This is a genomic window from Thiosocius teredinicola, from assembly GCF_002009425.1.
GTDB classification, from domain to species: domain Bacteria; phylum Pseudomonadota; class Gammaproteobacteria; order Chromatiales; family Chromatiaceae; genus Thiosocius; species Thiosocius teredinicola.
The window spans coordinates 4,217,396-4,678,768 of sequence record NZ_CP019936.1 but is presented as its reverse complement, the minus strand read 5'-3'; the positions used below and the strand labels follow the sequence as shown (position 1 = coordinate 4,678,768).

The window sequence follows — 461,373 nt, the reverse complement described above, 5'->3', positions numbered from 1 at the left end:
GTCGATCCCGACACCCCAGCCGGTGCACTATCGGCCGATGTTCGGCGCCTTGGGCGGGGCACGCCATGCCACGCGGATGACGTTCCTGTCGAAGGCGGCCTACGAAGCCGATGTGCACCGTCATCTCGGCCTGGAGTCGTTGGTCGGCACGGTGCGCAACTGCCGTGGCGTGCAGAAGAGCGACATGCTGCTGAACGATTGGCAGCCAACGATCGAGGTCGATCCACAGACCTACGAGGTGCGCGCCGATGGTGAGCTGTTGACCTGCGAGCCGGCCGATGTGTTGCCGATGGCGCAGCGCTATTTTCTGTTCTGAACCCGTCCGATGATCGAGCTCAACTGCCGCATCGCCCAAGGCGAACCGACAGCGACGTTGACCCTGCCCTACGACAAGCGGCAGCGCAGCCGCATGCGCGCCATGCTCGATGACGGGCGAGACGTGGGCATCTTTCTCGAACGTGGCACGACCTTGCGCAACGGCGACCTGCTCAGCGACACCGACGGCATGATCGTGCGCATCGCCGCAGCGGCAGAGCCTGTTTCCGAGGTTCGCTGTGACGACTCACTGCTTTTGGCGCGCGCCTGCTATCACCTGGGCAACCGACACGTCGCGCTGCAGATCGACGATGGCGTGCTGCGTTATCTGCACGATCATGTGCTCGACAACATGGTGCGTGGCCTCGGGTTGGCGCCGCGCTGTGTCGAAGCGCCGTTCGAACCCGAACCCGGGGCATACGGCGGCGGTCATGCCCACTCACATGCACACCACGACCACGGCCATGACGGACACGCCCACTGACCCACTCGCACGCCTGAGGCTGATGCAGTTGGTCAGCCCGACGCTGCCGATCGGGGCGTTCACCTATTCGCAGGGTCTGGAGTGGGCGATCGAGGCCGGATGGGTACGCGATGCAGATTCCACGGCGGACTGGCTGGCGGGATTGCTCGGCGACGGATTGGCCGGATGTGAACTGCCGGTGCTGATTCGTCTTTATCGGGCTGTCGAGACCGACGACCTGCCGGAGATCGAAAGGTGGGGGCGTTTTCTGTTCGCCAGCCGCGAGTCACGCGAGCTGCGGATGGAAGAAAAGCAACGGGCGAGGGCGTTGATCACGCTGCTCAACGATCTGGGTATCGAGCGGGTCGCCCGGTGGCGCGAAACGTTGGCGCATTGTCAGGCGGCACCGTTTGCCGTGGCAGCGGTGCATTGGGGTATCGGACTGCAGGATTGCCTGCTGGGTTACACCTGGGGTTGGCTGGAGAACCAAGTGGCGGCGGCGATCAAGCTGGTGCCGCTGGGCCAGACCGAGGGTCAGCGCCTGCAGCTCGCGTTGGCGGCGGACATTCCCGCGGCAGTCGACAAGGCCATGCAGCTCGACGATAACGATATCGGCAGCGCCGCGCCCGCATTGGCAATCGCCAGCGCACGACACGAAACACAATACACACGGTTGTTCCGCTCCTGACGGCGGCGACCGGATGAGCGAGGTATCGACATGACGACAAGCAAGGCGGCACTGCGTGTCGGCGTCGGCGGCCCGGTCGGCTCCGGCAAGACGGCATTGTTGGAAGTGCTGTGCAAAGCGCTGCGCGATCGCTACGACATCGCCGTGGTGACCAACGACATCTACACCCAGGAAGACGCCAAGATCCTGATGCGTGCCGAGGCTCTTCCTTTCGAGCGCATCGTCGGGGTCGAGACGGGCGGCTGCCCGCACACAGCGATTCGCGAAGACGCATCGATGAACCTCGCCGCCGTCGAGGATCTGCAGCACAAGTTTCCGAACCTGGATGTCGTGTTCATCGAGAGCGGCGGCGACAATCTGTCGGCCACGTTCAGCCCGGAACTCGCCGATCTGACCATCTACGTGATCGACGTCGCCGAGGGGGAGAAGATCCCGCGCAAGGGCGGCCCCGGTATCACGCGATCCGACCTCTTGGTGATCAACAAGATCGACTTGGCACCGCATGTCGGCGCGTCGTTGGAGGTGATGGAGGCAGACACCAACCGCATGCGCGGCGACCGGCCCTGGGTGTTCGCCAACATGAAGACCCAGCAGGGGCTGGAGCAAATCATTGCCTTCATCGAGCGCGAAGGGATGTTGCGTGCTGCCTGATGAAAAAAGCCGCCGATTAACGGCGGCTCTCATTCCGACACGCGGTCGAGGCTTTGGCTTCTATGGGGAAGAAAGCCCCGTACCTCGTCAGTTACCTGCGGTGGTTGTTTTCTCGGGGTCGCCGAGCAATTCTTTCGCCGCAAGCTCGGCAAACTTTTCGTAAAGCCAGTTCATCCGAGCGCCGTCTTGCCCGCCGGCGAAACCACCGAGTGCATAGGAAGCGCTGATCTCGAATTGATCGAGTGCCGTTCCGTTCGGTTCGACAACTTCGACATTGCCCGTAATGTGGTCGCTGCCTGCCATGAAGCCGAACATGACGGCAGAGAAATTGGAGCGTACGCGCACATCGGATATGGTCACCCGCAAATGGTTGCCGGCCTCGGGCTCCATCAAGTCGTTGGCGGCCAGGGCGCGACGCATCGTCGACGCCAAAGCGTCGGGATCAAACTTGATGTTGTCCTTGTATTGCTCCTTGGCTTCGTCCGTAAAGCCAATCTGAATTTCGGAGACGCTCATTCGCGTTTGCTGGCTGGCGTCGACCGTGGGTCCGGCAGTCTCGCCTGCATTCTCGGCCCCGGCTGATCGTTTGACGCCGCTGGAGCAGCCGGCCAATGCACCGACCAGGAGGGCAAGCGCGAAGAGTTTGAAAATCGAGCGAATGTTCATCGTGTTTCCTTTCAAAGTTGTCAGTTCATTCCATGGGGGATGGATGGGTCGTGTTACGACACGGGCGCAGAACGAGGGCAAGTGCCATATCCGAATGGATTGGTCGGTAGCCGGTCGTCCTGATGCGCGAACCACGCGAAGCTTAATGAAGCGGAGCGGCGGGGTCGATGTTTCGACCACACTTCGAGATTGGCGATCCTAACAAGTGCGAACAGCGACCGTGCTCGTGTGCGCTTTCAGGAAGGGGGGCGCCGCGCGCTCAACATTTCTCGACATCCGAGGATCGTCCAGGCTTTCACAATCTCTGGGCAGCCAACTCGCCCGCAGCGAGCAGTTGTGAGCGCACCGCGTCGGAGTTCGTATTGCCGGCGCCAATGTTGACGTAGTAACCGTCTTTCAACAGATGAAGTCCGCCGGTCGCGATGAACGCTTCATCGCCAAGTCCGTCGATGTCGGTTCTCGAACCGTCGAAACCGGACTTGAGGCTCCGGAAGATCGAGGTCGCGGTGCTACTGCTGGACCGCATTGCGGCATCTTGTGTCAACGAAATCTGCAGGAATCGCGTCGATCCCTCACTGACGGGATTGTACATACACAATTTCGCACCGACGGCGGGGTTCTCACTGGTTTGAGCTGGCTGAACCGGTTCACCAAGGATTGATTCGGCGTCCGTCCCGCTGATGATGCTGCACGGATCCAGCATGGCAGCGGAGGAAGCGGGCATGCGAGGATCATTCGCCGGAGTGGCGTTGTTCGCCGGATTGTCACATCCGGTCAGAAACGAAAGCGCGCAGGCTAACGAGATCGCTACAATCTTCATGCTGTGTATCGGGTTGGTATCCATGCCTAGTCCAACTTTCCGCTGAATCCAAAGTAAGCCTTATCCGATGGCACTGCAATAGCTGCCTATGCAGAGCGCTTTGTGCGCCCATTGGCGTTTTGGCCAAGACGCTACGCTTACTGGCGGCGACGGCTGCGGACCGCTTTCTGCGGAGTCAGCGTGAACCGTGGCGCTGCCCAGCTGGTAAAATCGCCCGATGGACGTATCTCACATCATCGATGGGTTGAACGATGCCCAGCGCGAAGCCGTTACGGCACCGATGGGCAATGCACTGGTGCTGGCCGGCGCCGGCTCGGGCAAGACCCGCGTGCTGGTTCACCGCATTGCCTGGCTGATCCAGGTCGAGGGGTTGTCGCCGTGGGGCATTCTGGCGGTGACCTTCACCAACAAGGCGGCGCGTGAGATGCGCCATCGCATCGAGGCCTTGCTGGGTCAGCCGGTCGGTGGCATGTGGGTCGGTACCTTCCACGGCCTCGCCCATCGCCTGTTGCGCGCGCATTGGCAGGAGGCCGGTCTGCCGCAGGGGTTTCAGATTCTCGATTCGGATGACCAACACCGATTGATCAAGCGCATCATCCGCGAGATGAACCTCGACGACAGCCAGTGGCCGCCGCGCCAGGCGCAGTGGTTCATCAACAAGCAGAAGGACGAAGGGTTGCGCGCCGATCATCTCGATCATGGCGGCGATCCCTACCAGCGGCAGATGATCGCGATCTACCGCGAGTACGAAGCCGCTTGCCAACGCGCCGGCACGGTCGACTTTGCGGAACTGTTGTTACGCGCCCATGAGCTGTGGCGCGACCGGCCGGACGTATTGCAGCACTACCGACAGCGGTTCGGGGCGATCCTGGTCGACGAGTTTCAGGACACCAACAGCATCCAGTACGCCTGGCTGCGATTGCTGACTGGCCAGCAACATAAGCTGTTCGTGGTCGGCGACGACGATCAATCGATCTATGGCTGGCGCGGTGCGCGCGTCGAGAATATCCAGGATTTCCAGACTCAATACCCGGATGCGCTGGCGGTGCGCCTCGAACAGAACTATCGCTCGACCGGCAACATCCTGCGCGGCGCCAATGCGGTCATCGCCAATAACCCGACCCGCCTGGGCAAGCAGTTGTGGACCGAAGACGGTGACGGCGAGCCCATTCGGGTCTACGGCGCGTTCAACGAAGTCGACGAGGCCAGGTTCGTTGTCGAACGGATTCGAACCGCCATCGAACACGGCAGCCGTCGCACCGAGATGGCAATCCTGTATCGCACCACCGCGCAATCGCGTCTGTTCGAAGAGTCGTTGATCCAGGCCGGGATTCCGTATCGCGTCTACGGCGGTTTGCGCTTCTTCGAGCGCGCCGAGATCAAAGATGCCTTGGCGTATCTGCGTCTGCTTTCCAACCGGCACGATGATCCGTCATTTGAACGTGCGGTAAATCAGCCACCCCGTGGCATCGGTCCGCGCACGCTGGACGCAGTACGTGCGCATGCGCGCGACTTCGGTTGTTCGCTGTGGCAGGCGGCCGGTGACCTGCTGCGCGGTGGCGCGATGGCGGCACGTGCGGCAAACGCCCTGCGCGGTTTTCTCGATCTGGTCGAAGAGATCGACGCCAACAGTGCGGAAGAGGCGTTGCCCGAGCGCGCCGCTTTCGTCATCGAGGCGTCGCACCTTAAGGAGCACTTCGAGAAAAGTCGCGACGGAAAGGGTCAGGACCGCATCGAGAACCTTGAGGAACTGGTCAACGCCTGTCGTCAGTTCGAGGTTGACGAGGTCGAAGACGAGGGGCTCAGTGAAATGGATGCCTTTCTGGCCCACGCGGCGCTCGAGGCCGGCGATACCCAGGCCGAAGAATATGAGGACTGTGTGCAGTTGATGACGCTGCACTCGGCCAAGGGGTTGGAGTTTCCGTTGGTGTTTATCGGCGGCATGGAGGAGGGGCTGTTTCCGCATAGCATGTCGGCCGAAGACCCGGAACGTCTCGAGGAAGAGCGTCGCCTGTGCTACGTCGGCATGACGCGCGCAATGTCGCAGCTGTACCTGACACATGCCGAGTCTCGGCGACTGCATGGCTCTGAAAGCTACCCGCTGCCCTCGCGCTTTCTGCGGGAGATTCCGTCGGACCTGATCGAGGAAGTGCGTGCGCGGCCAAATGTGAGTCGACCCTACAGTGCTGCAGCCGGCTCGTTGGCGGCGGCCCAGGCAGAGACCGGATTTCAGCTTGGCCAGCGCGTGCAACATCCCAAGTTTGGTGAAGGCGTGGTGCTGAATGCCGAAGGCCAGGGTAATGGTGCGCGGGTGCAGGTTGTCTTTGAAGAGGTCGGTGCCAAATGGCTGGTGGTCGCCTATGCCAACCTCCAGGCAATTGCTTAGAGAATGGCGCTGTGAGCGGCGACGGCGTTGCATCACCTACTCTGATTGTCGCCGACATACCCGTATCCCTGTATGTGCATATCCCTTGGTGTGTGCGCAAATGCCCGTACTGTGATTTCAACTCGCATGCGGTCGTCACAGAGATAGACCAGGCCGCCTACATCGACGCCTTGCTGAGCGACTTCGTGATCGAGTGCGGGCGGCAGCCGTTGAACGAGATCCACAGCATCTTCATCGGCGGCGGTACGCCGAGCTTGTTTGATGAGCAGCAGATCGGGCGCCTGCTTGAGGGCGTTAACCGGCGGGTTGCGCTGTCCGCCGACATCGAGATTACGCTGGAGGCCAACCCGGGTACCGCCGAAGCGAGACGATTTGCCGGGTATCGGGCGGCCGGCGTGAATCGCCTGTCGATCGGCGTGCAGAGCTTCGACGATGCCAAGCTGAGTGCCTTGGGCCGCATCCACAATTCGGCTGAGGCCCGGTCGGCGATCGCCATGGCCAGGGCTGCAGGTTTCGACAATCTCAACCTGGACTTGATGTATGCACTGCCTGCTCAAACGTCCGATGAAGCCTTGTCAGACCTGAACACTGCCATCGATCTGGGGCCGACGCATCTGTCGTGGTACCAGCTGACGCTCGAACCCAACACCCTGTTCCACCACAAGCCGCCGTCATTGCCCGGAGACGATGAGGTTGCCGACATGATGGACGCGGGTTTGCAGCGCCTCGACGAGACCGGTTTCCGGCGATACGAAATCTCCGCCTATGCGTCTTCTGATCGCCAGTGTCGTCACAATCTCAACTATTGGCGGTTCGGAGACTACATCGGCATTGGAGCCGGCGCGCACGGCAAACGCACCGAGCGAGCGGGACGCATTTGGCGCCGCAGCAAACAGCGCCAGCCGGCCGCCTACCTGGCGCAAGCCGCGCGCGGTGCGGTTCTCAGCGAAAGCCTTGTCGCAAGAGATTCATTGGGGGTCGAGTTCTTCCTCAATGCGTTGCGACTCGTCGATGGCGTACCGCTGGGATTCCTCGCTGACCGTGCCGGTCTAACACTCGATGATGTTGCTGAACCGTTATGCGAGGCGCGACGCTGCGGGCTGATGGACCCTGATCCCGCGGTGCTGAGGCCGACCCGACTGGGCCTGGATTTTCTCAACGACCTGCTGGCGATCTTCGAACCGGACGCCTAGGCGGACTAATGGAATCACTGGATTTCGCAGCTGTGCAATGCCCTTACTGCGGCGAAACGATCGAACTGGCGGTCGACGCCTCAGCCGGCGAACAACGCTACATCGAGGACTGCAGCGTGTGTTGCAAGCCGATTGAGGTGTTGTTGTTCGCCGATGGCGGCGACTGGCGAATCACGGTGGCGCGCGATGACGACTGAGTATGCTCCGATCCCCTGCGGTCTGTATTCCGAACTCGAGGTGTTGGTTATGCGTCGGGTTCGCGCCAGGGTGCTGGCACGAGATGACTTCGGGCTTTCGATCAGCCTGCAAGGCACTTTGTGGACACTCCAGACGCGAGATCGCGCCGAATACCTTGTCCTAAAGACCTTGGATGGCGGCGAAGAAAGCGTGCGCCTGGATCGCATCGAAACCGCCATCGCCCGCGATGGGAGTCTCGTGTGGCGTCAAAATGCCGACGAACCGCGGTAGCGCCATTAAGTATATGAAATACAATAAGAAAATGAGGGAATCAACATCCCCTTAGGTGGCTTTTAATTCGGCAAGACAAGGCGCAAAACCCTGTGGTAGGTTGATCTCGAATTGCGCCGAAACTGATGGTTTACGGCCGACCCGAAAGAAACTTTAGGGCGAATGTGATGGAACAAAAAAATACTGCCGAGTTTGATTTTGACGCCTGGTCCGATATGGCCAAGAACGATCCTGAGGCGTTCGAGAAGATGCGTCTCGCCGCGATTGAAGACGTCATCGAGAAAGCCCCCGAGGACAACCGCGAGCGCCTGCGCCGACTGCAATGGCGAATCGACCAGGAACGTCGCCTGGCACGCACGCCGATGGCGGCCTGCCTGCGGATCTCGCGCATGATGTGGCGCATGGTGCTTGGCGAAGGCGGCCTGAACGATCGTTTCGCGGAGCTGCAGGGCCTGGTTAACGGACACGTGCCCGATACCTCGGCTCGACGCCCGATGGGCGGTGAAGTCGTGGCATTTGCCCGCGCGCAGGACTGACCCGAAACCGCTTGCAATTTCGCTGGCCGTGTTTTATGTTACGCGGCCTTTCGCGCCCGGCGCGATCACCAGTTGATAAACCGCTCACCGAATCGGTGAGTGTTGGAGTGAGACGAAATGAAAGCGGACGTGCATCCGAACTACACCGACATCAAGGTCGTGTGCAGCTGCGGTAACTCTTTCGAAACGCGTTCCACCATCGGTGGCGACACGCTGCAAGTCGAAGTGTGCTCAGCATGCCACCCATTCTATACCGGTCAGCAGAAACTGATGGACACGGCCGGCCGTGTCGACCAGTTCCGCAAACGTTTCCGTCGCTAAGCCGAGCCGGCTTACAGGAACACAGGAAGGCGCCCCTGCGGCGCCTTTTCTCGTTTAGACTTTCTGTCCCCGCCATCCGGAGCCAAGCCATGACGCAGGCAAAACAACAAAACGCCGATGCCGATTTTGAGATCAACCAGGCCGCGTTGGACTATCACGCCAATCCGCGTCCCGGCAAGATCAGCGTCGAGGTCTCCAAGTCGACCCGGACACAACGCGATCTGGCGTTGGCCTATACGCCGGGCGTTGCCGAGCCAGTACGTCGCATCGCTGACGACCCACAGGATGCCTACAAGTACACCGCCAAAGGCAATCTGGTCGCGGTAATTACCGATGGCACCGCGGTACTTGGCTTGGGAAATGTCGGTGCGTTGGCCGGCAAACCGGTGATGGAAGGCAAGGGGGTGCTGTTCAAGCACTTTGCCGGCATCGACGTATTCGATATCGAGGTGAATGCCAAGCGCCCGCAGGAGTTCATCGAGACAGTGATGCGTATCGCGCCGACCTTCGGCGGCATCAATCTTGAGGACATCGCGGCGCCGCACTGTTTCGAGATCGAGCAGGCGTTGATCGAGCAACTCGATATCCCGGTGTTCCACGACGACCAACACGGTACCGCGATCATCATCGCCGCCGGCCTGTTGAATGCGCTCGAGCTGCAGGGCAAGAGCCTGGATAGTGCTCGGATTGTTGTGTTGGGTGCAGGCGCTGCGGGTATCGCGGCGGTTCGTCTGCTGATTGCGATGGGTGCGCACCGTGACAACTTCCTGGTGCTCGATCGTAAGGGCGTGATCCACCTCGGGCGTAAGGACCTGAACCCGTACAAGTTCGGTGTTGCCGTCGAAACCGAAGCACGCACGTTGGAAGACGCCATGCAAGGCGCCGACGTGTTCATCGGCGTATCCGGGCCGGACTTGGTATCGCCCGAGATGTTGGCGTCGATGGCCGACAAGCCGATCGTATTCGCCCTGTCCAACCCGGTGCCGGAGATCCGTCCGGAAGTCGCTGTAAAGGTCCGTGACGATCTGGTCATGGCGACTGGTCGTTCGGATTACCCAAACCAGGTCAACAATGTTCTGGGCTTCCCCTTCATCTTCCGTGGCGCCCTGGATGTGCGTGCCAGCCGGATCAACGAAGACATGCAGATTGCGGCCGTGCATGCATTGAAGGACCTGACGCACCAGCCCGTGCCGCAAGAGGTGTTGGATGCGTATGGCCTGAGCGCTCTGTCGTTTGGCCCGGACTACATTCTGCCCAAGCCGCTGGACGTTCGTCTCAAAGACGTTATCCCGCCGGCCGTTGCGCGTGCGGCGATGGATAGCGGCGTCGCCCGGGCTGCGTGGCCCAAAGATTACCCAGAAAAATAGTGGCTTAGTTTCAATAAGTTATGTCGCTTGCTCGAAGGCGCTGCGGTGCAACCGCTGCGCCTTTCTTGCTTCTCAGGCAATAGCTTCTGCGTGATGAAACGGATGACCGGATTCTTCGTCTAAGCTCAAAACGAGGCGGGCCCAGCGTCTGCCGACAGAGAGACGGAGAAAAAACAATGCAGAAAGTTGCGATCGTGGGGGCCGGCAGGGTCGGCGAAACCACGGCACAGATTCTTGCGGAACAAGAGACCTGTCGTGAGGTTGTGTTGATCGACATCCGCGAAGACGTGCCGCAGGGCGTGGCGCTGGATATCTTCCAGACTGCGCCTTTCTTCGAATTCGATACCCGCGTAAGCGGCAGCAACGACCCGGCAGCGATGCGCGATGCCGATGTGGTTGTGGTGACGGCGGGTGTGCCGCGCAAACCCGGCATGTCGAGGTCTGACGTACTCGGCGTCAATCTCAAAGTGATCGACGGCATCATCGACGACGTTATGCAATTCGCACCGAACGCCATCGTCATCATGGTAACCAATCCGGTTGACGTGCTGACCTATCGCGTCTGGCAGCGCACCGGCTGGCCGCGGGAACGGGTATTGGGTCAGGCTGGGGTGTTGGATGCCTCGCGCATGGCGGCCTTCATCGCGATGGAGACCGGTTTTTCGACCCGCGACATCACCACGATTGTGCTGGGCGGTCATGGCGACAGCATGGTGCCGATACCGCGATTTTGCACAGTCAATGGCATACCCGTATCGCAGTTTCTGAGCGAACAACAGATCGAAGAAATCGTTGAGCGCACCCGCGGTGGGGGCGCAGAGATACTCGCGCTGCGCAAGAACGCCAGCGCCTACGATGCGCCTGGCGCGTCTATTGCAGCGATGGTCGATGCGATCAGCCACAATAGAAACCGGGTGTTGCCCAGCGTTGCGATATTGCAGGGAGAATATGAAGAAGACGGCATTGCCATGGGTGTGCCTTGCATATTGAACGAGCGTGGTTTGGTCCAGGTGCTGGATCTCGGATTGAGTGACGATGAGCAAGCGATGTTTCGCGAGTCGGCGGCGGCAGTACGGCATGATATCGAACGAATTCCGTTAGCCTGATTCCGTCTTCAGAGTTTGCTGAAGAGCGTCCGGATCAGCAAACGGGCAGGCCGGGAACTGCACTGGCCTGGTGCGAATTGATGCGTGGTTGCGTGCGTATGGGGCAGCCGGTTCCGCCGGTTTTCGGCGTTTGTGCATTAAAAAACGGCCCCGCGGCGGCGCGACAATTCCAATAATCGGATGGAAATCCGGTTGTGTTAGGCTTTTGCGCCTAGCTTCAAATCAGCCTAGAGGAACGGCCACATGTCTGACAGGAAAGCCACCCTCACCTTCAGTGATACCGGAAAGTCTATCGAGCTTCCGATTCACTCCGGCACTGAGGGTCCCGATACCGTTGATATCACGTCGCTCTATGCTCAGGGCAAGGTATTTACGTTCGATCCCGGCTTTGTCTCGACCGCCAGCTGCAACAGCTCGATCACCTACATCGACGGCAACGAGGGCGTGCTGCGCTATCGTGGCTACCCGATCGAGCAGTTGGCCGAAAAGTCTTCGTTTATCGAGGTGGCGTACCTGCTGCTGTATGGTGAGCTGCCGAGCAAAACCGAACTCGATGACTTCAATAGCGTCATCACGCGGCACACCATGATCAATGAGTCGCTGCTGCGTTTCTTCGAAGGCTTTCATTACGATGCGCACCCGATGGCTATGATGGTCGGCGTGGTGGGTTCGTTGTCCGCCTTCTATCACGATTCGACCGATATCAGTGACCCGCGCCATCGCGAGATCAGTGCGCACCGCCTGATTGCGAAGCTGCCGACGATCGCAGCCGCCTGCTACAAGCACAATGTGGGCGAGCCGGTGATGTATCCACGCAACGATCTGAGCTACACCGGCAACTTCTTGCAGATGATGTTTTCCACGCCGTGTGAAGACTATGAAGTGGACCCGCTGGCCGAACGCGCCATGGACCTGCTGTTCATTCTGCATGCCGATCACGAACAGAACGCGTCGACCTCGACTGTACGGCTCGCGGGCAGCTCGGGAGCCAATCCCTTCGCCTGTATCGCCGCTGGCACGGCTTCGTTGTGGGGGCCGGCTCACGGTGGCGCCAACGAAGCGGTTCTCGACATGCTCGAGCAGATCGGCGATGTGAAGAACATCGACAAGTATCTCGCCAAGGCCAAGGACAAGGACGATCCGTTCCGCCTGATGGGCTTCGGCCATCGCGTCTACAAAAACTACGATCCGCGCGCGAAGATCATTCGCGAGGTCTGTTATCAGGTCCTCGAGAAACTCGCGGATACCAACAATCCCTTGTTCGAGTTGGCGATGCGCCTCGAAGAACTCGCGTCGAAGGATGACTACTTCCTGGAGAAGAAGCTCTATCCGAACGTCGATTTCTATTCGGGTATCATCTACCGCGCGCTGGGTATCCCGGACAGCATGTTCACCGTCATGTTCGCTATTGCGCGTACCGCCGGCTGGGTGAGCCACTGGATGGAAATGCTCGATGACCCGAAACACCGCATCGGCCGTCCGCGCCAGTTGTATCAAGGTGCGGGCAAGCGCGACTACCTGCCAGTCGATCAGCGTTGATCAGTGGCTGGCAGTCCTTTCAACGAGGGCTGCCAGTTCATCCTGGCTCAGTGCGGCCAGCTTACCGCCGCCGATCGGATCTCTTGGCGGGTCGCTGCGTTGTTGCGGCGGCATAATGATCAGCTCCACATTACTGTCGCCGGCCTGGAAGCGTAGCGCTGGTAGCGCCTCGATCCGGCCTCCGGAGTAATGCATCCTCGCCTCCGTCTCGCGCCACGGGGTGCGTTGGTCGCTCAGGTGCATGATCACCTGTTCGGGCGTGTCGGCGGTCAGCAGCAGGCGAATGACATCGACCGGACCGTCGCCGTTGACCAGAGACCCGATTAGTCTTGGCTGAAACGCGTCAAACTGCCGCATTGCTTCGATCGCCATGCGGCGGTTTTCGTGAAGCTGCTTTGCCTGCTCCGGCTTGAACAACTCGCGGTAGTCCTGAATGGCGGCGCGCATGGTTGCCGCATCCGGTTGACCTGGTTTGAGTCTGATTCCCAGTTCTTGCGCCACCTGGCGCAGCGCGGTTGGAAGTTCCAGGCTGTCTTCTACCACCCGTTTGGCAACGTCGGCGATCAGTCGTCTGAGATCGTTCATATGCTGCCGATGATCGTCAGAACAGATCCTGGGTCGGCGGGGTGGTGGTTACCGGCTGCGACGATACGGTGCCGGTGTTCGTGGTGCCGCCGGCGTATTCGGGCGCATTCTCGGCCATGAACAGTTCGAAGATGGCGTCTTCGGTGGCCGCACTGGCACGTGCCCCAGTGCGTGGATCGATGCGCATGCGCACGATGCCTTTGGGCATGGTCGGCTCGACGTCGGGCACATCGTTCAACGCGGTGCGCATGAACTCGATCCAGGCGGGCAGAGCTGCTTTGCCGCCGACTTCACCGCGTCCAAGCTTGCTGTTGTCATCGAAGCCTACCCAGACGTTTGCAACGATATTCTGGTTGAATCCGTTGAACCAGGCATCGCGTTGGTCGTTGGTGGTGCCGGTCTTGCCCGCGATGTCTTTTCGACCCAACTCGCGTGCCTTGGTCGCGGTGCCGGCGCGGATAACGTCCTGCATCATCGAATACATCAGGTAGCGATTACGCTCATCCAGTACACGCGGCGCGACCCTGGGCTGTTGGTCGGTAGCCGACTCGTTGGGTGGCGCGGCGCTCTCTTCCGCTTGGTCAGTGGGTGTTTCGGCAGCAGTATCTGCGACCACCGCGGGGCAGTCCTTGCAGACCGTCAGCGGGTTTGCTCGATAGATCACGCCGACGTCTGATTGCTCGATGCGATTGATCATGAAGGGCTCGACGCGGTAGCCACCGTTGGCCAGCACCGCGTACCCGGTCGCCATCTGCAGCGGCGTTACTTCAGTGCTACCCAGTGCGAGTGACAGGTTGTGGGGGATTTCTTTTGGATCGAAGCCGAATTTTGCGATATGTCTGACCGCGTTATCGATGCCCATCGAGCTCAGCAAACGTATCGAAACCAGGTTGCGCGACTTGGTCAGTGCATAGCGCAAGCGGGTCGGGCCGAAGAACTTGCCCGAGTAGTTTTCCGGCCGCCATGCGCCTTCGAGGCTCGGGTCTTCGAACACCACGGGCGCGTCGTTGATCAGGCTGGCTGGCGTAAAGCCGCTGGCCAGCGCCGCCGAGTAGATGAATGCCTTGAATCCCGAACCGGGCTGACGTTTCGCTTGGGTGACGCGATTGAACTTGCTGTGATAGAAGTCGTATCCGCCTACTAGGGCGCGGATCGAACCGTTGTTCGGGTCGAGCGCGATCATCGCGGCAGCGACGCGCGGAATCTGCGATAGCCGCAGAACTTTCTTGTCGTCCTGCTCAACCCATTTCACCCGGATGAGGTCGCCGGCAGCAACGACGTCAGCGGGCTTCTTCGGCGCCGGTCCGCGGTTGTCCAGTTCGATATACGGACGCGCCCATTCCATTTGTTTCCAATCGACGGTTCCGGTCGAGCCTTCGCCCAAATAAACACTCGCCGCTTTGTCGTCGACAGCCGTTACCACGGCCGGCAGCAGTTCGCCGACGGTCGGGTGATCCGCGAGAATGGCGTCCAGTTCTTCCGGTTGCGTGGGCACGCTGTCGAGCTGACTTTCGGGGCCGTAATAGCCGTGGCGGTCGCTGTAGTCGTCGAGGGCGTGACGCAATGCCCCGTTGGCGGCGCTCTGCTCCTCGGCCTTCAGTGTCGTATAGACCGAATAGCCACCGGTGTACGCATCTTCCCCAAAGCGGTCGACCATCTCGGCGCGTACCATTTCGGCGGCGTACGGCGCCTCGATCTGGATGTCGGGCGAGTATCGGCTCGCCGTGACTGGTTGCGCGTGGGCTTCGTCGTACTGTGCTTGGTCGATGTAACCCAGTTCGAGCATCCGCGACAGCACGTAGTTGCGGCGTGCGATGGCACGCGATGGATTGGTTAATGGATTGAAGGCAGACGGAGCCTTCGGCAAGCCCGCTATCATGGCGGTCTGGGCAAGATCGAGATCTCCGACCGTTTTGCCGTAGTACACGCGCGCCGCTGCGCCGACACCATAGGCGCGATGACCCAGGTAAATTTTGTTCAGATAGAGCTCCAGGATCTCTGCTTTGCTCAACTCGTTTTCAATGCGCAGGGCGAGAAATATCTCGCTGATCTTGCGGGTAAACGTCTTCTGACTGCTCAGGTAGAAGTTGCGTGCGACCTGCATGGTGATGGTACTGCCGCCTTGGCGTTTCTCGCCGGTCAAGGCGAGTTGGATGCCGGCGCGCGCCAGACCGCGATAGTCGACACCCGGATGGGTGTAGAAATTGGCGTCTTCGGCGGCGAGGAATGCCTGGATAAGACGCTCCGGCAGTTCTTCGTGATCCAGCGGTATCCGGCGCTTCTCGCCGAACTCCGCGATCAGTCTGTCGTCACGCGTGTAGACCTTCAACGGCACCTGCAAGCGGACGTCGCGCAGGTTGTCGATTTCGGGGAGCTCGGGTTCGAGATAGTAGTAGGCGATGCCGACAGCAGCGGCCCCGGCGAGCACGCCGAAGATCCCCAGCCACAGCCCAAACTTAAAAAATTTCCAGAACCACTTCATTTATTGCATTCGCCGACTACAGAGATTTAAAAGCGTGCCGATACGTTGGCCAAGAGGGTCGTAATACTAGCTCGAAAAGCCCTGCTACAGGGTGTTGAGCACGCAAATCCGCGACCCGGATGAAACAGAAATGTCGGGGAGTCCGGTTGCCGAGAATCACGCGAGTGGTAACAGGCTTGAGGTCGAAAAGACCGTACTTAGTTCCCCTATGAGTGCGAAATCCTTCAAAAAAATGATGAGAAGGTTTTATACTTAGGCGAATTAATTAAAGAAAAACCTCCAAGTTGCCGTTAGTACTCCCGATCCCGGGACGCAAGGCACTCGGGCAGGCACACCAAAGGAAGTCGGAAGCTAATCAGTCATGGGCCTTTTTACCCAGAAGAAGGTGCCGCTACTCGGACTGGATATCAGTTCAACAGCGGTGAAGTTGCTCGAATTGAGTCAACATAATGGCCGTGGGGGTGTCCGTTATCGCGTAGAGAGTTACGCGGTGGAGCCGCTTCCCTCAACGGCAGTCGTTGAGAAAAACATCGCTGATGTCGAGGCGGTCGGCAAGGCGATCCGCAGCGTTGTCCGCAAGGCGGGTACCCGCAATAAACGGGCGGCGGTGGCCGTTTCCGGATCGGCAGTCATCACTAAGGTGATTTCGATGCCGGCGGCGCTCTCCGAATCTGAAATGGAGAGCCAGATCCAGCTCGAAGCGGATCAGTACATCCCGTACCCCCTCGAAGAGGTCAACATCGATTTCCAGGTCCAGGGGCCGTCGGAAAACAGCCCGGAACTGGTCGATGTACTACTGGCGGCATCGCGTAGCGAGAACGTCGATGACCGGGTCGCGGCGCTGGAACTCGCCGGGTTGACCTGTGACATCGTCGATGTCGAGGCCTACGCGATGGAAAACGCCTGCAGCCAGCTGGCCGACCAGTGGCCCAACGCGGGTGAAGATCAGATCATCGCCGTCGCCGATATCGGCGCGACGACGACCACCCTCAACGTCCTGCACAACAACCGCATCATTTATACGCGTGAACAGAATTTCGGTGGGCGCCAGCTGACCGAAGAGATTCAGCGTCGATACGGCTTGTCGGTGGAAGAGGCCGGCATGGCGAAGCGCCAGGGCGGTCTGCCGGACAATTACATCCCGGAAGTCCTCGAGCCGTTCAAAGAAGCGATGGCACAGCAGGTCAATCGTTCCATCCAGTTCTTCTATTCGGCAAGTGCGTTCAACAACGTCGACTTGGTCGTTTTGGCGGGCGGCAGCTCGTCGGTACCGGGTATCGACGACCTGATTCAGGAGCGTCTTGGCGTTGAAACGGTGATTGCCAATCCGTTTGCGAACATGGCGGTTGCTTCAAAGGTTAAACCACAGGTGCTCAGTAACGACGCTCCGGCGTTGATGATCGCTTGCGGACTGGCACTGAGGAGCTTTGACTAACATGGCGCGCATTAACCTATTACCTTGGCGAGAAAAACTGCGCAAGCAGCGTCGCCGTGACTTCGGCCTGATGGTGCTTGGTGCCTTGGTGGTGACCTTTCTCGGTCTCTTCTACTGGCACATGTTCAATCAGGGAATGATTGACAACCAGAACGAGCGCAACCGCATTCTGGAGGGCGAAATCGCCACGATGAACAAGGCGATAAAAGAGATCGAGGAGCTCGATCGCACCCGCCAGAAGCTGATTGCCCGCATGAAGGTGATCGAAGACCTGCAGGTCAGTCGCCCTCAAATTGTGCATCTGTTTGACGAGTTGGTGACGGTTGTGCCGGATGGAGCCTATCTGACGAAAGCTGTGCAGGCCGGCAAGAAACTGGTGCTGGATGGTCGCGCACAGTCGAACGCCCGTGTCTCGACCTATATGCGAAATATCGAGGCCAGCCCCTGGCTGAACGATCCCAAGCTCAAGATCATCGAGCACAAAGACGAGGACCGTAAAGCGGCGGCGGGGAGCACCTTCCAGTTGGATTTGGTGCAGGTTGTGCCCAAAGAGGAGGCTGCCCAATGAACATGCAGGAACTCAACGAGCTTGATTTCAGCAACATCGGTGACTGGCCGGCCATCGTCAAGGCGATCCTGATCATCATCGTGTGCGCGCTGGTTGGTGTGGGCTGGTATTACCTTGATACCGAGGCGCAGTACGTCGAGCTCGAACGTGTCGAGCGGATCGAACAGGACTTGCGTGGAGAATTCGAAGAAAAGCAGCAAAAAGCGGCCAATCTCGAAGCCTACCGGGCGCAGCTGAACGAAATGCGCGAGTCATTCGGTGCGATGCTGCGTCAGTTGCCGAACAAGACCGAGGTCGCCGACCTGCTGGTGGACGTCTCGCAGACCGGTCTCGCAGCCGGGTTGGAATTCGAATTGTTCCAACCGCAGTCAGAGATCCCGAAAGACTTCTACGCAGAGCTGCCGATCAAGTTGCGAGTCATCGGCACCTATCACGAGTTTGGTGAGTTCGTCAGTGGCCTGGCGGCGTTACCGCGAATCGTCACTGTGCACGACGTTTCCATCGCACCGCGCCCTAATTCACCGGGTGAACTGATCATGGAAGCGACCGCTCGTACGTACCGTTATCTTGATGAGGCAGGTGGCTGATGATGAAGAAGTTCATCCCATTGATGGTGCCTCTGTTGCTGGCCGGTTGTGTCAATACCGACAAGTCTGATCTGCAGACCTATATCGACGATGTGAAGAGTCGTCAGGCGTCAGGTATCGAACCGATTCCGGAGATCAAGCAGGTGGTGGGGTTTGTCTACGCGGCCAAGAATCGTCGCGATCCCTTTACGCCGCAGGAAGACGAAACCGCCGCAACGGAGTCTGTGTTGGATACGGGAATCCGTCCCGATCCGAATCGGCGCAAAGAAGAGTTGGAGTCATATTCGCTCGACTCGCTGCGCATGGTAGGAACGTTGGAGCAGGAACAAGCGACCTGGGGTCTGGTCAAGACCTCGGATGGCACGATACATCGCGTGGCGACGGGCAATTATCTGGGCCTGAATGACGGCAAGATCACACGCATCAGTGAAGACAAAATAGAGCTGATTGAACTCGTACCCACTGGTTCAGGCTTCTTGGAAAAAGAAGCAGCATTGGCACTGGGCGAGGAATAGGAGAAGGCACAATGGTTAAGAAGGTAAAGGCACGCAACAAGGCACTCTTGGGGATAGTGCTTGCATGGGCCTTCCTGTCCGATGCACTGGCTGGCCAGCTGCAGGACGTGAGTTTTTCGGCATTGCCAGGTAACCGTGTCGAGGTCGTCCTGACGACCAGCGAAGCGGTGTCGAACCCGGTATCGTTCACGACGGATAACCCTGCACGTATAGCCATCGATCTTCCGGGCACGACCAATGGTTTGCCGCAGAAGGTAACGCCGATTGCCATCGGGGTGGCGCGCAGTGTGACGGCGATCGAAGCGGGTGACCGCACGCGCGTCGTGATCAATCTGCTCGAATCGGTTGGGCACGAAGTGAAGACCGAGGGTAACAAGGTCATCATTGATGTCGGCGCCGGCAGCGGTGCGGGCAGCATGTCGGCTGCGGCGCCGGCCGCCGCGACGGCTTCGTCACACAGCGTGGCCAAAGGCAAAGGTGGTGCCGGACTGGAAAACATCGATTTCCGCCGTGGCCCCGAAGGTGAAGGGCGCGTCGAGATCGAACTCTCCGATCCGTCCATCGTGGTAGATATGCGTCAGCAGGGCAACTCAGTCGTGCTCGATTTCATGAACACCGCGATTCCGGAACAGCTGGCACGCACGCTGGATGTCATGGACTTCGCCACCCCGGTCAAGTCGATTCAGACGCGTCCGAACGGTCGCAATGTACGCATGACGATTGCGACCGGTGGTGAGTTCGAACATCTGGCATACCAGGCGAACAACAACTACACCGTCGAATTCCGGGCCCTGACCAAGCAGGAAAAAGAGGCTCGCCTCAAGGCTCAGAAGGTTTACGAAGGCGATCGCCTGTCGCTGAACTTCCAGGATATCGAGGTGCGTGCCGTACTGCAGTTGCTGGCGGATTTCACTGGCCTCAACATGGTGGTCAGTGACACGGTATCCGGTCGCATCACACTGCGCCTGAAGAACGTCCCCTGGGATCAGGCGATGGATATCATCCTGAAGACCAAGGGTCTGTCGATGCGCAAGACCAACAACGTCATTCTGGTTGCGCCGACCGAAGAGATTGCTGCCCGCGAAAAGCTTGAGCTCGAATCTCAGCAGCAGATCGCAGAGTTGGCACCGTTGCGTTCGGAGCTTATCCAGATCAACTATGCGAAGGCGGAAGATCTGGCCAAGTTGCTCAAGTCTCCGGACAACAAGTTGCTAGGCGACCGTGGTAGCGTGTCGATCGACGAGCGTACCAATACGCTGCTGGTCCAGGACACGGCGGCCAAGCTGAGCGAGATCCGCGCCCTGATTGGGGATCTGGATATCCCGGTTCGCCAGGTGCTGATCGAGTCGCGGATTGTCATTGCCAACAACGATTTTGCCCGTGACCTCGGTGTCAAGCTTGGTTTCTCGGCGGTCGGTTCGCACGATGGCGATGTTGGTCTGTTCGGTGGCGGTTTGCAGGGTGACTTGGCAACGAACATTGCCGGTCCATTCGTCGTAACTGGCGATAGCGACAACGAGAACCTGCTGGTCAACCTGCCGCAGACTCTGGCGGCCGGCAGCGGTGGCGCAGTCAACTTCGTCCTCGGCAAGATGGGTTCATACCTGTTGCGCCTTGAACTGAGCGCCATGCAGCAGGAAGGCAAAGGCGAGATCGTATCGAGCCCGCGCGTGATCACGTCGGACCAGAACACTGCTTCGATCAAGCAGGGTGTCGAGATTCCTTACCAGGAAGCAACCTCGAGTGGTGCAACGTCGGTATCCTTTAAAGAGGCCGTGTTGCAGCTGGAAGTCACGCCGCACATCACGCCGGATGACCGTGTGATCATGGATCTCAAGGTCAACAAGGACAACCCGGACTTCACCCGCGCGGTGCTGGGTGTGCCGCCGGTCGATACCCGCGAGCTGGAGACCTCGGTGCTCGTGGACAACGGCGAAACCGTCGTCCTCGGTGGTGTGTTTGAACGTACCAAGGCCAAGAATATCGGCCGGGTGCCGTTCTTCGGTGACCTGCCCTACGTCGGTTGGGCGTTCAAGCAGGAGCAAATCCAGGACGAGAACAGCGAACTGCTGATCTTCGTGACGCCCAAGATCCTGAAGGACACGCTGACTCTGCGTTAATCCGGGATCTTTTCTCAAGCAGCAGCAACGGCGGGCACTTGTCCGCCGTTGCTGCTTCTGGCATACCTAGTCCATGGCGATACCGAACCGAATTTTTCTGATCGGCCCGATGGGTGCCGGCAAGACCACGATCGGCAAACAGCTGGCGCAAGCGCTGGGCATGGCGTTCAACGATTCCGACCTCGAGATCCAACGCCGCACCGGTGTGGATATCCCGACTATCTTTGCCTACGAGGGCGAGGATGGGTTTAGGGCGCGCGAGCGCCAAGTCATCGATGAACTGACCCAGGTAGAAGGCCAGGTGCTGGCTACTGGCGGTGGCGCCGTTATCTCGCCGGAGAACCGGCAGCACCTGTCTGCCCGTGGCATCGTGTTCTACCTCGCATGTTCGGCAGAGCAGCAGTTCGAACGTACGCACCGCGACCGCAACCGCCCGTTATTGCAGACGGAAGACCCGCTGGCACAGCTCAAAAAGCTCCTCGAAATTCGTGACCCGCTGTATCGTGCGACCGCGGATTACACCGTCAGCACCGAGGGAAGGAGTGCTACTTCCGTCGCAAACGAGATCCTGGACACCGTTCGCAGCTGACGCATTCCGGCCGGAGCCGTGTAGAATTTGCGAGCAATGATCGCGAATCAACCAGGAACTCCCGGACCATGTCATCCGCAATGCGCACTTTGAAAGTCGATCTCGGCGAGCGAGCCTATCCGATTTTCATTGGTCCCGACCTGCTCGGAGACACGTCGCTGTATGCGCCTCATATCCATGGCCAGCAGGTCATGGTGGTCACCAACGAAACCGTCGCTCCGCTGTACCTCGAACGCGTAGAGAATGCGCTGTCTGGGTACCGCGTTGCCCGCGTCGTCCTTCCCGACGGCGAAAAATACAAGACGCTCGACATTCTCGATCGCATCTACAGCGCCCTGTTGGAAAATCGCTTCGATCGTCGTTGCACGCTGGTCGCGCTGGGTGGTGGCGTGATCGGCGACATGGCGGGCTTCGCTGCCGCCAGCTACCAGCGCGGGGTCAATTTCATCCAGGTGCCGACCACCCTGTTGTCGCAGGTCGATTCGTCTGTTGGCGGCAAGACCGGGGTCAATCACCCTTTGGGTAAGAACATGATTGGTGCCTTTCACCAACCGCAATGCGTGATCGCGGATACGGCGGCGTTGAACACACTGCCCGATCGGGAATTGTCTGCCGGTCTTGCTGAAGTGATCAAATACGGTTTGATAAACGATCCTGAGTTCTTCGACTGGCTGGCGTCGAATATGACCTCGCTGGTCGCGCGCGACCCAGCGGCCTTGATCTACGCGATCGAACGATCGTGTGCCGACAAGGCAACAGTTGTCGCTGCGGACGAACTCGAAGCCGGCCAACGCGCCCTGCTGAATCTCGGACATACCTTCGGCCACGCGATCGAAACGGGTATGGGATATGGCGCGTGGCTGCACGGCGAGGCGGTCGGCGCCGGTATGTGCATGGCAGCAGCTTTCTCCCAACGGCTCGGATGGATGACACAGGGTGACGTCGACCGAATTGTCGAGGTGATCGGGGCCGCCGGGCTACCCACGGCACCCCCTGCCGAAGTGACGGCCGAGCGTTTCCTCGAGTTGATGGCGGTGGACAAGAAAGTGATGGATGGCCAGTTGCGATTGGTGTTGATGCACGGCATCGGCAAAGCCGTGGTTACGTCCGATTTCAATATGGACTCCCTGAGGCAGTCGCTCGATGCCGCCTAGCGCCCACGCCGCCGACAGCTATTTTGAAACGCCGGCCCGGGGCGAAAGGCTGCAGCTGCTGTTGCACCTGGTGCGCAATGCCGATGAGGTGATCTATCTGCGCGCGCCGAGCGGCGCGGGTAAGACCCTGTTCGCTGAACGCCTGCTTGCTGTTCTCGGCGACGATATGGCGGTGGTTCGCGTCGGCGCGGGGCAAGACAGCGATATCCCGGCCGCCGCTGTAGGGCAACTGGATGTCGTTGGCGCGAACATGGGTCCTTGGCCGGAAAACATATTCGCCGCTATCGGCGAACAAGGCCTGCTTGTGGTCGTGGACAACGCCGACGAGCTCGCGGTCATGGATATGGAGTATCTCGATGACCTGCGACGCCACGGCGGGCATCTGCTGTTGATCGGCCAAGGCGGTTTGCCGCGCCAGGCAGGAGATAACTGGCAGGTGAATTTCGTCGACCTGCCGGGCTTCGATGCCGATGAAAGCATGCGCTTCCTGCTCGCCAGCGCTGGCGAGCATGCCTTGAAGGTCAGCGAAGGTCTGGCGGCCGCATTGCACGGTGCCGCCCAAGGTCAACCGGGCCCGTTGTTGGCGGGCTTGAACGAGGTGTTGTCAAGATCGCCGGCTCCGCCTGCCAAAGAGCCGAAGCCACCGGTGCCCGTGGGCCGACCTGCCTGGCAATGGATCGCCGGCGGTGCGGTTGTCATTCTCTTGGGAGCGATACTCGTCTTCCAAGACGAGATCAACGCGCTTTTCGAGCCCCCTGCGCCAACCGTTGTTGAGGTCGAGGTGCCGGAGCTTCCTGCTCCGTCCGGCTCGGTTGCGCCTGCATCGCCAGTGGATGGGCTCGGCGCCACGGCCGCTAAGCCATTGGCGCCGCCAGTTGAAGCCGATCAGCTCGCCACAGGCGGCGTGGACGATGAGTCGTTAGCGGATTCCGTACCCGAGATTGCACTACCCGAACTAACACCGTTGGTAGCCGATAGCGCCTACGAAAAGGCCGAGCCGCAGATCGGCGCAATGCAAGAGGCGCAGACAGGGCTTGCCAAGCCGGCCGACACTGCTCCGGAAAAGGCGTCTCCAAAACCTGCCGAGACATCACCGGCGGCCGACGATCCGCTAGCCGCCGTGATGAAGGATGCAATGACTGCGGCGGATTCGGGCGCGGGCGCTAAAGACGTTGCGCCTGAGTCGCAAAAACCTGCAGAAGAAACCACCCCGCCGCCGGCAACCAAACCGCTGGCGACAGGGCGCGATGCCGATCCTGTCGCGGCCGATAGCACCGGGGTTCAAGTCTCTGCATTGCGTGAACCCCCCGCTTCGCAGCCCAAGCCGGCGGATGCGGCAGCGGCCCCGCCCGTCGTAGCTCCATCCGCGCCCGCCGAAGCTCGGCCGTCGCGCGAGAAGGTTGTAGACAACCGGCCCGGCGCTGCGCCGGTCGAGGATCGGACGACGCCGGCTGCGCAAGAAAAGACCGAAGAGAAGACTGTGGCGGCAACTCCTTCGATGGCGCCCAAACCCGTTGCGGCTCCGGTCGCAAGTGCGGCGAAAGGCGTCGAATGGTTGAAGTCCCGGCCCGCCACCCACTACACCCTGCAACTTCTTGGTGCACGTGACAGGGCCGCCATCCAGAAGTACATCCGATTGCACGCCGTTGAGGCGCCTTACGCGATCTTTGAGCGGCCCCTCAACGGCAAACCCTGGTTCTCCCTGGTCGCTGGCGATTATCCGTCGCGTGCGGCTGCACTGGCGGCGCGCAATCGTCTGCCGGCCGACATGCGTACGTCGGATATCTGGCCGCGCACCTTCGCGTCGATCAAGAAAACTCTTTAATATCAGTCGATTAAATGTTTGTTCGGGGCGCTGCGTTTTGTGTGCAGTGCAAAACAGTGGTTCGAATATTCTGATTCCATTATCCTAGCGGGTCCGCTCAGCCGGCCGGGTCAAAGGTGTTTGCACCTGTTTGGCGATGCGGCGGCGTGTTTATTGCACATGCCACTAAGTCGCAACAGATGCCCGGGCATCCCCGCTGTTGCCAATGAGTTTCTGCCGTTGAGAGGGCGCCGCCGTCTCTCGCGGTTGTGTGTCGTCGGTCGGTATGCGACCCCCAGAAGATTTAAGAAGAGGTATGCGATGAGTTACGGTGCCCTGCCGCCGAAACAGGGTCTCTACGACCCGGCAAACGAACACGACGCCTGTGGCGTCGGCTTTGTCGCGCATATCAAGGGTGAGAAGCGCCATGAAATAGTTCGTCAAGGCCTGACGATTCTTGAGCGTCTGCATCACCGCGGTGCAGTGGGTGCCGACCCACGTGCGGGCGACGGTGCGGGCCTGTTGCTGCAGATACCCGATGCGTTTTTTCGCGCGGTCGTAGATTTCGACCTGCCGCCGGAAGGCGAGTATGCGGTAGGTATGCTGTTTCTGCCGGCGGACGAGCGCGGCCGCGATGAAGCGCAAAAGGCGGTTGAAGGCTATGTGGCGTTTGAAGGTCAGCGCCTGCTTGGCTGGCGCGATGTGCCGGTGGACAATAGCGGGCTCGGCTACAGCGTTCTGCCGACCGAGCCGTGCATTCGCCAGGTGTTCGTCGGCCGCGGCGAAGACTGCGCCGACCAGGAAGCCTTCGAGCGCAAGCTGTTCGTCATCCGCAAGCAGATCGAACACCGCATCCGTGATGCGGCTTCGGATACCAAGAATTCATTCTATTTCACGTCGTTTTCCTCGCGCACCCTTGTCTACAAAGGCATGCTGCTGGCCGGCCAGGTCGGCGAGTACTACCAGGATCTGAACGACGAGCGGATGGTGTCGGCCCTGGCGCTGGTGCACCAGCGCTTTTCCACGAATACCTTCCCGACCTGGGACCTCGCCCACCCGTTCCGCATGATTGCGCACAATGGTGAGATCAACACCCTGCGCGGCAACGTCAACTGGATGGCGGCGCGGCGCGCGTCGATGGCGTCCGATATCCTCGGTGACGACCTGGAAAAAATCTGGCCGCTGATCCCCGAAGGGCAATCAGACTCGGCGTGCTTCGACAATGCGCTCGAACTGCTGGTGGCCGGCGGCTACTCGCTGGCGCACGCCATGATGATGCTGATTCCCGAGGCGTGGGCAGGCAACCCATTGATGGATGCCGATCGCAGCGCCTTTTACGAGTACCACGCGGCTCTGATGGAGCCCTGGGACGGGCCTGCCGCTGTTGCTTTCACCGACGGCCGTCAGATCGGCGCCACGCTCGACCGCAACGGTCTGCGTCCGGCACGCTATCTCGTCACCGATGACGACCTCGTGGTGATGGGCTCGGAGATGGGTGTACTGCAGATCCCGGAGGAAAAGATCGTCAAGAAATGGCGTCTGCAGCCGGGCAAGATGTTCCTGATCGACATGGAAGAAGGTCGCATCATCGATGATGCAGAGATCAAGGCCGGCCTCTCCAAGGCCAAGCCGTACCAGCAATGGCTGGAACAAACCCAGATCGACCTGCACGACCTGCCCGAGGTGGTGGGCGCCATGTCGCCCGACCCCGAGACCCTGCTCGATCGCCAGCAGGCGTTCGGCTACACGCAGGAAGACATCAAGTTTCTGCTGACTCCGATGGTCTTGACTGGTCAGGAGGCGATCGGCTCGATGGGTGCGGACAACCCGCCCGCCGTGCTGTCCAACAAGCCCAAGCCCTTGGCCAACTACTTCAAGCAGCTGTTTGCCCAGGTGACCAACCCGCCGATCGATCCGATTCGTGAAGAGATCGTGATGTCGTTGGTGTCGTTGATCGGGCCGCGCCCCAACCTGTTGGGGCTGCACTCGGGCGGCGAGAACATGCGTTTGGAGGTCAGCCAGCCGGTACTGACCAACGAGGACCTGGAGCGGATTCGCAACATCGAAGACGGTTCCGGCGGCGCCTTCCGCACCAAGACGCTGCGCATCACCTTCCCGGCCGCCGACGGCGAAGCCGGCATGGCGGGCGCGCTCGAACTGTTGTGTCACAGCGCCGAGCAGGCGGTACGCGATGGTTTCAACATCCTGATCCTGTCCGACCGCCCGGTTGACGCCGACAACATTGCCATCCCTGCGCTGCTGGCGACGTCGGCGGTTCATCACCACCTGATCCGCCATGGTCTGCGGACCGATTCGGGTCTGGTCGTGGAAACCGGTGCGGCGATCGAAGTCCACCACTTCGCAACCCTGGCCGGCTACGGCGCCGAGGCGATCAACCCTTACCTCGCGTTCGACACCATTCAGGCGATCCTGCCGTCGTTGAGCGATGCACCGGGTCTGAAGAAGGAAGATGTCCCGACCCTCGAAGAGGCGCGCTACCGCTATGTCAAAGCGGTCGGCAAAGGCCTGCTGAAGGTCATGTCGAAGATGGGTATCTCGACCTACCAGTCGTACTGTGGTGCGCAGATCTTCGATGCTGTGGGCCTGTCCACTGAATTCGTCGATGAGTACTTCACCGGCACTTCGACCACCATTGAGGGAATCGGTCTGACCGAAGTGGCGGCAGAGGCCGTGCGGTGGCATCGCGACGCGTTCGGCAGCGCGCAGATCTATCGTCGGCATCTCGATGTGGGCGGCGATTACGCCTTCCGCCTGCGGGGTGAAAACCATATCTGGACGCCGGCGACGATCGCCAAGCTGCAGCACGCGGTGCGCGGCAACAACGCCAAGACCTACGATGAGTTTTCGCGCATCGTCAACGAACAGAGCGAGTCGTTGATGACCTTGCGCGGGCTGTTCGAATTCAAGTTCGCCAAAGATCCGGTACCGCTCGACGAAGTCGAATCGGCCAAAGAGATCGTCAAACGTTTTGCAACGGGGGCGATGTCGTTCGGCTCGATTTCCTACGAGGCACATTCAACCCTGGCAAAGGCGATGAACGCCATCGGCGGCAAATCGAACACCGGTGAAGGCGGTGAAGAACCCGAACGTTTCAACCCGCTGGCGGACGGCTCGATGAACCCGGAGCGCTCGGCGATCAAACAGGTCGCGTCCGGCCGTTTTGGCGTGACCACTGAGTACCTGGTCAATGCCGACGATATTCAGATCAAGATGGCGCAGGGTGCAAAGCCGGGCGAAGGCGGTCAGCTGCCGGGTCATAAGGTCAATCAGCAGATCGCGCGTGTACGCCATTCCACACCGGGTGTTGGCCTGATCTCGCCGCCGCCACATCACGACATCTATTCGATCGAGGATCTGGCGCAGCTGATCCACGACCTGAAAAACGTCAATCCGCAGGCGCGTATCTCGGTCAAACTGGTTTCCGAAGTTGGCGTCGGCACCGTCGCTGCGGGTGTCTCCAAGGCACACGCCGACCATGTGACGATCGCCGGCTATGACGGCGGAACCGGCGCGTCACCGCTGACCTCGATCAAGCATGCCGGCTCTCCGTGGGAAATCGGCCTCGCCGAGACTCACCAAACGCTCGTCATGAACCGTTTGCGCAGCCGCATCGCGGTGCAGGCTGATGGCGGTATGCGCACAGGACGCGACGTGGTTGTTGCCGCCCTGTTGGGTGCGGACGAAATCGGTTTTGCCACTGCGCCTTTGATCGCCGAAGGCTGCATCATGATGCGCAAGTGCCACCTCAATACCTGCCCGGTGGGTGTGGCCACGCAGGACCCGGAATTGCGCAAGCGTTTCAACGGCAAGCCAGAACACGTCATCAACTACTTCTTCTTCGTTGCCGAAGAGGTGCGCCAGCTGATGTCGAAGCTCGGTTTCCGTACCTTCAACGACATGGTCGGCCAGATGGACCGTCTCGATATGCGGCGTGCCATCAACCACTGGAAGGCACACGGTCTGGACTACAGCCGTCTGCTGGCCAAGCCGGTTGCGGTCGAAGACGACAAGGTCTACTGGTCGGATACGCAGGATCACGGCATCGACAAGGCGCTCGACAATAAATTGATCGAACTCGCCAAGCCGGCGCTCGAGAACGGTGAGAAGGTCGAAATCGATATCGATATTCAGAACGTCAACCGTACGTTCGGTACGCTACTGTCCGGTCGCGTGGCTGAAAAATATGGCTTTGCCGGTCTGCCGGATGACACGATCAAGATCAACGCCAAGGGTACCGCCGGCCAATCGTTCGGTGCCTGGGTCGCTCGCGGCGTGACGATCGAACTTGCCGGTGAGGGCAACGACTACGTCGGCAAGGGTTTGTCGGGCGGAAAGCTCATCATCTACCCGCCGCCCGAGTCGAAGATCGAGAAAGCCGAAGAAAACATCATCGTCGGCAACACCGTGTTGTATGGCGGCATCACCGGGGAGTGTTATTTCCGGGGCGTGGCCGGCGAGCGTTTCGCGGTGCGCAACTCGGGCGTTACGGCCGTCGTTGAAGGCGTCGGTGACCACGGCTGCGAATATATGACCGGCGGGGTCGTCGTTGTACTCGGTCCGACCGGCCGCAACTTTGCCGCCGGCATGTCGGGTGGAATTGCCTACGTGCTTGATGAAGACGAAACCTTTATGCAGCGCTGCAACCTGGCCCAGGTCGAGCTCGAACCGATCGCCGAAGAAGACGACGCGCTCGAATCGCTGGCCCACCAGGGTGGCGATCTGGAATCGCACGGCCGGGTCGATGTATCGCATGACATGACCCGCTTCGATGCCATCCGTTTGCGTCAGTTGATTCAGGCGCATCACGGGTACACCGGGTCAGTTGTTGCCGAACGCATCCTGACGGACTGGGATAACTGGTTGCCGAAGTTCAAGAAGGTCATGCCGGTTGAATACCGTCGTGCCCTGGCAGAAATCCAGGCCCAGCAGGAAAAGGCGAAAACGGCCGCATAAACCAATCCGGGCGGCTGCCATTGCCGGTGGCCGCCCAACATAATTTCTAAGATTTGCGCAAAAGGGCGTTGGCCTGATTGCAAGTGAGTGTTTGAACAATGGGTAAGCCAACAGGGTTCAAAGAAATCGCCCGACTTGACCGCAGTTATGCGCCGGTCGCAGACCGACTCACCCACTATGATGAGTTCACGATTCCGCTGTCGGAAGAGCAGGTCAGCCAGCAGGGCGCGCGCTGCATGGACTGCGGGATACCGTTCTGCCATGAAGGCTGTCCGGTCGACAACCTGATTCCCGACTGGAATGACCTGGTCTATCAGAGCGACTGGCGGTCAGCCATCGAAGTATTGCACTCGACGAACAACTTTCCGGAGTTCACGGGGCGTATCTGTCCGGCGCCGTGCGAAGCATCGTGCACCCTGAACATCGAAGATTCGCCGGTAACGATCAAGAATATCGAGCTGTCGATCGTTGAAAAGGCATGGGCCGAAGGTTGGATCCAGCCGCAGATCGCTGCCCACAAGACCGGCAAACGTGTTGCCGTCGTAGGCTCAGGGCCGGCCGGTATGGCCGCGGGCCAGCAGCTGGCGCGCGCCGGTCACACGGTATCGGTTTATGAGAAGCAAGATGGCGTCGGTGGCTTGCTGCGTTATGGCATACCGGATTTCAAACTGGCAAAGCAGGTTATCAAGCGCCGCATGGGCCAGATGAAGGCCGAGGGCGTCAAGTTCCACGTCAACACGCACGTGGGTGGTCCGGATTTTCCGACACAACGCCTGCTGGATGATTTCGACGCCGTCGTGCTCGCCGGCGGATCGGAAAAGCCGCGTGATCTACCGGTGCCGGGCCGTGATCTCAACGGCGTGCACTTCGCGATGGATTTCCTGCGCGCCAACAGCAAGGTGGTTCAGCAGGTACCGGGCGCCGAACAGCAACTGATCAGCGCCGCCGGCAAGCATGTTGTGGTCATCGGTGGTGGCGATACCGGCTCGGACTGCATCGGCACCTCGAATCGCCATGGCGCGGCATCGGTTACGCAGATCGAGATTCTCGACAAGCCGCCGGAAAAAGAAGACAAAGGCCTTACCTGGCCGGATTGGCCAAACAAGCTGCGCACCTCGTCCTCGCAGGAAGAAGGCTGTGAACGGCTTTGGAATGTCACGACCAAGGAGTTCCTCGGCGACGACGATGGCAATCTGCGGGCGCTCAAGTGCGCCCTGGTCCGCTGGGACAAAGACGAGCAGGGGCGCTGGCAGATGTCAGAGGTCGAAGGTTCGGAGTTTGAGCTGAAGGCCGACCTCGTGACCCTGGCGATGGGTTTCGTACATCCGGTGCACGAAGGGCTGTTGACCGACCTGGCGGTTGAGCTGGACGGTCGGGGCAATGTTCAGGGCAGCACCGAAGGCGCCGACGCCTACAAGACGTCGATTGACGGAGTATTCGCCGCCGGCGATATGCGTCGTGGCCAATCACTGGTTGTCTGGGCGATTCGTGAAGGCCGGCAGTGCGCCCGCGCCGTCGATGAATACCTGATGGGCGTTACGTCGCTGCCGCGGTGAGTCGGTCGGTGCGTCATCGGCGCACCTGATATCATGCCGGGTGTGCGCACCGACATATCTGCGTCTGAAGGTGCGCTGACCCAACGCGGGTATCGATGGGGTACCCACAAGGAACACCATGACCGAACTTAAGAACGACCGTTTTCTGCGTGCGCTGCTGCGCCAACCCGTCGACATGACGCCCGTGTGGATGATGCGGCAGGCCGGTCGGTATCTGCCGGAATACCGCGCGACTCGCGAAAAGGCGGGTAATTTCATGGCCCTGTGCATGAACCCCGAACTCGCCTGCGAAGTCACGCTGCAGCCTCTGGACAGGTTCCCCTTGGATGCGGCGATCCTGTTTTCGGACATCCTTACCGTGCCTGACGCCATGGGCCTGGGTCTGTATTTCAGCGAAGGCGAAGGGCCGCGTTTCGAGCGCCCTGTGCGCGACAAGGCGGCGATCGCCGCACTCGGCGTTCCCGATCCGGAACAGGAGTTGCGTTACGTGATGGACGCGGTGCGCACCATCCGGCACGAGCTCGACGGCCGCGTCCCGCTGATCGGGTTCTCCGGTAGTCCCTGGACGCTCGCGACCTACATGGTCGAAGGCGGCAGCACCAAAACCTTCTCACGCTCGAAGGGCATGATGTTCGATGATCCGGCATCGATGCATCTGCTGCTCGAGAAACTCGCCGATGCCGTCACCGCCTATCTCAATGCTCAGGTAGCGGCCGGCGCCCAGGCGCTGATGATCTTCGACACCTGGGGCGGCACGCTGACCCCAAAGGACTATCGCGCATTCTCCCTGGCCTACATGCAGCGGATCGTTGACGGCCTGACCCGTGAGGCAGATGGTCGGCGTGTACCCGTGATATTGTTCACCAAAGGTGGCGGACAGTGGCTGGAATGGATGGCAGACACCGGGTGCGACGCGCTGGGTCTGGACTGGACGACAGATATCGGCGAGGCGCGCGCACGTGTTGGCGGCCGCGTCGCGCTTCAGGGCAATCTTGATCCCTGCACCCTGTATGCTTCACCCGAGGCTATCGAACGCGCTGTCGCAGAGATCCTTGCGAGCTACGGTGAAGGAACCGGCCATGTGTTCAATCTTGGTCACGGAATTCATCCGGCAATCCCCCCAGAGCATGCAGCAGCGATGATCCAGGCGGTGCATGAGAAAAGTCGGCAGTATCACTCGACCTAGGCGCGGTTGCTTTAGTGCCCTGCACAGGGCGGGTCAATGATGATCAACAGCGATGAGTCGGAAACGCACTAAGCCGCCAGCGACAGCAAAAGCAAGAAGAGCCTCGACAGACGATGTGGCCCAACGGCAGGCCTCAGTTATCGCGAGCAACGTGGCTCAATTGTTGAGCAAAGGCAATTTGCAAGCTGCCGCAATTTCGGTTGGCCAAGGTCTTTCCGTTGCGCCGAATCACCCGGATCTTCTGCATCTTGCCGGTCAGGTCTCTCTACAAACCGGCAACAAGGACGAGAGCAAGCGCCTCATCCGTCGGGCAATAAAAGTCGCGCCCAAGATCGGGCTTTATCATTACAGTTTGGCTGCAGCCTTGTTTGCCGAGAACGACCTGGATGGGGCCCTGCAGAGTCTACGCGCAGCGATTCGGCTCGAACCGCGCAATGCCGATGCGTATACCAACCTCGGAATTGTTTTCGTCAGGAAAAAACAGCACGATGAAGCTGAAGCTGCCTTTTCACAAGCCGCTCGATTGAAGCCGGATGACCCGCAAGTCCACCTGAATCTGGCGATTTGCAATATGGAACTGAAAGAGCCGCAGAAGGCCGCGGCGGCCGTGCGGAAGGTTGAAGAGCTGGTTCAGGCGCCCGAGCCCCGACTGCTCTTCCAGATCGGCAACGTGTATCGCGGGCTGGGGCAGTCGTCACTTGCTGAGAGCTACTATCATCGAGCACTCGAAAGACAATCCGAAGCGCCGGACATGTGGTTTGAGTTCGGCGATTTGTTATTGCAGACAGGCGAATATGATCGTGCCGCTGAGGCATTGCGTAAGGCTGATGCTCAGGGCTACGACAATATCGCCGTTGACATAGCCGTGGCGCGTGTTCATGCGGCGCTCGGCGAGATTGACCAAGCGAGGGCATTGCTCGACAGTGCAACTGCGAAGGCGGGTGACAAGGCGGTGTATTTGTACGACGTCGCGCGTCAATTCACGTTCATCGGCGATTTTACAGCGCAAGAACGTTGCTTGCATCGGGTGCTCGAACTCGAACCAGATCATGCCGGTGCATTCGCAGCGCTCTTGATCGCTCCCGGCCGCAAACTCACCGATGGCGATGTGGCGAAATTGCGCAAACTGGCTGACGACAAGTCCGTCGATTCCGAGACGCGTCGCCGGATCGGGTTCTCCCTGGGTAATCACTACCGGTACACCAAGCAGTATGACGAGTCATTCCGGTATTACCGACTGGGAAACCGGCTACGCGGAAACAGGTTCGATCGCGAGGCGTACGCTCAATGGGTTGCGAGCGTCGAAAGTACCTTCACATCGGACTTTTTTGAGCAGCGTGCAACATGTGGATCGGACTCGCGTCTGCCGGTGTTGATTGTCGGTATGCCGCGGTCCGGTACGACGCTTACCGAGCAGATCATCAGTTCGCACCCAAATGTATTCGGTGCGGGCGAATATGGTTACGTCTCCAAGCTGTGCAGCTCGGCGGGCCTGGAGTTTCCAGACCCGCGAGCCGGTCTCGATCGGTGTTCAGCGGTGACCTGCGACGAAACCGCGAGGCATGCAGAGATCTACCTGGAGAAGATGCAGGCGCTGACACAGCGTGGCGAGACGAAAGTCACGAACAAGCTTCCGCACAATTTCGAACAGCTCGGGGTGTTTGGCATGCTATTCCCCAAGGCCCCGATCATTCACGTCAAACGCGATCCGCGTGACAATCTTCTGTCGATATATTTTCAGGATTTCAGCGAGTTTCACGACTACGCAACCGATCTGAAAAGCCTGGGTCACTTCTTTCGTTTGTATGAACGCCTGATGGCGCACTGGTTGAAGGTGGTGCCGAATCCGGTGTACACCCTTCAATACGAAGACCTTGTCGCCGATCTGCCGACCAAGGCGCGCGAACTGGCCGATTTTGTCGGCATCGGTTGGGACGAACGGATGCTCAGTTATTACGACCAGGAGCGCAAGGTCGACACAGCGAGTAAATGGCAGGTGCGACAGCCGATCTACCAGAGTTCGGTTAGCCGCTGGACGCCGTATGCGAAACACCTCAAGCCGCTTTTTGATGCTCTGGACCAGACATAGGTACAGCAACTGTTTCGTGCTGGAGGGCTGAGGTCAAGCGGTCGAGACCTCCTCCACAAGTAGGGATTCCTTCAATGCTGCTCCCGGATGCCGGGTTTGCTAGAGCCGGTACACCGACTTCGTCATGATCTTGGCCGTTACTTTCATCAATGCCTTGATTGGCTGCGGCAGGCTTACTCCCCCGTGTGCCCGCGCCTTTTCGCCATGCACGATCTCGTCGGCTTTCATCTGTTCGAGAATCACCCGCGTTCTGGCGTCGTGCTGAGGTACCTGGTTGAGGTGTTCATCCAGATGCCCTTCTACCTGTTTCTCTGTTTCGGCGACGAATCCCAAGCTCCATTTGTCACCGGCTAGCCCGGCCGCAGCGCCGATCGCGAATGAGCCTGCATACCAGATCGGGTTGAGCACGCTAAGGCGTCCACCCAATTGCTCTACCCGTTGCTCACACCAATCCAGATGGTCGTTTTCTTCTGCCGCTGAACGTTCCATGCTCCTGCGCACCTCGGGGTCGCGCGCTGTTAGTGCCTGGCCCTGATAGAGGGCTTGCGCACAGACTTCTCCTGTATGGTTGATTCGCATCAAGCGTGCAATGTGATCGCGCTCCTGCTCGGTCAGTTCCGTATCTGGAATGTCGCCTGCAGGGTTTGTTCGTTCCGTAACTTGCGGACGGCCGAACAGGGTACGCATGGCTTGATCGATGTTCATCATCAACGTGTCGGCGGGTGAATAATTTCGCGGTTGCATGACGGATCCGAAATAGTGACCAGCTGGTAACCGTATTTAACCGCAATTCACGAAGGAAAGCCCCTTACGCCTTCCTTCGTTTCACATCGAGCGATCGGCCAGCTGGCGTGCCAGTAATTCGACGGGATGAAGGACTTCCCGTCGCACACCGCGTTCGAGCAGGCCTGCAGAGATATGCATCGCGCAACCAATATTGGTCGTGGTGATCGGCGCGGTGGGGTGCGCTAGCGCCTGATCCAGCAACGGCCTGCGTAGGATGTCGGCGGTCGCCGGGTGACGCAGCATGTAGTCTCCGGCGCTGCCGCAACAGTGGCCTGCAACACCTAGCGGCTCAACGGAAACACCGGGAATCTTCGAAAGTAGTGCCTGCGACCAGTTTCCACCTTTGTAAACGTTCGCCATGGTGCAAGGGGTATGCGCCAGAACGGCAACATCCAGAGGACGGAAATCGTCAGCCGTCAGTTCGGACTCGGTGAGCAAAAATTCACAGATGTCCCGATGCGGAAGTTGGATTGGGCTTGCGTGGCCCTCGATATGCACACCGCATCCGCTGGCAATGGAGATCACCGCATCGAGTCCGCGGGGGAACGCGCGCTGAAATGCCTCGGCCTGGCGTTTCGCGGTGGTGACATCGCCGGCATGTTGCGCCAAGGCGCCACAACAACCCTGGTCTGCCGGGATTTCCACATCGAAGCCACAATACCGAAGTAGCAGGACTGCAGCGTTCAATGCAGTTCCTTGCTTTGCCGACGTCGCGCAGCCGAGAAACAGCCCTACCCGGCCCTTAATCGGCCGCGAGGTTGCGTCAAGGTGCCCGGGGCGTGGGGGGCGCCCTCCCCCGGCTAGACTGTTCCCGAGCAGATGGAGCCGATGCAATGGCCCTAGTGGTTTGGATAGCGTTAACGGGAGCAGCTGGGCGGCCTGACCAGCCCAGCGCATCAACCGCGGTTCTTGCAGTAACTTCAGCCAACGACGCGGCTTGCCTGGAGCCAACTCAGCCCGAGCGTACTCAACGAGACTGCCGTACTCGACGCCTGACGGGCAAACGGCTTCGCAACGCCGACACGTGAGGCAGTTATCGAGATGGCGGCGAACGGCGGCATCCGGTTTCAGGCGACCATCCGCCAGGCCTTCAATCAACGCCAGCCGGCCACGCGGAGATTCATTCTCGTCACTGCTAAGACGGTAAGTCGGACATTCCGGCAGGCACATCCCACATTTTACGCAGCGATCGAGTTTCGCCTTGGCGGCTGTTTGGTCATCCGTTGGATACATGGCCTATATAATGAGGCTTTACGCCATGCCGTGGACGGGTCGTTGTATGAGTTATTTTTCGCACCATGTGTTCTTTTGTACCAACCAGCGGGATGACGGTCGACAGTGTTGCAACCAATGCGGTGCCACTGATGCGCGCGCTTACGTCAAACAGCGTTGCAAGGAACTGGGTATTGCTGGTCAGGGCAAGGTGCGCATCAATAACGCCGGCTGCCTGGATCGCTGCGAATCGGGGCCGGTGATCGTCATCTATCCCGAAGAAACGTGGTACACCTATGTCGACAACTCGGATCTCGACGAGATCATCGAAAAGCACCTGATCGGCGGCCAAGTGGTCGACCGCCTCAGAATTGACCAGGATTGAAAGTCGTGAACGGTCGCACACTGAAGGTCTGAACAGGGGTTGACAAACAGCACGGAATATCAGAATATCTGCACATACTGATTCGAAAGGATCAGTTCTCCTCCATCCTCCTTTGGTGGTTACTTTGGAAAGCGCGACACCCCCTGTCGCGCTTTTTTTTTCATATCGACAGAATTTGTGAGCAATCCTATCTGCTTGTAAATGTTAGTGTTATTGCTTTTCTAACGGGTGGCGGCGATGGCTGGCGGCGCAGATCGTGATCTGGCATTCGTTCGGCGAGCTCGAGTACAGCGCTAACTGCCCCAAAATGCTTGCGAATTATTTTGTTCCCCGGTAAGATTCGCGCCCTTTCGTGACACACTTGCACTCCTTGTTTGGAGCAGAATGAAATGAACACCACGGTCAGCGCTAAGCCCGCAGAAGTCCGCCGGGAATGGTTATTGGTTGATGCAGACGGCAAAACGCTTGGGCGCCTGGCGTCAGAAATTGCACGTCGCCTGAAAGGTAAGCACAAGCCGATTTTCACGCCGCACATCGATACCGGCGATTACATCGTGGTGATCAACGCTGAAAAAGTGGCCGTTACGGGTAATAAGCTGAAAGACAAGATGTACCATCATCACACCGGCTATATCGGTAACTTGAAGTCGATCAGTCTTGAAAAGCAGCTGCAGAAAGCACCGGAGCGCGTCATCGAAACGGCCGTTCGCGGCATGTTGCCTCGCAACCCGCTGGGTCGCGCGATGATGAAGAAGCTTCGGATCTTTGCCGGACCCGAGCATACTCATCAGGCGCAGCAGCCCAAGCCGTTGGAAATCTGAGATCGGAATAGAACATGGCACAGCAGATGAATTACGGAACCGGCCGCCGCAAGACTTCAACGGCCCGCGTCTTTTTGAGTCACGGTAACGGTGCAATCACCGTCAATGGCCGCCCGCTCGACAAGTTCTTCGGCCGTGAAACGGCTCGCATGGTTGTTCGCCAGCCTCTGGTCGTGACTGAAATGGCCGACAAGCTCGACATCAACGTCACCGTTATCGGTGGTGGTACGACTGGACAGGCTGGTGCAATTCGCCATGGCATCGCACGGGCGCTGGTCGAACACGACGAGAATATGCGCGTGCCGCTTCGTCGCGCAGGGTTCCTGACCCGCGACGCGCGTATGGTCGAGCGTAAGAAGGTCGGCCTACACAAAGCGCGCAAGCGTCCGCAGTACTCGAAGCGTTAATCGCTGCCGATTGGTGCTGCCGGCTTGCCCAGCAGCACCTTTCTGGCTGCTCGTGTTTTAGTTCCTGGGCGAAATCAAGAGATATCGCCTTCTCCCGCGACCGAAATATCGTGTCGAAGGGGCGATCCCGCGTCTTCCAGGCATTTCGTGCCTTTTCTTTTTTGGGGCGTAGCTCAATTGGCAGAGCGACGGACTCTGACTCCGTAGGTTGTAGGTTCGATCCCTACCGCCCCAGCCATATCTCCCCCATCTGCTGCACAATTGTCACGCTGAAGCGATTGTGGTCACTCTTTTCGCGTCTTTCAGCGTCAGAGTACAAAAAAATCAAATCTGACAGAAATTCGACACCAGATTAGGTGTGCGCTCTAAGTTGCTTTTGTAAAAAGAAAAATATTGCGCATTCAGAGGCTTGCTTTAATCAGGGATGTTGGGTTTTTGCAACAAAACAACAAAGTGTGGATTTTTTGCAAAAAAGTGCTTGCGCTGTGGTATGGGAAACACTACTATTCTCCTCGCACAGCTTTTCTTTAAACCAAAACCTATTTACGGGAGTTCTCAATGAACAAAAAGCTTCTGTCTGCAGCCATCGTCGCTGCTTGCGCTGCTGCCCCGGCTGCTTTCGCTGACGCAGTCGTTTACGGTAAAGCCCACGTCTCGGTCGACGCTATCGACTACGAGGCCACCTCCAGCGTTCTTGCTCCGGCTGAAAAAGACAACTACGAAGTCAACAGCCGTTCTTCGCGCCTTGGTTTCAAGGGTTCGGAAGATCTGGGTAACGGCCTGAAGGCTATCTATCAGTTCGAATTCGGTATCGACGTTGACGACAACAGCGGTATCAACAACGGCCGTAACACCTTCGTTGGCCTCGCTGGCGACTGGGGTACCTTCCTGGTTGGTCGTCATGACACCCCGCAGAAACTGGCTTTCTACGCTGCTGGTAACGAGCGTCTGGGTGACTCGATCATCGACCTGAACCGTTCGAACGCTAGCTGGGACATCTCTGGCGGCGCTCCGATCGGTGTCTTCCACGAAGCACGCGTCGATGACGCAATTGCTTACGTAACCCCGAACTTCAGCGGTTTCACCGCTGCGGTTGCGATCGTTCCGGGTGAAGACGACGGCGTCGCTACCGGTACCGGTACCGGTGGTGCCGACGGTCTGGCTGACCACTGGTCCGCAGGCCTGATGTACTCAGGCAACGGTCTGAAAGCCAGCGTTGGCTACACCGACTACTCGGGTGACCAGGGTAAGGCAAATGCTGATGACACCACCGTATTCCAGGTTGGTGCAAGCTACACCTTCAACAACTTCAGCATCGGTGCGCAGTACGAAGACAGCGATTTGGCTGATGTCGTCGATTACACCGCTTGGGCTGTAACCGGCAAGTTCACCTTTGGTAACAACGCTCTGAGCTTGGTGTACACCGATTCTGAATTTGACGTCGGCGGCGGCAGTGCTGGTGATGAAGAGACCACTGGCTGGGGTCTGGCTGCTGAGCACAACTTCAGCAAGCGCACCAAAGTCTACGCTGCATACGCTACCAATGAAGTTGAGGTTAGCGGTGGCGACGACGGCGACCAGGACGTCTTCTCGCTCGGTATGATCCACAGCTTCTAATCGAACGATTAGATTCTCGTGATCAAAAACGGGGCCTTCGGGCCCCGTTTTTTATTGTGCGTAGCCAGCACAGCGTGCTGGCTGAACCGCGGCTGTTGCTAAGCCCGAGGTCAAGGTTTGACTACTTTGGGACCTTCGGGCGTTCCGAGAATCAGCACGTCCGCCGGGCGGTGAGCAAATATCCCGACGGTTACGACGCCGGCCAGCTGATTGATCTGGGTTTCCAGTTTCACCGGCTCCATGATCTCGAGATCATGTACGTCGAGTATGAGGTTGCCGTTGTCGGTGACGAAGTTCTCACGCCACACCGGGCTGCCGCCGAGTTTGACCAGTTCGCGTGCGACGTAGCTGCGTGCCATCGGGATAACTTCGACCGGCAATGGGAACTTGCCCAGTACGTCGACAAGCTTTGACTCGTCCGCGATGCAGACAAACTTCTTGCTGGCCGCCGCGACGATCTTTTCTCGCGTAAGCGCGCCGCCACCCCCCTTGATCAGGTGTAGCTGGCGATTCGATTCATCTGCGCCGTCGACGTAAACCTCCAAGCCGCCGGTAGCGTTCAGGTCGAGTACGGGTATGCCGAGCTTCTTCATGCGCTCTGTGGATGCCTCAGAGCTGGAAACGGCACCATCGAACCGGCCCTTCACGTCTGCGAAGGCGTCTATAAAATGGTTGACGGTCGAGCCGGTGCCGACACCGATGATGCCGCCTTCCGGCAGGTACTCGATCGCAGCTTGCGCCGCCTGTCGTTTCATTTCGTCTGCGTTCATATCTGCCCTCTGCTTGGTCGGGTCTTCGCCCGTGAGTTTTCTGATGGCGCAGAAGGTATCACCGATGCCTGCACGCAGGCCAGCCGGCCGACTCCGGCGCATCAATCCGGGTGCGCGTACGCATCGTGCGGTCGGAACAACAGCGGCCTGCGCTGTTCTCCAAGTCGACGGTACATACTTCAGGCAGAGTTGCAGGCAATGCTGATACGATTGATGTTTTCGCCTGCCGGGTAAGCGCTCGATGTTGCAAGCCGGTTGTTGGCGCGCATGGCGAAGAGGCCGGTCCGGAGTATTGCGGGTTCCGGCGTAACGCGGAAATTTGTCGATTCAATTTGAGAGAGCTGGTATGTCACGCAACTACGTTGAAAAGATCCTGCGGGCTCGCGTCTATGATGTCGCGGTCGAGTCGCCGCTGGAAACAGCTGCGCGGCTGTCATCGCGAACAAGCAACAGGGTGTTGCTCAAGCGCGAAGACGAGCAGCAGGTTTTCTCTTTCAAGTTGCGCGGCGCCTACAACAAGATCTATCAGCTGACGCATGAGCAACGTGCTGCAGGCGTCGTGGCTGCTTCAGCCGGCAATCATGCACAAGGTGTCGCTCTTGCCGGAAAGCGGCTCGGTGTTGCAACTACCATCGTTATGCCGGTGACTACGCCGGGCATCAAGGTCGAAACCGTACGTCGCCTTGGTGGCAAGGCCGTGCTGCAGGGCGATTCTTATGACGATGCCTTCGCGCACGCGATGAAGCTGGTCGAAGCCAAAGGTTTGACCTTCATTCATCCCTTCGACGATCCGGATGTGATTGCAGGCCAAGGCACGATCGGTATGGAGATCTTGCGACAACACGCAGACCCCATCGATGCGGTGTTTGTGCCCGTCGGAGGCGGTGGCCTGATCGCCGGTGTTGCTGCTTACATCAAGCACGTACGGCCGGAGATAAAAGTCATCGGCGTCGAGCCGGAGGATTCCCCGACGCTGGAGCGAGCCATGGCTGCCGGTCGCCGTGTCGTGTTGCCCCGAGTAGGGCTGTTCGCTGATGGTGTCGCAGTGCGCCAGATCGGCAAGGAAACATTTCGCGTCGCGCGCAAGGTTGTCGATGAGGTGATTTTGGTTACCACCGATGAGATCTGTGCGGCGATCAAGGATATCTTCGACGATACGCGGAGTGTTGCCGAGCCTGCCGGAGCGCTTGCGGTGGCGGGTATCAAGAAGTACATCGCTCGCGAGAAAGCCAAAGAGCAGACATTGGTGGGCATACTCAGTGGTGCCAACGTCAACTTCGACCGTTTGCGGCATATCGCAGAGCGTGCAGAAGTCGGTGAACAGCGTGAAGCGTTGTTCGCGGTGCGGATACCCGAAAAACCCGGCAGCTTTCTCGCGTTCTGCAGAGCCTTGGGTAAACGCAGCATCACGGAGTTCAATTACCGTTTTTCAGATGATCAGGATGCCCAGGTCTTTTGCGGCGTAGAGTTGCGCAACGGCAACGCTGAACGGATAGAGCTCAAGGATCAGTTGGCTGAGAAGGGGTTCGAGGTTGCTGACCTGACCGACAACGAAACAGCCAAACTGCATATCCGATACATGGTCGGTGGCCATGCGCCGCAAGCGACAAACGAAAAGCTCTTCCGCTTCGAGTTTCCTGAGCGGCCGGGTGCGCTGCTGGATTTTCTCAAGGGGCTATCACGGGGGTGGAATATCAGCTTGTTCCACTACCGCAACCACGGTGCCGCCTATGGGCGTGTTCTGGTCGGTTTGCAGCTTGACGCAGGGTCGGTGAAGAGTTTCAGGGCGTATATGGAAGAGAGTGGATACGCGTACAGCGATGAGTCCGAGAACATCGCCTATCGACTGTTCGCCAAGGGCGGCTGAAGAACAAAAAACCCTGTCCGCACAATAGCTTAGTGCGGAAGCGGTAGAGAAAAGCCCGACCTGCAGGTCGGGCTTTTCTTTGCAGTTAAACGATCAACGCTTCTTGCGAGGCGTGACCTTACGTGGCCTGGCTTTCGCTTTTTTCTTAGCGGTAGCCTTTTTCTTTTTAGGTGCTGCTTTTTTCTTTTTAGCAGCGGCCTTCTTCTTTGAAGTTGCCTTCTTCTTTGAAGCGGCTTTCTTCTTCGAAGTTGCCTTCTTCTTTGAAGCGGCCTTCTTCTTTGAAGTTGCCTTCTTCTTTGAAGTGGCTTTCTTCTTCGAAGTCGCCTTTCTTCTCGAAGTGGCTTTCTTCTTAGAGGTTGCCTTCTTCTTGGCGGCTACTTTTTTCTTCTTAGCAGCTGCCTTCTTCTTTGGTGCTGCTTTCTTCTTCGCAGCGACCTTCTTCCTGGAAACGGAAGCTTTCTTAGCTACCGCTTTCTTCTTTGCCGATGACTTCTTCTTGACTGCCATAAACCCCCTCCGGTTGAACAGGTGCCATAGACCATGGCTTGAGTATAAACAAGGAAAACGAAAATACTAGTTTGTCAACGGCGTTATCGACGTTTGCTTTCAAGGCTTTAGCGAAAATTTGTGATTTGTTTTTGCAACTGAAGTTGCGTTCACACGATGTATACGGGGCGAAACGCGATTTCGCATTCAACGTGAACGCTACGCAGCTTGTATTTCGTTGCCAAGAAATCAACGCAAAAAAAATTTCGAAATCGTGCTTCGTAACTGCGCAAAAGGCTTAAAAGCGCAGCTTTCAACGCCTGCTGATGGCTGCGAACTGCCTATGCGTAAACGCGTTGTTCAGTGAAAACTGCGTCGAGTTTAACGTCCCAGGGTTGCTGTTCGATCTGAGCGACTCGTTGGAGATCGAATGCAACGCCAGCGAGGTGCGGACGTTGCAGATGTGAACGACGTCGGCGAAAAGCGAATGTGCGATCGTAGAATCCGCCACCCATGCCGAGTCGGTGGCACTGCGTATCGAAACCGAGCAGAGGCACGATAACGAGGTCGAGATCACGCGCGGGTAGAACGACAGTTGTGCGTGGGTCAGGTTCAGGTATGCCGAATCGATTCGGCATCATCGCTGTGTCGGGTGTCCATCGCGCAAACCACAGCCGACCTTGCTGGAAAGGGTGCAGCACAGGCAGAAAGCAGTGTTTGCCCAGCGCGGCTGCGATCTGCGCCAGGGGCATCGGGTCGATTTCCCCGTTTGAACCGACATAGAAGGCGATGCGGCGAGCTTTGAGAAACGGGCGATAGCGCGCGATACGTTCGATGACGCGCGCCTGTGCGCTTGCACGTGCAGCGTCTGTGAGCTCACGCCGAGCGCGTTTCAAGGTTTGACGTAGGGGTTTCGGATTGCTCATCGCGCAGAGAAAGCGGCATTCCCCACCTGTGCCGGTACTTGCCGTTATCCTTGAACCGTGAGGTTCAAGTGGGACCGAAGCGGCGCCTCAGGCTTTCCGCTACAAGGCGGACATGCACACTGGCGTCCGAGGCTCGGTCCCGGGGTGCGTAAGCATAGGCTCAAGGGAACATCGGGCCAGCTGTCGAGCACCGCAGGGAATGCCTGATTACAGGCTAAACGCAAACGCTCTAGAGTTCCAGCTGTGTGCTGTCGTTGAGTGCGATTTCGATGCGCTCGCGCAACGAACGTATGCGCTTGTTGGCAGAACTGGCAGCAGAATCCTGCTCGGATTTTTCCTTCAGGAGTTCGTGGGCGAGGTTCAACGCGACCATGACCGCGATTCGATCGGTTCCGATAACCTTTCCTGAACCTCGTACCTCGCGCATGCGTGCATCGAGAAACCGTGCCGCGCCGATCAATTCGTCTTCGTCGCCCGGTTCACACGCGATGCGATAGTCTTTGCCGAGGATGCTGACCGCAATGGGTTCGGCGGGTTTGCTCACGCTTCATCCTCCAGCTTTTTCAGCCGGCTGATCATGTCTTCGACACGTGTCTTGGCCTGGTCGTTCTTGTTGGCCAGCTTATCGCGCTCCACGAGCAACTCCTGCTCACGAGCACGAAGCGTTTTATTCTCATCCTTGAGATGGGTACAGGCGCGAATCAGTTCTTCCACGCGCACTTCGAGTGCGCGCAGGTCCTGTTCCTGGATGCCTTGTTTATCGTTATTGCTCATAGCTTTGTGGACTATAGTTTCGCAGGCTCAGCCGGGTCAATGGCGGCGCATGATACGATGGTTGGCGGCTCGATAAACTGTGACTTGATCCGATGGTAGTTCCCTCCGAAGAAACCGCACCCGAATACACCGCGGTAGCCGCCGCCATGCAGCGTTGCGGCATGCCGCAAGCCCCCGCCGAAACCCAAGGGCTGGCGCTGGGCCTGTATATCGGCGGCGTCGCCAACCCGTTGCAGCTCTGGCAAAAAGAGTTGTATGCCGATCTCGATCCCAACGACGTGCTTGCAGCCGAATGTCGCACCCTGCTGGACCGCGTTTTCGCCGCCGTGTTCGTCGGTGACTCGGGGCATTCCATGCACCTGTCACTGTTCCTGCCTGAAGGCATTGAGGTCAGCGTTTCGCGCCTGCAGGCCGTGCGTGGCTGGTGTCAGGGCTTTCTGTACGGTATCGGACTGGGCGGCGAATCGCTGACCCAGCGTCTGTCGCCACAGGCCCAGGAACTGTTGCGTGATCTCACCGAGATCACCCGGCTCGATACCGACAATGTCGACAACAGCAGCGAAGATCAGTCAGCCTTGATCGAGATCGAAGAATATCTGCGCGTCGGCGTCATGTTGATCCGTGACGAACTCAAGGGAGACAAGTCAGCGTGAACCAGAATGAGTTCAAGCGCCGCCGCCGTCAGCTGATGCGCATGATGGGGCCCGGCAGCGTGGCGATATTGCCGACCGCTGCGGAAACCATCCGCAATCGGGATGTGCACCACCCGTTCCGACCGGACAGTGACTTCTACTACCTGACCGGGTTCGCCGAACCCGAAGCGGTCATGGTGCTCGTACCCGGTCGGGCGCATGGCGAATACATACTGTTCTGCCGCGAAAAAGATCCGACGAAAGAGCTGTGGGATGGGCGACGCGCCGGTTTGGAGGGCGCGGTTGACGACTACGGCGCCGACGATGCGTTTCCGATCACCGACCTCGACGACATCCTGCCGGGGCTGCTCGAAGAGCGCGAGCGCGTCTTCTTCGCCATGGGCTGCGACCCGGCGTTCGACAAGCGCGTCTCAGACTGGGTCAGCCAGGTACGTTCCCGCGCGCGCGCCGGAGTACACGGCCCGATCGAATTCCTCGCGCTGGATCATTTCCTTCACGACATGCGGCTTTACAAGAGTCGCGCCGAAACGTCGGTCATGCGACGCGCTGCGAAATTGTCCGCGCAGGCGCATCGTGAGCTCATGCGTCGCTGTGAGCCGGGCATGCATGAGTACCAGCTCGCTTCGGTGTTCAACCATGAGTGCCAGATGCAGGGCGCAAACGGCTTGGCCTATCCGTCTATCGTGGGCGGTGGCAACAATGCCTGCGTTCTGCACTACGTCGAGAACAACGAGGCGCTACGCGACGGCGACCTGGTGCTGATTGACGCAGGTTGTGAGCTCGATTGTTATGCGTCGGATATCACCCGTACTTTCCCGGTCAACGGACAGTTCAGCGACGCACAACGCGCACTCTACGAGCTGGTATTGGACGCCCAATTGGCGGCAATCGACAAGGTGCGTGCCGGCAATCACTGGAACGATCCTCACGATGCAGCGGTGCGCGTTCTGACCAAAGGGTTGCTGAAGCTGGGATTGCTGCGCGGCACCTTGGCCAAGGCCCTTAAGGCCCAGTCGTACACGCGCTTCTACATGCACCGTACCGGCCATTGGCTCGGAATGGACGTGCACGACGTGGGTGACTACAAGGTGGACGGCCATTGGCGCGAGCTGGAACCCGGCATGGTGCTGACCGTGGAACCGGGGCTGTATATCCCGCACGGCGCCAAGGGGGTCGCAAAAAAGTGGCAGGGCATCGGCATCCGCATTGAAGACGACGTACTGGTCACCAAGGGCGAGCCGGACGTTCTAAGTAAGGATGTCCCCAAGCATGTCGACGAAATCGAGGCGTTGATGGCGTGAGCGACTCGGCGCGCTATGACCTGATCATTGTCGGCGGCGGCATGGTCGGTGTCAGCCTCGCCCTGGCGCTCGCGCGGCGCGGGCTGCGGATGGCGCTGGTTGAAGCGCATGTGCCGGGTGCGGATTCGCAGCCCAGTTACGATGATCGCGCCATCGCGCTGGCCTACGGCACGCGACGCATCTTTGAGGCCATCGATGTCTGGCCGTCGTTGCAGCCACGCGTCGAGGCAATAACCGACATTCATGTCTCCGATCGTGGGCATTTCGGCTTTACCCGCCTGCATGCCGCCGATGAAGGCGTGCCGGCGCTCGGTTACGTGGTGACGGCCCGTGAACTGGGCCGCGTTCTGCTCGACCAGCTGCAGCGTGATGCTTCGCTGGATATCGTCGCGCCGGCACGCGTGCTGAACTTCGTCGACCAGGGTGACTCGGTCGAGGTGGAAATCGAGCGCGACGGTGTCGTGACTACCCTCGCCTGTTCACTGCTGGTTGCCGCCGACGGCGGCGATTCGATGATCCGTGAATCGCTGGATATACCGGTACAGCGTTGGCAGTACGGGCAGTCTGCGATTGTCGCCAACATTACGCCTTCGCATGCGCACAACAATGTGGCCTACGAGCGGTTCACCGATACCGGGCCGGTCGCGCTGCTGCCGATGAGTGAAGGGCGTTGTGCGCTGGTCTGGACAGTGCGGGACGACATGGTCGACGACGTCATGGCACTGGACGACACCGCATTCTTGCGCCGTTTTCAGGACCGATTCGGGCATCGGCTGGGTCGCTTCAAACGCGTCGGCAAACGGGCGTCATATGCTCTATCGCTGCTGCGCGCACGTCAGTTCGTTCGCGGTAGAGTGGCCATCATCGGCAATGCGGCGCATACGCTGCATCCGATCGCCGGACAGGGATTCAATCTCGGTATCCGCGACGTCGCCGCGCTGGCCGAGGTTATCGATACGGGTTTCGCGCGCGGTGACGACATCGGGAGTACTGAAGCGTTGGCGGCGTATGTGAAATGGCGGACGGCCGAACAACGCAATGTCGCGCTGGCAACCGATGCCTTGGCGCGCTTGTTCAGCAATCCATTAGGGCCGCTGCGTGTCGGACGAAACCTGGGCTTGCTGGCGATGGAGTTTGTGCCGGGTGCCAAGCATTCGCTGGCTCGTGCAGCCATGGGTATGGCGGGCCGGCAGCCCCGATTGGCGAGAGGAAAGGCACTTGGCTGAAGATCGTTGTGATGTCTGCGTTGTCGGTGGCGGCATGGTCGGCGCCGCGCTTGCCTGCGGGCTTGCACGTCGCGGATTCTCCGTAGTGCTGCTCGAAAAACGCAAGCCCGCGATGAGTTGGGACACCGAGAGTTTCGATCTGCGGGTGTCGGCGATTACCCGCGCTTCACAGCACCTGCTGCAGCATCTGGGTGCGTGGTCGTTCATCACCGATGACCGGGCAACCGCGTACGAGCACATGCATGTGTGGGATCGGGCCGGCGTCGGAGAGATTCATTTCGATGCCGCCGATATCGGCGAGCCAGATCTCGGGCACATCATTGAGAACCGGGTGATCGTGCGCGCCTTGTGGCGCACCTTCGACGAAGCCGGTGTGCGCGTGATTGCGCCTGGCGCAATCGATGTACTGAAAACAGATGACAACCAAACCGAGCTGATTCTCAGCGATGGCCATCGCCTGACGACGCAATTGGTGGCTGGCGCCGATGGTGCCAATTCGCAGGTGCGCGCGCTGGCGGGTATCGACACGCGCGGCGAGCCCTACGATCAGCACGCCGTTGTCGCCACGGTGCACACGGAATCGGGTAACGCGGCTACCGCGTGGCAACGCTTCATGGCGAATGGCCCACTTGCGTTGCTGCCGATGCGCGACGATCTCGTATCCATCGTCTGGTCGACGACGCCGGATGAGGCCGAGCGCCTCTGTCGTCTGCCCGAGAGCGAGTTCAATCAGCTGCTGACCGAAGCTGCGCAGTCGCGGCTTGGACGGATGAGCGTGATGGGCGAGCGGGCAGCGTTCCCCCTACGTATTCAGCATGCCGAGTGCTACGTGCAAAAAGGCCTTGCCCTGGTCGGCGATGCAGCGCACGTGATCCACCCGTTGGCGGGTCAGGGCGTGAATCTTGGGTTTCTTGACGCTGCGGCATTGATCGATGCGCTGCAGCGAGGGCGTGAGCACGATCGCCATCTCGGTTCGCTGGCGACCTTGCGGACATACGAACGCGCGCGCAAAGGCCACAACACGGCAACGCAGTTGACGATGGATGCGTTCAAGCACCTGTTCAGCAATCAATCGATGTTGTTGTCGACGGTGCGCAATCTTGGCCTGGGGGCGGCCGGGCGGATACCGCCGTTGCGCCGCTTATTCGAACGCGTGGCCCTCGGTTATGGTCTCGAACTGCCCAGTCTCAGTCGTCCTCCGCTGTGATCGCATGCCCTACAGCTCGTTTGTATCTTGTCTAAACCATTAATTTAGCGCCGTTTTTCCACTCCGGCCGTGCATGCCGGGGTTTGACAAGCTCGCAAATTTGAATAACATTGCAAATCATTCTCATTTATTGTTCTCTCGAGGTGATTTGAAGATGCGTTCCCTGTTGTTCGGCTTACTGGCGTTTGCCGTTGCTATGCCTGTCACGGCGACTGCCGACGAGGTGGTTGTTTATTCGTCGCGCAAAGAACACCTGATCAAGCCATTGTTCGATCGTTTCACCAAGGAGACGGGGATCGATGTCAGCTACATCACCGACAAGGAAGGTCCGCTGTTGCAACGGCTGCGCGCCGAAGGTCGCCGCACGCCCGCTGACATGCTGATCACGGTCGACGCGGGCAACCTGTGGCATGCCGCGGAGACCGATGTGTTGGCAGAGATAGACTCAGCGGTGTTGAACGCCAACGTGCCGGCCAACCTGCGCGATGCCAAGGGTCGCTGGTTCGGTCTGTCGGAGCGCGCGCGCACGATTGTCTACAGCACCGAGCGGGTGAAACCGGGCGAGCTCACCACCTACGAAGATCTGGCCGATCCAAAGTGGAAGGGGCGCTTGTGTCTGCGTACGTCGAAGAAGGTCTACAACCAATCGTTGGTCGCCACGTTCATTGCGCGACTCGGCGAAGCCGAAGCCGAAAAGATCGTACAGGGTTGGGTCGCGAACCTCGCTACCCAGCCGTTCTCCAACGACACCAAGACAATGGAAGCGATCGCTGCCGGTCAGTGTGACGTGGGGATCGTCAATACCTACTACTTCGGCCGACTGCAGAAGGACAACCCGGAAGTGCCACTGGCCCTGTTCTGGCCGAACCAGGACAGCAGCGGCGTGCACATCAATGTCTCCGGCGCCGGCATCACCAAGTATGCAAAGCACCCCGAGGCGGCGCTGAAGCTGCTGGAATGGTTGTCGTCGGAAGAGGCGCAATCCGATTTTGCCGGGTTGAACATGGAATACCCGGTCAATGCGAAGGTCAAGCCGGACCCGCTGGTTGCCTCTTGGGGTGACTTCAAAGCCGATGATCTGCACGTCAGCGAGGCGGGTCGTCTGCAGGGCGACGCGATCAAGTTGATGGATCGCGCCGGGTATCGTTAACGTCGAATGACGTCATTGCATGTGGGCCGGTGAAGCTCTTCCCGGCCCCTGACAGCGGGGAGACTCTGTCTTCCCGCTGTCGTCGTTTGAAGCCGAAACATGACAGCGGGAATCGAAGCCGAAAATCAGGTCTTTGTCGGGGCGGCGCGTGAACGCGATGACAGCGTTCGCTGGCGTTGGGCCGCGCGTCTGCTCGCGGTCAGCGTGATCGTACCCCTGGCGGTCATTTTCAGTTCCTGGCTGTCCGTCGACGCGGAAATCTGGGCCCATCTCGGCGGCACAATTCTGCCTAACCTGATGCGCAATACGACATGGCTGCTGATCGGCGTGACCGTGGGCACCTTGTCGCTTGGCGTCTCGCTCGCCTGGCTGACCGTCATGTGCGATTTTCCCGGGCGGCGCATGCTCGACTGGGCCTTGATGTTGCCGTTCGCATTGCCGGCTTACGTGCTGGCTTTTGTGTTCGTCGGTGTCATGGATTTCTCCGGGCCGGTCCAGGCGGGCCTGCGCGCACTGTTCGATCTGCCGCCGAGTTGGTCGTTCGAGGTGCGCAACACCTTCGGTGTGATCGCGGTGATGACGCTGGTGCTGTATCCCTACGTCTACATGCTGGCGCGGGTATCGTTTCTCGGGCAGGGCCAGAGTGCCTATGAAGCGGCGCGCAGTCTCGGTCTCGGTCCGTGGGCGGCCTTCTTCCGTGTGTCACTACCGATGGCGCGGCCGGGGATCATTGCCGGGCTTAGCCTGGCGTTGATGGAGGCATTGGCCGATTTCGGTGCGGTATCGGTGTTCAATTTCGATACCTTCACGACGGCGATCTACAAAGCATGGTTCGGTTTCTTCGATCTACAAAGTGCTGCGCAACTGGCGTCGATCCTGTTGACCCTGGTCCTGGTGGCGCTGGTCATCGAGCGACGTTTTCGTCAGCGTGCACGCTTCACCGAAACGGGTCGTGGCGGTGTGCAGCGTCGCATGAGACTGTCGGGTGGCCGTGCCGTTGCGGCCAGCGCCTTCGCCTGGGGGGTGTTCTCGATCGCCTTCGCCGCTCCGGTTGTGCAGCTTGTGAGTTGGGCGTGGGAGACCTCGTCGGGTCTGGATAGCCGGTACTGGGATCTTCTGCAACACACGCTGTTTCTCGGCGTAATCGCAGGCGTGTTGACCGTCACGGCAGCCTTCGTTCTGGCGTTCGCACAGCGTTACCACGGTGATTTGTCCACCGCGCTGAGCGTGCGCATCGGTACCTTGGGTTACGCCTTGCCGGGTTCGGTGCTGGCCGTAGGCGTCATGCTGTCGCTGACCTGGTTCGACAACCGTTTCGCCGACGCGGTCGAGTGGCTGACCGGTCATGATATCGGCCTGCTTCTGTCGGGCACGGTGGTTGCGCTGTTGATGGCCTACTTCGCACGATTTCTTGCGGTTGCTTACGGCCCGGTAGACAGCAGCCTGGAGCGCATTCGCCCGAGCATCCGCGATGCCGCACGCAGCCTGGGGGCAGGCCAGTGGGAAACGGTCTGGCGGGTCTATCTGCCGATGTTGCGTCCGGGGCTGCTGACGGCCGGGCTGCTGGTGCTGGTCGATGTCATGAAGGAGATGCCGGCTACCTTGCTGCTGCGGCCGTTCGGCTGGGACACCCTCGCGGTGCGCATCTACGAGCTCACGTCCGAAGGCGAATGGGAGCGCGCCGCACTGCCGGCGGTCGCGCTGTTGCTGGTTGGCCTGATCCCGGTGGTGTTGTTGGTGCGAAAGTCGGCCCGCTGACCCTCCGCCGATCTTCAGATCGTTGGACGGTCGGGAATCTCCGGATAGGCGGGCAGGCCGGCTTCCTGACGATCTTCGAACTCGAGGTTTGTGGCTGCGAAGGGTGTCTTCTTCTCCGACACGATGATGTTGTCGGTGATGTCCGCTTGTAGGCCTTTGATCTTGGTGTGGAACAGGCGATTGTTGCCTTTGCGTTCGAGGATGATCACGTTGCGCTTCAGCGTGAAGGCGTTTTCCTTGTGGCGCTTTTTCTCCACGGCGAAGCCGATGGCGTCGAGATTGCTCGATTTCGGACCCTGTTGCAGGGTGCAATCGGTAATCGATGCGATGCCGCCGTTGGAGATGTCGATCAGGCGACTGTCCTGGTTTGTCATCGAGGCGATCACGCTGTTGGTGATCGTGGTGCGTTTGGCGCGGGATTTGACTTCGTGTCCCTGGCTCTTGGCGCCGAGAAAATAGCTGCGATCGATCTCCAGCACCCCGCCACCCTGGTAGATGCCGTGGGCCCGCCCGCCATGCCCGAGGCGCTCGAAAAAGCTGTCTACGATCACCACCTTGCCCGGCTTGTTGCCGGTCAGCAGGCCTTGTTGCGATGAATGGAAGAACACGTGTTTGAGCGTCAGGTTCTTGCCCTGCAGGCGCACGCAGGCGCCGTTGCCGTCTTTTACCTTCACGTCACGACACTCGATGTTCTCGATCGTGGTGTTGTTGCCGTTGACGATAAAGGTGCCTTTCCCCTTGGCTGCGGCGCCGCGGAAGGTCACGTGACCGCGTCCGATGATCAGGATGTTGTTCGCCTTGGTCGCGATGCCGGTGTCGTAGGTGCCGCTGCCGATCTCGAGGATCGAGCCGTCGCGCATTTTGCGTGAAGCTTGCGTCAGATTCTTCATATCGCGGCCATCGAGCCGAATCTGGCCGGGCCCCAGTACCACGTCGATGTTTGCCCGCCAGCGCTTCAGTGATGCCCGGCCGATGATCCAGTCGTCCGATGCGGCAGCCTCTGCGCTGGCGATGATGCCGGTTTGGGCGAGCTTGTCGCGTAGGTAGTTTTCGACCTTGTCGGCGGCGCGTGTGACCTTATCCGGGGCATAGATCGTGGCGGCCACGGTGGCGAGCACGCCGGCCGCAGCGAGGATGATCAGGGAACGAACGATGGGCGTCTTGAAAGCCATGGCGAATTGCGGGGATGTCCAAGTTGGCAAGCGGATGTTTACTTTATATAGTCGCGACTTCGATCCCAACCCCTGTGGGAGACATTGTTGCCGGCACTGTGATCCGGGCGACAAGGCCGAAGGCGCAATTTCCGCCCGGAATCGCTCAGGCAAAAGGACCACGGGGATGAATTCGGCGGACGGATTCGGATCGACTCTGGAGAGCGGTGCCCGCGGGTACCCACCGACGGGGCACGGAGCGCGCAGCGCTTTCAAACTCTCAGGTCGCCGGACAGAGGGGCGGTATGGTTGTCGTGGCAGGCGATAGCCATACCGCCCCTTTGTTTTTGGCCGCTGGAGATGGTGATGGACAAGAAGACTGTGCTCAACGAGACCCACCGCGACATGGGGGCACGCATGGTGTCGTTCGGTGGCTGGGACATGCCGGTGAACTACGGTTCGCAGATCGAGGAGCATCATGCGGTCAGGCACGATGCGGGCATGTTCGATGTCTGTCACATGACGGTGGTCGACCTGCGTGGCGCGCGCACCCGCGAGTTCCTGCAACACCTGCTGGCGAACGACGTGGGTAAACTGCAAAACCCCGGTAAAGCGCTCTATTCGTGCATGTTGCGCGAAGATGGTGGGGTTATCGACGATCTTATCGTCTATTTCTTGTCCGAAAACTGGTTTCGTATGGTCGTCAATGCCGCCACCACCGAAAAAGACGTCGCGTGGATCGAGGCTCAGGCGAAGCCGTACGAGGTCTCGGTGGAGCCGCGATTCGATCTCGGCATGATTGCGGTGCAGGGGCCCAAGGCGCGCGAGAAGGCCAAGACGGTGCTGCCGGGTGATCTCGCGGCCTCCGCCATGGATTTGAAACCATTCAGCGCGGCATACGCCGGCGAATGGTTTGTCGGTCGAACCGGTTATACCGGGGAAGACGGCTTCGAGGTCATGATGCCGGAAAGCGAAGCGCCGGCGTTCTGGCGCGCGCTGGCCGACGCGGGGGTTGCGCCGTGCGGCCTGGGTGCGCGCGATACCCTGCGGCTCGAGGCCGGGATGAACCTGTATGGCAGCGATATGGACGAAACACAGAGCCCGCTGACGTCGGGCCTGGCGTGGACGGTCGCCCTGGAGCCGCAAGACCGTGCATTCAACGGACGCAGCGCCCTTGAGCGGCAGCGTGCCGGTGGTGATTTGCCGAAGTTTGTCGGCTTGTTGCTCGAGGGCAAAGGCGTGCTGCGCGGTCACCAAAAGGTATTCGACGGTGATCGCGAGGTCGGTGAGCTGACGTCGGGCGGATTCTCGCCCACACTTGAACGTTCGATCGCGATGGCACGCGTTGCGGCCGACGCCGGCGAGCAACTCACGGTCGATGTGCGTGGCAAGCGACTGACCGTGCGCCGTGTAAAAATGCCGTTTGTGCGCAACGGAAAGGCGTGTATTGCGCTGTAATTGACATAGGACCGGTCGCTCGACCGCAATTAGAGAAAAGCGGTTCGGTGAACAACGCCGATCGCGCCAGAGCCCGAGAGGAAAAAACAATGAGCAATGACGTCCCAACAGAACTGAAGTACACCCGGTCGCACGAATGGGTGCGTGTGGATGATGAGGGCATTGCCACCATAGGCATCACCGACCATGCACAGGAGCTGCTTGGCGACTTGGTTTTCGTCGAGCTGCCGGAAGTCGGCGCCGAACTGGGTGCCGGGGCCGAATGCGCCGTGGTCGAATCGGTCAAGGCGGCATCGGACGTCTACAGCCCGGTCACCGGTGAAGTGCTCGAGGTCAATGAGGTGCTTGCCGATGCGCCGGAGACGATCAACCAGGATGCCTATGAAGACGGTTGGATCTTCCGCGTCCGCCTGGCCGACCCGTCGGAGGTTGAGGCGCTACTCGACGCCGATGCCTACGCCGAACATGCTGAATCCGAAGAACACTGATCCGCAACGCTGCATCACCCGCTTAGAAAACACCGCCAATGCCGTTTATCCCGCACACTGAAGACGACGTCCGCCAGATGTTGGATGTCATCGGCGTCGATTCGATCGACGATCTTTTCGACGAGATCCCGGCCGATCTGCGCGCCGCTGCGCTGCAGCATGTCCCCGAAGGCATGTCGGAGATGGAAGTCACCGCGCTGATGCACGCCAAGGCGCGCGAAGACGGCCAGCCGGTCTGTTTCATCGGCGCCGGTGCATACGATCATCACATCCCCGCTGCCGTCTGGCAGATCGCAACCCGCGGTGAGTTCTACAGCGCCTATACCCCGTACCAGGCCGAGGCCAGTCAGGGTACTTTGCAGCTGTTGTATGAATACCAGTCGATGATGACGGCACTGATGGCGATGGACGTGTCGAATGCCTCGCTGTACGACGGTGCATCGGGCCTGGCCGAGGCCGTGCTGATGGCGGTGCGCGCCAACCGCAAATCCAAGTCGCGGCGTATCCTGGTGCCGCGAACGCTCAACCCCGCCTATCGCAAGACGGTGGACGCGATCGTGCGCAACCAGGGCATCGAACTGGTCGAAGTACCTTTCGACGCGAAGACGGGCAAGACCGATATGACGGCGCTCGATCCGTATGCCGGTGAGGACTTCGCGGCGCTGGTGATCCCCCAGCCCAACTTCTTCGGCGTGCTCGAAGACGCCGATGCCATGACCGATTTTGCTCAGGCGAACGGCATGCTGGCGATCGCGGTGGTAAATCCGCTGGCGATGGCGGCGATCTCGCCGCCCGGCGAGTGGGGCAACGCCGAGAACAACGGCGGTGCGGACATCGCCTGCGGCGAGGGTCAGCCCTTGGGTGCACCTTTGTCGTCGGGTGGGCCGTATTTCGGATTCCTGTGCGCCAAACAGGCGCTGGTGCGCCAGATGCCGGGAAGGATCATCGGCAAGACAGTCGATCTCGACGGCAAGGTCGGCTATGCCTTGACCCTGCAGGCGCGCGAGCAGCATATCCGCCGCTCGAAGGCGACCTCGAACATCTGCACCAACCAGGGTTTGTTGGTGACCGCCGCTACCATCCACATGGCCTTGCTCGGCGGTGAGGGTCTTGCGCGAGTCGCGGCCCACTGCCACGAAAATACCCAGAAGCTGCTGGGGCTACTCGATGCGATCGAGGGTGTCACACGCCTGTTCGGCGACAGCGCGACCTTCCATGAAGGCGTTCTGCAGTTGTCGGCGCCGGTTGCTGACATCCTGCGGTCACTGGCGGCGCACAACGTGCTCGGTGGATATGATCTGAGCAATGATTACCCCGAACTCGGCGATGCAGTGCTGGTGTGCGCCACCGAGCTGCGCACCGACAACGAGATCAGCGAATATGCGACCAAGCTTGCGCGGGTGATGGCAGCCCGAACCCAGGCAAGATGTCCGGTCGAACCCAAGTTCAATTGATGACCAACGCGCGTGCGTCGCGAACGGCGACGTGTCGATAAACCCCTGAAGGAGACACGATATGGCACAGATAACCTTGCACGGATCCCCGATCAACACCAATGGTGATCTGCCCGCCGTCGGCAGCACCGCACCGGATTTCCGCCTCGTCGACGGCGAGTTGAAGGAGGTACGCCTCAGCGATTTCGCCGGTAAGAAGAAGATACTGAGTATCGTACCGAGCCTGGATACACCCGTTTGTGCGACCTCGACCAAGGTGTTCAATGAGCGCCTGGGCGGGCGCGACGACGTGGTCGTGTTGGTGATCTCGGCCGACCTGCCGTTCGCCCAGGGCCGCTTCTGCCAGGCCGAAGGCACGGCCGACGTCAAGACGCTGTCGATGATGCGCTCGCGCAACTTCGCAAAGGACTATGGCGTACTGATCGAAGATGGCCCCTTGGCCGGCATCACCGCACGCGCCGCGATGACCCTCGATGCAGACAACAAGGTGTTGCATGCGCAGATGGTCGGCGAGATCGGTGAAGAGCCCGACTACGATGCTGCGATCTCGGCCCTCGGCTAAGACCGCACCCACCGCAGTCGACCACACCTCCCAACAGGCCTAAGCACCTACGACACCAGCGATGTTGATCTACGAGCAATCCAAGAGCGGCCGTCGGGCATTCGCCCAGGCGCCGAAAGACAAACCAGCGTTGAGCGGGATTCCCGCCGGCATGCAGCGCAAGCAGCCCCCGGCACTGCCGGAGGTATCGGAGATGCAGGCGGTACGGCATTACACGCGGCTGTCGCAGAAGAACTTTTCGATCGACACTGAGTTCTATCCGCTGGGTTCGTGCACGATGAAGTACAACCCGCGAGCCTGTAACTCGCTGGCGATGCTGCCGGGATTGTTGGGACGTCATCCGCATGCCCCCGATTCGCATAGCCAGGGATTCCTGGGCTGCATGTACGAGCTGCAGGAAATGCTCAAAGACGTCACCGGTATGAAGCAGGTGTCGCTCGTGCCGGCGGCTGGTGCGCAGGGTGAGTTTGCCGGCGTAGCCATGATCCGCGCCTATCACGATGCGCGCGGTGACGCCGAGCGCAGCGAGATCATCGTGCCGGATGCAGCGCACGGTACCAATCCGGCAACCGCGGTGATGTGTGGTTACAAGGTGCGTGAGATACCGACGCTGGATGACGGCGATGTCGATGTCGAGGCCTTGAAGGCGGCCCTTGGTCCGCAAACGGCCGGCATCATGCTGACCAACCCTTCGACTGTCGGTGTGTTCGAACGCCGTATCACCGAGATCGCCAAACTCGTTCACGAAGCCGGCGGTCTGCTTTACTACGACGGCGCGAATCTCAACGCGATTCTCGGCAAGGTGCGTCCGGGTGACATGGGTTTCGATGTCATCCATATGAACCTGCACAAGACGTTCTCGACGCCGCACGGCGGTGGCGGCCCCGGTGCCGGCCCGGTCGGTGTCAGTGAGCGTTTGGTGCCGTTCCTGCCGGTTCCAATGGTTGGTTTCGATGGCAGCGACTACCACTGGATTACCGAAAAAGACCGTCCGCAAACGATCGGCAAGCTCTCGGCTTTCGCGGGCAACGCGGGCGTGCTGCTGCGTGCCTATGTCTATGCACGCATGTTGGGCCGCGAGGGCATGGTGCGCGTATCCGAATACTCGACACTCAACGCCAACTATCTTGCCAAGCGTTTGTCCGACGCCGGCTTCAAACTCGCCTATCCGCAGCGGCGTGCGACGCATGAGTTCATCGTTACCTTGAAAAAGCAGGCGAAGGAACTGGACGTCACGGCCATGGATTTCGCCAAGCGCCTGCTCGATTACGGGTTTCACGCGCCGACCACGTACTTTCCATTGCTCGTGCCTGAGTGTTTCCTGATCGAACCCACCGAAACGGAAGACATGACGGCGCTCGACGGTTTCGTCGAGGCCATGGTGAAGATTCAAGACGAGGCGCAGAACGCGCCCGATACGGTCAAGTCAGCGCCGCATACCCTGCCGGTTCGTCGGTTGGACGATGTGCGGGCCGCGCGCGAACTCGATCTTCGCTGGCAGACGGATTGACGTTTTCAGTGTAGGGTAGCGCCCGTTTTGAATCGCGTGGCGCAACGGAAACGCCGCGCACCAGCTGTCATCTGGCGGTCACACTGATGTCTGAATTCAACGAAACGACGGGGCTGACGCGCCTCTTTCGCGCGTTCGGTTATTCGTTGCAGGGGTTTCGCGCCTGCTATCAGTACGAAGCGGCGTTCCGCCAGGAAGTACTCGTCGCGCTGTTCGTGGTGCCCTTGGGATTCTGGTTGGGCGAAGGCGGCGTCGAGAAAGCGTTGCTGGTCGGCAGCTGGTTGATCGTCATGATCGTCGAACTGCTGAACTCGGCAGTGGAGGCCACTGTCGATCGCTTCGGGCCCGAGCATCACAAACTATCGGGCCGCGCCAAGGATATCGGCTCCGCGGCCGTGTTTCTGTCCATCAGCTTCGCGGTCATGGTCTGGGCGCTGATCCTGTTGCCGCGTTATCTGTAGCTGGAACAATCGGGCGAACATAAAAAAACCCTGCGCATCTCAGCGCAGGGTTTTGTGTATCAGCCGGCTTGGCTTGATCAGTTGTAAAGGTATTCGGGATTGCCGACGTTCTGTTGGGCCGATGCCTGTTCTTTGCCCAGCATACCTTGATCTTTTGCCTGTTCGGCCAGCTTCATGGCGGTGCCGAAGTTGCCATCGGCAGCGGCTTTTTCGGCCTTCTCGATGATCTTTCCGGTATCTCGCCACTCACCACCGGCTTCGGCAGCCGCTTTTTGCGCGGACTTGGCAGCCGCGATCGCAGAATCGGCAGCGGCCTTGTCAGCGGCCAACACACCGCCGCTCATGCTCAAGCCACCAATCAGCAAAGCCAACGCGATTTTTTTCGTCAGCATGGGTTCCTCCAGTAACTCTGTATTGTTTTGATGTTTGCAGTTGCACCTAGGTGCCTGCCCGGCCGGCGCCAGATAAGCCCGGCCAAAAAACTCCGCATACGGTACCATTTCGCCTGGATTCGTGCACTAGCGCGAGATGTAGCGAAGCGATTCCGTCCGGTTGAAAGCACACATTTAGCAAGGGAAATCTGATGTCAGCACTGATTTGTGGTTCGATGGCCTTCGACACCATCATGGTATTTCAGGATCAATTCAAGAATCACATTCTGCCCGATCAGGTTCATATCCTTAACGTGTCATTCCTGGTGCCCGAGATGCGCCGCAATTTTGGCGGCTGCGCGGGAAATATTGCCTATAACTTGAAGCTTCTGGGTGGTGACGGGCTGCCGATGGGAACCGTCGGGGTCGACTTTGCGCCCTATGCCGCCTGGTTGGATCAACACGAGATTCGCCGCGACGCCTTGCAGGAGGTCGCCGACAGCTACACGGCACAGGCCTATATCACGACCGACCAGGACGACAACCAGATCACCGCATTTCACCCTGGCGCGATGAACTTCGCCCACCAGAACCGGGTCGCGGACATTGCCGGGGTCACGATCGGCATGGTGTCGCCCGATGGCCGCCAGGGCATGATCGAACACGCCGAGCAGTTTGCCGCCGCCGGTATCCCCTTCATTTTCGATCCCGGCCAGGGCATGCCGATGTTCGACGGCGACGACCTGAACCGGTTCGTGTCGCAAGCCAGTTGGCTGGCCTTCAACGATTACGAGGCCAAACTGATGACTGAGCGCACCGGCAAATCGCCGCAGCAAATGGCGCGCGAAGTGAAAGCGGTTATCGTGACGCGCGGCGGCAAAGGCTCGACGATCTACACCGAAGGCAAAGAGATCGAGATTCCCCTGGCGCCGGCCGAGAAGCTGGCTGATCCGACGGGATGCGGCGACGCCTATCGCGGCGGGCTGTTGTATGGCCTGCAGAACGGCCTGGATTGGGAGGTCACCGGGCGTATTGCTTCGCTGATGGGGGCGATCAAGATCGAACATACCGGCACCCAGAACCATGCCATCAGTCGCGCCGATTTCGACGCGCGATTCAAGGAGGTATTCGGTTTCGCGATCTAGGTTTTCAGATCGCCGGCCATCTTGTCCGCTGCGGAGAAATGCGTGTCTGCCACTGAATGCACACCCCATCTCAATGATCTGCTCAGCTATGAGCAGGCCGTCGAACAGATCGTCGCCGCGGCGCAGCCCCTGACCGAGCACCGCAGTGTTCCCCTGCGTGAAGCGCTCGGCTGTGTGCTCGCAGAGCCGGTAATCAGCAGCATCGACGTGCCGGGGTGGGACTACAGTGCAATGGACGGCTACGCGTTGCGTGCGGCCGATAGTGCGCATAGCGGGGCCGAACTGCCGGTCAGTCAGCGACTGCCTGCCGGTGTTTCACCCGAACCGCTCGAGCCGGGTACGGCCGCGCGCATCTTCACCGGCGCGCCGATACCCGCCGGCGCCGATACGGTCGTCATGCAGGAGGTGTGCGAAGCGCTCGACGACCGGGTGCGGATCAACACCGAGGTGCAGCCTGACAGCAACATCCGGCGCCGCGGAGAAGACATCGAACGCGATAGCGTCGTCATTCCGGCCGGCACCAAGCTGCAGCCGCAGCATATCGGCTTGGCGGCGACCGTTGGTTGCGCTCGGTTGAGCGTGGTGCGTCCCCCAAAAGTCGCCCTGCTGGCGAGTGGAGACGAGCTGGTAACGCCGGGCGAGCCGCTAGAGCCGGGCAAGATTTACAACTCGAACCTGTTCAGCGCGACGGCCATGCTGCAGGCGCTGGGCTGCGAGGTCATCGACATGGGCATTGTCGAAGACACCTTGCAAGCGACCAAGGCTGCCTTGTCGCGTGCGGCCGCGCAGGCCGATCTGGTGTTGGCCTCGGGTGGCGTGTCGGTCGGCGAGGAAGACCACGTGAAACCCGCTGTCGAGGCTTTGGGTTCGCTCGATCTGTGGAAGATCGCGATACGTCCCGGCAAACCGGTGGCGTTCGGCACGATCGGCGGGACACCGTTCATCGGGTCGCCGGGCAACCCGGTATCGCTTTTCGTCACCTTCATTCTATTCGTCAGGCCGTTCCTGCTGCGCATGCAGGGTCGCGATGACTGGCGACTGCAACCGATGACCGCCAAGGCGGATTTCGACTGGCCCAAGCCCGATAAGCGCCGCGAGTTTCATCGCGCCCGCTTGTTTTACGACGAGGCCGGGATACCCTGGCTCAAGATGCACCCCAGCCGTTCATCAGGCGTGCTCAGCTCGATGACCTGGGCCAATGGCCTGATCGTGATCCCCGAGAACACCCCCTTGAAGCGAGGCGATGATGTACGGTTTCTACCGTTCAGCGAGATCCTGACATGATCAAGATTCTGTATTTCGCCAGCCTGCGTGAGCGGCTCGGCACGGGCGAAGAGACGATCGATGACGTTCCGGCAACCGTCGCAGCCCTGCGTGCTGCGCTGGCGGCGCGAGGCGAGGCCTGGTCGGAGGTGTTCGGTGGTGACAAGCAACCGGTGCTGAGTGCCGTGAACCAGGAGATGGCCACGGCTGACCAGGCGCTTGCCGATGGGGATGAAGTCGGCTTCTTTCCGCCAGTGACCGGCGGCTGAACCGGCGAGGTAGCCATGCAGGTCGAGATACGTGTGCAACAAGAGCCGCTGGATGCGGTGGGCGAGATTCCGTGGGTGTATGACGGTAACCCGGCCATTGGCGGGGTGGTCAGTTTCATCGGCCTGATGCGCGACATCAACCAGGGTGACGCCGTGTCGACCATGACGCTCGAGCACTATCCCGGGATGACCGAAAAGGCGCTCGCCAAGATTGTCGACGAAGCGGGCGAGCGTTGGACGCTCGACGCCGTGCGGGTGGTCCATCGTGTCGGCGAGATGCGGCCCCAGGATCCGATCGTGCTGGTGGCCGTTGCCAGCGCCCACCGCGGCGAGGCATTTCGCGCCTGCGAGTTCATCATCGACTATCTGAAGACACGCGCACCGTTCTGGAAGCATGAACAGACCCCCGAGGGGGCGCGCTGGGTGGACGCACGCGACAGCGATGACGCCGCGGCTGCGGCTTGGTCGAAAGAGGACTAGCGGCCATTCTCCCCGTATGGCCGGGCGCCACCGGGGCGAAATGTGATCCCAAGGCGCCGAGACGATGGCCGCATTGGGTTGGTCATACGCGGGTCACGGGTTACCATACCGGCATCGACTCGCCGTCTTAGGAGTCCGAAGTGGCTTGGATCACCCGAAAACGCGAATGCAACGTCTGTGGTTGCACTGAAATGACGCGCTATCACCGCAGCTTCTGGATGCGGATGTTTCGGGGCAGCCAGCTTTTGCGCTGCCGGCAGTGCCGCTCAACGATCCTGTTGCTGCGCGACTCGGGGGCCGAGGCTCAGTCGTCGCTCGAACAGGGCTGAGGCCAGCTCACCCGCATTGGCTGGCCAGCGTACGGCATCGGCCAGCGCTTCACCCATACCGTCCAACCGTTCGCCGCTCTCGCCGACGACGGCAATACTGCCCCAGGCCGTCGGTGTGATCTCGCCTTGGAATCGGTCCGAAACGATTGGCAGGACGCCGTCGGTATCTTCGCCGGGCATAAAGAACACCGTGATCGGCCCCATTTTGCCGGGCATGACCAGGTGGACCCCTGTGCGATGACGCATCGGGCATTCAGCCGCGAAGTTAACCTGTCCCAGATCGCCTGCCAGCTCGGCATCGAACCGATCGAATACGAACTTCAGCCGGCCATTCGACACCGGCTGGGCTTCTCGCAGGTGGTTCGACTCGTCGTCGATATGGTTGAGAACCGACTGAGCCAAGCTCAGGTCGCTGCGCTCATCGATGGTGTGCCAGACGGAAAACAGGCTGACGCCAATGGTCAGCAGCATTGATGCAGCCGCGGCGTACCACCAGCGGCGCTTGCTCTCGACCCGGTGTTCGTAGCGCGCAGCGAGCTGAATGCGCTCGGCCAGCCCCTCCGGCGGGGTGACTTCCTGCAACAGGTTTCTCAGCGCAATCTCCTGCGCACGGGTTTCGCGCGCAAAGGGTGCGCAATCCGGGCAGGTTTCCTCGTGCGCGAGCAATTCCTCGTCGTCGCAGAACGGATCAGCCAGCAGGCGGCGGCGGAAATCCAGGCAATTCATTGTGCGGCCTCCTTAAGTGGATGATCCGTTAATCGATCCCGAAGTGTCTTTCGGGCCCTGAACAGGCGCGTTAGCACCGTGTTCGTGTTGAGATCCAGGATTCCTCCGATCTCTTTGCAACTGAAACCGCCGATCACCTGCAGCAGCAGAGGATCGCGGTACTCCGGCTCGAGCTCGGCCAGCGCACGACGCGTGGCGAAGGCCGCTGCGCTCGTGTCATAGCCACGCACCGGCACGTCAGGAAGCTCGTTCGGGTCGTGCGCCTCGGGCCGCTGTCGCTCATACAGACGGGCGTGCTCGTTGCGCAAAATGGTGTACAGCCACGCGCGCGCCGCCTTGGCGTCGCGCAGATCCTTACGCGACCGCCAACCACGCAAAAACGTTTCCTGAACAAGGTCTTCCGCGGTATGCGGGTTGTGGCACAGGCCCATCGCGTAACGATACAGCTCGGGCGCCAACGCCTTGACCAGGGTGTCGAAATCGGTGCGTAGTTTTGCCATCAGGAAGGAGACCGAAAACGTGAACGAAATATTTCGTCGCCACGGTTGTTGATAGCGGCAAAAGAATGGCCCGCATAAAGCGGGCCCAATCGGGTACCTCGGAGGGTATTCGGCATATCCGTCGGAAAGGGACGGATATGGCCTAGAGGTTCATGGTTTGATGTAGGTGAAACCCTGGGATTGCAGGGCGGCAAGTTCCGCCACGCCGCTCGGCACGATATCGGCCTGGTCGACGTTGTAGAGATGCTCGTCCACGATCACACCGCGTCCCTTTACGGTATTGGCGCAGACTTTGAACGACACGCCCTGGTTGCGCAGGCCGTCGATTTTCGCCTGCATCTCTTCGTTTGCATTTCCCGATTTGAACTTCTTTACCTTGCTGACTGCATCCGGCAGGAGCACCATCGACAAACCATTGCCATGCATGACAACGCGCAGGTCGAGGTTGTCGGCACCGACTGCGTTGATGTGGTTTTGGATGTTGCGTAAGGCACCTTGTTGTTGTTTCGGGTCGTCCCCGTTCACGTGATAGACGACCTTCTGTTTGGTGTAGCCTGCCGTTTCTGCAGTAACCCCCATCGAGGTCATAAGGCCAACCAAGCCTATTAGGATCAAACTCATAACTCGCTTCATCTTCTCTACTCCTTCGGCCCTGCTCTCCGGCAGGTGGTGGATAAAGGCTAGACGCGGATATACGACCAGCCTTCACGTTGCCGTTTGACAACATGATCAACGCCGGAGTCGATCACCTCGGCATCCGGGATCAGTTTTACTTCGATGCCTTTCTCAACCTGGATGCGGTTGATGCTGTTCTTGCAGGCGACGAAAGTGAGATTCGAATAACGCTCGGCGAGAACGTGGATACGCTGTTTGTGTGCGGTCAGGCGCTCGCGCAACAGGTCGAGACCGTTGTTGTTGCTGACCACCTCGACGCGCAACAGTCGGCCATCGGCCTCGTAGGCCCGCAGCAGTCCTTCGACCTCGTCGAGCAACTCGCCCGCCGCCACCTGATCGGCCTGGGTGAGGTGAAACACGATGCGGGTTTCGCCGTCGGCTGCGCGCGCCGGCGCCTGGCCGCGGCCATCGGGGTCGAGAACGACGAAGCGCTGACTGTTGGACTGCCAATCAGGCGAGTTTGCGTGCAGCAGCCAGCCACTGATCAGGCCGAGGGCGAGCAGGGCAAAGCCGGCCGCCACAGCACGCCACGAGCCGCTGCGTCCGCTCATGCCGCGGCGCGTCGGGCGCGGCGGAATCGCGTAGGCAAGCCTGACCTGGGTCTTCATCTGCCCGAGTTCACAAACCCGGCGGGATAGTTCCTTGTCGCCACGCATGGCTTCGAGCAATTCGGCCTGCTGGTCGTTGCTCAGTTCGCCGTCTACGTATGCGTTCAACTCAAGATCGTCATTCGAACTCATTGGTGCCTCCTCAGCGGTACTACCTCGGCACGTCCTATGCCTTGCTGTTCCAGGATCTCGCGCATGCGACGACGGGCGCGTGACAGCCGACTCATGACGGTACCCACCGGTACATCCAAAATGGCCGCCGTATCCGCATAGCTGAACTCGGCGACGTCGACCAGGGTCAGGACTTGGCGCTGGTCTTCATTGAGCATCGCGATCGCCTCGCGCGTGCGCGTGATCAACAGGGTGCGGTCGGCGGCGTGTTCCGGATCGCCGTCGTCGGCGATCAGGCTTTCGTTCTCCAGCCCGGTCTCGGGCTGAATGCGGCGGAACTGGTCGCGGTAGTAGTTGGCCAGGATCTGGGTCAACCACACCTGCAGCCGACTCTCTTCGCGCAGCGAATCGAGCTTGCTCAGCGCGCGCGTCAGGGTTTCCTGCACCAGATCGTCGGCCTGGTGGCTGTCGTGGCACCACGACCACGCAATCCGGTACAGGCGTTCGCGTTCGGCACAGATCGCCTGGCGCAGCTTGCGCCGGCGGCCGAAATGTCCGAACAGGGATCCGTTACTGTTGCTCATGTGCTGATAGACGCTGTCTGCATCGAGTTATTCCAGGGTCCGGGGGAGAAATGTGCACTGCATCAACCGTGGTCGTCGGCCATTAGGCTCGCGACCTCTTCGACCGGTGGTTCGCAGACCTGCCCGCGGCAGCGGTAGGCCAGCGTTTTGCCCGCTGCGGCCTGTTTTGCCGCCAGCCCCGCCGGCAGTCCGGCGGCGTCGTCCGGGATGATAAAGACTGTGCGCTGCGGCGCAAATCCGCCCGCCAGCGGCGCGGCCCAGTCGTTCGCCGTATCGGCCGGCCCGCGGACGATGATCTGCTCCGGCGGATCGAGGTAGGCCTGCAGGCCCATCAACAGCCCGACGTGGGCGTAAGGCGCCTGCTGGATGGCCTGCCAGGTCGCGCCAATGGTGCGCTCGGTCGCGTCCTGAAGGTCGGTGTCGCCGACCAGCAGGGCAAGGGTCTGCAGCGACTCCAGGGCGATCGCATTGCCGCTCGGCGTCGCGTCGTCACCGAGCGACTTGGGGCGGTGCACCAGGGACTCGTGGTCGTCCGAGGTGAAGTAGAAGGCGCCCTGTTCGCGGTCCTCGAAATGGCTGACCAGACGCTCGGCGAGTTGCTGAGCGAGGTCGAGGTAGTCGCTGCGCCAGCGCGCCTGCAGCACTTCCAGGATCGCGGCGAGCAGGTAGGCGTAGTCATCGAGATAGGCGTTGAGCTGCGCCTGCCCATCGCGGCTGGTGGCGAGCAGCCGTCCGTCCCGCCAGTGGTGTGCGATCAGGTAGTCGAGCGCACGCTGCGCCGAGTCGATCCATTCGGGCCGACCCAGGCGCCGCCCGGCGTTTGCCATGCCCTTGATCATCAGGGCATTCCAACTGGTCAGGATCTTCTCGTCCCGACCGGGACGTACCCGTTGCTCGCGGACGGCGAACAGCTTGTCGCGCGCGCTGGCGAGCAGCTGGCGAATCCGGCGCGGCTCGAGGCCGGTTTTCGTGGCCAGTTTCTGCGTATCGGCGTACGCGTGCAGGTGCCAACTGCCTTCAAAGTTCGCTGGGCGATTCAGGCCGAAACGTGCGGCGAACACCTTGTACTCGTCGGCGTCGAGCACCTGTTTGACCTCGTCCGGCATCCACACGTAATAGCGACCTTCTTCACCCTCGCTGTCGGCGTCGAGGCTGGCGTAGTAGCCACCCTGCGGTGACTGCATCTCTCGCATGGTCCATTCGGCGATGCGTTCGCAGACGTGCTTGAACAGAGGGCGTTGGCCATCTGCCGCCCACGCCTGGGCATACACGTCGAGCAATTGGCCGTTGTCGTAAAGCATCTTCTCGAAATGCGGGATCATCCACAGCTCATCGACCGAATAGCGGCAGAAGCCGCCACCGAGGTGGTCGTTGATACCGCCGTTGGCCATCTTCTCCAACGTGTGCAGCGCCATGTGACGTGCCGAGTCGTCGTTGCGGCGCACGCCCTGCGCCAGTAGGAAGCGCAGCGTCACCGGATGCGGAAACTTGGGCGCGCCGCCGAATCCGCCCAACTCGGCGTCGAACTGGCCGGCCAGCTGGTTGATTGCCTCATTGATCGGTTGATCGTCGATCGCTGCGGCACCCGCGCTGCCGGTGCGATCGAGTTGCAGCAGGGCCTGACGCAACGAAGCGTTTTGTTCATCGATGGCGTCGCGCTGCTCGTTGTAGGCGCGCGCGATCTGTTGCAACAGGTCGCGGAAGGCGGGCAGGCCGTGGCGCGGCGCCGGCGGAAAATAGGTGCCGGCGAAGAACGGGCTCAGATCGTCCGGCGTCAGGAACACCGTCAATGGCCAGCCCCCGGCGCGGCGTGCCAGCAGTTGATGGGCAGTCTGGTAAATCTTGTCGAGATCGGGGCGTTCCTCGCGGTCGACCTTGATATTCACATACAGCTCGTTCATGACCTCGGCGGTCTGTGGGTCTTCGAACGATTCGTGCGCCATGACATGGCACCAGTGGCACGCCGAATAACCGATCGATAGCAGGATCGGCTTGCCCTGCGAACGTGCCAGCGCGAGTGCTTCGTCGCACCACGGCCACCAGTCGACCGGGTTGTCGGCGTGCTGTTGCAGATAGGGGCTGGTTGCGTCTCGCAGGCGATGGGTAGTCATAGGTGCTTCCGACAGTGGGTTAAGCGCACCATACGGCGATATCCCGGGCTTTCCAAATCAACTGCCGCACGTTGGCTGAGTTCGTCGAACGATGAGGTCGCCGTCTGAATTAAACCCGGCGATCGACGGGTCTTTATGGAGCGAACAGCGAAGGCGTGCAATCAGATGCGCCGTCCGATCGTTGAAAGGATTAAGCGACTGCCCGAGCGGGCACGCCATAACCCACTGTCTAACAGTAACCAGAGGACCCATCTATGAATCACAATGACCGAATCACCGGTGCTGCCGCCGCCTTGCTGGCTGCCGGCTCTTTGATGGCCGCATCCACGGCATCTGCGGTGCCCGACGCGCCGACGGCTTGGGAAAAATGCGCCGGCATCGCGGTGGCAGGCAAGAACGACTGCGGTGCCTTGGACGGCAAGCACAATTGTGCCGGTCAGGCCGCGAGCGATAACGATCCGCAGGAATGGGTCTATGTGCCGGCCGGTACCTGCGAAAAGATCACCGGCGGCGTGGTCGCCAAAGTAAAGCCGGCGAAGTAGAGTCGCTATGAAGACCGCGCCCCAAACACAGGGGCGCGGGTCTGTGTCCGGTGTCGGCATAGGCCTGCGCGATATCCATTTTCACCAGCTCATGGAGGGCCGACAGGCAGTGCCTTGGCTGGAGGTGCTGGCGGACAACTATCTGATCGGTGGCATAGCGCGTCACCAGTTGCAGCGCGCGGCCGAACGTTATCCCTTGACGCTGCATTGTGTCGGCATGAACCTGGGCGGCAGCGGATCACTCGATCGTACCTATATCGAGCGCGTCGGCGAGATGGCGCGCGATACCGGCGCGGCGTGGATTTCAGACCACCTGTGTTTCACAGCGCATGCGGGCCGCCATTATCACGACCTTCTGCCCTTGCCGTTCAGTGACGAGGCGGTGATGCACGTCGCTGCGCGTATCCAGATCGCACAGGACATATTGCAGCAACGCCTGCTGGTGGAGAATGTGTCGGCCTATGTGCGCGCCGATACGCCGATGACCGAAGCACAGTTCATCGCCGAGGTGTGTGCCGAAGCCGATTGTGATCTGCTGCTCGACATCAACAATCTCTACGTCAACCAGGTGAACCTGGGCTTCGATGCGTGTGAGGCGCTCGGCGCGTTGCCGCTCGACCGTGTGCGTGAGTTGCACCTGGCCGGTTATGAAGACAAGGGAAGGTACCTCGTGGATGCACACAACAACCCGGTAAGCGACGCCGTGTGGGATCTGTTCAGTGAGTGTCTGCGCGTGTTGCCCGAGACGCCGGTATGCATCGAGTGGGACAACAACATACCGACCCTCGATGTGCTGATCTCCCAGGCGAGCACCGCGGCGGGTATCGTTGCTCTGGTGCGGGAAGATGCCGCATGACGACGCTGCACCAATGGCAGCACGCGGTATCGCGTTTCATCGATGCCGCTGTTGCCGATGCTGCAGGATTCGACCCGGAGGCGGTGAGCATCTATCGTGGCAACAGTCGCGGCGTGCGCCAAGCCGCCCTTGCGAGCGTCTACCCGGTCTGCGGTCGCTTGGTCGGTGATGCCTGTTTCGATGGGGTTGCACGCCACTTCATCGCGACCCAAGCATCGACCTGTAGCGACCTGAATCTGTACGGCGAGGGCTTCGATCGTTTTCTCGCCGAGGTCGCCGAACGTCAGCCGTCGTTGGCCTCCGTTGCCTGGATTGCAGATGTGGCGCGCCTGGAATGGCTGGTGCATAGACTCGCTTACAGCGAAGACGACCAGACGAGTGATTCATCGGTTGACGGCGTCGATCCATCGCACATGATTCCGCGCGTCTCACGACAGCTGAACCTGATGGCCAGCGAATGGCCGGTGCACCTGGTGTGGGAGTCACAACGTGAGCCGCAGGCGGCGTCGGACATCGACTTCGTTCGTGGCGATTATCGGTTGCTCGTTCAACGCCGTGGTTTCGACGTGTGGGTGGGACTGATCGACCGGTCTGCGTGGCAGCTGCTCGAGCGCTGTGCGAGTGGTGCAACCCTCGCACAACTGGCTGATGATCCGACCCTCGACCTGGCGCTGATGAAGATGCTGGTGGAACAGCGTTGGATCGTCGGATACGCACATCATCGACATGCTGTTTGACCACGCCATGCTCAACCGGCTCTACCGCTACGCCTATGCCTTGCTGGGCGAAGAGGCCGGGGCTTACGATCTGCTGCAGGACACGGTCGAGCGTTGCCTGCGCAAGCCGCCGGCCGAGTCGACCAGTCCGGAAGGTTATGCCCGCCGCGTGATGCGCAATCGTTACATCGATCTCGCGCGCCGCAGACGGGTCAGCCCGGAGGTGGAAGATGCAAATGGCGATATCGAAACACTGGCGATCGACACCCAGTGCCTTGAGGAGATGATGGTTTCGCGTCAGCAACTCGAGCGCGTCTGGTCGCAGTTGCAGGGGATAGAGCGAGAGATCCTCTACCTGTGGGCGATCGACGGCATGACTGCCGCCGAGATCGCCGCTGCCACCGGCAGTCGTCGCGGCACGGTGTTGTCGCGCATCCATCGCCTGCGGCGTCGACTCGGCAGCAACGACGGTGTGTCCGTCACGCCATCGGAGTCGCCATGAAGTCCGGTCTGAAACAGCGTGTCGTCGAATTGGTCGAGAGCAAGGGGCTCGATGATGCCCAGTTGCGTCGGCTCGATGCCATGCAGCGAACCCCCGCTACTGCATCGCTCAACCGATGGGCGGTAGCGGCCGCGCTGCTGCTTGGTCTGACGGTCGCATTGACCGTGATTGTCTGGCCGGGCAAACCGGCGAACATGACGTACGCGATTGCAGACGAAGTCGCCATGAATCACCTCAAGCGTCGGCCGCTCGAGGTCGCGGGTCAGAGCCTCGACGAGGTGAGGGCGTACTTCAACGAGCTCGACTTTCAGCTGCTGGAAGACTCATCGGCGACCCTGGCCATGGGCGGCTTGCAAGGGGGGCGCTACTGCAGCATTCAGGGAAAGGCGGCGGCCCAGCTGCGCTTGCGCGACAAGGCCGACCATATGCAAACCTACTACCAGGCGCCCTACGATAAGGCCTTGTTCGGTGATCTGCCGGACGTTACGCGCGGCCAACAACCTGCGGTTGTCGAGGTGCGGGGATTGACGGTCTACGTGTGGACAGAGAGAGGGCTGCTGTTCGCGCTGGCGACGGAATAGATTCGCCAATCGCCCAAGCGGCTCGCAATTTCGTGCACGATTGGCTGTCACACTAATGGCATGAGAAGCTCCGGGGTCGTTTCCCGGTCAGCAATGCACACAGGAGCCCCGACTTATGAACCTTCGAATCGCAATCGTCATCGCCATGGCGATGACAGCCGGTTTGCTGCTTGCCGCGTCGCTTGCCCACGCGGATTCGAATGACGCCGGCAAGGATGGCGGATGGCGCTACGAAGGCATTCCCGCGTCGACCAACGCCGTGTGGGTGGTGGACCGCAAGACCGGCAAGGTGCGCAAGTGCCAGCAGGATCTGGCCGACCAGGCGCCGGCGTGCACTGCATATTCGAACTGATCGACCGATAACGCCATTCGGCGCTGCTCAGCGTCGGCCGATGATCGAACCGAGGATGCCGCGCACGATCTGTCGACCGAGTGTCGAGCCGATCGTGCGGGCAATCGATTTGGCCAGTGTCTCGCCGACACCCTGACGGTTGCTCTGGCGCTTGCTGGCCTTCTCTTCTTCCTTGCGGCGCTTCTCCTCTTCGGCGGCGCGTGCTGCCGCTTCGGCTTCCTGCTGACGTTTCTCGGCGATCTCTTTCTCGCGTTTCTGCAGCAGTTCGTAAGCCGACTCGCGGTCGACGAGTTGCTCGTAGGCGCTTTTGAGCGGAGAGCGTGAGATCAGCTCGGTGCGCTTCGCCTCATCGATGGGGCCGAACTGCGAACGCGGCGGCGACATCAGCGTACGTTCCACGATCGATGGCACGCCCTTGGCGTCGAGCGTCGATACCAGGGCCTCGCCGACACCGAGCTCGCCGATCACCGTTTCGGTGTCGAACGCCGGATTCTCGCGAAAGGTTCTGGCTGCTGCCTGCAGTGCCTTGCGATCGTTGGGCGTAAACGCGCGCAGGGCATGTTGTATGCGGTTGCCGAGTTGGCCGATGACCTCGTCGGGTACGTCGTTGGGGTACTGGGTAATGAAGAATACGCCGACCCCTTTCGACCGGATCAGACGCACCACCTGGGTGATCTTTTCCAGCAATGCCTTGGGCGCATTGTTGAACAGCAGATGGGCCTCGTCGAAGAAGAACACCAGTTTCGGCAGGTCGGCGTCACCGCGTTCGGGTAGCTCTTCCATCAACTCGGAGAGTAGCCACAGCAGAAAGGTCGCGTAGATGCGTGGCGAGTGATAGAGGGTTGTCGCATCCAGAATGCTGATCACGCCGCGACCGGAGAAGTCGCACTGCATCAGGTGTTCGACGCGGATCGCGGGTTCACCGAAATAGATCTCGCCACCGGCCTCCTCGAGCATCAACAAACGACGTAGGATGGCCGTGACACTGGCCTTGGATATCCGGCCGTAGTCGCGCTCGAGATCCTTGGCGTTGTCGGCTATCCAGTTCAGCATCGAGCGCAGGTCTTTGAGATCGAGCAGCAGCAGGCCCTCGTCATCGGCCACACTGAACGCGACCTGCATGACGCCTTCCTGGGTCTCGTTGAGTTCCAGCAGGTTGCTCAGCAGGGTAGGACCCATCTCCGAGACGGTGGTGCGCACCGGGTGGCCCTGCTTGCCGAACACGTCCCAGAACACGGTCGGGTTCGCTTCGAAGCTGTGGTTGTCGATGCCGATGTACTGCAGACGCTCGTCGATCTTGGGGTGCGGGTTGCCCGCGCCGGCCAGGCCCGACAGGTCGCCCTTTACGTCGGCGGTGAACACCGGAACGCCGAGGCGTGAAAACGATTCTGCGAGCACCTGCAGGGTGACGGTCTTGCCGGTACCGGTCGCGCCGGTGATCAGGCCGTGGCGGTTGGCCATGCCGGCGTTGAGTTTGATCTGTGCCGTGCCGTTGCCACCCAGCAGAATCTCGTTGTCAGCCATCGTGTTCTCCGTTGTTTGCGCGAAACTTTAACCCGAAGTTGCGCGAAATTGCAGCGTTGTGCCGCAGGGTTCAGAAGTTGGCGCGGTGTTTCCACGTAGCGCACCACTCCGGGTACACTCGCTGCATCAGTGCCCACGTCGCCGAGCCATTCGGTCGTCGCACCATGTGCCGGCACCGGACAGCGCCGTGCCGGTGCGTGAAAAAGAACGAGGAGATCAGCATGCGTTGGAAAGGCAGACGACAGAGCAGCAATATCGAAGACCGTCGCGGCCAGTCGCCCGGCGGCTTCGGTGGTCTGGGTGGGCTCAGCGGTGGTCGCGGGGGCGGCGGGCTGTTGCGCCTGTTGCCGGTGCTGTTCCGCGTGCTCGGGTTCAAAGGCACGATCGTCGTTGCCTTGCTGTTCGGCGCCTACCTCTATTTCAGCGACGGCGGCCTGGGCGGGCTGCTGGGCGGCATGACCGGCGCGCCGGTGGAATCGACTCAAACCGCACCGCAAGGCGAGGTGAAGTCGACCCCGCAAGAGGACGAGCTGAAGGCCTTCGTTGCGGTGGTGCTGGCGGATACCGAAGAAACCTGGCACACGCTGTTCAGCGAGCAGGGCACTACTTACAAAGAACCGCGGCTGGTTCTGTATCGCGGTGCGGTCAATTCGGCGTGCGGCCGCGGACAGGCGGCGATGGGGCCGTTTTACTGTCCGGCCGATCAGAAGGTTTACCTCGACCTGAGTTTCTTCGACGACCTGAAGCGCCGTCACGATGCACCCGGCGATTTCGCCCAGGCGTACGTGGTGGCACATGAGGTCGGCCACCATGTGCAGACGCTGCTGGGCATTTCCGAAAAGGTGCGCGAGGCCAAGCGCAGCGTCGATGAGGCGCAGGCGAACCAGCTGTCGGTCAAACAGGAACTGCAGGCGGATTGTTTCGCCGGCATCTGGGGGCACCATGCGAATCGCAGCCGCCAGTTGCTTGAGAAAGGGGATATCGACGAAGGTCTGAACGCGGCCAGCGCGATCGGCGATGACCGCTTGCAGAAACAGGCGCGCGGCTATGCCATGCCCGAAACCTTCACTCACGGTTCGTCGGCGCAACGCGTGCGCTGGTTCAAGATCGGCCTGGAAAAGGGCACGCTGTCGGCGTGCAATACCTTCGCCGCGAATAATCTTTGACGTCGCCGAATCGACAGGCGCGCGCTTTCTGCTACGCTTGCGCGCCTGTTTTCGTGAGAACCGATCATGAGCGACGTATTGCGTCTGGCCAAGGATCAGGACCGCCGTCTGCGGGCCGGCCACCTGTGGATCTATTCCAACGAGGTCGATAACGCTGCGACTCCGCTGAAGTCGTTCGAAGTGGGCCAGCCGGTGGCGGTCGAGAACGCACAGGGCAAGTGGCTCGGCGCCGGCTACGTCAACCCCAATTCGTTGATCTGTGCCCGCCTGGTCACGCGCAACCGTGAACTGGCGGTCAACGTCTCATTGTTCGTGCACCGGATCAAGGTGGCCTTGGCGCTGCGCGAACGGCTGTACGACGCACCCTATTACCGCCTGCTGTTCGGTGAGGCCGACGGGCTGCCCGGTGCAGTGGTCGACCGCTTCGGCGATTACCTCGTCGTGCAGATCACCACCGCGGGTATGGAACAGCAGCGCGAAGCCTTGGTCGGGGCCCTGGTCAAGGTACTCAAACCCTCAGGGGTTCTATTGCGCAACGATAGCGCGGTGCGTGAGCTCGAGGGCATTCCGCGTTACGTGGAACTGGCTTACGGCGATGTGCCTGAACGGTTGGAGGTGCTTGAGGGCGGGTGCCGGTTCGAGGTTTCTGCCAGCGAAGGACAGAAGACCGGCTGGTTCTACGATCAGGCCGCCAACCGCGATCAGTTCGTTCGCTATGTGAACGGACTGCGCGTGCTGGATGTGTGCAGCTACGTCGGTGCCTGGTCGGTACGTGCGGCGGCAGCCGGGGCTGCCGCCGTTACCGCAGTCGACGCCTCGGCACAGGCGCTCGACCTGGTCGCGCACAATGCGGCGCTGAACCAGGTCGAGGATCAGATCGATGTCATCCAGGGAGATGCGTTCGAGGTGCTGCGGGAACTGCGTGGGCAGCGTGAACGCTATGATGTCGTTGTGTTGGATCCCCCGGCGTTCATCAAACGCAAGAAGGATCTCAAAGCGGGTACGGCAGCTTACCGACGTCTCAACGAGGCCGCGTTGGGCCTGCTTGAGAAAGACGGTATCTTAGTCACGGCGTCTTGTTCTTTTCACATGCAGGGGGATCAACTCCTGCGAACCGTGCAGCAATCTGCCCGGCATAGTGATCGACATCTTCAACTGCTGCAGCAAGGCCAACAAAGTCCAGATCATCCGATTCACCCCGCGATTGTTGAAACAGCCTATTTGAAGGCGTTTTTTCTGCGCGTGTTACCGACGCTTTAGCTTATCCCTTAAGACGACATCCGACGACCGGCCAGCAGACGCATTTCGCTGCGCAGACGCTCGCGTTCACCTTCACTCAGGGTCATCCAGATCTCAGCGACTTCGCGCGCATCATCGGTCAGCGGCGTAGCTTTTTCGTCACCGAACATCAGCCAGGCCGGATTGACTTCCAGCACTGCGGCAATTTCGTCGATCTTACGCGGACGCAAGCTCTTGCCATTCTCGATCTTCTGAATGACCGCCTGGTTCGTCCCTGCCTGGACGGCCAATTGTTCCTGAGTCCAGCCCATCTGACGTCTGCGGTAGCGCAAGCGCTCCCCAAGCGTCCGCAGATGATGCGGGATTACCTTCGTTCCATTCATGCCTATGAGCCTCATAGCCAACTCTCGCCAAAGTGGTTGCCAATGTGTTGTGGAGTAGCTAACGGCGTGTGTCGCGGAAACTTGAGCGATCACAAAAAGTCAGGAATTTAGGGCAGATTCAGGAATTTACGGCAGCGTTTAGGCGTTTATCGACGTCATTCCCGGTACAGGCTGCAGGCGTCGATACGGCCATCGATCTCGGCGATCATTTTCCGGTATCGGCTGCTGCCGACGCCGCCGAACTGGTTTTTGAACGCTTGTCCGCGCAGGTTCTCCGGCAGGTCCTTCGCCGGGGGCATGATATCGGTCTCGGCGACCCCCTGGGTGAGGCGTTTCTGGACGAAACGCGCCGAGGCCTCGGAGCGGGTGGCGATCTCGCCGAACCTCGTGCCGGCGCGGTCGGCGGCGATGTCGGTGAAGCTGAAACCGGAGCCGTGATCGGTGTCGGTGATCTCCTTGAACAGGCCGACGGCATCCGACAGGCTGCGATCGCCGCGCGCCGCCAGCGCGGCTGACGCCACGAAGTGCTGCCCGAAATCGGTGCGACCTTCGAGTTTGAGGCGGAAGTAGCCCGGGCGTTGCGGTCGGTTGGGCACCAGCTGGGCGAGGTTGCGGCGGCTGCCCCAGGTGCCCATGACGGTCAGCAGGGCCTTGTTCTCGGCGACCGGGTCGCCGCCGTCGGAGCGGCGCCTGGCGTCGGCGAACAGCGGTTGCAGCACCGTGAGCAGCGAGCCGTTGCGGCCGATTCCCTGAGACTGCAGCTCGACGATGCGATCGTGGTAGTAGCGCAATGCCTCGCGGTCGGTAGGCGTCAGCAGGGTATCGCGTGCCTGATCTATCGCCGCGGGGTTCCAACGGTAGGTGAGGCGGACCCGGTCGGGGAAGATCTGCAACGGGCCCATCATATTAATGAAGACCTGCTGTTGATCCTCGCTCAACAGCAGGTTGACGAGCTGCGGTACCAGCCGCTGCGCAAGTTCGGCCGGGATCTCGACATCGCCGACCTGGAGAACGGCGATCCGCGGTGTGCCCGAGTCGCTGACCAGCTGCGTCTTCACGTTGAGATAGGGGCGTAGCGGAACCCGGTCGACCAGGATGGTGGCATCGGCAAGCAGCGCATCCTGCGACAAACGGATCTTGGCGCCGCCCTGGGCGATCCTGCCGAGCAGGTAATTGCTGGCGAGGTTCAGGTCGGCCTGATTGATCTCGACAGCACGCTGCGCCCCGGTAGCGAAACCGCGCGGGTCATTCTGTTTGAGGATGGCTTTGGCGCGGGCGATGTCCTGATGCGACAGGGTTGCCGGGTCTGAAATGCCGGGTTCGTCGGAGAAAGCGAACCAGCCGAGAATCAATACGGCCACCGTCGCGATTAACAGCAGGGAAAATAACAGCTTGATCAGCGCGCGCATGCAGGGCTCCGAAGAGATGCGGTCAAGCGTACTTTCAGCCCTGGATGGTGTCTATGTTCAAGTCCACATCTCGCCACATGACGGACGGTCATTAGCTGTTAAACTCGCCCGCCATGATTTTTCCCGACTTCGATCCCATCGCCGTATCGCTCGGCCCCGTCGCCATTCGCTGGTACGGCCTGATGTATCTGATCGGCTTCGCGTTGGCCTGGTATCTGGGGCGGCGCCGGGCGCGTTCGGCCGATGCCGTGGTCAACCCGAAGCAGATGGACGATCTGTTGTTCTACGGTGCGCTGGGTGTGATCCTGGGTGGCCGTATCGGGTATATCCTGTTTTACAACGCCCATCAGTGGATGAACGACCCGCTGCAGATCTTCCGTATCTGGGAGGGGGGCATGTCTTTCCACGGCGGCTTTCTCGGCGTACTGGTCGCGGTCTGGCTGTATGGGCGCATCCACAACAAGCGCTTCTTCGACCTGACCGACTTCGCCGCGCCGCTGGTGCCGCTGGGCCTGCTGGCCGGGCGCATCGGCAACTTCATCAACGGTGAGCTCTGGGGTGCGCCGGGCAATGTGCCGTGGGCGATGCAGGTGTCATGCTCAAAGTTTCAGGCACTGTGCCTCGACAAGCTGCAATTGCCGCGCGGCACAGAATACACACCGCCTCTGCACCCCACGCAGCTCTACGAGGCAGCGCTGGAGGGTCTGGTGCTGTTCATCATACTGTGGTGGTTCAGCAGCAAACCGCGGCCGATGATGGCGGTATCGGGTCTGTTTCTGATCGGTTACGGTGCGTTCCGTTTCGCCGTTGAACTGGTGCGGATGCCCGATGTTCAACTGGGTTATCTGGCATTCGGCTGGGTTACCATGGGGCAGTTGCTGTCGCTGCCGATGATTGTCGGCGGCGTTTTCCTGATGTTGATCGCCTATCGCAGGTCCGCCGCATGAAACAGTATCTCGACCTTCTTTATCGCGTGCGCCAGTTCGGCGATTTCAAGGGCGACCGCACCGGCACCGGCACCTGGTCGGTCTTCGGTCACCAGATGCGCTTCGACCTGCGCCAGGGTTTTCCGTTGGTGACGACCAAGAAGATCCACCTCAAGTCGGTGATCCACGAACTGCTGTGGTTTCTCAAGGGCGACACCAATACGCGCTACCTGAAAGAGCATGGCGTGAAGATCTGGGACGAGTGGGCTGACGAGAACGGCGAGCTGGGGCCGGTCTACGGTTACCAGTGGCGCTCGTGGCCTGCGCCGGACGGCCGGCATATCGACCAGATCGAACAGGTCGTCGAACAGATCAGGAACAATCCGGATTCGCGCCGCATCATCGTGTCGGCCTGGAACCCGGCCGACCTGCCGGACGAAACCCGCTCGCCGCAGGAAAACGTCGCGGCCGGCAAGATGGCCCTGGCGCCGTGCCATGCGTTCTTCCAGTTCTATGTCTCGAACGGCCGCTTGTCGTGCCAGCTCTATCAGCGCAGCGCCGATATCTTTCTCGGCGTGCCGTTCAATATCGCCAGTTACTCCTTGCTGACCTTGATGATCGCGCAGGTCTGCGGCCTGGAGGCGGGCGAGTTCGTCCACACGCTCGGCGATGCCCACCTGTATACCAACCACCTTGAGCAGGCGGACGAGCAGCTCACGCGCACGCCATTCGAGCTACCGCGCATCACGCTGAATCCGGACGTTACCGACCTGTTCGCTTTCACTTACGACGACTTCACGCTCGACAACTACCAGTTTCATCCGCACATCAAGGCGCCGATCGCCGTCTGAAGTGGCGACTGCCGGCCGCAGACCGCCGTTTTGGGCGTTGGTTTCGCCCCGTGATGCAATGCAGAAGTTTATTTGACGCCCGTCAAATGACACCGTATCGAGCTTTTGCATCCGCTGCCGATAAAGCATATAAGTAATTCACGATGTACTTTAATTGGAGTAAACGGTCATGAGTGGCGAATTGGCAGTAGACGGCCGCGAGCTGTTGGAAATGGCTGAAGAAGCACCTGAGCAGGTAGAAACCATCATCGAGATGATGATCGATGCTGACGAAGACCTGCTGGGCGATGAAGAAGAATAAGTTGGCGTGCCGATAACCCGCTTTCTTCGGATAGCGGGTTCGCAAACATTCCCCCCTGGGTACGCTGCGCCGCCTGATAGAATCCGCGCATGCACGTGTTACCCAACCTTTCCCTGATCGCTGCGATGGCGGACAACGGCGTCATCGGCCGTGACAATCAACTTCCCTGGCGATTGCCGGCGGATCTCGGACATTTTAAACGCCTGACCATGGGCAAGCCGATCATCATGGGTCGACGCACCTGGGAGTCGCTGCCCGGTCTGCTACCGCATCGTCGGCATATCGTAGTGACTCGCGACCCGGACTATGTGGCCGAAGGCGCGGAGATTGCGCGTTCACTCGATGAAGCGCTGACGCTGGCCGGTGATGCCGATGAGATGATGATCGTCGGCGGTGCCAACCTGTATGCGCAGACCTTGCCGATGGCCTCGCGCCTGTACCTGACCTTTGTACACGATGACTTCGACGGCGACACCCGCTTCCCGGCATTCGACCGCGATGCATGGAAAGAGGTAGCACGCGAATGTCACGAGGCCGACGCGCGCAATCCGCACGCCTACAGCTTCGTGACTATGGAGCGTGCCTGACCTCGTCGGCGAGTTCGCTGTCCGATTCCAACTCCGCCGTCTTGGCTTTGAGCACGCGGTTTTCGATCTTCAGCTTCTGATAGGCCTTGGCGAGTGCGCGCACCTTGGCCGGGTCGCGCCGAGAGATCGGTAGCTTGTCGCTGAATGTGTCGTTGATGCTCTGTTCGACGCGCTCGACCCACTTCTCGATCTTGTCTTCCGGCACGTTGTATTCACGAGCCGCCGCCGCGACCGCCATCTTGCCCGACATCACTTCGCGTACCAGCGCAACCCGGCGTTCGGGCGTCCAGTAGAGTCTGTCGAAGCCCGGCTCGGCTGCGTCTTCGGTTTGCACCGCAGCTTTGACTTTGGCCCAGGGCAGACGCGCCAGCCAGGCTGCAACCGCGCTATTGCGGCCGAAGATCACGATCAGCAATGCCGGCAGCAACACCAGGTCGAACACCAGGGCGGCAATCAGGCCGATCGTGGTCAGTAGGCCGAAGTTACGCGTCGGTACAAAGTCCGACGTCACCAGGATCAAGAACTGCGCGCTCAAGATGATGGTGGTGACGACCACCGCTCGACCGGCCTCGCGATAGGCGCGGGCCATCGCGATGACCGGCGAGATGCCGTTCTGAATGCGATTGCGCACGCCATGGTAGACGTGGATGGTGTCGTCGACGGCGATACCCACCGCGACGCTGGCGATCATCGCGGTCGCCATGTCCAGCCAGATACCGAACAGCCCCATGATGATGAAGATCAGCAGGATCGGTGACAGGTTGGGGATCATGCACAGCGCCGCGCCCCAGGGGGTGCGCCACAGGATCAGCATGAAGACGTAGATCAGAACCAGTGCGCCCCACAGGCTGTAGACCTGGCCGGCCACCAACAGGTCTTCCATGTCGGCGAACAGACGGCCGGCACCGGCGATCTCCCAGTCGACCTGATCGCCGACATGCTCACCGAGGTAGGCGCGGATCTTGTCCATCACGCCGGAGATCTCGTTGGCACTATGCACGTTGAGGTTCAGCACGATGTGCGCGTGCTGGTAGTCGCGGTCGACGAAGTCGAACAGATCCTCGCCGTCGTACACCAGCAGGTACTGGCTGATCAGCTGGTCATCGTCGGGCAGCTTGCGGAACTCGGGCTTTTCGGCGTTGAACGCCCAGTTCATCTCTTCGATGAAGTCGACCATCGAGAAGGTACGGTCGATCTCCGGCTGCGACTTGGCCCAGGCCTGGAAATCGCGCATCTTCTGCAAGATCGTATGATCGACCAGACCATCGCGCTGCGCGGCATTGAAGCTGACCTCCAGCGGCATCGTGCCGACGAACTGTTCGTCCACCAGCCGGGTTGCTGCGCGTACAGTGTGCTCGTAAGGAAAGTACTCCTGAAAATTGGTCTCGACCTTGACCTTGGCGAGCTGCGGCAAGCCGAAGGCCAGCCCGCCCAGGGTGAACACGATCACGATCAACGGGTGGCGCATGCCGAAGTAGGCCATGCTGCGCACGACATGGTCCATCGTACTCAACCCGCCTTTGACGCGCGGCCACGGCGTTCTGTCCCAGCGCACGCACACGTTCGGCAGCACGCGGTAGACCACCACGTAGATCAGCGCGACGCCGCATGCCGAGAACAGGCCGAAGACCTTGATCGGCACGATCGGGCTGGTGCCCAGCGAGGCCAGACCGGCTGCCGTGGTGAGCGCGGCGAACATTGCCGGCTTGTCGATTTCTTCGAGCGCACGCTCGACGCGTTCCCGACCGGTATAGCCGTGGCGCGACGCCTGGTAGAGCGCGTTGAACAGGTGCACCAGCGCCGCCACCGTCAGCGCCGACAGCATTGGCGAGATGATGCTCGACACCAGCGTGAACGGCTGGTCGAGCAGCACGTAGATTGCGACCGTCGAGTTCACGACCACGCTGATCGCCACGCCGGCGAGGATGACCGCCAGCCAGCGGCGGAACAGCCACCAGATCAACAACAGGCCGGTGATGACGGTAGCCGGAATGAACACCGCGTTGTCGCTGAGCATCGATTTGAGTTCGGCGACGTCGACAGGAATCCAGCCCGCGACCGCGGTCAGGTAGCCGCTGAGGCGCGCATCGTCGACCGCGGCCATGATCTCGCCTTCCATCTCCAGGCGTTCGAGGCTGTTGCCGCTCTCGCCCGGAATCACGACCATCGCCAGCGCATTGCCTTCTTGCGAGATCAGCGCGCCCTTGGCGAAGCGGTCGCCGAGGATGTGCTGCTGTCGCGCCTTGGGGCGCGAGTTCTCGAGTTCGCGCACGTCGATCAATGGCTCGACGATGAAGCTGTCTTTGCCGCCGCGGATGTGGTCCTGGTTGGTGACCGAGATGACGTCATCGATCAACGGCAGCTTGTGCAGTGCCTTGCCGAGTTGGTCATAGGCTTCGAGGAAACCGTCGGAATACAGTGCGACGCCGTCGAAGACCAGCAAAAAGACCTGGTCGCCGGGAAATCGTTCTTTGAGTTCGTTGTCGAGCACCACCGCGGGCTCGTCGTCGGGGAAGTACACGCTCGGCGAGTTGTCGATGTTGAGCTTGAGCAGCATCGTCGACGGCAGAACGGTGAACAACACCAGAAAGATCAGGCTGAGATACAGACGCCAGGGGAGGTTCTGCACGACCTGCTTGAGGCTGCTGTCCTCGCGGGTCTTCAGGTTGAGCTGAACACAGTCTTCGCCGGCGTAGCGCGTGCGGAACGAGGTGAAGGTGCCGGATAACGGGAGGTCGTCGGCGCGCCGCAGCAACAGCCGGGCTTCGGGTGGCTTGGCGTCGGTGCCGGCGGTCTGCTTGGCAGCCTCGAGATGCTCGCGCAGACGCTCGTGGTCGGTTCCTTCGACCAGGTCGAGCAGCGGGACCGCTTCGAGGTCCTCGAAGGTTTTGTAGCCTAGGCGTTCGAGGAATGGCTGATTGGCGTAGACGAAGAACCCTTCATGAACGAAAGCGACCGCTTGTCGGGAACGTTCCGCATGTGCCGGTCGCAGGGAGTCGTCAATCACGCCAATCAGGTTCCATGGTGGTTAAAACGTCGAGCGCCAACCCAGGTTGATCGACGAATGGTCTTCGTGGAAGCCACCCAGGGTGTCGTCGTCGCCGTCAAAGTAGTGCACCGCCAGGTACAACTCGTGTGGCTCCCAACCGAGGAAGGCGATTTCTGGGTTCAGGTACACGTCGGTATCGTTGAGGCCGAGGTTGAAGTCGAGGCTTGCACGCCAGCGACCACGGTCAAACGGTACGTCGACCTCGCCATTCAGACTGTAGACGTTTTCGCGGTCGAGCACGTCGGGTGCGTTGACCAGGTTGCTGCCGATCACCTGAACATTGACCCGGGTATCGCCATCGCCGGGATGCATTTCGACACCGGCGCCCCACAGTACGGCCTCGGTCGTCGTATAGCTGAAGTCGGTGCGCGTCACCGGCATGTCGCTGAAATAGGCGGCCTCGACCCGTACGGTGGCGCCCATTGCCTCGAAGGCAGCGTCGATACCGTAGTTCCACGAGCGCTGATACTCGGCCTCGAACCGGCCGGGGGCGACCATGCGGTAATAGGGTGTCGACTGACGTACATGGGCAACCGTCACGCCGATGTCGGCAAATGAATGGGCGCGCGTATAGCGTGCGCCAAAGCCGCCATCGCCCTCGGTCTCTTCGTCCGAGATCTCGGCATCGCGGACTGCTGCCGCGGGGATGTCATCCGGATCGAAGCCGAGCATGCGACCGGAATCGCGGTTGATCGGATACCAGATGCTGTCTTGGTCGGGCAGTTCCGCCGGTCGGAAGTCGAACAGCCAGACCACGTCGAGCTTGCCGGCGCCGAAGAAGGATTCGAGACGCAGCACCGGGTTCGAACGTCGCCGGTCTTCGAGGTCGTCGAGCACGAAGCGCGACAGGTCGGCAGTACTGACGAAGTCGGACAGCGGGATCTCGTCCATGCGTCCCCAGATCACGGTCTGGGTGCCGAGCGTGACACGCGTGGTGTCGCCACGGAAGCGTACGAAGGTATCGCCGTAGTCACCGGCAAAAGTGCCATTGGACTCGCCGCCGCTCTGGCCGTTGCCGTCAACGCGCGCTGCGGCCTGGAACTCCCAAGACGGGTCCGGCTGCCAGTTGGCCGATCCTGAGAGATGGCCGTAGAAGGTGTTGTCGGCCTCGCTGTCGGACGGGTAGACGTAACCGTATTCGACGCGTGCCTTGTCCAGGCCGATGTCGAAGTTGGACGACTCCGCCATCTCGGTTTCAGTGCTTTCAGCCGGCGTGCTGTCGTCGATCACGATCGTGTCGGACTGCTCCGATGCGGGTTCGTCGATGACGATATCGCCCGACTCAATAGCCGGCGAACCGGTGTCGTCGATCAGGATCTCTTCCGCCGGCGCGCTGTCGCTGGCGTCGATGGTGATTTCTTCCTCGATTACGATCTCGTCGGCGGCGAGAGCGATCGGGGAAACAGAAGCGGTGAGAAGAAGCGTTGCGAAAACGCGCCCGGTATATCGCGGAAAGTACATGTGGTTATAGTCCTTGTGTCCTTTCAAGAAGCGATCGATCTACGGCCGATATTTTATTTCTGCACGGTCATCCGCCAGTGCTTGGCTGCTAAACAATCGATCGGGTATCCCCTGATTATACTTAAGTGACGACAAGGTTATACGGGTAGTGTGGCCTGACTTGAGATCCTGCATCGTGCTGTCGAGTACGGTCCAAAATCCCTGCACGCGCTTGATACGTTTGACCAGCAGCCGCTTGACCGGCTTGCTTGAATGCGCCTGGTAAAAATCGACGCGCAACGGGATCAGGGTTTTCGGGTGTACCCAACTGATGCGCTTGGTGTACACCGAGTTGTCCGGATCGACCGGGGTGCTTTCCAGCAACTTGACCTTCAGCTTGCCGAACTTGCCTTCGCCCTTGTAGAGGTGCTTGTCCATGTCCACTTCGCGGTCGCGCAGATCTTCAAAGAACAGGTCGGAGTTGACGAAGCGCCCCCCTTTGCGTGATGAGGATACGCGGCGCACGCGGTCGAGGGCGGGCAGGTAAAGCCATTGATCGCTCTCGTCGCCGGGATGGTCTTTGGTCAACAGGCCGACGCCGTCGATGTCGTTAGGACTTGTAAAGCGCGTCAGCGACCAGCGCTCACCCTGCTTGGGTTCGACGCTGAGTGTATACATCGTGCGTTTGCGCGGATCGCGACCCTTCTCGATCAGGGTCATGGTGGCGCGCGAGGCGAAGTCTTTACCGTCGGGTGCGTCGTACACGGCCTGCGCGAGTTTGCGGCCTTCGGCCTCCGCGTTGCCCGCGGCCTGCGCGTAACTGCCGATGAGCAGGCCCAGCACCGCGACTGACATCAGTGATCGAAAAAGCCGCATTGGATGCTCCGTTAAGCGTGAATTATCTGTAAGGAACAGCGGTGATCGTGATGGCGCAACGGAGCCCAGCACAAGGCTCTGTCGGCTCCCGCGGTGCGAGGACGTGATCCATACCCCGTTCAGGAGCTTAAATCGGCTTTGGTTTCGCGGACTTTAGGCGAACGCGATCACACCTCGAGCGCCTTGTTTGGGCGCGTGAGGCCCGTCACACGGCGTTCAATCCGTCAGCCAGCCGGTGCGTGCCTTACGGAAGAACTCGGGTTGGGCGAACGCCGCCTGATGGATCTCGACGTTGTAGTAGGTCGTTTCGAAGGGTTTGTTTTCCGCATCTGCGCGGCGGAAACCATCCAGCTGCGTGTTCTTGGCGCCGATCGTGGCCGACCACCACCCGGTGGGGTAGATCGGCTGCGGGAAGAACAGCGTGCGCGCATCGGCGAAGCGGGCCGTTTTCAGGCTGCGGTACATGCGCTCGAGGATCGCCATGTGAATCAGCGGTGATTCGCTTTGTTGTATGACCAGTCCGCCGTCGTCGAGGGCGTTGAAGCAGGCGTTGTAGAACTCGGGGGTGAACAGCACCTCGCCGGGGCCGATCGGGTCGGTCGAGTCGACAATGATGATGTCGAGCGAGCCGGCCGGTGCATCCTTCATCCACTGGATGCCGTCGATAAACAGCAACTCGGCACGCGGATCGGCGTTGAGCTCGCACAATTCCGGAAAGTGCTGCTCCGAGGCGCGCGTGACCACTTCGTCGATGTCGATCTGCACCGCTTTTTCGACTTCAGGGTGCTTGAGCACTTCCCTGAGTGTGCCGCAATCGCCGCCGCCGATGATCGCGACGCGCTTGGGCGCGTGGTGGCTGAACAGCACCGGGTGGCTCATCATCTCGTGGTACAGAAAGTTTTCGCGTGTGCTGACCATGGTGCAGCCGTCGATCAGCATCAGCTTGCCATAGGTCTCCGTCTTGAAGACCTCGACCTTCTGAAACGGCGATTGCTGCTCAAACACCTTCTCGCCGCCTTTCAATGAAAACGCCGAGCCGCCGTCTTCGCAGATCTCGGTAATCCAGTCTTTGTCCAGTGACATGCAATACTCCAGCGGGGACAGGGGTTCGATGCGGCGCACCTTAGCGGCACGATTGTCGTCCGGCAACAAGCGCGTTGAATAGTACGGCCGAGGCAGTGCGTTCACGGCCGAATTTCCGGATAATCCTCCTGTCGCCGACCGCCGCTTCGCGCGCTCTTTTCAAGCGGGCAGGTCGCTCATCCATCTTACGAGGTCGTTATGCCTGCAAAGGTCGCATCAGTCCCCCAGAACTACGGCGTCGGCCGTTGGGGAGAAGGCTATTTCGGTATCAACGACCATGGCCATGCGACCGTCCGCCCGCATCCCAAGCACGAGCACGATATCGATCTGTTTGAACTGGCGCAGGATCTGACGGCCTCGGGCCTGCGCCTGCCGGTGCTGGTGCGCTTCAACGATATCCTGCAGCATCGCGTGCAACGCCTGTGCGGGGCGTTTGCCGACGCCGCGGCTGCATTGGATTACACCGGCGGCTATCGCGCCGTTTATCCGATCAAGGTCAACCAGCAGCGTAGCGTGGTCGAACAGATCGTTGCCGGCGGCGGCGACTGCGTCGGCCTCGAAGCCGGCAGCAAGCCCGAACTGATGGCGGTGCTGGCGACGGCGCCGCAGGGCGGGGTGATCGTCTGCAATGGTTACAAGGACCGTGAGTATATCCGTCTGGCGCTGATCGGGCGGCGTCTCGGTTACGCGGTCTATATCGTGATCGAAAAGCCGACCGAGCTCGACTTGGTATTCGCCGAAGCCGCCGATCTGGGTATCGACCCCTTGCTCGGGGTGCGCGTGCGCCTTGCCGCCGTCGCCGCCGGCAAATGGCAGAACTCCGGCGGCGCAAAATCCAAGTTCGGCTTGTCGGCGTCGCAGGTGCTGGAGTTCGTCGAGCGTCTGCGTGAGCGCGATTGCCTGCACTGGCTGGCGTTGCTGCATTCGCACATTGGTTCGCAGATTCCGGATTTGCGCGATATCCATCACGGCATCAACGAAGCGACCCGCTATTTCGTCGAACTGCGCCGGCTCGGTGCCGATATCCGTGTCATCGATGTCGGTGGCGGACTCGGTATCGACTACGAGGGGAGCCGTTCACAGCACTACTGCTCCACCAACTACGATCTGTCGGCCTATGCCGAAGAGGTGCTGCGGCCGATCGCGCGCATCTGCGAAGAGCACGATCTGCCGCAGCCGATGGTGTTCAGCGAGTCGGGGCGCGCGATGACGGCGCACCACGCGGTATTGATCACCGACGTGATCGAGCGCGAGCAGCCTTTCGTCGATCTCGAGGTCGGTGATCCCGTCGACGACGATCTGTTGTACCGCCTGAAAGAGCTGCTCGCTGCGGTGAGCGACGGCGTGCCGACGCAGAGCTTCCAGAATGCACGCCACCTGTTGGCCGAGGCCAATGAACGGTTCGCGCAAGGTACGATGACGCTGCAGAGTCGAGCGGTTGCCGAGACCCTGTTTTTCGCCATCGCCCGCGAGGTAAAGCGGGCCTTGCGCCTGGAGTCCAGGCGGCATCGTGAATTGCTCGAGGCGCTCAACGAGATGTTGGCCAACCGGGTTTTCTGCAATTTTTCATTGTTCCAGTCGTTGCCCGACATCTGGGCGATCGAACAGATATTTCCGGTGATGCCGCTGCAGCGCCTGAACGAATTGCCCGACCAGGCTGCGCTGATGCATGACCTGACCTGCGATTCCGATGGCTGTATCGAAAACTACGTCGACCAGGACGGCGTGGAGAACACCCTGATGCTGCACGAGCCGCGTGCCGGCGAGCGCTACCTGCTCGGTATCTTTCTGGTTGGCGCCTACCAGGAGATCCTCGGCGACATGCACAATCTGTTCGGTGATACCGACGCGGTTAATGTCGTTACCGAGACCGGCGGCAAGTACCGCCTGGCAGAGCCCGAGCGCGGCGATTCGGTCGACGAACTGCTGCGCTATGTGCATTTCGATCCCGAGGCGATGCTCACCTCCTACCTGCAGAGACTCCGTGCCGAGGGCGTTTCAGAGGCGTATATCGATAGCTATTACCGCGAGCTGAAAGCGGGATTGCGCGGTTACACCTACCTAAAGACCTGAAACTCGCCCGCCGCTTCCTAAATCTGCTGTTTTCTATAATCCAAAATAGAAGTTTCTGGATAGTTAGTGCTTGCTAACTAGGCTGTGCGCTGCCTACCCTGGAAAACACCCTCTTTAACCTGGGATAAGTTGCAGCGACAATAATGAAAACGAGGAAACGGCCATGACCATGTTGGACAATCTGCACGGCATGTTGGAGCGCGGTGTCGATGGCGCGCTGCTGCGCTATTCGCTGGGCAATGAGCTACTCAAGATCGGCGATGCCGACGCCGCCATCGCACATCTGCGCGAAGCGCTGAAACACGACGCCGACTATTCCGCTGCATGGAAGGTGCTCGGCAAGGCCCTGTCGACCAAGGGTGAACATGCCGAAGCTGCCGATGTGCTGCGCCAGGGTATCGAAGTGGCCGAACGCAACGGCGACGTTCAGGCCGCCAAGGAAATGAGCGTTTTCCACAAGCGCTCGCTCAAAGCGCTCGGCAGCGAAGCCTGAAGCCTTCAGGCGGGCACCATGGCGGCCAACTCGGCATCGACCGCCAGCGGTGACACCGGTTTGGCGAAGAACGGCATGACCGGCGGGTGTTGCAGGCAACCGGGCAAACCACCATTCACACTGTCTGCGCTCATCAATCCCCAGACCGCCCCCGGTTGACGGTGCCGCATCTGGCGCATCAATGACACGCCGTTGCCGTCGGGCAGGTGATAGTCCAACAGGATTGCGTCGAAGCGGCGGTCGGACAGACAGCGGCCGCCCTCCCGGCAGTCGTACGCCAGCTCAACGTCATATCCCAGATCTTCGAACTCCCAGGCCAGCATCTGGCAGAGGCCGGCATCATCGTCGACGATCAGCAGACGCTTGCGCGGTGGGCGGCGCGCGATCACAGTAGCTCCCGCAGTTTCTCGCGTGCGCGGAACAGGCGGGTACCGGCCCCGGCCACCGAGATGCCGAGTTGCAGCGCGATCTCTTTCTGCGAATAGCCGTACACCACCTGCATCAGCAACGGCTCACGGTATTCGGGTGGCAGCTTCTCCAGCGCCTGGCGGAGCACGAAGGCCTCGGTCGAGGTGTCGTACTCTTCGCGTTGCGCGGCCACCTCTTCGGTCGGCACGCCGCTTTCGGGCAGCGACTTGCGCTCGAAGCGGCGGGCGTTCTCGCGCCGCAGGATCGTCAGCAGCCAGCCTTTCACGGCCTTCGGGTCGTTCAACTTGTCCATCGAACGCCAGGCCCGCATCAAGGTGTCCTGTACCAGGTCGTCGGCGACTGCGGCATTGCCGCTGAGCCAGCGCGCGTAGCGATACAGGTCATCCATGTACACCGCGATCAGCTGGTTGAAGCGGCTTTCGCGATCATCGCTGCGTTCTGTCCCGGCTTCAGGCTGGGTGAGTTCGGCGGCGTAGGCAATGGCGGTCATCGGTTTCGTCCTTCAGCAAAATTCATTTGCCGAACGACAGAGCAGGCCGCGTGCCAGTTTTTAAAGCTTTGTTTTAAAAAGAAAAAATGCTGACGTCTCGAAGCGAATTTTAACGTATCGTTTTAACGTTTCGTTACATCGATCCTGGATTTAACGATCTGTTAAACCGTTGGGCGGTCAATCGCGCTGCGGCAGGCGCAGGTCGTATTTCTGGATCTTTCGGTCGAGTGCCGGGCGCGAGATGCCGAGGATTTCGCAGCTCCGCCCTTTGTGTCCGCCGGTATGATCCAGCACGCGCTGCACATGCGCCGCTTCGACTTCATCGAGGGTTCGCAAGGGCGCGTCGTCGCGCGGTGCGCTCGGCTCGAGCGCACGAGCCGGAGCGGATGTCTGCAGGCGGAGGTGGGCCGGGGTGATCTCACTATCGCCGCGGGCAAACACTAACGCCTGGGTGAGTACGTTTTCGAGTTCACGTACGTTGCCCGGCCAGGCGTGGCTTTGCAGCAGGTTCAGCGCGGCCGCAGAAAGCGTGGGTGCGGTCTGCCCGTGTTGGCCGGCGACCTTCGCCAGCAAGGCCTCGCCGAGCAGCGGGATATCTTCGCGGCGTTCGCGCAGCGGCGGGATAAGGATATTGATCACGTTCAGGCGATAGGCGAGATCTTCTCGAAATGCCCCTTGGCTCGCGCGTTCGAACAGGTCGCGGTGGGTGGCGGCGATGATGCGTGCATTGACCTCGATCGACGACGTGCCGCCGACACGTTCGATCACCCGCTCCTGCAAGGCGCGCAGCAGTTTCGCTTGCAGCGTCGGCGCCAGTTCGGCGATCTCGTCGAGAAACAGGGTGCCGTTGTTGGCCAACTCGAATTTGCCGGGCTTGCTACGGTCGGCGCCGGTAAATGCGCCCTTCTCATGGCCGAACAATTCGCTTTCGAGCAACGAATCGACGATCGCGGCGCAGTTGATGGCGATGAACGGACCGCTGCGCTGGCTGTGCTGATGAATCAGTCGCGCGACCACCTCTTTGCCGGTACCCGATTCGCCGCTGATCAGTACGGTCGCCTGGTTGCTGGCCGACAGGGCGATCTGTTTGCTGACCTCGAGCATGCCCTCGCTGCGCCCGATCAGGTCGCCGAAGGTGCGTGTGGGCGTCGCCGGTTTATCGCCGACGGGCGATTTGCGGGCTGCCAGAACCCGGTCGACCGTCGACTGCAGCGTGGCCGTCTTGATCGGCTTGTGGACGAAGTCGGCAGCGCCGCGCTTGATGGCCTCGATGGCGAGTTCGAGATCGTGTTGCCCGGTCATCATGATGATCGCGGTATCGGGCAGCCGATCGCGCAAGCGCGGCAGCAGATCGATGCCGTGACCGTCGGGCAACTGCTGATCGAGCATTACCAGGTCGTAGCTTGCGTCGGCGGCCAGCGATTCGCCTGCACCGCAATTATCCGCGGTGTCGACGCTGAAACCCTGATCTTCGAAATGCAATGCGAGCATCTGCTGCAAAGCGTTGTCGTCTTCGATAATCAGGAGGCGCTTGCTCATGTTGCGATAGTAGACGCACGCCAGCCGGGAAAGAAAGCCGGTAGCTCTGCTCGCTAGGTTTTGTTCAGCCGCCAGCAGCGGTGCGGCTGGAACCTTTGAAAGTCGGGCGGCACGGTCTGCTGCGTGATCTCTTCGACCTCGGCCAGATCGGCGACCTGCGGATCGAGCTTGAATCCCTGGCGGTTGTTCGAGAAAAACAGCGTGCCCCCGGGTGCCAGAAGAGACACGGTGGCGTCGAGCAGCGCCACCTGGTCGCGTTGCACATCGAAGGTATCGCGCATGCGTTTCGAGTTCGAGAAGCTCGGTGGATCGAGCACGATCAGGTCGAACAGGGCGCGCGCCGCGCGCATGCGGTGGAGAAAGGCGAGCACGTCCGACTGCACGAAGGTATGCCGCTCGTCGTCCTGCAGTTGGTTGTGCACCAGGTTGCGCCGGCTCCAGGCCTGGTAGGTGTTCGACATGTCCACCGTCACGCTGCGCCGCGCGCCACCGGCGGCGGCATACACGGTGAAGCTGCCGGTATAGGCGAACAGGTTGAGAAAGGTCTTGTTGTCGGCCAGTTCGCCGACCATGCGGCGTGTGTCTCGGTGGTCGAGGAACAGGCCGGTATCCAGGTAGCGTCCCAGGTTCACCTCAAAGCGCAGGCCACGCTCTTCGACGGTGAAAGACGGTGTGGCCGTATCGAGTTTTTCGTACTGACTCGTGCCGCGCTGGCGACGCCGGTACTTGAGGATGACCTGCTGCGGCGGGATGTCCAGTGCGTCGGCGAGGTCGGCGCGTACCGCGTCCAGTTCCTGATCGCTGAAGGTGCGCTTCTTCTCGAACACCTGCACGTGCAGCCAGTCGCGATAGCGGTCGATCGCCATCGGAAACTCGGGCATGTCGCGATCGTACAGGCGGAACGCCTCGATACCTTCGCGCCGCGCCCATTTGGCGAGGTGGCGCTGATTCTTGAGCACGCGATTGCGCAGCGGGGCTGGATCGATCACGCGTCTTTACGGAAACCGTACCAGGCAAGCGCGGCCCAGCCGAACAGAAACAGTGTGCCGCCGACCGGTGTGATCGCGCCGAGCCAGCGGATGTCGGTCACCGCGAGCAGGTAGAGACTGCCGGAGAACAGCAGAATGCCGGTGGCGAATGCCCAGCCGGCATAGCCGAGCGAGCGGTGGTTGCTGTGGTTGCCGAGCAGTCCGACCAGTAGCAGCGCGAGCGCGTGCGTGGCCTGGTAGTCGACCCCGGTCTGAAAGATGTCGAGCATGCCGTGGCTCAGCAGCCCCTTCAGCCCATGTGCGGCGAACGCACCCAGGGCGACCGCGAGAAAGCCGTTGACCGCGCCGATGAAAATGAAATGCTGCAGGCGATTCATCAATGCAGGTCCAGCTTGCCCAGTTCGTCGAGGATCTGCAGCACCAGCTGCTGGCCACGCGCGTCCATGTTGGCGCACAGCCTGTCAGGGTCGCGTTCGCCGTTGATCATCGGGCGGATGGCGCCGGCGACACGGCTCATGTCGCCGCCCACCTTGCTCATCTGCTCGGCCATCTGGCTGATCAACGCCAGCGCCTGCGGGTTGCCGGTGGCTGCCGAATGGATCATGTGGGCGAGGCCCGGTGCCGCCAGTGTCGGGTCGGCCTTTTTGGCCGGGTCTGGCAGGGTGGCCGGGTCCTGCAGGCCGCGCAGGATGGCTTCGGCAATGGCGCGGTCTTCGTCGTCGAGACCCTGGCAAACACTGTCGTCGCGACGACCGGCGGCTATCTGGCGGACGGCGCCGACCAGCGCATCCCAGCCGTTCTCGGCGGCGGTTTTCAGCACGCTGTCGAGTTGCGGTTTGTCGCCACCCTGAATCAGTTGCACCACCTGGCAAATGAACGGAGCGTGCGTCTGGACAATCTGCGCTTCGCGGTCGGGAATCTGCATGCTGTGCCGGTTGATAGAAGAAAGCGCGCCAAGTCTAACCGACCTCGCCATGAATGCGAGGTGTCGGGCGGATCAAATGTTACCGGCGCGTGGTCTCAAGGTCGTTCAACGAGTCGGTGGCGATCTCCCGCACCTGCGCATCGTCGTCGTTCGCCATCTCGGTGAGCTTGGCATGCGCCGCCTCGCCGCCGATCAGGCCGAGGAAATGCGCGGCATCGGCACGCACCTGCGGTTGCGGGTCGTCGGCCAACGCCAGCACATTCTCCAGGTGATCATTCAGATAACCCTGCGGGCCCAGATCCTCTACGACTGCGCCGATGCCGATGCGCACGGCAAACGGGATTTCGAGGTCGGCCGCCAATTCGAGCAGCACCGGTAGCAGCACCGGATGACGGCGGCAGGCGGCGATTACGGCGTCGAGTTCGCCGGCGGCCAGCTGGCTGGTCAGATACTCGCCGATACCTGCCGCGCTGCCTGCGCGCTCGGCCCAGTCCGCCAACTCCTGCGGCGAGTGATTGCCGATCAGCTCGAACGGTCCGATACGCGTCCACGGCACACTGCGGATGCCGCGCTGGCGCGCGGTTTCGGGTTCGCTGGCGACATTGACCACGGTCAGGCGGCCGATCCTGCCGGCCTTGACCAGTTCTGCGAGGCCGCTGAGAACGACCGGGCAGTGTGCGCATCCCGAGGCGATGAACAGCTCGGCATCCGGTGGGTTGGATTCGCTCATAGGGGAAGATCCTTCATCGCTATCGGGAATGTATCACGTGCTTGTCCACGTCAAGCGCCGCAGGGTAGTCCCGACGGTGCTTTGGACTCGTTGAAAAGTTGAAGAAAAACAGAACTTTGATGATCTGTATTAGAAAAAGAAATAAGGCTAATTTATGCCAGCCGGCCGTAAAACTGTTTGGCCTTTTTTCCCCGCCCTCTCTATGTTTAGCGACCCCGAGGCCCCGCCGGGCGCCTGCGCGTTAGAGACGAGTGCGCGCCTGACCTGGCAGAGGTCGGCTATCCGGAAGCCGGGTTGCCAGACGAGGGCCCCACGAATAGAAGACGCTCGGGAAGCTCCGCAGCACAAGAGTTTGCCGACCTTCTTAGAGAACTGTCGCCCGCGGGCGACGTCAACACTGCAGTGTAAACCTCAGGAGAAATCATCGATGCCTACATTCGTACGTACCGATAAGTGCGATGGCTGTAAGGGCCAGGACAAGACGGCGTGCATGTATATCTGCCCGCACGATCTGATGAAACTGGATAAGGATGGTTCGGAAACCGGCCATGCCATGAAGTCTTACAACCAGGAGCCGGAACAGTGCTGGGAGTGCTACTCCTGCATCAAGATCTGCCCGCAAAACGCTATCGAAGCGCGTCCGTATGCTGACATCGTTCCGCTCGGCGCCTCCGTACAGCCGCTGCGTGGTACCGACTCGATCATGTGGACCATCAAGTTCCGCAACGGCACCATGAAGCGCTTCAAATTCCCGATCCGTACCACCCCGGAAGGTTCTATCGATCCTTACGGCGGCAAGCCAGAAGCTGACATCAGCAAGATCGCTGACAACAAGTTCTTTGTTGAAGCGAACGGCTACCGCGCCGGTGATCCGAGCGAGCTGATCGCGAAGTAATCGCAGTCCGCCCGCAAACAAGAGATTTAGGTACAAAGAGGTATAAACAATGGCTGAATTCGGTAAACCAGACGTCGTCGAAGAAGAGGTAGACATCCTCATCATCGGCGGTGGCATGGCCGCCTGCGGTGCCGGTTACGAGATTGGTCCGTGGCTCGACGCTGCCAAGAAGCAGGGTGTCGACATCAAAGTGAAACTGGTCGACAAGGCCGCAATGGACCGTTCAGGTGCCGTTGCCCAGGGTCTGTCGGCAATTAACACCTATATCGGTTCGGAGCAGGACCCGGCGGACTACGCTCGCATGGTCTCGAACGACCTGATGGGCATCACCCGCGACGACCTGGCCTACGACCTGGGTCGCCACGTTGACGAGTCGGTTCACCTGTTCGAAGAATGGGGTCTGCCGATTTGGAAGACCGACGAGAACGGTGAGCGTCACGACGGTTCGAAGGGCATGACCCCGTTGAAAGACGGTGGCAAGCCGGTACGTTCCGGTAAGTGGCAGATCATGATCAACGGCGAATCCTACAAGTGGATCGTCGCTGAAGCCGCCAAGAAGGCACTGGGTACCGACCGTATCCAGGAGCGCGTCTTCATCGTCAAGCTGGTCAACGACAAGAACGACAAGAACCGCATCGCCGGTGCTGTCGGTTTCTCGGTTCGCGATCACAAGCTGTTCGTCTACAAAGCGAAGGCAATCCTGCTGGTTGCCGGCGGCTGCGTAAACATCTTCCGTCCGCGTTCGGTCGGTGAAGGCCAGGGCCGTGCCTGGTACCCGGTATGGAACGCTGGTTCGACCTACGCCATGGCTGCAGAGGCCGGCGCAGAGCTGACCATGATGGAAAACCGCTTCGTACCGACCCGTTTCAAAGACGGTTACGGTCCGGTTGGCGCGTGGTTCCTGCTCTTCAAATCGAAAGCCACCAACGCTTTCGGCGAAGTGTACATGGACCGCAACAAGGAAATGCTGAACGACTACCCGCCCTACGGTCAGGCTGCCGTTCCTGCGTCTTGCTTGCGTAACCACCTGATGTTGAAAGAGATGCGTGAAGGTCGTGGTCCGATCTGGATGGACACCGTCACCGCTCTGGCCAACCTGCGTGAAACCCTGTCGCCGCGTGAGGTAAAACACCTCGAAGCAGAGGCATGGGAAGACTTCCTCGACATGTGTATCGGCCAGTGTGGTATCTGGGCGGGTGAAAACATCGAGCCGGAGAAGAAGAACTCCGAGCTGATGCCGACCGAACCGTACCTGCTCGGCTCGCACTCGGGCTGCTGCGGCATCTGGGTTTCGGGTCCGACCGACGTCGGCGCGCCGACCGAAGAAGGCCTCGGCGATGGTATCCCGGGTCACCTGCCGAATGGCTGGAACTGGGGCTACCGTGGCATGACCACCGTTGCCGGTCTGTTCACCGCGGGTGACGGCGTCGGCGCATCCGGCCACAAGTTCTCCTCCGGCTCGCACGCCGAAGGCCGCATGTGTGCCAAGTCGATGGTCAAGTACGTCATGGACAACAAAGATCTCAGCCCAGAGCTCGACACCTCGGTCGACGAGCTGATCGAAGAGATCTACCGTCCGGTACGTAACTACCTTGAGCACAAGGACTACAGCACCGCGATCGACGTGAACCCGAACTACATCACGCCGAAGATGCTGCAGTTCCGTCTGCAGAAGATCATGGACGAATACGTCGCGGGTGTTGCCACCTACTACACCACCAACGAGCACATGCTCGCTCTGGCGGAGCAGAAGCTGGAAATGCTGAAGGAAGACGCGCTGAAGATGCGTGCGAAGGACCTCCACGAGCTGCTGCGCGCGTGGGAGAACTACCACCGCATCCTGACCGCGGAAGCCCACATGAAACACATCCAGTTCCGTGAAGAATCCCGTTACCCGGGCTTCTACTACCGCATGGACAAAAACTTCGTCGACGAAGAAAACTGGAAGTGCTTCGTAAACTCGGTCTACGACAAGACCACCAAGACCTGGACCTGCTTCAAGCGCGCCCACAAGGACTTGGTCGACAAGTCGAAGCTGTTCAAGTAATCACTGCTTGACAGTTTGCTGACTGATAAACCGGGCACCGTAAGGTGCCCGGTTTTTTTATGCGATCGGCCGCTGAGGGTGCGGCCGACGAATACGAAAGCGTATTGCGGGCTTATTCGGTGCCCGCGGCCTTGTCTACCGCGTCGCCCTCGTCGCTCTGCAGGGTATCGCGGCGATCGGCGATGCAATCGGCCATGTAGTCGGCACGCTCATCGCTGATGACCTGCTCCTGCTCGGCCTGCTTCGCGCAGTAGCTCTCGGCGTCGTCCACTTCGTTGCCGGCATCGCCCGATGCCGCCTGTAAGGCGGGGGCAGCCAGGCATGCAGCTAATCCCAGCGCAATCATTGTTGTCTTCATTGTGATGCCCTCCGGCGTTGACGGCGTAGTGTCTGGGCGGCTAAGCCTCAAAACAGGCGTTGTGCTCGATCGGCGACCGCCCTCAATAACTGTATACCCACGCCCACAGTTTGCACATGCAGGCGATGCCACCTGTTTCAGCGGCCGGACGCAGGTTGATATTGCGCTGCAGCAAGCCGGCTGCGGCACATGGCTAGTACGCGGTAGGGGGCGCTCGGCCGAGAGGGGGCGGTCAGGCGTCCAGGTCAGGAATCAGGCTGCTTTCGAGGCGCGCGATGGCGTCTTTGAGCAATAGTTTGCGTTTCTTCATCCGTCGCAGGCCGAGCTGATCGACACATGGATCATGCACGAGGCGATGGATCGCGTCGTCGAGATCGCGGTGCTCGAGGCGCAGTTCCAGTATCCGTGCGCGCGTGGCGCTCTCAAAATCCTCTTCCATCGCGGCAGATCTAAATTCGTAGCCAAAATCTCGCTGTCAACGTGATAAAGCGTACCCAATTTGCACGCATTGGGATATAGAAAATCGCAGGCGGCGAACGCAGGTGAAAAACCGTATAATTCCCGACCTTTGCGCGGCCCTGTCGTGCGTTACCGTTAGTCAGCGACAGTCATCCCTGACGTTAATCACGGAGCCGAGGAACCCCCTATGAGCGACGGAAAATTCGATATCCCCGAACAGTTTGCCAGCCCGGCGGTGCCGTCTCTGCTGACTGAAGACAGCGTTATCAATTTTAAATGTTACAAGGGCATCTCCTGCTTCAATGCCTGCTGCAAGAACGCCGATGTCACCCTGGCGCCATACGACGTGTATCGCCTGCAGAAGCGTCTGAAGATGAGTTCGGCCGACTTCCTCAAGCAACACACGGTACCTTTCCAGATCGATGCGGATGGCGTGCCCGGGATCAAGCTGCGCACGGACAACGGCGGCGCCTGCCTGTTTCTCGACGGCGACAATGGCTGTAGCGTGTACGAAGACCGTCCTACGGTGTGTCGCTATTACCCGGTCGCATTGCTCAACATGCGCGAGAAGGACACCTACGAGGCCAAGCAGCAGTACTCCCTGGTCAAGGAAGAGCACTGTAAGGGACACGACGAATCGCGCCAGATCACCCTGCGTGACTATCGCCAGGAACAGGGCGTCGAAGACTACGACGAGCACAACAGGGCCTGGTATGAGCTGATCCTGAAGAAGAAGTCCGGCGGCCCCGGCGTAGGCAAGCCGAACGAGATGAGCCTGCAGCTGTTCTTCATGGCCTCGTTCAATTTCGACATGTTCCGCAAGTTCGTTATGAGCGACAACTTCAAGGCGACCTACAATCTGCCCGAAGAGACCTACCAGCAGATCGTCGAAGACGATCTGGCGTTGATCGACCTGGGCAATCGTTTGATGCGCCAGGCACTGTTCGGCGAAAAGACGATTCCGGAACAGAGCGGCGCGTGGGAAAAGCGCGTGGAGACCCGCAAAGACGTCTGGGAGGCGCGCGCCAAGGCCGAGGTGGAAGCACGCAACGCCAAGGTCGACGAACAGATGCGCGACGAGACCTGATCGGACAGTAAATATTTACCCAAGAAAAACCGCAGCAGTAACGCTGCGGTTTTTTTGTTTATGTCGGCCGGCGTATGTGGCTAGTCGGCCGGTACGTCGCCGGCGATAGTGCGACGGCAGCGCCAGATCCGAATGAACGGAATCGCCATCGACAACAACAGCACCAGCATCGCCAGTGGAATCCGGTCGGCCTGAACCAGGAGGATCACAACGACAAAGGCTGCGACCATCGACAGCGCAGAGTCGATCAATGCCTTGTGGATCAATTGTCGTCGAACCTCGTTCGACTCACTGCCGGTGATGAACAGGAACAGGGTCGGCAACAGGAAATGCAGCGGCGCGTAGAACGCGACGATAATGATCCAGACGATGATGTCGTCCATAGCTTTTCACTTCGATATTGACGACGACAAAGCCTATCGGCAGCGTAAGGCGAGGGAAACCCCTGCCGGCTGCGCGGCAGGGATGTTGCTGCGACTAATTGCTCTCGGTGGTCGTAGCGGTCGACGACGTGGCGGCCGGGCCATAGCGATAACCGTAGTACGGAACGCCGTAACCCCAAGGGCCATAGCCGGAGTATGGATGCCCGTGGTAGCCGCCCCAAGGGCCTCCGCCATATCCCCAGGGTCCTGTGTACCCCCACGGTCCGCCACCGTAGCCCCACGGACCTCCGCCGTATCCCCAAGGCCCACCACCGTAACCCCAGGGCCCGCCACCGTAGTAGCCACCACCGCCGAAGAACTCTTCCATCCAGTAGCGGGGATCCCAAGGATCATAGGGGTTCCAGCCGCCACCCCACCATGCGTGGGCCGATGTAGCTGCCAGTGACAGCAGCCCAGCCAATGCTGTGATTGCCATGCGCTTGTACATAAGACACCTCCCGTCGACGGGCAAAGAGCAGAAACAGCCTCTAGTAGTTAATTTACACGCCAACATCACTCCGCCGGGTTGCGTGAAATCAAACTGAATTCAGTGACGAAATCCGTGGCCGTTGTGGCCGGACATGGCCTTGCCGTGCGGGCGTGCACCGAGCCGGAAAGGTCGGTGACGCGGGGCGCCTTGGTCGATGGGTAAAAGGCCGGCGGCGCATGAGGCGTTCGCCGTACCAAGCAGAGACAAGATCGCTTCGTTCAAACTGCCGGAACGAAAAAGCCCGGCAGATGCCGGGCCGAGGAGGTGGTTATTGGGCCAGGCCCAGCTCGCGCGATGCCTTCCATTGCTCGCGTTGTTTCCTGACAAGGCTGAGCGCGTCCAGATACGGTACCGTGCCGGCACTTTGGATGATCTCGCGTCCGGCCTGCGAGTGAGCGAAATCGATAAAGCGTTTGACCTCGCGGTAGCGTTTGCTCGCCGGGTTGAAGACGATGTACAGAGGGCGGTACAGCACGTATTCACCGGTACGAATCGTGTCGTAGCTCGGCTTTTTGCCCTCCAGCTTCAGCATCTTGACGTTGCGCTTCAAGGCGCTGCTGATGCCGGTCACGCCGACCGCCTGCGGGTTCTTTTCGATTTCGTCTTCCAGCGGGCCGCTCGAGGCAAACTCGTGCGTGGTGACGAAGTCGTGGTCGTGGTCGTGAAACACCAGCTCTCGCAACGAGTGGCCGACGCCCGAGATCTTGCTCTTGCGCACCAGCAGCTCGATCGGCTTGTCGGGCCCGCCGAGCTCTTTCCAGTTGGTCAGCTTGCCGTCGTACAGATCGCGCAATTGCTGCAGGCTGATGTCGTTGACCGGGTTGTCCTTATGCGTGATGACGACCAGCGCATCCCAGGCGACCGGGTTCAGTTGCGCATCCGACTCTTCCTTGATGCCGGCGATCTTTGGCCGGCAGGCGCCGCCGATATCGGCGGTTCCGTCGTTGATGCTGCGCAGTCCCTTGTTGTCGCCACCGCCCACCAGGGTGATATCGACGTTGTACTTGCGTTTGTACGCAGCGGCGAGTTCCTCCATGAACGCCTTTTTCGCGATACCACAACCGGCCCACAAGAGTGGTTCTTCGTCGGCGGAAACGCTTTGCCCCATGCTGGCCGCGAAAATCAGCGCGGCAGCAGAGATCAACTTCTTCATTGAAAGACCCTCGGAATATCAGGACGAACCGACGCAGGGTGCTCGTCCTTGAGAAAAACGTGCAGGAATTATCGGTGGGTTGCGATGAAACTGAACCTTAAACCCAAAGAAATAACCGGGTTGTTTGAAATGTTGTGCGCCGGTTCAGTTTTGTGCCGACAGAGCTGGATCAGTGGGAATTTAGCAAACCGTGCGGACGACGGCCTTCGAGAGGGGGGGTAGTGCGGGCCGGTCCAGCCGGCCCGCACTTTGGCTGTTACTGCGCAGCGTAGGTCGATTCGCGCGACTCTTTCCACTGCTCCCGCTGCTTGTGGATCAGCGGCAGGGCATCGAGATAGGGCACTGCGCCGGCACTACGAATGATGTCGCGGCCAACACGGGTGTGGGCGAAGTCGATAAAGCGCTTCACCTCGCGGTAACGCTCCTGCGCCGGGTTGAACACGATATACAGCGGCCGGTAGAGCAGGTACTCGCCGGTACGGATGTTGTCGTAGTTCGGATCTTTGCCTTCGAGCTTCAGCAGTTTCACGTTGCGTTTCAAGGCGCTGCTGATGCCGGTGACGCCAATCGCGTTCACGTTCTGTTCGGCAGCCTTTTCCAGCGGACCGGTCGACGGAAACTGGTGCTTGGATACGAATTCGTGGTCGCCATCATGGAACACCAGTTCGCGCAGGGTCAGGCCGACGCCCGAGATCTTACCTTTACGAATCAGCAGATCGATCGGCTTGTCCGGTCCGCCCAGATCTTTCCAGTTGGTGATCTTGCCGTCGTACAGGTCTTTGAGCTGTTGCAGACTGATGTTATCGACCGGATTGTCCTTGTGCACGATCACAACCAGGGCGTCCCAGGCTACCGGGTTCAACTGCGCCGATGCCTCTTCGGCATTCGCAGGCAGCTTCGGCCGGCAGGCGCCGCCGAGGTGGACTTCTTTGCTGCTGATCCGGCGGATACCCTTGGTGGCGCCGCCGCCTTCCAACACGATCTCTACGCCGTACTTGCGCTTGTACGCCGCTGCCAGCTCGCCCATGAACGCCTTCTTGGTGATACCGCAGCCTGCCCAACGCAGTGGTTCTTCTTCAGCGGTCGCAGCCTGGCTCAAGCCTGCTGCGATCAACATTGTCATGCCCGTTAATAATTTTCGCATCGTCATCTTCCTCGGTTCTCCAGGAATGCAAACCAGTTGACCTTTTCCCTGGCGAATCCTGGAAGAGTTATCGGTCCACGACACTGAAACTGAAACCTATTCTCAGTAACCGTTTTCTCCAATTTCTTGTGCGACGCAACATGACACTGTCGGCATGCGCGCCCGTTATCGCGTCCATAGGACGCCTACGGAAAGCAGAACGGTCTGATCCTTCAGGGTTTCTTGGGCTTGGTGTCGGCACCGAGCGATATACCGATGGGATTGGTGGTCGAGCGTGCTTTTTGCACTTATATATTTATGGGGATGCACCCTATCGGTTGCTATGAAGTTAGTGCGACAACATAAAAAAATCAACGTCCGTTCAAAAACTTAACATGCTTTAAAAAACCAAATCGGCGCCACCGCGGATGAATTTGCCACTTTCCGGCAGAACGGCGCAGTATCTGAGCGGGCCGGCGAAGGCGTTCCGGCCGTGTATCGATCCGTGTCCTTAGGCGGCCAGGATCCGTACACCGGCGTCGGCTGAGGCGCCGGATGGGATTGGCGGGCGGTCTTATCGCAACGAGCATCTGCGCCGGTGATGCTCCGATCCCAGGGGAGGCACGCGATTTCCGCTAGCACTGTCCGTACCTGCGGACATATTACGGATCCGTGACAAAAACGCGCCGAGTTAGTGCCGGCGTTTTGCAAAGGCTCGGTTCGAGCGGTTTTGCGCACTGCGCTGGTGCGGTGCGTCAAAACCAGCCGATGACGTCCGTCCCGTATCACTCGGAGGAGAAGCTATGAGTCTCACAATGAAGGTCCTCGTCGGCATGGTCCTGGGGATCGTTGTCGGCCTTGCCATAAACCTGCTTGGATTCAACTCGCCAGGGTCGTTCATCAACGAGTTCGTCGTCGACGGGGTGTTCTATGTCGCCGGCAAGATGTTCGTTAACGCGCTGAAGATGATGGTGGTGCCGCTGGTCCTGTTTTCCCTGGTGACCGGGGTATGCGGTATCGGCGACGTGCGACTGCTCGGCCGAATCGGCGGCAAGGCGTTTGTCCTCTACATGCTCACCACGGCGATAGCGATCGCATCTGCATTGGCGATTGCGGGCAGTATCGGCATCGGCCAGGGCATGAATGCGACCACGGCCGCTGAATTCACGGGCAAGGAAGCACCGCCGCTGACCGACACTCTGATCAACATCATTCCGAGTAACCCGATCAACGCGATGTCGGAAGGCGAGATGTTGTCGATCATCTTTTTCGCCATCCTGTTCGGTGTCAGCCTGCTGATGGTCGGCAAGAAGGCGGCGCAGGCGATCGAGTTCATCGAGATCATGAACGAGGTCATGATGAAGATGGTTGGTCTGATCATGGTGCTGGCGCCTTACGCGGTGTTCTGCCTGATTGCCAAGGCGATGGCCGATCTGGGTATGGACCTGTTGTTGCAACTGATCGGTTACGTGGCGGTTCTGATCGGCGTGCTGCTGTTCCATCTGTTCGTGACACTGCAGGCGGTGTTGAAGCTGTTTTCCGGCTTGAGCCCGGCAATGTTCCTCAACAAGATCCGCAATACGCAGGTATTTGCATTCAGTACCTCCAGCTCGAATGCGACCATTCCGGTCACACTGCGAACCGTTACCGAGCGTATGGGTGTGAACAACTCGGTAGCCTCGTTCACCGTACCTTTCGGCGCGACGATCAACATGGACGGGACGGCCATCATGCAGGGCGTGGCGACCGTGTTCATCGCCAATATCTACGGTGTCGAGCTCGGCATGAGCGGCTACCTGACGGTCATCATGATGTCGGTGCTGGCGTCTATCGGTACTGCTGGTGTGCCGGGTGTCGGTCTGATCATGCTGTCGATGGTGTTTGCCCAGGTCGGCCTGCCAATCGAGGGTATCGGCCTGATACTGGGTGTCGACCGACTGCTCGACATGATCCGTACCGCGGTCAACGTTTCCGGCGATGCGGTCGTGTCGACGATCGTTGCCAAGAGCGAGGGCAAGATGGACATTGCCGTGTACAACGATCCGAACGCCGGGGTGGTCTACACCGAAGATGTACACGTCGACGAAGAGGTCGAGCGGGAACTGGCTGGTGTCGTTCAGTCGACGCACGATCGTTGATCGTCGCTTCGGCGCATAAAAAAACCCCGCCGAGCTGGCGGGGTTTCTTGACGCAAACTGAGGTTACGTCTATTTCGCGGCGAGATCTTCGAGCTTCTTCGCCTTGATGATCTGGCCGTCGAGCGCCGCATCGGACGCATTCTTGCCATAGGCCACGCTGATCAGCTGGCTGTAGTACACCACCGGCATGTTGAACTTGGTGTTGAACTTGGCGTTGATGTCGTCCTGGTAGATCTCGACGTTGGCCTGACAAAGCGGGCAGGGCGTGACGATCATGTCGGCGCCGTTGTCGTAGGCGGCCTCGATGATGCCTTTGATCATTTCCTGCGACTTGTCGGGCTCAGAGAAAGCCAGTGCGCCGCCGCAGCATTGCACCTTCTTCTCGTAGGTCTTGATCGATTCGCCACCCAGGGCGTCGACCATCTTGTCGAGATACATCGGGTTCTCGAACGACTCGCCGTCGATGCCGAACGGGCGGTTGGTCTGACAGCCGACATAACCGGCGATCTTGATGCCCTCCAGCGATTTCTTCACGCCCGACTGCAGTTGCTCGTAGCCGATGTCCTCGATCAGCACCTCCGCCATGTGACGGATCGGCTTTTTGTTAGTCATCTTCAGATTGGCTTCTGCCAGTGCGGTGTTGGCTTCCTTGAAGAAATTCTCGTCGTGCGCGAAACGCTCCGAGGCTTCCTTGGTGGCCAACCAGCAGGCGGCGCAGGTGGCAACGATGTCCTGATCGGGGTGTGCTTGTTCCGACAGCGCGATGTTGCGCGCCGACAGGGTCATGCGCGGCAGCACCGATCCACCACCGTAGCCAATCGAGGCCGAGCAGCAGTTCCAATCCGGAATCTCGTTGAGTTTGACGTCCAGCACTTCACACATGGTGTCGATGGAACGCTTCAGGTTCGAAGACGACGCGCCATTCTGCGAGGAGCAGCCGGGGTAGTAGGAGTATTCGTGTTTAGCCATGTAGATGCCCCCTTACTTGTTGGCTTCGAGCTTGGCGGCTTCGATTTCTTCGGCCTTCTTGATCATCTTCTGCAGGCCTGAGACATCCTTGATGCCGTGGCCGCCGAAGAATTCCGCAGCGCTCATGCGCTTGGCCTTCATCATGTTCATGCCCAGCTTCTGGTTGGCCATGGCGTTCTTGATGCCCTGACCGAAACCGTCTTTGAAGTACAGCGACAGGCCGAGCTTGAGCTCGTTGACGCGGCCCTTCTTCATCATGTTGTTCCAGAAGATCTGCGAGAACTCCGCCGTCGCCTGACCCTTAGGTACCAGGCCCAGCTTTTTCGCATAGGTGGCCAGGCCGTGCATGATGTGGGTGATCGGCAGTTCGCGCGGACAGCGCACGATGCAGTTGTAGCAGCTGGTGCACATCCACATCGAGTCTGATGCCAAGACCTCTTCACGTTTGCCGGCACGGATCATCATGAAGATCTCTTGCGGCGGATGCGCCCAGTGCGGGCCGAGCGGGCAGGAGCCCGAGCACACGCCGCACTGCATGCACATCTTCACCCATTCGCCTTCTTCGACGTTCGCTTCAACTTCCTTGAGGAAGCTGTTGCGATACTTTTCGACCATTGCTGTATTCATATCGCTCATATCGAACCTCGCTTAGAACTTGAAGGGGCTCATGCCCACCTTCTCGATGACCTCTTCCATCTCCTTGATCAGGCGCGGGGCGCGCTCGATGTCGGTGATGGCCACTTCGTGTACGACAACACGCTCGGGTTCGAGGTTCAGCGTCTGCAGGGTGTCACCGACCTTCATCATGCGCTCGGCCGCCATGGTCGAGCCGCGTACGAAGTGACACTGATAATCCTTGCCACGCTGGCAACCCATCATGACGATGCCGTCGTAGCCGCTGTTCATCGAGTCGGTGATCCAAGACAGCGAGACCGAACCCAGGCAACGGACGGGAATCACGCGTGCCCAGGCACTGATCTCCTGACCGCTCATCGCGGCCTGATCGAGTGCCGGGTAGGCGTCGTTCTCGCACGCCAGCACCAGGATGCGCGGCTTTTCATCAAACTCGTCGGGAATGTCGACGTTCTTGATCTGCTGGCCGACGCTGTCGATCGAGTAGTTCTCAAACGAGATAACGCGTACCGGACAGGCACCCATGCAGGTGCCGCAACGCCGGCAGCGCGACTCGTTGAACATCGGATAGCGCTGCTCATCCTCGTTGATCGCGCCGAACGGGCATTCCACGGTGCAGCGTTTGCACTGGGTGCAACCCTCTTTGCGGAACTTGGGATACGACAGGTCGCCGACGCGCGGATGCGCGGCAGAGCCTTGGCCGGCATTGACGGCAGCCTGGATCGCTTTCATCGCGGCGCCGGTGGCGTCGTCCTGCGCCTGCTTGATGTCCATCGGTCGACGCACCGGACCGGCGGCGTAGATACCGCTGCGGCGCGTCTCGTACGGGAAGCAGATGAAGTGCGAATCGGTAAAGCCGTTGACCAGGTGCGGCAGGTCGGTGCCCTGTCGATAATCCAGGTTGAGGATCGATTCGATCGACACCGAGGCCTCGGCGACCTGCTTCTCGACCTCTGCCAGCTTCTTGTCGCGTTCTTCGTACGGTAACTGCTCGAGTGCGTCGGTCACCGCGTACGGGTTCGGGCCGGAGTTCGGCACCATGCCCAGGTCGAGCACCACCAGGTCGGCGTCGAGCTTGACGTCTTCGTTGAGGATCAGGTCCTTGAAGTTCACCGTCGCACCGCTACCGGAGCTGGTCACTTCGCTGACCTTGCCTTTCGAGAAGATCACCATCTGCTGCTGACCGGAGCGGTAGAAATCCTCGCCGGCGGCACCCGGGGTGCGCAGGTTGTCGAACAGGATGGTGGTGTCGCAGTCTTTGCCGTTCTGGTCTTTGAAGTACAGCGCCTGCTTGATCGAGATGAGGTCGCCGATGCCCGAGTGATAGGGCAGGTGGCCTTCCTCTTTCGATGCCTGGCCCGCGTTCTGTACGAACACCACCGACTTGACCTCTTTGCCGTCCGACGGACGCTTGATCGGGCCGTCGCCGGCTTCGTTCGCCAGGGCTTCGAGCTCGACATTGGTCACGACATCGGCGTTGCTCGAACCGAGATAGGCAAGAGCGGAGGGATCGAACGCCTTCCAGCCCGAGGCCTGTACGATGGCGCCGAAGTTCTCGGTCGCGGTCGATCCGGACTCGGTGGTGATGTCGGCCGAGAAGCGGCCCGGTGCGCCCGAGGTCTTGGTGACCGTGCTATTGAGGTGCACGGTGATCTTGTCGCTTGCCTCAACTGCGGCGATCATCTCGCCGACGTTGTTGTCGATCGGCAGAGGCAGGTCGACGTTGGTGCCGTTGGACACGCCGGCAGCGGCTGCGCGATAGGGGATGCGCTTGTGCCACTTGGCGGCCCAACCGCCCAGCGCGCCGGTCTTTTCGACCAGGTGCACCTTGAAGCCTGCAGCCGCGGTTTCAAGTGCCGCGGTCATGCCGGTGACGCCGCCACCGACCACCAGGATGTTCTTGTTCAGTTCCTGCTCGCCCGACGGGGTCGGCTTGGTCATGAACTTGACCTCGGCGCAGGCCATGCGGATGTAGTCGTCCGCCATCTCCTGCGTGGTCTCACGCGCCTCGTCGGTGTCCGGACGCGACCAGATCACGCCTTCGCGCAGGTTGGCGCGCGACATGGCGACATCCGGGAAGCTGAAGGCCTCGACCTTGGCGCGGCGCGAACAGGCCGCGATCATGATGTGGGTGGCACCATCGTTATCGATCGTGTCGCGGATCAGCTGCACGCCTTCCTTGTTGCACAGCATCTCGTGCTGCACGCACGACTGCATCTTGCCGTCGCGGGTCGCGGTCATTTCCAGTTGGCCGGCATCCAGGCGATCGCCGATGCCGCAGCCGGTGCAGACAAAGCCTGCAAATTTCTTATCGTCTGCCATGTCTTATGCCTCCGCTCCTGCTACGCGGTTGACCACCTGAATCGCCTTCAGCGCGGCACCGGTTGCATGCTGTACTGCCCGGTTTACATCCAGCGCGTCGGATGCCGAACCGGCTGCGAATACACCGCCGTTGGCGGCATCGGGCTCGATGAAGCCCTCGCGGTTGATCACGATGTCGACCGGGAAGTCGCCCTGCGCCACGGACGGCTCCATGCCGGTCGCCAACACGACCAGGTCATGCGTGTTTTCGTAGCGGTTGTAGCCTTCGGTGTCGACGCCGCGGCAGATCGGATTGCCGTCTTTATCGGTGATGATGTTGGCGACCTTCGACTTGGTGAAGGTGACGTTGTCCATCGCCTGGACCGTCGCGTAGAAGTCTTCGAAGCGATCGATCGCACGGATGTCGATGTAATAGATCGTGACCTTGGCGTCTTCGTAGGCGTCGACCACATAGTGGGTCTGCTTCAGCGATGCCATGCAGCAGATGCGCGAGCAGTGGTACAAGTGGTTGCGGTCACGCGAGCCGGCGCATTGGATGAAGGCGACGTTTTTCGCCTCTTTGCCGTCCTTGCGCACGATCTTGCCGCCGGTCGGGCCCTTCGGGTCGGCCATGCGTTCGAATTCGACGTTGGTGATGACGTTATCGAAGCGGTCGTAGCCATACGGCTGGATCTTGGCTGCATCGTACGGCTTCCAGCCGGTTGCCCAGATCACGGCGCCCGCCGGGAACTTGATCTCCGATTCCTGCATGTCGAGGTCGATCGCGTTGTACTTGCAGGCATCCTTGGCCTTCTGGCCGTCGTCGGTGCCGACGATGCGCGGGTCGAGCACGTACTGCATCGGGTGCGCCATCACGTGCGGCAGGTAAGCGCCCTTGCGCTTCGACATGCCGTAGTTGTACTCGTCGTCGAACTCGGCCTCGACGGCTCTGGCGCAGTCGCCGCAGCCGGTGCAGTTGTCGTTGACGTAGCGCGGAGACAGCTTGACCGTCGCCGTGTAGTTGCCGGCTTCACCCTCGATGTTGGTCACTTCGGCCATCGTCAGGATGGTCAGGTTGGGGTTCATCTTGGCCCGACGCTGGTTGATCTCCAGCCCGCAGGTGGGGTGGCACAGCTTGGGGAAGTACTTGTACAACTGGCTGACGCGGCCGCCGAGGTAGGGGCGTTGTTCAACCAGCACGACCTTTTTCCCGGTCTCGGCGGCCTCGAGTGCGGCAGTCATGCCACTGATGCCGCCACCGACGACCAGGATGGTCTCGTTGGTAGCTACGACTTCCGTCATGGATAGTCCTCCGTCGCGGATAGTGATGAATCTTTTTTCGTCCGACCTCGGCAATATGGCGCGATCGGCAGTGGGCTCACGGGCCCGGAATTCTCTCTGTCTCAGCCCCGCGCGGTTGCGCGCAAAGGGGGCGATTTCAGCGACCGCCAACGATACTCCCGTTGGCAGCCCATCGCTATGCGCCAACAATCGAATTTTCCGATGCACTAATAGATGAAGCGTATATATCTAAGGTGTGGGCAATAAAACGCAGCAAAACAGTCGGTTATGGCCCCGTTCGCCGGCAACCCGCCATGCCGTGCGGTTGCCTCGCCGTGCATCGCTGGTTAGCCTTGCGCAGCCTCCGCTACATCGCTGCCTAACCTAGGGAAACCGTTGTGACCGACGTCGCCAAGATCCTCAAACCCGAAGAGAACTTCATCACCGAAGAGCCGTACTATCAGCCGGTCGGCGACGAAATCGCGGTGTTCGAGGCGGCCTATGCCAACCACCTGCCGGTTCTGCTTAAGGGTCCGACCGGTTGCGGCAAGACCCGTTTCATGGAGCACATGGCGTGGCGACTCAAGCGGCCGCTGGTCACCGTGTCGTGCCACGACGATCTGACCGCGTCCGATCTGGTCGGTCGCTTCCTGGTCAAGAACAACGAAACCACCTGGGTCGACGGGCCGTTGGCGCGTGCCGTGCGCACCGGCGCGATCTGCTATCTCGACGAGGTCGTCGAGGCGCGCAAGGACACGACGGTGGTGATCCATCCGCTGGCCGACGACCGGCGGGTGCTGCCGATGGAAAAGCTCGGCGAGTTGGTCGAGGCAGCCGACGGTTTCTGCCTGGCGATGTCGTATAACCCCGGCTATCAATCGGTGCTCAAGGATCTCAAGCAATCGACGCGGCAACGTTTCGTTGCGCTCGAGTTCGATTATCCCGCCGTCGCGTTGGAACAACAGATCGTTGAGCGTGAGGCAGGCATCGATGCCGGACAGGCCGCCCGGCTGGTCAAGTTTGCGCACATGACGCGCAATCTCAAAGGACAGGGGCTGGACGAGGGGGCCTCGACCCGGCTACTGGTACATGCCGCCAAGCTGATCGTCAGCGGCGTCGATCCGGTGGTCGCCTGTCGCGCCTCGATCGCCCAGGCACTGACCGATGATCGCGACATGTTGGTCGCGGTCAACGAACTGTCTGCCTCGCTGTTTTAGTCCGCCCTTAAAGCCGCATTTTAGGAAGCGATTTCGTCAGGGGCGCCGCGAGATTCCCCAATCGCGGCGCGCAGTGCTGTTTCAGCCACATCTAATTAAAGGCGTGCTCAAGCCCGGTCGATACGGTGGCATGCCGCAAGATTCCAAATTCCAGCTTTCCCGCGCGTTCGCTGTCCGCCAGCGATCGGGCGGTTTTACGTTGATCGAGGTGATGATAGGTGTCGCCATTCTGTCGATCCTGGCGGCGATCGCGATCCCTTACTACAACGGCTATATCGCCGAAGGTCGCATCGCTACCGCGATCAAGGATATCCGCCAGATCGAGCTGATTCTGAACGATCGCTTTCTCGACAACGATCCGCCGGCGACCCTCGCGGCGGTCGGGATCAACATGCGCGATCCCTGGGGCAATCCTTATCAATATCTGTGGTTGCGCAACAACCCGGCACCGGGCATCAACGGTTCGCGTCGGCGCGACAAGTCGGCCAACCCGGTCAACTCGGACTACGACCTGTACAGCATGGGGCCGGACGGCGTGACCACCGCGCAGTTCACCGGGAAGAATGCACGCGACGACATCGTGCGCGCGAACGACGGTGACTTCATCGGGGTGGCCGCCGATCACTGATCGGCGGGGTCGTCATGAAAGCCCTGACCCAATGGAAATCCAGTGTCGCCCGCCGCTTCGATACCGCGTTCGTCGGCGCAGCCGCCATTCCGTTGATACTGCTGGCTGCGGTCGCCTATTACCTGGTCGCCGACAAACTGCAGGAGCGTGCCCTGGACGATGCGCACTACCTGGCCAAAGACCTCGGCATGGCGGTGTTCGACCGGCTCAAGTTCGTCAATGACGAGTTGCTGATCCTATCGCGCCACGTCGATGCCACCAGCAACTACCGCGGCATGCTGCACGGTCTGGATCTTCAAGAGCGAACCCACGGTCTGCTGCACATCTCGCACGACGAAAAGCTCTCCGGCAACGTGCATCTCAGCGATCGCGAGCGGTCCACCCTGCTGCGCCAGGTGGGCAGGTTCAGCGACGACAAGCCGTTGCTGATCACCTTGGGAGAACCGGCAAACCGGCGGTTGTTCATGTTGCTGCCGCAGGTGGGTGGGCAGCAGGATGCGCGGTGGTTCGGTGCCGAGTTGGACACCACCTATCTCTGGGATACCAGCGGCATCGCCGCGCGCCCCGATTACGTCTGCATCCTTGATAACGACGCCAGCCCGGTGTTCTGCAACGCACCGGACATCGCCGGTTGGGTCGAAAACAGTCGCGATCACGTCAGTGAGCGGCGGCGCCCGGCGGCGATCAGCGACGCCGACGGCGAAACCTTCCTCACTGCCGCATGGACCTTGTTTCTCAAGCCGCATTACCAGTTCGAACGCTGGACCGTGCTGGTGGGTATCCCGCGCTCGATGGCACTGTCGTCGATCGCGAACTTCGACCGCGTGTTTGCCGGCATCGGGGCAATCGGCGTACTGCTGGCGCTGGGTATGGGGCGACGGTTGATCCGCAGCAACCTCAAACCGCTGAAGTCGCTAAGCGCCGCTACCGACAGGCTCGCGGAGGGCAACTTCCGCCATCGCGTCAGCCTGGACTCAGGCGACGAGTTCGAGCGACTGGGCGATGCCTTCAACGACATGGCGGCGCAGATAGGTCAGCAGTTCGACGAGATGCAGGCCTTGGCCGCCTTCGATCGCGCGTTGCAGAGCGCACAGTCGATCGAAGGCGCAATGCGCGCCGGTCAGCAGACGATCGATGCCTTGATCGGCCCGGGGCGCGTTGCCTTGCTGTGTCATGAGCGCTGGTCGGGCGCGGGCATCTTATGGTGCCTGCCGTTTTCTCCGGCGGATGTGCACGAGCTGGCGCTGACCCAGGGGCAGGAGCTGGTTGCCAATGTGCGATCGGGTGATGCCGGTGAGATGGTGCAGGCGTGCCCCTATCTGCAGCACCTTGGCATGCAGTCGTCGGACGATGTGCGGCAGTTCCCGATGCTCGGCAACGAACACGTCGCCGCCGAGATCGTGCTGCGCAATGTGCAGCCCGGCGACGAAGAGGCGACCAACCGAATCGTCGATGTGCTCGGCATTGCGCTCGACAACCTGGTGCTCGAGCGACGCCTGTTTTTCCAGGCCAACCACGATTGGCTGAGCAAGCTACCCAACCGCGCGCGCATGCGTGACCTGTTCAATGGCGCGGTGGCGGATTCCAGCGGCAACGGCAGCGTGATCGGCATGCTGTTGATCGATCTCGATCGTTTCAAACAGGTTAACGATTCGTTGGGACATGGCGTCGGTGATCGCTTGCTGGCCTTGATCGGTGATCGGCTGCGTAGTGTGTTGCCGCCCGAACTGGTTCTCAGTCGATTCGCCGGAGACGAGTTCGTTGCCATGCTGCCGCATGCCGATAGCCGCGAAGTGGTGTCCGAGCTCAACGCGATTGCCGACCAGATCAACAGCGAGCTCGACAAGCCTTTCGGGCTCGGCCTGCGGGATGTGCGTATGACCGCGACCATGGGCGCCGCGGTTTATCCTTACGATGGCGGCAGCTTCGAGTCGATGCTGCAGAGCCTCAATGCCGCAGCGTATGCCGCCAAGAGCTCACGCCGTGGCAGCATGCTGTTTTTCTCCAGCGGGATGCGTGACAGCCTGGTCGGACGCATGGACCTTGAACAGGCACTGAAAGGCGCCGTGCCGAACAACGAGCTGGTGCTGCACTATCAGCCGGTGATGGACGCACGCACTCGCCGGGTGCGCAGCGCCGAGGCGTTGATGCGCTGGGAGCGACCGGGCGTGGGTCTGGTCTTCCCCGGCGGCTTCATCGATGTTGCCGAAGACAGTGGCCTGATCGCCGATATGGGCAACTGGGCGTTACACACCGTGTGTCGTCAGATGCAGGCATGGATCGATGCCTGCTACGCGATCGAAAGCGTGGCGGTCAATGTGTCGAGTATCCAGTTGTCGAGCGATGAATTCGTCGGCCAGGTACAGCACGCGCTGGATGAGTCCGGGCTACGGCCGCAGGCACTCACCCTCGAGGTCACGGAGACGGCGTTGATCGGCCAATTCGAAGAGGCCGTCGAACGTTTGAAACGGATTCGCAGCCTCGGCGTGCGCATCATGATCGACGACTTCGGGACCGGCTACGCGTCGCTGAAGTACCTCAAGATGTTGCCGATCGACGGGGTGAAGATCGACCGCCTGTTCGTCAAGGATCTGCCGGACAGCGCGGCCGACGAAGCGATCGTCGCCGCGGTGGTCAGCCTCGCGCAGTCATCCGGTTTCAAGCTGGTTGCCGAGGGGATTGAAACCGAAGCGCAGGCGCATTATCTGCGTGATGCCGGGGTGCCCTATCTGCAGGGCTTCCTGTTCGACAAGGGGCTTGCGGCCGACGACATCGAACGGCGATTGCGCAAGGACCTGCTGGAAAAAGAAAATAATGTCACCAGCGTCGGCATGGGCTGAGAAGCCGGTGCCTTGGCAGGCGATAGTGTGATGTACGACCGTGGCTTAGGGAAGGAAAGACAGGGTTGCGCGATCAGGTTACGCTATTATCGACAAAATTATTCATGCGAGAACGACGATAAGATGGTTTTCCACAAGGGGCATACTTCCGGGCAGCACGCGGGCTTCACACTGATCGAGGTGATGCTGGCAGTCGCGATTCTCGCCATTATTGCGGCGCTGGCGATTCCGGCCTACCAGGGATACATACTCGAGGGCCGTATCGGCACGGCGATCAAAGATATCCGCCAGACCGAACTGATCCTCAACGACTTGGCGGATGATGGCCAGTTGGGTTCGCTCGATGCGAACAACACGGCGGTGCGCGGCGTGTATCTGCGTGACAGCATCGTCGTGTTGGGTGACCCGGGTACTCCACCGGCCGGTGCGCAGGCCTGGCTCGATCCGTGGGGGCGCATCTACCGTTACCAGCGTCCGGCAACGCGCACCGATAGCAGCGGTGCGGTGTCGAACAACAGTGTCAATCCGCAAGGCTACGACCTGTTCAGCGATGGCCCCGATGCTTCCGATACCGCCGATGATGTGATGCGTGGCTGCAACGGTGAGTTCGTCGGTACTGCCGGCGGCCACAGCTGCTGATCTCGGCCACTTGAATCCCGGCCGCGTCCGCTCGCGACGCGGCTGTTTGCCCGCTTCTACGATACCCAGCCTGCATTGCTGCCTTAGCTGAATAGCCCCGGTCGGCTTGCCGGTGGTTGATGCGTTCTTAACAAGCGCGCTTGCGGAAAATCCGTGAGACGTGGCGTCGTTGTCTTCGAATCCCTGCGATCTCTGGCTGACAGTGGCTTGCTTATCGCTCAGGCGAAAGCGGCGGCTGTCACCTTGGTTCGAGGTTGCGCCGTCGCGCGGTTCGCCCATGCAATAAACGGTGTCTCGCAAGCGACAGAATCTGTTGCGGCTTCCGAAATCTCAAAAATGCGCTATGGTATGGGGGCTTACGGCGTTTTTATTATTATTAAGACAAACTAATGCGCGTAACCTTCCTTTTTGTCGTCTCGCTTGCCGTTATGTCGTCTGCCGCATGGGCGGGCAGCGCCAGCATCGCCTTGCCGATCGCTGCCGGGACGGTATCCGAGGCGGAGTTCTGGCCGGGCGATGACGAAAAGCCCGCCTTGCTGATCCAGCATGGATTCCTGCAAACACATCACTTCTCGACCGTACGCCGGCTGGCCGAGGCCCTGGCGGACGAAGGGTTCACGGTGTTGACGCCATCGCTGTCGCTTGGCTTGAACCGGCGTCGTCAGAGCCTTGCCTGTGAGGCCGTGCATACCCATTCGCTGGCAACCGACATCGACGAACTGCGGGTGTGGACCCAATGGCTGATCGATCGCACCGGCAAGTCGCCGGTGGTGATCGGACACAGCACCGGCGGGGTACACCTGGCGGCAATGATCGATACCTATCGCGACCTGAGTATCGCCAGGGCGGTGCTGATCAGTCTGGCTTACTTCGGTGAGGAGCAGTCCACCGAGCGCCTGGTCACGATGCGCGACCAAGCGGTACGCGATATCCAGAGCGGCGAAGAGCAGGTTCGCGCTTACTCCTTGAGCTTCTGCGACGAATACGTGACCGACGCGACCAACCTGCTTTCCTACCTCGAATGGGACAGGTCGCGGGTCGAGGCGGCGGTCAGAGATGCCTTCGTGCCGGTCGCCATCATCTACGGTGACAAAGACGACCGCGTCGACCACGAGTGGCTGGAAACTCTCGCCTCGCTTGGCGTGACGGTCAGGTCGGTCGCCGGGGCCAATCATTTCTTCGATCTGTCACATGAATTCGACCTGTTCGACGAAGTCCTTGCCGTGCTCGAAGAGGTGCGCCATGGATAGCGGACAGCGCGCTCTGCCGATCAGCTTCTACGCCATCGTCATGATGGTGCTGGTGGTACTGGCCTTCGTGACCTACGCCGCCTTCACCTACGGTGAGTTCCAGCGGGTACGCGACGACATGGACGCCAGCAACAAGGCGGCGGCGAGCGAAGAAATCGCCGTGATCATGGATTTCCTGTTGCGTGATGCCGAAGGTGCCGCAGCGCGCTTCGCGCATTGGGAGGAAGTGGCGCAACAGATCCGCACGCCGCGGTTCTACCCATACTGGCGCAGTCGGCGCATGTTGAGCGCGCACGTGCTTCCGGACTACGTGGTAGGTGCCGAGATCTACGACATCGATGGCAAGGCGTTGGCAAAGCTCGACCGTCCGGCCCTGCCGGCGCAGACCGGTATCCCACCGCCGCCGTCGTATGTGGATTTTTCGGGGGCCGAGCCGACGCTGTTGATCTTTCACAGCGTAACCACGCGCGACGCGAACGATCGTGAGCAACTCGTCGGCTACGTCGGTCTGCGCGTGACCTTCCTGCACCAACTGCGTGAGAATCACGCCTACCGTTACGTCAACGCCCCGAGCATCCGTTTTGTGCGCGGTGGCAACTCGACCTTGACCTGGCCCGAGCTGCAGTCGATCGTCGAATTCGAGCTGCGCGACAACCCGATGAGCGAAGCCGTATCGGGCCTGCTGTCGGGGGCCATCGTCAACCTCAGTGTGATCCTCGGACTGTTCGCCCTGACCCTGTTCCCCGTACTGGTGTTTTTGATTGTGCGCCCGTTGCGCGCGATCTCCGGCCACATCGACAAGCTCAAGGTCAGCCCGGGCGGCCTGATGCTCGAAGAACTCGGTGGGGTGTTGCCGATCGCCGAGACCGAAAAGATCCGCGAATCGCTGAACGATTATCAGAGCCGCTTGACCGACGTGCATTCGAGCCTGGAAGAGAAGAGTCTCGAACTCTGGACCCTGGCGCATCACGATGCTTTGACCGGCGCGAAAAACCGACGCGCCTTCGACGAGTACATGGCGAATCTGCCGGCGATACTGCGCGACCGCGACAGCAGCGTGTGTTTCGCGCTGTTCGACGTCAACCATTTCAAAGCGCTGAACGACACCTATGGTCACAGCGTCGGCGACCAGGTGCTCAAGGTCATCGCCGGTCGCATCAGTGCGGTGTTGCGCCGCGACGAGGAGCTGTTCCGTATCGGCGGTGACGAGTTCGCCATGGTGTTGGTCGATTGCGACGAGGCATCCGCACTGAAGATCGCCGAGCGCTGCCACGAAAAGATCGTCGGCTACGATTTCAGCCGCCTCGGCATTCGCGAGCCGCTACGAATGAGCGCCGGCCTGGCGATTGCGCGCGCCGACGATCTCGATGACCTGCAGACGTTGCAATGGAAGGCCGACGTCGCCATGTATCGCGCCAAGCGACCGGGCAACACCAACGTGGTGATGTTCGACGAAGCCATGGCGAGCAATGCCGAAGGGCTGTTCTCGAGCTGGGTCAATACGGCGGTTTATGATGCGGTCATCTATGGCACCGGTCTGGTGATGCACTATCAGCCGATCGTCGATCTGGCGAGCGGCGAGGTGTGTCATTACGAGGCGTTGATCCGCATTCGCCAGGACGGCGAACTGATTCAGCCCTCCAACATCTTCCAGGTCATCGAGGCCCGCCGGCTTGAGGTCGAACTTGATCGCGCCGTGTTGCGCTGCGTGCTCGAAGACCTGCGTGAAGGCAAGCTGCCGCCCGGTACCGGTGTATCGATCAATCTCTCCGGCCCGTCGGTGGTGCACGATCAGCTGTGCGAATGGCTGCGCGGCTTCAAGCCCTACCTGAAAGACTACAAGCTGATGATCGAGGTGACCGAGACCGCGCTGATCACACAGATCGGCCTGGCCAACGAAAACCTGTCGAAGCTCAGGCAGGGCGGCTTCGCCATCGCGCTGGACGATTTCGGTAGCGGTTATTCGTCGGTGCGCTATCTGGCCAGCATGCCGGTCGATATCGTCAAGTTCGATATCAGTCTCGTGCACGGCCTGACCAACGACAGCCAACGCAATCTCGTTACCCACCTGGCGCAGATGATCATCGACTCGGGGCATCTGCTGGTTGCCGAGGGTATTGAAGATATGCCGACACTGGAGGCGGCCCGGCTGGCTGGTTTCCAGCGCGGTCAGGGCCTGTTGTTCGGTCAGCCGGCTGCCAAGCCGCGCCCCGATCGCGTGTCGTTCGACAACGTCACGGCCTTTCCAGGCGGCCGGCGCGCATAGCGGCCCGCCGTCGCACTTAGCGCGGCATTCTCGATCGGCGCGACGCTATTCCGCCGAAAACCCGCGGTTGACCCTGTCGGGCGCCTTCTTTAGCGTGCTGATGCGCACCGCATCTGGCGGTTCGGGATTCGCCTAGCTGAAAAGGTCAACTTGTGAGTCGACAGCCGCTGGATGCCAGTTCTCTGATTACGCATCTCGACGAATACCTCGAGGTCGAATTCACCTTCATCCATACCGAAGAGCTGGCCGCCGTGCTGGCCGCTATGCCGCGCGATCGCCAGGACTTCATTCTCGAATGGACGCGGCGCGCGGCCGCCACCAATACCGAGCTGGCCTTTCAGTTTGCCAATCGCGCCAAAGAGGCCTTGAGCGAAGTCGAAGCCGACGCGGTGGCGTCCTGGTGTCTGCATGCCATGGACAGCTACGACAAGGCCGGCCTGCAGGCCGCGATGACCGTCATACGCGATCTCGATGCCTTTCTCGCCGTCGGCCACCAGCGCGCGGCCGGTTCGTTATTCGAAGAAGCGGTGCCGGTGCTGTTGCCGTTCGTCCAGGGGCTCGAAGGTCGTCGCCTGAAGATCGAGCCGGGGGAGTTCGCCTGGACCGACGGCGAGGTCTTGTACCTGCCCGAGATCGTCGCCCGTCTCGACAACCAGGCGGACAACTTCCAATTGTTCAAGGCGACGGTCGCCCATCTGTGGGCGCAGACGCGTTACGGCACGCTGAACGTCGACTTGGTGACCTTCTGCGACGGGCACCCTGAGCCGGAACGCGTACTGGCGCTGTTTCATGCGCTGGAAACCCACCGCCTGGACGCACGCATCGCCGCGGAACTGCCCGGTCTTTATCGCAGGATGCGTGCGTTGAGTGAGCAACTCGGTGACGTACCGATGCCCGATGCATGGCAGCCGGCGCTCGACGACCTGGCGCGTCAGCAGGCGACCGTCGATGACACACTCCGCTGGGTCGGCATTTGTGCAGAGCATGATGCGCTGGTGTCACGCTGTTACCAGGGGCGTTTGAATCCGGCCGCGGCATGGGCGGCGCGCCTGCGGCGTATCGAGCGCGACAAGGCGCGCTTGCGTGAAAGCCTGCGTGTGATCGCCAATGAACTGGTCGAAGGCCGTCAGGATCACGCGCCGCCGGAGTCGTTCGATGTCGAACTGCCGGACCCGGACGCGCCGAACCCGTCGCTGCAGGTGGAGGTCACGCTGTCTCAGCAGCCCTTGCCGATACCGGACAAGGTGCGCGATCAGTTGGTATCGATACTGCTCGATCTGGGTGAGATCCCGCCCGAGTTTCTGACGCCTGCCGGCGAAGGCGAATACGACCCGGGCCTGTTCGACGATACCGGACCGAATCCGGAGGACGTCTGGGGAGGCACCTATCACGAAGAAGGGGCCTACCTTTACAACGAATGGGATATCGCCCGCCAGGCGCACAAAAAGAACTGGTGCGTGTTGCGTGAGATCGATGTGGCGCCGGGTGATCCGGGTTTCTATCACGCCACGATGGGCAAATATGCCGGCTATATCCACTCCTTGCGCCGTACCTTCGAGATCCTGCGCGGCGAAGACAAGGTGCTGAAACGTCAGACCGATGGCGAGGATATCGATATCGATGCGCTGGTCGAGGCGTGGAGCGATGTCCATTCAGGGCTGGAGATGAGCGATCGCCTGTTCACCCGGATGCACAAGGAAGAGCGCAACATCGCAGTGATGTTCATGGTCGATATGTCGGGTTCGACCCGCGGCTGGATCAACGAGGCCGAACGCGAGGCGCTGATTCTGCTCGCCGAGGCGTTGAATACGCTCGGCGACCGCTATGCCATCTACGGTTTTTCGGGGTGGACGCGCAAACGCTGCGAGGCGTTCAAGGTCAAGGACTTCGATGACCCGTGGGACGAGAACGTGATCGGTCGGGTGTGCGGCATCGAGCCGAAGGACTACACGCGTATGGGCGCGCCCATCAGGCACTTGGTCAGCAAGCTCAAGCAGGTCGAGGCACGGACCAAGCTGCTGGTCACGCTGTCCGACGGCAAACCGGACGACTATGATCTCGAGTACCGCGGTGAGTACGGCATCGAAGACACGCGTCAGGCCTTGTTTGAGGCACGCCGCGACGGCGTCCACGCCTATTGCATCACCATCGATCGCGAGGGCCAGGACTATCTGCCGCATATGTACGGCGCGGCCAACTACACGGTGCTCGACGATGTCGCCAAGCTACCGACCAAGGTTTCCGACATCTACCGCAAAATAACCACCTGATGCATTGCATTCATGCGCGCGCCTTGGCAACCTTTTGCGACGCCGCGCTACGGCCGGCTACGCTTCCATTCGCCCAACGTTGGCAGGTCTGTCGGAATCCATCGGGCGAACTCAATATAAACCACGCAGGGGGACTTGGATGAAATCACACACATGGCTGCTGATGGGCGTCATGCTCGCAGGCGGTGTTCACGCAGTACCTCAATATGGCCCGGGGCCGGCGCCGATGCCCTATGGCCCGAACCCATACGGTATGCCCGTTCCGCAGATGAACAATCCGGCAGTCGCGCTACGTGCGGGTATCGACAAGCTGCTTGGCTTTCTCGACAGCCAGGACAGCGTGTCACCGGAGGACCTCGCCGATTTTCTCAACAGCGAAATAGCGCCGTTTTTCGATTTCGAGTACATGGCCAGTGCGGCCGGCGGCCGGATCTACGAGCAGATGTCGCCGCTCGAGCAGCAAGAGATGGCGGAAGACATCAAGCGAACCTTTCTGACCAAGATGACCGAAAAGCTCGCCTCGTACGACAATCAGCAGGTGCAGTTTCTACGGCCGCGCAGCGAGAACGACGGGCAGACGGCGGTTGTCGGTGTCGCTATTCTGAATCCGGGCAACTATCCGGCGCGTCTGGATTTTCGTCTGTACCGCGGTGAACAGGGCTGGAAGGTGTACGACGTAGCGGCCAATGGTCATAGCGCCATCGTGCACTACCGGCGGCAGATGATGCGCCAGATGCGTGCCCAGCAGATGCAGCAGATGCAGCGAATGCGCCAAATGGCGCCGCAGATGGGGCCGGGTGGTCCCGGCGGATATGGGCCCTACGGTCCGCAGCCGATGCGCTGATTGAAAAAAGAACCGGGCATTGCCCGGTTTTTTTATGGCGAGTGCTGTACGCGTTTCGACTATGCGCAACGCAATGCCTCGATGGTTTCCAGCATTGGCTCGACATGCAGGTAGTCGATAGGCACCGGCCAATGGGTTGATCCGACCGTCAGGCGAAGGCTCGGAAAGCTGTCGGCGCCCATGCCGTGTGCTTCGCTGATCTCACGCTGCAGCTGCGCATCGGTTGTCGCGTCGACGAGTCGTTCGGCGAAGCGATGTCGGTCCAGGCCGAGGCGAACGGCGAGGGCGATCAGGGTATCTTCGTCGGACGGGTTCATGGCTTCCAGGTAGTAGGCCCGTTGGATCGCATCGATCATCGCGGCTTCCTTGTCGGCATCGAGTTCACGTGCGGCGATCACAGCCCGGCAGGCCGGCCAGGTGCTGCGTCGCGGGCGGCAGTTGCGCCAGAAATCGAAGTTGAACCGGGTGCCCGGTATGCGTTGCTGGATGCGCTTCCAGGTCGCCTGCAGATAGCGTTGCATATCGTCACTCATCGGGTCGTCGCTGTCCGGTGCCAGGCCGCCCAGCAGGCGGCGCACCGCAACGCCTTGCGGCAACTGGCGGCAAAGATTGTCGAACAGCGGCCGAAAACCCCAACACCAGCTGCACATCGGGTCGTGCACATAGATCAGGTTGTGGGTCGTGTTGTCACTCATGTGTGCGCTGGCCTCATTTGAACTTCACTCCCCGAAGCAGCTCCAATAAGCTCGGATATCACTAAATAAAGATGATGGTTGCCGATGTCTCAAGAGGATGAAAACACAGGAACCACGCGCGCAGGGCGCCATATGCTGTTGCTGGCGTGGGCCGGCGGTATCGCGCTGCTGACCTTCCTGTTCAACGATGCGCTGAACCTGAAGTTCAATCCGAACAGTCAGCCGCAGATCCAGGTTGCGCAGGATGGCACCCGCGAAGTCGTTCTCGAGCGCAATGCACAGGGGCACTATGTGACCAGTGGAACCATCAATGGCCAGGCTGTCGTGTTCCTGGTCGATACCGGGGCTACCGACGTGGCGGTTCCCGAAGATATCGCCAACCGGCTCGGATTGGAAAGACTTGGCAGTGGTGTCAGTCAGACGGCCAACGGCGCGGTGGCTGTATGGCACACCCTGCTCGACGAGGTCAGTGTCGGCAATATTCAGCGCCGTCGAATCAAGGCGTCGATCATCCCGTCGATGGGGGAAGGCGGCGCCGTGTTGCTCGGCATGAGCTTTTTGAAACCCCTGGAATTCAGCCAGAGTGGCGGGCAGTTGATTCTGCGCCAGTTGCCCGCGGGCTGATAGGCGGCAGTCTTTCGCACAATAAAAAAGCGCCGCAATAGCGGCGCTCTTTCGCAGAATATGTCTGCCCGACGATCAGCCGATGGTGTCTTTCAGCGCTTTCAGCGCCGATACACGTACGACAGTCGATGCCGGCTTGGCAGCGATTTTCATCGGTTCACCCGTTGCAGGGTTGCGGCCCATACGCGCTTTGCGGGCCGGTTTCTTGACGCGACGAATCTTCACGCCCGTGTCGGGGATGGTGAATTCGCCGGAACCACGCTTTTTCATGTGGCCTTCGATCATCTCGCCCAGCGCCGTGAAGACGGCAACAACGTCCTTCTTCGGGAGTTCGGTCGATTCGGAGATCGCGGTGATGATTTGCGTTTTGGTTTGTTTGGTGGAAATGGCTTTTACTGCAGGTGCAGCAGCCGCTTTTTTAGCCGCAGCCTTTTTTGCGGCTTTTTTCTTTACTGCCATGTAGGACTCCTACTCAGGATTGGTGTGGAACCGCAGAAAACATAGCATATAACTGCAAACTGCAATACACAGAAATGCCTTGTTTAACGCTGTGAATCGCAAAAAAATAGCGGAACTGCAGATTGTCTGCCGTTCTTCAATCAACGGAGGTGCGTTGTGTTTGCTCGAACCTGTCTTGCTCTGTTGTTCGTAACGCTTGTTCCCGGTGTTGCACAAGCTCTCGAACTCGCCGGTGTCGACGTGCCGCAGACGGCACAAATCCGCGGTGCGGAACAGCCTCTGGTACTCAATGGCGCCGGTGTGCGAAAGAAGTTTTTCATCAGTGTCTATGTCGGCGCGCTCTACCTGCCGCAGCGTCAGGTAGGCGTTGGCGGCTTGTTGACCGATCCGCCCGCAAACCGTGTGTCGATGCACTTCGTCTACAGCGAGATCGAGAAACGCATGCTCGACGACGGTTGGCGAGAGGGATTCGAAAAGAACCTGTCGCCGCAGGAACTCGCTGCCGTGAATGAACGCCTGACGCATTTCACCGAGCTGTTCGAAGACCTGCACGAAGGCGACACCATCTGGCTCGATTACGTGCCGGGTCGCTCGACCGAGGTCAGCATCAACGGCGTGCCGCGCGGTGAGATCGAGGGCGCGGACTTCAACGCCGCGCTGCTTTCCGTGTGGCTGGGTGACGAACCTGTGACGGATGCACTCAAGAACGCCATGGTAGGGGTCGATAAGCACTAGGCGCCCGGGATCGCGGGCCCTAACGGAAAAGCATCGACTTTATGGAATCAGCCACTCGAATGTCAGATGAAGCGTCGAGCGAGGAGATCGCGCGTCTGCGGGCGCTCGTCCCGCTGCACACCCTGCCTGACGAGGCCTTCGAGCAGCTCCTCGACGGCATTTCATTCGAGTCTCTGACCAAGGGAAAAATTCTTTTCGAACAAGGTGATACGGATCATCAACACGTCTACCTTCTGAAAGGAAGCGTGAGCCTGCTGCACGATAAGAATGTCACCGATACGGTCAAGTCGACCAACGAAACCGCACGTTTTCCACTGGCCCACCAGCTACCGCGCGAGCAGACCGCGCGCGCCAACGGCAAGATTCGCATCGCACGTATCGACAGCCGGCGTTTGAGCGATCTGCTGGCGCGCACCCAGACCGTCGATTACCAGGTCGCCGATCTCGATGAATCGGGTCAGGACGACTGGATGACGATGTTGCTGCAGTCGAGCGTGCTGCAGCAGGTGCCGGCATCGAACATCCAACGCGTGATGATGAGCGTCGAGCAGGTCGAGGTCGAAAAAGACGAAGACCTAGTGCGCCAGGGTGACCCGGGTGATTTCTACTACATGATCACCAAGGGCTGCGCGGTTGTGCGCCGCGACAACGACGACGGCAAAGGGGCGGTCGAGGTCGCCACGCTCGGCCCGGGCGACGCGTTCGGTGAAGAGGCCTTGTTGTCGGACAACCCGCGCAACTCCACGGTCACAATGATCCAGACGGGCGAAGTACTGCGCCTGAGCAAGGAAGACTTCCTCGACCTGATTAACAACCCACTGCTGGAGCGGCTGAAAATGCCGGCCGCACAGGCGAAGGTGGATCAGGGTTCGGTCTGGCTGGATCTGCGCTCCGGTGCCGAATACGACGAATCGCACCTGCCGAACGCTATCAGCATTCCTTTCGAATCACTGCGTTACCAAGCGTCGAGCCTGGCGACCGACCGGCACTACATCCTGTACAGCGACACCGGTGGCCGCGCGATGGCCGGCGCCTTTTTGCTGACTGAGCGCGGCTTCGATGTCTCGGTGCTGGAGGGTGGACTCGCGTCCAGCGAGACAGATGCGGTTGCCGAGGAGCCGCCCGCAGCCGCAGCGGCAGTCGATGACGAGGTGATGCAGGAACGCATCCGTCGTGCCGAGGCGCGCGCGAAAGAACTCGAAGACCGGTTGAAAGAGGCCCAGCTCGATCAGAAAGGCATTGCTGAGGAACGCGAACAGTATCTGCAGCAGGTGCGCGAGGCCGTCGAGCAGGCGCGCCAGGACGCTGCGCAGAGCGAGGCGGAGAAGAAGGAAGCGCTGGATGCGCGGCAGAAGGCTTACGCAGAGATGGAGCGTCTCACCAGCAGCCTCGAGGCTGCGGAGAACGAACGCGCCTCACTGGCGGGCCGGATGTCCGAGATCGAGGGTCTCGACAAGAAGCTGCAGGAGCGCTTGTCGAGGGCCGAGCGCGAGTTGATCGGCGAGCGCGAGCGTGCCGAGAGCGCAACCACCAATCTCGACGACCTGGCGGGCCGTCTGACCGACGCCTTGGCGCAACGCACCAAGGAACGTGAGCAGCACGATCGTGAACGCGGTGAATTGAAGGAGGAAATGACCGCGTTGCAGCTCGACCTTGAACAGGCGCAGGCTGACCTGGAAAGCCTGCGCAACGACCTCGATGGGCGCAAGGGCGACGATGAGGCGGTGCAGACGCTGCAGCAGGAAATTGATGCGCTGCGCAAAGAGAACGAACAACTGCGCGCCAGCCAGCAACAGAACGACGAGCAGGCGGCCGCACAGCTCGCCGAGCGCGAGCAGGAACTTGACAAGTCGCTGGGAGAGAGTCAGCAGCGGATCGAGAAACTCGAAAAGTCGCTGAAAGACGCGCGTGCGAAAGCCGAGAAGAAGGTCAACGCGCTGCGCCAGGAGCGCGACGTGGCACTGGCCTCGCTCGACGAACTTGGCGTCAAGAACAGCGACCAGATGCAGAAGCTGGCCGCCGATGCCAAGCAGGCCGGCGATCAGCTGCTCAATGTGCAAACCGAGTTGAGCGAGGCGCAGAGCGCGCGCGATGATTTGCAGCGCCAGCTCCAAGAGCTCAAAACGACCAATACCGCGCTGCAAGAGCAGCTCGCCGCAGGCAACGGTGAGGCGGATGCCGCGCTGGTCGCGAGCCAGGAGCGGGTTGCCGCGCTCGAAAAAGCGTTGGGCGACGCCGAATCGAAGGCTGCCAAAACCACCGATGCATTGCGTAACGAACGCGACGTGGCGTTGGCTTCGCTCGATGAGCTGGGCGTCAAGCACAGCGAAAAGCTGCAACAGATCACCCGCGACGCCAGCGAAGCAGCTGAGCAGTTGCGTGCGTCGCGCGAGGAATTGGAGACGTCTCAGGCTGCGCTTGATGCAGTGCGACAAGAACGCGATCAGCTGCGATCCAGCCTGGATGCTGCGCAGTCTGAGAACCAGGGCGCTGCTGCGCAGCAACAGGCAAGGATCGAGGAACTCGAGGCGACGCTGTCCGCAGCACAGGGCAAGCAAGCAGAGCTCGAAACCTCGTTGCGCGAGGCGCAGAGCGGCAACGAAAAAGCGCTCAAAGAATTGCGCACCAAGCTGGATGCCAGCGAGCGACAGCTGACAGGCAAGCGCAAGGAGCTCGAGTCGCTATCGGGCGAACGCTCGAAGGTGGGTGAGCAGCTCGCCGCGTTGCGCAAGCAACTCGAAGACGCGCAGAACGAACTCAAGGCCGAGCGTGAGACGGCGGCCAGGGCGGCAGAGCAGTCGATGTCGCGGCGCAGCGACCTGGAAAAGGTGATCCGCGCCGGTGAGGAAAAGATCGCTGCACTGCAGCACGATCTGAAAGAAGCAAACAGCAAGGTGGCGGCGAGCAAGCAGGATGCGCACGCCCAGGCCGACGCGACAGCCGACATCGAGCGCCTGGAAAGCGAGGTTTCTGCGCTCAAGGGCGAAGTCGACAAGTATCGGGCGGCGGCCGAATCCGGCGACGAAAAGTTGCGCGCCGAACTGGTCGAGGCCAAACAGACTCTCGAAGAACGCAATATTGCGCTAAAGTCCGCGCGTGAAGAGCAGAGTGAGTTGATCGAGGCGCTGAACACCGCGAGCGCCGAGCGTGATACCTTGCAGCTCGCCCTGAGTGAGAAAGACGATGATCAGGCACGCCTGGTCGATCTCGAGAACCAGGTTGCCGAGGCGCTGAAAGCGCACGATAGCGAGCTGCTCGATCATGAAGGACAGCAGGCGAACCTGCGCCAGCAGCTCGACGAGGCGCACGCGCAGCGCGATGTGCTGCAGCAAGAGATCGAGCGCCTGAACGCGGTGCTCGAGGTGGGTGTTGCCGGCTCGGCAGACGATCAACTGCAGGCGGAATTGAGCAAGGTGCGCAGCGACCTGACTGCGCGCGACAACGAGGTGAAGCAATTGCGAGGCGTGCTCGAAGAGTATGTCGACCAGATCCGTGCAGCCCAATCCGGCGATGACGATGCGTCGGAGCTCGCTGCGTTACGCGCCGAACTCGAGATGGTGCGCGAACAGGCGGTGCGCGATGTCGCGCATATGCGCGAACAGCTGGCGACCTCCGAGACGCAGATGCGCCGTCTGCAACAGGCCGATGGGCGCGAAGCGATATCGCACGAATCGATGCGGCAACGCATCGAGGCCCTCGAAACCTCGCTGAACGAACGTCAGCGCGAACTGGGTAGCGCAGAAGACTCGCGGCACATGCTCGAGGATTCGCTCGAGGACGTGAACCGCCAGTTGGATGAGGTGAAACGCGAACTCGATAAGTCGCAGGCAGAGGCAGACGATGCCATCGCCAGTCGACGCGAGGCAGAATCGGCCCGCGATCAGTTGCAGGAAGCCCTGTATCGGCTGCAGGAAGAATCGGAAGAGGCGGCGAAGGTCGTCGACCTGCGCGACGATCGGCTCAAGCCGATGTCGCGCCCGATCGGCATGAAGAGCGTCTCATCGCCAAGCCGGTTCTGGCCGATCGTGATCGGCGGGGCGTTGGCTATCGGCGCATTGGAAGGGCTGAGCTTCTATGCCGGCAAGGGCGAGATCTTCTCGATGTTGCTCGGGCTTTGACGACGGCCGATGACGGAATCGCGTCGGCACGCCTTGTGTCCGCTAAACGAACTCGCCGACCCGGCGACCCGCGGCTTCGAACTGGATAGCAGTTCGCCGCAGCCTCTCTCGGTCTTTGTCGTGCGTAAAGACGATGTCCTCGCCGCTTACATCAATCGTTGCCCGCATACCGGCGCGCCGCTCGAATGGGTGCCCGACCAGTTCTTTGATCTCGACAACAGCTTTATTCAGTGTGCTATCCACGGCGCGCTGTTCCGACCGGAAGACGGATATTGCCTGCGCGGGCCCTGCGTCGGGCAATCGCTGCAGTCCGTAGAGCTCAGTGTTGAGGATGGGATGTTGTGGGTGGACCTGCCCACGCCGGACGACGGGCAGACGGCGGCATCCTGACACCTAGCCGCCGTTTTTCTTCAGCCTGCGCGCCGCGTGGCGCGCGTTCTCAAGACCACTTGGCGATGAACGATGCGACGTCGATATGCGCTACGTCGACCGGCAACTCGCGGGCCTTGGTGTTCGAGGCCGTCAGGTCTTCATCGACCCGCATCAGGCGCAGCGCAACGCGGGGCTCGTCGTACTCGACGGACGCCGGCGTTGTCGGCGCGGTCTCGTCGGCGATCATCTCGCCGGTAGCCATGTCGTAATGCGTGATCATCGTTTACCTCCCGCGTTGGTAGGTTGAGGTGTCGCATTACCGAGTTTATCGGCACCGCGAATTTCGGCTTTAACCGCCGTATCGTCCTGATGCGGTGGGATGATCAATAAGACCGCTGCGCGCGACGAATCATTTCAATCGTCGCTGCGCGAAGCGCTATCCGCGGTTCACGGGCTTGGGTTGGGGTGCCGGGTATGGATCGCCTCGATCTCGTCCAGCATTTCGTCGCTGAGCGTCACATTGACGCTGTCGAGGTTGCTGCGCAGTTGCTCGAGCGTCGTCGCACCGATGATGTTGCTGGTCAGAAACGAGCGCGAGGTGACGAATGCCAGTGCCATCTGCGCTGGATCGAGCCCATAGTCGCGCGCCAGGGTCACGTAATCCTGCGTGGCCTTGAGCGCCTGCAGGTTGGAATAGCGTTGATAATCGGGGTACAGCGTGAGCCGTGCCTTGGGCGGCGTGTTGTCGCCCAGGTACTTGCCCGACAGCACGCCGAAGCCTAACGGTGAATAGGCCAGCAGCCCAACATTCTCGCGATGGCTGATTTCCGCCAGGCCGATCTCGAAACTGCGGTTGAGCAGGCTGTACGGATTCTGGATCGAGACCATGCGCGGCAACCCCAGGGTGTCGGCAAGCTGCAGAAAGCGCATCACTCCCCACGGTGTTTCGTTCGAAACGCCCACGTAACGGATCTTGCCGGCGGCAACCATCTCGGCGAGTGCGAGCAGGGTTTCCTGCAGCGGTACTTCGTCGGGCTCTTGCGCGTGCGTGTAGCCGAGGCGGCCAAAGCAGTTGGTCTGTCGATCCGGCCAATGCAACTGATAAAGGTCAATGACATCGGTCTGCAGGCGGCGCAGGCTTCCGTCTACTGCGGCATGGATATTGGCGCGGTTGAGCCGGTTGTTGCCGCCGCGGATGTAGGTGAGCCAATCGCGGCCGGGGCCGGCAACCTTGCTGGCCAGCGTGACCTTGTCGCGGCAGCCGCGCTGCTTGAGCCAGTTGCCGATGATGGTCTCGGTGCTGCCCATGCTCTCGGCACGCGGCGGTATCGAGTACATCTCGGCGGTGTCGATGAAGTTGACCCCGGCATCGAGCGCCATGTCGAGCTGCTCGAATGCGTCTTGTTCGGAGTTCTGTTGGCCGAACGTCATGGTACCCAGGCACAGCACGCTGACGTCGAGACCGGTGTCGGCAAGAGGACGGTATTGCATCGGTTAGACTCCAAACTTTGAGTTGGCTTTTTATTCTATGGAATTTTCCGGCGAACTTTTCCCGAAGTCGTGGATATGGGTGTGCGCTGGCCTGTATGCATGGATTCTGTGGCGCGCAGCGCGTTGGGCCGACTGGCGCCGTCTGCTCGATGGCAACCAGTCCAATGTGTTCCTCGGTGCGGTCGTGTGCGTGATTGTGATGTGGACCTTGCGCACCCCGATCCAGCCGGGATTCGAATGGCATCTGTCGGGGATGGTCACACTGACCCTGATGTTCGGTTGGTCGCTGGCGATCTTCGCCGGCAGCCTGGCGTTGCTCGGCACTACGCTCGCCGGCCTCAATGACTGGTTGGGCTATGCGCCCTCTGCGCTGGTGTTCATCGCGCTACCCGCCACGCTCACCCAGGTCATACTGGGCTTGGTCCGCGCTTATCTGCCGAAGCACTACTTCGTCTATGTGTTCATCAACGCGTTCTTTGCCGGGGGGCTGATCTCAGTCATCGTTGCGATGAGTGCCACCGGGCTGTTGCTGTGGGCAGACGCCTACTCACTGCAAAAACTCAGCGACACCTACCTGCTGTTTCTGCCGCTGATGTTCTTCCCGGAAGCGGTGCTGAATGGTTGGCTGATGTCGATCATGGTCGGTTTCAAGCCGCACTGGGTCGTCTCGTTTCGTGACGAAGAATACCTTCAGGGCAAGTAATCTCCGCCATTCCGCGGTCTCAGCATCAAGGTTGTAAACTGTTGTGCGCAGTCATTCATCGTCGTTAACGCGGGAGAGCTGGATTTGAGCTGGTGGGGAAAACTGGTTGGCGGTGCGTTTGGTTTCATGCTCGGCGGCCCATTGGGCGCTTTGCTGGGCATCGCGCTCGGCCACAATTTCGACAAGGGTCTGAAAGCGCTACCGGATGATTCCGGATTCGCCAGCGGTGATCGCGAGCGGGTGCAGACGGCGTTTTTCACCGCGACCTTCGCCGTGATGGGGCGGGTGGCAAAGGCCGATGGCCGGGTCAGCCCTGAAGAGATTCGTCTGGCCGAAACGGTCATGGACGAGATGTCGCTCGATGCCCCCAGGCGCAAGGCAGCGATCAATCTGTTTAACCAGGGCAAGTTGCCCGACTTCGATCTCGACGGTGTGATCGAGCAGTTCCGGCGTGAGTGCCATGGGCGTAGCACGCTGCTGCAGATGTTTGTCGAGATCCAGTTGCAGGCGGCCTTCGCCGACGGCGAGATGGACCGCGCCGAAGATCAGTTGTTGCTCGATATCTGTCGGCGACTGGGTATCAGTGAACTCGACTATCGCCGCCTGGTGCGCATGGTGCAGGCTGAACGCGCGTTTCGCAGCGGGGCGGGCGCTGGTGGCGGCTCGTCACGGCAACAGCAGCGTCCGCGCAGCAATGCACCGACGCTCGACGAGGCGTACGAGGTGCTCGGCGTGCCCCGGTCGGCCAGTGATGCCGAGGTGAAGCGGGCCTATCGGCGGCTGCTCAGTCAGCACCACCCCGACAAGCTCGTCTCCAAGGGGCTTCCCGAAGAGATGATGAAGATCGCCACGCAGAAGACGCACGAGATCCGCCAGGCGTACGAACGCATCAAGGAGACGCGCGGTATGTGACTGCTGCGGTGAGCGGTAAACGAAAAAAACCCGCCGTGAAGAGGCGGGTTTTTCTGTATCGGATCGCGGTGTTTAGCGCCAATACGGGGGCGGATAACCACCCGGTGCGCCGCCTGGGTAGCCGGGACCATAGGCAGGTGCCGGGTACGGATAAGGTCCGTAGCCACCCGCAGCAGGAGGCATGCCGCGACGTTGCTGCATATTTGCCTCGTGCTGCTCACGCTGTTGTTGCGCGCGTTGCTCCATCTGCGCCTGACGCTCTGCGATGTAGCTCTCGAAGCGCGAGCGCATCTCGTCGCGATAGGCGTCGTTCGGATCCTCACCGGCAGCGTTCTCGCCGGCAGTGGATTCCGTGGGTTCGTCGCCCGAAGCGGCCATCGCGGCAGGTGGTCGGGGTGCCGTCGGGCCTGCCCAGTCGGGACGCTCGGGCATCGCCGGGCGGGCCGGTGGTTGCGGCTTGTCACGCTGTGCCACCGGCGGCTCTGGCGGCTGCGGCGGTGCCATGCGTTCCGGCATGGCCGGCATCTCGGGCTTCGGCGGTGCTGCCGGTTTCTCCGCGACCTCCGGCCTTGCCGGTGGCTGCGGTACCGGTGGCCGCTCAGCCATTGCCGGCTTGGCCGGAGGCTCGGGTTTCTCCGGTCGCGCGATCGCTTCGGGCCTGCTCGGCGGTTGCGGTGCCTCGGGGCGCGCGATCGGCTCAGGCTTGGCCGGTGGTTCCGGCTTGGCCGGCGGCTCGGGCCGTGGGATGGGTGCAAACTTGGGCGCTTCGACCGATGCTGTCGATTCGGCCTTCGCATCCGGTTCTGCATTCACCGCCGGCTCGGCTTTCGCCGCGGGCTCGACCGGTGCCTTTGGTGGCTCGGCCTTGGCGGCGGCCGTGTCCGGGGTTGCCGGCGCTTGTTCGGTCGCGCCTGCCTGGTTCATGTCGGCGGTGCGTGCTTTGAGCTTGTCACGCATCGCTTGGTGCACACTCTGCGGGTCGTTGTTGTTGCTTGTTGTTGCTTCGGCTGCGGGTGCCTTGTTCAGCGGGCCACCTGAATCGCCGCCGTCGGTTTTCGCCGTATCGACTGCCCAGGGCGGTGTCTCGGGCATCTGATAGCCGTTCTCCAAGGCGCGTTGGCGCAGGGCCTGATATTGCGCGTTGCGATAGCCCTCACGAGCTTCGCCCGTCAGGTTGGCCATGGCGGCTTTGTGTTGTGCCTGCTCTTCTTCGCTCATGATGCGAAACTTGGAGGCGTCCTCTGCGGCCATCGCCGAGGTCGCGTGCAGGCCAATGAACACACCGAGGGCCAGCAGGCCACCAGCGATCTGCTGGATGTCTCTCATATTGGGGTACCTTGCTGCAAAGCTGGAATCTCAATTCTAGCGTGGAATGTCGGCGCCGCTAACAGCGGGCTACTGATCGAGATCAGTCGGTTCGTTCGATGCCGAGCTTTTTCATGCGCGAACGTAGCGTGCTGGCGGGCAGATCCAGTATCTCTGCCGCACCGCCCTTGCCGGCAACCGCCCAGTTGGTGTGCTGGAGCACACGGCGGATATAGAACGCCTCATTTTCGGCCAGCGAAACAAAGTCTTGCGGGCCATCGAGAACAAATCCGGGGAGGCTCGACGTGGGTTCGTCATTGCTGCTGATGCCGGAATTCACGAGATGCGGGGCGATCGGCACTACCTGGTCGCGGGCCAGGATCGCCGCCCGTTCAATGACGTTCTGCAGCTCGCGGATATTGCCCGGCCAGTGATACGCCAGCAGCAGTTCCATGCCATCCTCAGTCAGCCGGGTGAAGGTGCGACCCTGGGCGCGGCCCTGGTCGGCAAGAAACTTGTTGACCAGCAGCGGGATGTCTTCGCGGCGATCGCGCAGCGGCGGTACGGTCAGCGGGAACACGTTGAGGCGGTAGAACAGATCCATCCTGAAGGTGCCGTTCTCGACCATCTCTACAAGGTCGCGGTTGGTTGCGGCGATCACTCGCACGTCCACACTGAGCGACGACTCCGAGCCCAGGCGGCTGATCTCGTGTTCCTGCAGTACGCGCAACAGCTTGACCTGCGCATCCAGCGGCAGCTCGCCGACCTCGTCGAGAAAAATCGTACCGCCATCGGCCAGTTCGAAATGACCTTGGCGCTGCTTGGTGGCGCCGGTGAACGCGCCCTTCTCGTGGCCGAACAGTTCGCTCTCGATCAGGGTCGGCGTAATCGCGCCGCAGTTCACCTTGATCAGGGGGCGATCGCGCCGCGGGCTCAGATCGTGGATGGCGCGCGCCATCGCCTCCTTGCCGGTACCTGACTCACCGATGATCAGCACTGAGCTGTTGGTCGGCGCCACTTGGTCGATTTGGTCGAGTACCGATTTCAAGGCGGGACTCTCGCCGACGATGCTGTCGAAGCGGCCTTCGTTCTTCACCTCGGCCTGCAGGTAGGCGTTCTCTGCCTGCAAGCGGTCGCGCAGACGTTCGACTTCAGCCAGGGCGTCGCGCAGTTGGTGTTCCTGGCGTTTGCGCTGGGTGATATCGCGAAACGCCAGCACCGCACCCTGCACCTCGCCACCGCGTTTGATCGGCGTGCAGGTCCAGCTCACTGCGAAGTGGTCGCCGGAATGACGCCAGAACACGTCGCTGTCGCTCTGCTTGGCGATCCCCTGCTTGAGTGTCTGGTACATGCCGGTTTCGATGAAATGGTAGGGGCTGCCATCCCAGCGGGCATACAGGTGAAGCTCGTGGATCGAGTGGCCGATCAGTCCTTCTTGTGAATAGCCGGTCAGCTGAGAGGCTGCCGGATTGGCGAAGGTGATATTGCCGTCGAGGTCGAGCCCGTAGATGCCGTCGCCGACCGAATCGAGTATCGGCTGGTTGGCGGCCTCGAGCTGGCGATTGCGTTCGGCCAATTCGGTACGCAGACGCGCGATCGTCAGATGGGTTTCGACCCGCGCGATGACTTCCTCGGCCTGGAACGGCTTGGCGATGTAGTCCACCGCACCCATCGACAGGCCCTTGATCTTGTCGTCGGTGTCGTCGAGCGCCGACAGGAAGATCACCGCGATGTCGCGCGTCTGTGGATCGGCCTTGAGCTGAGCGCAGGTTTCGAAGCCATCGATGCCGGACATCAGAATATCCAGCAGCACTAGGTCCGGTTGGGCCCATTGAGCCACCTTAAGCGCATCTTCGCCGCTCTTGGCGACCAGCAGTTTGTGTCCCAGGCCCTTCAGGGTACCGAACAACAACTGCAGGTTGGTCGGGTTGTCGTCGACCAGCAGGATGGTGCTGTTATGGGGTGGGTTCAATGCGGCGTTGCTGGGTGCTCGGGTAGCCCTGCATGATAGGAGAAAACGCGGATCGCTGTCATGCCGATGCGGCCGGCCCGGCGAGGGTGTCGAGCTGCGACGCCAGACGGCGCAGACCATCGAAGTCGAACAGCCTCGCCATCAGCGCGATCTCTTCGGCCGCGTTGGTTGGTGCGGCTGGATGATCGGCGAGTTCTTCGGCCAACTGGAACAGGTGGGCCACATCACCCAGATCGATGGCCGAGTGCAGGCGAGCTGCGGTCGATTGCGCCAGCTCGGCCGACCAGGCGGTCGTGATCTGCCGCGGCGCCGCTGTCGGCGGAGCCGGCATGGGGTCCGCGTTGCGTGCGTGGGATTCGAGTTGCGAGGACAGTTCGGACGCGTCCAGCGGATGCTGCAGAAACACGTCAAAGCCAGCCTCGACGGCAACCGATGCAACCGCCGTGTCGCCGACGGCGATGATCGGCGGTGGTCCATAGCGTGCTGCTTGGTGCAGCGTTGCGCACATGCCGGTGGCGTCGTCGGTGGCGTCGAGTTCGACGACAACCCCGGCCACCAGGTGCTGTTCGAGATAAGCAGCTGCCTGCCCGATCTGTTGCATGCGTTGAATGACAAAGCCTTTGTCTGCCAGTGCGTCTTTCACGTCGAGCGGTTCGCGTGATTCTGCGGCCAGCCACAACAATGTCTGCACAGCTGCGGCTGGGTGGTGGTCGACCGAAAGCACCACCGGTTGCGCATCGTCGGGCGGCGCCAGATTGGGCAGGCGAAAATGGAACCGGCTGCCGATGCCCGGCGTGCTGTCGACATTGAAATCGCTGCCACCCAGCAGGCGTATCAGGCGCTGGTTGATAGCCAGTCCGAGGCCGGTGCCGTCCACCGCCTTGCCGTCGCGCGCCTGGCTGAACGCATCGAAGATTGCTTCGAGTTTGTCCGCCGGCACGCCGACGCCGGTGTCGGCAACCTCGAACCGGATCTGTCCCTCCGCGTCCAGGCAGACGCTCAGACTGACCACGCCCTGCTCGGTAAACTTCAGCGCGTTGCCCAGCAGGTTCAACAGGATCTGCTTGAGCTTGACCGCGTCGGTCATGACGATCGCCGGGATGTCGGTGCCGACATCGATGCGCAACACGAGATTTTCAGCTGCCGCGCGCGAGGCGACGATGGTGCGAACATCGTCGATCAGTTGTCGTAGGTCGACCGGCTGGAGATCGACCTGCATGCGTCCGGCTTCGATCTTGGTCAGGTCGAGGATATCGTTGATCAGGGTCAGCAGGTGTTGACCGCAACGCTCGATGGCTTCAACGCTCTCGCGCTGTGCTTGGTTGAGTTCGCCGTCGCGCCGCAACAGTTGGGCATAGCCGAGCACGCCGTGCAGCGGCGTGCGCAGTTCGTGACTCATGTTGGACAGGAACTGTGATTTGGCCTTACTGGCCTGCTGCGCCTGCTCGTTGGCTGATCTCAGCGCCACTTCGGTGCGCTGGTTCTCTTCGATCTGCTCGATCAGCTTCGTATTACTCTGGCGCAATGCGGTGGTGCGTTCGGCGACCCGGTGCTCGAGCACTTGGTGCGAGCGGCGCAATTGCTGTTCGCGGTGCGCGATATGTTGCGCCATGCTGCGGATCGCGCTGGCCAGGGCCCCGAGTTCGTCGTGGCTCTTAACGTCTGGGTCTACGTTGAAGTCGCCGCGACCGATCTGCTGAACGCTGGCGTCCAATGCTGCAAATGGCCGGGTAATGCGGTGGGCTATGGCGGCGATGACCGACATCACCACGAGCAGCGACACCACCAGAATGCCGGCCACCCATACCACCTTTTCGTTGGCTGCCATCAGTGCCGTCTCGGTCGGTGTGGCCGCCAGTATGCGCCAGGGCAGCCCGGGAACCTGCGTGCTCACCAACCAGTATCTGTCGTCGTTGTTGAGGCCGCTGCGAATCTCGCTGACGCTGCCGAGGCTGCCGGCGCTGCCGATCGAATCCGCCAACTGCTTTCTGACCAACGGGGGAGGGTCGGGCAACCTCACCTGGCCGTTGTCGTCGGCGAGCATCAGGATCATGTTGGACGACGAGCGTTCGGCCGACAGTTCTTGGTAGACCGCGTTCAGCGATAGATTGACGAACGTCTCCCCAACGCGCTCCCCGGCGCGGTCGAGCGCGCGATAGAAAACGATGGCATTGGATTCGATATGCCAGCCGGGCGCCTTCATCTGTGAGATCACATCATCTTCGGGCAGGGTTTCGCCGCCGGGTTGGCCACGCCGCATCAACGCACTGCGATTGCTCGGTGCGTACAGGATGCCGGCGGACTGGGCCAGCGGCGTTCTGCGCAGACCATCTATGAGGTGGGCATACAGTAGCGATTGGTCTTGGTCCGGATCGGCCTGCATCAGATCGCCGAGGCTTTCGGCCAGCGCGGGCGCCTGGGAAAGGCTCAACGCGAACTGGGCGGCCCGATAGCGGGCGTGTTCGAGCAACAGGTCGTGGGCGTCGTCCGTGAGGTGGGCCCGCAGTTGGGTGACGCCGAACAGGAACAACAGCAGGTAAACCGCGATAACCGGGAGCGCGGCGAACAGGACGAGCTTGGTACGTATTGGCAAATGCACGAGTAATCCGGTCGACGAGGCGAGTATCCGCTCAAGAAACCGTTATCACCTTAATCCTAGGCAAAAAAAACCCCCGGGGGACGCGGGGGTTTCAATCCGACTAAGCGGAACTCGTACTGTAGTTATAACTCGGAGAACATCGTGATTCGATCAGGCCTCGCTCGGTCAGCGGTTACGCATGACGACTGCGATCGTCGTTGTCGCTTTTGCCCAAGCCCACAAGTTTGGGTAGCGACAACACCGAGAAGGCACCAGAGAACACCACCATACCGACGATCAATAATGGGGGAATGTCGATACCGAGCAGCGGACCGGCAATTGCGAGCAGCATTGCTGAGAGCCAAGCTACCAAGCCCGCCACACTCAATAACGTGCCTGCCTTATCGTCCGGTTGATTTGCAGCTGATGGGGAGTAAGTACTCATCTTTTCCACCTTGGTTCGCGTCCTGTTGCTCATTTGGTTGCAGCGTTATTGCCTGTGATGGCGGAGGTAATAGAGCAATGGCTGTGCCAAAAAAAAAGTCCCTTTTCAAACAGATGCTTAGGCATTTTCGCCTGCGCTTTTAATGCCTCAGCGCGGTTTTTCGACTCGAAATATCGCGTCGGCGGCAATTGGCGCGATATTTCGCGCCTAGTCTTGCTGGAGAGATCGCGACACGCCGGCGCCATTGCCGGATACGGCCGAGATTCCGCGGCTTCGCGGGCTGCTCGGCGTTGTGCCGACGGCTACGTCGCGCGGCGTATCGCTTAAGACCCGGCGATGCCGCAGATGATTTCAGCGCAGCCGTGGGTCTGATGTTCAGTTTGCGAGCGGTCGCGGCAACTTTGCGCTGAAATATTGTTCATTTGCACCCAAAAATCGTAAAAAAACGATAAAAGTCGAAGTGCCGAAATTTGGGGAGACGCCGTCTGCAGCGCATTGGTTCGCGTGGTAGGAGTGAGGTTTAGTCCACAAAGTGGACCCAAAATGTGACGCAGTTCACATTGTTTGGTGGCGCCGGAACGCCGGTCCCGGCCTATTTGCGGGAGTCAGTGGTATTGCGCACATTGCCCCCATTATCGGCGCGATATTTCGCGCCGATAATGGGGGTGCCGCGTCAGTCGGGTTTGATCGGCCGTACTTTGCCTGCCACGACGGCCGCTATCTCGCGGGCGGCCTCGGTTGACCCGGCGCGCGCCAGCGCCACCCCCATCCGCCGCCGTTCGAAGCTGGTCGGCTTGCCGAACAGTCGAACCTCGCTGTCGGGAACGCTCAAGGCTTCTGCCAAGCCGTCGAACGCAATGCTGTCTGCGTCCACGCCACCGTAGATCACCGCGCTCGCGCCGGTGTGGGCCAGCCTTGTATCGACCGGCAGGCCGAGGATGGCGCGGGCGTGCAGTGCGAACTCGTTCTGATACTGGGTGATCATCGTTACCATCCCGGTATCGTGCGGTCGCGGGCTGACCTCGCTGAACAGCACCTCGTCACCGCGGACGAACAGTTCGACCCCGAATAGACCACGACCACCAAGCTCGGCGGTGATCGCGTGCGCAATCTCTCTGGCGCGTTGGGCTGCGACGTCACTCATCGCCTGCGGCTGCCAGCTCTCGACATAGTCACCGCGTTCCTGGCGGTGGCCGATCGGGTCGCAGAAGAAGGTCTCGACGTCGCCGTTCCGGCCGACCGCGCGCACCGTCAGTTGTGTGATCTCGTAATCAAACTCGATCATCTCCTCGACGATGACGCGGCCGCGATTGACGCGCCCGCCACTGAGGGCGTAATTCCAGGCATCATCCAGGTCGTCGGCCGAATGTGCCGTCGACTGGCCCTTGCCTGACGACGACATGACCGGCTTGATGATGCACGGAAAGCCGATCTTCTCGGCAGCGGCGCGCACCTCGTCGAGGGTTTCCGCAAAAGCGTAACCGGAAGTCGGCAAACTCAGCGTTTCTGCAGCCAGGCGGCGGATCCCCTCGCGATTCATCGTCAACTGCGTGGCGCGCGCCGTCGGGATAACCTCGGCGAGGCCGTCGGCCTCGATCTGCGCCAGCATGTCGGTGGCGATCGCCTCGATTTCAGGGACGATCAGGTGGGGTTGCTCCTGCTCGACCAGCCGGCGCAGCGCCTGACCGTCGGTCATGTCGATGACGTGCGCACGGTGAGCGACCTGGTGTCCGGGCGCATTGGCGTAGCGGTCGACCGCGATGACCTCCACCCCGAAGCGCTGCAGTGCGATGATGACTTCTTTGCCGAGTTCGCCGGCGCCGAGCAACATGACGCGAGTTGCAGTGGGGCTCAAGGGGGTGCCGATGCGCATTGTGGTCTCCAGGTTCTCGGTGGGGTGACAAGATTAGCGGGAGCTGCCGGCCTTGGCGAGGCTGGGTATAGTGACGGGCAATATGCAGTACCTACAAAGAATGATGTTTGCGGCCTTCGGGCTGTTCTGGTTGATCACAGCGGGTTTCGTGCACGCCAAAGATTGCGAGTCGCCGGTCAATTCGTCCGGATTCGGCATCGGCGTATATTTCGACCAGGATCTGCTCGCGCCGAGCAACGACGACCGCGACTACACCATGGGGATCGGTGTCGAGATCTTTCAGGACGAAGGCCCCCTGTACCTGATGCGCGATCTGCTGACGATGGTCGAGCCGGTGGTGGGGTTCGACGAACGCTGCGGCCGGGTGTACCAGAGCTTCATGTTCGGATCGCTCAACTACACCCCGGACGATATCGGCGATCCCGAGCCGATCTACGACGACCGGCCGTATGCCTCGCTGCTGTACCTGTCGAACAAGCGCGTGATCGCCGACGACGAACGTGCCCTGGGGGTCGAATTCATGGTCGGCGCACTGGGCACCAACGTCGCGCGCGAGGTACAGCAAGGGCTGCACGGCTGGTGGCGTGACACCACCGACGACGATGAGCCGGTCGACCCGGAAGGTTGGGATCACCAGATATCGGATGGCGGCGAACCGACCGTCCGTCTGCGGGTGACCGATTCGCGGCGCTTCGCGCGCGGCTCCAACTGGGATCTGGCGCATTCCTGGGACGCCAATCTCGGCTTTCAGACCAATGCCAGCATTGGCTTGAGCGGGCGCATCGGCAAGCTCAACAGTCCGTTCTGGAGTGTGCCCTACGATCCGATCAACCGCGGTAACTTCGTGCCCGCCGTGACCGGTAACGAATGGTATTTCTGGGCCGCCGGGCGGCTGCGCGCAGTCGCCTACGATGCGCTGTTGCAGGGGCAGTTCCGCGACAGCGAGGTGACCGTCGACTACGACGACATACGCAAGCTGGTCTGGGAGGGCGGCGTCGGTGTGACCAAGGGATGGCCGGGATTCCAGCTGACGTTTTCCATCAACGCCAAGGCCGGCGACACGCTGCTCGACAAGGCGCCCGACGAGCACCTGTGGGGCGGACTGTACCTTAGCAGGCGCTATGATTGATTTATGGGTAGGCAGCGTTCGCGCGAAAAAGCGATAGAATCCTGCCGTTGCCCCCTGATGGACGTAGGATGAGCGAAAAATCCGAAGCTATTGCCATCGCCGACCTGATGTCGCACAGCGGTGTTGGATTCGGCACCAGCGGCGCGCGCGGCCTTGCGGAGGCCATGACCGACCGGGTCTGCTACCTGTACACCATCGGTTTTCTGCAGTATCTCGAAAAGATCGATGCGATCCGGCCGGGCGATGCGGTAGCCGTGGCCGGCGACTATCGTCCGAGCACGCCACGCATCATGGCGGCGGCGATCGCGGCAATCGAGCAGATCGGCTATGTGCCGATCAACTGCGGCAATATCCCGAGCCCGGCGGTGGCCTATTTCGCGATCGGTGAACGTATCGCCAGCCTGATGGTGACCGGCAGTCACATACCGGACGACCGCAATGGCATCAAGTTCAACAAACCCGATGGCGAGGTGCTCAAATCCGACGAAGCCGGTATCAAGGAGCAGGTGGTGTCGGTCGAGCGCGCCTTGTTCGACGATCAGGGGGCGTTCGTAGAACCGCACCCCCCGCCCGCTGAAAACAATACTGCCTACCGGCGTTACGTCTCGCGCTATCTGGATTTCTTTCCGGCAAACTGTCTGGCCGGTAGCCGGGTGCTGGTGTACGAACATTCCAGCGTCGCCGCGAGCGCCATGACCGAGATATTCGGCGGCCTGGGTGCCGATGTCGTCCGGCGAGGCTATTCCGATGCCTTCATCCCGGTCGATACCGAGGCGGTCCGCCCTGAGGATATCGCGTTGGCCAAGGAGTGGGCCGAGAGCGAGCGTTTCGACTTGCTGGTGTCGGCGGATGGCGATGGCGATCGGCCGTTGGTCGGCGACGAGGCCGGCAACTGGCTGCGCGGTGACGTCGCCGGTGTTCTGACCGCACACTTCCTCGACGCCGAAGCCGTTGTGACCCCGGTCAGCAGCAATACCGTGGTCGAGAAGTCGGACTGGTTCGACCGCGTCGAGCGCACCCGTATAGGTTCCCCTTACGTTATCGACGGCATGCTGGCGGCGCAGGAGGAAGGTGCACGCAGCGTTGTCGGCTACGAAGCCAACGGCGGTTTCTTGCTGATGACACCGATCGAGATGGACGGCAGGGAGCTCGACGCCCTGCCGACGCGCGATGCCGTGCTGGTTGCGCTGTCGATACTGCTACTGGCCAAACGCAACGGCATACCGGTTTCTCAGTTGGCCGACCTGCTGCCGGAACGCTACACGGCAAGCGATCGACTCAAGGCGTTTCCGACCGAATTGAGCACGCAGCGGATTGCTGAGCTGACTGCCTCCAAAGACAACATTGAAGATGCATTTCCGGCGCTGGGGGCAGTCGCGCAAACCGACACCACCGACGGTCTGCGCATCACGTTCGACAATGGCGAGGTCGTGCACCTGCGCCCATCGGGCAATGCGCCGGAACTGCGTTGCTACACCGAAGCCGCGTCGGCAGAACGCGCACAGGCACTCAACACCGATTGCCTGAATATCCTCGCCGCATGGCGAGAGTGAACCTGGCCGGGCGCTGCAACGGCGCGCGCAACGAATAACGACAGAGAGAGGCACGAATGCTCGACTACAACGAAAAGCGAAGCTACCCGCGCATGGATATCGAGTGCCCGGCAAGCTTCAAGGTAGTTGGTGGCGAAGGCGGGGGGGCTATCGTCAAAAACCTGAGTGGTGGCGGTCTGCTGATCTGGATTGATCATGCGATCGAACCGGAGTCGGTCATGCAGATCGAGGTCAAACCGGTAACCAATATCACCCCGCCGATGACGGCCGAGGTTCGCGTACTGCGCTGCACGCCGGTCGGCAGCGAAGAGGGCAGTTTTGCCGTTGCCTGCCAGATCAACCGGGTTCTTGGATGAGTCAACTGCTCGACGATATCGTGCTCGAGATTGCCGATGCGCCACATTCGGCTGCGGCATTGACGCTGTATGCGCTGGTATCGACGCTCGAGTTCGAGCAGGCAGGCTACCTGTTCAAGCTGGTCAAGCTGCGTGACCTTTCCGCGGAACAACGCCAGTTGGCCTATCGCCTGATGGACCTGATGGCCGATGGCGGCAACCAGGGAGAGCAGTGGGATCAGGCCAAGGCGCGCATGGATGAATTGGTGCGTGCCGGCTGAACGGGTGTTGCCTGCTTACTCACTGGCGGTATAGGTCACGCCGTCGGGCATCACGAAGTCGCGCGGCGGCAGATACTCCAGTATCTCGCGGGAATCATTGTCGATCAGAATCGACAGGCCCTTGTCGGGATAGAACCAGCTCACTGCCTCTTCACTCTCCGCTATCCACGCGGTGGGCTCACCGAAACGCGATCGGAAGAACTCCGCATCCAGGCCGCGGGTGGCCGGCACGTAGGTGATCGCGGTGACGCGTCGCTGCATGTGATCCTTGGGAGCGTCGGGCAACGGATGTTTCCAGTCGCCCGAGGGCGAGCCTTCGCGCTTGGTGCTGCGCGCCAGGATTGCCTGCAGTTCTTCGTCGCTGGCTTCGAGCTTGGCCACCACCTTGGCCTGCAAGGGGCCAAACTGCACGTTGCCGAAAAACGCCTCGAGCGACGGGCGGCCGGATGCCGGCTCGAACAGTGCAAGGGCCTCGAGGCCACCGAACTTACGCATCGCATCGGCCAGTGTCGCCTTGCCCAGGTCGAGATCGAAGACGCGACTGCCGCCGTCGTCGTTTAGCGTGATCTGCCAAGGCAGGTCGGTGCGCGCTTTGAGCGCATCCGGCCCGGGTGTCGGCGCGAACAATTGAAAGCCGATCAGCACGATGGCAACGACCGCCAGAATCGCGAGCGGGGTCTTCATGCACTTACCTCCCGGTCACGTACACCCAGTAGATACAGAATGCTGTCCAGCCCCAATGTGGAAATGGCATGTTCGGCATTCTCCTTGACGACGGGTTTGGCATGAAACGCGACACCCAGCCCGGCGATCGACAGCATCGGCAGGTCGTTGGCGCCGTCGCCGACGGCGATCGTCTGACGCATGTCGATGCCCAGTTGATGGGCCATGTCGCTCAACAACTCGGCCTTTTTCTCGCCGTTGACGATCTCGCCCTGCACCTTGCCGGTGAGCTTGCCATCGACGATCTGCAGTTCGTTGGCCGACACGCAGTCGAGGCCGAAGCGCTGCTTCAGGTGATCGGCGAAATAGGTGAAGCCGCCGGACAGGATGCCGACGCGGTAGCCGAGTTTCTTCAGGCTGGCGATCAGGCGTTCTGTGCCTTCGGTGATCGGCAGTTCAGCGGCGATCTGCGCAAGCACCGATTCCTCCAGGCCCTCGAGGGTCGCCAGACGGCGTTCGAAACTCTCGTTGAACGGGATCTCGCCACGCATCGCCGATTCGGTGATCGCGGCCACCTGGTCGCCGACCCCGGCTTTCTTGGCGAGCTCGTCCATGACTTCGCACTGGATCAGGGTCGAGTCCATGTCGAACACGATCAGGCGGCGGTTGCGGCGATACAGATCGTCGGGCTGGAAGGCGACATCCACCTCGTCGTCGCGTGTGATCGCGAGCAGATCATGGCGCAGCGTGGCGACATCGTTCGCGTCACCGCGGATCGAGAATTCCACGCAGGCGCGCTTGTGCGGATTGCCGTGGCGCAACGAGAAACGGCCCGACAGCCTGGTGATCGCGTCGATGTTGAGCCCGTGCTTGGAGACGACCGACGCGACATGGCTGATGTTGGCCGCGGTCAGTTTGCGCCCGAGCAGCGTCACGATGTAACGCGGACGGCCCTGGCTTGCCACCCATTGCTCGTAATCGTCTTCGGCGATCGGCGTGAAGTTGACCTTGAGTTTGTGCAGGTGAGCCAGAAACAACAGCTCTTTCATCACCGCGCCCGACTCGGTCTCGTCGGGTATCTCGATCAGCATGCCGAGATTGAGCCGGTCGTGGATCACCGCCTGGCCGATGTCGAGCACGTTGACCGCGTGTTCGCCGAGCGTTTCGGTAAACGCGGCGGTAACGCCGGGATGGTCGTCGCCGTTGATCGTCAGCAGAAACAGTTCGCGCATGTCAGTCTTGGTTGCCGTGGTACAGGTCGGGTTTGAGCTGCGGTGGCATCTGCAGGTGAAAGCCCTGACTGCGGAGGTTGGCGATCACCTTGGTCACGTCCTCGCGTGCGAGTTTGCGCTTGGGGCTCAGTTCGAGCTCGATGACCAGAATGGGTTCGCCGAATTGCGCCAGCAGGGTTTCAGGGATGCAGTCGAAGCCGTCTTCCTTGGCCAGATACAGATACATTTCCTGTTTGCGTGGACTGCGATACACCCAGCAGTTCAGGCTCGTTTCAGACATGACGTGTTACCTTTTACGTGATCGCGGATTCTATACGGAATCTCCCCGGCATGGGGGGTGCCCGGCGGAACTAATCGCCATGCAATCGACTCTTCAGGATTAGCAGGCAGGGAAACGGGATGTCACCGAGACAGAGAAATCGTTGGGCTTTGATGGTGCCGATGGTGCTGTTGTTGACGGCGTGCGCCAGCAATGTGCCCAAGGAACTGGGCGAGAATCTGCCCGAGGCGCCAACCCGGGGCCAGGTGCGATCCGCGCCCGACGACTATCGCAGTCAACAGGTGCGCTGGGGTGGCGATATCCTGTCTGTTGCCAACCTGGCGGGCAGCACCGAGGTCGAGGTCTACGGTCGACCCTTGTACAAAGATGGCGAACCCGCGCCCGATGGCGGCGACGGCATTCGATTCCTGGCGAAGATATCGGGATTTCTCGATCCGGCGCAGTACAAACCGGGCAAGCGCTTGACGGTGCGTGGCCGGATTGCCGGGGTCGAGACCCGACCGGTGGGAGAGTTTCCCTATATCTACCCGGTGGTCGATGCCGAGTTCTATCATATGTGGCCGGCCTACGAACCGCCGGACCGAGTCTGGGCGCGCGACCCGTACTACTATGATCCCTGGTGGCCGTGGGGCCCGTGGGGACCTTACCGCTATTGGCCCTATTGACGATGAGACTGCTGATGCGACTGTGGATACTGTGTAGTGCCGCTGTGCTGCTGGCCGCCTGTTCAAGCGCGGACAAACGTACCGACACCCGCCCCTCACCTGCCGAGGTGACCGCCTCGGGCAATGCCGCCGGTGAAGTGCATTGGGGTGGGCAGATCGTATCGATCAAGAACCTGCGCGACCGGACATTGGTCGAGGTGTTGGCGTTTCCGCTCGATGCCAAGGGCCGTGCCGAGACCGACGAAAAACCGCTTGGTCGTTTCATTGTCGACAAGGCGGGGTTCCTCGAGCCGCATCAGTATGCGGCGAATCGTGTCGTCGAGGTGAGGGGAACCTTGCACGGGTTCACCAAAGGGACCGTCGGCCAGGCGCCCTATAGCTACCCGGTCGTGGTCGCGGACTCGTTGATACTGTGGTCTGAAGAAAGCGACTACGCGACCGGCCGCAGCAGCCCGCGCATCAATTTCGGCGTCGGCGTCAGCAACCACGGCGGCGGCGTGGGTGTCGGCATCGGTTTCTGATGGGCCGGCAGGGCCGGCATCGTGCATCAATCCGATTTGGGCACCTTGAGCTTGATGCCTTTCAGGTGAGCCAATACCACCAGCAAAAACTTGAACAGGGTGCGCAGCCGCGGCTTGAGGTCGAGTGACTCACCGCCGTGGGCGAGTTTTCGCAGCATCGCAATACGCTCGTACGCGTTCTCGATCAGGCGGGCGGTCTCCCAGCCTTCGTAGCGGTCGAATTCGCGGATGCCGGCGTAGGTGTCTTTCGCCAACTTCTTTTTCTGCATGCCGGCCAGCGACACATTGCGCCGCGTCGCCAGACGAAACTGCTGGTCATCCAGGCCATCGATGATGGTCTTCTGCGGGAGTTCTTCGCGCAGCCCTTCGCGGATAAAGGCGAGGTTGCGCTGTAACTCGATCAACAGCTGGTTTTGCGACGATTTGCGTGCGAGGTACTTCGAACGCTCCTTGTCGTAGATGTTGTACAGGTCCTGAATGATGCTCATGCGTTCAGAGTCGCGTCCTTAGTAGCCGGCCAAGTTCTTCGTCGGTCAATGCCAGGGGGTTGGTCTGCATGCTGCCGCCGCGGCAGTTCGCGACCACCCGCCCGATATCGTTCTCGGTCATGCCGAATGCGCTGAGGCGCGGTAGCTGCAGGCGTTCGGTCCACTCGTCGAGCAGGTCCATCAGGCCATCCTGCGCATCGCACTCGCTGCGATACATCTGCCCGCCCAGCAGCAGACCGGCCTCGGCATACTTGCGCAGCGCCGGACCATTCGGTTCGCGTTCGCGCAATGCCTCGATGTTGGCACGCGTCGCCGCGGCGACCAAGGTACCGCAAACCACGCCGTGCGGGATCGGAAAGAAGGCGCCCAGCGGCGAGGCCAGACCATGCACCGAACCGAGTCCGCATTGCGCCAGCGTGATGCCGGAACACAGCGAGGCGTAGGCGAGCTTCTGATAGCCCTTCTGCGCCATCGGGTCGTCCGGTTTCCACGCCTGCCAAAAGCCGTCGCGAAACGCCTGCATGCCGGACGTCGCCAGGGCATCGGTAAACGGGCTGGCGCGCAGCGACACATAGGATTCGAGCAGCTGGGTGAACGCATCCATACCGTTGGCGGCGATCAGTTCTTTGGGGCAGCTGTCGAGCAGGCTGGGATCGACGATCGCGACGGCGGCTACCAGCTTTTCGTCGCGAAAGGACTTCTTGAAACCGTCGGGGCCGTGGCGCGACAGCACGGCGTTCTTGGTCGCTTCGCTGCCGGTGCCGGCAGTGGTGGGAATCGCTATGAAGGGTACCGCAGGGCCTGCGTAGGGAAGGCCTTTGCCCACGCCTTCGAGGTGATCGAGCACCTTGCCGCCGGTCTTCAGCAGTCCGGCGATCGCCTTGGCGGCGTCGAGCACGCTGCCGCCGCCGATGCCGACGACCACATCGATGGCTTTGTCGCGATGCTGCTCGACGGCCTGGTCGACCAACTCCGGCGAAGGCTCGCCCTCGACAGTGACTTGGTGCCATTCGATGCCGTTGTCCGCGAGCGCCTGCAGCAACCGCGGCCAGCGCGGCGTGGCTTGCAGCGAGTGTCTGCCGGTAACCAGCAAGGCATGTCTGCCGAAGTCGAGGATGGCATCGGGTGTTTGATCAAAGGTGCCGCTACCGAATCGGATCGATGGCAGCCGGGCGACCTGGAAGGCTTTGAACGGATTCACAATGACAATCGGGCGGAAGAAATCAGTGATACAGCATTATCACCGATTCCCCGCCCGATTGAGAGGGTGCGTGCCCGCGCGTGGCGGGAGTTGCTCAGCCGACGACCTGGCCTTTCAGCTCCTCGGGCTGCTGCGGTGCGGAATCGGCAACGCCGGCGTTCAGGCGGATGCGCAGTGCCAGGTTGTTTTTGGAATCGGCGTGGTTCAACGCCTCTTCGACCGAGATGGCGCCTTCGCAGTACAGGTCGTACAGCGACTGGTCGAACGTGACCATGCCGCGTTCGCCGCCCTGTTCCATGGCCTCTTTCAACTCGGAGATCTTGCCCTTCTCGATGAGCTCGGAGGTGTAGCTGGTCAGAATCAACAACTCGACCGCGGCGCGGCGTCCGCCGTCTTTGGTCGGGATCAGGCGCTGCGATACAACCGCTCTGAGGTTTAGTGACAGGTCCTTGAGGATCTGTTTGTGTGCGCTGTCGGGGAAGAAGTTGACGACGCGGTCCAAGGCCTGGTTGGCGTTGTTGGCGTGCAGGGTCGACAGACACAGATGTCCAGTCTCGGCATAGGCGATAGCGTGCTGCATCGTGGCAGCATCGCGGATCTCACCAATCATTATGAGGTCGGGTGCTTCGCGCAACGCATTCTTCAGTGCGTTCTCGTAGCTCATCGAATCGAGACCGATCTCGCGTTGATTGACCACCGATTTCTTGTGGCGGTGCAGGAATTCAATCGGATCTTCAATCGACAGAATGTGACCGGTGGTGCTCTCGTTGCGATGATCGATCATCGACGCGAGCGTGGTCGACTTACCTGAGCCGGTGGAACCGACCACGAGGATCAGTCCGCGTTTTTCCATGATCAGGTTTTTCAGTGTCTGCGGCAGGTACAGTTCTTCGATGCTCGGGATTTCGCCCTTGATGTAACGAATCACCATCGCGACATCGCCGCGCTGACGGAACACGTTCACACGGAAACGACCGAGTGAGTGAACCGAGATGGCGAGGTTGCACTCCATCGTGCCCTCGAACTCACGTACCTGTTCATCGTTCATCACCGAGTACGCCAGTTGCTTGACCTCGGCGGAATCGAGCGCCTTGTCACCGATCTGGATGGTCTGGCCATTGATCTTGACGTGCGGGCAGGCGCCCGAACTGAAATACAGATCCGATGCCGTGCGCTGTACCATGAGACGAAGATAAGGAGTGAGTTCCATAACCTGTACCTGAAACGTGTGGATCGGGGTTGAGAGCGGCCGATTTCCCCAAAAGTTGAGAGGAAGCTAATGACCGAATTAACACTTACGGCGATCAATCGTTTTCCGGTGAAATCGATGACCGGTGACAGTCATCAATCGCTGGAAATTGACGCCTGTGGTTTCGTGTTGGATCGTCGCTGGATGTTGGTCGACCGCAACGGCAAATTCCTGACTCAGCGCCAGCACGCCCGTATGACTTTGATTCGCACGCGAGTCGACGATGCCGGTCGCTTGCACCTGTCTGCCCCGGGCATGCCGGACATCGCGGTCGGCGATCGCGGCGGTGAGCAGCTCGATGTGGTGGTATGGCAGGACAGCGTAACGGCGACCGCTGTCGATCCGCAGGCCGACGCCTGGTTGAGCGACTTCATGTCGATCGATTGTCGCTTGGTGCGTATCCCCGATGACGTCGTGCGGCCTGTCGATCCGGCGTATGCGGCGGAGGGAGACCGCGTCGGTTTCGCCGACGGCTTTCCCTTTCTATTGATATCGCAGGCATCACTGGACGATCTCAACACTCGGCTCGATCAGCCGGTACCGATGATTCGCTTTCGCCCCAATCTGGTCGTTGCGGGTTGCGATGCCTTTGCCGAAGACGGCTGGAAGCGTATCCGCATCGGCGACATCGGTTTTCGCCTGGTCAAACCGTGCTCACGATGCATCATCCCGACGATCGATCCGGCCACCGCAGAACGATCGGCCGAACCGTTGCGTACCTTGATGAGCTATCGCAAACGCGACAACAAGATCTATTTCGGGCAGAACCTGATACACGATGGCCGCGGACGGCTCGAGGTCGGCATGCCGGTCGAGGTGTTGGAATGACATTGCCGCTGACGACACAAGCCGAAGCGAACACGCGTCGCTGGCTTGAGCGCATCGTTGTCGGGCTGAACCTGTGTCCGTTCGCCGCATCGCCGTTCAAGCGTGAACGTATCGCCTACCGCGTGAGTGAAGGCACGACGCTGGAATCCGTCTACCGGGACGTACTGGCGGCGGCGGATGAACTGCTCAACGGCGATCCGAGCGAGATCGAGACTACGTTGGTGATTGCGCCCAACGCGCTTCACACCTTCGACGAGTACCTGGAGGCGCTTGCGCTGATCGAACAGGCGCTTGGTCAAGCCGGCCTGGACGGTATTCTGCAGGTTGCGAGCTTTCATCCGGACTATTGCTTCGACGGCGTCGCACAAGACGACCCGGCGAACCATACCAATCGCTCACCGCACCCGATGTTTCACCTGATCCGCGAGGCGGGCCTGGCGGCCGCGTTGGAGTCGTACCCGGATGCCGATGGCATACCGGAGCGCAATGTCGAGCTGCTGCGAAAGCTGGGTATCGACGAGATACGCCGACTGCTCGAATTGTCGTGACGCTGCCCGTCGGGGCGGCGTATCAGTGGCGTACGACGATATCCGGATGCATATTGATGCCGCCGTCGGCTTCGAGAATACCGAATCGGTCGCGATCCGGGCTGGTGATGACCACGACCGGTGTCTCGAACAGCGGTTGGCGAACAAAGGCCAGCCGCCAGCCGAAGTTCTCGATTTTGTTCAGCGTCAGCGTCTGGTCTTGATTGAGTAACGCGTCCAGATTGGCCGGCACTGCGTATCGCGTGCCGCGACGGTCTTCGTGGGGAGAGTTTCCTGAACCGATCGACATACTGCATCCCTCGCGCTTGATTGGTTGAATCCAACATCCTTGTAGATTCAGCCTAGTCCGTTTTTTCCAGTATTGCGAACGCCAAGACCAATTTGGGAATGGTCTTCATGAAACGGACTGATACAAGTTAGGTTAATCTGAGCGCACCTGCTCAATCGCACATCGTAGCGGCCCTTTGCATAGCGAGATTCTGCTTTTTGTCGCCGTCAGTCTGCTGGCCGCCTTCGTTCACGGCGCTTTCGGATTCGGCTTCCCGTTACTGTCGACACCTTTGCTGGTGTTTGGATTCGACCTGCGCACCGCAGTACTGCTGACCCTGGTGCCGACCGTATCGATCAACCTGGTCAGCATTCTCTCTGAGCACCGTTGGCGAGAGGCACTCAAGCACTACTGGCCGATCCCGACCTTCACCATCGTCGGCAGTTTTATCGGTACCCAGGTGTTGCTGACGGTCAATCCCGAACCGTTCCGCCTGTTGCTGGCCGCCGTCTTGATCGCCTACCTGATCAGCGATCACCTGCATTCGGGCGAGCGCGTGATCAAGGTGCCGAAGTGGGGGATGGCGGTGTTCGGTTTGCTGCTTGGCCTGCTGGCCGGCGTGGTGAACATCTTCGCGCCGCTGGTGATTGCCTATGCGCTGTATACACGCATGCCGGTGCCGTTGATGGTCGCAACCTTCAACCTGAGTTTCATCACCAGCAAGTCCGGTCAGATTCTCGGTTTCATCAGCCAGGGCGCTTTCGACCTCGATGTTGTGGTGATTGCAGTCGTCGCATTGCCGCTGATTCTCGGCGCCTTGTGGTTGGGCATTCGGGTGCGCAAGCGCGTCGATATGGACACCTATAAGGGCATGCTGCGCGGTTCTTTGTGGGTGATCTCGATTGCGATAGCCATCGATGCGCTACGCCGCATGTTCTGGCTGTGAGGTAAGCCGACGTCAGTCGTCGACGTTTCGACGCAGGCGTTTGAGTTGGCCGTGCTTGGCCTTGCTGTCCATGCGCCTGCGTTGCGAGGCCTTGGTCGGTTTGGTTGCACGCCTTGCCTTCTGCGTTTTACCGGCAGCCACGATCAGGTCACGCAAGCGTTCGAGTGCGTCGGCGCGGTTCTTTTCCTGGGTGCGGAAGCGCTGCGCTTTGATGACGATGATGCCGTCGCTGGTGATTCGACTATCACCGAGTTGCAGCAGTCGCTGACAGACAGCCTCCGGCAGGCCGCTGTTGTTGATATCGACACGCAGATGCAGTGCCGACGAAACCTTGTTGACGTTCTGCCCACCTGCGCCTTGCGCGCGGATCGCCTGCCACTGCAGCGCGTCGTCGTTCAATTCGATGCCCGGCGCGATCTGCACGGTCAGCGTCCGTTGGCAGGCCGCAATCGGATCAGCTTGCCGTTGCGCGCGTCGCTCAATAGATAGAGATAGCCGTCCGGCCCCTGGCGCACGTCGCGGATGCGTCCGAACCTGCCTTCGAACAGGCGCTCTTCATGGGTGATCTTGTCGTTTGCAATCTCCAGTCGCACCAACAGGTCGAACTTCAACGAGCCGACGAACAGATTGCCCTGCCAGTTGGGAAAACGATCGCCATCGTAGAAGGCCATGCCGGAAGGGGCTATCGATGGCACCCAGTAGTACAGTGGTTGCTGCATGCCGGGTTTGGCCGTGCCTTCGCCGATCTTGGTGCCGAAACCGTAATTCGCGCCGTAGGTGATGACCGGCCAACCGTAGTTGTATCCGGCCTGCGGCAGGTTGATCTCGTCACCACCCTGTGGGCCATGCTCATGTGTCCATAGCTTGCCGCTGCCTGGATGCAGTGTCGCGCCCTGCATATTGCGATGGCCATAGCTGTAGATCTCCGGGCGGGCGTTGCGTTGGCCTACGAAGGGGTTGTCGTCCGGAATGCGGCCGTCATCGTGTAGACGGATGACAGAACCGGCATGGTCATTGAGATCCTGCGCGCGCGGACGGTCGCCGCGATCGCCGAGTGTGATGAACAGGTAGCCGTCGCGATCGAACACCAGGCGCGAACCGAAGTGCCTATTGGTGCGCGATTTGGGTAGCAGGCGAAAGATGACTTGGGTATCGCGCAGTGAGCTGCCGTCGAATCGGCCGCGCACAACCGCTGTGCCGACGCCGTCGTTGGTACGCTCGGCGTAGCTCAGATAAACCCAACGATTGTTTTCGAAATCTGGATGCAGGGCGACGTCGAGCAGCCCGCCCTGGCCGTATTCTGCAATTGCCGGCAGGCCGCCGATGGGGCTTGCGTGCAAGTGGCCTTGTGCATCGACCAGGCGCAAGCGCCCGGGGCGTTCGGTGATCAGATAGCCGCCCCCGGGCAGAAAGGCGAGCGACCAGGGGTGAACCAGACCTTCGGTGACGATCTCGTAGTCGATCTTTTCACGTTCGGTCTCGAGGGGTTCCGCCTGCAGGGGCAGGGCGGTCATCAACAGCGCGGCAATGAGTATCGCTTTCATACGGCCACTTTAGCCGCATGACGGCAACGATCAAAGGGTCACGCGTGCGCGTTTCACATAAACCACTTCGCAGGCGCGGGCACCGGTATCCTCGCGGGTCAGTGAACTGATCCAGCGCCAGCCGTCATCACCATCGACACGCACCAGGTAGCCTTCGAGCTGGATGATCTGACCCTGGCGGAAATCATCCAGTGCATCGGCGACATCGTCGCTTGCCGGGATCATGTGCATATTGGCGCTATGCGTCTCGATATCGCGGCGTGGGATCGGCAGGTTCGGCGTCGACCAGCGGTACCAGCGACCGGATTGGCTGATGGCGATGTCGCTGAGCACCTGTTCGTCGGACATCGGGCCCCAACCCAACGCGAGATCCATCGGTGATACATCGGCTTCGCGCCCGAAGCTGTAGTCTTCGCGCGACAGCACCTTGGCGCGAATGCTGAAATCAGCCAGCGGGGTAATGCGATAGCCCTTGTAGTCGAAGCTGTCGCCGCTGGCGGTCGCCGATTGTGCCGGCAGCACATTGGCGTGTATGCCGGGCCCGAGTTGCACCGCTGCCGGTTCGCTCCAGCCGAAGTGCCATACGCCGGCGGCGATGGTGAGTACTATCAGAAATCGAAACATGGTCAGCCGTTGCGATGATCATCGCTGCGCGCTTTCCAGTGCCTCGGCGGCCTCCATCCAGGCCTCTTCGGCAGTCTCGAGTTGCGCGTCGACATCACCTTTGTCGCGCAGCAGTTGCTGCAGCTCATCCTTCCGTTCGTCGCTATATAAGCCGGTATCGGCCAAGGCGGCCTCAAGCTGAGCCTGTTTGGTATGCAGGGCGTTCATCTGCTGTTCGCAACGCTCGACGGCCCGCCGCAAGGGCTGCAGTGCCTTGCGTTGTTCGGCTTCGAGGCGTTTGCGCTCGCGGCGTTGTTCGGCCGAGTCCGAGCGCGTCGCCGATGTCGGTGCAACCTCCTGTTTGCCGGCGCGATTGTGTGCCGCCAGCCATGCGGGATAGGCGTCGAGTTCGTCGTCAAACTCATCGACGCGCCCGCCGCTGACGAGTAGCAGGCGGTCACACGTCAGGCGCAGCAGGTGACGATCGTGCGAAACCACCACCATGGCGCCTTCGAAGTCCTGCAGGGCGGTCGCCAATGCCTGGCGCATCTCGAGGTCGAGATGGTTGGTCGGTTCGTCGAGCAGCAACAGGTTGGGGCGGCGGTACACCAGCAGCGCGAGGACCAGGCGGGATTTCTCACCGCCCGAGAAGGGAGCGACCGCTTCGAGCGCTTTGTCGCCGATAAAGCCGAAGCCGCCCAAGTAGTCGCGCAAGGCCTGCTCGGATGCGTCGCGGTCGAGTTGTTGCAGATGCTCGAGCGGACTGTGTCCGGGCTGCAATTGCTCGAGCTGGTGTTGGGCGAAATAGCCGATGGCCAGATGGCGTGCCTCTGCACGTTCACCGGCCAGCGGTGCAAGGTCGCCGGCAAGCAGCTTGATCAACGTGGATTTGCCGGCGCCGTTCGGCCCCAGCAAGCCGATGCGATCGCCCGGGTTGAGTACCAGCTTGGCGTGCCGGACGATAGCGGTATCGTCGTAACCGACAGCGCAGTCATCCAGTTTCAGCAGTGGATGCGGGTTCTTCGGCGGCGGCTTGAACGCAAAAGCAAATGGTGAATCCACATGCGCGGGCGCGATCTGTTCCATGCGTTCGAGCGCCTTGATGCGACTCTGCGCCTGGCGCGCCTTGGTGGCCTTGGCGCGAAAGCGTTCGACGAATGAATGCATGTGTGCAATCTCGCGCTGTTGCTTTTCGTAAGCCGCTTGTTGATTGGCAAGCTGTTCGGCACGCCGGTGTTCAAATGCTGTGTAGTTGCCGTTGTACAGCGTGGCGCGCGTTTGTTCGATATGCAGGATGTGGTCACACACACTGTCGAGAAAATCGCGGTCGTGCGAGATCAGCAGCAGGGTGCCGCGATACTGTTTCAACCACGCCTCCAACCAGATCACGGCGTCGAGGTCGAGGTGGTTGGTCGGCTCGTCGAGCAGTAACAGGTCGGAACGGCACATCAGGGCGCGGGCGAGGTTCAGGCGCATGCGCCAGCCGCCGGAGAAATCGCTTAATGGCCGGCGTTCATCGCTCGGTTTGAAGCCGAGCCCGCTCATCAGGGTCGCGGCGCGGCTGTTGGCCTGGTAGCCGCCGATGTGGTCCAACTCGGAGTGCAGGTGCGCGATGCGCTCACCGTTGCCCGACTGTTCGGCATCGGCCAGATTTGCCTGCAATTTTCGCAACCCCTGGTCGCCGTCGAGTACGTACTCGATGGCTGCCTGATCGGTCGCCGGCATCTCTTGCGCGACATGGGCGATCTCCCAACCCGCGGGGAAGCTCAGCTTGCCCTGGTCGGCATGCAGGCCGCCCAGAATCATGGCGAACAGGCTGGACTTGCCGGTGCCATTGGCGCCCGTCAGGCCCGACTTGTGTCCGGGGTGGATCTGGAAAGTGGCGTGCTCGAACAACAGGCGCGGGCCACGGCGGAGAGCAACATCATCGAACTGCAGCATGGGCGGGGAGTTTACCCAAGTCTGTGCCTGTTGGTACGACGCTCAACGCTACACGGCGCGGGACAGGCGACTCGTTCAGCCGATGCGATCCAAACGGCGATAACCGATGGCCTCGGTCAGGTGTTGATCTTCGATACTTTCCTTGCCCGCCAGGTCGGCGATCGTACGCGCCACGCGCAGGATGCGGTGAAAGGCACGCGCTGAGAGACCGAGTTTATCGATGGCGTTGGCGAGCAGGGCTTGCCCGGCGGGCGACAATGAGCAGTGCCGTTGCAGGTCTTCGTGGCCGAGCCGAGCGTTGGCGGTTCCCTGGCGCTCAAGCTGCTTTTCCCACGCTGAGCAGACCCGCTGGCGCACCGTTGCGCTGTCTTCCGAGCGCGCTTTCAACCCGCCCAGCAGCGCTTGACGTGGTAAGGCGGATACTTCGATCTGGATATCGATGCGGTCGCGCAACGGACCGGAGATGCGCCGCTGATAGCGCGCCACGCGTTCCGGGCTGCAGCCGGCACAAATGCGTTCAGGGTCGTTGGCGTAGCCGCACTGGCAGGGATTCATCGCCGCGATCAATTGGAAATCGGCCGGAAACTCGGCTTGGCGAGCGGCGCGCGAGATCAGGATCTTTCCGGTTTCGAGCGGCTCGCGCAGTACGTCGAGCACCTTGCCGTTGAACTCTGGCAGTTCGTCCAGGAACAGCGTACCGAAGTGGGCGAGCGAGACCTCTCCTGGTCTCGGGTGGCTCCCGCCGCCACCTCCGACCAATGCGACTCCGGACGCCGTATGGTGCGGTGCCCTAAAGGGCCGTTGCATCCATGTGCCCGGCGAGAAGGGCAGACCGGCGATCGATCTGACGGCCGCACTCTCGAGTGCTTCTCGCTCTGTCATGGGCGGCAGAATACCGGGCAGCCGGCTGGCGAGCATTGATTTGCCGCTGCCTGGTGGCCCCACCATTAGCAGGTTGTGGCGACCGGCAGCCACGATTTCGAGGGCACGCTTGGCCTGCGACTGGCCCCATACGTCGGCGAGATCCGATGACGGTGAGTTCGAGGATTGTTGCTGGGGTTTGCAATGTTCTTTCAGAAGGGTCGCGCCCAGCAGATGGGCGGTAACTCCCAGGAGATGCTCAGCGGGGTATGAGGCCAGCGACGAGACAAGCGCGGCTTCGTCGGCATTGGCCGCGGGCAGGATCATCTTGGTGTCGGCCGCGGCAGTAGCCAACGCCATGGGCAGAACACCGCTGATGCTGCGCAATGCGCCGGCGAGACTCAGCTCGCCGACAAACTCATAGCCGTCGGCAGACTTATCCGGCAGTTGCCCACTCGCCAGGAGGATGCCGATCGCGATTGCCAGATCAAACCGGCTGCCGTGCTTGGGTATATCTGCAGGGGCAAGGTTGACCGTGATCCTTCTGGCGGGGAAATCAAATCCGCTGTTGACCAGCGCGCTGCGCACGCGGTCGCGGCTTTCCTGTACCGCCTTCTCGGGCAGTCCGACGATGTTGAAGCTGGGCAGACCGTTGGCGAGATGAGTCTCGACGGCTACCGGTGGGGCGTCGACGCCAATAGCGGCGCGACAGTGTGTTACTGCAAATGCCATGACCTTCCTTGGTCCTGAGGGCCTGCGCTGTAGCAGGCCGGATTGATCAGCGCTTGGCGTCGGCCTCCATGGCCGCAACGCGATCTTCGAGCGCTTTGAGTTTCTCGCGGGTGCGCAGCAGCACCGCCTGCTGAATCTCGAACTCTTCGCGGGTTACCAGATTCAGTTTCGCCAGTGCGGCTTCGACGCTCGATCGCACGTTGCGTTGCACGTCGTTCTGCAAATTTTGCAGGCCGCGCGGCAGGTTTTCGGCGACGCGCCGCGACAGGTCATCGAACAGTTTGGGATCCAGCATGTTGTCCTCCGACGGCCAGTTGCCGCGAGCAGCGAAGGGTAAGAAACCGCGTTCCGGGTGTCCAGTTTCATCAATGCACCAAGATGATGCACCAACTTGGGGCGGGCTCTCCACAAAAGTTTGCTTTTGGTGCGAGAGCAGCGCCAAAAGGTACCGTAGTCAGGCTGTAACCAAATGAAAATCAAAAAGAAAGAGTCGTTGGCATATGTCGTGCTAAATGCTGGGGCAGTCGCGTGTTCAACACCGATCTTTTCAAAAGCACAGCCTTAGGGAGTTAACCAAATATGAAGATGAAGAAGGCAGCCCTTGCAGTCAGCGCGTTGTTGATGACGTCGACATCTGTAATGGCAGAGTTCAGTGGCAATGTCGCACTCACCACGAACTACATTTTCCGCGGTATTTCGCAGAACGATAACTCGTTTGCGATTCAGGGCGGCTTCGATTACGAGCACGAGTCGGGCTTTTATGCCGGCATCTGGGCTTCCAACGTAGACGACGAGTTCTTCGCCGGATCCAGCATCGAAATCGACACCTACCTGGGTTGGGCGGGCACGGTTGGGCCGGTCGATCTGGACGTTGGCTACGTCCGTTACAACTACCCGGATAGCGACGAGAACGATCCGAACATCGGTTATGAAACCGATACCGACGAATTCCACGTTGGCATTTCCAAAGACTTCGGCGTACTGGCAGCCGGCTTCACCGTCAACTACAGCCCTGACTTCTTCGATGTCGGCGACGGCATGTACTACGACCTGGGTATCGATGTGCCGGTCGGCAGTTTCACGATCTCGGCGCACTACGGCGTGACCGACATCGACGAGAAGAGCGGTCTGCCTGATCTCGACTACGAAGACTGGAAACTCGGTGTTTCGACCGAATACGCCGGCTTTGGTTTCGATCTCAGCTACACCGATACCGCCGACGATGGATTGTGTGACGGCACGCCGGCTGTTTGCGGCGATCACATTGCATTCACCGTTTCCAAGTCGCTGTAAGCCGAACCTAAAAAACTAACCATTTAATTTTTTCACTGGCCACCTGCCATTGTCGCAGGTGGCCTAGGAGAAGTACCTATGAAACTGGTTGCAGCCATCATCAAGCCCTTCAAGCTCGATGACGTGCGTGAAGCCCTTTCCGACATCGGCGTCACGGGTATCACCGTTATCGAAGTCAAGGGATTCGGTCGCCAGAAAGGCCATACCGAACTGTATCGCGGCGCTGAATACGTCGTCGATTTCCTTCCCAAGATCAAAGTTGAAATCGCGATCGATGACGATCAGCTCGACGCGGTTATCGAAGCCATCAGTGCCGCTGCCAAAACCGGCAAGATCGGCGACGGCAAGATCTTTGTTTACGAACTTTCTCAGGCCATTCGCATCCGCACAGGCGAATCCGGTCCTGAAGCACTTTAAGCCTGCCGGGGGTTGCTAAAAATGGAGAATCATATCTTTGAACTCCAGTACGCCATAGACACGTTTTATTTTCTGATCTGTGGTGCGCTGGTTATGTGGATGGCGGCAGGTTTCGCCATGCTCGAGTCGGGCCTCGTTCGTGCGAAGAACACGACCGAGATCCTCACCAAGAACGTCGCTTTGTATGCCGTTGCTTGCATCATGTACATGGTCATCGGCTATCACCTGATGTATGACGGTGGCGTGCTGTTGGCCGGTATCGAAGGCGGTGAAGCGCTGGTCGCGGATGCGCTGAAGTCGTCGGCAGAGAACGGCTTTGACGGTGACGCGGTTTACTCGAGCGCGTCGGACTTCTTCTTCCAGGTGGTGTTCGTTGCGACCGCAATGTCGATCGTATCGGGCGCGGTTGCCGAGCGTATGAAGCTGTGGGCCTTCCTGTTGTTCGCCGTCGTCATGACCGGCTTCATCTACCCGATGGAAGGCAACTGGACTTGGGGCGGCGGTAGCGTCTTCGGTCTGTACAGTCTTGGCGACGACTTCGGCTTCTCCGACTTCGCCGGTTCGGGCATCGTTCACATGGCAGGCGCCGCGGCTGCACTGGCCGGTGTTCTGCTGCTTGGACCGCGTAAGGGCAAGTACACCGCCGATGGTCGCGTGAACGCTATCCCGGGTGCCAACCTGCCGCTGGCTACGTTGGGTACCTTCATCCTCTGGATGGGCTGGTTCGGCTTCAACGGTGGTTCGGTGCTGAAGCTCGGCGATATCGCCAACGCCAACTCGGTCGCCATGGTGTTCCTGAACACCAACGCGGCGGCTGCCGGTGGTCTGGTGACTGCGCTGATCGTTGCCCGTCTGTTGTTCGGCAAGGCTGACCTGACGATGGCACTCAACGGTGCACTCGCCGGCCTGGTGGCCATCACCGCCGAGCCTTCGACTCCGTCGGCCCTGTCTGCCACGCTGATCGGTGCCGTTGGTGGTGCGATCGTCGTGTTCTCGATCCTGACCCTGGACAAGATGAAGATCGACGATCCGGTCGGTGCCATCTCGGTGCACGGCGTGGTCGGCTTCTGGGGCCTGATGGCAGTGCCGCTGACCAACGGTGAAACAAGCTTTGTCGGTCAGTTGGTCGGTGCGGGAACCATCTTTGCCTGGGTGTTCGTCGTCAGCTTCGTTGTCTGGCTGGTGATCAAGGCGATCATGGGTATCCGCGTATCGGAAGAGGAAGAGTACGAGGGTGTGGATGTTTCGGAGTGCGGTATGGAAGCCTATCCGGAATTCACCGGTGCTCGCGGGTCTTCCAGCACCTGATCCCAGATCATTCGATCTGTAAGCGAAAAGAAAGGGCGCCTTCGGGCGCCCTTTTTTTGTTCCCGGTATTGAATCGGCCCCGTTGCGAGCCGCACCTTTTCAGACGATGGGGGGTTCCTCGATCAGCTCAGGCGGTACCAGGTTCGTGGGTTCCTGCAGTGCGTCGAGGTGCTGTTCGAGCAGCGACGTCTGGCGTGTGCGCCCGACGTGAAACAGCGCCTCGCCCTCGAACACCAGGGGCAGATTGGTACGGCCGATCACGACCCCATCGTAAGGTGCAGGCATTTCGAATTCGGATTCGCCGGACGGATCGGCGACCACGCCCAGAACTTCACCCTTGCTGACCATCGCACCCAGCTTGGATTGAGCGCGCAGAATGCCGCTGTGCGGCGCGCGCTGCCAACTGCTCGAACGCAGTACGGCGCTCGGCCGGCTTGGTTGACGTTTGCTCGGTGGAAGCATCGCCAGACGGCGCAACACATTGATGATGCCGCGCAGCCCGATCTGGATCGAAACCTCTTCGAAGCGCAATGCTTCTCCCGCTTCGTAAACCATAACGGGCACACCGAGGTCGGCCGCCGCACCGCGCAACGAACCTGAGGGCGCAGCGGAGTGCAGCAATACTGGCGCACTGAATGCCTTTGCCAGGGGCTCAAGGATCGGATCGTTGATGTCTGCGCGAATCTGCGGCAGGTTGTCGCGATGGATCGCAGCGGTATGCAGGTCGATACCCAGGTCGGAACGCTCGACGACCTGCGACATGAAGGCAAAGCCCAGCCTGCCGGCAAGGGATCCGGTTTCGCTGCCGGGAAAACTGCGGTTCAGGTCGCGGCGGTCGGGCAGGTAACGCGAACGGTTGTGGAACCCGAACACGTTGACGATCGGCACCGCCAGCAAGGTGCCGCGTATCCGTTTCAACTGGGGGGTGCGGAGCAGGCGGCGAATGATCTCCACACCGTTGATCTCGTCGCCGTGTACCGCGGCGCTGATGAAGACGATGGGGCCATCGTTCTTGCCGTGCACCACATGCACCGGCATGCTGACCGGGTCGTTGGTGTAGAGACCCGGCAGTGGAATGCTGACGACCTGACGTTGTCCGGCTGCGACGGTGGTATCGCCGATCTCGAACTGAGGTCGTTGTTTCGCCATGTCAGCCTTTTCCGCGGGTCTTGGTATTGTTGGGTTTCTGATTTTTCTCGATGAACTCGATGATCATGCCGGCGACGTCTTTCTTCGACGCAGCTTCGATGCCCTCGAGCCCGGGTGATGAGTTCACCTCCATCACCACCGGGCCGTGATTCGAACGCAGGATGTCGACGCCGCAGACATTCAGCCCCATGATGCTGGCGGCACGCGTCGCGGTTGAGCGTTCTTCCGGCGTCAGGCGAACCAGCGTAGCACTGCCGCCACGGTGCAGGTTCGAGCGGAACTCACCCTCCTTGCCCTGTCGCTTCATCGCGGCGACCACCTTACCGCCGACGACCAGGCAGCGGATGTCGGCGCCGCCGGCCTCCTTGATGAACTCCTGGATCAGGATGTTGGCCTTCAGGCCCATGAATGCCTCGATCACACTCTCGGCCGCCTTTTCGGTTTCGGCCAGCACCACGCCGATACCCTGTGTGCCTTCAAGCAGTTTGATGACGGCCGGCGCACCGCCCACCATCTTCAGCATGTCCTGCACGTCGTCGGGCGAATGGGCAAAGCCGGTAACCGGCAGGCCGATGCCCTTGCGCGCCAGCAGTTGCAGCGAGCGCAGCTTGTCGCGCGAGCGGGTGATCGCCACCGATTCGTTAAGCGGATACACGCCCATCATCTCGAACTGCCGCAACACGGCGGTGCCGTAGAACGTAACCGATGCGCCGATACGCGGAATCACCGCATCGAAGCCGGTCAGGTTCTCGCCCTTGTAGTGAATCGTCGGGCGCAAAGAGGTGATGTTCATGTAGCACCGCAGCGCGTCGAGCACGCGAACTTCATGACCACGTTGTTGCGCGGCTTCCACCAGGCGGCGGGTCGAATACAGTTTGCTGTTGCGCGAGAGAACGGCAATTTTCATAGTCAGGCCTTTTGTGTTTACGGTTTGCCGGCGAGGTATGAAGCCGACGAATCGACGACCAGGTTCGCAGCAACCAATGCGGTGCGACCCAGCAGCATGCGGAAACGCATGCTGTCGCGGTTGGTCAGTGTCAGTTCGATCTCATCATCGAAATCAAGTATCTGCAGCCGGGTACGGATCACGAAGCGCAGTTCGCGGTGCCCACCTGAATCGGAAACCTGACGCTGATCGGCTATCTGTGCTTCGCAATGTAGCACTTGTTGCGCGTCATTTTGCATTGGATGGACGCCGAAGCGCAGGAAGTCCTTGTGGTCCCGCCGAAACGGCTCCACGTAGAATGCATGCAGACACGATGTGCGGGCCCCGGTATCGACCTTGGCCTTGATCAATGGAATGCCGATATCCGGCAACGCCAGCCATTCGCGCCAACCCAATGCCTGCTTGGCATGCGTCATGTGTCTTCGTCCTCTTTGTCGCCTTTTTCTGCCGGCCCGGGTTTCCCCGGAATCTGTGCGGATTCGCTCTTGGTTTCGACCGGTTCTCCGGCCGGACGATGCACGACGCGCTGCGGAAACGGTATCTCTATGCCAGCTTCGCGGAACGCGTCGTCGATCGCAAACAATGCATCACTCTTGGCCGACAGTTTGTAGTCGATATTGCGAATGAAGAACCGCAGTTCGAAGTTCAGCGAGCTGTCGCCGAAGTCCATGAAGAAGACCTGCGGCGGGCTGACGCGCGGATCGTGCAATACCGTGAGCGGATGTTCGCGTGCCACCTTCTGCAGAATGTCGCGCACCTGGCGCGTGTCGCTGCCGTAGGCGACGCCGACCGGCACAATCACCCGGCCGAACGGGTCCGACAATGTCAGGTTGGTAACCTGGTTGGAAATCAGTTCTGAGTTCGGTACCAGTACTTCTGCGCGGTCGAACGTCTGGATCAGGGTGTAGCGGATACTGACCTTGCGTACATAACCCTGCGTCTGGCCGACCACCACCCAGTCTCCCGGGCGCACCGGTCGCTCGAACAGCAGGATCAGGCCCGATACGAAGTTATTGACGATGTTCTGCAGGCCGAAACCGATACCGACCGATAAGGCACCGGCGACGATGGCGAGGTTTTGAAAGTCCAGCCCGGCCATGCTCAGGGCCAGCATGATCGCGATGCCGACGATGGCGTAACTGGTCAGCGACACGACCGATTGACGCGCACCCGAATCGAGGTTGGTGCGGGTCAGCCAGCGCTCACCCAGTTGGGTGCGCAGCCATCTGGCGAGGCTCAGCAGAACCAGGAACGACAGCAGCGCCAGGATCAGCTTGGACGGTACGATACGTACGGCGCCAACCTGGAAACCCTGGTGGAGCACATCGCGCACCAGCGCGGTGTCCGACTCCGATACCTGCCAGGCATACAGCAGCCAGTAACCGAGTCCGACAAGTGCGCCGATGCGCACCACCCAATGCAACATCCCGACGCCCGGGACTTTCTCGCCGCGTGAATAGCCGAGTCGTTTGCGCAACGCCGATTGCGACTCGGCGTCACTGTCTTTGAGCGAATCGAACAGGTGGCCGATCAACGACAGGCCGAGCCAGACCAGCAATACGCCGACCGCCGTACCGTAGATGCCCAGTGTCAGGAACATGCCGAGGTTGGGGTAACCGAGCCAGTCCGCGGTCGGGCCGGCAAGTAGGGCGATACCGATCGGCAGGCGCAGGCTGCGCAACGTCGACAGGTCGTCGCGCTGGTAGAGCTTGCGCATCAACCAGCCGGCGACTCCGACCAGCGCCAGCAGGAACAGCGCGCGCAACATGGGAACGGCGTCGCCCGGCAGGTAGTCATGTGCGCCCATCAGCACGAGTGCGCCGGCGACCAGCACCAGGTCGAGCAACAGCCGCGCGGGCACGCTTTCTGCGCAGTTCAGTTTGCCCTGGCAGACGAGCAACTGGATAAGCGGTGCAACGCAGGCGGATATCAATAGCGCGGCACCAAATGCCGCGAGCGGTGCTGCACCGGCGAGATACAGGGTGACGACAACGGTCAGCCCGACTGCCAACCACGGCAGGCGGCGACTGTAGAGATCGGCCAGGATCGTGCTGCGTTGCGGTGGGTTGGCGGTTTCCGGGTCCGGCATCGGGAAGCGCCCACGCAGCATGCGCGACAGCATCAGTGCGATCGGCGTCAGGATCGCCAATAGCAATGCGCCGGCGCCCAGCGCCGGCCAGGGTTCGAAACCGATCTTCTTGGTGGAGTCGAACGACAAGCCGTTGACCAGTACGTCGGTCGTCGTCTCCCATATGTCTTTGTCGTGATGCAGCAACTGGCGCGAGACCATCGCCTGCCACTGCGCGGTCAACTCGTTGCGCAGATCGCGCGCACCGATCGACGTCAATCGACAGACGGCAAGTTGCTGTTCGATGTCCTGCTGGTCTTTCTCAAACTTCTTTTGCGTGGCCTGAATTTCGCTGGCGGCCTTTTCGCCGGGCTCGCCGAGTGCCGCAAGGCGTTCCTTGACGCTGGCCAGATGCGCACTGAAATCGGCGACACACTGCTCGGCGCGCTCGCGAATCTTCAATACCTCGCTTTGTGCCTCGCTCAACCGTTCGCCCGCCGGTGGCGCGTCCTTCCACTTCTGCAGGTCGGCGCTGATCTCCTTGAGACGTTTGCTCGCGCTATCGGACCACTTGCCGGTTTCCTTCTCATCCACGAAACCGGCTTCCGCCAGGCACGCGCCGGCAGTCGCCAGCGTGGCAAGCAAGACAAGCAGAACGGCGCGCAGCCAAACGGTCATCGGAATCAGGTCCTTAAATCGCAAAGATCAAGCAGGGCGGTCGCGATACGGGGCGTGCCGCCCGGGAGGTAAAGCAGGCGTTATGATAGCGGGATGTGTCACCGGAGGAAGCCACGGATGAGACTCTTGTTGATGCTCGGCGCATTTCTGCTGACTGCGTCTGCGTTTGCCGCCGAGGTGTACCGCTGGACCGACAGCAATGGCCAGGTGCATTTTAGCCAGCGCCCGCCGCCGGTGGATGCCGAAAAGCTCGAACTGCCGGAGAGTGGCGAGACGCCGGCCGCGGCCGACACCAGCCTGGACAAGCGTCGCGAGCGTCAGCGCCGGGTACTGCAGTCGTACGAGTATGAGCGCGAGCAGAAAAAGGCGGCGGCCGCCAAGGCGGAGCAGGAGAAGCGCGAAATGGCTGCGAAATGCGTCGACATGGAAAAGCGTTGGCGGCGTCTGTCACACGGCGGTCCACTGTATTACCGCGACGACGGTGGCGAGCGCGAGTACCTCAGCGAACAACAGCGTGCGGACGAGAAGGCCAGGCTTCGACCGTATTTCAAGCGCTATTGCGGCCGTGAACCGTGAGCGCCCGCGGCGATCGGGCGATTGATCGGGTGGCGTGTTGCCGCGCTCTGTCGAGCATGGCCGCTTAGACCATGCCGGCCGCTGATACCTGGATTCAGCACTCCGCCAGCAGTGACTGCATCATGCGTTCGGCCTGACCGCCGTATCCGCCGCCAAACAGGTTGAGATGGTTGAGCACGTGATACAGGTTGTATAGCGTGCGCCTGACGCGATACCCGGCGTCGATCGGTGCAACCGCACGATAGGCCGCATAAAAGTCGGCGCTGAAACCGCCGAACAATTCGGTCATCGCCAGTTCGGCCTCGCGGTCGCCGAAATAGGTCGCTGGATCGTAGATCACCGGCTCGCCATTTTCGTCGAAGGCGATATTGCCGCTCCATAGATCGCCGTGCAGCAGCGCGGGTCTGGGGTCGTGATCGACAAGCACGTCGAAGCGTTCAAGCAACTGCTCACCGAGTTTCTGTAGCCGGCCGCCGTAGCCGTTGCGCGCCGCTTCGGCGAGTTGAAAGCCGAGCCGGTGATCGCGCCAGAATGTCACCCAGTCGTCGGTCCAGCTATTGCGTTGCGCAGTGGCACCGATGGTGTTGTCGCGCTGCCAGCCGAAGGCGTCGCTGCTCACCGCATGCAGTGCCGCGAGTTGCTCGCCGGCCTTGCGCCACGACAGCGCGTTGCCGTGGCTTAGCGCGTAGTACTGCATGACGATGTAGCTGCTGTCTCCGCTGACACCTGTCGAGATCGCGCGCGGCACCTTGATCGCATCGGCATCCGCGAGTTCGTTCAAGCCCTCAGCCTCGGCCTTGAACATGTCGAGGAGTTCGGCACGGTTGGTCTTGACGAACCAGGTCTGCTTACCGTCACTGAGTTTGAATGCGCTGTTGATGCAGCCGCCGCCGAGTCCGCTGGGCGCTTGCGGTTCGAATGCCTTGCCGGTGGCCGCGCTGATGTCGGCCGCGATGTCCTGCCAGATGCTCAAGCGTCGGGTTTTGGGTCGTGGTTGCGTTCGCGCAGCGGACTGGTGCGCGGAAAGTGGGCGCGTAGAAATGCCATCTGATCGGCGAGCACGTTACGGCCCTGCAGGTAGATGTACTCGGCATGGGTCGGTGTGAACGGGATCGCCAGCAATTGCATGTCGGCCTGTTCGGGGGTGCGGCCGGCTTTGTGATTGTTACAGCGCGTGCAGGCGGTGACGACATTCGTCCATTGATTCAGCCCGCCCTGGCTGATCGGTGTTACATGATCACGCGACAACTCGCGATAGTGAAAGTGATTGCCGCAGTACAGGCACAGGTGGTCATCGCGTTGAAATAGGGTGCGGTTGCTGAGCGGCGGCGTATAGCTGTCGCGCATCTGGTGATTGCCGAACGTCGCGATGATCGAATTGATTTCGATAATGCTGCGGCGACGGCTGATCGCATTGATACCGCCGTGCAGGGTGAACAGCGGCTCACCGCAGACGTAGGCGATCATGCCGAGGAAGTGCAGCCGTGCGGCCTGCCGAAAATCGATCCACTCCAGCGGCATGCCCGATGCATCGGTACGCAAAATCTGTTGTGAAAGGCTTTGCACCTGGGTGCTCCCACACGTGATTTGTTCGGTTATTGCATAGATCAGGCCGATCTTTCAAGGGGTGGTTCCGTGACAGCCAGCCACGGTGGCCCGCGCGCCCGGCTCGCACGGTGTCGCGTTAATATGTGGCCAAGGGCGTGACGAAATACGTACGACTCAATTCGGCGGTTTTGGCGTCTGGCGGGATACGAATCATGTTCTTATTCGACGCCTAGGTATCGGATTTTGTTTCGTTTCGGATAGTTGAAACTCGATTCCAGTCCGCAGGTTTGGCCTGGACCGGCTAATCGTCGCCGAAAAAATACGCTTGACAAACGTTGCAGATCGCTACTTATGCACAATCGAACCGCGTCGGCGGGCCGGCAGGGGATTCGTCCTGCAGCACTCCATCAGAATGTTTTGATATTTATTAACTTGTTGTTTACAAATGTTTTTTAATGATTGGCCATTTTTCGGTCAATTTAATGCAATTCGCCGTCTGACGCGGTTTGCGGCCATTTCCACAGGGTTATTCCACAAAGTTATCCACAGGCTCTGTGAAATTGGAGCTAAACGCTTGATTGTCGGGCAAACCCAACGACTGAGCGCGTGCGTGGAAACTGGTCGCTGCCGATGAAGTCGATGCCGATTGCGCGGATCGCGGTCGGCGCACCGCTACGCTCGCTGTTCGATTACGCAATCCCGCCGGGTGCGCAACCGGCGCCGGGGGCGCGGGTTGCGGTTTCGTTCGGGCGGGCGAAAGCGGTTGGCGTGGTCGTCGAACTGCTCGGCGAAACCGACTGTCCGCACGACAGACTCAAGCCACTGAGCCGGGTCATCGATCCCGAGCCCCTGCTGGCCGACGACGATCTGGCGTTTCTCCGCTGGGTGGCCGATTACTACCATCACCCGATCGGCGAGGTGGTGTTGACTGCACTGCCCAGGCGGCTGCGTTCGGCAGTAGCCACGCTCGAAGCCGGCGAACCGATGTGGGAACTGACCGATGCCGGCCGGGCGTTCTTGCAGAGCAGTGCAGGTCGCGCCCCGCGGCAGCGCGAAATCCTCGATTGGCTGCAACGACAGACAGCGCACATCGCGCCCCAACAACAGCTCAAATCGATCTTCAGCGGCAGTCATGCCGTTTTCAAGACACTGTGCGACAAGGGGCTGATCGCCAGCGGTATGCGGCTTGCTGCGACGCCGCTCGCAATCGATAGCGACGACGGCCATGAGCTCAACGCCGAGCAGGCGAAGGCCTATGAAAGCGTGGCCGGCAAACTGGGCGAGTTCGCGGTTGCCTTGCTCGATGGGGTGACCGGCAGTGGCAAGACCGAGGTCTACCTGCAGCTTGCGACTGCCGTGTTGGCCAGCGGCAAATCGGTGCTCGTGCTGGTCCCCGAGATATCACTGACCCCGCAGTTGTACGAACGTTTTCGCCAGCGCCTCGGCGACACGGTGCAGATGACGCACTCGGCAATGACCGACAACGAGCGCGAGCACGCCTGGCACCGTGCGCGGCTTGGTCTGTCGCGGGTGTTGCTGGGTACGCGTTCATCGATCTTCACGCCGATCGCCGATCTGGGCCTGGTGATCGTCGACGAAGAACACGATCCGTCGTTCAAGCAGACCGAGGGTTTCCGTTATTCGGCGCGCGATCTGGCGATCGTGCGTGGGCAGCGTGCACAGTGCCCGGTGGTACTTGGGTCGGCCACGCCATCGCTTGAATCGTTGCGCAATGTGCAGGCGGATCGTTACCGGCACCTGCGGCTCGATCAGCGTGCCGGCAACGCCCAGCCGCCGCGCATCGATCTGCTGGATGTGCGCGATCAGCCGTTGCAATGCGGTGTATCGGCGCCGCTGCTCGAACGTGTGGACGCCGTTCTGGCGCGCGGCGAGCAGGTGATGCTGTTCCTCAATCGGCGCGGATATGCGCCGGTGCTGACCTGTTTCAGCTGTGGCTGGTTGTCGGACTGTCCGCGCTGTGATGCGCGGCAGACGGTGCACCGCGCCAGCGGTCTGTTGTGGTGTCATCATTGTGGCGCGCAACGGCGCGTGCCGTCGGTGTGCCCGGAGTGTGGCGAGGACGATCTGCACCCGCTCGGCCAGGGCACCGAACAGCTCGAAGGCTACCTTGCCGAACGCTACGCGCAATATCCGCTGATTCGCGTCGATCGTGACGCGACCGCGCGCAAGGGCAGCCTGGATGCGTTGCTGCAGCGCCTGCATGACGCCGACGCAGCGATCCTGGTCGGTACCCAGATGCTCGCCAAGGGGCATCATTTTCCGCGCGTGACCCTGGTCGGTGTGCTCGATGCCGACGGTGGCCTGTACAGTGCCGACTTCCGCAGTACCGAACGCATGGCGCAACTGCTGATCCAGGTTGCCGGCAGGGCAGGTCGTGGCGATCGCCCGGGCCAGGTGTTGATCCAGACGCGGTTTCCCGAGCACCCCTTGTTGCAGACGCTGGTTCGCCACGGCTATCGCGCGTTCGCCGAGCAGGCACTGCAGGAGCGCCAGAGCGCGTCGATGCCGCCGTATTCGCACCAGGCGCTGCTGCGCGCGGAGGCGAGTCGGCGCGATGCGGCCGAGACCTTTCTTGCCGAGGTTGCGGCATGGGCATCGCAGGTCGCCAGCAGCGAGGTTGCGCTGTGGGGGCCGGTGCCGGCGCCGATGGCGAGACGTGCCGGCAAACACCGGGTGCATCTGCTGCTGCAGGCTGCGCAACGCAATGCGCTGCATGCGGTGTTGCGCGCCCTGCCCGAGTTCGCCGCCGGGCTGCCGGTTGCCAAGCGTGTGCGTTGGCATCTCGACATCGATCCGATCGATCTGTATTGAGGCGTCGGACCAATCCAGGCAATGCCTTAAAGCAGCGGTTCCTGCTATCCTTGCCGGCTTGAATTCCGGGATGTTTTGGGACCATGAAATCGCATATTGCCGACCTCGTCAGCCAGGCTCTGCACAAGCTCGTCGATCAACAGGTGCTCGATGGCGCTGATGTGCGTCCGGCCACGATCGAACGCACGCGCGACGAAGCGCACGGTGACTTCGCCACCAACGCGGCCATGGTTCACAGCAAGGCGGCAAAAATGCGGCCGCGCGATCTGGCGGACAAGCTGGTCGAGGCGCTGCCTTCATCCGACAGCGTGGTTGGCGTCGAAATCGCCGGCCCCGGCTTCATCAACTTCCAGCTTGCCGACAACGCCTACCACTCACTGGTGCCGGAGATACTGCGAGCCGGTCATGGCTATGGGCGCAGCACGTTGGGCGCGGGCAAGAAAGTGCAAGTCGAGTTCGTATCGGCCAACCCGACCGGGCCGCTGCATGTCGGTCACGGGCGTGGCGCCGCCTATGGCGCGGTCGTCGCCGATCTGCTCGAGGCCGTCGGCTACGACGTGCATCGCGAGTACTACGTCAACGACGCCGGCCGTCAGATGGATATCCTCGCCACCTCGGTATGGCTGCGTTACCTGGAGTTGTGCGGCGAGGCCCTGGAGTTTCCGAGCAACGGTTACAAAGGCGATTATGTTTGGGACATCGCCGCGTCACTGCATCGCGACCATGAGGATGCCTATCGTCACAGCACCGAAGAAACGTTCGCCGAGGTGCCGCCCGATGAACCTGCCGGCGGCGACAAAGAGGCGCACATCGACGCGCTGATCGAGCGCGCCAAGAAGCTGCTCGGCGACAATCGCTACCGCTTCGTTTTCGAGCTCGGTCTCAACGTGATCCTGGACGATATCCGCGATGATCTCGGCCTGTTCGGTGTGAATTACCAGGAGTGGTACTCGGAGCGTTCGCTGACCGAGTCCGGCGCGGTCAACAAGGCGATCGATCGCCTGCGCGACGCCGGCCACCTGTACGAGAACGACGGTGCCTGGTGGTTCCGCTCGACCAACTTCGGCGACGAAAAAGATCGCGTGGTGGTAAGGGACAACGGCCAGACGACCTATTTCGCCTCCGACATCGCCTACCACATGGACAAGCTCGAGCGCGGTTTCGACCGCGTGATCGACATCTGGGGTGCCGACCACCACGGCTATGTGCCGCGGGTGAAGGCGGCACTGCAGGCCATGGGCGGCGATGCCTCGAAGCTCGACGTGCTGCTGGTGCAGTTCGCGGTGCTCTACCGCGGCGGCGAGAAGGTGCAGATGTCGACCCGCTCGGGTGAATTCATCACGCTGCGCGAGCTGCGTAAAGAAGTCGGCAGTGATGCCGCCCGCTTCTTCTATGTGATGCGTAAGTGTGAGCAACACATGGATTTCGACCTCGATCTGGCCAAGTCGCAATCCAACGACAACCCGGTGTACTACGTGCAGTATGCGCATGCCCGTATCCACGCAGTGTTGCGCCAGGCCGCCGAGAAACTGATGGACGTGTCGCCGAGCGAAGGGGTGACCAACCTCGAGCGCCTGACCGAATCGCACGAGCTCGGGTTGCTGAAGACGCTGTCGCGTTATCCCGAGGTCGTCGAGTCGGCCGCGACCAACGAAGAGCCGCACCAGCTGACGCACTATCTGCGTGAGCTGGCCAACGACTTCCATACCTACTACAACGCGCATCAGTTTCTGGTCGACGACGAAACGCTGCGTGACGCGCGGATCAAGCTGATCCTGTCGACGCGCGAGGTATTGCGCAACGGGCTGAATCTGCTGGGTGTTTCGGCGCCGGAGAAGATGTAAGGCTGTGGCCACAGGGAAAGTGCAGCGGAGTTTTGCATCGGTGGGTGTGAGTCAATGCGCGAACCGTGCGCAAATGATCCGGCGGCTGTCGCATAAGCGTCAGGAACGGGCTAGAATTTCGCTCCCTTCACTGTCGTATCGCTGGCCGATGTCGCCCGCGTCTTTTTAGAAGCTGTCGTGCCTCGAGATTACAAACACCGCGCTCAACGCAAACCGAAGAAGAAACCGCTGCCGGCCTGGTTGTGGTTGCTCACGGGGCTGATGTTGGGTGGTTTTATCGTCGGTCTCGTCTGGTTGAACGGGCAGGCGACGGATCCCGGTGGCGATTGGGTGACGGCAAAACCCGACCGGCCGCCGACAGGCAAAGCGACGCCGCCACCCAAGGCGGCAGAGGTGCCGGATCCGCCCAAGCCGCGCTTCGATTTCTACAACATGCTGCCGGAGATGGAGGTCGTTGTACCGGAAGAGGAACTCGACCAGCCTGCAGCACCCAAGCCGAACACCGAGCAAACGACGGCGAAACCCGAGCGCTATCTGGTTCAAGTGGGCTCGTTCCGTCGTACTGAAGACGCCGATCGAATGAAGGCGCAACTGGCCCTGCTCGGATTCGAGGCGAAAGTGGTCAGCGCCAAGATCAACGACAAGGATACGCGCTACCGCGTACGGTCCGGCCCCTACCAGGGGGTGCCGGCGGTCAATGCAGCGCGCAAGCGTTTGGCCGACAACGGCTTCAACAGCATCGTCATACGCGCCGACGGCAACTGATCCGCTCTGCCGCTGTCATTGCGGCTGCGCGGGTTGCAGGCTTGTATTGGCGGCCAGCCATGCGCGGATACTCGCCAGCAGTCCGCCGTCAGACCCAAAGTATCCCGACGTGGCGCCGGCGACCGTGATCTGCCGAAAACTTCGGCTTTGGCTGTTCTCCAGCAACTGACGTCGTTTCGTCGCTGAATCAATGACGCCGGCAATGTCGCGCTCGGCATAGATATCGAGCAGCGGCAGCGTGAGTTCGGCAACCGGCGCCAATGTTTCGGCCGCGATATCGTCTGCCAGCGCGGTGCTGACCAACACCAGTGCCTGCAGTTCGGGCGGAGCGCCGGTAGCGGCGGACAGCAGCAGGATTATCCCGGTGTCACCCTGGGCGATCACCGCCTGGGTCTCGATATTGTTGTCTTTGAGCCAGACAAGCCCTGCCTGCAGGCGGGCGTTTATTCTCGCCTGCTGATCGCGCCAGTCTCCAGCGTTGGCATCGCGGTAACCGGCCGGCAATTGCAGCGATAGCGTATCCCAGCCGGCGTCGGCCAGACCCAGGCGCAGCGGTCGGATCACCTCCAGGCTGTTGGCGTTGCCGGCCTGGTCGTGCAATAGAACGATGCCGCCGCGCGGTTCTCCTTGCTGCCGCGGTTGATGGATGGCAATGAATTCTTCGCCCTCGGCCTGCAATCTGACGATACGGCCCTTGAGCTCTTGTGCGTCGCTCAGCGCGGCGTCGATCGCCAGCTCGTCGAGCACTTCGGCAAACGTGGCTGATGGGCCTATTAACGCGAAAAATAAGGCGAATGCGGACAGGCTTGATCTCATAGGGTGGCGGCTGCAAACGCGGGCGCTTTCCGGTAAAGTCACCCGTCCGATTTTTTGGCCCGCTCCTCCGGGGGCAGTTATCAACGCATTTTAGCGCCGGATCGCCGGCCAGGAGCGACGATATGTCCGACTACGTGATCGCGCCGTCCATTCTCTCTGCAGATTTCGCCAAGCTCGGCGACGAGTGCGACAAGGTGCTGGCCGCCGGCGCCGATTTCATCCACTTCGACGTGATGGACAACCACTATGTGCCGAACCTGACGATCGGCCCGCTGGTGTGCGAGGCGCTGCGCAAGCACGGCATTACGGCGCCGATCGACGTGCACCTGATGGTCAGCCCGGTCGATCGCATCGTCGGCGACTTCGCCAAGGCCGGTGCCACTTACATCACCTTCCACCCGGAGGCGTCGGATCACGTCGATCGCACGCTGCAGCTGATCCAGGGTGAGGGCTGCAAGGCCGGTCTGGTATTCAACCCGGCAACGCCGCTGTCGTACCTCGACTACGTGATCGACAAGGTCGACATGATCCTGCTGATGTCGGTCAACCCCGGCTTCGGTGGGCAGAGCTTCATTCCGTCGGCGCTCGACAAGCTCAAGCAGGCGCGCGAGATCATCAAGGCGTCGGGTCGCGACATCCGCCTCGAGATCGACGGCGGCGTCAAGGCCGACAATATCGCGGAAATCGCTGCCGCCGGTGCTGATACCTTTGTGTCCGGATCGGGCATCTTCGGCAAGGCCAAAGACACCGACCCCAACCGCTACGACTCGATCATCGAGCAGATGCGCGGCGAGTTGGCCAAGGTTTCCTGACCCCAAGGATTCGTTCCTATCTAGGGGCGGCGTCCCGCCCCTTGTTTTGGCGTGGAAGTATGATGACGCTGCGAAAACCGCAAATGATCCTGATCGATGTCGATGGCACGCTGGTAGACAGTGTGCCCGACCTCGCTTACTGCGTGGACGAGATGATGCGTCAGCTCGGACGCCCTGCACACGGTGAAACCAAGGTGCGCGACTGGGTCGGCAACGGTGTCGAGCGACTGGTTCGGCGCGCGTTGATCGGCCAGCTCGATGGTGAGCCGTCGGACGAAGACTTCGAACGTGCCTATCCGCTGTTTCTCGACCTGTATGCGGAGAACACCTCGAAGCGGTCGTGTCTGTATCCGGGCGTGCGCGAAGGGCTCGACTACATGAAATCGCAGGGCTACCAGCTCGGTTGCGTGACCAACAAGGCGGCGCAGTTCACGATCCCGCTGCTCAAGGATCTCGGTATCCACGACGAGTTCGGCATCGTCGTCTGTGGTGACACCTTGCCGGTGAAAAAACCCGATCCAGGCCCGCTGCTGCATGCTGCCAAGCACTTCGGCGTCGACGCCGCCGACGCGATGATGCTCGGCGACTCCAAGAGCGACGTGACCGCGGCGCGCGCCGCAGGCTTTCAGATCATCTGCATGAGCTACGGCTACAACCACGGCGAAGACATTCGCAATTATTCGCCGGATGCTGTGATCGACTCGATGGAAGAGCTGCGCGATCTGATCTGATTCGGCCGTCCGGCTTGGAATGCGTTCGCACGCCGCGCTACAGTGGCGGCCTGTTCACAGGTAACACGGTGTCGTCATGATTCGAGCCTTCCCGCTGTTTGTCGTCCCGCTGATCGTCTACAACCTGATGATGATGTCGGGCAGCCTTGACCCTGGCCTGCACGCCGAGCTGTTCTCGATCGGCTTGATGTCTGGTGCGCAGTGGAGTTTCACGACGCACGACGTATTCATCGCGGCCGGCGTGCTGATCCTGTACTTCGAGATATTCAAATCGACCGGAACCGGCCTGGCGTCGGTGCTTGATCACACCCTGTCGACGTTGGTTTTCGTGATCTACCTGGTCGAGTTCCTGATCGTCGAGGGCTGCGGCACGTCGACCTTCTTTATTCTCGGGCTGATGGCCTTGCTCGATGTGATTTCGGGGTTCACGGTGTCGATCGTCGCCGCGCGGCGCGACTTCGGTTTTAACAACCAGTAGCCTTTTTTGCCTTAGAAACGAAAAACCCCGCACATGGGTGCGGGGTTTTTTGTGGCCGGAAGTGATCCGGCCCGATCCGCAGATCGAATTACTCAGCAGCAGGTGCTGCCTGCGGAGCTGCCGGGGCAGCAGGAGCGGCAGGAGCGTAGCCGTACGGAGCATAGCCGTAAGGCGCGTAGCCGTACGGTGCGTTGTAGTTGTAACCGCGGCCGTAGCCATCGCCGTAGCCGTAGCCGTTACCGTAGCCGCGCATGTTGGTGTTGCCGCGACCCGAGAAGTTCATGCTGAAGGTGCCTTCGCCTGAAGCGTCGCCGGTACCGTCCATCACGCCGTTGCTGTAGCCGTTTCCATAGCCGTAGCCGTTGTTGTAGCCATTGTTGTAACCGTTGTTACCCCACCAGGCTGAGGCTTGGGCTGAGGCGAGGACTGCAACGAGGGCGATGATCTTTTTCATGGTCGAATCTCCGAGAGAGTTGGGTATGTGTGTCCTCGGATCAGAGAGGACGCCAGGCGATACAGCGTGCCAATGGCGGAAAAGTATATAAGCAAATACTAAAATGTCAAACGATTTTAAGAGGCGCTCGGCATCCTGTTTGCCAGCCTTGGCGATGCCCAGGTTTTTGGCTAAGGTAGGCGCTCGAAATTCGTATTCCAATTAATTCGGACCATGCAGCACTTCACACACAACGAGACGTACCTACCTGACACGCGATGGCGCGGCTGAGCCGACTTTCTGCTCGTGTTTCAGTGTCTTATTGTGTGGAGTGATCAATGACCCCGGAAAAATTCGCCGCCCTGGCCGCGCAGGGCTATAACCGCATTCCCGTGGTGTGCGAGGTATTGGCAGACCTCGATACCCCCCTCAGTGTCTATCTCAAGCTCGTCGACGGCCCGTTCGGCTTTCTGTTCGAATCCGTGCAGGGCGGTGAAAAGTGGGGCCGCTATTCGATTATCGGGCTGCCGTGCAAAACGCTGTTGCGCGTCGACGGTAACCGGGTCAGCGTTGAGACCGACGGTGTCGAGGTTGAATCGGCGCAGGTCGACGACCCACTCGAGTTCGTCGAGACGTTCAAATCGCGTTACCGGGTTGCCGAACTCGACGGCCTGCCGCGTTTCACCGGCGGCCTGGTCGGTTATTTCGGCTACGACACCGTGGCCTATGTAGAACCGAAACTGCGAAACCCGGAGAAGTCCGATCCGCTGGGGTGTCCCGATATCCTGTTGATGGTGTCAGACGAAGTCGTGGTGTTCGATAACCTGAGCGGGCGGATGTACCTGATCGTGCATGCCGATCTCGATCGTGGCGATACCTTGGACGGCACACGCCGACGTATAGCTGGATTGATCGAGCGCATGCAGCAGGGTGCGCCACGCCATCGCAGTGACAGCACACGAACCATCAGCGAATCCGATTTTGTCTCGGGCTTTACCGAAGACGGTTTCAAGCAGGCTGTCGAGCGCATCAAGCAATACATACTCGATGGCGATTGCATGCAGGTTGTCATCTCGCAACGCCTGTCGATTCCGTTCGCGGCGCGACCGCTCGACCTTTATCGCGCCTTGCGTGGCCTGAATCCGTCACCTTATATGTACTTCCTCGACCTCGGCGATTTTCAGATCGTGGGTTCGTCGCCGGAGATCCTGGTGCGACTGGAAGATGGCGAGGTCACGGTGCGACCGATTGCCGGAACCCGCCGACGCGGCCACACGGACGCCGAGGACAAGGCGCTCGAAGACGAACTGCTCGCCGATCCGAAAGAACTCGCCGAGCACCTGATGCTGATCGACCTCGGGCGCAACGACACCGGCCGGGTCGCCCAGGTAGGCACGGTACAACTGACCGACAAGATGGTCGTCGAGCGTTACTCGCATGTCATGCATATCGTTTCCAACGTAACCGGCCAGTTGCGCCCGGAACTGAGCGCGATCGATGTGCTGCGTGCGACCTTTCCGGCCGGCACCGTATCGGGCGCGCCGAAGATCCGTGCGATGGAGATCATCGATGAACTCGAGCCGGTCAAGCGTGGTGTGTATTCGGGCGCCGTGGGCTACATCTCGTGGAACGGCAACATGGATACGGCGATCGCGATCCGTACCGCGGTGATCAAGGGTGGGCAGCTACATATCCAGGCTGGTGCCGGGGTGGTGGCCGATTCCCGCCCCGAGCTCGAATGGAAAGAGACAATGAACAAGGGGCGCGCAGTCTTTCGCGCCGTGGCGTTGGCTGAGGCCGGTCTGGACACGCAACTGCCGTGTGACGAGAAGGAGGGCTGATCATGTTGTTGATGATCGATAACTACGACTCCTTCACGTTCAACATCGTGCAGTACTTCGGCGAGCTCGGCGCCGACGTGAAGGTGCTGCGTAACGACGAGATCGATGTTGCCGGTATCGAGGCGCTCAAGCCGGATCACCTGGTGATCTCGCCGGGGCCTTGTACGCCGACCGAGGCGGGCGTTTCGGTGGCGGCTATCGAGGCGTTCGCCGGCAGGATCCCGATCCTGGGCGTGTGTCTCGGTCACCAGTCTATCGGCCAGGCATTTGGCGGCAATATCGTGCACGCACGTGAGGTCATGCACGGCAAGACGTCACCGATCCATCACAAATCGGTGGGCGTGTTCAGTGATCTGCCGAATCCGTTCGAGGCGACGCGCTATCATTCGTTGATCATTGAGCGGACCACGCTACCTGATTGTCTGGAGATCACGGCGTGGACGCAGATCGATGGTGAGATCGACGAGATCATGGGCGTGCGCCACCGCGAGCTCGATGTTCAGGGTGTGCAGTTTCACCCCGAGTCGATCCTTACCGAGCACGGCCATCAGATGTTGAAGAATTTTCTTCAAGGGCGTTAGTTCAACAAAACCGGCAGCGCGACGCTGTCCGAGACCAATAAACAGAGAGTCGCCACGATGGATATCAAACAAGCCATAGCGCGCGTGCTCGAGCGCCGCGACCTGAGTGCAGATGAAATGACCGAGGTCATGCGCACCATCATGACCGGTGGCGCCACGCCGGCGCAGATCGGTGGGTTCTTGATCGGCCTGCGCATGAAAGGCGAAACGGTGGCTGAAATCGCTGCGGCAGCCGCGGTGATGCGCGAGTTGGCATCGGGTGTCGACATCGGTGGTCTCGACCATGCGGTCGATATCGTCGGCACCGGCGGTGACGCATCCGGCACGTTCAACGTGTCGACGGCAAGCATGTTCGTCGCCGCGGCGGCGGGCTGTCACGTCGCGAAGCACGGCAACCGCTCGGTCTCGAGCAAGTCCGGTAGTGCCGATGCGCTCGAAACAGCCGGCCTGCGTCTGGACCTCTCGTCCGATCAGGTCGCCCAGTGTGTGCGTGATGCCGGTGTCGGATTCATGTTCGCCCCCGGGCATCACAGCGCGATGAAGCATGCGATCGGTCCGCGACGCGAGATGGGCGTGCGCACCATCTTCAACGTGCTCGGCCCGCTGACCAATCCGGCGGGCGTGCCCAACTTGATGATGGGCGTGTTCAGCGACGAGTTGCTGGAAACCATGGCCGAGGTGCTACACAAGCTGGGCGCGCGACACGTGATGGTCGTGCACTCGGTCGACGGGCTGGATGAGATCAGCATCGGCGACAAGACCGAGGTCGCCGAACTCAAGGACGGCAGCGTTCGGCGTTTTTCCATTCAGCCTGAGGACTTCGGCGTGAAGCGCCAGTCGCTCGATCTGATTCGCGCGGCGGACCCGAAAGAGAGCGTCCGCATCATCCATGATGTGCTCGACGACACCCCCGGTGCTGCACGCGATATCGTGATGCTGAATGCGGGCGCTGCGATCTACGTGGCCGGCGTTGCAGACAGCCTGAAGAAGGGCATCGAGATGGCGGACAAGGCGATTGCCTCGGGTGAGGCGCGCAAGCGTCTCGATCGGTTGGTGGTGCTGACCCAGAGTTTCGAATAATTTGCCGCAGCCAGGGCGAGCCGCGAGCCACAACAACAAGTACCAGCGATGACCGACACCCCGGATATTCTGAAGAAGATCGTTGCGCGCAAGCATGAAGAGATTGCTGAGCGACGCACCGCGAAAGACTACGACAGCGTGCTGGCAGCCGCAGCGGATGCGGATCGGCCGCGTGGCTTCGTGCGTGCATTGCAGAACAAGGTGGATGCCGGGCGGGCCGCGGTGATCGCCGAGATCAAGAAGGCTTCACCGTCGAAAGGCGTATTGCGCGAAGATTTCCGGCCGGCGGCGATCGCCCGCAGTTACGCCGACGGCGGTGCGGCCTGCCTGTCGGTGCTGACCGATGTCGATTTCTTTCAGGGCGGCGACGCCTATCTGCAAGAGGCGCGGGCCGCGTGTTCATTGCCGGTCATTCGCAAGGATTTCATCGTCGATCCCTACCAGGTCGCCGAAGCGCGGGCGATCGGTGCGGATTGCATCCTGCTGATCGCGGCCTGCCTGGATGACCGACAATTGCATAGCCTCAATGATCAGGCGCATGAACTCGGTATGGATGTGCTGATTGAAGTGCACGATGGGGAGGAACTCGAGCGTGCCCTGACGACCAGCAATCGGCTGATCGGTATCAACAACCGTAACCTGCGCACCTTCGAGGTGAGTCTTCAGACCACCTTGGATCTGCTCGGTCGCATTCCATCGGATCGCCTGGTTGTCACCGAGAGCGGCATCCTGTCACCCGAAGATGTGGCGTTGATGCGCCAACATCAGGTGCACACCTTTCTCGTCGGCGAGGCATTCATGCGTGCCGACGACCCAGGCGCAAAACTGGCAGCCCTGTTCGCCTGAACAGGTGCTTCACGGCAGCGGTGGTGGGTGGGCGTTGCCCGCCGGAGAGCCCGACGGGCCGATAGGCGCAACGCTCAGCGCGTGCCGAACACGACGATCGTCTTGCCTTTCACGTGGATCAAACCACGCTCTTCGAGATCTTTGAGTACGCGTCCCGCCATCTCGCGTGAGCAGCCGACGATGCGACCGATTTCCTGACGGGTGATGCGGATCTGCATGCCGTCGGGGTGGGTCATGGCATCGGGCTGTTTGCACAACTCGAGCAGCGTGCCGGCGATACGGCCGGTCACATCGAGAAACGCGAGGTGGCTTACCTTCTGACTGGTAGCCTCGAGGCGCTCGGTCAGCTGCCTGCCGATCGCGTACAGGATGTCTTTGGTATGCGGCCGCAGGTCGCCCTCGAACAACTGCTCAAGTTTGTTGTACGAGATCTCTGCCAGCTCGCAAGAGCTGCGCGTACGCACCATCACCGAGCGCTTCGGCATCGGCATGAACAGCCCCATCTCGCCGATGAAATCACCTTTGTTCAGGTAGGTGAGAATGATCTCGCGGCCATCCTCGTCCTCGAGGAACACGGTGACCTGGCCCGAAACCAGGTAAAACAGGCTGTCGGCGGCATCGCCGGGATGAATGAAATCCGTTTTCGCCGGGTAACGCCGGCGGTGGCAATGTGCCAGGAAAGGTTTGAGCCAGTCCGGTTCGCGGGGAGGTGGTTGCGCGATGCTGTATGGATTGGTCTGCGGCATTGCTTTTCGTTCCAGAAGATGTCGAGATTCTATGCAGGCTGATAGGGCTTGTCGAACTATGTTAGCCTCCTTCCCTGGTTTTTGTGACGTATCGCCCTATGAAAGCGAGAATTAAGTGGGTTGATGGTGTGACCATGCTGGGCGAGTCAGACAGCGGTCATGCGGTCGTGATGGACGGTCCGCCGGAGCATGGCGGACGCAATCTGGGCGTGCGTCCGATGGAGATGCTGCTGCTTGGTATGGGCGGCTGCACCGAGTTCGACGTGCTGCACATTCTTAAGAAGGGACGCCACGAGGTGTCGTTCTGCGAGGTGGAACTGGAGGCCCAGCGGGCGGACAGTGACCCGAAGGTCTTTACTAAAATTCACGCGCATTTTCGCGTGGGCGGCAAAGGGCTGTCGGCAAAAGCCGTTGAGCGCGCAGTCGCGCTGAGCGCAGAAAAGTATTGCTCTGCCTCAATCATGCTCGGCGCGACCGCCGAGATCACTCACGATTTCGAGCTCGTCGACGTCGAATGACCCGTCCTTCGATCGGTTACGGCATGCGGCATGTTGCGTTGTTCGTACGCGATTTGGCGGACTGCGAGCGGTTCTATGTCGAGTTGCTGGGGATGCAGGTCGAGTGGCGGCCAGATGAACAAAACGTCTATCTGACCTCAGGCGGTGACAACCTCGCACTACACCAGGCCGATCCGAATGCGGCGCGCGACGAATCGGTGCAGCGTCTGGACCATATCGGTTTCTTTCTCGACAGCCCGGACGCCGTCGATCAGTGGTTCGCCTGGTTGCGCGATCACCAGGTGCGGATGCGCACCGAACCGCGCACGCATCGCGACGGTGCGCGCAGCTTTTATTGCTACGATCCGGATGGAACCCTGGTGCAGATGATTCATCATCCGCCGGTATCGCAGTGGGAAAGCGAGCGCCGCTAGTCCGCCTCTTGGAAAAGGGGTGAGACCATTCCCCGCGGGGCGCGCCTGCCCCTGAACGCTCACCAGCCAGCCGAGTACGTCAAGTTCATGCCCGAGGAGCTCCTGGATTAATTACTTGTCCGGCCAGCGGGTTTGGCGTATTTTGTCGGCCCTTTTTTTCGTCTGGTGCGCGCGCAAATGCCACGCTCGAAAAAGCTCAAGCTGCATGGGTTCAACAACCTGACCAAGACCCTCAGCTTCAATATCTACGACATCAACTACGCGGCGTCGCCGGAGCAGGAAACCCAGTACATCCGGTATATCGACGAGGCGTACAGTGCCAAGCGGTTGACCGATATCCTGTGCAATGTCACCGAGATCATCGGTGCCAACGTGCTGAATATTGCGCACCAGGACTACGACCCGCATGGTGCCAGTGTCACGATATTGATCTCGGAAGAGCCGATTGCCGCCGAACAGATTTCCAACTCCGAGTCGCCCGGTCCGCTGCCCGAATCGGTGGTTGGTCACCTCGACAAGAGCCATATCACGGTGCATACCTACCCGGAGAGCCACCCCGATAACGGCATTTCGACGTTTCGCGCAGATATCGACGTGTCGACCTGCGGGCGCATCTCACCGCTGAAGGCGTTGAACTTTTTGATCCACTCGTTCGAGTCGGACATCGTGATCATGGACTACCGGGTGCGCGGGTTTACCCGCGACGTCAACGGCAAGAAGCATTTCATCGACCACAAGATCAATTCGATCCAGAACTTCCTGGCGCGCGACACGCGTGAGCGTTATCAGATGGTCGACGTCAATGTGTACCAGGAGAACATCTTCCACACCAAGATGATGCTCAAAGAGTTCGACCTCGACAGCTACCTGTTCGGTGTCGACGTCGACGATGTGTCGCCCAAGGAGCAGCGCACGATCTCTGAGAAGATCCGCCGCGAGATGCTCGAAATCTTCTACGGGCGCAATGTCACGCGCGGTATGAAGCTGTCCTGACGGGCTAGCTGAACAGGCTGCTTTCGCCCTTGTCGTTGCCACCGCCTTGCGGTGCGGCCGCAAGGATGCGGTCGGCCATGCGCGAAAACGGCAGGCTCTGTAGCCATACCCGGCCGGTGCCGCTCAGGGTGGCGAGAAATAGGCCTTCGCCACCGAACACCATCGATTTCAGACCGCCGGCCCGCTCGATGCGGTAATCGATATCACCACTGAAACCGACCAGGCATCCGGTGTCGACGCGCAGCGTTTCGCCGCTCAGCGACTTTTCGATGACTGTGCCACCCGCCTGGATGAACGCCATGCCGTCGCCTTCGAGCGACTGCAGAATGAACCCTTCACCGCCAAACAGACCGCTGCCGAGGCGACGGTTAAAGGTGATGTCGATCTTGGTGCCGAGCGCAGCGCACAGGAAGGCGTCCTTCTGGCAGACGATACGCTGACCGATCTTGGCCATGTCCAGGGCGACGACATTGCCGGGGTAGGGGGCGGCGAACGCGACCTTGCGCTTGACGTCGCCGTTGTTGGTGAAATGGGTGGTGAAGATCGATTCGCCGGTGAACAGGCGCTTGCCGGCGGAAAACAGCTTGCCCATTACGCCCTGGTCCGGGTCGGAGCCGTCGCCCATGCGGGTGTCGAAACCGATGTCCTGCTCCATGTAGGTCATGGCGCCGGCCTCGGCCACTGCAGTTTCACCGGGGTCGAGCGTGATCTCGACCAGCTGGATCTCCGAGCCAAGAATCTCGTACTCGATGTCGTGGCAGCGCATAGCCAATCTCCGAATGCTTTAGCTGAATCTTGTCGGGTCCTGCTGACCCTGGCAGCGCGTGAAGTGCGGGGTGGGTGACGCTTCGTCGAGGCGCATTATTGTCAGCGCGCCGCCCCACAGGCAGCCGGTATCGATCCCCCAGACGTTATCGCCGGCGAGGTAACCGAGCGTCGACCAATGGCCGAACACGATGCGTTGATCGCGCGTGCGGCGTTCTGGGTGCTCGAACCACGGCAGCCTGCCCGCCTGCTGGCTGCCGGGAGGCCCCTTTTCTTTGAGCGCAAGCCGCCCGTCGGGCTCGCAGAAGCGTAGCCGTGTGAAGCAGTTGGTGATGAAGCGCAGGCGGTCCATGCCCCGCAGCGATGGGTCCCAGCAATGCGGTTTGTTGCCGTACATCTGCATGAAGTAGTCGGTGTGATCGTCACTGCACAGCACCGACTCCACTTCGTGTGCGCAGGTGAGTGTCGTATCCAGATCCCATTGCGGCGGCAGGCCGGCATGGATCATCAGAAAACCGAGTTCGCTGTCGAAATGTGCGAGCGGTCGTCGGCGCAGCCAGTCCAGGAGTTCTTCGCGGTCGCTCGCCTCGAGGACGTCGGTCAGCGTGCTGTCTTCCTTATGTTTGTCGTTGCCGGCGGCGAGCGCCAGCAGGTGCAGGTCGTGGTTGCCGAGAACGCAGATCGCGCTGTCGCCAAGGTCGCGGAAGAAACGTAAGACATCCAGCGACTTGGGGCCGCGGTTGACCAGATCGCCGACACACCACAGGCGATCTTTCGCGGCATCGAACGCTACCTCGTCGAGTGCGCGCCGCAGTTCGTCGTAACAGCCTTGGATGTCACCGATCGCAAAGTCGGCCACGGGATCTCCCCGGCGGGGTGCCGGTCAGTGCAAAACGCGCGGTACCGCCAGGGAAAAACGGTCGATCGGTGCCATGAACGACTCGCCGTCGTCGTCGACCATTTCGTATTCGCCTTCCATGGTGCCGACCGGGGTCTCGATGACGGTCCCGCTGGTGTAGCGGAAGACCTCTCCCGGCTGCAGGTAGGGCTGCTCGCCGACCACGCCCTCACCGCGGACTTCCTGAGTCTTGCCGTTGGCATCAGTTATCAGCCAATGACGATTCAGCAGCTTGGCCGGGATGTTGCCAGCATTGCTGATCGTGATCGTGTAGGCGAACACGTAGCGGTCGGCCCCCGGATCGGACTGTTCGTCGATGTACGACGTTTCGACGCCAACTTCGATCTTGTGCATAGCTTGACCCTGCCTGACGGTCCTTTTTTCGCGTGATCTGGCGTTGAAGCTACTGTCAGCAAGAATGAAAAGCAAGCCTATTACAGCAATGGCTAATCCTGCCGATATTGCTTTCAGGAAGAATGTGGCATCTGCCGCAATGTTGGGATAGCCGTCTGCTGAGGACCGAGGGCCGTGCGCAGTATTTTTGGGATGTTGTTGGGGTTGTGTCTGGCCTTTCCGGCCATGTCAGCGGATGCCGAGGCGCGCCTGGTGGCAGCGTCGGCGGCCGGCAAATCGGCGATGGTTCGCGATCTGTTGGTCCAGGGCGTCGATGCCAACACGAAGAATGGCACAGGTCGTCCGGTGTTGGTGCTGGCGGGGTTCAACGGCAACCGGCGCACGACGATGGTGTTGCTGGCGGCCGGTGCCGACGTGAATGCGGCCGACAGCACCGGTACAACCGCGTTGATGGCGGCGAGTGCGTTCGGCCACAAGGACGTCGTCGATATCCTGCTGGTGGCGGGTGCGGATGTGAATTTGAAAGATGCGGCGGGCAAATCAGCGCTGGCACGCGCTACACTAGGCGGTCATACAGAAGTCGCCGACGTGCTCAAAGCCGCTGGGGCGGTCGAAGAACAAAAGTGAACAGGGCAGAAACCAAGCGTATGTGCAGCCTATCGATCTACCCGATCGGGTCATATGACACTTTTGCTTCGGCTGATGTTTTCGGTGTGATCTGCAACGCATTATTGCCTCGCGGCATTCGCGAAGATCACGCCCCAGAGAGTTGACGGAAGTATTGCGATGCGCAAATTACTGACACGTTGCTCCGGAAGAGCCGATCCGTTCGGGCTATTGGTGCTGGCTGTGATGCTGGCGTTGACGGTAACCATCGGCATCCAGGCGCAGGCCTCGACTTCCGGTGCGGAATCGTCGTGGTTCGCCGCGGAAATGGTGTGTCCCTATCCCTGCACCCGAGATGATGGGCGGCATTAGACGGCTGTGTTAGGCTCGGCGGCACCTAGCTGCCTGAGGACAGTCGATTGTCGGAACGTCTGCGTGTGGGGGTTATAGGAGTCGGCTATCTCGGCCGGTTCCATGCCCTGATCTATTCCAAACAAGCTGAAGTCGACCTGGTCGGCGTCGTGGATGTCGACGGCGACACGGCGAACGCCGTCGCCGAAGAAGCCGGATGCGATGCGTTCACCGACGCGGCGCAACTGCTCGGCAAGGTCGATGCCGTCAGCATCGTGGTGCCCACCACGCTTCACCTGTCGGTCGCGCGCCTGTTTCTCGAGCAGGGCGTGCATGTGCTGTTGGAAAAACCCATCGCTGCGACCGTCGAAGAAGGCGCGGCGATTGTCGCCGCTGCCGAGCAGGCCGGGGTTGTGCTGCAGATTGGCCACCTGGAACGTTTCAACGCCGGCGTCATGGCGTTGGCGAAAAGCATCAAAAAGCCGCGCTTCATCGAGGCGCACCGCATGAGTCCGTTCGTTGCGCGCGCCACCGACGTCGATGTGATCTCCGACCTGATGATCCATGACATCGACATCGTGCTGTCGCTGATCGATTCCGACATTGTGCATATCTCTGCCGCCGGCACGCCGGTGCTGACCGAGCATCTGGATATCGCCAACGCGCGCATCGAATTCGCCAACGGTGCGGTGGCCAACGTTATTGCCAGCCGGGTCTCGCGCGAGAAAATGCGTCGCGTACGGGTCTTTGAACCGCACCGCTACCAGTCGCTGGATTTCATCGAACAGACGTTGGATCTGGCCTATCCAGAACAGAAAGAGGGTGCCGAGTGGCCGGAAATCGTGACCGAGCGTGTCTCGATCGAACCGGTGAAGCCGCTTGATGCCGAGATCGATGCCTTTGTGCGTTGCGTGAAAATCGGTGAGGCCCCATTGGTTGGGGGGAGTGTCGGCTTGCGTGCGCTCGACGTGGCGTTGCAGGTCAAGGCAAAGATTCTAACGCCGTAGGCGAGCGCTGCAGCATCTCGATCGCGGAATTGATCGCCGCGGCCAGGCTGCCACTGTCGCAGCGTCCGCTGCCGGCAAGCTCCAGTGCGGTACCGTGATCCACCGACGTGCGGATGATAGGCAGCCCAAGCGTGATGTTGACGGCGCGGCCGAAACCCTTGTGCTTGAGTACCGGCAATCCCTGGTCGTGGTACATGGCCAATACCGCGTCGGCGGTTTCAAGCTTTGATTCGGTAAACAGTGTGTCTGCGGGCAATGGCCCGACCAGATTCAGGCCGTTGGCACGCATCTGCTCGAGAACCGGGATGATGACGTCCAGTTCTTCCCGCCCCAGATGACCACCTTCGCCGGCATGCGGGTTTAGGCCGCACACAAGGATGCGCGGCTGGTCGACACCGAAACGCCGACGTAGGTCGCGGTCGAGTATCTCCAGCACTTGTTCGAGCGTTTCGGCAGTGATCGCATCGGCCACAGCGCGCAGCGGCAGGTGGGTGGTGGCCAGCGCAACTCGCAGACCGGGACAGGCCAACATCATGACCGGGTGGCCGCCGGTGCGCTCGGCGAGAAATTCGGTGTGCCCACTGAACGGGACGCCGGCGTCGTTGATAACGCCCTTGTGGACGGGCGCCGTGACCATGGCGGCATAGCGGCCGCAAAGGCATCCGTCTGCTGCACGACGCAGGGTCTCCAGCACGTATTCGGCGTTCTGTGGATCCAACCGGCCGCATTGCGCCGGCGATTTGGTGCGCACCTCGTCAATGTACAGCTGCCCCGGCATGGTCGGCCCGGGTACGGCTTCGTCACCGATCGGGGTGAGGCGCAGTGGCAGATCGAGCAGCTTGGCCCGTTCGAGCAGCAGATCGGGATCACCGATGACCACCAGCGGTGCGGGCCACGCCTGCTGGGCGATCTGCACGCATAGATCGGGACCAATGCCGGCCGGTTCGCCGGCAGTGATCGCCAGTAGATTGCCGGACATCAGCCGTTCAGGTCGTCGAGCCGAAGCTCGATATAGGCCTCGTCGCGCAGCCGACGCAGATAGTTTTCCAGTGCTTCCTTGGCTTTTTCGTCGCGCACCGCTTTGCGTGCCTGATCGCGGCGGGTTTCGTCGGTGGCGTCGTACTGGCGGCGGCCCAGTACCTGCACGATGTGCCAGCCGAATTCCGTTTTGAAGGGTTGGCTGACTTCGTTGCTTGCCAGCAGGTCCATCTGCTCTTCGAAGGCGGGTACCAGGTTGCCGGGTGTCGACCAGCCCAGGTCGCCGCCTTTGATCGCCGAGGCCTTGTCATCGGAATGCGAACGCGCCAAGGCGTCGAAATCATCACCGTTCAGAATACGGTTGCGCAGTTGCGATAGCCGGCGTTGCGCCTCTTCGTCTGATGTCACCTCGTTGGTGCGAATCAGGATATGCCGAGCATGTGTCTGCGGTACGATCTTGGCGCCGCCGGTGCGCACATCCTGCAATTGCAGGATATGGAAGCCACGACCAGCTGCGACCGGCCCTTCAATATCGCCTTTCTGCATCTTCGCGACGTACGGTTGGAACAGCGGCGGGATGCTGTTGACCTCGATCCAACCGAGGTCGCCGCCCTGCAAGGCGTTCTGTCCGCTCGAAATATCTTGTGCCACCTTGCGGAAGTCTTCGCCGCCCTTGATGCGTTCGACAGCTGCCAGGGCGACCTTGCGCGCCTCCTCGCGTTGCTGCGGCGAGGCGCCATCGGGTGTTTCGACCAGGATGTAGTAGAGGTGTACCGCGGTGCGGCCATCGGCACCGCCACTGCGTTCAAGGTAGCTGTCGATTTCCGACTTGGTGACCTGGATACGGTTGGTGACCTCGCGATTACGCAGGCTGCGCACGATGATTTCGTCACGCATCGAGTCGCGGAACGCATTGAAGTTGATGCCTTCCGACTCCAATGCCTGCTGCAGTTCGGGGACCGTCAGTTGGTTGTTGGAGGCGATTGCGTTGATGGCGCGCGTGATGGTCTCTTCGTCGGCCTCGATACCGAGGCGGTTCGCTTCGGCCAGTTGCAGCTTGTTCATCACCAGGGTGTCGAAGGCCTTCTTCTGGATTGCCGAATTGGATGGCATCGGCGAAACGTTTTTGGCTTCGAGCCGCTGTTTCATCTTGGTCGCTTCGATGCGCAACTCGCTGAGCATCACCACGTCGTCGCCGACCACGGCGAGAATGCGGTCGATCAATAGGGGCTGTTCGGCAGCCGGCGTCGTTTGCGCCAACAGCAGGCTCAAGCCGGCTGCGGCCAATAAGGCTTTAAAGGCCTTCGTCATAATCGTCGTCATCCGTTCGGTAGCCGTAGATACCGTCTTCCAAAGTTGAATCAATGTCGTTGCCCAGCCTGCCCAGACCGCTGAGTTCGAGCTGCAGCATGAACGCCAGGTTGTGATCGTCGCCCGAGCTGTCGGTGTATTGTCTCACCAGTCCCCGGATGCGCCAGCAGCACTGGCCATACTCGACCCCGACCAGCGCTTCGAGCAGGCGGCTCTCTTGCAACGAGTAGTTATGCCGGCCAATCAGGTTGACCTGATCGCTGATCGGCCAGATGAACGCCAGATCGGTCTGCTCGGTGATCTCGTCACGCAGCCGGTAGGCGGCGTTGAAGATGCGTCGCTGGCTGTCGCGGTAGCTGATCTGCGCCAGTGCCTGGTCGATGTTGCCGCCGTTGCCGTCTTGTGGGTCCCATTGCAGGCCGGCGCGTGTCTGCCATCCGCCACCCAACCGGGCCGCCACTTCGCCGACCAGCGCCGAGGTGCTGTCGTCGATATCGCTGTCCGGAAGCAGATTTACCTCGCGGTCCTCGAAGTACAGGATCTGACCGATGCTGGCTCGCAGGAGTTCCGCCCCGGTTTCTTCCGACAGGAAGCGGCTGGTCAGCGCCAGCGTGACCTGGTTGGCATCGCCGAAACGATCCGGACCATTGAAGCGGTTGTCGCGAAACAGGTTGTCGAAGCGAAAGTCGAGGTAACTGGTGTCGAAGATCGGTTGATCGTCCTGATCCGTGTGCGGCACGTACAGGTAATACATCCGCGGTTCGAGCGTCTGCGTCACGGCATTGCCGAAGTACGAGGTGCTGCGGTCGAAGTACAGGCCGCTGTCGACGCTGAGCATGCCGGTGACGTGCGAAGGGGTGTCATCGAATCCGGCGACCTGATCGGTGAGGTCGTAGGCAACGTAGCGTGCGCCCACCTTGGGTTCAACGTAGCCCCAGGTTTCGCGCAGCGGCAGGCTGATCGCTGGGAACAGGTCGATCCGGTGGCCACGCACCGAGTTGCTGCGGTCGAAGTTCACGTACTCGGCGTCGAGGTGGTACGTGGTGCCGGCCAGGCCGTCGGGATGTTCGAGATCGAACAACAACTGCGGCAGGCGACTGTAGGGCTTGTCCTCGTCGAGAATGTCTTCGTCGATAGTCTGGTACTTCTGCACGCGACCAAGGAAATCCCAGGTGTCGCCCAGGTATCTGATGGCTGCAGTCCGTTGGACGTGTGCGGTACTCGTCACCGCCAAGCTGCCGCCGAGATCCTGAAAATAGTCATCGTCCGACACATAGTTGAAGTCGATGTTGCCCTTTAGGCGATCTGTGAAGCTGGTATGCGTGCGCAGCGCGACGCTTCCGCGATCATTGTTTTCCCCGTCGTACTCGCTATCGCTCGGCAGGTAGTCGGCGGCCAGCGTGCCCTGCGTACTTTCGGTCAGGAATCGGAACTCTCCGCCGAGCATCAGTCCGCGCTTGGTCATCAGGCGCGGGGTCAGCGTCAGGTCGTAGTTCTCGGCGAGGTTGAGGTAGTAGGGCACCGTCAGGTCGAAACCGGTGTTGCTGCTCTGGCCTATCGTCGGAATCAACACGCCGGAGCGGCGGCGGTCGTCGATCGGGAAGGTGAACACCGGTGCGTAAAGGATCGGTGCGCCCTGAAAACGCAGCGTCGCGTGGCGGGCTGTACCGAAGCCTTCCTCGCGGTCCAGTTCAAGCTCGCTGGCTTTCAGCACCCAGTCGTCGCTGCCGGGTCGGCAGGTGCTGTAGGTGATGTTCTTGTAGCGGCTTTTGCCGTCGGCCAGGAATTCGGCCTGATCGGCATCGCCGCGCGCGTGGATGGCGGGCACACGGTAACGCGCCTGATCGATACGCCCTTCGCCGGTGGCCAGTTGGTAGCTCGCCGATTGGCCGGCTACGCGCACGTCCGGTCGAGTGATCACGATGTTGCCGTCGGCATCGACATTGCCGCTGGCGCGATCGACGATCACGCGGTCCGCCTGCATGCGCAGCCCGCCCTGAACGAGCACGACATTGCCGCTGAATTGTGCCTTTTCCGGTGTTAGCTCGGCGACCGCACCATCGGCGGTCACGTCGATCGGCTGTGAGAAGTCTGAACCGGCGGGGGGCGGTAACGAGGGCGGGCCGGCCTGCACATTGCTGGTCGGGCACATGCCCCAGTCGATGCCTTCGTCGAGGGCGTCTGCAGCTGCGGGAGCCAGACCGACAGATGAAGCCTCGGGAGTATCCGCCGCCGGCTGCAGCGCGTCTTCGGCGGGTGCCGCTACTGGTGTCGGCTCCGCAGGCGCCGGCGGTGTGGCCAGCAGATCCGGCATCTCTCCGGTATCGAAAGCACGCGTAGCCGCCGGTTGACGCGGTGTGGCAGCGGCCGGCTGCGATAATGTTGTTGGCTCTGGCTCTGGCTCTGGCTCTGGCTCTGGCTCTGGCTCTGGCTCTGGCTCTGGCTCTGGCTCTGGCAAGACGGGTTCGTCGACTGCGGGCTGGGCAGGTGCTACCGGCTGACTATCTTCTACCGGTTCGACTGCGTCTTGCGGCGCAGTCATCGAAGGTTGCTGCGTCGTCGGTGCGACCGGTGCGGCCTGCGGCTGCGCCGGCTCTGCCAGCGGCGTGACCACCGCGTCGCTGTCTTCCGGGGTGCCGGGCGGCGGCGTATCGTCAACCGGCTGTCCGTCCTTACTGCACTGCCAGCCACTGCCGTCGGGCGCCATGCGGCAATCCCAGTTGGCATCTTCCGCCAAGGCGGGCATCGACGTGACGAGTATGCTTGCGATGCCTAGCGATACCGTTGGTAGGGCGCGGCGTATGGCGGCGCTCAGCGGCTGGAGGCAGATAATCCGGTTGGTGCCTGACACGTGGCTGTTCTTTGTGTTTCCTGGTGGGTCCAAACCCGGGGTTGAACCGCCGACGAATCGTTGGAAGCCGGTGGGCGGTGCATTGAGGGGCGGTAAAATCTCATAGAATAAGGTTTTCTTCAATTCCCGCAGGCCCGCTGAAAGGTGGTGCCTATTCCCAATTTGAGGACTTAAATGCCCGAGCGTTTGCAACTGCTGGAACAGTGGCTGCGGCAATCCTGCTGCCTTACCTACGAATCGATCGCACCTGCCTCATCGGATGCGAGTTTCCGCCGTTACTTCCGTGTGACCAAAACCGACGGTTCGACCTGGATCGCGATGGACGCCCCGCCGGACAAGGAGGACTGCGCGCCTTTCGTCAAAGTCGCAGCGATCATGCAATCGGCCGGCGTGCATGTGCCGCGCGTGCTCGAGCAGGACCTGAATCAAGGCTTCCTGCTGCTCGAGGATCTCGGTTCGACGGCCTATCTGGATGTCTTGACGGCAAACAGCGTCGAAAAGCTTTACGCCGATGCGCTGCAGGCGCTTCTGCAGTTGCAAGCAAAGGCTTCGAGCGACGGGCTGCCGGTCTATGATGAAACGCTGTTGCGCCGTGAGATGGCGTTATTCCCGGACTGGTTGTTGGCGACACACCTCGAACTGGAACTGGATTCGCGTGAGCAGAAGATGCTCACTTCGGCATTCGATGTGCTGGCCGAAAGTGCGCTGGAGCAACCCCGGGTATTCGTCCATCGTGATTACCACTCGCGCAACCTGATGGTCGTGGACCGGCATAATCCGGGTGTGATCGATTTTCAGGATGCAGTTGCCGGCGCGCCGACCTACGATCTCGTCTCCCTGCTGCGTGACTGTTACGTGCGGTGGCCGGGCGAGCAGGTTGATCGGTGGGCCTCAGAGTTCGCCCAGGACCTGCGCTCCGAGGGCCTGATCGATGTAGGCGACGATACGTTCTTGGCGTGGTTCGACCTGATGGGTGTGCAGCGCCACCTGAAGGCTTCGGGCATTTTCGCGCGGCTCAATCACCGTGACGGAAAGCCCGGCTACCTCGCCGATATCCCACGCACCCTGCAATACATCGTTGACGTGGGCGCCCGCAGGCCGTCCATGCGGGCGTTGGCTGATTTCGTCGAAATGCGGGTGCTGTCTCGCATGTCGTAAGCCGGTCATCGTACTGTTACGTCAATGAGGTTTATGTCCCACCTGATCCGCGTGTAGACTTGCCGTCAAGTCAGATAAGGACGCAGTCTTCGAAGCGGGTCAGACCCGGGGTGTCAGGAAAATTGACAGACTCGGCGTGGAGCGACGCCGGCCGATTTTTTGATCCTTTGAAAACAACGGGATAGTGGTTTCGGCACGAAACCTGCTTAGGAAGCTTGCATAGTCAGGAGATTTTGTGGCAATGGCAGCTCACAACGAAAAGATTTCGAATAAACGTCGCCGCCTGTTCAAGGCGCTGTCGACGGTTCCGGTCGTAATGACCCTGCGTCCCGGTTCGGCACTGGCCAACCAGAGTGCATTTCAGTGCCTCGACACGGGGGAGAACATTTCTAATTGGCACCAGTCCAATTGGCCGCACCTCAATGATCCCTGCCCTGAGGGCGAGATCTGCTACGCCTATGAGCGTCGCTACTACTGGGATACGTCGACCGGCACCAAAGTGCCGAACACGGCCTGTCCCTCATTGCACAAGGTCATCGTCCAGGCGGACAGCGGTTATCTCGATTTTACCGGCAATGACGCGACGCCTTTCGTCACGTTCAATCCGACCGACACCACCCTGATGATTCTGCAAGACGGTGAAGGCAAGGCCTGCGTCGAGGATATTCCGCGCCAGGAAGGCCTGTTCGCCGTTGTCGGACACCCGATCGACGACAACACCGATTTCGTCATCGACGGCACCGTGCCGGAGGCTCGTATCCAGACTGGATATCAAGGCATCACCGGCACCTGTCTGACCTCAATCGCCGGAGCGGTTCCGCCGAACTACACGCTGTCTCGCGGATGACGCTCAGCGGGTTTCCCGCTGCCGGGCTCGCTGAGGCGGTTTGGTGGCGGGAAAGTGACCAGCCGTTGGTCTGGTCAGACTCCGATCAGTTTGTCGCTGTCTTCGACCCGGTTTCGGGCGAAACCCACCTTCTCAACGAACTACCCGCCATGCTGCTTCAGCAGGTCGATGCGCAGCCGCGTACGGCAGCCGAACTGCTGGCGACAATCCTCGGCGAAGAGGCCGGTGAGATTGCGCCGCAGCAAACTGACCAGATCATTGCCACGCTGAAATTCCTGGCCGAGGCCGAGTTGATCGAAATCGGTCGCGCAGAAATGGCATAAGATGCAGCAGTGACTGCAAGTTTTTCCTCAGGCAACGGCCCCATAACGCTCGATGCAGGTCCCTTTCGGGTGGGGCTGCACGCCACTGATCCGGTGTTTATCGACACAGTCAGCGCGTTTTATGGTCCGGTGATTCAGTCGGGCGCGGAGCAGATCTACGACTATGAGGTCGTGATCCGGCAGCCGCAATCGCTGCGTCGTTGGTTGCGCCCACAGGCGGTCTTCGAGATCGACGGTATGCGCCCCTTCGAGCCGCAGCCGCTCGATCATGCATTTCCGATGTACGAATGGGGCCTCAACTGGTGTGTCGCCACCAGCGCCCACCGGTACCTGATGCTGCACGCGGGAACGATCGCTTTTGGTGACGAGGCGTTGATCCTTCCCGGCAATCCGGGGTCTGGAAAGAGTACGTTGTCTGCTGCGCTCTCGTTGCGCGGCGGGCGGCTGTTGTCAGACGAATTCGGGTTGCTGCAGCCCGAAATCATGCGCTTGCTCCCGATGCCGCGCGCAATACCGCTGAAGAACGCGTCGATCGAGGCGATACTCGATTTCGACGCCGATGCGCCGTTGGGGCCTACTTACCCTAAAACGCGCAAGGGCCGTGTTCGACATCTCCAACCGGACAAGACGAGCCTGGCGATGCAGGCGCAAACGGCGTCACCTCGCTGGCTGGTGTTTCCCACCTACACACAAGGCGCGGCTGAGAACCTGGTGCCGCTCGACAAGGCCGAGGCGTTTCGCAACCTCGCGTTCAACAGCTTCAATTACAAGCTGTTGGGTGAGACCGCGTTCCGCGCCGTCTGCGCGTTGATTGATCAGGTCGATTGCTATCGCTTCACCTACAGCAATCTGCACCGCGCAGTGCCTGTTCTGAAAGGTTTGGTAGGGGCGGCGGATTAACGGCATGGGTTCGGTAGTCTCCGGCAATCTCCTGTTGGCCATGCTGCGCGAGCCCGCTTGCGTGACGCAGTGGACAGCCGGGCAATGGAACCTGTTCCTGCCGCAAGTACGCCAGGCGCGGTTGATGGGTCGCTGCTATTTTCTTCTGGAAAAGACCGGGCTGCTGGACGCTGTGCCGCCCCGCATCGTCGATCAGCTGCGCGGCGCCCTGGTGCAGACGCGTTATGTGCAGAACCAGGCACGGCGTGAGCTCGAGCAGGTGCGACGCACCCTTGTTTCCATCGATTGTCCGCTGATCGCAATGAAAGGCGTCGCCTACTTGGCGGCCGAACTGCCGTCCGCCGCCTGGCGAAATCTCTCCGATGTCGACCTGTTGGTGCCACGCGAACGCATCGAGGATGTCGAGGCACTGCTCAAGCGTAGCGGCTGGCAGTTGAACGGCGACTTCGATACCTATGACCAGCACTACTATCACGACTGGATGCACGAAGTACCGCCACTGATCCACCGCCTGCGCGAGACCGAAGTCGACATCCATCACAACCTTGCCCCGCCGGTCAGTACCATCAAGATCGATGCGCACAAGTTGTGGGAATCTGCCGTCGAGATATCGCCAGGTCTGTCAGTCCTGGCGCCGACCGATATGCTGCTGCACAACGCCGTCCATCTGTTCATGAACGATGAGCTGCGTGGCGGGCTGCGCGATGTGGTGGATTTCGTCGATCTGCTCAGTCACTTCAGTGTCGCACAGCCTGATTTCGAGGCGGCGTTGCTGGCGCGCGCCGCGCAACTGGGGTGTGGTTTGCCCTTGTTCTACGCGGTCGATACGGCGCAGCGTCTGCTCGCCTTGGAAACATCCGACGATTTCCATGCCGGCGTGCAGCGCTTTGCACCGGTCGCGCCGATCCGCGGCCTCATGCGCCTGTTGATCAAGCAGACACTGGCGCCGCTGCGCCCCGGGCTTCGACGCACCGGTTTTGCTTCGTGGTTGTTGTTCGTGCGCTCTCACTGGGTACGGATGCCGCTGCCGATGCTGTTGCGCCACCTGGCGCAAAAGTCGTTCAAGAAACACGACGCCACACCCACCATCGATGCGACACCCGGCTGACGATGTTCGATCAGGTCCGCGCCATCTGCTTCGATCTGGACGACACCTTATGGCCTTGCGCGCCTGTCATTCGTGCCGCAGAGCAACGTTGCTACGATTGGCTGGCGGGTAATGCGCCGGCGCTGACCGAGCGGTACGCGATCGAGGAACTGCGCGCTCACCGCCTAGCGCTGGGCCAATCACGCGCCGATATCGCGCACGACCTGACCGAGGTTCGTCGCCAATCGCTGCTCGAATTGTTGGTCGAGCAGGGATATCCGGCGCAACTGGCGGATCAGGCGAGCGACGTGTTTCGCGCGGCACGCAATCTTGTCACACCGTTCGATGAAGTGATCGAAGCGCTGGCCAGGCTGAGGGGGCGATACGTCCTTGTGTCGGTCACCAACGGTAACTCGCAGATCCAACACACGCCGTTGCACGCGAGCTTCGATCTTTCGCTGACCGCGGCCGATGTCGGTGCCGCGAAACCGCACCCGGCGATGTTCGAGGCGGCCAGCGAGCACACGGGCTTGCCGCTGCATGCCTTTGTGCATGTCGGCGACGATCCGCTGCGCGATGTACAGGCAGCGCGTGACGTCGGCATGCCGACGGTGTGGGTGAATCGCGATAATCTCCGATGGCCGGAAGATGTGACGCCGGCAGATGTCGAGATCTCGCATCTCGATGAGCTGACGGCTTTGATGCTGGATTGAGTATGCGTTCTGCGGGTCGTCGCCAATCGATTCGGCCATTCATGGCGATCGACAGTAGACTACGCTGTAGATGTGACTGGGGAAGCGAGTAACGTGTCGCTCGATCGCAATGCGTTCAGACATCAATTGAAAATCTACGGTCCAGCGGCATTACTGGTAATCGCCGCCTTTGTTCTAGCGTACCAATTCATTCAGCCTGCGCCGCCGAAGCATGTCGTTATGGCCACGGGCGAGCCTGCCGGGGCCTACCACCAATTTGCCAAACGCTATGCCGAGTACCTCGACCGTGAAGGTATAACCCTCGAGCTGCGCCCGACTGCGGGTACGGTCGAGAACATCGACTTGCTCAAACGCGGTGAGGTTTTGGTGGCCTTCGTGCAGGGCGGGGTAGGCGAACGCGTGACGTCGCCGCAACTGCTGTCGCTCGGCAGCGTGTACTACGAGCCTCTGTGGTTGTTTCATCGGCGCGAGCTCGTTGTCGACAGGCTGGGCGATCTGCGCAATTCAAAGGTCGCCGTGGGTGCTGTTGGGTCGGGTACGCGCAGCCTTGCCACGCGACTTTTGCAGGACAACGGCGTCAGCGATGAATCGCTTTGGTTGGGCTACAGCGGCGAAAAGGCCGCACTCGCGTTGATGGAGGGGCGGGTGGATGCGGCGTTTTTCGTGATCTCGGCGGAAAGCCCGCTGATCGAAAAGCTGCTGTACCACCCCGATGTCGCGGTTGCGGATTTCAAACGTGCCGACGCCTACCGGCGGCGGTATGCCTACCTCAGCAGCCTCGTGTTGCCCGAAGGTGTTGTCGATCTGGCTGACAACATTCCTGAGCAGCGTGTACGTCTGCTCGCAGCGACCGCCAATCTCGTGGTTCACCCGGAGCTGCATCCGGCAGTCAGCGACCTGCTGCTGCAGGCGGCCAGCGACATCCATCAGAGCGGTGGCTGGTTCGAAGGGCAGGACACCTTCCCGATGCCGAAATTGCTGGCATACCCGCTCGGCAAGGAGGCGGATCGATACTACGAGCATGGCCCGCCTTTCCTGCAGCGTTATCTGCCGTTCTGGGCCGCCTCGTTGATCGACCGGCTCAAGGTGATGTTGCTGCCGCTACTGGTGCTGCTGTTTCCGCTGATCAAGGTCATGCCGCCAATCTACACCTGGCGGATGCGGGCGCGCGTCTATCGATGGTATGACGAGTTGGAACAGGCGGAAGCCGCCCTCGATTCGGACAGGAGTGATGTCGATTGGGTCATGCGCGAGCTTGATCGGATCGAGCACGAGGTCAAACACATCAAGGTGCCGCTGTCGTTCACCGACCAGCTATACCACCTGCGGCAACACATCGAGCTGGTGCGCCGGCAGGTGGGTGAACAACACGCGGTGAGCCGACCACAGGCCCCCTCCGTCTGATCGGGAGGGAGCCTGTAGAGGGTGCCCGGCATCAATGGCCGCCGAGGAACAGGTGCAGGCCGTACCAGCTGTCGTGGTCGTGGCGGCGCCCGTAGTCACGGTGACGCTCGTGGCGCCAGTGGCGACGTTCGTGATGGTGACGGCGATGGTGGCCGTGGCGGTGATGGTCGCGGTATTCGTGCTTCCAGCCGTGGCCGTAATCTCGGTAGCCGCGATCGCCATGAGCCATCGCATTACCAGAAAGGCCGATGCCCAGGGCAAGAACGCCAGTCAGCAAAAGGGTCGACATCTTCATATTCAGCTCTCCTAATTCTTCTCAATAGAGGGATCTTTGCTGATCCTGAGAGCTACTTTGGGCCGTTCAGCCTGAACCCAGGCTGAACGTCCCACGGCCGATTGTGAACGGCATCAGATTTCGCGCAGGCCTTCTGCCGGCTCGATCTGCGCCGAACGAACGCCCGCCAGGGCTGCCGCCAGCATTGCGGCGCCGGTCGTAAGTACCAGAGCCAGCAGGAAATGTTGCGGCAACAGGATGCACACCTCCTGGCCCTGAGCCAGTTGATCCGACAGCATTTGGTTGATCGAGAAGGATGCGGCGAAATAGATGGCGATCGCCAGTGCCCAGCCAAGCAGGCCGGTGTAAAACGCCTGCGTGACCGGGAACCAGACGATGTCTCCGGTGCGGAACCCGACCAGTCTCAACACCGACAGCTCTTTTCGCTTGCGGTCCACGTTGGCCCACAGGCTCGCGCCGAGCGACAGCGAGAAACCGACCAGGCCGATCACGGCGATCGCCCAATAGATGCCCGTGAGATTGTTGTCCATGCGGATCACCAGCTCGATATCGGCGGCCTTGGTGCGTACATCGGCGCCCAACGCTGTCAGATTGGCCTTGAGCGCATCGACGTCGTAGATCGATTCGGCGTACAGCCGAAAACCAGGGTAGTCGCGGGCCGCCTCGCTGCGGGTGCCCTGCCAGCCGAACTCCTCTACCGCGCGACCGTCACGGAAATCTTCGAATGCCTCCACGAGACGCACGTCGGCAAACGCCCCATCGCGTGCAAACGCAATGGGTGGCGCAACGGCCGTGACCGTCAGCTCGATATGCTGGCGCTCCTTGCGGCCACGGAATTGCCGCACCACGCTGCCGCTGACTCTATCGCCTGCTTCCACCTTCAGCTTCTCCGCCGCCGATTGCGACAGGATCAGTTCGTTCATGCCGCTCGGTGGCGCCATCCCCATCGGCAGCAAGGGATCGCCTTCTCCGGACGGGATCAACTCGGTGCGGATGATGCGGCCGGCGTTTTCGCTGCTCAGCTCAACGGTGGCAGCGATACTGCGCGTGCGCGGTACCACGAAGGCGACGTCGTCGCGCTGTCGCATTTCGTCGAACCAGGCCACGCTGAAGCGGCTGCTGCTGACAGGTTTGATCTCGCGGTTTTCCGGATTCTGCACCAGTTGATCCAGCATCCCGCCGACGATGCCGAATTTCAGGCCGAACAACACGAGCATCGGACCGAGCACCGCGGCCAACGCGAGCACGAAACAGCCGGACATCTGCCACTCATGGGCGTAATCACGCGTCGCCAGACGCAGGGTTTTAGCCAAACGCATCGGAATCAGCCGTTAACGACGGTCTCGGTGGTCGAGCCGTCCTTGGAGCGATGGGTGTGGTGCGCCAGGCGTCGCAGGCCCAGGCGTTTGATGTGTCGCCATGCGTGGCTGGCGACAACGACGGTAATGTTTCTTTCTTCTGCGAGTTCGATAAACAACGACATGATCTTTTCGGCAGCAAAGGGGTCGACCGACGCGGTAGGTTCGTCGGCAATGACAATGGAGGGTTCGTGAGCCAGCGCGCGTCCAATCGCCACCCGTTGGCGTTCACCGACCGACAGGGTTTCGGGCAGCTTGTCGAGATGGCGCGCGATGCCCAAGTGGCGTGCCAGCGTCTCGACCGTATCGTCGGCCGGCATGCTGAGCACCGAGCGCGATAGCGACATGTTCTCGCGTACGCTCAGGTAGGGCAGCAGGCCGCCGGTCTGCATGACGTAGCCAATGTGCGCCTTGCGCAGGTCGCCCAGCGCGTTCTGTTTCTTCTTCTTCCACAATTCGGCGACGTCAATCGCCTCGTCTTCGATTTCAGGACGGAAGCGGAAGGCGGCGAAGTCACTCGGCCGCGAGATGAACGCGAGCATGTCGAGCAGAGTGGATTTGCCGCAACCGGATTCACCGATCAGCGCGATCTTTTCACCTTGGTGGATCTGCAGAGACGGTACGCGAAGGCGGAATGTCACGCCTTCGGAGGCACGGTCGCGGACCACGTCGCGCAGGTGGTAGACGGCGGGCTTCGCCTTGTTTCGGGATTGAAATACGTTTTCCACGGTTATGTTGGTTTCTACTTGATGTGGCTTCGCTACATGTGTTTTTCAGGTCGTCACGGCTTTTTTGATAGCGCGCGGCGGCGCGCACTCGCGGTACTTTTCTTTGCTTGCCCAAAGAAAAGTACCCAAAAGAAAAGGCACCCGAAGACTTGCCCCTTGCTTGCGCAAGGAGTTCCCTGCGCTTCTCGCGACTTCTGGGCGCGCGTGAACTCCCTCCCGCTGGTCGGTCAGACATGCACGCGCTGATTCCCAGAATTCGCTGCGATGCTCGGCGGCGTCAACGGGATCGGGAGCGTGTCGCTACCCCCTTGGTGCAGCCGAGCACCGCAGGTCAGAAACCGACGAGCGCGAGGACTGTCTGAGCGATTGAAAATCGCGAGTTCCGCAGCGCCGGTTTCGGACCGAGGAGCACAGGGTAGTCAGCGTGAAACGCTGACCCAGCCGTGGGGCGCCTTTTCTTTTGCCTTCTTTTCTTTGGGCGAACAAAGAAAAGAAGGGCTGGCGCGCTGAGCCCAGCGCATCAAAATTCAAACTTTTCCTTTGGTTGTTTCTATCGGACAGCGCTGGCGGTCCGCTCTACGGCAACATCTCCAACGCCACCGGAAACACCGAATCACCATCGATCGCGCCGCCATCCAGGCTCACCCACAGATCCGTATGATCGTGCAGCGCGCGGTAGTAACTGATCTTGTCTTCGAGCCGGTGCAGAAAATCGATCTGCCGCCGTGCCGGCCAGGTTTCCCAGTCTTCGAGCGACAGGTTCATGACCTCGCCGGTGTACGGCAGGTCTTCGATGTACTCGCGCATGAAACCCAGGTCGGCAAGGCTGTTGCCTTCACCGGCGGTGACGGCCGTGGTGCTGCCGAGTTGTTCGGGGTCGCGCGCGATCGTCGCGGCGAGGCTTTTGAGTTCGTTGAGGAAATTTTGCGGTGACAGCAGGCCTTCTTCGGCGGTTTGCAGCACGCTCTTCAGTACGTCGTGCATATCCGACAGCTGATCGCGCGTCAGCAGCACCTGAACATCGAGCGTGCGCTGTTCCGGGTGCTTCAGGTCGCGATCGAGCAACCAGGCATTGAACACGTTCGGCATCTTGCCGCCTTCGGTGCGCTGCAGGTATTGCATGCGCAGCGCATAGCCCAGCTTGGCCACCTTGCTCTGCAGCTCGGCCAGCTGCGGGTTGGCATCGGGTTCGGGTTCGACCGGCTTGGGCGGCAGTGGCTGCGCACCGGCGGCCATCTGCACCTGCATCGTGATCTGGCCGGCCAGGGTGTCGAGCACGTGGCCGAATTCGTTGACGTCGCCGGTCGGTACCGCGTAGTACAGGCTGCCGATGCCGGGAAAGCGTGCGAGTTCTTTGTACTGGTCTGCGGCGGCTGCGTGATCGGCATTGCTCGACTCGGTGAGCAGATGCAGCACGAAGATCGCCACACCCTTGTCACGCGCCAGCTGGCGCAGGGCAGCCGCGTCCATGCCGGTGCTCGACAGCGGGTCGCTGCCGGCGCGAGGCCCCGCATCAGTCACCAGCACCAGGTAGCGGGCCGTCTGCGACGACCAGTTCATTCTGTCCAGCGCTTCTTTGATGCCGGCATAGGCATCTTCCTGAAAATCCTGGCTGGACACCTTGGCCGCCGACAACTCGTTGACCTGCTCGATGAAGGTTCCCGGGTTGCGACCCTGCTCGAGGGTGACATAGGTGCGTGCAAGGTACTCGAGCTCGGGCACGGCCTCGTTTGAATCGCGGAATGCGACCAGGCCGAAGTTGACGTTGCCCACCAGCCCGGCATCGCCCAGCGCGTCGTAGATCTTCATGACGGCTTCGCGTGTGCGGTTGATGTACGGATCCATCGACAAGGTCGAGTCGATGGCGAACACCAGGCCCGCGCGGTAATCACTGTCGACGACCTTGGGTTGTTCTTCGGCAACGGCCTGCTCGACCACCTGGGGTTCGGCCGGCTCGGGTTCCTCGACGTTGCCCTGCAAGGGTACGCTCGACACCTGCAGCAGGCGGGCCTGCTCGTTGCCCAGGTACATATCTTCATGGCGCAGGATCGGCACCAGATAGAAATTTTCACGGATATCGAGCTTGCCGGGCGGCTGAATGGCCACTACCGGTGAGTCGTTGGACATCTCGCCGGCTTCCGCTGATTTGTACAAGGCGTTGTACTTTTTCAGGTCGGGGCCTTTGACCAGGGTTCTGACCGACGCGGCATCGCGAAACAGCAAGGCGCGGTCGCGGTCGATGGCCTCGCGAAACGTCACCGTCAGCCCCTGCGACCACTCGATCGTGCTGCGTTGGGGCAGCCAGCCACTGACGCTGCCGTGTCGGTCCATGCCGACCTGCAGCCATTCGCCGCCGCCCTGCTGCTCACGTGCATACACGTACAGTGCGGTGAACGGTGTCACGCCATCGCCCGCCGGGCTCTCCGGCGTGGCGTGCAGGCGGGCTCCGGGTACCGCGAGCACACGCTGGAACAGCGATTGTTTGCCGGGCATCAGCAGCGGTTGCTCGGCAGCGACAACGCCCGCTGAGAACCACGTACATACCAGGATCAATACCGCAGTCAGTACTGCCCGGGCGGATGTGCGGGTTCTTCGGGTCACTGCCATAACAATGTGATTCTCTGTGCTTCTGGGTCGCCGCCGGCGGCGAGTGTCTCGACGCGAGTGCGCAGATCCGTAAGTCTCTTGCTACCTTCCGTGTCGCCGTTCTCGGCGGCCAGCTGGTACCACTTGTGCGCCTGGGTCAGGTCGGCGGCGTCGAACACGCTGGTGTCCGGGTCGCGGGTCGCCGGGTCTGCCTGCTCGCCAAGGACGAGCGCCGCAGGCGCATGACCTTCGCGTGCCGCAAAGAAGTACAACAGGTAGGCATCTGCCATCTCGCGGTTGGCGCGTGCCGATTCGGCGGCTTCGAACACCTTGCCGAGCTGCATGTCGCCCTCGGCGCGCAACTTGGTGATGAATGCCCGCGCCTTGGCGCCCGGACGGTCGTCGACCGGCTCGGCGATCGGCGCGCCGCCGGCCGCCGTCGGCTCAGCATTGTTGATCATCGCGACCGCGGATTCTGTGTCTTCAGTCATATCCACGGCAGGCGCCGGGTCAACCGCCGGTTGTGCAGCGAGTGCCTCTTCAGCGGCCTTCTCGGCCTGGGCTGCCTGCGCGGCCTCTTTTTCGACCGGTGTGGCCAGCAGGCTGGGGGCATCGCCGGCATCTGCCGGGCCGCCCGGGATCGGCGGTGTGCCGGCCGGTTTTTGCACGATCGGCCCGTGTTCAGGCGTGTTGTTGGGTACCAACCACACGCCGACAGCGGTAAGCACGGCCACAAGAAGGATCAGTTTCCATGGCCCGGAGCGGCGCTGCGGCGGCAGGTCGGCGATCTCGGACTGCACCTGAGGTTCATCCATTGGTGGGGTGCTCTCTTTTCATTTGCTCTCGGTGGGGGGATTATCCCGAACTCCGTGACGACTGGAAAGGAGCCGACGTGAAACGTGTCATGTTTGTGTTGATGTTGCTGCCGATGTCCGCCTGTGCTCAATCGGCGAACTACCTGGACACGATTCCGGTGTTCTGGCGCACTCTGTACGCGGATGGCGGTGAGGGATTGTACTGCGGCGCCCGGTTCCGCGCCCATGACCGCAGCTATAACATCGAACACGTGTTTCCGATGAGCTGGGTGACCCGCTCGCTGCGCTGCGGAGATCGCCAGAGCTGTCGCCGAAACAGTCCGCGTTTCAATCAGATCGAGTCGGATATGCACAACATGTATCCGGCCCGGAAAGACCTCAATGCCGAACGCGGTTCGTATCCGTTTCGTGAGATCAGGGGCGAGCGCCACGTCGAGCGCGGTTGCGACCTGGAGATCGACCATCGGTCGCGGGTGGTCGAGCCGCGCCCTGCGTCGCGCGGCAACATTGCGCGCGCCATGCTGTACATGGCGGATCGCTACGAGCTGAAGCTGTTCGATCGCCAGCGCGCGCTGCTGATGAACTGGCACCGTGCCGACCCGGTCGACGGCGAAGAGCGTCGACGCAACCGCCTGATCGCCGAGGTGCAGGGTAAGCCCAACCCCTGGATCGAGTAATCCGGCGCGGCTGCGAAAAGCCGGCTAAAAAATCGTTTGTTTCCCAAATCGGAATGACGTGCTCAGAACGCGTGTGATTGTGTGAACAATCGTTAAAAAATCCGTTCAAGTGGCCGATTCAGCGGTAATCCACCCAACCGCGGCGCCGAACGATTTTGATCACGTCTAGCCCCACCATCGTCTCGCAGGGAGTGAGCGTCAGACACCGGGATCGTGTGACCGAACTTCTGTCTACCACGACCTGCGTCGAGCTGGTCGAGGCTGGCCGCAGCGGCATGGCTTTTCCGCCCCGCTACGCGAAGCGACTTGCAGGCAACTTGTCGGCTGATCTCGCGCTTTCGTTGTTCTCTGGTGGACCGCTGCGCATTACGATCGACGGTGCTGCCCGATGAACAAGGGATTGCTGAAGTCGTTGCGCTTCCGCTTGATGGTGGGCGGGATTCTCACGCTGCTGGTGCTGTTCGCATTCGTTCACCTGAACACGTTTCGCGTCATGCACAGCTTCGCCCTCGAAGTGGCTGAGGCCGACGTCGATCAGACGTCGGTGGCGCTCACGTTCGTACTGCAGCAGCAGGCGTTGCCGGGTGATGCGCAGGTTCTCAATGAGTATTTCAACCGCCTGGTAAAGGCAGAAAACTCTCAGGTTCTGTATATCGCGCTGAAAGATGCCGGCGGTGATCTGCTGGGTGCGAGTGACGGGGCGCCTGATCCTCTGCCGACCTTCGGTGCGGACAACTTTCTGCGCCCCAATCACGAAGAGGTCCACGTGGCCTTGCCGGTGGCATTCGCCGGCAATCAATTCGGCACCGCTTACTACGGCATGTCCACTCTGCTGACCGAACGCGCCACCCATCACCTGTTCGAACAGAACATTTTCGTTCAGGGGCTTGGCCTGCTCGTCGTTATGCTGGCGCTACTCTTCATCGGCCTGCGTCTGGGCAAGAAGCTGAATGGCCTGGTGCTCGTGAGTCAGGCATTCGCGGCCGGCAATTTCCAGACACGTGCCCCGCAAGACGGCGACGATGAAATTTCGCATCTTGCGCGTAGCTTGAACCATATGGCCGATGCGGTGGCGGAGCGCAATGCGGCGCTGCACGAGAGCAAGGCGCAGCTCGACGCCATGCTGAACAACCCGTCGTTGATGATCGGACTGGTCGAGCCGCAGGGCGCCGTGCGCGCGTTGAACAAGGCCGTGCTCGAGCTGCGTTCGAACACTATCGACGAGGTTGTCGATATCCCCCTTTGGGAGATGGAAGTTTTTCGCCACGACCCGGACGTTCAACACCGAATTCGCGAGGCGGTAAAGCGCGCCGCCGCCGGCGACGGCAGCCTGTTCGATATCACGATCTCTACCGTGCAGGGTGTACGTGCCGCAGAGTTCAGTCTGCAGCCGGTCAAGAACGATAAGGGTGAAGTCACCTGGCTGGTGCCGCAAGGCATCGACATCACCGACCGCCTGTCGGCGCGCGATGAACTGCAAGCTTCGAAAGAACGTTTGCGCAAAACGCTCGAGTTCTCGCCGAACATTGCGATCCAATGGTTCAATCAAGACGGTCGGGTGATTTTCTGGAACGGCGCCTCGGAGCGCCTGTACGGCTGGACTTCGCAAGAGGCCGTTGGCAAGACGCTGGAAGACCTGGCCTACTCGCCGGCGGAGGTCGACGCCTTCCGCCGTACGCTGCAACAGGTTGAGCGGACCGGTGAGGTCGTCGGGCCGGTTGAGAACGCCAGCCGTCATCGCTCCGGCGAACCGCGTTGGGTCGAGGCTACGGTGTTTTCGATACCCGGCGAGTCACACGCCGAACCGATCGTCGTCTGTATGGATGTCGACATCACCTCGCGCAAGCTGGCGCAGGAGGCATTGGAGCGTGAACGCGCATTCCTGTCTACGTTGGTAAGAACCATCCCCGACTTGATCTGGTTGAAAGATCCGGAAGGCGTCTACCTGAGCTGCAATCCGCGTTTCGAGCAATTGTTTGGCGCTCAAGAAAACGAGATTGTCGGCAAAACTGATTATGACTTCGTCGACAAGGAGCTGGCTGACTTCTTCCGTGAGCACGACCTGAAGGCGATGCACAAAGGCGCATCGTCGATCAACGAGGAATGGATCACCTTTGCGGCGGATGGCCATCAGGAACTGGTCGAAACAACCAAGACCCCGATGCTCGATGCCCAGGGAAGGCTGATCGGTGTGTTGGGCGTCGCGCACGACATCAGCGCGCGCAAGCGCTTGGAGGATGAGCTGCGCGAGAACGATGAGCGTTTTCGCACGCTGTTTGAATTGTCGGCGGATGCGGGTTTCATCATCGACGAAGGGCGCTTCGTTGAATGTAACCAGGCGGCCGTCGCGCTGTTTGGCTATGCGTCGAAGGACGGGCTCATCAACAAGACGCCGGCCGAGATATCGCCGCAACACCAGCCTGATGGCGAACTCTCGCAGCGCAAAGTCGAGCGCGTCGTCGAGACGGTGCAAAGCCAAGGCGTGCATCGCTTCGAATGGCTGCATGTGCGTGCCGACGGCACCGCTTTCGACGCCGAGGTGACGGTTTCGGCCTTCATGCTCCGCGGCAAAGAGGTTGTGCATTCGATCGTGCGCGATATCTCCGATCGCAAACATGCTGAGGCCGAGATTGTGCGGTACCGCGAGAATCTGGAGGAACTGGTCAAGCAGCGTACCGGCGAGCTGCACGAAAGCCAGCGTCAGCTATCGACGATCATTGAACACATCCCGGCAGTGTTCGTCGTGAAAGACACCGAGGGCCGCTATCAACTGGTGAATCGGCGTTTTGAAGAGGCGGTCGGGCTGGCGCGCGAAGATATTATCGGGCACACGGATCGCAAGGTGCTGCGCCCTGAACTGGCGAACGTGATCATGACCAAGGACCAGGTGGTGCTTGCCGGATCCGAGTCGGTCGCTTTCGAACATGCGGCACAACATCCGGACGGTTCGCAGCACACCTACCTGACAACCAAGGTGCCGATGCCCGACGAAACCGGTAAGAACATTGCATTGATCGGTATCTCTACCGACATCACGCAGGTCAAAACACTGCGGGACGAACTCGCCAAGGCGCAGGCCATCGCGCACGTTGGCAGCTGGCGGGTTGATCTGTTGACTGACGAGCTCACCTGGTCGGACGAGACGTATCGAATCTTCGGCGTACCGCAGGGCGCGCCGTTAAACATCGATGGCTTTATGCAACGGGTACACCCGGAAGATCGCAGAAACGTCGAGCTGGCGTGGAGTCTCGCGCTGAGTGGTGAGCCTTACGACGTGGATCACCGCATCACTGTGGGCAACGAGGTGCGATGGGTGCGCGAACAGGCCGAGGTTCAGTTCGACAGTGAGGGGCGGCCGGTTGCGAGTGTCGGCTCGGTGCAGGATATAACCGATATCAAACGGGCGCAGAAAGCGACGCAGCAGGCGTTGACCGAGGCGCAGCATCTGGCGCGCGCCAAGAGTGAGTTCCTCGCCAACATGAGCCATGAGATACGCACGCCGCTGAATGCCGTGCTGGGTGTGGCGCGGATCGGTATGCGTGAGGATAAGGGCAGGAAATCGTTTGACCTCTGGCAGCGGGTATCCGGGGCGGGTGAACATCTGCTGGGCGTGATCAACGATATCCTCGATTATTCGAAGATCGAGTCGGGCAAATTCAGTGTGGAGCTGGCGCCGTTCCAACTGCGTCGTACAATCGCTGCCATCGTCGATGCGGTCAGTGACATTGCCGTGCAGAAAGGCCTGCAGTTCGTAACCGAGAGTGATCCGGCGCTGCCGGAGTGGGTGCTCGGTGACGCCCAGCGCCTGCAACAGATCCTGCTCAACCTGGTATCGAACGGCATCAAGTTTACCGAGAACGGCACTGTCCGTTTGCGGGTTGCCTGTGACGGCGACGATGTGAGGTTTGTCGTCAGCGATACCGGCATTGGTATGAATGCCGCGCATATCGATCGTCTATTCAGGCCTTTCGAGCAGGCCGACACCTCGTTCACCCGACGCTATGGGGGAACAGGGCTGGGATTGGTGATCAGTCGCGATCTCGTTCAGATGATGGGCGGGGAGATCGCCGTTCAAAGCGAGTTGGGCGCCGGTTCGGCCTTCTCGGTGCGTCTGCCGTTGCCCGCGGTCGATGCTCCGATGCAGGATTCGGTCGATGCGGCGCAGGCTGCCGGCAGTCGTCTTAAGGGTGTGCGTATTCTCGCCGCAGAAGATGTCGAAGCGAACCGTTTCATTCTCGAGGATCTGCTCGACTATGAAGGTGCGGTGGTGACGTTCGCCCATGACGGTCAGCAGGCCGTCGACCTGGTCGCCGAGAAAGGGGCTTCGGCGTTCGATGTCGTGCTGATGGATGTGCAGATGCCGGTGATGGACGGCTACGAGGCGACGCGCCGCATCGCATCTGCAGCGCCGCAACTGCCGGTGATCGGCCTGACGGCGCACGCACTGGACGAAGCGCGACAGCATTGCCATGCCGCCGGCATGAAGGCGCATGTCGCCAAACCGGTGGACGCAGATGCCCTGGTCGGTACGATTCTGGACTTCGTTCAGCCGCAAGCGGCAGCGAATGGAGCGAGTCCGGCGAACGCGATTGCATACCCCCAGGCCGAACAGTCTCCCCACGAGGCCCCGAGCGATGTTGAAGAGCCGATCGATTGGGAAGCATTAACGGCGCGTTTCAGCCGTCGGGAGGCGTTTGTCGCGAAGCTGGTCGACAAGGCGATCGAGAGCGTCAAGGAAAAGCCGGGCAAACTGCGCGAGGCGGCGAGTGCGGACGACTATGAGTCATTGGCTTTCGTCGCCCACGCATTGAAAGGCGTCGCCGGCAACCTGATGGCAAATGGTGTATTCGAGATGGCGAAGTCGACCGAGATGTCGGCGCGCGCAGGTGAGCCGGGAGCCATCGAGTCGGCACACGAGTTGGCGGGCAAGATCGACGAGCTGCTCGTCGCCTTGGAGCGGCGCAGCAGTTTTCTGCACCAACAGCAGCAAGCGTCGGCGGAATCCGTCGGCGAGGCGGGGAACGGCTGAACGGCAAAAAAGAAACCCGGCACTCGGCCGGGTTTCGATGTGTCAGGGCGACGCTCGCCGATTACTCGGTTTCGATCTGTTGCATCAATGCGAAACTCTTGACGAAAGGCCCGGCCATACGGGGATCTTTGATCATTCCCTTGAAATCGCCCGTCAGAAACTTGAGTTTCCCCATCGCAAACGCAGTGCCCAGGCCTGCCATGCCGATGCCGTCGTGCGCCCACTTCAACCAGTTGTCGCGATCGGCGCGCATATCCCAGTCAGGCTGGGTGCCGTCGTAGTCGCCGGCACGCACGCATTCGCCTTTCTCGACGACGAATACGCCGCGTGGATTGTCTTCACTCTTGAAACCGCAGGTGATGACCGAGTCGAAGCCGATCTCTGCCAATCGGTCTTTGACCTCCGGGTCTGCGTTCCATGCCTCTTTCAGGGCGTTCATCCAGTCCGCTGAAAACAGTTCTGCCATTGGTGTCTCCTCTATTTACCCGTGTAAAGGACGTACCTGTCTATCTATGTCCCTTGCTGCCGCGACGTGCCGTTGTGGTATGGGGTTGTCCCCCCTGTTGTCGTTGGAATCGGGGGAGGGCCGTTCTGCGGCGTTCGTCATATAACCACAGTCGGAATGCAAAGTGCCTTCAAAGCTACTTATGCGGTAGCTGCGCAGGCTTATCTGGCCGCCGGGTGGCCTGATGGGACAACGCAGCGGGTGCTTCCTGCCTTATAATCACGCGTCTTTGCCGCAATTGACCTTACGCCATGTCCCGCGACTGCACCGAACAACTCAAGGCCCTGATGGCCGAACGAATTCTCGTCATGGACGGCGCCTACGGCACCATGATCCAGCGCTACAAGCTCGACGAGGCGGCCTATCGCGGCGAGCGTTTTGCCGATTGGCCGAGCGACCTCAAGGGCAACAACGACCTGCTGACGTTGACCCGTCCGGACGTGATCACCGAGATACACGAACAGTACCTCGAGGCCGGTGCCGACATCATCGAGACCAACACCTTCAGCGCGACCACGATCGCGATGGCCGACTACGACATGGAGTCGCTGGCCTACGAGCTGAATGTCGAGTCGGCCAAACTTGCCCGCGCTTGTGTCGAAAAATACTCAACGCCGCAAAAGCCGCGCTTCGTGGCCGGCTCGATCGGCCCGACCAACCGCACCGCATCGATCTCGCCGGATGTGAACGATCCGGGGGCGCGCAACGTCACGTTCAACGAGCTGGTCGAGGCCTACGCCGAGGCCACCCGCGGTCTGATCGATGGCGGTGTGGATATCCTGCTGATCGAGACCATCTTCGATACGCTGAATGCCAAGGCGGCGGTGTTTGCTGCCGAACTGGTATTCGAAGAACTCGGCTACAAGCTGCCGATCATCCTGTCGGGCACGATCACCGATCAGTCGGGCCGCACGCTGTCGGGCCAGACCACCGAAGCCTTCTACAACAGCCTGCGACATGCCCAGCCGTTGGCGATGAGCCTGAACTGCGCGCTCGGCCCAGACCTGTTGCGCCAGTACGTCGAAGAGATGTCGCGCATCTGCGAGACCTATGTCGCAACCTATCCGAACGCCGGCCTGCCGAACGAGTTCGGCGAATACGACCTGACGCCGGATGATATGGGCAAACACATCGGCGAGTGGGCCGACGCCGGTTTTCTGAACATGGTCGGTGGTTGCTGCGGCAACACGCCGCCGCACATTGCCGCGATCGCCAAGGCGGTCGAGGGCAAAAGGCCGCGCGCACTGCCCGAGGTGTCTATCGCTTGTCGTCTTTCGGGACTCGAGCCGCTGAACATCGACAAGGCGCTGAACTTCGTCAACGTCGGTGAGCGCGCCAATGTGACCGGTTCGGCCAAGTTCAAGCGCTTGATCCTCGAAGGCGACTACGAGACCGCGCTCGACATCTGCCGCGAGCAGGTCGAGAACGGTGCGCAAGTCGTCGACGTGAACATGGACGAAGGCATGCTCGACGGCATCGCCGCGATGCGCCGCTTCCTCAACCTGTGCGCAGGCGAGCCGGACATCGCCAAGGTGCCGGTGATGATCGACTCGTCGAAGTGGGAGATCATCGAGGCCGGCCTGCAGTGTGTGCAGGGCAAACCGATCGTCAACTCGATCTCGATGAAAGAGGGCGAAGAGAAGTTTCGCGAACAGGCCAAGCTGTGCCGACGCTATGGTGCGGCCGTGATCGTGATGGCTTTCGATGAAGTCGGTCAGGCCGATACGCAGGCACGCAAGGTCGAGATCTGCACGCGCGCCTACCGTACGTTGGTCGATGAGATCGGCTTCCCGCCGGAAGACATCATCTTCGATCCGAACATCTTCGCCGTGGCGACCGGTATCGAAGAACACAACAACTATGGCGTCGATTTCATCGAGGCGACGCGCGAGATCAAGCAGACGCTGCCGCACGCGCTGATCTCGGGTGGCGTATCCAACGTGTCGTTCTCGTTCCGCGGCAACAACCCGGTGCGCGAGGCGATCCACGCCGTGTTCCTGTATCACGCGATCAAGGCGGGCATGGACATGGGTATCGTCAATGCCGCTCAGTTGGCGGTGTATGACGATCTGCCGGAAGAGCTGCGCAAGGCTGTCGAAGATGTGATCCTCAATAGTGATCCCGAAGCCGGCGAACGCCTGGTCGAGATCGCACCGAAGTATGCGGGCGAGGCGCACGCCGAGAAGGTTGAAGACAAGGAATGGCGCAGCTGGCCGGTTGGCAAGCGTCTCGAACATGCCCTGGTCAAAGGCATTACGGAGTTCATCGAGGAAGACACCGAGGCCGCGCGCCAGGCAGTCGAGCGCCCGCTGCACGTGATCGAAGGCCCGTTGATGGATGGCATGAACGTCGTCGGCGACCTGTTTGGTGAGGGCAAGATGTTCCTGCCGCAGGTGGTCAAGTCGGCGCGTGTGATGAAGAAGGCGGTGGCCTATCTTGAGCCGTATCTCGAAGCTGAAAAGCAGGAGATGATTGCCGCCGGTGGCGAGTTGAAGAGCAACGGCAGGATCCTGATGGCGACCGTAAAGGGCGATGTGCACGACATCGGCAAAAACATCGTCGGCGTCGTGCTGCAATGTAACAACTACGAGGTGTTCGACATCGGCGTGATGGTGCCGGCCGATACGATCCTTAACAAAGCCAAAGAACACAACGTCGACATAATCGGTTTGTCTGGCTTGATCACGCCATCGCTCGATGAGATGGTGCATATCGCCAAGGAGATGAAGCGACAGGGTTTCACGATTCCGTTGATGATTGGTGGTGCCACGACCTCGAAGGCACATACCGCGGTCAAGATCGAACCCGAGTACGAACACGGCGCCGTGTATGTCGCCGATGCCTCGCGTGCCGTCGGTGTGGCAACCGCCTTGTTGTCCGACGAGCAAAAGCCCAAGTTCCTGGCCGATATGCGTGCCGACTACAACGAGGTGCGTGCACGTCGTGCAGCGAAGAACGAAGCAGCCAATCTTGTTCCGATCGAGCAGGCGCGCGCCAACGCGACGCCGATCGATTGGTCTGCGGCGCAGATTGTGGCGCCGGCACAGCCCGGCGTGACGGTTCTGAACGACATCGACCTGGCGCAGATCGTGCCGTACATCGATTGGACCTTCTTCTTCCATGCCTGGCAGCTCAAGGGTCGCTACCCGAAGATTCTCGACGATGCCGACAAGGGAGAAGAGGCGCGCAAGCTGTTTGCCGACGCGCAGAACATGCTCAAGCAGATCATTGATGAGAAGTGGCTGCGTGCAGCTGCGGTCGTCGGCCTGTTCCCAGCCAACACGGTCGGTGACGATATCGAGCTGTATACGGATGACTCGCGTAGCGAGGCGAAGCTCATGTTGCACAACCTGCGCAAGCAGGGCAAACAACCGGCCGGTCATTACAACGAGTCGCTGGCCGACTATGTTGCGCCGAAAGACAGCGGTATCGCCGACTACATTGGTGGCTTCGCCGCTACGGCCGGCCTCGGGATCGATGACAAGATTAAAGAGTTCGAGGCCGATCACGACGACTACCACGCCATCATGCTCAAAGCACTGGCCGATCGATTGGCCGAGGCGCTGACCGAGTGGTTGCACGAAAAGGTGCGCAAGGAATTGTGGGGCTACGCCAAGGATGAGTCGCTCGACAATGAACAGCTGATCGGTGAACAGTACCAGGGCATCCGTCCGGCGATGGGCTACCCGGCGTCGCCCGATCACACCGAGAAGGACTTGCTGTGGGATCTGCTGGATGCCGAGGCCAACACCGGCATCTGGTTGACCGAATCGAAAGCGATGGTGCCGACCGCGTCGGTCAGCGGTTTGTACTTCGCGCATCCGCAGGCGCGCTACTTTGCGGTCGGCAAGCTCAACAAGGATCAGCTTGAGGACTATGCCAAGCGCAAGGGCATGGCGCTGAACGAGGCGGAGAAATGGCTCGGGCCGAACCTGGCTTATACGCCCTAGCCGTAAACACGACCCTTATCGGTCGACGACCCAATCGGCGAACGGGCTGTTGAGCTGCATCAAGCCGGCGGTTCGCTGTTCTTCCCAGACGCTTGCACGCCACGGAACGGCAGACGATAGTTTGAATGAAGTCTGTAGATGGGCCGACACGCGGGCCTGCCGGGCGCACGTGTTTGCCGGGGTTTCTGCCAACGCTGCGGCATCGATCGCTGCAGAGGAGTCTGACCGATGGTACCTATCACTTACCAGGTGGTCGGCGAAGAAGACTACGCGCTCAAGATCAGTATCGCGAGCGACGGTGCTTTCACCGTCGACAGTGGCACCTACACCAGCGAGCCGCCCCGAAGTGGCCAACTGACCGACCTGCAAGAGGCCGGTTTGATCGCGTCGATCAAACAACTCGGCATCCCGCGTGAACATCCTATGCCGGAAGGTGCGACCGCCTTCGAGGCACAGTTGACAGTCGGTGAACGCGGCGCGGAAGCGAACTACGTATTCTGGGAAGGCGCGCTCGAAGAGGACGCACAGCTCAATGACTTGGTGCGACGCCTGGAGCAGATCTAGCCGGGCGAATGCCGGGCGGCGCACAAAGTTGTCGACAGCCCGCTAGACTCTGTCTGCAGGAGGGGTTGCCGATGCCGCTGGCCCGATTGCTTCTGCTGTTTGTTGTGGGGTTGCCCGCACTTGTCCACGCCGCGCCCGAAGTCTTCGAGAACGCGCTGGGTATGCGCTTTAGTGTGCTGCCGGCGGCGACATTCCAGATGGGTACTGCGGATCTCGACGATGCGCGTTTCGACCATCCCGAACCCGACAAGGCGGATATCTCCGACGAGTCTCCGGCCCACCGCGTTACCCTGAGCGCGGAGACGCGGATGGGTCAGACCGAGGTTACCCAAGCGCAGTGGCTGGCCGTGATGCAGAACCGTCCCGGGCCGGCCGAGCATTGGCAGGGCGACACGTGGCGGGATCTGCCCGTGGTCGGCGTGAGTTGGACCATGGCGCAGCGCTTCGCCGAAGAACTCAGCGCTATCGACCCCGAACACGACTATCGTCTGCCGACCGAGGCGGAATGGGAGTACGCTGCGCGCGCCGGCAGTACAGACCTGCGGCCGGTGCCATTGCAGACCCTCGAATCCCACGCCTGGTATATCCACAATTCCGGCGATGTTCCGCATCCCGTCGCAACCCGCCAGCCAAATGCCTTTGGTCTGTACGACATGCTGGGTAACGCCTGGGAATGGGTCGGCGATCGCTATGCCCGCGACAGTTACCGACGCCGCGCGCAGGGCGAAGAAACGGCCGTCGATCCGGCGGGGCCCGCAAAGGGCGAACTGCGCATCCGCCGCGGTGGCTCCTATCACTGCCCCCAACACCTGGTCCGACCGGGTTATCGGACGGCCGATCCCCCCGGCAAACGGTACTCGGTGCTCGGCTTTCGCGTGGTTGCCGTACCGCAATCCGGCTAGCCGGCCGCCTGTTTGCGGTTTTTTTTGGGAAGCCCGGTCGTTGTGCAAATCGGCGCTGGCGCCGGGCTCATCGCTGGATGGGCGGAAAATTCCCCATTAACTCAGTGACTTTGCGATTTGCCACAGGTCAAACCCGCGTCGGATATGAGCCAAAAAATCCTCCGGTGATTCGTGCGGAACGTTCAATTTTTTGTTTTGCCGGACGCTAATTTCTATCTGACAGGCTAAGTTTTCGAGTTGTTGAACCCTTATGGCTACCGGTACAGGGATGCAGTTTCGACAGGTAGGTGAGTAATGTCGGCTCCTGTGGAACGCCGCCGTTCTAAACGCTACGCGACAGAGCTCCGCGGCTGGATAGGCCCAGCGGGCGGGAATCAGGTCGCCTGCGTGATCCGCGATTACTGCAGCGGCGGCTTCCTCGTGCAATTGCTTCAATCGGCCGCCGACCAGCAGTTTAAGCCGGAGGTCGGGCTTGCCATCTACCTGAACACCGAGTTTCTGGCCGAGAAAGGTTCACGCCCCATCCGGATTCGCGCGTCAGTCGCCTGGGCCAAAGGTGAGCACCTCGGCTTGAGTTTCTTCCGTCCGTCCGAGGCGATCGTTGAGGCGCTTCAGGCGCACGATGCACTTGCCCGGTCGGGCCGCGACGAACCCGTAACCTCATCAAGCGGCGGTACGGCGCGTTGCCTGGCGAAGTTCCGGCATATCGCCAAAGGCACTCTGCCAGTGCTGTACCGCGACCTATTGGTCACGACGCTCGACGGTTTGCTCAAACGCGCAGACCACCTGGGTTCGAACAAAGAGCTGCAGCAGGTCTACGCCGACATCAACGCGCTTGAACAGCTGCGCAGCGGTGAACAGCTTACACAGGCGACGATCGAAGCGGCATTGGACAAGCCGCCGGTAAAAGACAAGGCGCCGTCGGACAAACCCGGCGAGCTGAGCCTGGTGGAAACCGATGAGTTCGAGCGCTGGTTGGAGGCCTCGCGGGTTGCGTCGTTGCTCGACCGCATTTTCAACGACCGCATCGCTGCGCTCGGTTCGCGGCTCGCCGGGATCCGCGATGTGAGCGGCGACTGCGGGTTGGTCGTGCCTTTCGAGCCGCGGCACTTCACCGAGACCCTGAAGAGCTTCGCGATCAAGCTCGAACTCGGGCCGATATCGCGCGGGCATCTGTTTGATACCGCGGCGCGGATGCTGCCGGATGAACTCGGCGAGTTCTATCACGAACTCGATCAGGCGCTGGACGACATCGGCGCGCCGAAGGCCAAGGTTGTACCGTTGCAGACCAACAAGGCGAAGCGCGGCGTCAGGGCGCCTGCGGAGGCGACTCCTGGTGGCGGCGCCGCACCGACTGTGGGTGGGAACGACACGGCGCCGACGGCGCCAACCCTGAAGCTTTCCAGCAACGTCGTGCAGCGGCCATTCGGTCGGCCGCAGGTGCTCGATTCGAGCGCGGTTGCCGCGCTGCGTCATCGCGACGAGCAGAACCGCCAGCATCTGGCGCACGAGATGCTGAACTACGTGACGGCCTTGCCTCACGTCGGTGAGGTCTTGTCCGACTCGTTGCGCCAACTCGGCGGCGCGTTGACCCGCGAAGCCGTGGCCGACGAAGATTTCTTCCGCAATCCCGAGCATCCGATTCGCCGCATCATGGACAGTCTCGGGCATTGGCAGATGTTCCGGCCGAGTGACGATCCGACCGCAGCAAACGACCCGGCATGGCACGAGATTGCTGCGTTGCTGGCGCCGGTCGGTCACCAGGATCTCGACGACGAAGCACTGCGCGGCATCGCCGACCAGGTCGCCGGTCTCACCAAGGAACAGAGTCGCCAGTATCAACGCAATGTCGAGCGTGTGGTTGAGGCCAGCGAAGGACGCGATCGTGTGCGTCGCGCTCGCCGCATGGTGTCCAACGAGTTGGACCGTCGCTACAGAGACAAGCGGGTTCCGCAGGTCGTTGTCGAACTGCTCGATGTCGGTTGGCGCGCCATTCTCGAACTGGCCTGGCTGAATGCCAACGATGGTGCCGATCGCTACGCCGAGATGCTGCACCTGCTCGATCAGGTTGTGCGCAAGCTCGGTGGAGACTTCTTCGATCAGCAGGCGGGTGAACTCGATACGCCCCAGGTGCTCACGCGCATCGATGACGAACTGATGGCGGTGGCGTTCGACCCTTACAGCCGCAACGCCGTGCAGTCGCGCCTGAAGAGTGAGTTGGAAGCCGCACCGATGGGCGATGTCGAACTGGTCGCGATGCCGGCGCCGGGTGAAAGCGAGGATGTCCGCGCAGTCACCGCCCGTCCCGAAGGCGTGGCTGAAACCGTATGGACCGCGATTCTCGACCGCTGCGCCAAGATTCGGGTCGGTGACCGCATCCTGATGTTGGATGCGCCGCGCGGTGAACGGGCCCAACGCGTGGCCTGGATCAGGGGCGACCGCGAGCTGTTCGTGTTGGTCGATCATCGCGGTGTCCGCGCACGCGATCTTTCGCTGAAGGACCTGGCATATGGTGTCTACCAGCACCGTGTCGAACTCGATGCGGTCGATGGGCGGCCGCTCAGCGACCGTGCAGTCGATGCCATGCTCGGACGCATGGAAGAGCAACTGGCGCATCAGGCGACCCATGATTCGCTGACCGGTCTGCTGGGACGCCAACAGTTCAACATGGTGCTCGAGAAGGCCATCTCGATCCCCCAGCGTGCCGACAATGCCGGCGTGCTGCTGCTTATCGATGTCAATCAATTCCGCTTGATCAACGAGATACATGGTTACGACACCGGCGACCGTTTGCTGGTCGCCGTGGCGCGTCAACTCGAGAAGCTCAAGTCGAGCAAGGTGCTCGCCCACATGGGCGGCGACCGGTTTGCCGCCTTGTTGCCCGATATTGCGTTGAGCGACGGTACCGAGATTGCGCGTGGCATCCGCACGATGGTCGAGGAGATGCCGTTCGACTGGCAGGGGGGCGGCATGTCGACCGTGGTGTCGATCGGTGTGGCCGCGCTGCCGATGTCCGATGCCGGAGAGGCTGCGCATGCCGGTGCGGTGTTGCAATGCGCCGAGAGTGCGTTGTCGCTGGCCAAGGCCAGTGGAAGCGACGGTGTGTACGTGTACAACGCTGAAGACCCGGATATCGCGCGCCGCAAAGAATCGGTGCAGTGGGTCGTCAAGGTCGATGACGCCTTGGACCGCGGCCATCTCAAACTGCGTTGCCAGCCGATCGTGCCGGTCAGAAGTGATGCCGGATTGACGCCGCACTATGAAGTGCTGCTCGGCGTGGACAATGGTGCAGACGAACCGCTGTCGATCGCCGAGTTCATCGAGGCTGCCGAACGCTACCAACGCATGCGATCGATCGACCGCTGGGTAACGCGCACGGTCATGGACTGGGTGGCGACACACCGCGATCATATGCCGCGGCTGCACGGCTTCGCGGTCAACCTGTCCGGCCAGACGGCCAGCGATCCGGGGTTCGTGCAGTTCGTACGCGACGAGTTCAAGCGCACCGGCATCGAGCCGAAGTGGCTGAGTTTCGAGGTGACCGAGACCTCTGCGGTGTCCGACCTGCAGGCCAGTGCCGGCATCATCCACGATCTCAAATCGCTGGGTTGCCAGGTGGCGCTCGACGATTTCGGCAGCGGTCTGGCTTCGTACTCCTACCTCAAAGAACTGCCGGTCGACTGGTTGAAGATCGATGGCGTGTTCGTGCGCAAGATCGCCTCGAGCCGCGATGACTTTGGCGTGGTCAAATCGATCAACGAGATCGGCCATTTCCTCGGCAAGAAGACCATTGCGGAATACGTGGCCGATGACGAGATCCTGCAACTGGTCGGTGAGATCGGTGTCGATTTCGCACAGGGTTTCGGCATCTCGCCGCCGATGCTGATGGACGACCTGATGCGATCGGAGCTGGCCACCGAAGAGGCCTGATCGCTCGCATCCGCGGCACGGTTACAGCGCCAATCGCTCCCACGTCCAGTAGAGGCCGACCGCTGAAATCATCAGCGAGCCGGGTATCGCGACCAGTTGGCGATAGTAGGTTTTGTTGCCGAACCAGATGCCGATCAACAGCGTCGCCAGGCCGATGACGGCAAGCTGTCCGAACTCGACCCCGACGTTGAAACTGATCAACGCGGTGGCGAATGCGTCATTCGGCATGCCGAAGTCGGACAGCATGCTGGCAAACCCCAGGCCGTGCAGCAGGCCGAACATGAACACCAACACCAAGCGGCTGTTGTGCAGCGTGCGGTGCCAGATGTTTTCGATACCGACATAGGCAATCGACAGAGCGATCAGCGGTTCGACCACCTTTGCCGGCAGTTCGATCACACCGGTCATCGCCAGCGCCAGCGTAATCGAGTGGGCGATGGTGAACATCGTGATCTGCCACAACAGCGGGCGAACCTTTGCGCTGAACAGGAACAGGCCGAATACGAACAGGATGTGATCGAGGCCGTCCGGGATGATGTGGTCGAACCCGGCGCCGACATACTCGCTAACGATGTCCAGGAAACCGGGAGGACTGAACACCTCCGTCAGCGAGAACGGTTCGCTCGTTTTCTCTTCGCGAATCCACTGCCAGGCCGACCAGTGCCATTGCTGATTGCGTTCGTCTACCTGTCGCACGCGCACGGCGTTGTCACCGAACGCGATCGGGTACAGCCAGGTCAGTGAGCGTGCATCGTCCGGGACCGGCCCTTCGAGCACGATCTCGCTGATGCGTGGCACCTTGGTGTAGCCGGGCACCGGGATGTTGACCTCTGCGATCGACATGTCGGCGCGTCGACCGTCGAAACGCACCTCGATGGCGTCGAGCATTTTCTGTCTGAATGTGTCGAACTCGACGTGCAGATCCGCCGCCTGCATTTCGCGCAGGCGGTCGTATTCGTCCGAGGTCGGGGCCTGGGTGGTGTCTTGGTATTGACCGTTGATGCCGGTCAGCAGCGCCTCGATGCTGGCGCGCAGCTCAATGCGAAAACGTCCTTCGGAAAAAACGCTGATTTCGACCAGCGCGGGTTTGACGACGTCGGCGTGCGCGACGGCCGCAAGGCACAGCAGCAAGATCGCGACGAGCGCCTGGCGGGGAATAAACATGAAACTTCGACGTCCTTACAGCGATCGGCAGAAAACGGGGAAATACCCCAAATGCGTTCCGGGTATGCCCAAATAAAGATTTTTGCGGGTAGAGCTCAATAGCCCGCATTGCTACACTGCGGCGCCTGCTCATTATCAGCTCGGTGTACGGCCGGCGTCACTTCACCGTAGACCCCGCGGGCCATTCTGCCAAACCAAATCACCGAAATAAAACGTGCGAGATCAGTTAGATGCCAAAACTTGACCGTCGAGACTTCCTCAAAGTGATGGGCCTGGGTGCCGCCGCAACGGCCGCGCCTTTCCTGTCCAAGCAAGCGTTCAGTGGCCCGAGTGTTCCCGAGGGCTTTTACGACCTGCCGATCAAAGGCAACGTGCGCATCCTGCACGTCACCGATGTACACGGCCAACTCAAGCCGGTGTATTTCCGCGAGCCGAACGTCAACCTGGGCGTTGGCGACGCCTTCGGTCGTCCGCCGCACCTGGTGGGTAAGAAGTTGCTGGATGCGATGGGCTTGAAGCCGTCGACGCCCGAATCCTATGCCTACACCTATCTGGATTTCGACGAAGCGGCACTGAAGTATGGTCGTACCGGTGGTTTCGCCCACATGAAGACGTTGCTCGACAATCTGCGTAAACAGGCGGGTGGTCGTGAAAACACCTTGACGCTCGACGGCGGCGACCTGTGGCAGGGCTCGGGCACGTCGTTGTGGACGCGCGGTGTCGACATGGTCGAGGCATCGAACATCCTGGGCCTCGACATCATGGTCGGTCACTGGGAGTTCACCTACAAGGAAGAGGAAGTGCTTTCGAACGTCGCCTTGTTCAAGGGTGACTTCATCGGTCAGAACGTACGCGTCAAACCGGATTCGTTGTTCGGCGACGAGTACCCTGCGCTGGTCGAAAAGTACGACGGCCGCGGTCTGTACGACGAAGACACGGGCTACGCCTTCCAGCCGTATGTGATCAAGGAGATCAACGGCGCACGTATCGCCGTGGTCGGCCAGGCCTTCCCCCGTACCGCCAATGCCAACCCGCAGGAGTTCTTCCCCGATTGGTCATTCGGTCTGCGTGAAGACGACATGATCGCGCTCGTCACCCAGATCCGCGAAGAAGAAAAACCGGATGCGGTCGTGCTGTTGTCGCACAACGGTATGGATGTCGACATCAAGATGGCCGAGCGTGTGCCGGGCCTGAATGCGGTGTTCGGCGGCCATACCCACGATGGCATCCCAGAGCCGATCAAGGTCAAGAACGTTGAAGGCCACGAGTGCTGGGTGACCAATGCCGGCTCGAACGGCAAGTATGTCGGCGTCATGGATTTCGATATCCAGGACGGCGAACTCAAAGGTATGCACTACAAGATGCTGCCGATCATCTCCGACTGGCTGCCGGCCGACAAAGAGATGGAGGCCTACATCAACCAGATGCGGCAGACCAAGTACGACGAGAACATCGTCGAGTCGCGTCGCTCCGATTCGTTCTTCAGCAAGGCACGTGTCGGCAAGACGTTCGAAGAAATCCTCGGTGAAAAACTGGCGATCGCCGATCGACTGCTGTATCGCCGCGGCAACTTTATGGGCACCTGGGATCAGGTGCTGTGCAACGCATTGCGGCACGAATACAACGCCGACATCGCGCTCTCGGCCGGTGTGCGTTGGGGTACCACGACCCTCGAAGGTGACTGGATCACGATGGAAGACGTCATGACCCAGTGCTCGATGACCTATGCCGAAACCTATGTCGCCGAAATGACCGGCGCCGAGCTGTTGAATATGCTCGAAGGTGTTGCCGACAACCTGTTCGACCCGGATCCTTACCTGCAATCCGGCGGCGACATGGTGCGCGTCGGCGGTCTCGACTATACGATCGATCCGTCGAAGAAGCTGGGCGAGCGCATCTCGAACGTCACGCTCGACAACGGCCATATCATCGAAGCCGGCACCAAGTACACCGTGGCCGGCTGGGCGACGGTGAACCGCACCCCCGATGGTCGCCTGATGTGGGACGTGGTGCGTGACTACATCCTGGCCAAGAAAGGCCCGGACAACGTGCTCAAGCTGCCGAAGATCAATCTCCCGACCCTGGTCAACGTCAAGTCCAACCCGGGTATCGCAGACTATCGCGGCGAGTGGAGCTGATCGCGCCGAGTCGCTTGATCAAGACGACAAAATCCCGCCCTCTAGGCGGGATTTTTTTGCCTCAGTGCTGCGAGGCCGTCTGCGGTTGGAGCAGCGGTAGCAGCGCCGGCCATACGTTGTCGAGAATGCGTGGTTGGGCCTTGACGCCGGGGTGGATGCCGTCGGCCTGCATCATGTCGCGTGTCTCGGCGACGCCCTCGAGAAAGAACGGCACCAGAGCGACGTTCTCTTCGCGCGCCAGGTCGTGAAACACCTGGTGGAACTTCTCGGTATAGGCTTTGCCATAATTCATCGGGAGCTTGATGCCGAGCAGCAACACGCGTGCGCCCGCATCGCGCGCCCGTTGAATCATCTGTCGCAGGTTGCCGCGCGTCTGGTCCGGCGAGAATCCGCGCAAGCCATCGTTACCGCCGAGCGCGATAATCAGCACCCCCGGGTGTTCGCGTTGCAGCGCTGCCGGTAGCCGCGATGCACCGCCGCGCGTGGTATCGCCGGAAATGCTCGCATTGACCACATGGTAGTCGAGCTGTCGCAGTGCGAGGCGCTGCTGAAGCAAAGCCACCCACCCGCGTTGTTTTTCGATACCGTAAGCGGCGCTGAGGCTGTCGCCGACAACCAGGATCTTTTCTGCAGCACCGGCTGCGAACGGTGCACAGGCAACAAACAACAACAGCAGACAAATGGACGAAACGGTACGCATCAAAGCCACACAGTTGGGTAAACAGGTTTCAATGTCGGATGGTCGGGTACTCGACATCCTGTCGGCGATCGATATGCAGGTCAACGCCGGCGAGGCGGTCGCCATTCTCGGGCCGTCCGGTTCCGGCAAGTCGACGCTGCTCGGTCTCCTCGCGGGGTTGGACCAGCCAACCCAGGGGCAGGTTTCGTTGCTCGGCCACGATCTGACGACGATGGACGAAGATGCCCGCGCTGCGCTGCGCGCCGGACGAGTCGGGTTCGTCTTTCAATCCTTTCAGTTGTTACCGGGGATGACCGCGTTGGAGAACGTGGCCCTGCCGCTGCAGATCGGGCGGCACAGCGGTGGACGTGAGCAGGCCGAGACGCTGTTGCGCGATGTCGGACTGGGCGAGCGACTCGACCACCTGCCGCGCCAGCTGTCCGGTGGCGAACAGCAACGGGTTGCCGTGGCGCGTGCCTTCGCCGGTGAGCCCGAGATCCTGTTCGCCGATGAACCCACCGGCAACCTGGATGCGGCGAGCGGCAAGCGCGTGATCGAGTTGTTGTTCAACCTGCGCGACCGCGCCGGCAGCACCTTGCTGCTGGTCACCCACGACCAGCAACTGGCGTCGCACTGCGACCGCGTCTTGCGCCTGGAGGCCGGGCGCATGCAGGCGGCGTCGTGAACCAAGGCTGGTTGACTTTTGCCCACTGGCGCGCGGCACGCCGTGAACCGGGGCTGCGCCTGCTGTTGCTGGCGATGCTGGTTGCAGTCGCGGCGCTGACTTCGGTGGCGTTCTTTGCCGACCGGGTCGAACGCGCCCTGGTGTTGCAGGGGGCGGCGCTGATGGCGGCCGACCTGGTGGTCGAGCAGGGTGAGCCGATTCCTGGCGAGTGGTTGCAGCAGGCCGATTCGCTGGGTCTGCAGCGCGCCCGAGTGGCGACCTTTCCGAGCGTGGTCAGCGGTGCCGACCTGCCGGTGCTGGTGCATGTGAAAGCCGTCGAGCCGCCGTACCCACTGCGCGGTCACCTGCAGGTCGAAACGCCCGAGGGCGATCGCGATGGTGCGCCCGCGACCGGCAGCGCCTGGTTGGAAGGCCGCCTGGTCGACCGGCTGAATGCGCGGATCGGCGATTCGGGCGTGCAGCTTGGCGAACTGCCGCTGAAGGCCGCCGGCTTGTTGCGCGATGAACCTGACCGTGGCGGCAACCTGTTCGGTCTGTCGCCGCGCCTGATGATCAACTACGCCGACCTCGAACGTACCGGCCTGCTCGGGCCGGCCAGCCGGGTCAAGTTTCGCCTGTTGCTGTCCGGCGAACGCCCGGCGCTCGACCAGATGCGTGAGTGGCTCACGCAGCGCCTGCCGACCGGCGCCGAACTCGAAGATCTGGAAAACGCCCGGCCCGAATTGCGCACCGCGCTGGAGCGTGCGCGACGCTTTCTGAGTCTTGCCGCCCTGTGCGCCAGCCTGCTGGCCGGCGTCGCGATCCTGTTGGCGACCCGTCGCTATGTCGACCGCGCACTCGACAGTGCCGCGGTGCTGCGCACCCTGGGCATGAGCGGCAAGGCAGTGCTGCGCTGGCACTTCGGGCAACTGCTGGCGGTGGTGATCGTCGCCACGCTGGGCGGCAGCCTGGTCGGTCTGCTGGGGCAGCAGGCGCTTGTTGCAGTGGTCGGTGACTGGTTCGGCGAGGCGCTGCCGGCGCCGGGGTGGCGCCCCGTACTCGTCGGCCTGTTGTTCGGCCTCAGCCTGGCAATCGGTTTCGCGATGCCGACCTTGCTGCGCGTCGGGCGCGTGCCGCCATTGCGCGTGCTGCGGCGCGAGATCGATGCGCCGAGCCTGGCCACCTGGTTGGTCTGGCTGCTGGCCGCCGCGGTGTTTGTCGGCCTGATGATCTGGCAGGTGCAGGATCTGAAGCTGGCAACCGGCATGGCGTTGGCGTTGCTCGCGGCGATCGCCTTGATGATGGGCGCGGGCTGGCTGATGCTGAGACTGCTGGCGCCGCTGCGCCGGGCAGGCGGCACGGCAACCCTCGGTCTGGCCGCGCTGGCGCGCTATCCGCAGCTGACCTTGCTGCAGTTGGCCGGGTTTGGGCTCGGTATCACCTTGCTGTTGATGCTTGCAGTGGTGCGTGTCGATATCGTCGACACCTGGCAGGGCAACCTGCCGACACAGGCGCCCAATCACTTTCTGATCAACATTCAACCGGAAGAGCGCGCTGCGGTGCAGGCGATGCTCGACGAACGCGCGATTCCCAACTCCGGGTTGCATGCCACAACGCGCGCCCGCCTGATGGCGATCAGCGGCAGGCCGGTCAATCCGGATAACTACGACGACATCCGTTCGAAACGTCTGGCGACGCGTGAATACAGCCTCGGTTTCAGCAGTGACATGCAGAAAGACAACCGGCTGCGCGCCGGCCAATGGTGGAGCGGCGCAGCAGCGGTGCAGCCGGGCTTCTCGGTCGAGGTCGGCGTGGCCGACAACCTGGGGATCAAGGTCGGCGATACGCTGACCTTCGATGTCGCCGGTCAGCAGGTCGAGGCCGCAGTGAAGAGCCTGCGCACCGTGGCCTGGGATTCGTTCAATGTGAACTTCTTCGTCGTCGGTACACCGTCGATGGCGGAACAACTGCCGGTCGCCTACCTGTCGAGCATCTATCTCGACGAGACCACCGAGCACTTCACACGCGACCTGGTCGAGCGCTTCCCCGCGGTATCGGCGTTGGATATCCGGCCGATCATGTCGCAGGTGCGCGACATCATGGATCGCGGTGCGCTGGCAGTGGAGATGGTGTTCGTGTTCACCCTGGTTGCGGCCGCGCTGGTAACCCTCGCTGCGACCCAGGTCAGCAAGGACGAGCGCGCACGCGAGGTTGCGGTGATGCGCACGCTCGGGGCGTCGCGCCGTCGCCTGCTGTCGGCCGTATTGGCCGAGTTCGGGCTGCTCGGTTTCATCGGTGGATTGCTCGCGGCGGTATTGGCCAGTGTCAGCGGCTACCTGATCGCTGTCGAGTTGTTCGACCTGCCGGGCAGGGTAAGTGCGGCGACCTGGTGGCTGGGTATCGGCGGCGGCACGCTGGTGGTTGCCTTTGTCGGTTGGCTGGCGACGCGCCGTCTGCTTGGCGTACCACCGCTTCAGGTGCTTAACTCTGAGTAGTGGGATTTCCAGCGTAAGGAACCAGTTTTCATCATGACCGGCGAAGCGCAGCGGCAACTCGGCGATAACGCATCAATGCCGTGTGCGGTGACGATCGTGATTGCAGCATCGAGTGACAGACTGTTGTTGGATGCGCAAAACGGGCGGCTGTCACCATGATCGTCGACTGTTTCGCCCGTCGCATCATGTCGCCGTTTCAGGGAGTGCTGCAGGTAGTGCGCGTCGGTGCCGGCGAAGCCGAGAGCACGGACGGTCGGCATTGGGTGCTGTATGCCGCGCATCCCGATATTCTCGCCCACTCGGGGCTTTCAGAGGTGCGTTTCGGCACCTGGAGCGCCAAAGACGGACTGCGCCGCGCGATGGTACGTGGCACCGCGGCCGGCGACCTCATCGAACAGATCGGTCAGCCGTTGATCGGTGCATTGGAGGCCTTTGCCGAGCAGACGCCGTTTCCGCTGCAGGATATTCGCGAGTATTGGTTGCTCGATGCAATCACCCGCGAACCGCTGGTGTTGATCGACAGCCTGTTGCACGACGAGCCGGTGCCGCCGGCCGAGTCGCCGCGCTGGTTGCCGGGACAGGCAGCGCGCAGCGAATTTGTCGAGCTCGACGCATTGGAGGCCGTGCTGCGCGATCGTGCCGGTCGTTACCCGGAAGGTATGTGGTTCAGCCGCGATGCACACGGTGGCGGACATTGTGCGGCCGGCGTCGCCTATCCCGCATCGCATTTCCCGCGCCTGATGCTGAAAACCGACTGGGAAGATGCCGAGCTTCAACGCCTTGCGCAAGCGTTCGTCGATTGGTGGGCGCCCGCCCTGCTGCAACTGCATCACCTCGGCGACCAGGAGCGCAGCAAGCTTGAGATATCGGCCGCGCGCCGTGCGCAAGCGGTCGCGCGATTGTTTAGGCTCTATCCAAAGACGATCAACGAGGACGTGATCCGCGTGGCGCGGGTGCAGGCGCGCATGCAGCGCTCACGTAACGCATCAGCACACTACGAAGAGCCGTTCATTTGGTCAGAGTGAGCTGATGCCGGTCGATCGTCGTTTGCTGTTGTTGCCGCATGCGGCATCGCATGTGGCCGATTGGCTGCTGAATGCCTTCGGTCCTGCCGCATCGGCGCAGGTGCTGTGGGTCGCCGAGCAGGCGCCTTCGCCTTTCGTCGCGACACCGGCAAACAAGGTGGCATCGCGCCTCGGTGGTGAGTGCGACATGCTGGTGGTCGACGCATGTCAGGGTTTCCATCCGGATGCTTTTGCTGCTGCCGCGGGCACCTTGCGCGGCGGAGGGGATTGTCTGCTGATCACCCCGCCACTCGAACAGTGGGCGTCTTTTGCAGACCCGGACAAGCGCCGTTTCGCCGCCTACCCGCGCGACATCGGTGAGATGCGCGGCCTGTTTATTCAACGCCTGCTGGCTTTTGTCGTCGACCACCCTGCCGTAGTCCAGGTGCATGACCTCGACCGGCAGGCACCACGGCTTGCACCGGCTCGGGATGAAGTCATCGTGCTGAACCGGGATCAACAGCACTTGGTTGAACGTGTCGAGCGCGTCGCGCGAGGTCACGCACGGCGGCCGTTGGTGGTGACGGCCGATCGAGGCAGGGGCAAGTCGACGGCACTGGGTGTCGCAGCAGCGCAACTGCTGTTGAGCGGCTATCCGCACGTGACCGTGATTGCGCCGCACAGGCGCGCGGTCAATACGCTGTTTCGACACGCTGCACGGCTCGCCGACAGGCCTACGGACAAGGTCGACGACCTGTTGGTTGGCAACGGTAGCTTGCAGTTTCGTCTACCGACAGAGTGGTTGGCGATGCAGGAAGACAGCGATGGATTGGTCATCGTCGATGAAGCGGCAGCGATTCCGGTCGCGGTGTTGAACGACGTGATCGAGCGCGCAAACCGCCTGGTGTTTGCGTCGACGGTGCATGGCTACGAGGGCAGTGGGCGTGGATTCGATCTGCGTTTTCGCCGGCAGCTCGATCGGCAGTTTCGCCAGGTGCAGGACGTCCGCCTCAGCCATCCGGTGCGTTGGCGCAATGCCGATGCGCTCGAGGCATTGGTTGACGATTTGCTGTTGCTCAATGTGGATCTCGCGGCTGCGCCATCGTGCGGCGATGTTGTCGTGTCCAGGCTCGACATCGACGCGCTGGTCGGCGATGAACAGGCGCTACGCGCACTGTTTGGCTTGCTGGTCAATGCGCACTACCAGACGCGCCCATCAGACCTGCGTCAGCTGCTCGATAATCCCGACGTGCACCTATGGGCGGCGAGCCGTGACGCGCAGGTCGTTGGGGTCGTGATGGCGGTCGAGGAAGGTGGGTTCGACGCCACGCTATCGCATGCGATCATGCGAGGACAACGCCGCCCGCGCGGTCATCTGTTGCCGCAGTCACTGGCGGCACATGCCGGGCTGGATGCCTTTCTCGGGTTGCGCTTGCTGCGCGTGCAACGCATCGCTGTGCATCCCGACTTGCGCAGGCACAGAGTCGCGACCCGGTTGCTCGATGCGGTTGCCGATTGGGCTGCGCTAAACGACTTCGCCGCGATTGGTTGTGCCCATAGTATTGAGTTGCCGCTGCTTCGCTTCTGGCAATCGGCGGGGTTTCAAGCGGTACGCTTGGGCACGCGCATCGATCCCGCGGTGGCGGCCCCGTCGGTGTTCATGCTGCGCGGTGTCGGAGAGGCCGGCGAATCGCCTGTCGCCAGCGCTGCCTTTCATTTCCGGCAGGATCTGCCCTGGACCCTGGGCGGCGCCCAGGCGTCACTCGATCCGGACGTGGCGGTCGAGCTGCTCAGGTCGCGAGATTGCGGCGACATGACGCTCGGTGTGCATGACCTGCGCGAGCTCGAGCGTGTGGCATCGGGTGTACGCGGAATAACCACCGCAGATGCATTGATTTGGAAAGCGGTCGTCGTGCTGTGTGCGCAAGCCGCCGATGCTTGCGATCTGCCTCTGGCTGTCGCAGCGATTCTGCAGCATTGTGCTATACCGTTATTGCGACGGCGTTTTTCCGTGGATGGTGTTGTCCAGCTCGAACAGCGTTTGCGTAGCTTGTTGTCCGCAGGGCTACCGCTGCTCCAATCCGAGGTTGACGCGCGCTCCCCGGCCCCATAAATTCCGCCGGAAACGACAAAGCCCGAGGAGATGCGCAATGCTGAATGTGGGAGACCAGGCACCTGAGTTCAACCTTCCCGACGCGGACATGTCGATGACCGACAGTGAGAGTCTCGCGGGCAACCCCTACGTCATTTACTTCTACCCGAAAGACGATACGCCCGGCTGCACGATGGAGGGAATCGAGTTCACCGAACTGATGAGCGACTTTGACGACCTCGGTGTAGCGGTACTCGGCGTGAGCAAGGATACCTGCGTCAGTCACGCCGCGTTCCGTGACAAGTACGGGCTCAACGTTCGCCTGTTGGCGGATGTCGAAGGTCAGGCCTGCGAGGCCTTCGGCGTGTGGCGGGAAAAGGAAAAGAACGGCGAGAAGAAGATGGGCATCGTGCGTTCGACCTTCATCGTCGACGGCAACGGGGTGATCAAACACGCCATGTACGACGTGAAACCCAAGGGCCACGCCGAACAGGTGCTAGAGATGGTGCGCGGTCTGTAAGCGTCGTGCGGTCGCGTCGGTTCAGGTAAGCAGGTCCTTCATGCCCTTGATGACGATATCGGCATAGCTGACGATACCGATCACCTCGCGGTCTTCGATCACGGCCGCACGATTCAGGCGGTAGCGCTCGAACAGGCGGGCGCAATAGCGGATGTCCATCTCAGGATCCACGCCGACCAAGGGCTTTTCCATGATCTCGTAGATATTGACGCGCTCCGGTGCACGGTTCTTTGCCAGCACCTCGGTGGCGATATCTTCGAGTTCGACAATGCCGTATTCGTCATCCTCGTTGCGTCGTCGCACCACCAGCGCCTTGGTATCGATGTATTGCATATTGCGCAGCGCATCGGCGACGGTCGCCAGGCCATCGACGACGTCGAACTCTTTTTTCATGACGTCCCGTACGCGGACCAACTCGGGTTGGCTCATATTTCTTCCTCTACGATTTCTTGCAGTTTTGCGACTTGACCGGTAACGCCGACGGCATCTTCGACGTCGATCTGAATGGCGATACCGGACCCCGGCTTGGATTCGAATTCTCCGACACGCGCGATCTCTTCCAGGATCTGCCGTGCCAGGTGTTCCTCGACCAGGAACAGCACCATGTCGCGTTGCGTGTCCAGCGACAGGCCGAAGAACGTCTTGGTCTCGTTGAGTCCTTCACCGCGCGCGTTGTTGATCACGGTCGCGCCGGTGGCGCCGGCTTGGCGCGCCGCCTTCATCACGGCGTCGGTTTTGTCATCGTCGACAAAGGCAATCAGCAGTTTAAAGTGCATTTCGGTAGCTCCTTAATCGGTCGGGGTCGACCGTTTGGCCCGCCACTCGGACAGTTGTGCATAAGCCATCACCGTCATCATCGGAAACAGGCTCGCGAACGCGATTAGGCCGAAGCCGTCGAGCAGCACGCTGCGCCCGGGAACGGTACTGGCGAGGCCGAGGCCGAGCGCGGCGACCAGCGGCACCGTAACGGTGGAGGTGGTCACGCCGCCTGAATCGTACGCCAAGGCGATGATCAGGCGTGGCGCATAGAATGTCTGGATCACGACAATGATGTAACCGGCAATGATGTACCAGTGCAAGGGCGTGCCGCTGACGATACGGTAGGTTCCCAGCGCGATGCCGATCGCCACGCCGAGAGCGACGGCAACCCGCAGGCCCATGATGCCGATACTGCCGGCCGACACCTGGTTGGCCTTGATCGCCACGGCCAGCAGCGACGGCTCGGCGATGGTGGTTGAGAAGCCGATGGCGAAGGCAAACAGGTAAACCCAGCGATAGTCCCACACGTTCAAGCCGTTGAGGTGGTGCGTGAGACCGGCGATAAAGGCGGGATCGGTGAGCTGCTCGGCCATCAGTTTGCCCAAGGGGAACAGCGCCAGTTCCAATCCCTCGAGAAAGAACGCCAGGCCGATCAACACATACACAAAGCCGGCCAGTACGCGCCCCAGTCGCGGAATCGACTTGCGCAATACGAACAGCTGAAAGCCGAAGATGATCGCCGCGATCGGCAGCACGTCGGTGATCGTCGCAAACAGCGTGGTGAGCAATTCTGAGAACGGATTAGCCGACATGTCAGATCACCATCCCGTATCCCATGACGAAGATCATCGGCGTCAGCGATGCAAAGGCGATCAGTCCGAAACCGTCCACCATCGGGTTGCGGCCCTTGATCGACGACGCCAGCCCAACGCCCAGCGCGGTCACCAAGGGGACGGTGATCGTCGATGTCGTGACCCCGCCCGAGTCGTAGGCGATGCCGATGATCTCCGGTGGTGCGAAGGCGGTCATGACGATCACCCCGACATAGCCGGAGATGATCAGGTAGTGGATCGGCCAGCCGCGGATGATGCGCAATACTCCGACCAGGATGGCAAAGCCGACCGATAAGGCCACGGTAAGCCGCAGGCCATCGGCATAGCTCTCCTTCGCCTCCACGCTGCTGGCGATCATCTGGCCATTGGCGGCGACCTCGGCGGCCTCTGCGGCGATCGCGATCAGCGCCGGTTCGGCGATCGTGGTGCCGAAACCGAGCGCGAAGGCGAACAGCAGCAGCCACATCAACGAACCTTTGCGTGCAAAGGCGTAGGCCATGGTTTCGCCGATCGGAAACAGACCCATCTCGAGCCCGCGCACGAACAGCGTCAGGCCGATCACGACGAACAGTGCACCAAGCAGGATTTCGGCGAGGTTAGGGATGGGTTGTTGCAGGACAACCAGCTGGAAAAACGCGATGACCACGACGATCGGCAGCAGATCGCGCGCACTCTTGATCAGCGGTGCAACGAATCGGTTCAGTTTTTCCACTTCGCTCACTGTGCCAAAAGTGCCGGCCGGCCACCAGCTTCGACAACGTGGCGACTTTGATGCGGGTTAAGAAAAGTGATCTCTGGCTGGCCATCTTAGCTATCGCCGGGACCGGCCGAAAGCGGATGGGCGAAGATGTCACCAATCTGTAACCAATCGTCGTCGGGGCTGGCGACTAACTGCACCCTTTCGCCAGAGTACGGGTGGCTAAAGCCGAGGCGGGTCGACATCAGCAATAGGCGACCGATACCGAACTGTTGTCGGAAGAATCGATTGTGCTTGCCGTTGCCGTGTGTGGTGTCGCCGATCAAATGGTGCGACACGTGCTTGAAGTGTTTGCGGATCTGTTGGCGTCGCCCGGTTTCCGGGGTTACCTGCAGTAAGGAATAACGCGTGGTGGGGTAGCGATCGACGGCGAACGGCAACTCGACCTGGGCGAGGCATCGATAGTGGGTTCGCGCATGCTGCGGTTGCTTGTTGCCTTCGTCGTCGCTGACCGGGTGGTCGATCACCCCGCTACCGTGCAGCCAGCCGCGGGCAACCGCAAGGTAGGACTTGTCCACCTGGCGCGACTCGAACTGCTGTACCAGCGAGCGCGCCGCGTCTGCCGACAGGCCGAAGAGCAGCACACCCGAGGTCGCGCGGTCCAGGCGATGCACCGGGTAGACGCGTCGGCCGAGTTGGTCGCGCAGCAGCTGCAGCGCAAAGACCTGATCCTGCGAGATCGGGCTGCGATGCACCAACAGCCCGGGCGGCTTGTCGATCGCCACGTAGTGCTCGTCGCGGTAGAGAATGGTCAGGGGCGTCATGTTTTCCTGTGATCCGGGCAATGTCGGGATTCTAATCCGGTCCGCCAGGCGCTATCGTGCACGGCATGTCGTTACGCCTGCGTATCCTGCTCTTCCTGTTCCTGTTCGGCCTGCTGCCGCTAATGCTCGCGGTAATTATCAATCTGCCGCTGGTGCTGGAGCGGGTCGAGCTGTTCTACCGGCATGCCTTTCTGCAGAACCTGCGCGCCGATTTCAGCGATCTGGATCAACACCTGGCAAGCCGCGATGCCAGCGTCCGGTTGCTCGCCAAGCTGCCGGAACCGGGGGCCCTGGTCGGTGACGATAACGAACTCGACAAGAAAGAGATCGATGTCGCGCGCGCACGCTATACCGACTGGATCAACCGCATTCTCGGCGAAGAACGCGATATTACCGAGATCCTGTTCCTCGATGAGCAGGGGGTCGAGCGCTTCTGGCTTGAACGTGACAGCAAGGGAAGCTGGAGCCCCACTACGCGGCGTCTGCGTGGCGTATCGCCGGAGCATGCGGCCTTGTTGTTGTCGGGGCGTCTGAACAACGTCGTTTTGAGTCCGCTGCGGATCGATGTCGATGCCAACGATCCTGCCAGGGTGTTCACCTTGCAGTTGATCAGCCCGATCGCCGCGGGCGTGCCGGGCGAAAAGCCGATCGGCCTGGTGGCGATCACACTCGACATCGCCGGCCTGGTAAGGCGTGACAACAAGACCCTGTGGGTGCACGACGACGGCCGCTTCCTGCACCTGCCGGGGTTGCCGACGCGCGAAGGCAATGCCTTCGAAGACTATCCGGGCCTCAAGGACATGTTCACCAGCAACCGCATCGTACTGTGGGAGCAGGACAACAACCGGGTGATCTGGATACCGATGTTTCGCACCGTGGACGGTGACAAGTTGTGGGTCGGTCGGCCGGTCGATGATGCGCCGCTGCAATCCTTCCGATCCGAGATCGTGTTCCGCGTGCTGCTGATCGTGTTTGGCCTGGTGTTCATGCTGTTCATCGCGGCGCGCTGGATCACGCGGCGCGCCGAACGCATTGGGCGCGACCTGACCGAAGGCGTGCGCAAGACATTGGAATCCGATCAGCCGGTGATGTTCGAATGGTCCGGTTCGCCGGAGCTGCGCCAACTGGCGGGCGACCTGACCCGCCTGTCGCAAACGCATGCCAGCCAGACCCGCAACCTGCGTGCGCACGCGCGCGAGCTCGAGGCGACCAACCGCTATAAGTCGGAGTTTCTCGCCAACGTCAGCCACGAACTGCGCACACCGCTCAACTCGATCCTGCTGTTGTCCAAGCTGCTGGCCAACAAACGCGATGAGCTCAAGGGTGAGTCGCAAGAGCAGGCCGATGTGATCCACAAGGCGGCCAACGACCTCAAGGCGTTGATCGACAATATTCTCGATCTGTCGCGCATCGAGGCGGGCCGCTTGGAGACGCACACCGAATCGGTGGCCGTCGATGAACTGCTCGAAGACCTGCGCCTGTTGCTCGAACCGCAGTTCGCTGCCAAGTCGCTGGCGTTGGATGTACAGATCGAAGCGGGCGCGCCCGGCTGTATCGAAACCGACGTCGACAAGGTGCGACAGATCTTGAAGAACTTCCTGGCCAACGCCGTGAAGTTCACCGACCGCGGTTCGGTCATCCTCAAGGCAGCGGCGGCATCACCGCCTTACGCGATCGAGCTGTCGGTGGTCGACAGCGGCATCGGCATCGATCCGGGCAAGCAGGAGGCGATCTTCGAGGCGTTTCAGCAGGCCGACGGCTCGACCAGCCGGCGTTACGGTGGCACCGGGCTTGGGCTGACGATCAGTCGCCAGCTCGCCGAACTGCTCGGTGGCGAGATCCGTTTGCACAGCACACCGGGCAGCGGTTCGACCTTCTCGTTGATGCTGCCGGCGGAGTGCGGTCACGCTGCGGCCCTGCCGGCACGCGTCGTCGACACGCGACCCGTCGAATCGCATCCGGAGGGCGAAGCGGCACCGCAACCGAGTGAGTTGCGTGGCCTGCATGTGTTGTTGATGGTGCCGGACGTTCGCCTGCAACTGCAGCTCAGCGGCGTGTTGCGCGACTGGCAGATGGTGCTGCATCTGGCAGACGATTTCGATGAGGCGATGGAAACACTCGAAGAGTTGGAAGTCGTTGATTTTCTAATGATCGACGTGCGCCCGCCCAACGAGAATGCGTGTGCTACGATCAAAGCAGTACGCGATCGCTTAGGCGATAGCACTGCAATAATTGGCTTGGTCTCGGGTGATGGCGAATCCGCCGTCCACAGTTGTCCGACCGACATCGTGAATGACGTCTTGGCGGTGCCATGCGACGCGCGTGCACTTTCCGATGTCATGCATCGTCAATCAGCCAAATAACAATCAGACGGGTGCCAATGAAGCGTTATTCCGGATTCAAGTTGCTCGCCGTCGATGACAACGAGCACAACCTGTTCACCTTGCGCTCGCTGGTGCAGGAGCATATGGACGTGCAGATTCTCGAAGCGCGCGGTGGCGCCGAGGCACTCGAGATCGCGCAGGCCCATCCGGACATCGACCTGATCATCCTCGATGTGCAGATGCCCGAAGTCGATGGCTTCGAAACCGCACAGATGCTCAAGTCGCGTAAGAAGACGCGCGACATCCCGATCATCTTCCTGACAGCCGCGTTCAAGACCGAGGAGTTTCAACGCAAGGGCTACGACGTCGGCGCGGTCGACTACCTGCTAAAACCGATCGACGACAACCAGTTCCTCAACAAGATCAGTACCTACTTCCGGTTGATCGAAAAGGAACGCCAGCTAAATCAGGTGCTTGAAGAGCGGGTCGCACAGCGAACGGCTGAGCTGAATCAAGCCAAGCAGTATCTCGAGAACATCCTCAAGTACATGGGCGAGGCATTGCTGGTACTCTCTGCTGAAGGTGTTGTGCGCGAAGTAAATCCGGCAGCATGCGACATGCTCGGTTACGCACGCGACGAGTTGATCGGCATGTCGATCGGCGACGTGTTCGAAGAGGAAGGTCAGGAACAGGCGAATGCGTTCATGGGCACCTGGCTGGAGGCCCTGATCCGCACCGGCGCGTTGCGCGATATCGATGCGGCGTTCATTGCCAAGTCGGGCGAGCGTCTGCCTATACTCTTCTCGCGTACCGCGACGCTGAATGCCGATGGCGAGATCGAAGATATCATCTGCATCGCCAAGAACATGAGCGGCTACCGCAAGGTTTCCGACGACGTGGATGCGACAAGCGCGGCCGGCTGAATCTGTAGGAGTTTGCTATGACAGAGCCCATGGAACCGCAAGTACCGGATGACGAAGATCCGACGATGACGGCCAACGCGCTGAAGGCGATGGCGCATCCCTTACGCTGGAAGATCCTGTGCACTCTCGGTGATCGCGAGTTGTCGGTCGGCGAGATCGTCGAACAGACCGGCACATCGCAAAGCAATATCTCGCAGCACCTCGAGCAGTTGCGCAACAAGAACATCGTTACCTCGCGCAAGGAGGCCAACCGCATCTATTACCGCATCCGCAACGGCAAGCTGCTCGAGCTGATCGGTACGATGCGCACCGTGTTGTGCCCCGCCTATCTTGACGATCGCTATCCCGGCAGCTGAACAACGCAACGACGTCGCGACGCGCGAATCGGCGACTGACTATGCGAATTTGCAATGTTGCCCGCGGCGCATGGTTTGGCATAGTCACGGGCCCGGTACGCATTCGGCGGAATCGGAACTGAATTCGCTTTCGGTCTGCCGCGGTAATCCGCCATCCGTTTTCTAATGTTGTTTTTCCCAAGCTGAACAGGCGAACTGAGCTTCATGTCGCTGATAGCCCTGTACGAGACACGTATTGCCGACGAAGGACTGGCTGCCGACGCCGATCAGCGGCGCGTGCTCGAGGGTTACCAGCGTGTCAGCGATGCTTTGCGCCGACCGCAGGCTTCGGGTTGGAAGCGTTGGTTCAACAAGCCGGCACCGTCGATCCGCGGTTTGTATGTGTGGGGCGGGGTCGGTCGCGGCAAGACATGGCTGATGGATCTGTTTCACGATCACCTCAACGATGTGCCGAAGGCGCGCTTCCATTTTCACCGCTTCATGCAGCTGGTGCACCGTGAACTCACCGCGATCAAGGGCAAGCCGAATCCGTTGAAGCTGGTTGCCGAGCGCATGGCGCGCGACTGGCGACTGCTGTGTCTGGATGAGTTTCACGTGGTCGATATCGGCGACGCGGTGATCCTGGCCGGCCTGTTGCGCAGCCTGTTCGATCACGGGGTCACGCTGGTGACGACATCGAACGTCGCCCCCGACAACCTGTACAAAGACGGCATTCAGCGTGCGAGTTTTCTTCCCGCCATTGATCTGCTGAATGAACGCACCGAGGTCGTCGAACTCGGCGGAGACCGCGACTACCGCAAGATGATCCTCGAACAGGCGCAGGTGTACCACACGCCCCTGGGGCCGGAAACCGACCGGCATTTGGCCGACGAGTTTCAGCGCCTGGCCAACACCGAGGTGGTCGGCCCGGGCGACCTGGTGATCAACGGGCGCTCGATGCCCTACCGCCAACTTGCCGAGGACATGGTGTGGTTCGATTTCGAGGCGCTGTGCGGACCGCCACGCAGCAAGGACGACTACATCGAGCTGGCGCGCTGCCACCAGACGGTGTTTATCTCCGATATCCCGATCATGGGCGCGGCGCGCGACGATCGTACCCGGCGTTTCATCTTCCTGGTCGACGAATTTTATGACCGCCGGGTGAAGCTGGTGCTGAGCGCCGAGGCGCCGGCACCGCGCCTGTATATCGGTGAGCGGCTGGCGTTCGAGTTCCAGCGCACGCTCAGCCGTCTAAGCGAGATGCAGACCCCTGCATTTCTCGGTCGCCCGCATCTGGGTTGATCTCGCACAGAGCATCTTTTGCTCGAATTTCATACGCTTAGCCCTATTGTCACGGGGCTTGTCTACACTTGCACCCAACCCGGGAGGCAAAATCCCGTTCAAGGACTAACTTGATTAGTCGATAAAAATAACCTATATAAGCAAATCATTATTTAATCAGGATGGTTACGATGAGGTTGATCGGACGTTCACTGGCGTGGGGAATGGCTTTCCTGTTGTGTTGTGGCAGCCCGTTGGCGTTGGCGGACGAGATTGAGACGGTCGCGGTCGAGCGCTCGGATCTGCCCCGGCTGTTCCGCTTAGACGGCGTCGCCGAGGCGGTAAACAGCGGAACCGTATCGGCGCAGACGTCCGGCAGAGTCGTCGAGGTCAACTTCGATGTCGACGATTTCGTCGAAGATGGCTCGATCCTGGTGCGCCTGGAAAATCGCGCCCAGAAGGCGGCCGTCGCCCAGGCCGAGGCCAACCTGAAGGCCGCGCGGTCGAAGAACGACGACGCCCTCAAAGAGTACAACCGCATTAAAGGCGTTTATGCCAAAAAGCTGGTCTCGAAAGCCGACATGGACCGCGCGACAGCCGCACTGCAGCAGGCGCGCGCCGGCGTAGAGGCAGCGACGGCAGCCCTCGAACAGGCGCAGCAGGAACTCGATTACACCGAGGTCAAGGCGCCGTACAACGGTATTGTCACCGAGCGCCAGATCGAGGTCGGCGAAACGGCCCAGCCGGGCAAGCCGCTGATGTCGGGCCTGTCGCTCGACACCATGCGCGTCACGGTTGACGTACCGCAGAACCTGGTTGACTCGATCCGCGCCGAGCGTAAGGCGCAGGCCAAGATCGGCAACCAGTGGGTGCCAGCTGCCGATGTCACGGTATTCCCGGTGGCCGATCCGCGCTCCGATACGTTCAAAGTCCGCTTGCGTCTGCCCGAAGGGCTCGAGGGCGTGTTCCCCGGCATGTACGTCAAGGTCGGCTTCGTTGCCGGTGCACAGAAGATGGTGACCGTGCCGCTGGCGAGCGTCGTGTTCCGCTCCGAGGTCGTTGGTGTGTACGTGGTCGCCGAAGACGGCAAGGTCTACTTCCGCCACATCCGCGTCGGTTCATCGGCAGGCCCGGATCGGGTCGCCGTGCTATCGGGTCTGAAGGAAGGCGAGCGTATCGCCGTCGACCCGGTGGCGGCCGGCATCCTGCTGAAGTCGCAACGGACTGCGCAGGTGGACAATGGCTAAACTCGGTTTTTCCGGCTCCATAGCGGGCCGTTTTCAGGCGACCCAGATCACGCCGCTGCTGGCCGTGGTCGGCATGCTGCTCGGCATCTTTGCGGTCATGGTGACCCCACGCGAAGAAGAGCCGCAGATCAACGTCACCTTCGCCAACGTCTTCATTCCGTTCCCGGGCGCCTCGGCGCGCGAGGTCGAGAGCCTGGTCGCCTCGCCGGCTGAGCAGGTACTCGACGAGATCGACGGCATCGACCATGTGTACTCGACATCGATGCCGGGTATGGCGGTACTCACCGTGCAGTACCTGGTCGGCGAGGACCGTACCGATGCGATCGTGCGGCTGTACAGCAAGATCATGTCGAACCAGGACTGGCTGCCCGAAGGTGCGGGCGTCGGCTCACCGATCGTCAAACCCAAGGGTATCGACGATGTGCCGATCGTCACCGTGACCCTGTGGGCACAGGATGATCAAAACGGCGCGTTCGAACTCGGTCAGGTCGCGCATGCGATCGAATCCGAATTGAAGCGTGTGCCCGGCACGCGCGACATTTACACGATCGGCGCCGCCGACCACGTGGTCGCGGTAGAACTCGATCCGCAGGCCATGGCGTCGCACGGCCTCGATCCGCGCGATCTGCGGCGCGCATTGCAGTCGGCCAACATCACCCAAGACAACATCCGCGTGCAGGCCGACGACAGCGAGTTGCTGGTTCAGGCAGGCGTGTTTCTGAGTCATGCCGACGAGATCAAAGACCTGGTGGTCGGCGTCTACGAAGGCAAGCCGGTCTTCCTGCGCGATGTCGCCACCGTCAATCGTGGGCCTGATGTTCCCTCGCAGTATGTCTGGACCGGCGCAGGTCCGTCGACTTCGGACAAGGCGCTCGCCGCGAGTGTCGAGGCCCCGGCGGTCACCCTGGCGATCGCCAAGAAGCCGGGCACCAACGCTGTCGAGATTGCCAAGCGCGTTATCGATCGCTTCAAGCAGCTCGAAGGCATCTACATTCCCGACGGTATCGGCGTGCAGGTCACGCGTAACTACGGCGATACCGCCGACGCCAAGGCCAAGAAGCTGATCAGCAAGCTGGTGTTTGCTACCGGCTCGGTGGTCATCCTGGTGTTGCTGGCGCTGGGTTGGCGCGAGGCATTCATCGTCGGCTCGGCGGTCGTCGTGACGCTGGCGGTGACCTTGTTCGCCTCGTGGGCCTGGGGCTTCACGCTCAACCGGGTATCGCTGTTCGCGCTGATCTTCTCAATCGGTATCCTGGTCGACGATGCGATCGTGGTGGTCGAGAACATCCACCGTCACCTGTCGATGGGCACCAAGAAGTTGCTCGATGCGATCCCGGTCGCGGTCGACGAGGTCGGTGGGCCGACCATCCTGGCGACCTTCACGGTTATTGCAGCGCTGCTGCCGATGGCGTTCGTGACCGGCCTGATGGGGCCATACATGAGCCCGATCCCGATCAACGCCTCGATGGGTATGTTGATCTCACTGGTGGTCGCGTTCGTGTTCACGCCGTGGATGAGCAACCGCATGCTCGCCAGTGTCGCCGACAAGTTCGCCCATCACGGCGACGAACACGGCAGTTCGGGCCTGGAGAAGTTCTTCGACCGCATCATGTCGCCGTTCCTGATTGGCGGCAAAGGACACCTGAATCGCTGGTTCCTGCTGTTCGGCATCCTGATCCTGATTGCGCTGTCCATCCTGTTGGTGGTCAACAAGTCGGTCATCCTCAAGATGCTGCCGTTCGACAACAAGTCGGAATTCCAGATCGTGCTGGATATGCCGGAAGGCACCAGCCTGGAGCAGACCACCCGCGTCCTCAACGAGATCGGCACCTACCTCGGCACCGTGCCCGAGGTGACCGACTACCAGGTGTATTCCGGCACCGCTGCGCCGATCAGCTTCAACGGCCTGGTACGCCAGTACTACTTGCGTGAAGGGGCCCACCTGGGCGACATCCAGGTCAACCTGACCGACGCCAAGCACCGCGATCGCAAGAGCCATCAGATCGCGCTGTCGGTGCGCAATCCGGTACAGGAGATCGCCAAGCGGCATAACGGCAACGCCAAGGTCGTCGAGGTGCCGCCGGGTCCGCCGGTACTGTCGCCGCTGGTCGCCGAGGTCTATGGCCTCGACTACGAAGGCCAGATCGCTGCGGCCAAGGCATTGCGCCAGACGTTCGAGAACACGCCCGATATCGTCGATGTCGATGATTCGGTCGAGTATCCGTCCGAGAAGGGCGTGGTGCTGGTCGATCGCGCCAAGGCGGCCCGCCTAGGCGTATCACAGTCGGCGGTGGTCGAGGCATTGAGCATTGCGCTGGGCGGCGAAGACATGAGTTTCCTGCACGCCAGCCATCACAAGTATGCGGTGCCGATCCGCGTGCGCTACAGCGAGGCCGACCGCGCCGATCTGTCACAGGTGCTGGCGCTGAAGGTACGCAGCGAGAGCGGTGCGCTGGTGCCGCTGTCGGAGGTCGTCGCAGTAGTGCCTGCGGTGCGTGAGTTCAGCATCCAGCACAAAGACCTGCTGCCGGTGGTGTACGTAACCGGCGATATGGCCGGTGTGACCGACAGCCCGTTGTACGGCCTGTTCGAGATCTCGGCGACGCTCGACGAGCAGGGTGGACCGGAGCAATGGCTGCTGTCGCAACCGCTCAATCCGTACGACTACAGCATCAAGTGGGACGGCGAGTGGCAGGTGACCTACGAAACCTTCCGCGACATGGGCATCGCGTATTCGGTCGGACTGATCCTGATCTACCTGCTGGTGGTGGCGCAGTTCCGGTCGTACCTGGTGCCGCTGATCATCATGGCGCCGATCCCGTTGACCGTGATCGGCATCCTGCCGGGACATGCCCTGGTCCAGTTGCTGACCGGCGCCGGGCAGTTCACCGCCACGTCGATGATCGGCATGATCGCGCTGGCCGGCATCATCGTGCGCAACTCGATCCTGCTGGTCGACTTCATCAACCAGGAAGTACGCGAGGGTGTGGACTTCGACCGGGCGGTGATCCGTTCGGCCGCGGTGCGCGCCAAGCCGATCGTGTTGACCGGGCTGGCGGCGATGGCCGGTGCGTTCTTCATCCTCGACGACCCGATCTTCTCCGGTCTCGCGGTGTCGCTGATCTTCGGCCTGCTTGTGTCAACGATCCTGACGCTGGTGGTGATCCCGGTGGTGTACTACGGCGTGATGTTCAAGCGGGTCGATCAGATCCGTGCCGGCGAGGCCGCCTGATCCCGGTTTTCCAGGCTCCAGACAGAACAAACCCCGCATAAGCGGGGCTTGTTCTGCACAGTTTTTCGGAGAATTAACCAAATCTCCACGGGAGTCCCGTTTGGGTTGGAATCTTGGAGAGTCCGCAACCAGCTACACAACGAGCGTGGCAGTGGCAGTCCGCTGATGCCGCTCTAGCGGCACGCCACAGGAGGGGGCGTTTGATTGCTGGCTACAATCTGTGTGCCACCACTCGGGCGCATCTGGGCGTTCCCCAAGCATTCCGTTTTCGCCGATCGCTGTCGGCGATGGTCCTGACTTTCGTCAGTAAACGAATCCTAACTGCTGCCCGCAAGTCATTGAAGATGGGGAAATACCTAGGGGAATTCCCGACAGCTTGCTAAGGCGTTGTCGTACAAGGATTCAGGCCACAGTTTAGGATCTGACGTCTCATTCAACTGTTAAGCCGGTCATAGATCAGGAAGCCGGCCAGGTAGGTTCCCGCGGCGGAACCCAGGGTGCTCAATAGGAATACAAGGAGTGTGCGTGACACCCGGTTGCGCCACCAGCCTTTGAGTTCAGTGGTGTCCTGGCGCAGGCGGCCGAAGTCGCCAACGCGCGGTTTGCGCAGCCATAGCTCCGCGGCTGCGGTGACCATACCGGCCCCGATCGTCGGGTTGAGCGAGGTGATCGGCGCGGCCAAAAAGGCCGTGACGACGGTCAATGGGTGGGCGGCAGCGAGCAGTGCGCCCAGCGCGGACAGGCCGCCGTTGATCAGCACCCAGTCGCGCACCATCTGCCAGCCCAGGTCCGGGTTGCGGCTGAAGCCCATGTAAAAGCCGGTGAACACCAGCGCCACGATGATCCAGGGAATCGCCTTCGGCCATTTGGTCTTGGGCGGCACCGAGTCGAGCAGCTTGGCCGTTTCGGCCGGGTCGTCGGTATCGCCGAGGTGCATGGCGATGCCCTTGAGGTGGCCGGCGCCGACCACTGCCAACATCGAGCGGCCCGGGTGTTCGGCGGCAGCCGCGCGCAGCTTGGCCGCCATGTAGCGGTCGCGTTCGGCGATCAGCGGTTGGAACAGGTCTTCGCGATCGTGGGCAAACTCGGCGAAAGTGGTTTCGAGTACGTCGCCTTCCTTAAGGTGCTCGATGTCTTCCTCACTGACCTCCTCGCGCGAGATCAGGCTGGTGATCAGGCCGGTGAACAGCACCGCGCGCCGCCACCAGCTGAGGCTGCGGGCGGTGCGTTTGAGGGTCACGCCGATCTCGCGATCGATCAGCACGACCGGCAGCCCGTGCACATCGGCCTGGCTGACGGCCATGCGCATCTCGGCACCCGGTTCGATACCCAGTTGTTCACCCAGACGTTGCTGGTAGGCGGCCATGGCCAGGTTGGCCATGACCATCGCGGCCTTGCCCTGACGTACGACCTGCATCAGGTCGAGCTCGGCCAGCCGGTCGGGATTGTTCAGCGCATCGAAGCGGCTGGGACACAGCTCGATCGCCACGGCTTCGTATTGCTTGCTGTCGAGCAGGGCTTCGACTTCCTCGGCACTGGTACGCGAGACATGCGCGGTGCCAAGCAAAGTGATCTTGGTTTCTCCGAGCTGGATCTCACGAATCAGCGTCGACGCCTTGTCGGCGTCGTCTGGCGCCGTGTTCTCGACTACCGACATGAACGACTCCTTGATAGGGGCGCACATAATAGCAGTGTATTGTCGGTGACAGGCCGTCTATACCTTATTACCATTACTGAATCCCTCACGATCAAAGGCATCCGATGCGCGTCTTCATACTCGTCCTTGTCCTGCTGTTTACGATCCCCGCCTGCAGAACCAATCCGTTTTCCGAGACTCCGGAGTTTCTGGAATCGCAGGTCAAGACATTCGAAGGCGTCGTGCGCTGGGGGGCGCTGGAGAAGATGTACCTGTTCCTGAAGCCGGACCCGGACAACCCGATCAAGGTGCAGCCGGGCCTCGACAACGTGCGGGTAACCGGTTACGAAATAGGCAATCCCTTGACGCGGCTCGAAGACGGCCGCTGGGTGCAAACTGTGGTGATCGACTATGTGCTGCAGGATCGCCAGGTCGTGCGCCAGATCGTCGACTACCAGGTGTGGGTCAGTGACGATGAAGACCGCAAGAAGTGGTATCGCGAGAATTCGCTGCCGCAGTTTCGTTGATCTGGGATCCCACTGAGTTCCTCGCCGCCCGCCAGGCTGCGGGCGATGACGGCAAGACCTTTCTGCTCGGCTTTGAAGGCGAGCGATGCGCGTTCGCGGTGGCCGCGGGATTACGGGGTGACGAAGACCACCCCGGTTTTCTGGCCTTCGGCCGCTATCTTCTGACCCACCGATTCGACTGCAACGAATACACCCTGCTGCTACCGGCCGACATCGACGGTGTGCCGTTGTACGCGATGGAGCATTGCCGTATCGGCGAGCCGCCGTCGTTTGCCCTGATCGATGCCGCCGGCATCAGGGATACCCGGTTCGACGGGCGACCGCTGATCGGCGAGTTGCTCAAACCCGTCAGTGGCCTGCCGGGGTTGCTGCGGCGCGAGCTGGATGCGCGTTTCGCTGCGCTGCAGGTGCCGTTAACGGTCGGTGGCAACGGCCGCTGAGGTATCGTCCAGCAACGGTCGCAGCGTTTCGATCACTTCCTGGCTGCTCCAGTCGAATGCGCCGAACACCGCGTAGCGGATGCGATGTTGGCGGTCGAGCACCAGCGTCGTCGGAAAGGCATAGACTCCCCAGCGGCGCAGGGCCTCACCGTCCTGGTCCATCAGCACCGGAAACTCGATCGGCTTGTCTTTGAGGAAGTCTTCCATCACGGCGACCGAATCGCCGACATCGACTGCGAGAATCTCCAGGCCTTCGCCATGCAGTTGGCGATACAGGCGCTGCAGCGACGGGATCTCTTCGACGCAGGGCGGACACCAGGTCGCCCAGAAATTCACCAGCACGACCTGACCACGAAGTTGGGCAAGGTCCATGTCGCCGGCGCGCAGGGTCGGCAAGGTGAGCTCCGGGGCCTGCTTCGGGTCGGGAAACGGCCGCAGCAGTTCAGAGTTGCTCGGCTGTTCCGGTCCGTACGGTTCGGTACCCAGGGCAACGGGTGTGACCGGGGTGCCGCCGTAGCCGTCGAGCATCTGCATGGCCTGTACGAGTTGAGCGGGCAGCTTTTCGGTCGCCGCGGCTTCGGCGTCGGTGTAATCGGGGCGCGCATAGTAGCCGTCGGAGACCTTCGGCAGGCGATGCAGGAACACCGGACTGCCGCCTTGTTCGAGCTGAGCGATGTCCTGTGCGATGCGCCAGTAGCCGCCGGAGTCTTCCGGCTGCAGGATGTAGATCGGCAGGTTCGATGCCGTGGCGATGGGCAGGTATTCAGCGGCCTCGCCGCCTTGCGGCGTGCGCACGAACAGGCGAGGGCTGAAGGCCATCAAGCCGCGCAGCTTGCCGGTATCGTCTGTGTGTTCCTGCCAATCGTGTACCGCATTGAGCGCCAGGGCGACGGTGCGGCCTTCACCCATCAGGTAAACCGCTTTCTCATCCTTGTGCACGGCATCGGTTATCAGGGCGGCGATCGCAGCGGGGTCGACATCATTCAGACTGTATCGCCCGACCGGCAGAAACCAGGCGGCGTGCAGGTCGGGCATCCAGACTTCGACACCGCGTTGGCTCAATGCCGTCGCCAGTGCGCTGCGCCTCGGACTGTTGCCGAATTCCGACGACAGCCAGACGATACGGGCGGCGCCGTCGGCCGCGTGGATGGTGACTGGGATTTCGTCACCGTCGGGTGTTTCCACGGTGTACTCGGCCAGGCTCGGCCCGGCGACCAGGAACAGCGTCAGCAGAACGAGCAATCGGGACATGCCGGATACCAAGCGTGCAGGCGACAACAGGCGCACAGTATAAGGCAATCGATTTGGCGTTTCGTCGTTTTGGATGCGCCGCCAGTCGCTAAGGTGCACCGCGTGTGCCTCGACATTTGCGGCAGCGGAATCCGGTCGTCGATGTGACGTGGCCGGCGGTATGCGCGACCCGGTGGTTGATGTCCACTCGGCGCATCCGTATTCTGGCGCCGCGCCTGCCGCTTGGCAGAGCAGTGAAGTCATCTGTATCGCCGACGCGCATGGATGTGTGATCCGACAACCCGAAAAGGAATTCGAAATGCCTGACATACCGAGCAATATCAACGGCGTGACCGTCGAGTTTTCGCCCAACGTGAACAAGGCCGTCGATCAACGCGTGATCGATGCCCTCAAGGTCGTGGTGAAGCCGCAGGTGGCTGCCGGTCACATGCTCTCCAAGATCTACATCTCGTCGGCCAACGATCAGCACCAGTTTCCGAGTCGGCACGTGCAAGGCAACGGCAAGGCGGTCGACATCTCGCGTATCAACGATATGAAGATGGCCGCGTACTATCCGTCCAACACCACGGTCAAGGCGGTGGTGGATGCCATGCAGACGGCGTTCGAAGGTTATGTCCATCGGCGTGAGAACTTCGGTCCGTCATTTAAGAAAAAGCTCGGAAGCGCGCACCCGGTTTCCGGTCACAACGACCACATCCATTTCTCTGTGAACTAGGGCGGGTTGATGAAAGCCACGGTATTGCTGTTGTCATTGTCGCTCGCCGCCTGTGCCCATGGCGGCGCCGGCAACGGGGTGCACGATGAGCCGGACGACGCGGGCCTGTACAAGGCCATGTCGATCGGCAAGGTCATCACGTTGAACGAGCTGCAACCGGAAATCGACAAGGATCTGTCGGTGAGGTTGTACCAGGTTCCAACGATGGATCAGGACTGCTTCGTCGAAACACACGGCATCTGTCAGTACGAATACTATGTGGCCGTGTCGACCTTCGATGAATACCCGCAGGTGAATGTCTACAAGCTCGCTACCAAGGGCGAGCTGGCCGAGATCGCATGGGTTTCCGATGATCGGGTTGACTATGTCGAGCTCGACGTCACTCTCAATCGTTACACCAGCGAGGCCTTGCGCAACAACAAGGCACTCGACAGCGCGGCAACGCGGATTCGTCTGAAGCTCAGCCCGACGGCGATGGAAGAGGTCGTCCGCTAGCGTACATTGGGGCCCAGGAAGGGGCACCGGTCAGGCTGTTTCCGGTCCCGATTCCCGTGAGCAGCGCGGGTTGATAACTCATCGGGTGCGCCGCAGCATGTTGTCGATGAAAACCCTCGATCAGCTCAGGTTCGACAACACCTATGCACGTCTGCCCGGCGCGTTTCATGCCCGTGTGCAGCCGACACCGCTGCAAGACGTTCACCTGGTGAGCATCAGCGAGCGTGCGGCTGCGCTGCTCGAACTCGACCCGCACAGCATCCGTGTAAACGGCGCGGTGGCGCGGCTGAGTGGTTCGGCCGAATGGCCCGGCACCGAACCGGTCGCGATGTGCTACGCCGGTCACCAGTTCGGTCACTATGTGCCGCAGCTGGGTGACGGTCGGGCGATGATTCTCGGCGAGGTGGTCAACGATGCCGGTGAACGCTGGGAGTTGCAGCTCAAGGGCGCCGGGCTCACGCCGTTCTCGCGTGACGGCGACGGGCGTGCGGTGTTGCGCTCGACGATCCGCGAGTACTTGTGCTCCGAGGCCATGCATGGTCTCGGCATCCCGACGACTCGTGCGCTGTGCATGTTCAACAGTGCCGAAGAGATCTATCGCGAACGCATCGAAAGCGGTGCGCTGCTGGTGCGCATGGCGCCGAGCCACGTGCGCTTCGGATCGTTCGAGGTGTTCTTCTACCGCCAGCAGTATGCGGCGCTGAAAGATCTGGCCGACTACGTCATCGATCACAACTATCCCCAGCTGCGCGAACAGCCACAGCCCTATCTGGCGCTGCTGACCGAGGTGGTCGAGCGCACCGCGCGCCTGATGGCGCAGTGGCAGTTGGTCGGGTTTGCGCACGGCGTGATGAACACCGACAACATGTCGATCCTCGGGCTGACCCTGGACTATGGTCCGTTCGGTTTTCTCGACGCCTACGATCCCGGTTTCATCTGCAACCATTCCGACTACCGCGGCCGCTACGCCTTCGATCAGCAGCCGTCGATCGGCTTGTGGAATTTGACCTGCCTGGCGCAGGCGATGCTGCCGCTGTTCGATGACGACAACGGTGAGGCCGCGGTCGAGATGGCCAAGGCGGCCTTGGCGGGATACGAGCCGGCAATCGCCCAGCACTATGCGCAAGGCCTGCGCGCCAAGCTGGGCCTGATCGATGAGCGCGACGACGATCAGAATCTGGCGCAGCGCCTGCTCGACCTGATGGCCGGTAGCGGCGTCGACTACACCAATTTGTTTCGCGACCTGTCGGGCCTCGCACGCGACGTGCCGGCCGACGATATCTCTCTGCGCGATCGCTTCATCGATCGCGAGGCGTTCGATGCCTGGGCACGCGACTACCGCGCACGCCTCGAGGCCGAATCGAGTGAGGATTCGGCGCGCAGGGAGCGCATGAACCGGGTCAACCCGCGCTACATCCTGCGCAACTACCTGGCACAGCACGCGATCGCGCAGGCCGAGCAGGGTGACTACGCAGAGGTCGACCGGTTGCTGAACCTGTTGGCCACGCCCTACGAGGACCAGCCGGGCATGCAGGCCTATGCTACCGAGCCGCCCGACTGGGGGCGGCATCTCGAGATCAGTTGTTCGTCGTGAACGGGTAGAATGGAAGACCTCGCAGATTTCCCGCATCCGGTTCAAGAAAAGCCCTATGTCGATCCCGTTCAGCCAACTCCCCGGTCGCCACGAACGCCACTACCGGCGCAAGTTGGACAACCCCTTGTTTCCGGGCGGCCCGCTTGCGCGCGACGATGATTTCCTGCTCGACTGCCAGCGGCGCGATCACGAAGAACTGATCGCCTTTCTCGACGAGCTGCGCAGCACCGTGCAGCGTGCCGTCGATCTCAAGCCGAACGAGGGCAGCGAGGTGATTCTGGCGCTCAAGGAGCAACTCGATCGTCTTTATGAGCAGTCGGCCGGGCTGGCCGAAGACCATGCCACGAACCAGGCGGCTATCGTGCAGTTGGTCGACGTGATCATGCGCAATGTCGAGCACGGCGCCGGCGGCGATCCGCAGGCGATCGACGAACTCGCCCAGGAGCGCGCCGCGCGCCAGACCCATTTCGAGCTGCTGAAGCAACCGCTGGTCGCCGACCTGCTGCACCCGCAAAGCGCCATCGGCAAGGACGAACTGGCAGCGACGCTGCTGTCCGAATCAGAAGACGCGGTCGCCGCCGCGTTGCAGTTGTTCGACCGTGAACAAACCAGCGAGCTATACGTGGCAGCCAACCAGTGCGTGGAATCCCAGCGTGATGTCGACGAACCGGTGCGCCAGCGACTAGCGCAGATCGGGGCCCATCTTGCGCAGTTGGGACAGGACGCCCGGGTCAACTGATCTTGCGGTCAGTTGTCGCTGACCTCGATCTCACCAGACACGCTGACCTGCATCGATTGGGTGCCGGCATCGATCGCCGCGGGTGCGGGTGCGAAATCGGCCTCGGCATGCATCACCGCGCCGCGCATCATCGGCATCGGGTTCTGGCGACCGTCGTTGATGTCCAGCCGCACGATGCGGTAGCTGCTGCGCCCGAGTGACTTGGCGACCGTAGCGGCACGCTGCTGAAAACGGCGCAATGCGTTGTCGGTCAGCGCGTCCAGATGCTTGCGGCGCTGCTCTTCCGATACCTGGTAATTCAGCGATTGCACCTGCAACTGTTGCTGCAGCTTACCGATCAGGTCACCGAGCACGCGCGCGTCGCGGCTCTCCAGGCGCAACGATTGATTCACCCGCCATCCGCGGATCGCTGATTTGTTGTACACCGGCTGGGTGTTGTAACCGAGCGTCTGTGACTTGACCTCGCTGTGTTCCTTGGCCAGCTTCAGCGCCCAGTCCATGATCCGGTTGACCTCGTCCGCCGGCTGCGCGGCGTCGCTGCCCTCTGCCTGGGCGAACAGCACGGCGACCAGCTGGTCGTTGTCGACGTCCTGCGATGCGGATTCGTTCAGCGTCACCCGGTTGTAGGGCAGTTCCTCTTGTGCAGCGAATGTGGCGGGGGAAATGGCCGCGAGCGAAAGCAGGGTGAATATGAACAGGGTTCGCATGCTGAATCTCCGTTGCTCAGTGGGCGCACAGCATAGCGCAACGAAAAACCCCGTACCGAGGTACGGGGTTTCATTTTTACACCGCGGCCCCGGTCGAGGCCTGAAGGTGTGACTTACTGGGCTTCTGCTTCCGGTGCAGCGGGCGCAGGAGCAACCGGAGCGGGCGGCGCATAGCCGTACGGAGCATAGCCGTACGGACCACCCCAGTACGGGGCGTTGTAGTTGTAGCCACGGCCGTAACCGTCGCCATAACCGTAGCCATTGCCGTAACCACGCATGTTGGTGTGACCGCGGCCCGAGAAGTTCATGCTGAAGGTGCCTTCACCAGCAGCATCGCCGGCACCGTCCAGTACGCCATTGCCATAGCCGTTACCGTAGCCATAGCCATTGTTGTAACCATTGTCATAGCCGTTGCCCCACCAAGCACCGGCTTGGGCAGAAGCGAGGACGGCAACGAGTGCGATGGTCTTTTTCATGATCGAGTTCTCCGTATGTTTTCGTCGTGAGCCTGGCTCATCGGTTGTGAGGTTGCCGCCTGTGGGGAGCGGCTCGGCGATACTGCCTGCCGTTGATGAAAAGTATATAAGCAAATACTAAATAATCAATCGGGGTGAGTTGATCTGGCGCAATACAGGGAATGAATCAATGACGAGGTCGAAAAAAACCTCATGAGCAGTAAATGCTTGATGCCGCTATGCTCGAAAAAATTAATGCTGGAGACTGCTTTATGAGCCAGGTTTTTGATTTGCTGATCGTCGGTGGTGGAGTCACCGGGTCGGCGCTGCTGTATTTGACGTCGAAATACACGGATATCAAGCACGTCGGCATGCTCGAGAAGTACGCCGCCCCTGCGCGCGTTAACTCGTTGCACAGCAACAACAGTCAGACGCTGCACTGCGGCGATATCGAGACCAACTACAGTCTCGAGAAGGCCCTGAAAGTGCAGCGCGCCGCGCGCATGGTCGAGAACTACGCCACGGTGCAACCGGACATCGACCACCTGATCTTCCGCTACCCGAAGATGGTGCTGGGCGTCGGCGCCAACGAGTGCCAGCAACTGCGTGAGCGCTTCGAGATGCTGTCGCCGCACTATCCGCGCCTCAAGCTACTCGAACTCGACGATATCGCCGGCATCGAGCCTGCGGTCGCCACCACCAACGGCCGGCCGCGTACCGAAGAGATCGTCGCGCTGGGCTCGGAGAACGAATACACCGCCGTGAACTTCGAGGCGCTGGCCCGCTCGTTCGTGCGCCAGGCGCGTCGCTGCGAGGGCACCGAGGTCGAGGTTCACTACAACACCCGCGCGCATCACATCAAACAGGATGGCGAGTTGTTCACGGTCGACACCGGCGAGGCCAAGTTCCAGGCGCGTTCGATCGTCGTCTGCGCCGGCGGTCACAGCCTGCAGCTGGCGCACGACTTGGGCTACGGCCACCATTTCTCAGTGCTGCCGGTCGCCGGCAGCTACTACTTCACCCCACAGGTACTGCGCGGCAAGGTGTACACGGTACAGAACGACAAACTGCCGTTCGCCGCGATCCACGGTGACCCGGACGTGATGGTGCCGGGCAAGACGCGCTGGGGGCCGACCGCATTGGTGCTGCCGGTGCTCGAGCGCTACAACTGGGAAACCTTGAAGGACTTCCTACGCGTGTTCCGTTTCGACCGCAAGGTCTGGGACGTGCTGTACGACCTGCTCAAGGTCAAGGACATCCGCAACTACATCCTGAAGAACTTCCTGTTCGAGATCCCGATCCTGCGGCGCGGCCTGTTCCTCAAGGATGCGCGCAAGATCGTGCCGGATCTGAAGTACAAAGACCTGAAATTCGCCCACCACGTCGGCGGCATCCGGCCGCAGCTGATCGACAAGGACAACCGCAAGCTGATGATGGGCGAGGCCAAGATCGATACCGGTGTCGGCGCGATCTTCAATATGACCCCATCACCGGGCGCCACCTGCTGCCTGGAGAATGCCGAGGTCGACATGCGCTCGGTCGCCGAATTCCTTGGCGCGACCGTCGACGAAGAACAGTTCGCGAAGGATCTGCTGGTCAACGACCAGCGCCACGAAGGCAAAGATCTGCCGTCGCACATCATCAGCGGCGCCGACGCCGCCTGATCTGGACATGCCACCGGGCGGCCGCTGGGCAAGCGGCGGCCGCGACCGGATAATCGCGGAACAACAAGATCCGCGAATTGTCCTGAATGTCTGTTCAGGCCGAGGCGCGAAGAACAATAAGCTGAGTCCTCAAGGGGGCGACATGTTGCTACGCCACTCGCATACCTCGCCTTATGTGCGCAAGGTCATGGTGATGCTGCACGAGATCGGTTTGGCCGATCGCGTCGAAGCCGAGACCGTCGATGGTTGGTCAGAACCCGATCATCTCACCGCCGAAAATCCCCTCTCGATGGTGCCGACCCTGGTCGCCGACGATGGCACCACGCTGTACGACAGCCCGGTGATCTGCGAATACCTCGACCACCAGCACGACGGGCAACCCATGATCCCGCTCGATGGCGAGGCGCGCTGGCAGGTATTGCGCGAACAGGCGCTGGCCGACGGTGTACTCGACAGTGCGGTGCTGATTTTCATGGAAACCATCAAGCGCCCCGAAGAGAAGCGCTGGGAATGGTGGATCGACCTCAAGCGGCGTGCAATCAGCCGCACTCTCGACCTCTTCGAGAACGACATCGAGCAGCTCGCGGAGCGTATCGATCTGGGCACGCTGAGCCTGGCGGTGGCGCTCGGTTATCTCGACCTGCGCGGTGCGGTCGGCACGTGGCGCGACACCCGTCCGGCACTCAGCGAATGGTACGCCGGAATGGCGCAGCGGCCGTCGATGCTGGCTACCGAGCCGCCGGCCTGACGGCGACGTGAGTCTCGCAATCGTCTGGTTTCGCCGCGACCTGCGGCTGGTAGACAACCCCGCCGTCGCCCGGGCCGCGGCCAGCCATGACGACGTCCTCGGCGTGTATATCCATGCCCCCGGTGAGGAGGGCGACTGGGCACCGGGCGGCGCATCCAACTGGTGGCTGCACCATGCGCTCGCGGATCTGAACGAGCAGCTCGGCGGCAGGCTGCTGATCTGCGAAGGCAAGAGTCTCGACACCCTCAAACACCTCGTTGAACAGACCGGGGCCGATGCCGTGTACTGGAACCGGCTGTACGAACCCGCCGCGATCGAACGCGATACGGCAATCAAGCAGGCGCTGCGCGATCAGGGCCAGGTCGCCGAGAGCAGCAACGCTGCGCTGTTGTATGAGCCGTGGGAGGTGCAGACCAAGCAGGGTGGGCCGTACCGCGTGTTCACGCCGTTCTGGAAGCGGCTGCTCGAATTCGAGCTCCCCAAGGCCGACAGCGACAGCACGCCGGATACACCCTGGGTGAGCATCACCAGGAAAAAGAAATCACTCGCCGCCGTGGCCCTGGACGACCTCGGCCTGCTACCGAAGATCGACTGGGATCAGGGCATCGCCAAGGCATGGAAACCGACCCGCGCGGGTGCCGAGGCGCGACTCGATGAGTTTCTCGCGACTGAGGTAAAGGACTATGACAGCGGGCGTGATTTTCCGGCGCAGGAGACGGTATCGAAGTTGTCGCCTTACCTGCACTTCGGTCAACTCGGTCCGCGTGAGATCGTCGCCGCGTGTGGGCGCAAAAAATCCGCGTCGGCGTTTCTGCGCGAGGTCGGCTGGCGCGAGTTCGCCCATCACCTGTTGTTCCATTTTCCGCATACCACCGACGCTCCGCTCGACGAGCGCTTCGCCGACTTCCCCTGGCGCAAAGCGCGCAAGGATCTGGTCGCCTGGCAACGCGGCCAGACCGGGATCCCGATGGTCGATGCCGGTATGCGTCAGCTATGGGCGACTGGCTGGATGCACAACCGGGTTCGCATGATCGTCGCCTCGCTGCTGACCAAGAACCTGCAGTTGCCCTGGCAGGAAGGCGCCAAGTGGTTCTGGGATACCCTGGTCGATGCCGACCTGGCCAACAACAGTCTCGGCTGGCAATGGACGGCGGGCTGTGGCGCGGATGCCGCGCCGTACTTTCGCATCTTCAACCCGGTGTCGCAGGGTGAGAAGTTCGACGTACACGGCGAGTATGTGCGCCACTGGGTGCCCGAGCTCAAACAGCTGCCGGACAAGTGGGTTCACCGCCCGTGGGAAGCCCCGGCCGAGGTGCTCGCAGAGGCCGGCGTTGAGCTTGGTCGGAATTATCCGTCGCCGATCGTCGATCTCAAAGACAGTCGCAAACGCGCGCTTGAGATCTGGGACAAGATCAAGTAACGCGTTTCGTCCGCCGGGTATCAGTGGTCGTTGCTGACCTTGTTCGGCAAGGCGCTGCCGCCGGGCCGGTAGCCATCCTGACCCGCACACTGGGTCTGATAGGCGGCGCGACGGCGCAGGTAGGCGACCTTGCGGATGTCGCTGTGATGATCGGCGTCGGGTGAAGAGGCACCAGCCGTTACGGCCGACGCAGCATGTTTATTTGTCATCGTTGTTCCGGGTACGCGAAGCGAGTGGCAATAGATCGTCAGCGTCGTCTCGCTCTTTAATTTTTCTGCCCGCGAAACGACTGCTGATATCTATAGTCCGCCTGTGTGACTTTTGTGTGACGCGACGCATGAAGCGGCACCCTCGTGCCACTTCTTGTCGCAGTTTGCTGACGTGGATCAGCTTTCCTCGCCGCCTGACTACCGGGCTTCCCGGGAATGGAATGTGCCCCTGTCGCCCGGCCTCGTTCAGTGCCGGTGGTCGGGCTCGGGCACCTCGATGCCTTCGACCTCGGCCAGGCGTTCGAGCGCGACCTCCATCAGCCAGCGGGCGCGGGCCGTCATCTGGTGCAGATAGCCGTGCAGCGCGGCGTCTTGTTTGGTTGCGACCTCGCATTGCGCGCTGTACGCCTCGAACGCCGAGAGCTGCTCGATCAGTCCGGCCGTGTGGTGCGGACACTCGCATTCCAGGCTGGTGGTTACCTGCGACAGGTGGATGAGCTGGTCGTGCGAGAAGCGCCGCGGCGGGATCGGTTCATTGTTGGCGATGCGCGGATTCCAGTCGGGCGGACTCCAGTCGAAGCGCTTGGTCTGGGTGACCTGGCAATGCTGCCAGATATGCTCGAGCGCTACCGGCGCCCGCAGGGTCTGCAGGCCGTAGCGTTGCAGCTGGGCCACGATGTTCGACGGACTGAACGCATAGATCACGATGATGCGTTGGGCGCGCCGCCGCAGCTCGGCGCTGTTGAGGTCGCGCGCCAGGGTACGGTCGAGAAACGGCAGCTCGATGATCAAGGTGTCGCATTCGGTCTCGTCTTCGAGGAACGCCGGCAGATCGGTGTAGGCACCGGCAAGCTCCAGGCCCTCGGGCATGCTCTCGGTATTGCAGGCGCGTACCGAGATCGCCTGGCCGACCACGCAGACTTCATGCTGCCCGCTGCCCAGCGGTGGCAGGTTGGCCGGCTGCGCATTGTTCAGGCGTTGGTTCAGCTCCTCGATGTTCAGGTTGGCGACCGTGCTGATCGCGTAGCCTTGATCGACCAGCGTCTTGATCATGGTCAGCCGGGTGACGTCCTGCTGGCTGTACAGCCTGCCGCCCTTGGGCGTGCGCTGTGGTTCGACAATGTCGTATCGCCGTTCCCAGATGCGCAGGGTGTCGGGCGAGATCCCGGTTAGCCGCGAAACGGCGCCGATCCGATAGGCGCCATGGTGCTCGTTTGATCGTGTCGTCATGGCTTACTCCTGGCTTGTGTGTCTGCATGCCTGGCTGCAGATCGTTTTGATGCTTTTCGATAGTGCGCGCTCACACCGGTTGGCAGCGGGGTAGCGAAGTCGTGCGTTGCGCTGCGTCATGTCGCAAGCCCTGCGGGGGTCGTGAAGCCTGCGAGCAGTAGCGCGACAACGACGATCGAGGTGAGTTGCAGTCGCAGCCTGCGGTAGGCATCGTCGAGTACCGGCAGCAGTCGGCGGTCGACGAACAGAATCGCCGCGAACAGAAAGGCGTAGCCAAAGAATGCGGAGGCCGGTGGTAGTGCCAACAGGGTCCACGCGATCAGCGCCGGCATGATGCCCCAGCGCAGGCGGGCATGCGGCAATGGATCGTGACGGTCGGCGGCGACGCCCCAATGCACGGCCCCGAGAAAGCTCGCAATCACGGCCGCGTAGTGGCGCAAGGTATCGGTCGCGACGCTTGTCCAGGCAGGCTGCGGGTTGCTGGCGATGACTACCGCGCAGGCAATGAATGGAATCAGTCCGGCGTAGCCGAGCCATGCGCGCTCGCGTTGCCACGCGGTGCTTGTGCTTGCTGTTTCGGGCATGGTCAGAGTTGCGCCTCGATGGCTTTGACAATGGTGCCGCTCTGCGGGCCGGTGAAGCTCAGGTAGTTGTCGACCAATTTGCCGTCGCGCCCGATCAGGTACTTATGAAAGTTCCACTTCGGGTAGCGCCCGGCGGTTTCGGCGAGGTTGGCGAAAAAGGGAGCGGCCTTGCCTTTCTTCACGTGGGTCTTGGCGAACATCGGGAACTTGACGCTGTAGGTCAGCCGGCAGAAGTCCTTGATCTGCTGTTCCGATCCGGGCTCCTGGCCGCCGAAGTCGTTCGATGGAAAACCCAGTACTACCAGTCCCCGGTCACCGTATTCGGCGTACAGCGCCTCGAGGCCCTCGTACTGATCGGTGAAGGCGCATTTGCTTGCCGTGTTGACGACCAGCACCACCTTGCCGCCGTAGGTCGCTTTGAGATTGACCACTTCGTCGTTATCCAGTCGGCGCACGTCGTAATCGAGCAGATCGCGGGTCTGCGTGTCGCCGGCATGTCCAGATCCAAACCCGAAAATTGCCATGAGTATCAGCACCTTGACCGAGGAATGTTTAGGTATTTTGGTCATCGTTTCGCATTGCGGCATGTGTTGTTTAGGAAATGTATAGCTTATGCTGCAGATGAACGCAAACCCACGGCCCGTGGGTGTTTAGAAAACTGAACAAAAGCAGACGGGCGCCACAACACAGGTCGTTTGCCGGTTCGGAGCGGATGCGCAACGAGTTGGAGTGCGGGCCGATACCACCTACGGCCGGGCGAATGAGTCGCGCGCAAACAGGCGCAATGATGAGCGGGTAGAAGCGCTCTTCAGCTATGTACTTTGACGTGTACGCCGATGTGTTCCCGGTTGTGCGCCAACACCTCGCGCAACCGTTGCTGCCATGCCTGAAGCGCTGCGTCGTTGGCTGCGGATGGCTCTTTGAGCATTCGCCAACCGTGGTCGTCGACGTCGATCCACTTGCCGTCGAGGCCGATCACACCGGTGGTCGTGAAGTCATCAGGGAGGTTGCGGACAAAGCTCGCATTGGCCAACAGCTCGGCGCGCTCGTTGGGGAAGCTGGCGGCAAGCTCGGTGTCCGGCGGTAGGTTGGTGTCGGCGAATACCCAGTAGTCCCAGTGACGGTTCTCGATGGAGTCATCGTCGTCCCAGTCGAGCTCGTGTGCATCGAGTGCCTTGTTCAATGAGGCCTCGATGCTCTCAGTGGTGTTTTCGATCAGGACGATGATGTTCGCTTTCATTTTTGGTCGTTGTGGTTCGATGTAGACGTAAGCGTACACAACAAGATCGCGAGAGTGGATGCCACGCAGTTTCATTGCAAAGCCCGCTGTTCGAATGTCATTTACGACCGGCAACATACTGTGCCGTGCTTTGCGATCATCTTGTTGGTAGGACGGTTCTCTCACCCGGTAGTCGATCACTCGACCACAGGAGTTCGAGATTTTTATTCTCCTAAAGCACGCTATCTAGAAGCGTATGCGGTTGTTTCGGCGTTGTTGTTTATTTATCATTTCAGCGCCACTTAGACCGCATCCAAAACGAGAATAACAAATGTCGATTTCTACTTTGTTCCAACGCGCCGGCTTCGGCGTCGCGCTTACTATCGCTGCAACTACAACTGCCAACGCTGCACTGATCGGGGGTATCGGGGCACCACCTGATGATCCTGGGTACTTCCGCGTGGGGGCTGTGGCCGATACCGGATACAGTAATTCCAGTTGGGTAACACGCTCGAATTCCGATCATCACACCGTGTCCCTGGAAGGCTTCGATTCCACCCAAGGCGTACTAACGGGGGTGTCGTTCAGGCTGCGTACCTATATCACCTACTCAGCGATGTTCGCCGCGAAGGATCCAACCTTCTGCCAATACTTCTGCGAAGATGACGCTCAGGGTTACGGCTCGATGAGTGGTTTTGTCGGCGTCACGCTGCCGGGACAGGCGGATACATTCCATTATGCCTGGTTGTACAAGGCGTTTAGCGCCGATCTGTACTGCGCCGGTGATGGGCTGAGTGGGTGTATGTCGACCAACTGGGGTGACCCGGCTACGCTGGGTGATCAGTCGTTGCTGATCGACGACGCCGCTTTGCTGGCGACTTTTATCGATCAGCCGATCCTGATTGGTGTGCATGCTTGGGCGTCGACGCAGACGGGCGAATGTTCCGACGATGAAGATCTCTGTCGAACGCAATCGATCTCACGGATCAGCGGTATCATCGACATCGAATATCAATTCGAAGCATTTGCCGACGATCCGGCAGGCGTTGCCTCGCCTGGAACGCTTGCCTTGTTGAGCGGTGGGCTTGTCTGGTTGCGCCGCCGCGATCTCAAAAACGAAACTCGCGGCTAATCGAACATCAAGTGGGTCGATTACGTCGACCCACTTGGTTTAGCCCGCGGCATATCGTTACCGCACCTTCACGACATAGGTCTTCGGTATGCTGTCATGCCAGCCCCGGCCATTGTCGATGATGAGGAAAGAAAAGGCCTCGAAAGGGATCATGCGTGCGAATGATCTGCCGACAATCTGTCCCAACGATGCAGGCAGTCCGTCTTCGTTGACTACCCGCGTTCCGGTAATCAACTTACCGAGGGTTCGACCCGTCGTGGCTTCGAGCGTCACGTAGTACAACAGGGTCAGCACGGCGCCATAGACCAGGTCGGGTATCGATTCCAGATAGGCGAGGCCTCGCTCCTCAAAGAGCACGTAGGTTGCCAATCCAATAATCAGCCCGAGAATCATGAGGCCGATGTAGTCGATGAACAGGTTCGCGATCCGCAGGCCTTTGCCCGCAGGCACGACCTCGATTGACTCGGGTGGTTGTGCCTCGACGTGACTTTTCGGCGGGGTATAAGGAGAGTATTGGTCGTTCATTGTGGAGTTCCTTTCCATCGGCAATGCCGCAGTCTGCGGTCATAGATACTTATTCAATCGTGCAAGTGCACGCCAAGATAAGTCATCGCAACAAGCTACCGCGCGGCAGCTTTTGCCTATCCCGGCCGCCAAATTTACCACTACGAAGACGCAATAGTGGCCAGGCCGGGCAAACTCCGGAAGTAAACGCCCGAGGGCGTTATCGTTTTAGCGTTAGTGGTAGGGCAAAGAAGCTCGTTTCAATCGTCGCACTCAAGCCCGTAGCTGGCCTTGAACTGGGCTGCCTCTTCGGGCGGCGTATTCTGCAACATCGCGCAGGCGGTGAAGTTGCCCATCATGCGGTTGTCGGCAGTGTCGAGGTAGAGCCAATCGACGATCTCCGACTTTTCAAAGGTCACGGCCTCGCCAGCTGTGATGTGTTTGACCAGTCGAGGCTCGTTCCCGATCGTTCCTTGAAACTGGCCATCGTTCTCCGAAAACGACTCGATCCAAAAGTATTCGGTGTAGTTGTCGTCGGAAAACCCAACCTTCACCGAGAACCACTTGATGTTCTCTTTCGGGTTTCGGTATAGCTGTAGAAAATCGTCAAGCGTGGCCTTGGCTTTGGCAAATGCGTTGCGCATATGTGGGTCGTCCGACGCCACCATCTCCACCTGGTCGGTGCTCGCCCTGTCTGAAATAGTGTCTGCCGCAACACTGTAGGCTGCACACAGCAAGAGAGCTGCACTTCCTATTGTTTTGTTCATTCCATTCCTCTGTCGCAGTGGATGCGTTACTAGGCATTCACCTGGCTGCGAGCGCCGATGGGTATCACGAACACCACCAGTCCCAGAATGCCGAGATTATAGAACAGCGGGTAGGCGGTAAATGCGTCGAAACTGAACATACCGAGAAGGTAGATAGCGGCCGTTATTGCGGTTAGAACAAAGCCGAACCGGAGTTCCTTGCCTGGGCTTCGCCAGCCAACGGCCCGGCCTCCGAGAAACAGCATTGCCGTGGTCAGCACCATGTCACCCGCCAGATAGATGAAGCTCTGAGAGTAAACGGATTCGATATCCGGAGACGTGAGATCGAAGCCCAGAATCAATCCAATCGCTACGGCCCAAAGCAAGCCGACCAGTGTTGCCAGCAAGATGGTGTAGCCCAGGCCTGCAAGCACACCTTTGACCGGTTTGTATGGTCGACTGCTTTTGTGAATCAAGTCGGACTGGGGCGTTTTGTAAGGATCCATTAGCGTAGTGCCGATTCTCGTTCGAAGATGATCGATCGTACGTTCAACTCATGAACTTGTGGTTGTGTCTCGGCCGGACGCATCCTCTATCGGTAGCTATCCGGCGCGGGAGGGCCCACGGAATCGTCCAACACCAGCCCCTGTTCGATCACCATCACCGGAACCGATCCATCGAAGCGATAGGCGATACGGCTATCTTCTCGGATCAGTGCGGCATCGATTGGGTTTCGCACTGTTGCACCTGCCCGGTCCTTTAGTTGTCCTGCGGCAATCCGGGCATTGATTGTGTCGATCTCAGCGTCAGTCGCCAGTCGGACGGGTGTGAGGTTTTCCGGGCACGCGAGAATCGACACCATCGACGTGTCGAAGCCCTCGGGCGCGACCGCTGCGTCTGCATGCGCTGTCGCCAAGCAAGCCAGGCAAAGCCAGATGATGAGTGTCAGAAAAAATGTGCGCATTGTGTGAATCCTCAGTAACAGTGCTTGACGATCTGTTGTGGCAACGGGGGTGCACCTGTATCTCAAGGTGGGGCGCAGCCCTGCGCTCAGTCCGTCAGCCTTTGGTGCATTGAGTGAATATCGATTCCGGAGTTAATTCGCCATCCTTGTAGATGAACGGAATGCGATCTCCAGCAGCCGAAATCACAACCTTGTCACCATTGATCTCATAGAGGAAATCCCCGGAAACAGTCTGATCGCCGTGCTTTGCGGTCAGGTAGCCAATGCCGCCGGTTTGAAAGTGGAGCGTGTAGACGCCAATTTCTTCGCCCTCGCACACGAATTCACTGGTCTCAATCGAATCTGAGCAGCCGAATAAGGTGAGTGAAACAAGAGCTACCAGAAGAATAGAGCGTGCTTTCATAAGCGCCTCTTTTAGTCGGTGACAATGCGCAAAAAGATCGGCATTGATATCAAGGGGGTTGGATGGGCTTGCTGCAATCTACGTCTTCAAGGCCAAGATAATGCTTGAGGGTGCCATAGCGTTCGAAGCACTGCCAGCCTCCGGCCTCATCGTTGGTATCGCAGGCAAACACACCAAACTGTGTTCTATACAGCCAATTCTCGCCGCACTGCCCGGCATGAATCGCCCCCCAATACATAAGTGCGACCATGCACGAAATCGCGGTGCCGGCCGCCAGGCTGAGTTTGACGATTGGAAACTTGGTCGGCTTTGTCGGCATCAGCGCTTGGCTCTTTGTCTCGGCTCGCTGACGCAACTTACTGGAAATAGTAGCGGTTGCCCAGGATCACTCGTTCGCCATCGGTGGCAAACAGCTCAGTGCGAACGCGGCCACTGTCGAAATACAGGGTGATTTTGAAGCCGTCGATTTCGTACTGACCTTGAAAGTCGGCGCCTTGGCTGTTTTTGTTGATCGTAACGGTGTTAAGCGTGCCGCTATCGGCCGACGTCGAGCTGAAGGTTCCCTTCTTGCTCTTGGTTGTGCTGCCGTAGGTCTCCTTCACGCCATCCGTTGAGCTCGACAAGGACGTCATGCTGGTTTCAAACCGTCCGTTCTTATGCAGCACCAGGCCACGATTCGTGACGATGCTGTTGAAGGCGCCACCATGTGCATTGGGCCGGTGCACCGCCAGGTTGAAGCGCGCGCCTTTGTCCTGGGCCTTCATAACCGTTCCCTCGGCCACACGTTCGTCGAACTTGTCTTTAGACCATCGTTCCGGCTCAAGACGTCGCGAAGCCTCGGCATCGAGCGCCTCGGGGAATAGTTCGGGGTTCTTGTACACCCAGCCATCTTTCAACACGAGAAAGGTGGCTTCGTTGAACTTGAACACACCTGAAATGACATCGTATTTTTTCTCGCCGAAGTGATGAACGACAGCCTTGATGTCTTTGGTTCGAAGGCCGTTCCCCGCCTTTGCCATTATCGCCTGAAGGTGGTTGTCGGCTTCGGAGGACGACCGGATCGCTCGCAAGGCATCGTCGTTCCTGCTGGTCACCTGGTGCTCGCCGCGTTCTGAATCAATGCGCCGGGGCGTTTTTGTCGGAGGTGGGAAATTGGCCTGGGCAACGAGGCTGCCTACCCCCGCCATCGTTTGCTTGTCGATGCTCTTCTTGTTGATCATTGAAACGAGGAAACGCTGAGCATGGTGTTGGGGGTGGGTTTTCACCATGAGGATCTGCGAGTGTCGTTTGCTGTTGCCTAGCTGAGGCTCAACACCAACGCCATATACGACGGCTGTCTCCGTCTCGCCAGAGTCGCGGCTGTTGATCTTACTCGACGCTTTGAATGTACCGGCTTTCGTTAGCCCTCCAACCAGCTGCCGCAACAGCTCCTCGGCATCACCGCCCTTGATGCGATCGGCTGGGCCTATGGTTACGCTGGCGGATCGATCGGGAGAGGTATAAACCATGACGCCGTCGTCTGGTCTGCGTTCGCTGATGCGCCAGCCATCGGGAGCGTTGATGTCGAATGAGGGTGAAGGTGCGGCCGATGTGCCGCAACTGAAAAGCAGCGTGGTCAGGGCGAACCCCAAGAGCTTGGTCAGCATCCAATGCGAAAAATTCATCCCTCTATGCTCTCTCAGATGTGCGGCAAACTGTGGAGGCCAAGAATCTACTACGGCTATCAGGCGTTCGTACACTTGGCGTATCCCTTGGCGATCGCGTACACCACAAACGGATTCAACGCCAAAGCGAGGGCGGTTCCAACATGGCTTGCCATATCCTGATCGAAGATGTGCCTCAAGCCGATATCGCTGAAGTATAGGGGGTAGGCGGAACCTACCAGCAGTAGCTGCCACCAGAAAAGTCGACGGCGCTCAAAAACCCATCGACGTATCAGTTCGATAACGCAGGCCAGAAAAGCTGTGGCTATCCACCAATAAAACACCAGGTAGAGAATGACGCGAGGATCCATGTTCGGACCTTCTGGCTGTGAGGCCCAGTAGTCCAGGCGTACCGACGCGTCAAAGTAAGCAATGGCAAAGAAGACTGCGGCAGCGCCTAAAGACAAGGCAGTCAACGCTTTCGCCGCGTAAATGAGTCCGTTCATTGTAGAGTCCAAAACCTAGTCAGAAAGGCGGGCCGTGTCTGGACCCGCCGCTGCAATCGATTGCTAGGTTGCATTGTGCCCTGGATGGCGCAGGACGACATGCGTGGCTTTCTCAGACGCCACCGATTCAACGCATTCATATCCCAGTGCGCGCAGGTCGACGCCTTCGAACAGACGCTCTCCGTTGCCGAGCAATGCCGGCGAGATCGCGATGTGCAGCTCATCGATAAGTCCTTCGCGAAGATATTGCTGGATGATGTTGGGGCCACCACCGATCCGCACGTCCTTTCCGGCAGCCGCCTCCCGGGCCCGATCGAGTGCCTCGTGAATGCCGCCCGTGACGAAATGAAATGTCGTACCACCCTCCATCTCAATCGGCGGGCGTGCATGGTGAGTCAAGACGAAAACTGGAACGTGGAATGGCGGATTGTCGCCCCACCAGCCCTTCCAGCTCATGTCCGGCCAAGGGCCGCGAACTGGTCCGAACATGTTCCTTCCGAGAATCCATGCGCCCATGTTGCGAAAGCCGCGCGAGGCGAACGCGTCGTCGAGGCCCGTTGTGCCGCCATCCTTGTTGAACAGAGCCTGCTGAAAGGTGTGTGTCGGAAATAACCAATGGTGCAGATCCGTTCCGCCGATACCCAGCGGATTGTCGATATCCTGATTGGGGCCTGCGCCATATCCGTCGAGCGATAGGGTGAAGCTCTCAACGCGAACTTGTGTCATGTGGTACCTCGTGTAGGGATGCGCGCCGCTGGTCAGCCCAGATCGTCGGCCTCGTAAAACGGTCTTATCTCGATGTGACTGGGTCCCGGCATCGGGTTCGGGCAGCGCTTCACCCATGCCACGGCTTCGTCCATGTCTTTGACGTTCCATATCCAGAAGCCTGCGACGACTTCCGTGGGTTCGGCAAAGGGGCCGTCGCTAATGTTACGACCTGCGCCATCGAAGTGGACTCTTTTGCCGCACAAGGAAGGCTTGAGCCCGTCGGCCATCACAAGAACGCCGGCCCGGCGCAGTGCCTCGTTGAACCTGCCCATCTCCTCCATCATCTTGATCGTCCCGGGCGTGCGGACGAAGTCCTCGTCGCCTTCGGCGCTGGCTTTCACGAATACCATCACGCGCATTGTCGTTCTCCTGATTCGAGCGAGCCCTTACGACTCTCATGTGTACGACGAATGGGGTCGACTAAAAACGACATACGGACGCGATTCTCGTTTCGCGAATATCGGCGGGCCCAATATCCGGGCTAAAGCCGAGTTGATCGCTCGACATGTCGCTTCGGCTCCGGCGATTCCGCCGCTGCAAGGCGCGCGGCAAAAATGTGCGGCGCGCCTGTGGGCGGCTTTATCGGCTGGGTGTGTGTCGCTATGGCAACACAGACGGCTCTTATCGCTCTGAGCTAGTCTTCAAGCCCAACAGGATCGCGGCGGCAACCAGGCCCGCGCCGGAGACTCTCTCGACCAAGGCTTTGTATTGATGCTTGAGCTTCTGCGCCAACCAATCCGAACCCAACCCATAAGTCACTAAAAACAGGCCATCCACGACAATGTAGGTAGTACCCAGTACGAGGATCTGCATCGCCAGTGGTTCATGGGTGTTGATGAACTGAGGGAACAATGCGGCAAAGAACACGACCGCCTTCGGGTTCGCTGCAGAGGTAATGAATCCGCGCAGCCAGAGTTGGGTGAGCGACGCTTCGGGGTTGGCAGAAGTATTGGCGTTGTCGCCGAACGACCGGGATATGGTTCTGACGCCCATCCAGATCAGGTAGGCAACACCCAACCACTTAATCACTACGAAACCATAGCGTGAGGTTGTAATGATTGCAGCCAAACCGAAGCCTGCCATCAAAATCTGGATGGCGTTTGCAGACAGGTCGCCTACCGCGGTCGCCAATGACCGTTTGAAGCCATTGCCCATGCTCACCGATATCATCAGCATGTGACTTGGGCCCGGGGTAACCATGAATACCAGTATCGTGCCCAGGTAAACCAGCCAGATATCCAAATACATGGTAGTAACTCCCGGTTAAGCAGGCCGATCTACTGCTAACCCTAGCAGCGTTTCGGCAACAATACCCGCACGCTGTATGATGCCAGCTGAAAAACGGTTTGGCCTGCACTGCTCACGACAGTGCCGGCCGATCGTCAAACTGCGCCGGTAGATCGAAAGGAGTTGAGATGGAAAAGGAAAACCTAAAAAAGCGGGTAAAAGGACGGGCAATCCGAATCGTCATGGGCAGTCTGCTGCCCACCATATTCGCCGTTGTCTATCTGATGGTTTGGTCACTGGAGCTACCGCCAATCAAAGAGCTTGCCGTGGTGCTGCTGTTCGGGTACATGTTCACCGGCGTGCAAGCCATTGTGGCATCGCTGGTGATGGAATTCGTAGTCAACCCGCGGTGGGGCTATCCGGTCGCGATCGTTGTTGGGGGCGTGTTGGGCTTGGTCGGCATTGCTATCTTCGCACTGGAGGCTGAGTTGCTGATCATGGGCACGGTTATCGGCACATTGATGGGATGGCTGTTGCATTTCCACTACCGGCGGTCGACAGTACTTGAGCGGCAGGGCGTTTAGCGTGCCCTGTGCAAAACGGCGCTGATGCTCTAGTGCAGAGTGGCCTGCACGTCGCTTAGGCTTGCCGGCGGCGCCCAAGGTTAGGCACCGGCCCTTCATTCAGATGGTGCGACCGGGATGCATATCTCGCACTCAAACTCCCCCGTCTTGCAATCAAAGGCGGCTCCCTTCGGGTAGTACTCAAAGCAGGGGCGGTTATCGAGCCGCAATCCGCTCGAAGGCAGCCAGTCCTTGATCAAAGATGCCCAGGCCGCACCCACCTGTCCGGCGGTGCCCCTGAAATCGAGCACTGCATACTTGCCACCCGGGAGTGTTGTCTTGAGTGCTCCACCCGTCGCCTCAAACTCAGGCGCGATCTCAGCGCAGGCATCATAGCGGCATTGCTCGGGGGCGGTGATACTCGGATCGTCATGGCTGACGCCATATCTGGCGTGGTCTGCCCCAAGCTTGTTCGCGACTGCCCAAGGCACATAAGTGTCCTCCCAGAACCGTGCGATGGATTCGCCGTAGGGGCCGACGTGGCGAAGATAGGCAATGGTGGCGGGTTGGCGATCGACAATCGCAACTTTCATGGTGGCGTCCTTGTTTGGGGTTCGCGAGGTTATGTGTACCACGAAGCTGCGAATAACGCCTGACCGACTATGCAATTTGCCCAATCGGCAATGCATTTCGTAGCGCTGGGTAACACCGATGTTGTCTAGGCCACGTCAGAAGGGGGGCTGACGACTATTACAGGCAAGAGTGTCTTCTCTCAGCTTCGCATTCTTCAGTAAACCCCGGGTATCAAACGAAACCGCACGCGTTGTGCATAGTCTCGATAGCCCGGTAGTTCGTCCAGCAATGTCTGGTCTTCAAGGGCTGTTCGAATCACTGTGACGATCAAAGCGACCGCGGCAGGAATCAGTGTCCAAACCGAGCCCAGGGCAAGAACAATCCCAATCAGCGGCAGAATGTTTCCCGCATAACCCGGATGTCGCACGAACCGGTACGGACCACTGTCACACACCCTATGCCCTCGATCTGTCTGGATCCGCACAACGCTGGAGAAGAAGCGGTTCTCAGCGACGGCCCATGCGGCGAATGCGTATCCGAGCAAGATCAAAATGAAACCAACGACAACGAGCCACAGGGGGAATTCAGTCGCCCAGCCATAGCGATGATCCAGCCCTGCCACAATGACCAAGGGGAACACGATGGTCACGGCCATCAGTGGAGCAAGCACTTTGTCCCAAGCCTTCGCACTGCGGAAGTTCTCGGTGCTTTGCCGTTCAGCCGTCAGGCCTGGGTGTCGATGTTCGGCCCACATGCGCCCGCCTATGCCGGCGACAAGAATCAATACGGCATATAACCAAGCTTGCCACCAATTGGGGTCTCCTCCGCATATCAACAGGATCGCTGGGATAAGGAGATAGGCCGCGATTAACCTGATCCACTGGCGAGCGGCTTGTTTGTTAGCTGCTCGTTCGCTGGTCGTCATCGCTGACATGCCATTGCGTAAAGGGAGTGCGTCGACAGCCTCTGCGCGCATAGAAAGTGCTGGGCATGCTCATGCTCGACCGTGAACTCGAATGTTGAATCCCTCGTCTTCCGTCGGCTCTTGGAAGTGCTTGGTCACTTCGTTGAACATCGCCTCGGTGTCGAAAGCCGCCCGTTCTGGGCTCTCGACGCACCGTTTTGCAATCTGTTCCAGGCAGGTGTCGTCACTCAGATCGAGGTAGTGGAGTTCGTTGTCGGCTCCGGCGTCGGTGGCTATCGCTCTGAGCCAATGCCGCTGCTTTACCGTGTTTGCGGGAAAGTCCAACACCACGTCTGCGCCGGCCCCCAAGATGTCGACGACGTGCGCCTTAACCAGCGGTCTTATTAATGACGAGTAGTGAAGATAGTCTTCGAATGACGCGATGTTGCCAGGGTAGAGCGTTGACAACCACTGATCCTCGCAGATCAATACAGCATTGCGTTGTTCTGCGATCTGCTTTGCCAGCGTCGATTTTCCTGCCCCCATCTTTCCGGAGACCAGTATCAGTGTTGCTGTTCGCACATTCTTCCTTTCAGCGATTAAGCTCCGGTTGGCTAACAGCCGGCATAGAGCCAGCGGCAAACCTCTCATTCGACGGCCTGTGCTGGTTACTGCGGGTCTTTGCGCAGCACGTACTGGCTGAACAAATGCTCTTTGTCTGTCTTCACCATCAGCATGGTGTGATAGATAGCCGAGATGTTGTCCAGCCAACCCTCTAATCTGGCCACTTCGTCATCGGATATTCTGCCGCTCATCCTGAGGCCGCTGTCCGGATGAGACAGCCACATCCTGCCGCTGTGCAGAATGCCATGAACACCGGCGACGATTCGCGAGTCAATGTTGTCTGCTGTTGTGATCTCATCGAACAGTGTCTTTAGGCAGTCAATGATGTCGTCGTAAACATCGTCGCTGATTGTTCGACGATAGGGCTTTAGCATGCCCAAAAAGCAGTTTGGCCAATCTTGCGAGTTCTGCAAGAACGAACCATGTGTGAACAGTCGGTCTTTTGCTTCTTCTTTGTTCATCTCTATCTGCAATCAATGAGGCTCCGGTTAAAGGCCAACGCCTGAGTGAGTCGCGGGCGAACGGCATGGTCGACTTGTCGCAACCTGCCAGGCGATGCTGAAATATTTTCACTTAGCGATTCAGCCTTCTTCAGAAAGCGTAACCGTTCACAGGACAAAGCGCAGAACAGCACGCAGTTGGAAGGAAAAACGAAACTTTTTCTTCTGCCTGGCTTTGTCTTAGCGCGTGGTTATTCCAACACGCATGTTACTTCGATAATTGTCCTGCCTTCGTTGTCGGTCCAGGCTTGCAATGCTCCGCGTAACGACGTCTCATCTGAAGCGCCTACGCCGATCTCGTGGCGCGATATCCAGATGGATTCATCTACGGTGTCGTGCTCATCATGCGGTCTTCCCTCGCTGCACGCTTGGCACAGTACTCTGTAGTTGGTAGTCCAGTCTTCAGCGATCATTCCGCGCTGTTCGAGTATTGCTTGCAACTCGTCTATGTCACTCTGTCCGTCGGCTTTGACGGTTACCTTGAATGTTTTGAGGGCCGAGCGTTCGAACAATTCGAGTACATTGAATACAGGTTTCTCGATCTCGCCGTGCATGCGGTAGCCAACCGGCGCACCGTCATGCAACACGATGTCGCCGGCAAAGTAGCCGGACTCCGGCAGCGGTACGTTCAATATTCTGGCTCTTGCCGGATCAATGCGTTGTGCCCAGACGACTTCAGCATTTCCATCCGGATTCAGCCTTACGGGGGTTAGCCCGAAATCACCTTCTATCGGTCCTTCTTCGTTGTCTATCGATATTCCAGCGTCCTTCCATGCCTTTCTTGCTGTGGCCCAATCTCTCAATGCGGTCGCGGCTATGGCCAGATTCCATAGGGCGCTTTCATCGTCCGGGTCCAGCTCATTCGCTGTCGCATTGAACGCGTACGACTTTTCCCAGTCGTTCCGATACTTGTAGATGAGCCCGATGTTGTAGTGGCTTTCCGCTTTCTCTGGAGCCAAAGCGATCGCTTTTTCGTATAGCACCAACGCTTCGTCGTCGTTTCCTGCGTCGCTGAGTATTTGCGCTTGCTTGTGCAGCGCTCGAGCTTTTCGTTTTTTAAAACTGAATATCGCCATTGGCTTACGAATGACTGCGTGTAGTAAGTAGAGAAAGGGTCAGGCCCCTCTGATCCCGAGTGCCTTGCTTTGGTCCTGTGCAGTGTGTCATCCGTCGTTGATGGATACAAAAAACCCCGCTGCCGCGGGGTTCCTTGCCACTAGCTTCAAGCCAGCTCTCAGGCGTCGCCGGCCTGCTTGCGTCTCCGGTAGTGACCGAATCCCGCAATACCCAGGCCCATCAGTGCGATCGTGCCTGGAACGGGTACACCGGTTCCTGTATCGCAGGGTGGTTGACTGCCGTCGTCGCAGGTTCCGAAGGTCACGCTGCCGATCGTAGAAGCGATCGCGGCATTGTCGAAGGCGTCGGATACGACGCCGTGGTAGGCAACGGGCGTCAAGACCTGGCCGTTTGGCTGAGTTCCCGCTGGCGCAAAGCTGGTCGTGGAATTGTCATTGACGCAAGGCGCCGTCGGGTCGTCGCGGCAGGGGTCCAGCCCGTTGATAGCCAGTGGTGAGGCGCTGTCGACCAATGCCTGGCTGGTGGGGTAGGTGCCAAAAAAGCCCTCGAATGGGTCGATGCCGATTAACGCGTTGATCTGGTTGATTCCGTCAACAAATACTCCCGACGGCTGCCCAGGCGAAGCGTGGTCAGTTCCGAGCACCAAACCGCCGCCACGCAGATCGAGCTGTGTGGCGTAGTTCTGAATCCATCCAGCCTCGGATGACATGCCATTGGCGTTCGTCCAGCCGGGTGCCGAGGAGATGATTCGGCCATCGACAATCAGGTTCTGGTCCGCGAGGCCCAGATACCAGTTGGCAATATTCTGATAGTTGGCAACCTGGTTTGCCGAGCTGTTGGGCCCCGTCACGAGGTCGTAGACCCAGACTTGTGAATAGCTGCTGAAGTCGGAAATAACCGTGGTGTTCAAGTCGACGTAATCGACGGTATTGCCGTCGGCGCTTAGAAAATTGACCAACGATTGACCGTCGGCGACGTAACTCGAGCTGCCTACGCGCCCGAAGAGAATGCTGGCAGCATTCGCCGACGATGCGGACAGCAAGCCGATTAAGAACAGTGATAAGCCGCGAGATTTATTCATTTTTCTTCGTACCGTGAAAGTCGTTTGTGATTTGAAGCGTTCTCCCGAGAAAACATCAAGGCAGTTTTTATGCCTGAGATTCGGGGTACGAGAAAAATTATTATATATTTCAGCGACTTGGCGTTTTCGCCAAAAGTGACCTGAAAAAGTATGTAAAGTTTTTCGACGTTTTCAGGTGATTTGCCGATGGGTTCGTACGCAGTACGTTGAAAGACCCGTTAGCTCCCGGGCCAGTTATTCGACGCAGGCCGTGCGGCCTGAGTGAGGGTAGAGAAGTCAGTAGGGATCAAAGATTCCGATCCTTTGATTTCCTTGATGTATTCATACGTGACATACAGGAACGATATCGATGTGTCTTTCACCCTGCATGGGGGGGCGCAAGGGGCATGCCTTGGTTGGCCAATGGCTCCTGTCTTCAACGATATGAAGCTGATATTTCTCGTTCAGTGAATCGGAGCTAAACCGCTCGACTTTCGAAAAATAGGGTTCATATCGATCGAAATAATCCATGCCGGGCGCTCGAACGTGATACTCCTCACTGGGGTTGGGCTCTGGATACTCGATAGTCCTTTCTGCCACCAAAGGCACAGGAAGAACCGCAACGCCATTTGGCTTCAGGATTCTGCGGATCTCAGAGATAGCCTTGATGTCGTCTGCAATGTGTTCCAGCACGTGAGAAGCAAACACGAAATCATATGTTTGATCTGCAAATGGAAGCTCCTGCAAGTCAACACGATGATCGACGCCTTTCATGGACAGGTCGGCTGTCTCGTATGTACCGAATCGCGCTGAGAAAAAGCCCCGGAAAAAAGGCTCCGGCGCAACGTGAAGCATGCTTAACGACGAATTGTCTCGTCCATCCAGTAAGCCTTTAACAACCACGAACTGGATTCGATGCCGTTCCAGCGAACCGCATGCTGGGCATTTGGCATGTTTTCGTAATCCAGTAGGAGGGTGAACATCCCGAAACGGGCCGCTGTAGTCACATACAGGGCAGGTAAACCTCTCTTTCTTGAGATTTCGAAGCAAGAACGGATAGCAACTGGCCTTGTTCTTCAATCTGCGCAGATAGAACTTAATACTCAAGACTATCTCCCGTCTGTTCGCCGTTGCACGCCGAATGAGCCGGCCCTTTCGGAGTGCTGTATGCACAACAGTCGTGCAGCCATCCGCAATGGGATTGCAGCTTGTCGGTCAAGAGATTCGTTGCGCTTGCGGCGGTGCAAGGGGGCTACCTCAATTTGTATCCTTCAAGTACTCAGCAAGATCATCCGTACGTTCTTTGGTTAGGCGCTCGCGGCAAGAAAGAACATACAGCCCTTCCGCCGTGCCGCCGCCGGCCCCCATTTCTCCTTCAAAAGCACACGTCGTATCCCGGTAGGCCAGCCAAGCGCGTTGAGCCTCAATGAGCGAGGGCTCGTATCCCACTTCTTTTGCCTTGGCTCTTACCTGTGCGTAAATCTTATTCAGCCGAACGTCCTCAGCGACCCAGTGATAGCTGGCACAGATCTTCATTCGAAGCGTTACGCCACTGTCGCAGGCATCGTAGTCTTGTCGAATTTCTTCTGCAGTCAGAGAGGTAAGTTTCGTCATGGCTTCGACGACCTCTTCATCGGGGGCAGCGAGGCAGCTCATGGAACTGCCGAATAATGCTGCCATCCAGATCAATTTGCGCATGTTGGTACCTCAAGTTTGTCGCAAATAGCAGTGCAAAGTGGCATGGCGATGGCTTGCCGCACTGCGCTGACAGTAACGATGGTGTTGTTATGTTACATGGTGCTCTGGCCTAAGCGGGCCAAAGCATTAGAGACCGTGAAATCCGTTCTTCCAATAGCCGCTTTCCCGCCGTGACAACCACGAACTGAATTCGGAGCCTTTACCAGCGAGCCGCACGCCGGACACTTGGCATGCTTTCGTATTCCCGTAGGGGGGGGGCAACATCCCGAAGGGGCCGCTGTCGTCGCACGCAGAGCATGTTTACCGCTCTTTCTTGAGATTTCGAAAAAAGGGTAGTTATTAACCTTGTTCTTCAGTCTGCGGGGATAGGGCTTGATGGTCAAAACCCTCTCCGTGTGTTCGTCGCCGAACGCCCGCTAATGTGGCAGCCGGTGCGGAGCGCCGTATGGCGGATCATGAACTCCGACTCCTTGATCCTCTTTGATCCTATTGATTCCCTGACGCCTTTGTCGTTCGGCGAGCGCGACTGATCCGAATGGTCGCGGGGTCCGTATACGTTTCATGAGACCGACAGGAAAGGCGTACCACCAGCGGTGTGTCACGCCACCCTGAAATGAAGCGACCGTACCAAACAAGGAGAATTGCAATGTCTTACTTTACTCGCACATCGTCAATCGGGGCGCGTCTGGCGGCCGCTTGCGCCCTATTTACCCTGAGCGGCGCGAACCATGCGTTGGACACGGTCGAAAACGTCGCATCAGAACGCCAAATCTATACCCTGAAACTCGGCGCCAGCGATTCCTACGTTGGCCAACAGGCTCCATTGCAGAAAGCATATGCCAATATCGGCGTCCAGGCGGACATAGTGCAGGGCGCCTGTGTCTGCACCAATCTGGCAAGCGTCTCGGTCATCTGTGAAGACTGCGATTCAGAGACCGAGGTGGACCGCTGCCACCTGCACGACCGGCAGTGTCAGGATGCCGCACTGAAGGGCGGCATTCGCGAACACCAGACGTTTTTCTGCACCACGGGAACGGAGTAGTCCCACGACTCAGAGGAAGCGCTGCATTCGTTGCGTGATTCGGCTGGGAGTGCGCGTGTGAACAGGCGGGCCACTTGTTCGGTGCTGGCCAAGGCAGGTCGCAAGGCCTTTCGTGGTCAAGAGCTGTGATGCCCGAGCGCTTTCTACATCGATAAGGGCAAAATCTTTCACTTTTCTGACAGGCTAAATCGTTTGTTTGACGAAACGGGAGGCGCCTTCTAGAGTCAGTGCACAGCCAGGCTACAACCTGATCCCAGGGAGATGGAACGATGACAGGTCATGTACAAGGCAAGTTCGTGTGGTTAGTGCTTTCTTCGATCTTCGCGATCGTCCTGTTTCCGTCAGCGTCTTGGGCCACGGCTTCGCGGTACACCGTTACCGATCTGAGCCCCTATTGGGGCCCATATACCGAAGCAATCGGCACAAGTCTGAATAACCACGGGCAGGTCCTCGGCTATGTATACAGTGTTTACCCGCTTCCGTTTCTGTATACCCCGGCCGAGGGGGTGCGGTCGATCACGAGTGAAGTTAGGGCCAACTTACCCGTCGATATGAATGACCGGGGTCAACTGCTGATCAACGGGTTACGCGGCGGTGATCCCTTCGTTTATCCTGGAGGCGAGGGTTATCCCGACAATGTACTCGGCGGCAAGGTCACCGAAGTGCCGACGATATTTTCGCCTATAGCATTTGATCTCAACAATCTCGGTCAGGTCGCGGGCGCAGTCGCCTTGGTAGATCAACCGATCATGTTCACGCAGCATGCCTTTCATGCGCACGTGTATACCCCCAATGTGGGCACTGAGTTTCTCGATCCGCCCGGAGACGAAGCTCGGTCGTTTGATGCCTCGAGCTATGCAAGGCTCATCAATGACCGAGGTGAAGTCGTCGGTATCAGCATAGATGAAGCAGAGAATCGGTCGGCTTTTTTGCGTCGCACCGACGGCACCTTTCTCGAATTTGGCAATCTGGGATATGAATGGATCGAGCCGGAGGGGCTGAATAACGCCGGCCAAGTGGTTCTAAACGGTGGGAACACGTACTCTTCGTGGACGACCTGTACACCCTTGGACTCTATTGGGGGTTACAACGCCTTTCTCTATGATCCGGATGCCGGGCTCATCGATCTGAATGAGGTACTTGGTGGCGACTGCGTCTACGCGACGGGCATAAACGACCTCGGCGAAATCATTGGCGTGGTCGACAGCAAACCGTTTGTGTATAGCGCTACCGAAGGGTTCTTCGACCTCACCCCGCTGCTCGCCCTGGAGCCTTATCAGCATATCTATCCGCCGGTAGCGATCAATCATCGAGGACAGATCCTGTTAAACAAGGGTTCTCCACTACTTGTTACCCCCATACTGAGTCGCGTACCCGAACCCCGAACTTACCTCCTGTTAGCAGCCGGTGTTGGATTGTTCGCGTTCAAAACGCAGCGGTTCATGCTGCAGAAGAAAGCGGGGTGATCTGTTGTGATCGGGTTATCTCATCGATCAAGTACTCTGGCCCCTTGATTCTCTTGCCACCCCTAAAGCCGCTGCCAGTTCTTCGAACGCCGGAACTGCTTCATAGCGAATGCCATCGCTTGGACTAGTTTCCCATCGTGCCTTTGAAGCAACGCAAAGGTGAGCAGCTACAGCCAGTTGTCCGACATCTTCAAGCGCGCCTGCTGGAACCCAAAAATGCTCGCCGTTTCTCATAATACTTGGCGCCGCCGAGCCGCAGCGCGAACAGAAATCGGACCGGTAGCCTGATTCATGAATGTAAGACGTGATTTTGGATTCACCCCTGACCCACGAGAACCGACCGACCGGGACAATACAGGAGGAGTTTGCAGCGCTTCCCGTGATCCTCCGGCATTCGGAACAGTGACACTGGTAGATACCAAAGTGCTCACCCTCGATGAAGAACTGCACTTCTCCACAGAGACATTGGCCATTGATCTTCGATGATTCCATTTCGGTTGCCGATTTCCTATTTGAAGCTAACGCCAAGTGACCGAGAACTCTGACCCCTTGATGCTTATTACTTGTAGTCGCGATGACGTTCAGGGATCGCGTTTGGCGAACTCCGCGACGACCTCGCCGGTTTCATTGTCCTTTATCCAAACCCGAGATTCGTCATTCTTCAGCTCCCCGCCAATCAAGTAGGTATGATCTGTCTTTGGAGTAAAAGTCACTTCCCCAGAGACTTCCAAGCTATCTTCGAAAATCGCTCTGCCATCCATCGCCCAAACGTGGCTGCCGGTAATCGTGTAAGTGTGGGCTTGCGCAGGTATCTGATACGGCGTGTTAACAATCGTTAGGTTATTGCCATTACCATAGGATTGCTGGAATGACCTTGCACTACTATTTTCCTCTATGTAGTTGCCATCGATCTTACTCAAGAAAAACATTTGCGCTTTCCCACTGTCTACTCTCGCCGCTGTTTCTTGTATCGTAGCTACTGGGCCGCTGTAATCAGGTGGCAGTGCGGTTGTCGCGCAAGAGGCGAGCAAGACAAGTGACATCAGCGATATAAAATTTCTCAACATTTTTATTTTCCTTGATTTGAATCATCCTGGCTCGTGCGTTCTCAGGTAGCGCCAGCCGTATCAGTTGTATTTGTATTGAACAGCGCGAAAGAAGAACAAGGCCGTCAAGAACTCTTACCCCTTGATTCCGCCTTGATTCCGCATTCTATTGCTTGTCAGGCGCCGTAGACCTCTTTACGCATTGTGCCTTTCGATTTGGAGAGATTCGCGACGTATCGCTGCTGGTAGTCGGTGCCGCCTTGCATGAAGTCTTGAACCCACGTCATACCGGTTCTATGAATAGTCGTGGCGAGCCGCTCGCCATTCTTGAAGTCACTATCCACAACGCCATGGCTATCGACATATTCCCTGCCACTCTCTGTGAGGTACACGATGATGGCCTCAAGCCCCTCGATGATCGTGGCCTGCTGGGCGAAGAGTCCGTGTGACGCCTTCAGGTCTTCCGAAATCTCTTCCACCTCGGGCCGCAATTCCATCAACCGCCGTGACTGTTCGCCCCAAGTCTTGGCACTCTGGTGCGCGTTTAGCAGATCCTTCGCGTTCTGAATCACCACATGCATTGCCCGTACTCGTCGCATGAATTCCTTTCTGGCCTCGAGCTTCTCGTTGTAGCGGGCGCGCTGAGATAGGCCCCAATCGACCACGACCTTGATGAGCGCGCCCACGATAACCGCTACACCGAGCTGAAGTGCCAAGCTACCGAGCTCGGCATAAAACGCGGTTTTCGGCTTCGCGGCCAATTCGTACAGGTAAGCGCCGCCGGCCATCGCCATTACCGACACGCCCAAGGCGGCCAGAACGAACAACGCAACTTTCAATGTGGGTGATTCTGGCAGTGAAAACATGGGTCGGTACCCAGGGTGGCGCGCCTAACACATTAGCAAATCAGAGGTCGCTGCGGTCGTTTGCTGGCAACGACACCGATCAACAACTCTGACCCCTTGATCATTATGAAGCTACCTAACGCCCAGCTAAGCTGCGCCGAGTGCATACGCCGTTTGCGAAAAAATGCGGAATGCATTCGCAAATAGGCGCGGAGTGCTGAGTATCCTAGCGCGCATACCGAGCGGCTCGAAAGCTTTGCTGGGTTTCGGGTTTGTCGTTTATTGATCCCGAATCCAATGGCCATAGGCATATGCGGGCGTTTGCTGGCCAATTTTATTGGTCGAGAACTTGTCTTTCTGCCCTATCAAGCATATGCCACCGATCGCTATTCCTGCGGGACTCGCCAAGATATTTCTTCGCTTCCGAAATTGCAGATAGAAAACGTGGGTGCTGGTCAGTGTTAACAACCCTAGCAGCGACATCTAGTGCTACAGCGGCGTGATAGCCAACAAATGGTTGCTCGACTTTCAAGCGTTCAGCAAGCCACTCTACATATTCAATATTTGGAGTTACTTGTAGAACGGCAATTGCTGCTAAGCGGGCACCGGGGGATGTGCTTTCTTTTAGCTCATCAAGCAAGGGGAAAGCCGCCAGGCCCAAAGTTCTCATTTTTGTCATAACAATTTCCATTCGTCGTGTTCTTGCGTCCCCCGATGACATTGATGAACGAACTCTCTCGTATTCCCTGCTTATATCGTATATTTGGTTTCTTACGGCAGAAATATCACCCTCCAAAGAGGCGCGCCGCACGCTTTCTGCTGCAATCAATTGACGCTCTGAAACCTCTATTTTGTCGTTAAATTTTTCTTCTAGTACTGCCTCAGATTCTTTTTCCACCCGTTTGCGAAGTTTCGCCTCAACGCCGCCAGGTAAAGTAAATGAATCTAGATTTGACAAAATAGAAGATACGGCACCTCTTTGCGAGATAATCAAATACAACACGATAAGTGGCCATGCAACGGACGATATCGCATCACCAATAGCTTTTATCATGTCCGGACTCATGAACTCCTCCCCTTTATTCCTTTCAGTCTAACGCCCAAGTTAGCGGAGTGCTGAATGTCCGAGTGCGTGCAGTGAACGGCTCAATCGCTTTGTTGTGCGGTTCTATCCCTCAAGTGTGAGTAAGGCAGTGATCAATCCTGCAACAAACAAACCAACGACTACGCTTCAAAGGGTAGGAGTTCTTGATCACGAAGAGCCTTTCTCCTGCAGCGGTTCAAGAACTCTGACCCCTTGATCCGTCTTGATTCACAAGCCGTTGTCCACACATCTTGTATCGCAGAGGTTAATCTGCAGCGCCTTGTATAAGACGAAGAGAATCTCTATACAAAAAAGGAACCCAATACTCTGGAGCTTCACGTGTGCCTCGCTGTTCAAAAAAGCCTACTTCAACTAACCGCGAAGCCAGGCCGCGAGCAGATGCTTCATCGATTTTCCAAAGTGCCGCGAGAGTATCCAGTCGTTGTAGTGTTCGTTGTTCGCGAAGAGCTTCGATTGGAGTTCTCAAATCGGGATGTTCAGCATAAAGTGTCTGAGTTAGTCTAACCTCTGAGACCTCTGGCAAAGCCTGTTTAAAAGAGGGCCTGGCAAATAGTGCTTCTCCATCTGGTGGCGGCTCGCCAAGTTCAAACCGTCGAAGTTGCTGTGTGCGTAGGGAGCCAAGAAGGTGGATCAGTTCGCGAGGCGCGTTGAGCTGGGTTCCATCCCTTGTACGACTGAGTATCCAATCTAGCGTCGACGGCTTGTTGGGGCCGACATCCACTTGGTCCGGGCATATTCGGAAAAAAAACGCTTCTTGCGACTGCGTCGATTCAAGAACATTATCCAAATTCGTGCCATAAAAGCCACGCAGCTCATCGTTGTGTAAAGCTCGGCGCACAATAAGGTTCAGCAAAGAACTCCGGTCCCAATTGACCGTAACGTGCCGAGTGATATGGCTTGCTTCTCTAAATCCTTCACTGGTAATCCGGTTCCAAATATCGCTGCGTAAAAATATCTTTAGCCGGATGTGTTCAAAATCCAAAAGGTCAAGGTATACGCGAAATAGTGCGCGTAGAGCGTTTTGCTCCAATTCAGGACTTTCTGCAAAGGCGACGTCGAGTCGGTCAAGCAATATCCAGACGTTATACTTGGCATATTTTCGGAGGGCAGTATTCGCCATATCCATCAGGTGGTCGATTGATTCGACCCCTTCCTCTCGTGCGGCAGCAGTGGGTTCTGCAAATATGATTTTCCCAGTGAAACCGTTTGGTAATTGAGTGTTCGGATCTACCGAAACTGTACCTTCCACAGCTTCTGGACGCAGGAGTCGTTTTACGTAGTTGAAAGCTGAATGCACCAAGGCGCGCAGTGATGATAGACCTTTGATCAGGCCTTCCTCAGCGAGTCGTTCTCGAATATGGGTAGCTTCTCTATTTTCTATTCCATATTCTTCAAATGTTGCAGAAAGCAGAGACAGGAAATATAGCTTCCAAAGGTTAACAAATTCCACCTCAGAAGCGGGTGGATCCACAACGATGTCTCGAAATGCGGGTGTTCCCCGGGGCTTTTCGCCGGGGACGAGCAAGATATCTTGGTCAAACAACATGTCTGAACGAGCCACAAGCAGAGTGTATAACGCGCTTTTTCCAGAGCCCTTTGGGCCATATACAACATCAATTTCACCCGAAACTAGTCGCTGCCAGTTGTCCGTTTCCACAAAATAGCTAGCGAGTGCGTCGACTTCGTCTTCAGCGACACGATGGCCAAAATTGGAATTCTTGAGCACCTTTTGCTTGGTCATTTATATACCGATTCTTTGGGGGCGAGCGCCGAGTTAAGCGGAGCCCAGCACATGGCACCTTTAGAGCAACAATGTCCCAGTCATGCGCATCAGGTTCGGAGTGCTGGGCATTCGGATGAGTATGGGGGCTTGTTACGCTTCTGGAGGAACACTCTCAACCATCTCGATTTTCGAAACTGGCCACACGCGAGCTTTGCCGCATACGAGATATGCACAATGCGTAGCGGAGCAAATAATACTCATGCCATCTTCAACCAACCCGCTGGCTAAGGTAACTTTCACGCGATAAAGTCCACTGTTCTCGAAATGCGCTTGATGGTTTTTAGCGGCAAACTGGCCCATATAGCCTGCGGACCATAGCAAAATCATGCTGAGAAGAAACACAACGAATACCCAATAGGCAATCAACACGCCCCATCCCGAGTAACGTATATATGTCGAAATACTCTTTGTTTTCTGACTTTTTACCTTTCTTGTGAACTTGTGCCTAAACCATGGGCGACGTTTAAGCCGCTCGAACAGCGCGAAAGAGGCTGCAGCAAGGCCGAAATTTGCGCTAACCGCGAGCATCAAGAAGACCATCGATTTTGCGCCCAAATAGCTCGCACCAAGAAACCCGTAGAAGAGCGTTTTCTCAAATGCCTGTGGCAATAAACTCTCTTCAATACCCCAGTGGCTCAGGTAGCCTTGGTAAAAAGATGTCCCAAATACATAGAGCGATGAGGTGACGAACGCGATGATGAGTGTCGTATTTTTGATTTCGATTTGATTCAAAGAAGTTCCCTTTCAGTGTTTCGCAGCACAGAAAGCCGCTAATCTCGATATTCACTCGGATTGAGCGATGGTTCAAGTAAAGACTAGTGAGCAAGAAAAAGCCCGGCGAACGGCCGGGCTTGTCTAGATTGAGTAAAGGGGCCAGTTTGCAATGGCGCCCCGATGAGTGTTTGCGTGAAGATCTAAGTCATCAAGCCGGCTGCATCGGGAATCCAGCCCGCGGCCCAATATCATCCTGATCACGCATAAACAGCGGCGGCGATTGCATATAGATCGCGACCAGCTTGGCCAGCGATTCAAGCGCATTCCAATGTATACGCTCCCAACCGTGTGAACCGTCGACGCCGAAGGTGGCGAGGGCAGTGCGCAGGTCGGCGCCGGCTTCGACGGCGGCGGCGCTGTCGGAGCGGTAGAAGCGGAAGATGTCGCGCTGGTAGGGAATCTGGAATTCCTGACACAGGCGGATGATGTAGTGCGTGAGGTGGTAGTCGAATGGCCCGGTCATGTCGGCCATGCAGATCGTCGCGCCGAACTCGCTCGAGTTCTGGCCGGGTGCCGTGGTGCCGTTGTCGAGGGTGAGCATCTCGGAGATGTCGCCGTGCAGCACAGCAGATGCCCCTGAGCCGACCTCTTCCGAGATGGTGAACAGGGGGTGACAGCCGATCGGCAGTTCGACCTTGTGGTCGACTATGGCTTTTACGGCGCCCAGCAACACGGCGGCGCCGGCCTTGTCGTCGAGGTGGCGCGAAACGATGTAGCCGTTTTCGAGCACTTCGGGTTGCGGATCGATGGCGATGATGTCGCCGACGTGCACGCCGAGTTTCATCAGGTCGCGCTGCGAATCGCAGTGTTCGTCGATACGCAGTTCGAGGTTCTGCCAGTTCGAGGGTTGCTTGTCGACTTCGTCGGCGAAGGTATGGCCCGATGCCTTGAGCGGCAGGATGGTGCCGCGGTGCGTGCTCATGTCGGTAAACAGGGTAACGCGCGCGCCTTCGGCAAAGCGCGCGTTCCAGTGACCGATCGGCACGACCTCGACGCGACCGTTCGATTTAAGGCCCTTGACCATCGCGCCGAGCGTATCGATGTGCGCGACAACGGCACGATCCTGCGTGTTCGAGCGGCCTTTGAGCGTGGCGCGCACGGCGCCGCGACGGGTGAGTTCGACCGGCACGCCGAGCTTGTCGAGCTCGTCGGCCACCAGGTGCACGGCACGGTCGGTGTAGCCGCTGGGGCTGGGGGTATTCAGGAGCCGAAACAGCACATCCTGAACGTAGGTTTGATCGATCGGAAGGTCTTTCATGTTCCGCCAACGTCGCAGTTGAAGCTAACGTCCGGCGGTACTCGGAAACAGCAGGTCGATAAAACGTTCCGCAGTCGGTTGCGGTTCGTGATTCGCCAGCCCCGGACGTTCATTGGCTTCTATGATGACATATTCCTCAGCCTTGGGGTCAGGCACGATGAAGTCGAGCCCGGTCACCGGAATATCGATCGCCTTGGCGGCATCCACAGCGGCCTTCTCAAGCGTGGGATGCAGGCCTGCGGTCACGTCGTGAATGGTGCCGCCGGTGTGCAGGTTGGCGGCCTTGCGCACGGTCAGGTACTGGCCGTAGGGCAGCACATCGTCGAGCGCGAAACCGCCCTCGGCAACGCAGCGCTCGGTCTCGCCGTCGATCGGGATGCTGCTCTCGCCGTCGGTTGCTGCCTGGCGACGCCGGCTCTGTTTTTCGATCAGCTCGCGAATGCTGTCGCGCCCGGTGCCCTGCACGCGCGGTGGGCGACGGGTGGCTGCTGCGACCACCTTGAAATCGATGACGATGATGCGCAGGTCCATGCCTTCGACAAACTCTTCGAGCAGCACCGTGCCGGAATGCTTGCGCGCCTCGGCAACCGCGTTGTGCAGCGACTTGTGATCACGCACGTCGACGCTGATGCCTGCACCCTGCTCACCGCTGGCCGGTTTGACCACGATCGAGCCGAAGCGGTCGAGAAACTCCTCGGCCTGCTTGTCGTCTTTGACGACGGTTTGTGCCGGTACACGCAGGTTGGCGCGACGCAGTATGCGGTGGGTGACCGCTTTGTCGTCGCAGCGGCTCATCGCAATCGAGGTGGTCAGCTCGGTGAGTGACTCGCGACACGCGATCGTGCGCCCGCCCAGCGAGAGCTCGAAAAAGCCGGCCTCGGCGTCGGTTACCGTCACGCCGATACCGCGGCGCTGCGCCTCGCGGGTGATGATGCGCGCATAGGGGTTCAGCGCTTCCTGCGGCTGGGTTCCGATGAACAGCGGCTCGTTGAACGAGTTCTTGTTCTTCACCGTGAATACGTTGATGCGCTCGAACTTGAGGCGTTCGTACAGGCGGATCGCCTCGCGGTTGTTGTGCATCACCGACAGGTCGAGATAGGCGCGACCGCGGGCGATGAAGAACTCGGCCATGTGGCGCACCAGCGCCTGGCCGATGCCCGGCTGACGTGCCTGCGGATCGACCGCCAGTGCCCACAGGCTGCAGCCCTTTTCCGGATCGTTGAACGCCTCGACATGGTCGATGCCGGTCGCGGCGCCGAGCACCTCGCCGGTGGTGATGTCGGACGCGACGAAGTACTGCACCGAACGCGAGGCGCGATGCTCCCAGACGAAGTCGACCGGCGGCGGAATCATGTGCCGCTTGAGATAGACCCGATGGATCGCCTCGGCATCCCGGTAGCTGTTGAGCAGGCGGATCGTGTAACCGCGCGGCCGCAGCGCAGAGACCTTGTAACGGTCGAGCCACAGGCGATAGGTGTGCGACGGATCGAGGAACAGGTTCTGCGGTTCCATCGACAGCAGCACATGCGGATCGACCACGTAGAACGCGATGTCGCGCTTGCCGGGCGATTCGGCCAACAGCGTGTCGGCCAGGTGGCGGTTGTCGCGAAAGGTATGTGCAAAGATCAGCCGGCCCCAGCCGCAGTCGACCACTGCATCGTGCTTGGGGTCGTAGCTGCCATGCGTCTGGATCGACTCAGGTCCGGAAACCGTCGCCGCCCGGGTGCGGGCCAGTCGCGTACGGTAGTGTTCCTCTCTGCTCATGGGCGCGCCCTAGATGCCGTGTTTTTGGAACCAGAGTTCAAGCAATGCGATCTGCCAGACCTTCGACCCGCGCAGCGGCGTGATGTGCTTTTTCGGATCGGCCATCAGCTCGGCGACATAGTCTTCGCGGAACAGGCCACGTTGGCGCGCCGCCGGCTGGTTGAGCGCATCCTGCACGTACTTGAGGTACTCGCCTTCGAGGTACTTGAGTGCCGGCACCGGAAAATAACCCTTCGGCCGATCGATAACCTCGTTCGGGATCACGGCCCGGGCAGCCTCTTTGAGCACGCCCTTGCCGCCTTCGGCGATCTTGTACTTGGCCGGTATGCGCGCCGCCAGCTCGACCAGCTCGTGGTCGAGGAACGGCACGCGCGCCTCAAGGCCCCAGGCCATGGTCATGTTGTCGACCCGTTTCACCGGATCGTCGACCAGCATGATCTGGGTATCCAGGCGCAGCGCCTTGTCGATCGGTTGTTGCGCGCCGGGCATGCCGAAATGCTTCGCGACGAACGCCAGGCTGTGGTCGTCGTTGACGAAACGCGGATCGACCGCGCGTGCGAACTCGGCGTGATCGCGATCGAAGAACACCTTGGCGTAGTCGTTGGCCGGGTCGCTGCTGTCGGCCAGCGGCGGATACCAGTGATAACCGGCGAACACCTCGTCGGCACCCTGGCCGCTCTGCACCACCTTGACGTGCTTCGATACCTGTTCGGAGAGCAGGTAGAAGCCGATCACGTCGTGGCTGACCATCGGTTCGCTCATCGCTGCAATGCAGTCGCCGAGGGCGGGCAGCAGGCGTTGCGAATCGACGCGGATCTGGTGGTGCTCGGTGTTGAAGTGTGCGGCGATGATGTCGGAATACTGGAACTCGTCGCCTTTCTCGTCGTCGACCGATTCGAAGCCGACCGAGAAGGTGTTCAGGCCGCGCTGACCCTGTTCGGCCAGCAGGCCGACGATCAGGCTGGAATCGAGTCCGCCCGACAGCAATACGCCGACCGGCACGTCCGACACCAGGCGGCGCTCGACCGCCTTGCGCAGCGAGTTGAGCGTGATTTCCTGCCAGTCTTCGTAGCTGCGCTGCTGGTCTTCGCTGTTGCCGCCGAAATGCAGGCGCCAGTAGCAATGATCGCGGCTGCGGCCATCCGGCTCGATGATGCGCACCGTGGCCGGTGGTAGTTTGCGCACGCCCTTAACGATCGTGTAAGGCGCGGGCACCACGGCGTGGAAGGTCATGTAGTGGTGCAGCGCCGTCGGATCGATATCGGTGTCGATGCCGCCCGAAGCGAGCAGGGCAGGCAGGGTCGAGGCGAAGCGCAGGCCGTTATCGAGCTCGGTGTAGTACACCGGCTTGATGCCGAGTCGATCGCGACCGATCACGACGCGGCCGGTATCGCGCTCCCAGATGGCGAAGGCGAACATGCCGTGGAAGCGTTCGACGCATTGGAAGCCCCAGGCCGCGTAGGCCTTGAGGATCACCTCGGTGTCGCCGTCGGAGAAGAAGCGGTAGCCGAGCGCGCGCAGTTGTACGCGCAGCTCTTGGAAATTGTAGATACAGCCGTTGAAGACGATACCCAGACCGAGCTCATTGTCGATCATCGGTTGCTGGGCGTGTTCCGACAGATCGAGGATCTTCAGCCGCTGGTGACCGAAGGCGAGATGTCTTGACTGGAATACGCCGCTGCCGTCCGGGCCGCGTGGGAAAAGTACGCGATTCATTCGCGCAATGGAGTCGACGGAGGGGGTGCTGCCGTCGAAGCGGATCTCACCGCAAATGCCGCACATGGCTAACTACTGAGTTGCTGGGAACGCTTTGAATTCTAAACAAATGGTCCGGCGCATTCAATTTTGTTAATGCACTGATATGGGGCAAAATTGAGATATGCCGCTTAGGGTGAGCGATAAAAAGCCATGACGTCTAAACAAAAAAATGATCTGTCGGACAACATGCTGATTGCATTGCGAAGAGTGATTCGCGCGGTCGACGTGCATTCGCGCAGCCTGGTCGCCAGTCATGGCCTGACCGGTCCGCAGGCGTTGGTGTTGCGCGAGACGCTGGCGGCCGGTGCGCTGACCGCAGGTGAGCTGGCGCGTCGGGTGAGTGTCAGCCAGGCGACGATGACCGATATCGTCAAGCGCCTCGAAACGCGCAAGCTGGTGCGCCGTACCAAAGACGCGGTGGATAAGCGCCGCGTGCTGATCACGGCAACCAAGGCCGGCGAAAAACTGTATGCCAGCGCGCCGCCGCTGTTGCAGGAAACTTTCATCCGCCGGTTTGCGGCGTTGCGCGATTGGGAGCAGACGCAGATGGTGTCGACCCTGCAGCGCATCGCCGAGATGATGGACGCGGAGAACCTCGATGCCGCCCCGGTGCTGACCAGTGGCGACGTGGGCGATCCGATGGACAAGCCGGCCCGGCGTGGCAAGAAGCCCGTTGCAGACCCGGCCTGATCTCCGTTCCGGCTTGGCGGCCCGGCTCAACAAGCCGCCTCAGTGGTCGGTTTCGTCCGCTTGTTCGAGGGTGTAGCCCAGCTGCCCGGCCAGGCCGGCGGCCAGCTTGTCGGCAATCCGGCTCTGTGAATCGTCGATGCCCAGCAGCCGGGTGCTGGTCACCTCGAGCCCGGCGTAGCCGCACGGGTTGATGCGTTCGAACGGGCTCAGATCATTGGCCACGTTCAGCGCCAGGCCGTGATAGGTGTAGCCGCGGCGCACGCGCAATCCCAATGAGGCGATCTTTCTATCGTCAACGTACACGCCGGGCGCATCGCGCCGTGCCTGCGCCTCGATGCCGTAGTCAGCCAGCAGCGCGATGATGGCCTCTTCCATGATCGTGACCAGGCGGCGGATGCCGACACCGGCCTCGCGCAGCGAGATCAGCAGGTAGATCACGACCTGGCCTGGGCCGTGATAGGTCACTTGGCCGCCACGGTCGGTTTGCACCACCGGGATGTCGCCGGCGGCCAGCACGTGTTCGGCCTTGCCGGCCTGCCCCTGAGTGAACACCGGCGGGTGTTCGACGATCCACAGTTCGGAGGGTGTTTCAGCGCTGCGTTCGTCGGTGAAGCGACGCATCGCCTCCCAGGTGGGTTGGTAGTCGCGTCGACCGAGTCTGCGCAGAACGAGGCGTTTGCCGGTCATAAGTCTTGGTGCGAGAGCTGCGCCCTGTTCAGAGGCGCATCAGCACCTTGTCGTGGGCGGTCAGGTCGTCGTAGATGCGGTCGAGCTGTTCGCGGCTCTGCGCCTCGATCACGATGCTCACCGAGATGTATTTGCCGTTGGCGCTCGGGCGGGTGCGCATGCTGTCGCTGCGCACGGTGTCGCAGTGACGGTTGATGATCTCGATGACGACTTCATGAAAGCTGCCGTCGTCGATACCCATCGCCTTGATCTGGTAGTCACAGGGAAACTGAAATCCCTGTGCCTCATCAGTCGACATGGCAATCGCCTCCGAGACGCAGGCGCTCTTTGCAGGCCTGGAACAGTGCGTCCATGCGGTGCCACATCTCGCCGGGTGTACCGTTGCCGACCGGTCTGCCATTGAGCTCGACCACGGCCGCGACTTCGCGCGTGGAACTGGTCAGCCAGATCTCGTCGGCGTGCTCGAGGTCGGGCATGCCGATGGTGGCCTGGGCAAAGGGCACGCCGGCCTCGCGACACAGCTCGAGCACCAGGTCGCGCGTGATGCCGGGCAGCAGCTCGGGGCTGTCGGGCGGTGTGATCACCAGGCCGTTGCTGACTACGAACAGGTTGCTCGCCGTGCCTTCCATAGCGGCGGCATCGCGTATCAGGATCGCCTCGTCGGCGCCTTCTTCGGTCGCCTGGGCGCGCGCCAGCACGTTGGCCAGCAGCGTCGTCGCCTTGATGTCGCAGCGATGCCAGCGGATGTCTTCCAGGGTAATGACCTTGATGCCGCGCCGGGCCTTGTCCGGATCGCGCGCCGGGTTGACGCTGGTGAAGGCGATCACGTTCGGCTGGATGTCGTCCGGTATCACGTGGTTGCGCACCGGGTACGAGCCGCGCGTGACCTGCAGGTAGATCGACTGATCTTTGCCCGGCAGTTGCTGGGTCAGGCGCTCGAAGATCTTCTGCCATTCATCCTGGCTCAGCGGATTTTGCATGCGGATCGCGGCCAGGCTGCGATCCAGGCGGCGCAGGTGGTGTGGCACGCGGAACGGGCGGCCGCCGTAGGCCGGGATCACCTCGTACACGCTGTCGCCGAACAGCAGTCCGCGGTCGGTGATCGGCACGCAGGCCTGATCTTTCGGCACGTATTCGCCATTGAGGTAGGCGAGCAGGGAGTCGTTCATTGTTCTTTTACTCAAACATCATCAATACGCTGTCGACAACCGTGCGCCAGATGCCACCCTCGGGCACGTCTTCGAGTGCCACCAGCGGCTTGCGGGTAACCAGTTCGCCATCGAGTTCGATGACGACCTCGCCGAGCTTCTGGCCTTTGCTGATCGGTGCCTCGATACCCGATTGGATATCGGTGCGTGCGTTCAGCTTTTCATACTGCCGCCGTGGGATCGTGACATACAGATCCTTGTCCAGGCCGAGCGAGACCTCTTCCTGCTCGCCCATCCACACGCGGGTGCGGGTCAGGCGGTCGTTGGCGCCGTACAGGCGGTGCGTTTCGTAGAAACGAAAGCCGTAGTTCAGCAACGACTGGCTCTCGACGGCGCGCGCCTTTTCACTCTCGGTGCCCATAACCACCGACACCAGGCGCATGTTGTCGCGCTTGGCCGACGCCACCAGGCAGTAGCCGGCGGCCTCGGTGTGGCCGGTCTTCACGCCGTCGACTGCGGCATCGCGCCACAGCAGGTTGTTGCGGTTGTGCTGGCGGATGTCGTTGTAGGTGTATTCCTTGACGGCGTACAGCTTGTACAGCTCGGGGAACTCGCGAATCGTCGCCTCGGTGACCAGCGCGATGTCGCGCGGCGTGGTGTAGTGCTCCGGGTCGGGCAGACCGGTGGCGTTGACGAAGTGGGTGTCGAGCATGCCCAGGCGGTGCGCATGGTTGTTCATCAGGTTGGCGAACGCCTCTTCGCTGCCGGCCACGTGCTCGGCCAGCGCGACGCTGGCATCGTTGCCCGACTGGATGATCATGCCCTTGAGCAGTTCTTCGACCGATACCCGTTTGTTGACCTCGACAAACATCCGCGAGCCGGGCGTTTTCCACGCCTTTTCGCTGATCAGCACCGGGTCGGTGAGGGTGATCGAGCCACCGCGCAGCTCGCGAAACACCACGTAGGCGGTCATGATCTTGGTCAGGCTGGCGGGCTCCAGGCGCTGTTCGGCGTCTTTGGCGGCCAGCACGATGTCGCTGTCCATATCGACCAGCAGGTAGCCGGTGGCGGCGACCGTCGGTGGCGCGGGTGCGGGTGCGGCGACGGCCATGCCCAATGGCGTCAAGAGCAGCGCGAAGAGGGAAGCAATGAGGGTTTTGAGCACGATACTGCGTTCCTGAGTTCGGTAGGTAAAAGTCGGCTAGCTAAGGCTTGTTAACGAAATCCTAGGATACGGGGTGCGTGCCGAGTGTGCCGCACTCCCTATGTCGAATGGCTCACGCTTTGAACCGCTTTCGGCGTGGCGACATTCTAACGCCACAGCGCCGCTTGGGGCAGCGCTGGGCCACGAGGCGGGCCTGGACGAGATCCGGGGCTGCTGTAGATCTGTTCTGGATGTGCTGCCGGTCAGGCCTTCGCCGCCGATGCAGGGGGTCAGACAGCGCGCCGGGTCGGGCGGTTCACTCGATGATGACAATCGGTTCGGCGACGCCGAACTGATGCATCTGCGCGCTGACCTGGTCGGCGGTCTCGACCGATGCCAGTGGTCCGACCTGCACGCGGTGCATCTGGCCGTCGGCCGTCACGGTCGGCGACACCCGTACCGTACGTGCCAGGCCATTCTGCAACCGCTGACGCAATTGCTCGGCATTGTGGCTGCTGCTGAATGCCCCGGCCTGCAGGTAGATGCGCGGTGCCTTGGCGACCTGTTCGGGCGGCAGCGGTGGCGCCGTCGGCTCGACCGAGGGCGGTGCGGCCGGCGCGGTCGTGGCGGCGACCTTGGTTGCGCCCTGCGGCCCGGACGGATCGATCGTGCGGACCTCGACCAGCGCGGTGCCCTTGCCGAGCATGCCGATACGCGAGGCGGCGGCGTACGACAGGTCGATGATGCGGTTTTCGTGGAACGGGCCGCGGTCGTTGATCTTGACCACCACCCGGCGGCCGTTCTCCAGGTTCACGACCTCGGCGTAGGTCGGTATCGGCAGTTCCTTGTGCGCCGCGGTCATGCGGTACATGTCGTAGGTTTCGCCGCTGGAGGTGCGCCGGCCGTGGAACTTCTTGCCGTACCACGAGGCGATGCCGCGCTGCTTGAAGTTCTTGTGGTCGCGCATCGTGTGATAGCGCTTGCCGAGCACGACATAGCTGACCGGGTTGCCGTAGCGGCTGTACGGTTCTTCTTTCGGCACCGCGTCGGGCACGCTGCTGACATCGCGATGCTCACCCGGACCGTCCTGATCGTCGTCGTAGGTCGGCCCACGCGAACCGCAGCCGGCCAGCAGGCCCGCCGTGATTGCGCCGATCAACAACCAGCGAAGCGAAGTGATGCGCTTTGCCTTGTTCACGGTTGCTTGCCTGCGGTTTTCTGCGCGTCCAGGCCCTGCTGGTACTCGGCGAGAATCGCCTCACTGAGCTGGTACACGGCCATCGCGTACTTGGTGCGCGGGTTGTAGCGCATGATCGAATAGAAGTTATTCGAGCCGACCCAGTATTCGGTGCCGGTGTCGGTTTTGAAATCCATCAGGCTGACCTTGCCGCCGGTGGCGATCGAGTCGTCAAACTTGATGCCTGCGCTGCTCAGCTGGGTGGCGGTGAGCCGCGGTTTGGCGCCGGCATCGACGAACGCCTTGTGCTTGCCCGTTACGCTCGATGCGGGCGTGGTGACCGGTCCGCCACGCTTCCAGTTGCCCTTCTTGACGAAGTAGTTGGCGACGCTGCCGATCACGTCGACCGGGTTCTCCCAGATGTCGCGGTGACCGTCGCCGTCGAAATCGACCGCGTACACGCGGAAGCTGTCGGGCATGAATTGCGGCATGCCCATGGCGCCGGCATACGAGCCGGTGGGCATGGTCGGCGCGATGTCTTCTTCTTTGGCAAAGCGCAGGAAGTGGCTGAGCTGCTCGCGGAAGAATTCGCCACGTCGCGGATAGTGAAAGCCGAGGGTATGCAGCGCGTCGAGCACACGGTGCCCGCCGGTAAACGCGCCGTAGCGGGTTTCGACACCGAGGATGGCGACGATGATCTGCGGCGGCACACCGTATTCTTTTTCGGCACGCGCGAGGGTGTCGGCATGCTGGCGCCAGAAGTCGACACCGCCGTGGATGCGTTCGGGCTTGAGAAAGATTGCACGGTACTCGGTCCAGTTCAGGGTCTTTTCCGCGGGCCGCGAGATCGCCTCGAGGATGCGCTTTTGCGTAACGGCCTGGTGCAGCGTCTTGGTCAGATCGTCACGCTTGAAGCCGTGGCGCTTCACCATGTCGTTGATGAATTCGTTGCGCAGTTGGTCCGGCGTTTTGGCGCGGACGGTGCCCGCCAAGGCGAGCGTACAACACAGTAACAGGATAAATCGCTTCATCAGGTCGGCAACAATCGTCGATGAGTGTGAATGGACATGAGGATACCGAAGCCGGCCATCAGGGTCACCAGTGATGTCCCCCCGTAGCTGACAAGCGGTAAGGGTACACCGACCACGGGCAGCAGGCCTGTGACCATGCCGGTGTTTACGAACAGGTACACGAAGAAAACCAGGATCAACGCGCCGGAGATCAGGCGCGTATAGGTATCTTGCGCGCGGGTGGCGATGTACAGGCCGCGCACGATCACGAAAAGGTACAGGGCAAGCAGCACGAGCACGCCGATCAGGCCGAACTCTTCCGACAGCACGGCGAAGATGAAGTCGGTGTGACGCTCGGGCAGAAAGTCGAGTTGTGATTGGGTGCCGTTGAGCCAGCCCTTGCCGTACAGCCCGCCCGAACCGATCGCGATCTTCGATTGGATGATGTGGTAGCCGGCGCCCAGGGGATCGTTTTCCGGATCGAGGAAGGTCAGCACGCGCTGCCGTTGGTAGTCGCGCATCAGGTACCACACGGCCGGCGCGGCTGCGCCGCCGGCGGCGATCAAGGCGGCGATCAATCGCCAACTGATGCCGGCAAGAAACAGTACGAAGATACCGGCGCTGGCGACCAGTAGCGAGGTGCCGAGGTCGGGCTGCTTGGCGATCATCAGCACCGGCACGACGATCAGCGCGGCGGCCACCGCCAGGCGTTGCCAGGTTGGCGGCAGCGGTTTCTCGGCCAGGTACCAGGCGATCATCAGCGGTACGGCGATCTTGACCATCTCGGAGGGTTGGAAACGGATCACGCCGAGATCGAGCCAGCGCTGCGCGCCTTTGCCGATCTCACCGACCACCAGCACCGCGATCAACAAGATGACGCCGACGCCGTACAGCCAGGGGCTCCAGCGGCGCAGCGTCGTCGGGTTGAGCTGCGCGACTGCCAGCATCACGACCAGCGCGAGCAGGATGCGCAGCGTCTGGCGTTCGACCTGGGCCAGGTTCTGGCCGGAGGCCGAATACAACACGAGCAGGCCGAAGCCGCACAGCAGCAACACGCCGACCAGCAAGGGCAGGTCGATATGGAATACCGCCAGCAGGCCCTGGCGGCGGTTCGGGTTGGTCGGGGTCAGGTCGCCGAGCTGGCGCGGTGAGTAGCTCACGTGCCTTCTTCCGGTTGTGGCAGCGGCGCGCGCTCTTCCGGCGGCAGCAGGTAGGCGTCCATGATGGCGCGTGCGATCGGTGCAGCGACCGATCCGCCGTGGCCGCCGTTCTCAACCACCACGGCGACCGCGATTTGCGGGTCGTCGATCGGCGCATAGGCGATGAACAAGGCGTGGTCGCGCAGCTTCTTTTCCAGTTCTTCTTCGTCGTATTCCTCATCCTGGGCGACGGTGAAGACCTGTGCAGTGCCGGTCTTGCCGGCAATGCGGTATTTCTCGTTGCGGATACGCTTGGCGGTGCCACGCCGACCTTCGACGACGTTCGCCATGCCGGTGTGCACATCGATCCAGTTCTGCAGCTGCTTGATCGGTATCTGGTGCGCGCTCGGCGGGATCGGCGCGATCTCGCCGGTGTCGCGCGAGCGCAGGTGGTCGACCACGTGCGGCGTGTAGAAGGTGCCGTTGTTGGCGATCGCCGCGGTGGCCGCTGCCAGTTGCAGCGGTGTCGTCAGAAAATACCCTTGCCCGATGCCCATGATCAGCGTCTCGCCCGGGTACCAGGGCTGGTTGCGCGCCCGGCGTTTCCATTCACGCGACGGCAGCAGGCCGGTCGACTCGCCGACCAGGTCGATGCCGGTCTGGCCGCCGAAACCGAACTGCGACAGGAAGGTGTGCAGGCGATCGACGCCGACATCGTAGGCCAGCTTGTAGAAGAACACGTCGCACGACTGCACGATGGCGTTCTCCACGTCCATCGAGCCGTGGCCGGTCTTCTTCCAGTCGCGGTAACGGTGCGCATTGCCGGGCAGGCGGAAGAAGCCGGGGCAGTAGACACTGGAATCGTATTGGATAACACCTGTCTCAAGACCAGCGAGACCCATGAAAGGTTTCACTGTCGAGCCGGGCGGGTACTGGCCACGCAATGCGCGGTTGTACAGCGGACGCGCATCGTCCTGCTGCAAGGCCTGGTAGTTCTTGGTGCTGATGCCTTCGACGAACAGGTTCGGGTCGTAGCCGGGTTGACTGACGAAGGCCAGCACGCCGCCGTTCTTCGGGTTGATCGCCACGGCCGCACCGTTGTTGTCGCCGAACGCATCCATCGCCACCTGTTGCAGCTCGATATCCAGATGCAGGTGGATATCGACACCGGGCGCCGGCGGTGTCTGCTCGAGGGTGCGCACCTTACGTCCGGCGGCATTGACCTCGACCTGTTCGAAGCCCACCGAGCCGTGCAGCGCCGATTCGTACGACTTCTCGACGCCGTTCTTGCCGATGTGGCTGGTGCCGGCGTAGTTCGACACATCGATCTGTTCGAGGTCGCGTTGGCTGACGCGTCCGACATAGCCGAGCACATGTGTGGTTTTCAGGTCGTGCGGGTAGTGCCGCAGCAACTGCGTCTTGATATCGACCCCGGGAAAACGGTGGCGGTGCACGGCGAACTGCGCCGTCTCTTCCTGGGTGAGGTTCACCCGGATCGGTACGCTGTCGAAACGCCGCTTGCGCTTGCGCAGCTTCCAGAAGCGTTCGAGGTCTTCTTCGCTGATCTCGATGATCTGGCCGAGACCGGCCAGGGTATCGTTGAGGTTGCCGGCCTGTTCGGGGGTGATCTCCAGGCTGTAGGCGGGCCGGTTCTGTGCCAGCAGCACGCCTTTGCGGTCGTAGATCAGGCCGCGCGTCGGCGGCAGCGGCACAACCTTGACGCGGTTCTCGCGCGACAAGGTGGTGAAGTGTTCGTGGCTGACGACCTGCAATTGCACCATGCGCCAGACCAGCGCACCGACCGCGAGCAGCACCAGCAGGCCGCCGATGATCGCGCGGTTCAGAAACGCCTGGCTTTCGCGGATGGTGTCTTTGAGCTGCATGGTCTCAGATGACTTTGAAGTGACGCCGCACCTTGCGCAGCGTGACGAACACCCAGGGCCACAGCAGCGCGCCGATCAACGGCACCACCCAGTATTCCAGGCCAGGCGTGGTCTCACGGGTGGCGCCGATCACCCACAGCGACAGCAGGTGATCGATGACCAGCAACAGCATGACGCCCAGCGATTGCTGCCAGAACGGGAACACGCGGATGCGTTGATGCAATTGTATGGCGATGAAGAGCACGATCGACAGGCCGAGTGCATGTTGCCCGAGCAGGGTCGCCGTCAGTACGTCGAGCACCACGCCGACGATGAAGCCGCTACCGACGCCCACGCGGTGCGGTAGGGCGATCGCCCAGTAGATCATCACCAGCGTGACCCATTGTGGCCGAAACGCCCTCGACCACTCGGGCATCGGCAGTATCGTCAGCAACATGGCGATACAGATGGTGACGACGATCACCACGCGACCCTGGGCGACACTGCTCACTCTTCGCCCTCAATGACCTGTTCGGTAGGTTTCTGCGCTGGCTTTTCGGCCGGTTTCTCGGCGGTCGGGGATGCTGCGTCGGCCGCATCTTCGCCGCCTTCGGGCGACACGCCGTTCGGCGATATCGCGAGCTGGTTCGGCACCGTCCATACCAGCAGCACTTCGCGGCTGCGATCGAGATGCGCGCGCGGCTGGGCGAGTACGGTCGAGAACGGCGCATCCGGCGAGCGGTCGATCCGGGTTACCGTGGCCACCGGGTAGCCGGGCGGGAACTTGCCGCCAAGCCCGGAGGTGACCAGCAGGTCGCCTTCGACGATGTCGGAGTTGGTCGGCAGGTAGGGCAGTCGCAGTTCGTCGATCCGCCCGGTGCCGACGGCGATAGTGCGCAGGCCGTTGCGCAACACCTGTACCGGCAGCGCGTGGCTGCTGTCGGTGATCAGCAGCACGGTCGACGACAGCGGCGTGACGCTGGTCACCTGGCCCATGACCGCGTGCGCGTCGAGCACCGGTTGGCCCTCGAACACCCCCGAGGTGCCGCCCTTGTTGATGATGACCTGCTGTTTGTAGGGATCGAGGTCGACCGACGACAGCTCGGCGACCAGCACACGGTCGCCGACCTTGAACGAGGAATCGACCAGGTCGCGCAGGCGCATGTTTTCGGCCTGTAGCGATTCGTACTTCTGCAGTTCGGCACGCAGTCGCAGGTTCTGTTCGCGCAGCAACTCGTTCTGTTCGAGCAGGGTATCGCGGCTGCTGGTGGTCGTGCTGAGCCACTCGGACGCCGAAAACGGCAGGTCGGCCATGTATTGCAGCGGATAGGTGATGAAGGCCAGGGCGCTGCGCAGGTCCTGCAGGTGGTGGTAACGATGATCCATTACCAGCAGGGTCAGCGACAGAATGACGGCGGCCACCAGCCGCGTAGCTTGGGACGGGCCTTGTGCAAAGATCGGCTTGATTGCGACGCTCTCCGTTCTTGCGATTTGTCACACACGGCGGCTGCCCACGCCACCGTGAAAGGGGTCACTCGACCGTGAAGATCTCGCCCCCACGCTCGTCCATCAGCTCCAGTGCACGACCGCCACCACGCGCCACGCAGGTCAGCGGGTCTTCGGCGATCACCACCGGCAGGCCGGTTTCCTCTTCGATCAGACGGTCGAGGTCTTTGAGCAGCGCGCCGCCGCCGGTCAGCACGATGCCGCGCTCGGCGACGTCGGCGCCGAGTTCCGGCGGGGTCTGTTCGAGGGCCTTCTTGACGGCATCGACGATGCCCGACAGCGGCTCCTGCAATGCCTCGAGGATCTCGTTGGAGCTCAGCGTGAAGCTGCGCGGCACACCCTCGGCGAGGTTGCGGCCTTTGACTTCGAGCTCGTGAACTTCGTTCCCGGGGTAGGCCGAGCCGATCTCTTTCTTGACCCGTTCGGCGGTGGCTTCACCGATCAGCGTGCCGTAGTTGCGGCGCACATAGTTGATGATGGCCTCGTCGAATTTGTCGCCGCCGATACGCACCGAGTTCGAGTACACGATGCCGTTGAGCGAGATGATCGCGACCTCGGAGGTGCCGCCACCGATGTCGAGCACCATCGAGCCGCGTGCCTCGTCGACCGGCAGGCCGGCGCCGATCGCGGCCGACATCGGCTCTTCGATCAGGTAGACCTCGCGTGCACCGGCACCGGCGGCCGATTCCTTGATTGCGCGGCGTTCGACCTGGGTCGAGCCGCACGGTACGCATACCAGCACGCGCGGGCTGGGGCGGATCAGGCGGGATTCGTGCACCTTATGAATGAAGTACTGCAGCATCTTCTCGGTGACGGTGAAGTCGGCGATCACGCCCTCTTTCATCGGCCGGATCGCGGTGATGTTGGCCGGGGTACGGCCGAGCATCTTCTTGGCCTCTTCGCCGACGGCGGCGACCGATTTGGGGCCGCCGGGACCACGGTCCTGACGAATGGCGACGACCGACGGCTCGTTGAGCACTATTCCCTGGTCACGGGCGTAGATCAGGGTGTTGGCGGTGCCGAGGTCGATCGACAGGTCGTTGGAGAAAAGTCCACGAATACGACGAAGGAACATGCTGTGATTTCCGGTGGCCGGTCGGGCGACCTGTCTTGCGAGGGCCTCGACCTAAAACGAATATGCAGTGTACTGAGGAACCATGCCCCAGAAAGAGGCGTAATCTAGCAACGGCCCCGGTGTTCGGCAAGCGCATTGGTTCGCAGTTGGTTTCGACCGTGCGCCGTAATGTGTTAATTTCGCGTCCTCGTTCGTGTCCAACCGAAGCGGCTGCATACCATGTCTCTGTCTGCTGATGATGTTGCAAAGATAGCTCACCTTGCGCGCCTCGCGGTGTCGCCGGATGAAACCGAGTCGATGGGCAAGGAGCTGTCGAATATCCTCGACCTGGTCGCGCAGATGGATGCCGTCGACACCGACGCCGTGCAACCGATGGCGCACCCGCTGGAGATGGCGCAGCGCCTGCGGCCCGACGCGGTCAGCGAGGTGAATCGCCGCGAGGCCTACCAGGCCACCGCGCCGGCGGTTGAAAACGGCCTGTTCCTGGTGCCGAAAGTTATCGAATGAGGCAGCGACGGTGGTGAACGTCTACACACCGCTTGCATCGTCTCACGCCCCCAAACCGATCATGGATCGTCTGTAATCCCATGCATACCAAGACCATCGCGGAATTGTCGCGCTCGCTGCAAAGCGGCGAGCTGTCGAGCACCGAGCTGACGCAGCATATGCTGCAGCGCATCAAGGCGCACGACGACAAGCTCAACAGCTTTGTCACGGTGACCGAAGAGGCCGCACTCGAGCAGGCCAAGGCCGCCGACGCGCGGATCGCCGCCGGCAATGCCGGCCCGCTGACCGGCATCCCGATCGCGTACAAGGACATCTTCTGTACCGAGGGCGTGCGCACCACCTGTGGTTCGCGCATGCTGGAGAACTGGATTTCGCCGTACGACGCAACGGTCGTCGCCAATCTGCGCGCTGCCGGCGCCGTGATGCTCGGCAAGACCAATATGGACGAGTTCGCGATGGGCTCGTCGAACGAAACCAGCTATTACGGCCCGGTGCGTAACCCGTGGAACACCGACAAGGTGCCCGGTGGTTCGTCCGGCGGTTCGGCGGCGGCCGTTGCGGCGCGCCTGTGCTGCGGCGCGACCGGCACCGACACCGGTGGCTCGATCCGTCAGCCGGCCGCGTTGACCGGCATCACCGGCCTCAAGCCGACCTATGGACGTTGCTCGCGCTGGGGCATGATCGCGTTCGCCTCGTCGCTCGACCAGGCCGGACCGATGACGCGCAGCGCCGAAGATGCGGCGATCATGCTCGGTGCGATGTCCGGTTTCGATGAACGCGACTCGACCAGTGCCGAGCGGCCGGTGGATGACTATGTCGCGGCGCTGGGCACCGACGTGAAAGGTGTGCGTGTCGGCGTGGTCAAAGAATTCATGGGCGAAGGCCTGGACGCCGGCGTCGGCCGGTCGGTGCAGGCGGCGATCGACGAGCTGCAAAAGCTGGGTGCCGAGATCGTCGAGATCAGCCTGCCGAATGCCGGGCTGTCGGTGCCGGCTTACTATGTGGTCGCGCCGGCCGAGTGCTCGTCGAACCTCGCGCGCTTCGACGGGGTGCGCTACGGCCACCGCTGCGACGATCCGAAGGACCTCGAAGACCTGTACAAGCGCTCGCGCTCGGAAGGCTTCGGTGCCGAGGTCAAGCGACGCATCATGATAGGCACCTATGCGCTGTCGGCCGGTTATTACGACGCGTACTACCTCAAGTCACAAAAGGTCCGCCATCTGATTGCCGACGACTTCCGCCGCGCATTCGAGCAATGCGATGTGATCGTCGGCCCAACCGCGCCGGATACCGCGTTTGGTCTGGGCGAGAAGGCCGATGACCCGGTGTCGATGTATCTTTCGGATATCTACACGATCGCGGTCAACCTCGCCGGCCTGCCCGGCATGTCGATCCCGGCGCCGCAGTCGGCTGGACTGCCGGTCGGCCTGCAGATGATCGGCAATTATTTCGACGAGGCGCGGTTGCTGAACGTGGCGCACCAGCTGCAATTGGCGACCGACTGGCACCAGCAGGCGCCGGCCGATTTCGCGTAGCGGGCCGCTCGCAGCGTTTATTCAGGTAAGAAGACATGCAATGGGAAACCGTCATCGGGCTTGAGATTCACACTCAGCTCGCCACCAAGTCGAAGATCTTCTCGGGTTCGTCCACCGCGTTTGGTGCCGATCCCAACACCCAGGCCTCGCTGATCGACCTGGGTATGCCCGGTGTGCTGCCCGTCTTGAACAAAGAGGCGGTGCGCTGCGCGGTGCGCTTCGGCAAGGCGATCGGTGCGCATGTTGCCGATCGCTCGGTGTTCGCGCGCAAGAACTACTTCTACCCCGATCTGCCGAAGGGCTACCAGATCAGCCAGTACGAGCTGCCGGTGGTCGGTGTCGGCGAGGTCGATATCATGCTGGACGACGGCGAAACCAAGACGATTGGCGTCACCCGTGCGCACCTCGAAGAGGATGCCGGCAAGTCACTGCACGAAGATTTTCACGGCATGACCGGCATCGATCTGAACCGCGCCGGTACGCCACTGCTCGAGATCGTTTCCGAACCCGACATGCGTTCGGCCAAAGAGGCCGTGGCGTATGCCAAGAAGATCCACCAGATCGTGACCTATATCGGCATCTGCGACGGCAACATGCAGGAAGGCTCGTTCCGCATGGATGCCAACGTGTCGGTGCGGCCCAAGGGCCAGCAGGAATTCGGTACACGTGCCGAGCTGAAGAACATCAACTCGTTCCGCTTCCTCGAAAAGGCGATCAACTTCGAGGTCGAACGCCAGATCGACCTGATCGAAGACGGCGGCAAGGTGATTCAGGAAACGCGCTTGTACGATGCGAACAAGGACGAGACGCGTTCGATGCGCACCAAGGAAGAGGCCAACGACTATCGCTACTTCCCCGATCCCGATCTGTTGCCGCTGGAGATCGACGAGGCGTTCATCGCCGATGTGATCGCCAGCATGCCGGAGCTGCCGGATGCGCGGCGTACGCGCTTCGAGGCCGACTATGGGTTGTCGGCCTACGATGCCGAGGTGATGACCTCGACGCGTGCCCAGGCCGATTACTACGAGACGGTAGCCAAGGTGAGCGGCGATGCCAAGCTGGCCGCCAACTGGGTAATGGGCGAACTCGCTGCGGCCCTGAACAAGGCGACGATGGAGATCACCGAGAGCCCGGTGGATGCCGACGCGCTCGGTCAGCTGGTCGCGCGCATCAAGGACAACACCATCTCGGGCAAGATCGCCAAGGACGTGTTCGCCGCGATGTGGGACGGCGAAGGCAGTGCGGACGAGGTGATCGAGGCCAAAGGGCTCAAGCAGATCACCGACAGCGGCGCGATCGAAGCGCTGGTCGACGAGGTGATCGCGGCGAACCCCGACCAGGTCGAGAATTTCCGCAATGCCGATCCGGCGAAGCAGCCGAAGATGCTGGGTTTCTTCGTCGGTCAGATCATGAAGAAATCGCAAGGCAAGGCGAACCCGCAGCAGGTCAACGAGCTGCTGCGCAAGAAGCTCGGCGGTTAAAGTCACAGTGCAGGGCTGCCGCAAACAGTTCGCAACATAGCCCGTTCAAAGTAGGCGCCGGGCGGCACACGAGAATGCCGCATCGCACGGTGAAGTTCGATACAAGCAGGTAACAGGTGGCAAACGAAATTCAGATCCGAGCGGCGACGGAGGTCGACGCGCAAGCCTGGGACGACTATGTGCTGGCCCATGCCGAGGGCACCTTCTTCCACCGCTACGGCTGGAAGCGCCTGATCGAGTCGAATTACCGCTACCCGGGTCACTACCTGCTGGCCGAACGCGATGGGGCCATTGTCGGTGTGTTTCCGCTCGGCGAGGTCAAGCACCTGCTGTTTGGCCACTCGCTGATCTCGGTGCCCTTCTGCGTCTATGGCGGTGTGCTGGCCGACGATGATGCGGCGCGTGAGGCGTTGGAACAGCGCGCCATGCAGCTTGCCCGGCAGCTGAAGGTCGATCACCTCGAGGCGCGCAACGAACGGCCGATGCGTGACGATTGGCTGCGCAAGGAAGGGCTGTACGTAACCTTCAAGCGCGAACTCAGCGCCGAGCACGATGAAAACATGCAGGCGATTCCGCGCAAGCAGCGCGCGATGGTGCGCAAGGGCATCAAGGCCGGCCTGGTCGGTGAACTCGACGACGGCATCGACAATCTGTACGAGGCCTACTCGCACAGCGTGCGCAATCTGGGTACGCCGGTGTTTCCCAAGAGCCACTTCGCCGCAATCCGCAAAGAGTTCGGCGACGATGTCGATGTCGTGACAATCTTTCACGAAGGGCAGGTGGTTGCGTCGGTAATGAACTACTACTTCCGCGACCAGGTGTTGCCGTTCTACGGCGGCGGCATCTCAGAGGCGCGCAACCTGGCGGCCAACGATTTCATGTACTGGGAAGTGATGCACCGTGCGGTCGAGCGCGGCTGCCGGGTATTCGATTTCGGACGCAGCAAGATCGATACGGGTTCGTACCGTTTCAAGAAACACTGGGGTTTCGAGCCGACGCCGCTGAACTACGAATACCATCTGGTCAAGGCGACCGAGATGCCCGACCTCAATCCGAACAACCCAAAGTATCGCCTGTTCATCAACGCGTGGAAGAAGCTGCCGGTTGGCGTCAGCCGTATCATCGGCCCCTGGCTGGCGCGCGGGTTGGCTTAGGTCCGGCCGGCTTACGAGGTGGCGACCGTTACCCGGTCACGACCATCGTTCTTCGACTGATACAGAGCACGGTCGGCACGTTCGATAAAGCGCTCGACGTCTTCATCCTGATTGAACGTGGCGACACCGGCCGAGATCGTGATCTGGCCGATCGGTTGCTTGGTGTCTGCGCGTACCAACTGCGCCTTGGATACCGCCTTGCGAATGACTTCGGCCACCGCCTCGGCACCTGCCAGCGGCGTGGCCGGCAGCAACACGGTGAATTCTTCGCCACCAAAGCGTGCCGCCGTGTCCTGACCTTTCACGTTGCGCTGCAGGATCTGCGCGACGAAACGGATCACGCGGTCTCCGATCAGGTGGCCGTGTTCGTCGTTGATGGTCTTGAAGCGGTCGATATCCAGCATGATGATCGACAAGGGCTCATCGTTGCTGATTTCGCCAGTGGCCGCCTGCAGCTTTTCCATCAGGGCGAAGCGGTTGTACAGGCCGGTCAGGGGATCGGTCAGCGCGCGTGCGCGCTCCTGCTTCAATTGCTCGCGAAGCTCCTGGACCTCGCAGCTCTTGGTTTCGAAGTTCGCCTGGATGCTGCTGGTGGTTTTACGCATCGCGCGCGTCTCATCGACCAGCGTTTCGAGCAGTTTGCGGATCTCACCCAGATCATCTTTCTTCGAAACGTCCTCGGCGATCTCGATCAAGGCCCCTTCGAACGCACCGGCGTCGTTGCTGGCGCTGCTCAGCGAAGAGCCGACCTCTTCGATGATGGTGCTCAGGTCGGTGCCCACGCGTTCGATATTGTCGAGGTCCATCTCGGCGACGAACTGGCGGTAGAGTTGCGCGTTCAGTGCCGGTGTGAAGGCCTTGCCTTCGGCGATCAGCGCATCGATCTCGGCCTTGAGTGCCGGATGGTCGCCGCTGACGTAGGTGTACCAGATGGCGTAGTTGTGGGGGGTTGCAGGGACTTTATGTCGCGACAGCAGCGGTATGACCAGTCTGAGATATTCGGCCGCGGTGTCTACATTCAGGTCACTCGCATTAAGGCTCATCGATGCGCTCCCTCTAGACGCTTACTTCATTCCGTATCCAATGGCGGGTTTATCGGACCCGCAGCGGCGGAACTTGAATCCTTTTTTCTCATTATTTATTTCTTGACGGCCAGGGCTACCGTGTATTGCTTTCCTTGCTTGATCTTGCGGTGGTTATTGAATATTTCCTCAAAACTACGGGCGATAAACTGGCGCAGCCCGCTGATCACGACTACATAAAAACGACCGCCCGGTTCAAGGTGTTCATAGATGTCGTTAAAGAATAAATAGTAGTGCTCTTTGCTCGTTTTCGCCGGTAGATTGGTGACCGCCAATGTGAACGATTGATCAGGTATATGTTTAAGGCCGTCGCTCAACATGGCGTGCGCGTTGTTGATGTGATTGCGCTTGGCATTGGCGTTGGCGTATTCGACGGCGACAAAATCTTTGTCGACCATCAGACAGGCGCCTTCGGGCGCCGACTTGGCGATCGCCAGACCCAGTGGTCCGTAGCCGCAGCCCAGGTCGATCGCGCGATCGTCGGGCCTGACCTCGAGGTGGTCCAGTAGCAGGCGGCTGCCTTCGTCGATGCCTTTGGGTGAGAACAATCCCCAGGTGGTGTGGAACGTCAAATCGTGACCGAGCAGGTTGTCGCTGAACACGATGTCCTGGCGCAGCCGGTCGAGGTCGAGTGGGGGTCTGGGTTTCTTAGCCATGTGCCTTGGTTTGTTCGTCCAGCCACGCGGTGATGCGCGGCAGATGGGCTTGCAGGTGTTCGAACCGGTGGCTGCCGCCTTCGGTCACGTCGATGTCTTTATCCGCGTAGAACGCCTGGGCGAGGCGGTAGTCGAGTACCTCGTCGGCGGTCTGCAGCAGCACAAGATAGCGTTCGTCGTCGCCCAGGCTGTCGCGACGCATGTCGATCAGGGTCTGCAGGAACGCGGGTATCACGCGAAACCGCATGCCGTCGCACCAACGCTGGTGTTCTCCCAGGTAGTCGTGCAGTAGCGCATGCGGCTCGATGGCCGGGTTGATCAACACGGTCGGCAGTGGCCTTTCGGCGTTCAGATAGGTGGCGTAGTAGCCGCCCAGCGATGAGCCGACCACGGCCTTGACGGCGTAGCGGTCGATCAAGTCGCGCAGGTGAGCGATCGCGCGTTCGGGGCAGAACGGCAGATCCGGCGCGATCACGTGCTCGATGCCGAAGTGACGGCGCAGGGTTAGCGACTTGTCGCCCCAGCCGCAGCTGCCGAAACCGTGGATGAACAGAATCATGCCGTGTGCTGCTGGCCGCACACCGGGCAATTCGGGTCGGCGCGCAGGCGCAGTTCGCGCCACTGCATACGCAGTGCATCGAGGATCAACAGGCGGCCGGTGAGCGTCTCGCCGACCCCGGTGATCAGCTTGATCGCCTCGAGCGCCTGCATCGCGCCGATGATGCCGACCAGTGGAGCAATCACGCCGTTTTCACTGCAACGCAGATCCTGTTCACCGTCTTCGGTATACAGGCAGCGGTAGCAGGGCTCGCCGGGTTTGCCGGAAAACACGCTGATCTGCGCGTCCCAGCGGATTGCAGCGCCAGAAACCAACGGTGTCTGTGTGTCGTGGCAGGCGGCGTTGACCGCGAACCGGGTGTCGAAGTTGTCGCTGCAATCGAGTACCACGTCGGCCGCTGCGACGGCCTCGTGCAAGGTGTCGCCCGACAGGCGCTGTTTGCTCGGCAGCACGTGCGTGCTCGGGTTGAGGCCGTTCAGGGTGAGCGCTGCGGATTCGACCTTGGACATACCGATGCGGTCGGTGGTGTGTATCACCTGACGCTGCAGGTTGCTCAGGTCGACCTCGTCGTCGTCGACAAGGTGCAGCGTGCCGACGCCGGCGGCGCCGAGATACATCGCGACCGGTGAACCGAGCCCGCCGAGGCCGATCACCAAGGCCCGGGCATCGAGTAATCGTTGCTGACCCTCGACGCTGAGTTCGGGCAGCAGTATCTGTCGGCTGTAGCGCAGCAGCGCGTCGTCATCCATCGTTCAATGATTCCGTGCGCGGTGCGGTGGTTCTGCCGACGCTCAGCGGCGGCGGATATTGCTCAGAGATAGCGGCGCCAATGGTCGGGACGGTCGTCCTGGCAGCCGTGATCGCGTTTCTGGTAGCGGCTGACGAACACCTTCTGCGTGCAGTTGGCGTCGCCTTTGGCGCAGCCGAGATTGGCCCGCTGGGTTTCTTCGGTGTAGTGATACAGCGCACGGCGGATTTTGGTGGTCAGTCGGTTATCCAGGTGAAAGCCGTTTTGTTCGAGGAATTGCTCGATGTCGGCTAGGCAGATCGCCAGTAGATGATACGAGATCTGCAAGGTGCTCGGGCTGATGACCTCGACGTTCTGGATGCCTTCGATGTCGACGAGCAAGACGGCGGCGGATCCGGCCTGGTTGGGGTCGGGGTGGAGAGTGCAGAATGCGACTTCGCGCCGCTTGAACAGGCTGCTGCCTTGATCGTCCATTTGGCCAATGCTGTGCCGAAAGGCGCTGGTGGTCAAGGGTAGCGTGGACGGAAGCGGACCGGTGTCAGCTTTGGCGCTGTCCTCCCGATACGCGCGCGTTTCCCGCCAGATCGCGATTCCCGGTGACTGCACGGTAGGCGTATTGGTGCAGCAGCCCGGCCACCGCGTCGCCCTGGTCATAGCCGTGTTCCAGCCACAGCCAGCCCTCGGGCTTCAGATAGGTGGCGGCGTGGGCGACGAGATGGCGGATATCGTCCAGTCCGTCAGCGCCCGAGACCAGGGCCTCGCGTGGTTCGAAGCGCACGTCGCCGTGCGCCAGGTGCGGATCGCGTTCGGCAATATAAGGCGGATTGCTGACGATGGCGTCGAACCGCGAACCGGCGGGCAGTGCATTGAACCAGTCGCCGTGCAGCAAGCTGACGTTCTTAAGCTGCAGGCGTTCGAGATTGCGGCGGGCGACGTCCAGGGCGGCGACCGAGCGATCGACGGCAGTGATCTGCCAGCGCGGCCGTTCATAGGCGATAGCCAGGGCTATTGCGCCGCTGCCGGTGCCCAGGTCGAGCACTGCGGCTTCCTCAGGCAGGTCCGCTTGCAACACGGTTTCGATGAGTAGCTCGGTCTCTGGCCGGGGTATCAGGGTGTCGGTACTCACCTCGAGTTCGAGTGCCCAGAACGCGCGCCGGCCTGTGAGGTGGGCAACCGGGTGCCCGGCGGCGCGTTGTTCGATCAGTTGCTCGAAAACCGCCTGTGCAGTGGCCGGCAGTGGGTCGTCGGCGTGGGCGTACAGCCAGCTGCGATCCTTCTCCAGCACGTGCGCCAGCAGTACCTGGGCGTCGAGCAACGGTTGCTCGGCCGCACTGCCGAGCCGCTCGGCGTTTAGCCGCAGATGCTCTCGAATGGTTTGGCTCATTCGTCGCCGAGGCTGGCGAGCAGCTCGGCCTGGTATTCGTGGCGTAGTGGTTCGACCACGTGGTCGAGCCCGCCCTCCATGATCTCGTCGAGCTTGTACAGCGTCAGGTTGATGCGGTGATCGGTCAGCCGGTTCTGCGGGAAGTTGTAGGTGCGGATACGTTCCGAGCGGTCGCCGCTGCCGACCTGCAGGCGACGGTCTTCGGCGCGCGTGGCCGCGGCATCGGCCTGTGCCGCGGCCAGCAGCTTGGACTGCAGCAACGACATCGCGCGTGCCTTGTTCTTGTGTTGCGATCGCTCGTCCTGGCATTCGACGACGACACCGGTCGGCAGGTGGGTGATGCGCACGGCCGAATCGGTGGTGTTGACGTGCTGACCGCCCGCACCGGATGAGCGGTAGGTGTCGATGCGCAGATCGTTGGGGTTGATGTCGAACTCGTCGACCGTTTCGGCCTCCGGCAGTATCGCCACCGTGCACGCCGAGGTATGGATGCGGCCCTGTGATTCGGTTTCGGGCACGCGCTGCACGCGGTGTGCGCCGGACTCGAACTTCAAGCGCGAATAAACGCCCTGGCCGATGATCCTGACGACGACCTCTTTGTATCCGCCGAGTTCGCCGGCACTCTCGCTGATCATCTCGGTCTTCCAGCGATTCTGTTCGGCGTAGCGCAGGTACATGCGTAGCAGGTCGGCCGCGAACAGCGCCGCCTCGGCGCCGCCGGTGCCGGCACGTACTTCGAGATAGACGTTGCGCTCGTCGTTGGGATCGCGCGGCAATAGCAGACGTTGCAGTTCGGGTTCGAGTGTCGCCAGCGTTTCGCGCGCCTCGCCGATCGCGTCTTCGGCCAACTCGGCCATCTCCGGATCGTTCAGCATCTCTTCGGCGCTGTGCAGTTCCGATTCGGCATCGATGAACTTCTGATAGGCCTGGCTGACCGGCTCGATCTGCGCGTATTCCTGGCTCAGGCCGCGGAACTGGTTGTTGTCCGCCTGAACGGCAGGCTCGGCCAGCAGGGCTGTGATCTCATGGAAGCGATCGTTGATGTGTTCGAGTTTGCTACGGATGCTGGCTTTCATGGCTCGGCGGATACGGGGTGAGGGTGATGATGGCGGTAGAAGGTTGCGCTGCTGTCGGTGCAGCGCCGCTAGCGTGCTGAGCGCAGCTAATCCTTACCCGGCTTGCCGTGTCCCAGTTGGAACAAGGCGTTGGCCGCCTCGAGCAGTTCGTGGCGCCCCAGGCTGCCCGCCTCGCGCAGTTGGGTGCTGGGCGTGTGCAACAGCTTGTTGGTCAGTGTTTGGGCGAGGAATGCCAGCACCTCTTCCGGCGGTTTGCCGCCTTCGAGCATTCGCAGGGCCTTGGCCAGCACTTCGTCGCGTACGTTGCAGGCCTGTTTGCGGTAGTCCTGGATCAGGCTGACGGCATCGAGTGAGCGCATCCAGCCGAGGAACTCATCGACCTGAAAGCGGATGATTTCTTTGGCCTGCTCGGCGGCTTCCTGGCGGGAGCGCAGATTGCCTTGAATGACCTCGTCGAGATCGTCCACGGTGTACAGGTAGACGTCATCGAGCGATGCCACCTCGGCCTCGATATCGCGCGGTACGGCGATGTCCACCATGAAGATGGGCTGGTGGCGACGCTTCTTCAGTGCACTTTCGACCGTGCCTTTGCCGAGTATGGGCACCGGGCTGGCGGTCGATGCGATCACGATGTCTGCTTCGGGCAGGTGGGTCGGAATCTCGGTAAGACCGATCGCATAGGCATCGAACTGGGTGGCCAGTTCTTGCGCATTGGCGATCGTGCGGTTGGCGACGATCAGTCGGCCGATGCCGTTCTGCACCAGATGCCGCGCGGCCAGTTCGACGGTTTCACCGGCGCCGATCAACATCGCCGTCTGCTGCGACAGGTCGGCGAAGATCTGGCGCGCGAGGCTGACCGCGGCGAACGCCACCGATACCGGGCTGTCGCCGATCGCGGTATCGGTGCGCACCTGCTTGGCCGTGGTGAACGCATGCTGGAACAGGCGGGTAAGCATCTTGCCGGTACGACCGGCATCGCTTGCCGTCTGGAAGGCCGATTTCACCTGACCGAGGATCTGCGGCTCGCCCAGTACCAGCGAATCCAGTCCACTCGCCACCGACAACAGGTGCCCGATTACATGACGTTCTTCATGGACGTACAGGTAAGGTGAGATATCCTCCACCGCCAGGCCATGGAACTCGGCGAGCCATTCGCGGGTCGTTTCCTGTGCATCGGCATCGGCGTGGCAGTACACCTCGGTGCGGTTGCAGGTCGACAGGATGACCGCCTCGTGTACGCCGGCAAGTTCAGTCAGACTGCGCAACGCCGCGACGATGATATCCGGGCCGAACGTCAGGCGTTCGCGGATATTTACCGGCGCGGTTGTATGGTTGAGTCCGATGGCAAGCAGGGGCATGACGGCCGTCACGGCTTTCGTTAAGGGAATAGAAATTTTGAGATATCAAAGGGTTGAATGCAAGCAACAGACGCGCTTTCGTCGCCTCCGGCAGGCGGCTTTAACCATTCCCGTGCACCCGCCTATCCGTTAATCTAAGCGCCGTGAATAAACCATTATTGATCATCGGCTTGGCATGCCTATTCGCCGCCCAGGGCTGTCAGTCGCTCAAGCAGAAAGACGCGGCGGCGTCGGATGTCGAACCGGCGGGTGAAAAGCGCGCCGTCGTGCTGCCGTTTCCCGAACCGGAATCGGTCAAGCGGGAACTCGACGAAGACCTGGTGTACAGCTACCTGGTTGGTGAGATCGGCGCCCATCGCGGCGAGCTTCGGCTGGCGCAGAACCACTATCAGCACGCCGCCATCCTGGCGCGCGATGCCTATGCGGCGGAACGGGCGACACGCATAGCGCTCCATCTGAAGGACTACCCCGGCGGCCTGGCGGCGGTTCGTCGCTGGGTCGAGCTGGCACCGAATTCGGTCTCGGCACGTCAATTGGCATCGATACTGTTCCTGCGTAACCAGCAGCCTGACAAGGCCGCTGAACATCTCGACGCCCTGATCAAGATCGCCGATGCCTACGGTGACGATGGATTCCTGCAGGCCGCAAGTGCGCTGAGCGTTGAGAGCGATCGAGATGCGGCCGAGCAGTTGATGAAGGGCCTGCACGAGCGCCATCCGGACGACGTGCGATCGCTGTACGCCCTGGCCGTGCTGGAAACCGCGCATCGCGAGTTCGCCACGGCCGAGACCCGTTTGCGGGCCGTCATCGAGCGCAAGCCGGATTGGGAACAACCGCGGGTGCTGCTGGCGCGCGTGCTGGTGGCGCAAAGCCAGCGCGACAAGGCACTCGAACTGCTGGGCGAGAGCGTCAAGAGCTACCCCGACAGCGAGCTGCTGCGCACGACCTATGCGCGCATGCTGGTCGATGCGAGCGACTACAAGCGCGCGCTCGAGCAGTTCCGCGCGTTGCACGAACTGAAGCCGAAGGATGACGAAATCGCTTTCGGCTACGCCATGTTGGCGACTCAGCAGGAGGCGTGGGACGAAGCCCGCCCGCTGTGGCAGAAGCTGCGTAGCAATCCCGAACGACGCGACGAGGCGGCCTATTACCTTGCGCAGATCGAGGAGCAGGCCGGCAACGACGACCTCGCCGTCGGCTTGTACCGCACCGTTCGCGGAGGCGATCTGAAGGTCGATGCGGTGATCCGTGCCTCACAGATTCTGGCGCGCACCGCCCGTCTGGGCGAGGCACGCGAGACCCTGCAACAGGCACGTATCGCCAACCCGGATCGGGCCGCCGATCTGTACGTGGCGGAAACTCAGTTGGCGCAGAAGCACGGCAGCCGCGAAGATGCCTTGGCCTTGTACGAGCAGGCGCTGAAGACGTTCCCGGCGAATCACGACCTGCGCTACAACCGTGCGCTGTACGTCGTTGAGCTCGGCGATTTCGCCTGGATGGAGCGCGATCTGCGCATGATCCTCGCCGAAGACCCCGACCATGCCGACGCGCTCAATGCCTTGGGTTACACCATGGCCGACCGCAACGAGCGGCTCGACGAGGCGTTCGCCTACGTGGCCCGCGCGCTCAAACTGCGTCCCGACAATCCGGCTGTGCTCGATAGCATGGGTTGGGTGTTGTATCGCAAAGGCGATCTCGAGCAGGCGACCAAGTACCTCAAGCGGGCGTTGGAGATCGTCAAAGACGACGAAATCGCAGCGCACCTCGGTGAGGTGCTGTGGGTCAGCGGCCAAAAAGAAGACGCCCAGGCCGTGTGGCGCGATGCCTTGGTGCATACGCCCGACAGCGACAAGGTGAAGTCGGCGATCGAGAGGCTAGACGCCGATATTTGATGAGTCAGACGACGACCTGGCCGGCTCCGGCAAAACTCAACCTGTTGTTGCGGATCGTCGGTCGGCGTGCGGATGGCTACCATCTGTTGCAGACCGTCTTCCAGTTCATTGACCTTTGCGATGAGCTGACCTTCTCGGTGCGCGAAGACGGCCGGGTTCATCGCCTCAGCGAGCTCGCCGGTGTCGCCGCCGGGAACGACCTCGTGGTCAGAGCCGCACACTTGCTGCAGCAGGAAACCGGCTGTCGCCTGGGTGCCGATATTGATGTCACCAAGCGCATCCCGATGGGCGGTGGACTCGGTGGCGGGAGTTCGGACGCCGCAACCACGCTGGTTGCGCTGAATCACCTGTGGCGACTTGGGCTCGATCACGAGCGGCTTGCCGAGCTGGGATTGCAGCTGGGGGCGGACGTACCGATCTTCGTGCGCGGACGCGCCGCGTGGGCGGAAGGCGTCGGCGAAGCTTTCACCGATATCGAGCCAGAGATGCCCGTCTACCTCGTGTTGGCGCCGCCGGTACACGTCGACACCGGCAAAGTGTTCCAAGACCCGGAATTGACAAGGAATTCTGACAGAATCACAATACGCGACTTTCTCGCCGGGGAACATGGCAACGACTGTCTTGCCGTGGTGCGCAAGCGCTACCCCGCGATCGCTCAAGTCTTTGACTGGCTTGACGAAAAAGCAAGCGCGAGGATGACCGGAACGGGCGCATGCCTGTTTGCAGCATGCGCCGACCGCAGCGCCGCAGAAACACTGCTGGCAGCGCGACCGGCCGGGGTCGAGGGTTTTGTGGTTCAAGGTTTGAACCGTTCGCCGCTGCTGGATGCACTGCATCGCGCGCGAGCAGATTGAAGTTTATTGGGGCGTGGCCAAGCGGTTAAGGCACCGGACTTTGACTCCGGCATCCCAGGTTCGAATCCTGGCGCCCCAGCCATAATTGATAGACCGCGAAGCGGTCGGGCACCAGGGGTGTCGGCGCCAGGGTGAGAACCGTAGAGGTTCGACGCCGGCGCGCAGCGCCAAGAACGTCGCGCGAAGCGCGGCGGCCCGAAGGGCGAGGGCGAAAGCCCGAGTAATCCTGGCGCCCCAGCCATAATTGAAGGAACGCGAAGCGGCACGGAAGACGCCATGAGCCGCCAAGGTGTTGGCACAAAGACGAATACCTGTAAAGTTGCCGAAAGGCAGCTTTTTTTGTCGCCGAAACAGACGGGAGTTCTCAGTGTCCAGCAGCGGCATGATGGTTTTTTCTGGTAACGCCAATCCGCAGTTGACTACGGATATCGCGAGCTACCTGGATATCCCGCTGGGGAAAGCGGCGGTAGGCCAGTTTAGTGACGGCGAGTCGATGGTCGAGATCCAGGAGAATGTTCGCGGTCGTGACGTATTCGTTGTACAGCCGACCTGCGAGCCCACCAACGACAACCTGATGGAGTTGTTGGTGATGATCGACGCTCTGCGCTGGTCGTCGGTGCGGCGGGTGACAGCGGTGATACCGTATTTCGGCTATGCCCGCCAGGATCGCCGGCCACGCTCGGCGCGCGTGCCGATTACGGCGCGCCTGGCGGCGAAGATGATTGGCACTGCAGGCGCCGACCGGGTGCTGACGATGGATCTGCATGCAGACCAGATCCAGGGCTTTTTCGATATCCCGGTCGACAATGTCTACGCCTCGCCGATATTGCTGGGCGACATCTGGCGGCAGAAGTATCCCGACCTGATGGTGGTATCGCCGGATGTCGGCGGCGTGGTGCGCGCCCGGGCCTTGGCGAAGCGCCTGGATGACGCCGACCTGGCGATTATCGACAAGCGCCGACCGAAGGCGAATGTGGCGCAGGTCATGAACATCATCGGTGATGTTCGAGGTCGCACCTGTGTGCTGGTGGACGACCTGGTCGACACCGCAGGCACGCTGTGCAAGGCGGCCGGCGCTTTGAAAGATGCGGGTGCTGCGAAGGTGGTGGCGTACTGTACCCACCCGGTGCTGTCGGGGCCGGCCGTCACCAACATCGAAGCATCGCGCCTGGATGAATTGGTGGTCACGTCGACGATACCGCTGCGCGAAGAGGCGGCGGCGTGCCAGAAGATCCGTCAGCTATCGATCGCCGGCCTGCTGGCCGAATCGATCCGACGGATCAACAACGAGGAATCGGTGAGTTCGCTGTTTGTGGACTGACCCGGGGGCATTGTCCCCAAATTGGCTGCATCCGGATCATGCCTGGTCGCGGGCCCCGGATGTGAGTTTTTACTTAAATTGAGAAACGTGACATGCAAGAGAATTTTGAAATCAACGCAGTGTCCCGTAGCGATCAAGGCAAAGGTGCGAGCCGCCGCCTGCGTCGCGAGGGCATGGTACCGGGCATCATCTACGGGGGTGGCAAAGACCCTGAGATGATCGCTACCAAACACAACGAGCTGATCCAGCACCTGGACCACGAAGCGTTCTATTCACACATCCTGAAAGTGAATGTAAACGGCACCGCGCAGAAGGTTGTGCTGAAAGACCTGCAACGTCATCCGGCCAAGCCGTTCGTTACCCACCTGGATCTGCTGCGCGTCGCCGATAGCGACCGCATCAAGATGAACGTGCCGCTGCACTTCCTGAACGAAGAGACATCGCCTGGTGTGAAAGCGGGTGGCCAGGTATCGCACACGTTGACCGACGTCGAGATCATCTGCGAAGCGAAGAACCTGCCCGAGTACATCGAGATCGATCTCGGTGGCATGGAAATCGGCGACATTGTGCATCTCACCGATATCAAACTGCCGGAAGGCGTCGAGCTGGTTGCTCTGACGCACGGCGACGTCGAAGAGCACAATGAGGCAGTTGTCTCTATTCACGCTGCACGCGGTGGCGCTTCGGCCGAAGAAGGCGAAGAGGGCGAAGGCGAAGAAACCGAATAACGGTTTATTCGTTAACGCTGGCTGCTTAGGCAGCGACGAACGGCGGCCTCGTGCCGCCGTTTTGTTTAGCGGAGAAGGTTCATGCCTGCGATCAAATGCGTGGTGGGGCTCGGCAACCCGGGCCCGAAGTACGCCGAGACACGACATAACGCCGGATTCTGGCTGGTGGATGAGCTGGCACGGGCGCACGGTGACACGTTGCGGGCAGAGAAGAAGTTTTCTGCCGAGGTGGGGCGAATCGCTACGCCTGCTGGCGATTGCTGGCTGCTCAAGCCGATGACCTATATGAATCACAGTGGGCGTTCGGTCAGCGCTTTTGCAAGCTTCTACCGCATCGCGCCGTCCGAGATTCTGGTGGCCTATGATGAACTCGACCTTGATCCCGGCGTGGTTCGTTTGAAGGTCGGCGGCGGCCATGGCGGACACAACGGCATGCGCGATATCTGTTCCGCACTGGGCACGAAGGACTTCAACCGGATACGGATCGGTATCGGCCACCCCGGCCACAAGGACGCAGTCGTCGACTATGTGCTATCGCGACCGGGTAAACAGGATCAGGCCGCGATTGAAACCGCGATCGATCAGGTCATGCGTCACTGGGAGCTGATACAGGGCGGCGACGCACAGAAGGCGATGAACTCATTGCATGCCGCAACCTGACGGCGCGGCCTTGAAGAGCTGATTTAGAAGAATGCCCCGGCTAGCCCGGGGCATTTTCTTTGACGGTGGTCAGTGATTGCCGAAGACGTACTTCGGCTTGAACAGATAGACCATCAGCGGCAACAGCATCAGAGCGGTGAATACATCGATGAACAGTGCTGAACCGATATACACCGCGAGCCCCCAGGTGTTGGCGAGCGTCGTGCCCACCAGCGGGATAAAGCTGCCGAGCAGCACGACGATCGATACGATGACCGCTGACCCCGTGGTGTTCTGGGTGTTACGCAATGCGGTCATCCAGTTGCCGCCGGTAGCCAGCATTTCCTCGCGCAGTCGCGACACCATGTAGATACCGTAGTCGACACCCAAGCCCATGGCGATCGACAACGTGACCAGCAGGTGAAACGCCAGGTTGCCCGACCAGTTCTCGACCGCGGTGAAGTAACCGCCGAGACCGTATTGCGCAAATAGGGTGATCAGCAACGTCACTGTCAGCAGACCCGACACGAGAACCGAGCGGAACATCAGGGCAGCGATAATGAAGATCGCCAACGCCGTCTGCATGGGGCTCAACAGCCAGTTGTCCATGGCCACTTCGCGGGTCGCCTCGGTTGCGCCGAGGAAGCCGCCGATGCCGGGCCGCACATACTCTGGCCCGTCAGTGGCCAGTGCATTGGTATCTCCGGATTTATCGGCGTTACGCAGACCGAAATTGACCTTTGCGAAACCGGGGTCGTTCTTGTGGTCTTCGATGTACTGCTGGATGTCCATCGTGACCTGGTGTGTCTCGACCGGGTCCATCGTATTGATGAACCCGAGGATCACACCCTCGTTCCAGGTTTCGGTGTTGACGAACGAGTCCATGTCTCCGGCCGACGTCATCGCCTCGAGCAGGCCGTTGTACATCTGGACGATCTCGTTCGGGCTGCGGTCGTCGTCCGGGTTGATGGCCAGCAGGTAATCCTTGTTGGGCACGGCCAAATCACTGAGCTTGGTCGGCTCACCGGGTTCGGCCGTCAACAGCATGTTGACCAATCGGACGTACTGCGTGTACGAGCCGGTGTAGCCGATGAACTCATGGTTGCGCATCCATGTTTCCATCTTCTCCATGTCGGTGTGCAACTCGACATCGTTGAACACGCCCTGCGGTCCGCAGGCTTCGCTGTCCCAGCAACTCATCTCTGTCTTGTACTTCTGGCAGAGCTGCAGTTTTTCGGTGCGGTCTTCGACGTCGTAGATCGACTCGGGGAAGTAGTCATCGATACATCCGGGCAAGTTCTCGACTTTCCCACGGATGGGAATCGATACCGAGATAACGCCCGGCATGATCTCGTTGAGCTGAACCAGGTCCTTCCATGTGGGTGAGTTGCCCTTGAATGCGGCGCGGGCATAGTTGATGCCCTTTTCCACGCCCGGCATGTAGTCGCCTTCTACTGCGAGCTTAACGCCGTCTTCCGGGATGCCCTTCCAGTTCATCAGGTTGGTGTAGTAGGTCGAGCCGACAAACACCAGCAACACCACGCCGATCGGCACCCATTTGCCAGGTCCCGAAATCAGGCGGGTAAGGAAGCCACCGACCCCGGTCTCCCAGCCGTGGCTCTCCATCGTCTTGCACGATTCCTGAGACGGCGGGAACACCGTCAACAGCAACGGGATCAGGGTGGTTGTGGTCAGCAGCAGGGTGAGCATGCCGAACACGCCGAAGTAGGCGTAGTCTTTGTAGAACGAGATGTCGACGCTGGCGAGTGTGGCGAAGCCGACCATGTCCGTCACGATCGACAGCGTGGCGGGGACGATCGTATGGCGGATCGCTTCGCGCGCGGCCTGCATGCAATCGCCGCGCTGCCCATGCTCAAGCAGGAAGCGGCGCGTCACCTGCACCGAGTGCCCGATACCGATGGCGAGCAGCAGCATCGGTGTCAGCACCATCATCGTGGTCAGCTTGAACGCCGTAAAGCCCATCAGGCCCAAAGTCATAGCGATCGTCATGCCGACGCCAATCAACGGAAACGCGGCGCCGCGCCAATCGCGAAACTCCAGCCACAACACCGCAATAACGATCGCGATCGAGATGGCGAACAACCACCAGTGATCGACCAGGTCCGCGAGCATCCAGGCGAGGAAGTAGGGTTCGCCGGCGACCAGCAACTCGATGCGCTCGTCCTGGGCGTACTCGTCCATCATCGACCGGACTTCGCGCACCCACGGCAGGTACATTTCCTTGACGTCGTCGGTGTAGTCCGCGATGACGTAAGCGGCTTTGGCGATGCAGCTGTCCTTATCGTAGTCTTCGTACGCGCAGCGGTTGCCGTCTTTGTCCCACATCGACACCAGCATCGGCGCCATGACGGGGTTGGTCTTCACACCTTCGCGCAGAAACGCGAGCTGCTCTTTCGCGATCTCGGGATCGTCGCTGATACCTTCGGTAGGGATCAGACGTTTGAACACCAGACCGTTTTCGTCGGTGCCCATGTACTTGATCTTTTGCGCGGCGATATCGATGAAATTCGCCGGGCGAGAATGCGGTAGGGCTTCCAGCTTGTTATGGATGTCCTGGATCTTGTTGATGAACCAGGGTTGCCAGATATCGCCTTCTTTGACCTTCAATGCGAAAACCATCAGGTTGCCCATGCCGAAGTTCTTTTCGGCATAAAGGTTCGTGGCAACGTAGCGATTGGTCTCGGGAAGCAGGGTGTCGGGATCGTTACGCACATCCATATCGGGGATGAAGATCGCGCCGACGATGCTGGCAATCAAAAGCAGGATGATGATCGGCCAGCGAAAACTTAAAACGAAATCAGCGTAAGCGTTGGCCCAGCGGTTCTCTTTGATGGTCATGGCTAATAGCTCGGCTTGGTGTGAGGTAGCGCCAAAAAAAGCGGCGTCGACTAATCGATCGCCGCTTTTTCAAGTGCCTTCAGTCGATCATTCGATGATGTACTTCAGGCCGACTTGGATGTTGGAGGAATCCTTGTACTGTCCGAACAAAGTGTCTTCGTCGCCCCAGTAGACATTTATCTCTCCCATCACTACGAGTTCGTCGGTTAGTGAATACTCGGCATCCAGTCTGTTCCAGTAACCACCACCTTCTTCGTAGATGATGATGTTGTTGACGCGACCAAGCTGTGATTCGCCGACCGGTTTGGAAAGGAACAGAGAGTAAAACTCTTTGTTCTTCCACGCTTTCTGCAAACCGTTGGTCAGGTTCAGTGTTGCGGAATCCGCTGTGTAGCGCGAACAGTCGAACGCCACTCCCAGCTGCGTGTAACAAGTACGCTTGTCGTCTTCGAAATCCAGGTTGCGGAACTGGATGAACTGGCCGCTGACAAGCAGGTTGGTCATCACGGTCACGTCCACGCCGAGCACATACTTGAAGAAATCGGCCTCTTCCGGTCTCAGCGCCCCTTCAAGGTCACCGATCGCCAGCAGCCGTTTGTCGACGACAGGCTGCATGGTGTCTTTGTCGTAGAGGAATTCGCCGCGCAATACAATCGGTAGATCGGCCGCATCAAAGGCATAGTCGAACGACGCGCCCAAGCTGTGAATACGGTTCAGCGACTCGGTGAAGCGCAGTTCGACACCGTTCGGGCTCAGCGTTCCCGCGCCCCCGGTCGGATCGGCTGCACCGTAGTAGTCGCCAGCGCCGTTGCGCAACAACACCGTGGTGTTGCCGGAGCCGGGGGTGCTAAGGACATCGCTGTCGCGAGATACGACCGCACCTGTCGGCAGTCCGCCACCACCGGGGGCGCGAAGCTCGGTCCGAAGCTCTTCGCCGGTCACGGCATCGTGATAACTAAGGTCGACAACAGGATTGGAGTCGTAGTGATAGAAATAGTTGAGCGAGTAGTTTAGACCGGCATCGGTAGCGTTGCGCCAGCGGAACCCGGCGTTCGGGTTGGAGCTGCTGGGGTAGTCGCGTTCATAACTGGTGGTCATCGGACCATGGGTAGCAGCAAGCGACAAACCAAATGTGTCATTTCCGCTGAACGTGTTGAATGTGGAGAACGTAGCGTTCGGCATCATTTCAAACGCTGACGTTGCACCATCGGTAGAAAGCCAAGAAACGGTGATGGGTACACCGTCTGTGCCTTCGACAGGCATTACGTTGGTAACGTTGTTGTTTTGGAGGTCTGTGCCGAGAGGTGCACCGATGGTTGATACCCCGTTCTGCGCCAATGCGTTGAGTAGCACGAAGCCATTCTCAACACCACCGATGGTGGGTACTACTGAGTCCGAGGTTACAGGTAGTGCGCCACCGGGAGTATCCAGTGCGAGGAAACCGCCGCTCGTATCCCAGGTTGAATTCGCGAAAAAGTCGACGGTCATGTTCGTGAACGGAACCAAGCCTATGCCGGATGCGCCACCGAACCCGCCTAGGTCTTCGGCAAGGGTAAATGTGGTTGCCACGTTTGCCAGCGCCGGTGCGACATTGAGGAAGCCATTGACTTGGCCGGTGATGGCATCGACGCCTTTTGCAATAAACGGCTGTCCTGGATCTCCATCGGAGTTCAGGCCAGGAAACTTGTTTTCCTCGTGTTGAGAAACGATTAACTGCAGGTTGCCGCCATTGTCGAAATTTCGCTCGGCGTTGATCATCCAGACTGGGATGCGTGCATCCTCGACCGCATTCTGGTTCAGTTCACGAAAGTCCGTCGGGTTGATGATGTCGAGTAGCTTGATGCCGTCGGCAGTACCCCAGACGACCTGTTGTTTACCAACGCGGAAATACCAATCCGATGCTTTAGTATCGACATAGAGTTCTCGCAGGTAGTCGTTTTGCGAGTACAGCATGTGACCTTTATAGTCATCAGCTGCTTCGGTGTCATATACCGGGCGCAGTTCCATGTGCCAGGAGCTCTCTTCTCCGAGATCGCCGTTGAAGAAGATGCGAGCAGAATTCTCGAACTTCATGAGGTCTCCAGCGTCATGCTCGCGATCGTCGAGCATGCTTCGTGTGCCGTTGTTGACTTGACCAGAGTTCGTGAAGAATGCGGTTTCGTTTTTTAGTTCGGCCGAGATTTCGATCTCTGCGTGGGCGCTCATGGGTGCAGCTATCAGGGCGGCTATAGCTACGCCCAATGGTGATTTGGCAAACATGTGAATACTCCCTTCGCGCAAAGCGCGCCTTTGGTGGTGCCGGGTTTTATCCCGGCAACGTATCGTTATTTTGTTTAAGACGGTTTAGCGCTTGATCTTGCGCAGGGTTGATTCGGACCACCAGTCGGAGTCATAACTCTGGTCCACGGCGTTGACATTGCTGGGAATAACGGCCCATGTTTGGTTGCCGGTAGCAAGCGTTTTGCCGTACCAGTAACCCCAGCCTACAGCTCGAGGGTCGTCGCTCTTGCCGAGCGGTACCCAGTTGCGATCGATGACCTTAACCATCTCGCCGTTTTTGAAGTATTCGCTGCGGTAATCGGCGAAGGATTTGGCGTCGATATAGGAGATGCGGTAGTCGTACCACCAGCTTTCGAACTTGGTGGTCGATTTAACTTTGTAGACTTCTTTGCCTTTCTGGTCGCAAGAACCGGATTTCGGCAGGTCTTTGGTATAGCGGGTTTGTTCGTCGTCGTTGATGGCGATGTAGCCGAGGCAGTCGTTGAACGTTTCTTTGCCCATCAACTCGTGGGTTTCGTGCATTGGCTTGCGTAGCGTTACGTCGCCGAACGTAAAGTCAGAGCCGCCCCATGCATCATCGTGAGCGGGTTGTGCGAAGCGACGTATCTTGCGTAGCGCCGGCAGCCAGATCATGTATGACTGACTCTTGGCGTCGTCCTGATAGTCGGTGATCAACATGCCGGTGCCTTTCAGCTTGCCGGAGCGGAAGATCGCGAGGTCTTCTGCCTTGGTGGCGTCGTCAGCCGGATACTCGTTGTTCAAATAACGCTCAAGCGTATTGGTGGTCGGTTTTTTACCTTCACCTTTAATGACCAGAACAGTGATGTCTTTTCCTTGCTTGGTGATAGCGTAATTCTTGAAGGCGTAAAAATGGTTGACGAAGTACACCTGATCGATGATCTGGTCAGCGGTCAAATCGCCGCTGGGGTAAGGAAGATCCTTGGCTACGCCAGCGATGGCGGAGAAAGATAGTGTGCTGGCGATTGCCAGGGCAGCGGCACGAGCCCGAAACGGGTTACGCATGGTTGCTCCTCTCTTCTTTGATATGGTTTTCAACGCGCAAGCAAACGCACTCGAGTTACGAGTTCTCAATTGCCGACGGTCTTCTTTAGGGTTATTTCGTCCGCGAGGTGGTAGAGCGAAATCTACAACGCAAGCCGGGACGTTGTTTTTATTTTGATTTTGTTATTAGACCCGATCTTACTCCGCGTTTTGGCGGGCCACCAGTGTTTTTATGGTGATTATTGATCGATAGAACTGATAGGGAGATAAAGAGAAATATAGGGCGCTCCATGACCAGGAGCGCCCGGCAGGATTATCAGGGTTTGATCGGGCGGCGGCCGATGCTGTACAGCGTCAGGCCTGCATTCGTGACGGCTTTCGGATCGTAGATGTTGCGGCCGTCGAATATCACCGGATGGTTGAGCTTCTCGCGGATGTCGTTGAAGTCTGGGCTGCGGAATTCGATCCACTCGGTGACGACGGCAAGGGCGTCTGCGCCTTCCAGGGCGTCATCACTCGACGCGCAGATCTCCAGATCGTCGCGCTCACCGTAGATGCGTGTTGCTTCTTCGTGGGCAACCGGGTCGAACGCCTTCACCTTGGCGCCCGCATCCCACAACGCTTCCATCAGCGTGCGGCTTGAGGCGGCGCGCATGTCGTCGGTATTGGGTTTGAAGGCCAGTCCCCAGAGCGCAATGGTTTTGCCCTTGAGGTTGCCGTCGAAGTAGGCGCTGATCTTGTTGAAAACCAGTTCTTTCTGGCGGTGGTTTACTGCCTCGACGGCATGCAGCAGGTCCGGCTGATAGCCGACTTCGAGTGCCGTCTTTTCCAGCGCCTGGACGTCTTTCGGGAAACACGAGCCACCGTAGCCGCAGCCCGGGTAGATGAACTGGAAGCCGATGCGCGGATCGGAGCCGATGCCGATGCGGACTTTTTCGATATCGGCATCGAGGATCTCGGCGAGGTTCGACAGCTCGTTCATGAAGCTGATCTTGGTCGCCAGCATGGCGTTGGCAGCGTACTTGGTAAGCTCCGCCGAGCGGATGTCCATGAACAGCAGGCGCTCGTGGTTGCGGTTGAACGGGGCATACAACTCGCGCATGACGTCGATCGATTTCGGGTTTTCCGTGCCGACCACGATGCGGTCGGGTTTCATGAAATCGCCGATCGCCGCGCCTTCCTTGAGAAACTCGGGATTCGAGACCACGTCGAAATCGATGTCGGCGCCCCGCTTGGCCAGCGTCTCGCGCATGCGGTTCGCAACCTTGTCGCCGGTGCCCACGGGTACGGTGGATTTGTCGACGACAACCTTGAAATCGGTCATGTGCTCGGCAATCGATTGGGCAACGGCCAGCACGTACTGCAGATCGGCCGAGCCGTCCTCGTCGGGCGGGGTGCCGACGGCGATGAACTGGATCTGGCCGAAGTCGACCCCGGTCTTCGCATCGGTCGTGAATAACAGGCGTCCGGCTTCGCGGTTGCGCGCCACCATTTCTGTCAGGCCGGGTTCGTAAATGGGAACGCCGCCGCTGTTGAGAAGATCGATCTTGGCGGGGTCAACGTCCACGCACATGACCTTGTTGCCGACTTCCGCAAGGCAGGCCCCGGTCACGAGACCAACGTAGCCGCTTCCAAATACTGTTACTTTCATATCGAAATGGTGGTCCTAAGTAGAGATTTTTAGTGAATTTTCAAACGGTTGCTCGCCGCGAGGCATAGCGTGCATCCACCCCGGCGGGAAAAACGGGGATGCTACCACAACGCCGATGGTGTTTTTGTGTCGGCCAAAACGGAATTCTTTTCAGTATTTGTTGACAGCTTCAGTCGCTTACCACAGAATACCGCCTCTTTTTCGGAGGGGTTCCCGAGCGGTCAAAGGGATCAGACTGTAAATCTGACGGCTCAGCCTTCGGAGGTTCGAATCCTCCCCCCTCCACCAAAAAGAATACGCCCGGGTCGACTGGATGCGGAAGGGCGATCGATCGGTGATTGTACCCGAGAGGGACAGAAAGCGTGTCGCGCAGTTTTTGCGCGCCTTTCGAAAGTCGATCAAGAGGCCGTGGAGCGGTCTGGTGGACAAGATTTGGGTGGCTTGTGCGTCGTCAAGGTTCGATGCGGGTGTAGTTCAATGGTAGAACCTCAGCCTTCCAAGCTGATTATGTGGGTTCGATTCCCATCACCCGCTCCAGTTTAAGCAGCGCGCCTGGCTGCGCTGTACAAAATTTGCCCAGGTAGCTCAGTTGGTAGAGCACACCCTTGGTAAGGGTGAGGTCGGCAGTTCAAATCTGCTCCTGGGCTCCAGAGATTGCCGGCGTCGGTTGGCGGCGGTTTTGTGACAAAGTTGATTCATGTTCTTCTGAGAGATTGAGCGAAAATGTCCAAGGAAAAATTTGAACGTACAAAACCGCACGTTAACGTGGGCACGATTGGTCACGTTGACCACGGTAAGACGACGCTGACGGCGGCGATTACGACGCACCAGGCCTCGAAGTTTGGTGGTGAGACGAAGGCTTACGACCAGATCGACAATGCGCCGGAAGAGCGTGAGCGTGGCATCACGATCGCGACCGCGCACGTTGAGTACGAGTCGGAGTCGCGCCACTACGCGCACGTTGACTGCCCGGGACACGCGGACTACGTCAAGAACATGATCACCGGTGCGGCGCAGATGGATGGCGCGATCCTGGTGGTTTCGGCAGCAGACGGCCCGATGCCGCAGACTCGCGAGCACATCCTGCTGTCGCGTCAGGTTGGCGTGCCGTACATCATTGTGTACATGAACAAGGCCGACATGGTCGACGACGAAGAGCTGCTCGAGCTGGTCGAAATGGAGATTCGCGAGCTGCTGGATTCGTACGAATTCCCGGGAGATGACACCCCGATCATCGTCGGTTCGGCGCTCAAGGCGCTCGAAGGCGACAGCTCGGACATCGGCACCCCGTCGATCGACAAGCTGGTCGAGGCGCTGGACACCTACATCCCGACGCCGGAGCGTGCGGTTGATGGCGCATTCATCATGCCGATCGAAGACGTGTTCTCGATCTCCGGTCGCGGCACCGTGGTCACCGGTCGTATCGAGCGTGGCGTGATCAATGTCGGTGACGAAGTTGAGATCGTCGGTATCAAGGACACCACCAAGACCACGTGTACGGGTGTTGAGATGTTCCGCAAGCTGCTCGACCGCGGAGAGGCTGGTGACAACGTCGGCGTTCTGCTGCGTGGCACCAAGCGTGACGACGTCGAGCGTGGTCAGGTTCTGGCGAAGCCGGGCTCGATCACCCCGCACACCCACTTCGAAGCCGAAGTGTATGTCCTGAGCAAGGACGAAGGTGGTCGTCATACGCCGTTCTTCAATGGCTATCGTCCGCAGTTCTACTTCCGTACGACGGACGTGACGGGTGCGTGCGAACTGCCTGAGGGCGTCGAGATGGTGATGCCGGGCGACAACGTAAAGATGACGGTGAAGCTGATTGCGCCGATCGCGATGGACGAAGGTCTGCGATTTGCAATCCGCGAAGGCGGCCGTACGGTCGGCGCCGGTGTCGTTGCCAAGATTATCGAGTAATCACGACGCCCTAACGGGATCGACGGGCCGTCCCTGAATGGGGCGGCTCGTTTGTGTTTTAAAGCCAACGGCTTTTCGGCTGCCTGGGAATCAGTTCCCGAGCGTAACTGAACAAGGTGTTGGGTAAAGTTATTAGGCCAATAGCTCAATTGGTAGAGCAGCGGTCTCCAAAACCGCAGGTTGGGGGTTCGAGTCCCTCTTGGCCTGCCATTTTCGGCTGGTAATGAACGCTAAAACGGAAGACGCAGGATCGGGTTTCGATACCATCAAGCTGTTGGTAGTAGTGGTCCTGCTCGTCGCAGGTGTCTACGGCTTTTATGCCTTGGCTGACCAGGCTCTGTGGATTCGCCTGATCGGCCTGCTGGCCGTGGTCGGTGTGGCAATCGGTGTCGCGTTGCAGACGGCGGTTGGTCGCAGCATCTGGCAGTTCGCCGTAGATTCCCGTTCGGAGGTGCGCAAGGTTGTCTGGCCGAGTCGCCAGGAAACGTTGCAGACGTTGCTGATCATCACGATTGCTGTGCTTGTTACGGCGCTGTTCCTGTGGGCGGTGGATGCGCTGTTGTTTGCCATCGTGCGTTATTTGACCGGTCAGGGGGACTGATATGGCGAAACGCTGGTATGTGGTACATGCCTATTCCGGTTTCGAGGGGCACGTAAAGCGTTCTTTGCAGGAGCGTATCGAGCGTGCCGGCATGCAGGACTTGTTTGGCGAGATCCTGGTGCCGACCGAAGAGGTCGTCGAGATGCGTGCCGGTTCCCAGCGTCGCAGTGAGCGCAAGTTCTTCCCTGGTTACGTTCTGGTTCAAATGGAGATGACCGACGACACCTGGCACCTGGTGAAGGATGTGCCCAAGGTTATGGGGTTCATCGGAGGTACCGGCGACCGCCCGGCGCCGATCACCGACAAGGAAGCGGACGCTATCCTGCAGCGCATGCAGGAGGGTGTCGACAAGCCCAAGCCGAAAGTATTGTTCGAGCCGGGCGAGGTGGTACGCGTCATCGATGGTCCGTTCAACGACTTCAATGGCGTCGTTGAAGAAGTCGATTACGAAAAGAGCCGCCTGAAGGTCTCGGTCCTGATATTCGGGCGTTCGACGCCGGTCGACCTGGAGTTTGGCCAAGTCGAAAAGGGTTGACCGCGATCGTCATGCCGGCGGCGTGACGCAGGGTGGACAACGCCTGGGCAGGAGGCCTGGGTCGGAGGTGGAAAGGCCTTCACAATCGCGCCATGGACGGATTCCCGGCACAGGCTGGGGCGATACGAATTCTTGCGAACAGGGCTTGTCTCTGTGAGCACAACACAACTCGGGGAGCCCAGGTAATCAGTCCTCGGCGTTTGCACCCGAAGCGAGGTAAATGTGGCAAAGAAAATCCAGGCTTATATCAAGCTGCAGGTAAAGGCCCAAGAGGCCAACCCGAGTCCGCCTGTCGGTCCGGCATTGGGTCAGCACGGTGTCAACATCATGGAGTTCTGCAAAGCGTTCAACGCGCAGACCCAGAACACCGAAAAAGGCCTGCCTGTCCCGGTCGTGATCACGGTCTACAATGATCGTTCGTTCACGTTCATCATGAAGACGCCGCCTGCGGCGATCCTGCTTAAGAAGGCAGCAGGTATTCAAAGTGGTAGCGGGCGTCCGAATACCGAGAAAGTCGGTACCGTGAGCCGCGCGCAGCTCGAAGAAATCGCCAAGACCAAAGAACCCGACCTGACGGCAGCCGATCTGGATGCGGCTGTGCGCACGATCGCCGGTTCCGCACGCAGCATGGGCCTGAATGTCGAGGGGGTTGAGTAATGGCTAAGTTGTCAAAGCGCCAAAAGGCCATTCGCGAGAAGGTCGACCCGGCCAAGCTGTATGCCGTTGAAGACGCCTTCGCGTTGTTGAAAGAAGTCTCGTCGGTCAAGTTCAGCGAGTCGGTAGATGTTGCCGTCAATCTCGGCGTCGACCCGCGTAAATCCGATCAGGTTGTTCGCGGTTCGACCGTGCTGCCGAACGGCACCGGTAAGACCGTGCGCGTAGCGGTTTTTGCCCAGGGGCCTGCGGCCGAAGCGGCTGCCGAAGCTGGTGCGGACAAGGTCGGCATGGAAGATCTGGCCGACGAAGTGAAGGGCGGCAATCTGGATTTCGACGTGGTGATCGCTGCGCCTGACGCGATGCGCGTTGTTGGTCAACTGGGCCAGATCCTTGGTCCGCGTGGCTTGATGCCCAACCCGAAGGTCGGCACGGTAACGCCGGATGTTGCGCAGGCGGTCAAAAACGCCAAGTCGGGCCAGGCCCGCTTCCGTACCGACAAGGCCGGTATCGTGCACGCGTCGATCGGCAAAGTGGACTTCGACCCTGCCGCGTTGCGTCAGAACCTCGAAGCGCTGCTCAATGACCTGAAGAAGCTCAAGCCGAGCACGGCCAAGGGTGTGTACATGCAGCGCATCACGGTCTCGTCGACGATGGGGCCGGGCATCGCGCTGGACCAAAGCAGTCTGACGCTGCTCTGATGTTGATTTCGCGGTGCGGGTCTATTGGCTCGTCATCGCATTGAATTGGGGGCACCGGTTATGCGCAAGCGTAACCGGCTGTCGTCAAAGACCGCAGGTGCCGTGTTGTATCCGGCTTAATCAAATGCCTGCGCAGATGGCGCTCCGGAATCAGGACTCTCCTGGTAACGGGCACCGAAATGGGAAGGGGTTGTTTCGACCCCAGGTGTAAACCGGGACTGATGTCCCACGTTGTCGGGAGGTGACGACTTTGGCACTCAATTTTGAGCAAAAGCAAGCCATCGTCGCCGAAGTTGCTGAAGTGGCAAGCACGGCCCTTTCTGCCGTGGCGGCCGAGTACCGTGGCATCACCGTCGAAGACATGACTGCGTTGCGCGCTCAGGCGCGTAACAGCGGTGTATATCTTCGCGTAGTGAAGAACACGCTCGCTCGTCGCGCGGTCAAGGACACCGAGTTCGAATGCATGACAGATGGTCTGACCGGTCCGCTGGTCCTGGCCTTCTCGCAGGAAGACCCGGGTGCCGCCGCTCGTGTAATCAAGGACTTCGCAAAGGGAAACGACAAGCTGGTAGTCAAGCTTGTTTCCATTAGTGGTCAGATGCTCGCCCCGAGCGAGATCGAAACCCTGGCGAAGATGCCTACCTACGATCAGGCGATCAGCATGCTGATGTCGGTGATGAAAGCGCCGATTCAGAAGCTGGCTCAGACCATGAACGAGGTGCCGGGCAAACTTGTGCGCACGATTGCAGCAGTTCGCGACGCCAAAGAGGCTGCCTGACAGGGCGGCTTCGTTAACCTTTTGTGCTAAAGCAATTTTTGGAGTTTTGTGATGTCTAAAGAAGATATCTTGGAAGCCATTGCCAACATGTCGGTAATGGAAGTTGTCGAACTGATCTCCGCGATGGAAGAGAAGTTCGGTGTTACCGCTGCTGCCGCTGTTGCAGTCGCAGCGCCGGGTGCAGGTGGTGACGCTGGTGGCGCCGCTGCTGAAGAGAAGACCGAGTTCGATGTGGTTCTGGCTGGCTTCGGCGACAACAAAGTTGCCGTTATCAAGGCTGTCCGCGGTATCACCGGCCTGGGTCTGAAGGAAGCGAAGGAAGCCGTCGAAGGCGCTCCGAGCACCCTGAAAGAAGGCGTTTCGAAGGAAGAGGCCGAAGAGGCCAAGAAGACCTTGGAAGAGGCTGGCGCTACCGTCGAGCTCAAGTAATTCGACTTGGTAGTGTACAACGCCAAATAGGATCAGGCTGGCGGCCGATGAGCTGCCGGCCTTTTCCTGTTTGCGCGTTTCTGAATTTTGCAAAGTGCGCGACATCAAGCGCGGACTTTTGAATTGACCGCTTCAGAAGAGCCGGTCGACCCACGGAGACGACGGTGAATGCCCGATTGGCGGCACCACAGCCGGCTCCACTGAGATCATAGTCGAGGGAAGGCACGCATGGCCTATTCGTTTACCGAAAAGAAACGTATCCGCAAAGACTTTGGCAAGCGCTCGAGCATTCTCGAAGTGCCGTTTCTGCTGGCAACCCAGATCGAGTCTTACCAAGGCTTCCTGCAGGCCGACTCGGCGCCGGAAGCGCGTGAGAACCTGGGTCTGCATGCCGCATTCCAGTCGGTATTCCCGATCGTCAGCTACTCGGGCAACGCAGCACTCGAATACGTCCAATATCGCCTCGGCGAGCCGGTATTCGATGAGCGCGAATGTCAGCTGCGCGGTGCGACGTTTGCCGCCCCGCTGCGGGTCCTGGTTCGATTGGTGATCTACGACAAAGACGCACCGGCCGGCGCCAAGCAGGTCAAAGACATCAAGGAGCAGGAAATCTACATGGGCGAATTGCCGCTCATGACGGATAACGGCACCTTCATCATCAACGGTACCGAGCGCGTCATCGTGTCGCAGCTGCACCGTTCACCGGGTGTGTTCTTCGATCATGACAAGGGCAAGACCCACTCTTCGGGCAAGCTGTTGTTCTCGGCGCGCGTGATTCCCTACCGTGGATCCTGGCTGGATTTCGAATTCGACCCGAAAGACTCGGTGTTCGTGCGTATCGACCGGCGCCGCAAGTTGCCGGCGACGATCCTGCTGCGCGCGCTGGGTTATGAAACCAATGAAATCCTCGACCTGTTCTTCGAGAAAGACACCTTCCAGGTCAGCAAGAAGAAGATCGAGCTTGCTCTGGTGCCGTCGCGCCTGCGCGGTGATACCGCCAGTTTCGACATCAAGGCCGGCAAGGAAGTGATCGTCGAGGCGGGCAAGCGCATCACGGCTCGCCATATCAAGCAGCTCGAGGCAGCGGGCGTCGACAAGCTCGAAGTGGCGCCCGAATTCCTGATCGGACGCACGATTGCACACGATGTGGTCGACCCGGATACCGGCGAGTTGCTGGCCAAGGCCAACGACGAGATCACCGAAGAGATTGCCACTGCGCTGGCTGAAAAGGGCATTAAAGAGATTCAGACGCTGTTTACCAACGATCTGGACCATGGCCCGTTCATCTCTGACACCTTGCGTATCGATCCGACCACCAATGCCCTGGAGGCGATGGTCGAGATTTATCGCATGATGCGTCCTGGCGAACCGCCGACCAAGGAAGCCGCGCAGAACCTGTTCCACAACCTGTTCTTCACTGACGAGCGCTACGATCTGTCGGCGGTCGGTCGCATGAAGTTCAACCGTCGTCTGGGGCGTGATGAAGCCGAAGGCGCCGGCATCCTGTATGACCAGAAATACTTCGGTGCGCGCGACGACGAAATTTCCACCGAACTTGTCAAGCAGTTCGGCGAGACGTCGGACATCGTCGATGTGCTCAAGACGTTGGTCGACATTCGTAACGGCAACGGCGTGGTCGACGATATCGATCACCTCGGCAACCGTCGCGTGCGTTGCGTTGGTGAGATGGCGGAAAACCAGTTCCGTGTCGGTCTGGTGCGCGTCGAGCGTGCGGTTAAAGAGCGTCTGACGCTGGCGGAATCCGAAGGCCTGATGCCGCAAGAGATGATCAACGCCAAACCGGTTTCGGCGGCGATCAAGGAGTTCTTTGGTTCCTCGCAGCTTTCGCAGTTCATGGACCAAAACAACCCGCTGTCGGAAGTCACCCACAAGCGCCGCGTATCGGCACTTGGTCCGGGCGGTCTGGCGCGCGAGCGTGCGGGCTTCGAGGTCCGCGACGTTCACCCGACGCACTATGGTCGTGTCTGCCCGATCGAGACACCTGAAGGCCCGAACATCGGTCTGATCAACTCGCTGGCCGTGTATGCACGCACCAACAAGTACGGCTTCCTGGAAACGCCTTACCGCAAGGTCGAAGATGGCAAGGTGATCGATCAGATCGATTATCTGTCGGCGATCGAAGAAGGTCGCTACGTGATCGCCCAGGCCAACGCGACCCTGGATGAGAACGGCAAGCTCGTCGACGACCTGATCTCGTGTCGCCACCAAAATGAATTCACCTTGTCCACGCCGGACAAGATCGAATACATGGACGTGTCGCCGAAGCAGATCGTATCGGTCGCTGCCTCGCTGATTCCGTTCCTCGAGCACGACGACGCCAACCGCGCCTTGATGGGCTCGAACATGCAGCGCCAGGCCGTGCCGACGCTGCGCGCCGAAAAGCCGCTGGTTGGTACCGGTATGGAACGCACCGTCGCGGTGGACTCCGGCGTTACCGTGGTGGCCAAGCGTGGTGGTGTGATCGAATCGGTCGACGCGGCGCGTATCGTGGTTCGCGTCAATGACGACGAGACGGTCGCCGGTGAGGCGGGTGTCGACATCTACAACCTGACCAAGTACACGCGTTCAAACCAGAATACCTGTATCAACCAGCGCCCGCTGGTCATGGTCGGCAACGAGATCGCGCGCGGTGATGTGCTCGCCGATGGCCCGTCGACCGACATGGGCGAACTGGCGCTGGGTCAGAACCTGCGCGTCGCGTTCATGCCGTGGAACGGTTACAACTTCGAGGACTCGATCCTGATCTCGGAGCAGGTGGTCAAAGAAGATCGTTTCACGACGATCCACATCGAAGAACTGACCTGCATGGCGCGCGATACCAAATTGGGCGCCGAAGAGATCACGGGCGACATTCCGAACGTTGGTGAGGCCGCGCTGGCCAAGCTGGACGAGTCGGGTATCGTCTATGTCGGCGCAGAAGTGCGCGAAGGCGACATCCTGGTCGGCAAGGTCACGCCCAAGGGCGAAACCCAGCTGACCCCTGAAGAGAAGCTGCTGCGTGCAATCTTCGGTGAAAAGGCGTCTGACGTAAAAGACACCTCGCTGCGTGTCTCGTCGGGTATGGCCGGTACCGTCATCGATGTACAGGTCTTCACCCGCGACGGTGTCGAAAAAGACGCCCGCGCACTGCAGATTGAAGAAGCCGAGCTGTCGATGGTCCGTAAGGACCTCAACGATCAGCTGCGCATCATGGAAGAAGATACCTTCGACCGCGTTGAAAAGATGCTGCTCGGCAAGACGGCCGATGGTGGCCCGAACAGGCTCAAAGCCGGTTCGAAGATCACCAAGGCCTATCTGCAGGAGATCGAGCGAGATCAGTGGTTGGAGATCCGTCTCAAGAGCGAAGAGGGCGCTGCCCAGCTCGAGGCGATCGCTGCACAGGTCGCGCAGCTGCGTGAAGACTTCCGCGAACGCTACGAAGAGAAGAAGCGCAAGCTGACCGCCGGTGACGATCTGGCGCCGGGCGTGCTGAAGATGGTCAAGGTCTACGTGGCCGTCAAGCGTCGTATTCAGCCGGGTGACAAGATGGCCGGTCGTCACGGTAACAAGGGTGTTATCTCGATGATCGTGCCGGTCGAAGACATGCCGTTCGACGAGAACGGTCGCCCGGTCGACATCGTGCTGAACCCGCTCGGCGTACCGTCGCGTATGAACATCGGTCAGATTCTCGAGACCCACCTCGGCTTTGCGGCCAAGGGCGTTGGCGAGCGCATCGGCCGCATGTTGGACGCTCACGTCAAGAGCGAAGAACTGCGTGGCTTCCTCGATAAGGTCTACAACACCAGCGGTAAGAAGGAAGACCTCGAAAGCATGACCGACGATGAGGTCTTTGCGATGGCCGACAATCTGCGCGGTGGCGTGCCGATTGCGACGCCGGTGTTCGACGGCGCGCATGAAGACGAGATCCGTCACATGCTGGAACTCGCCGAAGAAGACGCGGACGGCCAGACGCAATTGTATGACGGCCGTACCGGCGAGGCATTCGAGCGCCGCGTCACCGTCGGCTACATGTACATGATCAAGCTGAACCACCTGGTCGACGACAAGATGCACGCGCGTTCGACCGGCCCGTACAGCCTGGTTACCCAGCAGCCGCTGGGTGGTAAGGCGCAGTTCGGCGGTCAGCGCTTCGGTGAGATGGAGGTCTGGGCACTCGAGGCCTACGGCGCCGCTTACACCTTGCAGGAAATGTTGACGGTCAAGTCGGACGACGTGAACGGTCGTACCCGCATGTACAAAAACATCGTCGACGGCGACCACCGCATGGAGCCGGGTATGCCCGAATCCTTCAACGTGCTGGTCAAAGAAATCCGCTCGCTGGGTATCAACATCGAACTGGAGCAGGACTGAGGGTTCCCCTCTCGGCCGCCTCTTAGGGACACAGAACGGGAGACACCGTCTTGAAAGATCTTCTCAAAATTCTGAAACAGCAGGGTCAGAACGAAGAGTTTGATGCCATCCGTATCGGCTTGGCATCGCCCGAAATGATCCGCTCCTGGTCGTACGGCGAAGTCAAAAAGCCGGAGACGATCAACTATCGTACCTTCAAGCCAGAGCGCGAAGGCCTGTTCTGCGCCAAGATCTTCGGCCCGATCAGCGACTATGAGTGCCTGTGCGGCAAGTACAAGCGCCTCAAGCATCGCGGCGTCGTGTGCGAGAAGTGTGGGGTTGAGGTTACGCTGGCCAAGGTGCGTCGTGAGCGCATGGGCCACATCGAGCTCGCCAGCCCGGTTGCGCACATCTGGTACCTGAAATCGCTGCCGTCGCGTATCGGCCTGTTGCTCGACATCACGCTGCGCGACATCGAGCGCGTGCTGTATTTCGAATCCTACGTGGTCATCGATCCGGGTATGACGCCGCTGGAGCGCTTCCAGCTGCTGACCGACGAGCAGTATCTCGAAGCAGTCGAAGAGAACGGCGATGAGTTCGATGCGCGTATGGGCGCCGAGGCAGTTTACGAACTGCTGCGCACCATGGACATCGAGAAAGAGATCGCGCGCATGCGTGAAGAGGTCGAGGGTACCAACTCCGAGACCAAGATCAAGAAGATCGCCAAGCGTTTGAAGTTGCTCGAATCGTTGCAGGATTCCGGCAACCGTCCTGAGTGGATGATCCTGACCGTGCTGCCTGTGCTGCCACCGGAACTGCGTCCGCTGGTACCGCTGGATGGTGGTCGTTTCGCGACCTCTGATTTGAACGACCTGTATCGCCGCGTTATCAACCGTAACAACCGTCTGAAGCGTCTGCTCGATCTGAACGCTCCGGATATCATCGTGCGCAACGAAAAGCGCATGCTGCAGGAGTCGGTTGACGCGCTGCTGGATAACGGTCGTCGCGGTCGCGCGATCACCGGTACCAACAAGCGTCCGCTGAAGTCGCTGGCCGACATGATCAAAGGTAAGCAGGGTCGCTTCCGTCAGAACCTGCTGGGTAAGCGTGTCGACTACTCAGGTCGTTCGGTTATCGTGGTTGGTCCGACCCTCAAACTGCACCAGTGCGGTATCCCGAAGAAGATGGCGCTCGAACTGTTCAAGCCGTTCATCTTCTCGAAGCTGCAGTTCCGCGGCCTGGCGACCACCATCAAGGCAGCCAAAAAGCTGGTCGAACGTGGCGCGCCGGAGGTGTGGGATATCCTCGAAGAGGTTATTCGCGAACACCCGATCATGTTGAACCGTGCGCCGACCCTGCACCGCTTGGGTATCCAGGCGTTCGAGCCGGTGCTGATCGAAGGCAAGGCCATCCAGCTGCATCCGCTGGTCTGTACCGCGTTCAACGCCGACTTCGACGGCGACCAGATGGCGGTTCACGTGCCGCTGTCGATCGAGGCGCAGCTCGAAGCGCGTACGCTGATGATGTCGTCGAACAACGTGCTGTCGCCGGCCAACGGTGAGCCGGTTATCGTGCCGACCCAGGACGTGGTCTTGGGTCTGTATTACATGACCCGCGAGCGTGTGAACGCGAAGGGCGAGGGCATGGCGTTCAGTAACATCGCCGAAGCCCGCCGCGCCTACGAAACCGGCACGGCGGCGCTACATGCCAAGGTCAAGGTGCGCATCGAAGAAAGCATCCTCGGCCAGGACGACGAGATGCAGACGTCCACTTCCGTCAAGGAAACCACGGTTGGGCGTGCACTGTTGTGGGACATCGTGCCTACCGGTATGCCGTTCGATCTGGTCAACCAGGCGATGACTAAGAAATCGATCTCGCGCCTGGTCAACGCCTGCTACCGTCGCCTTGGTCTGAAAGACACCGTGGTGTTTGCTGACCAATTGATGTACCTGGGCTTCCGTCAGGCGGCCCGCGCCGGCGTTTCGATCGGCGTTAACGACATGGTCATTCCCCCGGAGAAGGTCGATATCCTGGCCACGGCCGAGGCCGAGGTCAAAGAGATCGAGAACCAATACTCTTCGGGTCTTGTTACGAACGGCGAGCGCTACAACAAGGTCGTCGACATCTGGTCGCACACCAACGACCAAGTGGCCCGCGCGATGATGGGGCAGCTCGGCAAGGAGCGCGTCACCGACCGTGAAGGCAACGAGGTGCAACAAGACTCGTTCAACTCGATCTACATGATGGCAGACTCCGGTGCGCGTGGTTCGGCGGCCCAGATTCGTCAGCTCGCCGGCATGCGTGGCCTGATGGCCAAGCCGGATGGCTCGATCATCGAGACGCCAATTACCGCAAACTTCCGCGAAGGTCTGGACGTCCTCCAGTACTTCATCTCGACCCATGGTGCACGTAAAGGCCTGGCCGACACCGCACTCAAGACCGCCAACTCGGGTTACCTGACCCGACGCCTGGTCGATGTTGCGCAGGACATGGTCATCACTGTGCCCGACTGTGGCACCGACGACGGTCTGCTGATGCAGCCGATCATCGAGGGTGGCGACGTCGTCGAACCGCTGCGCGAGCGTATCCTCGGCCGCGTTGCCGCGGTCGATGTGTTGCGCCCGGGTACCGACGAGGTTGTGTGTGAAGCGGGTACCCTTCTCGATGAGGGGTTGGTCGATGCGCTCGAAGAGGCTGGTGTCGACCAGGTGCGCGTACGCTCGCCAATCACATGCGAAACCCGTCACGGTATCTGCGGCAAGTGTTATGGACGCGATCTGGCGCGCGGTCACCAGGTCAACATCGGTGAGTCTGTCGGCGTTATCGCGGCGCAGTCCATCGGTGAGCCGGGTACTCAGCTGACCATGCGTACCTTCCACATCGGTGGTGCTGCATCGCGTTCTGCTGCGGTCAACAGTATCGAAGTCAAGAACACCGGTACGGTGCGCCTGCACAACATTAAGACGGTCGAGCACGCCAACGGTAGTCTGGTGGCGGTATCGCGTTCAGGTGAGGTCGTCGTCGCCGACGAGGTCGGACGCGAGCGTGAGCGCTACAAGCTGCCCTACGGTGCCGTGCTGCATGTCCACGATGGAAATACCGTCGAGGGTGGCCAAATGGTGGCCAACTGGGATCCGCACACCCACCCGGTTATCACCGAAGTGGCCGGTACGCTGCGTTTCGTCGACTTCGCCGAAGGCGTCACCGTGCAGAAGCAGACCGACGAGGTCACTGGCCTGTCCTCAGTAGTCGTGCTCGACCCCAAACAGCGGCCGGCCGGCGGTAAAGACCTGCGTCCGATGGTTAAGCTGGTCGACGCCAAGGGTAACGACGTCAATATCGCGGGCACGACCCTGCCGGCCAACTACTTCCTGCCGGGTGGTGCAATCGTTGGTGTAACCGACGGCGCGGATGTCGGCGTCGGTGACGTTCTGGCGCGTATCCCGCAAGAATCGTCGAAGACCCGCGACATCACAGGTGGTCTGCCACGCGTTGCCGACCTGTTCGAAGCGCGCAAGCCGAAAGAGCCGGCGATTCTGGCCGAAGCCAGCGGAACCGTGTCGTTCGGTAAGGACACCAAGGGCAAGCAGCGTCTGATCATCACGATGGCTGATGGCGAGCAGGTCGAGTCGCTGATTCCGAAGTGGCGTCACGTCAACGTGTTCGAGGGTGAGCACGTGGAGCGCGGCGAGGTTATCGCCGACGGCGAACTGAACCCGCATGACATCCTTCGCCTGAAAGGTGTTACCGATCTTGCGGAGTACCTGGTCAAAGAGATCCAGGACGTTTACCGCTTGCAGGGCGTCGGTATCAACGACAAGCACATCGAGGTGATCATTCGCCAGATGTTGCGCAAGGTTGAGATCATCGACCCGGGTGAGACCAAGCTGCTGCGTGGTGAACAGGTTGAGCGTGCGCGCCTGCTCGAAGCGAACGAGACGGCTACGGCCGATGAGAAGCTCACGGCCAGGTTCGAACCGCTGCTGCTGGGTATCACCAAGGCCTCGCTGGCGACCGAATCGTTCATTTCCGCCGCGTCGTTCCAGGAGACGACTCGCGTGCTGACCGAGGCATCGGTCCGTGGCGTGCGCGACACCTTGAACGGGCTGAAAGAGAACGTCATCGTCGGTCGCCTGATTCCGGCGGGCACTGGTTTGGCGCATCACAACGAGCGTCGACGCACCCGCCAGGAGGCGCTGGCAGCCGGTGCGCCAGTCGAAATGGCCACCGAGGAAGTGGAAGAGGCGATCAAACAGGCCCTCAACACGACCGATCCCGAGTGACCGCTTAATAAAATGCGCCCGAGTCGCTGTTGACAGCGACTCGGGACACGCATAGAATTCGCGGTCTTCGCTGAAGGTGGGCCAGCAACCCCGCCCGAAAAATTGCGACAAATCAGTCGCTTCGCGAACAGAATTGAGATTCAAGTAGCCGCTACATCGCCCGGCGCTTTAGCAAGCAGACCGGACGGGGGCGGCTACGCGAATTTTTGACGTCGACACCAGGTGTCGAACCGTCCGGAGACGAAAGGTTAGATGGCTACTATTAATCAATTGGTCCGTAAGCCGCGCAAGCGCAAAGTGGAAAAGAGCAACGTACCGGCTCTTGAGGCATGCCCGCAGAAGCGTGGCGTTTGCACGCGCGTCTACACCACGACCCCGAAAAAGCCGAACTCGGCCTTGCGTAAAGTCGCCCGTGTGCGTCTGACCAATGGCTACGAAGTGTCGAGCTACATCGGCGGTGAGGGTCACAACCTGCAGGAGCACAGTGTGGTCCTGATCCGTGGCGGCCGTGTTAAGGACTTACCGGGTGTGCGTTACCACGTGGTTCGCGGCAGCCTGGATACCTCTGGCGTCGAGAAGCGTCGTCAGGGTCGTTCGAAGTACGGCGCCAAGCGTCCGAAGGGTTAACTCCCGGTCGGTTCGAAGCTTGAGCGTTGAGTGGGGCCGCGGTGAGCGGTCACGAGTAGATCAAGAGTAAAGCGAAATGCCTAGAAGAAGAGTTGCAGCCAAGCGAGAGATCCTGCCGGACCCGAAGTTCGGTAGCCAGACGCTCGCCAAATTCATCAACATGGTGATGGAAGACGGCAAAAAGGCCGTTGCCGAGCGCATTCTGTATGGCGCGCTCGATAGCGTGACCGAGAAGCGCGGCGGTGACCCGATGGAAACGCTTGAGCTGGCGCTCGAGAACGTGCGTCCGGTCGTCGAGGTTAAATCCCGGCGTGTGGGTGGTGCAACCTACCAGGTACCCGTCGAGGTTCGTCCGGTCCGTCGTAACACCCTGGCGATGCGCTGGTTGATTGATGCTGCCCGTAAGCGCAGCGAGAAGTCGATGGCGGCGCGTCTGGCTGGCGAGTTGATGGACGCTGCGGAGCAGAAAGGCTCGGCAGTGAAGAAGAAGGAAGAAACTCATCGCATGGCTGAGGCGAACAAAGCGTTCTCTCATTACCGCTGGTAGTAACCAGCTTCATCGTTCTTTTACATTACGGGGCGGGATAAGACAGTGGCACGTACCACACCTATCGATCGTTATCGCAATATCGGCATCATGGCGCACATTGATGCTGGTAAGACGACTACGACCGAACGCGTGTTGTACTACACCGGTGTCTCGCACAAGATCGGTGAAGTGCACGACGGCGCTGCGACCATGGACTGGATGGAGCAGGAACAGGAGCGCGGTATCACGATCACGTCTGCGGCGACCACCTGCTTCTGGAGCGGGATGGCACAGCAGTATCCCCAGCACCGTATCAACATTATCGATACCCCTGGACACGTCGATTTCACCATCGAGGTCGAGCGTTCTTTGCGGGTATTGGACGGCGCGGTCTTCGTTCTGTGTGCGGTAGGTGGCGTTCAGCCGCAATCCGAGACGGTTTGGCGTCAGGCCAACAAGTACAAAGTTCCGCGCATGGCGTTCGTCAACAAGATGGACCGTATGGGCGCCAACTTCTTCCGCGTTGTAAAGCAGCTGAAAGATCGCCTCGGTGCTGTTCCAGTGCCGATCCAGGTTCCGATTGGTGCCGAAGAAGACTTCTCGGGTGTTGTCGACCTGGTCAAGATGAAGGCCATCAAATGGTCGGAAGAGAATATGGGGATGCAGTTCGAGTATCTCGATATTCCGGAAGACCTGGTCGACGTATGCACTGAGTGGCGCGAGAAGATGGTTGAGGCGGCAGCCGAGGCCAACGAAACGCTGATGGAGAAATACCTCGAAGAGAGCGATCTCAACGAAGAGGAGATTCTCGAAGGACTGCGTGCGCGCACCTTGCGCCTGGAAATTGTGCCGATGACCTGCGGCACCGCGTTCAAGAACAAGGGTGTCCAGGCCATGCTCGACAAGATTATCGAGCTGATGCCTGCGCCGACCGATGTGCTGTCGATCAAAGGCGTGTTGGAAGACGGCTCGGAAGGCGAGCGCCATTCGTCCGATGAAGAGCCGTTCTCGGCGTTGGCGTTCAAGATCGCCACCGACCCGTTTGTCGGTTCGTTGACGTTCTTCCGTTGCTACTCCGGCGTGTTGAATTCCGGTGATGCGGTCTACAACCCGGTCAAGAGCAAGAAAGAGCGAGTTGGTCGTATCCTGCAGATGCATGCCAACTCGCGCGAAGAGATCAAAGAAGTTCGCGCCGGCGATATCGCGGCTGCGGTTGGTCTGAAAGACGTCACCACCGGTGACACCCTGTGCGACGGGAACAATATCATCACCCTGGAGCGCATGGAGTTCCCTGATCCGGTCATCTCGGTTGCTGTCGAGCCGAAGACCAAGAGCGATCAGGAGAAGATGGGCATCGCATTGGGTCGTTTGGCTCAAGAAGACCCCTCATTCCGTGTGCACACCGATGAAGAATCGGGTCAGACGATTATCTCGGGCATGGGTGAGTTGCACCTCGATATCATCGTCGACCGCATGAAGCGCGAATTCAAGGTCGAGGCCAATGTCGGTGCGCCGCAGGTCGCCTACCGCGAAACCATTCGTGGGAAAACCGAAGTCGAAGGCAAGTTTGTTCGACAGTCGGGCGGTCGCGGCCAGTTCGGCCACGTGTGGTTGAAGATTGAGCCTCAGGAATCGGGCGCGGGCTACGAATTCGTCAACGAGATCGTCGGTGGTGTCGTTCCACGCGAATACATCCCGGCCGTTGACAAAGGTATCCAGGAAGCGATGCAGGGCGGCGTTATCGCTGGTTATCCGGTGGTCGACGTCAAGGTCACCCTGTACGACGGTTCGTATCACGAGGTGGACTCGAACGAAAACGCCTTCAAGATCGCGGGTTCGATGGGTTTCAAGGCGGGCGTGCAGAAGGCCAAGCCGGTGATTCTCGAGCCGATGATGAAGGTCGAGGTGGAAACACCAGAAGAATACATGGGTGACGTGATCGGTGATCTGAATTCACGTCGCGGCATGGTCCAGGGTATGGAAGACGGCCCTACCGGCAAGATGGTCAAGGCAGAAGTGCCGCTGGCAGAAATGTTCGGTTATGCGACGTCGCTGCGTAGCTCGACCCAGGGTCGTGCTTCCTACAGCATGGAATTCGCCAAATACAGTGAAGTGCCCAGCAGTGTTGCTGAGGCCATCATGAAGAAACACTAACGGTTAGTGACTGAAAGGTCCCAACAGGTTTAAGGGGTACAACGGTGTCCAAGGAAAAATTTGAACGTACAAAACCGCACGTTAACGTGGGCACGATTGGTCACGTTGACCACGGTAAGACGACGCTGACGGCGGCGATTACGACGCACCAGGCCTCGAAGTTTGGTGGTGAGACGAAGGCTTACGACCAGATCGACAATGCGCCGGAAGAGCGTGAGCGTGGTATCACGATCGCGACCGCGCACGTTGAATACGAGTCGGAGTCGCGCCACTACGCGCACGTTGACTGCCCGGGACACGCGGACTACGTCAAGAACATGATCACCGGTGCGGCGCAGATGGACGGCGCGATTCTGGTGGTTTCGGCAGCAGACGGCCCGATGCCGCAGACCCGCGAGCACATCCTGCTGTCGCGTCAGGTTGGCGTGCCGTACATCATTGTGTACATGAACAAGGCCGACATGGTCGACGACGAAGAGCTGCTCGAGCTGGTCGAAATGGAGATCCGCGAGCTGCTGGATTCGTACGAATTCCCGGGAGACGACACCCCGATCATCGTCGGTTCGGCGCTCAAGGCGCTCGAAGGCGACAGCTCGGACATCGGCACCCCGTCGATCGACAAGCTGGTCGAGGCGCTGGACACCTACATCCCGACGCCGGAGCGTGCGGTTGATGGCGCGTTCATCATGCCGATCGAAGACGTGTTCTCGATCTCCGGTCGCGGCACCGTGGTCACCGGTCGTATCGAGCGTGGCGTGATCAATGTCGGTGACGAAGTTGAGATCGTCGGTATCAAGGACACCACCAAGACCACGTGTACGGGTGTTGAAATGTTCCGCAAGCTGCTCGACCGCGGAGAAGCTGGTGACAACGTCGGCGTTCTGCTGCGTGGCACCAAGCGTGATGACGTCGAGCGTGGTCAGGTCCTGGCGAAGCCGGGCTCGATCACCCCGCACACCCACTTCGAAGCCGAAGTGTATGTCCTGAGCAAGGACGAAGGTGGTCGTCATACGCCGTTCTTCAATGGCTATCGTCCGCAGTTCTACTTCCGTACGACGGACGTGACGGGTGCGTGCGAACTGCCGGAAGGCGTCGAGATGGTGATGCCGGGCGATAACGTAAAGATGACGGTGAAGCTGATTGCGCCGATCGCGATGGACGAAGGTCTGCGATTTGCAATCCGCGAAGGCGGCCGTACGGTCGGCGCCGGTGTCGTTGCCAAGATTATCGAGTAACAAATAATGACCAGTCAGCGTATTCGTATTCGTCTGAAGTCCTTCGATCATCGGTTGATCGACCAGTCCGCGCGCGAGATCGTTGATACCGCGAAGCGTACCGGTGCTCAGGTGTTGGGCCCGATCCCGCTGCCGACCAAGAAGGAGCGCTTCACAGTGCTGATCTCTCCGCACGTCAACAAAGACGCGCGCGATCAGTATGAGATTCGTACCCATAAGCGCTTGATGGACATCGTGGATCCGACCGACAAGACCGTCGATGCACTGATGAAACTCGATCTGGCAGCGGGTGTTGATGTTCAGATCAAACTGAACTGAGGTTAGAGACATGGCGATTGGAATCGTAGGCCGCAAAGCAGGCATGACACGCGTCTTCACCGAAGAAGGTGTCTCCGTGCCGGTGACCGTGATCGAAGTTGAGCCGAACCGCGTAACGCAGGTCCGCTCGGCGGAAACCGACGGTTACAGCGCAATTCAGGTCACTGTCGGCGGCCGCAAGGCCTCGCGCGTGAACAAGCCGATGGCTGGTCACTATGCAAAAGGTGGAATCGAAGCAGGCCGTGGTCTGTGGGAATTCCGCTTGGATGATCATGCGGGCGACGTGCCTGAAGTTGGCGCTGAATTGAATGCGGCGCTGTTCGAAGCGGGCCAGATGGTCGACGTGCGCGGTACCAGTAAAGGTAAAGGTTTCCAGGGTGGTGTGAAGCGTCACAACTTCCGCACACAGGACGCAACGCACGGTAACTCACTCTCGCATCGTGCTCCGGGCTCGATCGGTCAGTGTCAGACCCCGGGTCGCGTGTTCAAGGGCAAGAAAATGGCCGGCCATATGGGTGCGGAGCGTGTGACCACCCAGAACATTGAGATCGTTCGTGTCGATGCCGATCGCAACTTGCTGCTGGTCAAAGGTGCGGTTCCGGGTTCGCGTGGTGGCGACGTCGTTGTAACGCCGGCGATCAAACTGAAGAACAAGGGTTGAGAACATGGACCTGAACGTACAAGGCGGATCTAGCATCCAGGTCTCGGACGCCGTATTTGGCGCTGATTACAAAGAATCGCTGGTGCACCAGGTCGTTGTCGCCTACATGGCGGCGGCCCGTTCCGGCACCAAGGCGCAGAAAAACCGCTCGGCGGTCAGTGGTGGCGGCGCTAAACCGTTTCGCCAGAAAGGCACAGGTCGCGCGCGTCAGGGCACGATACGTAGCCCGATCTTCCGCACCGGTGGTGTGACCTTTGCGGCTAAGCCGCGCAGCTACGAGCAGAAGGTCAATCGGAAGATGTATCGCGGTGCTTTGCGCTCAATCCTGTCGGAGCTGGTTCGCCAGGATCGGCTGATTGTTGTCGACAGCTTCAGCGTTTCGGCGCCGAAGACCAAAGAGCTGGCAAGCAAGTTGGCGGAAATGGATGCCAACGATGCATTGATCATCACTGAAGCATTCGATGAAAACCTGCAACTCGCGAGCCGTAACCTGTATCACGTCGACGCGCGCGCGCTGAACGAAGTGGATCCGGTAAGCCTGATCGGGTTCAACAAGGTGGTTGTCACTTCCGGTGCATTGAAGGCACTCGAGGAGAAACTGGCATGAGCAGCAAAGAGCGTTTGATGTCGATCCTGCTGAGCCCGGTGGTGTCTGAGAAGAGCGCCATGGCCGCAGATGTGTCGAATCAGTTTGTGTTTCGCGTGGCTACCGACGCCACCAAACCGGAGATTGCGCGGGCGGTTGAGTTGATGTTCGACGTAAAGGTCGAAGATGTGCGCACCGCGAATGTGAAGGGCAAGCAAAAGCGTTTCGGCGCGATGCTCGGCAAGCGCAATAGCTGGAAAAAGGCCTACGTCCGCTTGCAGGAAGGGCACGATATCGATTTCGCCACCGGTGCCTGATTGGGCCCGCGGCTAGGAAACGGATAGAACAATGGCAATCGTCAAGACAAAACCGACATCACCGGGTCGTCGTCACGTCGTCCAGGTCAAGAGTGAAGGCTTGCACAAAGGTGCGCCGCACTCCGCATTGGTCGCGCATAAGAGCAAAACCGGTGGTCGCAACAACAACGGCCGTATCACCACGCGTCACAAGGGTGGTGGTCACAAGCAGCGTTATCGAATCATCGATTTCAAGCGTGATAAGGACGGTGTTCCGGGCTTTGTCGAGCGCATCGAATATGATCCGAATCGAACTGCGCACATCGCGCTGATCAAGTACGCTGATGGCGAGCGCCGCTACATCATCGCACCAGCCGGCATTCAGGCCGGTGCCGAAATTCGATCGGGCGTCGAAGCGCCGATCGCACCGGGCAATGCCATGGCGCTGCGTAATATCCCTGTGGGTAGCACGATCCACTGCATCGAACTGAAGATTGGCAAAGGTGCGCAAATCGCACGCAGCGCTGGTGCTTCGGCTCAGTTGGTTGCGCGCGAAGGCGACTACGCAACGTTGCGTCTGCGTTCAGGCGAGATGCGCAAGGTGCATGCCGATTGTCGCGCAACTCTGGGTGCTGCGAGCAACTCGGAACACAACCTGCGCAAGCTGGGTAAAGCGGGTGCCACTCGCTGGCGCGGTGTGCGTCCGACCGTACGTGGTGTCGTTATGAACCCGGTTGATCACCCCCACGGTGGTGGTGAAGGTCGTACTTCGGGCGGGCGTCACCCAGTCAGCCCGTGGGGTACCCCAACCAAGGGCTACAAGACGCGTTCGAACAAGCGGACCGACAAGTTTATCGTTCGCGATCGTCGCCGCAAGTAATTTAGGTGAGAGGTTAGAAGGCAATGCCACGTTCAATTCGCAAAGGTCCTTTTATTGACCTTCACCTGCAGAAGAAGGTGGAGGCTGCGCGCGAAGCCAACGATCGCCGCCCGATCAAGACCTGGTCGCGCCGTTCGATGGTCAGTCCCGACATGGTCGGTTTGACGATCGCTGTGCATAACGGCAAGCAGCATGTTCCGGTGTTGGTCTCCGAGAACATGGTTGGTCATAAACTCGGTGAGTTCGCCCTGACCCGCAACTATCGCGGCCACGTGGCGGACAAGAAGTCCAGGTAAGGAGAGGTCAATGCAAGCTGTAGCGAAATTGCGTTTCGCACGCCTGTCGGCTCAGAAAGGCCGCTTGGTGGCCGATCAGATCCGCGGACTCCCGGTCGAACAAGCCTTGAACGTGCTGATGTTCAGCAAGAAAAAGGGCGCAGCGCTGATGAAGAAAGTATTGGATTCGGCAGTTGCGAACGCTGAGAACAACGAAGGCGCCGACGTCGACGAACTGAAGGTCAAGACGGTTTGCGTCGATGAGGGGCCGACGATGAAGCGCATCCGTGCGCGGGCGAAAGGTCGTGCTGCTCGAATTCTCAAGCGCACCAGTCACATCACCGTCACGGTAGCGGACGAGTAAGCGGACAAGATTATGGGTCAGAAAGTACATCCAAACGGTATTCGCCTCGGCATTGTTTCGGACTGGACGTCGAAGTGGTACGCCGACAGTAAGAACTATGCCGATCTTCTGAACACGGATCTCGAGGTCCGCGATTTTCTGAAGAACAAACTGCGCCAGGCGTCAGTCAGTCGTATCCAGATCGACCGCCCGGCAAAGAATGCCCACATCACCATCCATACCGCACGTCCGGGTTTGGTGATCGGTAAGAAAGGTGAAGACATCGACGCGCTGCGCAAAGAAGTTTCCGCGCGCATGGGTATCCCGGTGCATATCAGCATCGAAGAGATCCGCAAGCCGGAACTCGATGCCCAATTGGTCGCCGAGAGCATCGCCCAACAGCTCGAGCGCCGCATCATGTTCCGCCGCGCTATGAAGCGTGCGGTACAGAACTCGATGCGCCTGGGTGCACAGGGTATCAAGGTGAACATCGCCGGGCGTTTGAACGGTGCTGAAATTGCCCGTAGCGAATGGTATCGCGAAGGCCGCGTGCCGCTGCACACGCTGCGTGCGGATATCGACTACGGCTTCGCCGAGGCTCAAACCACTTACGGCATCATCGGTGTCAAGGTTTGGATCTTTAAAGGCGAGGTATTCGGCGATCGCCAGGAAGAGCAGGAAGCACCGGCTCCGACCAAAGGCGCTCCGCGGGGATAAGGTAGAAACATGCTGCAACCAAAACGTACAAAGTTCCGGAAGCAAATGAAGGGCCGCAACCGCGGTCTGGCGCAATCCGGCAACAAAGTCAGCTTCGGTGAGTTCGGCCTGAAAGCGACTGGTCGTGGCCGCATCACTGCGCGCCAGATCGAGGCTGCTCGCCGCACGATCACGCGTACCGTAAAGCGCGGCGGTAAATTGTGGATTCGCGTATTCCCCGACAAGCCGATCTCGAAGAAGCCGCTCGAGGTCCGCATGGGTAAAGGTAAGGGTAACGTGGAGTACTGGGTTGCCCAGATCCAGCCCGGCCGCATGTTGTATGAAATTGAAGGTGTGAACGAAGACTTGGCGCGCCAGGCCTTCGAATTGGCGGCCGCAAAACTGCCGGTGCAAACGGCCTTCGTTAAACGGATGATCCTGTGATGAAAGCGTCAGAACTTCGCGGAAAAACCGAAGCAGAGCTGCGTGAGGCTTTGCATGACCTGCTCAAAGAGCAGTTCAACCTGCGTATGCAGCGCGGCACGGGCCAGTTCGCTCGACCGCATCTGATGAAGGACGTGCGTCGCAATATCGCGCGCGTCAAAACGGTTATCAACCAAAAGCGCCAGGCAGGTGAAGCATGAGCGAGCAGGCAGCCGAAAACCGCACCCTGCAGGGTCGCGTAGTCAGTGACAAGATGGACAAAAGCATTACCGTCATGATCGAGCGTCGCGTGAAGCACCCGCTCTACGGGAAGTTTGTCCGCCGTTCGACCAAGGTGCATGCGCACGACGAGAACAACGAGTGCCAGATTGGTGATGTCGTGGTTGTCGAGCAATGCCGACCGCTGTCAAAGACGAAAACTTGGCGCTTCGTGAAGCTGGTCGAGCGCCCGAGCTGATTAAAAATATCTACGAATTGGAATTTGGTGGGGTAGTGTCATGATCCAGATGCAGTCTTTGCTGAACGTCGCCGACAACAGTGGCGCGCGCCGCGTTCAGTGCATCAAAGTGCTGGGTGGTTCCCATCGGCGCTACGCCGGTATCGGGGACATCATTAAGGTGTCTATCAAGGACGCTAACCCGCGCGGTAAGGTTAAGAAAGGCGACGTGTTCAACGCGGTTGTCGTGCGTACCCGCAAGGGCGTTCGTCGCGCCGATGGTTCGCTGATCCGTTTCGACGGCAATGCGGCCGTGCTGCTGAACAGCAAGCTCGAGCCCATCGGTACCCGTATCTTCGGGCCGGTGACCCGTGAACTGCGAAGCGAGAAGTTCATGAAGATCATCTCGCTCGCGCCCGAAGTGCTCTGAGGAAATTAGAGATGGCAAGCAAGATTCGCAAAGGCGATGACGTCATCGTCCTGGCCGGCAAAGACAAAGGCAAGCGTGGCACTGTGCTTCACGTCGTGGAAGACCGTGTTGTGGTTGAGAACATCAACCTGGCGAAGAAGCACGTGAAGCCGAACCCAAACAAGGGTGAGCAGGGCGGTATTATCGATAAGGAAATGCCGCTGCACGTGTCGAATGTCGCGCTGTACAACCCGGCGGCTGACAAGGGCGATCGTGTGGGCTTCAAAGTGCTCGATGATGGTCGCAAGGTGCGTGTGTTTAAGTCCAACGGCGAAGTCGTTGACGTCTGAGGCGATAGCGATGGCAAGGCTACAGCAACATTACAAAGATTCCGTCGTTCCGAAACTGATGGATAAGTTTGGCTACAAGACGATCATGCAGGTTCCGCGCATCGAAAAGATCACGCTGAACATGGGTGTCGGCGAGGCCGTGGGCGATAAGAAAGTTATGGAATTCGCAGTCGGCGACATGGAAAAGATCGCTGGTCAGAAGCCGATCGTCAACAAGGCGAAGAAATCGGTTGCGGGCTTCAAAATCCGTGAAGGCTGGCCGGTCGGTTGCAAGGTCACCTTGCGCCGTGACCGTATGTACGAATTCCTCGACCGCCTGATCAACATCGCGATGCCGCGTATCCGTGACTTCCGTGGTGTGAGCGCCAAGTCGTTTGACGGCCGCGGCAACTACAGCATGGGCGTGAAGGAACAGATCATCTTCCCCGAAGTCGAATACGACAAAGTTGATGCTCTGCGCGGCATGGATATCACGATCACCACTTCGGCGGCGAGTGACGAAGAGTGCCGGGCGCTGCTCGACGGCTTCAACTTCCCGTTCAAATAATCGGCGAACATAGATTATGGCAAAGAAAAGCATGTGGGCCCGTGAGGCCAAGCGCGCCAAAAAGGTGGCTCAGTACGCTAACAAGCGCGCGGAACTGAAAGCGATCATCAATGATCGCAGCAAGTCCCATGAAGAGGTCGACGCGGCGGTTATTGCGCTGCAAAAGCTTCCGCGTGACGCCAGTCCGGCACGCCAGCAACGTCGTTGCCGGGTTTCCGGTCGGCCGCACGCGGTCTACCGCAAATTCGGTCTGTGCCGCAATAAGTTGCGCGAAGCGGCGATGCGCGGCGACGTTCCCGGATTGAAGAAAGCCAGCTGGTAAAACCCGCTAGCATTTCGCCTACAATTCGGCTATATTGCGCGGCTCCCTCGAGTAGGGGGCCTTTTTCGTGAACCGGGTATCGCGTCCAACAAGGGCGGTTTGACCCAAAGGAGTCTCATAAATGAGCATGTCAGATCCGATCGCGGATATGCTGACCCGTATTCGTAACGGTCAGGCTGCGGGCAAAACGACCGTCCGTATGCCGGCCTCGAAGCAGAAAGCTGCGGTTGCCAAAGTCCTCAAGGATGAAGGCTATATCATCGATTTCGGCTCAGCCGAACTCAGTGGAAAACCTGCGCTTGAAATCACTCTGAAATATTTCCAAGGCGAGCCGGTTATCGACTACATCAAGCGTGTCAGTCGGCCCGGACTACGCATCTATAAGAGTCGCGACGAGCTGCCGCAGGTGCGTGGCGGCCTCGGTATCGCCATCGTATCCACTTCGAAAGGCGTTATGACTGACCGCGAAGCCCGCAAACAGGGGCACGGCGGTGAAGTCGTCGCCTACGTCGCTTAACGGGGGGTGCTGAGATGTCACGTATTGCAAAAGCACCTATCACGGTCGCCAAGGGCGTCGATGTCAGGGTCGATGGCCAGCACGTCACCGTCAAGGGTGGAAAAGGCACCTTGGAACTGAACTTACATCCGAGCGTTTCGGTGAAGGTAGACGACGGCGTCGTTACCGTTACCCCGGCAGACGATGCGGCCTGGGCCATGGCCGGCACCATGCGTGCCTTGCTGGGCAACATGGTGCACGGCGTCAGCGAGGGTTTCCAGAAAAAGCTGCAGCTCGTTGGTGTGGGTTACCGCGCCCAGGGCAAAGGCAAGGTACTCAATCTGAGCCTCGGCTTCTCGCACCCGATCGACTACAGCGTGCCAGAAGGCATCACGATCGAAACGCCGTCGCAGACCGAGATCGTTGTCTCGGGCAGTGACAAGCAGCGCGTCGGACAAGTCGCCGCTGAGATTCGTGGTTTCCGCCCGCCGGAGCCTTATAAAGGCAAAGGTGTTCGCTATGCAGATGAGCGCATCATCCGCAAAGAAGCGAAAAAGAAATAAGGGGTTAGGACGATGGATAAGAAAGCATCTCGTATTCGCCGTGCCACTCGTGCGCGCGCCAAGATCCGCGAGTTGGGTGTGCATCGCCTGACGATCCACCGTACGCCTCGGCATATCTATGCGCAGGTGATCGCGCCGAACGGTGCCGAGGTCATCGCATCGGCCTCTACGGTTGACAAGTCAGTAGCAGCCGACATCAAAAATGGCGGTAACGCTGCTGCTGCGGCCATCGTGGGCAAAGCTGTTGCCGAACGTGCGAAAGAAAAAGGCATCGAGCGCGTCGCGTTTGATCGCTCGGGTTTCCGTTACCACGGTCGGGTGAAGGCCCTGGCCGACGCTGCCCGCGAAGCCGGGCTCGAGTTCTAAGGGGTCTTTAACTATGGCGAATTATGAAACCAAACCTGCTGGCGACGATCTGATCGAGAAACTGATCGGTGTTAATCGTGTCGCCAAGGTTGTTAAGGGTGGTCGCGTATTCGGTTTCGCGGCACTTGTAGTTGTTGGTGACGGCAACGGCAAGGTCGGTTTTGGTACCGGTAAAGCCAAAGAAGTGCCGGTAGCCATCCAAAAGGCGATGGATATGGCGCGTCGCAACATGAAGACCGTCAAGCTGAAGAACGGCACGCTGCAGTACCCGCTGGTCGGTCGTCACGGTGCGGCGAAAGTTCACATGCAGCCTGCCTCGGAAGGTACCGGTATTATCGCCGGCGGCGCGATGCGCGCAATTTTCGAAGTGGTTGGTGTGCACAACGTTCTGGCCAAGTGCATCGGTACCAACAATGCTATCAACGTTGTCCGCGCCACCATGAACGGTCTGGTCAACATGGACGATCCCGAATACGTCGCTGCCAAGCGTGGTAAGACGGTCGAAGAGATCCTGGGGTAATCAGCAATGGCCGACAAAAAGATGATGAAGGTCAAGTTGGTGCGTAGCGTCCATGGGCGCTTGGAAAAGCATCGTGCCTGCGTAAGCGGGCTCGGATTGCGCCGTATGCACCAGGTTGTTGAGGTAGAGGACACGCCCGCCACCCGCGGCATGCTGAACAAGGTGTCCTACATGGTTCAGGTCGTGGAGGAAGCGTGACATGCGTCTAAATTCGCTAAAACCTGCTGCTGGCAGCAAACCAACCCGCAAGCGCGTCGGTCGCGGTATCGGCAGCGGTCTGGGTAAAACCAGCGGCCGTGGCCACAAGGGCCAGAAGTCGCGTACCGGTGGCTACCACAAAGTAGGCTTCGAAGGCGGTCAGATGCCGTTGCAGCGTCGCCTGCCCAAAGTTGGATTCCGCTCGCGTCTCGCTCGCGTAACCGGCCAGGTGCGTTTGAACGAGATCGCCAAGGTTGAGGGTGACGTCGTCGATATGGACGCGCTTTATCGAGCAGATATCCTGCCGATGTCGGTTACCCGCGCCAAGGTTATCCTGTCCGGCAGCATTGATCGTGCAGTGACCGTGCGTGGCCTCGGTGTCACCAAGGGTGCCAAGGCAGCGATTGAATCCGCTGGCGGTAAAGTCGAGGAATAAGGGCAGCACATGGCTCTGAACCCTGCAAGCGCCGGCGGTATGCAACTCGGGAAATTGACCGAGTTGCGCCAACGCCTGCTGTTTCTGCTTGGTGCGCTGATTGTCTTCCGGATCGGGACCTTCATCCCGGTTCCCGGCGTTAATCCAGCTGCGCTTGCGGAATTGTTCGATCAGCAGCAGGGAACCATCCTGAACATGTTCAACATGTTCTCCGGTGGCGCGTTGAGCCGAGCCAGCCTGTTCGCCCTCGGAATCATGCCGTACATCTCTGCGTCGATTATCGTGCAGCTGATGTCGGCTGTGATCCCGAAGCTCGAGCAGCTGAAGAAAGAGGGTGAGGCGGGGCGCCGCAAGATTACCCAGTACACGCGGTACGGGACCTTGGTGCTCGCGACTTTCCAGGCATTCGGTATTGCTGTCGCGTTGCAGGGTGATTTCGGCCAGGGGCTCGTTATCAGCACCGGGCCGGGGTTTGTGTTCACTGCCACCGTATCGCTGGTTACCGGGACTATGTTCCTGATGTGGCTGGGTGAGCAGATTACCGAGCGCGGTCTGGGCAACGGCATCTCGATGATCATATTTGCTGGTATCGTTGCCGGTCTGCCGGCAGCATTCGGCAGCGTTATCGAGTTGGTCAGTAACGGCGAGATGAATGCCCTGTTCGCGCTCTTCTTGTTCCTGCTGGCGATCGCGGTTACCGGCTTTGTCGTGTTCGTCGAACGCGGTCAGCGTCGCATCACGGTGAATTACGCCAAGCGACAACAGGGCCGCAAGATGTACGCGGCGCAGAGCAGTCATCTGCCGCTGAAATTGAATATGGCCGGCGTTATTCCGCCGATTTTCGCATCCAGCATCATCCTGTTTCCGACCACACTCGCGCAGTGGGCTGGAAATACCGAAGGCATGCGCTGGTTGCAGGATATTGTCGCCAAGCTGTCGCCGGGTCAGCCGATCTATGTGGCTTTGTACGCTGCAGCGATCATTTTCTTCTGCTTTTTCTACACCGCGCTGGTGTTCAATTCGAAGGAAACCGCCGACAACTTGAAACGCTCGGGGGCGTTTATCCCGGGTATTCGCCCTGGCGAGCAGACGGCCCGCTATATCGATCAGGTTATGTCGCGTCTGACACTGGCGGGCGCCATCTACATCACGCTGGTCTGCTTGATGCCCGAGTTCCTGATCGTTGGCTGGAACGTACCGTTTTACTTTGGTGGCACCTCGCTGCTGATTGTCGTGGTCGTGGTGATGGATTTTATGGCCCAGGTGCAGGCACACGTGATGTCGCACCAGTACGAAGGCCTGATGAAGAAGGCAAATCTGAAGGGTATCGGCGGCACGGGCATGCCTCGCTGACCGGTAGTCGCGTTTTGGAGAGAACACATGAAAGTCCGTGCCTCAGTTAAAAAGATGTGTCGCAACTGCAAGATCATCAAGCGCAAAGGCGTCGTTCGCGTCATTTGCACCGATCCGCGTCACAAGCAGCGTCAAGGCTAAAAGCGCCGTTGCTAAAACATTGAAATGTGGGTAGAATTTCGCGCTTTCGCGCGCGGGTTCGCCGCTGAACCAGGAGAAATTTGACAATGGCCCGTATTGCTGGAGTCAACATTCCAGATCGCAAACACACGGTGATTGCGCTGACCTCGATCTACGGGATCGGTCGCACCCGTGCGAAAGAGATTTGTGAAGCGGCCGCAGTAGCGCCTGAAAGCAAGATCATTGATCTGACTGAAGACGAAGTTGAAAAACTGCGTACCGAAGTGGCGAAGTTCACCGTCGAAGGTGATCTGCGCCGCGAAGTCTCGATGAATATCAAGCGTTTGATGGATCTCGGCTGCAATCGCGGTATCCGTCATCGCCGCGGGTTGCCGTTGCGTGGTCAGCGCACTCGCACCAACGCGCGTACCCGCAAGGGCCCGCGTAAACCGATCAGAAAATAAGCGTTAGCTTGGTTAGTTAGGAATAAGGCATATGGCCAAGACTCCGACCCGTACCCGTAAAAAGGTCAAAAAGGTTGTTACCGATGGTGTTGCGCACGTCCATGCGTCGTTCAACAACACTATCATCACCATTACCGATCGCCAGGGTAACGCCCTGTGCTGGGCTACCGCTGGTGGTTCCGGCTTCCGCGGCTCGCGTAAGAGCACGCCGTTCGCTGCCCAGGTTGCGGCCGACCGCGCCGGTCAGGTTGCCAAGGAATACGGTGTGAAGAACCTCGACGTTAACGTCAAGGGCCCCGGGCCTGGTCGTGAGTCTGCTGTACGCGCCTTGAATAACGCCGGCTTCAAGATCACCAGCATCTCTGACGTAACGCCGATTCCGCACAACGGTTGCCGTCCGCCGAAAAAGCGCCGCGTCTGATTTGGAGTTTGAATAATGGCACGTTATATCGGTCCCAAATGTAAACTGATGCGCCGCGAAGGTACTGACCTGTACCTGAAAAGCCGCGTTCGCTCGGTCGATTCCAAATGCAACATGGAGAAGGTGCCCGGACAGCAGGGTGACCGTCGCCGCCGTCTTTCCGACTATGGCGTCCAGTTGCGTGAGAAGCAGAAAGTACGCCGTTTGTACGGTGTGCTCGAGCGTCAGTTCCGCAACTACTACAAGGAAGCGGACCGCGTTAAGGGGCCGACCGGTGAGAACCTGCTGAAGCTGCTCGAAAGTCGCCTCGACAATGTCGTTTATCGCATGGGTTTTGGCTCGACCCGCGCCGAAGCGCGCCAGCTGGTCAGCCACAAGGCTATCTCGGTCAACGGCAAGGTCGTGAACGTCGCGTCTTACGTGGTGCGTCCGGAAGACACCGTTGCGGTTTCTGAGAAAGCGCAGAAACAGGAACGTATCAAGAACTCGCTGGGGCTTGCTGAGCAGTATGGCATGCCGGAGTGGGTCGAAGTCGATACCAAGAGCATGAGCGGTAAGTTCAAACGTTTGCCCGACCGCGTCGAATTGCCGGCCGAGATCAACGAGCAACTGATCGTCGAACTTTATTCCAAGTAACGGAACTGAGAGGGTTATCCATGACGGAGTCCGTCACCGAATTCCTCAAGCCGCGTATCGTTAACGTGCAGACCATCAACGAGCGCCACGCAAAGGTGTCGCTCGAGCCGCTCGAGCGCGGTTTTGGTCACACGCTGGGTAACGCCTTGCGTCGTATTCTTCTGTCGTCGATGCCGGGTTGCGCCATCGTCGAGGCCGAGATCGAAGGTGTGCTTCACGAGTACAGCGCGATCGAAGGTGTTCAGGAAGATGTTTTGGAGATCCTGCTGAACCTGAAGGAAGTGGCTATCAGCATGGACGATCGCGACGAAGCGATCGTGAGTCTGAATGCCAAGGGTCCGGGCACGGTGACCGCTGGTGATATCCAGCTGTCGCACGGTATGGAGATCGCCAACCCCGATCTGGTCATCGCCCGTCTGACCGACAAAGGCGAATTGACGATGACCATGAAGGTGCGCCGTGGCCGCGGCTACGAGCCGGCTGCCAACCGTGAGAGCGCCGCGGGTGACGATCGTCCGATCGGCCATCTGCAGTTGGATGCTACCTTCAGCCCGGTGCGTCGAGTCGCGTACGCAGTCGAAGCTGCGCGCGTTGAGCAGCGTACCAACCTCGACCGCTTGGTTATCGACATCGAAACCGATGGCACGATCGACCCGGAAGATTCGATCCGTCGTTCGGCGACGATCCTGCAGGACCAGCTGTCGGCGTTCGTCAAACTTGACGAGACCACCAGCGCTGTCGCTGAACAGGAGCGTAGCGAGCCGACCGTCGATCCGATCCTGCTGCGTCCGGTCGATGACTTGGAGCTCACGGTGCGTTCGGCGAACTGCCTGAAGGCAGAGAATATCTTCCTGATCGGTGACCTGATCCAGCGCACCGAGGTCGAGTTGCTCAAGACCCCGAACCTGGGTAAGAAGTCGCTGACCGAGATTAAGGACGTTCTGGCTACCCGCGGCCTGTCGCTGGGTATGCGCCTGGAAAACTGGCCGCCCGAGAACCTCGAAGAATTGATGGCACGCTGAGAAGCGTTTGTTTAAACCGTTTAACTAGGAAGTCGACCCATGCGTCACCGCAAAGCCGGACGGCAGCTCAACCGAAACAGCTCGCACCGTAAAGCCATGTTCCGCAACATGGCGGCCTCGTTGATCGAGCATGAAGTGATCAAGACGACCTTGCCGAAGGCCAAGGAACTGCGTCGTGTCGCCGAGCCGTTGATTACGCTCGCCAAGGAAGACAGCGTATCGAAACGCCGCCTGGCATTTGCCCGCCTGCGCAGCGATTCCGCAGTTGGCAAGCTGTTCAGCGAACTGGGTCCGCGGTACAAGGCGCGTCCGGGTGGCTACCTGCGTATCCTCAAGTGCGGTTATCGTCCTGGCGACAAAGCACCGATGGCGTTCGTCGAGCTGGTCGATCGTCCTGAAGTTGACGAGGTTGTCGAAGCCGATTGATTGGCTGCGGCATCTGATTAAGCAAAAAAGCCGGGCTCATGCCCGGCTTTTTTGTGCCTGCGCCACGTTGGGTGACGGCAAAACCTTGCTTGAGGTGTGATCGGTGGTGTGCGCTTGATGGCGCAGTATGCGGGCTAGAATAGGCGCATGCCGAGCCAGTCGACCATCTATCTTTTCACCGACTTCGGTTATGACGGTCCTTATGTCGGGCAGCTGTTTGCCGCAATCCGTGCGGCAAATCAGCAATGCGAGATCATCAATCTGATGCATGACGCGCCGGCGATGCGGCCGGACCTGGCGGCGTATCTCTTGCCTGCGGTGACGGAGGCTTTGGCAGCTCCGGCGTGGACCGTCGGCGTGGTGGACCCGGGCGTCGGCAGTGAACGCCCGGCGATCGCGGTGCGCAGCAAAGGACGAACCTTCGTGGGACCGGACAACGGGCTGCTGTCGCGATTGCCGGAGATCGAATCGGTCGAGCGGATTGATTGGCGACCACCACGGATATCGGCAAGCTTTCATGGGCGCGATCTGTTCGCTCCCGTCGCAGCGCGCCTTGCGGGCGGAGAGGATATCGAGACGTCAGACATGCCTGTCGATCAAATTGTCGGGGCGGATTGGGACGCAGAGAGTGCGCGCGTGATCTACGTAGACCGCTACGGCAACCTGATGACCGGTCTGTCGGCGAAAACATTCACTAAGAACAATAAGATAAGCTGTGGTGGTCGGCACATTGTCCATGCGACCACCTTCAGCGCCGTGCCGCCCGGCGAGGTGTTCTGGTATGAGAATTCACAAGGATTGGTTGAGCTGGCTGCGAACGGCGTCTCAGCTTCGGACGTGCTGTCGCTAGCGACTGGCGATAAAATCCTGGTAATCTAATCGCGGTAAAACAACGTAAATTCCTGTAGCGCCTGCATAGGCGTGACGGGCATACCATTCAGTCAGCAGAGTGCGCCATCGGCAGCTGGGATGTCGGGCGCGCCGCGGACTGTTTACGCCGGGAACAACAACCGCGCATCACGCGGATGCAATGGATGGCAACGGGCGCTTGGCCGAAGATTTAGGGGAGCAAAGGATGGACGACGACTCGAAGCGACAGCGTGGCATGTCGATTTTTGGGCGGCTGGGAGCGCGCATCGTGCCCGCACGTGCGAATGATGCAGAGCAGGGAGCCTTGCGACCCGAGAACACGTCGAGGCCCATGACCGAATCGGAGCTCGAGCAGGCCTATCGCGAGTTGTTGCTGGAAAACCAGATGCTCGCCGAGAGCAACCAGCGTCTGAACGATCGCCTGTCTAAACAGGACCGCGGTTTCGAGGAATCACCTGCTGCCAAGGAGCTGATCGGAGCGCAACGCAACGCCTTGGTTGAGCGCAGCCGGCGACTGCGTGAACTCGAATACGAGAACAAGCAGCTGCAGCGCGATGTCAAGAAACTCTCGGACGAAAAGCAGCGACTCAACACGCTGGTGCGTCAGCTCAAGCAGTCTCAACCCTCCGAAAGTGCCCGCCAGCTCGAGCTGTTGCGCCGGCAACTCACCGAGGCACAAGCCGCGCTCCGCGAAAAGAACAACGAGCTCCTGAAGTTGACCGACAAGTACTACCAGCTCGAAGCTCGCAGTAACCTCAAGTCGGCCTGATCGGCAGCGCCGCTCCGCTCGTTACTCTTTCGCAATCTCCGGTTCGGGGCATTCGACGAACACGCGCGCGCTGCAGGTCGCGCATTCTTGCGGGTCGAGCCGTCGGAAGATGCTGCGGATGGCCTGCGTCTTCGAATCAAAAAAGTGGTCTGCGCCAACCTTCTTGACGAAGCACGAGCGCGCAGCGAACTCATAAACGTTTTCACCCAGGCCGACGAAGTACAGTCCGCCACCGATAGACTTCAGTCGGCGTGCTTCGTTGACCAGGGTCTCGGCCGCGCTCAGGTCCATGTAGTTGATGCCGTCGCCGACGATCAGGATATGGCGGATATCCTCGTTCTCGGATACCCGGGTGATGCGTTGCTGCACATGATTGATCGAGCCGAAATACAGCGCCAGATCCATGCGCAGCACCTTGAGTTGTGGGCAGGCACGCAGCGGCTTGTTTTCGATGTTCTCGAACGAACGTTTGCCGGTTTTCGGGTTGGTATCGACGGCCAGCGCCGGAATCGCGGGTACCGAGGTGCGTGCGAGGAAGATCAACAGCGACAGCAGTACGCCCATGTAGATCGCGAATTCGAGTTCGAGGAACAGGGTGGCGCCGAACGTCGTCAGCAGAATAGACGTCTCCGAGCGGCTGTAGCGCAGGATATCGGTGATGTGATGAAAGTCGATCAGGTTGTACGCCACGATCAGGATGACGCCACCCATTGCGGCGATCGGCAGATAGGCCGTCAGGGGGGCGACCAGCAGCACGATCACCATCAACATGATGGCGGCGAAGATGGCCGACATCGGGGTCTTGGCGCCGGCCGAATAGTTGATGCCAGAGCGGGTGAATGAGCCCGAGCCGGCGTAGCTCGAGAAAAAGCTGCCGACCACGTTCGACATGCCTTGGCCGATGAATTCCTGGTTCGCATTGATGCGCTGATTCGACTTGGTGGCGACCGCGCGGCTGATCGATACCGCTTCGATCAGGCCCAGCAGTGCGACCGCGAATGCCTCAGGCGCCAGCGTCTTGATCGACGCCAGAGAGAAATCAGGAGCCGACAATGGCGGGAGATGGGCTGGAATCTCGCCCACCAGCTTGATGCCGGCCTCGGCGCCACCCAAGAGCGCGGCGACCACGCTGCCGACGACCATGCCCACCAGCAGGTTCGGTATCCGGGGCACCAGCTTCTTAATCGCAATCGCGCTGAGCAGGGTGCTCAACGCGATCACCACGGTCATCCAATCGATGTCGCCCGCCAGCGTGTACACGTCGACCCAGGTGTGCAGAAACGACTCACCCTTCGGTATCTCGATGCCCAGCACGTGCTTCATCTGGCTGGTAGCGATCAACAGTGCTGCCCCCGCGGTGAATCCGATCACGACGGTGTGAGAGACGAAGTTGACCACCGTGCCGAGGCGCGCCAGGCCGAACGCCAATTGGTAAACCCCGGCGAGAAACGTCAGGGTAAGCGTCATCTGTACGAACTCGGGCGACCCTGGAACGGCATAGCGGCTGATCGCCGAGAACACCACGATCGAGATGGCGGTGGTCGGTCCGGAAACCAGGTGAAACGATGAACCGAATAGCGCGGCGATGATTGGCGTGATCATCGCTGTGTACAGGCCGTACTCCGGTGGCAATCCGGCGATCGTTGCGAAGGCCACGCCTTGCGGCAACACGATGACCGCTCCGGTGAATCCGGCTACCAGATCGGCGCGCAGCGTGCGCTTATCGATCAGTTTGAACCAGGTGAGGAACGGCAAAAGGGTTTCGAGGCGCATAACTACAGCCTGCAGATAAAGAGCAGTGAATCGGCGGGTCGGTTCATCGCCCGCCCGAGTTTAAAGGGGTCGTCCAATACGTCCTGCCAGCGCCGACGGCGCTCAAGGGTTTGCGACTAGTCCGTTCGCAATATCGGCGCGAGGAATCGGCCGGTATGTGAATGCGACATCTGAGCAACCTCTTCGGGCGTGCCTGTGGCGATGATCTCTCCACCGCCGTCGCCGCCTTCAGGGCCCAGGTCCACGATCCAGTCCGCCGTCTTGATGACATCGAGGTTGTGTTCGATCACGACCACGGTGTTGCCGTGATCGCGCAAGCGGTGCAGCACGCCCAGCAGTTGCTTGACGTCGTGAAAATGCAGCCCTGTCGTCGGCTCGTCGAGGATGTAGAGCGTGCGACCAGTGTCGCGCTTGGAAAGTTCGCGCGACAGCTTCACCCGCTGCGCCTCGCCGCCGGAAAGTGTGGTCGCGTTCTGGCCGAGCGTGATATAGCTCAGGCCCACGTCCATCAGAGTTTGCAGCTTACGCTTGAGCACCGGTACGGCGTCGAAAAAGGCCAAGGCGTCTTCGACCGTCATGTCGAGCACCTCGTTGATCCGTTTTCCCTTGTACTGGATCTCGAGCGTCTCGCGATTGTAGCGTTTTCCCTTACAAACGTCACATTGCACATAGATGTCGGGCAGAAAGTGCATCTCGACCTTGATGACGCCGTCGCCTTTGCAGGCCTCGCAGCGGCCGCCCTTGACGTTGAAGCTGAACCGCCCGGGGTTGTAGCCACGCGACCGGGCCTCGGGCACACCGGCGAACAGTTCGCGGATCGGCGTGAACAGGCCGGTATAGGTGGCCGGGTTCGAGCGCGGGGTGCGGCCGATCGGCGACTGGTCGATATCGACAACCTTGTCGAAGTGCTTCATACCGCTGGTCCGCTTGTGCGGCGCAACAGTATGGCTGGCGCCGTTGAGTTGGTTCGCGGCCAGCGGGTACAGGGTGTCGTTGATCAGGGTCGATTTGCCTGATCCGGACACGCCGGTCACGCAGGTGAACAGGCCGGCCGGTATCTCAAGCTTCACCTTTTTGAGGTTGTTGCCGCTCGCACCGTCGATCTTCAGCATCCGTTTGCGGTCGATCGCATGCCTTTCGGCGGGTATCTCGATGGTCTGGCGGCCAGCCAGATAGTCGCCGGTGATCGAGCCTTTGACCTTGCAGATGTCTTTGACCTTGCCTTGGGCAACCACCTTGCCGCCGTGCACGCCGGCGCCCGGGCCGATGTCGACCACGTGGTCGGCGCTGCGAATCGCGTCCTCGTCGTGTTCGACCACGATCACCGTGTTGCCCAGATCGCGCAGATAGGTCAGCGTTTTGAGCAGGCGTTCGTTGTCGCGCTGGTGCAGACCGATCGACGGCTCGTCGAGCACGTACATCACGCCGACCAGGCCGGCGCCGATCTGGCTTGCCAGCCGGATGCGCTGCGCCTCGCCGCCCGACAGGGTGTCGGCGCTGCGGTCGAGGGTCAGATAGTTCAGTCCGACATTGACCAGAAACTGCAGGCGTTCCTTGATCTCTTTGACGATCTTGGCGGCGATCTTTCCCTGTTTGCCCGGCAGCTTGAGTTCGTTGAAAAAGGTCAGGCTGTGTTCGACCGCCATGTGGGTGACCGACGGCAGATTGTGCTCGGCGACGAACACGTTGCGCGCCGCTTCGTTCAGGCGGGTGCCGGCGCAGTCGGGGCAGGGCTGTGATGAGATATAGCGCGCCAGTTCTTCGCGCACCGCGTTCGACTCGGTCTCGCGGTAGCGCCGCTGCATGTTGTTGATGATGCCCTCGAACGGGTGGGTCTTCTTCACGACCCGGCCGCGGTCGTTGAAATAGCTGAACTCGACGGCGTCGAAGCCGCTGCCCTTGAGGATGATCTCGCGGGTTTCCTTGGGCAGATCCTCCCATGGCATTTCCGGGTCGAACCCATAGTGCTGACCGAGCGAGCGGATCATCTGGTAGTAGTACGCGTTGCGCCGGTCCCAGCCGCGCACCGCGCCACCGGCGAGTGAAAGGTCAGGATTGGCCACCACCTTGCCCGGATCGAAAAACTGCTCGACACCGAGTCCGTCGCAGGTGCCGCAGGCGCCGACCGGGTTGTTGAACGAGAACAGGCGCGGTTCGAGTTCCTCGATGCTGTAGCCGCATACCGGGCAGGCGAAATTGGCCGAAAAGGTCAGATCTTTCTTTTTCGGCTCATCCATCCAGGCGACGCGGGCAATGCCTTCAGCCAGGTGCAGCGCAGTCTCGAACGATTCGGCCAGGCGCAACGCCAGATCGGGGCGCACCTTGAAACGGTCGACCACGACCTCGATGGTGTGCTTCTTGTGCAGTTCCAGGTCCGGCGGATCATCCAGCTCGTAGGTCTCGCCATCGATACGTGCACGGATAAAGCCCTGTGCATGCAGCTCGGCAAGCAACTTCTGGTACTCGCCCTTGCGCTCGGAGATCACCGGCGCCAGCAGCATCAGCTTGCTGCCTTCGGGCAGCGCCAGCACCTGGTCGACCATCTGGCTGACGGTCTGCGCCTCGAGATGCTCGCCGTGCGTCGGACAGCGCGGCGTACCGGCGCGTGCAAACAGCAGGCGCAGGTAGTCGTAGATCTCGGTGATGGTGCCGACGGTCGAGCGCGGGTTGTGGCTGGTGGTCTTCTGCTCGATCGAGATCGCCGGCGACAAGCCCTCAATATGGTCGACGTCAGGCTTTTCCATCATCGACAGGAACTGCCGGGCGTAGGCCGACAGCGATTCAACGTAGCGGCGCTGGCCTTCGGCGTAAATGGTATCGAAGGCGAGCGACGACTTGCCCGACCCGGACAGGCCGGTGATCACGATCAGCTTGTCGCGCGGCAGCGAGAGGTCGATGTTTTTGAGGTTGTGGGTACGGGCGCCCCGGATGTGAATTGTGTCCATCTCGGCAAATCGTCGGGTCGAAACCCGTCAATGTTACGGGAGGTCGCCGGCAGGACAAAGGGGAATCGAGTGTGTATTTAGAACAACTCGATATCGCCCATATCGGCCGCGGTCTCGGTTTGCGCCCGGTTGTGGTTGGCGATGAAGATGTCGACCATCTCCTGCTGCTGGTGGTAGACGTTCTTGAGACTCGGCAGCAACACCAGCAGGGTGTCGCGCAACGCCTGGCTGGCGTCGATCTTTTCGATGGCGTCTTCGATCGCGGTATCGATGCGATCGAGCACGTAGGCTTCCTGGTCTTCTTCCAGGCCCATGCGCAGGAAGTCCTGATTCAATTCCTGCAGCATGCCGCGCAGCAGGCCGTTGCTGTATTCCTGGTTGCGGATCAGGCCTTTGGTCAGATGGTAGAAGCTGCTGCGAATGCGGCCGAACGCGGCCAGCAACTCCTGGCTCTGCTTCATCATGGCCTTTTCGGCGGCCAGGTTGCCGACGCGTGTGTCGACCGACGACAACAACAGCGGCAACAGGTCTTTGATGCGGCCGTAGCGCGACATGTCGTCGAGCGGCATCTCGCGCACCAACAAACTCAGGTTCTGGTAATTGACGATGGTACGCGCGCCGAAATCGACGAATCGCTGGCCGCGATCGCTCATCTGCACCAGTTCCTGCTCCAACGGACGGATGCCTTCGCCGTCGGCAAACCAGTGTTCCTCGTCGTCAACGTTCACATACAGGCAGCAGTTCAGCTGAAGATTGCGCGTCACCTCGAACAGGGCACTGGCCAAGGCACCGATGTCGTTGAGCGAATGCGAGCGTTCGAGAAACTGCATCGCCATCGCCAGCTCGCTGGTGCCGGCGAGCGCCACCATCGCGGTTTCTCGCGCCGACTCGTAGTCGTGCAGCAATTGCGAGCGCTGCTCGCGAAAGCGTTGCAGCACGCCCACGCGGGCGACCAGGTTTTCCGGCTCAAACGGTTTGACCAGGTAGTCGTCCGCGCCTACCTCATAGCCCTGCATGCGCTCGCGCAGCGAACTGTGCGACGACAGGAAGATCACCGGGATGTCGCGCGTTATCTCGTGCTGGCGCAGCTGGGTGCAGACGTCGTAGCCGTTCATGCCCGGCATCTCGACGTCGAGCAGGATGATCTGCGGCGGGTTCTGCAGCGCCGCCTCAAGACCCTCTTCACCATTGAACGCCGAACGCAATTCGTAGCCGGCCGGCTCGAGGGCCCGCTTGATGAACTTGTGACTCATCTTGTCGTCGTCGATCGCAAGAATGTCGGTCGGTGTCTGCATGTGGGGCGGGGCGGCCATCTGGTGGTTGAATAAGCATTAGCGGCCGTTGCGGGCCGTTCTTGCGTTCTGTCCAGACCCTCGGGAAACACAATCCGCGCTACAATGCGCGCCTCATACCGAAGTAGCACGAAGCCATTGTCACGCTCCGCACACCCCATGACCGCCGGCGAACGACGCGCCACGCTCGGCCTGGCCGGCGTGTACGGGTTTCGCATGCTCGGGTTGTTCCTGATCCTGCCGGTTTTCGCGCTGTTCGCCGAGGGCCTGGAAGGCGCGACCCCGTTCTTGACCGGTTTGGCGGTAGGAATCTATGGACTGACGCAGGCGGCGCTGCAGATTCCGTTCGGCCTGCTGTCTGACCGAATCGGCCGCAAGCCGGTGATTTTCGGCGGTTTATTGTTGTTTGCCGTGGGCAGTACGATTGCTGCCCAGGCGCACGACGTGTGGTGGGTGATCTTCGGGCGCGCGGTGCAGGGTAGCGGGGCGATCGCCGCAGCCGTGATGGCCCTGGCGGCCGATCTGACGCGCGAAGAGAACCGCACCAAGGCGATGGCGACGATCGGCATGACGATCGGTGCGTCGTTCATGATCGCGATGATGGCCGGTCCCGTATTGGCGCGCATGATCGGGGTCAGCGGGATATTCTGGGTTACTGCCGTGCTGGCCTTGCTCGGTATTGCCGTCGTCGCATTGGTGGTGCCGACGCCGGCGCGCAGCTCGGTACACCGGGATGCCGAGACCGTGCCAGCGATGTTCAACCGGGTGCTGCGCAACGCCGACCTGCTCAGGCTAGATTTCGGTATCTTCGCGCTGCACCTGATCCTTACCGCGCTGTTCCTGGCGGTGCCGATTGTGTTGCGCGACCTGGGGCTGGCACCGGTACACCACGCCGCCCTGTACCTGCCCGTGATGCTCGGCTCGATCGCCGCAATGGTCCCGTTCGTGATCATCGCCGAACGCCGCGGCCTGATGAAGCAGGTGTTTCTCGGCGCGGTCGCCTGTCTGACCCTGGCGCTATTGTTGCTGGGTGCGACCTCCGGCCATTTCTGGGCCTTCGTCGCCGCGTTGGTGCTGTTCTTCAGCGCCTTCAACCTGCTTGAGGCCACGCTGCCGTCGATTGTGTCGAAAGTGGCGCCGGTCGACGCGAAAGGAACGGCTATGGGCGTGTATTCCACGTCGCAGTTCGGCGGTGCGTTTGTCGGCGGTGCCGTGGGTGGCTGGGTGCACCAGCAGTTCGGGCTGACCGGTGTGTTCTTCGCCGCGGCTACGGTTGGGGTTCTATGGCTGTTGGTGGCCATCGGCATGCGCAAGCCAGGCCGCTACGCCAGCCGACTGGTGCATCTCGGCAAGGTCGAGCGTGGCGCTGCCGGCGAGTTGGGTGACCGGCTGCGGGCGGTTCCCGGGGTGGTCGAGGCGGTGATCGTTGCCGATGAAGGCGTGGCTTACCTGAAAGTTGATCGGGACCACCTGGACGACGGCGCCCTGGATGAAATTGTGGCGCGTCCGGCGTAGACTGCCGGGCTTATGAATTGATTCGCCGCAGCATGGACGTCTGCGGTTTTGAGGAGGAAAAAATGGCAAGCAGAGGCGTAAACAAGGTCATCCTGATCGGCAACCTCGGGCAGGATCCCGAAGTGCGGTACATGCCCAACGGCGGCGCGGTGTGCAATATCACCGTTGCAACATCGGAGACCTGGAAAGACAAGAACACCGGCGAGAACCAGGAAAAGACCGAGTGGCACCGTGTGGTGATGTTCCGCAAGCTCGCCGAGATTGCCGGTGAATACCTGAAGAAGGGCTCGAAGGTGTATCTCGAAGGCCGTCTGCAGACGCGCAAGTGGCAGGACCAGCAGGGGCAGGACCGCTACACCACCGAGATCATCGCCGACCAGATGCAGATGCTCGACAGCCGCGGTGGCAGTGCCGATTTCGCGCCGTCGCAGGGCTCGCGTTCGTCGGCACCCGCGTCTCAGCCGCAGGCAGCTCCGATGGACAATGGTTTCGAGGACGATATTCCGTTCTGATCGCCGCCGGCAGCACTCGACACGAAACGGGGCTGATGCCCCGTTTTCTTTTTCCGTCGTTCACAGCTCGGTCGCTGACCATCTTCCTTCCCGTCTTCCGGCGTAATCGTCTGGTTCCTGCACCGCGGCCTGGCTTTGGCGAAGAACAACCCAAGGCGTACGCTTTTGTTCGCTACTGCGCCAACACTCGCGCTGCACATGCGTCGAATATTGAGATTTTTATCGCACGTCGCCTACCGGCTTATGGCAACATGCGCGCCGCCGTGATTCATGCCGGTCTGAGCGGCACATTCGCCGGGCTTTCCTACCTGCAGTGCGCACCGACGGGATTCGGTCTCTTGGTCATAAGGAACAGACACAATGAAAAAAACAATCAAGCACATCTCCATTCTTACATTGGCGATCTTCACGGCGTTTCTGTCGGGCTGCGTCAGCCAGGGAAAACGCTACGACACCGCGCCACCAAGCTATTGGTACGCCGCCAACCCGACGATGTACCCCTATGAATACGCCAGCACCCTGGGTGCCGATCCGATCTGGGTCGAGGGCGAATTCGACGAAGCAGCGGTAGCCGCCCAACTCGAGCCCGGCGGTGCGATCCTCCAGGGCGTTACTTACTTCCCTGAACTGCGCCGCAAGGATCTCGTCAGTTCCCTGGCGGGCGCCAAAGACAAGGAACTGATCGCGTCCCGTGTGAACGTCTGCCTGTATCCCGAATCGCGCCTGCTGCTGAATTGGGCGATGAAAAGGGACGACGTGTTCCAGCGGTCGCGCGACAAGATGCTGGGCCGCTACTACGGCGTGTTCATGAAAGACGCGCGCGGTTACAAGTACAAGACCTGCGTCACGTCCAATCGCTACGGCGAGTACAAGTTCGAGAACATCAAGCCCGGTCACTATCTGGTGGTTGCTGTTGGCAACGTTTCGTTCACCGAGACGGGATCGGTACGTACCGGTTACGTAACTAACAGTTACTACGGTGCGGATGTTTACCAGAATGTTTCGCAGACCGTTAACCGCGAGCACACGGGCGCGTGGGCGATACACATTGAGCAGCCCGATGCGGTGATCGACGCCAACGTGAAGATCGAAACGGTGATTCCGTACATGTACTGAGTCGATGCGGCGATCGCGTCGTCTGCTGCCCGGTGCGGCGAAGTACAGGGTTGCAGCGCATTCTCGGGTTGATTCGTTCGGCGCCTGGGAAATGGCGCAGTGACTTGCCGGTGGGCGTGCCCATGGTTAAACGTTCGGGCTCGCCAACGCACCGTGACGCATGCCGGCATGCAAATGAGCGGTTGCGAGTCACCCGTTATTCGCACCGATTGCCTGTGCTGCGTTGATTCGATCGCGACAACGCTCCAAGATGGTACACACTCGAGCCAACCGATGGAGCAGCCATGTTCACGCTGCTGATACTGTTTTTCCTTGTTGCCATTGTCACTTCGTTTCTGTGTTCGCTGTGGGAGGCGGTGCTGCTCAGCATCACGCCGTCGTACGCACAGATCAAAATGCAGGAAGGCGGTCGGCTTGGGCGCCGCCTGCAGCGCTTCAAAGAGAACATCGATCGGCCGCTCGCCGCGATCCTGACCCTGAACACGATCGCGCATACGGTTGGCGCCATTGGGGTCGGCGACCAAGCCAGCAAGATCTGGTTCGACGCCAATCCGCTGATTACCGGCTTGTTGATTCCAGTGGTCATGACGTTGGCGATCCTGGTGCTGTCGGAACTCATCCCGAAGACGCTGGGGGCGAACTACTGGCGCGAGTTGGCACCGTTTACCGCGCAGTCGCTGGTCATCATCATCCGCCTGCTCAGTCCGCTCGTCTGGTTCAGCCAGTTCGTGACCAAAGCGATCAAGAAGGATGAGGTGGAGAGTGCATTCACGCGCAGCGACTTCGTCGCCATGGCCGATATCGGCGCCAAACACGGCGTGTTCGACCCGCACGAGTCGGAGATTTTGGTAAACCTTTTGCGGTTTCGAACGGTGCGGGCGAAAGATGTCATGACGCCGCGCACCGTGGTGGTCGCGGCCTCGGCCTGTCAGACGATCGGTGAGTTCTTCGAAGCCAATCGCGATCTGCGGTTCTCGCGTATCCCGTTGTTCGAAAAAGATTCACGTGACCACGTGGTCGGCTATTTCTTAAAAGATACTTTGCTGGCCGCCATGGTGGACGGACTGCAGGAAGCGCAGTTGGACACCCTCAAGCGCGACATCATAGCGATCGCGGAAGACTTCGCAATTGTCGACCTGTTCAACCGTTTTTTGTCGTCTCGCGAACACATCGCCTTGGTCGTCGATGGTTACGGTGGCATGGCCGGCATCGTGACACTCGAAGACGTGATCGAGACGTTGATCGGGGTCGAGATCGTTGACGAGTCCGACCGGATATCGGATATGCAGGTTTTGGCGCGGCGCACCTGGGAGCGACGCGCCAAGCGGCTTGGACTACTGGTGGAATCGGAAGCGGCCACCGCCGAAGAAAACCGGGGACCGGAATAGAAAGTCGGCGCGCCTGCCGGGCCCCAGCCATTTCTAATGTTCTTGAGCTCGGCACAGGCTTTTTGCAGACCAAACGGAATCCGACAAGCACGCCTTCTTTACGTCGTGCTGCAGAAAGGATGCCAGGTTCATGAATTCTCTATCATTCAATAACTTAGCTTGATCCTAATAAGAATTAAAATCTCCGCTGTAAACTAGCCTGACAGCGCTAAACGGTTGATTTCTTAACAGTTGTTTTCCATCCGATCACGCGTTTCAGAACGCAATTCCAGTTAGCGGTGCGCCGCCAAAACACGTCACAATGTGCCGCATTTCGGTAGCCTGTTTGGCGAAGTAAATGCCGGCTGCACGAACACCATCGATGCGTATTCGTTTGCCGTTCGACGACTGGGGCGCTCTCGGTGCGGGTGGGCCAAGGCGTAAAGGCGGCCCATTTTCCGGACCACCAGCCGGCAGGGATTTCCGACAGGTGGCAACGGCTGGTCGAAGCGCTGGGTCTTGGCCGAGGCGCGGCGGTGCAACGGGTGTCGCTTCTGCCGATCAACGGCATCGGAAGCCACCAGGCCGACCCGACGTAAATGCCTAACTTGCTTTAGAAAATCCGGTCTTTGCCGTTACCACTGGATGGTTGTGTGGGGACGGTCCGCGCGCCGTGCGCCCGATCTCCGTACCCGATCACAACCAGCGTGGGGCGGTACGTGAAGTATTGACCTGCCACCCTGCGACTGACGACGTTTGACCGTGATACCGGAGGTAGGGAACCGATGCAGGCCGCCCAGCAGAACGAGGTGACGAATCGTCCACCACCTCATTCCATGCTCGACTCGCGCATCCTCGTGCTCGATGACGATCGCGCCAGCGTGAAGCTGTTGACCAAGCTCTTGCATCGCGCCGGCTATCGCAATGTCCACGGTTTCTCAGATCCGCACGCAGCCGTGGCTGATTACGGCGAGCACGGAGCCGATCTGGTGCTGTTGGACATGAGCATGCCCGAGATGGACGGTATGCAGGTGCTCGCGGCGCTCAAAGCCGCCACGACGCAGGAAGACTACCTGGCGCTGCTGGTCGTTACCGGGTTGACCGACCGCGAAGTCCGCTTGCGTGCCTTACAGGCCGGTGCGCGCGATTTCGTGGTCAAGCCGTACGACCGCGACGAGCTGTTGCACCGTATCCACAACCTGCTCGAAACCCATCTGCTGCATCAGCACCTGACGCATCGTTTGATGATCGATCGCGAAACCGAGGCGCGCCTGCGTGATAGCGAGGAGCGCTTCAAACTGGCGACCAAGGCCGCGGACGAAGGCGTGTGGGACTGGAACATTCGAACCGGCAAGGTATTCATGTCGTCCCGCTGGAAGGCGTTGCTCGGCTATCGCGAAGACGAACTGCCCGACACGCTCGACGCCTGGACCTCGCGCGTACACCCGGAAGACCTTTCACAGGCCATGGCCGACCTCGAGGCCTATATGGACGGCAAGTTGTCGAGCTATGACAAGACCGTGCGCGTACGCCACCGCGACGGGCACTATCGCTGGATCAAGAACCGTTGGATGGCGGTGCGCGACGAAAGCGGCATGGCCGCGCGCATCGTCGGTACCGCAGATGACATTACCGAAGATGTGGAGCTGCGCGACGAGCTGGAACAGGCGCGTGAGCGTGCCGAGACGGCCAACCGGGCAAAGAGTGAATTCCTGGCCAACATGAGCCACGAGATCCGCACGCCGCTGACCGCGATCATCGGTTTTGCCGAACTCGGCCTGCTGGACGAGCGCGGCGAGGTCGATCAGGGGGAGGCCTTGCAGGCGGTTGTCGATAACGGGCGTCACCTGCGGGCGTTGATCGACGACATCCTGGATCTGTCAAAGATCGAGGCGGATCGCCTCGAGATCGAAACCGTGCCGGTCGCTTTGATGGACCTGGTCTCGGCCTGTCATTCGGGCATCCGCGGGCAGGCCGATGCCAAGGGCCTCGAGTTCGCGATGCACTTCATGCCGCCGTTGCCGAGCGTAGTGCAGACCGACCCCACGCGGCTGAAGCAGATTCTCTACAACCTGTGTAACAACGCGATCAAGTTCACCGACGAGGGCAGTGTGCGCATGATCGTGAGCTGTGACCCCCCGCAACACAAACTCATGTTCACGGTGCGCGATGAGGGCATCGGTATGAGCCCGGAACAGATCGAACGCGTATTCGAGCCGTTTGTGCAGGCAGACTCATCGACCACGCGCCGCTTCGGAGGCACGGGCTTGGGCCTGAGTATCTCGCGTCGACTCGCGCGGCGACTGGGCGGAGATATCGAGGTGTCGAGCGAACTCGGTGTGGGTAGCGTTTTCTCGGTAACCATCGATACCGGCCCGCTGCGCAGCGAAGATATGGTCGACAACGTCGAAGCATTGCCGACTGCGCCCTGCGAGAGCGCCGATCATGCCGCGTTGCCGCTGGTCGACGGCACGATTCTGTTGGCCGAAGACAACCCCTATAACCAGAAGCTGATCGGGCTGAACGTCCGCAAGATGGGGGCGCAAGTCACCGTTGTGGAGAACGGTGAAGAGGCGGTAGAGGCCGCCCTCGGCGGTAGCTTTGACCTGATCCTGATGGACCTGCAGATGCCGGTTATGGGCGGCATTGAGGCGGTCGAGCTACTGCGGCAGACGATGTACGAAGGGCCAATCGTCGCCCTGACGGCGCATTCGATGATCGGCGACCGCGACAAGGTGCTGAAGGCGGGTTGTACCGATTTTCTGACCAAGCCGGTCGATTGGCATGCGCTGCATAAGGTCATCGCGCGCTACCTGCGCGAGGCCGAGAACGGCACCGCCGTGGAGCATGCCGCTGATGATGACGATCAGGAACTGCGAGCGCTGATCGACCGCTTCGTTAACGAGCTGCCAGAGCAAATACAGCGCTTCAAAAGCGCTGCATTGAGTGTCGACTGGGACCAGGTGCGCTCGCTTGGGCATCAGATGAAGGGTGTCGCCGGTGGCCTCGGCTTTCCGGCATTGAGTGCGCTCGGTGCAGATATCGAACGCACTGCCGCCGAAGATGCCGACGCCGAAGCGATAGCGGCGTTGCTGAACGAACTTGAAAGTCAAGGTGCGCAGATCATGTCTGAACGCGCCGCTGCGAAAGGAGAGTCGTGATGCGACGCCTCACCACCGATCTATGTCATTTCGACAAACCGCTGGAGATGGATGTCTATAACCGCAGCGGGCACCTGCTGGCCAAGGCGGGGCTGACGCTCACCGACGAGGTGAAGTACCGCGAGTTGCTGGACTTCGGCTACATCGAAGGTGATGAGCCTGTCGCCCAGGTCGTTCCGCAGGCTGCTGATCCGAGCAAGATGTTGCCGGGCATTGGTGTGCTGGTGGCCGACGATACCCCGCTGATGCTCGACATGCTGGAAAAGAATCTGCGTGACGTTGGTGTACAGCGCATCCTGCGCGCCGAAGACGGCGAGTTCGCGCTGGCGCGTATCGGCCGCTACCTGCCCGACGTGGTGTTTCTCGATATCGACATGCCACGCAAAGACGGGCTCACCGCGCTGAAAGAACTGCGCGAAGAGTTTCCGCAACTGTTCGTGTGCATGCTGAGTGCGCACAGCTCGGTGCAGAACGTGCGGGCTGCGATGTCAGCCGGCGCGTCTGCTTTTCTGGTCAAGCCGCCGCACCGTGACAAGCTCGAAAGCGTGCTGGTGCAGTACGTCGAAAAGTACCTGATTGAAGCCGCCTGACAGGTAGGCGATCAACGGATATCGTTGACCAGCTGCCGGCAATCCGGGCGCATCGCCGGGTTCAGCCCTGTTCGATCCCGAACTCGACAGCCTTGCCCGCCTCATCGAAGCGCACGAATACCCAGCTGTAGTCCGCGCTGAACGGAAATGCACCCACTGAATAGCGGAATCTCCGATCTGTGCGACTATCGGGTTCACCCAATAGCGCAAGGACTTCGTCCTCACTCATGCCGACACGCAGGTAGTTGTCCTGCAGATCGCTGATCATGTGCTGTCGTCGTGGCTGCAGTTCGTTGCTGTTACGTTCCGATTTCCACACGGCTGAGTCGAAAGGCCGACCATGCGGCACGTCGCTTTGACCACAGCCGCCCAGCAGCGCAAAGCTGAGAATGGCGACCAAGGCGAGGATTGTCGACTTGCGTGGCTTTGCGTTTCGGGGTTGTCTTACATCCATGTACTTCATATTACTTGCTTGGGTGATGGTCACATGCCCGCGCAGGCGGGTGGGTAAACCTGAACATTGTTGATTGCGGCATCCGGCGTCGGTGCATCAAACACGACACGATGAACGCAGCCGTATACTAAACCGCTTCTCTCCCTCGTGCATTCGTAGCTCCCGGCGCGTTGCGGATTGATGGTAGTGCCTTCGCGGCACGCGAAGCCTGACGCTTCAAGCTCGCTGAACGCATCTTTGAGCAACATGCCGTCGCTGACGGCCTCTTCCACCTCTTTGGAGAGCGCTTCGTGACTGGATGGATCAGAGGTGCATCCGGACAGGAGAAAGGCAATAAGCAACACGACGACAAACTGCATGATCCCGGCGCCTGTTCTATGGGTGAGCTGTCGAATCGATGGCTGCGCGATGCAGCGCGATGAACTCGTCCAATGACAAGGTCTCGGCACGTCTGCCGGGATCGATGCCCAAATTTTCGAGCACGCCGATATCCATGACCTCGCGCAGATTGTTGCGCAACGTTTTGCGGCGTTGCGCAAACGCGGCGGTAACCAGTGCCCCGAAAGATCCCATCTCATCCTTGTCGACCAATGGCTGCGCTTTGGGCAGTACACGCACCACGCTCGAATCGACTTTCGGTGGCGGATAGAACGCCTCAGGACCGATATCGAATAGCGGTGTGACATCGCAGCTCACCTGCAGCATCACGGAAAGGCGGCCAAAGGTCTTCGAACCCGGCCCGGCTGCCATCCGGTCGACCACTTCTTTTTGCAGCATGAAGTGCATATCCCGAATGACGTCGGCCTGCTCAATCAGGTGAAACAATAGCGGTGTCGAAATGTTGTACGGCAGGTTGCCGACCAGGCGCAGGCACTTGGGTTCATGGCACAAGGAGCGAAAATCGAACTTCAAGACGTCGGCATTATGAATACGCAACGTGCCCAGCGGCCCGCAGGTTTTTGCCAGTGGCTCCAGCAGATCACGGTCCAGCTCGACGGCGTCCATCTCACCGACCCGCTTGAGAATACTCCGCGTCAACGCGCCTTGGCCTGGACCGATCTCGACAATGCGCTCGCCCGGCTGCGGGTTCACGTAGCCGACTATGCGCTCGATCACGCTGTCGTCTTGCAGAAAGTTTTGGCCAAAGCGTTTTCGGGGGCGGTGACTCAAGGGGTTGGCCTTCTAAATGTTCGTCGAGTTAATGAGCTTTCGTTGGAATGAGGCTCATTATCCATGGGAGACAGGGTGTTAGGAACATGCGCGGAGTGGAAATGGGGCTCACCGACATTCGCGGCGGTTGCTTTTGACAGTTGTAGATATCCTTCGGATCGATTGTTGGTTTCGATCCGTCGGCGAAGCGGCGATTTGATGTCCTGTTGAAGGGCGGGCTGCGCTTTGTACGATCTGCAATGGATCTCGAACGTACGGCAAATCTGCCGGTCACCGGCGTACCTACACTGACCTCGTCACATCAACGAATAGACGAGGACGACAGGATGAATCCGCAAACTCAGCATTTGGTCATCGGCGCTACTGGCAAGACCGGTTCCCGCGTATTGAAAGGTCTCCGGGAGCTCGGCTTCGCGCCCAAAGGAGCGAGTCGCAATGGCGACGTAGCGTTCGATTGGGACGATCCGACGACCTGGATAACGGCACTCAACGGCATCGACGCCGTTTACCTCACCTACTATCCGGATTTGGCGGTTGCAAAAGCTCCTGAAGACATCTCGAAGTTTTGTGCATTGGCGAAAATGAAAGGGGTCAAGCACATCACGGTACTCTCCGGTCGTGCCGAGCCAGCCGCACAGGTTTGTGAAAACATTATCAAGCAGTCAGGTATCGGCTGGACCGTCATAAGGGCATCCTGGTTCAATCAGAACTTCAGCGAGGGTCTTTTCCGTCAGTTCGTGATGGATGGCAAGATCGCACTGCCCGTCACCGACATTACCGAGCCGTTTGTCGACATCGACGATATTGCGGAAATCGCCATCGCTTCACTGACCGAGGAAAAGCACATTGGGCAGCTGTACGAAGTCACTGGCCCCGATCTGATCAGCTTTGGCGATATCGCAGACAAATTCACCAGGCACCTGAATAGAGAGATCCGCTTTGAATCGATCTCAATGGACGAGTTCGAACGCCGACTGAATCAATCCGGGGTGCCACAGGGCGTTATCGAAGCACTCGTTTACCTGTTCGGCGAAGTACTCGATGGCCGTAGTGAATCCACCACAGACGGCGTAGAAAGGGCTTTGGGCCGGCCTGCAACCGGCTTCGACGAGTACATTCGGCGCAACCGTCAGTTTTTCGCAACGGCGGCTCGAGCATGAGTTCGCTAATCTTTCAATCGATCGAGTCTCTCATTCAGCTCTCGATGGTCATCATGGTGGGACTGTATTTTGTCTTCTCCAATGCCATCATGCCGTCACTCAAGCAGATGGAATCCGGCGCTGACGTAATGGCCGAGATCAACAAGGTCATTCTCAACCCGGTGTTCATGGCGGTATTTATGCTGTCGGGTATCGGCTCACTCTACCTGGTGCTTGTTGTCGACGGTTTGCTGGCAATCAGTGGCGCGGTTTTCCTGATAGGAACCACTCTGGTAACTATGATAAAGAACGTACCGTTGAACAATGAGCTGAGAGATGCAGGCGAGGAGCGTTGCCAAGTCTGGCAGCGCTATCTTCGTACATGGGTGTTCTGGAACCATGTCCGCACCGTCTCTGCAGTGATTTCAGGACTGCTACTGATAGTTTGACGGCGCATCAGTCGCGCTGTGTTAACAGGCGCGCATTGGACCAGGGACTTTTGTGCACGTGGAGAACCGGCCAAGCGCTCCCGGCTTTGACAAAAAGTGAATTCCGTCAGGCAACCAACCGAGAAGAGGCTGGACATGTCGTTTGATTACAAGAGACGAGTGGCTACGCAAATCGCGGATCACCCAATTGGGAAGTTGCTTGACAGCTTGCGAATGGAAAGTGCGTTTTACACGAGTTCGACGTTGATGCGCCCATGGGGAATGGTCATGCCGCCGATGTCCAACTGCATGATGTATCACATTGTGCTGGAAGGCGCTGCAGAGTTTCGCATTGCAGATTCTGTGTTTCCCTTGGAGGAAGGGGGCTTCGTGCTGTTCCCGAAGGGCGAGGGGCATGTGGTGTCTGACGGTCAATGCAAGACGATCGTTCCGCTCGCCGAGTTGCCTATCGAGAGTGTTACCGAGCGCTATGAAACGCTGACCTTTGGTGGCAGCGGCGAGGTAACCCGGATGGTGTGTGGTGCCATGTTGTTTCAGCACCCGCTTGCCATCAAGCTGCTCGGCATACTGCCTCCTTACATTAGGATCCATCCCGATTCAAAAGACTCCGTCAATGTCGTGACTAATGTGGCACGCTTGCTCAAATCCGAGTCAGAAACGATTTCCGTTGGGGCAGAAGCAGTTATTTCTCGCCTTGCCGATGTCCTTGTTGTCGCTGCTATGCGTCAGTACTTGTCTGAACTCGATGAGTCAAAAACCGGATGGCTTACCGCCCTCCAGGACGATCGCATCGGGAAATCTCTCAAACTAATCCACGACCAGCCAAGCAAGCACTGGTCGCTGGAAGAGCTGGCGATTGCCGTTGGCATGTCAAGGACCAGCTTCGCCACACAGTTTAAGAAGCTGGTCGGCAATTCGCCCATGGAGTATTTGACTGAGTGGCGTATGTCGCTGGCTTATTCCCGTCTGCAACTGACTGGCGATACTGTGCTGTCTATTGCGCTGGATATCGGTTATCAGTCAGAGTCGGCCTTTTCGCGTGCATTCAAAAAGTCTATTGGAAAAAGCCCGGTGGAAGTCAGGAAAGACTATGAGGCCTCAGTAGAGACCACTTAGAAGTCACGACAGTCGGCAGTTTGATTCTTGCTCAATAGCAAACGGGGTCAGATCCCATTTTTTGCTGGGCTAGTATGGCGCACGGCTTACTCGTTGATGCCAAGTAGTTCCACATCGAAGATCAAGGTGCTGCCCGGGCCGATTACACCGCCAGCACCGCGGTCTCCGTAGGCGAGGTCACTGGGGATGAAGAGGCGATTCTTCTGCCCGACAACCATCAGCTGCAGGCCTTCCGTCCAGCCCTTGATGACCTGGTTTAAACCAAAAGAGATCGGCTCTCCCCGGTCCACTGAGCTATCGAAAACCGTGCCATCGATGAGCGTGCCGTGGTAGTGCACCTTGACGCGATCATTCGGCCCAGGCGATTCGTTGCCATCGCCTGCTTGCAGTACCTTGTATTGCAGGCCGGACGCAGTGGTGGTGACGCCCTCGGCTTTGGCATTCTCTGCCAAAAAGGCCTGGCCCTGCTGGAGGTTTGCCGTGGCCGATGGTTTGTTGCGGGTGATCATCTGGTAGATCAGCATCAATGCGATGACGAGTAGAATGGCGACGATGTACTTCAACGGGCAGCTCCGAGAATTGGCATAGCCGCAGAAGTTTAACCCAGCTGGTGTTTATCGAAAGCCGCATTTCCGGTGACGGGTAGAGACGGCTTATCTTGCCCGGATGCTCGCCAGTTATGCCTGACGCTGCGGCTGCTGTTGTCTCGCTCGATCTTGGCGAACTGCTCGATCAGTCGAATTTTTGCAGTGGCTGTAGGAGCGCTCAAAGCGACTACCTCAGACGAGACTTTCGGTGTAATGCTTCGGTAACCACTGATTTGATGTGCTGGTTGGGATCATTCACTTCGCAGCATAATCAGAAATGCGGCGCAACATGGCGTTGATCTTAGCCGTGATCTCCATCAACTTGGGATCGTTTTCCGGCACCAGGCGAGCTTCTATTACGACATCGCCTTGTTTCTCGCGCAGCGTGATACGACAGGGCATGTGAAGCAAGAAATCCGGGTTGAGGTCGAAAACTTCTTTGGCCGTCTGCAGATTGCAAAAATGGATGATGGTTGACCTGGGAAAGGCGATGTTTTCGCTATCCGCAATGGCTTTTCCGATCTGATTGCGACCGGTGATTCGGTAGTTGTTTTCGCTGATCGCAAATTCCAGGTCGGCTACCACGTCATCAAAAAGTTTGGTCGTAGTGACGGTGTAACGGGCTGCCGCGGCGTCGAGGCTGTTGGATGAAAGCGAAGAATCCGCTGCCAGCGCTGCACCGTTCAGCAGTACTGCCAGCAGTATCAACAGCAGTCGCTCGTGTCGAGTTCTCCCCCGAATCATGAGTTACTGAAGGTTACTGCCGGTTGTCTGGCTGTGCATAAAGACATTGCCTTCGGTGTCTTTTGCAATCGCCGTCAACTCGGCTGTTTCGTCGTCATCCAACCGAAAACGGAAGCTCGGATTTTCGCTGATGCTGAAGGTGGTATCGGCGTGCAGCAGTTTTTCCTCTCCCAGCCAGACTTCGACTTCGTTGATGTAGTGTGTCGGGATATACAGGAGGGAAAGCTGATTCTTTTGCATACCCGTGTTGTTGGGGTGCGAGATCATCAATTGAACAAGTCTTGAGTCATCGGCAGCATCGTCCAACCTGAAACGCATCTTGCCCAACCTTTTAAGGTGCTCTTCCTGGTCGATATCCGGTGGGGCTGAGCAGCCTGCACCACGCGACTTCACCCACTGCTTATCGAGATACAAGATGCCTTCCGACGTTTCGGCGATTGCACGAATGTAGGTATAGCCGTTGACTCTGACTCGGGTATCTATTTCTTCGAGGCTTTTCTTGGGATTGATCGTGAAGACGCCCGCCGTGGGCATGGGATTGACGTCGACGACCAGGTAAACCTTATTGATGGTTTCGAAACCGGGTGGTCTGGAAAGTTTGATTGACACAGGGACGATAGCGTCATTCTCGGCTCGAGACGGCGCCTGAATCTTGATGATGCCTTGCTGTTCGATAATCGTGCGTTTACCGAATTGGCTCAGCCTCGTTGCTTGCCAACTTCGTTCGCTGTCTTCCTGCGTATTGGCACCGCGCCATTGTGAAGAATCAACGAGGCTTTGGTTGGGCTCCTGTTCGGCGGAGCTGTTCGGCGGTAGGAAGCACCATAGCAGGATGACTGACCATATAAGCAACTTGCCGGGTAACGAGACGCGCAACTGAGCGCTATCGATCTGTGCCATGCCCGATTGACCTCAATGCTTGCCCTAGAAAAATCTATTGGTGCAAAACTTGGGATTATGAGGATAGCAGCAGTACACATCCCACGCCACGAAGCGGTCAATGGCCATTGCTGAGGGCGGTAACAGGCCGCGAGATCGGGACCATCTGCACTATGAGCTGGCTTCTCGTCGGCATTTGGCGAACGATCTCGACGGAACGGCGAACCCCGGGGCTTGGTATGACAACGCCAGGCAGCATGCCTGGCCAATTCTTCGTTCGGTGCGGACGTTTAAGGGGATGTCGTAGCGTACGCTAGAGAATATGGAAGAATTGAACGGACGACCCCGGCCCGGCCGGGATCGCCTGTTTTACCCGCTCAGCGGACTATTTCGGAGAGCAGACTGGGGTTGACGACGAGATTCCGCACCCCATGCGCATGGTCTTCGTCGAACGTGTTCCCTTTGCACCAGGCTCCGACAGTCTTGGCGTCGACCTTCGCAACCTTGGGGCGCACGCTCCAGGATACCTGGAATGGAGACCCCACCTCGTTGTAGCTTGGTCCGGTCGTCGAGCCGGCGTATTGGATCGCGGTTCCGGTATCGTTGGGGATGTTCAACGCTTGGTAGAAGCCGTTAACTTTCCCATGCTTGGTCACGTCGGCGAAATCCAACGCGCTGGCGTCGTTCACCAACACATAGACTTGTGTCTCGACCCGCAGTTGCGGGTTCTTGATCGCCTCATTGAGACATGAGCCCAGCGTCGGGCCCGGTTCGATCTGTGCGCTCGAATGGACGTAATGCACTTCGATCGTGTCACCCACGCTCAACGCGCCGTGCTCGCCGGGACAGATTTCCTGAGCCACGGGGGCGAGTTCTTTCGCCGTCAAAGTACCCGAATATTTGTAACCTGATTTGAAGCCGTGACCGTCGCCATTGCCCGCGTAGGTGGTGAACTCGCCACCCTTGTGCTCGGCGTTTTTGTGGAAATGGATATTGCACAAGTTCATTTCCGTGTAAGCCGGTGCCTCGTTGAACACGAGAGGGTTGCTACCTTCGACCGAATCGATATCGCGTGGCGACTGGGGGCCGAAACCTTTGCCTGCCGTGCTTGCAGCCAGATTGGCTCTCTGCTCAGAGATGTAGTTGTCAGACACAATCTTTGTTTCGTGATGCGAACTGGTTGTGGCGCATCCGGAGAGGGCTAACGCGGTCACTACTGTGAGGGCGCTCGTTGCTGCAATTTTCAATGTTCACTCCTGAGTAAATGGTGTGGAGAACGTGATTCGACTTCGAATTGAGAGCCGAATCAGCGCGAATAGCAATAAACGGGGCGGGCTTTTCGTGTCAAGATGCTCAGTTCCTCTATCACCGGTGAATATCGGGTTGATTCACCGAGCCGGGTGTGTTTCCCGCTGCATGTGGAGTGGCTACAGCCGATCGGTGGTGCCTCAAAGGCGTGAGGGGAAAAATCTTAGACATGTGCCCCAAGTGCCGGATAGGGGGCTGGAGTTTGGAATGCTGCAGTCGAAGTTGTCGATGGCATCGGGGTTCACATCTCCCTCTCCGCATAATCCGCGGATAACCCTATTGCTCAATCCTGTCGGCTGAACCTCTTAACGGGGCGATGACACAAGCGACCAATCTATTGAGAGCTCGACAGTTCAGACAATTGCGAAGGGATTGTCACGGAACACTCGGAGCATTCGCGTTGTCGGCTGCCAGCGTCAGCAGCTGGGGTGTTGCTACCCGGAAGCATGCATCGACTCGCACCGAAAACACTCCCCTCAATCTCAAATGCGCGCTAGTCTGCGCGCAATGACGCAACCCCACCTGAGGCGAAAACGATGAAACAGGCGAGTGAATGGAAAGCCCTTGCAGGCGAGCTGCGTCTGCACGGCCAGGCTTATATCGACGGTGGATTCAGGCCCGCGTTGAGCGGCGACACGTTTCGCTCGATCAATCCCGCGACCGAACAGTGGCTGGTGGATGTGGCCAGCTGTGGCCAAGAAGACGTGGACGCTGCGGTCGCCAGCGGCTTACGTGCGTTCCGCGCCGGTACCTGGTCGAAGATATCCCCGGCTGAACGTAAGCGCGTCCTGTTGCGTCTGGCGGACTTGTTGGAACAGCATCACGACGAGTTCGCGTTGCTCGATTCCCTGGATGTGGGCAAGCCTATCGCCGAGATGGTGACCGTGGATATTCCGGAGTCACTCGATTGTTGGCGCTGGACGGCCGAGGCCATCGACAAGTTGTACGGCGAAATTGCCCCGACGGCAGCCCACACGCTGGGGCTGATCAGTCATCAGCCGGTTGGCGTGGTAGGCGCGATTACGCCTTGGAACTATCCCTTGCTGATGGCGACCTGGAAGCTGGCTCCGGCATTGGCCGCCGGCAATTCCGTGGTCATCAAGCCGTCGGAAAAAGCGTCGCTCAGCATGTTGCGCCTGGCGGAACTGGCAACCGAAGCCGGTCTGCCGGATGGTGTGTTGAACGTTGTGCCGGGCCTGGGTGAGGTCGCCGGCAAGGCACTGGCACTGCACCACGACGTGCGGGTACTGACATTTACCGGCTCGAGCCGTGTCGCCGGTATGTTGCTGCAGTATGCCGGGCAATCCAATCTGAAGCGCGTGTTGATCGAGGCGGGTGGCAAGTCGCCGATGCTGGTGTTCGATGACTGTTCCGACCTGGCGGCTGCGGCCAGGGTTGCCGCGGCGTCGATCTTCTCCAACCAAGGTGAGATGTGCATCGCCTGTTCGCGCCTCTACCTGCAAAACGGCATCAAGCAGGCCTTCCTCGACCAGTTGCTGCAGGTGGCTGCCGACTACCGCGTTGGCGATCCCCTGGATCCAGAAACCAAGATGGGGGCGGTGATCGACGCCACCCAGTTGGCGACGATCGAGCGCTATGTGCAATCCGCGATCGATCAGGGCGGATCGGTATTGACCGGCGGGCTACCCGAGTATGTGCAGGGGCAGGGGTTTTTCGTCAAACCTACGATCATCGACGACGCGCGCAGCGATATGGTTTTTGTCCAGGAGGAGATATTCGGCCCGGTGCTGGCGGTTGCGGGGTTCGCCACCGAAGCGGAGGCGGTTGAGCTCGCCAACGACACCATCTACGGACTGGGTGCATCGGTGTGGACCAGCGACCTGTCGCGTGCGCATCGGGTCAGCGGTGCGATCGAGAGCGGCATGGTCTGGGTGAACGGCTGGGGCGGCGGCGACTCCCTGATGCCCTTTGGTGGGGTCAAGGCCTCCGGAAACGGACGCGACAAATCGCTGCATTCGCTGGAGAAATACACCGACGTGAAGGCGGTCTGGATCAGTCTGTGACCGTCTGGCGGCCAGGCCGGCCAGACTTGGCTGCTGGACTCGTTCAGTAAACGCCTGTTGTCGGTCTGTTCGTGTTGCACAGCGAGCAAGCAGTAGCGCAGGGCGGCTCGAGGCAGTCGGAAGGGCAGACAACTTCTGCGCGCCGTAGCCTGCCGTAGCACGTCGCCAGGATCGCCGGCTTTCACCGTCAAATAATCCTGCAAAAATCGTGGTCGAAGATCCCAAACCAGGGCTATAAACAATCTGTTGTGAACCGCAAGGCGCCGACCGCCTTCTGTCGATAGAGACGCGCCGCTCGCAATTCGCTAATGTCACAGAATTGGGGGATCTGCTACGCGCAGGTCCAGAGGACGAGATGATGGATGCAAAAGACGATAGCGAATTCGACCTGTTTATTGTGGACCTGAACGGTAACCTGCGCGGCAAACGTCTGCCGGCCAGTGCACTGAAAAAGGTGATGAAAGACGGCGTCAAGCTGCCACGTTCGGTGGTGGGTTTTGATTTCTGGGGCAGTGACGTGCACGACAACGGTCTGGTTTTCGAGACCGGCGACAGCGACGGCATCTGTTGGCCGGTCGCTGACCAGGCAACGCCTGTCCCCTGGCTGGAACTCCCCCATCGACAGCTGATGGCGATGATGTACAACCCGGATGGCACACCTTTCGCGGCGGATGCGCGACAGGTCCTGCTTGGGGTGCTGCAGCGCTTTCAGGCATTGAACCTCACGCCGGTGATGGCGACTGAGCTGGAGTTCTATCTGCTCGACGGCGAATCCGAGGGTGCCGGTCGGCCGATCGAGCCGGCGCTGGGCGACGGTCGCGGCCGGCGCATGACCCAGACCGAGGGCTACTCGATCGACGAGATGGACGGTTTTTCGGAGTTTCTCGCCGACGTGCGCGAGGCCTGTGTCATTCAAGAGATCCCGGCGGATTCGATTACCGCCGAGATGGGCCCCGGTCAGTTCGAGATCAATCTCAATCACATCAATGACGCGGTCAAGGCGGCTGATCAGGCCGTGATGTTCAAGCGTCTGGTTAAAGGTGTGGCCCGCAACCACGGTTATGCCGCCACCTTCATGGCGAAACCCTACGGCGAACACAGCGGCAATGGCTTTCACGTGCATTTCAGCCTGTTGGATGAAAACGGCCGCAACGTATTCGACGATGGCACCGAGCAGGGCAGCGATACCTTGATGCACGCGGTGGCGGGTCTGATACACACGATGCCTGATTGCATGTTGATCTTTGCGCCACACCTGAACTCGTATCGTCGTTTCTTCCGTGGCTGTCATGCGCCGACATCGGCGACCTGGGGCTACGAGAATCGCACTACCGCGGTGCGCATCCCCGAGAGCCCCGGTATTGCGCGGCGCATCGAGCAAAGAGTGCCCGGCGCGGATGCCAATCCTTACCTGGTGCTGGCCTCGGTACTGGCCGGTGCCTTGTATGGGATCGAGAACAAGCTGATGCCGCCGCGACAGGTGGTGGGCGACGCCTACAGCACGGACATGGAGGCGCCGGAGTTGCCGCCCACTTGGGAGTCGGCGACCGACAAGTTTGAAGCCAGTACGGTATTGGACCACTACCTGGGTGAGGAGTTTGTGCGTGTCTACACGGCGGCCAAACGTCAGGAGCAACAGACGCTGAATAAGCGTATCACCGACGTCGAATACGAGGCCTATCTGGGCCTTCTGTAACCGGGTCAGCATATGAAAATCGGCATCCTCGCGACCGGTATCACGCCCGACGAACTGCTCGACGACTTTGGCAGCTATGCCGATATGCTCAGGGAGTTATTGCTCCCTGAGATCGCGGACGTCAGCTTCGAGACCTACGATGTGCGTGACGGGGTGTTTCCGGTCGCAGCGAGCGATTGCGATGCCTGGCTGATCACTGGCTCCAAGTCCAGCGCCTACGAGGATCTGCCGTGGATCCATCGGCTCAAAGCGCTGATCCGGCAGATATGGGAATCTCAGCGGCCAATGGTCGGTATCTGTTTCGGTCACCAGATCGTGGCTGAAGCGCTCGGCGGACGCGTGGAGCAGAGTGCCAACGGTTGGGGCGTGGGCCTGCATCGTTACCAGATGGTCGGTCCGTGGCAGCAAAGCGCGGGAGTGCCGGCTGCGTTGACCTTGAATGCCTTTCATCGCGATCAGGTGGTGGTCAAGCCGGAGGCTGCAGAGGTCGTGGCCTCGTCGGAATTCTGTCCTTACGCGGTGCTGGCCTATGGCGATCGCATTCTGACGATACAGGCCCATCCGGAGTTTTCGCTGGCTTATGAATACCTTTTGATCGCGCTCAGAAAAGGCCAGGCGATCCCCGACGAAGATGCAGAGCAGGGCCTGGCGACCCTGCGCCAGGCAAGAGACAGCACGGATTCTGCTGCCGTAGCCGCTTGGCTGGCGCGTTTTCTGACGCGTAGCCCTTAAATACCGAGGCGATCGCGCAGATCGTAGTACCAGGCGCCGAGTGCGGTGTAAGGGACACGCAACAGGCGTCCACCGGGGAAAGGGTATTGCGGCAGCCCGGCAAACACATCGAAGCGCTGCGCCTGCCCCCGAATCGCCTCGCTGATCACCTTGCCGGCCAAGTGCGTCGAGGTCAGGCCGTGGCCGCTGTATCCCTGCGCGTAGTAGACGTCGTCTCCAATCCGGCCGAACTGCGGCAGGCGCATCAGCGTCAGCAGAAAGTTGCCGGTCCAGGCATAGTCAACCTTCACCCCTTTCAGGTGCGGGAAGGTCTTCAACATCTTCGGCACGATCAATGACTCGATGCTTTCGGGTTCACGTGCGCCGTAGTTGACGCCGCCGCCGTAGATCAAACGCCGGTCGGCAGACAGCCGGTAGTAGTCGAGCAGGTAGTTGCAATCCTCGACGCAGTGATCATGCGGCAGCAGGGCCTGCGCCACATCGGCAGGCAACGGTTCGGTAGTGATGATCTGTGTGCCGCAGGGCATCGACTTTCTTTCCTGTTGCGGCAACAGGCCCGTCTGGTAGGCATTGCCGGCGACCACGACAAATTGCGCGCTGACGCTGCCACTCTCGGTGTGGACTTTGACCGTTTTGCCCGCTTCGATGCGCACCACCGGCGATGCCTCAAAGATGCTGCCGCCGAGCGATTCGATCGCATCGGCCTCGCCCAGGGTCAGATTGAGCGGGTGGAAGTGGCCGCCAGAGTGATCGAGCAATCCGCCGCGATAGCGATCTGAGTCGACGTAGGCCCTGAGGTCGTCGGCACTGAGTAACTGCAGCTGCGTGTGCCCGTAGGATTCCCACAAACGCTGTTGACCTTCCAACTCGCGCATCTGCTTGGCATTGCAGGCCGCGAAGATGCCGCCGGGCTTCAAATCGCAGTTGATCGCATACTGATCGACGATGCGGCGAATGATGTTTGCGCCTTCGAAGGCCATGCCGCCCATGGCGTCGGCGGTGGTCTTGCCATAGTGCTTTTCGATGAAATCAATGTCGCGGCTAAAGCCGTTGACGATCTGGCCACCGTTGCGTCCAGAGGCGCCGAAGCCGATCCGGTCGGCTTCCAACACGGTGACCTCGAAGCCGCTCTCGGCCAGATGCAAGGCGCTGGATAGGCCGGTAAAGCCGGCGCCGATCACGCAGATATCGCTGGCCATCTCGCCCTGCAAACTCGGGCGGACGCAGTTTTCGTTGGCCGAGGCCGCGTAGTAAGAAGCCGGATAAGCGCTGGGCAGCATGCTGCACCCTCCAAAACAAGCCGAAGAGATCAGAAACCTGGCCGAACAAACGTGGGTTGCCTGTTGGCAACGGCAGCAATATCCAAAGGGAACTGCGCGTGCACGTTTGAGTCAACTGGCGCAGAAGATTACGGGCAACGGGTGTGCTTGGGGAATACCTCCAGCAAAATAAATGGCGGCTGAACTTTGCATTCCGGAGGCGGTTCACGCGCACCGCGCGTCAGTCCGACCGCCAAGCCATTCCGGCGGAGCCGATACTCGTCGACGAGCCCAGCGTAGAGGGTCGGGTAAGGGCAATTCGGTGGCGTTCTCACCGACCGCAAAACAGACTAACTTTCTGGTGCTGAAAGCGTGCGACTGGAGTAAGTTGCGGCTTTGATGTGCCAGCCGAAAACCTGGGGAGGCTGATCAGGTGTTATCAATTGCCGATACCAAATTGTTCCGTCAGCAATGCTATATCAACGGTGTCTGGAATGCGGCCGACTCCGGAGGCGTTGCCGAGATTACCAACCCGGCTACGGGTGAAGTGATCGGCAGCGTGCCGAATTGTGCCGGTGCAGAAACCCGGCGTGCCGTCGACGCCGCCGAGGCGGCTCTGCCGGCTTGGCGGAAACTGACGGGGAAAGAACGTGCCTCGCTGATGCGTCGGTGGTTCGATCTGATCCTGGCCAACCAGGAAGACCTGGCGATCATCATGACCACGGAACAGGGCAAGCCGCTGGCCGAAGCGCGTGGCGAAATCGCCTACGGCGCTTCGTTCATCGAATGGTTTTCGGAAGAAGCCAAACGTGCCTACGGCGACGTGATCCCCCAGCATCAGGCGGACAAACGGATTGTGGTGATCAAACAACCCATCGGGGTTTGTGCAGCGATCACGCCTTGGAACTTTCCCACCGCCATGATCACGCGCAAGGCGGGTGCCGCGCTGGCTGCCGGTTGCACCATGGTGATCAAGCCTGCCTTGGAAACGCCGTTTTCGGCGTTGGCATTGTGCGAACTGGCCGAACGCGCCGGTATCCCGGCCGGCGTGCTGAACGTGGTGACCGGCGATGCACAGCCGATCGGCGCTGAACTGACCTCGAATCCGACCGTGCGGAAACTCAGCTTCACCGGGTCGACCGAAGTCGGCAAACTGCTGATGCGCCAGTGCGCCGACACGCTAAAGAAGGTCTCGCTCGAGCTGGGCGGCAACGCGCCTTTTATCGTGTTCGACGACGCGGATGTCGATGCGGCGGTGGAAGGGGCGCTGGCCTCCAAATATCGCAACAGCGGACAGACCTGCGTATGCGTCAATCGCTTCCTGGTGCAGGACGGCGTCTATGACGAATTCGCTGAAAAATTCGCGGCAACGGTCGAGCAGCGCCTGAAGGTCGGCAACGGTATGGAAGAGGGCGTGGCCCAAGGGCCATTGATCAATGAAGACGCCGTTGCCAAAGTCGAACAACACATCAACGATGCGCTGACGAAGGGGGCGAAGGTGCTGGCAGGCGGGGCGCGCCATACCTTGGGCGGCACCTTTTTCCAACCTACTGTTTTGACCGGCGTGCTGCCGGACATGCGCGTTGCGCGCGAAGAGACCTTCGGTCCGCTGGCGCCGCTGTTCCGCTTTCGCGATGAGGACGAGGCCGTACGGATGGCGAATGACACCGAGTACGGATTGGCAGCCTACTTTTACAGCCGCGATCTGGCGCGAGTCTGGCGTGTGTCAGAAGCGCTCGAATACGGGATGGTCGGCATCAATGCCGGCATCATCTCTACCGAAGTGGCGCCATTCGGGGGGGTCAAATCCTCAGGCCTTGGTCGAGAGGGTTCCAAATACGGCATCGATGAATATCTTGAAATCAAATACCTGTGTATCGGGGGTATCTAATGTCCAGTACGGATAATGTCGTTGGCACGAAACCAAACAACACGGCGGCGAGCAACCAGGCACTGATGGCGCGGCGCCAGCAAGCGGTGGCAAGAGGCGTTGCCAACATGCATCCGCTGTTTGCCGAGCGCGCATTGAACGCCGAAGTCTGGGATGTGGAGGGCAAGCGCTACATTGATTTTGCCGGCGGCATCGGCGTACTCAACAGCGGCCACTGCCATCCCAAGGTCATGGCCGCAGTGCAAGAGCAGATGACGCGTTTCACGCATACCTGCTTTCAGGTCATGCCTTATGAACCTTACGTTGCGTTGGCAGAGCGCCTGAATGCGATGGCGCCGGGTGATGCCGCCAAGAAGACCTTGTTTTTGACGACCGGCTCCGAGGCTGTCGAAAACGCGGTGAAAATTGCCCGCGCCTACACCGGCAGGCCCGCCGTGATCGCCTTCAACGGCGGTTATCACGGCCGCACCTCGATGACGTTGGCGCTGACCGGCAAGGTCGCCCCATACAAGATCGGGTTTGGACCTTTCCCTGCCGAGATCTATCACGCGCCTTTCCCGGTGGAAGTGCACGGCGTAACCATCGAAGACGCGTTGGCCGGTCTGAACAACCTGTTCAAATGCGACGTGGAAGCGAAGCGGGTGGCCGCGATCATCGTCGAACCGATCCAAGGCGAGGGTGGTTTCTATGTCGCACCGTTCGAGTTCCTGCGCAAGCTGCGTGAGATCTGCGACGAGCACGGGATTCTGCTGATCGCCGATGAGATCCAAGCCGGCGCGGCGCGCACCGGGAAGATGTTCGCCATCGAGCACAGCGGGGTAGTACCCGACCTGATCACTCTGGCCAAGAGCATCGCGGGTGGCTTTCCCATCTCCGCCGTGGTGGGACGCGCGGACGTGATGGATAGCGTCGGCCCCGGCGGACTGGGCGGCACCTATGCCGGAAGCCCATTGGGTTGTGCGGCTGGACTGGCGACCTTGGACGTGTTCGAGCAAGAAGGCCTGTTCGAACGTAGCCTGGCGCTCGGCGAGCGGCTGACGCAGCGCTTCGACGCGATGGCCAAGTCATACCCCTGTATTGGCGACGTGCGTGGCTTGGGCGCGATGATGGCGATTGAGTTGTTCAAGGATCAAGCCGGCAAACGAGTGCCCGATCCTGATCTCACGCGGCAATTAGTCGGCTTGGCCGCCGAACGGGGGCTGATCCTGCTGTCGTGCGGGATGTATGGCAATGCCATCCGCGTGCTGGTGCCCATTACCGCACCGCAAGAACAGGTCGATGAAGGACTGGATATTATCGAGAGTTGCTTGGCCAGTCTGACAGGCAACGCTTGATCGCACTGAGCTGTTGATAGCCTTTGGTCGGCGAGCGACAGCGATGCTGCACCAAGCATCCAGGGATCAAGCGGTCACACCGAAGAGTGCTCCTACGCCGGCTGTCAGCGCCATTGCCAGGGCGCCCCAAAAAGTTACTCTCGAAGCAGCCTTGAATACGGGTGCGCCGCCGACCTTGGCGGCCAGGGCACCCAACAACGCAAGAAACAGCAACGAGCTGCCGGCGACGGCCCACATGATGGCGGGCATCGGCGCGAGCAAGACCACCAGGAGCGGTAGGGCAGCGCCAACCGCAAAAGTGCCGGCGGACGCCAAAGCCGCCTGAACGGGGCGGGCGGCCAGGGTATCCGAGATACCCAGCTCGTCGCGTGCGTGAGCGCCGAGGGCGTCGTGGTCCATCAGCTGGGTTGCGACCTCTGCGGCCAGTTCGGGGTCCAATCCGCGCTCCACGTAGATCGCGGTCATTTCACGGTGTTCGAATTCAGGGTGCTCCGCAAGCTCTCTCTGCTCGAGATCGAGGTCTGCTCGCTCGGTATCGGCCTGCGAGCTGACCGAGACGTATTCACCTGCGGCCATCGACATCGCGCCGGCGACCAGGCCGGCGACGCCCGCGATCAAGATATTGTCAGCGCCGGCGCCTGCCGCCGCGACACCCATAACAAGGCTGGCAGTCGAAACAATGCCGTCATTGGCGCCCAGCACGGCGGCACGCAACCAGCCGACACGGTGTGTCTTGTGGTGTTCACGATGTTTCACTGAACAAGTACCTGTGCGATGTATTGGCTCGTCTGCGGTTCGACAGGGTCAGACCCGATTGAAAGAGTCTAGAGGGACACCTTTCAGTTGAGGGCGTCGAACCGGTCGGCGCAATCATGTGCGACCTAAACCCCGCCACTCCAACTTTGCTTAAGTTGTGGGGTATCCACACTGCGACCCAGCTCGAGTCGCACCCTATCTTGGCACAGTGGCTAAAGGGGGGCGATCGAGTATCTGAGTAAACTGATGCGTTGAGTTTCGGAAAGAGCCAGAAGCTTGCGTAAACTGTCGCGGCAAAATCACAGGCCGCCCTGCACCTGAACATTCTCAGTATCCGATAGTCTCCAGCAGGAAACGTAGACTCGCATATTTCACAGGCGCAAGTGCTACGTAGATCGCTTCACGCGATTACGTCGGATGATGGTGGGCGGCCAAAGTGTCGTCGGTAGGCCGCGCTGAAGGCCGACGGACTGGTGAATCCGACGCGGTAGGCTGCCTCTGCCACGCCAAGTCGATGCTCGGTCAACAGTATGCGTCCCGTTTCCAGGCGCCGAGACTTCACGTAACCGAATATTGTGGTGCCCAAGGCGAGCTTGAAGTGTGTTTGCAGGGTCGTGACGTTCGTTCCCACCTGGCGAGCCAGATCGAGTGTTTTTGGTGGCGCGAGTAGTGAACTGTCGAGTATCGAACGCGCATGCATCAGGCGATCGAAGTGGCTGCGCCCGATCTTCTGCACCAGCCTTCTTTCTTCGCTCATAAGCTGGGCGACTTCGAGCACGAACCGCAAGGTGTTGCTCTCCTGGTAGAGAGTGGCGAGTCCTCCACTGTACGAATGATCGAATGCGCAATGGCCGAGCGTGATGAGTCTCTGCGATAACGGCAGTGCTTCAACGTGCAGGTCTTGGCCGAAAGCGGCCAGTGTCGAAAGCTGTGCGTCACCGAAATTATCCGCGAAGCGTTCGAAGAACGCGGGTTGCAAGGTAACGCAAAACGACTTGAAGTATTGATCCGCTCGCATCCGACGAGTCCAGCGAGAATGCTCACCGAAGCCGATCAGGGTCGCCTGCTTGAGCGGATACTCCACTCGCCCGAAGCCTTCAATATTGATGCCGTCAAGGTTTCCTTCGAGTGTAATGGCGCAACTCACCTGAGGAGGTACGCTGCACTCGAATTCCATATCACTGTGGCAACTCATGGCATGCGATTCGTAGCGCAAGCCCGGTTGGACCTCTTGTATCAGCATTTGACCCGACCCAAAGGGAGTCTCAATGCTGGTGTCGGCGGTCGGTTCTGTAGCAAGTGCAATCTGCATAGACCTTTCCGCTGCCGCGCGGATGACGTTGTCGGCCGTCAATTCACCATCGATGTACATCTGACTTTGCGACATTTCGAAACATCCAGCACGGTTGCGGGTGCCTGCGGCGCGCCACCGAAGAGCGGGCGGCGAAAGTTGCGTTTCGCGCAGGTATTTCTCGGTTTCGCACACGCCCAGCGATAGCGGCTCGGCACTCGATTCGTTAATAATAATCATTCTCAATAAAAAATGCGAGCGAGGCCGAGATATGACTGCGCAAGGGCTGTGCCTAAGGTTGATAGTTCCCGTGTTGCTGGGTGGGGTGGCGGTTTCTGGGCCATATGTCGCGGTCGCCCAGGACGCTGCGGCTGCCGAAGCTGGCGCGTTGAACGCGATAACGCTCGACGCGATCACGGTTTCGGGCGAGCGCGTCGAGCGGTCGCAACAGGAAACCGCTTCCAGTGTGGTGGTGTTCGATGACCAGCGCCTTTCGGAACTGGCCGGCGCGGATCGGATCGAACAGGTGCTGGACCTAGTGCCCAACCTGCAACGCGGCTCGGGTGATACCGGCGTGGCGATCAGGGGGCAGGACACGACCGGAGTATTGGTGGGGGCAAACGCGTTCCTCGGTGGTACCCGGCCTCGCGCAACGCTGATGCTTGACGGTCGTGCGCTGAACTACAACGAATTCATCTACGGCCTCTCCTCGATATGGGATGTCGAGCAAATCGAAGTCTTCCGTGGTCCACAGACGACAACCCAGGGGCGCAATGCCATCGCCGGGGCCATTTTCGTCGAAACCAAAGATCCCACCTTCGTAACCGAAGGCGCCGGACGAGTAATCGTCGGCAGCGACGACACACGCCAGGCATCTGTCGCTTTGTCGGGCCCGCTGGTCGACGACCAACTGGCTGCCCGTATCGCCGTCGACGTGCGCAACCACGAGAGTTGGATGAACTACACGACACCCGATGTGTTCGTCGGTGCCAACCGTGAAGACGACAACTACGCGACTGCGCGCGCCAAGTTGCTCTACACCCCGAGCGATGTGCCGGATCTTGAGTTGCTGCTGACTTACACCTACCTGAATGCGACCAATCCGCAAGGCGAAACGGCGGATGAGCCTTACGACGATCGTGTGCAATTGGTACAGAACGGTGCCCATTGGGACACCGACGTGAATTCCTTCGCGCTGAACGCCACATATGCGTTGAACGACACGGCCGAAGTCGGTTTCACCGGTACCTATGCCGATTCGCGCAGTGAACGCTTTGCGGTACCTGGTTTCGGCACGGCATTGGTCGAGGCCGATGAATACTCTTTTGAAAGCGTGTTGCGCATCGATCCGCCGGGAGGAGAAGTGCGTGGGCTGCTGGGGGTTTCCTATTTCATAGCCGACCAAGACGAATCCAGCGACCTGTCTGCATTTCTCGGTTTCGGCGATTTCACCGACAATCAGCGCAGTCTTGGCGTGTTTGGTGAAGTAACCTGGGATGTCACACCGCGGTTGCATCTGACTGCCGGCGGACGTTGGCAGAGCGACTCGCAAGATCGCTCGGGAACATTGGGCCCGGTCGCCCTCGACTACGATGAGACCTTCGACGATTTTCTGCCCAAGGCTGAGCTTGCCTACGACGTGAACGATGACTTGGTCGTCGGTGCGTCAGTGCGCAAGGGCTTCAACCCCGGCGGCACGACACTATCCTTTACCACAGGCGACATCGACGAGTTTGACGCCGAAACTCTTTGGTCTTACGAACTGTTCACGCGCGCCAGTCTGGCAGACGGCGACGTGATCCTGTCGGGCAATCTGTTCTATACCGATTTCAAGAATGCCCAGCGCCCGCTGATCACTCTGGTCAATCTCCCTGGCGGCGGGACAGCCGAAACCACCGAGTTTTCCAACGCACCGGCTGCCGAAAGCTATGGCTTGGAGGTCGAAGGAATCTGGAAGGTGAACCCCGCTGTGCAGATACGAGGATCTCTGGGATACCTGAAGACCGAGATTACCGAAACGGTGCTGCCCAATGATCCAGTGCTTGGTAAGGAGTTCCAACGCGCGCCACGGTTCACCGCCGGGCTTGGTGTCGCCGTCCGCCCCACCGAACGGTTGACGCTCGATTTGGGCGTGCGGCACAACAGCAGTTACTACAGCGACGATGCCAATACGGCGGAGTTTGAGATCGATGGCGTGACGCTCGTCGATCTCAAGGCAGAGTACGATTTCGGTTCAGTGAAGGCCTTCGCATTCGTGCGCAACCTTACCGACGAAACCTATCAAGTCTGGCAGTTCAGATCGGACAACTCCTCCCTCGGCGATCCCCGCGAGTTGGGTATGGGCCTGGAAGCAACCTTCTGAGCTAACGCTTCAGTGGGGGCGATTCGATCAGAAGCGCCTCCGCTTATTGCCGTATCCCTGTTGGGTCTTTCGAGGAGTAAACGAAGTCCTATGCGTTGGCAGGTTCTTTCCGTTGTCGGGGCACTGTATGCGGTGCAGTTCGTTCCGGCGATCTTCGTATTTATGACCTTGCCGATCATCATGCGCGAGGCGGGGCATTCCGCCACGGTTATCGGTCTGGTCCAGTTGGTCGGCATTCCTTACATTTTCAAGTTTGTGTGGGCGCCGTTGATCGATCGGTTCAAGCCTGGGCGCTATCGATACAAGTCGTGGATCGTCGTGCTTTCCACGATCCATGTCGCGGCGCTATCCGTGTTGGCGTTCATGGATCCGTCCGGTCCCGTCGTCCCGCTGTTTGTCGTGCTGTTCGTCGCGGTAGCTGCAGTGAGCACGCAGGACGTTGCCGTCGACGCGCTATCGATTTCGCTGATGCGCTCGAGTGAGCGGGCCATCGGTGCCACTTTTCAGAGCTTCGGCATCTATTTTGGCGCCGTGGTTGGCGCTTTCGGATTCCTGCACCTCTATGACGAAATCGGCTGGACGGCAGTCTTGTTCGCGCAGGCCGCCCTGTTTGCTCTGCCGCTATTGCTGCTGGTGTTGGTCGAAGAGCCACGGCGCCCGCGCGATGCGCCACCGATCAGCTATCGCACTGTCTTGCACTTTTTCGCTCAACCGGGCATTCGCCGCTGGTTGGCTTTGTTGGCCACCGTGCGTCTTCCCTTGGTGTTCGTCTCGTTGCCGATTCGGCTGATGATGGTGGACGAGGGTATGACGAAGGACGAGATCGCACTCTGGTTTGGCCTGATTGCCATGAGCGCGGCGGGTGGGGCGGCGCTGTTGATTGGCCCACTTATGCGCAAGCTGCCACGGGTTCGGGCGCTTTTCGTTGTCGGGCTGGTTAATTTGGCGGTTCTGGTCGTGGTGTATTTCGTTGCAGCGCATCTGCCCGAGGCCGTTCGCTATGCGATCGTGATCACCTGGGCCGCGGTGGCAATCACGGACACGGTATTGTTGCGCGGCGCCATGGACAAGGCACGTCTGCAATCCCCCGGCTTCGATTTCTCAGTTCAGGTGGCGCTGTTCACATTGTTGGCAATGCTCACCAGCCCGATTTCCGGTGCACTTATCGACAGCCAGGGCTATGTGCCGGCGTTTGTCATCTCGCTTGTGCTTGCACTGGTGCCGCTGACTATCCTCGGTCTATGGTTTCGCTCACCGGATGAAACTTCGGCGGCGGAACACGATGGCAAGGCGGTGGTTTCGATCGGAACGTTGAGGACCCGTCGGGCTCACGCGATCCTGGACAGCTGCGAGGCCCACTTCGCAGAGCACGGCATCACTTGCCGTCGGATCAAGCCGGACTGTTTGCTGATGGAGGCCATGGGCTGCAAAGTGGAGATGCTGGGGCATGCGACGGCGGTCGATATCCGCATCGAGACGCCGACGGACAACTTCATGATCTTTATCCGCGACGAAATCGTCGAACACGTCGGTGAAATTGATCTGCGAGCGGCGCAGTCGATGCGTTGGTCGGGTGGTATTGGGGTCGGTGAGCTGCCGTCGAACTTTCGCATCCTGCGTGCCGTGCGGCGCCAAGAGATCTTTCCAGGGTTCATCCGCGTGACGCTTGCTGGCGTTGACGTCGAGGCGCTGACCAGTGGCGGCATACATATCAAGGTGATGATGCCCGCCGAACGCGGCCGCAAGCCCGTTTGGCCCGTGATCAGCGAGAATGGCGGTATTGCCTGGCCGGAGGGAGACGATAAATTACACGCCAGGTTTGTGACGATCCGCCATATCCGTTTGCAGGAACGCGAGATCGACATCGATGTTGCGCACCATGCCGGTGGCCTGATTTCCGACTGGGCAGCTCTGGAGGGCGACGATCAGGAGGTAGGCGTGATGGGCCCCGGCGGCGATACCGATCTGCCTAAGACGGAAAACGTCATCCTTGCCGCGGATCTGACAGGCCTGCCGGCCTTGGCGAGGCTTATAGAGGCATCGCAAGGCCGTGTGACTGGCTGCCTGTTCGCCGCCGCGCCGTCGCAGCAGGTGCTCGAGGATTATTTGCCGCCGTCAGGCCTGCAGGTGAGGGCACTGAACCCGGCGACCTTCGCCGACGACGTGGTCGACGGGATCAGTCATTGCACCACGGACAGCGTGCCTTATGCCTGGTTTGCTGGGGAGTTTGCCACCGCCCGTACGTTGCGGACCGTTTTGCAAGAGCGGTTCGGCCTGCATAAGAAGCAGCAACACAGCATGGCCTATTGGCGGCAAGGTGAGCCCGGGCATATGCCGTAACCAGTCGAAACCATCCAGTTGAGCGTCGTAGGATTTTATCGTCTGCTGCGCGCGGGCCGGGCTCAGTGCATAACAGCACTTGGATTTCGTCGCGCGCTGTCTGCATGGGTCTCGTAGTACGCACGCATGATCTTTCGGCAGTGCGCCGAGTACTGGCCGCCGGCAACTTTGCGCATCCCCATTTCGAAGAACTCTCCTGCTTCTTCGGGTAGATGAGCGACCAGAAAATCGTACGAGGCCTTGGCCAGTTCGCCGTCGCCGGTACGGGTCGCGATGATGCAATGGTTAAGGCAAAGCAGGCGCCATGGCCGGTGCCTCTCGTGTTTGTTCAGGTCTGCCTTCAGAAAAGGGTCTGCGGCATGAACAATGTGTAAGCTGATTTCGTACAAGGCTTCGAGTTCACGGCGGTCACGCGCGCCGTTGGCGGTCATGGCGAGTCCGTTGACAACCAGTCCGATCTCGCGAATCTCACCTTGTCGTTTGGCGATCCACAAACCCACGGACAGTGCCAGTGCGTTGATGTTCTTGTGCTTTCCGGATTCCTCGCCGATCACGAAGAACAGCCGTTCAAGCAACTGCAGCACTGTTTGTCCGAGTTCGGTAGCGCGCTGCGGGGTGCAGGGCGTGTTGCCTGCTTCTTCGCCTAGTAAGGTTTGGCAAAAAGCGGCTGCGGTGGTTTCGGCATCGACCAGGAATGACAGATGCCGGGGTTCTCTGGGGATGGCAGCAATCAGCCTACGCATTTCGGTGTGCGTTAAATCGGATCGCAGAGGTGAAGATTCACGGCACGCCACAATCTTGCCTTCTTTGATGAGAATGCGAATGATTATTATTTATGACGAGGCATTCGTCAAGGGTCGGCGGCGCATGCGTCGTGTCGATCGGCTAAGCCATGACCAGCCGGCCAAGCAGCCTAAGAGCTTGAGCATCAAACGAGTTTATGCGGCCCGAAAAAACAGTGAGTATCAACCCAAATGAGAATGGTTCATATTCTCACAGCAACCCAACAAGACAACCCAACAGTCAGAGGAATACAGCAGAGATGTTTACGAGTAATCCGTTTGCTGAAATCTCATCGCTCATTCCCGCTGCCGTTATGCAGGGCTACGTCATCCTGATGGTGCTATTGGTCATCGGGGGTACCGTGCTCGACATGATTCACAAAGGCAGTGCGAAATACTTTTTCGAGAATGCCAAAGCGGCACAGAAGAACGCCAAGCGAACAGTGAGTAGTGGGGAAAAGGCATCATTGGCTGTGCAGACGGTCGCCAATGAAGTGCTGACATCCTCGGAGTTCAAGAACCCGAAGCGGCGGATATCTCATTTGTTCACGATGTATGGGTTCATCGTTTTCGTCGCTACCAGTGCCGTGCTGATTTTTTCCTACCCGACGCCGGCAGATCAGGCGCCGGCACTGCTGTCGTTCCTATGGCATCTTGGCGCCCTGATGTTGTGCTTTGGTGGATATTGGTTCTGGTTCTTCATCCGCGTTGATGTATTCGCCGAAGGTTACCCCTGGTATCGCCTCGCACGCGCCGATCTGTTTATCGTTTCTCTCCTCGCAATGGCTACGTTTGGGCTGATCTGGTCGATTTTGCAGGCGACCTCAGCAGGCGCGTGGAGCCTGTTCTTCTTCGTGCTCTTCGTCATCGCCAGTACGACTCTGTTCAGCACGGTACTGTGGTCGAAATTTGCACACATGTTCTTTAAGCCGGCAGCGGCTTTTCAGAAGCGCGTGATCAAAGCCGATGGCTCGCTTGAGAATCTGCCCCAAGATTACGATCTGACCGATCCTGCGGTTCAGGCCAAGTACCCCGACATCCCGGAATATATGGGTAAGAACCCGCCGGACATGGGACTGGGAATCAAGCGTGAAGCGCCGAATCATTATTGATGTCGATGCATTGAATCGAGATACCAAGAGGAGCTGACTATGCCGACTTTCGTGTATATGACCCGCTGTGATGGTTGTGGGCAATGCGTTGATATCTGTCCGTCAGACATCATGCACATCGATACCACTGTACGACGTGCATACAACATCGAGCCGAATATGTGCTGGGAGTGTTACTCGTGCGTTAAAGCGTGTCCGCACCAGGCGATCGATGTCAGAGGATATGCGGATTTTGCGCCGTTGGGGCATTCGGTGCGTGTGAAGCGCGATGAGGAAAAAGGCGTCATTGCGTGGAGAATCAAGTTCCGCAACGGCGAAAAAGACATGGATCTACTGGCGCCCATCACGACCAAACCTTGGGGAAAGCATATTCCGCAGCTTCGAGATGTGCCGGCGCCGACTCAGGAACAGCGGGACAGTCAGTTGCTGTACAACGAACCGAAGTACATCCGTTTTGACGATGGTGGTCTCCACACCCTCGAATCCAATGGCCTGAAGATGATCAAAGGGGTGGAGGGCTACTGATGGCGTATAAGACGATTGTAGAAGACAACATCGATATCCTGGTTGCCGGCGCAGGGCTCGGCGGAACCGGCGCGGCTTTTGAAGCCAGATACTGGGGTCAGGATAAGAAGATTGTCATTGCCGAGAAGGCAAATATCGACCGCTCCGGCGCGGTGGCGCAAGGGCTGTACGCCATCAACTGTTACATGGGTACCCGTTTCGGTGAGAACAACCCGGAAGACCATGTGCGCTACGCGCGGATCGACCTGATGGGTATGGTGCGCGAGGATCTGCTGTTCGACATGGCGCGCCATGTCGACTCTGCGGTGCACCAGTTCGAGGAATGGGGCTTGCCGCTGATGCGCAACCCGAAGACGGGCGCCTACCAGCGCGAAGGCCGCTGGCAGATCATGATCCACGGTGAGTCGTACAAGCCAATCGTGGCAGAGGCCGCGAAAAAGGCGGCCGACAAGGTCTTCAATCGGATTTGTGTCACGCATCTTCTGATGGATGAAAGCAAGCCGAACCGTGTCGCCGGTGCCGTGGGATTCAATGTGCGCACCGGCAACTACCACGTCTTCAAGTCCAAGACCGTGATCGTCGGGGCCGGTGGCGCCTCGAACATCTACAAGCCGCGCTCGGTCGGCGAAGGCGCCGGGCGTGTCTGGTACGCTCCCTGGTCTTCAGGTTCTGCCTATGGCCTGTTGATCGGCGCCGGCGCCAAGATGACACAGATGGAAAACCGTATTGTGTTGGCCCGCTTCAAGGACGGCTACGGACCGGTTGGTGCTTACTTCCTGCATCTTAAGACCTATACCCAGAATGGTATGGGCGAAGAGTACGAGTCCAAGTGGTTCCCCGCACTGGAAGAGATGGTTGGAAAGCGCTATCTCGATGTCGAGGCATCGCACCGTACGCATCGCCCGATTCCCACCTGCTTGCGCAATCACGCGTTCATCAGCGAGGTCAACGCCGGTCGCGGGCCAATTCATATGGTCACGATGCACTCCTTCCAAGATCCTCACCTGGAGGAGATCGGCTGGCACAACTTCCTCGGTATGACTGTGGGTCAGGCCGTGCTGTGGGCCGCCACGGATGTTAACCCGAAGTACGAGAATCCGGAGCTGACGACCTCGGAGCCCTATGTAATGGGATCTCACGCTACCGGTTGTGGTGCCTGGTGCTCCGGCCCGGAAGATATCTCGCCTCCGGAATATTTCTGGGGCTACAATCGCATGACCACGGTTGAAGGGCTGTTCGGTGCGGGTGACGCAGTCGGCGGCACGCCACATGCTTTCTCTTCAGGGTCGTTCACCGAAGGAAGGCTTGCGGCCAAGGCTGCCTGCAAGTACATCGATGAAGGCAAGGCCGCTGGGATCAGAGTTTCCGATGAGCAGATCAACCGCCGCAAAGCGGAGGTCTACAAGCCGATGGAACATTACCGAATCTACCGCAACGAGATCACGGCAGGGTCGGTTAACCCCAACTACATCAACCCGCGCCAGGGCCTGGACCGTCTGCAGAAGCTGATGGATGAATATGCTGGTGGGGTGACCGTCAGCTATATGACCAACGAGAAGCTGCTGAACATCGGTCTGAAGAAGATGAAGGTCTTGGAAGAGGATCTGGAGAAGGTCGCGGCTGAAAACATCCACGAGTTGCTGCGGGCCTGGGAACTGAAGCACCGGCATCTGACGGCCGAGTCGGTTTTTCATCACACGCTGTTCCGCAAGGAAACCCGCTGGCCGGGTTATTATTATCGCGGTGACCATATGAAAGTGGACGACGAAAACTGGCATGTGTTGACGGTTTCCCGGCGCGATCCACAAACGGGCGAATACACGATGGAAAAGGCGCCGTGCTACCACTTGGTGGATGCCAAGGATGATGCGTAGTCGGCTTACGGAATGGAGCCTGCGAGCACGTAGAGAATAGAGAGCGTTGAATATCATCGATAACACCGACCAGGAGATTCTGGCGATAGCCGACCCCTGGTGGGATGAACTGGTCGAATACTCCAACACGGGTCAGTACGGCAAGTTCATCAAGAACTTCGCTTACTCCCTAATGCAGGGCCTTAATGAGATCGAAGTGGGAAGGCAGTTTTCGCAGAGTGATCTGGCCAGAAACCTGTCGGAAGACAAAGATTTTCTCGGCATCATACGTCGCGGCGAACATGTTACCGTGATGTACCGGGTACGCAGCACCAAGAAGCCCGGTGAGTGGCTTGGCAGGCTGGTGCTGGGTTATGAAAAAGGTCAGGTAAAGATATTTGGTGCGTCGATCTTCTGAGTGACCATGAAACAGACTGTACAGAACAACAAGTTTGTCGAGCTTACCTACGAGGTCATCGATGAGCAGACAGGGGGAGTTCTCACTGCGGTGGACTTTCCGCTGGGTTATGTGCACGGTACCAATGAGGTTCTTGCTCCGCGGGTTATGGCGGAGTTGGAGGGAAAATCGGTCGGCGACATCATCGAAGTGCCGATTGATTGCAATAAGCTCTACGGGCCGCGCGATGAATCCCTGGTGATTACCGACTATATAGAAAACGTGCCGGCCGAATACCGACAGGTCGGCACCGCCATCCTGATGGAAAACGACCGGGGTCAAACCAAGAGTTTTCTGGTTACGCGGGTAGACGAAAACACCCTGACCATCGACGGGAACAATCCCCTCTGTGGCCGGGAAGTGATTTTCAAACTCGAAATCCTGACGGTTCGTGATGCGACCGGTGAGGAAATCGAGGCTGGCGGCAAGGTGGACAAGGGGCCAGAGATCGGCGGCGCAACCGTACCGATCTGAATATTAGCGAGAGGAAAACGATGAGCGAACAGAAGCAAGAAAAGCCAAGAGTTCCAGATGGCCACACACGTTTTGTGATCACCAAGCAGAAAGAACCCAACGACAAGGGGTTTGTCGGTTACGAGACCATCTGGGAGCCCTGGCAGAAAGAAGTCGAGTACACGACGCCCAAAAAGCCATAAGTACTTTCGGCTATGTGAACCTGGGTGTAACGCACGGGGGCAACGCGTTTTCCTGCGTTCACTGGATGCTCGAGGAATTTGGTGGCTTCCGGGATTGCGTCCTGCCTTCACAAAGTGCGTGTAAGCACATCTTTCTTCCACACTCTGGGGCAGACGATGGATTTGCAACTCAATCCCGATGCGTTCGATAAGCAGCAAGCTGTCTTGGTCGATGAGTTGGTTAAGACCATCCAGGTCAAGCTGGTCGAAGCGGGGCTGGGAAAAAGCGACATCAAAGATCTCACTGCATCGCTGGCGTTCAGCATTACGTGCGTGATCGACGGCATCGCCGATATCGAATCGGGCGGCGAGCAAGTCCGGCCCTATCTTACTTTTCAGGTAAACGACGAACTCGTCCACTGCGGCGAGAATTCGTTCATGCACGAATTGATCTACGACGCACTGGGCAGGCTTGTCAGCGACTGACGGGTATCGCTTTACGCCTCGATAGTCTCCGGTAAAAAGCCACCGGCCTGCATGTTCCACAAACGCGCATAATGCCCACCGTGCTGCAGAAGGTCGGCATGGCTGCCGTCCTCAACCACTTTGCCTTGATCGAAGACCAGGATGCGGTCCATGTGCGAGATCGTGGAAAGGCGATGGGCAACGACAACCACCGTCTTACCCTGCATCAGGTAGTCCAGGCCTTGCTGGATCTGCTTCTCGGTGACCGAATCCAGCGCCGAGGTCGCTTCGTCCAGGATCAGGATCGGTGCATTCTTGAGGATGGCGCGCGCGATGGCGATACGCTGGCGTTGTCCGCCGGAAAGCTTGACACCGCGTTCACCGACCAGTGAGCCATAGCCCTGTTCGGTCTGCAGGATGAAGTCGTGCGCGTGGGCCTTTTTCGCCGCCTCGATAACCTCTTCGTCGCTGGCCTCGAGTCGGCCGTAGCGAATGTTTTCCATCAGTGAGCGGTGAAACAGCATGGGGTCCTGCGGGATCATGGATACGTTCTCGCGCAGGCTGTCCTGGGTGACGGCGAGGATGTCCTGATTGTCGATCGCGATCACACCCGACTGTGGTTCGAACAAGCGCAGTATCAGATTGACGAAGGTCGATTTGCCCGAACCGGAGAACCCGACAAGGCCCACCTGCTGGCCGGGTTCGATTGTTACCGTTAAGTGATCGAATACCTGCAGGCCTTCCTTGTAAGCGAACGACACATCGCGAAAGGCGATTTCGCCCCGCGTTACCTGCAATGCTTCAGCCCCCGGTTGGTCGACGATCTCGTGCGGCTGAATGAATGTGGCCACCCCGTCACTGATGTTGCCGATATACTCGAAAAACTCGAGAAAGCTCCGACTGAGTCCGCGTGCCGCCTCGATCAGCATGATGGCCAGGCCGGCGACCATCGAGAAGTCGCCAACGTCCATGTCGCCGTCAGACCAGATTTTCAGTGCGTAGCCGACCATCGCGATCATCAACACCATGGCCGCACTGAACTGGAACCAGCGCAGCTTCTCCATGTACCAGAACGTGCGCAGCGCGTGGTCCACCTCGTGATTCAAATAGTCGGTGAGGTAGTCCTCTTCGAAGCGGCGTCGCGCGAACATCTTGGCGTTCATCACGTTCGAAACCGAATCGACGATCTTGCCGGTAACCAACGATCGCGCCTCGGCGAAATCTTTGGCATACACGCGGCAGCGCTTCGCGAGGACATACGACGCGTATATGTAGATGGTCAGCCATATCGTCAGAACCAACGCGAGTTCGGAGCTGGTCGTAAACAAGATAATCAACGCCACGGCCGACTTGATGATCAGAGGGTAAAAATCGAAGGTGATCGCCCACAGCGCATGCATGCTGCTCATCGACACCTCGGCGATGCGGTTCGCCAGAGAGCCGGCGAAATGCGAGATGAAGTAGCGATGCGAATGATGCTGCAGGTAACTGAACAGCGATTTGCGGATGTCGGCGCGCAAGCGTGGTCCCGTCATCACCAGTACGGCGCCGCTCGCGCGACTGAACAACACAATGCCGAGGTTCAACAGGCCGAACAGGATCAGGGCGTTCTGCGCGGTCGCGAACACCGAGGCGCCGGTGGCGTTCGCCAGCGTAACTGCATCGATGATCTCTTTCACCGCGTATGGCAGCAGGATCGTGCAGGCGGCTTGTCCCGCCTCGAACACAAAGATCGCGATCAGCGCGATCCGTGCCTTCAAATAGAAATGCAGCACGAAGCGCCACGGTGAGCGGGAAAGCGGCGGCGCTTCGTCTGCGATGGTGAATGTTGTATCCATAAATCGAACAGCCGGTCCGTTGATCCACAAAGAATCTCACGAAGAGGTCCGGAAATGAAAAAATTTCCTCCCTTTCGTGTCGAACTTCCTCGTGCCCGATCGTCGTGACAGCAGAATGGCGCGTTTGGAGGTTCTTTCTGGCTATGCGGTGGCGCGAGGCGCGAAAGTGTCGCAAAACGATACTCTACTTGGGGGCAGCGCATCGAATCGACGGGCGCGGCGATCCTGGTGGAGAAACCGAACCTGACGAAAGGCGGGCCGAGATACGGGCTGACTATTGGCGTACCGCGGGGCGGATATGCACATGATCCCGGCCGAAGCAGAGCCCCTTATGCATCGCGCCTGGTTGAGGCCGCCAGCTACTTGGCGTGGGTTTATCCCAGGTTTTTTTGAGGTGAAAAGTGATGAGCTACATCGACGTTTTTATCGTACCTATCCCGAAACCCAAGCTCACAGAGTACCGCGCAATGGCGGAGGTAGCGCGTGACGTCTGGATGGAGTTTGGGGCGCTGGAGTACCAGGAATACATCGCGGACGATGTGCCGGAAGGAGAGATCACATCTTTCATGAAGGGTGTGCAGCTCGAGGGCGACGAAATCGTGGGAATCGGCTATGCGCGCTACGAGTCGCGTGAACATCGCGATGCCGTGATGAGCAAGGTCATGGCCGACAAGCGGATGTCCGATTGTATGGATCCCGAGAAGATGCCATTCGATGGTAAACGCATGATCTGGGGCGGTTTCACTCGCTTACTCGGTAGCGACGACTGACATGGTCGAGTATCAATGTTGCCTGTACCGCGAAGTTGTCTGCCGCCGCGAAAGATGAGGGTTTGAGGGTTAGCTATGAATATTCCGAAGAATACGATCTGCCTTTGGTTCGAATCCGGCGCCGAAGACGCAGCGCGCTTTTATGCCGAAACCTTTCCCAACAGTTCGGTCACCGCCGTTCGTCTCGCGCCGAGCGACTACCCATCCGGAAAAGCCGGTGATGTGCTTACCGTCGAGTTCGCAGTGGCTGGGGTGCCCTGTCTCGGCATCAATGGCGGAACGGCTTTTACCCACAGCGAAGCCTTTTCGTTTCAGATCTCAACGGACAGTCAGGAAGAAACGGATGCCTACTGGTCGGCCATCGTCAACAACGATGGCGAGGAAAGTATGTGCGGATGGTGCAAAGACCGATGGGGTATTTCATGGCAGATCACGCCCCGCATCCTGACCGAAGCGATGGCCGTAGGTGGCGAGCGCGCGAAGCGCGCATTCGATGCCATGCTGACGATGAAGAAGATCGACATTGCTGAGATCGCAGCGGCGATAGCTGATTGATCGGCATATGTCGGTCGGGCGCTGACGGTGCGATTGGCAGCACGTGACAATCGCACTGTTGTGCTTTCCGACACATTGCCGAGAGACCATTGGTGTCGCACCTGAGTTCGAATCTCATCCTGCTGCCGACGCGGCTTGAATGCCTGCGTCTTCAGCATGCCAAGCAACGCGCACAGGTGATGGCTGAGGCAAGGTCGCAATGGGAATGCGACGATTTTGCGCTGAATCTTATTCCGGCATTCGCTTCGTGTAGGCCACCGGCCGCCTTTCTGGTGATACATTCACAAGCGTTTACGCAAGGTGGTACTGCCTACCGCTTTGCGCAGCCGAGTAGATAACGTTCAAAGATATAAAGGTTTGTCTCCTGATTGGAGGCGACGGGAAGGAACCCAGCATGAGTATCGGTCTTGCTTCTATTGATCTTCCGCAGGTGGTTGCCATAGCGCGGCGACGTGTGTGCATCGGGCGCGCGGGCGTAGCGAACGTTCTGCGTTCAATCTTCGAACCCGCAGCTTCAGGCGATCGTGTGGCGTTGTCGGGTCAACGTCAGTGGTTGCTTCCGCCCAGCTTGCCAAAGGCGAATCGGGGCGCGCCGGCCGCCCCAAGGCGAAGTGCCCATCTCAACGGTTTTCGCCGCTACCTGGTCTTCGTGTTGTTGTCGATATCTGCGGTATCGAGCGCGATGGCTGATGTCGCGGGGGATGCGTTCACCGCAGCCATGGAGCAAATCGTTGACGGATTCAACCGACGAGACCCCAAACCGTTCAACGATATTATCGATGTAGACGGCATAATAAAAAATGCAATCGATGACCAGCTTGGAAGCGCAGCATGGAAAAGGAAGGTGGTGAGAGGCGTGCGCAATGGGCTGGGGGAGCGGTTGGGCGTTGAGTTGGTATCGAGAATGCCTTCTGACGCCTACGCAAAACTCTTGAAGGTAAGCGCCGGAGGGTCCTCGCCAACCGCATTGATTCGCCTGGGCTTGGGGGATGCTGGCGATGCCTACCTGGAGTTTGCGCTGTCACTGGGTGCCAATGGCGGCGTGAGGATCGTCGACTGGTATGACTACTCTACCGGCCAGAATTATTCGGACTCGCTGCGCTATCTCATTGCGACAACGGCCCCGACTCCAACGGCTTTTGGCACCTTGATCGATTTCGCCAATGGTCGCGCTGATGTTATTGAAAGCGTTCATGCCATGGTCAGCGATTTCGGCCAAGGGAGCTATGCTCGTGCGGTCGAGCGCTATTTGTCGCTCGACGAAACACTTCGTAGCGCAATTCCTCTCGTCGCTATTGCCGTGAACTCAGCGAACGCGTCCGGCGATGCGAGCCTGTACCACAAACTATTGGCGGATATTGCCGCCCATTCCAGTGACAACGACAAAGCGGCATATATTCTGACCGACTACTACTTTCAACTTGGGCAGTACGGAAAGGTCTTGGCGACGATCGACAAGCTCTCATCCAGGATGGGCGTGGAAGACGCGGGCCTGCTGGCGGTGAAGTCGGTCAGTTTTCTGGGAATGGCCGAGTACGACAAGGCTATTGCGGCGGCGGAGCGCGCTATCATGATTGAACCGCTCTACGAGAACGCCTATTGGGCCTTGCTGAATGCGCAGATTGAAGCGAAGCGTTTCGAAGATGCCACGTTGACGGCAAGGGTTCTCGAAGATGCATTCGAGTATGAGATGACCGCCGAGGCGATGTCTGGAGAGGATGTCTTCGTGCCGTTCATTGAGTCCCGCGAGTACCGGGAGTGGCGAGCGAAACGTTTGAGCGGGCAGTGAAAGCGACGTTGGGTCTATTGCGCCCGCCGTCAGGCCGCCGCCGCGGGTTGTTGGTCGTGTCGTTCCAGCAGCTTATGTAACGCAAGCTCTTTGTTCGGGAAGAAGTGATCCCGGCCACATTCTTCCACCAGCCCGGTGCGCTCCAAAGTCGATAGCACCTGGTGTTTCAAGCCACTGAAGTGCAGTTCGATGCCGGCTGCGCGCAGTTGCTTGCCGACTTCGCGGACCTTTTCTTCGCCGGAGGCGTCGATCTCGTTGATGCTGCTGCCTATGATCACGATCGCCCTGCACTGCGGAAAGTTGGCGATGACGTCAAGCACGGCATCTTCGAAGTAAGCCACGTTGGAGAAGGTCAGCGAGCCATCGAACCGCACCGGCACCACAAACTGACTGATCGGCGTCAGGCCATGCGCCTTGATGCCGCCCAGCGTGCCATCCGGTTTGCGTGCAACGATCTCGGCGCGCGGTTTCATGCTCTTGATCAGGAACACCACGAGAGTGAGCGCGATCCCCAGCAGGATGCCGTTGGCGATAGCCGGCGCCATTGCCAGCGTGGCGAAGAAGGTGATAAAGCCGATGATCGAGTCGGTGCGATTGACTTTCCATGCATGTACCAGCGGCTTGACGCGGATCAGGCTGAACACCGCCATCATCACGATCACGGCCAGTACGGACTGTGGCAACGCGTACAGGTAGGGCGTAAAGAACAGGAGTACCAACACCACGGCCAGTGCACTGACGATCGCGAACAGTCCGGTCTTGGCGCCGGTCTTCGCCGCCACCGCAGAGCGCGAGAATGATCCGCTTACCGCGTAAGAGCCAAAAAAGCTTCCGGCGATGTTGGCCAGGCCCTGGCCGACCAGTTCCTTGCTGGCATCGATGCGTTCACCGGTCGTCGTCGCGATAGCCTTTGAGATGGAGGTGGCCTCCATGAAACCGATCAACGCCATCACGATGGCGGCCGGCAAAAGGCCGAAGATCGCGCTCCATTGCAGCTCGGGTATCGCGAAGGTCGGCAGGCCGGTCGGGATCTCGCCGACGACTGCGCCGCCGGACGACAGCGTGACGGTGTCACCGGCAATGCCGGTGAAACGCCAGGCATGCCCGTCGCCTTCGAACCCGTCCGGCAGCTCGCCGTAGGGGTAGAACTTCACGCCATCGACGGTTTCCACGCGTTCGAGGCGCAAGCGGTGCAGCTTGATCTGTTGCTTGTTGTTCTGTGCCTTGAGCACGGCGCGTTCGTACTCGAGGGGTCGGATCGCCGCGCCGGCATCCGCGACTCGGGTGACGCTGTCCAGGTCGCCTACATTCTTCAGGCCGGCGATCTCACGGTTGATGCTGGATATCTGCTGCGTGAGTGCGTCTATGCGCTGTAGCGACGTGGCATAAGTCTCGATCGATGCCAACTCCGACGGTGACTGAATCTGCGCCAGCGATATCTCGGCCTTCTTCTCAAAGCCTATCAAAGCCGAGACGATGGTTGTTGCCAGTACCGCCGTCAGCACGCCCGGCAGGCGTGGCACGAAACGCTTGCTGCCCACGATCAACGCGTAGGCGCCGACCGCGAACGCCAAGGTGGGCCAATGCGTTGCGCCGATCTGTCCAACGACTCCCCACAGGTCCGCCAGGTAGAAGTCAGAGCGAGGGAAGGGCACGCCGATAATCTTGCTCAGTTGTGACAGGCCGATAATCAACGCCGCCGCATTGGTGAAACCGACAATCACCGGGCTGGACAGCAGATTGACGACCGCACCGAGCTTGAACAGCCCAAGGCCCAGCCGAAGTATCCCGACCATCAGCGCGAGCATGATCGATAGCTGGATGAAATCGATGCTGCCCGGGTTGGCGAACGGGATCAATGCCGCCGCCGACATCAGCGACAGCATGGCCACCGGGCCGGTGTGCAACTGGCTGCACGAGCCCCACAGCGAGGCGACGATCACCGGCACGAACGAGGCATAAAGGCCATACACAACCGGCAGGCCTGCGAGTTGCGCATAGGCCATGCTCTGCGGCACGAGAATCAGCGCGACGGTTATACCGGCGAGCAGATCTGCGCGTATGCCTGCTCCCGACATCGGAAACCAGCGCAAAAACGGCAGAACACGGTGTAGTCGTTTCATGACAAGACTTTCGCGGCGTACAGCCGGCCGCAGTACGTTTCCTGTGCAGGCAGTGGCAAGACACCGCGGTATGGTAAGAACACCGCGGGCGGCTAACCATTCGACAAAGCAAAGCCCAGTCATAGGTCGCAATCTATGAGCCGGTTTCGAATGCATCCTGTGGCGCTACGGGTGGGCCTGTTGCGAGCCGGTGAGAAGTGTCGGTGCACGAGTTCGGTGGCTGATTTAGCGTCTGACGGCGAAACCGATGGCCGAACTTAGTTCTGCACAGTCGTGGTTGGGCGGGTGTGGTCGTCCGCGACAGAAAGCGGAGCCTCGTTCGAGGCTGCGAAGCGTGCGTAAGCCGACGTCGGGCTTACTCCAGCGCCGCGACGAAATTACTTGGACATGTACGCGCGCACCCCCAGTAACCGGGGGCTATCGGCGACAGGGGGTGCGCTTGTTCGGGCGACCTTGCGTTGATCCGAAGGTCGGCCAGATTGATCCGGTCGGATTAGGCGATTTATGCCGCAGCGAACCGGCGCGGGGAGCCTAGATCTACCGCGGTGTTACGCCTGCGACGCAGCAGCCCCAGACCGGCGATGCCCAACAACGCCAGGGTCGAAGGCACTGGTACCTGCGAAACGCCGACATTGGACGCATCCGGAGCGAAGTCGGAGATCTGCACGTTGTTGCCGAGGCCTTGGCGCGGCCACAGGTTCCAGGTGTAGTCGCTCGTATCGAAACCGGTGGATGGAAACAGGTCGGCATCCAGCGCCACGCTGATGAAGCTGTCGTTCAGGATCTGAACCGTGCCGGCTGACAACTGGGTGACCTGGTTGTTGATGAAGTCGTTGATGACGGCCGTGGTGTCCGGTCGTACGACGACCACCATGTCGAACACGACGCCGGCACCGATCGACGGGTCGCCGTCAAGGAAACGCTCGGTGCCCTGGCCGCGATCCAATCCGTAAACGTAGAGCGCGCCATCCGTGGCGCCGATGGCGCCATCGAGGGTGGCGGAGAATCGGAACGCGTCGCTTGCCTGGTTGTAGCTGACGTCGGCATTCAACACATCCATGTCACCGTTCTGTGGTCCGGCGTACGTGGCGAGGAAATCGCCGGCGGGATCCGTTACGGGGATCGCAAGGGCTTGCAGGGGCAACAACAGCCCGGCCACAAGGCTGAGCAGCAACCGCCGCGAAACGGGCGTAGTCGCCGCTGCAGGTTCCAAGGCACACAGATTCATCAGGTTTCTCCTAGATTGAAATGACGTTGGGCAATAGTCGTGGGTTGTAGACTCTCAATGAGTGAACACACTGCGCGCGAAGTTATTCCACGTCGTCATCAGGCGGGCCCGCCCTGCATGACGCAGTGCCAGCCATTATTGACGTGGGTTAGTCCTTGAGCTGCGGGCTTGCCGGATGCCTCGTGTGCCCGTTAAATCGCGGGACAGGGCAATCGATGATCCGCCGGCTGACAAGGGCGGGCGTCGCTGGGGGATGCCAGGGCGGCAACGAGGCAGTATCCTTGCCAGAACCGGGATGCAGCGCCGAGCGACAATTTTTGGGGCTGTGCCTGGCGGGGTTCCGAACAATAACCACCTATTCGATATGACTCCCAAGATGCCGAGATTTCTTGAATGCCTTTGCAGCCTGCTGCTCGTGCTGGCCGCCGGTGTAGCGTATGCCGCGGAAACGGTCGAGGTGGTGTTGGAGTTCCAACCCGATCCAAACAACGGTCGCTATCTGTTTGAGATCTGTGCGCGTTGCCACCTGCCGGAAGCCTGGGGCGACAAGGAGGGAAACTATCCGCAGCTCGCGGGCCAGCACGTCAATGTGCTGATGAAGCAGCTGCTGGACATACGCAGTGGTCGTCGCGACAACCCGACAATGTGGCCGTTCGTGCAGGAGCGCACGATTGGCGGATATCAGAATCTGGTCGATGTGGTCGCCTATATCGCAACCCTGCCGATGAATCCGCACCACGCCCAGGGACCTTGGGGTAAAGACAGTCCGCAGTACGCGCAGGGCATGCAGCTGTACGAGGCCAACTGTATCGGCTGCCATGGGGCCGCAGGCGAAGGTAACAACGCCGCCAATTACCCGCGACTGCAAGGGCAGCATTACAGCTATATGAAACGCCAGGCCCTCCAGGTTCGCGACGGGCTGCGTCAGGTCGACCCGGCGATGGCCGAGATGCTGAAGAGGATCTCGGACGATGAACTTGAGATGGTGCTCAACTACATCTCGTACCTGCCGGTTCCCGAAGGGGATCTGGCGCCAAACGCAGAATGGCGCAATCCCGATTTCGAGTGAGGCAAGGGTATGAGCAACGAAAAAAATTTCAGCCGACGGCGCTTCCTGCAGTTCACTGGACTAACGCTGGCCGGGGCGGCGCACGCGGCGCCGGCCGTGGCCACGGAGCAGGCCGCATCCGGCGTCGGTGCCACACCGCCGGCATTTGCTAGGCTGTTGCGTGCGGCGTCTCTGCCACAGCCCAAGGGCGCTCGCGTGGTCATCGTCGGCGGCGGTTGGTCCGGGCTGACGCTTGCCAAGTATCTGAAGCGGCACAATCCGGCGTTCGATGTGTTGCTGATCGACAGGCATCCCTCGTTCGTGTCGTTTCCGTTGAGCAACTCGTGGCTGGCCGATCAGATAAACCTCGATTTTCTGAGCCACAGTTTCTTCGACGCGGCGGATAATCACGATTACCACTTCCTGCAGGCCACCGTGCTCGGTTTTGATCGCGAGTCGCGCAAGATCTACACCGATGTGGGACACATCGCTTATGAGTACCTGGTACTGGCACCGGGCATTGACTACGACTATGCGCGTATCGGCGTAGAAGACGCGGAGCAGCAAGAGTTGTTGTTTCAACACTATCCGGGTGGCTTCGTCAGCGCCTCCGAATTGCTGACCATCAAGCACAAGATCCAGACCTTCAAGGGCGGTACCTTCGTGCTGAACGTGCCCAACGGTGATTATCGCTGTACCGCAGCACCGTACGAACGCGCCTGCATGATGGCTGCGGTCTTCAAGAAGCGCCGCGTGCACGCAAAGATCCTGCTGCTCGATATGAACACCGGCATCAAGATCAAGAAGGATGGCTTTCATCGGGCCTTCGATGAGCTGTACAAAGACTACATCGAGTATCTGCCCAGTTCGGAGATATCGGGCATCGATCTGGATGCCAAAGCGGTCACCACGGAGTTCGACGAGTATCCGTTCGATGATGCCATCATCTACCCGCCGATACGCGCCTCGCGGTTGATCGATGAGGCAGGTATTGCCAATCCGAAGAGTCCGCAAAGGGCGGCCAACACCGACCCGTTTCGCTATCACGTGGTCGGCGACGAACATGTTTATGTGACCGGTGATTCGCGAGGGCAGCCGTTTTCGAAAGGTGGCCACACGGCGCACTCGGAAGGCAAATACGTCGCCGAAGTGATTGCCGGTCACGCCCTGGGGAAGGACATCGCGTGGCGCAGTCCGCAGACGATGTGCTTCTCTTCGGTCGAGATCGATCCGTTGCAGGCGATGAGCATCATCACCTACTACAAGTTCAACGAACAGACGAACGTTTTTGATTTCGATCGCACCCACATGATCGAGGACTGGGATCTGCAGGGCGGCCAGGCGAGCCTCGCCTGGGCCGAAGGTATGTTCCGCGATCTGTTCTATCGCTGAGGCTGTGCGCGACCGCTGATTGATGGATCAGCGACGCTTTGGATATCCCGTCTTCCCGGAACTCTGGCGACGCCCAGCCGACAATGCTGTCGTCAATCGTTCATCCCGCAGCCACCGTCGATGGTCCAGCTGCTCGATACCGCGAAGCGTTCCTTCCAGTAGTCGAAGGCGGCTTCCGCACGGGCTTCGGGGCCACCCTCGGCATAGTGTTCGCAGGTGTGCGAGAACTCGTGGGTCATCAACGCCGCGTAACAGGCGCGTCGGTCGGGCTGCGGTTTCCCTGCAATGTTGTCGAAGAATGTCTGGTAGAGCTTGATCTTCGATCCCAGTCCGCCACCCAAGCCCAGCTTGCATTTTGTGCCGTTCTGTTTGCATTTGTACTCGTGGGCGCATTCCACCTTGCCGTCACCGGCGAAACGCCGTTCGATGCAAGCGCCCAGATTCGTCCCGCTCTGGCGTTCTACCTTGCGGGAGAACGCTGCCCAGTCGTCGGCGATGTTCCAGGCGACCGCGCGAATGTCGAGCGCCTCGGTATCGTTGCAACCGGGTAGTTCGGTCAGCGCCTTCGGCCCGGTATCCGTCACGCTGTCGAGCGTGCTCGCTTCGGTGGTGAGCGTGGTGCTTGCCCCTGTGCTTTTGATGGCGCGACATTGCAGACCGATACCGGTCCAGCTGCGCGGCGTGTCGCCGGCCGAGTAGTGGATGATTGCCGCGGTGGCGATCTGGCCGGCGGGGCATTCCACCCATCGCTTCCAGTGATCCTGATGACAGTTGGTGCGCGAGTCTTGGGCGTCGGGGCCGAAGTTCACCAGTTCGCCGGCGTCATTGATGCGCTGGCCGCGCAGATGGATGCCCTTGACCCGGTCGTCGCCTTTGTTCATGCACACCTGCGCACCGGTGACGAACACACGGTTGGCGTTGCCCCCGGTGTTTGCATAGGTACCACCCATCGTGCCGGAACTCGGCCCTTTCTTGCCGCACAGGTCTTTGGTCGCCGCACCATTGGTCGAGGATTTGTTCACGTCCTCCCAGCCGGCGCTGACGAAACACGGCTTGTCGGACCGCTCGCGCGACAACACGCCGACCAGGCCGCGGCTGTCGCTGTCTGCGTCGCCGAGTGTGAACTTCGACCCGGGGTAACCGGAAATGCCGGTCGAGTGGACCGTGCCGGTGAGTTCCACTTGCGCCCCGGTATCGGCCGGTGCCTTGCCGGCGACACTGGCCAGCAAGATCAATGTAGACAGAAATACCAGGGCTTCACGTACTGCATGACGGCCGCACGGTGTTTGCCGAATATCGTTGGCGAGGGCTGCCGGGTGTTTCATCGCAATCACCATGCTCGTTGGGATACTCGGCAACTATAGTCTGTACGAGAGAGGTTTGTGCGTTACCGGGAAGCTCCGTCTACAGCCGCCTTGCGTATAACGTCAGAGCATGGGGTCCATGCTTGGGGACCGGGGAAACGTTGTTGTGGTCAAGCGATGTCGGTGGACACATCAGTGTCTTGCGCTTTGCTTGCCAACGCCATGGGCAATCGACAGCCGGGGCGGCTGAGCGAGGGGAGGTGCCCTGGTGCGCTCAGCGAACGAGTTCGATGGCATCTATCGCAAGGTTGTAGCCGTTGCTCGCGGGGTCTCGGCCTGCAACGGTAAAGCGGAATTTCTTTTCGCCCGAAGATGAAAAGGAGACGGTTGCAATGTCCACAAAAGTGAATATTGCCTCGTCGCCGAAGTTGCTCGACGGGCCTTCGACACGGCTACTGCCAGTGCCGAGCTGGCTCGCGGTGAGAAGACTTGTGTCACCGAAGGTGTTTACCTGACTACCAACCTTGGTGCCGCCGATACTCATCTGAAAGGTACCGAAGCTTGGATGTCGCAGAACGTGTGCTCTCACGCGGTAAGTACCCGCTGCGACATTCGGCAAACTGAACTCGACCCATTGGCCAATGCGCGAGCTGGGAAGAATCACGACTTGGCCGCCGCTGGCCTGCTCGTGAGAGAGTAAGTCGGTAGCCAGCTGGGCAGATTGGGATGAGGACAGTGCCTCGGACTCGAAGAATACACCACGGGAAGTACCGCTTGCGGCATCGGGGACCCAGTCATACCCGTGATTGCTCAAGTACGTTTTGATCTGTTGTCCTTTCTCTCGCATGTCTTGGAAGTCCATGAAGTACCAACTGATGCCTTTGGCTTCGCAGTCGGCATACCAAGCGAAATCGCGATTCAGGTATCCCCCGGGCCCTTCATCGCTGCCTTCGGTCATCCATACCGGGTAGGTGCCTTGCAGCTTGTTGACGTATGCGGATTCGGTTGGCGGATAGTAGTGAAAGGCAACAGCCGTCTTGTCGTAGGAGATGGTTTGGTTCCGATCATGTTTCTTGATCGCCCACAAGGCGCTGTTCGTGTCATCGCCGAGTGCAGAAAATCCCCACATGCCAATGACGGTATTGGGCGCCATGTCGCGCACCGAATGGTAGATCTCGACCAGGTCATAGGCGTTGCCTTTGGGGCTGGGAGGATTTGAATGGAAACCGTTCGGATCTCCCATAGGTTCGTTCTGAATTTCGTAAAGCACATTCGGGTTGCCGGCGTAGCGGGGCGCAATGTTGTTCCATGCCTCTTGCAAGTCGTCCTTGTAGTAGTACGCGTAGTCGTGGGCACTCCCACAGATCGTCACATACATGCCCAGTGACGTAAGTACTGTAACCAACTCATCGAGTGCTTGCAGCGTGGCTTCAGGTGAAAAGTCGGGATAGCTGCGTGTTCCCCAAGCAACCGCAATCCTCACGCTGTTGTAGCCGGTATCTTTGAAAGCCCGCCAGTAGTCTGCCGAGTACAACTCAGCATCGTCGCTGTCGATTGGATAGAGGGTCCGATTCCACAACTTGATAAATGGACCCCTTAGCAGGGTTCCTTGATCGGAACGAACAGTTCCATTGTCGACGTACGCGCGACCACGCTGTGCGTACGCATCGAAGGCAAGGCTTGCCACCAGCAAGGTTGCGAACAAGCAGAAGGCACGGGAGGGGCGGCATCGAAAACCGGCCGGCAAATTGGGATCTAAAGTCCTTTGGTCTCTGTTGGCGTAATGTTTCACGAACAGGTTCTTCATGACGGGTTTCCGCGTTTGCAGTCTGAGGGCGCCATCGGCGGATGAGGTTTCGGTATGAACGACTCAATGCTTTGGGTGATCGCCACCGCCGTGGGCGCAGACACCGGCGGATCATTTCCGAAGCCGTGCTTGCGATCACCTTCCCGATATCTGGGTTTCGCGATCGGCTATGCAGGCTAAGCTTAGTTCACGGTTTCTGACCGAAAATCGCTAACTCCGCACAAAATGCGCAACTCATGTGCGGAGCGGAGTTTTTGGTCGCGGATGTTCGGATGCGAGCAAGCACCCCCGTCGGTCAAGGAGTGCCGTTACTGTTGGCTGTACGACAAACTTCGGCCTGTTAGTCGCCGCGGGCGGGGAAGAGCCGGTTTCGGCTCAACATGCCTGGGCTTATGAAACGTCGCAGGTACCGGCAAGCCGAATTGTGCGGACGGTCACTTACGGAGTAAGGCACGGCGTTTGCTGCAAAACGCCATGGGCTTGTGAAGGCGCGGCTGGATGGGCTCGTCAGAGTCGCCATCTGAAACGACTTGGAGGCCACGGCTGCCGACAATTTGGCCCATGAGGTATGTCGTGTGGCGCATGGGTGTCGACTTTTGGAAGCAGCGTGCCGCCGATCCGGCCCGCGTTGAGAGAGTGGTGCGCACCGGACCCGTGCAAAATGTTTTGCTGTGTTCCAGGTTGGCGCAAACAAGAGATGCAGCGGCTTCGCTGTGTTGATCCCGTCATATAGCTGAAATGCAAGTTGCAGCGGGTCTTGGGGCAACAGCATCGGGAGTGTTGGTTGGACGTTGAAAAACCTCTGAATCTCATTGAAGACGCCGAGATCAATGCCGGCTTCAACGCCGACAAAGGTGGTTGGCGCACGCCATCCCCGGTACCCGAAGTAACAAAGAGAGCAAAACCGTGATTGGATCTACGACCGCCAACCCCTTGTTGGCCGGGCTGCTGGAAGAACAGGTGGCGCAGCCGTGTACGCTGGTGATCTTCGGCGGTGGTGGCGACCTGTCGAAACGCAAACTGCTGCCGGCGATGTACAACCAGGCCCTGGAAGGCGCATTGCCGGCCAACTTCGCACTACTCGGCGTCGCTTCGCAGCCGATGGACGATGCCGGGTACCGCGCGTTCGCGCGTGAAGGCATTGAGGCCTATTCGCGCCGGCCGCTGGACGAACAGCACTGGCCGGACTTCGAGCATCTGTTGCACTACGAAAGCGGCTCATTCGAAGACCCGCAGACCTACGTACGCATCAAGCAGCGCCTGCAACAGATCGAGCCGGAGTTCGGCATTCCCGGCAACCGGGTGTTCTACCTGGCGATTCCGCCTGCCTTGATCGAGACCTGTGTACGCAATCTCAACGAAGCCGGTCTGGTGTATCCGGCCGCCCCTGGAAACCCGTTCTCGCGGGTGATCGTCGAAAAGCCGATCGGCCACGACCTGCAGAGTGCCAAGCAGGTCAATGACGTGTTGGGTCGCAATCTCGACGAGAGCCAGATCTATCGCATCGATCACTACCTGGGCAAGGAGACGGTGCAGAACATCCTGGTGATGCGCTTCGGCAACTCGATCTTCGAACCGTTGTGGAATCACAACCATATCGATCATGTACAGATCACGGTGGCCGAGGCCGAGGGTGTCGGTACGCGCGCCGGCTATTACGATCACGCCGGTGCGCTGCGTGACATGGTGCAGAATCACATATTGCAGCTGCTGACCTTGATCGCGATGGAGCCGCCCTGGGCGATGCGCGCCGATGTGATCCGCGACCACCGCCAGGATGTGCTCAACTGCCTGCGACCGATCACCCCGGACAAGATCGATCAGCACGTGGTGCGTGCGCAGTACGGGCCCGGCTATCACGAGGGTTTCGATGTGCCCGGTTATCGGCGCGAAGACGGTGTCGGCCCCGAATCGATCACCGAAACCTATGTGGCGCTGAAGGTCTTCATCGACAACTGGCGCTGGGCCGGGGTGCCTTTCTATATCCGCACCGGTAAGCGGATGACCAAGCGCGCCAGCGAGATCGCCGTGCACTTCAAGAGCACGCCGCCGATCCTGTTCAATGCCGACCCCAACCACCCGCTCGAGCAGAACGTGTTGGCGTTGAGCATTCAACCCAACGAAGGCCTGTCGCTGCGTATCGCGACCAAGCTGCCGGGTCCGAAGGTGCGCATCTTTCCGGTGAAGATGGATTTCCGTTATGGCTCCACCTTCGGCGACCAGTCGCCCGAGGCCTATGAGCGCCTGATGCTGGATGTGATGGCGGGCGACGCAACCCTGTTCATGCGCCGCGACGCGGTGGAACGCTCGTGGATGTTCATCGAAGACATCCTCGATGCCTGGCAAAGCAGCGGCGTACGCTGGCTGCCCGAGTACACCGCCGGCACCTGGGGCCCAGTCGAGGCCGAGCGCATGATCGAAGCCGACGATCACAGGTGGCGCCTGCTGTGAACGATTCGCCGCGTCAACGCCTGCAGACGGTGCCGGAGAAGAACGTACGCATCCGGCATATACCGCGCGAACTCGATGCCCTGTGGGCGGGCCTGCACCGGGAGCTCGGTGAAGACCAGGTGGTGACCCGCGCCTGCATGTCGAACCTGATCATCTATTGCGACGACGACGATCAAACCGCCGAGATCGTCAGCAGCCTGCACGACATCGTCACGCCGCATCCCTCTCGCGTGGTTGTGTTGACCGGCCTGGGTTATACCGGCGAGCCCGGCTTGGATGTGTTCGTGTCCGGTCTCTACAGCACCTTGCCGGGTGGGTTGCAGGTAAGTGCCGAATTGATCCGCGTGGTCGCCGATTCAACGGCACATAAGCGCCTTGCCCCGGTTGCACGCGCCCATCTGGTCGGTGATCTGCCCACGACCCTATGGTGGGCGTCGCGTGAGCCGGCGCCGTTTCTCGGTGAGGTGTTCAATCCCCTGACGGCGATGGCCGATCAGATCATCTACGACAGCATCGGCTGGTCGGCACCGACCAAAGGCATGCAGGCGATGTCGCGTTGGGTGGCGGCGCAGAGTTCGGAGTACGTGATCGACAATCTGGCCTGGCGACGCCTCAAGCACTGGCGCAACCTGCTCAGCCAGGTACTCGATCCCAACGTGCAACCGGGTGCGCTGTTGGCGATCACCAGCCTGCATATCGAGCATGGGCCGCACGCGGTGGCGATGGCGTCGCTGCTGGTCGGTTGGCTCGCCTCGTTGCTCGGATGGCGCGTAGCGGGCGGCAAGGCCGTGCCCGGCAAACAGACGGTGTGGCAGTTCAGTGTATCCAGCAGGCAGTTTCCGGTAACCCTGACGCGGGTCGAAGAGGCACGTTGTGCGCCGGTACGGGTCGACTGGGCATGGCGTGATGACGGCGGTGAACGACGCACGGTCTTCGCCGACCTGGGCGACGACAGGCTCGGTGTGATCGAGGTCGACTCGGATGTGCCGGTGCGCGCGGTATCCGTGCCGGGATCGACTCAAGGCACGATGGTTGCCGCACAGATGGCGCATCGTGCGCGCGATCTCGTCTTCGAACGCGCCCTCGAAACCGGCAACCAGATGACGGCGGTGCTGCTCAAGTAGGGCCGACAGGCTCTAAGACGGGGCTTCCGTCTTTGAGGCCTCGCCCTCGATCTCACGCAAGCGACTACGCAACCCTTCAATGACCTGGTTGGCCGACTTCTTCACCTCGGCCGACGGCAGTTCGATCTGCTCTACCTCGTCGACGGCCGACCGTATCGCCTCTGCAGCGGGGCAGTCCTGGGCGATCTTGCGATAGTGCATGACGGCATCTTCGCCGTTGCCGTTGAGGAGTAAGGCAAGTCCAAGATTAAAACCGATGGCGCAGTGTGTCGTATCGTGATCGAAGGCCTGTTTGGTCAACGATAGGAACGCCGCATGGTCGCCTCGCTCAAAGGCCATCCAGCCGAGATTGCCGAATGCGATGGCCGCTTCTCCGTCCGGAACCTCGGGTATCACGGTGACCGACCGGTAGTCGGCCTCGGCGGCGTCGCCGTCGCCAAGCAGGCTGTGACACTGCGCCCGCAGATTGATCAGGCCGGCTTTCTGTTCAGGTGTGATGTTCGGTAGCTCGATCGCATGCGTGTAATCGTCGATCGCGCCCGCGGCATCGTCGCGGACCTGGCGGAGATATCCGCGTTGCATGTAAGCCACCAACAGGTCATCGGGTGCGGCTGCCTGCATGGCGATGACCGCCGCATAGTCGTCTATCGCCGATTCAGGGTCGCCGAGCCGGTCGAATGCCTGCGCCCTCAAGACCCGGGCTTCCGACAGCTGTATGTCGTCGCCGGCGTAATTCTTGATGATGTACGTCCAGAAGACGGCGGCCGGGGCAGGTGGGTATGCGCCGTCAATCAATTGCTCGACCTGCAGCGCCTGCGACTCGCCGGTCATGACGAAGACGGTCTGGTTGAAACCGTGGCCAATGTTTGCGGCTTCGCGTAGCGTCGCCGCCGTGTGCTCGCCTCTCCAATGGGTCAGCATGGGCGACTTGATGTACCACACCAGGGTGGTCCTGATCCGCCACTGGAGTTGGCCTGCGTCGTCTTTGTTCGCGTCGACCACCACCGTCTGACTCGTTGCGACCTTGGCGACCCATAGTTCGTGAAGCTCCTGGCTCCACAGGTCGAGCTTTTTCATCAGCCTGGTCCAGACATCGGCAACATCACCGCGATAGATGCTGTTGACGCTGATCGCGCTCGCAATAACCAGGCTTGCAATTGCGACAACGACGTAGCTCCACCAGGGTATCGATCCGATATCCGCGATCAGTAAGGCGACCGTCACAAGGGTGGCCAGCCACGCAAGATGGAACGGCATCTCGGCCGGTGCGCGCTGGCGGTTGGGCAGGCGCATGATCAGCAAGGTGCGTTCCCAGTAGTCCCAGTACGACCAGGCCGAGAATATGATACCAGCGGCCAGTACGCCGCCGACCGCCAACGACAGCATCTCGGTGTTGCTGCTGCTGGGTACCGTGCCGGATATGGCCGACTCGATCAGCCCGCCGACCAGCGGTATCGCGCGCCCTGCCTCGACAAGGGCATTGAGCAGTTGTATCCCGTACTGCTCGAGATTGCCCCACTGCCATACGCCGATGAGTCCGAGAATCAGGATCCAACGGCTGCGCTTCAACCAGGTAACCCTGCGTCGCCGCATATGGCGGGCAATCGTCAGCCGCTCGTCGTCGAGCGGAAAGACGTTGGCGAGCCGTTGTCCGCACAGTGCACCCAGTTCGCCCGCCACCGTGGCGATGAAGCTCTCGGCGTTCTTCCAATAGGTCGTATGGTCGGTCACCAGCGATTCCCGGTTGTCGACCTCCATCGACGTCAATCCTTGCGCCTCGCAAGAGAGTGACAGCCGATCGGTCTGCTGCCTGTCGAACAGCGCGCCGTTCGGCACCGGGTCGCAGGTGGCGTACAGGTCTACCCAGCGCGTGTGTTGCGGCAGCGGCGTCTCGCCCATCGGGTGGGCGCGGCCATCGGAGGAAGGCTGCATGACCTTGACCTCGCGTATGTGTCGACTGGCGGTCTGGTAGGCGGCAGCCAGCCAACCGAGTGACACCGAGACGAGTATGGCCACAGGTATCGTGGTGGAACGCGTCTCGCCGGGGAACAACAGGGTTATCCCGGCGACGGTCGTGGCCGTCAACGACCAGCCGAAGACCGCAGTCAGTTGCGGCCGGTTGGTGATGGCGTTGAGCACCCGGGATGCGAGGTCCGCCTTTCGGGTAATCGCGGCAATGATGCTGAGAACGATGCCCAGAGAGAAAGACAGCGTAAAGAACACCACTGGGACGGCGGCAAAGATGAGCAGGCTGTAGCGCAGACCGAGCGTGGTGTTGGCGATATACAGGGCGATCGTCGAGGCGATCAGGGCGAGCGACGCATTGACCACCCAGCGCCCGGTACCCGGGCCTGACAGTTGTCTGATCTGCACGAGCTTGCGGATACCGGCGCCGAAGGTGACGAACAGTTTGCACTGTTCAGACTGTCGCCGTGAGACCACGCGGTAGGCGACGGCGGCGCCTTGCGAATGGGCAACCACGGCGACGTTCTCGGCATGTCGCAACAGCCAGTCGAGATCGCGATTGACCCGCCCATAGATACTCGCCGCCGCCACTCGCGGCGCCAGCAGTGAATAGCTGTCGCCAACCGTCAGGGCAAGCCCGCGCTGCAGTTTGCCGACAAAGCTGCGCACCTGGGGTACGGGAATCATGCCGAGCAGAAGGATGATGGCCAGCGCCGCCAACAGCACCGGTGCATACAGGATCGACAGGACCACCCAGAAAAGCTCCCACACGACGGCTTTCGACGCAGACAGGAGTTGGCGCATTTGGCGTGGCTGCGCCTTGAAGGCCGCAGAGAAGCGACCGGTCGCCTCGGAAAAACGGTGGTGAAAATGAAAGAAGATCGTCCACGGGACAATCTTGAATCCCCAGTTCGCCAGTTCATTGAAAGTTGGCGGGATGAAAGACTCGGCCCACCAGGATTCGGCAATCAGCCACTCCTTGGTATTGGGTCCTGCCGAATCGATGGCCGGCGCGGTGATCTTCAGGCGGGCATGGGCGCGGCTCGTCGGGCTTTCCGGCTCATTGCCCAGCGTGCCGTCGACGACTTCGACTTCCGCACCCTGATTCAGGCCGACCCATTCGGCGATCCATTGCACCAGCGGTTCGCCGAAGTGCTTGAGCGTCTCGCCGGTTCGGCTCTGACCGATCCCGTGAACCAGCAAGATGCCGAGATCGGCCTTCTTCTGCGAGCTTGAAGCAGCCTGACTACCGGCCTCGGCAGACAGGGTTTCGGCATCGGTTTGGATCTCGGCCATGATCTTTATTGGGTGTTATCCGACAACCTGCAGGCTAGTGCCGGTAGGGCGGGGATGCAAGGTCGCGCCGTTGTTACCCCTGGGATCGCGGGTCGCTGACTGACCGCGCCGAGGGGTGATTCGATCGCTGTCTAGATTGGCAGTAGGAAACTCTTGGCAAAACGCAGGATGCCGGTCCCCGGGCCGTTGCCGCGGCGCGTCGAGGTATCCCAGATCACCGTATCTTTGTCGCCCGTCTTCAGGTTGTAGCCGGACAGGAAGGTGTCGGTCGTGGTCTGTGCGGCCAGGATGCCGAAACAGGTATGCGCAGCCCAGGCCACCAGCTTGGGCATCGGTGCCGGGCGGTGTGCCTCCGGGTCGGAGCTGATGCGGGCCGCCGCAGTCGTGCGCAGAATCAACACCCCAGGGCCTTCAGCAACGTAGTAGATCATGCGACCGAGGATCAGCGTGGTGATCGACAACGATGCGACGCGCCGTACCTTCACGGTCTCGCCCATGCCGACGAAGTCCTGAAAACGAAACACCACCTGCTCGCCTTCGCGCAACCGCCACGACACCAGTTCCGCCGGTTCGTCCACCTTCAGGTGGGCGTCGAATTCGTAATCGTCCGGGTTGCGTCTGCCGTCGATGCGATTCATCGACCAGTTGCGGGTCAGCATGCGGATGACGGGAAAGCGCAGGCCCATAGGGCGTCGTCTTGCCGGTGGTGGGCCTTCGAGTGTCACGCCCCAACGCGATACGAAATGTGCGTCGGGATCGTCGACCGGAATACGCAGAATCTGCGCGTGTCGGGTCAGCTGCGGCAGACCGTCCGTCGGCGTCTCCGGCAGAAAGGGCGCAGCGAGATTCGGCGCGACCTTGGGTGAGAAGATCACCCGGGAGAATACGATCAGGAGGGTCTTGAAGAGAATGATCAGGCTGTAGAGCGTCGCCAGTAGTGAGACATTGCGCCAGGTCTGAAAGCCCTGCTTGATTGCGCTGACACTGCGCGTTTCGAAGCCGTCGAACTGTGTTTGTGCCTCGGCCAACGCCTTGAGCATCGCCTCGTCCACGCTCTTGGCACCTTCTGTTGCCGGGCCTTCGATACTCTCGACAACCGCGTCGATCATGTCCTCGCGCAGCCCGGTCATGGCCGAGTTTGCACCGCGCGCCATGCGTGCCTCCACTGCGCAGACCGGGTCGAGAAACTCGATGACGAAACACTTTGGCACATTGACCAACGGCAGCGCGCTGCGCGGGAACAGTTCCTGATCGATCTCGCGGCGGGCCGTCTCGGGCAGCGCCTCGAGGCTATCCGACTTCTGGCTGGCGAGGATGATTGCGAGCTGCGTCTGCGCGCCGGTCAGCATGGTTTGCAGTTCGGTGAGCCTTCGCATCTGGCGTTCGAGCGGGTCTTCGGACGTCTCGGGCGCCGCCTTCCATGCCGCGTAAGATTCGATGCTCTGCTGCAAGAGCGCCTTGCGTGCGATCTCGGGCGCGTGCGAGGGTGGCGCTTGGAAGTCTCGCCGCAGCGCATCCAATGCGTCCTGATATTCGCGAAGTTCATTGCTGCTGAATACACCGGGTATGTGGCCGCTACGGCGTTGCTCCTTGAGTATCTGCCGGCGCAGGCGCGCAACTTCATGGGCGTAGGTTTGAAACTTTTCGAGAAATCCTTGCTGTTTGGCTGGTAGGGCGGGCTTGGCCTGTTCCGTCTCGATCCAGGCTTGCAGTGCGCTTTCGGTGGCCTGCGATTGTTGCGTGACAACCGCCAGCGTTTTCGGTTTCACCCAATATTGTGCTGCTGCCCACCAAGCGAAACCAAACAGTACGAAGACAATCGGCATCGGCCACCACAACAGCAGCGTGCGACGCAGTGCAAGCCGGAAGGTGGCGCGGTCGAGGCTCTGGATGAAGGCCCGGTTGTCGCGAACCATCAACCAGGCCATGCGGATCAACACCGTCAGGGCGAGAAAGATGGCGGTGGTAATCAGGCTGGGTACATAGCCATAGAACACCAAGCCGAGCAGCCCGCCATCCATGCCGAACCAGTGCAGCACGACGTCGATGAACAACAGCGCAATGTAGCCGCCGAAGCCCGCGCTCATCAGGTGCCCATGGCGCAGAAACAGGTAGGCCGACCAGGTGGCGAACACGGCATACATCGCGTGAACGCCGGACTCACTTGCACTGGCGGAACTGGGCGCATTGAACACATAGATGAAACAAGACAGGCCCAGGAAAACAGGTATCGGCCAAAGTGTGCGCCAGCGAAGACGCCTGATAGCCAGCGCCTGCAAAAGGGTCGCCAGCGTCAGGATGCCCAGCGCCGGATGGCCGAATCCGCGCTGTTGATACAGCGTGACCTCGTTGGTGAAGGTCGCGATCGCGCCGGTCTCCAAGGTGGCGATCGGGTCGAGCACATAACCGTAAGACGCGAGTATGGGAGTCCAGCCCAGAAACATCAGCCACCAGACCAACTGGCCTAGCGGACGTTCATCGCGCGAAATAGTCAGTGTCGACAAAGAATTGGCCCAAGGATCTGGCATGTCTGACGGCAGCGACACTATGCGTCAGATTCGTGCTCCGGCACAACCGAGCAGCCGTATCTTCAGTGGCCGCCGTCGGACGGGGTCTGCACGCAGCGCCGGTAGTCAAAAGTGTAGCCGCTTGCCGCGTGCGCGGGGGCTTGCTTGGCGGGCGGCAGTTCGGCGCGGGAAACCGGCCGCACAACAAGCCGTTCTGCGAGTCTCGCACCGGCGTCTTCGATCGACGTCGGCAGCCCGGCATAGGCCTTACCCTGGGGTTGCCAGTTGTGCAGCGTGATTTCGACGGCATCGGGCGACACCGGGTGTGACAGGGTGAAAACCAGCGGAGGTTGCGCCGGGATGTTCGGATGCAGGCCACGCCAGGGAACGAAGTCGCGGTAACGCAAACCGATCAGGCGCAATGCACCTGATGCGTCCTGCACGTCGCGCAACGGGATCTCGATATCGCCGATACGCAATTGCCATTGCTGCAGGTCCGGCGCATCGGCATCGGCCGCGTGCAGGCTGATCTGCAGGCGCAGCGTGCTGGAGTCGACCAGGCGCGACCCACCGCTCTCCTGCGAGGCCACGTCGCCGACCAGTGGCCAGAACTCCAGCGCCTGCTCAAGGCACAGCTGACAGCCGCCGAAGGTTGTCGTCCAACGTGAGCCGAGCGGGTCGTCGGTCAATGTCTGCTGCAAGACCGGATCGAGGCCGAGCCCGTAGGTCTGCAGATCGGTGAACACCTTCTTGAGATCGCGCACCAGGAAATGCGGTAGCGCGAACCGGTCATGCAGTTCGTTGCCCCAGTCCTGCAGGCCGCTAACCGGGTCTGCAATAGCCAGCATCGCGGCGATCGCCCGCAACAAGGCTGCGACCGCCGCCGCACGCTGCGGCGAGTGCGGCATGCGAAAGGCACGAAACTCGACGAGCCCCAGATAGCCGCGCTTCGCCAAGTACGGATTCCACAGCTTCTCGATGTTCAACTCACTGCGATGCGAGTTGCCGGAGGGATCGGCGAGAAAGGGGGCAAGACTTGCCCACAGCGATGCCGGTGATGTGTCGTGTGGTGCGTCCTCGAGTTGTTCGAGGGCAAACGCCAGCTCGTGAAATGCGTCGCGCGTGCCTTCATCGACCCGCGGCGATTGGCTGGCTGCGCCGATGTAGGCGGTTGCAAACCAATAGGACAATGCCGGGTGCTGGTTGACGTAACGCACCAGGCGAGGCAGCAGCACCGGATCGACCAGGAACGGACTCTCGATGGCAGAGGGCCCGCCCAGGGTGAACTGACCTCCGCCGCCTGAATCGGAGATGCCGCCGTTATAGTGCATGCGATAGGGAGCGAGGCGCAGACTGCTCGCGACTTCGTAGAGCTCTTGCGAGGCGCGCAGGAACGGCCGGATCTCACTTTGTGGCGCCTGGTTCACCTCGATCACCGCCGGGTCGGGGGTGAAGGTGGTCCAGGCGATATCCTGGTCGACCGGCGGCGGATAACCGCGGAACACCAAGTGGGAGAGAGCCGAGGCCTGCGCAGATTTCTCGACCGCAGACAGCACCGCGAGGAACTGTGCCACGTCGCTGAATTCAGGCAGCTCGATACAGGCAACGGGTTTGCCGGTTGCCGAAGCGATCTCACCGATCGCCAGCAACAGCAGACCCTCTGCCGCAAGCTCGTCGCTCAGCCCATGGTCGGGGGTAGGGTGTTCGTGCACCGAAGGGCGCCCAAGGCGTTCATCGTGCAGATCCACCGTCGCGCTGTCGCCGTGCCACAACAGCAGGCGCCGCTCAAAATCTTCGGGGGCGCGAAACGGCTTGCAGTTCCATCCCGCGGCGATCAAGGCGCGTTGCAGCTCGCCGGTGAATGCATCCAGGTCGACCGCTTTGGCGGTGTCCGAAGTATCCATCAAAGGATCGGGTGGGCCTGCCCAGACCGGGCTGTCGTCGCGTCGCTGATAGATGCCGAATGACCAGCGCGGGTAGTCTTCGTCGGCATACTGGCGACCGACGGTGCGCATCACCAGACACCCGGGGTGGCGGCGCCGGATCTCGCCGACCATGCGCAAGGCAAGCGACTGCTTGTTGCCGCCGAGCGCCTCGTTCAACCATTCCGGTGACTCCGATTCGAACAGGGTGAAGGTCGGTTCCGCGCCTACCCAGATCGACTTTCCGACATTGGCGACTGCGGCATCGTGCGCCTGGATGGCCGATTCGAATCGCGCTGCCTCCTTCTCCTGCATGTCGGATCAGGCGAACGGCTTGCGCCGGCGTGTTGGCCAAGTGCCTGGTCTGGCTGAAGAAACCAAGGTGTCGTCCTACAGCAATCGGATGGGGTTACCATAACTCGGGTAACCCCTGAGTGCCAGAGAGTTTGTGTGGAGGCAAGCATGCAGCGCATAGAGATAACCCACACGACAACCTACACCTATCCCAAGCCGGTTAGCTTTCTCGAACACAAGCTGCATGTGCGTCCGCGCGAAGGTCACGATATCCGTATCGAGAGTTCGGCGCTGCGTATTACCCCGAACTATTCCATCGACTGGCAGCGCGATGTGTATGGCAATTCGGTTGCGATCGTCAGTTTCGATGCCGCGGCCGATGTGCTGGAGATCGTCAGCACCGTCGTCGTCGAGCAATACGAAGGCCCGGTTGCGACGCTGAACCTGACCGCGGCTGCGCAAAGCCTGCCGTTCGACTATGACGCGATGGAGCAGATCGATGTCATTCCGTATCAGACGCCGGTGTTTGTCGACGACCAGGCAGTGCTCGATGCCTGGCTCACCGATAGTTGGCAAGCCGGTGCGACGTTCGACACGATGGACTTCCTCAATGCACTCAATGCGCGCATCGCCGACGAGATCAAATACATCGTGCGTGACGAACCCGGGGTACAGTCGCCGGCGACCACCCTCGGGCGCGGCAAGGGTTCATGTCGCGATGTGGCGACCTTGTTCATCGAGGCATGCCGACGGCGTGGCTTGGCCAGCCGATTCGCCAGCGGTTACCTGGTATCCAGTGCCGCCGTCGAGGATACGGCGACCACGCATGCCTGGGCGGAGATCTACCTGCCGGGCGCCGGTTGGCGCGGCTTTGATTCGACCAGCGGGCAGTTGGTGGGAGGCGATCATATCGTTGCTGCCGTGCACCGCCACCCGGAGGCGGTGCCTCCGGTATCCGGTTCCTTTATCGGGCCGCTCGAACCCAAGCCCAAGTTGACGGTGCACGTCGCGGTGAAGCGGTTGTAGCGTTCTGCCGGCGTCGCGCCGGTAGCCTCATCGCGTCAACCGTTGCGCTCAACGCTGCAGCAATCTCTACGACTACGAGAGGCGCAGCAACAGATCCTTCGCCTCGACCGTGGCGCCATCCTCGACCTCGATGCTTTTGACGACGCCGGCCATCGGTGCGTTGACCGTGGTGTACATCTTCATCGCCTCGAGCGTGAACAGCGGATCACCCTTGGCAACCTTGTGGCCGACGCTAACCGCGATCTCGGAGACCTTACCCGGTATCGGCGCGCCGACCTCGCGCGGGTCGTCCGGATCGGCCTTCGGTCGCGTTACGACGTCGACCACCATGTTGCGGTCCTGGATCTGGATGTGGCGCGCATCGCCGTTGAGTTCGAAGATCACCGATCGCTTGCCGTGCTTGTCGGGTTCGCCGACATGCAGCAGCTTGATGAACAGCGTCTTGCCCGGTTCGATCTCGACCGCGATCTCCTCTTCACAGCACAGGCCGTAGAAGAATGCCGGCGTCGGCAGTACCGACAGGTCGCCGTACTGCTGATGGATCTTGTCGAAATCACGAAACACCTGCGGATACATCAGGTAGCTCAGCAGTTCTTCGTCGCTCGGTTCACGCCCCAGTTTCTCGACCAAGTCGAACTTCAATACCTGGAAGTCGACCGCTTCGGCATGCAGGCCGGGGCGATCTTCGATCGGTTTGCGATCGCCGAGCACGACTTGTTGCAGGTCTTTCGGCCAGCCGCCTTTGGGTTGGCCGAGGCCGCCGGCCAGCATATCGATGACCGATTCCGGGAAAGGCACCGAACCGGGTGCCAGGTTCAATACATCCTGCGCCTTGATGCCGCGCGTAACCAGGAAGATCGCCATGTCACCGACCACTTTGGAACTCGGGGTGACCTTGACGATGTCGCCGAACAGTTCATTGACCTCGGCATAGGTGCGCGCGACCTCGGGCCAACGGGCGCCGAGCCCCATCGCGCTCGCCTGTTCCTTGAGATTGGTGAACTGCCCGCCGGGCAATTCATGCAGGTAGACCTCGGCAGTGCCGTGCGGTGCGCTGGTGTCGAATGGTTTGTAGTAAGAACGCACGTGTTCCCAGTAGTGCGACATCTCGTCGAGGGCGGCCCGGTTGATGCCCGGGTCGCGCGCGGTATGTTCGAGGGCCGCGATCATCGAGTTGAGGTTGGGTTGCGAGGTGCAGCCCGATAGGCCGGCGATCGCGCCGTCGACCACGTCCACCCCGGCGTCCACCGCACGCAGCACCGATGCCGCATTGATACCCGAGGTGTCGTGGGTATGGAAATGGATCGGGATGCTGATCTCGTCCTTCAACGCGCGAAACAGTTGGTCGGCTGCGTAAGGGCGCAGTATTCCCGCCATGTCCTTGATCGCGAGGAAGTGCGCGCCGCGCTGCTCGAGCGTCTTGGCCATGTCGACGTAGTACTTGAGGTCGTACTTGTTGCGCTTGGGATCGAGGATGTTGCCGGTGTAGCAGATGGCGGCCTCACAGACCGCGCGGCCATCCTGCAGCACGGCCTCCATGGCCGGGAACAGGTTTTCGATGTAGTTCAGGCTGTCGAAGATACGGAAGATATCCATGCCGTTCTCGACCGCGCGGCGTACAAAACTGTCGACCACGTTGTCCGGGTAGTTCGAATAGCCGACCGCGTTCGCCCCGCGCAACAGCATCTGGAAACAGATGTTCGGAATGAGCTCGCGCAGCTTGGCCAGACGCTCCCACGGATCTTCGTTGAGGAAACGCATCGCCGTGTCGAACGTGGCGCCGCCCCACATCTCGAGCGAGAACAGGTTCGGCGTCTTGTGCGCGATGACCTCGGCGACCCGCAGCATATCGTCGGTACGCATGCGCGTTGCCAGCAGCGATTGGTGGGCATCGCGCAGCGTCGTGTCGGTGAACAGCGCCTTTTGCTGCGCCAGCGCCCAATCGGCAAAACCCTTCGGGCCGAGCTGTTGCAGCAGCGCGCGGGTGCCGTCTTCGAGTGGCGCCATGTGATCGTAATGCGGTACCGGTGCCGCTTCGAACGCCTTCTCCGGCTTCCAGCCCTTGGCGTGCGGGTTGCCGTTGACGATCACGTCGCCGAGATAGCTCAGCAGTTTGCTGGCGCGATCGCGGCGCGGTTTGAACTCGAACAGCGACGGCGTGGTGTCGATCAGACGTGTGGTGGCCTGGCCGGCGCGGAACGTTTCGTTCTGCACCATGTTTTCCAGAAACGGGATGTTGGTTTTGACGCCGCGGATACGGAACTCGCGCAGCGCCCGGTGGGTGCGTTCGAGCGCGTTCTCCCAGTTCAGTGAGCGCACGGTCAGTTTGACCAGCAGCGAGTCGTAATACGGCGATACGACCGCGCCGTTGGTCGCCATCGCGGCGTCAAGGCGCACGCCGAAACCGGCCGGTGAGCGGTAGGTCAGCAACCGACCGACATCTGGCGCAAAACCGTTCTCGGGATCTTCGGTAGTGATCCGGCATTGGATCGCGTAGCCGCTGCGCGGTATCTCTTCCTGGACCGGGATACGCAGGTCGGGGCCGTGCAGTTCTCGCCCGGAGGCGACCAGTATCTGCGAGCGCACCAGGTCGATGTTGGTGATCTCTTCGGTCACGGTGTGCTCGACCTGGATGCGTGGGTTCATCTCGATGAAGAACCAGTCGCCGCTGTCCACATCGACCAGGAATTCGGCCGTGCCGGCATTGTCGTAACCGATCTCGCGCGCCAGGCGAACCGCCGCGTCGCACAGTGCGGCACGTGTCTCTTCGGCCAAGTCGACCGACGGAGCGACCTCGATCACCTTCTGGTGACGCCGCTGCACCGAGCAGTCACGTTCGTGCAGGTGCACCACGTTACCGTGGCGGTCACCGAGGATCTGTATCTCGATGTGTTTGGCGCGCTGGATGAACCGTTCGAGGAACACGGCGCCGTTGCCGAAGGCATTGTGTGCCTCGGTACGTGCCTCATCGAGCAGGCTGCCCAGGTCCTTGGATTCGCGTACGACGCGCATGCCGCGGCCGCCACCGCCGTGCGCCGCCTTGATGATCAAGGGGAAGCCGATCTGGTCGGCGATCGCCAGCGCGGTCTCGCGGTCTTCGACCGGCTCTTCGGTGCCCGGCAGGGTCGGCACCTCTGCGCGTTGTGCGAGTTCACGCGCCGCCGTCTTGTCGCCCATCTGCGCCAGCAGATCCGCGCGCGGTCCGATAAAGGTGATGCCGTTGTCGGCGCAGGCCTGCGCGAACCGCGGGTTTTCAGACAGGAAACCGTAACCGGGGTGGATCGCGTCGACTCCCTTGGCCACGGCGATCTCGAGGATGCCGGCGATATCCAGGTAGGCACCGACCGGTCCTTTCTCGGCGTCGAGCTGATAGGCCTCGTCGGCCTTGAAACGATGCATCGACAACCGGTCTTCTTGGGCGAACACGGCCACTGTCTTGATGCCCAGCTCATTCGCGGCTCGGAAGATGCGGATCGCGATCTCGCTGCGGTTTGCGACCAGGAGTTTTTTGAACGGTTTGATGGGCATGGGCCCTTACCTTTTAGAAAGCCAACCCGACGCGGGATTGGCGAAATATAGCAAGCCTGCGGGCGAAAGCAGTATTGAATGGTTTGATCCTCTGCCGTTGCCGGATGGTGCAAGCAATGCTCGCGCAGTCCCGGTTGCTACGGAGGGCATTGCGGACGAGTAGGTGTGCCCGACCGCGGGGAGCTGCGGTTGCCGCCCTACGGCCGAGCACGTATGGTTTCATTCCATCAGCACCTGCTTCATCGAGGCCGGAGACTATGACGCACGCGCTTCAGCCACGCCGCATCAATGTCGCGGCGAACTGTCATCTGATGTTGGAGGCGGATGCCGAAAAGCCGCAGCGTTACCTGGTGCGGTTCTGCGGGCTGCATCGCGACCGAGAGGCGCAGGCGGTCACCGAGCATGCCCGGGTGCGCCTGATGATGGCCAACATGCGAGGCAGCGCTGTTTATCCCTACCCGTTACCGCCGCGCGTGACCATCGGCAGCCTGGATAGCGATGGCTGGCATTGCGGCAAATCCGACTATGCGCTTGCCCTTGCCGCGATGCCGAAGGTGCACGAGGTACTCGACCAGCTGTGCAATGACCTGCTGTTGCGTGTTGCGCTTGTTGCCGCTGCGCACCCGTCCAACTGAGACGGCCGCGCGCAACTAGATAAACTCGGCGAACAAGGTTGCGATACCGAGGAAGCTGAAGAAACCGGCCACGTCGGTGACCGTAGTCAGCACGATAGAAGACGACTGGGCGGGGTCCTGGCGTGCCGCGGTCAGCAGCAGCGGTATCGCCGCACCCGAGACACCGGCGATCACCATCGACAGGATCATCGATGTACCGATGACGCCGGCCAGTCCGAGCGATGTGCTCCATATCCACACGCCGAGCGACGTGGTCAGTGCCACGGCCAAGCCGTTCCAGAATGCCGTGGATGCCTCCTTGAATACGACGCGTGGCCACTGCCGGATGCGTATCTCGCGCAGTGCCAGGCCGCGCATGGTGACCGCCAACGCCTGGGCGCCGGTGTTGCCGGACTGGCCGGCGACTACCGGCAGCAGCACGGCCAGCGCCGTGTACTTGGCAATCGTGCTTTCAAACAGGCCGACCACGGCAGCGGCGAGGAACGCGGTCACCAGGTTGATCTGCAACCACGGCAGACGTTTGCGAACGGCAAACGATACCTTCGACAACGCGCGCTCATCCTTGCTCACACCGACCATGGTCTGCATCGCCAGGGTGGCTTCGTTTTCTGCCGCCGCCATCAGGTTGCGATAGCGCACGACCCCGATCAATCGATTTTCGGCGTCGACCACCGGCAGGTCGGTAAGCTTGTATTGTTCGATGATGTCGACGACCTCTTCGCGCGGCGCGACGGCATTGACCACGGCCCGTACGGGACGCTGAATCTCTTCCAAGTGGGTGGCCGCACTGGCGGTCGCGAGGTCCTGGATATCGACCTGGCCTTCGAGATGATTGTCCTTGTCGACGATGAACAGCCTGCGCATTGCACGCCGGCGCAGTGCGCGGATGCGCGTCAAGGCCTCGCGCACCGTGGTTTCACCGCGCAACAGCATCACCCGCGGATCCATCAGGGCGCCCGCACTGTCGGGTGGGTAGGACAGAATCGTGCGTAGTTCCTGGGTCTCAGTATCGGGCAACAGGGCGAGGAACTTGTCGCGGGTGGCTTCATCGCGCATCACGAGCATAGCCGCGGAACGCGTCGGGTCGATGCTGCGCAGTACCTGCCCGACCTCGACCTTGTTCATGGCCTCCAGCGCGCGGATCCCGACGTCGGGCGACAGCCGCTCCCATACCAGTGCCGTATCGGCGATCGGCAGCCGCCCCAGTACCTCTGCCACGTCGGCGGCTGCCTGGCGTTCCAGCAGACGCACCGCATCGTCTGGATGACTCTCGATCAGATCGCGTTGCAGCGCATGGATCGCATTGTTCAGCCGCTGTTTCATCTAGCTGTCCTGCGCGTTGCGTTCTTCGGAACGTCCGGGCCCGATGAACAGGGCACCGACCGCCAGCCAGAAGATATCGGCGAGCGCGGAGCGCGTGGTCATCAACTCGTTGCGTTCGACGATCTCGTTCAGCAACTGGGTTTCTTCCTGCCTGACGCGTGAGCGGCGCAGCACACCCTGGAATATGCCATTGCGATTGACGACCGGCAGGCTGTCGTTCTCCATCCATGCCGGATGGTTGGCGACCGTCTGCAGTGCGGCACGTGCGTTGAGTACATGCGCGACCGGCTGCATCACATGCCGAACGATGCGGCGATCGGACTGGTGGAGCAACTCGCACAGGTCGACGATGCCAATCAGCCGACGGTGGGAGTCGACCACGACGATCGTCTGGCCGGCGGGGTGTCCGCTGCTGCGCAGCAGACGCAGTGCATCGCCAACCCGCTGTTGTGGCGACAGGGTCAGTACGTCGTCGTCGACGAAGGCGCCTATCACCCATTCGGAAAAACGCAGGCGCAGCCGGATCCTCGCCGCCTTCGGCCTGGGCAGGTGTTTGAGGACCGTGTGTGTCTGTTTCTCGTCGCACATACGCAACGCGGAGACCGCTGCCGGAAGCGGTGTGCGTGCCAGGATCTCGCCGGCCACCGGTGGTGGCATCAACGTCAGGCAGCGTGCTGCCGAGGTCGGCGCCATGGCGGCGAGCACGGTCGCTGCCAATTGTCGCGGCATTGCACCGAAGGCCTCCGCGGCGTCGCGCTTGTCGATGCGCGCCAATGTCCGTGCCGCCGATTCGGGATGCAGTGTCAGGTAACCTTTGGTGACGACGTCAAGCACGCTAAACCTCCTCGTCCTCAAGGATCAGAGTGACCTTGTCCAGAAACTGGCGTGCCGGTACCCAGGCTTCGCCTTCTTCTGTCCCGACCAGCACCGCGATCTGGGTGAGTTCAAGGATCTCGCCCTGCAGACTCTCGATGCGCACGTGCTGGCCCGGTTGGAATGCCTTGCGCACATAGTGTGACGCCAGCACATTGCGCACCGCATCGGCGGCGCCGATACCAAAGGCCAGCGCGACGCTGATAAACAATGCAGCGGCGGCGAGCGTAATGATGTTGGCGAACAGCGTGACATCGAGGCCGAGTTGAGACAGGCCGAGCAACAGCGTGAACGCCATGATCAACCCCGCCGAAAGGTGACCCAGGGTGAGGCCGTGCTGGAAGCCGTTCGATTCGGCGACCGCCAGGATCAGGTTGCGCACGCCGCCGGCGACGAGATAGCCGATGAAGAGAATGAACAGGCTGATCAACAAGCTGGGCAGATAACCCAGCAGGCTGAGGACCCAGGTGGCGAAGGTGTCCAGCCCGATCTGTTCGGCAGCGGCACTTACCGCATAGACGAAGATCATCCAGAACGTGATGGTGGCGACGAAGGTGGAAACCGACCAGCGCGGCTGGCTTACCTCTTGTCCGGTCCAGCGGTGCACGACTGCGAGTATCGCGTCGAGCCCCTTGCCGAAACGCATGATCAGCCAGCGCGCGAGAAACGCAACAAGCCACCCCAGTAACAATAAGGCAATGCCACCCAACAGGTTGGGCAGGAAGATCTTGAGCGCGGTGGTGAGCCCATTGATCGCCTGGTCGAGCCACAGTGCGGGTTGGTCGATCAGGTTTACGCCGACCTCCTGCAGTGCCGAGGGTGGTGGTTCGGGTGGCGGCGTGGGGGGGGTAGGGGCGGCAGACGGATTCATTGCGATGTCTCAAGGGGGCCCAATCCGATTGAATATACCCCATTCCGTCGAACACGGTTCGCAAACAGTGGTTCCACGCCGGCGGGGGCGCGACGCGCATGGGAGGGAGGCCGCTCGAAGGTTCGTGCCGTTGAGCTGCTGCCGCCAGCAACTCTGATCGGGTACCATCCGTTTTGCCAACCTGAAGCTGGAGTCTGTAGCGGTATGAGTCAGACCATTTCTTTGCGGTCGCGCGCCGGAGCCTGGGTCGAATCCGCCTCGGTACAGCGCGTGATCATTGCGCTGATCCTGTTGAACGCAGTCACGTTAGGGCTCGAGACCTCCGAGCAAGTAATGGCCGCTGTCGGCGGCCTGCTGAAGATCATCGACCGCGCGCTGCTTGCCGTCTTTGTCGCCGAAATCGTCATCAAGCTTTACGCCAACGGGCTGCGGTTCTTTCGCAATCCATGGAACGTGTTCGATTTCGCCGTCGTGGGCATCGCCCTGGTGCCTTCGAGCGGACCACTGACGGTACTGCGGGTGTTGCGAGTGCTGCGCCTGATCTCGATGGTGCCGCGTTTCCGCTTCGTGGTGGAATCTTTGTTGCGGGCGATCCCTGGCATCATGTCGATCGCCGGACTGCTGACGATCCTGTTCTATGTCGCCGGGGTGATGGCGACCGGCCTGTTCGGCGAACGTTTCCCGGAATGGTTCGGTACGTTAGGTGAATCGATGTACACCCTGTTCCAGGTCATGACGCTGGAGAGTTGGTCGATGGGTATTGCTCGGCCAGTGATGGAGGCCTACCCCTGGGCCTGGGTGTACTTCGTGCCGTTCATATTGATTGCGACATTCACGATGCTGAACCTGTTCATCGCGATCATCGTCAGCACGATGCAATCGATGGTCGAAGAGACCAAGCGACAGGAGACGGCCGAAATCGGCGAGATCGTGCACGGCGAGAATGCCGAACTGCACAATGACCTGCTCGCCTTGCGCAACGAGATAAAAGCACTACGCGCAGCGCTGGCGGACCGATGATGGCCTGGCACGGCAATCTGGCGGTATGACCGCACTAGTGGATCAACCGCTGAACTTCACCAATCGCGTGACCTGGATGTCCGAGATGAAGACCACCCCGGAGTGTTCGTTATAGAACGGGGCAAATCCCTGCAGGATCGGATTGACCAGCTCTTCGGGCACGGCGGCGATGATCATGATCAACACGTCGTCTTCATTGAACATCAGGTGGCCTTCATGAAAGCCGTGGCTGCCTTTGCCCGAGAGGTTGTTGACGATGGTGTAGCCTTTCACGCCGGCACGGTCCAATAAATCGGTGGCGAAACTGCGGTGCTCGCCGCCGAGAATGATCTCGAGTTTCTTCAATGGGCTGAAATTCAGGTTCTTCATGCGCTGCGGGCCTCGTGAAGGATGGGGGCGTCGGCCGTGTCGGCCTCGACGAATTCGCGCGTGGTCCATTCACCGTCGTCGTAGTGGCAGACCAAGGACTTTTCGGGATCGACGATCAGCAGGCGGATCCAGCCGTTGCGCACCAGTCGCTTGACCGCGACCACGCTCTCAATGGCCTTGCGCGCGTGTTCCTGTGGCGCCTCGATCACGGTGATCAAACGCATCGGCTGATGATAGGGATGGCCATTGTCGAGCACCGTCTGCGCCGGCAGCCCGGTACGCAGGTCGCTGAGGTTGCCGCTGAGCACGCCGAAGCGGCCGGCGACGTTGTGATAGACCTTGCTGCCGCTGCCGAACTTCTCGTTGTCGACGGTCGAGAAATAGTGCTCCATGTTGATCCACTGGCCGACGACCAACGGACCGGTCAGGATGTTCTCCAACAAGCGGCCCTTGCGGTCGACGCGGTAGTCGTAGGAGTGCAGAAAGGCGCGCCCGTCGAGCATCTTCGACTGGGTGAGCGAGCGCCGTCCGATCACGAAGTAGGCGTTGCGCGACAGGCCCCATTCCGGCCGCACCTGCGACCAGTCCATGGCGTTGCGTTGCGCGTCGCGGAAGGCAACTGCCGGCTTCAATGTCTTGTCTTCGCCGAGCAGGCTCGGCAGGCGCTCCTGTGCACACAGGCGGGATGCGGAGAGCAGGCCGTCGCGCAGCCGGTCGAGGTAGACCAGGTGCGATGCCGGCAACAGCTCGAGATCGTGTAGGGTGATCTCATCGGTCGTGGTGTTGTGCAGCGCCGGGATGAACCAGGCATCGTCGGGAATCTCGATGCCGGTCTTGCGCAGGCGGCGGCGGATCTCTGCCTTGTTGGCCATCTGTGCCAACACGCGCGCGCTGACGATGCCGTGTGCGCCACCGCAGGCACCGCAGTCAAGCGCCGACTCGTACGGGTTGTTCTCGGACGTGCTGCCGTGGCCGACCAGCAGGATGAAGCGCGAGAAGTCCTTGGTCAGGCCGATCGATTGCAATGCCTGGGCGACGAAGCGCGTCTGTTCGTCGAGCGAAAAGCCGATACGTCCAAGACGCTCCATCTGCAGCCGGGCGAACGCTGAATTGATACGGTAGGCGGTGCGCAGGCGGGCGACAAATGTCTCGAGACGTTCTTCGCCGACACCTGCCAATGCGGCAAAGGTCGGGCAGCCGGTTTGATGGCGCAATGCCGCCTCGCGCAGCTCTTTGACCATCGCATCGGTCACCAACTCGGGCTCGACCTCCAGTTCCTGTTCGACCGCTTTGACGATCACCGCGCGTTGCACTGCACGCACGATGGAGTCCGCCTGTTCGCGGTCGAGCTTGTCGAGTACCAAGTGGGTCGACGGTTTGTGTTCGTGCAGGTGGGCGCGCCATCGATTGTAAGTCGTCGGCAACAATGTCTTGCCCACCATGTCGAAGCCGAACAACAAGCCGATTGCCTCAACGGTAACAAAGGGTGTCAGCACCGATTCCTTCAGTTCGTGCATCGCTTTTTCGAGTGCGGTGACTGCCGCGGTATCCTGCACGCCGATCGAGCTCATCTCGATGACCAGGTTCTTCGGTGTCAGCAATACCGGGCACAGGTGGCTTTCGCTGCCTTTACCCAGTTCCATGAAGCTCACCGGCACGCCGAAAAAGCCGGCGATGCCATAGGTGTTGTAATCGCCGGCCGATTCGAGGTGACGGCGGATGCGCTCGGAGCGCGTGTCGATGCAGAACAGCGCCTCGGCGAACGGGCGTTTTTCGCGCGGTGCCGGCGGTTGCAGGCTCAGGCCGTCAAACAGTTGGTCGGTGGCCTTGGCTTCCATGGCCTTGAGCCATAGCAGGCCTTCTTCACGGTTGAACGCATGCAGCAGTTGTAACAGCCGCGCGAGTTCGTCACGTGAAAGGCTCGATAGACCGTCGCGGTCGTTTGTCCGCTCGGCCAACGCCACAAGCTTGTGCGCTTGTTGCCGGGCCTCGCATTGCGCCTTCCCGGCGCGATACTCGGCAAACAGTTTTTCGATCTTGTTCGGCTTGCCGTGCTGCAGCGTCTGCTCGATGTCGCGGGCCATTGCGACCAAGGCGCCGCGGCTGTTGAGTTCCAAGCGCAGATACAGTTCGAAGGGGTTCGAACCGATGGCCTCGCGCAATGCCTCCAAGGTGTAGGGTCGGTGTCCACCGGCCTGCTGCTGCAATAGCGTCAGTGCCGACAGCAGGCGTACCGCCAGATAGTCGACCAGATCGCCGGGGTAGCGTCGTTGCCAGTGATAGTTCGGTGTGTTGGCGCGCCAACGGATGAATCCGGACCAGCCGTGCAGTCGCGTCAGTTCACGCGTGAAGTAGGCTACCCATTCGTCTTCCGGCACCTGCAGTTGGCGCAGGATCAGGGTGATCACCTGTTCGGGTTCGATTGTCGCTGAGTTGCCGTCTCGGTTGGCCAACCCGCTCAGCGTGCGTTGTACCGCGCCGCCGGCGACGCCCAGCCAGGCCCTGAAAAACCCTTGATCGCGGTGCGGCATGTCCCACACCGATTGTCCTTCGTCGAAGAAATCCAGGCAGGCGCGGATTACCTGTTCGTCGAGATCGCCGGCGATCGTTGTCCCGAACAGAGCGTCGAACGCTTCATAGATCGGTCGGTGGTGCAGCACGCGCTGCTCCAACTCCGCGGCGACTTGTGTCTTATCGGTGCTGGGAGGGTCACACGCTTCACCATGCAACTGCGCGTAGACCATGTCGTGGTCGGCGATCGTCAGTTCATCGGCGACCTGCTCGGTAGACTCGGTTAGTTCCGACATCAACCAAGCAGTCGTATCGATCGGCAGCGAAACATTCTGTGAGTCGATGAAGCGCTGTACCTGCAGCCGAAGTGACTCGGTGTCTACTTTGCCTTCGGCGAGATATCGTTGGTACGCAGAACGGGAAAGGTAGCCGCGCGCACCGAACAGCCGGGTGCCTTTGTCGACCGCTTGTTCGAACGGCAGGTGCTCGAAGCCGTGCAGTGGGTTGTGGTGAATGAAGCTGCGCATCGGCCAGAAATACGGCACCGGCTCTGCGGCGACGTACACCATGGAGCGAATGCGCAGGTTTTCTCCCATCGGAATGCTCATACCAGACTCCCCGAAAGCCAGATTCCACCCATCGCGAATATCACTAGCGTTGCGCTGAGTGCCCCGGCATGCAGCCAACCGATGTCGGACCGCGTACGGGTATCGCTCGCCCCAACGACCAACCCTTGCAGGATGCGCATGCCGGCCCATGCCCACAACATCCACACCAGCAGCACGCCGATGGCGGTCACCGGTTGTGCAGGCAATAGATCGTTGACCATGCCGAGCAGGGCAAAGAAGCCGGGAAACAGCGGTGTGCCGATTGCTGCGAGCACGACGACCACCAGTAAACCGGCAAGACGCGGCACATCGATCGCGAGGCCGCCCAAAGCCCCGGCATATGCTGCGCCGAAGATTTTTTCCAGGTGCCCGGTCAACCAGGCCAGCAGGACGAGCGGCACGCTGAACGCCGTGAGTTGCGGCGCAAGCGAGGTATCCGCGTCGCCGAACACAATCGGCAACCACAACAGCGCCCAGGCCGATGTGGCTATATGGCCAAGCCAGAGCGGCAGATCACGCAACGTCAACGCGCGAAACGCATACAGCAAGGCGGTCGCCACGCTCCAATGGGCGACCCATGCAGGCGGCGTCGCTTCGGTCGCGAGAAGGATCGATAGGCCCGCGGCCGGCCATCCGATCAACAGTGCGATGCGCAACCAGGTGTTCTCGATGCGGGCGAGCAGCCGGTTGAACACCATGCTGAACGGAAACAGCGGCAGAAACAGTGCGGCAAGCAGCCAGCCGATCGACGACATATCAAGACCACCTCAACATGGCATTAAGACGGGTCGCAGCACCCAGCAGTGCATCCGATAGGCGGCGGTAAATCGCGGCGACGAAGAACTCGCAGGCCACCAGGGTGTAGAAGCGACGCCATACGGCACTCGCCTGCAGGCCGCGGCGTCCGCCATTGTTCTGTGCGTAATACGTGATCAGCCAGCCGAACACGACCACCAGGGTCACCAGAATCACCAATACATCGAACCAGAAGATGTCGATGCCGGCGGATGCGTAGATCTGCGCGCGGAATACTTCGTCCGGGTACAGGAATACATCGAAGGCATGCGCGATAAGGGTGTAGCCGACCACCACGATGGTGAACGAAAACAGGATCAGTCCCAGCAGGCGTCGGGTGTTCTCGGTACGCATGCGATAGGCGGCAAATATCAACTGTGCGCCAGTCACCCAGCCGAAGAACAGCAATACGATGGCGCCCTGTTTCTGGAAGAAATCATTGGCCACCAGCCAGTGCGCAACGATCAGGATAACGACCGGTACGATCAACGTGACGGCGGCCATCAGCAGCCAGGGTCGACGCTGTTTTGCGGGGCGTCGCTCGACGACGAAGGTATACAGATCGTCTTTCGGTACGCCGTCATTTTTGCGTGCCTGATGGATCACGCCGCCGGCGCCGAGAAACAGCGTGCCCTTGAACAGGCCGTGTGCGATCAGGTGATATACCGCCAGCGAAAAGGCGCCGACACCACACTCCATCACCATGAATCCCATCTGGCCCATGGTCGAGTAGCCGAGCGCCTTCTTGATATCGTTTTGCGCCAGCATCAATACCGAACCGACGATGGCCGTCACCAGGCCGACGATGAATATCCAATGCAATACACCATCGGTATGTACAAACAAGGGCGCGAAGCGGTTGATCAAAAAGCCACCGGCGTTGACGATGCCGGCGTGCATCAGTGCGGATACGGGGGTCGGCCCGCTCATGGTGTAGGGCAGCCAGGTGTGCAACAGGAATTGTGCCGAGCGGGCAAATGCCGATAACGCGATCAGCGCACCAACGGTCTCGGCCAACGGCAGATCGAAGACGGTACGCGCATCGGGTGCTTCGCCGAGTGCGGCGAAGATAGCCGGCAACGACCAAGTGTCGAAAGCCTGGTAGAGCAACACTGCCGCCAACACCAACGGTAGGTCGCCGAAGCGGTAGGTTAGAAAGGTCCACCCGGCGTAGCGGTGCGACGTGTGATTGCTCATTTCCTGGCCAAGCAGGAAGTACAGCAGCACACCGATCAGGTGCCACGCCACCAGCAGCGTGATCAGGTCGCCGGCGCTGACCATCAACAGTAGCGCAGCCGTCATCAAGTCGAGCAGCACGAAGAAGCGGGTGTAGCCCCGCTCGCCCGCCATGTAGCGCCGTGAATAGACGTGCACGATCAGGCTGATGCCGGATATGACAACCGCCATGAGCGAACTCAGCGGGTCGAATGTCAAAGTTCCCCAGGCTGATCCGATGGCGACCGTGGTGGGCGGTGCGCCGCTCAGTGCCATCCAGAGCGCCCATAGCGCAACAAAAAAAGTAGCGATGGTGCCGGCAATGCTTATGCGTACACCGGCCTGACGCGAGACCGAGGAGAACAGCCATCCGCCGGCGGCGGCCAGTAGCGGCAGAAGAATCAGGTAGAGCATCGGCTGGTTCATCGCGCACACCTCAATGGCCGTGCCCAATGGGTGATTGCAGCGCAACGCGCAGTGACTTGTGTCGCCATCGCGGTGGCGCTCGTCAGTCTTTTCCGCGCTCGTATTGTGTGTTGCCCGTGCATTGAACTCACCGCCAAACCGTCACGTGGCAGAGTCTTGCGAGCGTGCTTTGACAAAACAATTCGATAATTCGAATTCTTTCGATAGGCTTTCGTCGATACGTGATTGCCAATGACTACAGTCAACGCGTAGTCCGGGTGCATCTCGTGCACAGGTGCCGACAGTTGCAATCTCGCCGCGCCTTGAGCCCACGGCCCTTGAGGCAAATGCCACTGATCGGTGGGGTTATAAGGCGCTCATCGACGGCTCGCGCCAGGCGGGCAAACCAATGATTGATAATCGTCGATGGGTTAGATCGAAAGTATCTGTTTTTAACAAAGAGGCGACGCGCTTATAACTGTCCGCAAGCCAAAAGCGGAGAATTTCCATGCACCACCCCGAACCGACCACCTGCAACGTACGGTGGGACACCATGCCTGCCGGCATTGTCGTGTGACACGGTTTGGCTGTCGTCGTGCGATTCTCGCGAGTTCATGCACGCTTGCCATTGGCCCGGTCGATGGGTCGTCTGGCATCTATCGAGCATAGACAAGGGCGCCCGGCCGCGGGTGCCGATATCGATTATTCCTGCTTCGTCGGGGTGGCTAACCTGCCACACCTAATGCAGTGTCTGCCTGTAAAAGACGCTGTGCTTGTGCAACCGACAACAAGCAGGAGCTTCACACATGACATCGTCAGCGAGTGCCGCCGAACACGATGTAAGCAATCGCGATCGCGTGCTGTCGCAGATCGGCCATTGCCTGCGCAAGGGCTGTGTGATCTGTATCGAGCACACCGAACAGCTTGCACCACGCTATACCAAGTGGGAAGTCTGGGGAACGCCACGCTGTTACGGCGGAGACCCGCACCGCCTGTTCAGCGATCTCAACCGTTGCTGCGAGGAACACGCGGACCATCACGTGCGGCTGCAGATCGAAGATTATTCGTTCCACAGTCGTTTCTCGTTCGTGGTGCATCAACCCTAGCCGATGCGCGCGGCGAGCGATGCATCGCCGCCTTTGCTGAACGATGCAGGTCGTGCCGCGGCCGGTTGCGGGGTCGGTAAGCGGTATGCAGGCAAACATCGGCAATATCTCGCTGCGCACCTATGTGTACATCGACTCGCTGCAGCCACAGCTCGCCGAGTACATGGCGACCGTATCGCAGGGCTTTCTGCCTGTGCCCGGGGATGCGTGCCTCTGGGTTGAGGTGTCGCCCGGTATGGCGGTACACCGCCTGACCGACATTGCATTGAAGTCGACCCGCGTGCACCTGGCGCAGCAGGTCGTGGAACGTGCCTACGGTTCAATGGTTATCCACCAGCGCGACCAAAGCGATGTTGTCGAAGCAGGGCGCATCCTGCTTAACCGCATGGGTGCGCGCCAGGAACACAGGGAGCCGTGTCGCATCGCCTGGCAGGAAATCATTCGCGGCATGACGCCGGATCATACGGTGCTGATCAACCGCCAGGATCGACGAGGCTCAATGATTCTGCCGGGGCAGAGTATGTTTATCCTCGAAACCGAACCGGCCGGCTATATCGTGTATGCCGCCAACCAGGCTGAAAAGGCCGCCAATATCACGTTGATCGATGTACGCGCCGTCGGGGCCTATGGTCGATTGACGCTGGCCGGCAGCGAGGGCGATGTCGACGAAGCGGCAGCAGCGGCCATCGCTGCGATACAGAACCCGGCGGGGACCTGAGCATGCATCGGTCCACCTTGATCGGCTTGCTTCTGCACTACCGCACACCGTTCAATACGGAGGCCGGCTATGTTGCCCGCGCGCTACGCTTCATCGAGCAACATCCCGATTGCTTCGATCGCGAGTTGGTGGCGGGGCACATCACGGGTTCTGTGTGGGTTGTCAACCCGGCGCGCGACCGGGTGCTGTTGCTGCATCACGGCAAACACTTTCAGTGGTTTCAACCGGGCGGGCATGCCGACAACGACCATGACATTCTGCGCGTCGCACTGCGTGAGACCCAGGAAGAGACGGGCCTGCCGGCGGAACATATCCATCTGGTAAGCAGCGCGTTGTTCGATGTTGACGTGCACACCATTCCACATAGCGAACGTGGGCCACAACACAGACACTACGATATGCGGTTTCTGGTGGAGATCGACGATCGCCTCGATATCCCCGGCAGCCACGAATCGAACGCCGTCGCCTGGGTCGATCTGCCCGACGTGCCGCGCTACAACAACAACCTCTCCACGTTGCGCATGTTGGAGAAGACACGGCGTTTGCCGAAGCCGCAAACGCTGATGCCTCAGCGCAGGGTCGGTTAGCCGCACGCTGCGGCTCGGTGCGCCCCGCAACCCGGATAAACCCAACTGCATTCGCGCCTGCAAGCCGCATTCGGCGCATGGCTGAAAGCTGTTCCGGCGGCGAGCGGATTGACCGATGTTTGATCTCGCTCACCGTTCGGATTTACCAAAGCCGTGTTTTGCTTCTAGCCTTGTTATAAACGATCGGTATAATCCGCCCGCCTTCGGTCCGGCCGGATGCAGAAAACCTCGTTAAATCAATGAACTATATTGGTGCAAGGCACCATCAAGGAGCATAGGGTCATGAGCCATATTCATCTCGTCGGCGGTGAGAAGGGCGGTGTCGGCAAGTCCACCGTGGCGCGTCTGCTTGCGCAGGTATTCATCGATCGCAACCAGCCATTCGTGGCATTGGATGGTGATCAATCGCATGGCGACCTGTTGCGTTTCTATACCGACTACACCAAGCCGCTGAACCTGCGCGACAACGCCAGTGCTGATGGCATTCTGCTGTCCGCGATGGACGCCGATCAGGTGGTACTGGTCGATCTGCCGGCTCAGAGCGCCAGCGCGCTGCAGAGCTGGGTACAGGATAGCGGTGTACTCGAACTGGCCGATGAACTGGATATCCCGGTTACCATCTGGCACGTGACCGACGGCAGCCGCAATTCCGTCGATCTGCTGCAGCGCGTGATCGACGATTTCGCCGATCATCGTGGCGTATCGTTTGTCGTTGTTCGCAACCACGGTCGCGGCAGCAACTTCGACGCCTTCTTCGATCGTTCGCAAGCCAAGACCCAGGCCGAGGCACGCGGCGCGCGCGTCATCGATCTGGCGAAGCTCGATGACAACGTCATGACCAATATCGACTGGAAGAATCTGAGCTTCTGGGCGGCGGCGAATCGCGTCGAAGGCGATTGCCTGTCGGTGTTGGATCGTCAACGCGCCAAAGCCTGGTATGGTCGCTGGCAGCAACAGCTGAATCAGGTTGCCGATCTGATCCCCCAGGCTGTGCCGGGTAACGAAGCTTCAGCCGACGTTATCCAGTTGCACGCGGCAACCTGAGGCGCGTCAATGCATTCGGGCCGGCCGATGACGGAGCATCGCCCGGCCCGCGTCTTCTCAGTTGCTCAAGAAGTCATCAAGGTTTGAGCAGGCGATAGCCCATCGCCTGTAGTCGTCCCACCTCGGCGACGCCGGACGGGATGATGTCTCCCTCATGCGCGTCGTAGAGATCCTCGAAAGCGATCTTGCGGCCGACCAGCGTGTTGTAGCAGACCAGAAACTTGACCCCGCTTTCTTTCATCGCGGTGATGCGTCCGGGCAGTTTCGCCTCTGCCTCGAGCTCGATCTCTTTTGCCATTTGCAACATGCCGAGACCATCGCCATTCATCACGATGACCGCGTCTGTCTTCTTGCCGGTGGCCTGCAAGGCCTTCACGTAATTGTTGACGTTGCCGAGAATGCCCAAGTAGCCTTTCTCGTCGCGGGTTTCGCTGACGTGGAACACCGTTTTCTCGGCGCCATCGTAGTAGTCACCGGCAACCTTCGGCGCCGGGACGCCCGGGTCGAAAGCCTCTTGTGCCTGCACAGAACCGATCATGGTCAACATAAGTCCGGCCGCCATTAGTGTTATTTTCAGCATTCTTACTCTCCTCCAAGCATGCTTTTGATCAAACCATGCCCCGCAATTGCGGCAGCGAGGCAAGCTAGCACGCCGGAATCAACGGCATAACATGAATTTGCGCAGGGAAAATGGGTTGCCGGCAAGGCGCTGGGCAAGGGTATTGCTATCATCTTGCTTGACCCACCGTTGAGTACGGGTGCGGTCGGGATTCCAAGCTTCGGGTCGATACATCGCTGCAAGGGTCCGGCGTGCGTCGGATGGTCCGATCAAGCGCGATTTATATGTCGATCGCTTGGCTGAGTTCGAGCAATCAATGCAACCATCGGCACAGCCGCGGCGCGCCGCAAGACGCTCGCGAGTTCATCGTGCGCGCGTACGCGGCATGCGCTCGCACCGCGCAAAAAAAGTGGCCGATAAACGGCCACAAATTGGATGCCCTGGTAAGGGTTCGAATTCAGGTTTCGGCTTTCTCCGGGCCCGGCCCGGATGGCTTCATCGCCTTCAGCACCTCGGTCATGCTTGGCCAGGCCTTTTGCATCTGCTCACGCATCTGCGGCTCTATATCCAGGGCGAACTCGAGGAAAGCCTTGGCGACCAGTGACAGTTCCTTGCCCTTGGGGTGCACCAGATACCACTGGCGCATGATCGGGAAGCCTTCGACGTCAAGCAGTGCCACGGGGCCGTCCGGGCCTTCCAGTGCGAGCGTGTGCAACGACAGCACAGAGAGGCCGAGGCCACCGACGATGCCGTGCTTGATCGCCTCGTTACTGCCGAGTTCCATACGCACCTTGGGGCGCAGGCCGTGTTGATCGAACAGGCGTAGGGTGGCGTCGCGGATACCCGATCCCGGCTCACGCAGGATCAGCGGCTCTTCGGCGATACGCGCGAGTGGAATGCTCTTTTGTCCAACCAAGGGATGATCGCGCGGCGCCATCACCACCAGCGGGTTGGGCGAGAACGGATAGGCCTGGATGTCGGTCTGGTCGTGCGGTGCCTGACCCATGATGTAGAGGTCATCCTCGTTGGCGCTGAGCCGCTCGAGGATACGGTCGCGGTTGGACACCTTCAGTGCGACCTCGATGCCGGGGTAGGCCTTGCAGAACTCACCGAGGATCTCGGGGGCAAAGTACTTGGCCGTGGTGATAACGCCGAGGCGCAGTCGACCGCGTCGGATGCCTTTGAGATCGGACATCTTCATCTCGAGGTTGGCCAGGTTCTCGAAGATCTTGCGGCAGGATTCGTACAGTTCCATGCCGGCCTCGGTAGGCCGAACATTGCGCCCGATCTGCTCGAACAGCGGGAGTCCCATGGCGTCGGACAGCTTCTTGGTCTGCATCGATACCGTGGGTTGGGTCAGAAACAGTTCCTCAGCGGCGCGCGTGAAGCTGCCTAGCCGCACGATCGCCTCGAATATCTGCAACTGGCGCAGCGTGGTGTGGCGTATCAGAAATTCCGGTATTGCCGCGGGTGGCGTGTAACCGGGCTCGCTGTAGGGCATGCTCCTAACTCCCGAGGGGCTTTGCTTCGTCCCCACTGAATTACGTGTTCTCGTCGTGCCTCACATCTTCCTATCTGAAAGACGGCGGGCAAACCTGTGATCTTCAGGGATTCGCAATCGGCCCTCAGTCGGGCCAGACGCGCCGCCCGGATTGGTAATTGCCGCCGCTCGCGGCTTGCGCGCTCGGCTTGGGCTTGGCGCGCGACACGGTCTTCTTGCGCGGCGTTACTTTTTTCGTGGTTTTTTGTGCTGTCGGCTCGGTCGCGCTGGGCTTGTTCTTGCGAATGCTCGAAAGCAGCTGGTCCTCGGTCTTGTCTTTGCCGGTCATGTCATCTCACCAGTTCTTCGGTCAGTTGTTCGATCTCGCTGGCCGCTTCAGCGCCGCGTGAGCCTATGTCCAATACGCTTCGCCCCTCCAGCATCGCCCGTCGATAGGCAACGCGTCGCCGCAGCGCGGTCGTGGCGGTCGGCAGCCCCAGCTCATTCAGGGCCTGGCGCGCCAGCTTCGACAGCTTGGTGCGTGGTTCCAACTGGTTGATGACCAGCAGCGCCTCGAGGGCGGGGTTGTTCTCTCTTGCCTGGTGCAATACCGGCTCGACATGCAGGCCCGCCCAGATATCCAGGGGTGAGGGCATCACCGGTATCAACACCTGGTCGGCCACCGAGAGAGCGGTCAGGGTCTGCGGTGAGTTCACTGCCGGTGGGCAGTCGATCAGCAGGAAGTCATTGCCGTTTCTATTGGCATCGAGCATTGCATCGAGGTCGTCAGCCGCTGCAAACACTGCAAACGGGCCATTGCCGTCGCAAGCGGTATACCAGTGAACGCACGAACCCTGGGGATCTGCATCCAGCAACACCACGCTGCCACGCCGCGCCAGCGCGCTGGCCAGGTTGATAGCCAGGGTGGTCTTGCCCGATCCACCCTTGTTGCCTGCCAGCGCGATGATGGTCATGACGGATGCCGGTCAGGCCGCGGCCCCGCGCAATTGGTCGAGTGCTCCGGCAAACTCACGTTGTGCCGGGAGGATCGACTTGTCGGTGTCGTCCGCATGAATCGTGATGTTCACGTAGTCACGGCCGAAACCCATGTCGGGGTAGTAGTTCTCGCGCTCGGACAGATCGGCCGCGGCATCTAGAAAATCGCGCAATGCATCGTAGTTGGCGAATTCGTAGCGCTTCTCAAGGCGATTGGGTCGGTTGCGTTCTTGCCATTCAGTTGCCATGGTTTGTCTCCTGCGATAACGGGTGTCAACGGTAGCTGCGTCGTCCATTCGCGGCGGCCGTCGCCGGTTGCAGGCTGGCCTGCCAGCCCAACAACTCCTGGTGGTGCGAGCGTTCGTCTTCGTGCAATGCCTCGAAAAACGTTCGATGATCGTGGTCTCCAACACGCGCACAATGATTTACAGCGTTGCGATACAGCTCGATCAATTCGCTCTCGAATTGCTGATTGATCTGCAGCAGCGACGACAGGTCGCGGGCCAGGCGAACCGGGCGGAGCTGAGAGGCGCTAGGAGCCACACCGGTTGCAAGCATGCGCTCGATGATGCGGTTCACGTGTTGCAGTTCCTCTTCCGACTCGTTGCGCAGACGGGCGGCGGCATCGGCCAGTCCCCAGGACGCGACAAGTCGCGCCTGGGTGCTGTACATCTGCACTGCCGAGAGTTCCAGGCTGAGCGCTCTGCCCAGGTAACCCAGTACCCTGTCGTCTGCCCGTGCGGTCAACATCGGTCAGTTCACCCAGGCTGCGTTACGCCGCAGCCTTCGAGTCGGAAGCACCACCGGTCGGCAACACGGGCTCAACCTCGCGGTGCGGACGCGCGATGATGTGTGCGGCTACCAGGCCGTCGCCGACGCGCTCACAGGCGTCTGCACCGGCACGCACGGCTGCGTTGACCGCGCCGGTCTCGCCGCGAACCAGCACGGTGACGTAACCGCCGCCGACGAACTCACGACCGATCAGTCGCACCTCGGCGGCCTTGGTCATGGCGTCTGCCGCTTCGATGGCGGGCACCAGGCCACGCGTTTCAATCATACCCAGGGCGATACCGTAGTTTTCACTTGCCATTGTCTTTCTCCGTTTAGAAGTAGCTGTCTGTTATTGGGGTTACTTGTTGTTGCCGAGTACCGGCTCAACTTCGCGGTGCGGACGCGCGATGATGTGCGCCGCGACCAGACCATCGCCGACGCGTTCGCAGGCGTCGGCACCGGCACGCACTGCTGCGTTGACGGCGCCGGTTTCGCCACGGACCAGCACCGTGACATAGCCGCCGCCGACGTATTCACGTCCGATCAGCCGCACCTCTGCGGCCTTGGTCATGGCGTCTGCCGCTTCGATGGCGGGCACCAAGCCACGCGTCTCGATCATGCCTAGTGCGATGCCGTAGTTTTCAGTTGCCATCGTTGTCTCCTGTAGCCCCATCAGGGCGAATGTTGAAACCTGTGTTGTTCATCGACCTTGGTCAGTTGCATCGTGCGGCGGCCATTGGTCGATTACCCCGCAGATGGTGAGATCGGTGAGGATCTCGAAATCGCCGGCCGCAAAACGCGCGGCCGATCCGCTCGCCAGAAACACCCAGTCGCCCGGTTTGGCGCCGACCGGATCGGTGGCCGCCTGGCGCTTGCCGCTGGCATCGCGTACGACGCGAAACACCGAGTGCTTTAATCCTTCGATACGCGAGGTGCACACCAGCGAACCTTCAACCTGCAGGATCTGCATCGGCGGCCTCCATACCTTCCGGGGGCCACTTGTCGATGATCCCGACAATCGTCAGGTCGCTCGGATAACCCTTGCTGCCGGCTGCTTCGCGCGCCGCCGAGCTGCCGACGCAGATCACCCAGTCTCCCGGTTTGGCGCCGACCGCGTCGACCGCGACCTGCGACGAGCTGCCATCGCGTACCACCTGCAGGTGTTTGTGTTCCATCTCGGCGATACGGTTGGTCGCAACCAGCGGACGTTCGACCTGGCAGATCTTCATCAGTGACCTCCTGCCTGCTTATGTGCATTGACTGAACACGCCAGCAAGTCGATCGAACCCGCCGCGTCACAGTCGCGCGTCACCTGCAGCACATGCAGCAGACCCTGTTCGGCAAGGCTGTCGAAGCGCGCCTGCAGTGCTTCGGAAACACGCGCACAGTGCTGTTCGGCGCGTTCACGCGAACCTGGCACCTGACCGTGGTGATCGAATCGAACGATGACGGGAACCGGTAGACCGTGCGCCACGTTCAGGCCGGTAAAGATCTTGATACCGACATCCAGATCGGCGGTCGCTTCCTCAACGGTATTGAGATACGCGAAGTACATCAGGTTGCGCAGCTGGATCTCTTCGAAGCCGACGCCGGCACCGATGAAGCGTTCGGCGTGGCCGATGTCGGCGTAGTGATCACCATGGTTGCTGCGCACATAGGCGATCTGCGACAGATTGTTTTCGATCAGGCGCTCGACGAGCTGCGCCATACCGGGCTGAACATCCGGCGTACAGGCGCGGATCGCATCGGCAATCGCATGCGTGGCTTCAGACGCGCTCGACCGGGCGGTCGCGTCGAACAGGGACAACGCATCGACCGCGGTGTCGAGGTCGATGGCGCCCTCTGCGTCAGGTACGTGGACGCGGATCGCGTCGGTGTCGGTGTCCAGACCGATCAACAATAGATCGATCGAGGCGCCGCAACAGAAACTGTTTTCGATCGCTTCGCGGAAGGCATACAGACGCTCGCGTCCGGCCTGTGCGGCCTTGGCGGTGTCCGAGCCGTGCGCGGCACAACCCTGGTGTTCCGGGTCGACTGAACTGTAGTGATACGTCACCGCTTTCAAGTAGCGTGTCGGTGCATCGGCCGTGTTCGGCTGACCTTCGCGGAAGCGACCCAGCTCGACCTCGGTCCACTTCTGAATGCTGTCCTCGATATCGAACAGGGCACCCGCATACGACTTGCGGCGTACCGACTGTTGCGGCAGACGCAGTACATAACGCACGAGGTGCGCAAGGCGACCGTCGGCACATGGCGAGACATCGAGCGTATGGAAACCGCAGGCCTGCAGGAAGCTATCGAAGTCATCGGCGCCACGACCGGCATCGACGGCCAGCGGATCATTCCGATAGTAGTCGTCGCAGAAGTGGCGATAGGTCGAGAACACGCACCAGGCGAACAGACGACGCATGTCCAGCTGTGTGACCCAGGCATCCGCAAGGATCTCTTGCGGCAGTTCAAAGCCAAGCTGAGCGCGGGCAATCTTCTGCGCCTGCTGTTCGAAGTCAGCCTCGTGCTGCAGGGCGGAGATCTGCTTCAGCGTCGGCACGATATTGTCGAACGCCGCTTTCACGTCGCGCTCATAGCCGAACAGACGCTGATTCTCTTCGCTGCGGCACAGCGGGTGAGACACAGTACCGGCTCGCGCAGGGCTGCGGCCTGACGGTCCACGCGTGCGACTACCGACGGCCAACTGCTCGACCGCGCCGGGGCGGCGCAGCGGTGCAGGCTGCGTTGACCGCGTGCCCTGGCGGGTACGAAGTCGACCGGATTGTCGGGTTGAGCGAAGCATGTCGGTTGTCGTCAGTTCGTGTTGCGTTGCTGTATCAGTTCAATCGATGCCGGCCTTAGCCGCGAGCACCGCCGGAGTAGGTCACCAGCGAGCCCTGTGCGGTATTGCCGCTGCTACCGGTTACCTTGCTGACCGGCTGCGGAGCTTCTGCCGGTTCGGCGGCGCGCGCACCCATTGCGCTCATCGGTGTACCGCGACGCGTAGTGTTGCGTAATGATGCTGAAGCACCCTCGGTACCTGTCACCCGGTCGCCGCGATCCCAGTCGTCGCCGGTGATCTTCGGGCCGGCATCCTGGCCTTCGCCGGTGATGCGCGACTTGATCCGGCCGTCGATCTCGGTGGCTGTGGCTGCGACCGGTTGAGGTTCGCGTGGGCCTTTGCCGAACCGCGCCTCTTCGGTGCCGGTGACCTTGCCGCCGGCTTTACCGAACGGGCCGGTGATCTGGCCTTGCTCATACTGCGAGCCGGTTACATGGCTGGCATGGGCCGCGTGTTGCGCCGCATGCGACGGCGACTGCACGCTGAAGTCTTCCCAAGGGGCGCCTTCGAGCGGTTGCGGAAAGTCAGGGCTGCCGGGTTCTGCGGCAACCGCCGGGCAGGCGAGGGCGGCCTGGTCGGCACCGACATAGGGCGTGCCGCTGACGGTTTCGCAGGCACCTTTGCTGTCGCCGGTCATGCTGCCTCCGACTGACGGTTGCTGGCCGGTCATCGGCTTGCCGAAGCTGCGCTTGCTTGGGTCCATGCGTTTACGGGCATCGAAATTTTCTTTCGGCTCGCAATAGGTCGCGTATTGCTCATTACCGGTATAGGGCGTGCCGGTAACCGCTTTGCAGGTGCCGGGCTCATTGCCGGTAACCCGCTGCGAGCGGCCGGTCATGCTGCCGGTGACTTCTTCGCCACCGCCGGTGCCCGAGACACCGACCTTGCGGTCTTTCGGCTCCGGCTTGGTCTTGCAGAAGCTGGTGAACTGTTCCTGGCCGATGTAATCGTCGCCGGTCACGTTGCGGCAGCTACCGGCTTCGTCGCCGGTCATACGCTCGCGCCGACCGACCAGCGTGCCGCTGACGGTGCCGCCACGCAGCGTTTTGCTTTGTCCGACTTTTGCCGGTGCGCCGCGACCTTCCATCGGTTGCGTCGTATTGGTGTACTGGGTGCCGGTGAGTTCGCGCTGTGCGCCGGACTCATCACCGGTGACCTTGCCGCTGCGACCGACGTTGTTGCCGGTGACCGATTTGCCCTTGCGGGTCTCGCTACCGGTTACGCGGTTGGCCGCCGGCGCAGGCTTGGTGCCGCAGAAGGCTTCGTCCTGTTGCGCACTGACATACTCCGAACCGGTCACGCGCTTGCAGGTGCCGGGCTCGTTGCCGGTGACTTTGCTGCTGCGGCCGACTTCGTTGCCGGTCACGGCATTGCCGCGTGACGTGGAGGTACGCGAGCCGCGCTGCGGTGTCTTGGCAGGATCGGTCTGGCAGAACTCGCGGAAGATGTCGGCTCCGAGGTATTCGGTGCCGGTCACGTCGCGACAGGTGCTGGCCTCGTTGCCGGTGACGGTCTTATCGCGACCGACCATGGTGCCGGTGACGGTCTGACCCTGGGTCGTTTCACTGGCACCGACTTTCCACGGCGCGTCTTGGGCTGCGCCTTGGCCGTTGGTCTGCGGTTTGCGCCGACGTCCCGTAGGCGCAGTTTTCTTCTGACCACTGCTGCCACGTTTGCTGCGTTGCTCACGCAGGGCTTGGGCGAGTTCACGACCCGACAGCTGCGGGTTGGCCGCACGCGCGGTCTGTGCCTCGGACATGCCGCCGTTGCTCAGGCCGGCCTTGCCACGCGTCGATTGGGCGCGGCGACGGGCCAGTGCAGCGGCCTTGCTCGGATTCTGTGCAAGGGTGGAGCGTTTCGGTCGGCGCGTACGGGCACGGGCCGTGGAAGTCTCCGGTGCCTTGTTGCGTTTGGTCTTGTCGCCACCGCAACCACAGCCGCAACCGGCGTCGCCGGTCGTCATGGCATCGTTCGGCTTGGATGCATTTATCTCAGCTTTGCTTGCAACCGGCTTGGCGCGTTCATTACCCGTACGGGTACGATCGGCGCTGCTGATCGCCTGCTTGCCTTTGCTCGACATGGCAAGACGTCGTGCCCGCGACGCCGTGCGAGCGCCTTCGCCGGTGGCTTGGCGGCGCGGTTGGTAGGCTTTCGTCGGGCTCGCCGCAGCACTCGACGGGCTGGCAGGTGCCGCTGCCGGCGAGGGTGACACCGAACTCTTGGCGATCGCGCTCTTGCCACCGCTGGACATCGCCTTGCGTCTTGCCAGGGCCAGTGCCCTGCCGTTTTGTGCTGTTGCTGCCATTGTTGTCTCTGCCTATATCAACCGTGTTCGCCAGGTCGCAAGGGCGACCTGCATTTCAACGTTGCCTGTTGCGATCAGGCGCGCCCCTCGTGTACGACAAAGCACACGCCTTGGCTCTGGGTGTAGTTGTCGTAGCCGATCAGGCGGACGTGGTGGTCGGGATAGGTGCGGCGGCAGGCTTCGATCTCCGCAGCGACCGCGTTCAGATCCTGTTCGCCGAACATCGGCAGCTTCCACATGGTCCAGTAGTGGTCACGCGAGTTCGACGGATGCTCGTGTTCGATGGCCGGGGTCAGACCCTGGGCGATCATGTAGGCGATCTGGTCGTACACTTCTTCCTGGGTCAGCTTCGGCAGAAAGCCAAAGGTTTCCAGCGTCTGCGCGGTTTGAAAATCACCGACTTCGTTGCTCATGGACATGGTTTAGTCTCCTGATAATTCCGGTTGCTGTGGTTGTTGCTTGGCGCGGCTCAGCCGACGTCCAGCTTGTCCACGGTGTCGAACTCGAACTTGATCTCTTTCCAGGTCTCCATCGCGATCGCCAGCTCGGGGCTGTGACGCGCGGCTTCGGTCAGGATGTCGCGTGCCTCTTTCTCGATCTCGCGGCCTTCGTTACGCGCCTTGACCGAGGCTTCGAGTGCCACTCGGTTGGCTGCCGCACCTGCTGCGTTGCCCCACGGGTGACCCTGGGTGCCGCCACCGAACTGCAGCATCGAGTCGTCGCCGAAGATCGTGACCAGTGCCGGCATGTGCCATACGTGGATACCGCCGGAGGCGACGGCCATGACGCCGGGCAGCGAGCCCCAGTCCTGGTCGAAGAACACACCGCGCGAGCGGTCTTCCGGTACGAACGATTCACGCAGCTGGTCGACGAAGCCCAGCGTCGACTGACGGTCGCCTTCCAGCTTGCCCACGACGGTGCCGGTGTGCAGGTGGTCGCCGCCGGACAGACGCAGACACTTGGCCAGTACGCGGAAGTGGATGCCGTGTTTCGGGTGACGGTCGATAACGGCGTGCATGGCGCGGTGGATGTGCAGCAACATGCCGTTCTTGCGGCACCAGTTGGCCAGACCGGTGTTCGCGGTGAAACCGCCGGTCAGGAAGTCGTGCATGATGATCGGCGAGCCAACCTCTTTGGCGAACTCGGCACGCTCGTACATCTGCTCGGGATCGGGCGCGGTCACGTTCAGGTAGTGACCCTTGCGCTCGCCGGTTTCCTGTTCGGCCTTCTGGATGGCCTCACCAACGAACTCGAAGCGATCGCGCCAGCGCATGAACGGCTGCGAGTTGACGTTCTCGTCGTCCTTGGTCATGTCCAGGCCGCCGCGCAGACATTCATAGACGGCACGACCGTAGTTCTTCGCCGACAGACCGAGCTTCGGCTTGATCGTCGCACCCAGCATCGGACGGCCGTACTTCGACAGGCGGTCGCGCTCGAGTGAGATACCGGCCGGCGGTCCGCCGCAGGTCTTGATGTAGGCGATCGGGAAACGGATGTCTTCCAGACGCAGGTGGCGCAGCGCCTTGAAGCCGAACACGTTGCCGACCAGCGAGGTCAGGACGTTGACCACCGAACCTTCTTCGAACAGGTCGATCGGGTAGGCGATGAAGGCGTAGAAAGATTCGTTGTCACCCGGCACGTCTTCGATGCGGTAGGCGCGACCTTTGTAGTATTCCAGGTCGGTCAGCAGCTCGGACCACACGGTCGACCAGGTGCCGGTCGATGATTCAGCGGCAACCGCGGCCGCGACTTCCTCACGCGGAACGCCCGGCTGACCGGTGCACTTGAAGCATGCGAGCAGATCGGTATCGAGCGGCACGTAGTCCGGGGTCCAGTACATGTCGCGGTATTCTTTAACGCCTGCATCGTAGGATTTCAGGGCCATGTTTAACTCCTGTTCTTGCTGTGTCAGCGGTTCGGTGAGGTTTGCCTCGATGTGGCGTGAAGCTTAGGGAGCGGCTCCGCAGGGCTTCCAATAAATCCTCCTGCGGAAATTCATAGAATGCGGTCTATGAGTGGCTGACGGTGGGCGGCGGCCGGGGTGTGGGAGGGGGCGACCCATCACTCATTCGTGCGCGGTGCAAAGGTTTGCCGGAGGCACTTGGAGAACCGTTGAAACGCCCGGCAATTCATAGTCTTATCAGATTGCCTGCACGCTAAGGCCGCGGCGTCATCGCGTGCGGTCACGCGGCTTTAAGAGGGTTGTTAGTGATCGTGTCGCAGCGGAAGAAGCGCGGGCAGGTGTAGGCGCCAGACGCCGAAATCGGTCACGAATAGATGCGTTTCGCAGTTACGCATTGAAACCATCTATGAAGCTCGCGATGGGTGTCGAGATGCGTTCGGGTGAACCTTCATGTTCGGCATCCAGGCCGAACGCGCCGTCTGCTTATCGATGTCAGTTGTTGGCGTCGGGTAGCGCGGCAGCCGCATGAAAAGCTATGCGGACTTGTGCATCCTGGGGACAACCACACACTGCCTGTTGATAATGCTTGCAATCGCGGCGTCTCGACATCGCTGGCGATGCTCGCTCCGAGCATCGCCAGGCTGACTAGTGGCGTCTGCGCTGTAACAACAGGCCCAACATCGCACTGAGCGGCATCAAAATGTTGGCGACTGCCAATATATGAAAGATGTTGCGCGGCAGGCTACGGTTCGGCAGTGCGCGTAGCGCCTCGACGGTTGTTGGTGGCAGATCGGCAATCTCTGCGTCACGATTGACCCATCGATAGCGGCACCCTGAATAGTGCACGGAGGGGGGAGCGGTTGCGAAGCTGTATTCTCCCTTCACATCGATACCGGGCGCCAGCTGTCCTGCTGCGGTCGGCACCTTGCCACCGGGATGGCGATAGTAAAGGTGAATGCCGTTGCCCGTCTGTGCCGTGAGTGTCTCCGGTAGATCGAGCAGTCGCATTGACGCCTTACCGCCTTGCGGATAATCCACGTCGATGATGATCAGGTTGTATTTCTCACCGGTCAGAACGGCAACATTGGTATCGCTGTCATTTGCACGATCAGCATCGCCTTTCGAGCGTTTGAGAAAGGTGCGCACGAGATGCACAACCGACCTGGGATATTTGCCGTTCTTCTTGACGAAGTAGTCGCCCAGGACGTGTTGGTACGGCGGTCGCAGCGGGAGAATGCCGAATCCTCTTTCCTGCAATAAGGTTGTGGCCGCGGCCTTCTCGGAGCTTTTGGCAGTATTCTTTTTTCGTGTTTTTTGCATTGCCAAGTGCCGGCGTGTTCAAGGTTCTGGCCTTAGCCAGTGCCCCAGGTCTCGGTCGATCAAATCCTGCAGGCGCAGGATGTCCTCACGGTACTCATCCAGGAGGTGTGTCCAGATCTCCGCGTCCAACGTTGGGGCATTCCTCAGTGAAAGTCTTTTGATGCGCTCGCGCCCTTTTATCCTGACGGATTCGGGAAGCAGTGTTCGGGCGAGAAAACGCAATGGGTTGGGACGGGTCAGCAGTTGTTTCACCGTGCCGGATCTATGCAGCCCGCCGACGTTGTGGGATGTCGACATATCGGGTCGGAAGGTATCGACGCCGATATGGCTGCACAGCTTGTCGAGCATCTGCTGCGGTTGCCGCCGAAAATCTTCGTACAGGTGTACCTGGATGTTTTCCCGGCCAAACAGCTCGATGTACTGTTTGAGCGGTTCGAAGTAGAAGCTGCGAGCCAGGTAGACACCGCTCTCGCCGTGGTAGTGCTTGGCTTCCTGCTCATGCGCTATGGCCTGTAGAAAGTCATCGTGTGCCTCACGGTTGTCTCGGCGGTACATCACGAAGGCGGAATAGGCGCGCTCGATCGGCTGGCGCAGCACGGCAATCAGCCGTGCATCGGGAAAACGTGCGTGCAGGCCGTTAGCTGCTTTTGCGGAATGCAGGTAGGTGGTTGATGCTTCGCCGATGGCTGTTTCATTGCGCCTTCCCTGGAACAGCTCGATGTAGTCGTCCCAGCGGGTAACCGCACGCTTGGCGTCCCCGGCGTTGACGAACGTCGGGTTCTCGTCCTCCAGCGTGAAGAAATGTGGTTCCTTGGTTGGGCTCATGAATATCCGAGGATGCTGCGCCAGATATGCAGCCAGGGCAGTGGTCCCGGCTTTCGCCGTGCCAAGGATGAAAAAGTTCGGCAGAGCCGTCGTCGTCGATGTCGGCGTGTCGGCGCCAGTGCCATCCGCACCCAGGGATTCAGCATTCATGTTGTTGTTCTCCTTCAGTGCCGATGCGGATCTTCGGGCCCGGGAGATCGACGCAGGTGGGGAGGCGGCACGTGGTTTGTTTTTCGGCGTCACGCAGGCGTTCGATCGTGCGTGCATGCGAGTCGAAGTCGCCGTGCAAAAAGCTGAGCCGCGCGACGTTCATGCCGGCGATCAGCATCTTCGTCGGGATGTCGGCTCTGTCCGACGTCGGACCGATGATGCACACCAGCTTGGTTTTGTTACCGGGCAAGCGCATGGGCGCTTCTCATGTAGTGAATGGCGGCGCCGAAACGTCGTAGTCGCTGCCTTGGGCGCAATTGCGACAATTATACTGCCGCATGCGCATTGGTGCTGGTAGCGGCGGCCGATGCCAAACTGAAAGTAAGCGCCAAGCCGGAAGCCGGTCGAATCCCGGCGGCTATGCCGAAGCCGCGCCGAGCGGTAATCTGGGCGCATGGGGGTGTTACATGCAAAAGCGGAAAATTTCCCATCCATCGCAAACCAGGCCCGACGCCGAGTCCAGCGTCGAACAGGACTGGCTCGATCTCAGCACGTTGGCCGAAGTCGAATTGACGTCGGAAGACCCCGATCACCCGATCGAAGCGGCATTTGCCCGGGCGGGCGGTGAAGGTTGGCGGGCCGGCGCGCCCGGTCCCCAGTTGATCCGGTTGATCTTCTTCGAGCCGCTGCGAGTGCGTCATATAAGAGTGCGGTTCGACGAGGCGGGCGTTGAGCGCACGCAGCAGTATGTGTTGCGGCATGCGGCGCAACCGGGCGAGGCATGTCGCGAGATCGTCAGGCAGCAATGGAACTTCAATCCGCGCACCGCGCCTGTCGAAGTCGAAGATCACGCGGTCGATCTGCCGGCAACGAGGGTATTGGAGCTCGAGATCGATCCCGACATGGGTGACCCGTCGGCGTTTGCCAGCCTCAGTCGCCTGCAGGTCGCATAGCCAGTGGCGCGGTGTCGATGCCGCGCCAGTTCGACAGGTTTCTATGCGGCGCTCTTGGTGGTTTTTTCGAGAACCTTGGCAGGTAGGTGCATGTCCGCCATGAGCAGCGAGCGGGACTCTCCGCGGATAATGCGTCGATACGGCATTTAGTATTTGTTTATTCCAATACCCTGGGATACTATGCGGCTTTCCGCGCACCATCCGGTCGGTGTGCTGACCTCGCGATCGTCTCCCTCGCTGATAGACCCTCCCGAACTTACATAACTCTACCTTGGGCCGGCACCGTCTGAATGACGTTGGGTTTGAGTTGGAGAAACGTTTCCTTGTCATTTGAAAACCTCGGTCTTTCGACCGGCCTCCTGCGCGCCGTTGCGACGCAGGGTTATACCTGCCCCACGCCCATCCAGGCGCAAGGCATCCCAGTCATTCTCGAAGGCCGCGATGTACTCGCCGGAGCCCAGACGGGAACCGGAAAGACCGCCGCCTTCACGTTGCCGATGCTGCAGCGCCTGAGTAGCCGCGGTCATCCCAAGGCCAACGGCAAAGGCCCGCGCGCGCTGGTACTTGCGCCGACCCGCGAGCTCGCTGCCCAGGTGGGCGAGAGTGTCAGCGTTTACGGTGCACATCTGCCGTTGAAGTCGACCGTTATCTTCGGCGGTGTCGGCATCCAACCGCAGAAAGACGCATTGCGTCGCGGTGTCGATATCCTGGTGGCTACGCCTGGCCGATTGCTCGACCACGTGCAGCAGGGCACCGCAGACCTTTCGGAGGTCGAGATCCTGGTGCTGGACGAGGCCGACCGCATGCTCGACATGGGCTTTATCCACGACATACGCAAGGTGTTGGCCCTGTTGCCCAAGCGCCGCCAGAACCTGCTGTTCTCGGCCACCTACTCGAATGACATCAAGCGACTCGCCGACAGCCTGCTGCATCAGCCGGTGTTGATCGAGGTGGCGCGGCGCAATACGGCTGCCGAGTCGGTGACCCAGCATGTCTATCGCGTGGACAAGGATGGCAAGCGTGACCTGTTGATCCACCTGATCGATGACGGGCAATGGTTCCAGGTTCTCGTGTTCACCCGGACCAAGCACGGCGCCAATCGCCTGGCCGAGCAGCTCAATCGCGCCGGTATCGATGCCGCGGCTATCCACGGCAACAAGAGCCAGGGTGCGCGTACCAAGGCCTTGACCGGTTTCAAAGACGGTAGTCTGCGCGTGTTGGTCGCCACTGATATCGCCGCGCGCGGGCTGGATATCGATCGCCTGCCGCACGTCGTGAACTACGAACTGCCGAACGTGCCGGAAGACTATGTGCATCGCATCGGTCGTACCGGTCGTGCGGGAGAAGAAGGTGCAGCGTTGTCGCTGGTCGGCAGCGACGAGGTGAAACTGCTCAAAGACATTCAGCGACTGCTGAAAAAGGATATCCCGGTGCTGCAGGTGCCGGTGTTCGAGCCGAAGGCCTTGGCGCCGGCACGTCAACCCGAGCCGACTAAGAAAAGCCGGTCGGGTGGCGGCAGGCAACAACACGGCAAACCCGGCGGCAAGCGGCCGCAGAACAACAACGGCAGCGCCCCGTCGTCGCGTCGCAAGCGGCGCTCGCGTGGCGGTCGTCCTGCGGTAGTCGGGCAGGCTTGATACGTTCAATGAATTCGCCAGCAATGGCAAATCACCACCGCGTCTTGTGTGTTGGCTCAACGGTGGTGTCTCTCTTTCAACACACAGATTAGGAATGAATGATGATGAATATTTACGTCGGCAACCTGCCGTACAGCGCTACCGAAGACGAACTGCGTACGGCTTTTGCCGCCTTTGGTGATGTCAACCGTGTCAACGTGATCACCGATCGCGATACCGGCCGCTCGAAGGGCTTTGCCTTTGTCGAAATGGCTGACAACTCCTCCGGCGACGCAGCGATCAAAGGTCTCAATGAGACCCCTATGGGCGGTCGTAACCTCAAGGTGAACGAAGCCAAGCCGCGCGGCGATCGTCGCTAATCAACGGCAATGATCCGCGCGGCATCGCGCCGGGTGGATCTATCAGCGCGGTGCATGGCGAAATTCGCCGGCACCGCCGCTTTTTCAGCACGGCTTGATTGAATACCGTTCAAGCCAGTTGATGTTCTCGGCGTTCTGCCGAGCGCATTGCATTGCTCGCGGCAAAGGTGGTAAGAACCTACACATTGCCGCCAAGGGGCCGACGTGACGTCGGTAACCACAGATGAGCACATGCGACCCATCTGAAGAACCATCCATCGACACGGCCGCTGCGCTGCAGGCGCTCAGCGCGTTGGAATATCAAACCGGTGAACTCGACGAATATCTGGCGCGGATAGCCGAGTCGGTCAGCCGCTTGCTGGGCATCGATTGGTCGGTGGTGACGCTGGCAGAGAATCCCGGGTTCGACCGTATCCTCGCAAGCTCGAAAGACATCGGCGCTGCGGCCGAAAAGACCTATGCCCTGCATGGCACTGTTACGGCACAGGTCATCGACAGGGGGCAATCGCTGTGCGTTGCCGATACGGCCACTGCTCCGCAACACGGCACCCTGCCCGAGGGTTATCGCGCCTACGTCGGCGTTCCGCTGCGTACCTCGGATGGCCGGACCATTGGCACCATCTGTTCGTTCCATGCGCAGCCGCGACAGTTTTCGCAGAACCACGTGCAGATCACCAGCCTGTTTGCCGAGCGTGCCGCGGCCGCCATCGAGCGCTTCTTCGCCTTCAAAAAGCTCGAGGCGTTCAACAGCAGGCTCGAGGAACTGGTCGACGAGCGCACGCGCCAACTGAAAGAGACGCAGTCACAACTCGTTGAGCGGGAACGGCTGGCAGCCATCGGCGAGTTCGCTTCCATGATCACGCACGAGGTGCGTTCGCCGTTATCGACCATCGACATGGCGCTCGATTATCTGCAGCAAGGCGATTTGCCGGC

The 461,373-nt window shown here is 60.2% G+C and carries 438 protein-coding genes, 6 tRNA genes, 2 other RNA genes, 2 pseudogenes and 2 riboswitches (2 of these 450 only partly in view); of the genes and pseudogenes, 248 read left to right on the top strand and 200 right to left on the bottom strand.

The annotated features are described in order from the left end of the window. The 4 genes in view from ureC to ureG are tightly spaced (at most 30 nt apart) and all read left to right on the top strand, a layout consistent with a single transcriptional unit that may run on beyond the window. Positions 1–316, top strand: partial view of an urease subunit alpha gene (gene ureC, locus B1781_RS22135; protein ID WP_078121762.1) — the 3' end only. The gene continues 1,388 nt to the left of window position 1, outside the view; 316 of the gene's 1,704 nt are visible here — the last part of the coding sequence; its start codon lies off the left edge, out of view; its stop codon occupies positions 314–316. Between the two features lie 9 nt (positions 317–325). Further along, positions 326–799, top strand: a complete 474-nt coding sequence (gene ureE / locus B1781_RS22130; RefSeq protein WP_078121761.1) for an urease accessory protein UreE — start codon at positions 326–328, stop codon at positions 797–799. Further along, positions 747–1,466, top strand: coding sequence for an urease accessory protein UreF (locus B1781_RS22125; protein WP_334223824.1), 720 nt, complete (start codon positions 747–749; stop codon positions 1,464–1,466). The genes ureE and B1781_RS22125 overlap by 53 nt, the downstream gene beginning before the upstream one ends. A gap of 30 nt (positions 1,467–1,496) precedes the next feature. Then, the gene (gene ureG / locus B1781_RS22120) at positions 1,497–2,117 is read left to right on the top strand and encodes an urease accessory protein UreG (protein ID WP_078121759.1); all 621 of its coding nucleotides are present in this window, start codon (positions 1,497–1,499) and stop codon (positions 2,115–2,117) included. An 87-nt stretch (positions 2,118–2,204) separates the two neighbouring features. Here the strand turns inward: ureG and B1781_RS22115 are convergent, their stop codons facing one another. Both B1781_RS22115 and B1781_RS22110 read right to left on the bottom strand, forming a co-directional pair. Next, entirely contained in the window at positions 2,205–2,783 is a 579-nt protein-coding gene (locus B1781_RS22115; protein ID WP_078121758.1) for a DUF4410 domain-containing protein, read from the bottom strand. A gap of 295 nt (positions 2,784–3,078) precedes the next feature. Then, positions 3,079–3,627: a hypothetical protein gene (locus B1781_RS22110; RefSeq protein ID WP_078121757.1), complete on the bottom strand. Its 549-nt coding sequence runs from the start codon at positions 3,625–3,627 to the stop codon at positions 3,079–3,081. Between the two features lie 193 nt (positions 3,628–3,820). On the opposite strand from B1781_RS22110, the gene uvrD reads away from it, so the two are divergent. The 9 genes from uvrD to B1781_RS22065 all read left to right on the top strand — a co-directional run bounded on the left by uvrD (position 3,821) and on the right by B1781_RS22065 (position 12,519). Next, positions 3,821–5,989, top strand: a complete 2,169-nt coding sequence (gene uvrD / locus B1781_RS22105; RefSeq protein ID WP_078121756.1) for a DNA helicase II — start codon at positions 3,821–3,823, stop codon at positions 5,987–5,989. Positions 5,990–6,000: 11 nt separating this feature from the next. Beyond that, the gene (gene hemW, locus B1781_RS22100; protein WP_334223823.1) at positions 6,001–7,182 is read left to right on the top strand and encodes a radical SAM family heme chaperone HemW; all 1,182 of its coding nucleotides are present in this window, start codon (positions 6,001–6,003) and stop codon (positions 7,180–7,182) included. 8 nt (positions 7,183–7,190) lie between these two features. Then, the gene (locus B1781_RS22095; protein ID WP_078121754.1) at positions 7,191–7,379 is read left to right on the top strand and encodes a CPXCG motif-containing cysteine-rich protein; all 189 of its coding nucleotides are present in this window, start codon (positions 7,191–7,193) and stop codon (positions 7,377–7,379) included. Then, positions 7,369–7,650, top strand: coding sequence for a hypothetical protein (locus tag B1781_RS22090; protein WP_078121753.1), 282 nt, complete (start codon positions 7,369–7,371; stop codon positions 7,648–7,650). Before B1781_RS22095 ends, B1781_RS22090 begins: the two co-directional genes overlap by 11 nt. Positions 7,651–7,817: 167 nt before the next feature. Further along, positions 7,818–8,186 (top strand): DUF3135 domain-containing protein, encoded by a 369-nt coding sequence (locus tag B1781_RS22085; protein ID WP_164513509.1) that lies wholly within the window; start codon positions 7,818–7,820, stop codon positions 8,184–8,186. A gap of 117 nt (positions 8,187–8,303) precedes the next feature. After that, entirely contained in the window at positions 8,304–8,507 is a 204-nt protein-coding gene (rpmE, locus tag B1781_RS22080) for a 50S ribosomal protein L31 (RefSeq protein WP_078121751.1), read from the top strand. 89 nt (positions 8,508–8,596) lie between these two features. Further along, complete coding sequence (locus tag B1781_RS22075) at positions 8,597–9,874, top strand: malic enzyme-like NAD(P)-binding protein (RefSeq protein ID WP_078121750.1); 1,278 nt, start codon at positions 8,597–8,599, stop codon at positions 9,872–9,874. A gap of 176 nt (positions 9,875–10,050) precedes the next feature. Next, complete coding sequence (gene mdh, locus B1781_RS22070) at positions 10,051–10,980, top strand: malate dehydrogenase (RefSeq protein ID WP_078121749.1); 930 nt, start codon at positions 10,051–10,053, stop codon at positions 10,978–10,980. Positions 10,981–11,223: 243 nt separating this feature from the next. Beyond that, on the top strand, positions 11,224–12,519 hold the full coding sequence (locus B1781_RS22065) for a citrate synthase (RefSeq protein ID WP_078121748.1): 1,296 nt from the start codon (positions 11,224–11,226) through the stop codon (positions 12,517–12,519). Here B1781_RS22065 and B1781_RS22060 read toward each other — a convergent pair whose 3' ends face one another. Together B1781_RS22060 and B1781_RS22055 are read right to left on the bottom strand one after the other, a co-directional pair. Beyond that, entirely contained in the window at positions 12,520–13,104 is a 585-nt protein-coding gene (locus B1781_RS22060) for a hypothetical protein (protein ID WP_078121747.1), read from the bottom strand. A gap of 16 nt (positions 13,105–13,120) precedes the next feature. Then, entirely contained in the window at positions 13,121–15,586 is a 2,466-nt protein-coding gene (locus B1781_RS22055) for a penicillin-binding protein 1A (RefSeq protein ID WP_078121746.1), read from the bottom strand. A gap of 361 nt (positions 15,587–15,947) precedes the next feature. On the opposite strand from B1781_RS22055, the gene B1781_RS22050 reads away from it, so the two are divergent. The 12 genes from B1781_RS22050 to B1781_RS21995 all read left to right on the top strand — a co-directional run bounded on the left by B1781_RS22050 (position 15,948) and on the right by B1781_RS21995 (position 34,163). Next, entirely contained in the window at positions 15,948–17,021 is a 1,074-nt protein-coding gene (locus B1781_RS22050) for a pilus assembly protein PilM (RefSeq protein WP_078121745.1), read from the top strand. 1 nt (position 17,022) lies between these two features. Further along, a complete protein-coding gene (locus B1781_RS22045; protein WP_078121744.1) occupies positions 17,023–17,589 on the top strand; it encodes a PilN domain-containing protein in 567 nt (188 codons plus the stop codon). After that, complete coding sequence (locus tag B1781_RS22040) at positions 17,586–18,176, top strand: type IV pilus inner membrane component PilO (RefSeq protein WP_078121743.1); 591 nt, start codon at positions 17,586–17,588, stop codon at positions 18,174–18,176. The genes B1781_RS22045 and B1781_RS22040 overlap by 4 nt, the downstream gene beginning before the upstream one ends. Beyond that, a complete protein-coding gene (locus B1781_RS22035; protein ID WP_078121742.1) occupies positions 18,176–18,691 on the top strand; it encodes a pilus assembly protein PilP in 516 nt (171 codons plus the stop codon). The genes B1781_RS22040 and B1781_RS22035 overlap by 1 nt, the downstream gene beginning before the upstream one ends. An 11-nt stretch (positions 18,692–18,702) precedes the next feature. Continuing rightward, the gene (pilQ, locus tag B1781_RS22030; RefSeq protein ID WP_078121741.1) at positions 18,703–20,811 is read left to right on the top strand and encodes a type IV pilus secretin PilQ; all 2,109 of its coding nucleotides are present in this window, start codon (positions 18,703–18,705) and stop codon (positions 20,809–20,811) included. Positions 20,812–20,884: 73 nt separating this feature from the next. Further along, positions 20,885–21,400 carry a shikimate kinase AroK gene (gene aroK / locus B1781_RS22025; RefSeq protein WP_078121740.1) on the top strand — a complete coding sequence of 172 codons (516 nt, stop codon included), beginning with the start codon at positions 20,885–20,887 and terminating at the stop codon, positions 21,398–21,400. 80 nt (positions 21,401–21,480) lie between these two features. Further along, entirely contained in the window at positions 21,481–22,554 is a 1,074-nt protein-coding gene (aroB, locus tag B1781_RS22020; protein ID WP_078121739.1) for a 3-dehydroquinate synthase, read from the top strand. Beyond that, entirely contained in the window at positions 22,544–24,379 is a 1,836-nt protein-coding gene (locus B1781_RS22015; RefSeq protein WP_078121738.1) for an SPOR domain-containing protein, read from the top strand. Before aroB ends, B1781_RS22015 begins: the two co-directional genes overlap by 11 nt. Before the next feature lie 300 nt (positions 24,380–24,679). Then, the gene (gene gltB / locus B1781_RS22010) at positions 24,680–29,332 is read left to right on the top strand and encodes a glutamate synthase large subunit (protein ID WP_078121737.1); all 4,653 of its coding nucleotides are present in this window, start codon (positions 24,680–24,682) and stop codon (positions 29,330–29,332) included. Between the two features lie 98 nt (positions 29,333–29,430). After that, positions 29,431–30,888 carry a glutamate synthase subunit beta gene (locus tag B1781_RS22005; RefSeq protein ID WP_078121736.1) on the top strand — a complete coding sequence of 486 codons (1,458 nt, stop codon included), beginning with the start codon at positions 29,431–29,433 and terminating at the stop codon, positions 30,886–30,888. A 118-nt stretch (positions 30,889–31,006) separates the two neighbouring features. Then, complete coding sequence (hemE, locus tag B1781_RS22000) at positions 31,007–32,074, top strand: uroporphyrinogen decarboxylase (RefSeq protein WP_078121735.1); 1,068 nt, start codon at positions 31,007–31,009, stop codon at positions 32,072–32,074. A gap of 151 nt (positions 32,075–32,225) precedes the next feature. After that, positions 32,226–34,163, top strand: coding sequence for a tetratricopeptide repeat-containing sulfotransferase family protein (locus B1781_RS21995; RefSeq protein ID WP_164513508.1), 1,938 nt, complete (start codon positions 32,226–32,228; stop codon positions 34,161–34,163). Positions 34,164–34,262: 99 nt separating this feature from the next. On the opposite strand, the gene coq7 is transcribed toward B1781_RS21995, so the two are convergent. Both coq7 and B1781_RS21985 read right to left on the bottom strand, forming a co-directional pair. Then, on the bottom strand, positions 34,263–34,907 hold the full coding sequence (gene coq7, locus B1781_RS21990; protein ID WP_078121733.1) for a 2-polyprenyl-3-methyl-6-methoxy-1,4-benzoquinone monooxygenase: 645 nt from the start codon (positions 34,905–34,907) through the stop codon (positions 34,263–34,265). Between the two features lie 81 nt (positions 34,908–34,988). Then, the gene (locus B1781_RS21985; RefSeq protein ID WP_078121732.1) at positions 34,989–36,182 is read right to left on the bottom strand and encodes a (Fe-S)-binding protein; all 1,194 of its coding nucleotides are present in this window, start codon (positions 36,180–36,182) and stop codon (positions 34,989–34,991) included. Positions 36,183–36,228: 46 nt separating this feature from the next. Between B1781_RS21985 and B1781_RS21980 the strand changes: the two genes are divergently transcribed. The 5 genes from B1781_RS21980 to B1781_RS21960 all read left to right on the top strand — a co-directional run bounded on the left by B1781_RS21980 (position 36,229) and on the right by B1781_RS21960 (position 39,391). After that, positions 36,229–36,546: a (2Fe-2S) ferredoxin domain-containing protein gene (locus B1781_RS21980; protein ID WP_078121731.1), complete on the top strand. Its 318-nt coding sequence runs from the start codon at positions 36,229–36,231 to the stop codon at positions 36,544–36,546. 389 nt (positions 36,547–36,935) lie between these two features. Then, complete coding sequence (gene rplM / locus B1781_RS21975) at positions 36,936–37,367, top strand: 50S ribosomal protein L13 (protein ID WP_078122189.1); 432 nt, start codon at positions 36,936–36,938, stop codon at positions 37,365–37,367. Positions 37,368–37,381: 14 nt separating this feature from the next. Then, positions 37,382–37,774: a 30S ribosomal protein S9 gene (gene rpsI / locus B1781_RS21970; RefSeq protein WP_078121730.1), complete on the top strand. Its 393-nt coding sequence runs from the start codon at positions 37,382–37,384 to the stop codon at positions 37,772–37,774. Between the two features lie 162 nt (positions 37,775–37,936). Beyond that, positions 37,937–38,012 (top strand) — tRNA-Gln (locus B1781_RS21965). Positions 38,013–38,332: 320 nt separating this feature from the next. Next, positions 38,333–39,391 (top strand): porin, encoded by a 1,059-nt coding sequence (locus tag B1781_RS21960; RefSeq protein ID WP_078121729.1) that lies wholly within the window; start codon positions 38,333–38,335, stop codon positions 39,389–39,391. Between the two features lie 110 nt (positions 39,392–39,501). On the opposite strand, the gene rpiA is transcribed toward B1781_RS21960, so the two are convergent. Beyond that, positions 39,502–40,161, bottom strand: a complete 660-nt coding sequence (rpiA, locus tag B1781_RS21955) for a ribose-5-phosphate isomerase RpiA (protein WP_078122188.1) — start codon at positions 40,159–40,161, stop codon at positions 39,502–39,504. A 346-nt stretch (positions 40,162–40,507) separates the two neighbouring features. On the opposite strand from rpiA, the gene ilvA reads away from it, so the two are divergent. After that, positions 40,508–42,028 carry a threonine ammonia-lyase, biosynthetic gene (gene ilvA, locus B1781_RS21950; protein WP_078121728.1) on the top strand — a complete coding sequence of 507 codons (1,521 nt, stop codon included), beginning with the start codon at positions 40,508–40,510 and terminating at the stop codon, positions 42,026–42,028. A gap of 93 nt (positions 42,029–42,121) precedes the next feature. On the opposite strand, the gene B1781_RS21945 is transcribed toward ilvA, so the two are convergent. From B1781_RS21945 to B1781_RS21925, 5 genes are all read right to left on the bottom strand, one after another. Beyond that, positions 42,122–42,535, bottom strand: coding sequence for a hypothetical protein (locus B1781_RS21945; protein ID WP_078121727.1), 414 nt, complete (start codon positions 42,533–42,535; stop codon positions 42,122–42,124). 320 nt (positions 42,536–42,855) lie between these two features. Next, the gene (locus tag B1781_RS21940) at positions 42,856–43,440 is read right to left on the bottom strand and encodes a 5-formyltetrahydrofolate cyclo-ligase (RefSeq protein WP_078121726.1); all 585 of its coding nucleotides are present in this window, start codon (positions 43,438–43,440) and stop codon (positions 42,856–42,858) included. 15 nt (positions 43,441–43,455) lie between these two features. After that, positions 43,456–43,642, bottom strand: a non-coding RNA gene (ssrS, locus tag B1781_RS21935) — 6S RNA. A gap of 27 nt (positions 43,643–43,669) precedes the next feature. After that, positions 43,670–43,984 (bottom strand): cell division protein ZapA, encoded by a 315-nt coding sequence (locus tag B1781_RS21930; protein WP_078121725.1) that lies wholly within the window; start codon positions 43,982–43,984, stop codon positions 43,670–43,672. Beyond that, positions 43,981–44,214, bottom strand: coding sequence for a TIGR02449 family protein (locus B1781_RS21925; RefSeq protein WP_078121724.1), 234 nt, complete (start codon positions 44,212–44,214; stop codon positions 43,981–43,983). Before B1781_RS21925 ends, B1781_RS21930 begins: the two co-directional genes overlap by 4 nt. Before the next feature lie 92 nt (positions 44,215–44,306). Here B1781_RS21925 and B1781_RS21920 point away from each other — a divergent pair, with 92 nt between their 5' ends. The 6 genes from B1781_RS21920 to B1781_RS21895 all read left to right on the top strand — a co-directional run bounded on the left by B1781_RS21920 (position 44,307) and on the right by B1781_RS21895 (position 51,509). After that, on the top strand, positions 44,307–44,867 hold the full coding sequence (locus B1781_RS21920) for a UPF0149 family protein (RefSeq protein ID WP_078121723.1): 561 nt from the start codon (positions 44,307–44,309) through the stop codon (positions 44,865–44,867). After that, a complete protein-coding gene (gene pepP / locus B1781_RS21915; RefSeq protein ID WP_078121722.1) occupies positions 44,864–46,168 on the top strand; it encodes a Xaa-Pro aminopeptidase in 1,305 nt (434 codons plus the stop codon). The genes B1781_RS21920 and pepP overlap by 4 nt, the downstream gene beginning before the upstream one ends. Beyond that, positions 46,165–47,394 (top strand): 2-octaprenyl-6-methoxyphenyl hydroxylase, encoded by a 1,230-nt coding sequence (gene ubiH, locus B1781_RS21910; protein WP_334223822.1) that lies wholly within the window; start codon positions 46,165–46,167, stop codon positions 47,392–47,394. The genes pepP and ubiH overlap by 4 nt, the downstream gene beginning before the upstream one ends. Continuing rightward, positions 47,387–48,601, top strand: a complete 1,215-nt coding sequence (locus B1781_RS21905) for a UbiH/UbiF/VisC/COQ6 family ubiquinone biosynthesis hydroxylase (protein WP_334223821.1) — start codon at positions 47,387–47,389, stop codon at positions 48,599–48,601. Before ubiH ends, B1781_RS21905 begins: the two co-directional genes overlap by 8 nt. A gap of 154 nt (positions 48,602–48,755) precedes the next feature. Further along, positions 48,756–49,751, top strand: coding sequence for a Fe(3+) ABC transporter substrate-binding protein (locus B1781_RS21900; protein WP_078121721.1), 996 nt, complete (start codon positions 48,756–48,758; stop codon positions 49,749–49,751). Positions 49,752–49,850: 99 nt separating this feature from the next. Next, a complete protein-coding gene (locus B1781_RS21895) occupies positions 49,851–51,509 on the top strand; it encodes an ABC transporter permease (protein ID WP_078121720.1) in 1,659 nt (552 codons plus the stop codon). Positions 51,510–51,523: 14 nt separating this feature from the next. On the opposite strand, the gene B1781_RS21890 is transcribed toward B1781_RS21895, so the two are convergent. Continuing rightward, a complete protein-coding gene (locus B1781_RS21890) occupies positions 51,524–52,681 on the bottom strand; it encodes a hypothetical protein (protein ID WP_078121719.1) in 1,158 nt (385 codons plus the stop codon). Positions 52,682–52,746: 65 nt separating this feature from the next. Continuing rightward, positions 52,747–52,852: riboswitch (glycine riboswitch) on the top strand. A gap of 15 nt (positions 52,853–52,867) precedes the next feature. Continuing rightward, a riboswitch (glycine riboswitch) is annotated at positions 52,868–52,966 on the top strand. A 60-nt stretch (positions 52,967–53,026) separates the two neighbouring features. Between B1781_RS21890 and gcvT the strand changes: the two genes are divergently transcribed. From gcvT to B1781_RS21860, 6 genes are all read left to right on the top strand, one after another. Then, on the top strand, positions 53,027–54,118 hold the full coding sequence (gene gcvT / locus B1781_RS21885; protein WP_078122185.1) for a glycine cleavage system aminomethyltransferase GcvT: 1,092 nt from the start codon (positions 53,027–53,029) through the stop codon (positions 54,116–54,118). 89 nt (positions 54,119–54,207) lie between these two features. Continuing rightward, positions 54,208–54,606 (top strand): glycine cleavage system protein GcvH, encoded by a 399-nt coding sequence (gcvH, locus tag B1781_RS21880; RefSeq protein WP_078121718.1) that lies wholly within the window; start codon positions 54,208–54,210, stop codon positions 54,604–54,606. A gap of 38 nt (positions 54,607–54,644) precedes the next feature. Next, on the top strand, positions 54,645–56,060 hold the full coding sequence (gene gcvPA, locus B1781_RS21875; protein ID WP_078121717.1) for an aminomethyl-transferring glycine dehydrogenase subunit GcvPA: 1,416 nt from the start codon (positions 54,645–54,647) through the stop codon (positions 56,058–56,060). Between the two features lie 61 nt (positions 56,061–56,121). After that, positions 56,122–56,622: a thiol peroxidase gene (gene tpx / locus B1781_RS21870; RefSeq protein WP_078121716.1), complete on the top strand. Its 501-nt coding sequence runs from the start codon at positions 56,122–56,124 to the stop codon at positions 56,620–56,622. A gap of 61 nt (positions 56,623–56,683) precedes the next feature. Continuing rightward, the gene (gene gcvPB / locus B1781_RS21865; protein ID WP_078121715.1) at positions 56,684–58,132 is read left to right on the top strand and encodes an aminomethyl-transferring glycine dehydrogenase subunit GcvPB; all 1,449 of its coding nucleotides are present in this window, start codon (positions 56,684–56,686) and stop codon (positions 58,130–58,132) included. Positions 58,133–58,218: 86 nt separating this feature from the next. Beyond that, on the top strand, positions 58,219–58,593 hold the full coding sequence (locus B1781_RS21860) for a diacylglycerol kinase (RefSeq protein ID WP_078121714.1): 375 nt from the start codon (positions 58,219–58,221) through the stop codon (positions 58,591–58,593). Between the two features lie 77 nt (positions 58,594–58,670). Here B1781_RS21860 and B1781_RS21855 read toward each other — a convergent pair whose 3' ends face one another. Then, positions 58,671–59,093 (bottom strand): SoxXA-binding protein, encoded by a 423-nt coding sequence (locus B1781_RS21855; protein ID WP_125932224.1) that lies wholly within the window; start codon positions 59,091–59,093, stop codon positions 58,671–58,673. 83 nt (positions 59,094–59,176) lie between these two features. Here B1781_RS21855 and B1781_RS21850 point away from each other — a divergent pair, with 83 nt between their 5' ends. The 4 genes from B1781_RS21850 to moaE are packed head-to-tail and all read left to right on the top strand — an operon-like array spanning position 59,177 to position 62,121. After that, positions 59,177–60,109 (top strand): carbohydrate kinase family protein, encoded by a 933-nt coding sequence (locus B1781_RS21850; RefSeq protein ID WP_078121712.1) that lies wholly within the window; start codon positions 59,177–59,179, stop codon positions 60,107–60,109. Positions 60,110–60,151: 42 nt separating this feature from the next. Next, positions 60,152–61,393, top strand: coding sequence for a molybdopterin molybdotransferase MoeA (locus B1781_RS21845; protein WP_334223820.1), 1,242 nt, complete (start codon positions 60,152–60,154; stop codon positions 61,391–61,393). Further along, positions 61,390–61,641, top strand: coding sequence for a molybdopterin converting factor subunit 1 (moaD, locus tag B1781_RS21840; RefSeq protein ID WP_078121711.1), 252 nt, complete (start codon positions 61,390–61,392; stop codon positions 61,639–61,641). Before B1781_RS21845 ends, moaD begins: the two co-directional genes overlap by 4 nt. Before the next feature lie 15 nt (positions 61,642–61,656). Then, positions 61,657–62,121, top strand: a complete 465-nt coding sequence (gene moaE, locus B1781_RS21835) for a molybdopterin synthase catalytic subunit MoaE (protein ID WP_078121710.1) — start codon at positions 61,657–61,659, stop codon at positions 62,119–62,121. A 266-nt stretch (positions 62,122–62,387) separates the two neighbouring features. On the opposite strand, the gene B1781_RS21830 is transcribed toward moaE, so the two are convergent. The 6 genes from B1781_RS21830 to B1781_RS21805 form a co-directional block, all read right to left on the bottom strand. Further along, complete coding sequence (locus B1781_RS21830; RefSeq protein WP_078121709.1) at positions 62,388–63,176, bottom strand: DUF3379 family protein; 789 nt, start codon at positions 63,174–63,176, stop codon at positions 62,388–62,390. Continuing rightward, positions 63,173–63,676 carry a sigma-70 family RNA polymerase sigma factor gene (locus tag B1781_RS21825; RefSeq protein ID WP_078121708.1) on the bottom strand — a complete coding sequence of 168 codons (504 nt, stop codon included), beginning with the start codon at positions 63,674–63,676 and terminating at the stop codon, positions 63,173–63,175. Before B1781_RS21825 ends, B1781_RS21830 begins: the two co-directional genes overlap by 4 nt. 150 nt (positions 63,677–63,826) lie before the next feature. Continuing rightward, the gene (locus B1781_RS21820) at positions 63,827–64,297 is read right to left on the bottom strand and encodes a DsrE family protein (RefSeq protein ID WP_334223819.1); all 471 of its coding nucleotides are present in this window, start codon (positions 64,295–64,297) and stop codon (positions 63,827–63,829) included. 59 nt (positions 64,298–64,356) lie between these two features. Next, complete coding sequence (locus B1781_RS21815; protein WP_078121706.1) at positions 64,357–65,091, bottom strand: hypothetical protein; 735 nt, start codon at positions 65,089–65,091, stop codon at positions 64,357–64,359. Continuing rightward, positions 65,088–65,654: an RNA polymerase sigma factor gene (locus B1781_RS21810; RefSeq protein WP_078121705.1), complete on the bottom strand. Its 567-nt coding sequence runs from the start codon at positions 65,652–65,654 to the stop codon at positions 65,088–65,090. The genes B1781_RS21815 and B1781_RS21810 overlap by 4 nt, the downstream gene beginning before the upstream one ends. A gap of 62 nt (positions 65,655–65,716) precedes the next feature. Continuing rightward, a complete protein-coding gene (locus B1781_RS21805; RefSeq protein WP_078121704.1) occupies positions 65,717–67,765 on the bottom strand; it encodes a thioredoxin domain-containing protein in 2,049 nt (682 codons plus the stop codon). Positions 67,766–68,019: 254 nt separating this feature from the next. Between B1781_RS21805 and B1781_RS21800 the strand changes: the two genes are divergently transcribed. The 6 genes from B1781_RS21800 (at position 68,020) to B1781_RS21775 (ending at position 71,314) form a co-directional block, all read left to right on the top strand. Beyond that, positions 68,020–68,307 (top strand): BufA1 family periplasmic bufferin-type metallophore, encoded by a 288-nt coding sequence (locus B1781_RS21800; RefSeq protein WP_078121703.1) that lies wholly within the window; start codon positions 68,020–68,022, stop codon positions 68,305–68,307. A gap of 7 nt (positions 68,308–68,314) precedes the next feature. Further along, positions 68,315–69,163, top strand: a complete 849-nt coding sequence (locus B1781_RS21795; protein ID WP_078121702.1) for a DUF692 domain-containing protein — start codon at positions 68,315–68,317, stop codon at positions 69,161–69,163. Further along, a complete protein-coding gene (locus tag B1781_RS21790; RefSeq protein WP_164513507.1) occupies positions 69,160–69,900 on the top strand; it encodes an HvfC/BufC N-terminal domain-containing protein in 741 nt (246 codons plus the stop codon). Before B1781_RS21795 ends, B1781_RS21790 begins: the two co-directional genes overlap by 4 nt. Further along, the gene (locus B1781_RS21785; protein WP_078121700.1) at positions 69,890–70,381 is read left to right on the top strand and encodes an RNA polymerase sigma factor; all 492 of its coding nucleotides are present in this window, start codon (positions 69,890–69,892) and stop codon (positions 70,379–70,381) included. Before B1781_RS21790 ends, B1781_RS21785 begins: the two co-directional genes overlap by 11 nt. Then, the gene (locus B1781_RS21780; RefSeq protein ID WP_078121699.1) at positions 70,378–70,962 is read left to right on the top strand and encodes a hypothetical protein; all 585 of its coding nucleotides are present in this window, start codon (positions 70,378–70,380) and stop codon (positions 70,960–70,962) included. Before B1781_RS21785 ends, B1781_RS21780 begins: the two co-directional genes overlap by 4 nt. A 115-nt stretch (positions 70,963–71,077) precedes the next feature. After that, positions 71,078–71,314 (top strand): hypothetical protein, encoded by a 237-nt coding sequence (locus tag B1781_RS21775; RefSeq protein ID WP_125932223.1) that lies wholly within the window; start codon positions 71,078–71,080, stop codon positions 71,312–71,314. Between the two features lie 27 nt (positions 71,315–71,341). Here B1781_RS21775 and B1781_RS21770 read toward each other — a convergent pair whose 3' ends face one another. Next, positions 71,342–72,838 carry a helicase HerA-like domain-containing protein gene (locus tag B1781_RS21770; protein ID WP_078121697.1) on the bottom strand — a complete coding sequence of 499 codons (1,497 nt, stop codon included), beginning with the start codon at positions 72,836–72,838 and terminating at the stop codon, positions 71,342–71,344. Positions 72,839–73,059: 221 nt separating this feature from the next. Between B1781_RS21770 and ypfJ the strand changes: the two genes are divergently transcribed. Together ypfJ and B1781_RS21760 are read left to right on the top strand one after the other, a co-directional pair. Beyond that, positions 73,060–74,004: a KPN_02809 family neutral zinc metallopeptidase gene (gene ypfJ, locus B1781_RS21765; protein WP_078122183.1), complete on the top strand. Its 945-nt coding sequence runs from the start codon at positions 73,060–73,062 to the stop codon at positions 74,002–74,004. A gap of 66 nt (positions 74,005–74,070) precedes the next feature. Further along, positions 74,071–75,264, top strand: a complete 1,194-nt coding sequence (locus B1781_RS21760; RefSeq protein ID WP_078121696.1) for a class I SAM-dependent rRNA methyltransferase — start codon at positions 74,071–74,073, stop codon at positions 75,262–75,264. An 8-nt stretch (positions 75,265–75,272) separates the two neighbouring features. Here B1781_RS21760 and B1781_RS21755 read toward each other — a convergent pair whose 3' ends face one another. Both B1781_RS21755 and B1781_RS21750 read right to left on the bottom strand, forming a co-directional pair. Beyond that, a complete protein-coding gene (locus B1781_RS21755; RefSeq protein ID WP_164513506.1) occupies positions 75,273–75,626 on the bottom strand; it encodes a helix-turn-helix domain-containing protein in 354 nt (117 codons plus the stop codon). Positions 75,627–75,781: 155 nt separating this feature from the next. Beyond that, positions 75,782–77,035: a hypothetical protein gene (locus tag B1781_RS21750; RefSeq protein WP_078121694.1), complete on the bottom strand. Its 1,254-nt coding sequence runs from the start codon at positions 77,033–77,035 to the stop codon at positions 75,782–75,784. A gap of 113 nt (positions 77,036–77,148) precedes the next feature. On the opposite strand from B1781_RS21750, the gene lgt reads away from it, so the two are divergent. From lgt to folA, 4 genes are all read left to right on the top strand, one after another. Next, entirely contained in the window at positions 77,149–77,982 is an 834-nt protein-coding gene (lgt, locus tag B1781_RS21745) for a prolipoprotein diacylglyceryl transferase (protein WP_078121693.1), read from the top strand. Continuing rightward, positions 77,979–78,812: a thymidylate synthase gene (locus B1781_RS21740; RefSeq protein ID WP_078121692.1), complete on the top strand. Its 834-nt coding sequence runs from the start codon at positions 77,979–77,981 to the stop codon at positions 78,810–78,812. The genes lgt and B1781_RS21740 overlap by 4 nt, the downstream gene beginning before the upstream one ends. A 169-nt stretch (positions 78,813–78,981) precedes the next feature. Next, a complete protein-coding gene (locus B1781_RS23520; RefSeq protein WP_334223818.1) occupies positions 78,982–79,113 on the top strand; it encodes a hypothetical protein in 132 nt (43 codons plus the stop codon). Positions 79,114–79,202: 89 nt separating this feature from the next. Further along, positions 79,203–79,700, top strand: a complete 498-nt coding sequence (folA, locus tag B1781_RS21735) for a type 3 dihydrofolate reductase (protein ID WP_078121691.1) — start codon at positions 79,203–79,205, stop codon at positions 79,698–79,700. Here the strand turns inward: folA and B1781_RS21730 are convergent. From B1781_RS21730 to speE, 4 genes are all read right to left on the bottom strand, one after another. Beyond that, complete coding sequence (locus B1781_RS21730) at positions 79,684–82,707, bottom strand: MMPL family transporter (RefSeq protein ID WP_078121690.1); 3,024 nt, start codon at positions 82,705–82,707, stop codon at positions 79,684–79,686. The genes folA and B1781_RS21730 overlap by 17 nt on opposite strands. A gap of 21 nt (positions 82,708–82,728) precedes the next feature. Next, positions 82,729–84,210: a hypothetical protein gene (locus B1781_RS21725; protein WP_078121689.1), complete on the bottom strand. Its 1,482-nt coding sequence runs from the start codon at positions 84,208–84,210 to the stop codon at positions 82,729–82,731. A 39-nt stretch (positions 84,211–84,249) separates the two neighbouring features. Then, positions 84,250–85,065 carry an outer membrane lipoprotein-sorting protein gene (locus tag B1781_RS21720; protein ID WP_125932222.1) on the bottom strand — a complete coding sequence of 272 codons (816 nt, stop codon included), beginning with the start codon at positions 85,063–85,065 and terminating at the stop codon, positions 84,250–84,252. Positions 85,066–85,281: 216 nt separating this feature from the next. Continuing rightward, positions 85,282–86,148, bottom strand: coding sequence for a polyamine aminopropyltransferase (gene speE, locus B1781_RS21715; protein WP_078122182.1), 867 nt, complete (start codon positions 86,146–86,148; stop codon positions 85,282–85,284). A gap of 198 nt (positions 86,149–86,346) precedes the next feature. Here speE and speA point away from each other — a divergent pair, with 198 nt between their 5' ends. Both speA and B1781_RS21705 read left to right on the top strand, forming a co-directional pair. Then, entirely contained in the window at positions 86,347–88,221 is a 1,875-nt protein-coding gene (gene speA, locus B1781_RS21710) for a biosynthetic arginine decarboxylase (protein ID WP_078121687.1), read from the top strand. A gap of 163 nt (positions 88,222–88,384) precedes the next feature. After that, positions 88,385–88,714 (top strand): tetratricopeptide repeat protein, encoded by a 330-nt coding sequence (locus tag B1781_RS21705; RefSeq protein WP_078121686.1) that lies wholly within the window; start codon positions 88,385–88,387, stop codon positions 88,712–88,714. A gap of 5 nt (positions 88,715–88,719) precedes the next feature. On the opposite strand, the gene B1781_RS21700 is transcribed toward B1781_RS21705, so the two are convergent. The 7 genes from B1781_RS21700 to B1781_RS21670 form a co-directional block, all read right to left on the bottom strand. Continuing rightward, positions 88,720–89,103, bottom strand: a complete 384-nt coding sequence (locus B1781_RS21700) for a response regulator (protein ID WP_078121685.1) — start codon at positions 89,101–89,103, stop codon at positions 88,720–88,722. Then, entirely contained in the window at positions 89,100–89,633 is a 534-nt protein-coding gene (locus B1781_RS21695; RefSeq protein WP_078121684.1) for a sigma-70 family RNA polymerase sigma factor, read from the bottom strand. Before B1781_RS21695 ends, B1781_RS21700 begins: the two co-directional genes overlap by 4 nt. Positions 89,634–89,810: 177 nt before the next feature. After that, entirely contained in the window at positions 89,811–91,172 is a 1,362-nt protein-coding gene (locus tag B1781_RS21690; RefSeq protein WP_078121683.1) for a sigma-54-dependent transcriptional regulator, read from the bottom strand. Positions 91,173–91,225: 53 nt separating this feature from the next. After that, a complete protein-coding gene (locus tag B1781_RS21685; protein ID WP_174575423.1) occupies positions 91,226–92,161 on the bottom strand; it encodes a class I SAM-dependent methyltransferase in 936 nt (311 codons plus the stop codon). Further along, positions 92,158–92,538: a DUF423 domain-containing protein gene (locus B1781_RS21680; protein ID WP_125932221.1), complete on the bottom strand. Its 381-nt coding sequence runs from the start codon at positions 92,536–92,538 to the stop codon at positions 92,158–92,160. The genes B1781_RS21685 and B1781_RS21680 overlap by 4 nt, the downstream gene beginning before the upstream one ends. Then, complete coding sequence (locus B1781_RS21675; RefSeq protein ID WP_078121682.1) at positions 92,538–93,086, bottom strand: hypothetical protein; 549 nt, start codon at positions 93,084–93,086, stop codon at positions 92,538–92,540. The genes B1781_RS21680 and B1781_RS21675 overlap by 1 nt, the downstream gene beginning before the upstream one ends. Before the next feature lie 79 nt (positions 93,087–93,165). After that, complete coding sequence (locus tag B1781_RS21670; protein WP_078121681.1) at positions 93,166–93,816, bottom strand: HEAT repeat domain-containing protein; 651 nt, start codon at positions 93,814–93,816, stop codon at positions 93,166–93,168. A gap of 427 nt (positions 93,817–94,243) precedes the next feature. On the opposite strand from B1781_RS21670, the gene aprB (B1781_RS21665) reads away from it, so the two are divergent. Both aprB (B1781_RS21665) and aprA (B1781_RS21660) read left to right on the top strand, forming a co-directional pair. Beyond that, positions 94,244–94,711 carry an adenylyl-sulfate reductase subunit beta gene (gene aprB, locus B1781_RS21665; protein ID WP_078121680.1) on the top strand — a complete coding sequence of 156 codons (468 nt, stop codon included), beginning with the start codon at positions 94,244–94,246 and terminating at the stop codon, positions 94,709–94,711. A gap of 49 nt (positions 94,712–94,760) precedes the next feature. Next, positions 94,761–96,758 carry an adenylyl-sulfate reductase subunit alpha gene (gene aprA / locus B1781_RS21660; protein ID WP_078121679.1) on the top strand — a complete coding sequence of 666 codons (1,998 nt, stop codon included), beginning with the start codon at positions 94,761–94,763 and terminating at the stop codon, positions 96,756–96,758. Positions 96,759–96,870: 112 nt separating this feature from the next. Here the strand turns inward: aprA (B1781_RS21660) and B1781_RS21655 are convergent, their stop codons facing one another. Both B1781_RS21655 and B1781_RS21650 read right to left on the bottom strand, forming a co-directional pair. Next, entirely contained in the window at positions 96,871–97,116 is a 246-nt protein-coding gene (locus B1781_RS21655; protein WP_125932220.1) for a hypothetical protein, read from the bottom strand. A gap of 232 nt (positions 97,117–97,348) precedes the next feature. Beyond that, a complete protein-coding gene (locus B1781_RS21650; protein WP_078121677.1) occupies positions 97,349–97,555 on the bottom strand; it encodes a YdcH family protein in 207 nt (68 codons plus the stop codon). A 207-nt stretch (positions 97,556–97,762) separates the two neighbouring features. Between B1781_RS21650 and B1781_RS21645 the strand changes: the two genes are divergently transcribed. Continuing rightward, positions 97,763–98,662 carry a YkgJ family cysteine cluster protein gene (locus B1781_RS21645; protein ID WP_078121676.1) on the top strand — a complete coding sequence of 300 codons (900 nt, stop codon included), beginning with the start codon at positions 97,763–97,765 and terminating at the stop codon, positions 98,660–98,662. An 80-nt stretch (positions 98,663–98,742) separates the two neighbouring features. Here B1781_RS21645 and B1781_RS21640 read toward each other — a convergent pair whose 3' ends face one another. The 4 genes from B1781_RS21640 to B1781_RS21625 form a co-directional block, all read right to left on the bottom strand. Next, positions 98,743–99,045 carry a hypothetical protein gene (locus B1781_RS21640; protein ID WP_078121675.1) on the bottom strand — a complete coding sequence of 101 codons (303 nt, stop codon included), beginning with the start codon at positions 99,043–99,045 and terminating at the stop codon, positions 98,743–98,745. A 94-nt stretch (positions 99,046–99,139) separates the two neighbouring features. Beyond that, on the bottom strand, positions 99,140–99,532 hold the full coding sequence (locus B1781_RS21635; protein WP_078121674.1) for a hypothetical protein: 393 nt from the start codon (positions 99,530–99,532) through the stop codon (positions 99,140–99,142). A gap of 310 nt (positions 99,533–99,842) precedes the next feature. Further along, entirely contained in the window at positions 99,843–100,727 is an 885-nt protein-coding gene (locus tag B1781_RS21630) for a phosphate ABC transporter substrate-binding protein (protein WP_078121673.1), read from the bottom strand. A 256-nt stretch (positions 100,728–100,983) separates the two neighbouring features. Next, complete coding sequence (locus B1781_RS21625; RefSeq protein ID WP_334223817.1) at positions 100,984–101,850, bottom strand: phosphate ABC transporter substrate-binding protein; 867 nt, start codon at positions 101,848–101,850, stop codon at positions 100,984–100,986. A gap of 803 nt (positions 101,851–102,653) precedes the next feature. On the opposite strand from B1781_RS21625, the gene B1781_RS21620 reads away from it, so the two are divergent. Then, positions 102,654–103,988, top strand: a complete 1,335-nt coding sequence (locus B1781_RS21620; RefSeq protein ID WP_078121672.1) for a dicarboxylate/amino acid:cation symporter — start codon at positions 102,654–102,656, stop codon at positions 103,986–103,988. Positions 103,989–104,057: 69 nt separating this feature from the next. On the opposite strand, the gene B1781_RS21615 is transcribed toward B1781_RS21620, so the two are convergent. From B1781_RS21615 to B1781_RS21600, 4 genes are read right to left on the bottom strand one after another with little or no spacing between them, the layout of a single operon-like run. Beyond that, positions 104,058–104,957, bottom strand: a complete 900-nt coding sequence (locus tag B1781_RS21615) for a CoB--CoM heterodisulfide reductase iron-sulfur subunit B family protein (protein ID WP_078121671.1) — start codon at positions 104,955–104,957, stop codon at positions 104,058–104,060. A gap of 12 nt (positions 104,958–104,969) precedes the next feature. After that, positions 104,970–105,593 carry a 4Fe-4S dicluster domain-containing protein gene (locus B1781_RS21610; RefSeq protein WP_078121670.1) on the bottom strand — a complete coding sequence of 208 codons (624 nt, stop codon included), beginning with the start codon at positions 105,591–105,593 and terminating at the stop codon, positions 104,970–104,972. Between the two features lie 12 nt (positions 105,594–105,605). Further along, complete coding sequence (locus B1781_RS21605) at positions 105,606–107,912, bottom strand: hydrogenase iron-sulfur subunit (protein WP_078121669.1); 2,307 nt, start codon at positions 107,910–107,912, stop codon at positions 105,606–105,608. 3 nt (positions 107,913–107,915) lie between these two features. Continuing rightward, positions 107,916–109,193 carry a CoB--CoM heterodisulfide reductase iron-sulfur subunit A family protein gene (locus tag B1781_RS21600; RefSeq protein ID WP_078121668.1) on the bottom strand — a complete coding sequence of 426 codons (1,278 nt, stop codon included), beginning with the start codon at positions 109,191–109,193 and terminating at the stop codon, positions 107,916–107,918. Between the two features lie 377 nt (positions 109,194–109,570). On the opposite strand from B1781_RS21600, the gene B1781_RS21595 reads away from it, so the two are divergent. From B1781_RS21595 to B1781_RS21555, 8 genes are all read left to right on the top strand, one after another. Further along, complete coding sequence (locus B1781_RS21595) at positions 109,571–110,389, top strand: CbbQ/NirQ/NorQ/GpvN family protein (protein ID WP_078121667.1); 819 nt, start codon at positions 109,571–109,573, stop codon at positions 110,387–110,389. A 130-nt stretch (positions 110,390–110,519) separates the two neighbouring features. Then, positions 110,520–111,017, top strand: a complete 498-nt coding sequence (locus B1781_RS21590; RefSeq protein ID WP_078121666.1) for a prepilin-type N-terminal cleavage/methylation domain-containing protein — start codon at positions 110,520–110,522, stop codon at positions 111,015–111,017. A 14-nt stretch (positions 111,018–111,031) separates the two neighbouring features. Beyond that, positions 111,032–113,857 (top strand): putative bifunctional diguanylate cyclase/phosphodiesterase, encoded by a 2,826-nt coding sequence (locus tag B1781_RS21585; protein ID WP_078121665.1) that lies wholly within the window; start codon positions 111,032–111,034, stop codon positions 113,855–113,857. Between the two features lie 123 nt (positions 113,858–113,980). Then, entirely contained in the window at positions 113,981–114,496 is a 516-nt protein-coding gene (locus tag B1781_RS21580; RefSeq protein WP_078121664.1) for a prepilin-type N-terminal cleavage/methylation domain-containing protein, read from the top strand. A gap of 389 nt (positions 114,497–114,885) precedes the next feature. Continuing rightward, positions 114,886–115,746, top strand: a complete 861-nt coding sequence (locus B1781_RS21570; protein ID WP_078121662.1) for an alpha/beta hydrolase — start codon at positions 114,886–114,888, stop codon at positions 115,744–115,746. Next, positions 115,739–118,012, top strand: coding sequence for a putative bifunctional diguanylate cyclase/phosphodiesterase (locus B1781_RS21565; RefSeq protein WP_164513505.1), 2,274 nt, complete (start codon positions 115,739–115,741; stop codon positions 118,010–118,012). Before B1781_RS21570 ends, B1781_RS21565 begins: the two co-directional genes overlap by 8 nt. A gap of 152 nt (positions 118,013–118,164) precedes the next feature. Then, positions 118,165–120,282: a nitric oxide reductase activation protein NorD gene (locus B1781_RS21560; protein WP_078121661.1), complete on the top strand. Its 2,118-nt coding sequence runs from the start codon at positions 118,165–118,167 to the stop codon at positions 120,280–120,282. 139 nt (positions 120,283–120,421) lie between these two features. Continuing rightward, entirely contained in the window at positions 120,422–121,126 is a 705-nt protein-coding gene (locus B1781_RS21555) for an MlaC/ttg2D family ABC transporter substrate-binding protein (protein WP_078121660.1), read from the top strand. Positions 121,127–121,185: 59 nt separating this feature from the next. Here B1781_RS21555 and B1781_RS21550 read toward each other — a convergent pair whose 3' ends face one another. Beyond that, positions 121,186–121,821 carry a DsbA family protein gene (locus tag B1781_RS21550; RefSeq protein ID WP_078121659.1) on the bottom strand — a complete coding sequence of 212 codons (636 nt, stop codon included), beginning with the start codon at positions 121,819–121,821 and terminating at the stop codon, positions 121,186–121,188. A gap of 84 nt (positions 121,822–121,905) precedes the next feature. On the opposite strand from B1781_RS21550, the gene B1781_RS21545 reads away from it, so the two are divergent. After that, entirely contained in the window at positions 121,906–122,445 is a 540-nt protein-coding gene (locus B1781_RS21545) for a retropepsin-like aspartic protease family protein (RefSeq protein WP_078121658.1), read from the top strand. Between the two features lie 75 nt (positions 122,446–122,520). On the opposite strand, the gene B1781_RS21540 is transcribed toward B1781_RS21545, so the two are convergent. Then, positions 122,521–122,904, bottom strand: a complete 384-nt coding sequence (locus B1781_RS21540) for an HU family DNA-binding protein (protein ID WP_078121657.1) — start codon at positions 122,902–122,904, stop codon at positions 122,521–122,523. A gap of 156 nt (positions 122,905–123,060) precedes the next feature. Here B1781_RS21540 and B1781_RS21535 point away from each other — a divergent pair, with 156 nt between their 5' ends. From B1781_RS21535 to B1781_RS21525, 3 genes are read left to right on the top strand one after another with little or no spacing between them, the layout of a single operon-like run. Then, the gene (locus B1781_RS21535; RefSeq protein WP_164513504.1) at positions 123,061–123,639 is read left to right on the top strand and encodes a chalcone isomerase family protein; all 579 of its coding nucleotides are present in this window, start codon (positions 123,061–123,063) and stop codon (positions 123,637–123,639) included. A gap of 59 nt (positions 123,640–123,698) precedes the next feature. Further along, positions 123,699–127,757, top strand: a complete 4,059-nt coding sequence (locus B1781_RS21530; protein ID WP_164513503.1) for a cyclic nucleotide-binding domain-containing protein — start codon at positions 123,699–123,701, stop codon at positions 127,755–127,757. A 9-nt stretch (positions 127,758–127,766) separates the two neighbouring features. After that, complete coding sequence (locus B1781_RS21525; protein WP_078121654.1) at positions 127,767–128,147, top strand: Rieske (2Fe-2S) protein; 381 nt, start codon at positions 127,767–127,769, stop codon at positions 128,145–128,147. A 49-nt stretch (positions 128,148–128,196) separates the two neighbouring features. Here the strand turns inward: B1781_RS21525 and B1781_RS21520 are convergent, their stop codons facing one another. Together B1781_RS21520 and B1781_RS21515 are read right to left on the bottom strand one after the other, a co-directional pair. Next, entirely contained in the window at positions 128,197–128,409 is a 213-nt protein-coding gene (locus B1781_RS21520; protein WP_078121653.1) for a hypothetical protein, read from the bottom strand. Between the two features lie 167 nt (positions 128,410–128,576). Continuing rightward, positions 128,577–129,620 (bottom strand): NADP(H)-dependent aldo-keto reductase, encoded by a 1,044-nt coding sequence (locus B1781_RS21515; protein WP_078121652.1) that lies wholly within the window; start codon positions 129,618–129,620, stop codon positions 128,577–128,579. Between the two features lie 37 nt (positions 129,621–129,657). Between B1781_RS21515 and B1781_RS21510 the strand changes: the two genes are divergently transcribed. Both B1781_RS21510 and djlA read left to right on the top strand, forming a co-directional pair. Next, positions 129,658–130,323, top strand: a complete 666-nt coding sequence (locus B1781_RS21510) for an energy-coupling factor ABC transporter permease (RefSeq protein WP_078121651.1) — start codon at positions 129,658–129,660, stop codon at positions 130,321–130,323. An 84-nt stretch (positions 130,324–130,407) separates the two neighbouring features. Beyond that, a complete protein-coding gene (gene djlA / locus B1781_RS21505; RefSeq protein ID WP_078121650.1) occupies positions 130,408–131,235 on the top strand; it encodes a co-chaperone DjlA in 828 nt (275 codons plus the stop codon). A 72-nt stretch (positions 131,236–131,307) separates the two neighbouring features. On the opposite strand, the gene B1781_RS21500 is transcribed toward djlA, so the two are convergent. The 6 genes and pseudogenes from B1781_RS21500 to purT form a co-directional block, all read right to left on the bottom strand. Next, positions 131,308–132,561: a hypothetical protein gene (locus B1781_RS21500; RefSeq protein ID WP_078121649.1), complete on the bottom strand. Its 1,254-nt coding sequence runs from the start codon at positions 132,559–132,561 to the stop codon at positions 131,308–131,310. Positions 132,562–132,643: 82 nt separating this feature from the next. Then, positions 132,644–134,116, bottom strand: a complete 1,473-nt coding sequence (locus B1781_RS21495) for a sigma-54 interaction domain-containing protein (RefSeq protein ID WP_408646379.1) — start codon at positions 134,114–134,116, stop codon at positions 132,644–132,646. 24 nt (positions 134,117–134,140) lie between these two features. Continuing rightward, positions 134,141–134,632: pseudogene (locus tag B1781_RS23660) on the bottom strand (response regulator); the annotation flags it as partial. Then, positions 134,571–137,111, bottom strand: a complete 2,541-nt coding sequence (locus tag B1781_RS21490) for a histidine kinase dimerization/phospho-acceptor domain-containing protein (protein ID WP_078121647.1) — start codon at positions 137,109–137,111, stop codon at positions 134,571–134,573. The gene B1781_RS21490 and the pseudogene B1781_RS23660, both read right to left, overlap by 62 nt. 172 nt (positions 137,112–137,283) lie before the next feature. Beyond that, the gene (locus tag B1781_RS23040) at positions 137,284–137,535 is read right to left on the bottom strand and encodes a hypothetical protein (protein WP_164513502.1); all 252 of its coding nucleotides are present in this window, start codon (positions 137,533–137,535) and stop codon (positions 137,284–137,286) included. A 673-nt stretch (positions 137,536–138,208) separates the two neighbouring features. Next, positions 138,209–139,408 (bottom strand): formate-dependent phosphoribosylglycinamide formyltransferase, encoded by a 1,200-nt coding sequence (gene purT / locus B1781_RS21485; RefSeq protein ID WP_078121646.1) that lies wholly within the window; start codon positions 139,406–139,408, stop codon positions 138,209–138,211. A gap of 82 nt (positions 139,409–139,490) precedes the next feature. Here purT and B1781_RS21480 point away from each other — a divergent pair, with 82 nt between their 5' ends. From B1781_RS21480 to B1781_RS21465, 4 genes are all read left to right on the top strand, one after another. Then, a complete protein-coding gene (locus B1781_RS21480; RefSeq protein ID WP_125932217.1) occupies positions 139,491–140,537 on the top strand; it encodes a lipid A deacylase LpxR family protein in 1,047 nt (348 codons plus the stop codon). Positions 140,538–140,605: 68 nt separating this feature from the next. Further along, the gene (locus B1781_RS21475; RefSeq protein WP_164513501.1) at positions 140,606–142,090 is read left to right on the top strand and encodes a phosphomannomutase; all 1,485 of its coding nucleotides are present in this window, start codon (positions 140,606–140,608) and stop codon (positions 142,088–142,090) included. A 56-nt stretch (positions 142,091–142,146) separates the two neighbouring features. Continuing rightward, positions 142,147–142,446, top strand: a complete 300-nt coding sequence (locus tag B1781_RS21470; protein WP_078121644.1) for a PilZ domain-containing protein — start codon at positions 142,147–142,149, stop codon at positions 142,444–142,446. Beyond that, positions 142,443–142,706, top strand: coding sequence for a hypothetical protein (locus B1781_RS21465; protein WP_078121643.1), 264 nt, complete (start codon positions 142,443–142,445; stop codon positions 142,704–142,706). Before B1781_RS21470 ends, B1781_RS21465 begins: the two co-directional genes overlap by 4 nt. Before the next feature lie 15 nt (positions 142,707–142,721). Here the strand turns inward: B1781_RS21465 and B1781_RS21460 are convergent, their stop codons facing one another. Genes B1781_RS21460 through B1781_RS21450 form a run of 3 tightly spaced genes read right to left on the bottom strand, consistent with a single transcriptional unit; the run spans position 142,722 to position 144,881 of the window. Continuing rightward, positions 142,722–143,390 carry a hypothetical protein gene (locus B1781_RS21460; protein ID WP_078121642.1) on the bottom strand — a complete coding sequence of 223 codons (669 nt, stop codon included), beginning with the start codon at positions 143,388–143,390 and terminating at the stop codon, positions 142,722–142,724. Continuing rightward, positions 143,387–144,601, bottom strand: coding sequence for a phosphoserine phosphatase SerB (serB, locus tag B1781_RS21455; protein WP_078121641.1), 1,215 nt, complete (start codon positions 144,599–144,601; stop codon positions 143,387–143,389). The genes B1781_RS21460 and serB overlap by 4 nt, the downstream gene beginning before the upstream one ends. A 1-nt stretch (position 144,602) precedes the next feature. Beyond that, positions 144,603–144,881: a YcgL domain-containing protein gene (locus B1781_RS21450; protein WP_078121640.1), complete on the bottom strand. Its 279-nt coding sequence runs from the start codon at positions 144,879–144,881 to the stop codon at positions 144,603–144,605. Positions 144,882–145,000: 119 nt separating this feature from the next. Here B1781_RS21450 and B1781_RS21445 point away from each other — a divergent pair, with 119 nt between their 5' ends. Both B1781_RS21445 and B1781_RS21440 read left to right on the top strand, forming a co-directional pair. Beyond that, entirely contained in the window at positions 145,001–145,546 is a 546-nt protein-coding gene (locus tag B1781_RS21445; protein ID WP_078121639.1) for a Slp family lipoprotein, read from the top strand. A 14-nt stretch (positions 145,547–145,560) separates the two neighbouring features. Beyond that, positions 145,561–146,067 (top strand): Slp family lipoprotein, encoded by a 507-nt coding sequence (locus tag B1781_RS21440; protein WP_164513500.1) that lies wholly within the window; start codon positions 145,561–145,563, stop codon positions 146,065–146,067. A gap of 26 nt (positions 146,068–146,093) precedes the next feature. Here the strand turns inward: B1781_RS21440 and B1781_RS21435 are convergent, their stop codons facing one another. From B1781_RS21435 to B1781_RS21425, 3 genes are all read right to left on the bottom strand, one after another. Then, positions 146,094–146,555 (bottom strand): hypothetical protein, encoded by a 462-nt coding sequence (locus B1781_RS21435; protein ID WP_078121637.1) that lies wholly within the window; start codon positions 146,553–146,555, stop codon positions 146,094–146,096. Between the two features lie 4 nt (positions 146,556–146,559). Then, the gene (locus B1781_RS21430; protein ID WP_078121636.1) at positions 146,560–147,756 is read right to left on the bottom strand and encodes an iron-containing alcohol dehydrogenase; all 1,197 of its coding nucleotides are present in this window, start codon (positions 147,754–147,756) and stop codon (positions 146,560–146,562) included. Between the two features lie 94 nt (positions 147,757–147,850). Next, on the bottom strand, positions 147,851–148,966 hold the full coding sequence (locus B1781_RS21425; RefSeq protein ID WP_078121635.1) for a PilT/PilU family type 4a pilus ATPase: 1,116 nt from the start codon (positions 148,964–148,966) through the stop codon (positions 147,851–147,853). Positions 148,967–149,035: 69 nt separating this feature from the next. Between B1781_RS21425 and B1781_RS21420 the strand changes: the two genes are divergently transcribed. Together B1781_RS21420 and B1781_RS21415 are read left to right on the top strand one after the other, a co-directional pair. Beyond that, positions 149,036–149,833, top strand: coding sequence for an MOSC domain-containing protein (locus B1781_RS21420; protein ID WP_078121634.1), 798 nt, complete (start codon positions 149,036–149,038; stop codon positions 149,831–149,833). Next, positions 149,830–150,381: a DUF1415 domain-containing protein gene (locus B1781_RS21415; protein WP_078121633.1), complete on the top strand. Its 552-nt coding sequence runs from the start codon at positions 149,830–149,832 to the stop codon at positions 150,379–150,381. The genes B1781_RS21420 and B1781_RS21415 overlap by 4 nt, the downstream gene beginning before the upstream one ends. Before the next feature lie 22 nt (positions 150,382–150,403). On the opposite strand, the gene B1781_RS21410 is transcribed toward B1781_RS21415, so the two are convergent. Beyond that, positions 150,404–150,670: a hypothetical protein gene (locus B1781_RS21410; protein WP_078121632.1), complete on the bottom strand. Its 267-nt coding sequence runs from the start codon at positions 150,668–150,670 to the stop codon at positions 150,404–150,406. A gap of 175 nt (positions 150,671–150,845) precedes the next feature. Here B1781_RS21410 and B1781_RS21405 point away from each other — a divergent pair, with 175 nt between their 5' ends. Continuing rightward, on the top strand, positions 150,846–151,595 hold the full coding sequence (locus B1781_RS21405; RefSeq protein WP_334223815.1) for a sulfite exporter TauE/SafE family protein: 750 nt from the start codon (positions 150,846–150,848) through the stop codon (positions 151,593–151,595). A gap of 12 nt (positions 151,596–151,607) precedes the next feature. Here the strand turns inward: B1781_RS21405 and arfB are convergent, their stop codons facing one another. The 6 genes from arfB to B1781_RS21375 form a co-directional block, all read right to left on the bottom strand. Then, on the bottom strand, positions 151,608–152,024 hold the full coding sequence (arfB, locus tag B1781_RS21400) for an alternative ribosome rescue aminoacyl-tRNA hydrolase ArfB (protein ID WP_408646378.1): 417 nt from the start codon (positions 152,022–152,024) through the stop codon (positions 151,608–151,610). Then, positions 152,021–153,139 (bottom strand): PQQ-dependent sugar dehydrogenase, encoded by a 1,119-nt coding sequence (locus B1781_RS21395; protein ID WP_078121630.1) that lies wholly within the window; start codon positions 153,137–153,139, stop codon positions 152,021–152,023. Before B1781_RS21395 ends, arfB begins: the two co-directional genes overlap by 4 nt. 30 nt (positions 153,140–153,169) lie before the next feature. Next, positions 153,170–153,763, bottom strand: coding sequence for a hypothetical protein (locus B1781_RS21390; RefSeq protein WP_078121629.1), 594 nt, complete (start codon positions 153,761–153,763; stop codon positions 153,170–153,172). 18 nt (positions 153,764–153,781) lie between these two features. Continuing rightward, complete coding sequence (locus tag B1781_RS21385) at positions 153,782–155,683, bottom strand: ATP-binding cassette domain-containing protein (RefSeq protein WP_078121628.1); 1,902 nt, start codon at positions 155,681–155,683, stop codon at positions 153,782–153,784. Positions 155,684–155,758: 75 nt separating this feature from the next. Further along, complete coding sequence (locus B1781_RS21380; RefSeq protein WP_078121627.1) at positions 155,759–157,276, bottom strand: YifB family Mg chelatase-like AAA ATPase; 1,518 nt, start codon at positions 157,274–157,276, stop codon at positions 155,759–155,761. A gap of 46 nt (positions 157,277–157,322) precedes the next feature. Beyond that, positions 157,323–157,571 (bottom strand): accessory factor UbiK family protein, encoded by a 249-nt coding sequence (locus tag B1781_RS21375; RefSeq protein WP_078121626.1) that lies wholly within the window; start codon positions 157,569–157,571, stop codon positions 157,323–157,325. Between the two features lie 284 nt (positions 157,572–157,855). Between B1781_RS21375 and B1781_RS21370 the strand changes: the two genes are divergently transcribed. From B1781_RS21370 to B1781_RS21360, 3 genes are all read left to right on the top strand, one after another. Then, complete coding sequence (locus tag B1781_RS21370) at positions 157,856–158,569, top strand: TorF family putative porin (RefSeq protein WP_078121625.1); 714 nt, start codon at positions 157,856–157,858, stop codon at positions 158,567–158,569. Between the two features lie 78 nt (positions 158,570–158,647). Further along, the gene (glnK, locus tag B1781_RS21365) at positions 158,648–158,986 is read left to right on the top strand and encodes a P-II family nitrogen regulator (protein WP_078121624.1); all 339 of its coding nucleotides are present in this window, start codon (positions 158,648–158,650) and stop codon (positions 158,984–158,986) included. A gap of 21 nt (positions 158,987–159,007) precedes the next feature. After that, positions 159,008–160,294 carry an ammonium transporter gene (locus B1781_RS21360; RefSeq protein ID WP_078121623.1) on the top strand — a complete coding sequence of 429 codons (1,287 nt, stop codon included), beginning with the start codon at positions 159,008–159,010 and terminating at the stop codon, positions 160,292–160,294. A 99-nt stretch (positions 160,295–160,393) separates the two neighbouring features. Here B1781_RS21360 and B1781_RS21355 read toward each other — a convergent pair whose 3' ends face one another. From B1781_RS21355 to B1781_RS21340, 4 genes are read right to left on the bottom strand one after another with little or no spacing between them, the layout of a single operon-like run. Continuing rightward, positions 160,394–161,443 carry a succinylglutamate desuccinylase/aspartoacylase family protein gene (locus B1781_RS21355; protein WP_078121622.1) on the bottom strand — a complete coding sequence of 350 codons (1,050 nt, stop codon included), beginning with the start codon at positions 161,441–161,443 and terminating at the stop codon, positions 160,394–160,396. A gap of 1 nt (position 161,444) precedes the next feature. Next, positions 161,445–162,350: a 30S ribosomal protein S6--L-glutamate ligase gene (rimK, locus tag B1781_RS21350; RefSeq protein ID WP_078121621.1), complete on the bottom strand. Its 906-nt coding sequence runs from the start codon at positions 162,348–162,350 to the stop codon at positions 161,445–161,447. 17 nt (positions 162,351–162,367) lie between these two features. Further along, entirely contained in the window at positions 162,368–162,805 is a 438-nt protein-coding gene (locus B1781_RS21345; protein ID WP_078121620.1) for an ATP-dependent zinc protease family protein, read from the bottom strand. Next, positions 162,802–165,135: a mechanosensitive ion channel family protein gene (locus tag B1781_RS21340; protein ID WP_125932216.1), complete on the bottom strand. Its 2,334-nt coding sequence runs from the start codon at positions 165,133–165,135 to the stop codon at positions 162,802–162,804. The genes B1781_RS21345 and B1781_RS21340 overlap by 4 nt, the downstream gene beginning before the upstream one ends. Before the next feature lie 117 nt (positions 165,136–165,252). On the opposite strand from B1781_RS21340, the gene B1781_RS21335 reads away from it, so the two are divergent. Continuing rightward, a complete protein-coding gene (locus B1781_RS21335) occupies positions 165,253–165,711 on the top strand; it encodes a DUF4124 domain-containing protein (protein ID WP_164513499.1) in 459 nt (152 codons plus the stop codon). A 94-nt stretch (positions 165,712–165,805) separates the two neighbouring features. Here the strand turns inward: B1781_RS21335 and B1781_RS21330 are convergent, their stop codons facing one another. Then, positions 165,806–166,684, bottom strand: a complete 879-nt coding sequence (locus B1781_RS21330) for a fructosamine kinase family protein (protein ID WP_078121617.1) — start codon at positions 166,682–166,684, stop codon at positions 165,806–165,808. Further along, the gene (locus tag B1781_RS21325; protein WP_174575422.1) at positions 166,681–167,277 is read right to left on the bottom strand and encodes an HNH endonuclease; all 597 of its coding nucleotides are present in this window, start codon (positions 167,275–167,277) and stop codon (positions 166,681–166,683) included. Before B1781_RS21325 ends, B1781_RS21330 begins: the two co-directional genes overlap by 4 nt. A gap of 612 nt (positions 167,278–167,889) precedes the next feature. Here B1781_RS21325 and B1781_RS21320 point away from each other — a divergent pair. The 3 genes from B1781_RS21320 to B1781_RS21310 all read left to right on the top strand — a co-directional run bounded on the left by B1781_RS21320 (position 167,890) and on the right by B1781_RS21310 (position 172,700). Then, positions 167,890–170,091, top strand: a complete 2,202-nt coding sequence (locus tag B1781_RS21320; protein WP_078122176.1) for a primosomal protein N' — start codon at positions 167,890–167,892, stop codon at positions 170,089–170,091. 83 nt (positions 170,092–170,174) lie between these two features. Further along, positions 170,175–171,935, top strand: a complete 1,761-nt coding sequence (gene argS / locus B1781_RS21315; protein ID WP_078121615.1) for an arginine--tRNA ligase — start codon at positions 170,175–170,177, stop codon at positions 171,933–171,935. Positions 171,936–172,112: 177 nt separating this feature from the next. After that, on the top strand, positions 172,113–172,700 hold the full coding sequence (locus tag B1781_RS21310) for an SPOR domain-containing protein (RefSeq protein WP_078121614.1): 588 nt from the start codon (positions 172,113–172,115) through the stop codon (positions 172,698–172,700). Between the two features lie 15 nt (positions 172,701–172,715). On the opposite strand, the gene B1781_RS21305 is transcribed toward B1781_RS21310, so the two are convergent. Further along, entirely contained in the window at positions 172,716–173,516 is an 801-nt protein-coding gene (locus B1781_RS21305) for a DUF3530 family protein (RefSeq protein ID WP_078121613.1), read from the bottom strand. Positions 173,517–173,638: 122 nt separating this feature from the next. On the opposite strand from B1781_RS21305, the gene rpe reads away from it, so the two are divergent. The 3 genes from rpe to B1781_RS21290 all read left to right on the top strand — a co-directional run bounded on the left by rpe (position 173,639) and on the right by B1781_RS21290 (position 175,537). Then, positions 173,639–174,328 (top strand): ribulose-phosphate 3-epimerase, encoded by a 690-nt coding sequence (rpe, locus tag B1781_RS21300; RefSeq protein WP_078121612.1) that lies wholly within the window; start codon positions 173,639–173,641, stop codon positions 174,326–174,328. A 62-nt stretch (positions 174,329–174,390) separates the two neighbouring features. Further along, the gene (locus tag B1781_RS21295) at positions 174,391–175,059 is read left to right on the top strand and encodes a phosphoglycolate phosphatase (protein WP_078122175.1); all 669 of its coding nucleotides are present in this window, start codon (positions 174,391–174,393) and stop codon (positions 175,057–175,059) included. Positions 175,060–175,135: 76 nt separating this feature from the next. After that, a complete protein-coding gene (locus B1781_RS21290; RefSeq protein WP_078121611.1) occupies positions 175,136–175,537 on the top strand; it encodes a hypothetical protein in 402 nt (133 codons plus the stop codon). Between the two features lie 88 nt (positions 175,538–175,625). Here the strand turns inward: B1781_RS21290 and B1781_RS21285 are convergent, their stop codons facing one another. Beyond that, positions 175,626–175,991 carry a sulfur globule family protein gene (locus B1781_RS21285; protein ID WP_078121610.1) on the bottom strand — a complete coding sequence of 122 codons (366 nt, stop codon included), beginning with the start codon at positions 175,989–175,991 and terminating at the stop codon, positions 175,626–175,628. Between the two features lie 317 nt (positions 175,992–176,308). Between B1781_RS21285 and trpE the strand changes: the two genes are divergently transcribed. The 4 genes from trpE to trpC are packed head-to-tail and all read left to right on the top strand — an operon-like array spanning position 176,309 to position 180,318. Further along, positions 176,309–177,811 (top strand): anthranilate synthase component I, encoded by a 1,503-nt coding sequence (gene trpE, locus B1781_RS21280; RefSeq protein ID WP_078121609.1) that lies wholly within the window; start codon positions 176,309–176,311, stop codon positions 177,809–177,811. 2 nt (positions 177,812–177,813) lie between these two features. Beyond that, the gene (locus tag B1781_RS21275; RefSeq protein WP_078121608.1) at positions 177,814–178,392 is read left to right on the top strand and encodes an anthranilate synthase component II; all 579 of its coding nucleotides are present in this window, start codon (positions 177,814–177,816) and stop codon (positions 178,390–178,392) included. 57 nt (positions 178,393–178,449) lie between these two features. Next, the gene (gene trpD, locus B1781_RS21270; RefSeq protein WP_078121607.1) at positions 178,450–179,472 is read left to right on the top strand and encodes an anthranilate phosphoribosyltransferase; all 1,023 of its coding nucleotides are present in this window, start codon (positions 178,450–178,452) and stop codon (positions 179,470–179,472) included. 48 nt (positions 179,473–179,520) lie between these two features. After that, positions 179,521–180,318: an indole-3-glycerol phosphate synthase TrpC gene (trpC, locus tag B1781_RS21265; RefSeq protein WP_078121606.1), complete on the top strand. Its 798-nt coding sequence runs from the start codon at positions 179,521–179,523 to the stop codon at positions 180,316–180,318. A gap of 74 nt (positions 180,319–180,392) precedes the next feature. Here trpC and crp read toward each other — a convergent pair whose 3' ends face one another. Then, positions 180,393–181,064, bottom strand: coding sequence for a cAMP-activated global transcriptional regulator CRP (gene crp / locus B1781_RS21260; protein WP_078121605.1), 672 nt, complete (start codon positions 181,062–181,064; stop codon positions 180,393–180,395). Between the two features lie 98 nt (positions 181,065–181,162). On the opposite strand from crp, the gene B1781_RS21255 reads away from it, so the two are divergent. The 3 genes from B1781_RS21255 to speD all read left to right on the top strand — a co-directional run bounded on the left by B1781_RS21255 (position 181,163) and on the right by speD (position 182,988). After that, positions 181,163–181,582 carry an OsmC family protein gene (locus tag B1781_RS21255; protein WP_078121604.1) on the top strand — a complete coding sequence of 140 codons (420 nt, stop codon included), beginning with the start codon at positions 181,163–181,165 and terminating at the stop codon, positions 181,580–181,582. Continuing rightward, positions 181,579–181,995, top strand: a complete 417-nt coding sequence (locus tag B1781_RS21250; protein ID WP_078121603.1) for a VOC family protein — start codon at positions 181,579–181,581, stop codon at positions 181,993–181,995. Before B1781_RS21255 ends, B1781_RS21250 begins: the two co-directional genes overlap by 4 nt. Positions 181,996–182,172: 177 nt before the next feature. Continuing rightward, positions 182,173–182,988: an adenosylmethionine decarboxylase gene (gene speD, locus B1781_RS21245; RefSeq protein WP_078121601.1), complete on the top strand. Its 816-nt coding sequence runs from the start codon at positions 182,173–182,175 to the stop codon at positions 182,986–182,988. 4 nt (positions 182,989–182,992) lie between these two features. On the opposite strand, the gene B1781_RS21240 is transcribed toward speD, so the two are convergent. From B1781_RS21240 to apaG, 3 genes are read right to left on the bottom strand one after another with little or no spacing between them, the layout of a single operon-like run. Beyond that, on the bottom strand, positions 182,993–183,754 hold the full coding sequence (locus B1781_RS21240) for a TIGR00266 family protein (protein ID WP_125932215.1): 762 nt from the start codon (positions 183,752–183,754) through the stop codon (positions 182,993–182,995). Positions 183,755–183,772: 18 nt separating this feature from the next. Continuing rightward, entirely contained in the window at positions 183,773–184,612 is an 840-nt protein-coding gene (locus tag B1781_RS21235) for a symmetrical bis(5'-nucleosyl)-tetraphosphatase (RefSeq protein ID WP_078121598.1), read from the bottom strand. A gap of 24 nt (positions 184,613–184,636) precedes the next feature. Then, on the bottom strand, positions 184,637–185,005 hold the full coding sequence (gene apaG / locus B1781_RS21230) for a Co2+/Mg2+ efflux protein ApaG (protein ID WP_078121597.1): 369 nt from the start codon (positions 185,003–185,005) through the stop codon (positions 184,637–184,639). A 174-nt stretch (positions 185,006–185,179) separates the two neighbouring features. Here apaG and B1781_RS21225 point away from each other — a divergent pair, with 174 nt between their 5' ends. The 3 genes from B1781_RS21225 to B1781_RS21220 all read left to right on the top strand — a co-directional run bounded on the left by B1781_RS21225 (position 185,180) and on the right by B1781_RS21220 (position 186,969). Continuing rightward, positions 185,180–185,632 carry an ankyrin repeat domain-containing protein gene (locus B1781_RS21225; protein ID WP_334223814.1) on the top strand — a complete coding sequence of 151 codons (453 nt, stop codon included), beginning with the start codon at positions 185,180–185,182 and terminating at the stop codon, positions 185,630–185,632. Positions 185,633–185,791: 159 nt separating this feature from the next. Continuing rightward, positions 185,792–185,983, top strand: a complete 192-nt coding sequence (locus B1781_RS23035) for a hypothetical protein (protein WP_125932214.1) — start codon at positions 185,792–185,794, stop codon at positions 185,981–185,983. A 47-nt stretch (positions 185,984–186,030) separates the two neighbouring features. Continuing rightward, positions 186,031–186,969 carry a Gfo/Idh/MocA family protein gene (locus B1781_RS21220; RefSeq protein WP_078121595.1) on the top strand — a complete coding sequence of 313 codons (939 nt, stop codon included), beginning with the start codon at positions 186,031–186,033 and terminating at the stop codon, positions 186,967–186,969. On the opposite strand, the gene pdxA is transcribed toward B1781_RS21220, so the two are convergent. From pdxA to lptD, 3 genes are read right to left on the bottom strand one after another with little or no spacing between them, the layout of a single operon-like run. Beyond that, positions 186,944–187,948 carry a 4-hydroxythreonine-4-phosphate dehydrogenase PdxA gene (gene pdxA, locus B1781_RS21215; RefSeq protein ID WP_078121593.1) on the bottom strand — a complete coding sequence of 335 codons (1,005 nt, stop codon included), beginning with the start codon at positions 187,946–187,948 and terminating at the stop codon, positions 186,944–186,946. The two genes, B1781_RS21220 and pdxA, sit on opposite strands and share 26 nt — an antisense overlap. Then, complete coding sequence (locus tag B1781_RS21210; RefSeq protein ID WP_164513498.1) at positions 187,948–189,258, bottom strand: peptidylprolyl isomerase; 1,311 nt, start codon at positions 189,256–189,258, stop codon at positions 187,948–187,950. The genes pdxA and B1781_RS21210 overlap by 1 nt, the downstream gene beginning before the upstream one ends. Beyond that, entirely contained in the window at positions 189,242–192,004 is a 2,763-nt protein-coding gene (lptD, locus tag B1781_RS21205; RefSeq protein ID WP_164513497.1) for an LPS-assembly protein LptD, read from the bottom strand. Before lptD ends, B1781_RS21210 begins: the two co-directional genes overlap by 17 nt. 279 nt (positions 192,005–192,283) lie before the next feature. Here lptD and B1781_RS21195 point away from each other — a divergent pair, with 279 nt between their 5' ends. The 8 genes from B1781_RS21195 (at position 192,284) to B1781_RS23290 (ending at position 198,851) form a co-directional block, all read left to right on the top strand. Then, positions 192,284–193,267, top strand: a complete 984-nt coding sequence (locus B1781_RS21195; protein WP_078121586.1) for an aminoglycoside phosphotransferase family protein — start codon at positions 192,284–192,286, stop codon at positions 193,265–193,267. A 241-nt stretch (positions 193,268–193,508) separates the two neighbouring features. Next, a complete protein-coding gene (locus B1781_RS21190) occupies positions 193,509–194,114 on the top strand; it encodes a hypothetical protein (protein ID WP_078121583.1) in 606 nt (201 codons plus the stop codon). Next, complete coding sequence (locus B1781_RS21185) at positions 194,111–194,437, top strand: HPr-rel-A system PqqD family peptide chaperone (RefSeq protein ID WP_078121581.1); 327 nt, start codon at positions 194,111–194,113, stop codon at positions 194,435–194,437. The genes B1781_RS21190 and B1781_RS21185 overlap by 4 nt, the downstream gene beginning before the upstream one ends. Before the next feature lie 9 nt (positions 194,438–194,446). After that, a complete protein-coding gene (locus B1781_RS21180; protein ID WP_078121579.1) occupies positions 194,447–195,337 on the top strand; it encodes an HprK-related kinase A in 891 nt (296 codons plus the stop codon). 4 nt (positions 195,338–195,341) lie between these two features. Continuing rightward, complete coding sequence (locus B1781_RS21175; protein WP_078121576.1) at positions 195,342–196,445, top strand: nucleotidyltransferase domain-containing protein; 1,104 nt, start codon at positions 195,342–195,344, stop codon at positions 196,443–196,445. Between the two features lie 2 nt (positions 196,446–196,447). Then, complete coding sequence (locus B1781_RS21170; RefSeq protein ID WP_078121574.1) at positions 196,448–197,137, top strand: HAD family hydrolase; 690 nt, start codon at positions 196,448–196,450, stop codon at positions 197,135–197,137. Between the two features lie 219 nt (positions 197,138–197,356). Next, a complete protein-coding gene (locus B1781_RS21165) occupies positions 197,357–198,541 on the top strand; it encodes a TAXI family TRAP transporter solute-binding subunit (RefSeq protein WP_078121571.1) in 1,185 nt (394 codons plus the stop codon). Positions 198,542–198,575: 34 nt separating this feature from the next. Further along, positions 198,576–198,851: a hypothetical protein gene (locus B1781_RS23290; RefSeq protein WP_078121569.1), complete on the top strand. Its 276-nt coding sequence runs from the start codon at positions 198,576–198,578 to the stop codon at positions 198,849–198,851. A gap of 98 nt (positions 198,852–198,949) precedes the next feature. On the opposite strand, the gene B1781_RS21155 is transcribed toward B1781_RS23290, so the two are convergent. From B1781_RS21155 to B1781_RS21140, 4 genes are all read right to left on the bottom strand, one after another. Then, positions 198,950–200,155 (bottom strand): ABC transporter permease, encoded by a 1,206-nt coding sequence (locus B1781_RS21155; RefSeq protein ID WP_078121566.1) that lies wholly within the window; start codon positions 200,153–200,155, stop codon positions 198,950–198,952. Between the two features lie 5 nt (positions 200,156–200,160). Next, a complete protein-coding gene (locus tag B1781_RS21150; protein WP_334223813.1) occupies positions 200,161–200,922 on the bottom strand; it encodes an ABC transporter ATP-binding protein in 762 nt (253 codons plus the stop codon). Positions 200,923–201,498: 576 nt separating this feature from the next. Next, positions 201,499–203,529 carry a vWA domain-containing protein gene (locus B1781_RS21145; protein WP_078121563.1) on the bottom strand — a complete coding sequence of 677 codons (2,031 nt, stop codon included), beginning with the start codon at positions 203,527–203,529 and terminating at the stop codon, positions 201,499–201,501. Beyond that, on the bottom strand, positions 203,520–204,323 hold the full coding sequence (locus B1781_RS21140; RefSeq protein ID WP_125932211.1) for an SEL1-like repeat protein: 804 nt from the start codon (positions 204,321–204,323) through the stop codon (positions 203,520–203,522). The genes B1781_RS21145 and B1781_RS21140 overlap by 10 nt, the downstream gene beginning before the upstream one ends. 77 nt (positions 204,324–204,400) lie before the next feature. On the opposite strand from B1781_RS21140, the gene B1781_RS21135 reads away from it, so the two are divergent. Both B1781_RS21135 and B1781_RS21125 read left to right on the top strand, forming a co-directional pair. After that, complete coding sequence (locus B1781_RS21135) at positions 204,401–205,000, top strand: endonuclease (RefSeq protein ID WP_164513496.1); 600 nt, start codon at positions 204,401–204,403, stop codon at positions 204,998–205,000. Between the two features lie 388 nt (positions 205,001–205,388). Continuing rightward, positions 205,389–210,029, top strand: coding sequence for a PAS domain S-box protein (locus tag B1781_RS21125; protein ID WP_078121556.1), 4,641 nt, complete (start codon positions 205,389–205,391; stop codon positions 210,027–210,029). A 61-nt stretch (positions 210,030–210,090) separates the two neighbouring features. On the opposite strand, the gene B1781_RS21120 is transcribed toward B1781_RS21125, so the two are convergent. Then, entirely contained in the window at positions 210,091–210,495 is a 405-nt protein-coding gene (locus tag B1781_RS21120; RefSeq protein ID WP_078121554.1) for an SCP2 sterol-binding domain-containing protein, read from the bottom strand. A 290-nt stretch (positions 210,496–210,785) separates the two neighbouring features. Here B1781_RS21120 and metH point away from each other — a divergent pair, with 290 nt between their 5' ends. From metH to B1781_RS21100, 4 genes are all read left to right on the top strand, one after another. Then, positions 210,786–214,484, top strand: coding sequence for a methionine synthase (gene metH / locus B1781_RS21115; protein ID WP_078121553.1), 3,699 nt, complete (start codon positions 210,786–210,788; stop codon positions 214,482–214,484). 228 nt (positions 214,485–214,712) lie between these two features. Then, entirely contained in the window at positions 214,713–215,048 is a 336-nt protein-coding gene (locus B1781_RS21110; protein ID WP_334223812.1) for a hypothetical protein, read from the top strand. Positions 215,049–215,119: 71 nt separating this feature from the next. Further along, positions 215,120–215,950: a formylglycine-generating enzyme family protein gene (locus B1781_RS21105; protein ID WP_164513495.1), complete on the top strand. Its 831-nt coding sequence runs from the start codon at positions 215,120–215,122 to the stop codon at positions 215,948–215,950. A 420-nt stretch (positions 215,951–216,370) separates the two neighbouring features. Next, complete coding sequence (locus B1781_RS21100) at positions 216,371–219,880, top strand: DUF1631 family protein (RefSeq protein ID WP_334223811.1); 3,510 nt, start codon at positions 216,371–216,373, stop codon at positions 219,878–219,880. 21 nt (positions 219,881–219,901) lie between these two features. Here B1781_RS21100 and B1781_RS21095 read toward each other — a convergent pair whose 3' ends face one another. Beyond that, entirely contained in the window at positions 219,902–221,044 is a 1,143-nt protein-coding gene (locus tag B1781_RS21095) for a HupE/UreJ family protein (RefSeq protein ID WP_078121548.1), read from the bottom strand. Positions 221,045–221,274: 230 nt separating this feature from the next. Between B1781_RS21095 and B1781_RS21090 the strand changes: the two genes are divergently transcribed. Next, positions 221,275–223,182 (top strand): 5'-nucleotidase C-terminal domain-containing protein, encoded by a 1,908-nt coding sequence (locus B1781_RS21090; RefSeq protein WP_078121545.1) that lies wholly within the window; start codon positions 221,275–221,277, stop codon positions 223,180–223,182. A 61-nt stretch (positions 223,183–223,243) separates the two neighbouring features. On the opposite strand, the gene B1781_RS21085 is transcribed toward B1781_RS21090, so the two are convergent. Next, positions 223,244–223,882 carry an arylesterase gene (locus B1781_RS21085; protein WP_078121543.1) on the bottom strand — a complete coding sequence of 213 codons (639 nt, stop codon included), beginning with the start codon at positions 223,880–223,882 and terminating at the stop codon, positions 223,244–223,246. Here B1781_RS21085 and B1781_RS21080 point away from each other — a divergent pair. The 5 genes from B1781_RS21080 to B1781_RS21060 all read left to right on the top strand — a co-directional run bounded on the left by B1781_RS21080 (position 223,863) and on the right by B1781_RS21060 (position 230,636). After that, on the top strand, positions 223,863–224,546 hold the full coding sequence (locus B1781_RS21080; protein WP_078121540.1) for an ABC transporter ATP-binding protein: 684 nt from the start codon (positions 223,863–223,865) through the stop codon (positions 224,544–224,546). The genes B1781_RS21085 and B1781_RS21080 overlap by 20 nt on opposite strands. Then, positions 224,543–227,020 carry an ABC transporter permease gene (locus B1781_RS21075; RefSeq protein WP_078121539.1) on the top strand — a complete coding sequence of 826 codons (2,478 nt, stop codon included), beginning with the start codon at positions 224,543–224,545 and terminating at the stop codon, positions 227,018–227,020. The genes B1781_RS21080 and B1781_RS21075 overlap by 4 nt, the downstream gene beginning before the upstream one ends. Positions 227,021–227,175: 155 nt before the next feature. After that, positions 227,176–228,045: a hypothetical protein gene (locus tag B1781_RS21070; RefSeq protein ID WP_078121537.1), complete on the top strand. Its 870-nt coding sequence runs from the start codon at positions 227,176–227,178 to the stop codon at positions 228,043–228,045. Between the two features lie 4 nt (positions 228,046–228,049). Then, complete coding sequence (locus B1781_RS21065; RefSeq protein ID WP_078121536.1) at positions 228,050–230,137, top strand: GNAT family N-acetyltransferase; 2,088 nt, start codon at positions 228,050–228,052, stop codon at positions 230,135–230,137. Positions 230,138–230,174: 37 nt separating this feature from the next. Further along, positions 230,175–230,636 carry a peroxiredoxin gene (locus tag B1781_RS21060; protein ID WP_078121535.1) on the top strand — a complete coding sequence of 154 codons (462 nt, stop codon included), beginning with the start codon at positions 230,175–230,177 and terminating at the stop codon, positions 230,634–230,636. Positions 230,637–230,657: 21 nt separating this feature from the next. Here the strand turns inward: B1781_RS21060 and B1781_RS21055 are convergent, their stop codons facing one another. The 4 genes and pseudogenes from B1781_RS21055 to B1781_RS21035 form a co-directional block, all read right to left on the bottom strand. Beyond that, a complete protein-coding gene (locus B1781_RS21055) occupies positions 230,658–231,065 on the bottom strand; it encodes a CBS domain-containing protein (protein WP_078121534.1) in 408 nt (135 codons plus the stop codon). Next, positions 231,062–231,412: a P-II family nitrogen regulator gene (locus B1781_RS21050; protein WP_078121533.1), complete on the bottom strand. Its 351-nt coding sequence runs from the start codon at positions 231,410–231,412 to the stop codon at positions 231,062–231,064. Before B1781_RS21050 ends, B1781_RS21055 begins: the two co-directional genes overlap by 4 nt. A 12-nt stretch (positions 231,413–231,424) precedes the next feature. Continuing rightward, a pseudogene (locus B1781_RS23515) lies at positions 231,425–232,940 on the bottom strand (DUF1538 domain-containing protein). 95 nt (positions 232,941–233,035) lie between these two features. Continuing rightward, complete coding sequence (locus tag B1781_RS21035; protein WP_078121530.1) at positions 233,036–233,749, bottom strand: pseudouridine synthase; 714 nt, start codon at positions 233,747–233,749, stop codon at positions 233,036–233,038. Between the two features lie 65 nt (positions 233,750–233,814). On the opposite strand from B1781_RS21035, the gene B1781_RS21030 reads away from it, so the two are divergent. The 6 genes from B1781_RS21030 to B1781_RS21005 all read left to right on the top strand — a co-directional run bounded on the left by B1781_RS21030 (position 233,815) and on the right by B1781_RS21005 (position 243,091). Further along, entirely contained in the window at positions 233,815–236,112 is a 2,298-nt protein-coding gene (locus B1781_RS21030) for a hybrid sensor histidine kinase/response regulator (RefSeq protein WP_078121529.1), read from the top strand. Between the two features lie 17 nt (positions 236,113–236,129). Beyond that, a complete protein-coding gene (locus tag B1781_RS21025) occupies positions 236,130–236,996 on the top strand; it encodes a response regulator (protein WP_078121528.1) in 867 nt (288 codons plus the stop codon). 17 nt (positions 236,997–237,013) lie between these two features. Beyond that, a complete protein-coding gene (locus tag B1781_RS21020) occupies positions 237,014–237,352 on the top strand; it encodes an ArsR/SmtB family transcription factor (RefSeq protein WP_078121527.1) in 339 nt (112 codons plus the stop codon). A 204-nt stretch (positions 237,353–237,556) separates the two neighbouring features. Next, positions 237,557–238,633, top strand: a complete 1,077-nt coding sequence (gene zapE / locus B1781_RS21015; protein ID WP_078121526.1) for a cell division protein ZapE — start codon at positions 237,557–237,559, stop codon at positions 238,631–238,633. Between the two features lie 170 nt (positions 238,634–238,803). Beyond that, on the top strand, positions 238,804–239,859 hold the full coding sequence (locus tag B1781_RS21010) for an efflux RND transporter periplasmic adaptor subunit (protein ID WP_078121525.1): 1,056 nt from the start codon (positions 238,804–238,806) through the stop codon (positions 239,857–239,859). Next, entirely contained in the window at positions 239,852–243,091 is a 3,240-nt protein-coding gene (locus B1781_RS21005; RefSeq protein WP_078121524.1) for an efflux RND transporter permease subunit, read from the top strand. Before B1781_RS21010 ends, B1781_RS21005 begins: the two co-directional genes overlap by 8 nt. Positions 243,092–243,524: 433 nt before the next feature. Here the strand turns inward: B1781_RS21005 and B1781_RS21000 are convergent, their stop codons facing one another. Continuing rightward, positions 243,525–244,748, bottom strand: a complete 1,224-nt coding sequence (locus B1781_RS21000) for a TraB/GumN family protein (protein WP_078121523.1) — start codon at positions 244,746–244,748, stop codon at positions 243,525–243,527. A gap of 104 nt (positions 244,749–244,852) precedes the next feature. Here B1781_RS21000 and B1781_RS20995 point away from each other — a divergent pair, with 104 nt between their 5' ends. Continuing rightward, positions 244,853–245,254: a hypothetical protein gene (locus B1781_RS20995; RefSeq protein WP_078121521.1), complete on the top strand. Its 402-nt coding sequence runs from the start codon at positions 244,853–244,855 to the stop codon at positions 245,252–245,254. Next, positions 245,251–245,694: a hypothetical protein gene (locus B1781_RS20990; protein ID WP_078121520.1), complete on the top strand. Its 444-nt coding sequence runs from the start codon at positions 245,251–245,253 to the stop codon at positions 245,692–245,694. The genes B1781_RS20995 and B1781_RS20990 overlap by 4 nt, the downstream gene beginning before the upstream one ends. On the opposite strand, the gene B1781_RS20985 is transcribed toward B1781_RS20990, so the two are convergent. Further along, a complete protein-coding gene (locus tag B1781_RS20985) occupies positions 245,668–246,945 on the bottom strand; it encodes a TlpA disulfide reductase family protein (RefSeq protein WP_164513494.1) in 1,278 nt (425 codons plus the stop codon). The genes B1781_RS20990 and B1781_RS20985 overlap by 27 nt on opposite strands. Positions 246,946–247,243: 298 nt before the next feature. On the opposite strand from B1781_RS20985, the gene B1781_RS20980 reads away from it, so the two are divergent. From B1781_RS20980 to B1781_RS20965, 4 genes are all read left to right on the top strand, one after another. Further along, a complete protein-coding gene (locus B1781_RS20980; RefSeq protein ID WP_078121518.1) occupies positions 247,244–247,660 on the top strand; it encodes a hypothetical protein in 417 nt (138 codons plus the stop codon). A gap of 9 nt (positions 247,661–247,669) precedes the next feature. Further along, on the top strand, positions 247,670–248,155 hold the full coding sequence (locus B1781_RS20975) for a hypothetical protein (RefSeq protein ID WP_078121517.1): 486 nt from the start codon (positions 247,670–247,672) through the stop codon (positions 248,153–248,155). A 106-nt stretch (positions 248,156–248,261) separates the two neighbouring features. Beyond that, complete coding sequence (locus B1781_RS20970; RefSeq protein WP_078122171.1) at positions 248,262–249,749, top strand: protein adenylyltransferase SelO family protein; 1,488 nt, start codon at positions 248,262–248,264, stop codon at positions 249,747–249,749. 55 nt (positions 249,750–249,804) lie between these two features. Further along, a complete protein-coding gene (locus B1781_RS20965) occupies positions 249,805–250,488 on the top strand; it encodes a hypothetical protein (RefSeq protein WP_078121516.1) in 684 nt (227 codons plus the stop codon). Positions 250,489–250,496: 8 nt separating this feature from the next. On the opposite strand, the gene B1781_RS20960 is transcribed toward B1781_RS20965, so the two are convergent. Together B1781_RS20960 and B1781_RS20955 are read right to left on the bottom strand one after the other, a co-directional pair. Next, positions 250,497–251,195, bottom strand: coding sequence for an SIMPL domain-containing protein (locus tag B1781_RS20960; RefSeq protein WP_078121515.1), 699 nt, complete (start codon positions 251,193–251,195; stop codon positions 250,497–250,499). 113 nt (positions 251,196–251,308) lie between these two features. Then, the gene (locus B1781_RS20955; protein ID WP_078121514.1) at positions 251,309–251,671 is read right to left on the bottom strand and encodes a sulfur globule family protein; all 363 of its coding nucleotides are present in this window, start codon (positions 251,669–251,671) and stop codon (positions 251,309–251,311) included. Between the two features lie 251 nt (positions 251,672–251,922). Between B1781_RS20955 and B1781_RS20950 the strand changes: the two genes are divergently transcribed. From B1781_RS20950 to B1781_RS20940, 3 genes are all read left to right on the top strand, one after another. Then, positions 251,923–253,314, top strand: coding sequence for an FAD-dependent oxidoreductase (locus B1781_RS20950; RefSeq protein ID WP_078121513.1), 1,392 nt, complete (start codon positions 251,923–251,925; stop codon positions 253,312–253,314). A gap of 142 nt (positions 253,315–253,456) precedes the next feature. Further along, positions 253,457–254,062, top strand: a complete 606-nt coding sequence (locus B1781_RS20945; RefSeq protein WP_078121512.1) for a glutathione S-transferase N-terminal domain-containing protein — start codon at positions 253,457–253,459, stop codon at positions 254,060–254,062. A 7-nt stretch (positions 254,063–254,069) separates the two neighbouring features. Further along, a complete protein-coding gene (locus tag B1781_RS20940; protein ID WP_078121511.1) occupies positions 254,070–255,482 on the top strand; it encodes a cryptochrome/photolyase family protein in 1,413 nt (470 codons plus the stop codon). A gap of 20 nt (positions 255,483–255,502) precedes the next feature. Here B1781_RS20940 and B1781_RS20935 read toward each other — a convergent pair whose 3' ends face one another. The 5 genes from B1781_RS20935 to B1781_RS20915 all read right to left on the bottom strand — a co-directional run bounded on the left by B1781_RS20935 (position 255,503) and on the right by B1781_RS20915 (position 258,745). Further along, entirely contained in the window at positions 255,503–255,691 is a 189-nt protein-coding gene (locus B1781_RS20935) for a hypothetical protein (protein ID WP_078121510.1), read from the bottom strand. Between the two features lie 246 nt (positions 255,692–255,937). After that, positions 255,938–256,921 carry a MerR family transcriptional regulator gene (locus tag B1781_RS20930; protein WP_078121509.1) on the bottom strand — a complete coding sequence of 328 codons (984 nt, stop codon included), beginning with the start codon at positions 256,919–256,921 and terminating at the stop codon, positions 255,938–255,940. Positions 256,922–257,037: 116 nt separating this feature from the next. Then, positions 257,038–257,505, bottom strand: a complete 468-nt coding sequence (locus B1781_RS20925) for a DUF3429 domain-containing protein (protein WP_078121508.1) — start codon at positions 257,503–257,505, stop codon at positions 257,038–257,040. Between the two features lie 2 nt (positions 257,506–257,507). Further along, entirely contained in the window at positions 257,508–258,029 is a 522-nt protein-coding gene (locus tag B1781_RS20920; protein WP_125932303.1) for a glutathione peroxidase, read from the bottom strand. 284 nt (positions 258,030–258,313) lie between these two features. Next, entirely contained in the window at positions 258,314–258,745 is a 432-nt protein-coding gene (locus B1781_RS20915; protein ID WP_125932210.1) for a hypothetical protein, read from the bottom strand. A 325-nt stretch (positions 258,746–259,070) separates the two neighbouring features. Between B1781_RS20915 and B1781_RS20910 the strand changes: the two genes are divergently transcribed. Beyond that, positions 259,071–259,856 carry a choice-of-anchor E domain-containing protein gene (locus B1781_RS20910; protein ID WP_164513493.1) on the top strand — a complete coding sequence of 262 codons (786 nt, stop codon included), beginning with the start codon at positions 259,071–259,073 and terminating at the stop codon, positions 259,854–259,856. Positions 259,857–259,913: 57 nt separating this feature from the next. Here B1781_RS20910 and B1781_RS20905 read toward each other — a convergent pair whose 3' ends face one another. The 11 genes from B1781_RS20905 to B1781_RS20855 form a co-directional block, all read right to left on the bottom strand. After that, the gene (locus tag B1781_RS20905; RefSeq protein WP_164513492.1) at positions 259,914–260,381 is read right to left on the bottom strand and encodes an RDD family protein; all 468 of its coding nucleotides are present in this window, start codon (positions 260,379–260,381) and stop codon (positions 259,914–259,916) included. Positions 260,382–260,620: 239 nt separating this feature from the next. Then, complete coding sequence (locus B1781_RS20900) at positions 260,621–261,127, bottom strand: YegJ family protein (RefSeq protein ID WP_078121504.1); 507 nt, start codon at positions 261,125–261,127, stop codon at positions 260,621–260,623. Positions 261,128–261,156: 29 nt separating this feature from the next. Beyond that, positions 261,157–261,582: a hypothetical protein gene (locus B1781_RS20895; RefSeq protein ID WP_164513491.1), complete on the bottom strand. Its 426-nt coding sequence runs from the start codon at positions 261,580–261,582 to the stop codon at positions 261,157–261,159. Positions 261,583–261,698: 116 nt separating this feature from the next. Next, positions 261,699–262,070 carry a hypothetical protein gene (locus tag B1781_RS20890; protein WP_078121502.1) on the bottom strand — a complete coding sequence of 124 codons (372 nt, stop codon included), beginning with the start codon at positions 262,068–262,070 and terminating at the stop codon, positions 261,699–261,701. Between the two features lie 94 nt (positions 262,071–262,164). Beyond that, positions 262,165–262,473, bottom strand: a complete 309-nt coding sequence (locus B1781_RS20885) for a hypothetical protein (RefSeq protein ID WP_078121501.1) — start codon at positions 262,471–262,473, stop codon at positions 262,165–262,167. A gap of 49 nt (positions 262,474–262,522) precedes the next feature. Continuing rightward, complete coding sequence (locus B1781_RS20880) at positions 262,523–262,792, bottom strand: hypothetical protein (RefSeq protein ID WP_078121500.1); 270 nt, start codon at positions 262,790–262,792, stop codon at positions 262,523–262,525. Positions 262,793–262,829: 37 nt separating this feature from the next. Further along, positions 262,830–264,137, bottom strand: coding sequence for a lipocalin family protein (locus B1781_RS20875; RefSeq protein ID WP_078121499.1), 1,308 nt, complete (start codon positions 264,135–264,137; stop codon positions 262,830–262,832). Positions 264,138–264,196: 59 nt separating this feature from the next. Then, positions 264,197–264,622, bottom strand: a complete 426-nt coding sequence (locus B1781_RS20870) for a hypothetical protein (RefSeq protein ID WP_078121498.1) — start codon at positions 264,620–264,622, stop codon at positions 264,197–264,199. A gap of 63 nt (positions 264,623–264,685) precedes the next feature. Next, entirely contained in the window at positions 264,686–265,465 is a 780-nt protein-coding gene (locus B1781_RS20865) for a dihydrofolate reductase family protein (RefSeq protein ID WP_334223810.1), read from the bottom strand. Further along, entirely contained in the window at positions 265,381–265,749 is a 369-nt protein-coding gene (locus B1781_RS20860) for a YciI family protein (protein WP_078121496.1), read from the bottom strand. The genes B1781_RS20865 and B1781_RS20860 overlap by 85 nt, the downstream gene beginning before the upstream one ends. Before the next feature lie 262 nt (positions 265,750–266,011). Next, the gene (locus B1781_RS20855) at positions 266,012–266,638 is read right to left on the bottom strand and encodes a LysE family translocator (RefSeq protein WP_078121495.1); all 627 of its coding nucleotides are present in this window, start codon (positions 266,636–266,638) and stop codon (positions 266,012–266,014) included. A gap of 167 nt (positions 266,639–266,805) precedes the next feature. Here B1781_RS20855 and B1781_RS20850 point away from each other — a divergent pair, with 167 nt between their 5' ends. Further along, positions 266,806–267,201, top strand: coding sequence for a hypothetical protein (locus B1781_RS20850; protein ID WP_125932208.1), 396 nt, complete (start codon positions 266,806–266,808; stop codon positions 267,199–267,201). 95 nt (positions 267,202–267,296) lie between these two features. On the opposite strand, the gene B1781_RS20845 is transcribed toward B1781_RS20850, so the two are convergent. The 8 genes from B1781_RS20845 to B1781_RS20810 form a co-directional block, all read right to left on the bottom strand. Beyond that, entirely contained in the window at positions 267,297–267,773 is a 477-nt protein-coding gene (locus tag B1781_RS20845) for an AraC family transcriptional regulator (RefSeq protein ID WP_164513490.1), read from the bottom strand. Between the two features lie 194 nt (positions 267,774–267,967). After that, entirely contained in the window at positions 267,968–268,678 is a 711-nt protein-coding gene (locus tag B1781_RS20840) for a methyltransferase family protein (protein ID WP_334223809.1), read from the bottom strand. Positions 268,679–268,747: 69 nt separating this feature from the next. Continuing rightward, entirely contained in the window at positions 268,748–269,308 is a 561-nt protein-coding gene (locus B1781_RS20835) for an AAA family ATPase (protein WP_078121492.1), read from the bottom strand. Between the two features lie 17 nt (positions 269,309–269,325). After that, on the bottom strand, positions 269,326–269,742 hold the full coding sequence (locus B1781_RS20830) for a hypothetical protein (protein WP_078121491.1): 417 nt from the start codon (positions 269,740–269,742) through the stop codon (positions 269,326–269,328). Positions 269,743–269,972: 230 nt separating this feature from the next. Next, positions 269,973–270,857 (bottom strand): tetratricopeptide repeat protein, encoded by an 885-nt coding sequence (locus B1781_RS20825; RefSeq protein ID WP_078121490.1) that lies wholly within the window; start codon positions 270,855–270,857, stop codon positions 269,973–269,975. Positions 270,858–271,015: 158 nt separating this feature from the next. Continuing rightward, positions 271,016–271,939, bottom strand: coding sequence for a PEP-CTERM sorting domain-containing protein (locus tag B1781_RS20820; RefSeq protein WP_078121489.1), 924 nt, complete (start codon positions 271,937–271,939; stop codon positions 271,016–271,018). 321 nt (positions 271,940–272,260) lie between these two features. After that, entirely contained in the window at positions 272,261–273,025 is a 765-nt protein-coding gene (locus tag B1781_RS20815; protein ID WP_078121488.1) for a class I SAM-dependent methyltransferase, read from the bottom strand. Positions 273,026–273,175: 150 nt separating this feature from the next. Next, a complete protein-coding gene (locus B1781_RS20810; protein ID WP_078121487.1) occupies positions 273,176–273,616 on the bottom strand; it encodes a lysozyme inhibitor LprI family protein in 441 nt (146 codons plus the stop codon). 646 nt (positions 273,617–274,262) lie between these two features. Between B1781_RS20810 and B1781_RS20805 the strand changes: the two genes are divergently transcribed. Together B1781_RS20805 and B1781_RS20800 are read left to right on the top strand one after the other, a co-directional pair. Next, the gene (locus tag B1781_RS20805) at positions 274,263–274,658 is read left to right on the top strand and encodes a hypothetical protein (protein ID WP_125932207.1); all 396 of its coding nucleotides are present in this window, start codon (positions 274,263–274,265) and stop codon (positions 274,656–274,658) included. Positions 274,659–274,927: 269 nt separating this feature from the next. Beyond that, positions 274,928–276,124: a hypothetical protein gene (locus B1781_RS20800; protein ID WP_078121485.1), complete on the top strand. Its 1,197-nt coding sequence runs from the start codon at positions 274,928–274,930 to the stop codon at positions 276,122–276,124. A 27-nt stretch (positions 276,125–276,151) separates the two neighbouring features. Here the strand turns inward: B1781_RS20800 and B1781_RS23655 are convergent, their stop codons facing one another. The 9 genes from B1781_RS23655 to B1781_RS20755 form a co-directional block, all read right to left on the bottom strand. Beyond that, positions 276,152–276,616, bottom strand: a complete 465-nt coding sequence (locus B1781_RS23655; protein ID WP_408646292.1) for a GFA family protein — start codon at positions 276,614–276,616, stop codon at positions 276,152–276,154. 89 nt (positions 276,617–276,705) lie between these two features. Further along, positions 276,706–277,191: a hypothetical protein gene (locus tag B1781_RS20790; protein WP_125932206.1), complete on the bottom strand. Its 486-nt coding sequence runs from the start codon at positions 277,189–277,191 to the stop codon at positions 276,706–276,708. Positions 277,192–277,346: 155 nt separating this feature from the next. Continuing rightward, a complete protein-coding gene (locus tag B1781_RS20785) occupies positions 277,347–278,036 on the bottom strand; it encodes a hypothetical protein (RefSeq protein WP_125932205.1) in 690 nt (229 codons plus the stop codon). Positions 278,037–278,349: 313 nt separating this feature from the next. Continuing rightward, positions 278,350–279,081 carry a hypothetical protein gene (locus tag B1781_RS23025; protein WP_125932204.1) on the bottom strand — a complete coding sequence of 244 codons (732 nt, stop codon included), beginning with the start codon at positions 279,079–279,081 and terminating at the stop codon, positions 278,350–278,352. 283 nt (positions 279,082–279,364) lie between these two features. Next, positions 279,365–280,861, bottom strand: a complete 1,497-nt coding sequence (locus B1781_RS20775) for a P-loop ATPase, Sll1717 family (protein WP_078121481.1) — start codon at positions 280,859–280,861, stop codon at positions 279,365–279,367. Between the two features lie 132 nt (positions 280,862–280,993). Next, positions 280,994–281,635, bottom strand: a complete 642-nt coding sequence (locus B1781_RS20770) for a hypothetical protein (protein ID WP_078121480.1) — start codon at positions 281,633–281,635, stop codon at positions 280,994–280,996. A 190-nt stretch (positions 281,636–281,825) separates the two neighbouring features. Then, positions 281,826–282,935 carry an osmoprotectant NAGGN system M42 family peptidase gene (locus tag B1781_RS20765; protein WP_078121479.1) on the bottom strand — a complete coding sequence of 370 codons (1,110 nt, stop codon included), beginning with the start codon at positions 282,933–282,935 and terminating at the stop codon, positions 281,826–281,828. A gap of 24 nt (positions 282,936–282,959) precedes the next feature. Next, positions 282,960–284,699, bottom strand: a complete 1,740-nt coding sequence (ngg, locus tag B1781_RS20760; protein WP_078121478.1) for an N-acetylglutaminylglutamine synthetase — start codon at positions 284,697–284,699, stop codon at positions 282,960–282,962. 9 nt (positions 284,700–284,708) lie between these two features. Continuing rightward, positions 284,709–286,481: an N-acetylglutaminylglutamine amidotransferase gene (locus B1781_RS20755; protein WP_078121477.1), complete on the bottom strand. Its 1,773-nt coding sequence runs from the start codon at positions 286,479–286,481 to the stop codon at positions 284,709–284,711. A gap of 126 nt (positions 286,482–286,607) precedes the next feature. Between B1781_RS20755 and B1781_RS20750 the strand changes: the two genes are divergently transcribed. Beyond that, the gene (locus B1781_RS20750) at positions 286,608–287,147 is read left to right on the top strand and encodes a MarR family winged helix-turn-helix transcriptional regulator (RefSeq protein WP_078121476.1); all 540 of its coding nucleotides are present in this window, start codon (positions 286,608–286,610) and stop codon (positions 287,145–287,147) included. 39 nt (positions 287,148–287,186) lie between these two features. Here the strand turns inward: B1781_RS20750 and lipB are convergent, their stop codons facing one another. The 11 genes from lipB to B1781_RS20695 all read right to left on the bottom strand — a co-directional run bounded on the left by lipB (position 287,187) and on the right by B1781_RS20695 (position 297,895). After that, on the bottom strand, positions 287,187–287,834 hold the full coding sequence (lipB, locus tag B1781_RS20745; RefSeq protein WP_078121475.1) for a lipoyl(octanoyl) transferase LipB: 648 nt from the start codon (positions 287,832–287,834) through the stop codon (positions 287,187–287,189). Positions 287,835–287,862: 28 nt separating this feature from the next. Continuing rightward, a complete protein-coding gene (locus B1781_RS20740) occupies positions 287,863–288,132 on the bottom strand; it encodes a YbeD family protein (protein ID WP_164513489.1) in 270 nt (89 codons plus the stop codon). After that, a complete protein-coding gene (locus tag B1781_RS20735) occupies positions 288,122–289,003 on the bottom strand; it encodes a D-amino acid aminotransferase (RefSeq protein WP_078121473.1) in 882 nt (293 codons plus the stop codon). Before B1781_RS20735 ends, B1781_RS20740 begins: the two co-directional genes overlap by 11 nt. A 7-nt stretch (positions 289,004–289,010) precedes the next feature. After that, positions 289,011–290,147: a D-alanyl-D-alanine carboxypeptidase family protein gene (locus B1781_RS20730; protein WP_334223808.1), complete on the bottom strand. Its 1,137-nt coding sequence runs from the start codon at positions 290,145–290,147 to the stop codon at positions 289,011–289,013. 295 nt (positions 290,148–290,442) lie between these two features. Next, positions 290,443–291,324, bottom strand: coding sequence for a septal ring lytic transglycosylase RlpA family protein (locus B1781_RS20725; protein WP_334223807.1), 882 nt, complete (start codon positions 291,322–291,324; stop codon positions 290,443–290,445). Then, positions 291,321–292,334: a lytic murein transglycosylase B gene (gene mltB, locus B1781_RS20720; RefSeq protein ID WP_078121471.1), complete on the bottom strand. Its 1,014-nt coding sequence runs from the start codon at positions 292,332–292,334 to the stop codon at positions 291,321–291,323. Before mltB ends, B1781_RS20725 begins: the two co-directional genes overlap by 4 nt. Next, the gene (gene rodA / locus B1781_RS20715; protein WP_078121470.1) at positions 292,334–293,473 is read right to left on the bottom strand and encodes a rod shape-determining protein RodA; all 1,140 of its coding nucleotides are present in this window, start codon (positions 293,471–293,473) and stop codon (positions 292,334–292,336) included. The genes mltB and rodA overlap by 1 nt, the downstream gene beginning before the upstream one ends. Continuing rightward, positions 293,470–295,335, bottom strand: coding sequence for a penicillin-binding protein 2 (gene mrdA, locus B1781_RS20710; protein ID WP_078121469.1), 1,866 nt, complete (start codon positions 295,333–295,335; stop codon positions 293,470–293,472). Before mrdA ends, rodA begins: the two co-directional genes overlap by 4 nt. Positions 295,336–295,339: 4 nt before the next feature. Further along, positions 295,340–295,825 carry a rod shape-determining protein MreD gene (gene mreD, locus B1781_RS20705; protein WP_078121468.1) on the bottom strand — a complete coding sequence of 162 codons (486 nt, stop codon included), beginning with the start codon at positions 295,823–295,825 and terminating at the stop codon, positions 295,340–295,342. Then, a complete protein-coding gene (gene mreC / locus B1781_RS20700; RefSeq protein WP_334224003.1) occupies positions 295,822–296,772 on the bottom strand; it encodes a rod shape-determining protein MreC in 951 nt (316 codons plus the stop codon). The genes mreD and mreC overlap by 4 nt, the downstream gene beginning before the upstream one ends. A 73-nt stretch (positions 296,773–296,845) precedes the next feature. Continuing rightward, positions 296,846–297,895 (bottom strand): rod shape-determining protein, encoded by a 1,050-nt coding sequence (locus B1781_RS20695; RefSeq protein WP_078121466.1) that lies wholly within the window; start codon positions 297,893–297,895, stop codon positions 296,846–296,848. A gap of 219 nt (positions 297,896–298,114) precedes the next feature. Between B1781_RS20695 and gatC the strand changes: the two genes are divergently transcribed. The 4 genes from gatC (at position 298,115) to B1781_RS20675 (ending at position 302,572) form a co-directional block, all read left to right on the top strand. After that, positions 298,115–298,402 carry an Asp-tRNA(Asn)/Glu-tRNA(Gln) amidotransferase subunit GatC gene (gatC, locus tag B1781_RS20690; RefSeq protein WP_078121465.1) on the top strand — a complete coding sequence of 96 codons (288 nt, stop codon included), beginning with the start codon at positions 298,115–298,117 and terminating at the stop codon, positions 298,400–298,402. Positions 298,403–298,482: 80 nt separating this feature from the next. Then, positions 298,483–299,937: an Asp-tRNA(Asn)/Glu-tRNA(Gln) amidotransferase subunit GatA gene (gene gatA, locus B1781_RS20685; RefSeq protein WP_078121464.1), complete on the top strand. Its 1,455-nt coding sequence runs from the start codon at positions 298,483–298,485 to the stop codon at positions 299,935–299,937. A 35-nt stretch (positions 299,938–299,972) separates the two neighbouring features. Beyond that, positions 299,973–301,418 carry an Asp-tRNA(Asn)/Glu-tRNA(Gln) amidotransferase subunit GatB gene (gene gatB / locus B1781_RS20680; RefSeq protein ID WP_078121463.1) on the top strand — a complete coding sequence of 482 codons (1,446 nt, stop codon included), beginning with the start codon at positions 299,973–299,975 and terminating at the stop codon, positions 301,416–301,418. 116 nt (positions 301,419–301,534) lie between these two features. Continuing rightward, positions 301,535–302,572: a FemAB family XrtA/PEP-CTERM system-associated protein gene (locus B1781_RS20675; protein ID WP_078121462.1), complete on the top strand. Its 1,038-nt coding sequence runs from the start codon at positions 301,535–301,537 to the stop codon at positions 302,570–302,572. 11 nt (positions 302,573–302,583) lie between these two features. Here the strand turns inward: B1781_RS20675 and B1781_RS20670 are convergent, their stop codons facing one another. From B1781_RS20670 to hemA, 8 genes are all read right to left on the bottom strand, one after another. Next, positions 302,584–303,615, bottom strand: coding sequence for a GGDEF domain-containing protein (locus B1781_RS20670; RefSeq protein ID WP_078121461.1), 1,032 nt, complete (start codon positions 303,613–303,615; stop codon positions 302,584–302,586). 95 nt (positions 303,616–303,710) lie between these two features. Then, entirely contained in the window at positions 303,711–304,310 is a 600-nt protein-coding gene (locus tag B1781_RS20665) for a class I SAM-dependent methyltransferase (protein ID WP_078121460.1), read from the bottom strand. Continuing rightward, positions 304,303–304,869: a YqiA/YcfP family alpha/beta fold hydrolase gene (locus tag B1781_RS20660; protein ID WP_078121459.1), complete on the bottom strand. Its 567-nt coding sequence runs from the start codon at positions 304,867–304,869 to the stop codon at positions 304,303–304,305. The genes B1781_RS20665 and B1781_RS20660 overlap by 8 nt, the downstream gene beginning before the upstream one ends. Further along, positions 304,866–305,618 (bottom strand): HesA/MoeB/ThiF family protein, encoded by a 753-nt coding sequence (locus B1781_RS20655; protein WP_078121458.1) that lies wholly within the window; start codon positions 305,616–305,618, stop codon positions 304,866–304,868. The genes B1781_RS20660 and B1781_RS20655 overlap by 4 nt, the downstream gene beginning before the upstream one ends. A 62-nt stretch (positions 305,619–305,680) precedes the next feature. Continuing rightward, complete coding sequence (locus B1781_RS20650) at positions 305,681–306,091, bottom strand: hypothetical protein (protein WP_078121457.1); 411 nt, start codon at positions 306,089–306,091, stop codon at positions 305,681–305,683. Between the two features lie 64 nt (positions 306,092–306,155). Further along, a complete protein-coding gene (gene prmC / locus B1781_RS20645; protein ID WP_078121456.1) occupies positions 306,156–307,001 on the bottom strand; it encodes a peptide chain release factor N(5)-glutamine methyltransferase in 846 nt (281 codons plus the stop codon). Continuing rightward, a complete protein-coding gene (gene prfA / locus B1781_RS20640) occupies positions 306,998–308,077 on the bottom strand; it encodes a peptide chain release factor 1 (RefSeq protein ID WP_078121455.1) in 1,080 nt (359 codons plus the stop codon). Before prfA ends, prmC begins: the two co-directional genes overlap by 4 nt. Before the next feature lie 86 nt (positions 308,078–308,163). Continuing rightward, a complete protein-coding gene (gene hemA, locus B1781_RS20635) occupies positions 308,164–309,435 on the bottom strand; it encodes a glutamyl-tRNA reductase (protein WP_078122166.1) in 1,272 nt (423 codons plus the stop codon). Between the two features lie 143 nt (positions 309,436–309,578). On the opposite strand from hemA, the gene B1781_RS20630 reads away from it, so the two are divergent. The 7 genes from B1781_RS20630 to pth all read left to right on the top strand — a co-directional run bounded on the left by B1781_RS20630 (position 309,579) and on the right by pth (position 314,890). Next, positions 309,579–311,327 (top strand): tetratricopeptide repeat protein, encoded by a 1,749-nt coding sequence (locus tag B1781_RS20630; RefSeq protein WP_125932202.1) that lies wholly within the window; start codon positions 309,579–309,581, stop codon positions 311,325–311,327. Continuing rightward, positions 311,327–312,181, top strand: coding sequence for a 4-(cytidine 5'-diphospho)-2-C-methyl-D-erythritol kinase (gene ispE / locus B1781_RS20625; RefSeq protein WP_078121453.1), 855 nt, complete (start codon positions 311,327–311,329; stop codon positions 312,179–312,181). Before B1781_RS20630 ends, ispE begins: the two co-directional genes overlap by 1 nt. A 7-nt stretch (positions 312,182–312,188) precedes the next feature. Continuing rightward, a tRNA-Gln gene (locus B1781_RS20620) sits at positions 312,189–312,263 on the top strand. Between the two features lie 28 nt (positions 312,264–312,291). Continuing rightward, a non-coding RNA gene (locus tag B1781_RS20615) (RtT sRNA) lies at positions 312,292–312,422 on the top strand. Between the two features lie 141 nt (positions 312,423–312,563). Beyond that, the gene (locus B1781_RS20610; RefSeq protein ID WP_174575421.1) at positions 312,564–313,502 is read left to right on the top strand and encodes a ribose-phosphate diphosphokinase; all 939 of its coding nucleotides are present in this window, start codon (positions 312,564–312,566) and stop codon (positions 313,500–313,502) included. Positions 313,503–313,594: 92 nt separating this feature from the next. Continuing rightward, positions 313,595–314,230, top strand: coding sequence for a 50S ribosomal protein L25/general stress protein Ctc (locus B1781_RS20605; protein ID WP_078121451.1), 636 nt, complete (start codon positions 313,595–313,597; stop codon positions 314,228–314,230). 81 nt (positions 314,231–314,311) lie between these two features. Then, the gene (gene pth, locus B1781_RS20600; RefSeq protein ID WP_078121450.1) at positions 314,312–314,890 is read left to right on the top strand and encodes an aminoacyl-tRNA hydrolase; all 579 of its coding nucleotides are present in this window, start codon (positions 314,312–314,314) and stop codon (positions 314,888–314,890) included. Between the two features lie 69 nt (positions 314,891–314,959). On the opposite strand, the gene B1781_RS20595 is transcribed toward pth, so the two are convergent. The 4 genes from B1781_RS20595 to B1781_RS20580 all read right to left on the bottom strand — a co-directional run bounded on the left by B1781_RS20595 (position 314,960) and on the right by B1781_RS20580 (position 322,661). Then, a complete protein-coding gene (locus B1781_RS20595) occupies positions 314,960–317,728 on the bottom strand; it encodes an efflux RND transporter permease subunit (protein WP_078121449.1) in 2,769 nt (922 codons plus the stop codon). Between the two features lie 87 nt (positions 317,729–317,815). Further along, the gene (locus tag B1781_RS20590; protein ID WP_078121448.1) at positions 317,816–319,987 is read right to left on the bottom strand and encodes a DUF1302 domain-containing protein; all 2,172 of its coding nucleotides are present in this window, start codon (positions 319,985–319,987) and stop codon (positions 317,816–317,818) included. A gap of 84 nt (positions 319,988–320,071) precedes the next feature. Further along, complete coding sequence (locus tag B1781_RS20585; protein WP_334223806.1) at positions 320,072–321,064, bottom strand: outer membrane lipoprotein-sorting protein; 993 nt, start codon at positions 321,062–321,064, stop codon at positions 320,072–320,074. 262 nt (positions 321,065–321,326) lie between these two features. Further along, entirely contained in the window at positions 321,327–322,661 is a 1,335-nt protein-coding gene (locus B1781_RS20580; RefSeq protein ID WP_078121446.1) for a UDP-glucose dehydrogenase family protein, read from the bottom strand. Between the two features lie 203 nt (positions 322,662–322,864). Between B1781_RS20580 and B1781_RS20575 the strand changes: the two genes are divergently transcribed. The 47 genes from B1781_RS20575 to B1781_RS20345 all read left to right on the top strand — a co-directional run bounded on the left by B1781_RS20575 (position 322,865) and on the right by B1781_RS20345 (position 356,674). Further along, positions 322,865–322,949, top strand: a tRNA-Tyr gene (locus tag B1781_RS20575). Positions 322,950–323,124: 175 nt separating this feature from the next. Continuing rightward, positions 323,125–323,198: transfer RNA gene (locus tag B1781_RS20570), tRNA-Gly, on the top strand. Between the two features lie 37 nt (positions 323,199–323,235). After that, positions 323,236–323,311 (top strand) — tRNA-Thr (locus B1781_RS20565). Between the two features lie 73 nt (positions 323,312–323,384). After that, on the top strand, positions 323,385–324,575 hold the full coding sequence (gene tuf / locus B1781_RS20560) for an elongation factor Tu (RefSeq protein ID WP_078121434.1): 1,191 nt from the start codon (positions 323,385–323,387) through the stop codon (positions 324,573–324,575). Positions 324,576–324,709: 134 nt separating this feature from the next. After that, positions 324,710–324,785 (top strand) — tRNA-Trp (locus tag B1781_RS20555). 13 nt (positions 324,786–324,798) lie between these two features. Next, complete coding sequence (gene secE / locus B1781_RS20550; RefSeq protein WP_078121445.1) at positions 324,799–325,176, top strand: preprotein translocase subunit SecE; 378 nt, start codon at positions 324,799–324,801, stop codon at positions 325,174–325,176. Position 325,177: 1 nt separating this feature from the next. After that, a complete protein-coding gene (gene nusG / locus B1781_RS20545; protein ID WP_078121444.1) occupies positions 325,178–325,711 on the top strand; it encodes a transcription termination/antitermination protein NusG in 534 nt (177 codons plus the stop codon). A gap of 222 nt (positions 325,712–325,933) precedes the next feature. Next, positions 325,934–326,368, top strand: a complete 435-nt coding sequence (gene rplK / locus B1781_RS20540; RefSeq protein ID WP_078121443.1) for a 50S ribosomal protein L11 — start codon at positions 325,934–325,936, stop codon at positions 326,366–326,368. Further along, the gene (gene rplA / locus B1781_RS20535) at positions 326,368–327,066 is read left to right on the top strand and encodes a 50S ribosomal protein L1 (RefSeq protein ID WP_078121442.1); all 699 of its coding nucleotides are present in this window, start codon (positions 326,368–326,370) and stop codon (positions 327,064–327,066) included. The genes rplK and rplA overlap by 1 nt, the downstream gene beginning before the upstream one ends. Before the next feature lie 250 nt (positions 327,067–327,316). Next, on the top strand, positions 327,317–327,844 hold the full coding sequence (gene rplJ, locus B1781_RS20530) for a 50S ribosomal protein L10 (protein ID WP_078121441.1): 528 nt from the start codon (positions 327,317–327,319) through the stop codon (positions 327,842–327,844). A gap of 51 nt (positions 327,845–327,895) precedes the next feature. Beyond that, positions 327,896–328,273, top strand: coding sequence for a 50S ribosomal protein L7/L12 (gene rplL, locus B1781_RS20525; RefSeq protein WP_078121440.1), 378 nt, complete (start codon positions 327,896–327,898; stop codon positions 328,271–328,273). A 228-nt stretch (positions 328,274–328,501) separates the two neighbouring features. Beyond that, entirely contained in the window at positions 328,502–332,644 is a 4,143-nt protein-coding gene (gene rpoB, locus B1781_RS20520) for a DNA-directed RNA polymerase subunit beta (protein WP_078121439.1), read from the top strand. Between the two features lie 50 nt (positions 332,645–332,694). Next, positions 332,695–336,906 (top strand): DNA-directed RNA polymerase subunit beta', encoded by a 4,212-nt coding sequence (gene rpoC / locus B1781_RS20515; RefSeq protein ID WP_078121438.1) that lies wholly within the window; start codon positions 332,695–332,697, stop codon positions 336,904–336,906. 252 nt (positions 336,907–337,158) lie between these two features. Then, the gene (rpsL, locus tag B1781_RS20510) at positions 337,159–337,533 is read left to right on the top strand and encodes a 30S ribosomal protein S12 (protein WP_078121437.1); all 375 of its coding nucleotides are present in this window, start codon (positions 337,159–337,161) and stop codon (positions 337,531–337,533) included. A 76-nt stretch (positions 337,534–337,609) separates the two neighbouring features. Next, a complete protein-coding gene (rpsG, locus tag B1781_RS20505) occupies positions 337,610–338,080 on the top strand; it encodes a 30S ribosomal protein S7 (protein WP_078121436.1) in 471 nt (156 codons plus the stop codon). Positions 338,081–338,125: 45 nt separating this feature from the next. Then, a complete protein-coding gene (gene fusA / locus B1781_RS20500) occupies positions 338,126–340,216 on the top strand; it encodes an elongation factor G (RefSeq protein WP_078121435.1) in 2,091 nt (696 codons plus the stop codon). 44 nt (positions 340,217–340,260) lie between these two features. Next, a complete protein-coding gene (gene tuf, locus B1781_RS20495) occupies positions 340,261–341,451 on the top strand; it encodes an elongation factor Tu (RefSeq protein WP_078121434.1) in 1,191 nt (396 codons plus the stop codon). A gap of 6 nt (positions 341,452–341,457) precedes the next feature. Continuing rightward, positions 341,458–341,769: a 30S ribosomal protein S10 gene (gene rpsJ / locus B1781_RS20490; RefSeq protein ID WP_078121433.1), complete on the top strand. Its 312-nt coding sequence runs from the start codon at positions 341,458–341,460 to the stop codon at positions 341,767–341,769. A gap of 10 nt (positions 341,770–341,779) precedes the next feature. Continuing rightward, positions 341,780–342,430 (top strand): 50S ribosomal protein L3, encoded by a 651-nt coding sequence (rplC, locus tag B1781_RS20485; RefSeq protein ID WP_078121432.1) that lies wholly within the window; start codon positions 341,780–341,782, stop codon positions 342,428–342,430. A gap of 4 nt (positions 342,431–342,434) precedes the next feature. Continuing rightward, complete coding sequence (gene rplD / locus B1781_RS20480) at positions 342,435–343,037, top strand: 50S ribosomal protein L4 (RefSeq protein ID WP_078121431.1); 603 nt, start codon at positions 342,435–342,437, stop codon at positions 343,035–343,037. After that, positions 343,034–343,333 (top strand): 50S ribosomal protein L23, encoded by a 300-nt coding sequence (rplW, locus tag B1781_RS20475; protein ID WP_078121430.1) that lies wholly within the window; start codon positions 343,034–343,036, stop codon positions 343,331–343,333. Before rplD ends, rplW begins: the two co-directional genes overlap by 4 nt. Positions 343,334–343,364: 31 nt before the next feature. Beyond that, positions 343,365–344,192: a 50S ribosomal protein L2 gene (gene rplB / locus B1781_RS20470; RefSeq protein ID WP_078121429.1), complete on the top strand. Its 828-nt coding sequence runs from the start codon at positions 343,365–343,367 to the stop codon at positions 344,190–344,192. Positions 344,193–344,215: 23 nt separating this feature from the next. Further along, positions 344,216–344,488 carry a 30S ribosomal protein S19 gene (gene rpsS, locus B1781_RS20465; RefSeq protein ID WP_078121428.1) on the top strand — a complete coding sequence of 91 codons (273 nt, stop codon included), beginning with the start codon at positions 344,216–344,218 and terminating at the stop codon, positions 344,486–344,488. A 10-nt stretch (positions 344,489–344,498) separates the two neighbouring features. Continuing rightward, positions 344,499–344,831: a 50S ribosomal protein L22 gene (gene rplV / locus B1781_RS20460; protein WP_078121427.1), complete on the top strand. Its 333-nt coding sequence runs from the start codon at positions 344,499–344,501 to the stop codon at positions 344,829–344,831. A 12-nt stretch (positions 344,832–344,843) separates the two neighbouring features. Then, on the top strand, positions 344,844–345,527 hold the full coding sequence (rpsC, locus tag B1781_RS20455; RefSeq protein ID WP_078121426.1) for a 30S ribosomal protein S3: 684 nt from the start codon (positions 344,844–344,846) through the stop codon (positions 345,525–345,527). Positions 345,528–345,536: 9 nt separating this feature from the next. Continuing rightward, positions 345,537–345,950: a 50S ribosomal protein L16 gene (rplP, locus tag B1781_RS20450; RefSeq protein WP_078121425.1), complete on the top strand. Its 414-nt coding sequence runs from the start codon at positions 345,537–345,539 to the stop codon at positions 345,948–345,950. Continuing rightward, on the top strand, positions 345,950–346,150 hold the full coding sequence (gene rpmC, locus B1781_RS20445) for a 50S ribosomal protein L29 (protein WP_078121424.1): 201 nt from the start codon (positions 345,950–345,952) through the stop codon (positions 346,148–346,150). The genes rplP and rpmC overlap by 1 nt, the downstream gene beginning before the upstream one ends. After that, on the top strand, positions 346,147–346,407 hold the full coding sequence (gene rpsQ / locus B1781_RS20440) for a 30S ribosomal protein S17 (RefSeq protein WP_078121423.1): 261 nt from the start codon (positions 346,147–346,149) through the stop codon (positions 346,405–346,407). The genes rpmC and rpsQ overlap by 4 nt, the downstream gene beginning before the upstream one ends. Positions 346,408–346,447: 40 nt before the next feature. Continuing rightward, entirely contained in the window at positions 346,448–346,816 is a 369-nt protein-coding gene (gene rplN / locus B1781_RS20435; RefSeq protein ID WP_078121422.1) for a 50S ribosomal protein L14, read from the top strand. An 11-nt stretch (positions 346,817–346,827) separates the two neighbouring features. Continuing rightward, positions 346,828–347,145, top strand: coding sequence for a 50S ribosomal protein L24 (gene rplX, locus B1781_RS20430; protein WP_078121421.1), 318 nt, complete (start codon positions 346,828–346,830; stop codon positions 347,143–347,145). Between the two features lie 10 nt (positions 347,146–347,155). Further along, on the top strand, positions 347,156–347,692 hold the full coding sequence (gene rplE / locus B1781_RS20425) for a 50S ribosomal protein L5 (RefSeq protein ID WP_078121420.1): 537 nt from the start codon (positions 347,156–347,158) through the stop codon (positions 347,690–347,692). A 16-nt stretch (positions 347,693–347,708) separates the two neighbouring features. Then, on the top strand, positions 347,709–348,014 hold the full coding sequence (gene rpsN, locus B1781_RS20420) for a 30S ribosomal protein S14 (protein ID WP_078121419.1): 306 nt from the start codon (positions 347,709–347,711) through the stop codon (positions 348,012–348,014). A 121-nt stretch (positions 348,015–348,135) separates the two neighbouring features. Next, positions 348,136–348,531 carry a 30S ribosomal protein S8 gene (rpsH, locus tag B1781_RS20415; protein ID WP_078121418.1) on the top strand — a complete coding sequence of 132 codons (396 nt, stop codon included), beginning with the start codon at positions 348,136–348,138 and terminating at the stop codon, positions 348,529–348,531. A gap of 14 nt (positions 348,532–348,545) precedes the next feature. Further along, a complete protein-coding gene (gene rplF / locus B1781_RS20410) occupies positions 348,546–349,073 on the top strand; it encodes a 50S ribosomal protein L6 (protein WP_078121417.1) in 528 nt (175 codons plus the stop codon). A gap of 12 nt (positions 349,074–349,085) precedes the next feature. Then, positions 349,086–349,439, top strand: a complete 354-nt coding sequence (gene rplR, locus B1781_RS20405; protein WP_078121416.1) for a 50S ribosomal protein L18 — start codon at positions 349,086–349,088, stop codon at positions 349,437–349,439. A 13-nt stretch (positions 349,440–349,452) separates the two neighbouring features. Continuing rightward, positions 349,453–349,959 (top strand): 30S ribosomal protein S5, encoded by a 507-nt coding sequence (rpsE, locus tag B1781_RS20400; RefSeq protein ID WP_078121415.1) that lies wholly within the window; start codon positions 349,453–349,455, stop codon positions 349,957–349,959. A 6-nt stretch (positions 349,960–349,965) separates the two neighbouring features. Next, complete coding sequence (gene rpmD / locus B1781_RS20395; protein ID WP_078121414.1) at positions 349,966–350,157, top strand: 50S ribosomal protein L30; 192 nt, start codon at positions 349,966–349,968, stop codon at positions 350,155–350,157. Between the two features lies 1 nt (position 350,158). Further along, entirely contained in the window at positions 350,159–350,593 is a 435-nt protein-coding gene (gene rplO, locus B1781_RS20390) for a 50S ribosomal protein L15 (RefSeq protein ID WP_078121413.1), read from the top strand. 9 nt (positions 350,594–350,602) lie between these two features. Then, complete coding sequence (gene secY / locus B1781_RS20385) at positions 350,603–351,946, top strand: preprotein translocase subunit SecY (RefSeq protein ID WP_078121412.1); 1,344 nt, start codon at positions 350,603–350,605, stop codon at positions 351,944–351,946. Positions 351,947–351,973: 27 nt separating this feature from the next. Further along, positions 351,974–352,087, top strand: a complete 114-nt coding sequence (gene rpmJ / locus B1781_RS20380; protein ID WP_078121411.1) for a 50S ribosomal protein L36 — start codon at positions 351,974–351,976, stop codon at positions 352,085–352,087. An 86-nt stretch (positions 352,088–352,173) separates the two neighbouring features. Next, positions 352,174–352,530 carry a 30S ribosomal protein S13 gene (gene rpsM, locus B1781_RS20375; RefSeq protein WP_078121410.1) on the top strand — a complete coding sequence of 119 codons (357 nt, stop codon included), beginning with the start codon at positions 352,174–352,176 and terminating at the stop codon, positions 352,528–352,530. 31 nt (positions 352,531–352,561) lie between these two features. Continuing rightward, positions 352,562–352,951, top strand: coding sequence for a 30S ribosomal protein S11 (gene rpsK, locus B1781_RS20370; RefSeq protein ID WP_078121409.1), 390 nt, complete (start codon positions 352,562–352,564; stop codon positions 352,949–352,951). A 15-nt stretch (positions 352,952–352,966) separates the two neighbouring features. After that, positions 352,967–353,587: a 30S ribosomal protein S4 gene (gene rpsD / locus B1781_RS20365; protein ID WP_078121408.1), complete on the top strand. Its 621-nt coding sequence runs from the start codon at positions 352,967–352,969 to the stop codon at positions 353,585–353,587. A gap of 20 nt (positions 353,588–353,607) precedes the next feature. Further along, the gene (locus B1781_RS20360; protein WP_078121407.1) at positions 353,608–354,609 is read left to right on the top strand and encodes a DNA-directed RNA polymerase subunit alpha; all 1,002 of its coding nucleotides are present in this window, start codon (positions 353,608–353,610) and stop codon (positions 354,607–354,609) included. Between the two features lie 39 nt (positions 354,610–354,648). Then, entirely contained in the window at positions 354,649–355,035 is a 387-nt protein-coding gene (gene rplQ, locus B1781_RS20355; RefSeq protein ID WP_078121406.1) for a 50S ribosomal protein L17, read from the top strand. Between the two features lie 147 nt (positions 355,036–355,182). Next, positions 355,183–355,914 (top strand): SAM hydrolase/SAM-dependent halogenase family protein, encoded by a 732-nt coding sequence (locus B1781_RS20350; RefSeq protein ID WP_078121405.1) that lies wholly within the window; start codon positions 355,183–355,185, stop codon positions 355,912–355,914. A 196-nt stretch (positions 355,915–356,110) separates the two neighbouring features. Beyond that, a complete protein-coding gene (locus tag B1781_RS20345; protein ID WP_078121404.1) occupies positions 356,111–356,674 on the top strand; it encodes a hypothetical protein in 564 nt (187 codons plus the stop codon). A gap of 21 nt (positions 356,675–356,695) precedes the next feature. On the opposite strand, the gene B1781_RS20340 is transcribed toward B1781_RS20345, so the two are convergent. The 3 genes from B1781_RS20340 to B1781_RS20330 all read right to left on the bottom strand — a co-directional run bounded on the left by B1781_RS20340 (position 356,696) and on the right by B1781_RS20330 (position 362,705). Then, positions 356,696–358,447, bottom strand: a complete 1,752-nt coding sequence (locus B1781_RS20340) for a SulP family inorganic anion transporter (protein ID WP_078121403.1) — start codon at positions 358,445–358,447, stop codon at positions 356,696–356,698. 116 nt (positions 358,448–358,563) lie between these two features. Continuing rightward, positions 358,564–361,392, bottom strand: coding sequence for an excinuclease ABC subunit UvrA (gene uvrA / locus B1781_RS20335; protein WP_078121402.1), 2,829 nt, complete (start codon positions 361,390–361,392; stop codon positions 358,564–358,566). Positions 361,393–361,469: 77 nt separating this feature from the next. Then, positions 361,470–362,705: a response regulator gene (locus B1781_RS20330; RefSeq protein ID WP_078121401.1), complete on the bottom strand. Its 1,236-nt coding sequence runs from the start codon at positions 362,703–362,705 to the stop codon at positions 361,470–361,472. Positions 362,706–362,843: 138 nt separating this feature from the next. Here B1781_RS20330 and B1781_RS20325 point away from each other — a divergent pair, with 138 nt between their 5' ends. The 6 genes from B1781_RS20325 (at position 362,844) to B1781_RS20300 (ending at position 370,945) form a co-directional block, all read left to right on the top strand. Beyond that, on the top strand, positions 362,844–364,199 hold the full coding sequence (locus tag B1781_RS20325) for an MFS transporter (RefSeq protein WP_078121400.1): 1,356 nt from the start codon (positions 362,844–362,846) through the stop codon (positions 364,197–364,199). A gap of 62 nt (positions 364,200–364,261) precedes the next feature. Beyond that, a complete protein-coding gene (ssb, locus tag B1781_RS20320; protein ID WP_078122165.1) occupies positions 364,262–364,711 on the top strand; it encodes a single-stranded DNA-binding protein in 450 nt (149 codons plus the stop codon). Positions 364,712–365,071: 360 nt separating this feature from the next. Further along, on the top strand, positions 365,072–365,827 hold the full coding sequence (locus B1781_RS20315; RefSeq protein WP_078121399.1) for a hypothetical protein: 756 nt from the start codon (positions 365,072–365,074) through the stop codon (positions 365,825–365,827). A gap of 284 nt (positions 365,828–366,111) precedes the next feature. Continuing rightward, positions 366,112–367,215: a CNNM domain-containing protein gene (locus B1781_RS20310; RefSeq protein WP_078121398.1), complete on the top strand. Its 1,104-nt coding sequence runs from the start codon at positions 366,112–366,114 to the stop codon at positions 367,213–367,215. 764 nt (positions 367,216–367,979) lie between these two features. Further along, positions 367,980–370,355 carry a response regulator gene (locus B1781_RS20305; RefSeq protein WP_078121397.1) on the top strand — a complete coding sequence of 792 codons (2,376 nt, stop codon included), beginning with the start codon at positions 367,980–367,982 and terminating at the stop codon, positions 370,353–370,355. After that, positions 370,355–370,945, top strand: a complete 591-nt coding sequence (locus B1781_RS20300) for a response regulator transcription factor (protein WP_334223805.1) — start codon at positions 370,355–370,357, stop codon at positions 370,943–370,945. Before B1781_RS20305 ends, B1781_RS20300 begins: the two co-directional genes overlap by 1 nt. 61 nt (positions 370,946–371,006) lie before the next feature. On the opposite strand, the gene B1781_RS20295 is transcribed toward B1781_RS20300, so the two are convergent. Genes B1781_RS20295 through rsmA form a run of 3 tightly spaced genes read right to left on the bottom strand, consistent with a single transcriptional unit; the run spans position 371,007 to position 372,569 of the window. Next, positions 371,007–371,408, bottom strand: coding sequence for a hypothetical protein (locus B1781_RS20295; RefSeq protein ID WP_125932201.1), 402 nt, complete (start codon positions 371,406–371,408; stop codon positions 371,007–371,009). A 20-nt stretch (positions 371,409–371,428) separates the two neighbouring features. Further along, on the bottom strand, positions 371,429–371,758 hold the full coding sequence (locus B1781_RS20290) for a hypothetical protein (RefSeq protein ID WP_078121395.1): 330 nt from the start codon (positions 371,756–371,758) through the stop codon (positions 371,429–371,431). A gap of 16 nt (positions 371,759–371,774) precedes the next feature. After that, positions 371,775–372,569, bottom strand: a complete 795-nt coding sequence (gene rsmA, locus B1781_RS20285) for a 16S rRNA (adenine(1518)-N(6)/adenine(1519)-N(6))-dimethyltransferase RsmA (protein WP_078121394.1) — start codon at positions 372,567–372,569, stop codon at positions 371,775–371,777. A gap of 239 nt (positions 372,570–372,808) precedes the next feature. On the opposite strand from rsmA, the gene B1781_RS20280 reads away from it, so the two are divergent. The 3 genes from B1781_RS20280 to B1781_RS20270 all read left to right on the top strand — a co-directional run bounded on the left by B1781_RS20280 (position 372,809) and on the right by B1781_RS20270 (position 375,273). Next, positions 372,809–373,729, top strand: coding sequence for an NmrA family NAD(P)-binding protein (locus B1781_RS20280; RefSeq protein ID WP_334223804.1), 921 nt, complete (start codon positions 372,809–372,811; stop codon positions 373,727–373,729). Further along, positions 373,726–374,157 (top strand): anthrone oxygenase family protein, encoded by a 432-nt coding sequence (locus B1781_RS20275; protein WP_078121393.1) that lies wholly within the window; start codon positions 373,726–373,728, stop codon positions 374,155–374,157. Before B1781_RS20280 ends, B1781_RS20275 begins: the two co-directional genes overlap by 4 nt. Before the next feature lie 135 nt (positions 374,158–374,292). After that, the gene (locus B1781_RS20270) at positions 374,293–375,273 is read left to right on the top strand and encodes an AraC family transcriptional regulator (RefSeq protein WP_078122162.1); all 981 of its coding nucleotides are present in this window, start codon (positions 374,293–374,295) and stop codon (positions 375,271–375,273) included. Between the two features lie 86 nt (positions 375,274–375,359). Here the strand turns inward: B1781_RS20270 and B1781_RS20265 are convergent, their stop codons facing one another. From B1781_RS20265 to B1781_RS20250, 4 genes are all read right to left on the bottom strand, one after another. Beyond that, on the bottom strand, positions 375,360–375,836 hold the full coding sequence (locus B1781_RS20265; protein ID WP_456300670.1) for an FKBP-type peptidyl-prolyl cis-trans isomerase: 477 nt from the start codon (positions 375,834–375,836) through the stop codon (positions 375,360–375,362). Positions 375,837–376,115: 279 nt separating this feature from the next. Beyond that, entirely contained in the window at positions 376,116–376,568 is a 453-nt protein-coding gene (locus tag B1781_RS20260) for a DUF302 domain-containing protein (RefSeq protein WP_164513488.1), read from the bottom strand. Between the two features lie 39 nt (positions 376,569–376,607). Beyond that, positions 376,608–377,504: a quinoprotein dehydrogenase-associated SoxYZ-like carrier gene (locus tag B1781_RS20255; protein WP_078121391.1), complete on the bottom strand. Its 897-nt coding sequence runs from the start codon at positions 377,502–377,504 to the stop codon at positions 376,608–376,610. A gap of 356 nt (positions 377,505–377,860) precedes the next feature. Beyond that, positions 377,861–378,730, bottom strand: coding sequence for a delta-class carbonic anhydrase (locus tag B1781_RS20250; RefSeq protein ID WP_125932200.1), 870 nt, complete (start codon positions 378,728–378,730; stop codon positions 377,861–377,863). A gap of 597 nt (positions 378,731–379,327) precedes the next feature. Between B1781_RS20250 and B1781_RS20245 the strand changes: the two genes are divergently transcribed. From B1781_RS20245 to B1781_RS20235, 3 genes are all read left to right on the top strand, one after another. Further along, positions 379,328–380,815 carry an aldehyde dehydrogenase gene (locus B1781_RS20245; RefSeq protein WP_078121389.1) on the top strand — a complete coding sequence of 496 codons (1,488 nt, stop codon included), beginning with the start codon at positions 379,328–379,330 and terminating at the stop codon, positions 380,813–380,815. Positions 380,816–381,170: 355 nt separating this feature from the next. After that, positions 381,171–382,511, top strand: coding sequence for a glutamine synthetase family protein (locus tag B1781_RS20240; RefSeq protein WP_334223803.1), 1,341 nt, complete (start codon positions 381,171–381,173; stop codon positions 382,509–382,511). A gap of 12 nt (positions 382,512–382,523) precedes the next feature. Next, positions 382,524–383,243, top strand: coding sequence for a glutamine amidotransferase-related protein (locus B1781_RS20235; protein ID WP_078121388.1), 720 nt, complete (start codon positions 382,524–382,526; stop codon positions 383,241–383,243). Here B1781_RS20235 and B1781_RS20230 read toward each other — a convergent pair. Further along, positions 383,240–384,523: an NAD(P)/FAD-dependent oxidoreductase gene (locus tag B1781_RS20230; protein ID WP_078121387.1), complete on the bottom strand. Its 1,284-nt coding sequence runs from the start codon at positions 384,521–384,523 to the stop codon at positions 383,240–383,242. The two genes, B1781_RS20235 and B1781_RS20230, sit on opposite strands and share 4 nt — an antisense overlap. Before the next feature lie 412 nt (positions 384,524–384,935). On the opposite strand from B1781_RS20230, the gene gabD reads away from it, so the two are divergent. Then, a complete protein-coding gene (gene gabD, locus B1781_RS20225) occupies positions 384,936–386,393 on the top strand; it encodes an NADP-dependent succinate-semialdehyde dehydrogenase (protein WP_078121386.1) in 1,458 nt (485 codons plus the stop codon). Then, a complete protein-coding gene (gene gabT / locus B1781_RS20220; RefSeq protein ID WP_078121385.1) occupies positions 386,393–387,727 on the top strand; it encodes a 4-aminobutyrate--2-oxoglutarate transaminase in 1,335 nt (444 codons plus the stop codon). Before gabD ends, gabT begins: the two co-directional genes overlap by 1 nt. 66 nt (positions 387,728–387,793) lie before the next feature. Here gabT and B1781_RS20215 read toward each other — a convergent pair whose 3' ends face one another. Beyond that, complete coding sequence (locus tag B1781_RS20215; protein WP_078121384.1) at positions 387,794–388,483, bottom strand: VIT1/CCC1 transporter family protein; 690 nt, start codon at positions 388,481–388,483, stop codon at positions 387,794–387,796. 400 nt (positions 388,484–388,883) lie between these two features. Next, complete coding sequence (locus B1781_RS20210; RefSeq protein WP_078121383.1) at positions 388,884–390,014, bottom strand: helix-turn-helix domain-containing protein; 1,131 nt, start codon at positions 390,012–390,014, stop codon at positions 388,884–388,886. A gap of 148 nt (positions 390,015–390,162) precedes the next feature. Between B1781_RS20210 and B1781_RS20205 the strand changes: the two genes are divergently transcribed. Continuing rightward, positions 390,163–392,136 (top strand): TonB-dependent receptor, encoded by a 1,974-nt coding sequence (locus B1781_RS20205; protein ID WP_164513487.1) that lies wholly within the window; start codon positions 390,163–390,165, stop codon positions 392,134–392,136. A 90-nt stretch (positions 392,137–392,226) separates the two neighbouring features. Beyond that, the gene (locus B1781_RS20200) at positions 392,227–394,476 is read left to right on the top strand and encodes an MFS transporter (protein WP_078121381.1); all 2,250 of its coding nucleotides are present in this window, start codon (positions 392,227–392,229) and stop codon (positions 394,474–394,476) included. 62 nt (positions 394,477–394,538) lie between these two features. Here the strand turns inward: B1781_RS20200 and B1781_RS20195 are convergent, their stop codons facing one another. Further along, complete coding sequence (locus tag B1781_RS20195; protein ID WP_125932198.1) at positions 394,539–395,270, bottom strand: hypothetical protein; 732 nt, start codon at positions 395,268–395,270, stop codon at positions 394,539–394,541. 28 nt (positions 395,271–395,298) lie between these two features. Here B1781_RS20195 and B1781_RS23285 point away from each other — a divergent pair, with 28 nt between their 5' ends. The 8 genes from B1781_RS23285 to B1781_RS20165 all read left to right on the top strand — a co-directional run bounded on the left by B1781_RS23285 (position 395,299) and on the right by B1781_RS20165 (position 400,326). Further along, a complete protein-coding gene (locus B1781_RS23285) occupies positions 395,299–395,454 on the top strand; it encodes a hypothetical protein (protein ID WP_164513485.1) in 156 nt (51 codons plus the stop codon). A gap of 64 nt (positions 395,455–395,518) precedes the next feature. Continuing rightward, positions 395,519–396,370, top strand: coding sequence for an adenylyl-sulfate reductase (locus B1781_RS20190; RefSeq protein WP_174575420.1), 852 nt, complete (start codon positions 395,519–395,521; stop codon positions 396,368–396,370). Positions 396,371–396,409: 39 nt separating this feature from the next. Beyond that, a complete protein-coding gene (gene aprB, locus B1781_RS20185) occupies positions 396,410–396,895 on the top strand; it encodes an adenylyl-sulfate reductase subunit beta (protein ID WP_078121378.1) in 486 nt (161 codons plus the stop codon). Then, positions 396,895–398,769, top strand: a complete 1,875-nt coding sequence (gene aprA, locus B1781_RS20180; RefSeq protein WP_078121377.1) for an adenylyl-sulfate reductase subunit alpha — start codon at positions 396,895–396,897, stop codon at positions 398,767–398,769. Before aprB (B1781_RS20185) ends, aprA (B1781_RS20180) begins: the two co-directional genes overlap by 1 nt. Before the next feature lie 46 nt (positions 398,770–398,815). Then, complete coding sequence (locus B1781_RS20175; protein WP_078121376.1) at positions 398,816–399,166, top strand: hypothetical protein; 351 nt, start codon at positions 398,816–398,818, stop codon at positions 399,164–399,166. Positions 399,167–399,172: 6 nt separating this feature from the next. Next, entirely contained in the window at positions 399,173–399,679 is a 507-nt protein-coding gene (locus B1781_RS20170) for an FKBP-type peptidyl-prolyl cis-trans isomerase (RefSeq protein WP_078121375.1), read from the top strand. Positions 399,680–399,699: 20 nt separating this feature from the next. Further along, positions 399,700–399,861 carry a hypothetical protein gene (locus tag B1781_RS23280; protein WP_164513484.1) on the top strand — a complete coding sequence of 54 codons (162 nt, stop codon included), beginning with the start codon at positions 399,700–399,702 and terminating at the stop codon, positions 399,859–399,861. 81 nt (positions 399,862–399,942) lie between these two features. Next, positions 399,943–400,326, top strand: a complete 384-nt coding sequence (locus B1781_RS20165; protein WP_334223802.1) for a hypothetical protein — start codon at positions 399,943–399,945, stop codon at positions 400,324–400,326. 11 nt (positions 400,327–400,337) lie between these two features. Here B1781_RS20165 and B1781_RS20160 read toward each other — a convergent pair whose 3' ends face one another. Beyond that, complete coding sequence (locus B1781_RS20160; protein ID WP_078121373.1) at positions 400,338–402,143, bottom strand: ABC transporter ATP-binding protein; 1,806 nt, start codon at positions 402,141–402,143, stop codon at positions 400,338–400,340. A gap of 404 nt (positions 402,144–402,547) precedes the next feature. Between B1781_RS20160 and B1781_RS20155 the strand changes: the two genes are divergently transcribed. The 3 genes from B1781_RS20155 to B1781_RS20145 all read left to right on the top strand — a co-directional run bounded on the left by B1781_RS20155 (position 402,548) and on the right by B1781_RS20145 (position 405,257). Continuing rightward, positions 402,548–402,913: a DUF1428 domain-containing protein gene (locus B1781_RS20155; RefSeq protein ID WP_078121372.1), complete on the top strand. Its 366-nt coding sequence runs from the start codon at positions 402,548–402,550 to the stop codon at positions 402,911–402,913. A 75-nt stretch (positions 402,914–402,988) separates the two neighbouring features. Next, positions 402,989–403,468 carry a VOC family protein gene (locus B1781_RS20150; RefSeq protein ID WP_078121371.1) on the top strand — a complete coding sequence of 160 codons (480 nt, stop codon included), beginning with the start codon at positions 402,989–402,991 and terminating at the stop codon, positions 403,466–403,468. 394 nt (positions 403,469–403,862) lie between these two features. Further along, positions 403,863–405,257, top strand: a complete 1,395-nt coding sequence (locus B1781_RS20145; protein ID WP_125932197.1) for a tetratricopeptide repeat protein — start codon at positions 403,863–403,865, stop codon at positions 405,255–405,257. Positions 405,258–405,286: 29 nt separating this feature from the next. On the opposite strand, the gene B1781_RS20140 is transcribed toward B1781_RS20145, so the two are convergent. Together B1781_RS20140 and B1781_RS20135 are read right to left on the bottom strand one after the other, a co-directional pair. Next, on the bottom strand, positions 405,287–407,380 hold the full coding sequence (locus B1781_RS20140) for a SulP family inorganic anion transporter (RefSeq protein ID WP_078121369.1): 2,094 nt from the start codon (positions 407,378–407,380) through the stop codon (positions 405,287–405,289). Positions 407,381–407,882: 502 nt separating this feature from the next. Then, positions 407,883–408,608, bottom strand: coding sequence for a PEP-CTERM sorting domain-containing protein (locus B1781_RS20135; RefSeq protein WP_078121368.1), 726 nt, complete (start codon positions 408,606–408,608; stop codon positions 407,883–407,885). Between the two features lie 376 nt (positions 408,609–408,984). On the opposite strand from B1781_RS20135, the gene B1781_RS20130 reads away from it, so the two are divergent. Next, positions 408,985–409,677 (top strand): c-type cytochrome, encoded by a 693-nt coding sequence (locus B1781_RS20130; protein ID WP_078121367.1) that lies wholly within the window; start codon positions 408,985–408,987, stop codon positions 409,675–409,677. A gap of 9 nt (positions 409,678–409,686) precedes the next feature. Beyond that, positions 409,687–411,048, top strand: a complete 1,362-nt coding sequence (locus B1781_RS20125) for an FAD-dependent oxidoreductase (RefSeq protein ID WP_078121366.1) — start codon at positions 409,687–409,689, stop codon at positions 411,046–411,048. 92 nt (positions 411,049–411,140) lie between these two features. Here B1781_RS20125 and B1781_RS20120 read toward each other — a convergent pair whose 3' ends face one another. Together B1781_RS20120 and B1781_RS20115 are read right to left on the bottom strand one after the other, a co-directional pair. Further along, entirely contained in the window at positions 411,141–412,373 is a 1,233-nt protein-coding gene (locus B1781_RS20120) for a hypothetical protein (protein ID WP_125932195.1), read from the bottom strand. 253 nt (positions 412,374–412,626) lie between these two features. Further along, on the bottom strand, positions 412,627–414,159 hold the full coding sequence (locus B1781_RS20115) for a glycoside hydrolase family 5 protein (RefSeq protein WP_078121364.1): 1,533 nt from the start codon (positions 414,157–414,159) through the stop codon (positions 412,627–412,629). A gap of 906 nt (positions 414,160–415,065) precedes the next feature. Here B1781_RS20115 and zwf point away from each other — a divergent pair. Both zwf and B1781_RS20105 read left to right on the top strand, forming a co-directional pair. Continuing rightward, the gene (gene zwf, locus B1781_RS20110) at positions 415,066–416,610 is read left to right on the top strand and encodes a glucose-6-phosphate dehydrogenase (RefSeq protein ID WP_078122159.1); all 1,545 of its coding nucleotides are present in this window, start codon (positions 415,066–415,068) and stop codon (positions 416,608–416,610) included. Next, positions 416,607–417,734: a glucose-6-phosphate dehydrogenase assembly protein OpcA gene (locus B1781_RS20105; protein WP_078121363.1), complete on the top strand. Its 1,128-nt coding sequence runs from the start codon at positions 416,607–416,609 to the stop codon at positions 417,732–417,734. The genes zwf and B1781_RS20105 overlap by 4 nt, the downstream gene beginning before the upstream one ends. Positions 417,735–417,746: 12 nt before the next feature. Here B1781_RS20105 and B1781_RS20100 read toward each other — a convergent pair whose 3' ends face one another. From B1781_RS20100 to B1781_RS20090, 3 genes are all read right to left on the bottom strand, one after another. Then, on the bottom strand, positions 417,747–420,995 hold the full coding sequence (locus B1781_RS20100; RefSeq protein WP_078121362.1) for a tetratricopeptide repeat protein: 3,249 nt from the start codon (positions 420,993–420,995) through the stop codon (positions 417,747–417,749). A gap of 131 nt (positions 420,996–421,126) precedes the next feature. Continuing rightward, positions 421,127–423,523, bottom strand: coding sequence for a hypothetical protein (locus B1781_RS20095; protein ID WP_125932194.1), 2,397 nt, complete (start codon positions 423,521–423,523; stop codon positions 421,127–421,129). A 62-nt stretch (positions 423,524–423,585) separates the two neighbouring features. Further along, on the bottom strand, positions 423,586–425,739 hold the full coding sequence (locus B1781_RS20090; RefSeq protein ID WP_078121360.1) for a transglutaminase family protein: 2,154 nt from the start codon (positions 425,737–425,739) through the stop codon (positions 423,586–423,588). Positions 425,740–425,886: 147 nt separating this feature from the next. Here B1781_RS20090 and B1781_RS20085 point away from each other — a divergent pair, with 147 nt between their 5' ends. Further along, a complete protein-coding gene (locus B1781_RS20085) occupies positions 425,887–426,744 on the top strand; it encodes a transglutaminase family protein (protein ID WP_078121359.1) in 858 nt (285 codons plus the stop codon). Between the two features lie 72 nt (positions 426,745–426,816). On the opposite strand, the gene B1781_RS20080 is transcribed toward B1781_RS20085, so the two are convergent. Beyond that, entirely contained in the window at positions 426,817–430,272 is a 3,456-nt protein-coding gene (locus B1781_RS20080) for a pyruvate carboxylase (protein ID WP_078121358.1), read from the bottom strand. Between the two features lie 257 nt (positions 430,273–430,529). Between B1781_RS20080 and B1781_RS20075 the strand changes: the two genes are divergently transcribed. Next, entirely contained in the window at positions 430,530–430,907 is a 378-nt protein-coding gene (locus B1781_RS20075) for a hypothetical protein (RefSeq protein WP_078121357.1), read from the top strand. Positions 430,908–430,922: 15 nt separating this feature from the next. Here B1781_RS20075 and mgtE read toward each other — a convergent pair whose 3' ends face one another. Genes mgtE through B1781_RS20060 form a run of 3 tightly spaced genes read right to left on the bottom strand, consistent with a single transcriptional unit; the run spans position 430,923 to position 433,974 of the window. After that, positions 430,923–432,230 (bottom strand): magnesium transporter, encoded by a 1,308-nt coding sequence (gene mgtE, locus B1781_RS20070; protein WP_078121356.1) that lies wholly within the window; start codon positions 432,228–432,230, stop codon positions 430,923–430,925. After that, entirely contained in the window at positions 432,231–433,064 is an 834-nt protein-coding gene (locus tag B1781_RS20065) for a magnesium transporter MgtE N-terminal domain-containing protein (protein ID WP_164513483.1), read from the bottom strand. A gap of 1 nt (position 433,065) precedes the next feature. Next, positions 433,066–433,974, bottom strand: coding sequence for a mechanosensitive ion channel family protein (locus tag B1781_RS20060; protein WP_078121354.1), 909 nt, complete (start codon positions 433,972–433,974; stop codon positions 433,066–433,068). A 204-nt stretch (positions 433,975–434,178) separates the two neighbouring features. Here B1781_RS20060 and B1781_RS20055 point away from each other — a divergent pair, with 204 nt between their 5' ends. Next, the gene (locus tag B1781_RS20055) at positions 434,179–434,994 is read left to right on the top strand and encodes an ion transporter (protein WP_078121353.1); all 816 of its coding nucleotides are present in this window, start codon (positions 434,179–434,181) and stop codon (positions 434,992–434,994) included. A gap of 42 nt (positions 434,995–435,036) precedes the next feature. Here B1781_RS20055 and B1781_RS20050 read toward each other — a convergent pair whose 3' ends face one another. The 4 genes from B1781_RS20050 to B1781_RS20035 are packed head-to-tail and all read right to left on the bottom strand — an operon-like array spanning position 435,037 to position 440,918. After that, positions 435,037–435,363, bottom strand: coding sequence for a P-II family nitrogen regulator (locus tag B1781_RS20050; protein ID WP_078121352.1), 327 nt, complete (start codon positions 435,361–435,363; stop codon positions 435,037–435,039). Continuing rightward, positions 435,360–438,482, bottom strand: coding sequence for a DUF2309 domain-containing protein (locus tag B1781_RS20045; RefSeq protein ID WP_078121351.1), 3,123 nt, complete (start codon positions 438,480–438,482; stop codon positions 435,360–435,362). The genes B1781_RS20050 and B1781_RS20045 overlap by 4 nt, the downstream gene beginning before the upstream one ends. After that, a complete protein-coding gene (locus B1781_RS20040) occupies positions 438,479–439,237 on the bottom strand; it encodes a hypothetical protein (protein WP_078121350.1) in 759 nt (252 codons plus the stop codon). Before B1781_RS20040 ends, B1781_RS20045 begins: the two co-directional genes overlap by 4 nt. Before the next feature lies 1 nt (position 439,238). Then, entirely contained in the window at positions 439,239–440,918 is a 1,680-nt protein-coding gene (locus B1781_RS20035) for an NADH-quinone oxidoreductase subunit 5 family protein (RefSeq protein ID WP_078121349.1), read from the bottom strand. Positions 440,919–441,703: 785 nt separating this feature from the next. Between B1781_RS20035 and B1781_RS20030 the strand changes: the two genes are divergently transcribed. From B1781_RS20030 to B1781_RS20015, 4 genes are all read left to right on the top strand, one after another. Then, positions 441,704–442,003: a ribulose bisphosphate carboxylase small subunit gene (locus tag B1781_RS20030; protein WP_078121348.1), complete on the top strand. Its 300-nt coding sequence runs from the start codon at positions 441,704–441,706 to the stop codon at positions 442,001–442,003. A gap of 85 nt (positions 442,004–442,088) precedes the next feature. Beyond that, positions 442,089–442,721 (top strand): BMC domain-containing protein, encoded by a 633-nt coding sequence (locus B1781_RS20025; protein ID WP_078122158.1) that lies wholly within the window; start codon positions 442,089–442,091, stop codon positions 442,719–442,721. Between the two features lie 2 nt (positions 442,722–442,723). Next, positions 442,724–443,308, top strand: coding sequence for an NUDIX hydrolase (locus tag B1781_RS20020; protein WP_078121347.1), 585 nt, complete (start codon positions 442,724–442,726; stop codon positions 443,306–443,308). Between the two features lie 282 nt (positions 443,309–443,590). Next, a complete protein-coding gene (locus B1781_RS20015; protein ID WP_078121346.1) occupies positions 443,591–444,352 on the top strand; it encodes a P-loop NTPase family protein in 762 nt (253 codons plus the stop codon). A gap of 76 nt (positions 444,353–444,428) precedes the next feature. On the opposite strand, the gene B1781_RS20010 is transcribed toward B1781_RS20015, so the two are convergent. From B1781_RS20010 to B1781_RS19930, 17 genes are all read right to left on the bottom strand, one after another. Then, a complete protein-coding gene (locus tag B1781_RS20010; protein WP_078121345.1) occupies positions 444,429–444,932 on the bottom strand; it encodes a DsrE family protein in 504 nt (167 codons plus the stop codon). A 436-nt stretch (positions 444,933–445,368) separates the two neighbouring features. Further along, a complete protein-coding gene (locus B1781_RS20005) occupies positions 445,369–446,412 on the bottom strand; it encodes a LysR family transcriptional regulator (protein WP_078121344.1) in 1,044 nt (347 codons plus the stop codon). A gap of 124 nt (positions 446,413–446,536) precedes the next feature. Then, positions 446,537–446,740, bottom strand: coding sequence for a hypothetical protein (locus tag B1781_RS20000; protein ID WP_078121343.1), 204 nt, complete (start codon positions 446,738–446,740; stop codon positions 446,537–446,539). 1 nt (position 446,741) lies between these two features. Continuing rightward, positions 446,742–447,365, bottom strand: coding sequence for a ParA family partition ATPase (gene parA, locus B1781_RS19995; protein ID WP_078121342.1), 624 nt, complete (start codon positions 447,363–447,365; stop codon positions 446,742–446,744). Positions 447,366–447,377: 12 nt separating this feature from the next. After that, on the bottom strand, positions 447,378–447,635 hold the full coding sequence (locus B1781_RS19990) for a 4a-hydroxytetrahydrobiopterin dehydratase (protein WP_078121341.1): 258 nt from the start codon (positions 447,633–447,635) through the stop codon (positions 447,378–447,380). 25 nt (positions 447,636–447,660) lie between these two features. Beyond that, complete coding sequence (locus B1781_RS19985; RefSeq protein ID WP_078121340.1) at positions 447,661–448,137, bottom strand: ferritin-like domain-containing protein; 477 nt, start codon at positions 448,135–448,137, stop codon at positions 447,661–447,663. Between the two features lie 22 nt (positions 448,138–448,159). Then, complete coding sequence (locus tag B1781_RS19980) at positions 448,160–448,477, bottom strand: BMC domain-containing protein (protein ID WP_078121339.1); 318 nt, start codon at positions 448,475–448,477, stop codon at positions 448,160–448,162. Between the two features lie 39 nt (positions 448,478–448,516). Next, positions 448,517–448,810: a BMC domain-containing protein gene (locus tag B1781_RS19975; protein WP_078121338.1), complete on the bottom strand. Its 294-nt coding sequence runs from the start codon at positions 448,808–448,810 to the stop codon at positions 448,517–448,519. 48 nt (positions 448,811–448,858) lie between these two features. Further along, on the bottom strand, positions 448,859–449,128 hold the full coding sequence (locus B1781_RS19970; RefSeq protein ID WP_078121337.1) for a carboxysome peptide B: 270 nt from the start codon (positions 449,126–449,128) through the stop codon (positions 448,859–448,861). Beyond that, a complete protein-coding gene (locus B1781_RS19965; protein WP_078121336.1) occupies positions 449,109–449,387 on the bottom strand; it encodes a carboxysome peptide A in 279 nt (92 codons plus the stop codon). Before B1781_RS19965 ends, B1781_RS19970 begins: the two co-directional genes overlap by 20 nt. After that, positions 449,387–450,790, bottom strand: coding sequence for a carboxysome shell carbonic anhydrase (locus tag B1781_RS19960; protein ID WP_334223801.1), 1,404 nt, complete (start codon positions 450,788–450,790; stop codon positions 449,387–449,389). The genes B1781_RS19965 and B1781_RS19960 overlap by 1 nt, the downstream gene beginning before the upstream one ends. Positions 450,791–451,004: 214 nt before the next feature. Next, a complete protein-coding gene (locus B1781_RS19955; RefSeq protein ID WP_078121334.1) occupies positions 451,005–453,293 on the bottom strand; it encodes a CsoS2 family carboxysome shell protein in 2,289 nt (762 codons plus the stop codon). Positions 453,294–453,367: 74 nt separating this feature from the next. Beyond that, positions 453,368–453,712, bottom strand: a complete 345-nt coding sequence (locus B1781_RS19950) for a ribulose bisphosphate carboxylase small subunit (protein ID WP_078121333.1) — start codon at positions 453,710–453,712, stop codon at positions 453,368–453,370. A gap of 50 nt (positions 453,713–453,762) precedes the next feature. Next, complete coding sequence (locus B1781_RS19945) at positions 453,763–455,178, bottom strand: form I ribulose bisphosphate carboxylase large subunit (protein ID WP_078121332.1); 1,416 nt, start codon at positions 455,176–455,178, stop codon at positions 453,763–453,765. A 663-nt stretch (positions 455,179–455,841) separates the two neighbouring features. Further along, positions 455,842–456,516, bottom strand: a complete 675-nt coding sequence (locus tag B1781_RS19940; RefSeq protein ID WP_078121331.1) for a bifunctional DNA primase/polymerase — start codon at positions 456,514–456,516, stop codon at positions 455,842–455,844. Between the two features lie 18 nt (positions 456,517–456,534). Then, complete coding sequence (locus tag B1781_RS19935) at positions 456,535–457,491, bottom strand: sulfotransferase family protein (RefSeq protein ID WP_164513482.1); 957 nt, start codon at positions 457,489–457,491, stop codon at positions 456,535–456,537. Then, complete coding sequence (locus B1781_RS19930; protein WP_078122157.1) at positions 457,481–457,747, bottom strand: pyruvate kinase; 267 nt, start codon at positions 457,745–457,747, stop codon at positions 457,481–457,483. The genes B1781_RS19935 and B1781_RS19930 overlap by 11 nt, the downstream gene beginning before the upstream one ends. 211 nt (positions 457,748–457,958) lie before the next feature. Between B1781_RS19930 and B1781_RS19925 the strand changes: the two genes are divergently transcribed. The 4 genes from B1781_RS19925 to B1781_RS19910 form a co-directional block, all read left to right on the top strand. Beyond that, positions 457,959–458,444: a carbohydrate-binding protein gene (locus tag B1781_RS19925; RefSeq protein ID WP_334223800.1), complete on the top strand. Its 486-nt coding sequence runs from the start codon at positions 457,959–457,961 to the stop codon at positions 458,442–458,444. 323 nt (positions 458,445–458,767) lie between these two features. Continuing rightward, entirely contained in the window at positions 458,768–460,081 is a 1,314-nt protein-coding gene (locus tag B1781_RS19920; protein ID WP_078121328.1) for a DEAD/DEAH box helicase, read from the top strand. Positions 460,082–460,185: 104 nt separating this feature from the next. Beyond that, positions 460,186–460,440, top strand: a complete 255-nt coding sequence (locus B1781_RS19915) for an RNA recognition motif domain-containing protein (RefSeq protein WP_078122156.1) — start codon at positions 460,186–460,188, stop codon at positions 460,438–460,440. Positions 460,441–460,663: 223 nt separating this feature from the next. Then, on the top strand, positions 460,664–461,373 hold the 5' portion of the coding sequence (locus B1781_RS19910) for an ATP-binding protein (protein WP_078121327.1). Its footprint extends 601 nt past the window's final position; the window shows 710 of its 1,311 coding nt (coding positions 1–710); it begins with the start codon at positions 460,664–460,666; its stop codon lies beyond the right edge, outside the window.

Bases quoted from the DNA above. Each gene is read 5' to 3' on its own strand.
- B1781_RS20830 (WP_078121491.1), bottom strand. From the start codon at position 269,742: ATGAACAAAGAAGAAGCAAAAGACCGACTGTTCACACATGGTTCGTTC.
- B1781_RS21585 (WP_078121665.1), top strand. From the start codon at position 111,032: ATGAAAGCCCTGACCCAATGGAAATCCAGTGTCGCCCGCCGCTTCGAT.
- B1781_RS21090 (WP_078121545.1), top strand. From the start codon at position 221,275: ATGCCAAAACTTGACCGTCGAGACTTCCTCAAAGTGATGGGCCTGGGT.
- B1781_RS20670 (WP_078121461.1), bottom strand. From the start codon at position 303,615: ATGAGCCTTAATGCGAGTGACCTGAATGTAGACACCGCGGCCGAATAT.
- mrdA (WP_078121469.1), bottom strand. From the start codon at position 295,335: ATGCAGCTCAAAGACACCATCCGCGAAAGCCAGGCGTTTCTGAACCGC.
- B1781_RS21175 (WP_078121576.1), top strand. From the start codon at position 195,342: ATGGGTTCGGTAGTCTCCGGCAATCTCCTGTTGGCCATGCTGCGCGAG.
- B1781_RS21465 (WP_078121643.1), top strand. From the start codon at position 142,443: ATGAGTCAACTGCTCGACGATATCGTGCTCGAGATTGCCGATGCGCCA.
- pilQ (WP_078121741.1), top strand. From the start codon at position 18,703: ATGGTTAAGAAGGTAAAGGCACGCAACAAGGCACTCTTGGGGATAGTG.
- B1781_RS21785 (WP_078121700.1), top strand. From the start codon at position 69,890: ATGCTGTTTGACCACGCCATGCTCAACCGGCTCTACCGCTACGCCTAT.
- prmC (WP_078121456.1), bottom strand. From the start codon at position 307,001: ATGAGCCAAACCATTCGAGAGCATCTGCGGCTAAACGCCGAGCGGCTC.
- B1781_RS21945 (WP_078121727.1), bottom strand. From the start codon at position 42,535: ATGGCAGTCAAGAAGAAGTCATCGGCAAAGAAGAAAGCGGTAGCTAAG.
- B1781_RS22060 (WP_078121747.1), bottom strand. From the start codon at position 13,104: ATGAACGATCTCAGACGACTGATCGCCGACGTTGCCAAACGGGTGGTA.
- B1781_RS20740 (WP_164513489.1), bottom strand. From the start codon at position 288,132: ATGTCGACTGATGAGGCACAGGGATTTCAGTTTCCCTGTGACTACCAG.
- rpmE (WP_078121751.1), top strand. From the start codon at position 8,304: ATGAAAGCGGACGTGCATCCGAACTACACCGACATCAAGGTCGTGTGC.
- mdh (WP_078121749.1), top strand. From the start codon at position 10,051: ATGCAGAAAGTTGCGATCGTGGGGGCCGGCAGGGTCGGCGAAACCACG.
- speE (WP_078122182.1), bottom strand. From the start codon at position 86,148: ATGTCACTGGACAAAGACTGGATTACCGAGATCTGCGAAGACGGCGGC.
- B1781_RS20935 (WP_078121510.1), bottom strand. From the start codon at position 255,691: ATGACAAATAAACATGCTGCGTCGGCCGTAACGGCTGGTGCCTCTTCA.
- B1781_RS21670 (WP_078121681.1), bottom strand. From the start codon at position 93,816: ATGAGCGAATCCAACCCACCGGATGCCGAGCTGTTCATCGCCTCGGGA.
- B1781_RS21620 (WP_078121672.1), top strand. From the start codon at position 102,654: ATGAGTCTCACAATGAAGGTCCTCGTCGGCATGGTCCTGGGGATCGTT.
- B1781_RS21775 (WP_125932223.1), top strand. From the start codon at position 71,078: ATGAACCTTCGAATCGCAATCGTCATCGCCATGGCGATGACAGCCGGT.
- B1781_RS21355 (WP_078121622.1), bottom strand. From the start codon at position 161,443: ATGGCGAAACAACGACCTCAGTTCGAGATCGGCGATACCACCGTCGCA.
- B1781_RS19965 (WP_078121336.1), bottom strand. From the start codon at position 449,387: ATGAAGATCTGCCAGGTCGAACGTCCGCTGGTTGCGACCAACCGTATC.
- B1781_RS22040 (WP_078121743.1), top strand. From the start codon at position 17,586: ATGAACATGCAGGAACTCAACGAGCTTGATTTCAGCAACATCGGTGAC.
- B1781_RS21780 (WP_078121699.1), top strand. From the start codon at position 70,378: ATGAAGTCCGGTCTGAAACAGCGTGTCGTCGAATTGGTCGAGAGCAAG.
- B1781_RS20030 (WP_078121348.1), top strand. From the start codon at position 441,704: ATGACATCGTCAGCGAGTGCCGCCGAACACGATGTAAGCAATCGCGAT.
- B1781_RS20985 (WP_164513494.1), bottom strand. From the start codon at position 246,945: ATGTCCCGATTGCTCGTTCTGCTGACGCTGTTCCTGGTCGCCGGGCCG.
- B1781_RS20800 (WP_078121485.1), top strand. From the start codon at position 274,928: ATGACAGGTCATGTACAAGGCAAGTTCGTGTGGTTAGTGCTTTCTTCG.
- rpsC (WP_078121426.1), top strand. From the start codon at position 344,844: ATGGGTCAGAAAGTACATCCAAACGGTATTCGCCTCGGCATTGTTTCG.
- B1781_RS22090 (WP_078121753.1), top strand. From the start codon at position 7,369: ATGACGACTGAGTATGCTCCGATCCCCTGCGGTCTGTATTCCGAACTC.
- B1781_RS21370 (WP_078121625.1), top strand. From the start codon at position 157,856: ATGAAGATGAAGAAGGCAGCCCTTGCAGTCAGCGCGTTGTTGATGACG.
- rpoB (WP_078121439.1), top strand. From the start codon at position 328,502: ATGGCCTATTCGTTTACCGAAAAGAAACGTATCCGCAAAGACTTTGGC.
- B1781_RS21900 (WP_078121721.1), top strand. From the start codon at position 48,756: ATGCGTTCCCTGTTGTTCGGCTTACTGGCGTTTGCCGTTGCTATGCCT.
- B1781_RS21615 (WP_078121671.1), bottom strand. From the start codon at position 104,957: ATGGCTAAACACGAATACTCCTACTACCCCGGCTGCTCCTCGCAGAAT.
- B1781_RS19990 (WP_078121341.1), bottom strand. From the start codon at position 447,635: ATGGCAACTGAATGGCAAGAACGCAACCGACCCAATCGCCTTGAGAAG.
- B1781_RS21555 (WP_078121660.1), top strand. From the start codon at position 120,422: ATGAAATCACACACATGGCTGCTGATGGGCGTCATGCTCGCAGGCGGT.
- B1781_RS23025 (WP_125932204.1), bottom strand. From the start codon at position 279,081: ATGAGTCCGGACATGATAAAAGCTATTGGTGATGCGATATCGTCCGTT.
- B1781_RS21640 (WP_078121675.1), bottom strand. From the start codon at position 99,045: ATGGACGACATCATCGTCTGGATCATTATCGTCGCGTTCTACGCGCCG.
- gcvH (WP_078121718.1), top strand. From the start codon at position 54,208: ATGAGCAATGACGTCCCAACAGAACTGAAGTACACCCGGTCGCACGAA.
- B1781_RS20870 (WP_078121498.1), bottom strand. From the start codon at position 264,622: ATGAACGGACTCATTTACGCGGCGAAAGCGTTGACTGCCTTGTCTTTA.
- rpmJ (WP_078121411.1), top strand. From the start codon at position 351,974: ATGAAAGTCCGTGCCTCAGTTAAAAAGATGTGTCGCAACTGCAAGATC.
- B1781_RS20840 (WP_334223809.1), bottom strand. From the start codon at position 268,678: ATGACGACCAGCGAACGAGCAGCTAACAAACAAGCCGCTCGCCAGTGG.
- B1781_RS21070 (WP_078121537.1), top strand. From the start codon at position 227,176: ATGATCGTCGACTGTTTCGCCCGTCGCATCATGTCGCCGTTTCAGGGA.
- B1781_RS19950 (WP_078121333.1), bottom strand. From the start codon at position 453,712: ATGTCCATGAGCAACGAAGTCGGTGATTTTCAAACCGCGCAGACGCTG.
- B1781_RS21540 (WP_078121657.1), bottom strand. From the start codon at position 122,904: ATGGCAGTAAAGAAAAAAGCCGCAAAAAAGGCTGCGGCTAAAAAAGCG.
- B1781_RS20330 (WP_078121401.1), bottom strand. From the start codon at position 362,705: ATGGCCGCCCCGCCCCACATGCAGACACCGACCGACATTCTTGCGATC.
- B1781_RS21690 (WP_078121683.1), bottom strand. From the start codon at position 91,172: ATGAGCAAGCGCCTCCTGATTATCGAAGACGACAACGCTTTGCAGCAG.
- B1781_RS20325 (WP_078121400.1), top strand. From the start codon at position 362,844: ATGACCGCCGGCGAACGACGCGCCACGCTCGGCCTGGCCGGCGTGTAC.
- B1781_RS21020 (WP_078121527.1), top strand. From the start codon at position 237,014: ATGACAGAGCCCATGGAACCGCAAGTACCGGATGACGAAGATCCGACG.
- B1781_RS20945 (WP_078121512.1), top strand. From the start codon at position 253,457: ATGTTGCTACGCCACTCGCATACCTCGCCTTATGTGCGCAAGGTCATG.
- B1781_RS21170 (WP_078121574.1), top strand. From the start codon at position 196,448: ATGTTCGATCAGGTCCGCGCCATCTGCTTCGATCTGGACGACACCTTA.
- B1781_RS21695 (WP_078121684.1), bottom strand. From the start codon at position 89,633: ATGACCGCCATTGCCTACGCCGCCGAACTCACCCAGCCTGAAGCCGGG.
- B1781_RS21460 (WP_078121642.1), bottom strand. From the start codon at position 143,390: ATGAAGACCCCGCTCGCGATTCTGGCGGTCGTTGCCATCGTGCTGATC.
- argS (WP_078121615.1), top strand. From the start codon at position 170,175: ATGAAATCGCATATTGCCGACCTCGTCAGCCAGGCTCTGCACAAGCTC.
- B1781_RS21680 (WP_125932221.1), bottom strand. From the start codon at position 92,538: ATGAATCGCCTGCAGCATTTCATTTTCATCGGCGCGGTCAACGGCTTT.
- B1781_RS21140 (WP_125932211.1), bottom strand. From the start codon at position 204,323: ATGGATGAACCTCAGGTGCAGTCCGAGATCGCCGACCTGCCGCCGCAG.
- B1781_RS20125 (WP_078121366.1), top strand. From the start codon at position 409,687: ATGAGCAACGAAAAAAATTTCAGCCGACGGCGCTTCCTGCAGTTCACT.
- B1781_RS20350 (WP_078121405.1), top strand. From the start codon at position 355,183: ATGCCGAGCCAGTCGACCATCTATCTTTTCACCGACTTCGGTTATGAC.
- B1781_RS21675 (WP_078121682.1), bottom strand. From the start codon at position 93,086: ATGCAGATTCCCGACCGCGAAGCGCAGATTGTCCAGACGCACGCTCCG.
- B1781_RS19945 (WP_078121332.1), bottom strand. From the start codon at position 455,178: ATGGCCCTGAAATCCTACGATGCAGGCGTTAAAGAATACCGCGACATG.
- ssb (WP_078122165.1), top strand. From the start codon at position 364,262: ATGGCAAGCAGAGGCGTAAACAAGGTCATCCTGATCGGCAACCTCGGG.
- ispE (WP_078121453.1), top strand. From the start codon at position 311,327: ATGAGTCAGACGACGACCTGGCCGGCTCCGGCAAAACTCAACCTGTTG.
- B1781_RS21250 (WP_078121603.1), top strand. From the start codon at position 181,579: ATGACCCGTCCTTCGATCGGTTACGGCATGCGGCATGTTGCGTTGTTC.
- rplW (WP_078121430.1), top strand. From the start codon at position 343,034: ATGAGCAGCAAAGAGCGTTTGATGTCGATCCTGCTGAGCCCGGTGGTG.
- B1781_RS21720 (WP_125932222.1), bottom strand. From the start codon at position 85,065: ATGCGGCTTTTTCGATCACTGATGTCAGTCGCGGTGCTGGGCCTGCTC.
- B1781_RS20735 (WP_078121473.1), bottom strand. From the start codon at position 289,003: ATGAACGACTCCCTGCTCGCCTACCTCAATGGCGAATACGTGCCGAAA.
- rpsH (WP_078121418.1), top strand. From the start codon at position 348,136: ATGAGCATGTCAGATCCGATCGCGGATATGCTGACCCGTATTCGTAAC.
- rpsN (WP_078121419.1), top strand. From the start codon at position 347,709: ATGGCAAAGAAAAGCATGTGGGCCCGTGAGGCCAAGCGCGCCAAAAAG.
- B1781_RS20820 (WP_078121489.1), bottom strand. From the start codon at position 271,939: ATGAATAAATCTCGCGGCTTATCACTGTTCTTAATCGGCTTGCTGTCC.
- aprA (WP_078121679.1), top strand. From the start codon at position 94,761: ATGGCTGAATTCGGTAAACCAGACGTCGTCGAAGAAGAGGTAGACATC.
- B1781_RS20230 (WP_078121387.1), bottom strand. From the start codon at position 384,523: ATGCTGCCCAGCGCTTATCCGGCTTCTTACTACGCGGCCTCGGCCAAC.
- B1781_RS21055 (WP_078121534.1), bottom strand. From the start codon at position 231,065: ATGAGCCAACCCGAGTTGGTCCGCGTACGGGACGTCATGAAAAAAGAG.
- B1781_RS21335 (WP_164513499.1), top strand. From the start codon at position 165,253: ATGAGACTCTTGTTGATGCTCGGCGCATTTCTGCTGACTGCGTCTGCG.
- B1781_RS21755 (WP_164513506.1), bottom strand. From the start codon at position 75,626: ATGAATGGAACGAAGGTAATCCCGCATCATCTGCGGACGCTTGGGGAG.
- B1781_RS21320 (WP_078122176.1), top strand. From the start codon at position 167,890: ATGAAGTCGATGCCGATTGCGCGGATCGCGGTCGGCGCACCGCTACGC.
- B1781_RS21510 (WP_078121651.1), top strand. From the start codon at position 129,658: ATGGAATTTTCCGGCGAACTTTTCCCGAAGTCGTGGATATGGGTGTGC.
- B1781_RS21800 (WP_078121703.1), top strand. From the start codon at position 68,020: ATGAATCACAATGACCGAATCACCGGTGCTGCCGCCGCCTTGCTGGCT.
- B1781_RS20310 (WP_078121398.1), top strand. From the start codon at position 366,112: ATGTTCACGCTGCTGATACTGTTTTTCCTTGTTGCCATTGTCACTTCG.
- rimK (WP_078121621.1), bottom strand. From the start codon at position 162,350: ATGAAAATTGCCGTTCTCTCGCGCAACAGCAAACTGTATTCGACCCGC.
- aprB (WP_078121680.1), top strand. From the start codon at position 94,244: ATGCCTACATTCGTACGTACCGATAAGTGCGATGGCTGTAAGGGCCAG.
- B1781_RS20915 (WP_125932210.1), bottom strand. From the start codon at position 258,745: ATGAAAGCGAACATCATCGTCCTGATCGAAAACACCACTGAGAGCATC.
- trpD (WP_078121607.1), top strand. From the start codon at position 178,450: ATGGATATCAAACAAGCCATAGCGCGCGTGCTCGAGCGCCGCGACCTG.
- aroK (WP_078121740.1), top strand. From the start codon at position 20,885: ATGGCGATACCGAACCGAATTTTTCTGATCGGCCCGATGGGTGCCGGC.
- B1781_RS21340 (WP_125932216.1), bottom strand. From the start codon at position 165,135: ATGACCGTTTGGCTGCGCGCCGTTCTGCTTGTCTTGCTTGCCACGCTG.
- B1781_RS21550 (WP_078121659.1), bottom strand. From the start codon at position 121,821: ATGAGTGACAACACGACCCACAACCTGATCTATGTGCACGACCCGATG.
- B1781_RS20270 (WP_078122162.1), top strand. From the start codon at position 374,293: ATGTCGTTTGATTACAAGAGACGAGTGGCTACGCAAATCGCGGATCAC.
- rpmD (WP_078121414.1), top strand. From the start codon at position 349,966: ATGGCCGACAAAAAGATGATGAAGGTCAAGTTGGTGCGTAGCGTCCAT.
- B1781_RS20775 (WP_078121481.1), bottom strand. From the start codon at position 280,861: ATGACCAAGCAAAAGGTGCTCAAGAATTCCAATTTTGGCCATCGTGTC.
- B1781_RS21925 (WP_078121724.1), bottom strand. From the start codon at position 44,214: ATGAGCAATAACGATAAACAAGGCATCCAGGAACAGGACCTGCGCGCA.
- B1781_RS21705 (WP_078121686.1), top strand. From the start codon at position 88,385: ATGACCATGTTGGACAATCTGCACGGCATGTTGGAGCGCGGTGTCGAT.
- B1781_RS21295 (WP_078122175.1), top strand. From the start codon at position 174,391: ATGACGCTGCGAAAACCGCAAATGATCCTGATCGATGTCGATGGCACG.
- B1781_RS21285 (WP_078121610.1), bottom strand. From the start codon at position 175,991: ATGAAAAAGATCATCGCCCTCGTTGCAGTCCTCGCCTCAGCCCAAGCC.
- B1781_RS21190 (WP_078121583.1), top strand. From the start codon at position 193,509: ATGGCAGCTCACAACGAAAAGATTTCGAATAAACGTCGCCGCCTGTTC.
- rplC (WP_078121432.1), top strand. From the start codon at position 341,780: ATGGCGATTGGAATCGTAGGCCGCAAAGCAGGCATGACACGCGTCTTC.
- aprB (WP_078121378.1), top strand. From the start codon at position 396,410: ATGCCGACTTTCGTGTATATGACCCGCTGTGATGGTTGTGGGCAATGC.
- ilvA (WP_078121728.1), top strand. From the start codon at position 40,508: ATGTCACGCAACTACGTTGAAAAGATCCTGCGGGCTCGCGTCTATGAT.
- B1781_RS20100 (WP_078121362.1), bottom strand. From the start codon at position 420,995: ATGGCCGAGATCCAAACCGATGCCGAAACCCTGTCTGCCGAGGCCGGT.
- B1781_RS22065 (WP_078121748.1), top strand. From the start codon at position 11,224: ATGTCTGACAGGAAAGCCACCCTCACCTTCAGTGATACCGGAAAGTCT.
- B1781_RS21980 (WP_078121731.1), top strand. From the start codon at position 36,229: ATGAGTTATTTTTCGCACCATGTGTTCTTTTGTACCAACCAGCGGGAT.
- B1781_RS20345 (WP_078121404.1), top strand. From the start codon at position 356,111: ATGGACGACGACTCGAAGCGACAGCGTGGCATGTCGATTTTTGGGCGG.
- B1781_RS20015 (WP_078121346.1), top strand. From the start codon at position 443,591: ATGAGCCATATTCATCTCGTCGGCGGTGAGAAGGGCGGTGTCGGCAAG.
- rplM (WP_078122189.1), top strand. From the start codon at position 36,936: ATGAACACCACGGTCAGCGCTAAGCCCGCAGAAGTCCGCCGGGAATGG.
- B1781_RS20155 (WP_078121372.1), top strand. From the start codon at position 402,548: ATGAGCTACATCGACGTTTTTATCGTACCTATCCCGAAACCCAAGCTC.
- B1781_RS20295 (WP_125932201.1), bottom strand. From the start codon at position 371,408: ATGAAGTACATGGATGTAAGACAACCCCGAAACGCAAAGCCACGCAAG.
- B1781_RS21210 (WP_164513498.1), bottom strand. From the start codon at position 189,258: ATGACGAAGGCCTTTAAAGCCTTATTGGCCGCAGCCGGCTTGAGCCTG.
- parA (WP_078121342.1), bottom strand. From the start codon at position 447,365: ATGACCATCATCGCGCTGGCAGGCAACAAGGGTGGATCGGGCAAGACC.
- B1781_RS19925 (WP_334223800.1), top strand. From the start codon at position 457,959: ATGCAAAAGCGGAAAATTTCCCATCCATCGCAAACCAGGCCCGACGCC.
- B1781_RS21410 (WP_078121632.1), bottom strand. From the start codon at position 150,670: ATGTCGATCGGTTCAGGAAACTCTCCCCACGAAGACCGTCGCGGCACG.
- rplP (WP_078121425.1), top strand. From the start codon at position 345,537: ATGCTGCAACCAAAACGTACAAAGTTCCGGAAGCAAATGAAGGGCCGC.
- moaE (WP_078121710.1), top strand. From the start codon at position 61,657: ATGCAGGTCGAGATACGTGTGCAACAAGAGCCGCTGGATGCGGTGGGC.
- B1781_RS20750 (WP_078121476.1), top strand. From the start codon at position 286,608: ATGACGTCTAAACAAAAAAATGATCTGTCGGACAACATGCTGATTGCA.
- B1781_RS20835 (WP_078121492.1), bottom strand. From the start codon at position 269,308: ATGAGAGGTTTGCCGCTGGCTCTATGCCGGCTGTTAGCCAACCGGAGC.
- B1781_RS21830 (WP_078121709.1), bottom strand. From the start codon at position 63,176: ATGAATTGCCTGGATTTCCGCCGCCGCCTGCTGGCTGATCCGTTCTGC.
- rplO (WP_078121413.1), top strand. From the start codon at position 350,159: ATGCGTCTAAATTCGCTAAAACCTGCTGCTGGCAGCAAACCAACCCGC.
- B1781_RS21080 (WP_078121540.1), top strand. From the start codon at position 223,863: ATGGACGAAACGGTACGCATCAAAGCCACACAGTTGGGTAAACAGGTT.
- B1781_RS20920 (WP_125932303.1), bottom strand. From the start codon at position 258,029: ATGGCAATTTTCGGGTTTGGATCTGGACATGCCGGCGACACGCAGACC.
- rplA (WP_078121442.1), top strand. From the start codon at position 326,368: ATGGCTAAGTTGTCAAAGCGCCAAAAGGCCATTCGCGAGAAGGTCGAC.
- B1781_RS21650 (WP_078121677.1), bottom strand. From the start codon at position 97,555: ATGGAAGAGGATTTTGAGAGCGCCACGCGCGCACGGATACTGGAACTG.
- gltB (WP_078121737.1), top strand. From the start codon at position 24,680: ATGAGTTACGGTGCCCTGCCGCCGAAACAGGGTCTCTACGACCCGGCA.
- B1781_RS21520 (WP_078121653.1), bottom strand. From the start codon at position 128,409: ATGATCACGCATTACGACATGGCTACCGGCGAGATGATCGCCGACGAG.
- B1781_RS21445 (WP_078121639.1), top strand. From the start codon at position 145,001: ATGTCACCGAGACAGAGAAATCGTTGGGCTTTGATGGTGCCGATGGTG.
- B1781_RS21795 (WP_078121702.1), top strand. From the start codon at position 68,315: ATGAAGACCGCGCCCCAAACACAGGGGCGCGGGTCTGTGTCCGGTGTC.
- B1781_RS21960 (WP_078121729.1), top strand. From the start codon at position 38,333: ATGAACAAAAAGCTTCTGTCTGCAGCCATCGTCGCTGCTTGCGCTGCT.
- B1781_RS20905 (WP_164513492.1), bottom strand. From the start codon at position 260,381: ATGAACGACCAATACTCTCCTTATACCCCGCCGAAAAGTCACGTCGAG.
- rplL (WP_078121440.1), top strand. From the start codon at position 327,896: ATGTCTAAAGAAGATATCTTGGAAGCCATTGCCAACATGTCGGTAATG.
- B1781_RS21790 (WP_164513507.1), top strand. From the start codon at position 69,160: ATGACGACGCTGCACCAATGGCAGCACGCGGTATCGCGTTTCATCGAT.
- B1781_RS22015 (WP_078121738.1), top strand. From the start codon at position 22,544: ATGCCGCCTAGCGCCCACGCCGCCGACAGCTATTTTGAAACGCCGGCC.
- folA (WP_078121691.1), top strand. From the start codon at position 79,203: ATGCACGTGTTACCCAACCTTTCCCTGATCGCTGCGATGGCGGACAAC.
- B1781_RS20130 (WP_078121367.1), top strand. From the start codon at position 408,985: ATGCCGAGATTTCTTGAATGCCTTTGCAGCCTGCTGCTCGTGCTGGCC.
- B1781_RS19985 (WP_078121340.1), bottom strand. From the start codon at position 448,137: ATGTTGACCGCACGGGCAGACGACAGGGTACTGGGTTACCTGGGCAGA.
- B1781_RS20040 (WP_078121350.1), bottom strand. From the start codon at position 439,237: ATGTCGTCGATCGGCTGGCTGCTTGCCGCACTGTTTCTGCCGCTGTTT.
- B1781_RS21625 (WP_334223817.1), bottom strand. From the start codon at position 101,850: ATGACAATGTTGATCGCAGCAGGCTTGAGCCAGGCTGCGACCGCTGAA.
- B1781_RS21240 (WP_125932215.1), bottom strand. From the start codon at position 183,754: ATGCGCTGCCACGACATCGAGTACGAGATTCTTGGCTCGGAGATCCAG.
- rplE (WP_078121420.1), top strand. From the start codon at position 347,156: ATGGCAAGGCTACAGCAACATTACAAAGATTCCGTCGTTCCGAAACTG.
- B1781_RS20650 (WP_078121457.1), bottom strand. From the start codon at position 306,091: ATGGACGATCAAGGCAGCAGCCTGTTCAAGCGGCGCGAAGTCGCATTC.
- serB (WP_078121641.1), bottom strand. From the start codon at position 144,601: ATGCGCGAACTGTTTCTGCTGACGATCAACGGCGACGACCATCCCGGC.
- uvrA (WP_078121402.1), bottom strand. From the start codon at position 361,392: ATGGACACAATTCACATCCGGGGCGCCCGTACCCACAACCTCAAAAAC.
- B1781_RS21145 (WP_078121563.1), bottom strand. From the start codon at position 203,529: ATGGCAGTGACCCGAAGAACCCGCACATCCGCCCGGGCAGTACTGACT.
- B1781_RS21030 (WP_078121529.1), top strand. From the start codon at position 233,815: ATGTCGTTACGCCTGCGTATCCTGCTCTTCCTGTTCCTGTTCGGCCTG.
- B1781_RS23040 (WP_164513502.1), bottom strand. From the start codon at position 137,535: ATGAGTACTTACTCCCCATCAGCTGCAAATCAACCGGACGATAAGGCA.
- B1781_RS21385 (WP_078121628.1), bottom strand. From the start codon at position 155,683: ATGCTGCAGTTCGATGATGTTGCTCTCCGCCGTGGCCCGCGCCTGTTG.
- B1781_RS23035 (WP_125932214.1), top strand. From the start codon at position 185,792: ATGCGCAAATTACTGACACGTTGCTCCGGAAGAGCCGATCCGTTCGGG.
- B1781_RS20875 (WP_078121499.1), bottom strand. From the start codon at position 264,137: ATGAATTTTTCGCATTGGATGCTGACCAAGCTCTTGGGGTTCGCCCTG.
- B1781_RS20695 (WP_078121466.1), bottom strand. From the start codon at position 297,895: ATGTTCCTTCGTCGTATTCGTGGACTTTTCTCCAACGACCTGTCGATC.
- B1781_RS20000 (WP_078121343.1), bottom strand. From the start codon at position 446,740: ATGACCGGCAAAGACAAGACCGAGGACCAGCTGCTTTCGAGCATTCGC.
- B1781_RS20785 (WP_125932205.1), bottom strand. From the start codon at position 278,036: ATGTTTTCACTGCCAGAATCACCCACATTGAAAGTTGCGTTGTTCGTT.
- rpsD (WP_078121408.1), top strand. From the start codon at position 352,967: ATGGCACGTTATATCGGTCCCAAATGTAAACTGATGCGCCGCGAAGGT.
- B1781_RS20980 (WP_078121518.1), top strand. From the start codon at position 247,244: ATGCCTGACATACCGAGCAATATCAACGGCGTGACCGTCGAGTTTTCG.
- B1781_RS19975 (WP_078121338.1), bottom strand. From the start codon at position 448,810: ATGGCAACTGAAAACTACGGCATCGCACTAGGCATGATCGAGACGCGT.
- B1781_RS21860 (WP_078121714.1), top strand. From the start codon at position 58,219: ATGTCTGAATTCAACGAAACGACGGGGCTGACGCGCCTCTTTCGCGCG.
- B1781_RS20900 (WP_078121504.1), bottom strand. From the start codon at position 261,127: ATGAACAAAACAATAGGAAGTGCAGCTCTCTTGCTGTGTGCAGCCTAC.
- B1781_RS21890 (WP_078121719.1), bottom strand. From the start codon at position 52,681: ATGGCTTTCAAGACGCCCATCGTTCGTTCCCTGATCATCCTCGCTGCG.
- rplB (WP_078121429.1), top strand. From the start codon at position 343,365: ATGGCAATCGTCAAGACAAAACCGACATCACCGGGTCGTCGTCACGTC.
- rplN (WP_078121422.1), top strand. From the start codon at position 346,448: ATGATCCAGATGCAGTCTTTGCTGAACGTCGCCGACAACAGTGGCGCG.
- B1781_RS22085 (WP_164513509.1), top strand. From the start codon at position 7,818: ATGGAACAAAAAAATACTGCCGAGTTTGATTTTGACGCCTGGTCCGAT.
- B1781_RS21110 (WP_334223812.1), top strand. From the start codon at position 214,713: ATGGTACCTATCACTTACCAGGTGGTCGGCGAAGAAGACTACGCGCTC.
- B1781_RS21530 (WP_164513503.1), top strand. From the start codon at position 123,699: ATGTCAGATGAAGCGTCGAGCGAGGAGATCGCGCGTCTGCGGGCGCTC.
- ureG (WP_078121759.1), top strand. From the start codon at position 1,497: ATGACGACAAGCAAGGCGGCACTGCGTGTCGGCGTCGGCGGCCCGGTC.
- B1781_RS21475 (WP_164513501.1), top strand. From the start codon at position 140,606: ATGAGCGAAAAATCCGAAGCTATTGCCATCGCCGACCTGATGTCGCAC.
- B1781_RS20080 (WP_078121358.1), bottom strand. From the start codon at position 430,272: ATGCCCATCAAACCGTTCAAAAAACTCCTGGTCGCAAACCGCAGCGAG.
- B1781_RS20290 (WP_078121395.1), bottom strand. From the start codon at position 371,758: ATGCAGTTTGTCGTCGTGTTGCTTATTGCCTTTCTCCTGTCCGGATGC.
- B1781_RS21600 (WP_078121668.1), bottom strand. From the start codon at position 109,193: ATGACGGAAGTCGTAGCTACCAACGAGACCATCCTGGTCGTCGGTGGC.
- rpsG (WP_078121436.1), top strand. From the start codon at position 337,610: ATGCCTAGAAGAAGAGTTGCAGCCAAGCGAGAGATCCTGCCGGACCCG.
- mltB (WP_078121471.1), bottom strand. From the start codon at position 292,334: ATGAAGCGATTTATCCTGTTACTGTGTTGTACGCTCGCCTTGGCGGGC.
- B1781_RS20090 (WP_078121360.1), bottom strand. From the start codon at position 425,739: ATGCAGGAGAAGGAGGCAGCGCGATTCGAATCGGCCATCCAGGCGCAC.
- B1781_RS21185 (WP_078121581.1), top strand. From the start codon at position 194,111: ATGACGCTCAGCGGGTTTCCCGCTGCCGGGCTCGCTGAGGCGGTTTGG.
- B1781_RS21515 (WP_078121652.1), bottom strand. From the start codon at position 129,620: ATGCAATACCGTCCTCTTGCCGACACCGGTCTCGACGTCAGCGTGCTG.
- uvrD (WP_078121756.1), top strand. From the start codon at position 3,821: ATGGACGTATCTCACATCATCGATGGGTTGAACGATGCCCAGCGCGAA.
- B1781_RS20135 (WP_078121368.1), bottom strand. From the start codon at position 408,608: ATGAATCTGTGTGCCTTGGAACCTGCAGCGGCGACTACGCCCGTTTCG.
- B1781_RS20035 (WP_078121349.1), bottom strand. From the start codon at position 440,918: ATGAACCAGCCGATGCTCTACCTGATTCTTCTGCCGCTACTGGCCGCC.
- B1781_RS21580 (WP_078121664.1), top strand. From the start codon at position 113,981: ATGGTTTTCCACAAGGGGCATACTTCCGGGCAGCACGCGGGCTTCACA.
- B1781_RS21435 (WP_078121637.1), bottom strand. From the start codon at position 146,555: ATGAGCATCATTCAGGACCTGTACAACATCTACGACAAGGAGCGTTCG.
- zapE (WP_078121526.1), top strand. From the start codon at position 237,557: ATGTCGCTGATAGCCCTGTACGAGACACGTATTGCCGACGAAGGACTG.
- B1781_RS21095 (WP_078121548.1), bottom strand. From the start codon at position 221,044: ATGTTTATTCCCCGCCAGGCGCTCGTCGCGATCTTGCTGCTGTGCCTT.
- B1781_RS20865 (WP_334223810.1), bottom strand. From the start codon at position 265,465: ATGGGTGAAGCGCTGCCCGAACCCGATGCCGGGACCCAGTCACATCGA.
- B1781_RS21545 (WP_078121658.1), top strand. From the start codon at position 121,906: ATGTCTCAAGAGGATGAAAACACAGGAACCACGCGCGCAGGGCGCCAT.
- tuf (WP_078121434.1), top strand. From the start codon at position 323,385: ATGTCCAAGGAAAAATTTGAACGTACAAAACCGCACGTTAACGTGGGC.
- B1781_RS21820 (WP_334223819.1), bottom strand. From the start codon at position 64,297: ATGAGTTTGATCCTAATAGGCTTGGTTGGCCTTATGACCTCGATGGGG.
- rpsE (WP_078121415.1), top strand. From the start codon at position 349,453: ATGGCGAATTATGAAACCAAACCTGCTGGCGACGATCTGATCGAGAAA.
- B1781_RS21120 (WP_078121554.1), bottom strand. From the start codon at position 210,495: ATGGCAGAACTGTTTTCAGCGGACTGGATGAACGCCCTGAAAGAGGCA.
- B1781_RS21750 (WP_078121694.1), bottom strand. From the start codon at position 77,035: ATGCGCGCGCTGATCAAGCTGTTATTTTCCCTGCTGTTAATCGCGACG.
- B1781_RS20975 (WP_078121517.1), top strand. From the start codon at position 247,670: ATGAAAGCCACGGTATTGCTGTTGTCATTGTCGCTCGCCGCCTGTGCC.
- B1781_RS21125 (WP_078121556.1), top strand. From the start codon at position 205,389: ATGAACAAGGGATTGCTGAAGTCGTTGCGCTTCCGCTTGATGGTGGGC.
- B1781_RS20995 (WP_078121521.1), top strand. From the start codon at position 244,853: ATGCGCGTCTTCATACTCGTCCTTGTCCTGCTGTTTACGATCCCCGCC.
- B1781_RS21450 (WP_078121640.1), bottom strand. From the start codon at position 144,881: ATGTCTGAAACGAGCCTGAACTGCTGGGTGTATCGCAGTCCACGCAAA.
- ureE (WP_078121761.1), top strand. From the start codon at position 326: ATGATCGAGCTCAACTGCCGCATCGCCCAAGGCGAACCGACAGCGACG.
- rplX (WP_078121421.1), top strand. From the start codon at position 346,828: ATGGCAAGCAAGATTCGCAAAGGCGATGACGTCATCGTCCTGGCCGGC.
- B1781_RS20200 (WP_078121381.1), top strand. From the start codon at position 392,227: ATGCGTTGGCAGGTTCTTTCCGTTGTCGGGGCACTGTATGCGGTGCAG.
- rpsL (WP_078121437.1), top strand. From the start codon at position 337,159: ATGGCTACTATTAATCAATTGGTCCGTAAGCCGCGCAAGCGCAAAGTG.
- B1781_RS20665 (WP_078121460.1), bottom strand. From the start codon at position 304,310: ATGGCTAAGAAACCCAGACCCCCACTCGACCTCGACCGGCTGCGCCAG.
- B1781_RS21050 (WP_078121533.1), bottom strand. From the start codon at position 231,412: ATGCACTTTAAACTGCTGATTGCCTTTGTCGACGATGACAAAACCGAC.
- B1781_RS20850 (WP_125932208.1), top strand. From the start codon at position 266,806: ATGGAAAAGGAAAACCTAAAAAAGCGGGTAAAAGGACGGGCAATCCGA.
- B1781_RS20005 (WP_078121344.1), bottom strand. From the start codon at position 446,412: ATGCCCTACAGCGAGCCCGGTTACACGCCACCCGCGGCAATACCGGAA.
- rpsI (WP_078121730.1), top strand. From the start codon at position 37,382: ATGGCACAGCAGATGAATTACGGAACCGGCCGCCGCAAGACTTCAACG.
- B1781_RS21440 (WP_164513500.1), top strand. From the start codon at position 145,561: ATGCGACTGTGGATACTGTGTAGTGCCGCTGTGCTGCTGGCCGCCTGT.
- B1781_RS21360 (WP_078121623.1), top strand. From the start codon at position 159,008: ATGGAGAATCATATCTTTGAACTCCAGTACGCCATAGACACGTTTTAT.
- B1781_RS20845 (WP_164513490.1), bottom strand. From the start codon at position 267,773: ATGAAAGTTGCGATTGTCGATCGCCAACCCGCCACCATTGCCTATCTT.
- B1781_RS20275 (WP_078121393.1), top strand. From the start codon at position 373,726: ATGAGTTCGCTAATCTTTCAATCGATCGAGTCTCTCATTCAGCTCTCG.
- crp (WP_078121605.1), bottom strand. From the start codon at position 181,064: ATGCCGCAGACCAATCCATACAGCATCGCGCAACCACCTCCCCGCGAA.
- B1781_RS21985 (WP_078121732.1), bottom strand. From the start codon at position 36,182: ATGTATCCAACGGATGACCAAACAGCCGCCAAGGCGAAACTCGATCGC.
- B1781_RS20235 (WP_078121388.1), top strand. From the start codon at position 382,524: ATGAAAATCGGCATCCTCGCGACCGGTATCACGCCCGACGAACTGCTC.
- B1781_RS22125 (WP_334223824.1), top strand. From the start codon at position 747: ATGCCCACTCACATGCACACCACGACCACGGCCATGACGGACACGCCC.
- B1781_RS21000 (WP_078121523.1), bottom strand. From the start codon at position 244,748: ATGTCGGTAGTCGAGAACACGGCGCCAGACGACGCCGACAAGGCGTCG.
- trpE (WP_078121609.1), top strand. From the start codon at position 176,309: ATGACCCCGGAAAAATTCGCCGCCCTGGCCGCGCAGGGCTATAACCGC.
- B1781_RS21480 (WP_125932217.1), top strand. From the start codon at position 139,491: ATGCAGTACCTACAAAGAATGATGTTTGCGGCCTTCGGGCTGTTCTGG.
- aroB (WP_078121739.1), top strand. From the start codon at position 21,481: ATGCGCACTTTGAAAGTCGATCTCGGCGAGCGAGCCTATCCGATTTTC.
- B1781_RS21810 (WP_078121705.1), bottom strand. From the start codon at position 65,654: ATGAGCAACAGTAACGGATCCCTGTTCGGACATTTCGGCCGCCGGCGC.
- B1781_RS21525 (WP_078121654.1), top strand. From the start codon at position 127,767: ATGACGGAATCGCGTCGGCACGCCTTGTGTCCGCTAAACGAACTCGCC.
- B1781_RS23285 (WP_164513485.1), top strand. From the start codon at position 395,299: ATGATTATTATTTATGACGAGGCATTCGTCAAGGGTCGGCGGCGCATG.
- B1781_RS21085 (WP_078121543.1), bottom strand. From the start codon at position 223,882: ATGCGTACCGTTTCGTCCATTTGTCTGCTGTTGTTGTTTGTTGCCTGT.
- B1781_RS21195 (WP_078121586.1), top strand. From the start codon at position 192,284: ATGCCCGAGCGTTTGCAACTGCTGGAACAGTGGCTGCGGCAATCCTGC.
- B1781_RS21060 (WP_078121535.1), top strand. From the start codon at position 230,175: ATGCTGAATGTGGGAGACCAGGCACCTGAGTTCAACCTTCCCGACGCG.
- B1781_RS20210 (WP_078121383.1), bottom strand. From the start codon at position 390,014: ATGATTATTATTAACGAATCGAGTGCCGAGCCGCTATCGCTGGGCGTG.
- lipB (WP_078121475.1), bottom strand. From the start codon at position 287,834: ATGACCGGCAAACGCCTCGTTCTGCGCAGACTCGGTCGACGCGACTAC.
- B1781_RS21565 (WP_164513505.1), top strand. From the start codon at position 115,739: ATGGATAGCGGACAGCGCGCTCTGCCGATCAGCTTCTACGCCATCGTC.
- apaG (WP_078121597.1), bottom strand. From the start codon at position 185,005: ATGCACAAGATCGAAGTTGGCGTCGAAACGTCGTACATCGACGAACAG.
- rpsK (WP_078121409.1), top strand. From the start codon at position 352,562: ATGGCCAAGACTCCGACCCGTACCCGTAAAAAGGTCAAAAAGGTTGTT.
- B1781_RS23280 (WP_164513484.1), top strand. From the start codon at position 399,700: ATGAGCGAACAGAAGCAAGAAAAGCCAAGAGTTCCAGATGGCCACACA.
- B1781_RS20810 (WP_078121487.1), bottom strand. From the start codon at position 273,616: ATGCGCAAATTGATCTGGATGGCAGCATTATTCGGCAGTTCCATGAGC.
- B1781_RS20050 (WP_078121352.1), bottom strand. From the start codon at position 435,363: ATGAAGAACCTGAATTTCAGCCCATTGAAGAAACTCGAGATCATTCTC.
- B1781_RS21395 (WP_078121630.1), bottom strand. From the start codon at position 153,139: ATGAAAGCGATACTCATTGCCGCGCTGTTGATGACCGCCCTGCCCCTG.
- B1781_RS19970 (WP_078121337.1), bottom strand. From the start codon at position 449,128: ATGCAGATCCTGCAGGTTGAAGGTTCGCTGGTGTGCACCTCGCGTATC.
- B1781_RS21805 (WP_078121704.1), bottom strand. From the start codon at position 67,765: ATGACTACCCATCGCCTGCGAGACGCAACCAGCCCCTATCTGCAACAG.
- B1781_RS20950 (WP_078121513.1), top strand. From the start codon at position 251,923: ATGAGCCAGGTTTTTGATTTGCTGATCGTCGGTGGTGGAGTCACCGGG.
- gcvT (WP_078122185.1), top strand. From the start codon at position 53,027: ATGGACAAGAAGACTGTGCTCAACGAGACCCACCGCGACATGGGGGCA.
- rpsS (WP_078121428.1), top strand. From the start codon at position 344,216: ATGCCACGTTCAATTCGCAAAGGTCCTTTTATTGACCTTCACCTGCAG.
- B1781_RS20170 (WP_078121375.1), top strand. From the start codon at position 399,173: ATGAAACAGACTGTACAGAACAACAAGTTTGTCGAGCTTACCTACGAG.
- B1781_RS21825 (WP_078121708.1), bottom strand. From the start codon at position 63,676: ATGGCAAAACTACGCACCGATTTCGACACCCTGGTCAAGGCGTTGGCG.
- B1781_RS20140 (WP_078121369.1), bottom strand. From the start codon at position 407,380: ATGAAACGACTACACCGTGTTCTGCCGTTTTTGCGCTGGTTTCCGATG.
- B1781_RS21740 (WP_078121692.1), top strand. From the start codon at position 77,979: ATGAAACAGTATCTCGACCTTCTTTATCGCGTGCGCCAGTTCGGCGAT.
- B1781_RS20190 (WP_174575420.1), top strand. From the start codon at position 395,519: ATGTTTACGAGTAATCCGTTTGCTGAAATCTCATCGCTCATTCCCGCT.
- B1781_RS23290 (WP_078121569.1), top strand. From the start codon at position 198,576: ATGGCCGCCGAGGAACAGGTGCAGGCCGTACCAGCTGTCGTGGTCGTG.
- B1781_RS20025 (WP_078122158.1), top strand. From the start codon at position 442,089: ATGCAGGCAAACATCGGCAATATCTCGCTGCGCACCTATGTGTACATC.
- tpx (WP_078121716.1), top strand. From the start codon at position 56,122: ATGGCACAGATAACCTTGCACGGATCCCCGATCAACACCAATGGTGAT.
- moaD (WP_078121711.1), top strand. From the start codon at position 61,390: ATGATCAAGATTCTGTATTTCGCCAGCCTGCGTGAGCGGCTCGGCACG.
- prfA (WP_078121455.1), bottom strand. From the start codon at position 308,077: ATGAAAGCCAGCATCCGTAGCAAACTCGAACACATCAACGATCGCTTC.
- B1781_RS20150 (WP_078121371.1), top strand. From the start codon at position 402,989: ATGAATATTCCGAAGAATACGATCTGCCTTTGGTTCGAATCCGGCGCC.
- B1781_RS20655 (WP_078121458.1), bottom strand. From the start codon at position 305,618: ATGGATGACGACGCGCTGCTGCGCTACAGCCGACAGATACTGCTGCCC.
- B1781_RS20590 (WP_078121448.1), bottom strand. From the start codon at position 319,987: ATGTTTGCCAAATCACCATTGGGCGTAGCTATAGCCGCCCTGATAGCT.
- B1781_RS20955 (WP_078121514.1), bottom strand. From the start codon at position 251,671: ATGAAAAAGACCATCGCACTCGTTGCCGTCCTCGCTTCTGCCCAAGCC.
- B1781_RS21630 (WP_078121673.1), bottom strand. From the start codon at position 100,727: ATGAAGAAGTTGATCTCTGCTGCCGCGCTGATTTTCGCGGCCAGCATG.
- rpiA (WP_078122188.1), bottom strand. From the start codon at position 40,161: ATGAACGCAGACGAAATGAAACGACAGGCGGCGCAAGCTGCGATCGAG.
- B1781_RS20280 (WP_334223804.1), top strand. From the start codon at position 372,809: ATGGATCTCGAACGTACGGCAAATCTGCCGGTCACCGGCGTACCTACA.
- B1781_RS20360 (WP_078121407.1), top strand. From the start codon at position 353,608: ATGACGGAGTCCGTCACCGAATTCCTCAAGCCGCGTATCGTTAACGTG.
- B1781_RS20860 (WP_078121496.1), bottom strand. From the start codon at position 265,749: ATGCGCGTGATGGTATTCGTGAAAGCCAGCGCCGAAGGCGACGAGGAC.
- B1781_RS21305 (WP_078121613.1), bottom strand. From the start codon at position 173,516: ATGAGATCAAGCCTGTCCGCATTCGCCTTATTTTTCGCGTTAATAGGC.
- B1781_RS19980 (WP_078121339.1), bottom strand. From the start codon at position 448,477: ATGGCAAGTGAAAACTACGGTATCGCCCTGGGTATGATTGAAACGCGT.
- B1781_RS20595 (WP_078121449.1), bottom strand. From the start codon at position 317,728: ATGACCATCAAAGAGAACCGCTGGGCCAACGCTTACGCTGATTTCGTT.
- B1781_RS21645 (WP_078121676.1), top strand. From the start codon at position 97,763: ATGAGCGACGGAAAATTCGATATCCCCGAACAGTTTGCCAGCCCGGCG.
- B1781_RS21570 (WP_078121662.1), top strand. From the start codon at position 114,886: ATGCGCGTAACCTTCCTTTTTGTCGTCTCGCTTGCCGTTATGTCGTCT.
- hemA (WP_078122166.1), bottom strand. From the start codon at position 309,435: ATGCCCCTGCTTGCCATCGGACTCAACCATACAACCGCGCCGGTAAAT.
- B1781_RS20890 (WP_078121502.1), bottom strand. From the start codon at position 262,070: ATGCGCACATTTTTTCTGACACTCATCATCTGGCTTTGCCTGGCTTGC.
- B1781_RS20580 (WP_078121446.1), bottom strand. From the start codon at position 322,661: ATGAAAGTAACAGTATTTGGAAGCGGCTACGTTGGTCTCGTGACCGGG.
- B1781_RS21345 (WP_078121620.1), bottom strand. From the start codon at position 162,805: ATGACGCATGCCAAGCAGGCATTGGGTTGGCGCGAATGGCTGGCGTTG.
- gatB (WP_078121463.1), top strand. From the start codon at position 299,973: ATGCAATGGGAAACCGTCATCGGGCTTGAGATTCACACTCAGCTCGCC.
- B1781_RS21420 (WP_078121634.1), top strand. From the start codon at position 149,036: ATGACCGAATTAACACTTACGGCGATCAATCGTTTTCCGGTGAAATCG.
- B1781_RS21635 (WP_078121674.1), bottom strand. From the start codon at position 99,532: ATGTACAAGCGCATGGCAATCACAGCATTGGCTGGGCTGCTGTCACTG.
- B1781_RS20340 (WP_078121403.1), bottom strand. From the start codon at position 358,447: ATGCGCCTCGAAACCCTTTTGCCGTTCCTCACCTGGTTCAAACTGATC.
- B1781_RS21375 (WP_078121626.1), bottom strand. From the start codon at position 157,571: ATGCTGGATCCCAAACTGTTCGATGACCTGTCGCGGCGCGTCGCCGAA.
- purT (WP_078121646.1), bottom strand. From the start codon at position 139,408: ATGCGCATCGGCACCCCCTTGAGCCCCACTGCAACTCGCGTCATGTTG.
- gabT (WP_078121385.1), top strand. From the start codon at position 386,393: ATGTCCAGTACGGATAATGTCGTTGGCACGAAACCAAACAACACGGCG.
- secY (WP_078121412.1), top strand. From the start codon at position 350,603: ATGGCTCTGAACCCTGCAAGCGCCGGCGGTATGCAACTCGGGAAATTG.
- B1781_RS23520 (WP_334223818.1), top strand. From the start codon at position 78,982: ATGAGTGGCGAATTGGCAGTAGACGGCCGCGAGCTGTTGGAAATGGCT.
- B1781_RS20020 (WP_078121347.1), top strand. From the start codon at position 442,724: ATGCATCGGTCCACCTTGATCGGCTTGCTTCTGCACTACCGCACACCG.
- hemE (WP_078121735.1), top strand. From the start codon at position 31,007: ATGACCGAACTTAAGAACGACCGTTTTCTGCGTGCGCTGCTGCGCCAA.
- B1781_RS20305 (WP_078121397.1), top strand. From the start codon at position 367,980: ATGCAGGCCGCCCAGCAGAACGAGGTGACGAATCGTCCACCACCTCAT.
- B1781_RS22005 (WP_078121736.1), top strand. From the start codon at position 29,431: ATGGGTAAGCCAACAGGGTTCAAAGAAATCGCCCGACTTGACCGCAGT.
- B1781_RS19935 (WP_164513482.1), bottom strand. From the start codon at position 457,491: ATGAATGCTGAATCCCTGGGTGCGGATGGCACTGGCGCCGACACGCCG.
- B1781_RS21415 (WP_078121633.1), top strand. From the start codon at position 149,830: ATGACATTGCCGCTGACGACACAAGCCGAAGCGAACACGCGTCGCTGG.
- pth (WP_078121450.1), top strand. From the start codon at position 314,312: ATGCCTGCGATCAAATGCGTGGTGGGGCTCGGCAACCCGGGCCCGAAG.
- B1781_RS21850 (WP_078121712.1), top strand. From the start codon at position 59,177: ATGTCAGCACTGATTTGTGGTTCGATGGCCTTCGACACCATCATGGTA.
- B1781_RS22055 (WP_078121746.1), bottom strand. From the start codon at position 15,586: ATGAAGTGGTTCTGGAAATTTTTTAAGTTTGGGCTGTGGCTGGGGATC.
- B1781_RS21770 (WP_078121697.1), bottom strand. From the start codon at position 72,838: ATGGCTGACAACGAGATTCTGCTGGGTGGCAACGGCACGGCACAGATC.
- B1781_RS21025 (WP_078121528.1), top strand. From the start codon at position 236,130: ATGAAGCGTTATTCCGGATTCAAGTTGCTCGCCGTCGATGACAACGAG.
- B1781_RS20970 (WP_078122171.1), top strand. From the start codon at position 248,262: ATGAAAACCCTCGATCAGCTCAGGTTCGACAACACCTATGCACGTCTG.
- B1781_RS20610 (WP_174575421.1), top strand. From the start codon at position 312,564: ATGATGGTTTTTTCTGGTAACGCCAATCCGCAGTTGACTACGGATATC.
- rpsM (WP_078121410.1), top strand. From the start codon at position 352,174: ATGGCCCGTATTGCTGGAGTCAACATTCCAGATCGCAAACACACGGTG.
- B1781_RS20880 (WP_078121500.1), bottom strand. From the start codon at position 262,792: ATGCCGACAAAGCCGACCAAGTTTCCAATCGTCAAACTCAGCCTGGCG.
- B1781_RS20825 (WP_078121490.1), bottom strand. From the start codon at position 270,857: ATGGCGATATTCAGTTTTAAAAAACGAAAAGCTCGAGCGCTGCACAAG.
- B1781_RS21920 (WP_078121723.1), top strand. From the start codon at position 44,307: ATGGTAGTTCCCTCCGAAGAAACCGCACCCGAATACACCGCGGTAGCC.
- B1781_RS20300 (WP_334223805.1), top strand. From the start codon at position 370,355: ATGCGACGCCTCACCACCGATCTATGTCATTTCGACAAACCGCTGGAG.
- lptD (WP_164513497.1), bottom strand. From the start codon at position 192,004: ATGCCCGCCTTGGCGGAAGATGCCAACTGGGATTGCCGCATGGCGCCC.
- B1781_RS21165 (WP_078121571.1), top strand. From the start codon at position 197,357: ATGGCCACGGGCGAGCCTGCCGGGGCCTACCACCAATTTGCCAAACGC.
- coq7 (WP_078121733.1), bottom strand. From the start codon at position 34,907: ATGCAACCGCGAAATTATTCACCCGCCGACACGTTGATGATGAACATC.
- B1781_RS20605 (WP_078121451.1), top strand. From the start codon at position 313,595: ATGCAAGAGAATTTTGAAATCAACGCAGTGTCCCGTAGCGATCAAGGC.
- rpsJ (WP_078121433.1), top strand. From the start codon at position 341,458: ATGACCAGTCAGCGTATTCGTATTCGTCTGAAGTCCTTCGATCATCGG.
- nusG (WP_078121444.1), top strand. From the start codon at position 325,178: ATGGCGAAACGCTGGTATGTGGTACATGCCTATTCCGGTTTCGAGGGG.
- B1781_RS20965 (WP_078121516.1), top strand. From the start codon at position 249,805: ATGTCGATCCCGTTCAGCCAACTCCCCGGTCGCCACGAACGCCACTAC.
- gatC (WP_078121465.1), top strand. From the start codon at position 298,115: ATGTCTCTGTCTGCTGATGATGTTGCAAAGATAGCTCACCTTGCGCGC.
- B1781_RS20755 (WP_078121477.1), bottom strand. From the start codon at position 286,481: ATGTGCGGCATTTGCGGTGAGATCCGCTTCGACGGCAGCACCCCCTCC.
- B1781_RS20060 (WP_078121354.1), bottom strand. From the start codon at position 433,974: ATGAATCCGTCTGCCGCCCCTACCCCCCCCACGCCGCCACCCGAACCA.
- speA (WP_078121687.1), top strand. From the start codon at position 86,347: ATGCCTGCAAAGGTCGCATCAGTCCCCCAGAACTACGGCGTCGGCCGT.
- B1781_RS21725 (WP_078121689.1), bottom strand. From the start codon at position 84,210: ATGTACTTTCCGCGATATACCGGGCGCGTTTTCGCAACGCTTCTTCTC.
- aprA (WP_078121377.1), top strand. From the start codon at position 396,895: ATGGCGTATAAGACGATTGTAGAAGACAACATCGATATCCTGGTTGCC.
- B1781_RS19940 (WP_078121331.1), bottom strand. From the start codon at position 456,516: ATGCAAAAAACACGAAAAAAGAATACTGCCAAAAGCTCCGAGAAGGCC.
- B1781_RS20075 (WP_078121357.1), top strand. From the start codon at position 430,530: ATGACGCACGCGCTTCAGCCACGCCGCATCAATGTCGCGGCGAACTGT.
- B1781_RS21380 (WP_078121627.1), bottom strand. From the start codon at position 157,276: ATGGCATTTGCAGTAACACACTGTCGCGCCGCTATTGGCGTCGACGCC.
- B1781_RS20085 (WP_078121359.1), top strand. From the start codon at position 425,887: ATGCAGCGCATAGAGATAACCCACACGACAACCTACACCTATCCCAAG.
- pdxA (WP_078121593.1), bottom strand. From the start codon at position 187,948: ATGTCCGGCAATCTACTGGCGATCACTGCCGGCGAACCGGCCGGCATT.
- B1781_RS22095 (WP_078121754.1), top strand. From the start codon at position 7,191: ATGGAATCACTGGATTTCGCAGCTGTGCAATGCCCTTACTGCGGCGAA.
- B1781_RS22115 (WP_078121758.1), bottom strand. From the start codon at position 2,783: ATGAACATTCGCTCGATTTTCAAACTCTTCGCGCTTGCCCTCCTGGTC.
- B1781_RS20055 (WP_078121353.1), top strand. From the start codon at position 434,179: ATGAGTCAGACCATTTCTTTGCGGTCGCGCGCCGGAGCCTGGGTCGAA.
- rplR (WP_078121416.1), top strand. From the start codon at position 349,086: ATGGATAAGAAAGCATCTCGTATTCGCCGTGCCACTCGTGCGCGCGCC.
- B1781_RS22110 (WP_078121757.1), bottom strand. From the start codon at position 3,627: ATGGATACCAACCCGATACACAGCATGAAGATTGTAGCGATCTCGTTA.
- B1781_RS20315 (WP_078121399.1), top strand. From the start codon at position 365,072: ATGAAAAAAACAATCAAGCACATCTCCATTCTTACATTGGCGATCTTC.
- B1781_RS21105 (WP_164513495.1), top strand. From the start codon at position 215,120: ATGCCGCTGGCCCGATTGCTTCTGCTGTTTGTTGTGGGGTTGCCCGCA.
- rplD (WP_078121431.1), top strand. From the start codon at position 342,435: ATGGACCTGAACGTACAAGGCGGATCTAGCATCCAGGTCTCGGACGCC.
- B1781_RS21290 (WP_078121611.1), top strand. From the start codon at position 175,136: ATGATTCGAGCCTTCCCGCTGTTTGTCGTCCCGCTGATCGTCTACAAC.
- B1781_RS21425 (WP_078121635.1), bottom strand. From the start codon at position 148,966: ATGGAACTCACTCCTTATCTTCGTCTCATGGTACAGCGCACGGCATCG.
- B1781_RS21855 (WP_125932224.1), bottom strand. From the start codon at position 59,093: ATGGTACCGTATGCGGAGTTTTTTGGCCGGGCTTATCTGGCGCCGGCC.
- B1781_RS20790 (WP_125932206.1), bottom strand. From the start codon at position 277,191: ATGTTGAGAAATTTTATATCGCTGATGTCACTTGTCTTGCTCGCCTCT.
- B1781_RS20160 (WP_078121373.1), bottom strand. From the start codon at position 402,143: ATGGATACAACATTCACCATCGCAGACGAAGCGCCGCCGCTTTCCCGC.
- lgt (WP_078121693.1), top strand. From the start codon at position 77,149: ATGATTTTTCCCGACTTCGATCCCATCGCCGTATCGCTCGGCCCCGTC.
- mgtE (WP_078121356.1), bottom strand. From the start codon at position 432,230: ATGAAACAGCGGCTGAACAATGCGATCCATGCGCTGCAACGCGATCTG.
- B1781_RS22050 (WP_078121745.1), top strand. From the start codon at position 15,948: ATGGGCCTTTTTACCCAGAAGAAGGTGCCGCTACTCGGACTGGATATC.
- rplV (WP_078121427.1), top strand. From the start codon at position 344,499: ATGCAAGCTGTAGCGAAATTGCGTTTCGCACGCCTGTCGGCTCAGAAA.
- gcvPA (WP_078121717.1), top strand. From the start codon at position 54,645: ATGCCGTTTATCCCGCACACTGAAGACGACGTCCGCCAGATGTTGGAT.
- B1781_RS20660 (WP_078121459.1), bottom strand. From the start codon at position 304,869: ATGATTCTGTTCATCCACGGTTTCGGCAGCTGCGGCTGGGGCGACAAG.
- B1781_RS21500 (WP_078121649.1), bottom strand. From the start codon at position 132,561: ATGAGAGACATCCAGCAGATCGCTGGTGGCCTGCTGGCCCTCGGTGTG.
- B1781_RS21895 (WP_078121720.1), top strand. From the start codon at position 49,851: ATGACAGCGGGAATCGAAGCCGAAAATCAGGTCTTTGTCGGGGCGGCG.
- B1781_RS21605 (WP_078121669.1), bottom strand. From the start codon at position 107,912: ATGGCAGACGATAAGAAATTTGCAGGCTTTGTCTGCACCGGCTGCGGC.
- rpmC (WP_078121424.1), top strand. From the start codon at position 345,950: ATGAAAGCGTCAGAACTTCGCGGAAAAACCGAAGCAGAGCTGCGTGAG.
- B1781_RS21655 (WP_125932220.1), bottom strand. From the start codon at position 97,116: ATGAAGACAACAATGATTGCGCTGGGATTAGCTGCATGCCTGGCTGCC.
- B1781_RS21610 (WP_078121670.1), bottom strand. From the start codon at position 105,593: ATGAGCGATATGAATACAGCAATGGTCGAAAAGTATCGCAACAGCTTC.
- B1781_RS19915 (WP_078122156.1), top strand. From the start codon at position 460,186: ATGAATATTTACGTCGGCAACCTGCCGTACAGCGCTACCGAAGACGAA.
- gatA (WP_078121464.1), top strand. From the start codon at position 298,483: ATGCATACCAAGACCATCGCGGAATTGTCGCGCTCGCTGCAAAGCGGC.
- B1781_RS21065 (WP_078121536.1), top strand. From the start codon at position 228,050: ATGCCGGTCGATCGTCGTTTGCTGTTGTTGCCGCATGCGGCATCGCAT.
- B1781_RS20255 (WP_078121391.1), bottom strand. From the start codon at position 377,504: ATGGCACAGATCGATAGCGCTCAGTTGCGCGTCTCGTTACCCGGCAAG.
- B1781_RS21760 (WP_078121696.1), top strand. From the start codon at position 74,071: ATGAGCGACGTATTGCGTCTGGCCAAGGATCAGGACCGCCGTCTGCGG.
- speD (WP_078121601.1), top strand. From the start codon at position 182,173: ATGCCACGCTCGAAAAAGCTCAAGCTGCATGGGTTCAACAACCTGACC.
- B1781_RS20145 (WP_125932197.1), top strand. From the start codon at position 403,863: ATGAGTATCGGTCTTGCTTCTATTGATCTTCCGCAGGTGGTTGCCATA.
- B1781_RS21005 (WP_078121524.1), top strand. From the start codon at position 239,852: ATGGCTAAACTCGGTTTTTCCGGCTCCATAGCGGGCCGTTTTCAGGCG.
- B1781_RS21275 (WP_078121608.1), top strand. From the start codon at position 177,814: ATGTTGTTGATGATCGATAACTACGACTCCTTCACGTTCAACATCGTG.
- B1781_RS21590 (WP_078121666.1), top strand. From the start codon at position 110,520: ATGCCGCAAGATTCCAAATTCCAGCTTTCCCGCGCGTTCGCTGTCCGC.
- B1781_RS20010 (WP_078121345.1), bottom strand. From the start codon at position 444,932: ATGCTGAAAATAACACTAATGGCGGCCGGACTTATGTTGACCATGATC.
- B1781_RS21255 (WP_078121604.1), top strand. From the start codon at position 181,163: ATGAAAGCGAGAATTAAGTGGGTTGATGGTGTGACCATGCTGGGCGAG.
- B1781_RS20045 (WP_078121351.1), bottom strand. From the start codon at position 438,482: ATGAGCATTCCGATGGGAGAAAACCTGCGCATTCGCTCCATGGTGTAC.
- B1781_RS21035 (WP_078121530.1), bottom strand. From the start codon at position 233,749: ATGACGCCCCTGACCATTCTCTACCGCGACGAGCACTACGTGGCGATC.
- rpsQ (WP_078121423.1), top strand. From the start codon at position 346,147: ATGAGCGAGCAGGCAGCCGAAAACCGCACCCTGCAGGGTCGCGTAGTC.
- B1781_RS20765 (WP_078121479.1), bottom strand. From the start codon at position 282,935: ATGAAAGACCTTCCGATCGATCAAACCTACGTTCAGGATGTGCTGTTT.
- B1781_RS20095 (WP_125932194.1), bottom strand. From the start codon at position 423,523: ATGCCAGATCCTTGGGCCAATTCTTTGTCGACACTGACTATTTCGCGC.
- B1781_RS20115 (WP_078121364.1), bottom strand. From the start codon at position 414,159: ATGAAGAACCTGTTCGTGAAACATTACGCCAACAGAGACCAAAGGACT.
- B1781_RS20925 (WP_078121508.1), bottom strand. From the start codon at position 257,505: ATGCCCGAAACAGCAAGCACAAGCACCGCGTGGCAACGCGAGCGCGCA.
- B1781_RS22075 (WP_078121750.1), top strand. From the start codon at position 8,597: ATGACGCAGGCAAAACAACAAAACGCCGATGCCGATTTTGAGATCAAC.
- B1781_RS21470 (WP_078121644.1), top strand. From the start codon at position 142,147: ATGCTCGACTACAACGAAAAGCGAAGCTACCCGCGCATGGATATCGAG.
- B1781_RS21155 (WP_078121566.1), bottom strand. From the start codon at position 200,155: ATGCGTTTGGCTAAAACCCTGCGTCTGGCGACGCGTGATTACGCCCAT.
- B1781_RS20885 (WP_078121501.1), bottom strand. From the start codon at position 262,473: ATGAAAGCACGCTCTATTCTTCTGGTAGCTCTTGTTTCACTCACCTTA.
- rplQ (WP_078121406.1), top strand. From the start codon at position 354,649: ATGCGTCACCGCAAAGCCGGACGGCAGCTCAACCGAAACAGCTCGCAC.
- metH (WP_078121553.1), top strand. From the start codon at position 210,786: ATGTCCCGCGACTGCACCGAACAACTCAAGGCCCTGATGGCCGAACGA.
- B1781_RS20855 (WP_078121495.1), bottom strand. From the start codon at position 266,638: ATGTATTTGGATATCTGGCTGGTTTACCTGGGCACGATACTGGTATTC.
- B1781_RS19930 (WP_078122157.1), bottom strand. From the start codon at position 457,747: ATGCGCTTGCCCGGTAACAAAACCAAGCTGGTGTGCATCATCGGTCCG.
- ypfJ (WP_078122183.1), top strand. From the start codon at position 73,060: ATGCGTTGGAAAGGCAGACGACAGAGCAGCAATATCGAAGACCGTCGC.
- B1781_RS20245 (WP_078121389.1), top strand. From the start codon at position 379,328: ATGAAACAGGCGAGTGAATGGAAAGCCCTTGCAGGCGAGCTGCGTCTG.
- B1781_RS20960 (WP_078121515.1), bottom strand. From the start codon at position 251,195: ATGCGAACCCTGTTCATATTCACCCTGCTTTCGCTCGCGGCCATTTCC.
- B1781_RS22045 (WP_078121744.1), top strand. From the start codon at position 17,023: ATGGCGCGCATTAACCTATTACCTTGGCGAGAAAAACTGCGCAAGCAG.
- rpe (WP_078121612.1), top strand. From the start codon at position 173,639: ATGTCCGACTACGTGATCGCGCCGTCCATTCTCTCTGCAGATTTCGCC.
- trpC (WP_078121606.1), top strand. From the start codon at position 179,521: ATGACCGACACCCCGGATATTCTGAAGAAGATCGTTGCGCGCAAGCAT.
- B1781_RS21815 (WP_078121706.1), bottom strand. From the start codon at position 65,091: ATGAGTTCGAATGACGATCTTGAGTTGAACGCATACGTAGACGGCGAA.
- B1781_RS22035 (WP_078121742.1), top strand. From the start codon at position 18,176: ATGATGAAGAAGTTCATCCCATTGATGGTGCCTCTGTTGCTGGCCGGT.
- B1781_RS21010 (WP_078121525.1), top strand. From the start codon at position 238,804: ATGAGGTTGATCGGACGTTCACTGGCGTGGGGAATGGCTTTCCTGTTG.
- B1781_RS19955 (WP_078121334.1), bottom strand. From the start codon at position 453,293: ATGGCAGCAACAGCACAAAACGGCAGGGCACTGGCCCTGGCAAGACGC.
- gcvPB (WP_078121715.1), top strand. From the start codon at position 56,684: ATGTTGATCTACGAGCAATCCAAGAGCGGCCGTCGGGCATTCGCCCAG.
- B1781_RS21390 (WP_078121629.1), bottom strand. From the start codon at position 153,763: ATGTTTCGATTTCTGATAGTACTCACCATCGCCGCCGGCGTATGGCAC.
- B1781_RS23655 (WP_408646292.1), bottom strand. From the start codon at position 276,616: ATGGAATCATCGAAGATCAATGGCCAATGTCTCTGTGGAGAAGTGCAG.
- B1781_RS21940 (WP_078121726.1), bottom strand. From the start codon at position 43,440: ATGAGCAATCCGAAACCCCTACGTCAAACCTTGAAACGCGCTCGGCGT.
- secE (WP_078121445.1), top strand. From the start codon at position 324,799: ATGAACGCTAAAACGGAAGACGCAGGATCGGGTTTCGATACCATCAAG.
- rplF (WP_078121417.1), top strand. From the start codon at position 348,546: ATGTCACGTATTGCAAAAGCACCTATCACGGTCGCCAAGGGCGTCGAT.
- B1781_RS20805 (WP_125932207.1), top strand. From the start codon at position 274,263: ATGTCTTACTTTACTCGCACATCGTCAATCGGGGCGCGTCTGGCGGCC.
- B1781_RS20930 (WP_078121509.1), bottom strand. From the start codon at position 256,921: ATGACGACACGATCAAACGAGCACCATGGCGCCTATCGGATCGGCGCC.
- B1781_RS20240 (WP_334223803.1), top strand. From the start codon at position 381,171: ATGATGGATGCAAAAGACGATAGCGAATTCGACCTGTTTATTGTGGAC.
- glnK (WP_078121624.1), top strand. From the start codon at position 158,648: ATGAAACTGGTTGCAGCCATCATCAAGCCCTTCAAGCTCGATGACGTG.
- B1781_RS20120 (WP_125932195.1), bottom strand. From the start codon at position 412,373: ATGAAACACCCGGCAGCCCTCGCCAACGATATTCGGCAAACACCGTGC.
- ngg (WP_078121478.1), bottom strand. From the start codon at position 284,699: ATGAGCAGAGAGGAACACTACCGTACGCGACTGGCCCGCACCCGGGCG.